This is a genomic window from Pseudomonas sp. DTU12.3, from assembly GCF_004124275.1.
GTDB lineage: Bacteria > Pseudomonadota > Gammaproteobacteria > Pseudomonadales > Pseudomonadaceae > Aquipseudomonas > Aquipseudomonas helmanticensis.
Map to the genome: position 1 here is coordinate 4,884,937 of NZ_CP027218.1, position 461,373 is coordinate 5,346,309.

General features: G+C 58.8%; 394 protein-coding genes, 2 tRNA genes, 1 other RNA gene and 7 pseudogenes (2 of these 404 cut by a window edge). 180 read left to right on the forward strand and 224 right to left on the reverse strand.

Features of this window, described 5'->3' with window-relative positions:
• Together aruF and C2E19_RS22420 are read right to left on the reverse strand one after the other, a co-directional pair.
• Positions 1 to 386, reverse strand: the 5' portion of a protein-coding gene (aruF, locus tag C2E19_RS22415; RefSeq protein ID WP_129395121.1) for an arginine/ornithine succinyltransferase subunit alpha. It extends 634 nt beyond the left edge of the window; only the first 386 of its 1,020 coding nucleotides appear in the window; the start codon lies at positions 384 to 386; its stop codon lies off the left edge, out of view.
• Between the two features lie 214 nt (positions 387 to 600).
• Positions 601 to 1,821: an aspartate aminotransferase family protein gene (locus C2E19_RS22420; RefSeq protein WP_008077923.1), complete on the reverse strand. Its 1,221-nt coding sequence runs from the start codon at positions 1,819 to 1,821 to the stop codon at positions 601 to 603.
• Positions 1,822 to 2,039: 218 nt separating this feature from the next.
• Between C2E19_RS22420 and C2E19_RS22425 the strand changes: the two genes are divergently transcribed.
• Complete coding sequence (locus C2E19_RS22425) at positions 2,040 to 7,175, forward strand: dermonecrotic toxin domain-containing protein (protein WP_256661236.1); 5,136 nt, start codon at positions 2,040 to 2,042, stop codon at positions 7,173 to 7,175.
• Between the two features lie 26 nt (positions 7,176 to 7,201).
• On the opposite strand, the gene argR is transcribed toward C2E19_RS22425, so the two are convergent.
• The 7 genes from argR to acs form a co-directional block, all read right to left on the reverse strand.
• Entirely contained in the window at positions 7,202 to 8,194 is a 993-nt protein-coding gene (argR, locus tag C2E19_RS22430) for a transcriptional regulator ArgR (RefSeq protein ID WP_164979446.1), read from the reverse strand.
• 272 nt (positions 8,195 to 8,466) lie between these two features.
• Positions 8,467 to 9,231: an ABC transporter ATP-binding protein gene (locus tag C2E19_RS22435; RefSeq protein ID WP_003227281.1), complete on the reverse strand. Its 765-nt coding sequence runs from the start codon at positions 9,229 to 9,231 to the stop codon at positions 8,467 to 8,469.
• 27 nt (positions 9,232 to 9,258) lie between these two features.
• Positions 9,259 to 10,371 carry a M14 family metallopeptidase gene (locus C2E19_RS22440; protein WP_129395123.1) on the reverse strand — a complete coding sequence of 371 codons (1,113 nt, stop codon included), beginning with the start codon at positions 10,369 to 10,371 and terminating at the stop codon, positions 9,259 to 9,261.
• 1 nt (position 10,372) lies between these two features.
• Complete coding sequence (locus C2E19_RS22445) at positions 10,373 to 11,071, reverse strand: ABC transporter permease (RefSeq protein ID WP_129395124.1); 699 nt, start codon at positions 11,069 to 11,071, stop codon at positions 10,373 to 10,375.
• Positions 11,068 to 11,757, reverse strand: a complete 690-nt coding sequence (locus C2E19_RS22450) for an ABC transporter permease (protein WP_103304062.1) — start codon at positions 11,755 to 11,757, stop codon at positions 11,068 to 11,070. Before C2E19_RS22450 ends, C2E19_RS22445 begins: the two co-directional genes overlap by 4 nt.
• A gap of 91 nt (positions 11,758 to 11,848) precedes the next feature.
• Positions 11,849 to 12,622, reverse strand: a complete 774-nt coding sequence (locus tag C2E19_RS22455; RefSeq protein ID WP_129395125.1) for an ABC transporter substrate-binding protein — start codon at positions 12,620 to 12,622, stop codon at positions 11,849 to 11,851.
• A 724-nt stretch (positions 12,623 to 13,346) separates the two neighbouring features.
• Entirely contained in the window at positions 13,347 to 15,302 is a 1,956-nt protein-coding gene (gene acs / locus C2E19_RS22460; protein ID WP_129395126.1) for an acetate--CoA ligase, read from the reverse strand.
• 436 nt (positions 15,303 to 15,738) lie between these two features.
• On the opposite strand from acs, the gene C2E19_RS22465 reads away from it, so the two are divergent.
• The 3 genes from C2E19_RS22465 to C2E19_RS22475 all read left to right on the forward strand — a co-directional run bounded on the left by C2E19_RS22465 (position 15,739) and on the right by C2E19_RS22475 (position 18,756).
• Positions 15,739 to 15,999 (forward strand): DUF2790 domain-containing protein, encoded by a 261-nt coding sequence (locus C2E19_RS22465; protein WP_129395127.1) that lies wholly within the window; start codon positions 15,739 to 15,741, stop codon positions 15,997 to 15,999.
• Positions 16,000 to 16,561: 562 nt separating this feature from the next.
• Positions 16,562 to 17,812, forward strand: coding sequence for a ribonucleotide-diphosphate reductase subunit beta (locus C2E19_RS22470; protein WP_008084848.1), 1,251 nt, complete (start codon positions 16,562 to 16,564; stop codon positions 17,810 to 17,812).
• An 89-nt stretch (positions 17,813 to 17,901) separates the two neighbouring features.
• Positions 17,902 to 18,756: a DUF2971 domain-containing protein gene (locus C2E19_RS22475; protein WP_164979447.1), complete on the forward strand. Its 855-nt coding sequence runs from the start codon at positions 17,902 to 17,904 to the stop codon at positions 18,754 to 18,756.
• Between the two features lie 111 nt (positions 18,757 to 18,867).
• Here C2E19_RS22475 and C2E19_RS22480 read toward each other — a convergent pair whose 3' ends face one another.
• The 3 genes from C2E19_RS22480 to C2E19_RS22490 all read right to left on the reverse strand — a co-directional run bounded on the left by C2E19_RS22480 (position 18,868) and on the right by C2E19_RS22490 (position 23,239).
• The gene (locus C2E19_RS22480) at positions 18,868 to 20,013 is read right to left on the reverse strand and encodes a hypothetical protein (RefSeq protein ID WP_129395129.1); all 1,146 of its coding nucleotides are present in this window, start codon (positions 20,011 to 20,013) and stop codon (positions 18,868 to 18,870) included.
• Positions 20,013 to 22,172: an ATP-binding protein gene (locus C2E19_RS22485; RefSeq protein WP_164979448.1), complete on the reverse strand. Its 2,160-nt coding sequence runs from the start codon at positions 22,170 to 22,172 to the stop codon at positions 20,013 to 20,015. Before C2E19_RS22485 ends, C2E19_RS22480 begins: the two co-directional genes overlap by 1 nt.
• Positions 22,173 to 22,258: 86 nt before the next feature.
• Entirely contained in the window at positions 22,259 to 23,239 is a 981-nt protein-coding gene (locus C2E19_RS22490; protein WP_129395131.1) for a DNA cytosine methyltransferase, read from the reverse strand.
• 81 nt (positions 23,240 to 23,320) lie between these two features.
• Between C2E19_RS22490 and C2E19_RS22495 the strand changes: the two genes are divergently transcribed.
• From C2E19_RS22495 to C2E19_RS22505, 3 genes and pseudogenes are all read left to right on the forward strand, one after another.
• Positions 23,321 to 24,508 (forward strand): restriction endonuclease, encoded by a 1,188-nt coding sequence (locus C2E19_RS22495; protein ID WP_129395132.1) that lies wholly within the window; start codon positions 23,321 to 23,323, stop codon positions 24,506 to 24,508.
• Positions 24,509 to 24,927, forward strand: a pseudogene (locus C2E19_RS22500) (very short patch repair endonuclease).
• Positions 24,928 to 25,317: 390 nt separating this feature from the next.
• Positions 25,318 to 25,827 carry a Bro-N domain-containing protein gene (locus C2E19_RS22505; RefSeq protein ID WP_129395134.1) on the forward strand — a complete coding sequence of 170 codons (510 nt, stop codon included), beginning with the start codon at positions 25,318 to 25,320 and terminating at the stop codon, positions 25,825 to 25,827.
• Positions 25,828 to 26,560: 733 nt separating this feature from the next.
• On the opposite strand, the gene C2E19_RS22510 is transcribed toward C2E19_RS22505, so the two are convergent.
• The gene (locus tag C2E19_RS22510; protein ID WP_129395135.1) at positions 26,561 to 26,899 is read right to left on the reverse strand and encodes a hypothetical protein; all 339 of its coding nucleotides are present in this window, start codon (positions 26,897 to 26,899) and stop codon (positions 26,561 to 26,563) included.
• Between the two features lie 313 nt (positions 26,900 to 27,212).
• Here C2E19_RS22510 and C2E19_RS22515 point away from each other — a divergent pair, with 313 nt between their 5' ends.
• On the forward strand, positions 27,213 to 28,199 hold the full coding sequence (locus C2E19_RS22515) for a hypothetical protein (RefSeq protein WP_129395136.1): 987 nt from the start codon (positions 27,213 to 27,215) through the stop codon (positions 28,197 to 28,199).
• 3 nt (positions 28,200 to 28,202) lie between these two features.
• On the opposite strand, the gene C2E19_RS22520 is transcribed toward C2E19_RS22515, so the two are convergent.
• The 4 genes from C2E19_RS22520 to C2E19_RS22535 all read right to left on the reverse strand — a co-directional run bounded on the left by C2E19_RS22520 (position 28,203) and on the right by C2E19_RS22535 (position 31,482).
• Positions 28,203 to 29,393 (reverse strand): hypothetical protein, encoded by a 1,191-nt coding sequence (locus tag C2E19_RS22520; protein ID WP_129395137.1) that lies wholly within the window; start codon positions 29,391 to 29,393, stop codon positions 28,203 to 28,205.
• An 85-nt stretch (positions 29,394 to 29,478) separates the two neighbouring features.
• The gene (locus C2E19_RS22525; protein ID WP_129395138.1) at positions 29,479 to 30,198 is read right to left on the reverse strand and encodes a hypothetical protein; all 720 of its coding nucleotides are present in this window, start codon (positions 30,196 to 30,198) and stop codon (positions 29,479 to 29,481) included.
• A 32-nt stretch (positions 30,199 to 30,230) separates the two neighbouring features.
• Positions 30,231 to 30,593 (reverse strand): hypothetical protein, encoded by a 363-nt coding sequence (locus C2E19_RS22530; RefSeq protein ID WP_129395139.1) that lies wholly within the window; start codon positions 30,591 to 30,593, stop codon positions 30,231 to 30,233.
• A 73-nt stretch (positions 30,594 to 30,666) separates the two neighbouring features.
• Complete coding sequence (locus C2E19_RS22535) at positions 30,667 to 31,482, reverse strand: sulfite exporter TauE/SafE family protein (RefSeq protein ID WP_129395140.1); 816 nt, start codon at positions 31,480 to 31,482, stop codon at positions 30,667 to 30,669.
• Positions 31,483 to 31,594: 112 nt separating this feature from the next.
• Between C2E19_RS22535 and C2E19_RS22540 the strand changes: the two genes are divergently transcribed.
• The 3 genes from C2E19_RS22540 to C2E19_RS22550 all read left to right on the forward strand — a co-directional run bounded on the left by C2E19_RS22540 (position 31,595) and on the right by C2E19_RS22550 (position 33,190).
• A complete protein-coding gene (locus tag C2E19_RS22540; protein ID WP_129395141.1) occupies positions 31,595 to 32,362 on the forward strand; it encodes a helix-turn-helix domain-containing protein in 768 nt (255 codons plus the stop codon).
• A gap of 93 nt (positions 32,363 to 32,455) precedes the next feature.
• A complete protein-coding gene (locus C2E19_RS22545; RefSeq protein ID WP_129395142.1) occupies positions 32,456 to 32,773 on the forward strand; it encodes an XRE family transcriptional regulator in 318 nt (105 codons plus the stop codon).
• A 96-nt stretch (positions 32,774 to 32,869) separates the two neighbouring features.
• Positions 32,870 to 33,190 (forward strand): helix-turn-helix domain-containing protein, encoded by a 321-nt coding sequence (locus C2E19_RS22550; RefSeq protein ID WP_129395143.1) that lies wholly within the window; start codon positions 32,870 to 32,872, stop codon positions 33,188 to 33,190.
• Between the two features lie 12 nt (positions 33,191 to 33,202).
• Here the strand turns inward: C2E19_RS22550 and C2E19_RS22555 are convergent, their stop codons facing one another.
• Positions 33,203 to 34,258 carry an MBL fold metallo-hydrolase gene (locus C2E19_RS22555; protein WP_129395144.1) on the reverse strand — a complete coding sequence of 352 codons (1,056 nt, stop codon included), beginning with the start codon at positions 34,256 to 34,258 and terminating at the stop codon, positions 33,203 to 33,205.
• 215 nt (positions 34,259 to 34,473) lie between these two features.
• On the opposite strand from C2E19_RS22555, the gene C2E19_RS22560 reads away from it, so the two are divergent.
• The 5 genes and pseudogenes from C2E19_RS22560 to C2E19_RS22575 all read left to right on the forward strand — a co-directional run bounded on the left by C2E19_RS22560 (position 34,474) and on the right by C2E19_RS22575 (position 38,528).
• Complete coding sequence (locus tag C2E19_RS22560; RefSeq protein ID WP_129395145.1) at positions 34,474 to 35,082, forward strand: TetR/AcrR family transcriptional regulator; 609 nt, start codon at positions 34,474 to 34,476, stop codon at positions 35,080 to 35,082.
• A gap of 157 nt (positions 35,083 to 35,239) precedes the next feature.
• On the forward strand, positions 35,240 to 36,307 hold the full coding sequence (locus C2E19_RS22565; RefSeq protein WP_129396166.1) for a diguanylate cyclase: 1,068 nt from the start codon (positions 35,240 to 35,242) through the stop codon (positions 36,305 to 36,307).
• A 279-nt stretch (positions 36,308 to 36,586) separates the two neighbouring features.
• Positions 36,587 to 37,270: pseudogene (locus C2E19_RS29450) on the forward strand (PAS domain-containing protein); the annotation flags it as partial.
• 108 nt (positions 37,271 to 37,378) lie between these two features.
• Positions 37,379 to 37,816, forward strand: a pseudogene (locus C2E19_RS29455) (methyl-accepting chemotaxis protein); the annotation flags it as partial.
• A gap of 178 nt (positions 37,817 to 37,994) precedes the next feature.
• Positions 37,995 to 38,528: a DUF1003 domain-containing protein gene (locus C2E19_RS22575; RefSeq protein ID WP_129395147.1), complete on the forward strand. Its 534-nt coding sequence runs from the start codon at positions 37,995 to 37,997 to the stop codon at positions 38,526 to 38,528.
• On the opposite strand, the gene C2E19_RS22580 is transcribed toward C2E19_RS22575, so the two are convergent.
• Complete coding sequence (locus tag C2E19_RS22580) at positions 38,529 to 39,470, reverse strand: LysR family transcriptional regulator (protein ID WP_129395148.1); 942 nt, start codon at positions 39,468 to 39,470, stop codon at positions 38,529 to 38,531.
• A gap of 141 nt (positions 39,471 to 39,611) precedes the next feature.
• On the opposite strand from C2E19_RS22580, the gene C2E19_RS22585 reads away from it, so the two are divergent.
• Together C2E19_RS22585 and C2E19_RS22590 are read left to right on the forward strand one after the other, a co-directional pair.
• Positions 39,612 to 40,313: a CTP synthase gene (locus C2E19_RS22585; RefSeq protein ID WP_129395149.1), complete on the forward strand. Its 702-nt coding sequence runs from the start codon at positions 39,612 to 39,614 to the stop codon at positions 40,311 to 40,313.
• On the forward strand, positions 40,310 to 40,615 hold the full coding sequence (locus C2E19_RS22590) for an antibiotic biosynthesis monooxygenase (RefSeq protein WP_129395150.1): 306 nt from the start codon (positions 40,310 to 40,312) through the stop codon (positions 40,613 to 40,615). The genes C2E19_RS22585 and C2E19_RS22590 overlap by 4 nt, the downstream gene beginning before the upstream one ends.
• A 125-nt stretch (positions 40,616 to 40,740) precedes the next feature.
• Here the strand turns inward: C2E19_RS22590 and C2E19_RS22595 are convergent, their stop codons facing one another.
• Positions 40,741 to 41,067 carry a DUF2025 family protein gene (locus C2E19_RS22595; protein WP_129395151.1) on the reverse strand — a complete coding sequence of 109 codons (327 nt, stop codon included), beginning with the start codon at positions 41,065 to 41,067 and terminating at the stop codon, positions 40,741 to 40,743.
• Positions 41,068 to 41,287: 220 nt separating this feature from the next.
• Here C2E19_RS22595 and C2E19_RS22600 point away from each other — a divergent pair, with 220 nt between their 5' ends.
• Positions 41,288 to 42,415: a glycerophosphodiester phosphodiesterase gene (locus C2E19_RS22600; protein WP_129395152.1), complete on the forward strand. Its 1,128-nt coding sequence runs from the start codon at positions 41,288 to 41,290 to the stop codon at positions 42,413 to 42,415.
• Between the two features lie 162 nt (positions 42,416 to 42,577).
• Complete coding sequence (locus C2E19_RS22605) at positions 42,578 to 42,883, forward strand: PepSY domain-containing protein (RefSeq protein ID WP_129395153.1); 306 nt, start codon at positions 42,578 to 42,580, stop codon at positions 42,881 to 42,883.
• A gap of 302 nt (positions 42,884 to 43,185) precedes the next feature.
• On the opposite strand, the gene C2E19_RS22610 is transcribed toward C2E19_RS22605, so the two are convergent.
• Both C2E19_RS22610 and C2E19_RS22615 read right to left on the reverse strand, forming a co-directional pair.
• Positions 43,186 to 43,632, reverse strand: a complete 447-nt coding sequence (locus C2E19_RS22610; protein ID WP_129395154.1) for a hypothetical protein — start codon at positions 43,630 to 43,632, stop codon at positions 43,186 to 43,188.
• 110 nt (positions 43,633 to 43,742) lie between these two features.
• Positions 43,743 to 45,365: a methyl-accepting chemotaxis protein gene (locus C2E19_RS22615; RefSeq protein ID WP_129395155.1), complete on the reverse strand. Its 1,623-nt coding sequence runs from the start codon at positions 45,363 to 45,365 to the stop codon at positions 43,743 to 43,745.
• A gap of 278 nt (positions 45,366 to 45,643) precedes the next feature.
• On the opposite strand from C2E19_RS22615, the gene C2E19_RS22620 reads away from it, so the two are divergent.
• Positions 45,644 to 46,666, forward strand: a complete 1,023-nt coding sequence (locus tag C2E19_RS22620; RefSeq protein WP_129395156.1) for a transporter — start codon at positions 45,644 to 45,646, stop codon at positions 46,664 to 46,666.
• 201 nt (positions 46,667 to 46,867) lie between these two features.
• Positions 46,868 to 48,481: an inorganic phosphate transporter gene (locus C2E19_RS22625; RefSeq protein ID WP_129395157.1), complete on the forward strand. Its 1,614-nt coding sequence runs from the start codon at positions 46,868 to 46,870 to the stop codon at positions 48,479 to 48,481.
• Positions 48,482 to 48,588: 107 nt separating this feature from the next.
• Here C2E19_RS22625 and C2E19_RS22630 read toward each other — a convergent pair whose 3' ends face one another.
• The gene (locus C2E19_RS22630; protein WP_129395158.1) at positions 48,589 to 49,485 is read right to left on the reverse strand and encodes a LysR family transcriptional regulator; all 897 of its coding nucleotides are present in this window, start codon (positions 49,483 to 49,485) and stop codon (positions 48,589 to 48,591) included.
• A 122-nt stretch (positions 49,486 to 49,607) separates the two neighbouring features.
• On the opposite strand from C2E19_RS22630, the gene C2E19_RS22635 reads away from it, so the two are divergent.
• Positions 49,608 to 50,366 (forward strand): SDR family NAD(P)-dependent oxidoreductase, encoded by a 759-nt coding sequence (locus tag C2E19_RS22635; RefSeq protein ID WP_129395159.1) that lies wholly within the window; start codon positions 49,608 to 49,610, stop codon positions 50,364 to 50,366.
• Between the two features lie 115 nt (positions 50,367 to 50,481).
• Here C2E19_RS22635 and C2E19_RS22640 read toward each other — a convergent pair whose 3' ends face one another.
• Positions 50,482 to 50,919 carry a multidrug/biocide efflux PACE transporter gene (locus C2E19_RS22640; protein ID WP_129395160.1) on the reverse strand — a complete coding sequence of 146 codons (438 nt, stop codon included), beginning with the start codon at positions 50,917 to 50,919 and terminating at the stop codon, positions 50,482 to 50,484.
• An 88-nt stretch (positions 50,920 to 51,007) separates the two neighbouring features.
• Here C2E19_RS22640 and C2E19_RS22645 point away from each other — a divergent pair, with 88 nt between their 5' ends.
• Positions 51,008 to 51,862 carry a LysR family transcriptional regulator gene (locus tag C2E19_RS22645; protein WP_129395161.1) on the forward strand — a complete coding sequence of 285 codons (855 nt, stop codon included), beginning with the start codon at positions 51,008 to 51,010 and terminating at the stop codon, positions 51,860 to 51,862.
• 172 nt (positions 51,863 to 52,034) lie between these two features.
• Here the strand turns inward: C2E19_RS22645 and C2E19_RS22650 are convergent, their stop codons facing one another.
• On the reverse strand, positions 52,035 to 52,889 hold the full coding sequence (locus C2E19_RS22650; RefSeq protein WP_129395162.1) for a LysR family transcriptional regulator: 855 nt from the start codon (positions 52,887 to 52,889) through the stop codon (positions 52,035 to 52,037).
• Positions 52,890 to 53,000: 111 nt separating this feature from the next.
• Here C2E19_RS22650 and C2E19_RS22655 point away from each other — a divergent pair, with 111 nt between their 5' ends.
• On the forward strand, positions 53,001 to 53,726 hold the full coding sequence (locus C2E19_RS22655; RefSeq protein WP_129395163.1) for an SDR family oxidoreductase: 726 nt from the start codon (positions 53,001 to 53,003) through the stop codon (positions 53,724 to 53,726).
• 177 nt (positions 53,727 to 53,903) lie between these two features.
• On the opposite strand, the gene C2E19_RS22660 is transcribed toward C2E19_RS22655, so the two are convergent.
• Genes C2E19_RS22660 through C2E19_RS22670 form a run of 3 tightly spaced genes read right to left on the reverse strand, consistent with a single transcriptional unit; the run spans position 53,904 to position 55,948 of the window.
• A complete protein-coding gene (locus tag C2E19_RS22660; RefSeq protein ID WP_129395164.1) occupies positions 53,904 to 55,145 on the reverse strand; it encodes an RNA polymerase sigma factor in 1,242 nt (413 codons plus the stop codon).
• Complete coding sequence (locus tag C2E19_RS22665; protein ID WP_008081988.1) at positions 55,138 to 55,482, reverse strand: YciI family protein; 345 nt, start codon at positions 55,480 to 55,482, stop codon at positions 55,138 to 55,140. Before C2E19_RS22665 ends, C2E19_RS22660 begins: the two co-directional genes overlap by 8 nt.
• 40 nt (positions 55,483 to 55,522) lie before the next feature.
• A complete protein-coding gene (locus C2E19_RS22670; protein ID WP_129395165.1) occupies positions 55,523 to 55,948 on the reverse strand; it encodes an SgcJ/EcaC family oxidoreductase in 426 nt (141 codons plus the stop codon).
• 139 nt (positions 55,949 to 56,087) lie between these two features.
• On the opposite strand from C2E19_RS22670, the gene C2E19_RS22675 reads away from it, so the two are divergent.
• Together C2E19_RS22675 and C2E19_RS22680 are read left to right on the forward strand one after the other, a co-directional pair.
• Entirely contained in the window at positions 56,088 to 56,573 is a 486-nt protein-coding gene (locus tag C2E19_RS22675) for a GNAT family N-acetyltransferase (protein ID WP_129395166.1), read from the forward strand.
• Between the two features lie 18 nt (positions 56,574 to 56,591).
• Entirely contained in the window at positions 56,592 to 57,197 is a 606-nt protein-coding gene (locus C2E19_RS22680; protein ID WP_129395167.1) for a pyridoxamine 5'-phosphate oxidase family protein, read from the forward strand.
• 136 nt (positions 57,198 to 57,333) lie between these two features.
• Here C2E19_RS22680 and C2E19_RS22685 read toward each other — a convergent pair whose 3' ends face one another.
• The 3 genes from C2E19_RS22685 to C2E19_RS22695 all read right to left on the reverse strand — a co-directional run bounded on the left by C2E19_RS22685 (position 57,334) and on the right by C2E19_RS22695 (position 59,361).
• Entirely contained in the window at positions 57,334 to 57,822 is a 489-nt protein-coding gene (locus C2E19_RS22685) for a GNAT family N-acetyltransferase (protein ID WP_129395168.1), read from the reverse strand.
• 311 nt (positions 57,823 to 58,133) lie between these two features.
• Positions 58,134 to 58,631, reverse strand: coding sequence for a GyrI-like domain-containing protein (locus C2E19_RS22690; RefSeq protein ID WP_129395169.1), 498 nt, complete (start codon positions 58,629 to 58,631; stop codon positions 58,134 to 58,136).
• A gap of 67 nt (positions 58,632 to 58,698) precedes the next feature.
• Positions 58,699 to 59,361 (reverse strand): LysE family translocator, encoded by a 663-nt coding sequence (locus C2E19_RS22695; RefSeq protein WP_129395170.1) that lies wholly within the window; start codon positions 59,359 to 59,361, stop codon positions 58,699 to 58,701.
• Between the two features lie 139 nt (positions 59,362 to 59,500).
• Here C2E19_RS22695 and alaC point away from each other — a divergent pair, with 139 nt between their 5' ends.
• Positions 59,501 to 60,718, forward strand: a complete 1,218-nt coding sequence (alaC, locus tag C2E19_RS22700) for an alanine transaminase (RefSeq protein ID WP_129395171.1) — start codon at positions 59,501 to 59,503, stop codon at positions 60,716 to 60,718.
• A gap of 179 nt (positions 60,719 to 60,897) precedes the next feature.
• Here the strand turns inward: alaC and C2E19_RS22705 are convergent, their stop codons facing one another.
• Together C2E19_RS22705 and C2E19_RS22710 are read right to left on the reverse strand one after the other, a co-directional pair.
• A complete protein-coding gene (locus C2E19_RS22705; protein WP_129395172.1) occupies positions 60,898 to 62,250 on the reverse strand; it encodes a GntP family permease in 1,353 nt (450 codons plus the stop codon).
• A gap of 82 nt (positions 62,251 to 62,332) precedes the next feature.
• Positions 62,333 to 62,866 (reverse strand): gluconokinase, encoded by a 534-nt coding sequence (locus C2E19_RS22710; protein WP_007917804.1) that lies wholly within the window; start codon positions 62,864 to 62,866, stop codon positions 62,333 to 62,335.
• A 215-nt stretch (positions 62,867 to 63,081) separates the two neighbouring features.
• Between C2E19_RS22710 and C2E19_RS22715 the strand changes: the two genes are divergently transcribed.
• On the forward strand, positions 63,082 to 64,113 hold the full coding sequence (locus C2E19_RS22715; RefSeq protein ID WP_129395173.1) for a LacI family DNA-binding transcriptional regulator: 1,032 nt from the start codon (positions 63,082 to 63,084) through the stop codon (positions 64,111 to 64,113).
• A 279-nt stretch (positions 64,114 to 64,392) separates the two neighbouring features.
• On the opposite strand, the gene C2E19_RS22720 is transcribed toward C2E19_RS22715, so the two are convergent.
• Positions 64,393 to 65,265 (reverse strand): LysR family transcriptional regulator, encoded by an 873-nt coding sequence (locus C2E19_RS22720; RefSeq protein WP_129395174.1) that lies wholly within the window; start codon positions 65,263 to 65,265, stop codon positions 64,393 to 64,395.
• A 121-nt stretch (positions 65,266 to 65,386) separates the two neighbouring features.
• On the opposite strand from C2E19_RS22720, the gene C2E19_RS22725 reads away from it, so the two are divergent.
• The 3 genes from C2E19_RS22725 to C2E19_RS22735 all read left to right on the forward strand — a co-directional run bounded on the left by C2E19_RS22725 (position 65,387) and on the right by C2E19_RS22735 (position 68,087).
• Positions 65,387 to 65,827: a PACE efflux transporter gene (locus tag C2E19_RS22725; RefSeq protein ID WP_129395175.1), complete on the forward strand. Its 441-nt coding sequence runs from the start codon at positions 65,387 to 65,389 to the stop codon at positions 65,825 to 65,827.
• Positions 65,828 to 65,953: 126 nt separating this feature from the next.
• Positions 65,954 to 67,378 (forward strand): MFS transporter, encoded by a 1,425-nt coding sequence (locus tag C2E19_RS22730; protein ID WP_129395176.1) that lies wholly within the window; start codon positions 65,954 to 65,956, stop codon positions 67,376 to 67,378.
• A gap of 154 nt (positions 67,379 to 67,532) precedes the next feature.
• Positions 67,533 to 68,087, forward strand: coding sequence for a hypothetical protein (locus tag C2E19_RS22735; protein WP_129396167.1), 555 nt, complete (start codon positions 67,533 to 67,535; stop codon positions 68,085 to 68,087).
• A gap of 104 nt (positions 68,088 to 68,191) precedes the next feature.
• Here C2E19_RS22735 and C2E19_RS29460 read toward each other — a convergent pair whose 3' ends face one another.
• From C2E19_RS29460 to C2E19_RS22760, 6 genes and pseudogenes are all read right to left on the reverse strand, one after another.
• Positions 68,192 to 68,731 (reverse strand): methyl-accepting chemotaxis protein, encoded by a 540-nt coding sequence (locus C2E19_RS29460; RefSeq protein WP_232013121.1) that lies wholly within the window; start codon positions 68,729 to 68,731, stop codon positions 68,192 to 68,194.
• Between the two features lie 3 nt (positions 68,732 to 68,734).
• Positions 68,735 to 69,511: pseudogene (locus C2E19_RS29465) on the reverse strand (PAS domain-containing protein); the annotation flags it as partial.
• Between the two features lie 542 nt (positions 69,512 to 70,053).
• Complete coding sequence (locus C2E19_RS22745; protein WP_129395178.1) at positions 70,054 to 71,067, reverse strand: ABC transporter substrate-binding protein; 1,014 nt, start codon at positions 71,065 to 71,067, stop codon at positions 70,054 to 70,056.
• Positions 71,064 to 71,591, reverse strand: coding sequence for a sigma-70 family RNA polymerase sigma factor (locus C2E19_RS22750; protein WP_129395179.1), 528 nt, complete (start codon positions 71,589 to 71,591; stop codon positions 71,064 to 71,066). The genes C2E19_RS22745 and C2E19_RS22750 overlap by 4 nt, the downstream gene beginning before the upstream one ends.
• 167 nt (positions 71,592 to 71,758) lie before the next feature.
• Positions 71,759 to 72,550: a phosphate/phosphite/phosphonate ABC transporter substrate-binding protein gene (locus tag C2E19_RS22755; protein WP_129395180.1), complete on the reverse strand. Its 792-nt coding sequence runs from the start codon at positions 72,548 to 72,550 to the stop codon at positions 71,759 to 71,761.
• 141 nt (positions 72,551 to 72,691) lie between these two features.
• Positions 72,692 to 73,633 (reverse strand): fatty acid desaturase, encoded by a 942-nt coding sequence (locus tag C2E19_RS22760; protein WP_129395181.1) that lies wholly within the window; start codon positions 73,631 to 73,633, stop codon positions 72,692 to 72,694.
• Between the two features lie 325 nt (positions 73,634 to 73,958).
• Here C2E19_RS22760 and C2E19_RS22765 point away from each other — a divergent pair, with 325 nt between their 5' ends.
• Positions 73,959 to 74,378 carry a GNAT family N-acetyltransferase gene (locus tag C2E19_RS22765; RefSeq protein WP_129395182.1) on the forward strand — a complete coding sequence of 140 codons (420 nt, stop codon included), beginning with the start codon at positions 73,959 to 73,961 and terminating at the stop codon, positions 74,376 to 74,378.
• 128 nt (positions 74,379 to 74,506) lie between these two features.
• On the opposite strand, the gene def is transcribed toward C2E19_RS22765, so the two are convergent.
• The 3 genes from def to C2E19_RS22780 form a co-directional block, all read right to left on the reverse strand.
• Positions 74,507 to 75,046: a peptide deformylase gene (def, locus tag C2E19_RS22770; RefSeq protein WP_129395183.1), complete on the reverse strand. Its 540-nt coding sequence runs from the start codon at positions 75,044 to 75,046 to the stop codon at positions 74,507 to 74,509.
• Between the two features lie 2 nt (positions 75,047 to 75,048).
• A complete protein-coding gene (locus C2E19_RS22775; RefSeq protein ID WP_129395184.1) occupies positions 75,049 to 75,999 on the reverse strand; it encodes a YihY/virulence factor BrkB family protein in 951 nt (316 codons plus the stop codon).
• 165 nt (positions 76,000 to 76,164) lie between these two features.
• On the reverse strand, positions 76,165 to 76,356 hold the full coding sequence (locus C2E19_RS22780) for a CsbD family protein (protein WP_003227408.1): 192 nt from the start codon (positions 76,354 to 76,356) through the stop codon (positions 76,165 to 76,167).
• 199 nt (positions 76,357 to 76,555) lie between these two features.
• Between C2E19_RS22780 and C2E19_RS22785 the strand changes: the two genes are divergently transcribed.
• Positions 76,556 to 76,933, forward strand: a complete 378-nt coding sequence (locus tag C2E19_RS22785; protein ID WP_008082340.1) for a hypothetical protein — start codon at positions 76,556 to 76,558, stop codon at positions 76,931 to 76,933.
• 248 nt (positions 76,934 to 77,181) lie between these two features.
• On the opposite strand, the gene fadD1 is transcribed toward C2E19_RS22785, so the two are convergent.
• Both fadD1 and fadD2 read right to left on the reverse strand, forming a co-directional pair.
• Positions 77,182 to 78,879 (reverse strand): long-chain-fatty-acid--CoA ligase FadD1, encoded by a 1,698-nt coding sequence (gene fadD1 / locus C2E19_RS22790; protein WP_129395185.1) that lies wholly within the window; start codon positions 78,877 to 78,879, stop codon positions 77,182 to 77,184.
• Positions 78,880 to 79,226: 347 nt separating this feature from the next.
• Positions 79,227 to 80,915 carry a long-chain-fatty-acid--CoA ligase FadD2 gene (fadD2, locus tag C2E19_RS22795; protein ID WP_129395186.1) on the reverse strand — a complete coding sequence of 563 codons (1,689 nt, stop codon included), beginning with the start codon at positions 80,913 to 80,915 and terminating at the stop codon, positions 79,227 to 79,229.
• Positions 80,916 to 81,114: 199 nt separating this feature from the next.
• Between fadD2 and C2E19_RS22800 the strand changes: the two genes are divergently transcribed.
• Positions 81,115 to 82,059, forward strand: a complete 945-nt coding sequence (locus C2E19_RS22800) for an alpha/beta hydrolase (RefSeq protein ID WP_129395187.1) — start codon at positions 81,115 to 81,117, stop codon at positions 82,057 to 82,059.
• 42 nt (positions 82,060 to 82,101) lie between these two features.
• Entirely contained in the window at positions 82,102 to 82,572 is a 471-nt protein-coding gene (locus C2E19_RS22805) for a MaoC family dehydratase (RefSeq protein WP_003227420.1), read from the forward strand.
• Positions 82,573 to 82,837: 265 nt separating this feature from the next.
• Here C2E19_RS22805 and C2E19_RS22810 read toward each other — a convergent pair whose 3' ends face one another.
• Positions 82,838 to 83,305, reverse strand: coding sequence for a PA2169 family four-helix-bundle protein (locus C2E19_RS22810; protein ID WP_129395188.1), 468 nt, complete (start codon positions 83,303 to 83,305; stop codon positions 82,838 to 82,840).
• A 205-nt stretch (positions 83,306 to 83,510) separates the two neighbouring features.
• On the opposite strand from C2E19_RS22810, the gene C2E19_RS22815 reads away from it, so the two are divergent.
• On the forward strand, positions 83,511 to 83,747 hold the full coding sequence (locus tag C2E19_RS22815) for a DUF3820 family protein (protein ID WP_003227425.1): 237 nt from the start codon (positions 83,511 to 83,513) through the stop codon (positions 83,745 to 83,747).
• Positions 83,748 to 83,776: 29 nt separating this feature from the next.
• Positions 83,777 to 84,958, forward strand: coding sequence for an aminotransferase class V-fold PLP-dependent enzyme (locus C2E19_RS22820; protein WP_129395189.1), 1,182 nt, complete (start codon positions 83,777 to 83,779; stop codon positions 84,956 to 84,958).
• Between the two features lie 4 nt (positions 84,959 to 84,962).
• Here the strand turns inward: C2E19_RS22820 and C2E19_RS22825 are convergent, their stop codons facing one another.
• The 4 genes from C2E19_RS22825 to zwf all read right to left on the reverse strand — a co-directional run bounded on the left by C2E19_RS22825 (position 84,963) and on the right by zwf (position 88,843).
• Positions 84,963 to 85,688: an intradiol ring-cleavage dioxygenase gene (locus tag C2E19_RS22825; protein WP_129395190.1), complete on the reverse strand. Its 726-nt coding sequence runs from the start codon at positions 85,686 to 85,688 to the stop codon at positions 84,963 to 84,965.
• 305 nt (positions 85,689 to 85,993) lie between these two features.
• Complete coding sequence (locus C2E19_RS22830) at positions 85,994 to 86,659, reverse strand: bifunctional 4-hydroxy-2-oxoglutarate aldolase/2-dehydro-3-deoxy-phosphogluconate aldolase (RefSeq protein WP_008082815.1); 666 nt, start codon at positions 86,657 to 86,659, stop codon at positions 85,994 to 85,996.
• A 17-nt stretch (positions 86,660 to 86,676) separates the two neighbouring features.
• Positions 86,677 to 87,390, reverse strand: a complete 714-nt coding sequence (gene pgl / locus C2E19_RS22835; RefSeq protein ID WP_129395191.1) for a 6-phosphogluconolactonase — start codon at positions 87,388 to 87,390, stop codon at positions 86,677 to 86,679.
• Entirely contained in the window at positions 87,377 to 88,843 is a 1,467-nt protein-coding gene (gene zwf, locus C2E19_RS22840) for a glucose-6-phosphate dehydrogenase (RefSeq protein ID WP_129395192.1), read from the reverse strand. The genes pgl and zwf overlap by 14 nt, the downstream gene beginning before the upstream one ends.
• A gap of 226 nt (positions 88,844 to 89,069) precedes the next feature.
• Here zwf and C2E19_RS22845 point away from each other — a divergent pair, with 226 nt between their 5' ends.
• A complete protein-coding gene (locus tag C2E19_RS22845) occupies positions 89,070 to 89,930 on the forward strand; it encodes a MurR/RpiR family transcriptional regulator (RefSeq protein ID WP_171057240.1) in 861 nt (286 codons plus the stop codon).
• 208 nt (positions 89,931 to 90,138) lie between these two features.
• Here C2E19_RS22845 and C2E19_RS22850 read toward each other — a convergent pair whose 3' ends face one another.
• The 11 genes from C2E19_RS22850 to edd form a co-directional block, all read right to left on the reverse strand.
• Positions 90,139 to 90,993 carry a D-hexose-6-phosphate mutarotase gene (locus C2E19_RS22850; protein WP_129395193.1) on the reverse strand — a complete coding sequence of 285 codons (855 nt, stop codon included), beginning with the start codon at positions 90,991 to 90,993 and terminating at the stop codon, positions 90,139 to 90,141.
• 113 nt (positions 90,994 to 91,106) lie between these two features.
• The gene (locus C2E19_RS22855; RefSeq protein ID WP_129395194.1) at positions 91,107 to 92,456 is read right to left on the reverse strand and encodes a carbohydrate porin; all 1,350 of its coding nucleotides are present in this window, start codon (positions 92,454 to 92,456) and stop codon (positions 91,107 to 91,109) included.
• 219 nt (positions 92,457 to 92,675) lie between these two features.
• Positions 92,676 to 93,836: an ABC transporter ATP-binding protein gene (locus C2E19_RS22860; protein ID WP_123593657.1), complete on the reverse strand. Its 1,161-nt coding sequence runs from the start codon at positions 93,834 to 93,836 to the stop codon at positions 92,676 to 92,678.
• A gap of 2 nt (positions 93,837 to 93,838) precedes the next feature.
• Positions 93,839 to 94,684, reverse strand: coding sequence for a carbohydrate ABC transporter permease (locus C2E19_RS22865; RefSeq protein ID WP_129395195.1), 846 nt, complete (start codon positions 94,682 to 94,684; stop codon positions 93,839 to 93,841).
• Positions 94,677 to 95,585 carry a carbohydrate ABC transporter permease gene (locus C2E19_RS22870; protein ID WP_008082808.1) on the reverse strand — a complete coding sequence of 303 codons (909 nt, stop codon included), beginning with the start codon at positions 95,583 to 95,585 and terminating at the stop codon, positions 94,677 to 94,679. Before C2E19_RS22870 ends, C2E19_RS22865 begins: the two co-directional genes overlap by 8 nt.
• A gap of 231 nt (positions 95,586 to 95,816) precedes the next feature.
• Positions 95,817 to 97,118, reverse strand: a complete 1,302-nt coding sequence (locus C2E19_RS22875) for an ABC transporter substrate-binding protein (protein WP_129395196.1) — start codon at positions 97,116 to 97,118, stop codon at positions 95,817 to 95,819.
• Between the two features lie 118 nt (positions 97,119 to 97,236).
• The gene (locus tag C2E19_RS22880; RefSeq protein ID WP_129395197.1) at positions 97,237 to 98,496 is read right to left on the reverse strand and encodes an AGE family epimerase/isomerase; all 1,260 of its coding nucleotides are present in this window, start codon (positions 98,494 to 98,496) and stop codon (positions 97,237 to 97,239) included.
• Positions 98,497 to 98,719: 223 nt separating this feature from the next.
• Entirely contained in the window at positions 98,720 to 100,189 is a 1,470-nt protein-coding gene (locus C2E19_RS22885; RefSeq protein WP_129395198.1) for an ATP-binding protein, read from the reverse strand.
• A complete protein-coding gene (locus C2E19_RS22890) occupies positions 100,179 to 100,910 on the reverse strand; it encodes a response regulator (protein WP_025112821.1) in 732 nt (243 codons plus the stop codon). Before C2E19_RS22890 ends, C2E19_RS22885 begins: the two co-directional genes overlap by 11 nt.
• 215 nt (positions 100,911 to 101,125) lie before the next feature.
• Complete coding sequence (locus tag C2E19_RS22895) at positions 101,126 to 102,085, reverse strand: glucokinase (protein ID WP_129395199.1); 960 nt, start codon at positions 102,083 to 102,085, stop codon at positions 101,126 to 101,128.
• Complete coding sequence (edd, locus tag C2E19_RS22900) at positions 102,082 to 103,908, reverse strand: phosphogluconate dehydratase (RefSeq protein ID WP_129395200.1); 1,827 nt, start codon at positions 103,906 to 103,908, stop codon at positions 102,082 to 102,084. The genes C2E19_RS22895 and edd overlap by 4 nt, the downstream gene beginning before the upstream one ends.
• Before the next feature lie 220 nt (positions 103,909 to 104,128).
• On the opposite strand from edd, the gene gap reads away from it, so the two are divergent.
• The 9 genes and pseudogenes from gap to C2E19_RS22940 all read left to right on the forward strand — a co-directional run bounded on the left by gap (position 104,129) and on the right by C2E19_RS22940 (position 114,943).
• Positions 104,129 to 105,130, forward strand: coding sequence for a type I glyceraldehyde-3-phosphate dehydrogenase (gap, locus tag C2E19_RS22905; RefSeq protein WP_129395201.1), 1,002 nt, complete (start codon positions 104,129 to 104,131; stop codon positions 105,128 to 105,130).
• A gap of 197 nt (positions 105,131 to 105,327) precedes the next feature.
• Positions 105,328 to 105,855 (forward strand): RNA polymerase sigma factor, encoded by a 528-nt coding sequence (locus C2E19_RS22910; RefSeq protein ID WP_129395202.1) that lies wholly within the window; start codon positions 105,328 to 105,330, stop codon positions 105,853 to 105,855.
• A gap of 108 nt (positions 105,856 to 105,963) precedes the next feature.
• A complete protein-coding gene (locus tag C2E19_RS22915; RefSeq protein WP_129395203.1) occupies positions 105,964 to 106,929 on the forward strand; it encodes a FecR domain-containing protein in 966 nt (321 codons plus the stop codon).
• Between the two features lie 120 nt (positions 106,930 to 107,049).
• Positions 107,050 to 109,605, forward strand: a complete 2,556-nt coding sequence (locus tag C2E19_RS22920; protein ID WP_129395204.1) for a TonB-dependent receptor — start codon at positions 107,050 to 107,052, stop codon at positions 109,603 to 109,605.
• 112 nt (positions 109,606 to 109,717) lie between these two features.
• Complete coding sequence (locus C2E19_RS22925) at positions 109,718 to 110,326, forward strand: biliverdin-producing heme oxygenase (RefSeq protein WP_129395205.1); 609 nt, start codon at positions 109,718 to 109,720, stop codon at positions 110,324 to 110,326.
• 153 nt (positions 110,327 to 110,479) lie between these two features.
• On the forward strand, positions 110,480 to 110,869 hold the full coding sequence (locus C2E19_RS22930) for a YbaN family protein (RefSeq protein WP_129395206.1): 390 nt from the start codon (positions 110,480 to 110,482) through the stop codon (positions 110,867 to 110,869).
• A gap of 689 nt (positions 110,870 to 111,558) precedes the next feature.
• Positions 111,559 to 112,518 (forward strand): annotated as a pseudogene (locus C2E19_RS29470) (chemotaxis protein); the annotation flags it as partial.
• Positions 112,519 to 112,896: 378 nt separating this feature from the next.
• Positions 112,897 to 113,424, forward strand: a pseudogene (locus C2E19_RS29475) (methyl-accepting chemotaxis protein); the annotation flags it as partial.
• A 172-nt stretch (positions 113,425 to 113,596) separates the two neighbouring features.
• The gene (locus C2E19_RS22940) at positions 113,597 to 114,943 is read left to right on the forward strand and encodes a CoA transferase (RefSeq protein ID WP_129395208.1); all 1,347 of its coding nucleotides are present in this window, start codon (positions 113,597 to 113,599) and stop codon (positions 114,941 to 114,943) included.
• 118 nt (positions 114,944 to 115,061) lie between these two features.
• Here the strand turns inward: C2E19_RS22940 and C2E19_RS22945 are convergent, their stop codons facing one another.
• Both C2E19_RS22945 and arcD (C2E19_RS22950) read right to left on the reverse strand, forming a co-directional pair.
• Positions 115,062 to 115,925: a DNA-3-methyladenine glycosylase gene (locus tag C2E19_RS22945; RefSeq protein WP_129395209.1), complete on the reverse strand. Its 864-nt coding sequence runs from the start codon at positions 115,923 to 115,925 to the stop codon at positions 115,062 to 115,064.
• Entirely contained in the window at positions 115,922 to 117,349 is a 1,428-nt protein-coding gene (arcD, locus tag C2E19_RS22950) for an arginine-ornithine antiporter (RefSeq protein ID WP_129395210.1), read from the reverse strand. Before arcD (C2E19_RS22950) ends, C2E19_RS22945 begins: the two co-directional genes overlap by 4 nt.
• A gap of 586 nt (positions 117,350 to 117,935) precedes the next feature.
• Here arcD (C2E19_RS22950) and arcD (C2E19_RS22955) point away from each other — a divergent pair.
• The 12 genes from arcD (C2E19_RS22955) (at position 117,936) to C2E19_RS23015 (ending at position 133,347) form a co-directional block, all read left to right on the forward strand.
• Positions 117,936 to 119,363 (forward strand): arginine-ornithine antiporter, encoded by a 1,428-nt coding sequence (arcD, locus tag C2E19_RS22955; protein WP_129395211.1) that lies wholly within the window; start codon positions 117,936 to 117,938, stop codon positions 119,361 to 119,363.
• A 31-nt stretch (positions 119,364 to 119,394) separates the two neighbouring features.
• A complete protein-coding gene (arcA, locus tag C2E19_RS22960; protein ID WP_129395212.1) occupies positions 119,395 to 120,651 on the forward strand; it encodes an arginine deiminase in 1,257 nt (418 codons plus the stop codon).
• Between the two features lie 174 nt (positions 120,652 to 120,825).
• The gene (locus C2E19_RS22965) at positions 120,826 to 121,836 is read left to right on the forward strand and encodes an ornithine carbamoyltransferase (RefSeq protein ID WP_129395213.1); all 1,011 of its coding nucleotides are present in this window, start codon (positions 120,826 to 120,828) and stop codon (positions 121,834 to 121,836) included.
• Positions 121,837 to 122,094: 258 nt separating this feature from the next.
• The gene (gene arcC, locus C2E19_RS22975) at positions 122,095 to 123,024 is read left to right on the forward strand and encodes a carbamate kinase (RefSeq protein ID WP_129395215.1); all 930 of its coding nucleotides are present in this window, start codon (positions 122,095 to 122,097) and stop codon (positions 123,022 to 123,024) included.
• Between the two features lie 62 nt (positions 123,025 to 123,086).
• Positions 123,087 to 123,449: a DUF5064 family protein gene (locus tag C2E19_RS22980; RefSeq protein WP_129395216.1), complete on the forward strand. Its 363-nt coding sequence runs from the start codon at positions 123,087 to 123,089 to the stop codon at positions 123,447 to 123,449.
• Positions 123,450 to 124,103: 654 nt separating this feature from the next.
• Entirely contained in the window at positions 124,104 to 125,612 is a 1,509-nt protein-coding gene (locus tag C2E19_RS22985) for a sigma-54-dependent transcriptional regulator (RefSeq protein WP_129395217.1), read from the forward strand.
• Between the two features lie 422 nt (positions 125,613 to 126,034).
• Positions 126,035 to 126,418 (forward strand): glycine cleavage system protein GcvH, encoded by a 384-nt coding sequence (gcvH, locus tag C2E19_RS22990; protein ID WP_034153410.1) that lies wholly within the window; start codon positions 126,035 to 126,037, stop codon positions 126,416 to 126,418.
• A gap of 11 nt (positions 126,419 to 126,429) precedes the next feature.
• Positions 126,430 to 129,282 (forward strand): aminomethyl-transferring glycine dehydrogenase, encoded by a 2,853-nt coding sequence (gene gcvP / locus C2E19_RS22995; RefSeq protein ID WP_129395218.1) that lies wholly within the window; start codon positions 126,430 to 126,432, stop codon positions 129,280 to 129,282.
• 186 nt (positions 129,283 to 129,468) lie between these two features.
• Positions 129,469 to 130,845, forward strand: coding sequence for an L-serine ammonia-lyase (locus tag C2E19_RS23000; protein ID WP_129395219.1), 1,377 nt, complete (start codon positions 129,469 to 129,471; stop codon positions 130,843 to 130,845).
• A gap of 174 nt (positions 130,846 to 131,019) precedes the next feature.
• The gene (gene gcvT, locus C2E19_RS23005) at positions 131,020 to 132,144 is read left to right on the forward strand and encodes a glycine cleavage system aminomethyltransferase GcvT (protein ID WP_129395220.1); all 1,125 of its coding nucleotides are present in this window, start codon (positions 131,020 to 131,022) and stop codon (positions 132,142 to 132,144) included.
• Between the two features lie 404 nt (positions 132,145 to 132,548).
• Positions 132,549 to 132,761, forward strand: a complete 213-nt coding sequence (locus C2E19_RS23010) for a cold-shock protein (RefSeq protein ID WP_003227496.1) — start codon at positions 132,549 to 132,551, stop codon at positions 132,759 to 132,761.
• Positions 132,762 to 132,858: 97 nt separating this feature from the next.
• A complete protein-coding gene (locus C2E19_RS23015; protein ID WP_129395221.1) occupies positions 132,859 to 133,347 on the forward strand; it encodes an RDD family protein in 489 nt (162 codons plus the stop codon).
• 83 nt (positions 133,348 to 133,430) lie between these two features.
• Here C2E19_RS23015 and nadA read toward each other — a convergent pair whose 3' ends face one another.
• The 19 genes from nadA to C2E19_RS23110 all read right to left on the reverse strand — a co-directional run bounded on the left by nadA (position 133,431) and on the right by C2E19_RS23110 (position 148,484).
• Positions 133,431 to 134,489, reverse strand: coding sequence for a quinolinate synthase NadA (gene nadA / locus C2E19_RS23020; RefSeq protein WP_003227499.1), 1,059 nt, complete (start codon positions 134,487 to 134,489; stop codon positions 133,431 to 133,433).
• A 271-nt stretch (positions 134,490 to 134,760) separates the two neighbouring features.
• Positions 134,761 to 134,836: transfer RNA gene (locus C2E19_RS23025), tRNA-Lys, on the reverse strand.
• Positions 134,837 to 134,898: 62 nt separating this feature from the next.
• Positions 134,899 to 135,591, reverse strand: a complete 693-nt coding sequence (gene queC, locus C2E19_RS23030; protein WP_129395222.1) for a 7-cyano-7-deazaguanine synthase QueC — start codon at positions 135,589 to 135,591, stop codon at positions 134,899 to 134,901.
• A gap of 1 nt (position 135,592) precedes the next feature.
• Positions 135,593 to 136,240, reverse strand: coding sequence for a 7-carboxy-7-deazaguanine synthase QueE (gene queE / locus C2E19_RS23035; RefSeq protein ID WP_129395223.1), 648 nt, complete (start codon positions 136,238 to 136,240; stop codon positions 135,593 to 135,595).
• 166 nt (positions 136,241 to 136,406) lie between these two features.
• Complete coding sequence (gene ybgF / locus C2E19_RS23040) at positions 136,407 to 137,243, reverse strand: tol-pal system protein YbgF (protein WP_129395224.1); 837 nt, start codon at positions 137,241 to 137,243, stop codon at positions 136,407 to 136,409.
• A 6-nt stretch (positions 137,244 to 137,249) separates the two neighbouring features.
• Entirely contained in the window at positions 137,250 to 137,747 is a 498-nt protein-coding gene (pal, locus tag C2E19_RS23045) for a peptidoglycan-associated lipoprotein Pal (protein WP_003178634.1), read from the reverse strand.
• Between the two features lie 52 nt (positions 137,748 to 137,799).
• Complete coding sequence (gene tolB, locus C2E19_RS23050) at positions 137,800 to 139,101, reverse strand: Tol-Pal system beta propeller repeat protein TolB (protein ID WP_129395225.1); 1,302 nt, start codon at positions 139,099 to 139,101, stop codon at positions 137,800 to 137,802.
• The gene (gene tolA, locus C2E19_RS23055; RefSeq protein WP_129395226.1) at positions 139,098 to 140,162 is read right to left on the reverse strand and encodes a cell envelope integrity protein TolA; all 1,065 of its coding nucleotides are present in this window, start codon (positions 140,160 to 140,162) and stop codon (positions 139,098 to 139,100) included. Before tolA ends, tolB begins: the two co-directional genes overlap by 4 nt.
• The gene (tolR, locus tag C2E19_RS23060) at positions 140,162 to 140,614 is read right to left on the reverse strand and encodes a protein TolR (RefSeq protein ID WP_161806672.1); all 453 of its coding nucleotides are present in this window, start codon (positions 140,612 to 140,614) and stop codon (positions 140,162 to 140,164) included. Before tolR ends, tolA begins: the two co-directional genes overlap by 1 nt.
• A 23-nt stretch (positions 140,615 to 140,637) precedes the next feature.
• Positions 140,638 to 141,333 (reverse strand): protein TolQ, encoded by a 696-nt coding sequence (gene tolQ / locus C2E19_RS23065; RefSeq protein ID WP_129395227.1) that lies wholly within the window; start codon positions 141,331 to 141,333, stop codon positions 140,638 to 140,640.
• Positions 141,323 to 141,790: a tol-pal system-associated acyl-CoA thioesterase gene (ybgC, locus tag C2E19_RS23070; RefSeq protein ID WP_129395228.1), complete on the reverse strand. Its 468-nt coding sequence runs from the start codon at positions 141,788 to 141,790 to the stop codon at positions 141,323 to 141,325. Before ybgC ends, tolQ begins: the two co-directional genes overlap by 11 nt.
• A gap of 127 nt (positions 141,791 to 141,917) precedes the next feature.
• Entirely contained in the window at positions 141,918 to 142,979 is a 1,062-nt protein-coding gene (ruvB, locus tag C2E19_RS23075; protein ID WP_129395229.1) for a Holliday junction branch migration DNA helicase RuvB, read from the reverse strand.
• A complete protein-coding gene (ruvA, locus tag C2E19_RS23080; protein ID WP_129395230.1) occupies positions 142,980 to 143,588 on the reverse strand; it encodes a Holliday junction branch migration protein RuvA in 609 nt (202 codons plus the stop codon). It abuts the gene before it with no gap.
• A 114-nt stretch (positions 143,589 to 143,702) separates the two neighbouring features.
• Complete coding sequence (ruvC, locus tag C2E19_RS23085) at positions 143,703 to 144,230, reverse strand: crossover junction endodeoxyribonuclease RuvC (protein WP_129395231.1); 528 nt, start codon at positions 144,228 to 144,230, stop codon at positions 143,703 to 143,705.
• Positions 144,231 to 144,387: 157 nt separating this feature from the next.
• Positions 144,388 to 145,134: a YebC/PmpR family DNA-binding transcriptional regulator gene (locus C2E19_RS23090; protein ID WP_034153419.1), complete on the reverse strand. Its 747-nt coding sequence runs from the start codon at positions 145,132 to 145,134 to the stop codon at positions 144,388 to 144,390.
• A 129-nt stretch (positions 145,135 to 145,263) separates the two neighbouring features.
• Positions 145,264 to 147,039 carry an aspartate--tRNA ligase gene (aspS, locus tag C2E19_RS23095; protein ID WP_129395232.1) on the reverse strand — a complete coding sequence of 592 codons (1,776 nt, stop codon included), beginning with the start codon at positions 147,037 to 147,039 and terminating at the stop codon, positions 145,264 to 145,266.
• A 99-nt stretch (positions 147,040 to 147,138) separates the two neighbouring features.
• Positions 147,139 to 147,360 carry an FmdB family zinc ribbon protein gene (locus C2E19_RS23100; protein ID WP_007912741.1) on the reverse strand — a complete coding sequence of 74 codons (222 nt, stop codon included), beginning with the start codon at positions 147,358 to 147,360 and terminating at the stop codon, positions 147,139 to 147,141.
• Between the two features lie 129 nt (positions 147,361 to 147,489).
• Positions 147,490 to 147,825 (reverse strand): ribbon-helix-helix domain-containing protein, encoded by a 336-nt coding sequence (locus C2E19_RS23105; RefSeq protein ID WP_129395233.1) that lies wholly within the window; start codon positions 147,823 to 147,825, stop codon positions 147,490 to 147,492.
• A gap of 188 nt (positions 147,826 to 148,013) precedes the next feature.
• On the reverse strand, positions 148,014 to 148,484 hold the full coding sequence (locus tag C2E19_RS23110; RefSeq protein ID WP_129395234.1) for a Dps family protein: 471 nt from the start codon (positions 148,482 to 148,484) through the stop codon (positions 148,014 to 148,016).
• A gap of 313 nt (positions 148,485 to 148,797) precedes the next feature.
• Here C2E19_RS23110 and C2E19_RS29315 point away from each other — a divergent pair, with 313 nt between their 5' ends.
• Positions 148,798 to 149,400: a cold-shock protein gene (locus C2E19_RS29315; RefSeq protein WP_129395235.1), complete on the forward strand. Its 603-nt coding sequence runs from the start codon at positions 148,798 to 148,800 to the stop codon at positions 149,398 to 149,400.
• Between the two features lie 67 nt (positions 149,401 to 149,467).
• On the opposite strand, the gene C2E19_RS23120 is transcribed toward C2E19_RS29315, so the two are convergent.
• Entirely contained in the window at positions 149,468 to 149,674 is a 207-nt protein-coding gene (locus tag C2E19_RS23120; RefSeq protein WP_129395236.1) for a SlyX family protein, read from the reverse strand.
• 3 nt (positions 149,675 to 149,677) lie between these two features.
• Positions 149,678 to 150,103, reverse strand: coding sequence for an HIT domain-containing protein (locus C2E19_RS23125; protein WP_129396168.1), 426 nt, complete (start codon positions 150,101 to 150,103; stop codon positions 149,678 to 149,680).
• An 896-nt stretch (positions 150,104 to 150,999) separates the two neighbouring features.
• Between C2E19_RS23125 and C2E19_RS23130 the strand changes: the two genes are divergently transcribed.
• On the forward strand, positions 151,000 to 152,349 hold the full coding sequence (locus C2E19_RS23130) for an OprD family porin (protein ID WP_129395237.1): 1,350 nt from the start codon (positions 151,000 to 151,002) through the stop codon (positions 152,347 to 152,349).
• A gap of 118 nt (positions 152,350 to 152,467) precedes the next feature.
• On the opposite strand, the gene C2E19_RS23135 is transcribed toward C2E19_RS23130, so the two are convergent.
• Together C2E19_RS23135 and C2E19_RS23140 are read right to left on the reverse strand one after the other, a co-directional pair.
• Entirely contained in the window at positions 152,468 to 153,310 is an 843-nt protein-coding gene (locus C2E19_RS23135) for a mechanosensitive ion channel family protein (protein WP_064391795.1), read from the reverse strand.
• A 152-nt stretch (positions 153,311 to 153,462) separates the two neighbouring features.
• Entirely contained in the window at positions 153,463 to 153,948 is a 486-nt protein-coding gene (locus C2E19_RS23140; protein ID WP_042560649.1) for a YajQ family cyclic di-GMP-binding protein, read from the reverse strand.
• Positions 153,949 to 154,088: 140 nt separating this feature from the next.
• Here C2E19_RS23140 and C2E19_RS23145 point away from each other — a divergent pair, with 140 nt between their 5' ends.
• The 3 genes from C2E19_RS23145 to C2E19_RS23155 are packed head-to-tail and all read left to right on the forward strand — an operon-like array spanning position 154,089 to position 157,676.
• A complete protein-coding gene (locus C2E19_RS23145; RefSeq protein ID WP_129395238.1) occupies positions 154,089 to 155,006 on the forward strand; it encodes a putative 2-dehydropantoate 2-reductase in 918 nt (305 codons plus the stop codon).
• A gap of 45 nt (positions 155,007 to 155,051) precedes the next feature.
• Positions 155,052 to 157,088, forward strand: a complete 2,037-nt coding sequence (locus tag C2E19_RS23150) for an ATP-binding protein (protein WP_129395239.1) — start codon at positions 155,052 to 155,054, stop codon at positions 157,086 to 157,088.
• Between the two features lie 3 nt (positions 157,089 to 157,091).
• On the forward strand, positions 157,092 to 157,676 hold the full coding sequence (locus tag C2E19_RS23155; RefSeq protein WP_129395240.1) for a cob(I)yrinic acid a,c-diamide adenosyltransferase: 585 nt from the start codon (positions 157,092 to 157,094) through the stop codon (positions 157,674 to 157,676).
• A 113-nt stretch (positions 157,677 to 157,789) separates the two neighbouring features.
• On the opposite strand, the gene C2E19_RS23160 is transcribed toward C2E19_RS23155, so the two are convergent.
• The 4 genes from C2E19_RS23160 to secA all read right to left on the reverse strand — a co-directional run bounded on the left by C2E19_RS23160 (position 157,790) and on the right by secA (position 163,659).
• Positions 157,790 to 158,737 (reverse strand): Nudix family hydrolase, encoded by a 948-nt coding sequence (locus tag C2E19_RS23160; RefSeq protein ID WP_129395241.1) that lies wholly within the window; start codon positions 158,735 to 158,737, stop codon positions 157,790 to 157,792.
• Complete coding sequence (locus C2E19_RS23165) at positions 158,734 to 159,366, reverse strand: glutathione S-transferase family protein (RefSeq protein ID WP_129395242.1); 633 nt, start codon at positions 159,364 to 159,366, stop codon at positions 158,734 to 158,736. The genes C2E19_RS23160 and C2E19_RS23165 overlap by 4 nt, the downstream gene beginning before the upstream one ends.
• 217 nt (positions 159,367 to 159,583) lie before the next feature.
• Positions 159,584 to 160,801, reverse strand: coding sequence for a bifunctional glutamate N-acetyltransferase/amino-acid acetyltransferase ArgJ (gene argJ, locus C2E19_RS23170; RefSeq protein WP_129395243.1), 1,218 nt, complete (start codon positions 160,799 to 160,801; stop codon positions 159,584 to 159,586).
• A gap of 122 nt (positions 160,802 to 160,923) precedes the next feature.
• Positions 160,924 to 163,659, reverse strand: coding sequence for a preprotein translocase subunit SecA (gene secA, locus C2E19_RS23175; protein ID WP_129395244.1), 2,736 nt, complete (start codon positions 163,657 to 163,659; stop codon positions 160,924 to 160,926).
• A 308-nt stretch (positions 163,660 to 163,967) separates the two neighbouring features.
• Between secA and C2E19_RS23180 the strand changes: the two genes are divergently transcribed.
• The gene (locus C2E19_RS23180) at positions 163,968 to 164,423 is read left to right on the forward strand and encodes a DUF721 domain-containing protein (RefSeq protein WP_129395245.1); all 456 of its coding nucleotides are present in this window, start codon (positions 163,968 to 163,970) and stop codon (positions 164,421 to 164,423) included.
• A gap of 142 nt (positions 164,424 to 164,565) precedes the next feature.
• Here C2E19_RS23180 and C2E19_RS23190 read toward each other — a convergent pair whose 3' ends face one another.
• Positions 164,566 to 166,053, reverse strand: coding sequence for a helicase HerA-like domain-containing protein (locus C2E19_RS23190; RefSeq protein WP_129395246.1), 1,488 nt, complete (start codon positions 166,051 to 166,053; stop codon positions 164,566 to 164,568).
• A gap of 189 nt (positions 166,054 to 166,242) precedes the next feature.
• On the opposite strand from C2E19_RS23190, the pseudogene C2E19_RS29480 reads away from it, so the two are divergent.
• From C2E19_RS29480 to C2E19_RS23210, 5 genes and pseudogenes are all read left to right on the forward strand, one after another.
• Positions 166,243 to 167,274: pseudogene (locus C2E19_RS29480) on the forward strand (cache domain-containing protein); the annotation flags it as partial.
• Positions 167,275 to 167,367: 93 nt separating this feature from the next.
• A complete protein-coding gene (locus C2E19_RS29485) occupies positions 167,368 to 168,132 on the forward strand; it encodes a methyl-accepting chemotaxis protein (protein ID WP_372238489.1) in 765 nt (254 codons plus the stop codon).
• 187 nt (positions 168,133 to 168,319) lie between these two features.
• Positions 168,320 to 169,411 carry a glycosyltransferase family 1 protein gene (locus C2E19_RS23200; protein WP_174823978.1) on the forward strand — a complete coding sequence of 364 codons (1,092 nt, stop codon included), beginning with the start codon at positions 168,320 to 168,322 and terminating at the stop codon, positions 169,409 to 169,411.
• Positions 169,404 to 170,180 carry a DUF2334 domain-containing protein gene (locus tag C2E19_RS23205; protein ID WP_129395249.1) on the forward strand — a complete coding sequence of 259 codons (777 nt, stop codon included), beginning with the start codon at positions 169,404 to 169,406 and terminating at the stop codon, positions 170,178 to 170,180. Before C2E19_RS23200 ends, C2E19_RS23205 begins: the two co-directional genes overlap by 8 nt.
• Positions 170,177 to 171,172, forward strand: coding sequence for a lysylphosphatidylglycerol synthase transmembrane domain-containing protein (locus tag C2E19_RS23210; RefSeq protein ID WP_129395250.1), 996 nt, complete (start codon positions 170,177 to 170,179; stop codon positions 171,170 to 171,172). Before C2E19_RS23205 ends, C2E19_RS23210 begins: the two co-directional genes overlap by 4 nt.
• An 86-nt stretch (positions 171,173 to 171,258) precedes the next feature.
• Here C2E19_RS23210 and C2E19_RS29040 read toward each other — a convergent pair whose 3' ends face one another.
• Together C2E19_RS29040 and purU are read right to left on the reverse strand one after the other, a co-directional pair.
• On the reverse strand, positions 171,259 to 171,435 hold the full coding sequence (locus C2E19_RS29040; protein ID WP_164979449.1) for a hypothetical protein: 177 nt from the start codon (positions 171,433 to 171,435) through the stop codon (positions 171,259 to 171,261).
• Between the two features lie 100 nt (positions 171,436 to 171,535).
• A complete protein-coding gene (gene purU, locus C2E19_RS23215; RefSeq protein WP_016983125.1) occupies positions 171,536 to 172,384 on the reverse strand; it encodes a formyltetrahydrofolate deformylase in 849 nt (282 codons plus the stop codon).
• A 336-nt stretch (positions 172,385 to 172,720) separates the two neighbouring features.
• Between purU and mvaT the strand changes: the two genes are divergently transcribed.
• Entirely contained in the window at positions 172,721 to 173,098 is a 378-nt protein-coding gene (gene mvaT / locus C2E19_RS23225; protein ID WP_064391821.1) for a histone-like nucleoid-structuring protein MvaT, read from the forward strand.
• 99 nt (positions 173,099 to 173,197) lie between these two features.
• Here mvaT and sbcB read toward each other — a convergent pair whose 3' ends face one another.
• A complete protein-coding gene (gene sbcB, locus C2E19_RS23230; RefSeq protein WP_129395252.1) occupies positions 173,198 to 174,628 on the reverse strand; it encodes an exodeoxyribonuclease I in 1,431 nt (476 codons plus the stop codon).
• A 181-nt stretch (positions 174,629 to 174,809) separates the two neighbouring features.
• Here sbcB and C2E19_RS23235 point away from each other — a divergent pair, with 181 nt between their 5' ends.
• Genes C2E19_RS23235 through C2E19_RS23260 form a run of 6 tightly spaced genes read left to right on the forward strand, consistent with a single transcriptional unit; the run spans position 174,810 to position 181,538 of the window.
• On the forward strand, positions 174,810 to 175,535 hold the full coding sequence (locus tag C2E19_RS23235; protein WP_129395253.1) for an RDD family protein: 726 nt from the start codon (positions 174,810 to 174,812) through the stop codon (positions 175,533 to 175,535).
• Positions 175,532 to 176,509 carry a stage II sporulation protein M gene (locus C2E19_RS23240; protein ID WP_129395254.1) on the forward strand — a complete coding sequence of 326 codons (978 nt, stop codon included), beginning with the start codon at positions 175,532 to 175,534 and terminating at the stop codon, positions 176,507 to 176,509. Before C2E19_RS23235 ends, C2E19_RS23240 begins: the two co-directional genes overlap by 4 nt.
• Entirely contained in the window at positions 176,496 to 178,052 is a 1,557-nt protein-coding gene (locus C2E19_RS23245; protein ID WP_129395255.1) for a DUF4129 domain-containing protein, read from the forward strand. Before C2E19_RS23240 ends, C2E19_RS23245 begins: the two co-directional genes overlap by 14 nt.
• The gene (locus tag C2E19_RS23250; protein WP_129395256.1) at positions 178,049 to 179,212 is read left to right on the forward strand and encodes a DUF4350 domain-containing protein; all 1,164 of its coding nucleotides are present in this window, start codon (positions 178,049 to 178,051) and stop codon (positions 179,210 to 179,212) included. Before C2E19_RS23245 ends, C2E19_RS23250 begins: the two co-directional genes overlap by 4 nt.
• Positions 179,209 to 180,210 (forward strand): MoxR family ATPase, encoded by a 1,002-nt coding sequence (locus C2E19_RS23255; RefSeq protein WP_129395257.1) that lies wholly within the window; start codon positions 179,209 to 179,211, stop codon positions 180,208 to 180,210. Before C2E19_RS23250 ends, C2E19_RS23255 begins: the two co-directional genes overlap by 4 nt.
• On the forward strand, positions 180,207 to 181,538 hold the full coding sequence (locus tag C2E19_RS23260) for a DUF58 domain-containing protein (protein WP_129395258.1): 1,332 nt from the start codon (positions 180,207 to 180,209) through the stop codon (positions 181,536 to 181,538). The genes C2E19_RS23255 and C2E19_RS23260 overlap by 4 nt, the downstream gene beginning before the upstream one ends.
• Here C2E19_RS23260 and C2E19_RS29085 read toward each other — a convergent pair.
• From C2E19_RS29085 to C2E19_RS23290, 6 genes are all read right to left on the reverse strand, one after another.
• Positions 181,535 to 185,071 carry a hypothetical protein gene (locus C2E19_RS29085; RefSeq protein WP_174823948.1) on the reverse strand — a complete coding sequence of 1,179 codons (3,537 nt, stop codon included), beginning with the start codon at positions 185,069 to 185,071 and terminating at the stop codon, positions 181,535 to 181,537. The two genes, C2E19_RS23260 and C2E19_RS29085, sit on opposite strands and share 4 nt — an antisense overlap.
• Positions 185,068 to 189,594 carry a neuraminidase-like domain-containing protein gene (locus tag C2E19_RS23270; protein ID WP_129395259.1) on the reverse strand — a complete coding sequence of 1,509 codons (4,527 nt, stop codon included), beginning with the start codon at positions 189,592 to 189,594 and terminating at the stop codon, positions 185,068 to 185,070. The genes C2E19_RS29085 and C2E19_RS23270 overlap by 4 nt, the downstream gene beginning before the upstream one ends.
• Before the next feature lie 2 nt (positions 189,595 to 189,596).
• Entirely contained in the window at positions 189,597 to 194,273 is a 4,677-nt protein-coding gene (locus C2E19_RS23275; protein WP_129395260.1) for a Tc toxin subunit A, read from the reverse strand.
• Positions 194,274 to 194,475: 202 nt separating this feature from the next.
• Positions 194,476 to 198,594 (reverse strand): hypothetical protein, encoded by a 4,119-nt coding sequence (locus C2E19_RS23280; RefSeq protein WP_129395261.1) that lies wholly within the window; start codon positions 198,592 to 198,594, stop codon positions 194,476 to 194,478.
• Between the two features lie 332 nt (positions 198,595 to 198,926).
• Positions 198,927 to 199,286 (reverse strand): PilZ domain-containing protein, encoded by a 360-nt coding sequence (locus tag C2E19_RS23285; protein WP_129395262.1) that lies wholly within the window; start codon positions 199,284 to 199,286, stop codon positions 198,927 to 198,929.
• Between the two features lie 229 nt (positions 199,287 to 199,515).
• Positions 199,516 to 199,902: a tol-pal system YbgF family protein gene (locus C2E19_RS23290; protein WP_129395263.1), complete on the reverse strand. Its 387-nt coding sequence runs from the start codon at positions 199,900 to 199,902 to the stop codon at positions 199,516 to 199,518.
• 172 nt (positions 199,903 to 200,074) lie between these two features.
• Between C2E19_RS23290 and pyk the strand changes: the two genes are divergently transcribed.
• Positions 200,075 to 201,526, forward strand: coding sequence for a pyruvate kinase (gene pyk / locus C2E19_RS23295; RefSeq protein ID WP_129395264.1), 1,452 nt, complete (start codon positions 200,075 to 200,077; stop codon positions 201,524 to 201,526).
• Between the two features lie 143 nt (positions 201,527 to 201,669).
• On the opposite strand, the gene C2E19_RS23300 is transcribed toward pyk, so the two are convergent.
• From C2E19_RS23300 to C2E19_RS23310, 3 genes are all read right to left on the reverse strand, one after another.
• Complete coding sequence (locus C2E19_RS23300; protein ID WP_129395265.1) at positions 201,670 to 202,419, reverse strand: enoyl-CoA hydratase-related protein; 750 nt, start codon at positions 202,417 to 202,419, stop codon at positions 201,670 to 201,672.
• A 163-nt stretch (positions 202,420 to 202,582) separates the two neighbouring features.
• Complete coding sequence (locus tag C2E19_RS23305; protein ID WP_129395266.1) at positions 202,583 to 203,518, reverse strand: iron-sulfur-binding ferredoxin reductase; 936 nt, start codon at positions 203,516 to 203,518, stop codon at positions 202,583 to 202,585.
• Entirely contained in the window at positions 203,511 to 204,617 is a 1,107-nt protein-coding gene (locus C2E19_RS23310) for a diguanylate cyclase (RefSeq protein WP_129395267.1), read from the reverse strand. The genes C2E19_RS23305 and C2E19_RS23310 overlap by 8 nt, the downstream gene beginning before the upstream one ends.
• Positions 204,618 to 205,032: 415 nt before the next feature.
• Here C2E19_RS23310 and C2E19_RS23315 point away from each other — a divergent pair, with 415 nt between their 5' ends.
• The 7 genes from C2E19_RS23315 (at position 205,033) to C2E19_RS23345 (ending at position 221,663) form a co-directional block, all read left to right on the forward strand.
• Positions 205,033 to 206,556 carry a fumarate hydratase gene (locus C2E19_RS23315; RefSeq protein ID WP_008080438.1) on the forward strand — a complete coding sequence of 508 codons (1,524 nt, stop codon included), beginning with the start codon at positions 205,033 to 205,035 and terminating at the stop codon, positions 206,554 to 206,556.
• 206 nt (positions 206,557 to 206,762) lie between these two features.
• On the forward strand, positions 206,763 to 211,247 hold the full coding sequence (locus C2E19_RS23320) for a SpvB/TcaC N-terminal domain-containing protein (RefSeq protein ID WP_129395268.1): 4,485 nt from the start codon (positions 206,763 to 206,765) through the stop codon (positions 211,245 to 211,247).
• On the forward strand, positions 211,244 to 213,988 hold the full coding sequence (locus tag C2E19_RS23325) for an RHS repeat-associated core domain-containing protein (protein ID WP_129395269.1): 2,745 nt from the start codon (positions 211,244 to 211,246) through the stop codon (positions 213,986 to 213,988). The genes C2E19_RS23320 and C2E19_RS23325 overlap by 4 nt, the downstream gene beginning before the upstream one ends.
• A gap of 43 nt (positions 213,989 to 214,031) precedes the next feature.
• Positions 214,032 to 216,863 carry an RHS repeat-associated core domain-containing protein gene (locus C2E19_RS23330; protein ID WP_129395270.1) on the forward strand — a complete coding sequence of 944 codons (2,832 nt, stop codon included), beginning with the start codon at positions 214,032 to 214,034 and terminating at the stop codon, positions 216,861 to 216,863.
• A 78-nt stretch (positions 216,864 to 216,941) separates the two neighbouring features.
• Complete coding sequence (locus C2E19_RS23335; RefSeq protein WP_129395271.1) at positions 216,942 to 218,702, forward strand: ATP-binding protein; 1,761 nt, start codon at positions 216,942 to 216,944, stop codon at positions 218,700 to 218,702.
• Positions 218,702 to 220,033, forward strand: coding sequence for a sigma-54 dependent transcriptional regulator (locus C2E19_RS23340; RefSeq protein ID WP_129395272.1), 1,332 nt, complete (start codon positions 218,702 to 218,704; stop codon positions 220,031 to 220,033). Before C2E19_RS23335 ends, C2E19_RS23340 begins: the two co-directional genes overlap by 1 nt.
• A gap of 310 nt (positions 220,034 to 220,343) precedes the next feature.
• Positions 220,344 to 221,663, forward strand: a complete 1,320-nt coding sequence (locus C2E19_RS23345) for an MFS transporter (RefSeq protein WP_129395273.1) — start codon at positions 220,344 to 220,346, stop codon at positions 221,661 to 221,663.
• A 121-nt stretch (positions 221,664 to 221,784) separates the two neighbouring features.
• On the opposite strand, the gene C2E19_RS23350 is transcribed toward C2E19_RS23345, so the two are convergent.
• Complete coding sequence (locus C2E19_RS23350; RefSeq protein ID WP_129395274.1) at positions 221,785 to 222,540, reverse strand: hypothetical protein; 756 nt, start codon at positions 222,538 to 222,540, stop codon at positions 221,785 to 221,787.
• Positions 222,541 to 222,881: 341 nt separating this feature from the next.
• Here C2E19_RS23350 and C2E19_RS23355 point away from each other — a divergent pair, with 341 nt between their 5' ends.
• On the forward strand, positions 222,882 to 223,115 hold the full coding sequence (locus C2E19_RS23355; RefSeq protein ID WP_129395275.1) for a hypothetical protein: 234 nt from the start codon (positions 222,882 to 222,884) through the stop codon (positions 223,113 to 223,115).
• Positions 223,116 to 223,294: 179 nt separating this feature from the next.
• Entirely contained in the window at positions 223,295 to 223,924 is a 630-nt protein-coding gene (locus tag C2E19_RS23360; RefSeq protein WP_129395276.1) for a flavin reductase family protein, read from the forward strand.
• Between the two features lie 4 nt (positions 223,925 to 223,928).
• On the opposite strand, the gene C2E19_RS23365 is transcribed toward C2E19_RS23360, so the two are convergent.
• Both C2E19_RS23365 and C2E19_RS23370 read right to left on the reverse strand, forming a co-directional pair.
• Complete coding sequence (locus C2E19_RS23365; RefSeq protein WP_129395277.1) at positions 223,929 to 224,171, reverse strand: hypothetical protein; 243 nt, start codon at positions 224,169 to 224,171, stop codon at positions 223,929 to 223,931.
• A gap of 44 nt (positions 224,172 to 224,215) precedes the next feature.
• Positions 224,216 to 224,569 carry an antibiotic biosynthesis monooxygenase family protein gene (locus tag C2E19_RS23370; RefSeq protein WP_129395278.1) on the reverse strand — a complete coding sequence of 118 codons (354 nt, stop codon included), beginning with the start codon at positions 224,567 to 224,569 and terminating at the stop codon, positions 224,216 to 224,218.
• A gap of 370 nt (positions 224,570 to 224,939) precedes the next feature.
• On the opposite strand from C2E19_RS23370, the gene C2E19_RS23375 reads away from it, so the two are divergent.
• On the forward strand, positions 224,940 to 225,869 hold the full coding sequence (locus tag C2E19_RS23375) for an AraC family transcriptional regulator (protein ID WP_129395279.1): 930 nt from the start codon (positions 224,940 to 224,942) through the stop codon (positions 225,867 to 225,869).
• Positions 225,870 to 225,994: 125 nt separating this feature from the next.
• Here the strand turns inward: C2E19_RS23375 and C2E19_RS23380 are convergent, their stop codons facing one another.
• Both C2E19_RS23380 and C2E19_RS23385 read right to left on the reverse strand, forming a co-directional pair.
• Positions 225,995 to 227,446, reverse strand: coding sequence for an aldehyde dehydrogenase family protein (locus C2E19_RS23380; RefSeq protein ID WP_129395280.1), 1,452 nt, complete (start codon positions 227,444 to 227,446; stop codon positions 225,995 to 225,997).
• Positions 227,443 to 229,080, reverse strand: coding sequence for a 5-guanidino-2-oxopentanoate decarboxylase (locus C2E19_RS23385; protein ID WP_129395281.1), 1,638 nt, complete (start codon positions 229,078 to 229,080; stop codon positions 227,443 to 227,445). The genes C2E19_RS23380 and C2E19_RS23385 overlap by 4 nt, the downstream gene beginning before the upstream one ends.
• A gap of 229 nt (positions 229,081 to 229,309) precedes the next feature.
• On the opposite strand from C2E19_RS23385, the gene C2E19_RS23390 reads away from it, so the two are divergent.
• Positions 229,310 to 230,191 carry a LysR substrate-binding domain-containing protein gene (locus C2E19_RS23390; RefSeq protein ID WP_129395282.1) on the forward strand — a complete coding sequence of 294 codons (882 nt, stop codon included), beginning with the start codon at positions 229,310 to 229,312 and terminating at the stop codon, positions 230,189 to 230,191.
• A gap of 113 nt (positions 230,192 to 230,304) precedes the next feature.
• Here C2E19_RS23390 and C2E19_RS23395 read toward each other — a convergent pair whose 3' ends face one another.
• Together C2E19_RS23395 and C2E19_RS23400 are read right to left on the reverse strand one after the other, a co-directional pair.
• Positions 230,305 to 230,919: an NAD(P)-dependent oxidoreductase gene (locus tag C2E19_RS23395; protein ID WP_129395283.1), complete on the reverse strand. Its 615-nt coding sequence runs from the start codon at positions 230,917 to 230,919 to the stop codon at positions 230,305 to 230,307.
• A gap of 262 nt (positions 230,920 to 231,181) precedes the next feature.
• Complete coding sequence (locus C2E19_RS23400) at positions 231,182 to 232,060, reverse strand: MBL fold metallo-hydrolase (protein ID WP_129395284.1); 879 nt, start codon at positions 232,058 to 232,060, stop codon at positions 231,182 to 231,184.
• A gap of 114 nt (positions 232,061 to 232,174) precedes the next feature.
• On the opposite strand from C2E19_RS23400, the gene C2E19_RS23405 reads away from it, so the two are divergent.
• Both C2E19_RS23405 and C2E19_RS29045 read left to right on the forward strand, forming a co-directional pair.
• Positions 232,175 to 233,080 carry a LysR family transcriptional regulator gene (locus C2E19_RS23405; protein ID WP_218569989.1) on the forward strand — a complete coding sequence of 302 codons (906 nt, stop codon included), beginning with the start codon at positions 232,175 to 232,177 and terminating at the stop codon, positions 233,078 to 233,080.
• 219 nt (positions 233,081 to 233,299) lie between these two features.
• Positions 233,300 to 233,476: a hypothetical protein gene (locus tag C2E19_RS29045; protein WP_164979450.1), complete on the forward strand. Its 177-nt coding sequence runs from the start codon at positions 233,300 to 233,302 to the stop codon at positions 233,474 to 233,476.
• Between the two features lie 132 nt (positions 233,477 to 233,608).
• Here the strand turns inward: C2E19_RS29045 and C2E19_RS23415 are convergent, their stop codons facing one another.
• Positions 233,609 to 234,493: a helix-turn-helix domain-containing protein gene (locus C2E19_RS23415; protein ID WP_129395285.1), complete on the reverse strand. Its 885-nt coding sequence runs from the start codon at positions 234,491 to 234,493 to the stop codon at positions 233,609 to 233,611.
• A 177-nt stretch (positions 234,494 to 234,670) separates the two neighbouring features.
• Here C2E19_RS23415 and pobA point away from each other — a divergent pair, with 177 nt between their 5' ends.
• Together pobA and C2E19_RS23425 are read left to right on the forward strand one after the other, a co-directional pair.
• Complete coding sequence (gene pobA / locus C2E19_RS23420; protein WP_129395286.1) at positions 234,671 to 235,864, forward strand: 4-hydroxybenzoate 3-monooxygenase; 1,194 nt, start codon at positions 234,671 to 234,673, stop codon at positions 235,862 to 235,864.
• A 79-nt stretch (positions 235,865 to 235,943) separates the two neighbouring features.
• Entirely contained in the window at positions 235,944 to 237,461 is a 1,518-nt protein-coding gene (locus C2E19_RS23425) for an MDR family MFS transporter (RefSeq protein ID WP_129395287.1), read from the forward strand.
• 84 nt (positions 237,462 to 237,545) lie between these two features.
• Here the strand turns inward: C2E19_RS23425 and C2E19_RS23430 are convergent, their stop codons facing one another.
• From C2E19_RS23430 to C2E19_RS23445, 4 genes are all read right to left on the reverse strand, one after another.
• Positions 237,546 to 238,394, reverse strand: coding sequence for a cache domain-containing protein (locus C2E19_RS23430; protein WP_129395288.1), 849 nt, complete (start codon positions 238,392 to 238,394; stop codon positions 237,546 to 237,548).
• A 243-nt stretch (positions 238,395 to 238,637) separates the two neighbouring features.
• Positions 238,638 to 239,495, reverse strand: a complete 858-nt coding sequence (locus C2E19_RS23435) for an ATPase (RefSeq protein ID WP_129395289.1) — start codon at positions 239,493 to 239,495, stop codon at positions 238,638 to 238,640.
• Between the two features lie 126 nt (positions 239,496 to 239,621).
• Positions 239,622 to 240,614 (reverse strand): NAD(P)-dependent oxidoreductase, encoded by a 993-nt coding sequence (locus C2E19_RS23440; protein WP_129395290.1) that lies wholly within the window; start codon positions 240,612 to 240,614, stop codon positions 239,622 to 239,624.
• A gap of 96 nt (positions 240,615 to 240,710) precedes the next feature.
• Positions 240,711 to 241,610, reverse strand: coding sequence for a LysR family transcriptional regulator ArgP (locus tag C2E19_RS23445; protein WP_129395291.1), 900 nt, complete (start codon positions 241,608 to 241,610; stop codon positions 240,711 to 240,713).
• A 96-nt stretch (positions 241,611 to 241,706) separates the two neighbouring features.
• Here C2E19_RS23445 and C2E19_RS23450 point away from each other — a divergent pair, with 96 nt between their 5' ends.
• The 3 genes from C2E19_RS23450 to C2E19_RS23460 all read left to right on the forward strand — a co-directional run bounded on the left by C2E19_RS23450 (position 241,707) and on the right by C2E19_RS23460 (position 243,490).
• Positions 241,707 to 242,108, forward strand: a complete 402-nt coding sequence (locus C2E19_RS23450) for an ACT domain-containing protein (RefSeq protein ID WP_129395292.1) — start codon at positions 241,707 to 241,709, stop codon at positions 242,106 to 242,108.
• Positions 242,109 to 242,113: 5 nt separating this feature from the next.
• Positions 242,114 to 242,716 (forward strand): LysE/ArgO family amino acid transporter, encoded by a 603-nt coding sequence (locus tag C2E19_RS23455; RefSeq protein WP_129395293.1) that lies wholly within the window; start codon positions 242,114 to 242,116, stop codon positions 242,714 to 242,716.
• A 177-nt stretch (positions 242,717 to 242,893) separates the two neighbouring features.
• Positions 242,894 to 243,490, forward strand: a complete 597-nt coding sequence (locus tag C2E19_RS23460; protein ID WP_007918933.1) for a superoxide dismutase — start codon at positions 242,894 to 242,896, stop codon at positions 243,488 to 243,490.
• Between the two features lie 12 nt (positions 243,491 to 243,502).
• Here C2E19_RS23460 and C2E19_RS23465 read toward each other — a convergent pair whose 3' ends face one another.
• On the reverse strand, positions 243,503 to 243,799 hold the full coding sequence (locus C2E19_RS23465; RefSeq protein ID WP_129395294.1) for a hypothetical protein: 297 nt from the start codon (positions 243,797 to 243,799) through the stop codon (positions 243,503 to 243,505).
• A gap of 146 nt (positions 243,800 to 243,945) precedes the next feature.
• Between C2E19_RS23465 and C2E19_RS23470 the strand changes: the two genes are divergently transcribed.
• The 7 genes from C2E19_RS23470 to C2E19_RS23505 all read left to right on the forward strand — a co-directional run bounded on the left by C2E19_RS23470 (position 243,946) and on the right by C2E19_RS23505 (position 255,966).
• Positions 243,946 to 245,997, forward strand: coding sequence for a bifunctional diguanylate cyclase/phosphodiesterase (locus C2E19_RS23470; RefSeq protein ID WP_129395295.1), 2,052 nt, complete (start codon positions 243,946 to 243,948; stop codon positions 245,995 to 245,997).
• 206 nt (positions 245,998 to 246,203) lie between these two features.
• Positions 246,204 to 247,550 carry an imelysin family protein gene (locus tag C2E19_RS23475; RefSeq protein ID WP_129395296.1) on the forward strand — a complete coding sequence of 449 codons (1,347 nt, stop codon included), beginning with the start codon at positions 246,204 to 246,206 and terminating at the stop codon, positions 247,548 to 247,550.
• A 319-nt stretch (positions 247,551 to 247,869) separates the two neighbouring features.
• On the forward strand, positions 247,870 to 249,297 hold the full coding sequence (locus C2E19_RS23485) for a di-heme oxidoredictase family protein (RefSeq protein WP_129395297.1): 1,428 nt from the start codon (positions 247,870 to 247,872) through the stop codon (positions 249,295 to 249,297).
• A gap of 27 nt (positions 249,298 to 249,324) precedes the next feature.
• Positions 249,325 to 250,389 carry an imelysin family protein gene (locus tag C2E19_RS23490; protein ID WP_129395298.1) on the forward strand — a complete coding sequence of 355 codons (1,065 nt, stop codon included), beginning with the start codon at positions 249,325 to 249,327 and terminating at the stop codon, positions 250,387 to 250,389.
• Positions 250,390 to 250,403: 14 nt separating this feature from the next.
• On the forward strand, positions 250,404 to 251,504 hold the full coding sequence (locus C2E19_RS23495; protein ID WP_129395299.1) for a DUF1513 domain-containing protein: 1,101 nt from the start codon (positions 250,404 to 250,406) through the stop codon (positions 251,502 to 251,504).
• A 264-nt stretch (positions 251,505 to 251,768) separates the two neighbouring features.
• Positions 251,769 to 252,917, forward strand: coding sequence for an efflux RND transporter periplasmic adaptor subunit (locus C2E19_RS23500; RefSeq protein ID WP_129395300.1), 1,149 nt, complete (start codon positions 251,769 to 251,771; stop codon positions 252,915 to 252,917).
• A gap of 13 nt (positions 252,918 to 252,930) precedes the next feature.
• Positions 252,931 to 255,966, forward strand: a complete 3,036-nt coding sequence (locus C2E19_RS23505; RefSeq protein WP_129395301.1) for a multidrug efflux RND transporter permease subunit — start codon at positions 252,931 to 252,933, stop codon at positions 255,964 to 255,966.
• Between the two features lie 166 nt (positions 255,967 to 256,132).
• On the opposite strand, the gene C2E19_RS23510 is transcribed toward C2E19_RS23505, so the two are convergent.
• The 5 genes from C2E19_RS23510 to colR all read right to left on the reverse strand — a co-directional run bounded on the left by C2E19_RS23510 (position 256,133) and on the right by colR (position 259,859).
• A complete protein-coding gene (locus tag C2E19_RS23510; protein WP_129395302.1) occupies positions 256,133 to 256,360 on the reverse strand; it encodes a hypothetical protein in 228 nt (75 codons plus the stop codon).
• 2 nt (positions 256,361 to 256,362) lie between these two features.
• On the reverse strand, positions 256,363 to 257,076 hold the full coding sequence (locus C2E19_RS23515) for a lipopolysaccharide kinase InaA family protein (protein WP_129395303.1): 714 nt from the start codon (positions 257,074 to 257,076) through the stop codon (positions 256,363 to 256,365).
• A 4-nt stretch (positions 257,077 to 257,080) separates the two neighbouring features.
• On the reverse strand, positions 257,081 to 257,749 hold the full coding sequence (locus tag C2E19_RS23520; RefSeq protein WP_129395304.1) for a class I SAM-dependent methyltransferase: 669 nt from the start codon (positions 257,747 to 257,749) through the stop codon (positions 257,081 to 257,083).
• A gap of 162 nt (positions 257,750 to 257,911) precedes the next feature.
• Entirely contained in the window at positions 257,912 to 259,186 is a 1,275-nt protein-coding gene (locus tag C2E19_RS23525; RefSeq protein ID WP_129395305.1) for a HAMP domain-containing sensor histidine kinase, read from the reverse strand.
• On the reverse strand, positions 259,176 to 259,859 hold the full coding sequence (gene colR, locus C2E19_RS23530) for a two-component system response regulator ColR (protein ID WP_129395306.1): 684 nt from the start codon (positions 259,857 to 259,859) through the stop codon (positions 259,176 to 259,178). The genes C2E19_RS23525 and colR overlap by 11 nt, the downstream gene beginning before the upstream one ends.
• A gap of 202 nt (positions 259,860 to 260,061) precedes the next feature.
• On the opposite strand from colR, the gene C2E19_RS23535 reads away from it, so the two are divergent.
• Both C2E19_RS23535 and C2E19_RS23540 read left to right on the forward strand, forming a co-directional pair.
• Positions 260,062 to 262,011 carry an LTA synthase family protein gene (locus C2E19_RS23535; RefSeq protein WP_129395307.1) on the forward strand — a complete coding sequence of 650 codons (1,950 nt, stop codon included), beginning with the start codon at positions 260,062 to 260,064 and terminating at the stop codon, positions 262,009 to 262,011.
• Between the two features lie 54 nt (positions 262,012 to 262,065).
• Positions 262,066 to 262,809: a phosphatase PAP2 family protein gene (locus C2E19_RS23540; RefSeq protein ID WP_129395308.1), complete on the forward strand. Its 744-nt coding sequence runs from the start codon at positions 262,066 to 262,068 to the stop codon at positions 262,807 to 262,809.
• Positions 262,810 to 262,975: 166 nt separating this feature from the next.
• Here the strand turns inward: C2E19_RS23540 and groL are convergent, their stop codons facing one another.
• From groL to C2E19_RS23560, 4 genes are all read right to left on the reverse strand, one after another.
• Positions 262,976 to 264,622, reverse strand: a complete 1,647-nt coding sequence (groL, locus tag C2E19_RS23545) for a chaperonin GroEL (RefSeq protein WP_053123383.1) — start codon at positions 264,620 to 264,622, stop codon at positions 262,976 to 262,978.
• 51 nt (positions 264,623 to 264,673) lie between these two features.
• Complete coding sequence (locus tag C2E19_RS23550) at positions 264,674 to 264,967, reverse strand: co-chaperone GroES (RefSeq protein WP_007916610.1); 294 nt, start codon at positions 264,965 to 264,967, stop codon at positions 264,674 to 264,676.
• Positions 264,968 to 265,227: 260 nt separating this feature from the next.
• Complete coding sequence (locus C2E19_RS23555; protein WP_129395309.1) at positions 265,228 to 265,704, reverse strand: FxsA family protein; 477 nt, start codon at positions 265,702 to 265,704, stop codon at positions 265,228 to 265,230.
• 65 nt (positions 265,705 to 265,769) lie between these two features.
• Positions 265,770 to 266,501: a HugZ family protein gene (locus tag C2E19_RS23560; protein WP_129395310.1), complete on the reverse strand. Its 732-nt coding sequence runs from the start codon at positions 266,499 to 266,501 to the stop codon at positions 265,770 to 265,772.
• Between the two features lie 164 nt (positions 266,502 to 266,665).
• Between C2E19_RS23560 and C2E19_RS23565 the strand changes: the two genes are divergently transcribed.
• A complete protein-coding gene (locus C2E19_RS23565) occupies positions 266,666 to 267,424 on the forward strand; it encodes an SDR family oxidoreductase (protein WP_129395311.1) in 759 nt (252 codons plus the stop codon).
• Positions 267,425 to 267,560: 136 nt separating this feature from the next.
• Here C2E19_RS23565 and apbC read toward each other — a convergent pair whose 3' ends face one another.
• Positions 267,561 to 268,655, reverse strand: coding sequence for an iron-sulfur cluster carrier protein ApbC (gene apbC, locus C2E19_RS23570; protein ID WP_008079385.1), 1,095 nt, complete (start codon positions 268,653 to 268,655; stop codon positions 267,561 to 267,563).
• A gap of 224 nt (positions 268,656 to 268,879) precedes the next feature.
• Here apbC and metG point away from each other — a divergent pair, with 224 nt between their 5' ends.
• The 8 genes from metG to C2E19_RS23615 all read left to right on the forward strand — a co-directional run bounded on the left by metG (position 268,880) and on the right by C2E19_RS23615 (position 275,690).
• Entirely contained in the window at positions 268,880 to 270,931 is a 2,052-nt protein-coding gene (gene metG / locus C2E19_RS23580) for a methionine--tRNA ligase (RefSeq protein WP_129395313.1), read from the forward strand.
• Between the two features lie 114 nt (positions 270,932 to 271,045).
• Positions 271,046 to 271,615: an electron transport complex protein RnfA gene (locus C2E19_RS23585; RefSeq protein WP_129395314.1), complete on the forward strand. Its 570-nt coding sequence runs from the start codon at positions 271,046 to 271,048 to the stop codon at positions 271,613 to 271,615.
• On the forward strand, positions 271,612 to 272,619 hold the full coding sequence (gene rsxB / locus C2E19_RS23590; RefSeq protein WP_129395315.1) for an electron transport complex subunit RsxB: 1,008 nt from the start codon (positions 271,612 to 271,614) through the stop codon (positions 272,617 to 272,619). Before C2E19_RS23585 ends, rsxB begins: the two co-directional genes overlap by 4 nt.
• Positions 272,606 to 273,589 carry an RnfABCDGE type electron transport complex subunit D gene (locus C2E19_RS23595; RefSeq protein WP_129395316.1) on the forward strand — a complete coding sequence of 328 codons (984 nt, stop codon included), beginning with the start codon at positions 272,606 to 272,608 and terminating at the stop codon, positions 273,587 to 273,589. Before rsxB ends, C2E19_RS23595 begins: the two co-directional genes overlap by 14 nt.
• Positions 273,586 to 274,191 (forward strand): RnfABCDGE type electron transport complex subunit G, encoded by a 606-nt coding sequence (locus tag C2E19_RS23600; RefSeq protein ID WP_129395317.1) that lies wholly within the window; start codon positions 273,586 to 273,588, stop codon positions 274,189 to 274,191. The genes C2E19_RS23595 and C2E19_RS23600 overlap by 4 nt, the downstream gene beginning before the upstream one ends.
• Positions 274,188 to 274,769: an Rnf-Nqr domain containing protein gene (locus C2E19_RS23605; RefSeq protein WP_129395318.1), complete on the forward strand. Its 582-nt coding sequence runs from the start codon at positions 274,188 to 274,190 to the stop codon at positions 274,767 to 274,769. The genes C2E19_RS23600 and C2E19_RS23605 overlap by 4 nt, the downstream gene beginning before the upstream one ends.
• Positions 274,766 to 275,404 carry an endonuclease III gene (gene nth / locus C2E19_RS23610; RefSeq protein WP_129395319.1) on the forward strand — a complete coding sequence of 213 codons (639 nt, stop codon included), beginning with the start codon at positions 274,766 to 274,768 and terminating at the stop codon, positions 275,402 to 275,404. Before C2E19_RS23605 ends, nth begins: the two co-directional genes overlap by 4 nt.
• A 106-nt stretch (positions 275,405 to 275,510) precedes the next feature.
• On the forward strand, positions 275,511 to 275,690 hold the full coding sequence (locus C2E19_RS23615; protein WP_129395320.1) for a PA3496 family putative envelope integrity protein: 180 nt from the start codon (positions 275,511 to 275,513) through the stop codon (positions 275,688 to 275,690).
• A gap of 87 nt (positions 275,691 to 275,777) precedes the next feature.
• On the opposite strand, the gene C2E19_RS23620 is transcribed toward C2E19_RS23615, so the two are convergent.
• Complete coding sequence (locus C2E19_RS23620; RefSeq protein ID WP_064391960.1) at positions 275,778 to 276,404, reverse strand: response regulator transcription factor; 627 nt, start codon at positions 276,402 to 276,404, stop codon at positions 275,778 to 275,780.
• A 462-nt stretch (positions 276,405 to 276,866) separates the two neighbouring features.
• Between C2E19_RS23620 and C2E19_RS23625 the strand changes: the two genes are divergently transcribed.
• Positions 276,867 to 277,574 carry a hypothetical protein gene (locus tag C2E19_RS23625; RefSeq protein ID WP_129395321.1) on the forward strand — a complete coding sequence of 236 codons (708 nt, stop codon included), beginning with the start codon at positions 276,867 to 276,869 and terminating at the stop codon, positions 277,572 to 277,574.
• An 85-nt stretch (positions 277,575 to 277,659) separates the two neighbouring features.
• Here the strand turns inward: C2E19_RS23625 and C2E19_RS23630 are convergent, their stop codons facing one another.
• Both C2E19_RS23630 and C2E19_RS23635 read right to left on the reverse strand, forming a co-directional pair.
• Positions 277,660 to 278,877 carry an argininosuccinate synthase gene (locus C2E19_RS23630; protein WP_129395322.1) on the reverse strand — a complete coding sequence of 406 codons (1,218 nt, stop codon included), beginning with the start codon at positions 278,875 to 278,877 and terminating at the stop codon, positions 277,660 to 277,662.
• A 129-nt stretch (positions 278,878 to 279,006) separates the two neighbouring features.
• Positions 279,007 to 279,915 (reverse strand): OmpA family protein, encoded by a 909-nt coding sequence (locus tag C2E19_RS23635; protein WP_129395323.1) that lies wholly within the window; start codon positions 279,913 to 279,915, stop codon positions 279,007 to 279,009.
• Between the two features lie 160 nt (positions 279,916 to 280,075).
• Between C2E19_RS23635 and pyrC the strand changes: the two genes are divergently transcribed.
• Positions 280,076 to 281,122, forward strand: coding sequence for a dihydroorotase (pyrC, locus tag C2E19_RS23640; protein WP_008079419.1), 1,047 nt, complete (start codon positions 280,076 to 280,078; stop codon positions 281,120 to 281,122).
• On the forward strand, positions 281,119 to 281,796 hold the full coding sequence (gene rnt, locus C2E19_RS23645; protein ID WP_007916667.1) for a ribonuclease T: 678 nt from the start codon (positions 281,119 to 281,121) through the stop codon (positions 281,794 to 281,796). The genes pyrC and rnt overlap by 4 nt, the downstream gene beginning before the upstream one ends.
• A 78-nt stretch (positions 281,797 to 281,874) precedes the next feature.
• Here the strand turns inward: rnt and C2E19_RS23650 are convergent, their stop codons facing one another.
• Positions 281,875 to 282,477: a peroxiredoxin gene (locus tag C2E19_RS23650; protein ID WP_003227723.1), complete on the reverse strand. Its 603-nt coding sequence runs from the start codon at positions 282,475 to 282,477 to the stop codon at positions 281,875 to 281,877.
• Positions 282,478 to 282,790: 313 nt separating this feature from the next.
• Between C2E19_RS23650 and C2E19_RS23655 the strand changes: the two genes are divergently transcribed.
• Together C2E19_RS23655 and bfr are read left to right on the forward strand one after the other, a co-directional pair.
• Positions 282,791 to 283,009, forward strand: coding sequence for a bacterioferritin-associated ferredoxin (locus tag C2E19_RS23655; protein ID WP_003227725.1), 219 nt, complete (start codon positions 282,791 to 282,793; stop codon positions 283,007 to 283,009).
• A gap of 200 nt (positions 283,010 to 283,209) precedes the next feature.
• Positions 283,210 to 283,683, forward strand: coding sequence for a bacterioferritin (bfr, locus tag C2E19_RS23660; protein ID WP_007916671.1), 474 nt, complete (start codon positions 283,210 to 283,212; stop codon positions 283,681 to 283,683).
• Between the two features lie 201 nt (positions 283,684 to 283,884).
• On the opposite strand, the gene grxD is transcribed toward bfr, so the two are convergent.
• The 3 genes from grxD to C2E19_RS23675 form a co-directional block, all read right to left on the reverse strand.
• Positions 283,885 to 284,226 (reverse strand): Grx4 family monothiol glutaredoxin, encoded by a 342-nt coding sequence (grxD, locus tag C2E19_RS23665; protein ID WP_129395324.1) that lies wholly within the window; start codon positions 284,224 to 284,226, stop codon positions 283,885 to 283,887.
• 97 nt (positions 284,227 to 284,323) lie between these two features.
• A complete protein-coding gene (locus tag C2E19_RS23670; RefSeq protein ID WP_129395325.1) occupies positions 284,324 to 286,429 on the reverse strand; it encodes a molybdopterin oxidoreductase family protein in 2,106 nt (701 codons plus the stop codon).
• A 134-nt stretch (positions 286,430 to 286,563) separates the two neighbouring features.
• Entirely contained in the window at positions 286,564 to 286,854 is a 291-nt protein-coding gene (locus C2E19_RS23675) for a hypothetical protein (protein ID WP_038369077.1), read from the reverse strand.
• A gap of 403 nt (positions 286,855 to 287,257) precedes the next feature.
• Between C2E19_RS23675 and argF the strand changes: the two genes are divergently transcribed.
• Both argF and C2E19_RS23685 read left to right on the forward strand, forming a co-directional pair.
• Positions 287,258 to 288,178, forward strand: coding sequence for an ornithine carbamoyltransferase (gene argF / locus C2E19_RS23680; protein WP_045123046.1), 921 nt, complete (start codon positions 287,258 to 287,260; stop codon positions 288,176 to 288,178).
• Positions 288,175 to 289,284 carry an ABC transporter ATP-binding protein gene (locus C2E19_RS23685; protein WP_129395326.1) on the forward strand — a complete coding sequence of 370 codons (1,110 nt, stop codon included), beginning with the start codon at positions 288,175 to 288,177 and terminating at the stop codon, positions 289,282 to 289,284. The genes argF and C2E19_RS23685 overlap by 4 nt, the downstream gene beginning before the upstream one ends.
• Positions 289,285 to 289,362: 78 nt before the next feature.
• Here C2E19_RS23685 and C2E19_RS23690 read toward each other — a convergent pair whose 3' ends face one another.
• Together C2E19_RS23690 and ybaK are read right to left on the reverse strand one after the other, a co-directional pair.
• A complete protein-coding gene (locus C2E19_RS23690) occupies positions 289,363 to 290,145 on the reverse strand; it encodes a PhzF family phenazine biosynthesis protein (RefSeq protein WP_129395327.1) in 783 nt (260 codons plus the stop codon).
• Positions 290,146 to 290,243: 98 nt separating this feature from the next.
• On the reverse strand, positions 290,244 to 290,714 hold the full coding sequence (ybaK, locus tag C2E19_RS23695; RefSeq protein WP_129395328.1) for a Cys-tRNA(Pro) deacylase: 471 nt from the start codon (positions 290,712 to 290,714) through the stop codon (positions 290,244 to 290,246).
• Between the two features lie 362 nt (positions 290,715 to 291,076).
• Here ybaK and C2E19_RS23700 point away from each other — a divergent pair, with 362 nt between their 5' ends.
• From C2E19_RS23700 to C2E19_RS23750, 11 genes are all read left to right on the forward strand, one after another.
• Complete coding sequence (locus C2E19_RS23700; RefSeq protein ID WP_007916695.1) at positions 291,077 to 291,928, forward strand: MIP/aquaporin family protein; 852 nt, start codon at positions 291,077 to 291,079, stop codon at positions 291,926 to 291,928.
• Between the two features lie 77 nt (positions 291,929 to 292,005).
• On the forward strand, positions 292,006 to 293,508 hold the full coding sequence (gene glpK / locus C2E19_RS23705) for a glycerol kinase GlpK (RefSeq protein WP_129395329.1): 1,503 nt from the start codon (positions 292,006 to 292,008) through the stop codon (positions 293,506 to 293,508).
• A gap of 95 nt (positions 293,509 to 293,603) precedes the next feature.
• Positions 293,604 to 294,359, forward strand: coding sequence for a DeoR/GlpR family transcriptional regulator (locus tag C2E19_RS23710; protein WP_007916700.1), 756 nt, complete (start codon positions 293,604 to 293,606; stop codon positions 294,357 to 294,359).
• Positions 294,360 to 294,619: 260 nt separating this feature from the next.
• A complete protein-coding gene (gene glpD / locus C2E19_RS23715; RefSeq protein ID WP_129395330.1) occupies positions 294,620 to 296,158 on the forward strand; it encodes a glycerol-3-phosphate dehydrogenase in 1,539 nt (512 codons plus the stop codon).
• 521 nt (positions 296,159 to 296,679) lie between these two features.
• On the forward strand, positions 296,680 to 297,606 hold the full coding sequence (locus tag C2E19_RS23720) for a glutamate/aspartate ABC transporter substrate-binding protein (protein WP_129395331.1): 927 nt from the start codon (positions 296,680 to 296,682) through the stop codon (positions 297,604 to 297,606).
• A 194-nt stretch (positions 297,607 to 297,800) separates the two neighbouring features.
• Entirely contained in the window at positions 297,801 to 298,547 is a 747-nt protein-coding gene (locus C2E19_RS23725) for an amino acid ABC transporter permease (RefSeq protein ID WP_129395332.1), read from the forward strand.
• Positions 298,547 to 299,218: an amino acid ABC transporter permease gene (locus tag C2E19_RS23730; RefSeq protein WP_129395333.1), complete on the forward strand. Its 672-nt coding sequence runs from the start codon at positions 298,547 to 298,549 to the stop codon at positions 299,216 to 299,218. Before C2E19_RS23725 ends, C2E19_RS23730 begins: the two co-directional genes overlap by 1 nt.
• Positions 299,215 to 299,949, forward strand: coding sequence for an amino acid ABC transporter ATP-binding protein (locus tag C2E19_RS23735; protein WP_007916729.1), 735 nt, complete (start codon positions 299,215 to 299,217; stop codon positions 299,947 to 299,949). The genes C2E19_RS23730 and C2E19_RS23735 overlap by 4 nt, the downstream gene beginning before the upstream one ends.
• A 145-nt stretch (positions 299,950 to 300,094) precedes the next feature.
• Entirely contained in the window at positions 300,095 to 301,996 is a 1,902-nt protein-coding gene (locus C2E19_RS23740) for an ATP-binding protein (RefSeq protein WP_129395334.1), read from the forward strand.
• The gene (locus C2E19_RS23745; protein WP_129395335.1) at positions 301,993 to 303,321 is read left to right on the forward strand and encodes a sigma-54 dependent transcriptional regulator; all 1,329 of its coding nucleotides are present in this window, start codon (positions 301,993 to 301,995) and stop codon (positions 303,319 to 303,321) included. The genes C2E19_RS23740 and C2E19_RS23745 overlap by 4 nt, the downstream gene beginning before the upstream one ends.
• A gap of 20 nt (positions 303,322 to 303,341) precedes the next feature.
• Positions 303,342 to 303,671 carry a GlpM family protein gene (locus C2E19_RS23750; protein ID WP_164979480.1) on the forward strand — a complete coding sequence of 110 codons (330 nt, stop codon included), beginning with the start codon at positions 303,342 to 303,344 and terminating at the stop codon, positions 303,669 to 303,671.
• Between the two features lie 137 nt (positions 303,672 to 303,808).
• On the opposite strand, the gene C2E19_RS23760 is transcribed toward C2E19_RS23750, so the two are convergent.
• The gene (locus tag C2E19_RS23760; protein ID WP_129395337.1) at positions 303,809 to 304,477 is read right to left on the reverse strand and encodes a DsbA family oxidoreductase; all 669 of its coding nucleotides are present in this window, start codon (positions 304,475 to 304,477) and stop codon (positions 303,809 to 303,811) included.
• 197 nt (positions 304,478 to 304,674) lie between these two features.
• Positions 304,675 to 305,694 (reverse strand): alpha/beta fold hydrolase, encoded by a 1,020-nt coding sequence (locus C2E19_RS23765; RefSeq protein ID WP_129395338.1) that lies wholly within the window; start codon positions 305,692 to 305,694, stop codon positions 304,675 to 304,677.
• Between the two features lie 256 nt (positions 305,695 to 305,950).
• Here C2E19_RS23765 and C2E19_RS23770 point away from each other — a divergent pair, with 256 nt between their 5' ends.
• Together C2E19_RS23770 and metR are read left to right on the forward strand one after the other, a co-directional pair.
• Positions 305,951 to 311,152, forward strand: a complete 5,202-nt coding sequence (locus C2E19_RS23770) for a dermonecrotic toxin domain-containing protein (RefSeq protein WP_129395339.1) — start codon at positions 305,951 to 305,953, stop codon at positions 311,150 to 311,152.
• A 141-nt stretch (positions 311,153 to 311,293) separates the two neighbouring features.
• Positions 311,294 to 312,211, forward strand: a complete 918-nt coding sequence (metR, locus tag C2E19_RS23775) for a transcriptional regulator MetR (protein ID WP_129395340.1) — start codon at positions 311,294 to 311,296, stop codon at positions 312,209 to 312,211.
• A gap of 125 nt (positions 312,212 to 312,336) precedes the next feature.
• Here the strand turns inward: metR and C2E19_RS23785 are convergent, their stop codons facing one another.
• The 5 genes from C2E19_RS23785 to C2E19_RS23805 all read right to left on the reverse strand — a co-directional run bounded on the left by C2E19_RS23785 (position 312,337) and on the right by C2E19_RS23805 (position 316,340).
• Positions 312,337 to 312,834, reverse strand: a complete 498-nt coding sequence (locus tag C2E19_RS23785) for a GNAT family N-acetyltransferase (protein WP_129395341.1) — start codon at positions 312,832 to 312,834, stop codon at positions 312,337 to 312,339.
• Positions 312,835 to 312,836: 2 nt separating this feature from the next.
• The gene (locus C2E19_RS23790; RefSeq protein WP_129395342.1) at positions 312,837 to 313,475 is read right to left on the reverse strand and encodes a LysE family translocator; all 639 of its coding nucleotides are present in this window, start codon (positions 313,473 to 313,475) and stop codon (positions 312,837 to 312,839) included.
• Positions 313,476 to 313,498: 23 nt separating this feature from the next.
• Positions 313,499 to 313,933 carry an NUDIX domain-containing protein gene (locus C2E19_RS23795; protein ID WP_129395343.1) on the reverse strand — a complete coding sequence of 145 codons (435 nt, stop codon included), beginning with the start codon at positions 313,931 to 313,933 and terminating at the stop codon, positions 313,499 to 313,501.
• A gap of 77 nt (positions 313,934 to 314,010) precedes the next feature.
• Positions 314,011 to 315,336 carry an APC family permease gene (locus tag C2E19_RS23800; RefSeq protein WP_129395344.1) on the reverse strand — a complete coding sequence of 442 codons (1,326 nt, stop codon included), beginning with the start codon at positions 315,334 to 315,336 and terminating at the stop codon, positions 314,011 to 314,013.
• A 182-nt stretch (positions 315,337 to 315,518) separates the two neighbouring features.
• A complete protein-coding gene (locus C2E19_RS23805) occupies positions 315,519 to 316,340 on the reverse strand; it encodes a carbon-nitrogen hydrolase family protein (protein ID WP_129395345.1) in 822 nt (273 codons plus the stop codon).
• A 125-nt stretch (positions 316,341 to 316,465) separates the two neighbouring features.
• On the opposite strand from C2E19_RS23805, the gene C2E19_RS23810 reads away from it, so the two are divergent.
• Together C2E19_RS23810 and C2E19_RS23820 are read left to right on the forward strand one after the other, a co-directional pair.
• Positions 316,466 to 317,266, forward strand: coding sequence for a LuxR C-terminal-related transcriptional regulator (locus C2E19_RS23810; protein ID WP_129395346.1), 801 nt, complete (start codon positions 316,466 to 316,468; stop codon positions 317,264 to 317,266).
• 212 nt (positions 317,267 to 317,478) lie between these two features.
• On the forward strand, positions 317,479 to 319,098 hold the full coding sequence (locus C2E19_RS23820) for an FMN-binding glutamate synthase family protein (RefSeq protein ID WP_129395347.1): 1,620 nt from the start codon (positions 317,479 to 317,481) through the stop codon (positions 319,096 to 319,098).
• On the opposite strand, the gene C2E19_RS23825 is transcribed toward C2E19_RS23820, so the two are convergent.
• From C2E19_RS23825 to C2E19_RS23840, 4 genes are all read right to left on the reverse strand, one after another.
• Positions 319,007 to 320,671 (reverse strand): glycosyltransferase family 39 protein, encoded by a 1,665-nt coding sequence (locus tag C2E19_RS23825; protein WP_129395348.1) that lies wholly within the window; start codon positions 320,669 to 320,671, stop codon positions 319,007 to 319,009. The genes C2E19_RS23820 and C2E19_RS23825 overlap by 92 nt on opposite strands.
• Positions 320,668 to 321,030: a GtrA family protein gene (locus C2E19_RS23830; protein ID WP_129395349.1), complete on the reverse strand. Its 363-nt coding sequence runs from the start codon at positions 321,028 to 321,030 to the stop codon at positions 320,668 to 320,670. Before C2E19_RS23830 ends, C2E19_RS23825 begins: the two co-directional genes overlap by 4 nt.
• Positions 321,031 to 321,144: 114 nt before the next feature.
• Entirely contained in the window at positions 321,145 to 322,629 is a 1,485-nt protein-coding gene (locus C2E19_RS23835; RefSeq protein ID WP_129395350.1) for a glucosyltransferase domain-containing protein, read from the reverse strand.
• 188 nt (positions 322,630 to 322,817) lie between these two features.
• A complete protein-coding gene (locus tag C2E19_RS23840; protein WP_129395351.1) occupies positions 322,818 to 324,239 on the reverse strand; it encodes an amino acid permease in 1,422 nt (473 codons plus the stop codon).
• A gap of 673 nt (positions 324,240 to 324,912) precedes the next feature.
• On the opposite strand from C2E19_RS23840, the gene C2E19_RS23845 reads away from it, so the two are divergent.
• Positions 324,913 to 328,026, forward strand: coding sequence for a transglycosylase domain-containing protein (locus tag C2E19_RS23845; protein ID WP_129395352.1), 3,114 nt, complete (start codon positions 324,913 to 324,915; stop codon positions 328,024 to 328,026).
• 165 nt (positions 328,027 to 328,191) lie between these two features.
• The gene (locus C2E19_RS23850; protein WP_129395353.1) at positions 328,192 to 332,874 is read left to right on the forward strand and encodes a dermonecrotic toxin domain-containing protein; all 4,683 of its coding nucleotides are present in this window, start codon (positions 328,192 to 328,194) and stop codon (positions 332,872 to 332,874) included.
• Between the two features lie 11 nt (positions 332,875 to 332,885).
• Here C2E19_RS23850 and C2E19_RS23855 read toward each other — a convergent pair whose 3' ends face one another.
• From C2E19_RS23855 to C2E19_RS23880, 6 genes are all read right to left on the reverse strand, one after another.
• The gene (locus tag C2E19_RS23855) at positions 332,886 to 333,377 is read right to left on the reverse strand and encodes a CS1 type fimbrial major subunit (RefSeq protein ID WP_129395354.1); all 492 of its coding nucleotides are present in this window, start codon (positions 333,375 to 333,377) and stop codon (positions 332,886 to 332,888) included.
• Positions 333,378 to 333,431: 54 nt separating this feature from the next.
• Positions 333,432 to 334,178: a molecular chaperone gene (locus tag C2E19_RS23860; RefSeq protein ID WP_129395355.1), complete on the reverse strand. Its 747-nt coding sequence runs from the start codon at positions 334,176 to 334,178 to the stop codon at positions 333,432 to 333,434.
• 59 nt (positions 334,179 to 334,237) lie between these two features.
• Positions 334,238 to 335,509 (reverse strand): hypothetical protein, encoded by a 1,272-nt coding sequence (locus C2E19_RS23865; protein ID WP_256661240.1) that lies wholly within the window; start codon positions 335,507 to 335,509, stop codon positions 334,238 to 334,240.
• 76 nt (positions 335,510 to 335,585) lie between these two features.
• Complete coding sequence (locus C2E19_RS23870) at positions 335,586 to 336,848, reverse strand: hypothetical protein (RefSeq protein ID WP_129395356.1); 1,263 nt, start codon at positions 336,846 to 336,848, stop codon at positions 335,586 to 335,588.
• Complete coding sequence (locus C2E19_RS23875; RefSeq protein WP_129395357.1) at positions 336,849 to 339,371, reverse strand: CS1-pili formation C-terminal domain-containing protein; 2,523 nt, start codon at positions 339,369 to 339,371, stop codon at positions 336,849 to 336,851. It lies immediately after the preceding gene.
• A 108-nt stretch (positions 339,372 to 339,479) separates the two neighbouring features.
• The gene (locus C2E19_RS23880) at positions 339,480 to 339,956 is read right to left on the reverse strand and encodes a CS1 type fimbrial major subunit (RefSeq protein WP_174823949.1); all 477 of its coding nucleotides are present in this window, start codon (positions 339,954 to 339,956) and stop codon (positions 339,480 to 339,482) included.
• Positions 339,957 to 340,471: 515 nt separating this feature from the next.
• On the opposite strand from C2E19_RS23880, the gene C2E19_RS23885 reads away from it, so the two are divergent.
• Complete coding sequence (locus C2E19_RS23885; protein ID WP_129395359.1) at positions 340,472 to 341,047, forward strand: PadR family transcriptional regulator; 576 nt, start codon at positions 340,472 to 340,474, stop codon at positions 341,045 to 341,047.
• Positions 341,044 to 341,832: a siderophore-interacting protein gene (locus C2E19_RS23890; RefSeq protein WP_129395360.1), complete on the forward strand. Its 789-nt coding sequence runs from the start codon at positions 341,044 to 341,046 to the stop codon at positions 341,830 to 341,832. Before C2E19_RS23885 ends, C2E19_RS23890 begins: the two co-directional genes overlap by 4 nt.
• Positions 341,833 to 341,974: 142 nt before the next feature.
• Here C2E19_RS23890 and C2E19_RS23895 read toward each other — a convergent pair whose 3' ends face one another.
• Positions 341,975 to 342,604, reverse strand: a complete 630-nt coding sequence (locus C2E19_RS23895; protein ID WP_129395361.1) for a Pr6Pr family membrane protein — start codon at positions 342,602 to 342,604, stop codon at positions 341,975 to 341,977.
• Between the two features lies 1 nt (position 342,605).
• Complete coding sequence (locus C2E19_RS23900; RefSeq protein WP_129395362.1) at positions 342,606 to 342,836, reverse strand: VF530 family DNA-binding protein; 231 nt, start codon at positions 342,834 to 342,836, stop codon at positions 342,606 to 342,608.
• Positions 342,837 to 343,168: 332 nt separating this feature from the next.
• On the opposite strand from C2E19_RS23900, the gene C2E19_RS23905 reads away from it, so the two are divergent.
• From C2E19_RS23905 to cmoB, 8 genes are all read left to right on the forward strand, one after another.
• Positions 343,169 to 344,530: a carbohydrate porin gene (locus tag C2E19_RS23905; RefSeq protein WP_129395363.1), complete on the forward strand. Its 1,362-nt coding sequence runs from the start codon at positions 343,169 to 343,171 to the stop codon at positions 344,528 to 344,530.
• A 217-nt stretch (positions 344,531 to 344,747) separates the two neighbouring features.
• On the forward strand, positions 344,748 to 347,159 hold the full coding sequence (locus tag C2E19_RS23910) for a glucose/quinate/shikimate family membrane-bound PQQ-dependent dehydrogenase (protein WP_129395364.1): 2,412 nt from the start codon (positions 344,748 to 344,750) through the stop codon (positions 347,157 to 347,159).
• A 499-nt stretch (positions 347,160 to 347,658) separates the two neighbouring features.
• Positions 347,659 to 348,033 carry a DUF6124 family protein gene (locus C2E19_RS23920; protein WP_129395365.1) on the forward strand — a complete coding sequence of 125 codons (375 nt, stop codon included), beginning with the start codon at positions 347,659 to 347,661 and terminating at the stop codon, positions 348,031 to 348,033.
• Between the two features lie 795 nt (positions 348,034 to 348,828).
• The gene (lon, locus tag C2E19_RS23930) at positions 348,829 to 351,246 is read left to right on the forward strand and encodes an endopeptidase La (protein WP_129395367.1); all 2,418 of its coding nucleotides are present in this window, start codon (positions 348,829 to 348,831) and stop codon (positions 351,244 to 351,246) included.
• 264 nt (positions 351,247 to 351,510) lie between these two features.
• Positions 351,511 to 351,903, forward strand: a complete 393-nt coding sequence (locus tag C2E19_RS23935) for a protease inhibitor I42 family protein (protein ID WP_129395368.1) — start codon at positions 351,511 to 351,513, stop codon at positions 351,901 to 351,903.
• 2 nt (positions 351,904 to 351,905) lie between these two features.
• A complete protein-coding gene (locus C2E19_RS23940) occupies positions 351,906 to 352,541 on the forward strand; it encodes a lysoplasmalogenase (protein ID WP_174823950.1) in 636 nt (211 codons plus the stop codon).
• Positions 352,542 to 352,750: 209 nt separating this feature from the next.
• Positions 352,751 to 353,494: a carboxy-S-adenosyl-L-methionine synthase CmoA gene (gene cmoA, locus C2E19_RS23945; RefSeq protein ID WP_122599174.1), complete on the forward strand. Its 744-nt coding sequence runs from the start codon at positions 352,751 to 352,753 to the stop codon at positions 353,492 to 353,494.
• On the forward strand, positions 353,491 to 354,447 hold the full coding sequence (cmoB, locus tag C2E19_RS23950; RefSeq protein WP_129395370.1) for a tRNA 5-methoxyuridine(34)/uridine 5-oxyacetic acid(34) synthase CmoB: 957 nt from the start codon (positions 353,491 to 353,493) through the stop codon (positions 354,445 to 354,447). The genes cmoA and cmoB overlap by 4 nt, the downstream gene beginning before the upstream one ends.
• A 696-nt stretch (positions 354,448 to 355,143) precedes the next feature.
• Here the strand turns inward: cmoB and tadA are convergent.
• Together tadA and C2E19_RS23960 are read right to left on the reverse strand one after the other, a co-directional pair.
• Positions 355,144 to 355,644 (reverse strand): tRNA adenosine(34) deaminase TadA, encoded by a 501-nt coding sequence (gene tadA / locus C2E19_RS23955; RefSeq protein WP_129395371.1) that lies wholly within the window; start codon positions 355,642 to 355,644, stop codon positions 355,144 to 355,146.
• The gene (locus C2E19_RS23960) at positions 355,644 to 357,020 is read right to left on the reverse strand and encodes a multicopper oxidase family protein (RefSeq protein WP_129395372.1); all 1,377 of its coding nucleotides are present in this window, start codon (positions 357,018 to 357,020) and stop codon (positions 355,644 to 355,646) included. The genes tadA and C2E19_RS23960 overlap by 1 nt, the downstream gene beginning before the upstream one ends.
• 173 nt (positions 357,021 to 357,193) lie before the next feature.
• Here C2E19_RS23960 and C2E19_RS23965 point away from each other — a divergent pair, with 173 nt between their 5' ends.
• A complete protein-coding gene (locus tag C2E19_RS23965) occupies positions 357,194 to 360,265 on the forward strand; it encodes a membrane-targeted effector domain-containing toxin (protein ID WP_256661241.1) in 3,072 nt (1,023 codons plus the stop codon).
• Between the two features lie 82 nt (positions 360,266 to 360,347).
• Here the strand turns inward: C2E19_RS23965 and guaA are convergent, their stop codons facing one another.
• From guaA to C2E19_RS23985, 4 genes are all read right to left on the reverse strand, one after another.
• The gene (gene guaA, locus C2E19_RS23970) at positions 360,348 to 361,925 is read right to left on the reverse strand and encodes a glutamine-hydrolyzing GMP synthase (RefSeq protein WP_053123501.1); all 1,578 of its coding nucleotides are present in this window, start codon (positions 361,923 to 361,925) and stop codon (positions 360,348 to 360,350) included.
• Between the two features lie 99 nt (positions 361,926 to 362,024).
• Positions 362,025 to 363,494 carry an IMP dehydrogenase gene (guaB, locus tag C2E19_RS23975; RefSeq protein WP_053123503.1) on the reverse strand — a complete coding sequence of 490 codons (1,470 nt, stop codon included), beginning with the start codon at positions 363,492 to 363,494 and terminating at the stop codon, positions 362,025 to 362,027.
• Between the two features lie 206 nt (positions 363,495 to 363,700).
• A complete protein-coding gene (locus tag C2E19_RS23980) occupies positions 363,701 to 364,249 on the reverse strand; it encodes a sugar ABC transporter ATPase (RefSeq protein ID WP_129395373.1) in 549 nt (182 codons plus the stop codon).
• A 136-nt stretch (positions 364,250 to 364,385) separates the two neighbouring features.
• A complete protein-coding gene (locus tag C2E19_RS23985; protein WP_129395374.1) occupies positions 364,386 to 365,153 on the reverse strand; it encodes a sulfite exporter TauE/SafE family protein in 768 nt (255 codons plus the stop codon).
• A gap of 100 nt (positions 365,154 to 365,253) precedes the next feature.
• Between C2E19_RS23985 and C2E19_RS23990 the strand changes: the two genes are divergently transcribed.
• The 4 genes from C2E19_RS23990 to leuA all read left to right on the forward strand — a co-directional run bounded on the left by C2E19_RS23990 (position 365,254) and on the right by leuA (position 370,621).
• Positions 365,254 to 366,141: a LysR family transcriptional regulator gene (locus tag C2E19_RS23990; RefSeq protein ID WP_129395375.1), complete on the forward strand. Its 888-nt coding sequence runs from the start codon at positions 365,254 to 365,256 to the stop codon at positions 366,139 to 366,141.
• A 131-nt stretch (positions 366,142 to 366,272) separates the two neighbouring features.
• On the forward strand, positions 366,273 to 367,652 hold the full coding sequence (gene xseA, locus C2E19_RS23995; protein ID WP_129395376.1) for an exodeoxyribonuclease VII large subunit: 1,380 nt from the start codon (positions 366,273 to 366,275) through the stop codon (positions 367,650 to 367,652).
• Between the two features lie 3 nt (positions 367,653 to 367,655).
• Positions 367,656 to 368,477, forward strand: coding sequence for a peptidoglycan DD-metalloendopeptidase family protein (locus C2E19_RS24000; RefSeq protein WP_129395377.1), 822 nt, complete (start codon positions 367,656 to 367,658; stop codon positions 368,475 to 368,477).
• Between the two features lie 464 nt (positions 368,478 to 368,941).
• Entirely contained in the window at positions 368,942 to 370,621 is a 1,680-nt protein-coding gene (gene leuA, locus C2E19_RS24010; protein ID WP_053123514.1) for a 2-isopropylmalate synthase, read from the forward strand.
• Between the two features lie 177 nt (positions 370,622 to 370,798).
• On the opposite strand, the gene C2E19_RS24015 is transcribed toward leuA, so the two are convergent.
• The 21 genes from C2E19_RS24015 to trmJ all read right to left on the reverse strand — a co-directional run bounded on the left by C2E19_RS24015 (position 370,799) and on the right by trmJ (position 389,842).
• Positions 370,799 to 371,590, reverse strand: coding sequence for an amidohydrolase (locus tag C2E19_RS24015; protein ID WP_129395378.1), 792 nt, complete (start codon positions 371,588 to 371,590; stop codon positions 370,799 to 370,801).
• Positions 371,578 to 372,726 (reverse strand): pyridoxal phosphate-dependent aminotransferase, encoded by a 1,149-nt coding sequence (locus C2E19_RS24020; protein WP_129395379.1) that lies wholly within the window; start codon positions 372,724 to 372,726, stop codon positions 371,578 to 371,580. Before C2E19_RS24020 ends, C2E19_RS24015 begins: the two co-directional genes overlap by 13 nt.
• Before the next feature lie 248 nt (positions 372,727 to 372,974).
• Positions 372,975 to 374,444: a ribosome biogenesis GTPase Der gene (der, locus tag C2E19_RS24025; protein ID WP_129395380.1), complete on the reverse strand. Its 1,470-nt coding sequence runs from the start codon at positions 374,442 to 374,444 to the stop codon at positions 372,975 to 372,977.
• A gap of 237 nt (positions 374,445 to 374,681) precedes the next feature.
• Positions 374,682 to 375,833 carry an outer membrane protein assembly factor BamB gene (bamB, locus tag C2E19_RS24035; RefSeq protein ID WP_129395382.1) on the reverse strand — a complete coding sequence of 384 codons (1,152 nt, stop codon included), beginning with the start codon at positions 375,831 to 375,833 and terminating at the stop codon, positions 374,682 to 374,684.
• The gene (locus tag C2E19_RS24040; RefSeq protein WP_129395383.1) at positions 375,826 to 376,467 is read right to left on the reverse strand and encodes a tetratricopeptide repeat protein; all 642 of its coding nucleotides are present in this window, start codon (positions 376,465 to 376,467) and stop codon (positions 375,826 to 375,828) included. Before C2E19_RS24040 ends, bamB begins: the two co-directional genes overlap by 8 nt.
• Positions 376,468 to 376,508: 41 nt before the next feature.
• Positions 376,509 to 377,798 carry a histidine--tRNA ligase gene (hisS, locus tag C2E19_RS24045; protein ID WP_129395384.1) on the reverse strand — a complete coding sequence of 430 codons (1,290 nt, stop codon included), beginning with the start codon at positions 377,796 to 377,798 and terminating at the stop codon, positions 376,509 to 376,511.
• Positions 377,799 to 377,835: 37 nt separating this feature from the next.
• Positions 377,836 to 378,945: a flavodoxin-dependent (E)-4-hydroxy-3-methylbut-2-enyl-diphosphate synthase gene (ispG, locus tag C2E19_RS24050; RefSeq protein WP_042560922.1), complete on the reverse strand. Its 1,110-nt coding sequence runs from the start codon at positions 378,943 to 378,945 to the stop codon at positions 377,836 to 377,838.
• 3 nt (positions 378,946 to 378,948) lie between these two features.
• Positions 378,949 to 379,983: a RodZ family helix-turn-helix domain-containing protein gene (locus C2E19_RS24055; protein ID WP_129395385.1), complete on the reverse strand. Its 1,035-nt coding sequence runs from the start codon at positions 379,981 to 379,983 to the stop codon at positions 378,949 to 378,951.
• Complete coding sequence (pilW, locus tag C2E19_RS24060; RefSeq protein WP_129395386.1) at positions 379,983 to 380,741, reverse strand: type IV pilus biogenesis/stability protein PilW; 759 nt, start codon at positions 380,739 to 380,741, stop codon at positions 379,983 to 379,985. The genes C2E19_RS24055 and pilW overlap by 1 nt, the downstream gene beginning before the upstream one ends.
• Before the next feature lie 12 nt (positions 380,742 to 380,753).
• Positions 380,754 to 381,902, reverse strand: a complete 1,149-nt coding sequence (rlmN, locus tag C2E19_RS24065; RefSeq protein WP_008084652.1) for a 23S rRNA (adenine(2503)-C(2))-methyltransferase RlmN — start codon at positions 381,900 to 381,902, stop codon at positions 380,754 to 380,756.
• Positions 381,903 to 381,930: 28 nt separating this feature from the next.
• Entirely contained in the window at positions 381,931 to 382,356 is a 426-nt protein-coding gene (ndk, locus tag C2E19_RS24070; RefSeq protein ID WP_007916882.1) for a nucleoside-diphosphate kinase, read from the reverse strand.
• 87 nt (positions 382,357 to 382,443) lie between these two features.
• On the reverse strand, positions 382,444 to 382,644 hold the full coding sequence (iscX, locus tag C2E19_RS24075) for a Fe-S cluster assembly protein IscX (RefSeq protein ID WP_077574428.1): 201 nt from the start codon (positions 382,642 to 382,644) through the stop codon (positions 382,444 to 382,446).
• A 14-nt stretch (positions 382,645 to 382,658) separates the two neighbouring features.
• The gene (fdx, locus tag C2E19_RS24080; protein WP_007916885.1) at positions 382,659 to 383,000 is read right to left on the reverse strand and encodes an ISC system 2Fe-2S type ferredoxin; all 342 of its coding nucleotides are present in this window, start codon (positions 382,998 to 383,000) and stop codon (positions 382,659 to 382,661) included.
• A complete protein-coding gene (gene hscA, locus C2E19_RS24085; protein WP_129395387.1) occupies positions 383,000 to 384,865 on the reverse strand; it encodes a Fe-S protein assembly chaperone HscA in 1,866 nt (621 codons plus the stop codon). The genes fdx and hscA overlap by 1 nt, the downstream gene beginning before the upstream one ends.
• 51 nt (positions 384,866 to 384,916) lie before the next feature.
• Complete coding sequence (gene hscB, locus C2E19_RS24090; protein ID WP_129395388.1) at positions 384,917 to 385,438, reverse strand: co-chaperone HscB; 522 nt, start codon at positions 385,436 to 385,438, stop codon at positions 384,917 to 384,919.
• Between the two features lie 8 nt (positions 385,439 to 385,446).
• Positions 385,447 to 385,770 (reverse strand): iron-sulfur cluster assembly protein IscA, encoded by a 324-nt coding sequence (iscA, locus tag C2E19_RS24095; protein WP_003227904.1) that lies wholly within the window; start codon positions 385,768 to 385,770, stop codon positions 385,447 to 385,449.
• Between the two features lie 34 nt (positions 385,771 to 385,804).
• Positions 385,805 to 386,191, reverse strand: coding sequence for a Fe-S cluster assembly scaffold IscU (gene iscU, locus C2E19_RS24100; protein ID WP_007916892.1), 387 nt, complete (start codon positions 386,189 to 386,191; stop codon positions 385,805 to 385,807).
• A gap of 101 nt (positions 386,192 to 386,292) precedes the next feature.
• Positions 386,293 to 387,507 (reverse strand): IscS subfamily cysteine desulfurase, encoded by a 1,215-nt coding sequence (locus C2E19_RS24105; protein WP_064118924.1) that lies wholly within the window; start codon positions 387,505 to 387,507, stop codon positions 386,293 to 386,295.
• Positions 387,508 to 387,554: 47 nt separating this feature from the next.
• Positions 387,555 to 388,046: a Fe-S cluster assembly transcriptional regulator IscR gene (gene iscR, locus C2E19_RS24110; RefSeq protein ID WP_003227911.1), complete on the reverse strand. Its 492-nt coding sequence runs from the start codon at positions 388,044 to 388,046 to the stop codon at positions 387,555 to 387,557.
• Positions 388,047 to 388,291: 245 nt separating this feature from the next.
• Positions 388,292 to 389,068 carry a serine O-acetyltransferase gene (cysE, locus tag C2E19_RS24115; RefSeq protein ID WP_129395389.1) on the reverse strand — a complete coding sequence of 259 codons (777 nt, stop codon included), beginning with the start codon at positions 389,066 to 389,068 and terminating at the stop codon, positions 388,292 to 388,294.
• A 3-nt stretch (positions 389,069 to 389,071) separates the two neighbouring features.
• On the reverse strand, positions 389,072 to 389,842 hold the full coding sequence (trmJ, locus tag C2E19_RS24120; protein WP_008084663.1) for a tRNA (cytosine(32)/uridine(32)-2'-O)-methyltransferase TrmJ: 771 nt from the start codon (positions 389,840 to 389,842) through the stop codon (positions 389,072 to 389,074).
• A gap of 145 nt (positions 389,843 to 389,987) precedes the next feature.
• Between trmJ and suhB the strand changes: the two genes are divergently transcribed.
• The gene (gene suhB / locus C2E19_RS24125; protein WP_008084666.1) at positions 389,988 to 390,806 is read left to right on the forward strand and encodes an inositol-phosphate phosphatase; all 819 of its coding nucleotides are present in this window, start codon (positions 389,988 to 389,990) and stop codon (positions 390,804 to 390,806) included.
• Between the two features lie 249 nt (positions 390,807 to 391,055).
• Here the strand turns inward: suhB and C2E19_RS24130 are convergent, their stop codons facing one another.
• The 6 genes from C2E19_RS24130 to queA form a co-directional block, all read right to left on the reverse strand.
• Positions 391,056 to 391,604 (reverse strand): glycine zipper 2TM domain-containing protein, encoded by a 549-nt coding sequence (locus C2E19_RS24130; RefSeq protein WP_064118923.1) that lies wholly within the window; start codon positions 391,602 to 391,604, stop codon positions 391,056 to 391,058.
• A gap of 121 nt (positions 391,605 to 391,725) precedes the next feature.
• Positions 391,726 to 392,640: a protein translocase subunit SecF gene (gene secF / locus C2E19_RS24135; protein ID WP_129395390.1), complete on the reverse strand. Its 915-nt coding sequence runs from the start codon at positions 392,638 to 392,640 to the stop codon at positions 391,726 to 391,728.
• Between the two features lie 9 nt (positions 392,641 to 392,649).
• Positions 392,650 to 394,518, reverse strand: coding sequence for a protein translocase subunit SecD (secD, locus tag C2E19_RS24140; protein ID WP_129395391.1), 1,869 nt, complete (start codon positions 394,516 to 394,518; stop codon positions 392,650 to 392,652).
• 64 nt (positions 394,519 to 394,582) lie between these two features.
• Positions 394,583 to 394,921, reverse strand: coding sequence for a preprotein translocase subunit YajC (gene yajC / locus C2E19_RS24145; RefSeq protein ID WP_003227923.1), 339 nt, complete (start codon positions 394,919 to 394,921; stop codon positions 394,583 to 394,585).
• 43 nt (positions 394,922 to 394,964) lie between these two features.
• A complete protein-coding gene (tgt, locus tag C2E19_RS24150) occupies positions 394,965 to 396,080 on the reverse strand; it encodes a tRNA guanosine(34) transglycosylase Tgt (RefSeq protein ID WP_164979451.1) in 1,116 nt (371 codons plus the stop codon).
• A 14-nt stretch (positions 396,081 to 396,094) separates the two neighbouring features.
• On the reverse strand, positions 396,095 to 397,159 hold the full coding sequence (gene queA / locus C2E19_RS24155) for a tRNA preQ1(34) S-adenosylmethionine ribosyltransferase-isomerase QueA (RefSeq protein ID WP_129395392.1): 1,065 nt from the start codon (positions 397,157 to 397,159) through the stop codon (positions 396,095 to 396,097).
• A gap of 107 nt (positions 397,160 to 397,266) precedes the next feature.
• On the opposite strand from queA, the gene C2E19_RS24160 reads away from it, so the two are divergent.
• Positions 397,267 to 397,351, forward strand: a tRNA-Leu gene (locus C2E19_RS24160).
• 110 nt (positions 397,352 to 397,461) lie between these two features.
• Here C2E19_RS24160 and C2E19_RS24165 read toward each other — a convergent pair.
• Positions 397,462 to 397,722, reverse strand: a complete 261-nt coding sequence (locus tag C2E19_RS24165) for a DUF6429 family protein (RefSeq protein WP_129395393.1) — start codon at positions 397,720 to 397,722, stop codon at positions 397,462 to 397,464.
• 256 nt (positions 397,723 to 397,978) lie between these two features.
• On the opposite strand from C2E19_RS24165, the gene C2E19_RS24170 reads away from it, so the two are divergent.
• Positions 397,979 to 398,308, forward strand: a complete 330-nt coding sequence (locus tag C2E19_RS24170; RefSeq protein WP_129395394.1) for a hypothetical protein — start codon at positions 397,979 to 397,981, stop codon at positions 398,306 to 398,308.
• A 51-nt stretch (positions 398,309 to 398,359) separates the two neighbouring features.
• Here C2E19_RS24170 and C2E19_RS24175 read toward each other — a convergent pair whose 3' ends face one another.
• Positions 398,360 to 399,115 (reverse strand): hypothetical protein, encoded by a 756-nt coding sequence (locus C2E19_RS24175; RefSeq protein ID WP_129395395.1) that lies wholly within the window; start codon positions 399,113 to 399,115, stop codon positions 398,360 to 398,362.
• Positions 399,116 to 399,458: 343 nt separating this feature from the next.
• Between C2E19_RS24175 and C2E19_RS29050 the strand changes: the two genes are divergently transcribed.
• A complete protein-coding gene (locus tag C2E19_RS29050; protein WP_164979452.1) occupies positions 399,459 to 400,238 on the forward strand; it encodes a hypothetical protein in 780 nt (259 codons plus the stop codon).
• A gap of 72 nt (positions 400,239 to 400,310) precedes the next feature.
• Complete coding sequence (locus tag C2E19_RS24190) at positions 400,311 to 402,230, forward strand: alkaline phosphatase D family protein (RefSeq protein ID WP_129395397.1); 1,920 nt, start codon at positions 400,311 to 400,313, stop codon at positions 402,228 to 402,230.
• Between the two features lie 123 nt (positions 402,231 to 402,353).
• Here the strand turns inward: C2E19_RS24190 and C2E19_RS24195 are convergent, their stop codons facing one another.
• Complete coding sequence (locus C2E19_RS24195; protein WP_129395398.1) at positions 402,354 to 403,526, reverse strand: aspartate aminotransferase family protein; 1,173 nt, start codon at positions 403,524 to 403,526, stop codon at positions 402,354 to 402,356.
• A gap of 102 nt (positions 403,527 to 403,628) precedes the next feature.
• Here C2E19_RS24195 and C2E19_RS24200 point away from each other — a divergent pair, with 102 nt between their 5' ends.
• Entirely contained in the window at positions 403,629 to 404,534 is a 906-nt protein-coding gene (locus C2E19_RS24200) for a LysR family transcriptional regulator (RefSeq protein ID WP_129395399.1), read from the forward strand.
• 138 nt (positions 404,535 to 404,672) lie between these two features.
• Here the strand turns inward: C2E19_RS24200 and msrA are convergent, their stop codons facing one another.
• From msrA to msrB, 3 genes are read right to left on the reverse strand one after another with little or no spacing between them, the layout of a single operon-like run.
• Complete coding sequence (gene msrA, locus C2E19_RS24205; RefSeq protein ID WP_129395400.1) at positions 404,673 to 405,371, reverse strand: peptide-methionine (S)-S-oxide reductase MsrA; 699 nt, start codon at positions 405,369 to 405,371, stop codon at positions 404,673 to 404,675.
• Between the two features lie 15 nt (positions 405,372 to 405,386).
• Entirely contained in the window at positions 405,387 to 407,195 is a 1,809-nt protein-coding gene (locus C2E19_RS24210; RefSeq protein ID WP_129395401.1) for a cytochrome c biogenesis protein DipZ, read from the reverse strand.
• Between the two features lie 43 nt (positions 407,196 to 407,238).
• Positions 407,239 to 407,757, reverse strand: a complete 519-nt coding sequence (msrB, locus tag C2E19_RS24215) for a peptide-methionine (R)-S-oxide reductase MsrB (protein WP_129395402.1) — start codon at positions 407,755 to 407,757, stop codon at positions 407,239 to 407,241.
• A gap of 152 nt (positions 407,758 to 407,909) precedes the next feature.
• Between msrB and C2E19_RS24220 the strand changes: the two genes are divergently transcribed.
• The 3 genes from C2E19_RS24220 (at position 407,910) to C2E19_RS24230 (ending at position 410,948) form a co-directional block, all read left to right on the forward strand.
• Entirely contained in the window at positions 407,910 to 408,620 is a 711-nt protein-coding gene (locus C2E19_RS24220) for a response regulator transcription factor (RefSeq protein ID WP_129395403.1), read from the forward strand.
• Positions 408,617 to 410,128, forward strand: coding sequence for a HAMP domain-containing sensor histidine kinase (locus C2E19_RS24225; protein WP_129395404.1), 1,512 nt, complete (start codon positions 408,617 to 408,619; stop codon positions 410,126 to 410,128). Before C2E19_RS24220 ends, C2E19_RS24225 begins: the two co-directional genes overlap by 4 nt.
• Positions 410,129 to 410,246: 118 nt before the next feature.
• Positions 410,247 to 410,948 carry a hypothetical protein gene (locus tag C2E19_RS24230; RefSeq protein ID WP_129395405.1) on the forward strand — a complete coding sequence of 234 codons (702 nt, stop codon included), beginning with the start codon at positions 410,247 to 410,249 and terminating at the stop codon, positions 410,946 to 410,948.
• Positions 410,949 to 411,220: 272 nt separating this feature from the next.
• Here the strand turns inward: C2E19_RS24230 and C2E19_RS24235 are convergent, their stop codons facing one another.
• The 10 genes from C2E19_RS24235 to hmpA all read right to left on the reverse strand — a co-directional run bounded on the left by C2E19_RS24235 (position 411,221) and on the right by hmpA (position 420,312).
• The gene (locus C2E19_RS24235; protein WP_129395406.1) at positions 411,221 to 411,712 is read right to left on the reverse strand and encodes a RidA family protein; all 492 of its coding nucleotides are present in this window, start codon (positions 411,710 to 411,712) and stop codon (positions 411,221 to 411,223) included.
• A 201-nt stretch (positions 411,713 to 411,913) separates the two neighbouring features.
• Positions 411,914 to 412,228: a DNA-binding transcriptional regulator gene (locus C2E19_RS24240; protein WP_129395407.1), complete on the reverse strand. Its 315-nt coding sequence runs from the start codon at positions 412,226 to 412,228 to the stop codon at positions 411,914 to 411,916.
• Entirely contained in the window at positions 412,225 to 412,569 is a 345-nt protein-coding gene (locus C2E19_RS24245; protein WP_129395408.1) for a toxin, read from the reverse strand. The genes C2E19_RS24240 and C2E19_RS24245 overlap by 4 nt, the downstream gene beginning before the upstream one ends.
• 116 nt (positions 412,570 to 412,685) lie before the next feature.
• A complete protein-coding gene (cyoE, locus tag C2E19_RS24250; protein WP_053123579.1) occupies positions 412,686 to 413,573 on the reverse strand; it encodes a heme o synthase in 888 nt (295 codons plus the stop codon).
• A 10-nt stretch (positions 413,574 to 413,583) separates the two neighbouring features.
• Positions 413,584 to 413,922 (reverse strand): cytochrome o ubiquinol oxidase subunit IV, encoded by a 339-nt coding sequence (gene cyoD / locus C2E19_RS24255; RefSeq protein ID WP_129395409.1) that lies wholly within the window; start codon positions 413,920 to 413,922, stop codon positions 413,584 to 413,586.
• On the reverse strand, positions 413,922 to 414,545 hold the full coding sequence (cyoC, locus tag C2E19_RS24260; protein ID WP_129395410.1) for a cytochrome o ubiquinol oxidase subunit III: 624 nt from the start codon (positions 414,543 to 414,545) through the stop codon (positions 413,922 to 413,924). Before cyoC ends, cyoD begins: the two co-directional genes overlap by 1 nt.
• A gap of 3 nt (positions 414,546 to 414,548) precedes the next feature.
• Complete coding sequence (gene cyoB, locus C2E19_RS24265) at positions 414,549 to 416,579, reverse strand: cytochrome o ubiquinol oxidase subunit I (protein ID WP_129395411.1); 2,031 nt, start codon at positions 416,577 to 416,579, stop codon at positions 414,549 to 414,551.
• A 3-nt stretch (positions 416,580 to 416,582) separates the two neighbouring features.
• The gene (cyoA, locus tag C2E19_RS24270; protein WP_129395412.1) at positions 416,583 to 417,524 is read right to left on the reverse strand and encodes a ubiquinol oxidase subunit II; all 942 of its coding nucleotides are present in this window, start codon (positions 417,522 to 417,524) and stop codon (positions 416,583 to 416,585) included.
• A gap of 842 nt (positions 417,525 to 418,366) precedes the next feature.
• Positions 418,367 to 418,876, reverse strand: a complete 510-nt coding sequence (locus C2E19_RS24280; RefSeq protein WP_129395413.1) for a disulfide bond formation protein B — start codon at positions 418,874 to 418,876, stop codon at positions 418,367 to 418,369.
• 254 nt (positions 418,877 to 419,130) lie between these two features.
• A complete protein-coding gene (hmpA, locus tag C2E19_RS24285) occupies positions 419,131 to 420,312 on the reverse strand; it encodes an NO-inducible flavohemoprotein (RefSeq protein ID WP_129395414.1) in 1,182 nt (393 codons plus the stop codon).
• 163 nt (positions 420,313 to 420,475) lie between these two features.
• Between hmpA and norR the strand changes: the two genes are divergently transcribed.
• The 5 genes from norR (at position 420,476) to C2E19_RS24315 (ending at position 425,451) form a co-directional block, all read left to right on the forward strand.
• On the forward strand, positions 420,476 to 422,035 hold the full coding sequence (gene norR / locus C2E19_RS24290; RefSeq protein WP_129395415.1) for a nitric oxide reductase transcriptional regulator NorR: 1,560 nt from the start codon (positions 420,476 to 420,478) through the stop codon (positions 422,033 to 422,035).
• A gap of 721 nt (positions 422,036 to 422,756) precedes the next feature.
• Positions 422,757 to 423,659, forward strand: coding sequence for a chemotaxis protein CheV (locus C2E19_RS24295; RefSeq protein WP_102356610.1), 903 nt, complete (start codon positions 422,757 to 422,759; stop codon positions 423,657 to 423,659).
• A gap of 27 nt (positions 423,660 to 423,686) precedes the next feature.
• The gene (locus C2E19_RS24300) at positions 423,687 to 424,145 is read left to right on the forward strand and encodes a GNAT family N-acetyltransferase (RefSeq protein WP_129395416.1); all 459 of its coding nucleotides are present in this window, start codon (positions 423,687 to 423,689) and stop codon (positions 424,143 to 424,145) included.
• 146 nt (positions 424,146 to 424,291) lie between these two features.
• Positions 424,292 to 424,618, forward strand: a complete 327-nt coding sequence (locus C2E19_RS24310) for a hypothetical protein (protein ID WP_129395418.1) — start codon at positions 424,292 to 424,294, stop codon at positions 424,616 to 424,618.
• Positions 424,619 to 424,701: 83 nt separating this feature from the next.
• Positions 424,702 to 425,451 (forward strand): YkgJ family cysteine cluster protein, encoded by a 750-nt coding sequence (locus C2E19_RS24315; protein WP_129395419.1) that lies wholly within the window; start codon positions 424,702 to 424,704, stop codon positions 425,449 to 425,451.
• 173 nt (positions 425,452 to 425,624) lie between these two features.
• Here C2E19_RS24315 and C2E19_RS24320 read toward each other — a convergent pair whose 3' ends face one another.
• Positions 425,625 to 425,864: a hypothetical protein gene (locus tag C2E19_RS24320; RefSeq protein WP_129395420.1), complete on the reverse strand. Its 240-nt coding sequence runs from the start codon at positions 425,862 to 425,864 to the stop codon at positions 425,625 to 425,627.
• A 111-nt stretch (positions 425,865 to 425,975) separates the two neighbouring features.
• Positions 425,976 to 426,281 (reverse strand): type 1 fimbrial protein, encoded by a 306-nt coding sequence (locus C2E19_RS24325; protein WP_129395421.1) that lies wholly within the window; start codon positions 426,279 to 426,281, stop codon positions 425,976 to 425,978.
• 445 nt (positions 426,282 to 426,726) lie between these two features.
• Here C2E19_RS24325 and C2E19_RS24330 point away from each other — a divergent pair, with 445 nt between their 5' ends.
• The 8 genes from C2E19_RS24330 (at position 426,727) to C2E19_RS24365 (ending at position 437,932) form a co-directional block, all read left to right on the forward strand.
• Entirely contained in the window at positions 426,727 to 427,887 is a 1,161-nt protein-coding gene (locus tag C2E19_RS24330; protein WP_129395422.1) for an efflux RND transporter periplasmic adaptor subunit, read from the forward strand.
• Positions 427,884 to 430,985, forward strand: a complete 3,102-nt coding sequence (locus tag C2E19_RS24335) for a multidrug efflux RND transporter permease subunit (RefSeq protein WP_129395423.1) — start codon at positions 427,884 to 427,886, stop codon at positions 430,983 to 430,985. Before C2E19_RS24330 ends, C2E19_RS24335 begins: the two co-directional genes overlap by 4 nt.
• An 8-nt stretch (positions 430,986 to 430,993) precedes the next feature.
• Positions 430,994 to 431,671 carry a heavy metal response regulator transcription factor gene (locus C2E19_RS24340; protein WP_007916978.1) on the forward strand — a complete coding sequence of 226 codons (678 nt, stop codon included), beginning with the start codon at positions 430,994 to 430,996 and terminating at the stop codon, positions 431,669 to 431,671.
• Positions 431,661 to 433,025: a heavy metal sensor histidine kinase gene (locus tag C2E19_RS24345; RefSeq protein WP_129395424.1), complete on the forward strand. Its 1,365-nt coding sequence runs from the start codon at positions 431,661 to 431,663 to the stop codon at positions 433,023 to 433,025. The genes C2E19_RS24340 and C2E19_RS24345 overlap by 11 nt, the downstream gene beginning before the upstream one ends.
• Positions 433,026 to 433,174: 149 nt before the next feature.
• Positions 433,175 to 434,337 (forward strand): IS3 family transposase gene (locus C2E19_RS24350; RefSeq protein WP_129388083.1). Its coding sequence is split into 2 segments (ribosomal slippage): positions 433,175 to 433,430 and positions 433,430 to 434,337, totalling 1,164 coding nucleotides; the frame shifts between segments, so codons are not numbered across the junction.
• Positions 434,338 to 434,568: 231 nt separating this feature from the next.
• Positions 434,569 to 434,790: a hypothetical protein gene (locus C2E19_RS24355; protein WP_129395425.1), complete on the forward strand. Its 222-nt coding sequence runs from the start codon at positions 434,569 to 434,571 to the stop codon at positions 434,788 to 434,790.
• A gap of 197 nt (positions 434,791 to 434,987) precedes the next feature.
• Positions 434,988 to 436,304 carry an OprD family porin gene (locus tag C2E19_RS24360; RefSeq protein WP_129395426.1) on the forward strand — a complete coding sequence of 439 codons (1,317 nt, stop codon included), beginning with the start codon at positions 434,988 to 434,990 and terminating at the stop codon, positions 436,302 to 436,304.
• Positions 436,305 to 436,423: 119 nt separating this feature from the next.
• Complete coding sequence (locus tag C2E19_RS24365; RefSeq protein ID WP_129395427.1) at positions 436,424 to 437,932, forward strand: sensor domain-containing diguanylate cyclase; 1,509 nt, start codon at positions 436,424 to 436,426, stop codon at positions 437,930 to 437,932.
• A gap of 179 nt (positions 437,933 to 438,111) precedes the next feature.
• Here the strand turns inward: C2E19_RS24365 and lpxC are convergent, their stop codons facing one another.
• The 18 genes from lpxC to rsmI all read right to left on the reverse strand — a co-directional run bounded on the left by lpxC (position 438,112) and on the right by rsmI (position 457,673).
• On the reverse strand, positions 438,112 to 439,023 hold the full coding sequence (lpxC, locus tag C2E19_RS24375) for a UDP-3-O-acyl-N-acetylglucosamine deacetylase (protein ID WP_008082763.1): 912 nt from the start codon (positions 439,021 to 439,023) through the stop codon (positions 438,112 to 438,114).
• Positions 439,024 to 439,135: 112 nt separating this feature from the next.
• Positions 439,136 to 440,332, reverse strand: coding sequence for a cell division protein FtsZ (gene ftsZ / locus C2E19_RS24380; protein WP_129395428.1), 1,197 nt, complete (start codon positions 440,330 to 440,332; stop codon positions 439,136 to 439,138).
• A gap of 76 nt (positions 440,333 to 440,408) precedes the next feature.
• Positions 440,409 to 441,668 carry a cell division protein FtsA gene (ftsA, locus tag C2E19_RS24385; RefSeq protein ID WP_053123630.1) on the reverse strand — a complete coding sequence of 420 codons (1,260 nt, stop codon included), beginning with the start codon at positions 441,666 to 441,668 and terminating at the stop codon, positions 440,409 to 440,411.
• Positions 441,669 to 441,683: 15 nt separating this feature from the next.
• A complete protein-coding gene (locus C2E19_RS24390) occupies positions 441,684 to 442,550 on the reverse strand; it encodes a cell division protein FtsQ/DivIB (RefSeq protein ID WP_007916989.1) in 867 nt (288 codons plus the stop codon).
• Positions 442,551 to 442,554: 4 nt separating this feature from the next.
• Positions 442,555 to 443,529 carry a D-alanine--D-alanine ligase gene (locus C2E19_RS24395; protein ID WP_129395429.1) on the reverse strand — a complete coding sequence of 325 codons (975 nt, stop codon included), beginning with the start codon at positions 443,527 to 443,529 and terminating at the stop codon, positions 442,555 to 442,557.
• A complete protein-coding gene (gene murC, locus C2E19_RS24400; RefSeq protein WP_129395430.1) occupies positions 443,526 to 444,986 on the reverse strand; it encodes a UDP-N-acetylmuramate--L-alanine ligase in 1,461 nt (486 codons plus the stop codon). The genes C2E19_RS24395 and murC overlap by 4 nt, the downstream gene beginning before the upstream one ends.
• Positions 444,979 to 446,049, reverse strand: coding sequence for an undecaprenyldiphospho-muramoylpentapeptide beta-N-acetylglucosaminyltransferase (gene murG, locus C2E19_RS24405; RefSeq protein WP_129395431.1), 1,071 nt, complete (start codon positions 446,047 to 446,049; stop codon positions 444,979 to 444,981). Before murG ends, murC begins: the two co-directional genes overlap by 8 nt.
• Positions 446,039 to 447,256, reverse strand: coding sequence for a putative lipid II flippase FtsW (gene ftsW, locus C2E19_RS24410; RefSeq protein ID WP_007916996.1), 1,218 nt, complete (start codon positions 447,254 to 447,256; stop codon positions 446,039 to 446,041). The genes murG and ftsW overlap by 11 nt, the downstream gene beginning before the upstream one ends.
• Positions 447,253 to 448,599 carry a UDP-N-acetylmuramoyl-L-alanine--D-glutamate ligase gene (gene murD, locus C2E19_RS24415; protein WP_129395432.1) on the reverse strand — a complete coding sequence of 449 codons (1,347 nt, stop codon included), beginning with the start codon at positions 448,597 to 448,599 and terminating at the stop codon, positions 447,253 to 447,255. The genes ftsW and murD overlap by 4 nt, the downstream gene beginning before the upstream one ends.
• A 5-nt stretch (positions 448,600 to 448,604) precedes the next feature.
• Positions 448,605 to 449,687 carry a phospho-N-acetylmuramoyl-pentapeptide-transferase gene (gene mraY / locus C2E19_RS24420; RefSeq protein WP_129395433.1) on the reverse strand — a complete coding sequence of 361 codons (1,083 nt, stop codon included), beginning with the start codon at positions 449,685 to 449,687 and terminating at the stop codon, positions 448,605 to 448,607.
• Positions 449,687 to 451,054, reverse strand: a complete 1,368-nt coding sequence (murF, locus tag C2E19_RS24425; protein WP_129395434.1) for a UDP-N-acetylmuramoyl-tripeptide--D-alanyl-D-alanine ligase — start codon at positions 451,052 to 451,054, stop codon at positions 449,687 to 449,689. Before murF ends, mraY begins: the two co-directional genes overlap by 1 nt.
• Positions 451,047 to 452,510, reverse strand: coding sequence for a UDP-N-acetylmuramoyl-L-alanyl-D-glutamate--2,6-diaminopimelate ligase (locus C2E19_RS24430; RefSeq protein WP_129395435.1), 1,464 nt, complete (start codon positions 452,508 to 452,510; stop codon positions 451,047 to 451,049). Before C2E19_RS24430 ends, murF begins: the two co-directional genes overlap by 8 nt.
• Positions 452,510 to 454,249 carry a penicillin-binding protein 2 gene (locus C2E19_RS24435; protein ID WP_174823980.1) on the reverse strand — a complete coding sequence of 580 codons (1,740 nt, stop codon included), beginning with the start codon at positions 454,247 to 454,249 and terminating at the stop codon, positions 452,510 to 452,512. Before C2E19_RS24435 ends, C2E19_RS24430 begins: the two co-directional genes overlap by 1 nt.
• Complete coding sequence (gene ftsL, locus C2E19_RS24440; RefSeq protein WP_007917008.1) at positions 454,249 to 454,542, reverse strand: cell division protein FtsL; 294 nt, start codon at positions 454,540 to 454,542, stop codon at positions 454,249 to 454,251. Before ftsL ends, C2E19_RS24435 begins: the two co-directional genes overlap by 1 nt.
• A complete protein-coding gene (gene rsmH, locus C2E19_RS24445; protein ID WP_007917010.1) occupies positions 454,539 to 455,486 on the reverse strand; it encodes a 16S rRNA (cytosine(1402)-N(4))-methyltransferase RsmH in 948 nt (315 codons plus the stop codon). The genes ftsL and rsmH overlap by 4 nt, the downstream gene beginning before the upstream one ends.
• Positions 455,483 to 455,938: a division/cell wall cluster transcriptional repressor MraZ gene (mraZ, locus tag C2E19_RS24450; RefSeq protein WP_007917012.1), complete on the reverse strand. Its 456-nt coding sequence runs from the start codon at positions 455,936 to 455,938 to the stop codon at positions 455,483 to 455,485. The genes rsmH and mraZ overlap by 4 nt, the downstream gene beginning before the upstream one ends.
• Positions 455,939 to 456,340: 402 nt before the next feature.
• An RNA gene (rnpB, locus tag C2E19_RS24455) (RNase P RNA component class A) lies at positions 456,341 to 456,694 on the reverse strand.
• A gap of 73 nt (positions 456,695 to 456,767) precedes the next feature.
• Positions 456,768 to 457,673, reverse strand: coding sequence for a 16S rRNA (cytidine(1402)-2'-O)-methyltransferase (gene rsmI / locus C2E19_RS24460; protein ID WP_129395437.1), 906 nt, complete (start codon positions 457,671 to 457,673; stop codon positions 456,768 to 456,770).
• Positions 457,674 to 457,850: 177 nt separating this feature from the next.
• Between rsmI and C2E19_RS24465 the strand changes: the two genes are divergently transcribed.
• From C2E19_RS24465 to C2E19_RS24480, 4 genes are all read left to right on the forward strand, one after another.
• Positions 457,851 to 459,662, forward strand: coding sequence for a penicillin-binding protein activator (locus C2E19_RS24465; protein WP_129395438.1), 1,812 nt, complete (start codon positions 457,851 to 457,853; stop codon positions 459,660 to 459,662).
• Complete coding sequence (locus C2E19_RS24470; protein WP_129395439.1) at positions 459,662 to 460,024, forward strand: YraN family protein; 363 nt, start codon at positions 459,662 to 459,664, stop codon at positions 460,022 to 460,024. The genes C2E19_RS24465 and C2E19_RS24470 overlap by 1 nt, the downstream gene beginning before the upstream one ends.
• 101 nt (positions 460,025 to 460,125) lie before the next feature.
• On the forward strand, positions 460,126 to 460,719 hold the full coding sequence (locus C2E19_RS24475; protein ID WP_008082788.1) for a phosphoheptose isomerase: 594 nt from the start codon (positions 460,126 to 460,128) through the stop codon (positions 460,717 to 460,719).
• On the forward strand, positions 460,716 to 461,294 hold the full coding sequence (locus tag C2E19_RS24480; RefSeq protein WP_007917023.1) for a BON domain-containing protein: 579 nt from the start codon (positions 460,716 to 460,718) through the stop codon (positions 461,292 to 461,294). The genes C2E19_RS24475 and C2E19_RS24480 overlap by 4 nt, the downstream gene beginning before the upstream one ends.
• A gap of 57 nt (positions 461,295 to 461,351) precedes the next feature.
• Here C2E19_RS24480 and C2E19_RS24485 read toward each other — a convergent pair whose 3' ends face one another.
• A protein-coding gene (locus C2E19_RS24485; protein ID WP_129395440.1) for a ClpXP protease specificity-enhancing factor crosses the window boundary here: on the reverse strand, positions 461,352 to 461,373 show its end. The gene runs 392 nt beyond the window's last position; the window shows 22 of its 414 coding nt (coding positions 393-414); its start codon lies beyond the right edge, outside the window; the stop codon is at positions 461,352 to 461,354.

Below are 461,373 nucleotides of genomic sequence, written 5' to 3' on the forward strand. Positions count from 1 at the left end.
TGCACGTAGAAACTGGTCAGCAAACTGTTGCCGGTCAGGTCGTGGCATTGCGAAAGCACGTGGATCTTGTTGTGGATCTTCAGCTCGCGCGAGGCGTGCACGAAAGTCTCGTTGCGGAAGCTGTAGAACGGCTCCGAATAGCCGGCCGAAGCGACAATCGCCGAGCAGCCGACCAGTTTGCCGGTGGTGGAATCTTCGAGGACGAAGAAATAGCTTTCTTCACCGTTAAAACTCACTTCGGCGGAGAACGAAGCTTCGCTCGCGGCGATTTTGTCGCTCAGACGTTCCACGTCATCCGGCAAGGACGTGACACCAATCGGGCTGTCCGCAGCCAGACGCTGTACCTCGCCCAGATCAGCCATTTGCGCAGGGCGCATCACCAGCATGGTGTCACTCCTTAATCTCAGTACTTACAGAAAAAAATAACCAGGCCTACACAGAGATCAATATAGGAGTGAGCCTGCTCGCGATTGCGGTCTGTCAGAAACCAATGAGTCGACTGACACAACGCAATCGCGAGCAGGCTCACTCCTACAGTTGATCGGGTCCGGCATAAAATTTTGATCGGCGCCTGAAAAACTCCAGGCGTCGAAGGGTCTATCAGGCTTGCGTCAGTGCTGCCGCAGCGCGCTCGAAACGATCCAGGCCAGCATCGATATCGGCGTCTTCCACCACCAGGCTCGGGGCGAAACGAATCACGTCCGGGCCGGCCTGCAGAATCATCAGGCCTTCTTTTTCAGCGGCGTTGAAGATGTCTTTGGCTTTGCCTTTCCAGGCATCGCTGAGCACGCAACCGATCAACAGACCGAGGCCTCGCACCTGTGTGAACAGGCCGTACTTCTCGCCGATCTGCTCAAGGCGCGCCTTGAACTTGTCGTGCTTGGCATTCACGCCGTTCAGCACTTCAGGGGTGTTGATCACGTCGATCACGGCTTCGGCGACCGCGCACGCCAGCGGGTTACCGCCATAAGTGGTGCCGTGGGTACCGACGACCAGATGTTTGGCCAGCGCTTCAGTCGTCAACATGGCTGCGATCGGGAAACCACCGCCCAGGCTCTTGGCACTGGTGAGGATGTCCGGGGTCACGCCGTAATGCTGATAGGCAAACAGCTTGCCGCTGCGGCCCATGCCGGTTTGCACTTCGTCGAACACCAGCAGCGCGTTGTTCGCGTCGCAGAGTTCGCGGGCACCTTGCAGATAAGCCAGTTCGGCCGGCAGTACGCCACCTTCGCCCTGGATCGGTTCCAGCACGACCGCACAGGTCTTGTCGGAAACCGCTGCCTTCAATGCAGCCAGGTCGTTGTAAGGGACGTGGGTGATGCCGGTGATTTTCGGACCGAAACCGTCGGAGTACTTCGACTGGCCACCGACGTTGACGGTGAACAGGGTACGGCCGTGGAAGCTGTTCAGCGCAGCGATGATTTCGTACTTCTCAGTGCCGAAACGGTCGAATGCAACACGACGGGCCAGCTTGAACGCGGCCTCGTTGGCTTCAGCGCCGGAGTTGCAGAAGAACACGCGCTCAGCGAACGTGGCGTCGATCAGCTTGTGCGCCAGGCGCAGAGCTGGTTCGTTGGTGAACACGTTGGACACGTGCCACAGCTTGTTCGCCTGTTCGGTCAATGCACCGACCAGCGCCGGATGCGCATGGCCCAATACGTTAACGGCAATCCCGCCGGCGAAGTCGATCAGCTCGCGGCCGGCCTGATCCCAGACACGGGAACCGGCGCCACGCACCGGAATGAAAGCGGCAGGCGCGTAGTTGGGAACCATTACCTGGTCGAAATCGGCGCGTTGTACCGCAGCGTGCTCAACGGACATCGGAGTCTCCTGATGAGAAACACCCGCCTGAAACTGGCGAGCGATGGGGGGATTGTAAGGACAGTTTTCAGCCCGGCCTTGCCGCCAAGCGACAACTTCTTATAACGCAAACCCCGGATTTTCCCGGGTTTACGGCAATGCGACATATAGCGTCGCAAAGGCGCAGTTTAAACCGCACGCCGCTGTTTGCGCAGGACTGCTGGAGATCTTACTCAAGAGTGTTTTTCGTTGTGCGGTATATATGTACCGCACATCAATGCGTTTCACAGGGTTTGCTATGGAACTTTCCAAGGCAAACGGCCGCTCCCATGATTGATGAAAATCCAGCCCTCCACGCATCGCCATCCGACTCAGCCTTGCTGCCCAAGCCCGACGGGCACTATCAACCTCTGCTCGATGCCATTGCGCCGTGGCTCAGCCAGGCGCCGACCCACAGGCGCGATGCGCTGAAAAAAACCACGCCAGAGCTTTCCGCCCCGCTCCTGCAAGCGCCACGCAAAGAGCATGAGAAATTGCGCGCGCTCAATGCATTGCAGTGGGCTGCGCAAAACCGCGTCGAGCAAAACCTCGCACGCCTGCTGGATGCCCAGTCCTTCGCCGAACTACTGCTAGGCGCCGAGATAGAAAAACGTTTCGGGCTGAACCTCGATGTCAGGCAAATCTTCATGCGCCTTTACGTCCCTGCGCATGCGCCGTTGCCTGGGCTCAAGTCGGGCGCCGCGCGCACCTGGACGGTCGCCTTGGTGGACGCCGCACTGCATAACTTTGAAAGCCGCGAAACCACGGTCGACGCCTTCGAAACCACCTCCGCCTATATCAGCCGCCCTACACCCGAGGGACAGTTCAGCGCGTTGCCAAAGATTCGCGAAAAAATGCCTATCCCGGCCTTTACGAAACTGTGCCGTGATCTGGACATCGGCCAGCGCTACAAAAGCTATCTGGAAGACAACCTCGGCATCAGCAATCCCGTAGTCGCAGCGCTCCTGCAAACCAATGTCAAAGCCAGTGACAAAGCGGCCCTGATAACGGCGCTGCAAATGGCCTACATGCAAAAACTGCTGAGCGGCGATATCCATCGGCTGATTCTCGGCTTGCTCGATGGCTTGAAGTATCTGCGCCTGAATCGCCAATCCTGGCAATGCCATGCGCTGACAATCATGAACGCCCGACTGACCGGTATCGTGCTTTTCGCTCCTGGTCTCGAGGGTACGCACACGACATCAAGAGTCGTGGCCTACATTCCGGATGACCCGGAACACCCGATCAGGGAGTACGCCAGCACCGGCGAGTTTGCCCGGCACCTGACACAACGCCTGCGAGATCCGGACTATCAATCTTTTTTCAGTCGGTTCATCGATCATGAGGATCGTGGGCATTTCTTCGGCCAGTTGAACAATCGCCTTCTGCCGATCACCTGGCAACCGGTTTCCAACGGTGATCCGCGCCCCACCTGGCGCGAGAATCCAGTCGAACGCGCGCCTCTGCAAATGGCCGCGACAACGATCAAAGGCAACTTGTGGGTTTATCTCTACCAACGAAAACTCGACAAAATTCTCAACGATGCACGGGTTGTCGCCGTCTCCACAGCAGCGGTCGACTGTCAGGCTCGCTGGGCGCTCTGGGATTCGTTCAGCGAAGTGGCTGCGTCCCTGCTCAACATTGTCGCCTTCATCGCGTTGCCATTCGTGCCATTTCTCGGCGAGCTGATGTTGGCGTATACCGCCTATCAACTGCTCGACGAAACCTTTGAAGGCATCGTCGATTGGGCGCAAGGCGCGTCCCGCGAGGCATTCGAACACTTCATGGGCGCCGTGGAATCCGTCGTTCAGGTAGGTGCTTTCGCAGCAGGCGGGGTCATCGCGGCAAGCCAGTTTCGCGCGCTACTGCCGGAATCAGTGGTTGCGTTCATTGACCGGCTCACCCCGGCGAAACTGCCGAATGGCACCTCACGGTACTGGAAACCCGACCTGCACCTTTACGAGCAGACCACCTCCCTGCCCAAGGATGCAAAACCCGATGCGCTGGGTTTGCATGCTCATCAAGGTAAAACCCTGCTGGCTCTGGAAGACAAACTTTACGCGGTCAGCCAGGACAGCCCGTCAGCGCAATACCGCATCGACCACCCCGTTCGCCCCGAAGCCTATAAACCCGGACTCCAGCACAACCAGGCCGGGGTCTGGCAAACCGAACTCGATCAGCCGCTGGACTGGGAACGCAAGACGCTGTTGAGCCGTAGCGATCCGCACATGCGCCAACTGCCGCTCAGTGTGCAGGAGCGCCTGTTGGACATCAGTGGCTGCGAGGAAAATGCCTTGCGCAAAATGCACGTCGAACTTGGGCAGATGCCGCCTCTGCTGGCCGACACCCTGCTGCGCTGGCGGCTGGACGCTGACATTCAGACATTCATCGAGCAAATCGGTAGCGAACGCGCGGAAGATTACCTCCAGGCCGATCCGGCCATCCAGTTGCAACTACTGCATGAGAGCGGCGACTGGCCAGCCAACAAAGGTGTGCACTTGGTTGGTCGCAAAGGAAAGGTACTTTGGCAAACGCCCACGGCGGACGTGCCGCTTCTACAGATTGATACCTCAAGACTCGACGCCGGCGATCTGCTCAAGACCTGTCTGCTGCGCTTGTCGGAAGTCGATGCAAAAACGTTACTGAACGAAAAACCCCATATCACGCCGCCGACGCTTGAGAGCCGCACCCGGACTTTGCGTCGACGGATCGTCGAACTGGCACAAACCAAAAGACAAAGCCTGTTCGAGGATAAATATCGCAGCCTGCAACGTAACGCTGCCCCACTGGTTCAGGTACTGATGGATGCCGAACCGGACCTGCCCAAGACACTGGCGCAATCGATACTGGAAACGACGAACGAGCTCGAACGCGAACAGCTCCAGCGCACAGTATTGCCCCGTCGGCTTGCCGAACTGACCCGCGAAATCGGCCTACAGGTGCGTGCGACTCGTGCACTGGAAGGGCTGGAGCTGAAAGCCACGCAGAACAATCTGGATACCGATCGCCTGATACTGCACTCGCTGCCGAGGCTGCCAGGCTGGTCGCAATCTTTGCGCTTGGAAGTCAGACACTACGCACATACCGGCCCCCTGATCGACAGCATCGGGCCGCTGGATGCCACCACTCGCAAAGTCCTGGTGCTGAATGAGCTGGGGCAATATCAGCCCTTTGACGATGCCGGCGAACAGCTTAGCGCTCTCGGCCCCCTGCTTTTCAATCTGCTGCAAGCCTTGCCTGATGCCGAGCGCCTGGCACTGAACGTCGGCATCGGCGAAAGTGAAAAACTCAATCTGCTGATTCGCCAACACCCCCTGAGCCGAGAAGAACTGCTGGCGCTGCTCTCGCAAAACCCGAACCGCAAACCCGCCTACGACCCGAGCGTCATGCGCCTGCTCGGCGGCACGACCGGTTTTCAACGCATGCCCACTAACACTCCGACTTTGCAATCCCATGCTCACCGGCTGCTGCCGCATCTGTTGCCCGAAGAACTGGAGGCTTTTGTCGAGCGCTTGCAACGCCATCCAAGCGGGCCACGCGGGGAGTTGAACCGATTGATCATCGAGCGAGGTCGACTCGACGAGGTTCTAAATCCCTGGGTGAATGCGATTCCTGTTGTTCACCCCGAAACCGGCACCCCACTCACTACCGAGCAATATGCCATTCAGCGACACCGGCGCCGGCAGATGCGGGTCGACTTACTGGATTGCTGGAAACAACAAGTCTCGCTGCCAACGGACTCCGAGCAAATGATTGATTTGCGTCTGGCTCAACCGATCATCGGCGAACTGCCGGCGCTCGAAGTCAACTTCAGCCATGTCGACCACCTGACCATGGAGGGCGCCGAGAACACTCAAGGCCTGCATCAATTCCTCCGCTGCTTTACGGATCTGCATCGACTGGCCCTGCGCGGCTTTCGCCTCGGCAGCCTGCCGGAGGCAATCAATCAGTCACCTCAGCTGCACGAACTGATACTCGCCGATTGCGGCATAACCCTGACACCGCAAAGCCTGGAAAGCCTGGGCAAGCAGACGAAGCTGAAAACTCTCGACCTGTTCCGCAACCCGCTCGGACTCATACCCAATGTAGAAAAGATGCCGAAGCTGAATTACATCGACGTCTCGGAAACCGGCATTGAGCAATTGCCCATTGGCCTGCTGAGCCGCCCACAATTGCGAACCGCCTTGCTCAATGACAACCAGATTCACGCATTGCCCGCAGTGCTCTTCGAACTGCCCGGCAGTGTGCCGGAAGGTTTCGATCTTGGCGGCAATCCAATTAATGTGACCGACCGCGAACGAATCAAACGCCACTTCAACCAGACACGGCAGGACTTTGGCGTTTTGGCCGAACCGGCCGACCTGCAACGCGTGCAAGCTTTGTACATGCACCTGGATCAGGAGCAGGCCAGCGAGTTTTTTTACCTGTTGCCCGGGACGTTGGCCGAAGGACGAATCGAAGTCGCGCGCCTAGAGCACGAATTCAGCAGCTTGAGCTCCGGGCTGGCAACCTGGGTAACCGATCTGCCTGCGCTCCATCCGATCAGCGGTGAACCCTTCACCCTGGACGAAGTGCTGAGCGAGCACGCAGCGCGGCATGAATTCAAAAGCATTCTGGAGCAGAGCTGGCAACGGGAGATGGATGAAGATGACTTCGATCAGGACAACGAGCCGACCCATGACTTGAACCTGACCTCCACCATCAACGGCGAGCTACCCGAACTCGACGCCGACTTCAGCCATGTATCACATCTCTACATGACAAGCCGTCCCGGGCGGACATCCGGCATCGAGAGATTTCTACAGACGTTTCCCAAACTCAAAGGCCTGACACTTCGTCAGTACCAACTTGAGCACATCCCCGACGCGGTATTTCGAATGGCCGATCTGACTCATCTGTCGCTCTCGGAGTGCCACATCACGCTCACGCCACAGGCCGTTGTCGAGCTTGCGCAGATGCATCGGCTGGATCATCTCGACTTGAGCGACAACCCCTTGGGCGAAACACCGGACGTCAGTCAGATGACGGAAATGACCCGGCTGCTGCTGGACAACACCGGGATCACCACGCTGCCATCGGGCCTGCTGCAGCTTGAGCAATTGGACCTGGCGGCACTGAACGACAACGCAATCACTGACGTCCCCAGTGATATCCTCGAACTGCCAGCGGAACGCGGCGAGAAGATCAACCTGCGCAACAACCCGTTCTCCGAAACGAGCGTGCAGCGCCTGCTCGCTTACTTCCGGAACTATCGTGTGGACTTTGGGGTGGAGGTGGTCATCAACCGGGCAGAACTCGAAGTGTCGACGTCGGAGGATTCCGAGATCGACGAGTGATCAACCTGCTCGCCGACCAAGGCCTGTCAACCGCGCTCTGGCGGCACCGACGACAATTCGAACGGGCTGCTGCTGCGCCGCTGGTTGCGATCTTCCCGCGGCGTGGCGCCAAAGAAGTTGCGATAGGCACTGGAGAAATGCGGCCCCGAAGAGAAGCCACACGAGAGGCCGATCTGGATGATCGACTTGCTGGTTTGCATCAACATCTGCCGGGCCTTGTTCAGGCGCAGTTCCAGGTAGTACTGGCTCGGCACGCGGTTGAGGTATTGCTTGAAGATCCGCTCCAGCTGTCGACGCGACACGCACACGTGCTGGGCGATTTCGTCGGTGGTCAGCGGTTCTTCGATGTTGGCTTCCATCAGCAACACCGCTTGGGTGAGCTTCGGATGGCTGGAGCCGAGACGGTTCTGCAACGGGATGCGCTGACGCTCGCCCCCTTCGCGGATACGCTCGACCACCAGTTCTTCCGACACTGCGCCGGCCAGTTCCGCACCATGATCGCGGGCCAGCACCGCCAGCAACAGGTCGAGAACGGACATGCCACCGCACGCGGTCAGGCGATCACGGTCCCAGTCGAACAAATGGCTGGTGGCAATGACTTTCGGGAAACGCTCGGCGAAATCGTCCTGCCAGCGCCAATGAACGGCAGCGCGATAACCGTCGAGCAAACCGAGTTGCGCCAATGGATAAACGCCAGCGGACAAACCGCCAATGACCGTGCCGGCACGTACCAGTTGCTTCAGTGCACTGCTGAGTGCCGGGGCCAGAGTGGTCGGCGGTTCATCGGCGAGCAGGAACAGTTTCTGGAAGTTTTCGAGCTTGCCGGTCCAGGCTTCACCGGGCAATTGCCAGGATCCTTCGGCCGAGGCTCCGGTAATGGCTTCGGCCTGCAGGAACGACAGTTCGTAAACCACGTCCGGATGCACACGCTGAGCAACACGCAAGGCCTCCTCCGCCAGCGCCAGCGTCAACGCTTTAGTGCTGGGCCAAATCAGGAAACCAATTCGATGGGCAGTCATGGGCGGGCAATCCGAAGCGAAGAACAGTGATGAAGGCAAGGGCCAATGCTAGCCCGAAAATGAACACAAATCTTGAGGCTGGCGCAGATCTCCTATCGGGACTGCAATACCTGTCCCAATGTAGGAGCTGACGAGTGAAACGAGGCTGCGATCTTTTGATCCTCAAAAACAGATCAAAAAATCGCAGCCTTCGGCACGCTCCTACAGTGGATTGGAGCCAGCCATCAGGTTGCGAAGCATGCACTATTCCGGTGCATACCGGCAGCTCTGAATTACTTGAGGCTGCCCGATAGGAATTGCTGCAGACGCTCCGATTGCGGATTGACCAGCACTTCACGCGGGTTGCCGCTCTCTTCCACCACGCCTTTGTGCAGGAACACCAGTTGATTCGACACTTCACGGGCAAAGCCCATTTCGTGGGTGACCACAACCATGGTGCGACCTTCCTGAGCCAGCGCCTGCATCACCTTCAGCACGTCGCCAACCAGTTCCGGATCGAGGGCCGAGGTCGGCTCGTCGAACAGCATCACCTCTGGCTCCATCGCCAGCGCACGAGCAATCGCCACACGCTGCTGCTCGCCACCGGACATGTGCCCAGGGAAGGCGTCTTTGCGATGCGCCACGCCGACCTTGTTCAGGTAGTGCTCGGCTTTCTCGCGGGCTTCGGCCTTGGATACGCCAAGCACATGCACCGGCGCTTCCATGATGTTTTCCAGCGCGGTCATGTGCGACCACAGGTTGAAATGCTGGAACACCATCGACAGGCGCGAACGCATGCGTTGCAGCTGTTTCGGATCAGCGGCTTTCAGCGCGCCGTCCTTGTTCGCTACCAGCTTCAGCTCTTCGTTGTTGAGCAGAATCTTGCCCGCGTGCGGCTGCTCGAGCAGGTTGATGCAGCGCAGGAAAGTACTTTTGCCGGAGCCACTGGAGCCGATGATGCTGATCACATCGCCGGCTGCCGCTTTCAGGGACACGCCCTTGAGCACTTCGTGACTGCCATAGCGTTTATGCAGGTCTTGGACTTCAAGTTTGTACATGCGGTCGGTTCTCACAAAAACAGTCAGTCAGTCGTTGAGCAAGCGCCCGTGACGCAGCGCTTCGCGCCCCGCCACCTTGGCCAGCCAGAAACCGGGTTGGGCATAACGCAGCCGTTCAATGGCAAACAGCACCCCGGAGGTACCAGCACATACCGTGCTGACCCGATCGGACACAGGATCAATCACTTCAAAAATCTCATCGCCCGCCTCGACCCATTCGCCGGGCTTGCGCAGAAAACTCACCACGCCAGGGTGAGGCGCCAGGAGCAATTCGGTGCCCTCGAACGGCATGCCTTCGCACGGTTCGTTCGCTGGGTTCGGCCACTCGCCGGTGATTAAACCTTGCTCGGCGAGGAACGCGAGAATGCCTTCAGCATACGCCTCGGCCTCAGCGCGACCGGTGTCGGCCTGACCGCCAAGTTCGATTGTGGTCGCCAGACACGCCAGCGGAATCTGCGCATCGGGGAACTGCCGCGACAGACGCAACCACGGCAGCGAGCAAGCTTCATCGAACGAGCTGCCGCCGGAATCTTCCGCGAGCAAACCCACGCGCACATTCAGATGCGCGGCCAGCGAACGCCACTGCGGCCAGTGCTGCGGCAACGCGTACATGTGCAGCGCGGCTTCGGCATCGCAATGCAGATCGAGCACCACATCGGCGGTGCAGGCATGGCTGAGCAACACGCGTTGCATGCCTTGCAACTGGCTGCTCGCTTCCGGCATTGCGGCCAAATGATCGGCCATCGCCTGACGAATCAGGCGCACATTGGCGTGCGGATCATCACCGAGACTGTCGGCCAATGCCGCCGCAACCGGCGCGCTCAACTCAACGAAATCACGGTTGAAATTCTTGCCGCTACCGGCCTCGAAACGGCCCTGATGATTGCCTTGCAGCAACTGCCCGAGACCCAACGGGTTGGCGACCGGCACCAGTTCGATGACACCGTTGAGCAAGCCTTGGGCTTCGAGTTCGCCGAGGCGCTTTTTCAGCTCCCAGGCAGTGCGCATGCCCGGCAATTCGTCAGCGTGCAGGCTGGCCTGAATATAGGCCTTGCGCTCGCCATGTCCGAAACGGAACACCGAAATCTTGCGCTCGCTGCCCAGATGGCTCCACGGCAATACGTGATCGATGCGTTCCATATCAGTGCTTCCGCGGGGCCAGGTAGCTCAACCAGCGACGCTCGGCCAGCTTGAACAGCTTGACCAGAATGAACGTCAGGCACAGATAGAACACGCCGGCGGTGATGTACGCCTCGAACGGCAGATAGAACTGCGCGTTGACGGTACGCGCCGCACCGGTGATGTCGATCAAGGTCACGATGGACGCCAGACTGGTGGTCTGCAGCATCATGATCACTTCGTTACTGTACTGCGGCAGCGCCCGGCGCAGGGCCGATGGCAGCAGAATGCGCTTGTACAGTTTGAAGCGCGACATGCCCATGGCCTTGGCCGCTTCGATCTCACCGTTCGGCGTGGCCCTGAGGCTGCCGGCAATGATCTCCGCGGTGTAAGCGCTGGTGTTGACCGCAAACGCCAGGCACGCACAGAACGTCGCGCTGGACAGCCATGGCCAGAAGATACTTTCGCGTACCGCTTCGAACTGCGCCAGACCGTAGTAGATAAGGAACAGTTGAACCAGCATCGGCGTGCCACGGATCACGTAGGTGTAAAGCCACGCGGCGCCGTTGACGACCGGGTTCTTCGAGACGCGCATCAGCCCCAGCGGCAAAGCCCCCAGCAGACCAAAAAACAGCGACAGCGCGAGCAATTTGAGGGTGGTCACCAGGCCGCCGAGGTACAGCGGCAGAGCCTCCCAAATGACGTTGTAGTCGAAGATCATAGATCAGCCGCCCTTACGCCTACCGAGTAGCGCTTCTCAAGTTGACGCAGGATCAGCAACGAAACACTGGTGATGACCAGGTACATCGCCGCCACTGCGAGGAAGAAGGTGAAAGGCTCGCGAGTGGCATCTGCCGCCTGCTTGGCCTTGAACATCATGTCTTGCAGACCGACCACGGAAATCAGCGCGGTGGCCTTGGTCAGTACCAGCCAGTTGTTGGTGAAGCCCGGAATCGCCAGGCGAATCATCTGCGGCACCATCACCCGGAAGAACACCTGAAAACTGCTCATGCCGTACGCCATGCCCGCTTCGGCCTGCCCCTTCGGAATCGCCATGAACGCGCCACGGAAGGTTTCCGACAGGTACGCACCGAAGATGAAACCGAGGGTGCCGATACCGGCGGCCAGCGGATTCAGATCGATGTAGTCGTCATAGCCGAGCAACGGTGCAACGCGGTTGAGCAAATCCTGACCGCCGTAGAAGATCAGCAGGATCAGCACCAGATCGGGAATCCCGCGAATGACCGTGGAATACAGATCGCCCAGCCAGGCCAGCCAGCGCACCGGCGACAGGCGCAACGCGACACCGATCAGCCCGAGAACGATGGCCAGAGCCATGGACGACAAGGCGAGCTGAAGCGTCAGCCATGCGCCATCGAGGATGACAGCCCCGTAGCCTTTCAACATGATTCAGGTCCTCGAAAGTTGGGATGAAAAAATGGCGCAAACCGCAGAGATCCTGTTGCTTGCGCCATTTCGGACTTGTCGCAGAGACGGGTTACTTGCCGTAGATATCGAAGGCGAAGTATTTGTCCTGGATTGCTTTGTATTTGCCGTTTTCGCGAATAGCCGCGATGGCGGTGTTGATCTTGTCTTTCAGGGCGTCGCCCTTGCGCACTGCAATGCCTACGCCGTCGCCGAAGTATTTGACGTCGGTGAACGCAGGACCTGCGAACGCGAAGCCTTTGCCGGCGTCGGTGTTCAGGAAGCCGTCTTGCAGCAGGGTGGCGTCAGCCACGGTACCGTCGAGGCGACCGGCAGCCACGTCGAGGTAGATTTCGTTCTGCGAGCCGTACGGTTTGATCTCGGCACCCAGTGGCGCGAGGACTTCGCGGGCGAAACGTTCGTGGATCGAACCACGTTGTACGCCGATGTTCTTGCCCTTCAGCTCGCTCAGGTTTTCGCTGACCTGAGTGCCGGCCTTCATCACCAGACGTGCCGGGGTGTTGTAGTACTTGTTGGTGAAGTCGACCGACTTCTTGCGGTCTTCAGTGATCGACATCGACGACAGGATCGCGTCGATCTTGCGCACTTTCAGTGCCGGGATCAGACCGTCGAACTCTTGCTCGACCCAAACGCACTTGACCTGCATCTGCTCGCACAAGGCGTTGCCGATGTCGTAGTCGAAACCGACGATGCTGCCATCCGGTGCTTTCGAGGCGAACGGAGGGTAAGCCGCTTCGATACCGATCTTCAGAGGTTTTTCGTCAGCGAAGGCATTCAGCGACAGCACGGACAGTGCCAGGGCGCCAAGCAGCACAAGTTTCTTCATCTTGGGACTCCATCGGTAAAGGGCAAAAACGGCAGAGTGAGCGACAGCCCAATATGCGAATGGGTGAATCGGGAAATCGGTTGCTGCATCGGTAGGAAATTTCCCATTGAAACCTGGGGAGATTTCAACATCAGCCACGATGAGCGAGTGATCGGCATTCTAACGACAGGCCGGAAGCCGATATTTCTTCAATGCGACAACTAATTACAGATGCACAGAGAAAGCGACTTTGGCACATTGACAGCCCTGCAATTTCATGCAAGAGCGAAAGACAGTGAACCGATCTATGCTGCAAATTGCGGGCCTATTATTCGCAAACCCTTCTAATCCGGCAAGCGCAGCGTTGTGTCTTATTTTTCACCGGGGTTTTTAAGGCTCTAAAACGGGGCGATGCGTTTCCCTTCGCCCCGTCGCGGGGCGGGCGGTTACACATTCGGTTACGTGGAAGGCAGCGGGTAACAGTGGGAAAGGGCTTACGGCACAGGTCGATAATTATTGGTTGGGTGAGTCCGCGTTCCGACAGCGGACCGCCCCGGCGTCTGACAAATTGCTTTCGCGAGCAAGCCCGCTCCCACAGTTTTGATCGCATTCCAACTGAAGAAACCCGATTCAAACTGTGGGAGCGGGCTTGCTCGCGAAGGGACCGGCACGAACACCACAAACCCTGCAGACACAAAAAAGCCCCACCCGGCAAACCCGGACAGGGCTCCTATGCTTCTAACGCTTAAGCCACATTCATCGTCTTGTGCGTATCAATCAAATGCTGCACTACACCCGGATCCGCCAGCGTCGAGATATCCCCCAACCCGTCGTATTCCGCCGTGGCAATCTTGCGCAGAATGCGGCGCATGATCTTGCCCGAGCGTGTCTTCGGCAGCCCCGGCGCCCACTGGATCACGTCCGGCGAAGCAATCGGCCCGATCTCCTTGCGCACCCAGTTTTTCAGCTCCAGACGCAATTGCTCGGTCGGCTCCTCACCATTTTTCAACGTGACATAGACATAAATGCCCTGCCCCTTGATGTCATGCGGCACCCCAACCACCGCCGCCTCAGCGACTTTCGGATGCGCAACCATCGCGCTCTCGATCTCGGCCGTGCCCATACGGTGACCGGACACGTTGAGCACGTCATCGACACGCCCAGTGATCCAATAGTAACCATCGGCATCACGGCGCGCGCCGTCACCGGTGAAGTACATGCCACGGAACGTCTTGAAGTAGGTATCGACGAAACGATCGTGATCGCCATACAGCGTCCGCGCTTGACCCGGCCACGAATCGAGAATCACCAGATTGCCTTCGGCCTCGCCCTCGATGATGTTACCGAGGTTGTCGACCAGCGCCGGCACCACACCAAAGAACGGACGCGCCGCCGAACCCGGCTTCAGCGCGTGCGCACCCGGCAGCGGGCTCATCATGTTGCCGCCGGTTTCGGTCTGCCACCAGGTATCGACGATCGGGCAACGCGATTTGCCGACATTCTTGTAGTACCAGTCCCAGGCTTCCGGGTTGATCGGCTCACCGACCGAACCGAGCAGACGCAGGCTGCTGCCATCCGCGCCTTCAACCGCAGCCTGACCCGAGGCCATCATCGCGCGGATCGCGGTCGGCGCGGTGTAGAGGATGTTGACCTTGTGCTTGTCGACGATCTTCGCCACCCGGGTGATGTCCGGATAGTTCGGCACGCCTTCGAACAACAACGTGGTCGCGCCATTGGCCAGCGGGCCGTAGACGATGTAGCTGTGGCCAGTGACCCAGCCGACGTCGGCGGTGCACCAGTAGACTTCGCCCGGACGGTAATCGAACACGCGCTCGTGGGTCATCGCCGCATACAGCAAATAACCGCCGGTGGTGTGCTGCACGCCCTTCGGCTTGCCGGTGGAGCCCGAGGTATAAAGGATGAACAGCGCTTCTTCGGCGCCCATCTCTTTCGGCGCGCAAACGGTGCCCGCCACTTTCATCAGGTCTTCGTACCAGATGTCGCGATGCTGGTTCCACTTGATGTCGCCACCGGTGCGCTTGCAGACGATGACTTTCTGGATGCTGCTGGTTTCCGGGTTGGTCAGCGCGTCGTCGACGTTGGCCTTGAGCGGAATCTTCTTGCCGGCGCGAATGCCTTCGTCAGCGGTGATCACCACTTTCGATTTGCAGTCGATGATGCGACCGGCCAGGGCTTCCGGCGAGAAACCGCCGAACACCACCGAGTGAATCGCGCCGATCCGGGTGCAGGCCAGCATGGCGACCACGGCTTCGGGAATCATCGGCATATAAATGGTCACCACGTCGCCACGGTGCACGTCCTGACCACGCAGGGCGTTGGCGAGTTTGCACACTTGCTCGTGCAGTTCGCGGTAGGTGATGTTGCGGCTCTCGGCAGGATCGTCGCCTTCCCAGATGATCGCGACTTGATCGCCACGCTCGGCCAGATGACGGTCGAGGCAGTTGTAGGAAACATTCAGGGTGCCGTCGGCAAACCACTTGATGTCGACATGGTGATCGTCGAAGGAAGTCTGTTTCACCGTGGTGAAAGGTTTGATCCAGTCGAGACGCTGAGCTTGCTCGCGCCAGAAACCGTCAGGGTTGACGACCGACTGCTGGTACATGGCTTTGTAGGTCGCCTCGTCAGTCAGCGTGTTAGCCAGAACCTCGGGACGAACGGGATACAGAGAAGCCGCACTCATCTTTCCTACCTCGGTGTAATAGTTGTTTTTGTATGACCCCGTTGTAGCCGGGCCGGCCCCATAGAACCATTCGACGATGGTAGTAACAACCCCTCCCCCACCATAGCCCCCCCGTGTAGGAGCTGCCGAAGGCTGCGATCTTTTGATCTGGATGTTTAAAGATCGCAGCCTTCGGCAGCTCCTACACGGGGATTGAGATGATTTCGGGGATTGTTACCAAATCTGCCAAAGGTGTTTATCAAAACCCGCTCTGTTTACCCCCGCCCCATCTCCCTAAAATCCACCTCGCCGACAAGGCAAACGCGATTAACAACGATACAGCCCCCACGAAGGCCGTTAATCCAGCTCTCAAGTAACAACCGCAAACGATGAAGTTCCACACGCAACCCTAAAAAGGTTGCGTGACCCCACTCGACCTCAAAAAGGTAAAATTGAAATGAAAGCTTTATTGGTTCTGGCCCTCAGCAGTCTGTGCGCAACCGCCATGGCAAACGAGGTCCCGACTGATGTCGCACAGCAACAACCGGCCATCGAGGAATACACTTACTCGACCCACCTGGACATCGCCAACGTTGTATCAATGAGCGAAGTACCAAATGTCTGCGAAGTTGTCCCAATGAAAATGGAATACGACGACTCCACCGGCCAGCGCCACATCCTGCGCTACAGCGTCATGGGCAACGGCTGCACCAATTGATGATTCGAGACTGCACCGAATTGGATCTCTCAGCGCCTCATTGAGGGTCGATTCCAGCCCGACTTCGGTCGGGCTCAGTTGTGTCTGGAGTCGTGCAAAAGGCTTGCAAAACACAAGATATAGTGAAAAACGCAGCTTTCTGCTCAATTCTTGAGCAACCGAACCCCGGCGAAAAAATTAATCAAAAAAAATTCTCACGGGCCAACATCCGCGAAAGCCCTGTAAACCCTCGCTCCGACTCAAATCCCCTTCCTGATCGACCGCCCTGCGCTCATTCGCCTCCCCCACGAGCCTGTTTTTTTCCCTATAATGCCGCCCTAATCGGGTCAGCAATATTCCCTTACAGGGATCAAAGCCATTCTGAAGCCCCGCAGACGCGTTCAACGCGAACTGCGCCCGTCAGAGGCTCTCGGAAACCCGTACAAAATTCTGTTTGATGCCTGCGTTTAGCTGCTGCAAAGAACGATTCCTTTAGATCCAACGCGGTCTGTACGACCGTGTGAAAAACCAACCAATCAGGTTTCACACGGGCGACAGGCCCTCACGCAGGAGACGACACGTCATGCTGAGCTGGGACGAATTCGACAAAGAAGACAGTGAAGTAGCAACAGTGAAAGGCGCTAACGCCGGCCACGCTACTGAAGCCAACATGGACCGCCTCGACAACGCTGGCGGTGCCGCCGCGATCGAAGCCCGCGCCGTGACCGCCGACGACTCGGCCGCTGTCGCCCGCGCCAAGGCTGCACTGAACTCCCTCGACGTCGCCGAAGGCCTCGCCGAACTCGAAGGCGCCTCCGCCCGTGTCGCCGTTGACGAAAAGCGCATGATCAACTGCCGCGCCGACCTCAACCAACTCGTACCATTCAAGTACGACTGGGCCTGGCAGAAATATCTGGACGGTTGCGCAAACCACTGGATGCCGCAAGAAGTCAACATGACCGCCGACATCGCCCTCTGGAAAGACCCGGAAGGCCTGACCGACGACGAGCGCCGCATCGTCATGCGCAACCTCGGCTTCTTCTCCACCGCCGACTCCCTGGTTGCCAACAACCTGGTCTTGGCCGTGTACCGCCTGATCACCAACCCGGAATGCCGCCAGTACATCCTGCGCCAGGCTTTCGAAGAAGCGATCCACACCCACGCCTACCAGTACTGCATCGAATCACTGGCCATGGATGAAGGCGAAATCTTCAACATGTACCACGAGATCCCATCGGTCGCGAAAAAAGCCGCCTGGGGCCTGAAGTACACCCGCTCGATCTCCGATCCGAAGTTCGAAACCGGCACCCCGGACACCGACAAAGAGCTGCTGCGCAACCTGATCGCCTACTACTGCGTTCTGGAAGGCATCTTCTTCTACTGCGGCTTCACCCAGATCCTCTCCATGGGCCGCCGCAACAAAATGACCGGCGTCGCCGAGCAGTTCCAATACATCCTGCGCGACGAATCCATGCACCTGAACTTCGGCATCGACGTGATCAACCAGATCAAAATCGAAAACCCGCATTTGTGGGATGCTGAGATGAAGGAAGAAGCGACCCAGATGATTCTGCAGGGTACGCAGCTGGAGATCGAATACGCACGTGACACCATGCCTCGCGGGGTGTTGGGTATGAATGCGGCGATGATGGAGGACTACCTGAAGTTCATCGCTAACCGTCGTTTGTCGCAGATTGGTTTGAAGGAAGAGTATCCGGGGACTACGAATCCGTTCCCTTGGATGAGCGAGATTATGGACTTGAAGAAAGAGAAGAATTTCTTTGAGACGAGAGTGATTGAGTATCAGACTGGTGGTGCGTTGAGCTGGGATTGATAGCCCATCTATAAATTATTAATTATAAGACCCTGAATATGTTCAGGGTTTTTTTTGCCAAAAAGCCTACGACGAAATCAGAAAAATTGATGCTCAGCTACAAATATCGCGCAATAAACAAATACTCACTGGACATCCTGAATCACAACAGCGTGTACTTCTCCAAGTACACCGACTTTAATGATCCATTTGAACTATCCACGCCATTCCCCAATTTAGCAAGAATGTATACAAGAGCATCCGCCGAATTAGATCAGTTACATAAAAGCGGAATTTTTAGTTCAGAGATATATCAAGAGCTAAAAAATATATGTGCAAAAATAATAAAAAACGGCAATCCTAAACTAGATGAAACGCACAAAAAAATCAGGGAAAGAATGTCAAGAGTTGGGATTTATAGCCTCAGCCAAGTTAATAATGAGATACTCATGTGGAGCCATTATGCAGACAACCATAAAGGATTCTGTATTGGCTTCGAAAGCCTACACTTAAATACCATCCCACTAACAAAAAAACTTCCCGTAAACTATAAAACTACTTTCACAGATCTTGACGACCCCAAAATAATCATAAATTTTTACACAGAAGTATTCCACAATCTATTACATCTGCCAGAGAATGAATGGCAAGCCAAGAGAGAGAAACTGGCAAAAAAACTAAAACATGAAGATGACCAGCGAGGAGGTCTCTCCGTTTTAACAGACAAGTATGAAAAATGGTCATATGAACAAGAAGTGAGACTTATTGACCAGAAAAACTTCGGATTAAAACAATTCGACCCTAAATGCATAAAATCCATAACATTCGGCTTAAGAGCAGATCCAAAAGACGTTAAAGAAATCCAAAAAATCTGCAGAGAGACTAACAAAGAACACATTACTTTTTACAAAACCGAAAAACATGATGAAAAATTCGAGTTAAATATAGTCGAATTACACACTTAAAATTCGGCTCATACCCCTCAAGACAACCGCTCATTTACACCATAAGTCTCGCAGATTGCAACGGGAAGCATATGAGCTTCCCGGCGAATAAACCCCTTATTTAGACATAAATTATCTTCGCATAGATAAAATAAGGTTAGCGGCAACCGCCTCAAAATCCAGATCCGGAACTCCAAACCGACCATAGTAGCGTGCAAACTTTGCCTGCACTCCCTCAGCAAAGGGAGTGTCTAATGTCGCAATCCTATCAAATTTCCCACCCTCTAAAAACTCACCAATTGGAACCTGCGATAAAGATTGAAAATCGGTTATAAGATGTGGAATAAATGATGTCCCGGGAAGATACTTATATCTATCAGGCTGTCCACCAGCCGCCTTTCTGTTATCACCAACTAGCGAAACAAGCTCTTTCCTCTTAGCCCCGCTGATCTCTAAATCCCCTTCGACCAAATTTTTTACTTGATTAAACTCGGGAAACTCCTCAATAGCCCGACACCTCACAAGCAGAACAATCTCAGCCTTACCCTGTTCAAAATCACAAGCCGGATTGATGACCAAATAAAAACCGCCATTCTCAGCACTCTGATAGATATCCCCCAGATTGACCCCGGGATTAATTGACGGCCAAATATAGTACTCGACCGGATGTATCTTTGCCTGAGCATCATGCTCGGGATTAAAAAAACGCCTTATTGAAAGAGAACTTAAAGAATTAGCCAATCGACGAGCAAGAAGATAAGCGATTTCACCATCCGCGTTCAGCTCAGAGTTACTATTCCACTGTTCCTCTACATGCCCCCAAAGATACTTTCTCTGCTCATCCTGAATGTAACGTATCAAACTAGGCAATTTAGTCTGAAAAGTATCCACGACAACACGCATAAGCTCATCCGTCGCCCCTTTTCGAACCACTTTCACAAAGTGGCTTTCAAGGTGCACGATTTTATCAGCGTAACCGGTGTGAAAAATCACTGGAATAAACTGATTTTCCTTTAGGACGCATAGAATCCTTTCTCCGCTCAACTGCTCAGCGTCCGCAGCTCTGATACCCGCGTCAGCAATTCCATCTTGCAGGTCCAGAACCACAAGATCAAAATTACCCGTTTTTACATATTGTTGTGCTTCTGCAAAATTATTAACGGTCTTACAGCGGACAATGTCATCACCTAAAAGACCTGGTTCCTCTAATAGCTCAACGAGGAGATCAAGTATCCCTTGATCATCATCAAAAACCAAAAAATTCCATATATTAGCCATCAGACCCTCCTTTTCAATGTAATCCTGAATGCAGCACCACCAAGAGGATTAGAATCCATCAACTCCAAGTTCCCACCATAATAATCCGTCACTATATCGCCTACAATTGAGAGCCCCAAACCTACACCATCACTTTTGGTAGTGAAATATGGTTCAAAAATCAATTCTCGGATATTAGATGGCACGCCAGGACCACTATCGGCAACTATTATTTCCACCGCACCGTCACTATTTCTCTTCACTGTCACGGCCACAATGCGGTTATCACCATCAACCAGTTTCAGCCAATAAAGACTATTTTGGAAAAGGTTGACTATGATTTCCTGAAACTCTGCTGGATCAATACTTACTAGCGTTTCAGAATCGGGAGAACTGAATACTACATTTAACCTTTGGAATTCCTCTGCGAGGATATCGTGTGCATCTCTTATTAACTGCTCCAAATAGAGCTGTGCAGGTTTTCCCCTTCTGCGACCACCGAATGGTTCAATACGCCGAAACACCCCATCCAAGACCCCGCCTTGGCCTAGAATATTTGAAAAACGCTCGACGAGCTTTGAAACAAAAGGACTGTCACCACCTTCCTCTTTTAGGCGAGTAACACTATTTAAACCTAATCTGGCATATCCAACTATCTTGGCCAAAGGATGACGCCCTTGATGTAGCAAGCCATCTATTAGCTGACCTAAAGTTGCCAACCCATGATATCGAGCGACGACGAGCTTTATCTCTTCAATCCTCCGAACATAGTCTTTTTCAACTTTATCCACCATATCTAATGCCGCCTTGTCATCAGGATGCTTCTGAGACAAGTGCGTTTTGATATCGTCAAAGTCTATTAAATCAAATAAACCTGGACGTCCCCCCTCTTCTTTCTTTTTTTGCGTATCATCTTTTCGCTTGTACTGTCGGCGATACACTTCCATCCTTGAAAGAATAGCAATCATTATCTCTCTTAGATCATAGTAAGCCTGATTCTCTCTCAAGCCTTCCCGGTTGGACTGATCTTTCAACTCGGGATTTCTGTCCGCCGCAATCTGGACATATCCAAAAATTTGGTTATTGGAAATTCTAAGAGTAGGATTTTGCACTCGACGAAGATCCAATCGGAGCCAGTCATTATTTGGCTCACCATAAGGCAAAACTCTAAATCCATCTCGGTATATATTAACACCAGCAAAAGCATCAAGATCTTTTCGCACATTTGATATTGAACTTTTAATCATCTGAACTATGTTGCCCAGATCATCTCGATCCCAAATTCTAAGTTCGACATCCAGAGCTCCGCACGCTGGACTGCGGAAATTACTCTCATCCGATTCGATATTTGAATCCAAAAACTCCCAGCGACCGTCATCTCCTACTGGAACAATTTTACCTAACACTCGAACGGGATCCCCTCCAGCGTGAACAATATACTTCAAATCGACCAAGCCAGTTTCAGAAATCGTTCCTGAAACGGTGTAGTGGGGATATTTAACGGTCTGCGGAGGTTCTATGCTTTTTGAGAATTTTTGAAAAGGAGCTGGTGCCGAAATTTTTATATCAAACCCATCAACTTTTGAGAAGGGAGAAACAAGCCGCGACAAACCTCTCTGCAAAGCAAGAAAGCTCATCTCCTCCCATGAATTTCTTAATCCAATCATCTTCAAAATAGTGCCATGTGTTCCACTTGCACTTTCGAAAAAGCCCTTCGAAACAACATCATTATTTGAAGATATCTCTATAGCGTCGCGCTGGAGAGTTCTGATTTTTATCTCATCTAGATATAGCTCTTCGTCGTCAAACTGAGTCCAATCAAAAATCGCATAAGACTCCAATGGACTCCCTTGCTGACGGCTAATCAACTCTAACGAAACAGCCAACCTTGATGCTGCAAATCTTCCTACACCTTTTTCACCTAATACTCTCCGGGTACCATCCAAGCTTTTTTTATTTTGTTTTTTTGTAGGTGTCGCGGGCTCCATCCAAGCTCCGCGAATTACATCCAACCCCATACCCGAGCCATTATCAATTACTTTAATACAACCGCCACCGGCACGCAGATCATCATCAAACTTAATGAGAACGTTACGCGCACCAGCATCATATGCATTCTTTACTAACTCGATAATTGCAACAGTATCACTACTAATGAGTTCCTCACCCAAGGTCTTCATTATTCTTGCCCGAGGCCGAAATGCTGAAGGCCTGTTCTCGTCATTATCTTCCATAGATCCCCCGGACAGACTTAGTTATTTTTTATCTAAGCGGCCTTTATTACTTTACGGCCTGACACAACAAAAAGAGACCTTACGATCTCCTCCATTACTGGAGAACAAACCGCGTTACCCATCAACTTTACCTTATCACGCCTAGTTACATCCGGAAAAATATAGTTATCCGGAAATCCCATGGCTCGTCGAAGCTCCTCGGGCTGCAGCATCCTCATCATATGCCCTTCAGCTGTAGGCATAACAAAAGCGAACCTGTCTACTGTTGTGACAGTGCGCAATGGGTCATCCATCCGCTGCCATCCACCAGAACCATCCGTTCCATAATAAACAATAAGAAATGCTTTATCGCTACCCAATTCAGCTATAGCTCTTTCCGCCCGTGCCAACGTATCTTTTGCTCGGCGAGGTATACGTAGCGGGGTCATTTTGTATTTCCCGCTACAATCCAAAATATCCCAAACATTCTTGTACGTTGTGTTAGATGGCATTACTACTTCGGGAGACTCTTGACGATCGGCAATCATAAACAATCTACGTCGACGCTGAGCAACACCAAACTTCGACGCATCAATAACTTGCTCTCGGACGTTGTATTTCAGTAGTTTTAGTTCCGCCATTAACTCATCGTAACGGGACCATGGTTTCATATGAATAACATTCTCTAGAGTTATCCAACGTGGCTTCATAGCCTTAGCGTAGCGAATTACTTGGAAAGCGGTGTCTTTACTATCGTCAGAGCGGGGCTTCGCCCCCCGTGCGCAGGTGTGATGCGTACACTCAGGAGACGAGATAAGAAGATCGATAGGCCCTGTTTCTTTTAAGATTTTTTTTGGGCTTAGCTTCCGAAGATCTCCTTGATAAACTTGCGCCTCAGGGAAATTGAGCTTAAACGATTGGACTGCAGGCCCCCAAAGATCTACTCCTCCGACAATCGTCGCGCCTCCCTCCCGAGCCCCCAAACTACTACCTCCGGCCCCGCAGAACATGTCAAACGCGCGAATCTGATCCATTTCAAAGCCTTTAAATTAATCTTCTAGCCAGGTTACCAGGTTCCCGGCACCATTCAACACTAATGGCACTAGGACACCACCATGACAGACAACCTGGTTTACTCTGTTGACGAGCTGTCAAGCTCAGATTTGATGATTGACGCCCGCTACGCCGGTAGCCGCAATGGCAATTCCAGCGACGATCCGCTGACGAAGCTATTGAACCTTAGCAATCAAGGTGGCTTCAGGATCCGAGGAAAACGAAATGACCCACGCCTCATAGCCCTGTTATCGAGCATGGAGGATCTTGATTGGCCCGACGAATTGGACCTCTCTACGGGTGTGTTCACCTACTACGGCGATAACAAGAAGCCTGGGCGTAAATTGGACGAAACCCATCGCTATGGCAACAATCTTTTAGAGCTAATTTTCGAGCGACAACACTCAGGCGACAGGGCAGATATCCCACCCATTTTCGTTTTCACCAAAGCAGGGATCTATCGAGATGTGATTTTCAGGGGGCTTGCCGTCCCGGGTCGGATCGGAAGCACTCACAACGATGATTTGGTAGCTGTGTGGCATGCCAGCAAAGGTCAGCGCTTTCAGAACTACAGGGCGACTTTCACAATTCTTGACTTGCCAGAGATTTCACGGGATTGGCTGACGGACATCATCAATGGCATGCGAGCAAGCGATAGCGAACACGCACCGCTTGAGTGGATGAAATGGGTTCGCTCCGGGCAATACACTCCTCTGATTGCCAAGCGATCTCAGCCTATCCGCTCAAAAAAGGAACAGCTGCCATCTTCGAAAGAAGACATGAAAATGCTTTCGATCCTACACAAGCACTTCGAGTCAGATCCGTATGCATTTGAGGCATGCGCAGCACATCTGGTGAGGGTTTGTTTGCCTGATACGGTTGCACTCGATCTGACGAGGCGGTATCGCGATGGTGGTCGAGATGGTACGGGAAAACTCAGAATTGGAAGGCCAGAAACGTCAGTTCTAGTAGATTTTGCAATCGAAGCTAAATGCTACGGGATTGCTAACTCGGTAGGCGTTCGTGAAGTATCCAGGTTGATTTCTCGCCTGCGGCACCGGCAATTTGGCGTGATCATCACCACCTCCTGGCTTCATGACCAAGCCTACAAGGAGATAGTAGAAGACGGCCATCCTGTGATGATCCTTGCAGGAAGAGACATTGTTGAGCTTCTTCGCGAAACTGGACTTCAGGACAGCAACGCACTGACGGCTTGGTTGAACATGAGCTTCCCCTTGAACGAGGTGTAAATGAGTGCAGACATAGTCCCCCCGAGCATCGCTCCAGGATCATGTCCAAAATCCGGGGAAAGAACACAAAGCCAGAAATGGTCGTGCGTTCACTATGTCACCAGATGGGGCTCCGATTCCGCCTGCATAGAAGAGACCTGCCGGGAACACCTGATCTGGTGTTCCCGAAATATCGCCTATGTATGTTCGTTCACGGCTGTTTTTGGCACCGACATCCCGAGTGTAAATATGCATATATGCCAAAAAGCAGGGTCGATTTTTGGCAAACCAAATTTACGAAAAATGTTGAAAGAGATCTCAATGCTCAACAGGCTCTGATCAGTCTGGGATGGCAGGTGGTAACGATCTGGGAGTGCCACACAAAAAACAGAGATCTCCTACGCGTTGCAATCCAAAAGGCATTCAACGTTGAAGCTTAAGGACTACATGCCTCTTTACCTCAAAATAGTTGGCGTTTTTGAAGGCTTGACCACGCAGCGCTGAGCCCCTAGGCTCACAACTCGGCGCCTAAGAAACGCCTTAAACCAGAGCGGTTCTCCGCACCCGAGAGTCATGCGGCTTTTTTTCGTCTGCGGTTTCTCTGCGCCTGCGAAAAATCCCGTTATGTCGGGAGTGGGCGAATACAAGACCCGAAAGGGGAATATGTCCGGCCCGTCTCTGGTGGGTTTCTTAGCTCCCGACACCCTAACGAATGCCCTAAGAAAGCAGCCAGAGGTAAATGGAAATGCCTGGATATCAAACCTTCATGATGAAGGTGAATCACTGTACCCGTAGAACGCCCTCGTCGCTTCCGACCCCGGAGGCCCGCCATGTCTGAGCCACTGCTACCGACTCGATTTACCCGAAACAAAACACACATACATGCCCTTCTGGTTGAGAACCAAGCGTGGTTCTGTGTCCATGAACTGGGCCGGTTGATGGGCAAACATCTTGATGAGCGCCAATTGCGTAAACTCGACGCTGATCAGCAGCAGATGATGCACGTGAAGACCTATGGCGAAGCGGAGGACCACATGATGGTGAGTGAGTCCGGCGTGTATGCGCTGCTGGTTTATCACTACTGTCCTGAGCATCGGCAGCTCCGCGAGTGGCTGACGCATCTGGTTGTGCCCGCCCTGCGTGATGCTCGTCCGGCGCGCTCTGTTGAGCGTCCGACGTTGAGTGTTTTGAGCTGGCCGCAGATGTCGCTGAGTACGTTGCACTGGCAGGACGAGCCGTGGATTCGATTGCGGGATATGCCTTGTTTGTTGGCGAATGATCCGTTCACCAGGAAGAAGTCACGATGGCGTAATGCGCTACGGTTCTTCCGAGGAAGGTAGTAGTTGGCAAATTAATTGATCCGCCGTCGTTTGCCGGCGGCGGATTAGATCGAGCAAAATACAGACGAAAAACTTCCAGTATTGAACGAGTCAGAGGAATTCAAAACGGGATAAAAATTCGCCTTCACCAAATGGAAAATGCGCGTGCGAGATGCTCCACGAGTGTATAAACGCAAAACAAAACAGAAAATATTATGGGCAGAAGTCTACCCATCACCATCGGACTGAAACCCTCCCAGATATCGTATTGCCGGATTTCTTTCAGAATCACACCTCCATCAACCTTACCTTTGTACTTATCCTCCAACTCTCTCATAACTCTCCACAGAGCACTATTTTTTCTATTGCCAAATTCCCGCAACAAGACGCACAAGAAAAAAAACAAGACACAAACCATTACCACCAAATTAAAACCTGGAGATATCTTCGTGACAGACAGAGTAGCCAGGGAAAACCCAACCAAAATAACAATCAAACCACTTACTCCGGAAAGTCGTCTTTCGACGTAATCCGTATATGCCTCGAGCAGCCTCTTCCTTTCATAGTTGGTCATAACAATCACTACCTAATATCGAATAATTAAAAGCTTTTCGTAAACTCATCCAGCTCAAAACTTTAGCGTGCCTAGACACCTCATGCGGGCAGAAAAATACGCCTCTCCTACTAAAAAAGAGCATTCTACCCCAACACCCACACGAAGTATCACTTCACATTGAATCATGTATTGTATAAATCAATACTTAGAGCGATCGTACCCTGACCCATCAGTGCAGCGAAGGAATGCGTCATAATAGGCATGGAGATTTGTATTCTTCTCATAAAGAATTTTCGCAAACTCTTCTTCAGATACATTACCGCCCTCCCAAAACCTATTCATTTCACCAGAAAAAAGATACCCTTTATAGTCCTCTCCGACTTCATTATAGTGAATATGGGAACGACCAAAGTACAATGCAGATATAAGCGCTACTTGATCACCAGTCTCATACCCGTCAAGAAAAATCTGAGCTTCCGCCTCAGAACCAAACGGAATTAAAGGCCGAACAGCAAAAATCAAATCATCAATATGCATAATAACGCTCCTAGCGCTTATTAATAGAAACACCACCAAACAACCAACTTTCCATTCACTTCCTAAAAGCCGATACCGCCTTACGCTCACTCAACCAAAACACCATTTTAAATGCATGTGTTTTTTTTACGAAGGCAGTCGCATCGTAAAATGTTTTTTTAAAAAAAACATCCCATACCAAGGTATCAAAAAGGCGTATTGACACAGGTTATTCATTAGCCCAAATTCCGCATCATCCTGAAAACAATCAGTGCAACCCACCCCGCCTCCCGCTATTAATACCCCTCCCCCACTCAAGGATCCGAGCCCCACCATGAAATTCGATCTCGCCTACTGCCTCAGCCTCGACGACAAGTTGTCGATCTATGACGTTCGCGATCTCAATTTCGATGAGACGGTTGCCTTCGACTCTGCGAAGGAACTCTTCCAGTGCCCCAACGATGCCTGTCGTTCGGCGTTCGAGGCTTCCAATGAGTTGGGTACGTTCAACGCCAAGAATGTGAATTACGTTCGCACGCCGCACTTCAAAAACCTGCCCACTACGCAGCATGTGGCGGGTTGTCCGTATGTGAGTTTGAAGGCGTCGGCGTCGGGCGTTGAGACGGCGGATGGCGAGGTGGGTGACGGGCGCGAGGAACATTTCCCATCAGAGTTGTTACTGACCCGGCGTGAGTATGTGCGCAAGCCTGTCGCGCCAGCGGGGGTAGCGGATGTGTTGCGCGATGATCCGGTGCGGGTGGTGGCGGACGGTGGTAAAGAGTCGGCGGGTCGTGAGTCGGCGCCGGACAAGACCAGTGTGTTTGCGCATCCGGTGGAGTGTTTTGTTTCGAACTTCGCCGACAAGGAGTTGCTCAAGCGGATGCCGTTGAAGGTCGGCGAGCATTCGGCGCCGTACAGTTCGTTCTTCAAAAAGATTGAGTATCTGACGGACAACAAGGGGCTGATTTACTGGGGGCGGATCAAGAAGATCGAGGACTTCCACAGTGCCAGTTTTCGTATCGATTTCGAGGACAAGGTCTGGTTCAAGAAGCTCGAGGACAGTAAGAAGAAGCCGTATCCGGTCAGCGTTTATCTGAACAAGAAGCTGATCGACAACTACCGCAAGCGCAAGGCGTTTCTGCAAGAGATAAAGCACGCGGCGGATAGCGACAAGGCGTTGTTCTGTTTCTTCTATGGGGTGACGCCGGAGTTGAAGCAGGTGCCCGGCAAGAAGAACCCCGAAAAGCCTTTCGAGGTCTTCAATGCCAATATCGAGAACCTGGATCACTTCATTATTCGTGAAGCGCCGGGTCTGGAGTGACGGTCAGCCCTGGGGCAGTTGCAGTTTGACGGCGCCGGGGTGTTGTTTGACGACGGAGTACGGCAGGATCGACCAGTCAGGACTGTCGCAAGAGCGTTGCACGCGAGCGAAGTAGGCGCCGAGGTACAAGCCCTTCTCGGTGAAGTACCAAGGTGAAGTGCCCCAGATGCTCTCATCCTGGAAGTTGCAGTCGTCATCTCCCGACGGTTTCTTCATTTCTGTGGGGTACAGGGCGGTGAATTGCTTGATCACCCAAGGTACGAACTCTTTGCTTTCATACTGATAACGCGCGTCACTTTCGGCCTTGCTCAGCGGTTTGTCGCCTTGGCTATCGCGCTCGGCATGTAGCAGCGGTTTGCCGTCTCCGACCCACAGCACATCTTCGAGTGACAATGGGTGGCCGGTTTTTACATCAATGTTGAGGGGTGAATCGCCGAAGTCGGGATGCGCGCCGCCGCAGTAATAGCTGGTCGAGATGTTCAGGCTGACCACGGCTGGCGAGATCATTTTCGGTTCTGCCTGTTGCATGAACTCCACGTTCTCCCCGCCCTGTAACTGGCAGCTGTGGTAACTGATGACTTCATTCCAGAGGCGCCCGAGCAACTGCTGGTTAACCCGTTGCTGATCATCTTTCGATAATCCGGACTCCACGCTGAACAGCGAAATCTTTGTCTCAGGCTCCGTCCACCACTGCAGGTCGTAGCCCATGAAGTTTTCTTTCTTCGCCGGTTTGAGCTTGAGTCCCTGCAGGCGCAAATACTCGTAAGGCTCGCCGTATGGCAGTGCGGCAATGAAAGGTAAAGTTGCTGAGGTGGGCGCGGGAAGTCTGGCCTCGGTGAGTTTCACCGGCAGCTTTTTGCCCTGCGGACTTTGCCATTCACCCTGCCAGCCGCTGCGGGTTTCTTCCAGCTTCAAGGTCGGCAGCGGCTTGTCGTCACCGTAGCGGTTATTGCCTTCGACGAGGCTCAGCGTGCTGTCCTGCAGCGAACCGCTGAGTGCCAGGTCGCGGTGATATTTCTCGTAGAAATAGCGTCCAGTGACTTCGTCCTGCTGTGTGGTGTTGAGTTCAACAACAATCGCCGTCTTGCCCAATGTGCCGGTAAACACGCGCCGGCCCTCTTCGGCATGGGCAGTGGAAATCAGTGTGAACAGCGCTGCGGCATATGGTGCCAGGCGCATCAGTCCCTTGAGCATGAATCAATCCTTGAAGGAGTGGAGGTCGCGTCGGCACACAGGCGCCGGCGCTGAAAAATACGCTACGGATTATGGCGGGGGCGGCTTAACTATTCGAGTTTTCTTGCTCGTACTTTTCAAGCCAGGCTTCGCGCTCGAGGGCAGCAATTTCCCGAACCATTTGTTGCCGACGCTCCTTGGCAGCATGAAGCTGGACGTCATCAAGAAAGCAGTAATGACGCAGCCAGTGAAGCGCCATTTCCTCATTCGGAAAGTAGTAAGACTTGGCGCCCTTGCTGTTCCTGGGCGTGTCATTCATTTGCTCGTCAAATACCATCGCGGTGATTTCATCCGGTGGCAAAGACCCCGTATGGGCGACCTTGTCCTGGAAAATCCATGCAATCTCATCAATGTGTTTTTGCGCGCTGCGATGGCTACGTCGATAGAACCGTTGATGCTCACAAGTCTGTTTCAGCCGCGCCAACATCAACTCAGGGTTAAGCCACTGCCCGAGGTCATGATGATGTGCGTTGATCACTATCCCCTTGACCCAACGATCCACAAATCGATCAACAAAGTCTTCTGTGTCAGCCTTTTTCGCATCAGCGAAAATCAGGCAATAGCGGGTCTGGACGTGAATGACCAGCAACACATGCTTGCGTTGTACCGTTATCGCGTGCACCAGCCACTGCTCGTCAGCGCCACTCAGCTCATCATCTTCAATGATGGAGGACGGCGGATTAGTGTCCACCGGCGTGATCTTTTTGCCCTTGTGGACACGACTGAAAAACTTGCTGGCGGCTTCGGTGCAATTGAAGATCAACATTCTGATTCTCTGGAAAGTGCTGGGGAGAATGGTCAGTCATCATGAGCAATTTCATCGACCCACTCAATTTCATAATGCCGACGCTCAATATCAGAAAGTAACTTGCGCGCATCATCGCTCAAGATTGATAACTCCGCGTCAGTCAAAAGGTCATGCGAGACCATCAAGGTCAACTTCCATAGTGCGGAGGATCGAGCGAGGTCATCGAACATGCGGGCCATGTCGTGGTTCCGATCATTGATCAGTCCGTAGATCATGCCGTAGCGCGCATGCGCCGAAAGGGCTCCGTGCTGAGTGATGGTTCTGGTGTCGGTGATAACGCCTTGGCAAAACCGGTCGAGTGCGATTTTGCGCAGCTCCTTGAACTTCTTCCAGTCACTTTCAATGATCGACATGGTTTCTCTCCGCGCTTTTTTCTTGAGGCGTTCGAATTTTTCGTCTGGACTTCCAAAGATACAAAGCAGCAGTTCATTTCGTCCACATACTCAGCATCACCAAGACCAGCAAACCAATATAGACCCAGGCATGCACCCGATCCGGGATCCGCCCAATCCATGGCGCGGCCAATCGAATCCCGATGAGCGAGCCAACCGTCAGCACCGCAAACGCGAGCAGATCCACATACCCGACAAACCATGTGCCCAGGTCAGCCTGACTGAACCCGGCCAACGCCATGTACGTCAGCGTCCCAGCCACTGCGACCGGCACGCTCAGCGGATTGGCCATGGACGTCGCTTGCGACATGCTCAAGCCACAGCGGCGCAGCAACGGCACGGTCATGACGCTGCCTCCTACGCCGAGAAACGTCGCGATGGCGCCGATGCCTACACCCCCTGCGGAAGTTTCCGTGCTGCCAAGTCGGCGCGGGATGACGTTTGCGTTCTGAGTGAGAAATCCGCGTCTGAGCAGGCAGTCGACAATGGTCACGCCGAGGTAGGCGATGAACGCGTAGCGAATCACCTCGCCACTGACCCACACCGCCGCTATCGCGCCGACCACTGAGCCCACTGCAATAAACCCACCCAATGGCCACAGGTAATGGCGGATGAGGTTGCCGGCGCGGCGATGTTTGTCGGTGGCGATCAGGGCGTTGACGATCATTACGCAGGTCGAGGTGGCGACGGCGATGTGCATTGCCGATTGGCCGATCGGGTCGTCGGCGCCGTGGCTGGCGGTGAGCAGGCGATAGAGCAGCGGCACAACGACGAAACCGCCGCCGAAGCCGAACAGCACGGCGGTGATGCCGGTCAGGCAGCCGAAGAGTGTGAGCAAGAGGTAGAACATTTCGCGGCGTCCTTTTAGGGAAAGCTCACGAAGATAGAGCGGCACGACTTGGCCTGCTTCAGCAATTCAGCCAATAATGTTTGCGTTTACGCCAACCCTTGAGAATCGTTCGATGCGCAATGTTTCGATCAATCTGCTGGATGACACGCCGCGCGCGGTGGTGGCGATCGGTACGGATTATTCCTACGGTCATCTGTTACCGCGTCATACGCACCGACGCGCGCAATTGCTCTACGGCGCGACCGGGGTGATGCAGGTCAGCACCCATGACGGCAACTGGGTGGTGCCGCCGCAGCGGGCGGTGTGGATTCCGCCGGGAGTGGCGCATGAGGTGTTGATGCTTGGGGTCAGCACTCGCAGTGTGTACATCGAACCGGAAGCGGTGGATCTGGGTGAGCGTTGCCAAGTGATCAGTGTGTCGCCACTGCTGCGGCATTTGCTGATGGAGGCGGTGGAGTTGCCGTTGGAATACGACGAGTCGGGCCGCGATGGTGTGTTGATCGATTTGCTCCTGCATGAACTGGCGCGCAGTGCGCCGCTGCCCTTGCACATTCCGCTGCCGGCTGACGGAAAGCTGCTCGCGCTGTGTCAGAGTTTTCTGCATCAACCGAATGCGCATCAAACACCGCAACAGTGGGCGGAGCAGTTGCACGTAAGCTTGCGCACCTTCAATCGACTCTTCCGCCAACAGACCGGGCTGAGTTTCAGCCAGTGGCGTCAGCGTGCCTGCGTGGTACTCGCGCTGGCCAGGCTGGCGGCGGGCGAAGCGGTGACGCGGATTGCATTGGACTTCGGTTATGAAAGCCCGGCGGCGTTCTCGACGATGTTCCGGCGGATCCTCGGTCAGGCACCGTCCGTCTGGTTGCAGGCGGCGAACTAGGGCAAATCAAAAAATGCGTTTGATCCCGGCCGAAAACAACTGTACAAAAACACAGTACATTTTCAATCAGCACTCTTGAGCCCGGAGCACACCATGGCCTCTCTTGCGATGAACCACATCCTCGAACGCATTGCCCTTTTCCAGTTCACCCCGACGCATTGCGTCCAGGCCCGAGCGATGCTGGGCTGGAGCGCGGAACAACTGTCGCGCGAGACTGAGGTTGCGGTGGAAGACATTCAACGGTTCGAAGCGCAGCAGGAGGTCGCGGATGCGGCGCGGCTGGCGTTGGCTTACCGGTTTGAGGCGCAGGGGTTGGTGTTCTTTCCGGGGTTTGCACCGGGCCGTAGTGCGAGTGGTCAGTGCGCTTCATCGGAATCGGTGGGGCGTGGGGATTATGCGATGGCTGATTGAGAGAATGAGTTGATCTTTATTCCTAAATAGGTATATTTTCGCATGAGTGCAAGGAAGCCGCTCTTGTGGATCTGGACCATGCGAAAGGATCAGAAAATGATAGAAATTGAAGAAGGTAGCGGGAACGTCTACCAGGATCTCGGCTTGCCTGATTCCAGCGAAATGCAGGTCAAAGCCCAGTTGGCGGCAAAGATCGGCGAGATCATCAAGGCACGCCATCTCACTCAAATTCAAGCCTCGGAGATTTTGGGACTTTCACAACCCAAACTATCCGAAATGCTGCGCGGGAAATTTCGCGGTATCAGCGAGGCCAAAATGATGGAGTGCCTTTCTCATCTCGGACGAGATGTGCAAATCGTCGTTAAGGCGGCCCCCCGTTCCCGAAAAGAGGGCCGAATTGAAGTGGTGTTTGCTTGACGCGAAAGGTCGTCAGGCGCTCTGTACCACCGCCTCGCTCTCCCCTTCAACCGCCAACCACCACGCCTCTCCACGTTGCGGCTGCGCCAGGTTAAACGCCTCACCCATCCGTGGCGTGGTAATGGAAACGCTACGTTCCCAGGCCAACGCGAGAATCCGGTCGAACGGTTCATGCCAGGCGTGCATCGCCAGATCGAACGTGCCGTTGTGGATCGGAAACAGCCAGCGCCCCTTGAGGTCGATGTGCGCCTGCAAAGTTTCTTCCGGTTGCATGTGCACGTGCGGCCATTCGACGTTGTAGGCGCCGGTTTCCATCAAGGTCAGGTCGAACGGGCCGTATTGTTCGCCGATGCGTTTGAAGCCGTCGAAGTAACCGCTGTCACCGCTGAAGAAGATTCGGGTGTCGCCGTCGATCATCACCCACGACGCCCACAACGTGCTGTTGCCGTCGAACAGACCGCGGCCGGAAAAGTGTTGTGATGGCGTGGCAACGAAGCGAATGCCGGCAATTTCGGTGCCCTGCCACCAGTCGTACTGGCGGACTTTGCTGGCGTCGATGCCCCATTTGATCAAGGTGTCGCCGACGCTCAACGGGGTCAGGAAGTAATTGGTCTTGGCGGCAAGTTTGAGCACCGCTTCGTAGTCGAGGTGGTCGTAGTGATTGTGCGAGAGGATCACCGCTTCGATCGGCGGCAACTGGTCAATGCTGATTGGAGGTTGATGGAAACGTTTCGGTCCGGCCCACTGCACCGGCGATGCGCGCTCGGCGAAGACCGGGTCGGTGATAAAGAATTTGTCGCGCAGCTTCAGCAGCAGGGTCGAATGACCGAGGCGAAAGACGCTGTGGTTTGGCGCCGCCAGCAGCTCTTCGCGGGTCAGTGGTTGTACTGGAATCGCTGCAGCCGGGCGGGTGTTGCGTGGCTTGTGGAAAATCATCTTCCACATGATCCGCAGCATTTTGCGCAGGCCTTCACGCTGCACTGGCGCGTGGTTGCGGAACAGCCCTTGATCCTGGCGAGAGGCTTCAGGCGTGGATGTGTGATCCGGGAGAGAAACTGGATTGGCCATGACTGAATGACTCCAGAAACACCGTGTAATTCACGGTGTTTCGCGGTGGGACGATAAATGGCCAAGGCTGCACGCACAGGCCGAACTTTCTGTTTTTTAGGTTGCGAGGATTAACGCAACATTACACTGATCGGTGTAGTTTCTAGGTTGCATCAAAGTGGATGACAAGTAAACTACCAAGTGTAATTTCAACTTTTCTCTGCCGAAGCGTACTTATGACAGCTCCACAGCGACTCACCGACCGTAAACGCGAAGCCATTATTCAGGCGGCGATTGCCGAATTCCGTGACAACGGTTTCGAGATCACCAGCATGGACAGGATCGCCGCCACCGCCGGTGTGTCGAAGCGCACGGTGTACAACCACTTTCCCAGCAAGGAAGAGCTGTTCGCCGAAATTCTCAACCAGTTATGGACGCGAATCAGCGCCGAGCAGGCGGTGACGTACAACCCTGAGCAGCCACTGCGCGAGCAATTGCGGCAGATGCTCCAGGCCAAGGTGCAGATGATGGCTGACGAAAACTTCCTGACCCTGGCGCGAGTGGCGATTGCCGCGACCATTCATTCGCCGGAACGCGCGCAAAACATGGTCGAGCGCATGGGTGAGCGCGAGGAAGGCCTGACCGTGTGGATTCGTGCCGCGCAGGCCGATGGCCGCCTGAAACCGGTCGACCCGCAATTCGCTGCGCATCAGGTGCAGGGCTTGCTCAAGACCTTTGGTTTCTGGCCGCAGATGTCGATGGGCCGCGCGGCGCTTGATGTCGAGATGCAGAACACGGTGGCGGAGTCGGCGCTGGAGATGTTCCTCGCGCACTATCAACGGTAAAACCCTCTCCCCTGCACCTGCCTTCGCGTAAATGGCTCGGAAGGACACTGATTATTCCCGTTGGAATAAATGACAATGTCCGACAATCGACCGACGGACGGTCGACCTGAAGAAATATACTGCAAAGTATTTCAGGATGAATTTCGCGCAGGGCACCATGGAAAACCAACGCGGCAAAGGCTTGTCATTCGCCAGACGCATTTACCTGCCACGGGCCATTGGGCTGGGTATCGGTTTTTTCAGCGTCGGGGCCGCGTTGTATCCACTGAACCTGCCGGGCTGGCTCTGGGCATTGCTGGTGTTCAACGGCTTTTTCTGGCCGCATCTGGCCTATCAAGTGTCGGCGCGCTCGGCATTCCCCTATCAGGCCGAACGCCGCAACCTGTTGTATGACTCGCTGTGCGGGGGATTCTGGGCGGCGAGTTTTCAGTTCAGTCCGCTGACCACCGTAACCATCCTGTCGATGATGACCATGAACAACGTCGCCGCCGGCGGCTATCGACTGTTTGTGTTCGGCGCCCTCGCCCAGCTCGCCGGCGTGCTGCTCGGCTGGTCGATCTTCGGCGTCAAATTCAACCTGACCATGACGCAGACACAAGTCTGGGCCTGTCTGCCGATGCTCACCCTGTATCCATTGGCGTTGGGCATGGTCTGCTATCGCCTGGCGATCAAACTCTCTCAACACAAACGCGCTCTCAGTGCCCTGAGCCGTACCGACAGCCTGACCGGCCTGCTCAATCACGGCGCCTGGAAAGACCTGCTGCACCTGAAGTTTCAACAGTGTCGCCAACACAACACTCAAGCGATGCTCGCGCTGATCGACATCGATCACTTCAAGATGATCAACGACAGCTACGGGCATATCGTCGGCGATGCCGCGTTGCGGCAGATGAGCAAGGAACTCAGAAACCTGCTCGATGAGCATGAATTGGCGGGGCGCTATGGCGGTGACGAGTTCTGCGTGATTCTGCCGAACCTGGCGCTGAACAAGGCCGAAACGCTGATGGAGCAGTTGCGCAATGCCCTGCAACAGTATCGTCACCCCGATGTTCCCGAGTTGCGAGTGAGCCTGAGTATCGGTCTGGCGGGTTATCAAAACGTCTACACCGATGCACTCGAATGGCTCGACGATGCCGATAAAGCGCTCTACACCGCCAAACACACGGGTCGCAATACTGTCAGCGTCGCCTTGACGCGCACTGCGTCCAATCATGCTAGCGTCTGAAAACTTGTACAAAAACGCAGAAAATGACTTTCTTGTACAAGTTTCTGAAGTTTTGTATAAGTAGCTAACTGCCAGCAAGGAACACTGGCATTGAGCCGTCACCGCCGAATGCCAGCTGTGCATTCGGTCTGCCAGCGCGGAAATAGGGACTGAATCCTCCATCTTCCCTACTTCCAGAGTACTGCACGCATGTTCTTCAATCGCCAGAAGTCCGCCCTCGACAATCTCCAACACACCGTTACCGAGCAAAACGGTCTGCTTGATGCGATCAATCGCTCGATGGCGGTGATTGAATTCGACCTCGACGGCGTGGTGCTGCGCGCCAATGACAACTTTCTCAAGACCATGGGCTACACGGCGGAACAGGCGATTGGTCAGGCGCACCGGCATTTCTGTGCGCCGGCGTTCGGGCGCAGCGCGCAATACACCGAGATGTGGTCACGCTTGAAAAACGGCCAGTTCCTGTCCGGCACGTTTGAACGGGTCAACAGCAAGGGACAACCGATCTGGCTTGAGGCCAGCTACAACCCGATCAAGGATGCTTCGGGACGCGTAGTCAAAGTGGTCAAGTACGCCATGGACGTGACCGCAAAGATGCAGCAGGAAAGCGAATCCAACGCCAAGCTGCAGGCCATCGACCGGGCGATGGCGGTCATCGAATTCAACCTCGACGGCAGTATTCTTACGGCCAATCAGAATTTTCTCACACGCATGGGTTACACCCTCGCCGAGCTCAAGGGCAAACATCACCGATTGTTCTGTACCGCTGAACTGACGAACAGCGGTGCCTATGAGGATTTCTGGCGGCGCTTGAATCAGGGCGAGTTCTTCCATGGGCAATTCGAACGTGTCGATAAACGTGGGCAAACGGTGTGGCTGGAGGCCAATTACAACCCGGTTTACGATGCTGCCGGGCGGTTGTGCAAAGTGGTCAAGTTTGCCTCGGACGTCACCGCGCGGGTCGAGCAACATGAACAGGACGCGCGCAGTGCCAGCGCCGCTTATCACATCTCGGTGGCGACCCGAAAAGTCGCCGAACAAGGCACGCAGGTGATTCAGCAAGCCGCCAGTGAAATGCGCGACATCGCCGAAGACATCGCGCAGTCTTCAACCTTGATCGCCCAGCTTGGCGAACGGTCCGAACAGATCACCGCGATCGTCAACACCATCCGCGCGATTGCCGATCAGACCAATCTGCTCGCGCTCAACGCCGCCATCGAAGCCGCGCGCGCCGGTGAGCAAGGTCGCGGGTTTGCCGTGGTGGCGGATGAGGTGCGGCAATTGGCGGCGCGCACCAGCGGTTCGACGGCGGAGATTTCCAGCATGATCGGCTTGATCCAGAGCGAGACCCGCCAGGCGATCAAGAGCATGGAGGGCACTCGTGGGCGTGCTGCGCAGGGTGTTGAATTGGCGGATCAGGCAGGCACGGTGATTCTGCAGATTCGCGACGGCGCCAGTGAAGCGGTGGATGCCGTGAGCATGTTTGCCAATGAGCGGGCGCCGGGTTAAGGGCAGGTAGACCGCGTCGGCGCCATCGCGGGCAAGCCCGGCTCCCACAGGAATCGAGTCAACCACACATTTTGTGTACGACCGCTGAACCTGTGGGAGCGGGCTTGCCCGCGAAGAGGCCGGCCGCCACAACGCAGAGCTATAGTGACTACACGTCCTACGTCCTGCCGAGTGCACCATGACCACAGAAAAACCCGCCACACCTGAAACCGCCCCCGTCGATCACCTGCGCTTCCACCGTCCTCACGCCCATCTGGCCACAACCTTCGGCAACGACACCTTCGCCCTGCGCGCCGAGGCGTTTGCACGATTCTTCGGCACGCCGACCTTTCTCGGCGCGCAAACCCTGATCGTGGTGTTGTGGGTCTGCCTCAACGTGTTCGGCGTGACCACCTTCGACGTGTATCCGTTCATTCTGCTGAACCTCGCGTTCAGCCTGCAATCAGCCTACGCTGCGCCGTTGATCCTGCTCGCGCAAACCCGTCAGGCGGCGCGCGACAAGGCGCAGGCAGATGCCGATGCGCTACACCGCGAGGCCTTGGCCCAGGCCAACACCGAGCGCCAGGCCCAAGCGGCGAAAAACACCGCGCAGTTGCTCGAACTGCTGGAGCAGAACACTCGCCTGACCGAGATGACCAAAAGCCTGACCGAGCGCATCGAAAGCCTGACCAGCGAGTTGCACGATCACATGCGGCAAAACCCGCAGCGCTGATCACGGCAAGCGCAACGCCCGGCCGAGTTCATCGAACAGCGTCACCACCGAACGTAATGCCCGGCAATCCGGGCGAGTCAGTAGCCACAGCGCCGTGTCGTAACCGTGCAACGGTTCGCTCAAAGCCTGTAAACCATCGCTGATCAGAAAGTCCGGCAACGCCGCCACACCCAGCCCGGCGCGTACCAGTTCGGTCACCGACAGCATGCTGTTGCAGCGATAGCCCGGAGTTACGCCGGGCAAGTGCTGGCGACGCCAGGCGATGGTCGGGTGATCGGGCAAAAAGTCGTCGGGGGCGATCCAGGTCAGGGCGGTCAGGTCGGCGGGATCAACACTCTGCAGATAACGCGTACTGGCGCAGACCCGGTAGGAAATCTTCGCCAGTTGCCGTCCGACCAGATGCTCCGGCGGTGTGCGCGTCAGGCGCAAAGCGATGTCGGCATCGCGGCGGCTGAGGTTGGCAAAATCGTTGGAGGTGCTCAGCTCGATCGTCAGCGCCGGGTAATTGGGCATGAATTGCGCCAGCGCTGGCAGCAGCAAACCTTGCAACACCGAATCGGTGCAGGTCAGGCGCACCGTGCCGCTGACCACAGCACCGCCCTGCTCCACGCCAATCCGCGCCGCTTCCAATGCCTGTTCGGCGCGTTCGGCTTGCTCGGCCAGCGTCTGCGCGAGCGTCGTCGGCAAGTAACCGGCGCGGCTTTTTTCAAATAGTTGCTGGCCGAGGGCGGTTTCGAGCCGGCGCACGGCGCGAAATACCGTGGAGACGTCTACTTTCAAAAGCTGCGCCGCCCGGGCCAGCGAGCCGCCACGCACGAGGGCGAGGATCAGCGCCAGATCCGCATGGTCGAGTTGATAGTGCGTCGCTGCATTGATCACTTGGAGAAACGCCCATATTGAGTGCGTGAGCGCCAATCTATAGTGAGGCGCGTCAACCAACAATCATCAAAAGTAAATCACCACCCTGTGGCGAGGGGGCTTGCCCCCGTTGGGTTGCGAAGCGGCCCTTGAAGCGGCGACTGCTGCGCAGCCGAACGGGGGCAAGCCCCCTCGCCACAAGTTCATCAACATTGAGGAAATTCCATGGACGCCATTTCCATCGCCCTGATCGGCGATTACGACCCGCAGGTCACTGCTCATCAAGCCATTCCGCTGGCTCTTGGCCTGATCGCCGAACACCTCGGCCAGACGGTGCAGTTCGAATGGCTGCCCACCGAGCAGATCCACGCCGATACGTCACTCGAGCACTTCGATGGTTTCTGGTGCGTACCGGCCAGCCCCTACAACAGTGAAGACGGTGCTCTGCGCGCGATTCGTTTTGCCCGCGAACAACAGCGCCCTTTCCTCGGCACCTGCGGTGGTTTTCAACATGCGGTGCTGGAGTATTCCCGCAACGTACTGGGCTGGAGCGATGCCGAACATGGCGAGACTTCGCCCGAGTCCGAGCGTGCAGTGCTGACGCCCTTGAGCTGTTCGCTGGTCGAGGCCGTAGACAGCATTCATCTGTTGCCCGGTTCGATCATTGCCAAGGCGTACGAAACTTCGCAAATCCGTGAAGGCTATCGCTGCCGCTTCGGGGTGAATCCGCTGTTCGCACAGGAATTGTTGAGGGATCGGCTACAGGCGGTGGGTCATGATTCAGCGGGGGATTTACGCGCGATCGAACTCAAGGATCACCGGTTCTTTGTTGCAACGCTGTTTCAACCGGAACGCGCCGCGCTCAAGGGCCAGATGCCGCCGCTGGTTCGCGCGTTTGTTGAAGCCTGCGTGGAGCCACGCAGATGACGTCTTGTTATGCGGTGATTTTCACCTCGACCCGTACCGAAGGTGACAACGGTTACGCCGAGGCGGCTGAGCGCATGGAGGCGCTGGTGCACGAACAACCGGGGTTTCTGGGCGTGGAGTCGGTTCGCGGGGCGGATGGCGTCGGGATTACCGTGTCGTATTGGCAAAGCGAAGCGGCGATTCTGGCGTGGCGGCAACATCCTGAGCATCGCTTGATTCAGCAGCGAGGGCGGGCGCAGTGGTATTCGGCGTTTCATACGCGGGTGTGCAAAGTCGAACGCGAGTATCGGTTCGGGCAATAAAATGGCGGCGCATTGACGGCCGCTTTCGCGAGCAGGCTCGCTCCCACAGGGGATTTGTGAACACCACTGTTCCCATGTGGGAGCGAGCCTGCTCGCGAAGAGGCCCTCACCCTCACAGCAAAACTTCAGCCGCGCACCAGACTGCGCACCGCAACAATCTCCGGCACTTCAACCTTGCTCATGTACACCCGCAACGGCTCGCTGATGTTGATCCGCTCATCAATGTGCTGATCCAGCAGCAGCTGAATCAACTCGCGTTTAAGCGTCATGGTTTGCTCGGTCGTCGGCGCCCAGACGAATTCACTGGTGGGAATAATGCCGTCATCGGCCACGTCCATACCGAACGAATCTTCGCTGAATCGCACGATGTACTGACCGGTCTTGCGGTTGAGGCCGACAAAGCCTTTGAGGTCGTCGGCCGCCTGGCAGATGAGTTGGGAGGTGATGCGCATGGTAAACCTCACGAAAAATGATCGATGGTTTACACGCAGGGCAACTGTACGGCGCGCCCTCTGCCGGGACGTCTGCCGAGAGCAAGCGTACTGCAAACCGCGCCACAAAAGTGCAGGAAAAAACCCTTTTAATACGTTTATGTCGGTCCTGCGATAGCACGCAATCGATTCAGTTGTTAAAAGGTACGTCTTTGAAAAACCCTGCGAAAGGATCTCGAACATGTCCGCCACTTTCACCAAAAGCGCCCTCATGCTGAGCCTGTTGCTCGGCCTCGGTCAGGCGCACGCTGCCACTCACAGCGATCCCGACGCTGTGGCCGCGGCACATGGCATCCCGCACCCGGCGGTGATCGCCCACCGTGGCGCTTCCTTCGATGCACCGGAATCTACCGCTGCGTCGTACAAACTGGCCCGTGATCTCGGTGCCGATTACCTGGAAATGGACTTGCAGCGCAGCAAGGACGGCGTGCTGTTCGCCCTCCACGACAACAATCTGCAACGCACCACCGACGTCGCGACCAAGTTCCCGGATCGCAAGGACAGCCCGGCCAATGCCTTCACCATGGCCGAGCTGAAAACCCTCGATGCCGGCAGTTGGTACAACACGGCTTACCCGGATCGTGCCCGCCCGACCTACGCCGGGCTGAAAATCCTCACCCTCGATGAAATCATCGACATCGCCCAGGCCAACCCGCAACACAAGCCGGGCCTGTACATCGAGACCAAAGAGCCGCAACTGTTCCCGGGGATCGAGAAAGACCTCAAGAATAAACTGCAGGATCGTGGCTGGCTGAGCCCGGCCGGCTCGAAACTGGCGAAAAGCGCACTGGGCGTTGGCCAGGGCAAAGGCAAGGTGATCCTGCAGACGTTCGAGAAGAACAGCCTCGAACTGCTGCAAAAGGAAATGCCGCAAGTGCCGAAAATCCTCCTGCTGTGGGTCGGTGAAGGCAGCATTGAGCCGAAGTCGAAAGTGACCTTTGCCGAATCCGGCGAGAAGGACAAAAACGTTTTCTACGGTAAACAGGAGCCGAAGTCCGAAGCTGAGTTCAAGCAATGGATCGACTACGCCAAGGCCCAGGGTGCAATCGGCACCGGCCCTTCGGCGAAGCTGACGCACGACGGCGATCAGAGCTATTCGGATCTGGTGCAACCGTGGATGAATAAATACACCCACGATCAGGGCATGCTGGTGCACGTCTACACCGTTGATGAGCCGGTGGACTTCGAGAAAGTCATGGCCGCAGGCGTCGATGGCATCTTCACCAACCGTGCCAGCGAACTGTTGAAATTCTATAAACGCCCAGCGGCTGCCAGTGTCGATCAGGTGTTGAAGAACAACGGTTTCTGATCTGAAATCGAGGCGCCTTCATCGCGGGCAAGCCACGCTCCCACACGTTTTGTGCAGGTGCATGGCATGCCCGTTTTGTTTGAGTAAGGGGTTTTAAGGATGAGTTAAGTTGCGCCGGTTAACCTGAGGCCACTTAAACGAATCACCTAAAGGATTGAACCGATGAAAACCTTGACTGCCCTGTTTACCGCCGCTGCCCTGACCCTCACCGCTGGCCTGGCTCAAGCCGATATCCGCGTCGACCAGATTCCGCAACTGGTCAAGGAAGGCAAGATCAAGTCGCTGGAATCGATGAACGCCGAAGCGCTGAAACTGCACCCGGGCGCGACCATCACCGACACCGATCTGGATAACCACTTCAACGGTTACGAGTATGAAGTTGAACTGAAAACCGCTGACGGCAAAGAGTTCGATGTGGACTTTGATGCCACCACCGGCAAAGTGCTGAGCAACAAGCAAGACACCTGATACCGCGAATATGGAAAGCCGCACGATTGAGAAATCGTGCGGCTTTTTTGTGTTCGGCTTTTTTGATGTGTTGTCAGTGAGATTTTCTCCCCCTCACCCCAGCCCTCTCCCCCAATGGGCGAGGGGGAAAGGGAGCAGATCGGGGGCTATTTAAAACCTGAGTTCGACTCGCAATCTTGCAGCCGACAAGGAAACACCAAGGACCCGAGTGCCCCTCGATATTTCAGGTCGGCGTAGCTCGAATAGTCACCGCGGTCAATTCCCTCTCCCTTGGGAGAGGGCTAGGGTGAGGGGAAAAGGCATCACACCGAGGTGCTGACCAGCGAGCCGGAGGTGCTGCTGTCGGAATCCTGCAACGCCTGCAACAGCGAGGCGGTGGCGGTGGACAGGGAGGCCGAGGTGGCGGTGATCTGCGCTTGCGCTGCGGCGACTTCAGCAGCTTTGGCATCAGAACTTTCCTGCTTCGCCTGGGCCGCTTGCAGCGCTTGCTGTTGCTCCTGCAATTGCTTCTGCAGTTCGGCGATCTGCTTGCGCAGTTCTTTCACCGAATCCGATTCTTCGCTGCTGCTGGAACTGCTGTCACCCGCCGGCGCCGCACCGCCACCCGCAGCGACTTTGCTGGAGTCAGCGGTCGAGCCAGTGCTGGCGGTTGAGCTGGTCGAGGTGTCGTCGCCGACGTCGGTGATCAATGTTTTGCTGGTGGGTGCGGTGACAGTCTGGTTGATCGAAACAGAGGTGATGCTGACCATGGGAGTGCTCCAATGACGATTATGGATAACCGGTCATCGACCATGGCCGCGTCAATTTGAGATCGACTGTGTACCGACTCGGTATCCGAACCGGTACACGTCTACTTGCGTCAGGCGCTCAGGCGCGCGGTGACCTCATTCAGTTGCCCGGACAAACCATGCAGATTCTGGCTGGCACTTTCGGTGCGCTGCACGTTGTCGAGGTTGGTGCTGGCGATCGACGTGATCTCGGTGAGGTTGCGCGAGATATCCTCGGCCACCGACGTCTGCTCTTCGGCCGCGGTCGCGATCTGACGGTTCATGTCGCGAATCGCCTCCACCGCGTGAGTAATGCGCTCCAGCATCGCGCCGGCCTGAGTTACCTGCTCGACACTTTCATCGCTACGCGTCTGGCCGCTGTCGATGGCTTGCGCGGCATCCACCGCACCGGTCTGCACGCTCTGAATGATCTGATTGATCTCGATGATCGACTCGGCAGTGCGCTGGGCGAGGTTGCGCACTTCATCGGCGACCACTGCAAAACCACGCCCGGCTTCACCGGCACGCGCCGCTTCGATCGCCGCGTTGAGCGCCAACAGGTTGGTCTGCTCGGCAATCCCGCGAATCACTTCCAGCACCTTACCGATACGCCCGCTGTCGGCTTCCAGACGACGGATGACCGTGGCAGTGTTGGCAATCTCGCCACGCATCTGCGTGATTGAGTGGATGGTGCTCTGCATGACCTTTTCGCCCTGCTGGGCGGACTGGTCGGCATCGTCCGCAGCACGCGCGGCATCGGCGGCGTGACGCGCCACTTCCTGCGCGGTGGCGGACATTTCGTTCATTGCCGTGGCCACCTGATCGGTGCGGTTGAACTGCTCGTTGGTGCCGCCGGCCATGGTCGTGGCAATCGCGTTCAACTCGCCGCTGGCACTGTCCAGATCACTGGCGCTGCGCTGCAGACGGGTGAAGGTGTCGGCGAGGAAATCGCGCAGAGTATTGGCGGCTGCGGCGAGGTTGCCCAGCTCGTCCTGACGGTCGCTGACCACACGTTCAGCGAGTTTACCGCGACTCAACTGAGTGACGTAGTCGATGAGCTTGCGAATCGGCTCGACCAGATTGCGATTGACCAGCCACAGGCTCAGCAGACCAATCAGCAAGCCCGAGGCGAGCATCACCAGCAAACCGAACAGCACCGTGCGGTCGGCCTCGGCACTGATCAGCAAAGACTGATCGTTACCCTGTTTGCGCAATTCACTGACCAGTTCGCTCATCTGGTCGCTAGTAGCACGGTCGACACCTTTAACGGCATTGTCGCCTGCGGTCGGATCGCCCCCGGCAGCCACATAGGCATCGCGGCCCTTCTGATAAGCGCTACCCAGTTGACGATGCTCATCACGCAGGCGTTCGATGCGCGATTTAAGGCTCGGCTCGATGCCTTTCTGGCTGGCCAGTTCACCGAGGATATTCTGCACATCACGCTGACGGTCTTCGAACTGGCTCCAGTACTTGGCCAGGTCCGCCGGTTGCTTGCCACGCAGCAGAACGTTTTTCCATTCCTGCACCTGCACCTTGAATTGCAGGTTGGCCTCATCGATCAATTGCGAAGTGTGCAACGGGCCGGCGATCAACTGGCTGTAGCTTTGCACGCCGTTGGACAGAAAGTGAAAACAGGCCAGCGCGATCAACAGCATCGCCAACAGACTGCCGCTCAGCAGGGCGAGAATTTGCGCTCTCAGGGATTTTTGCAGCATCGCAGGTACTCAGGACAGGGATGAGGCACGCCCGAAACGAGCGTGAAAAGTGGCCGGACTTCCCTGTCGGCGAACCTAGGCTCAAGGCCAATGGCGCGCAACCTAACTCACCTGTGATCGGCGCGCCAGAGCGCTTCTTGAGAATCTCTCCGACCGCCGGTAACGCTTTGTTTTGACGTCATTTTGCTGTCACACAAACGTCATGTGACATTGCGAAGATGCGGCTCAGTGAACCTGCCATTTGCGCGCCCGGCGCACCCTCTTCGCAGCGAGCCTCCATGAACCACAGCCTCGATATCAGCCATCGCGATCCTGACCTGTTTGGCTTGCTCTACGGCTTTCGTTTTCTGCCCGGCGAGCGCGGCCGCGAAGTCGATTCGGCGACGGCGTTGCGCTGTTTGCAGGACGACAACGACAGCGGCGAATTCCTCTGGCTGCACCTCAACCTCGCTCACGCTGCGTGCGAGCGCTGGATGAAAAGTCATCTGCAATTGCCCGAAGAATTTTTCGAAGCGCTGCATGAAGGCTCGCGTTCGACGCGCATCGAACATGTCGATTCGGCGTTGCTGGCGGTGGTCAACGACGTGGTGTTCAACCTCAGCAGCATGGTCTCCTCAGACGTGTCGACGCTGTGGGTCTGTGTGCGCAGTAAATTGATCGTCAGTGCGCGCCTGCAACCGCTGCACTCGGTGGACAAATTGCGCTCGTCGGTGAAGGCCGGCGAGCGCTTTCGATCGCCCTCGGAACTGCTCGTGCACCTGCTGCGTGATCAAGGTGAAGTGCTCACGCAGATCGTGCGCAAGACCAGCCTCAGCGTTGATCAGGTCGAGGATCAATTGCTGTCCTCGCGGCTGTCGACCAACCGCGCCGAACTCGGTGCCAACCGCCGGGTGCTGGTGCGCTTGCAACGGCTGCTGGCGCTGGAGCCGGGTTCGTTGCTGCGCCTGCTCAATCGCCCGCCGCCATGGTTGCAGAAGGAGGACGTCAAGGAGCTGCGCAAATCCACCGAGGAGTTTGCGCTGATCATCAACGACCTCACCGCCCTCGGCGAGCGGATCAAGTTGTTGCAGGAAGAGATTGCCGCCAACCTCAACGAACAGAGCAACCGCACGCTGTTCACCCTGACCGTGGTGACGGTGCTGGCGTTGCCGATCAACATCATTGCCGGTTTTTTCGGGATGAATGTGGGCGGCGTGCCGTTGTCGCAGGACCCGGAAGGGTTCTGGATACTGGTCGCGCTGGTGGCGACGTTTACCGTGATTGCCGGGCGTTGGGCTTTTCGTAAACGCGGGGATTACTAAGAGCAAAGATCGCAGCCTTCGGCAGCTCCTACCTTGGATTGAGTTCCCCCTGTAGGAGCTGCCGAAGGCTGCGATCTTTTGATTTTGCCTCCAGATCAACGGTCAGGCTATTCAGCCAAACACTGACATGGCGCAGTCTCTCTGTAACATTCTGCAATGATCATGGGCGACACTCCTTCCCTCGCTCAGGATTGTCCGCTCATGGCTACTCCCTCCCTGACCGCCAGCCCCGCGTCCGCCGCCAGCGGCAGGCCGGCCCTCGACAAGAAAACCGGCCCGTTCACCTACGTGATCTTTTTCGCCGTGCTGGCGATGGGGATGCTCTTCACCGCCTACAGCCTGATGCACGACATGCACGAACTCGGCACGGTGGTGACCACCTGGACGCCGTTCCTGCTGCTCGGCGTGGCGCTGTTGATTGCGCTGGGCTTTGAGTTCGTCAACGGTTTCCACGACACCGCCAATGCCGTGGCGACGGTGATCTACACCCACTCGCTGCCGCCGAATGTCGCGGTGGTCTGGTCGGGCTTTTTCAACTTTCTCGGCGTGCTGCTGTCGAGCGGCGCAGTAGCGTTCGGCATCATCGCTTTGCTACCGGTGGAGCTGATTCTGCAAGTCGGTTCGTCTGCCGGTTTCGCGATGATCTTCGCCCTGTTGATCGCGGCGATCCTGTGGAACCTCGGCACCTGGTGGCTGGGTTTGCCGGCGTCGTCGTCGCACACGCTGATCGGCTCGATCATCGGCGTCGGTGTGGCCAATGCCCTGATGCACGGCCGCGACGGCACCAGCGGTGTCGACTGGGCGCAGGCGACCAAGATCGGTTACGCGTTGCTGCTGTCGCCGCTGGTGGGGTTCGGTTGTGCGGCGCTGTTGCTGCTGGCGTTGCGCGCGTTCGTGAAGAACCGCTCGTTGTATAAAGCACCGGAAGGCAACGCGCCGCCGCCATGGTGGATTCGCGGTTTGCTGATCGCCACGTGCACCGGCGTGTCCTTCGCTCACGGCTCCAATGACGGGCAGAAAGGCATGGGCCTGATCATGCTGATTCTGGTCGGCACACTGCCGATGGCCTACGCGCTGAACCGCACCATGCCGGAAGAACAATCGCTGCAATTCGCCGCCGTGGCGCAAGTCACCCAGCAAGCGCTGGTGAAAAGTGCGCCGCTGCCGACGCCGGCCGATCCGCGTGCAGTGCTCTCCGATTACGTGCGCAGCAAGGAAGCCACGCCGCAACTGATCCCCGCCCTCGCCGCCCTCACCGGGCACATTGGTGAAGAGGTCAAAGGCTACGGCTCGCTGGCGAAAGTCCCGGCTGAAGCCATGGGCAACGTGCGTAACGACATGTACCTGGCCAGCGAAAGCATTCGTTTGATGGACAAGAACAAGGTCGGCAATTTCGACGCCGACACCAGCGGCAAACTGCAACTGTTCAAGCAACAGATCGACAACGCCACGCGGTTCATTCCGCTGTGGGTGAAGATCGCCGTGGCCATCGCGCTGGGGCTGGGCACCATGGTTGGCTGGAAGCGGATTGTGGTGACGGTCGGCGAGAAGATCGGCAAGACTCATCTGACGTATGCGCAAGGAGCCTCGGCGGAAACCGTGGCGATGCTGACCATTGGTGCGGCGGACATGTTCGGTTTGCCGGTGTCGACCACGCATGTGTTGTCGTCCGGCGTGGCCGGGACCATGGTCGCCAACGGCGGCGGTTTGCAGATGAAGACCATCCGCAATCTGCTGATGGCGTGGGTGCTGACACTGCCGGCGGCGATCCTGCTGTCAGGCAGCCTCTACTGGCTGTTCACCCAAATCTTCTGATGATTCCTATGTAGGAGCTGCCGCAGGCTGCGATCTTTTGATCCTGTTTTTAAAGATCAAAAGATCGCAGCCTGCGGCAGCTCCTACAGTTGGATGTGGGGTATTGGTTAGAGCGCGCAGCGAATCAGATCGCCGAGCCAGTCCATGAATACCCGTACTCGTAGAGGTAAATGTCGCTGCCTGGCATAGAGCAATGAAATGCCCATCGCCGGCGCCGTGAATTGTGGCAACACCGTCACCAGTTCGCCGTTGTCCAGATGCGGCTGCATGCCGGTGCGTGGCACCTGCGTCAGACCAAATCCACCCAGACACGCCGACTCATAAGCGTCAGTGCTGTTGACCGTCACGCTGCCAGCCATCGGCAAGCGTTTCACCTGACCGCCCTCCTCGTACACAAACCCTTCCGAACGCGAACCCAATACGCCGACGTAATGCACCAGCCGATGCTGCGCCAAATCCTCCAGCGTCTGCGGCACGCCATAGCGCGCGAGGTACGCAGGGCTCGCGCAATTGACCATCGGGAAATCGCCGAGATGCCGTGCGACCACCGATTGATCCGGCTGCGCGCCAATGCGCACCACACAATCGAAACCTTCGCTGAGCAGATCGACGCGGCGATCAGTGCTGCTGATTTCCAGTTCAAGGTTCGGGTGGCGATCCATGAACTGCGGCAGGCTCGGCATCACCAGGCGCCGCGCGAGAATGTTCGGCAGGTCGACCCGAATGCGCCCGGTCAGCGACGCCTCGTCCTGGCGGAACAAACCTTCGATCTCGTCCATGTGCGAGAGCAGGTCCTTGCTGCGCTCGTACAACACCAGACCATCCTGCGTCGCCTGCACCTTGCGCGTGGTGCGTTGCAGCAGACGCGTGCCGAGCAATGCTTCCAGCGCCTGCACATGCTCGGACACGGTCGAGCGCGGCAAGCCGAGATTTTCCCCGGCGAGGGTGAAACTCGACAGTTCGCTGACACGGACGAAGGTGCGCAGCAGTTCCAGTTTGTTCATGGCAGGCCTTTGATTGTTCGACTGAGCCGATCAGTGATTCCGATTTCAGCCTGTTTATCACCTCCCGGCGGATAAATAAACTGAGTTCCATCACCACCACTTACCGCAATCGAGGAAGTCCTATGAACCGCAAAATCGCATTGATCACCGGCGCCAGTCGTGGCCTCGGCAAAAACGCCGCCCTGCACCTCGCCGCCCAAGGCGTCGACATCATCGGCACTTACCACAGCCGCGCCGATGAAGCGCAGGCGCTGGTCCTGGAGCTGGAAAAACTCGGCGCCAAAGCAGTGATGCTGCAACTGGACGTTGGCCGCAGCGAAAGCTTTGCCGATTTCGGTACTCGGGTTGAACAGGCGTTACAGCAAATCTTCGAACGTCAGCGTTTTGATTTCCTGATCAACAACGCAGGGGTCGGACTGCATGTGAGCTTCGCGGAAACCAGCGTTGAGCAATTCGACATGCTGATGAACGTGCATTTCAAAGGGCCGTTCTTCCTGACTCAGCAGTTGCTGCCGCTGATCAACGATGGCGGGCGGATCATCAACATCTCCAGCGGCCTCGCCCGCTTCACCATCCCGGGCGCCAGTGCTTACGCGGCGATGAAAGGCGCGATTGAAGTCCTGACCCGCTATCAGGCGAAAGAGCTCGGCGCACGGCAGATTGCCGTGAATACCCTGGCGCCCGGCGCGATTGAAACCGACTTCGGTGGCGGTACCGTGCGCGACAATGCGGCGGTGAATGCGATGGTCGCCGACAACACCGCGCTGGGCCGCGCCGGTCAGCCGGATGACATTGGCGGGGCATTGGCATTGTTGCTGTCGCCGGGAGCGCAGTGGATCAATGGCCAACGGGTTGAAGCGTCCGGCGGCATGTTCCTCTAACTCACCGCACACACCTCCCCCTGTAGGAGCTGCCGAAGGCTGCGATCTTTTGATCTTGTCTTTAAAAACAAAATCAAAAGATCGCAGCCTTCGGCAGCTCCTACAGGGGATTAGGTTAGTTCTGGCAGGCGCGGCGGGTCGTGAAGCGTTCACGAAGCACGTCGTAGCCCCAGTGATAAACATAGGTGTACGGCAGGAAGAACAGCAGCACGCCGATGTCGAGTAAAAACGCCTGCCACAGGCTGACCGACAACCACCAGGCAATCAGCGGCACGCCCATCACGATCAAACCACCTTCGAACAGCAAGGCGTGCAGCACGCGCACCCAAGCGCTATGGGCGATATTCATGCGGGCAAGCATGCGGTCGAAGTAACGGTTGAACACCACGTTCCAGCCCAGCGCCAGCAGCGCGATCAACACTGTCACAGCGCCCATTTCAAGCATCGGTTTTTTCATTAACCACGCCAGCAACGGCGTGCAGATCAGAATGGCCAGCAGTTCGAAACCAACGGCCTGGAAAATACGTTCAGTGATGGACTTATTGGTAGTCATGGTCTGACTCCTTAGTGAAGATGGTTGCCATGATCTATCCTCAAACCGATACTTCATAATCAATAACCATCGATCAAGGCGATAGTTGATGATCTCGCAAGAAGTGCTGTTGGCATTTGTCCAGGCGGCCACGCAAGGTTCTTTTTCGGCGGCGGCGCGCAAACTCGGGCGCAGTCAGTCGACCATCAGCGCGGCGGTGGCAAGCATGGAGATTGATCTGGACCTGGTACTGTTCGATCGCAGCAGCCGCAAACCGACGCTGACGCCGGCGGGTCATGTGATGCTGCAACGCGCCGAAGCGATTCTGGCGGCCAGCAGTCGACTGGAAATGACGGCGCGGCAACTGTCGCAAGGCGTCGAGCCGAAGCTGACGGTGGCGATTTCCGATACCTATCAGTCGTACCGATTCGAAGCGGCATTGGCGGGTTTCGAGCAGCGTTACCCGGATCTGGAACTGGAGTGTTTGATTGCCGAATGTGAAGACCTGATCGAACTGGTCCAGCGCGGCCGCGCGCATCTGGCCTTCGCCGAAATGCAGGAGAACTACCCGCCGGATCTGGTGACGTCGACGGTGGCCGAGCGCACGGAAATCGCCTTGTTCGTTAATCGCGACCATGCGCTGGCCAAGCTTGAGCACGTTGATCAGCACATCCTGGAACAGCATCGCGAGTTGCGCCTGGCGACCATCGTCAATCCGTATGACAGTCGCGGCAAAGGCCGGGTGTGGTCGGCGCCGAGTTATCTGATGCTGCTGGAAATGGCCGAGAAAGGTTTTGGCTGGGCGCCGCTGCCGCGCTGGCTGGCCCAGCGGTTTGGCAATGATTTGCTGGTGGAATTGAAGGTGCGAGGCTGGCCGAAACCGGTGTTTGTCGATGCCTTGTGGTCGCGGCTGTATCCGCCGGGGCCGGCGGGGAGTTGGCTGTTGAGCAAGATGCTGGAATAGCGGCGCTGCCAATCGCTGGCAAGCCAGCTCCCACACGTACCGAGGCGTTTATTGATTTTGTGTGCGACTCGGACACTGTGGAGCTGGCTTGCCTGCCCCCACAAATACCGAGGTGTTCATTGATTTTGTGTGCGACTCGGACACTGTGGGAGCGGGCTTGCTCGCGAAGGCGTCACCCCAGACACCCCATCAAGCCGCTTCGATCACCACCGGTCGATTTCTGCAAAAAATACTCATGCAACCCACGCATCGCCGGCATCTCCAGCGCCTGCGCCGCATAACACAACCCCACCCGCCGGGTCGGTGCCGGCAAGTGCAACGCGCGCACCACTACCCGCGCATGCCCGCTCACCAATGACTGCGGCAACATCGCCACACCAAGACCCGCCGCGACCATGTGCAACGCCTGTTGCAACGACCCGGCATGCCCCGCCACCGCTTCCGGCGAACGCCCGTACAACGCCATCAAGCGCTGATGCGACGGCTGCTGCGGGCAAGTGATCCAGTCTTCGATCGGCGCCCAATTCGCTTGCACCGCCGCCATCGGATGATTCACCGGCAGCGCCATCACATAGGATTCTTCCCACAGCGGCAGGAACAATTCGTCCTCGCAGCACATTTCCTCAACCGCCAATCGACCCTCGCCGTGGCAGCCCTCCTCCAGCGTCAACAGCAAGTTCGGCAGCGCCAGATGCGCCATGCGCACAAAAGCCTCGATGTGACTGGCGGCAATATCGCCCTCGATGCCCAGCGTCAGCGGCACACGGTTTTCGCGTCCGCGAAACATCCGGCTCAACGCCTCCGCCTCGGCGACCATCCGTCGTGCCTGCGGATACAGCAACCGCGCTTCATCGCTGACCTCGACACCGCGCGGCAGACGCACAAACAACGTCGCTCCCAACTCTTCTTCAAGCTGTTTGATCGTCACCGACAAGGTCGGCTGGCTGATGAACAGTCGCTGCGCCGCCGCGGTGATGTTGCGCTCCTCGAACACGGCGAGGAAGGCTTTGAGATGACGGATATCCATAGGAGATTCCGATAGCTGACAGAGGAATAAGGCATTTTTCAGCCTTCATCGAGCTAAATATACTGCGTTCATCGTTCAGTCATTTGAAATTCTTATTTCAGGAGTTCCTCCATGAGCAAGCCATTGATCATCATCACCGGCGCCAGTTCGGGCATCGGCGCAGCCACCGCCCGTCGTTTGAGCGCGGCCGGTCACCCATTGTTGTTGCTGGCGCGGCGCATTGAACGCCTGGAAGCGCTGGAGTTGCCGAATACTCTCAGCCGAGAAGTCGACATTACTGATCGCGCCACTTTGCTCGCCGCCGTGGCAGAAGCCGAAGCGCAATTCGGCCCGGCCGATGCGTTGATCAACAACGCTGGCGTAATGCTGCTCGGCGCGATGAGCGAGCAGGATCCGGCGCAGTGGGACCGGATGCTTGACGTCAATGTGAAAGGTTTGCTCAACGGCGTGCACGCGGTGGTCGCCGGGATGATCGAGCGCAAACGCGGAACGATCATCAACGTCAGTTCGGTGGCCGGGCGCAAGACCTTCCCCAACCATGTCGCGTATGTCGGCACCAAGTTTGCCGTGCATGGTTTGTCGGAGAATCTGCGCGAGGAACTGGCGCCGCATAACGTACGCGTGACGACGATTGCGCCGGGTGCGGTGGAGACTGAGCTGTTGAGCCACACCACGGATGAGGCGATCAAGACCGGGTATCAGGCGTGGAAGCAGGACATGGGCGGCACGGTGTTGAGTGCCGAAGATGTGGCGACGGCGATTGAGTATGCGTATGGGCAGCCGCAGGGGGTGTGTATTCGCGAGATAGTGATGGCCGCGACCCGCCAGCAGGCCTGAGGCCAAAAGCCTACCCTCACCCCAGCCCTCTCCCGGAGGGAGAGGGGGCCGACCGTGGTGTCTTGCGGTTTACATCGACCTGAAATATCGAGTTGATTATGGATTCACCGTTGATTTTTCAGGTCGGTGTACTTCTACAGCATCCCCCAATCAGTCCCCTCTCCCTCCGGGAGAGGGCTAGGGTGAGGGCAATTTCAACGCCAAAAGCCGCCCCTCGATAAACCGCCGTTCCGGCTCCTGCCGCGTCAATTCAAGCGCCCGCAAATACGCCGCCCGCGCCTCCGCCACCCTGCCCAACTGCCGACAAAACTCCGCCCGCGCCGAATGCGCCAGGTGGTAATCCTGCAACTCACCGCGATCCAGAATCCCTTCAATCAACGCCAACCCCGCCAACGCGCCATCCCGCTTGGCCACCGCCACCGCCCTGTTCAACTCGATCACCGGCGAAGGCACCGCCCGCAACAGCACGTCATACAAGCCAACGATCTGCTCCCAATCGGTTTCTGCCGCTGACGGCGCCTCGGCATGCACCGCCGCAATCGCCGCCTGCAAACAATAAGGCCCAAACCGCCGCGTGGTCAGCGCGCGCTCGACCAGCGCGCAACCTTCGGCGATCAACTCGCTATCCCACAATGAGCGATCCTGATCATCCAGCAGAACCAATTCGCCGTCCGGCGAGGTACGCGCCGAGCGACGTGATTCATGCAGCAACATCATCGCCAACAGCCCCATGACTTCCGGCTCCGGCAGCAACTCCATCAACAAGCGCCCCAACCTGATCGCCTCACGCGTCAGATCCTCACGGGTCAACTCCGCGCCAACCGACGCCGAATAGCCTTCGTTGAACACCAGATAAATGACCCGCAACACGCTGTCGAGGCGCTCGGGCAATTCGCTCAGGCTCGGTACTTGATAAGGAATCTTCGCGTCACGAATCTTGGCCTTCGCCCGGACGATGCGCTGGGCTATCGCCGCCGGTGCAGAGAGAAAGGCGCGAGCGATTTCCTCGGTGGTCAGGTCGCAGACCTCACGCAACGTCAGCGGCACTTGCGCATCCGCCGCCAACGCTGGGTGACAACAGGTGAAGATCAGTCGCAGGCGATCGTCTTCCACGTCCTCGCCACTCCAGTCGGCCTGTTCCAGTTCTTCCAGTTGCGCCAACAGCAACGGCTGCGAAGCCTTGAACCGGGCGCGGCGGCGCAACACATCAATCGCCTTGAAGCGCCCGGTCGACACCAGCCAGGTGCGCGGATTGTCTGGCACGCCGTCGCGCTGCCAGCGCTCGACCGCGATGAAGAACGCCTCGTGCAAGGCTTCTTCGGCGAGGTCGAAATCCCCCAGCAGGCGAATCAGTGTCGCCAGAATCCGCCGCGAGTCTTCGCGATAGACCTGCTCGACCCGCGCCCTGACCTCAGACATTCAGCTGTCGCACCGGGCGTACTTCAACGCTGCCGACCCGCGCCGCCGGAATGTTGCCGGCGACCTGAATCGCTTCGTTGAGGTCCTTGGCGTCGATCAGGTAGAAACCGGCCAGTTGCTCCTTGGTTTCGGCGAATGGGCCATCGGTGATCGACAGTTTGCCGTTGCGCATCCGTACCGTGGTGGCGGTCTGCACCGACTCCAATGCTTCGGCGGCAACCATCCGCCCGCTGCCCTGAATCGACTCGGCGTAGGCCCAGCATTCGGCGTCTTCCGGACTGTCGGGCGACGAATGCAGCAGGCGCTCATCGCTGTAGACCAGGCATAAATACTTCATGGCGTTCTCCTGAATCGGACGGATCAACTATGGCTGAAGATCAGGGAGTCACATCGAACAGGGTCGCGCCGCTCATCGGATCGAACGGCGCCGACCAGTGTTCATGAGCGATTTTCCACGTCCCGCCGACCTGCCGATAGCAGGCGGTGACGCGCATCCAGCAGCTCTGGGTTTCGCCCTTGTCATTGGTGCCGCCGCAGTTGGCCACCCAGTGGGCGAAGGCGATGTTGTCGGCGCTTTCGATAGCGATTTCGTGGAACTCGAAAATGTGCGGGCCGGGGCACATTTCCATGCACGCCACCCAGTGTTCGCGGTAGGCGGTTTTGCCCTTGAATTGCAGGGCCTTGATCGCGTCGAAGGAGACGATGTCGTCGGCGTACAGCGCCATGACTTTCTCCACGTCCTTTTTCATCACGGCTTCGCGGTAGGTGTTGATCAGGGTCTGGATTTCAGTGTGTGCGCTCATGGTGTTCTCCGTGTTTTTTTTGTGAAGACACCCTTAGTCGTTCGGCAAATCCGCAGATCGACAGACGCAACAAAAAAATTCCACGAAGAACAAAATCGCTAGAATCGGCGACTTACCTTGTAGGAAAAAGGAAATTCCCGTGTCAGCGCAACTCGTGCCGTACGACAGCCTTAACACCTTGCAGCGTGAGCAAGTCGAGGCGATTGAAATCCATGCCGAACAGATCAAGTTTTCCGGCGATATCCACGGCGCCCTGCACACGCTGCTGTCGAAACCCGGCCCCGGCGTAAAGGGTTTTGCGCTGCTGGCGGATGAAGTGCCGGTGGCGTTTCTGCTGCTCAAGCGTCCGCCAGTGTTGCCAGCCTGGGCCGATGAACACAGCGCCACTTTGCATGCATTGCAGGTCGATCGACGCGCGCAAGGCAAGGGTTACGGCAAGGCATGTCTGCAAGCGCTGCCCGAGGTTGCGCGGCAGGCCTGGCCGGAGATCAAGGGACTGGAATTGTCGGTGGATGCCGATAACGACGCAGCCATCGCGCTGTACGCCAAGCATGGCTACGTCGACAGCGGCGAAGCGTACAAGGGCCGGATCGGTTATGAACGGCGCATGGGGCTGTTTTTCTAAGTCAGCGGGAGAGCAAGGATGATCGACTCAATCGAAGCGCTGGAAGCGATTTACGGACTACCCCACGACCGCGCGGTGCGTAAGCAGATCGGTTTTCTCAACGAGGACTATCAGGCGATGGTGCGGGTTTCGCCGCTGGTGATCGTCAGCTCGGTGGGCGCCGATGGCCTGGATAATTCTCCGCGCGGGGATGCGCCGGGTTTTGTGCGGATCATTGATCAAAACACCTTGGCCCTGCCGGATCGCCCGGGCAACAACCGCATCGATACCTTGCGCAATGTGCTGCAGGATTCGCGGGTGTCGTTGTTGTTCATCATTCCCGGGATTGGCGAGACGTTGCGCGTCAACGGTACGGCGACGATCAGCGCCGATCCGCAGTTGCTGGAGAGTTTTGCGGTGAATGGCAAACCAGCGAAAACGGTGTTGCTGGTGACGGTGGAAGCGGCGTTCTTTCATTGCTCGAAAGCCTTCGTCCGCTCCGATGCGTGGAATCCTGAAACGCACCTGCCACGCTCGGCATTGCCAAGTGCCGGCGCCTTCCACAAACGTCTGAACGACGGCGAATTCGACGCCGACACTTACGACCGTGAAGCCCCCAAACGAGTAACCGACACCTTGTACTGACACATTTCCGGAACCCACCACTGTTCCCCTGTGGGAGCGGGCTTGCTCGCGAAGGCGTAGTGTCAGCTAGAAGATATTTGCCTGACACATCGCTTTCGCGAGCAAGCCCGCTCCCACATGGGTTTTGCAGTGGTGCTCAGAGTGTCAGGATCATCTCGTGCCACGCCATCCCGCCGTGGTCGGACTCAGACGGTTTGATGTAGGCGAAGCCAAAGCCGGCATACAACGGGATGTGTATTTCTTTGCACATCAAATGAATCGTCGCTTTATCCATCCCGCGCATACGCTCGATGAATTCGGCCATCAAGCGCTTCGCCAAACCCTGCCCCTGATAATCCGGATGCACCACCACCGACATGATCACCACGTTCGGCCCTTTCGGATCGTGGCCGATCAGTTCCTTGAACGCCTCGTCCGACATCTGCACATCAAACGCCGCACCGGAATTGACGAAACCGGCGACCACGCCGTCCACTTCAGCAACGATAAAACCTTCCGGCCATGTGGCAATACGCTTGGCGATTTTCTCGTGGGTGGCCGCTTCGTCGCCTTCGTAGGCAACGGTTTCGATGGCGTAGCAACGATCCAGATCGGCGGCAGTGACGTTGCGGATGATGGTGTTCATGGCAGCTCGCAAATCAGCAGAAGAAAGTGCCGAAAGGATAAAGGAATAAGCGCGGCATATCGATGCGCACGGGCTGCGTAAAGCCTGCGTATAAGCGCTTTTCTTCGGGTTCGCGGGCGGCTATTGCTGTGAGCTGTCTCTGATCACCCATGGGGGAAACAACTAATGAGCAGCGTTCAGATTGGTCTGTTGATGGTGTTGGGCATCAGTACTTTCGGCTTTATCACGCTGGCTGTGGATTTGCTGCGCACGCGGCGCAAACAGCGCTGAAAGCATGAGGCGGATCATTGATCCGCCGCATTGTTGTCTGCTCAGGCTTGTCTGGTATCGACCGGCACGCAGATTTCCAGTTTGCCGGTGTGCAGCCGCGGATTGAAATCGGCGCTGTAACGCTCCAGCTCCGGGGCGTTGAGCTCCACGTAGTGGGAGGTCGGCAACCAGGTTTTGTAGATGTATTGCAGGGTCTGCGGCAACTGATCGAGCGGCCCTTTATGTTCAAACACCGCGTACTGGCGAGGCAGCACTTCGACCCACTGGTAGACCTTCTGGTCGAGGTCATCGAGCTTGCTGATTTCCACCCCGGCGATGTAATCGAAGCCACCCTTGCCGTCGAAATTACTGCAGACGCCGTAAGTCACTTCGTTCTTTTGCCCCTGTATCTTCCCCAGGTGCGGCAAGAATTTTTCCCACAGCGCCGGGATGTCCTTTGCGGTGTCTTGGGTAAATCGACCACGAAAACCTGCAATCAGCAGGAAGTGTCCATGTTCGAAGCGAGGTTCAGCCACTTCGACGCGTGTTTGCTCATCCATGACTCGACTCCTGGCACAAAAAAGGGGTTCGGCTGGGAGTATAGAAAGCCCAATCCAATTCGCACGTTTACAGCGCGTGCAACTGCTCGACGGCACCTGAACCGACGAACTCGTTATAACCAGATACGATCACGTATACCGCGAAATAGCAGAAGATCGCCGCAGATGCCATGTAGGAATAGCGCAACAGCTTGTCGCCCAGCAGCTTGCCACCGTGGCTGGCGGCGAAGCACAAACCGGCCGACCACAGCAGTCCGGCGCACAGGAAACCGCCGAGGAACAGCGCCGAACTGAGCGGACCGCCACCGCCGGAACGGGCGATCAACGTGCCGCCCACCGCAGCGAACCAAAGAATCGCGCTCGGCGACGACATGGCGAGGAAAATCCCCCGGAAGAACTCCTTGCGATGGGAGTTCTGCCCTACTTCCGGCGTGGCCGCCAACTGCGCCTCGTGGTGAATCGCCGAGTAAATCATCTTCGCCGCGAAGTAGATCAGCAGCGCCGAACCACCGATCCACAGCACCCAGCGCACGCTTTCGTATTGCAGCAACACGGTCATTCCGGCCAGCGCCAGCACCGCATAAATCAGGTCGCCGACACAGGTGCCGAGGCCCAGCGCGAAGCCCTGAAAGTAACCACGCTGCATCGCCAATGTGATCATTGCGATGTTGGCGACGCCGATATCCAGGCACAGCGAAAGGCTCAGCAAGAAGCCGCTGGTGAATTCCATCTACCGATTTCCTTGGGCAAATATGTTTGAAAAACGCGCTGGACAGTATGCCATCACTGCCCTTATCTTCCGCCACAGGTCACCGCAGTGACCAGCGTCGCTCGGACGGTTCCGGGCGCTTACGTTATCCGAGGCAACAATGGCTGAACAAGGTTCGCCGCGCCGCTTTGCGCGCATAGATCGACTCCCCCCTTACGTTTTCAACATCACCGCCGAGCTGAAGATGGCCGCGCGTCGTCGTGGTGAAGACATCATCGACTTGAGCATGGGCAACCCCGACGGGGCCACGCCGCCGCACATTGTTGAAAAACTCGTACAGGTTGCCCAACGCGAAGACACCCACGGTTACTCGACGTCCAAGGGCATTCCGCGCCTGCGCCGTGCGATTTCCAACTGGTACAAGGATCGCTACGCGGTCGATATCGATCCGGAAAGCGAAGCCATCGTCACCATCGGTTCCAAGGAAGGCCTGGCACATTTGATGCTGGCGACCCTCGATCAGGGCGACACCGTGCTGGTGCCGAACCCGAGCTATCCGATTCACATCTACGGCGCGGTGATTGCCGGCGCGCAGGTGCGTTCGGTGCCGCTGGTGCCCGGCGTGGACTTCTTCGATGAGCTGGAACGGGCGATTCGTGGCTCGATTCCGAAACCGAAAATGATGATCCTCGGCTTCCCGTCGAACCCGACTGCGCAGTGCGTGGAACTGGATTTCTTTGAACGAGTGATCGCCCTCGCCAAACAGTACGACGTGCTGGTGATTCACGATCTGGCTTACGCCGACATCGTCTATGACGGCTGGAAAGCGCCATCGATCATGCAAGTGCCGGGCGCCAAGGATATCGCGGTGGAGTTTTTCACCCTGTCCAAGAGCTACAACATGGCCGGCTGGCGCATCGGTTTCATGGTCGGTAATCCGGAACTGGTCAACGCCCTCGCGCGGATCAAGAGCTACCACGACTACGGCACTTTCACTCCGCTGCAAGTGGCGGCAATTGCCGCGCTGGAAGGCGATCAGCAATGCGTGCGCGACATCGCCGAGCAGTATCGCCAGCGTCGTAATGTGTTGGTCAAAGGCCTGCATGAACTGGGCTGGATGGTCGAGAACCCGAAGGCTTCGATGTATGTCTGGGCGAAGATTCCCGAGGCGTATGCGCATCTGGGGTCGCTGGAGTTCGCCAAGAAACTGCTGGCCGAGGCCAAGGTCTGCGTCTCGCCGGGCGTCGGTTTTGGTGAGTATGGCGATGATCACGTGCGCTTTGCGCTGATCGAAAACCAGGACCGCATTCGTCAGGCGGTACGCGGCATTCGCGGCATGTTCCGGGCCGATGGCCTAGTTGCAAAAACTGGCGGCTAACACCTATCCCCTGTGGGAGCGAGCCTGCTCGCGAAAGCGGTATGTCAGGCAGCATATTGTCTGGCTGACATGGCCTCTTCGCGAGCAGGCTCGCTCCCACATTGGTTTTGGGTGAACCACGAAATCCACCCACAAAAAAACCGCATCGCTGCGGTTTTTTTGTGCCTGCAAGACGCTGTTTAAACGAACAGCGACAGCAGCAGGATAAAGCCCAGCGCAACCACCGACAGGATGGTTTCCATCGCCGTCCAGGTCTTGAACGTCTCGGCCACGGTCATGTTGAAGTACTGCTTCACCAACCAGAAACCGGCATCGTTGACGTGCGACAGAATCAACGAACCGGCGCCGGTAGCCAGCACCAGCAGCTCACGGTTAACACCCGGGATCATCCCCACCACCGGCACCACAATGCCCGCGCCAGTGATGGTCGCGACCGTTGCCGAACCGGTCGCGATACGAATCACCGCCGCCACCAGCCACGCCAGCAGGATCGGCGAGATCTGCGCACTCACGGCCATGTGGCCGATCACGTCGCCCACACCGCTGGTGACCAGCATTTGCTTGAAGCCACCGCCAGCACCGATGATCAGGATGATCGCGGCGGTTGGCGCCAGACTCGCGTCGAGCCACTTGAGGATCTGCTGCGAACCGATGCCCTGCTTGTGTCCGAAGGTGTACAGCGACAACAGCAATGCCAGCAGCAGCGCCGAGATCGGGTGACCGATCATGTCCATCCACGTGCGGAAGAAGTGCCCGTCCGGCAGCGCGACGTCAGCGAAGGTTTTCAGCAGCATCAGGAACACCGGCAACAGCACGGTGATCAGGGTGATGCTGAAGCTCGGCAGTTTGCTCGAATCGGTTTCACGGGCCAGTTGATCGACCAGTTCCTGATTCGGATGACCAGGAATGTGCTTGGCGATAAAGGTACCGAAGATCGGCCCGGCAATGATGGCGGTCGGCAGCGCAACGATCAGACCGTAGAGAATGGTCTTGCCGATGTCCGCGCCAAACACGCCGATGGCCAGCAGCGGGCCAGGGTGCGGCGGCACCAGGCCGTGCACGGCGGAGAGGCCGGCGAGCAGCGGGATACCGATCTTGATGATCGAAACGCCAGTGCGGCGCGCAACGATGAACACCAGCGGAATCAGCAACACAAAGCCGATTTCGAAGAACAGCGGAATGCCCACCAGGAACGCAGCGAACATCATCGCCCACTGCACTCTTTCTTTACCGAACGCGCGGATCAGGGTCTGGGCGATCTGATCGGCCCCGCCCGATTCGGCCATCATCTTGCCGAGCATGGTGCCCAGCGCGAGGATGATGCCGACAAAGCCAAGCACACCACCGAAGCCGTCCTGGAACGCCTTGATGATGGTGCCGATCGGCATGCCCGAGGTCAGACCGAGGAACGCGGCTGCGATGGTCAGGGAGATAAACGGGTGAATCTTGAATTTGGTAATCAGGATAATCAGGCCGATTACCGTGACCACTGCATCGAGCAGCAGGAAGGCGTCGTGGGACATGCCAAACATTGGGGGTGTCTCCTGGATTGTTGTTGTTATTAAAGCGGGTTAAACAGAAGTCGTGAGGACCGCGCTAGCTCTTTCAACACACTCATACCGCCTGCTTCAGACCGTGGGCTTGCCACCAGACATGAGCCTGGGACGCCAGTTCTTCAACACTGTGAATCGAGGCATTCAACGCCAACGTCAGCGGCTCGCCCTTGGGCGATTCGAGGGTGGCGAACTGGCTTTCGATCAACGTGGCCGGCATGAAGTGGCCCGGACGATGGGAGACACGTTCAGCGGCGACTTCAGGGGTCAATTCAAGAAACACGAAACCCAGGCCCGGCAAGGCACTGCGCAACACTTCGCGATAACTGTGTTTAAGCGCCGAGCAGGTCAGCACCGGGCGTTTGCCCGACGCATCGACGCGACGCAGTTCATCGCACAGGCTGTCGAGCCAGCCAGCACGGTCGTCGTCGTTCAGGGGGATCCCCGCGCTCATCTTTTCGATGTTCGCGGCCGGATGGAAAGTATCGCCTTCAATGGCAGTGGCGCCGCTCAATTGGCACAGGGCCTCGCTGACGCACGTCTTGCCGCAACCGGCAACGCCCATGATGACCAGGGCGGTGATGGGATGACTCATATAACACCTCAGCGCGCAGACAGCGCTACCTTTGCTAGCTATGACTCTAGTGCACAGGCAGAAGTTGCCGACGCCTTCTTGTCGTTTTTTTGGGTTGCAGCAGGTTTGCGCCCAACGCCAAAAAGCGAAGATCAGGCAGGACCTCGCTTACGCATTTACAGCTGCATCAGGACAGCGCTACCTTAGTGCCTTGATTTTTGTTTGGCAAGCCGTCGATGACCACCCCTAAAAACGATAAAAATACCCGCACCACCGGCCGTCCCACCCTCAATGAAGTTGCCCGCCTGGCCGGTGTCAGTCCGATTACCGCCTCCCGCGCCTTGCGTGGCGTCAGCACCGTGGCCACCGAACTGGTGGAAAAAGTGCAGAAAGCCGCCAGTGAACTCAACTACGTGGTCAACCCGGCCGCTCGCGCTTTAGCCTCGGCGCAGAGCCATTCGGTTGTGGTGTTAGTGCCTTCGCTGTCGAACCTTTTGTTCATCGATACGCTGGAAGCCATTCATCGCGTGCTGACGCCCAAGGGCTTTGAAGTGCTGATCGGCAACTTCCACTATTCGCGTGACGAAGAAGAAAACCTGCTGCGCAACTACATGGCTTATCAGCCGCGCGGCTTGTTGCTGACCGGGTTTGACCGCACCGAAAGTTCGCGGCGGATGATCGAGGCCAGCAACATTCCCTGCGTGTACATGATGGAACTGGACAGCGCCGCCGGGGTGAACTGCGTTGGCTTCTCGCAGCTCAGTGCCGGTGAAACGGCGGCCGAGCATTTGCTCTCGCGTGGACGCAAGCGCCTGGCGTATATCGGCGCGCAACTTGATCAACGTACTTTGCTGCGCGGTGAAGGTTTCCGCAAAGCGCTGCAGAAGGCCGGGCGCTATGACCCGGATCTGGAAGTGCTGACGCCGCGTTCGTCGTCCGTGGGTTTGGGTGGCGAGTTGTTCCTGCAACTGCTGGCGGCGCATCCGGATGTCGATGCGATCTTCTTTGGTAACGACGATCTGGCGCAGGGCGCGCTGCTCGAAGCGTTGCGCCACGGCATCAAAATTCCCGAGCAGGTGGCGATTCTCGGCTTCAACGACTTGCCGATGTCCGAGCACATGGTGCCGCGCCTGAGCAGCATCAACACGCCGCGTGAAGCGATCGGCCGACGTGCAGCGGAACAGATGCTGACGCTGATGGCGGGTAACAACGTTACGCGTCCAGTAGAAGACATGGGCTTCGAACTGAAAATCCGCGAAAGCACCTGACCCCTGCCATCCCGGGGCACAAATTCCGGGTTGAAAAACGATCCCTGTAGGAGCTGCCGCAGGCTGCGATCTTTTGATCTGATCTTTTAAAATCAACATCAAAGATCGCAGCCTTCGGCAGCTCCTACAGTTTTAGGTGAAGCTCACAAATACAGCGTTGAAACACAACCCTGTGGGAGCGGGCTTGCTCGCGAAGGCGTCGTGTCAGTTGGCATTTGCTTATCTGGCGCACCGCTTTCGCGAGCAAGCCCGCTCCCACAGGGGGAATATGTGTTGGGTTTAGTGGCTGAGCAGGTCGACGAGGGCCAGTGCGCCTTTCTGTAGTGGCTGGCTCTTCAGCCACACCGCGTGCACCGGCATCACCAGACCGTTTTCGATGTTGCGGAAATTCAGGCGTTTCAGCCTTCCGTTGTCCAGGCGCGGCTGCACCACCGACAACGGAAAATTGCCCCAGCCCAAACCCGCCTCGACCATTTCCATCGCGGTCTCAAGACTGTCCGTGCGCCAATACGACTGCGCCACCAACGGCCGCGTTTCGCTGATCGGCAAATCACGACTGGCGACGATGATCTGCCGCACATGCACCAGGTCCTCGAGAAACAGATCCTGCCCCTGCAACAACGGACTGTCCGCTGCCAGCGTGGCGATCATCCGTTCGCTGCCCACGAACTGGAAGCGCTCCAGCACGTTGACGCTCAAACCGGCGAACGTCAGGCAAACACTGACGCGACCACTGTGCAAGAGCGCCAGCACGTCATCCTGTGGCGCGGTCAGCACTTCGATGTCGAGCAGCGGATGACGTTCGGCGATCACCTTGATCGCCGCCAGCAAGCGCCGCCGGTCGATGTCGGCCACCACACCGATCGACAACTTGCTCTCCAGTCCCAGCGACAACTCCACCGCATGCACTTGCAGTTGCTTGAGTTGTTCGGCAATCAGTCGCGCGTGCGGCACCAGTGCCAATGCCATCGCCGTGGGTTGCGGTTCGCGATGGCTGCGGTCGAACAACAGATAACCGAGTTCAGCCTCAAGGTTGCCAATGCCCATGCTCACCGCCGAGGGGACTTTTCCTAATGCTCGCGCTGCCGCAGAAAAAGAACCGCGTTCAATGACGGCAAGGAACAGCTCGATACTGTCACTGTTGAAATTCACTTCTCACACCTATCAATAAATCTGAAAGCTACCGACTTTTTCTGTCAGCCCTATTGAAGCTATCTTTCGTCGCCTTCGCCAGTCCCGCTGGCCAACAAACGGCAACAAAGAGGCAATTCCCATGCAAGGCGTCAAACGCAAACTGGTCTACGTGTCGCTTTACGAAGTGATCGGCATGACCTTCTCCGCCCTCGGCCTGGCACTGTTGTCCGGCACTTCGCCGGGCAGTACCGGGCCATTGGCAGTGATCATCACCACCATCGCCGTGACCTGGAATTTCATCTACACCTCGATGTTCGAACACTGGGAAAGCCGCCAGGTCTCGCGCACCCGCACGGTCAAACGCCGTATCGCTCACGCTATCGGCTTTCAACTGACGTTGATCGTATTCCTGATCCCGTTGATTGCCTGGTGGATGAACATCAGTCTGGTGCAGGCATTTTTGCTGGATCTGGCGTTGATCATTTTCATCCCGTGCTACACGTTCGCCTTCAACTGGCTGTTTGACCGGATTTTCGGTTTGCCGGCCTCGGCGCTGCCAGATTCGGCGGCTGCGGCATAAATCATTAATTGGTAAGGAGATATTGCAAGAAATCAGCGCTTTCCCGGCGCAAATCGCTGATCTTCACAATCCGTGAACTCCGATAGCAGGCTAAGCTTTTCCATCAATAAAAAAATGGATCTGCCCATGACTGCACACGCCCCCGCCGCCGCGCAAAGCGACGGCATCGACCCGATCCGCGCCGCCCAGGTGTCCGCCCGCATCGACCGCCTCCCTGCGGTCGCGACGATCTGGCGGCTGGTGGCGCTGTTGTCGATCGGTGGTTTTTTCGAACTCTACGACTTGTTCCAGACCGCCTACATCAGCCCCGGCCTGATCCGCGACGGCATCTTCGCCACCGGTAATCAGGGTGTGTTCGGTTTCTCCGATCAGGCGGCGTTTGCCTCGGCAACATTTCTTGGCCTGTTCCTCGGCGCCAGTCTGCTCAGCCCGTTGGCGGATCGTTTCGGCCGTCGTGCGATCTTCACTTTCGCGCTGATCTGGTACACGGTCGCGACGGTGTTGATGGGCGTTCAGAGTTCGGCGCTGGGGATTATCTGCATGCGCTTTCTGGTCGGCATCGGTTTGGGCATCGAGCTGGTGACCATCGACGCCTACCTCTCGGAACTTGTGCCCAAACGCATGCGCAGTTCGGCGTTTGCCTTCGCGTTTTTCGTGCAGTTTCTGTCGGTGCCGGCGGTGGCGTTGATGTCCTGGTGGCTGGTGCCGCAAGCGCCGTTCGGCATCAGCGGCTGGCGCTGGGTGGTGCTGGCCAGTGCGGTGTTTGCGCTGTTTATCTGGTGGCTGCGCAAACGCCTGCCGGAGTCGCCGCGCTGGTTGGCGCAGCATGGCCGCTTCGATGAGGCGAACCGGATTCTCGACCACATCGAGGCACGTTGCGCGAAGGATCACGGCAAGCCGCTGGACACTCCCGAAGCCGTTGCCGTCGACGTCGAAGGCAAGGGCCGCTTCGCCGATATCTGGCAGCCACCGTATCGCCGTCGCGCGTTGATGCTGATCGTTTTCCACATCTTCCAGGCCATCGGTTTCTTCGGTTTCGGCAACTGGTTGCCAGCGCTGTTATCGGGCCAGGGCGTCAGCGTCACCCACAGCCTGATGTATGCCTTCATCATCACCCTCGCCTACCCGCTCGGGCCGTTGCTGTTCGTCAAGTTCGCCAACCGCTTCGAGAACAAATGGCAGATCGTCGGTTCGGCCCTCGGCGCGATGACCTTCGGTACCTTGTTCGCCCTGCAGACCAGCGCATTCGGGCTGATCTTCTGCGGGGTGATGATCACCTTCTGCAACGCCTGGCTGAGCTTCAGTTATCACTCGTACCAGAGCGAACTGTTCCCGACCAACATCCGCGCACGGGCGGTGGGGTTCTGTTATTCGTTCAGTCGCTTGTCGACGGTATTCAGCAGCCTGTTGATTGGTTTTTTCCTCGACAGCTTCGGCACGCCGGGCGTCTTGGCATTCATCGCCAGCAGCATGCTGATCGTGATGCTGACCATCGGTTACTTCGGCCCGCGCACTCGTAATCTGGCGCTGGAGAACATTGCCCATCGCTGAGCAGGCAGCGGTCATCGTCTGCCGCGCAACGGCAAGGGATGACCGCTTCACTTCTGAGCAAAGACAACAAACAATTGAAATACGAGGACTTATCCGCAAGGCACGGTAATTGCTGCGTAACCGACGTCAGCAATTACCCACAGGCCCAGTCATCATGTTGGTCAACGCCAAACAACCGCTAATCATCCACCTGCCCAAGCAGGTCAATGACGACGCAACGGCCACTGCGGCCGCCGGTCTGCAGAGCGGCCTGCACGGCGCCATGCTGCAAACCCTGCAGAATCAGACTCAACTGCAATCCACGCAGACCGCCTCCACCGTGCAGGCGTCGGCCACCCAGATCGCCACGCAGCAAGTCAGCGCAGCGACGCGCATCAGCGATAACGTCGACGAGGCTTTCGCCAAGACGCGCGTCAGCCTGCAATCTACCGATACCTCCGATGCCACCAAGACCACCGGCACTTCGGCCACCGACCAGTTCAAGGACTACATGAGCAAGTCGCCGGAACAGCGCCTGCGCGACAGTATCCTCCAGAGCATGGGCATCACCGAAGACGACATCAAAGCCATGCCGCCGGAGAAACAACTGGCCATCGGTAAAGAGATCGCCGAGCGTTTGCAGGACAAAATGAAGTTGGCGGAATCGGAGAAAAACAACGACGTGAAGGACAGCGATAAAGCGGCGGACAAGTTCCTCGCCGCCCTCTGATCGCCTGATCTGTAGGAGCTGCGGCACGCTGCGATCTTTTGATCTCGATTGGAAAAAAATCAGGATCAAAAGATCGCAGCGTGCCGCAGCTCCTACAGGGCCAGTCAGTTCAGTTGCAGGGTTTCATTGAACTGACTGATCGCATCCACCACATGCCGCGATCCCTGCTGAATTTCCTGAATCACCGCCCCCGCCTCGTTCGCCAGTTCCACGCCAAGCCCGGTGCGGCTCAAACTCGATTGCATGCTCGACACCGCACTCAACGACAAATCATGGTTCTTGCGCACCACGTCGACGATCTCCAGGGTTGCCTGACTGGTCCGTGCCGCGAGACTGCGCACCTCATCCGCGACCACCGCAAAACCACGTCCATGTTCACCGGCCCGCGCCGCTTCAATCGCCGCGTTCAGTGCCAGCAAGTTGGTTTGATCGGCAATTCCGCGAATGGTCTGGACGATGGTGCCGATGATGTCCGATTGCTTGCTCACCGCATCGATACTCACCGCCGCCTCGTTGAGGTCGCGTGAGATGTCCTGAATGATCTGCACGGTTTGTTGCACGACTTGCGAGCCCTTTTGCGCGCAGGCGTCGTTTTGCACCGAAGTGCTGTGGGCGGATTCAGCAGCATTCTGCAAGGTGGTCATCTGATGGGTGATGTCGCTGGCGAACTTGACCACTTTGTACAAGCGGCCCTTGGCGTCGAACAGCGGATTGTACGAGGCTTCGAGATAAACCATCTGCCCGGACTTGTTCTTGCGCTCGAAACGATGGGAGTGATATTCGCCGCGATTGAGCGAGGCCCAGAATGCCTTGTACTGCGCCGATTCGGATTCGGCTCGATGGCAGAACAGGCTGTGATGATGCCCGACGATTTCGTTCAGCGAGTACTGCATGGTTTGCAGAAAGTTGTCGTTGGCGCTGATTACATTGCCTTCAGGAGTGAACTCGATCACCGCCATGGAACGGCTGATCGCCGCCAGCATGCTTTCTTCTTCGTGTTCTTTGTTAACCCGTGCGGTGATGTCCGCGGCTACCTTGATCACACTTTTGACCTGCTTGTCGGCGCCATACACCGGCATGTAACTGGCTTCGAGCCAGATCTCCTTACCGCTCTTGTTCAAGCGCAGAAACGTCCCGCTGATCGGCTCTCCCCGGGCCAGGTCGCGCCACAACCGGGAGTAATCCTCGCTGCGATAGAACGCTTCTTCACAAAAGATCCGGTGATGTTTGCCACGGACTTCTTCGGCGCTGTAGCCCATGGTTTTGCAGAAGTTTTCATTGGCATCGAGAACGATACCCTCGGGGGTGAACTCGATCATTGCCATTGAACGGCTGATCGCTGCCAACTTGGCATTGGCCTCGGTCAGGGCACAGCTGAATCGCTCGATTTCCTGCAGGTCAGCCTTGTGATGTAGGTTGAACATGGTTGAATCACCTTCTGCGCGGTCTTTTGATTTGATGAAAGTTCAGTTCTTTCAAGATCTACCACTACGTTCCACAGAACAGGCGCACGCATTCCTCCACGAGAGGAAGTTGTCAGGTGATAAATGATGGTCAATCGGAGAGTCCATATAGCGACGCTCTAATCAAGACATCCTTCTCTTGATAGCCCGCACCGGGGCCAGCCCTAACGCGTTGAAGAACTTCCATGTACAAAATGCTCCTTGTCGGTTCAGTGTCGGTGCCTTGGCTTGCGCACTCTGGCAGCATGAATTCACTCACTAACCGTGCACGGTCGACATAGTTAGTTACAGGTGAGCATAGACAGCGCAAGGCCTTGCGCAAGGCCATTAGTCGGCCAGTATCTGGCACTTTTTGCACAAGAAACGGTTCAGCTAGAAATGAATTCCCCCGTGTAGGAGCTGCCGGAGGCTCGGGCCGCGATCGGACGATCTTTTGATTTTGTTTTTAAAGACAAGATCAAAAGATCGCAGCCTGCGGCAGCTCCTACACGGGGGAGTTGTGGTTAGAGGTTGTTGCTGACTTGGCTGGCGATTTCTGCGGGCACCCAGGCTTTCCAGATTTGTGGCTGATCACGCAGGAAGGCTTCGGCCACCACTCTTGGCTGCAGGCGTTTTTCGCTCATCCCGGCCAAGGTCTGGTTCAACAGATCGATCGGCAGATCGACCTTTTCAAAGAATGTCACCAACTGCGGGTATTGCGCCTTGAACGACGCTGACACGCCAATCGCCAGGCTCGCCGGCATCGAGCGTGTGCCTTTGGGATTGGGATTATTGGCATCGGCGAGGGTCTTCCAGGCCTCGGCGTCGAACGGCGGTTCATCCAGTTTTACCAGTTTGAATCGGCCCAGCAGCGGCGTCGGCGACCAGTAGTAGAACAACACCGGTTTGCCACGCTTGATCGACGACGCCACCTCGGCATCCAGTGCCGCGCCGGAACCGGTGCGGAAGTTGACGAAGCTGTCATTCAGCGCATAGGCCTTGAGCTTCTGACTGTTGACGATCTCCGAAGTCCAGCCGGTCGGACTGTTGAGGAAACGCCCGCGAGTCGGGTCTTCCGGGTCACGGAAAACGTCCTTGTAGCGCGGTAGATCGGCCACCGATTTCAGCTCCGGTGCGAGCGCTTTGATCCCGCGTTCCGGGTCGCCCTTGATCACATATTCCGGTACCCACCAACCTTCGGTGGCGCCTTTGACGGTGTCACCCAAGCCAAACACCTTGCCCTCGGCGGCGGCCTTGACCCACGCCGGACTGCGCCCGGCCCATTCTTCGCCGATCACCTGAATGTCGTTTTTCGCCAACGCCGCTTCGAGGCTGACGGTACTGCCCGGCAGCGTGTCGGTGGGGTAGCCGTAACCTTTTTCAACGATCAGGCGCAACACTTCGGTGATGAAGCTGCCGCTCTCCCAGGTGATGTCGCCAAAGTGGATCGGTGCGCTTTTCTCCGCCGCTGAAACGGCGCCGACGCTCAGGCTCAGCGCCAGCAGCGAACGGCCAAGCAGGGTCTTGATCGATCTCATGCGGACCTCTTGTCTGTCAAAAATTGATTGGCGCTGTGGCGATCGCACAACGCTTGGGAACGGTTCATGTACACGCTGACCGAACGCTGGGAGATCCCCAGTTCGGCGGCGATTTGCGGGTAGGTCAGGCCATCGATGCGCGCCAGCAGAAAGGTCGAGCGAACCTTGCCGGGCAGTCGTTGCAGGCTGTGGTCGAGGCGCTTCAGGGCTTGCGTCAGTTGGGCGAATTCTTCGGGCGAATTGGCCACGTCTGTGTCGATCTGCTGCGCATGACGGCGCTCCAGATCGGCACGCCGCCAGCGTTGATAAAGCAGACGCTGGGCGATGGTGGTGAGCAAGGCACGAGGTTCGCGAATCGCCGTCAGGCTGGGCGCTTCGAGCAGTTGCGCGAAGGTTTCGGCGGCGATGTCTTCGACGCTCGCGGTGTCGTGCAGATGACGCCGCAGATAATTGCAGAGCCAGCGGTGATGGGCGCGGAACAGGCCGTCAACCGAGTGATGATGGGAAAAGTCGGCGCCGGACATAGGGGCTCCTTGATGAGGGGTCGCTGAATGTCCGGTGTTCCGGTGGCGCGATCGTAGCAAGGCGCTTTATGCATTAATAATATTTAAATTTCATTCAGTTATTCGATTTGGAGATATAAGATCAAAAGATCGCAGCCTTCGGCAGCTCCTACAGGGGTTGCGATCTTTTAACGTAAACGGCCGTAACCTAAATCTTCCGCTTCATGTTCATAGTCGAGTACAACCTGGTAATCGCTTTCGTTGGCCGGCAACACTTCTGGCAACCCCAACGTCTGCGCAACATCGGGAAGCTCAGCGAGGCTCTGGTTCATCACCTGACGCAGCCTTTCAATCTGTTCATCCGTGGCGCTGGCAACGGTGATAAAGGGCAAGGTCGGGCTGAACGCACTGCGCGCCACCACTCGCAAACCGCGAACTTCTTCCGGCGCATATTGCGCGAGGCAGGCATACGTCACGCTGTCGATGGCGGCCACGTCGGCGCGTTTGCTACGTAACCAGCGCAGGCTTTCGCGGTGACCGCCGCTGATGCCAAGGGTGGCGAAAAACTGCCCGTCGCGATGCAACGGCGCCAGGCGCTGGCGCAACAGATTCATGCCGCTGTTGGAGTCTTCGCTGTTGATCACCGCGCGGCTGTTGCGAAACGCTGCCAGGGTTTTGCGTGGATCATCGGCGCGGCTGAGAATCAGGCTGCAATGGTTGCCGCCGCTGGCATCGGGGAGTTCGTAACGCGGGCGGCCGATGATGCGCACTTTGCCACGCAGCACGGTCATCAGCGGGTAGCCGCAGGTATGCGTGAGCAGCAGATCAGGGGATAACCACAGTTGTGGCAATGACAGTTGTTCGGCATTCAGGCGGGTGTGGCCGAGGTGTTCGAGGATGCGCGCGAGCCAGCGTTCATTGGCCACGCGGATCGGTTCGGGGGCGACGTACATCAACAGCTCGGCGTGGTGTTGGGTCATACACATATTCCCTGACAACTGATTTCCAATGTGGGAGTGAGGCTGCTCGCGAATGCGCTGTGTCATTCGAAACATTTTTTTCTGAAACAACGCATTCGCGAGCAAGCCCGCTCCCACAGGGATTAACGCGGCGTTCCTCGGTTAATGGTAGGGATGCTCGGGGCTGTCGATGGATTTGAAGCCATTCTGGCGCCACAACTGCCCGTACCCTTGCACCACAAACCCGCCGCTACGAGCCACCCATTGCGCGCGATTCGCTCGATAAACCCTGGGCAAGTCGTACCATGCAAGCTTGGGCAAGTCGTGATGCACCAGATGAAAATTCAGATTGAGAAACAGCCAGCGCCATGGCCAGCCCGCTTCGTTGAGCACCGTGCGCTGCTCCGGTTGCGCGTGCGGACGGTGTTCATAGTAGGAGCGAATCATCGCGATCGACAGCGCCGGCACGCTGATCAGCAGCAGGTAATGCCACACCGGTAACGCACTGTATTGCGCGATGAACCCGAGCATCAGCAAGGTGCAAAAACCGTGGGTCAACCACATCAGCCAGGCCTGGCGCTCACGGTTTTTCAAGCGTTGCAGCTCTTGCGCAGCCAGCGCCAACAGCGCCAGTGGTGCGCCAATCAGGAACCGGCCGAGCACGGTTTTATTCAGCCGATGCAGACTGCGTTCGAACAACGAACTGCCCTGCCAGCTCGCGCGGGTCAGGTAACGGCTTTCCGGATCGACGCCGGGCACTGTCAGATCCTCATCGCGGTGATGCAGCAAATGGCTGTCGCGATAGAGCGTGTATGGATACCACACGGCAAACGGCGCATAGCCCAGCACTTTGTTGAAAGCAATCCAGCGCGTCGGATGCCCATGGAGCAATTCGTGTTGCACCGACAACCACAGCACCAACAAAGGAATCAGCAGCAATGTGCTCCAGCCGAGGCCGAGCCATGCACTGTTGAGTACGATGGCAAACCAGCCGCCATACACACCGATCAACAACAGCCAGGTCGGCCATTCGGTGCGGGCAGTCAGGCGTTGGCGCAGGGCTTCGATGTGCTGGCGGTGGGCGGCGTCGAAATAATGGGACATGGCTGTACTCACAGCAGGGATCTTCTCCTGCTGTGCAACGACGTCGCTGAATCTTGCAGATTATTTTCAGGTTCAGGCAGGAGCCCGAGAACCGGGCTCCGGAAAGGCGTGATCAGTGGCCGAAGATGTCGACTTTCTTGGCTTTCTTCTCCGCGCGTTTTTCAATCGCGGTCTTGGCCGGTTTCTTCTTCGCGGCTTTCTTTGAATCCATACCTTTGGACATGATGCGTACTCCACTCACAGGGGATGTGAGGTCAGGTATACACCTATCCGTCGGCGCGCGTTCTTTTATAATCGGCGCTTTTCCCACCGACAGTCCAAACCCATGCCCGACACCCGATACAGCCTGCTCGACGAGTCTTTATGGCCGTTGATGAACAAGTTTTACCGCAGCCATCAATCGTCGATGAAAGCCGTGCGTGACGCGCAATTGTGGGTGGCGCGCCGTGGCGAAATTGTCGCCGCATTGTGTTTGCGGCCGGTGGCGGGCGGGCATTGGTTGACCGGATTGTTCGTTGATCCGGGGTGTCGCGAACAAGGGCTTGCTGCGCAGTTGATCGCGGCGGCGGTGCAGGAAGTGCATGAGCCGGTGTGGCTGTTCTGTCATCCGGATTTGCGCGGTTTTTATGAGCGGCGCGGGTTCAGTTTCAACCCGGCCCTGCCCCAGGCGATGGCGGAGCGGTTGAGCCGGTATGCGCGGAGCAAGCCGATGATTGCGATGGAAAGGGTTCCCGCTCAATCCTGAAGGACATGCAAAAACCAATGTGGGAGCGAGCCTGCTCGCGAAAGCGGTGTGTCAGTCACAGAATCTGTCACTGATATTGCGCATTCGCGAGCAGGCTCGCTCCCACAGGGTATGTACTGGGTCTTGGATCAATCGTCAGCTGTGGGATCAAGATCCGGGAACATCACTTCTGTATAACCGAACTTGCTGAAATCGGTGATGCGCGACGGGTACAACCGGCCGATCAGGTGATCGCACTCGTGCTGCACAACGCGCGCATGGAAACCCGCAGCAACGCGCACCACCGGCTCGCCCTTCGGATCAAAACCCTCGTAGCGAATCTGCTGATAGCGATCCACCGCACCGCGCAGACCCGGCACCGACAGACACCCTTCAAAGCCCTCTTCCGTCAACGGACTCAGCGGTGTGATCAGCGGATTGATCAGGATCGTCTGCGGCACGGCTTCGGCGTCCGGATAACGCTCGCTGTGCTCGAAACCGAAGATCACCAGTTGCAGGTCAACGCCGATCTGCGGCGCGGCAAGCCCAACGCCACCGACGCTTTCCATGGTCTGGAACATGTCGTCGATCAGTTGCCACAGCTCGGGACTGTCGAACATTTCGGCCGGCACCGGCGGCGCAATGCGCAGCAGGCGCTCGTCACCCATTTTCAGAATTTCACGGATCATGATCAGGCTTCGTCAGTGTCCGGCTTGAGCGAATGATCGCGGCCCAGGCCCGAGACATGTTGTTTGGGTTGTTCATCGAGTTCGCCGGGGACTTTCTCGCCCGGGTCCTTGCCCTCGCTGGACATGTGCTCGATCACCGCGTTCATTTCCGCACCGAGCAACAGCACCGCAGCGGAAATGTAGAAGTACAGCAACAGCACGATGATTGCGCCGATGCTGCCATACATCGCGTTGTAGTTGGCGAAGGTTTTCACATAAAACGCGAAGCCCAACGAGGCGATGATCCACACCACCACCGCGAGTACCGAGCCGGGGGTGATGAAGCGGAATTCCTGTTTGACGTCAGGCATCACGTAATAGATCAGCGCCACCGCGACCATCATCAGGATGACGATCACCGGCCAGCGCGCGATGGTCCAGACGGTGACGATGACTTCCTCCAGCCCGACCTGCGCGGCGATCCAGCCCATCACCTGCGGCCCGAGCACCATCAGCGCGGCGGCCATCAGCAACATGCCGGCAATGCCGACCGTGTAGAAAACCGACAACGGGAAGCGCTTCCAGACAGGCCGCCCTTCGACCACATCGTACGCTGCGTTCATCGCGCTCATCATCAAGCGCACGCCGGCAGACGCAGTGTAGAGGGCGATGACGATACCGACTGAAAGCAAGCCGCCCTTGGACTGCTGCAACTGGTCGATTACCGGGTTGACCGATTCCAGCGCCTGCGGCGGCAGAACCAGTTCCGATTGCAGGCGCAGCCAGGAAAAGAAGTCCGGCAGGTGCAGGAAGCCGATCAGCGCGATCAGGAACAGGATGAACGGGAACAGCGAGAACAGCATCTGGTAGGCCAGCGCCGAGGCGTAGGTCGACATCTCGTCGTCGACGAACTCTGTGACCGTGCGCACCATCACGCGGTGCAGGGGCAGACCTTTCATGTCCGGGAATATCATTCGCGTCTCCTTTCGCCGCTATACAGGTTTGAAGTCGTGGCGACTCAGGGGCCGTTTTTTACATCAAGGTAGCTTACTTGGCGAACCTTGATGGGCGTCAGCAGAATTTCGACACAAAAACGGCCATCCTTGGATGGCCGCTCGTGTAATTCGTTCAAGGCTGAATTACGCCTTGTCGACGCCTTTCTTGATAGCGTCTTTGGCTTTGCCGACCGCTTGTTGGGCTTCGCCTTTTTTCTCTTGAACCTTGCCTTCGGCTTGCAGCTTGGTGTTGTCGGTGGCTTTACCGACGCCTTGCTTGACGTTGCCGACCGCTTCGTTGGCCATGCCTTTTACTTTATCGCCTGTGCTACTCATGGTGTTTCTCCTTGGTGCATTAAGGGGGAAAAGTCAGTACGTAATGATTGACTGGCCGGGTTTGCGCCAAGTTTCATTTATTTTTCGCAGGCTCATTTCGTCGCGGCGTGCAGGTTGGGCTTTATGTTTGTGTGCATTGCCCCGAGAATGCGCAACATATGGGCGCCGTGCGCCAATGAACCGATCCCGCAGGAATGTTATGAAACTCGATAAAACGCTCGCCATCGCCCGTCGAAACAAGGAACTGGGCGGCGCCGTGCTCGGCACCAACAACTGCCACTTCGCCGAACTGAACCGCAACCGCAACATCTGGTGGTTCGATCTGCCGGTGTCGCGTCTGGCGATTGGTCAGTACGAGTGGATTCACCTGTTGATGCACACACCGGCCACCGACGAACTGCTGCACCTGAAGGTGCCGACGGTGTTTCTGCGTGAGAAGCTCGAGGGGCTGGTGATTCGCAACGAGGGCAAACGCAAGGCGGCATTGAGCCTGGAATTGAGTGCGGACAAGGATTCGTATCTGCAGGACATGCGTCCGGCGGGCACCAACGTGAATTTCGCGCCGTTCCGTCAATAGGATTTGTGCAGCCCCCTTCCCCTCACCCTAGCCCTCTCCCAAGGGAGAGGGAACTGACCTAGGTGTCTGAACGAGGTACACCGACCTGAAATATCGAGTCGAACTCAGATTCTGAAAAGCCCCCGATCAGCTCCCTCTCCTTCGGGAGAGGGCTGGGCGGGCGGCGCTCCGATGAGGGGCAGGTTCACCGCATAACTCAAGCCTTGCTCGCCCCAACAAAAAGCCCCGCATCTGCGGGGCTTTTTGGTTTAAGCGGCGTTCTTCGCCTTGATCTTCTTCAGCTCTTCATCGCGCAATTCACGGCGCAGGATCTTGCCGACGTTGGTCGTCGGCAGCGCATCGCGGAACTCCACCGAACGCGGCACCTTGTAGCCGGTGACGTTAGCGCGCATGTGTTCCATCACCGTTTCCTTGGTCAGCGTAACGCCAGGTTTCGCGACGATGAAAATCTTGATCGCCTCGCCCGACTTCTCGTCCGGCACGCCGATGGCCGCGCACTGCAATACGCCTGGCAGGGTCGCCAGCACGTCTTCCAGTTCGTTCGGATAAACGTTGAAACCGGAGACCAGAATCATGTCTTTCTTCCGATCGACAATGCGCATGTAGCCGTCCGGCTGGATCAGCGCGATGTCACCGGTCTTCAACCAGCCTTCGCTGTCGAGCATTTCATCGGTGGCTTCCTGACGCTGCCAGTAACCTTTCATCACTTGCGGGCCTTTGATGCACAGCTCGCCGATCGCGCCCAGCGGCTGCTCGACACCAGCATCGTCGATGACTTTGCACAGGGTCGACGGCACTGGAATGCCGATGGTGCCGATCTGGATGTGCTGGATCGGGTTGACCGTGGCCACCGGGCTGGTTTCGGTCATGCCGTAACCTTCGCAGATCGAGCAGCCGGTCACTGCTTTCCAGCGCTCGGCAGCGGCCAGTTGCAGGGCCATGCCGCCGGACAGAGTGACTTTCAGTGCCGAGAAATCCAGCTTGCGGAAACCTTCGTTATTGCACAGCGCCACGAACAACGTGTTCAGGCCGACAAAACCGCTGAACTTCCACTTCGACAGTTCCTTGACCATTGCCGGCAAGTCGCGCGGGTTGCTGATCAGGATGTTGTGGTTGCCGATCAGCATCATCGCCATGCAATGAAAGGTGAACGCATAAATGTGATACAGCGGCAGCGGGGTGATCAGGATCTCGCAACCTTCGTTGAGGTTGGAGCCCATCAGAGCCTTGCACTGCAGCATGTTGGCGACGAGGTTGCGGTGGGTCAGCATCGCGCCCTTGGCCACGCCGGTGGTGCCGCCGGTGTATTGCAGCACCGCGACGTCGCCGCTGTCCGGGTTGGCTTCAGCCACAGGCTGGCCCAGGCCCTTGCTCAGCACGTCGTTGAACTTGACGGCTTTAGGCAAGTGATAAGCCGGCACCATCTTCTTCACGTACTTGATGACGCTGTTGATCAGCAGGCGCTTGATCGGCGGCAGCAGGTCGGCAACTTCAGTGACGATAACGTGTTTGACGCCGGTTTTCGGCACCACGGCTTCGGCCAGGTGCGCCATGTTTGCCAGGCAAACGAGGGCTTTGGCACCGGAGTCGTTGAATTGGTGTTCCATTTCCCGCGCGGTATACAGCGGGTTGGTATTGACCACGATCAGCCCGGCACGGATCGCACCGAAGACGGCCACCGGGTATTGCAGAACGTTGGGCAATTGCACGGCGATTCGATCACCGGGCTGCAAGTCGGTATGCTGTTGCAAATACGCGGCAAACGCACCGGACAATTCGTACAGTTCACCGTAGGTGATTGTCTTGCCCAGGTTGCTGAAAGCCGGTTTGTTGGCGAAGCGTTGGCAGGATTGCTTCAACACTGCCTGAATGTTCGGATACTCGTCTGGATTGATGTCGGCAGCAATTCCAGCCGGGTATTTATCCTTCCAAAAGTCTTCGATCATGGAAGCCCACTCCTCAGCAACGCGAATTCTTCACCGCATTTGATGCGATTATTATTGGTGTGTGTTTTGTATTGGTGAATCTGGCTTTCAGATAGGCCGAGAAGTCACAAAGCGCGCCGAGAGTAGCAGCTTTGCCGAGGGTCGACTAGAGCCAAAAGCGGCCCATACAGTCATATTTGTGACTCAAGACTTGCCAGCAGTCATTTTAGAGCAAAAATCCTATAACACCCTGAAAGCCCCGGAATCTGGGGCTTTAAAGCAAAAGATCGCAGCCTGCGGCAGCTCCTACATGGGAATGGGTTTCCTGTAGGAGCTGCCGCAGGCTGCGATCTTTTCGTTTTCAGACGTTAAGCGATATCGCGCAACTCACGGCGCAGGATCTTGCCGACCGGCGTCATCGGCAACGACTCGCGCAACACAATGTGTTTCGGCACTTTGTACGCAGTGAAATTCTCCTTGCAGTAGGCCTTCAGCTCTTCAAGGCTGACGCCGGTTTCCCGCGCCACCACAAACAACTTCACCGCCTCGCCCGAACGTTCATCCGGCACGCCGATCACCGCACAGTTGGCGACTTTCGGGTGGGCCATGACCACGTCTTCGATCTCGTTCGGGTACACGTTGAAACCGGAGACGATGATCATGTCCTTCTTGCGGTCGACGATGCGCACAAACCCATCCGGATCGATCACCGCAATGTCGCCGGACTTGAACCAGCCCTCGGCATCCAGCACTTCGGCGGTGGCCTCGGGCTTATGCCAGTAGCCCTTCATGATCTGCGGGCCTTTGATGCACAACTCGCCCCGCTCGCCCATCGGCTGCTCGACGCCATCATCGTTGATGACCTTGAGCAACGTGCCCGGTACCGGCAGGCCGACCGTACCGAGGCGCGACTGGTCGCCGTACGGATTGGTGCAGGCCACCGGAGAGGTTTCGGTCAGGCCGTAACCTTCGGTGATGCGGCAACCGGTCATCTGCTCCCAACGCTCGGCGGTGGCCTTGACCAGCGCGGTGCCACCAGAGTTGGTGAGCTTCAGGCTGGAGAAATCGAGGGTCTTGAAATCCGGGTGATCCATCAGTGCGACAAACAACGTGTTCAAGCCGAGCAACGCCGAGAAACGCCAGTTCTTCAACTCTTTGATGAAGCCGGCAATGTCGCGCGGATTAGTGATCAGCACGTTGTGGTTGCCGGACACCATCATGCACATGCAATTCGCGGTGAAGGCATAGATATGGTAGAGCGGCAGCGGCGCAATCATCACTTCCTGGCCTTCGCGCAGCAGTGGCTGACCGTCCGGGCCGAGCTGCGCCAGACAGGCGCGCACTTGCTGCATGTTCGCCACCAGATTGCCGTGGGTGAGCATCGCGCCCTTCGCCAAGCCGGTGGTGCCGCCGGTGTATTGCAGCACGGCGATGTCGTCGAGGCTGACCTTCAACGGCTTGATGCCCAGGCCCCGGCCCATGCGCAGCGCGCTCTTGAAGGAAATCGCCTGCGGCAGCGAATACGCCGGGACCATTTTCTTCACTTTGCTGACCACGGTGTTGACCAGCCAGCCCTTGGCGGTGGGCATCAGGTCGCCCATTTTCGCTTCGATCAGGTACTGGATGTCGGTGTCGGGCAGCACTTCCTGGACTTTCTGACCGAACATGTTCAGGTACACCAACGCGCGGGCGCCGGAATCCTTGAACTGGTGGCGCATCTCCCGCGCGGTGTACAACGGGTTGGTGTTGACCACGATGAGTCCGGCACGCAAGGCGCCGAACACGGCAATCGGGTAATGCAGGACGTTGGGCATCTGCACGGCGATGCGGTCGCCCGGCACCAGATCGGTGTGCGCTTGCAGGTAACCGGCGAAGGCCGCGCTGTGGCGCTCCAGTTCGGCGTAGGTCAACGTGACGCCCATGTTGCTGAAGGCCGGGCGGTCAGCGAACTTCTTGCAGGAACGCTCGAACACCTCGATCACCGACTTGAACTCGCCCATGTCGATGTCCAGCGGTACGCCGGCCGGGCGTTTGTCGTTCCAGAAATCAGGTTGCATTGTTCTTGTCCTCTTTACCTGAGCCGATCCGGGCCGCTTTCTGTCATTTCTGAAAAAGCGGAGCTTCACGGACACTAGCAGTTATGGCCATTCAGGCAAATAAGGGCAAAGCCGTCATTGATCGTGTGAATCTTCCTGCCGTGGCGTGGGCTGATCAGACGCGCTATACAATGTTCCGACTCTGAGCAAAGGAATCGCCATGACCCACGACACCCTATGGCTGGACGCGAGTGACCGCAGCCGCCTGTTCATCAATCGCTGGTTGCCGCTGGCACCGTTGAAAGCGGTGATTCTGCTGGCCCATGGCATGGCCGAACACAGCGCTCGTTATGCACGTTTGGCCGACACGTTTTGCGACAAAGGTTATGGCGTTTACGCCGCCGATTTGCGTGGCCATGGCAAAACTGCCGATCACGGTACCCTCGGACATTTCGCCGACGATGACGGCTGGTGCAAAGTGCTCGGCGACCTGGCCAGTATCAATCAGCACATCGGCCAGCAACATCCCGGCGTGCCGATCATCCTGCTCGGTCACAGCATGGGCAGCTACCTCGCCCAGGCGTACCTGCTGCACCACAGCGCCAGCCTGCACGGGGCGATTCTCAGTGGTTCAAATTTCCAGCCGGTGGCGCTTTATCGGGCCGCGCGGCAGATCGCTCGCCTGGAAAAACTGCGCCAGGGTGGCAAGGGTCGCAGTGCGCTGATCGAGTGGCTGTCGTTCGGCTCGTTCAACAACAAATTCAAACCGGTGCGCACACCGTTCGACTGGTTGAGCCGCGATCCGGCCGAAGTCGACAAGTACGCTGCCGACCCACTGTGCGGCTTTCGCTGCACCAATCAGCTATGGATCGATCTGCTCGGCGGCTTGCAGCAAATCAGCAAAGCGTCCAATCTCGCCCAGATCGACCCGGGCCTGCCATTGCTGGTGATCGGCGGCGAATGTGATCCGGTGAGTGACGGCAAGCGTCTGACAGATCTGGCCAATGCCTTGCGCACGGCCGGCAGCCACAACCTGCAACTGAAGATCTACCCGCAGGCCCGGCACGAATTGTTCAACGAAACCAATCGCGATGAAGTGATCGCCGATGTGCTGGCCTGGATCGACCAGGCCCTGAGCCATCCGCGCCCTCAGCGCAGCGAGTAATTTTTTGTGGATTCATTTAATCCGTCACAGGAACCGAGACCGATGACCCAGGTTACCAACATCCCTTACGAAGCCCTCGAAGTCGGCCAGACCGCCAGCTACAGCAAGACTGTCGAAGAGCGTGACATTCAGCTGTTCGCCGCGATGTCCGGCGACCATAACCCGGTGCATCTGGATGCCGAGTTCGCGGCGGCCAGCATGTTCAAGGAGCGTATTGCTCACGGCATGTTCAGCGGCGCGTTGATCAGTGCCGCCGTAGCTTGCGAGTTGCCTGGGCCGGGCACTATTTATATCGGCCAGCAGATGAGTTTTCAGAAGCCGGTGAAGATTGGCGACACGCTGACCGTGCGCCTGGAAATTCTCGAGAAGCTGCCGAAGTTCCGTGTGCGCATTGCGACGCGCGTGTTCAACCAGCGTGATGAGTTGGTGGTAGATGGCGAGGCTGAGATTCTGGCACCGCGCAAGCAGCAGACGGTGACGTTGCCTACTTTGCCAGCGATCAGCATTGGCTGATTGATTGGTGGTGTGTCAGTGAGAGCTTTTCCCCCTCACCCCAGCCCTCTCCCCCAGGGGGGCGAGGGGGAAGGGAGCCGATCTCTTTGGGTTTCAAATCCTGAGTTCACCTCAGATCGCTCAAGTCGGTGTATCTCAAACAGCCACCTCGGTAAGTCCCCTCTCCCTCCGGGAGAGGGCTAGGGTGAGGGGCTCTTGCTTTTGCTTTTCCCTGCCCCATAAAAAAACGCCAGACTAGCTGGCGTTTTGTGTAATCGTCGAACGCTTACGAACGGGCGCGAGCCTGGTTACGCAGGGCTTTCACCTGATCGTGGTTGCGTTGCACGCCGTGGTATTGGCGTTCAACCAGATCACGAATACCTACCAGGTTGTGCTTGTTGATTTTCTCGATGGCTTCACGATAAGCCTTCAGTGCGTGATCTTCACCACGCTCGGCTTCGTTCAGCACAGCCTCTTCGTCCTTGCCGGTGAACATGGCTTTGACGTCGACCCAGCGACGGTGCAGATCACCGCTGACGCTGGTAGAAGTTTCCGGATCGCCGCCCATCGAGCGCACGGCGGCTTGCAGTTCAGCAGCGGCGGTGGCGCAATCGGCAGAGCGCGTGACAAACAGGGTTTTCAGTTCTGGATGCTTGATGTCTTCAGCGCAAGTCTTGAACCCTTCCTGACCGTCCTTGCTGGTTTCAATCAGGTCATTGAGTACAGAGATGGCTTCTTTATTCATGTCGGTCATTTTTCAATTCCTTGCGATCGGTGGAAGATGCAAGGGATATTGCAGTGTGCGTGCCAGCTTTTTCTCAACAATCAAAGTGTTATAAATCAACAACTTAAAGTTAAGTGAACTATCTGTATCGCGGTTATTTGCATGATCTGTCATTTGGCCTGCATGCAGAATGCCTGTATTTTCCAATCTGATTTGAAGCCAGACGATCTCACTGATGAATCCCGAAAAACTCGAACTGCTGATCACCCGCGAAATGCCTTTCGGCAAATACAAGGGCCGGATCATTGCGGACCTGCCGGGGCCGTACCTGAACTGGTTTGCCCGGGAAGGTTTCCCCCACGGCGAACTCGGCGGCCTGCTCGCGCTGATGCAGGAGATCGACCACAACGGCTTGTCGGACTTGCTCGAACCGCTGCGCGCCAAACATGGCAAACCTGCCCCGCGCCACTGAAGCGCCCTCCTCTTATAGAGCCAGCCGCCATGCCCGATAACACCCGCCGCGCCCGTGACGAAGCCTTCTGGCAGACGTTCGCCGATCGTTACGATGTTCAACCCGGCCCCGTAAATCTGGAAAACGGTTACTTCGGGCGTATGTCGCGCACGGTGATCGAGGAGTACCAGCGCAACATCGAGCTGATCAACACCAGCAACTCGGTGTATGTGCGCCAGCGTTTCGAGCAGCACGACAATCTGGACATTCGCGCGCAGCTGGCAGAGCAGATTGGCGTGCGCGCGCAAAGCGTTGCTTTCACCCGCAACGCCACCGAAGGCCTGCAATCGCTGATCCGCAATTACAACCGCCTGCAACCGGGCGACCAGGTGCTGATCTGCGACCTTGAGTACGACACGGTCAAGGGCGCCATGCGCTGGCTGGCGAGGCATCGCGGCGTCGAGGTCATCGAGATTGCCCACTCGCACCCGGCGAGCTTCGACAGCCTGCTGGAGACTTACCGCGAAACCTTTGTCCGCCATCCCAAACTGAAACTGATGGCCCTGACCCACGTCACCCATCGCACCGGTCTGGTGATGCCGGTACAGGCCATCGCCGCACTGGCCAGGGAGTATGGGGTCGACATCATTCTTGATGGGGCGCACGCCCTCGGCCAGATCGAGTTCGACTTTGAAGCCCTTGGCATCGCGTTCGCCGGCTACAACCTGCACAAATGGATCGGTGCGCCGCTGACACTTGGCTTCATCTACATCGCCCCGCAGCGCTTGGCCGACATCGATCCGGACATGGGCGAGATGCACTATCCGGTCAATGACATCCGCGTGCGCACGTCCTACAGCACACCCAACATTCCGGCGTTGATGACCCTGCCGCTGGTGTTCGAGGAACATCGCTCGCTCGGCGGCGCAGCGGCAAAAGGTGCACGCCTGAATTACCTGCGTAATCTGTGGGTCAGCGCGGTACGCCACTTGCCGGGTATCGAAGTGATGACGCCGGACGATCAGCGACTGTATTGCGGGATCACCGCGTTGCGGTTCACCCGTCACGACGACCAACAGGCCATGGCCGAGCGTCTGCTCAATGAGTTCAACCTGTTCACCGTGGTGCGCAATGGCGCGGCGTGCGGGCCGTGCATCCGCATTACGCCGGGGCTGACCACTACCGCTGGCGACATGCAACTGCTGACCCGCGCGCTGAACGAGCTGCGCTGACGGGCTAAACAGTAAACTTGTCAAAGTCCTCGGGCTTGATCTGCGACGACGCCGCAAAGGTATCGATACCGATCGTCAGCTGGCCGAAAAAGCCATCTTCGTGGGTGTCGCGACCGATCGGCCACACCGTCAGCGTCGAGGCTTCGCCCTTCATGTCGGCGTAAAAGCTGTCCTCGGCATTGTTCAGTACCTTCGCCGAGCGTCCGCGATAGGCTTTGGCATTGAGTACCGAACGGGAAACGACTTCGGGGAAATACAGCTGGCCAACCCAGGCGACATTGCGCGCTTCGAGAAATTCGCTACCGGCAACGATGCGTACCGCCATGTGAATGTGCAGTGCGCGACCGGCGTAGAAACCTGGGTAAATCGTGGTAAAGCGCACCCGTCCCTTGGAATCACAGAACTGGCTGCCACGCAGGTAGGTGTCATCGTCGGTGCGCGGGATTGAACCGATGGCCTCGGCATCGACTTCAACATCCGGATTGATCCGGCTCCAGCCCGAATACGCGCCGCGTGCGTTGCAATGCCAGATATCCACCAACGCGCCATTGACCGGTTCACCGGTCATTGCATCGACGATGGTCAGGCGCAGCAGTAGCGGCAAACCTTCTGCGCCCTCGCTGATGTTGCGCCGCAGCAATTGCGGGTTGCGAAAGTACGGCCCGGCGATTTGCTCGGGAGCCAGTTGATACACCTGGTTCGGGGAGGATGCAGCAGAGTCTTGGTCCATGACGCGTTCTCTCTTCCATAAGATGAAAGCAGATTAGCGCCAAGCAACAGCCTGTGTGCGGTAACTATGTATCGCGTCGTAACTCGTGGGTTCTGATCTTTTGACGTAGCCATTTGAGAGCAAGATCAAAAGATCGCAGCCTCGTTGCGCTCGACAGCTCCTGCATCGCATCCCGTATCGCCCCTGTAGGAGCTGCCGCAGGCTGCGATCTTTTGATGTTGGCTTTTCTGCGGGCAAAAAAAAACGGTGCGCCGACCGAGCGCACCGTAAAGCCGTAGAACACACAACGAAGTGTTTGGTAACAATCAGTCCAGCAGCGCCAAAGCCTCAGCGGTGCATTCCTGAATACGAGCCCAGTCGCCGTTCTTGATCCATTCCGGATCGAGCATCCAGCTACCGCCCACGCACATGACGTTTTTCAGCGCCATGTAGCTCTTGATATTGGCTGGGCCGACGCCGCCAGTCGGGCAGAATTTAACTTCGCCGAACGGGCCGCCGAGGGCCTTGATTGCCGCGACGCCACCGCTGACTTCAGCCGGGAACAGCTTGAAGCGGCGATAACCCAGACCGTAGCCTTCCATGATGCCGGAGGCGTTGCTGATGCCCGGCAACAGCGGAATCGGGCTGTCGACGCTGGCTTCCAGCAAATCACGGGTGATGCCCGGGGTGACGATGAATTGCGAACCGGCCGCTTCTGCCGCCGCGAGCATGTTGCGATCGAGCACGGTGCCGGCACCGGTCATCAGTTCCGGACGCTGGTCGCGCAGGATCTGGATGGCCTTGAGGCCGAACTGCGAACGCAGGGTCACTTCCAGCGCGGTCAGACCACCGGCGGCCAAGGCGTCGGCCAATGGCAGCACGTCCTGTTCGCGAGCGATGGTGATCACCGGCAGGATCCGCGCCTTGGCGCAGAGGCTGTCGATCAGGGCAACTTTGTCCGCCATGGAAACGGTCGGGGATGGGGTTGTCATAGCGGCTGTTCCTTGGCTCATGGGCACCAGTAAATCTCTAACGTAGGTTGCAGAAACGCGCGCACCGGCATGGCGGCGACGTCATCGGATGCCAGCGCGGCATTCAGGGTGGTCAGTTTCGACTGACCGGAAATCGACAGAATCTTGTGTTTCGCCGAGGCCAGCAGCGCACGGCTCATGGTCAGGCGCTGACGCGGCACACTTGGCGCCAGCATCGGCCAGCAACGGCGGGTGCCATCGGCTTGCAGCGCTTCGGTGAGATTCGGGCTGTTGGGAAACAGCGACGCGGTGTGGCCGTCATCGCCCATGCCCAGCACCAGCACGTCAATCGCCGGCAATTCGGCGAGCAAACGGTCAGCCTGTTCGGCAGCCTGTTCGACGTTTGCCGCAGCGCTGTAAAGACTGAGGAACTGCGCTTTCGCCGCCGGGCCTTTGAGCAGGTATTGCTTGAGCAGGCCGGCATTGCTGTCGGCGTGTTCAACCGGTACCCAGCGCTCGTCGGCGAGGGTCACGACGACCTTCGACCAGTCCAGTTCCTGCTTGGCCAGATGCTGGAAAAACGCCACCGGGCTACGTCCGCCAGACACCACCAACACCGCATTGCCGCGCGCCGCAATGGCTTCGCTCAATTGCTTGGCAACGTTCAGCGCCAGACCTTCGGCCAACAGCGCCGGGCTCTTGAATGCGTGAGCATTTACGCCCGCAGGCAGTTGCACATCAGATATCGCCATACCACGACCTCCCGTCCCGCGTGATCAATGCAATGGAGCTCATCGGCCCCCACGACCCGGCCGCATACGGCTTGGGCGCGTCACCGGATTTTTTCCACCCGGCGATCAACTGGTCACACCATTTCCACGCGGCTTCGATTTCATCTTTACGGACAAACAGGTTCTGATTGCCGTTCATCACTTCCAGCAACAACCGCTCGTAGGCATCGGGGATCCGCGCGCTACGCCAGGTGTCGGAGAAATTCAGTTGCAGCGGCCCGCTGCGCAGTTGCATGCCCTTGTCCAGGCCCTGCTCTTTGGTCATCACGCGCAAGGAAATACCTTCGTCCGGTTGCAGGCGAATGATCAGTTTGTTGCTGATCTGCAAGCGCTGCTCAGGGGCGAAGATGTAGTGCGACGGTTCCTTGAAGTGGATGACGATCTGCGACAGCTTTTGCGGCATGCGCTTGCCGGTACGCAGGTAGAACGGCACGCCCGCCCAGCGCCAGTTGCGGATGTCGGCACGCAGGGCGACGAAAGTTTCGGTGTCGCTCTGGGTATTGGAATTCGGTTCTTCGAGGTAACCCGGGACGGATTTGCCTTCGCTGTGGCCGGCGATGTACTGGCCGCGCACCACTTGCGTGGTCAGGCCTTCCGGGCTGATCGGCGCCAGCGCCTTGAGGACTTTTACTTTCTCGTCACGGATGCTGTCGGCGGACAGGTCGGCCGGCGGGTCCATGGCGATCAGGCAGAGCAGCTGCAACAGGTGATTCTGGATCATGTCGCGCAGCTGGCCGGCCTTGTCGAAGTAGCCCCAACGGCCTTCGATACCGACCTTCTCGGCCACGGTGATTTCCACGTGGGAGATGTAATTCTGGTTCCACTGGGTTTCAAACAGGCTGTTGGCGAAACGCAGGGCGATCAGGTTCTGAACGGTTTCTTTGCCCAGATAGTGGTCGATACGGTAGGTGCGGTTCTCCGGGAAGAACTGCGCCACGGCGTCATTCACTTTGCGCGACGATTCGAGGTCGGAACCGATCGGCTTTTCCAGCACCACCCGGGTGTTTTCTGCCAGACCGACTTTCGCCAGGTTCTCGCAGATCGCGCCGTACACCGCCGCCGGTGTGGCGAAGTAGGCAATCATGCGTTGCGTGCTGCCGGCCAGTTCGGCCAGCGCGACGTAATCTTCAGCCTTGAGAAAGTCGACGTGCAGGTAGGTCAGGCGCGCCAGAAAGCGCTCGGCCACGGCTTCGTCCAGCTCTTTGCCGACGTAGCGGCGCAATTCGGCGGCGATAAACGCCAGGTGCTGCTGCTCGGTGCCGTCTTCACGGGCCAGCGCGATGATGCGCGTGTCCTCGTGCAACAGATCGGCGCCATCGAGGTGATAAAGGGCAGGAAACAGCTTGCGCAGAGCCAGATCGCCAAGCGCGCCGAACAAGGCAAAGGTGCACGGTTCAACCGTAATCGAAGGCATGATGTTTGTTCTTTTATCAAGTTAAGCTACAAATACCTTTTTTCAAGGCATCACTCAAGGGAAAATGTAGTAATAACCACAACATTTTCGCAAAATACAGATTCCGAGTGGTGGTCGCTCGGACGCATCAGTAGGATAGGCCACCGTTACGGGCCATATCAAAGGCCCAATTTGCATAGCCCGGCGCACCTTTGCGCAGGTGAATTAGGAATTCCATATGGACCGCGTGCGAAATTTACTGGAACAGATCCAGAGTCGCCTTGAAGACCTGAACAAGGCCGAACGCAAAGTCGCCGAGGTGATCCTGCTCAACCCGCAGCAGGCCACCCGCTTCAGCATCGCCGCCCTCGCCCAGGCGGCGTCGGTGAGCGAACCGACGGTCAACCGCTTCTGCCGTTCGTTCGGTGTCAGCGGCTATCCCGAACTCAAGCTGCAACTGGCGCAAAGCCTGGCCAGCGGCGCGGCGTACGTCAGCCGCGCGGTCGAGGCCGATGACAACCCCGAGGCGTACACGCAAAAGATTTTCGGCAGCGCCATCGCGTCGCTGGACAGCGCTTGCCAGGCGCTCGATCCGAATCTGATCAGCCGCGCCGTTGACCTGTTGATTCAGGCGCGGCAGATCCACTTCTTCGGCCTCGGGGCTTCGGCGCCGGTGGCGCTGGATGCGCAGCACAAGTTCTTCCGCTTCAACCTCGCGGTCACCGCGCACGCCGATGTGCTGATGCAGCGGATGATTGCGTCGGTGGCGCACACCGGTGAGTTGTTCGTGATCATTTCCTACACCGGCCGCACCCGTGAGCTGGTCGAGGTGGCGCGCATTGCTCGCGAGAACGGCGCTTCGGTGCTGGGTTTGACGGCGGAGAATTCGCCGCTGGCCAAGGCGAGTACCTTGAGCCTGAACATCCCGCTGCCGGAAGACACCGACATCTATATGCCGATGACGTCGCGGATCATTCAGTTGACCGTGCTGGATGTGTTGGCGACCGGGATGACCTTGCGTCGCGGGGTGGATTTCCAGCCGCATCTGCGCAAGATCAAAGAGAGCTTGAATGCCAGCCGGTATCCGGTTGGGGATGAATTCAACTAAAGATCAAAAGCACCCTCACCCCAGCCCTCTCCCTCCGGGAGAGGGGGCCTACCGAAGTGTCTTGCGCTGTACATCGACCTGAATGATCGAGTCGATTATGGATTCAGCACTGCACTTTCACGTCGGCGTAACTCTTCAGCATCCCGCAATCAGTCCCCTCTCCCTCCGGGAGAGGGCTAGGGTGAGGGTAGCGGTGTACTTGGCACACTCAAGCTGCCGTCCACGCCTGCAAGCTCAAATGGGCCTTCTCCCCCGGCGCCAGATGCAGACTGTCCGTCCCGCCCGCCGCCGCTTCCACGCAGACAAACTCCGAAATCTCATCCCACGTCACCCCCAACAACGGCCGCGCCCCCGGATGCCAGACCACCGTGTCAGCACTGTCACCGGTATCGATACACAACTCGCGCTGCCAGGCGTGATCCTTGAGCTGCAATTCGCCGTCGTGCTGGAACACCCGCTGACACCCGCCATCCACCCGCAACTCGCCTTCCTGCTGGCAAGACTGGCGGCTCAACTGGTCGTAACCCTGCGCTCCTTCGAGCCCAGACAGCGCTATCTCACCAACGTCGCCAATACGCCAGTAAGCGTGCAAAGCCTGGCTCAACTGGCACGGCATGTCGTCCTGATGCTCGGTGCTCAGGCGTAATTCCATGCGTTCGCCAAGGTGCGCATGCAGGTCAACCTGCCAGTCGCACAGCTGCAATTGCCAGTGCAGACGCACGCCATCGTCGGCGCTGCTGCTGTCGAGCAACTTCCAGTCGAGCAATCGCGCCCAACCATGTGAAGGCCACGCGTTTTCGCTGGGATGACGGCCGTACCACGGCCAGCACACCGGCACGCCACCACGGATCGCGCCGACATGCGGCCACTTCGCCGCACACCACAACCACGGCTTTTGCCCACGCGGCTGAAAGTGCAGCAACTGCGCGCCCTGACGACTGAACACCGCCTGACACAGCGGATGATCGATCACCAACACGTCGCGCATCTGATAGCGCTCCCAGGCGAAGATCGGCTGTTCGCGCAGGGATTTGAAGAAGCGTTGTAGCGGATGCTCATGCATTTGCCACGGTCCCGAATTCATTTGTTACGGGGATTACTGCCCCTCAAAAAAAAGCGGACAGCCTTGGCTGTCCGCAAATATGCGCACATAGAGAGGAGCTTATCGCAGACGCGTTAGAACGTAGACTGAATTTTCAGGCCAGCGACCAATGCGTTGTCCACTGCATCCACACCGCCCGGGTGAGTGATGTATTGCAGGTTAGGACGTACGGTCAGCCAGTTGGTGACGTGGAAGCCGTAGTTGATCTCGTAGTTGTATTCGGTTTCACGAATCGGCGAGAACACCGGATTGTCGTAATCCGATACACCGTTGGAAACGTTGAGCAGCTCGGCGTTTTTCTTCACGTCATCGTTGACGTGGATACGTGCTGCGCCGATACCGACGTCATCCTTCGGACGCGCGTCGAACGGGCCTTTGTAGACAAACATCACCGACTGGTAGTTGTCGATGAAGTTGGTGTCCTTGTCGTGGAAGGTCGCGTTGGCAGCGATGTTCAGACCGCGGGTCGCATCACCGTTGTGGCTGGTGAGTTGCTGTTGCGCCACGAACCAGTAGCCGCTTTTGCTGCTGTGGGTCTTGTAGGCGTTGCCAGTGGTGGCTGCATCGAAACCGTTGACGTCTTCACGAACGTCGTCGGCATCAGCCGTGCTCTTGTAGTAACCGACGCGGTATTCGCCCGGCAGGCTGTTGACCTTCGGAGACCAGACCAACTCGACTGGCAACACAGTACCGGCGGTGCCACTGCCGCTGAGCTTGAAGCCGTTGCCGTGTTCCAACTGCGACGGGTTCTGGTTGTACGCGCCGATTTGCGCGTAGAGTTCGTCGTTGATGTTGTACTTGACGCGGATCGCGGCCTGGCTGACTGGCCAGTTGTACCAGATGTTGGTTGCCCAGTTACCCACTTGCGAACCGCAGAACGCGAGGTTCTGGAAGTCGCACGGGAAGGTGTTGAAGTCTTCGCCTTCACCGAAGTAACCGGCCTTGACGTCGAGTTTGTTGTCGAAGAACTGGTGCTGAATCCACAACTGGGTCAGACGCACCATGTGGCCACGGCCGTAAACTTCTTGCGAAGAACTCAGGGTGCCAGCACGCGGATCGCCAACGCGGTCGTTGGAGATGTTGTAACCGTTACGGTTGGTCAGCTGGATCTTCGCCTGGGTGTTATCCCAGCCCCACAGCTTTTGCAGATCGAGTGCCACGCCCAGACCGAACTGGTCAGCGTAACGCGCGGTCTTGTCGTCGTTGTAGCCACCGTGCAGGTTGCCACCGACTTCCCCAACGTAGTCGGCCTTGATGTCGATACCCTGCTCGATCAGCTTGGTCCGCTCGCCACCCCAGTCACCGGTCATCCATTTCGAATCGGAGCTGAAGGCATCCGCCGCCATGGCGTTACCGGCCAGCACCAACGCCGCCGCAGCTGACACTTGGCAGATCAACCGGACATTGACGTGTTTCTTTTTCATCCCTACATCCTCGTCTTTATTGTTATTAACTGTTTTTATCTAACGCGGTTTACATAAATTGCGATGGATTACAGGCAATCCGCCGCGTGCTCCTTGTGGAATCCAATCCCTGTGGGAGCTGGCTTGCCAGCGATGGCATCGACTCTGTTCCACTGTGAACCGAGTTGCCTGCATCGCTGGCAAGCCAGCTCCCACATGACTGCATTCCTACATTGATTTTCAGCGGCCTTTGAATTGGGCCACGTTCGCAGACCGCGCATCGGTCTGTGGTTGGCCGGCAGTGCCCAGACGCTCACCCGTTTTGGCATCAAACAGCAGCACTTTCGACGGATCGAATTGCAGCGTCAGGCTTTCGCCCACCTGCGGTGCCACGTCCGGCGCCAGTCGGCAGCAGACTTTGGTTTCATTCAAATTGACGAACACCAGGGTGTCCGGACCGGTCGGCTCAGTGACCTGCACTTCGGCACGAATGCTTGGCAGGCCATTGCCCTCGCCGTTCGCCAGAACGATCTGTTCCGGGCGCAGGCCGAGGATCACTTCGCGATCTTCGAGGCCAGCGTCCTGCATGCTCATCGGCAGCTCGCAACGGGCCTGGCCGCTGTCGAGCAGCGCCAGCAAACGGCCGTCCTTGCGTTGCAGACGCAGCGGAATGAAATTCATCGGCGGCGAACCGATGAAGCTCGCCACGAACAGGTTGGCCGGGTCGTTGTAGATCTCTTTCGGCGTGCCGAACTGCTGAATGATGCCGTCCTTCATCACCGCCACTTTGTCGCCCAGGGTCATCGCTTCGATCTGGTCGTGGGTCACGTAGACCGTGGTGGTCTTCAGGCGCTGGTGCATCAGTTTCATTTCGGTACGCATCTCGACGCGAAGCTTGGCGTCGAGGTTGGACAGCGGTTCGTCGAACAGATAAATCTTCGGACGACGCGCCAGCGCACGGCCCATCGCCACACGCTGTTGTTGGCCACCGGAGAGCTGACCCGGCTTGCGATTGAGCAAATGTTCGATCTGCAGAAGTTTTGCCACGCGCGCGACTTCTTCGTCGATCGCCGCCTGAGGCATCTTGCGAATCTTCAGGCCGAATTCGATATTCTCGCGCACGCTCATGGTCGGGTACAGCGCGTAGGACTGGAACACCATGGCGATGTCACGATCCTTCGGGCTCATGCCGCTGACGTCCTGGTCACCGATCATGATCGCGCCGCCGGTGATGGTTTCCAGACCGGCGATGCAGTTCATCAACGTCGATTTGCCGCAGCCCGACGGGCCAACGAGAATCAGGAATTCGCCTTCCTTGATCGACAGTTCGATGTTCTTCAGGGTGTCCGGCAGGCCGGCACCGTAGGTCTTGTTTACGTTGCGAAGTTCGAGCGTTGCCATGATTACCCCTTGACTGCGCCGGCCGTCAGCCCGCGCACGAAATACTTGCCTGCGACCACATAGACCAGCAGGGTCGGCAGGCCGGCGATCATCGCCGCTGCCATATCAACGTTGTATTCCTTGGCGCCGGTGCTGGTGTTGACCAGGTTGTTCAGCGCCACCGTAATCGGCTGCGAATCACCGCTGGAGAACACCACACCGAACAGGAAGTCGTTCCAGATCTGGGTGAACTGCCAGATCAGGCAGACCATGATGATCGGCGTCGACATCGGCAGAATGATCCGCCGGAAAATCGTGAAGAAACCCGCGCCATCCAGGCGTGCAGCTTTCACCAGCGCATCCGGAATGCTCACGTAGTAGTTACGGAAGAACAGTGTGGTGAACGCCAGACCGTAAACCACGTGGATAAACACCAGGCCGGTGGTGGTGCTCGCCAGGCCCATCTTGCCGAGGGTGAACGAGGCCGGCAGCAGCACGGTCTGGAACGGCAGGAAGCAGCCGAACAACAGCAGACCGAAGAACAACTGCGAACCACGGAAGCGCCAGAACGACAGCACATAACCGTTCAACGCACCGATGGCGGTGGAGATGGCTACCGCTGGCACAGTGATCTTGATCGAGTTCCAGAAGTAGCCGTCAACGGTGGCCCAGGCCTTGACCCAGCCGATGCCGCTGACCACGGTCGGCCAGCTCAGCAGGTTGCCGGTGCTGATGTCTTCCGGGGTCTTGAAGCTGGTCAGCAACATGACCACCAGCGGCACCAGGTACAGCAGGACGGCGAGGATCAGCACCGCGTAGATCGCGATGCGACTCAGGCTGATAGCAGGTTTGGCAGCGAGACTAGTCATTGCGCTTGGTCCTCAGCTCGGAATACAGGTAAGGCACGATGATCGCGAGGATCGCACCGAGCATCAGAATCGCACTGGCCGAGCCCATGCCCATCTGGCCGCGACTGAAGGTGAAGGAATACATGAACATCGCGGGCAGGTCGGAGGAATAACCCGGACCACCGGCGGTCATCGCCGCGACCAGGTCGAAGCTCTTGATCGCAATGTGCGCGAGGATCATCACCGCACTGAAGAACACCGGACGCAGGCTTGGCAGCACCACTTTCCAGTAGATCATCGGCATGCTCGCGCCATCGATCTGCGCGGCACGGATGATCGATTGATCAACGCCACGCAGGCCGGCGAGAAACATCGCCATGATGAAGCCCGAGGCTTGCCAGACAGCGGCGATCACCAGGCAATAGACCACGCGATCCGGGTCGATCAGCCAGTCGAGACGGAAGCCTTCCCAGCCCCAGTCACGCAACAATTTGTCCAGGCCCATGCCCGGGTTGAGCAGCCATTTCCACGCAGTACCGGTGACGATCATCGAGAGCGCCATCGGGTACAGGTAAATGGTGCGGATAAAGCCTTCGCGACGGATGCGCTGGTCGAGGAACACCGCCAGCAACACGCCGATCACCAGAGTGATACCGATGAACATGCCACCGAACACCGCGAGATTTTTGCTCGCGACCCACCAGCGATCGTTGTCGAACAACCGCGCGTATTGCGCCAGACCAGCCCACTTGTAATTAGGCAGGAACGTCGAGGTGGTGAACGACAGCACGAACGTCCACAGGATGTAGCCATAGAAGCCCACCAGCACGATGAACATGCTCGGCGCCAGCACCAGTTTGGGTAGCCAGCGTTGCAATGCATCGAACGGCGAGGCCTTGCTGAACACAGCAACAGAACTCATGGGGAAATCCAGTACAGGTAATAAAAACTACAGTGAGATCCCTTGTGGGAGCGGGCCCTGTGGCGAGGGGATTTATCCCCGTCCGGCTGCGAAGCAGTCGCAAAACCATTGCACGCGGTATTTCTGAAACTGCGCCGCTGCAATTTTCTGGGGCCGCTACGCAGCCCAACGGGGATAAATCCCCTCGCTACAAAGGCCCGCTCCCCCAGGAGAAGCCTGTGCTACTGACGCTTATTTGGACGACTTGATCGCTGCGCCAAGTTTCTTGGCGGTGTCGGCCGGGTCGGCTTTCGGGTCGTTGATGTAGTTGGTCACGACATCAAAGAACGCGCCTTGCACGGCCAGCGTGGTCGCCATGTTGTGCGCCATGCTTGGTTGCAGGCCGCCGGACTTGGCGTCAGCCAGGAAGTCTTTGGCAGCAGTCTGTGCGCAGGAGTCGAAGCCCAGCGATTCCATGTTGTTCAACATGTCGTTGCGAACCGGGATCGAGCCTTTGTTGATGCTGAAGACTTTCTGGAAGTTTTCACCCAACACGACTTTGGCGATGTCTTTCTGTCCAGCCGCAGTGCCTGCGTCTTTCTGCTTGAACACAGCCAGCGAGTCGATGTTGTAGGTGAACGCCTTGTCGGTGCCCGGGAAGGCTACGCACTCGTAATCCTTGCCAGCGACTTTCTTCGCGGCGGTCCATTCGGACTTGGCCCAGTCACCCATGATCTGCATGCCGGCCTTGCCGTTGATGACTTTGGCCGCTTCCAGGTTCCAGTCCTGACCTTTGCCGTCGACGTCCATGTAGGTCGCGACTTTCTTCAGCTCGGTCAGTGCCTTGACCATTTCCGGACCGGTCAGTGCGCCGTTGTCCAGATCAACCAGGGCTTTCTTGTAACCATCGACACCCATGACCGAAAGCACCACGGCTTCGAACACGGTGCTGTCCTGCCAAGGCTGACCGCCGTGGGCCAGCGGAATGAAGCCCGCAGCCTTCAGCTTGTCGCCGGCGGCATAGAATTCTTCGAGGGTGGTCGGGTTCTTGGTGATACCGGCTTTCTTGAAGACTTCCGGGTTGATCCACAGCCAGTTCACACGGTGAATGTTCACCGGCACGGCCACGTAATCACCGTCGTACTTCACGGTATCGGAGACTTTCTTGTCGAGCAGGCTATCCCACTTTTCCGACTTGGCGACGTCTTTCAGTACGTCGGTGTCAAGCAGGCCGGTCGACGCCCATTCCTGGATGTCCGGGCCTTTGATCTGAGCAACGCCAGGTGGGTTGCCGGCGACTGCGCGGCTTTTCAGCACGGTCATGGCAGTTGCACCGCCACCACCGGCGACAGCGCCGTCTTTCCAGGTGAAACCGTCTTTTTCGACTTGCGCCTTGAGCACATCAACAGCAGCTTTTTCGCCACCGGACGTCCACCAGTGCACGACTTCGACCGAACCTTTGGATTCGGCAGCGGAAACACTGAGAGGCAGAATTGCGAGCGGGAACAGGGAGGCGACAGAAATGACAGTAGCGAGGCGAGAAATCGCATTCATCTGAGATGTACCTTTCTTGTTGTTATGCATGCAAGTCTGGTGCTTGCGCTGCACAGGAGTTTAAACAGGGCGATTCCCTTCGCAGGTAACGAAGGGACGCGCGAATGTCACCACATGGTTACACAGGAGTGCCCTGGAACAACTGCGCCAAGGCAGTCGCCATACTGGGTGACAAGGGTAGACGAGGGATCAGCACCGCTTGCCATGCGTGATACAGATCGGGTTTGCCCGCCCAGATATCGGCACTTGGCACGTTTTGCGGATTGAGTTCGTGATGCCAGCTGCCGTCGCAACGGTCGATGAAATTCTCTTCGCAGAATTCCCAGAACAGCCGGTACCAGGTTTCGTATTGCTCATCGCCGGTGCGTTTGAGCAAGGCGCTGGCAGCGGCGCTGGCTTCGGCGTGCGTCCAGTGCAGGCGGTGGCGGACAACGGCTTGGTTGCCCCAGTCGAGGGTGTAGACAATGCCCGGCAAACCATCGACGTTCCAGCCGTTGCGGCAGTTGTTCTCGAAGAGTTTCTGCGCATCGGTCGCGAGCCAACCCGGTGTGAGCATGCCCGCCTGAACCCGCGCCGCTTCGAGGTGCAGCAACAGCCGCGCCCACTCGAAACCGTGGCCCGGCGTGGTGCCGTAGGGGCGGAAACCATCAGCAGGATTGTCGTGGTTGTATTCGCGCAACGGCTGCCAGTCGCGGTCGAAATGCTCGATGACCATGTAACCGTTGGCGGCGGCGTGGCCGTGAATGACTCGCTCGACAATGCGTTGCGCACGCACCAGCCAGCGCGAGTCTTCAGTGACATCGGCCAGGGCGAGGAACGCTTCGGTGGCGTGCATGTTGCTGTTGGCACCGCGATAGGCTTCTTCTTCGCTCCAATCGCGATTGAAGAACTCGCGCATGGCGCCCTCTTCTTCGCTCCAGAAATAGGTGTCGATGATGTCGATGGCATCATCCAGCAACGCTTGTGCATCGGGGCGTTTGGCGACCACGGCAGAACTCGCGGCCAGCGCAACGAATGCATGCAGATAGGCGTTCTTGCCGGTGTTGTCGTCACGGTGTTCGGCGATGGCGAACCAACCGCCGTGCAATGCATCACGCAATGGCCCGCGCAGGGCGGCAATGCCGTGATCGATCAGTTCGGCGAAACCCGGCAAGCCCTGGATATGGGCCATGGCGAAGCTGTGGGTCATGCGCGCGGTGTTCATGGTTTCGGCTTGCGCGTTGGCTGGCAGACGCCCGCGTTCGTCGAGGTTGCCGAAGCCATCGGGGAATTTTGCTGCCTTGGCGAAATCCAGCAGGCGCAGGCCTTCGTTGGCGAGCCATTGCTGATGGGCAGGGGCATTCAGCCAACTGCTGAAGCCGGGTTGGAAGAGATCCATGGTTGGCCTTTTTTGTTGTTATGACTGCGGGGAGTCTAAACAACGGGCCGGGATGGGCTTGTAACGAAGGGGGCGGGTTTTGTCACCAGCCCGTGACATTTGTGTTGTTGGGTCGGACGCCTTCGCGAGCAAGCCCGCTCCCACAGGTGACCGCATTCTTCCCGATGGAATGCGGTCACCTGTGGGAGCGGGCTTGCTCGCGAAGAACGATAACGCGGTCTACCTAGTCAGCACTGCGCGGCAGTTGCAGGGTCACCCGCAACCCACCCTCACGCAAATTCTGCAACGTCACTTCGCCGCCATGACTGTGAGCAATATTGCGCGCAATACCCAACCCCAGCCCATACCCCTGCTGCTGCCCCGCCAACCGGAAGTGCGGCTCGAACACCTGCTCCAGCCGCTGCTCCGGCACGCCCGGCCCTTCATCGTCGACATGCAAGACAAACGCACTGTCATCGTCATCAATGTGCAGATGCGCGTTCTGCCCATACTTCAAGGCGTTGTCGATCAAATTGCCGATGCAGCGCTTCAACGCCAACGGCTTGCCCGAATACGCCGCCAGCGCCCGGCCCTGCTGAGTCACGCGACCATTGCCGTTCGGCGCCAGGTACGGCTCGACCAGACAATCGAGCACATGGTTGAGATCCACCGGCTCGATGTTCTCGTGGATGTCGGTGTCTTTCACGCATTGCAGCGCGCCTTTGACCAGCAGTTCCAGCTCGTCCAGATCACGGCCGAACTTGGCTTGCAGGGTTTCGTCTTCGAGCAATTCGACGCGTAGGCGCAAGCGCGTGATCGGTGTGCGCAGGTCGTGAGAAATCGCACTGAACAACTGACTGCGTTCGGTCAGGTAACGGCTGATGCGTTCGCGCATGGTGTTGAACGCACGGCCCACTTCGACCACTTCACTGCCGCCGCCCTCGGCCACTGGCTCAACGTCGGCGCCCAGCGACATGTCCCGCGCTGCCCGTGCCAGACGCTTGAGTGGCCGACTCTGCCAGTGCACCAATACGCCGATGAACAGCAGCAGAAAGCCGCTGGTGAGGACGATGAACCACACCTGCTGCGACGGCAGGCCTTGCTCTTCAAGACTGGTGTACGGCTCGGGCAGCAACGAGGCGATGTACAGCCATTCGCCCGGCGCCATCTGGATTTGCGTGACCAGCACTGGCGGGTTCACCGGCTCCAGGGTCAGCGCGTAATGCGCCCAGGAGCGTGGCAACTCATCGAGTTTCAGCCCGGCGTTGAAAATCCGCAGGTCCTCAGGGCTGACGAACGTCACTGAAATATCCGTGTCATGGCCGAGGGTCTGGCGCAGTACTTCGTCGACCGCTTTCATCACCGCCGCTTTACGCGGCGTAACCGGTAGCACGTCCATGCCCAGCGGTTTGTCGTTGAGCGTCACGACAAAACGGGTGCCGCCCATGCTGCGCAACTGATCGAGCACCAATGGCCGGTAAGCCACCGGCAATGAGCGGAAGTAACTGACGCTGGCGGTCATCGAATGCGCAAGGCTGCGGGCGCTGGTGACCAGGCCTTCGAGCTGCGTGGCGCGCAGTTGCGAAACCCAGATTACGCTCGACAGCGTTTGCGCGAACAACACCGCCAACAGCGTCAACAGCAGCATTCGCCCAAGCAACGAGCGCGGCACCGGCACCCTGGCGGCGATTTTGCGCAGCGACTCAGTGACCATTGCCGGCAACCACGTTGGCTGCCAGTTGATAACCGCTGCCGCGCACGGTGCGAATCAGTCGTGGCGGTTTTTCAGTGTCGCGCAGGCGCTGGCGCAAACGGCTGACAGCCATGTCGACGATGCGATCGAGCGGCATCAGGTCGCGGCCACGGGTGGCGTTGCCGATGGTGTCGCGGTCGAGGATTTCCTGCGGGTGATCAAGGAACAGTTTCAGCAGGGCGAAGTCGGCACCGGAGAGGATTACTTCCTCGCCGTCGGTGTGAAACAGCCGATGGCTGACCATGTCCAGCCGCCACTCGTCGAACGCCAGCACTTCACTGCCGCTGCGCTCCTGGCCAAATTGCGCGCGGCGCAGCAGGGCTTTGATCCGCGCTTGCAGTTCGCGTGGGCTGAAGGGTTTGCCGAGGTAGTCGTCGGCGCCGAGTTCCAGCCCGATCACGCGGTCGGCTTCGTCGGAGCTGGCGGTGAGCATGATGATCGGCACCTGCGCCTGACGCGGATGCTGACGTACCCAACGGCACAGGCTGAAGCCGTCCTCGTCAGGCAGCATGACATCGAGGATCACCAGATCGCTCGGCGCTTCGTTGAGTGCCTGACGGAAACTGGCGCCATCGGCGGTGGCCCGCACCTGAAACCCGGCGCGGGTCAGGTAGGTTTCCAGCAACTCGCGTATTTCCTGGTCGTCATCGACCAACAATATCGACTTGTTGACTGAGCTCACTTCGAAGGCATCCTTGTTGTTGGAATTGGGGCGGATTATGCCTTAAGCATCGAACTTACAAACACCACAGAGCCACTGTGGAAGATAAACCTGTGGCGAGGGGATTTATCCCCGATGGGTTGCGCAGCAGCCCTCGCTTTTTTGGGGCCGCTGCGCGACCCATCGGGGATAAATCCCCTCGCCACAAAGGCTCGCTCTTATAGGTGATCGTATTTTCAAGCAGGGATTGATTGATCCAGGGCCACACCGGCGCCAACGAGGCCGGAATACGGCGCTGTCACCAGCCACACCGGTATGCCTTTGAAGTAATCGCTCATGCACCCTTTGTCAGCGAAGCTACGGGCAAAACCGCTTTCGAGGAAGAAATCGGCAAAACGTGGAATCACACCACCGACGATAAACACCCCGCCACGCCCGCCCGTTGTCAGCACGTTGTTGCCGGCCACTCGGCCGAGCCAGCAGCAGAACTGCTCGAGCACTTCCAGTGCAATCGGATCGCCCGCCAGCCCGGCCGCAGTAATCGCTTCCGGCGTATCGAGTGTCGGCTCATGCCCATCGACCGCGCAGATCGCCCGGTAAACCCGTGGCAATCCACCTCCGCTCAACGCGGTTTCCGCGCTGACATGGCCAATCTCATTGTGAATGTGCTGCCACAATTGCGTTTCACGCGGGCTGCTCAGCGGCAGATCGACGTGACCGCCCTCGCCCGGCAACGCCGCAAAACGACCTTCACCCAGATCAAGCAAAGTACCGACGCCAAGACCAGTGCCCGGGCCGATCACCACCGCCGGGCGCAACGGCTCCGGCGTACCTTCGCAGACCACGCGAAATTCGCCCGGCTGCAAACGGGTCATGCCCAGCGCCATCGCCGAGAAGTCGTTGACCAGCAATAACTGCTCGACCTGCAAGGTTTGGCAGAACGCCGTGCGGCTCAGCCGCCAGTGATTGTTGGTGAATTTAAATTCATCACCACTGACCGGGCCGGCCACCGACAGGCACACCGAACCGATCGAACCCGGCGCCAGACCGAGCCCGCTCAGGTAGAGGCTGATCGCCTCTTCCGGGTTGGCGTGGTCGGCGGTGGCCAAGACCTGAACCGATTCCAGTTGCTGGTTTTTCCACAACGCAAATCGCGCGTTGGTGCCTCCGATGTCACCGACCAAAGCCAGTTTCAATTAAGCGTCTCCAGGGCAGAAGTGAAGGCGCTGGCGCCCTGCTCCGCCGAGCTGAAGGCCATGCGCATGAAGCCGAACAGCTCACGTCCGCTGCCGATGTTGTTGGCCAACAGGCCCTTGGCGGGTTCGCGCGCTGCAAATTCTGCGGCGTCGACCTTGAGCTCCAAGGTGCCTTTGACGCCATCGACGCGGATGATATCGCCCTCTTGCACGCGTGCCAAAGCGCCACCGACATAAGCTTCGGGGCTGACGTGAATCGCCGCCGGGATTTTCCCCGAGGCGCCGGACATGCGTCCGTCCGTCACCAGCGCGACTTTGAAGCCGCGATCCTGCAGCACGCCGAGGAACGGCGTCATCTTGTGCAATTCGGGCATGCCGTTGGAGCGCGGGCCCTGGAAGCGCATCACCGCGACGAAATCTTTTTCCAGCAGACCGGCCTTGAACGCGTCCGCCAGATCCTGTTGATCCTGGAACACCATCGCCGGTGCTTCGACGATCTGGTTTTCCAGCGCGACGGCGGACACTTTCATCACACCGCGACCGAGGTTGCCTTCCATCACCCGCAGACCGCCCTCTTGGGAGAACGCACGGGCGACCGGGCGCAGGATGTTTTCGTCGAGGCTGTCGACCGGGCCTTCGCGCCAGACCAGTTCACCGTTATCAAGGAACGGTTCTTTGGTGTAATTGCTCAAGCCGTGGCCGAGCACGGTGTTGACGTCTTCGTGCAGCAGACCGGCGCCGAGCAGTTCGCGGATCAGGAACGACATGCCGCCCGCTGCCTGGAAGTGGTTGATGTCGGCTTTACCGTTCGGGTAGACGTGGCTCAGGGTCGGCACGACTTCGGAGAGGTCAGCCATGTCCTGCCAGGTCAGTTGAATGCCGGCGGCCATGGCGATGGCCGGCATGTGCAGAGTGTGGTTGGTCGAACCGCCGGTGGCGTGCAACGCAACAATGGAGTTGACCAGCGACTTCTCGTCGACGATTTCGCCGATCGGCATGAAGTTGCCGTTCTGCTTGGTCAGGCGCGTGACCTGGTGCGCGGCTTCGCGGGTCAGCGCGTCACGCAGCGGCGTGTTCGGGTTGACGAACGAGGCGCCCGGCAAGTGCAGACCCATGACTTCCATCAGCAACTGGTTGGTGTTGGCGGTGCCGTAGAAGGTGCAGGTGCCCGGGCTGTGGTAGGACTTCATCTCCGATTCCAGAAGCTCTTCGCGGGTGGCTTTGCCTTCGGCGTACTTCTGGCGGACGTCGGCTTTTTCCTTGTTGGAAATCCCCGAGACCATCGGCCCGCCCGGCACAAAGATTGTTGGCAGGTGACCGAAACGCAGCGACCCCATCATCAGGCCCGGGACGATCTTGTCGCAGATGCCGAGCATCAACGCGCCGTCGAACATGTTGTGCGACAACGCCACCGCCGTGGACAACGCGATCACTTCGCGGCTCGGCAGGCTCAGTTCCATGCCCGGCTCGCCTTGGGTGACGCCGTCGCACATTGCCGGTGTACCACCAGCGAACTGGCCGACCGAGCCGATTTCGCGCAGGGCGTTCTTGATCTGTTCCGGGAACACTTCATACGGCTGGTGCGCTGAGAGCATGTCGTTATACGAAGAAACAATGGCGATGTTCGCCGAGTTCATCATCCGCAAGCTGTGCTTGTCTTCAGTGCCGCAACCGGCCACGCCGTGGGCGAAGTTGGCGCATTGCAGCTTGCCGCGCATCGGCCCGTCAGTGGCGGCGCCGCGAATCAGTGCAAGGTAAGCCTGACGCGTGGCGCGGCTGCGGGCGATAAGCCGTTCGGTGACCTCAAGAACGCGGGGATGCATGTGTAGAACTCCAGGCTAACGGATGTGGCGACCTGATTGTCTATGCTGATCAAACGCCGTTGTTGTTGGAATGACAGACGGCTTTTTTGACCAATCGGACCAGTTGATTCAGGTCACTCGTTGTAGATAAAACAAAATATTGCCACTAAAAAGGCTTGTTTTCTATTTTTATGCGAATAATCTTGTAATTCCAACAACAAAACGACGGCGGCGCTGTTCCATGACTCTTCGAATCGCAATCAATGGTTTTGGCCGCATTGGCCGTAATGTCCTGCGCGCACTGTATACCCAAGGCTATCGACAGGATTTGCAGATCGTCGCCATCAACGATCTGGGCGACAGCTCGATCAACGCCCATCTGCTCAAATACGACACCGTTCATGGCACGTTCGACGCGCAAGTCGAGCATGATAACGAGAGCCTGACGGTCAACGGCGACCGCATTGCCGTCAGCGCGATCCGCAACCCGGCAGAACTGCCATGGGCCGCGGAAAAAATCGACGTAGTTTTCGAATGCACCGGTCTGTTTACCGACCGAGCCAAAGCCGCCGCGCATCTTACTGCCGGCGCACGCAAAGTGATCATCTCGGCCCCGGCCAAAGGCGCCGACGCCACCGTCGTTTATGGTGTGAACCACGACATTCTGCGCCAATCGCACCAGATCATCTCCAATGCTTCGTGCACCACCAACTGCCTGGCGCCGGTTGCCCAGGTGCTGCACCGTGAGCTGGGCATCGAAAGCGGTCTGATGACCACGATTCACGCCTACACCAACGACCAGAACCTCACCGACGTTTATCACACCGACCCGTACCGTGCGCGTTCAGCCACGCAGAACATGATCCCGAGCAAGACCGGCGCCGCTGAAGCGGTGGGCCTGGTGTTGCCGGAACTGGCGGGCAAACTGACCGGCATGGCCGTGCGCGTACCGGTGATCAATGTGTCGCTGGTGGATTTGACCGTGCAGTTGAAAAAAGAAGCCAGCGCCGAGGAAGTCAACGCGCTGCTCAAGGCTGCCAGCCAACACTCGAAGATATTGGGTTACAACACGTTGCCGCTGGTTTCCAGCGACTTCAACCACAACCCGCTGTCGTCGATCTTCGACGCCAACCACACCAAATCCAGCGGCAAACTGCTGAAAGTGCTGGCCTGGTACGACAACGAATGGGGCTTCTCGAACCGCATGCTGGATAACTGCCTGGCGCTGTGTAACGCCGAGTAATCCCAGGCTATCCCCTGCCCTTGTGGGAGCGAGCCTGCTCGCGAATACGATGTGTCATTCAACATTTATGTGGCTGATACACCGCTTTCGCGAGCAGACTCGCTCCCACAGGTTTCGATCTCAATTTGAAATCAACACTTGACCATTCGACTAGATGATAAGCATTATCATTCGCTTAAAATGGATCAGGTCCTCCCGTGAGTCAATCGCGCTTCAACCACGTCTTCCTTACTCAGCGCACATCCTTGCTGCGGACGCTGGAACGGATGGTCAACAATCACAGCACCGCTGAAGACCTGTTGCAGGAGACCTACCTGCGCGTGACGCGGGCGCTGAGCGAGCGGGCCATCGATCATCTTGAACCCTTTGTTTTCCAGACCGCGCGCAATCTGGCGCTGGACCATTTGCGTGCGCGCAAGATCCACTCACGGACGATGGTCGATGACGTGCCGCAGGACATCGTGCACAGCATCGCCGCCCCCGCCAGCAGCGCCGAAGACGCCGCCCACGCCGAACAAATGCTGGAGCGCCTGAACGTGAGCCTCAGTCAACTCAGCCCGCGTCAGCAACAGATTTTCATCCTCAGCCGCTTGCACGGGCACAGCTATCAGGAAATTGCTGACGAACTGAGCGTTTCCCTCAGTACCGTGCAGAAGGAATTGAAACTGATCATGACCATTTGCATCGGCGTCGCCGAACGACACGACAGCAGCGGCAAGCTGTAAGCTTCAAGCTCCAAGTAAAAACGAAAAGCAGTGCACGCATCTGGCTTGCAGCTTGCAGCTTGCAGCTTGAAGCTTGAAACTGCTTCGCCAGAAGCCCGAGGAAACACCGTGACGGACACCCACCGCTCGCCTTCGCCAGATTCGGCGCAGGACGCTGCAACCGCAATGGACCAGGCTTTGGACTGGCTCATCGTGCTCGGCAGCCCGGACGAGGAACAGAGCCGGCAATTCCATGCGTGGCTGGCGGCCGATCCGTTGAATGCCGAGGCGTTTGCCAAGGCGCAGGCGATCTGGGACGGCCCGCAAATCGCTCAATGTGCGCAAAGCCTCGCCGCAAAACCGGCGAAAGTCACCGTCCTCAAGCGTTTGCGTCCGCACTGGAAACCATTAGCCACTGCGGCGGTGCTGTTGCTCGGGTTGTTCAGTTTCAGCAATTTGCCGATGCGCATTCAGGCCGATCACCTGACCGTGGTCGGCGAGCGTCAGCGCCTGCAACTGGAGGACGGTTCGAAAGTCCTGCTCAACACCAATTCGGCGTTCTCCAGCACCATCGACGATCAGCAGCGCGTGGCCCGGCTGTATCAGGGCGAGGCGTATTTCGAGATTGCCGGCGGGCGCAACCAGCCACTGGAAATCGATGCCGGCCCGGTCAAGGCCAGCGTCCGTGACACGGCGTTTGCCGTGCGTTATCTCGATGGCGTGGCGCAAGTCAACGTGCAGCGTGGCGATGTCGATCTGCGCGCGACCCATGACGATGCACGGGTGCGTTTGTCGGCCGGTGAGAGTATTCGCATCGGCCCCAACGGTTTCGACCGCCCGGCGAAACTCGATGCCAACACCGATCTGGCCTGGGTCCAGGGCCGACTGGTGTTCGAGAACTGCCCGTTGAATCAGGTGCTGGCCGAACTGCGTCGTTACTATCCCGGCTGGATCATCAATACCAATGAACAGCTGGCCGACGTTAACGTCACTGGCAACTACCGGCTCGATCAGCCGCTCGACGTGGTTCGCTCACTCGCCCACATCACCTCGGCGCGCCTGCAGGAATTTCCGGCGCTGGTGATCTTGAACTAAATGAGAATTATTTTTACTCGATAGCGAAAGCCCGTTCGTCTCGTTATAGCCAATGCAATTGATTCGCATCACGATGCCAATCAGCAACTATAAAGATTCGTGCGACACGGAGCGCTATCGATGTCCTCACGCCTTACCCGCCAGACCTCCCCTTCCCGCGTATTGTCGCTGCTGACCGCCGCCATTCTCATGGCCGGCACCGCACCGCTGATGGCTGCCACCGAGCAGCCGGCGCGCAACATGGGTGATTACGCGTTCTCCATCAGCCAGCAACCGCTGGTGTCGGCACTCAATGCCTTCACTGCTGTGACGGGTTGGCAGGTCGGCTTGCCGGCAGAGTTGGGGCAGAACGTATCGTCGCCGGGCGTGCGCGGCTCGCTGCCACCGGAAAAAGCCCTCGAGCGTCTGTTGGTGGGGACCAACCTGAGCTTCCGCAAGCTGAGCAACAACAACGTCGTGCTGGAAAAACGCAACGCCAGCGGTTCCCTCAATCTTGATCAGGTGACCATCAGCGCCACCCGTCAGGAACAGTCGGTGAGCAGCGTGCCGGCCACCGTCAGCGTGCAGACCCGCGAAGATCTGGATCGCAACAACGTCAACTCGATCAAGGATCTGGTGCGTTACGAGCCGGGCGTTTCGGTGGGCGGTGCCGGTCAACGTGCCGGCATCACTGGCTACAACATCCGTGGTATTGACGGTGACCGCGTCCTGACTCAGGTCGACGGCGTGCAAGTACCAGACAGTTTCTTCAACGGTCCGTACGCGCAGACCAACCGCAATTACGTCGACCCGGAAATCGTCAAACGCGTCGAAATTCTCCGTGGCCCGGCCTCGGTGCTGTACGGCAGCAACGCCATTGGCGGCGCCGTCAGCTATTACACCCTCGACCCGGACGACATCATCAAGCCTGGCCAGGACGTCGGCGCACGGCTGAAAACCGGTTACAGCTCGGCCGATGACAGCTGGCTGACCTCCGGCACCGTCGCTGGCCGCACTGGCGACTTCGACGGTTTGCTGCACCTGAGCCAGCGCAACGGTCATGAAACCGAATCCTACGGCGAAACCGGTGGCACCGGCCTGAACCGCACCGAGGCCAATCCGCAAGACGTGCGCACCACCAACGTGCTGGCCAAACTCGGCTGGAACTACGCTGACGACGCGCGCTTCGGTCTCACCTACGAACACTACAAAGACGATCGCGACACCAATCAGTTGAGCGCCGTCGGTGGCCCGTTCAACGCTGGACGCGGGTTTGGTTTCTACAAGGCGCGCACCGGCAACGACACCGTCACCCGCGAGCGTTTTGGTCTTGAGCACCGTTTCGCGCTGGACACTGCGCTGGCCGACAACATCAAGTGGTCGCTCAACTACCAGATCGCCAAGACCGACCAAACCACCCAGGAAATCTACGCGCCGTCGCGCACCGTGTTGCGCAACCGCGACACCAATTACAAGGATCGCCAGTGGGTGTTCGATGCGCAGGCTGACAAGTCGTTTGCCATCGCCGACACCGACCACACCATCACCTACGGCACGACCATCAAGCAGGACAAAGTCACCGGACTGCGCACCGGCAACGGCACCTGCCTGACTGTCAGCGGCGCCTGCCGGGTGATCGGTGCGCCAAGCGCCGCCGACACCCTGAAACCGGCCAGCGACTTCCCGGATCCGACCATCAACAGCTACAGCCTGTTCGCGCAGGATCAGATCAGCTGGGGTAACTGGACGTTCCTCCCGGGCGCACGTTACGACTACACCCAACTCAAGCCGCACATCACCGATGAGTTCCTCGCCACTGCCGACCAGAGCGGTAATGGTCAAGTCAGCGACAAGGAAAAAACCTGGCATCGTCTGTCGCCGAAGTTCGGCACGACCTACAGCTTCAACGATAACTACACCTGGTACGGTCAGTACGCCGAAGGCTTCCGCACGCCGACCGCCAAGGCCTTGTACGGTCGCTTTGAAAACCTCGCGGGCGGCTACCAGGTCGCGCCGAACCCGGATCTTGAACCGGAAAAAAGCAAAAGCTATGAAACCGGCCTGCGTGGCCAATTTGAAGCGGGCACCTTCGACGTTGCGGTGTTCTACAACAAGTACCGTGATTTCATCGATGAAAACGCGATCACTCCGGGCTACTCCGAGACCACGTTCCAGAGCAACAACATCAAACACGCCACCATCAAAGGCGTGGAGCTCAAAGGTCGCCTGAACCTTGACACCTTTGGCGCGCCGACCGGCCTCTACACCCAAGGCTCGATGGCGTATCTGTATGGCCGCAATGACGACAGCGGTCAGCCGCTGAACAGCGTCAATCCGCTGACCGGCGTGTTCGGTCTCGGTTATGACCAGGATAAATACGGTGCGTTGCTGAGCTGGACACTGGTCAAGCGCAAGGATCGTGTCGACAGCACCATGTTCAAGACGCCGGACGGCACCAGCACCCAGTTCAAGACCCCGGGTTATGGCGTGCTCGACCTGGCCGGCTTCTACAAAGTCACCGACGATGTGACCGTCAATGCCGGTCTCTACAACCTGACCGACAAGAAATACTGGCAGTGGGATGACGTGCGCGGTTACGACAGCGTCGGCGAAGCCTCGGTCACGCAGCCGGCCAACCTTGATCGCCTGACCCAACCGGGCCGCAACTTCGCGATCAATCTGGTCTGGGACATCTGATCCGGCAAACCTCACGGCGCGAGTTCACGCACCGCCCCGTGAGGTTTTTTTACGCTCGCGCGCTTGCTGGTTCGTCTCGTTAGCAAGCGCCTCAATTTCTCAAGGATTTGTCATGACCGCTCAAGACACCGAACAACGCCCTGCCCTGCGTTCGCAACGCTTGAACCAGATCACCAACGAGCCGCACAGCAAACTCGATGCGTTGGTCAAAGCGCATGCACCGTTCGAGACCCGTGCCAACTTCGCCCGTTTCGTCGTTGCTCAATACCTGTTCCAGTCGGAACTGGTCGATCTGTACAACGATGCCGAACTGACCGCAATCGTCGCTGACCTGCCAGCGCGTTGCCGCGCCGAAGCCGCCAAGGCAGACCTCGCGGATCTCGACACCGAAGTCCCTGCACCGGTCGCCGGCGCGGTGAAAAACCCGAGCAAGGCCCGTGCACTGGGCTGGATCTTCGTGTCTGAAGGCTCGAAGCTCGGCGCTGCGTTCCTGATCAAACGCGCGGTGGCGCTGGAGCTGAGCGAAACCTTCGGTGCCCGTCACCTCGGTGAGCCAGAAGGTGGCCGTGCCGAAGGCTGGAAGAGTTTCGTGCGCACCCTCGACTCGCTGCAGTTCAGTGCTGAAGAAGAAGCCGAAGTGGAGCAAGGCGCGATCGATGCGTTCAACCGCTTCACCGTGCTGCTGGAACAGGCCTACGCCACCGAAGCCGAACTCGCCTGAGCCACAAAAATCCCCCTGTAGGAGCTGCCGCAGGCTGCGATCTTTTGATCTTGAAAACAACATCAACAGATCGCAGCCTGCGGCAGCTCCTACAGGGGAGGCGCGTAAGCCTGTAAGATCTCCATTCCGCTTCAGAAGCAATTCGCTGAGCCCATGCCGCAACCAGCCTCCTCGAAAATCGCCCGCCTGCTGTTCGGCCTGCTGGCCTACGTCAGCCTCGGCATCGGCCTGATCGCCATTGTCGTGCCCGGCCTGCCGACCACCGAGTTCATCCTCCTCGCCGCCTGGGCTGCGACCCGCAGTTCGCCGCGCCTGAGTGCCTGGCTGGAAAACCATCGGCTGTTCGGGCCGATTCTGAGTAACTGGCGCAACGGCAAGATCATCGCGCGCAAAGCCAAAGTCAGTGCAACGGTGAGCATGTTGCTCTGTGCGACGTTGATGCTGGTGATGCTCGATCATGGCTGGCCGGTTTATCTGGCGATTGCCGGGATGAGTCTGGGTAACTTGTGGATCTGGTCGCGCCCGGAAACCATTCCTGTTTAAGCCACACCGAGTTTCTGTGCGAAGAACTCTTGTGGTGAGGGGATTCTGTGGTGAGGGGATTTATCCCCGATTGGCTGCGAAGCAGCCACAGTGCAGATAACCCGGATCTGTCAGACAGAACCCAATCTCAGGATTTGGGCCTGCTTCGCAGGCCATCGGGGATAAATCCCCTCGCCACAAAAGCACTCCCTCCTCACACTCAGACACAGCGTATTCACCCCAATGAAACATCCCTGTAATTAATCCATTTTTCAGCACTTTCCCCTGCGCAAACGTTTAGCGATGACCGTTCGTCGGCAACCGCCTCATGCCCTCTCGCCTCGCGCCGATGAGCATTGAATGGCGCTGAATGGATTTGGCGAACCGGATAGTTCATATCCGCCTGCCACCCGTTTATTCATTCGCGAGATCGCCCCATGTTCGACTCTCTGTCCATTCGCCTGAAAATCGTCCTGCTCTCCGGTCTGTGCCTGCTCGGTGTGGTCGCGCTGATCGTCGGCATGAACATGTACCAGACCAACCAGAACGACGAACTGGTCAGCAATTCCAGCAATCAGCTGCTCACCGCCAGTGTGCAGAACCTGCTGCAAGCCAAAGCCGCCGAACAAGCGGTGCGGGTGCAGAAAACCTTCGGCGAAAGCCTGACGGTGATCACCGCCCTGGCCGACCAGATCAAGGACATGCGGGTGATGGCCACCAAGCGCTCGCTGGACGCCGGCGCCCTGCGCGAAGAGTTGAACCTGAGCCTGAAAACCGCCTTCGAGCGCAACGACAAAGTGCTCGGCATCTGGCTCGCCTTTGAACCGAACGGCCTCGATGGCAAGGACAGTGAATTCGTTAACGACTCCGCGCGCCAGTCCAACGAAGCCGGGCGCTTCGCGACTTACTGGAGTCGCGCCGCCGGTTCCTCGCTGAACACCATCATGGTCGAAGAAGACCTGACCAAAACCACCCTCAGCGTCAGCGGCACGCCGTACAACAGCTGGTACACCTGCCCTCGCGACAACAAGCGCACCTGCTTGCTTGACCCGTATGCCGACACCGTGGGCAACAAGGAAATGCTCATGACGACCATTTCCGTACCGCTGATCATCGACGGCAAGGCCATCGGCGTGGTCGGTGTCGACATTGCCCTCGACGCCTTGCAAGCGGCCGCCGTGGATTCCCAGCGCAACCTGTTCAACAACGCCGGGCACATGCTGATTGTCTCCGGCAGCGGCGTGCTCGGTGCCGACAGTTCCGACGCCACCAAAGTCGGCAAAAAAATCAGCGACACCCTCGGTGCCGATGGCAAGGATGTCTTGCAACTGCTGACCTCCGGCACACCGAAGATTCTCGAACAGGGCGAGCTGATTCGTGCCGTGTACCCGGTCGACCCAATCGGCAACTCGCGTGCCTGGGGCGTGGTCATCGACCTGCCGAAACACGTGTTGCTGGCCGATTCGGTCAAGCTGCAAGCAGTGCTCGACGACGCCCAGGAAACCGGCGTGATCACCGCACTGCTGGTCGCCGTCGCCGCCGGTCTTGTTGGCCTGTTGCTGATCTGGCTCACGGCGTCCGGTGTGACCCGGCCGATCAACAGCGTCGCCGAAATGCTCAAGAACATCGCCAGCGGTGAAGGTGATTTGACCCAACGCCTGAACTACACCAAGAAGGATGAGCTGGGCGAACTGGTGAACTGGTTCAACCGTTTCCTCGACAAGCTGCAACCGACCATCGCGCAGATCAAGCAGAGCATCACCGAAGCGCGCGGCACTGCCGACCAGTCTTCGGAAATCGCCCGTCAGACCAGTGAAGGCATGCAGGTGCAGTTCCGCGAGATCGATCAGGTTGCGACCGCCTCCAACGAAATGAGCGCCACTGCCCACGACGTCGCCAACAGCGCATCCAATGCCGCGAATGCCGCGAAAGGTGCCGATCAGTCGGCCAGGGACGGCATGTCGATCATCGAGCGCAGCACCCGCGACATCAACCAACTGGCCGATGAAGTCAGCAAAGCGGTGACCGAGGTCGAAGCGTTGGCGGTCAATAGCGAGCAGATCGGCTCGGTGCTGGAAGTGATCCGCAGCATCGCCGAACAGACCAACCTGCTGGCGCTCAACGCGGCGATTGAAGCGGCACGTGCCGGTGAGAGCGGGCGTGGTTTCGCGGTGGTCGCCGACGAAGTGCGTAACCTCGCCAAACGCACGCAGGATTCGGTGGAAGAGATTCGGGTGGTGATCGAGCGCATTCAGACCGGCACCCGTGGCGTGGTCGCGACCATGCATTCGAGCCAGACTCAGGCGCACAACAACGCCGGGCAGATTCGTCAGGCGGTCGATGCGTTGGGCAAGATCAGCGACGCGGTAACGGTGATCAGCGACATGAACCTGCAAATCGCCAGCGCCGCCGAGCAGCAGAGCGCGGTGGCCGAGGAGGTTAACCGCAACGTTTCGGCAATTCGTACCGTGACCGAAACCCTGACCGGGCAAGCCACTGAATCGGCAGCGATCAGCAGCCAGCTCAATGCCTTGGCCAGCCAACAGATGAAATTGATGGACCAGTTCCGCGTATAAACCACACCGCATTTCCCTTGTAGGAGTGAGCCTGCTCGCGATCGCGGTGGATCAGTGGAACATGTGTCGACTGATCTACCGCGATCGCGAGCAGGCTCACTCCTACAGGAGCTTTCATTTAATCTAATAATGTTTTGCACTATCATCGCCCTCTCGCTCCGGAGGGCCTTCGATGACTGATTTACTCACGTTCATTCAAGCCGCACTCGGCTTGCCGCACACGCCGATTCCGTTCACCGATCACGGCGCCCTGCCCTCGGCGTTCGCCGTCACTGACCTTGCGTGCGCGAGCATCGCCGCTGCCGCTCAGGCCGTCAGCGAATTGATCCAGCAGCAGACCGGTCATTTGCCCGCCATTGCAGTCGACCGTCGATTGGCTTCATTCTGGTTCTCCAGTTCGCTCCGCCCGAGCGGCTGGCAAGTGCCACCGCTGTGGGATCCGATTGCCGGTGACTATGCAACGAAAGACGGCTGGATCCGCCTGCACACCAACGCCCCGCACCATCGCGCCGCTGCCGAAAGCGTGCTCGGCGCCTGCGCTGACCGAACGGTGATGGCGGCGAAAGTCGCGCAATGGGCGAGCACGGATCTGGAGCACGCGGTGGTCGAGGCCAAGGGTTGCGCCGCCGAAATGCGCAGTTGGGCGCAGTGGCAACATCATCCGCAAGGGTTGGCGGTGAATGCCGAGCCGCTGGTGCATTTTCTCGATTCGCCGGATGAAAACGCGCAACCGTGGCAAGGCTCGGTCGAGCGACCATTGGCCGGGATCAAGGTGCTGGATCTGACGCGCGTTCTGGCTGGCCCCACCGCCAGTCGCTTTCTCGCCGGCCTTGGCGCTGACGTATTGCGCCTCGATCCGCCGACCTGGAACGAGCCCGGTGTGGTGCCGGAAATGACCCTCGGCAAACGCTGTGCACGGCTGGATTTGCATAATCCGGCGGATCGCGCGGTGTTCGAAAACCTCCTCAAGCAAGCCGATATTCTGCTCCACGGCTACCGCGCCGACGCACTGGAACACCTTGGTTTCGGCGCCGAACGCCGCCGGCAACTGGCACCGGGTCTGATCGACGTCAGCCTCAACGCCTACGGCTGGAGCGGCCCATGGCAGAACCGCCGTGGCTTCGACAGTCTGGTGCAGATGAGCAGCGGCATCGCCGAGGCCGGGCAGCGTTGGCAGCAAGCTGACAAACCGACGCCGTTGCCGGTGCAGGCGTTGGATCATGCGACCGGGTATTTGATGGCGGCGAGTGCGATCCGACTTTTGACCGAGCGTTTGGAGACCGGTCGCGGTAGCTCGGCGCGGTTGTCGCTGGCGCGGACGGCGAAGTTGTTGATTGAATCTGGGCCTGGCACGAGTGAAGTTTTACGCGCCGAGGATAAGCAGGATCAGGATTCCTTTCTGGAGCAGACACCGTGGGGGTCGGCGCATCGGTTGCAGGTGCCGGTGAAGATCGGTGGTACGCCGATTCAGTGGGCGTTGCCGGCTACAGACCTGGGATCACACCAACCTCAGTGGTGACTATCACGGCCCCTTCGCGAGCAAGCCCGCTCCCACATTGGTTTTGTGCACGACACAGACCTAATGTGGGAGCGGGCTTGCTCGCGAAGAGGCCAGATCAACGAATAGACGATTCGGATCAATCACCACGACTCAAAGACGCCCACAACACCTGCGCCGCATACCCGCGATAAGGCCGCCAAACCTCCGCCCGCACAGCCAACTCCCGCGCCGTCGGCCGCTGTCCTTCCAACACTTCCAGCGCGCGCAACAAGCCGACATCGCCATGGGGAAAACCATCCATATCGCGCAGCTGCCGCAACGCAATGTACTGCGCCGTCCACTCACCTATCCCGTGCAACGCCAGCAGCCGTGCCACGCCGTCCTCGCGATTCGGCTCGAACAATGAAGGTTCTTCCAGCAACGCCTGCGCCACCCCTGACAGCGTCCGACCGCGACTCTTCGGCATGCCCAGCGCCGCCAGATCTGCCACCGCCAATACGTGCGTCTCGGGAAACACATGCGTCAATCCAGGCACTGTGGATTCCAGCGGCGCGCCATATTGCGCCACCAGTTTTCCAGCCAGACGAATCGCCGCCACCACCGTAATCTGCTGCCCGAGCACGGCACGAAACGCCAACTCCAAGCCATCCCACGCTCCGGGAATCCGCAATCCCGGACTCTCGGCGATCAACCGCGTCAGCAGCGGATCATTCGCCAGATGCGCTTGCATCAGCGCCAGATCTGCATCCAGATCAAACATCCGCCGTAATCTGGCAACGATCTCGGGCAGTGCCGCCGGATCAGGGAAATCCAGCTCTACCTGCAACGCATCACCCGCTTCCTGCCAGATCGATACCGTCCCGTGAACACCCTTCAAGCCAATGCTGCGCGAATAAACACCGTCGACGACCGACTCCATTCCGACCACCGCCCGCGCCGCAAGAAACCCCAACATCGCCGCCCAGTCATACGGCGGCTGATACTCAAGCGCCAACCTCACAACGACAGTAATCCGCTATACAAACCATAAGCCGCCAGCCCCGCGCCGATGACCACGCAGGTAAAAATGCCCTTCTCGACATGGGTGAACAACGGCTCACCCGCCTCATGCTTGGCCTTGGCAAACAGAATCACCCCCGGTGCATACAGCAACGCCGACAGCAGCAGATACTTCACCCCGCCGGCGTACAGCAACCACACCGCGTAACCGAGGGCGATGCCGCCGATCAGCAGATCCTTGGTGCGCTCGGCCGAAGCGTGTTCGTAGGTTTCGCCGCGCCCGCTAAGCAACACCGCGTAGGCCGCCGACCACAAGTACGGCACCAGAATCATCGACGAGGCCAGATAAATCAGGCTGGTGTAGGTGCCCGCCGAAAACAGCGTGATCAGCAGGAAAATCTGGATCATCGCGTTGGTCAGCCACAACGCATTGACCGGCACGTGATTGTTGTTTTCCTTTTTCAGAAACGCCGGCATGGTCTTGTCCTTCGCCGTGGCGAAGAGAATCTCCGCGCAGAGCAATGCCCACGACAACAACGCACCGAGCAGCGAAATCGCCAGACCGATGCTGATCAACAACGCGCCCCACGGCCCGACGATGTGTTCGAGCACCGCCGCCAGCGACGGGTTCTGCAGGTTGGCCAGTTCCGGCTGGCTCATGATCCCCAGCGACAGCACATTGACCAGTACCAGCAGCGCCAGCACGCCGACAAAACCGATCACCGTGGCGCGGCCAACGTCGCTGCGTTTTTCCGCCCGCGCCGAGTACACGCTGGCGCCTTCGATACCGATGAACACGAACACGGTGACCAGCATCATATTGCGCACCTGATCCATCACCCCGCCGAAATTCGGGTTGCTGGTGCCCCAGATGTCGCGGGTAAAAATGTCAGCCTTGAACGCCACCGCCGCGATGACGATGAACATGATCAGCGGCACGACCTTGGCCACGGTGGTCAGCTGATTGATCAGCGCCGCCTCCTTGATCCCGCGCATCACCAGAAAATGCACCGCCCACAGCAGCACCGAGGCGCAGGCGATGGCGATTGGCGTGTTGCCCTGACCGAATACCGGAAAGAAGTAACCCAGCGTGCTGAACAGCAGAACGAAATAGCCGACGTTGCCCAGCCACGCGCTGATCCAATAACCCCACGCCGACGAGAAACCCATGTAGTCGCCAAACCCGGCCTTGGCGTAGGCATACACGCCTGAATCCAGTTCGGGCTTGCGGTTGGCCAAGGTCTGAAAAACGAACGCCAGGGTCAGCATGCCGATCGCGGTAATGCCCCAACCGATCAGGATCGCCCCGGCATCGGCGCGCGCCGCCATGTTCTGCGGCAGCGAGAAAATCCCCCCGCCAATCATCGAACCCACCACCAGGGCGATCAACGCGCCTAATCGCAGCTTTTGCGTCGGTTGCGACATTCAAATCTCCCTTGTCCTGACAACGGTTCTCGAAACCTGTTTATACCTGTGGCGAAGGGATTTATCCCCGTTGGGGTGGCGCAGCCGCCCCAGATCCAGTCAGCGCGGTGTATCAGACAGACCGAGTTCTCAGGTTTTGGGGCGGCTTCGCCACCCAACGGGGATAAATCCCCTCGCCACAGGTTTATGTCTTAACTAACTAAATGGGTAAAGAGTAAATACGTTTATTAGATAACGCCAACAAACGCCCATTTATATATAGCCGATGACGCTAACGCCTAGCACGGTAAGTCGGTTTTGTGCGCGAATCCTGATAAATCAATTCTGTACTGAAAACAGATGCGGAAAATTTGCCAAAAGCTGAAAAAGAACTAGCGTGATAATTCGAAAGTAATAATAGCCATTCCCAAGCACTTCACCAGAAAGCCTCTAGGACGGGCATTTCAGAAGATAGCTTTATGCCTGCTGTGGTTTCCTAAGTCATTCATTAACAATGGAATGTGGCCATGCACTGATCTAAGTCAGCTGTTTGAACAGACAACAGAACTACGCTGTGATCTCTTCTCTCCTGCAATGGAGTCATGCAATGTCTGAAGCTCCCGGAAAACTACGACTAGGTGCACTGGTTGCATTGGTAGTCGGCTCGATGATCGGTGGCGGGATATTCTCTTTGCCACAAAACATGGCCGCCAGCGCCGACGTCGGTGCGGTACTGATCGGTTGGGCCATTACCGCTGTCGGCATGCTCACCCTCGCTTTTGTCTTTCAAACCCTCGCCAATCGCAAGCCTGACCTCGACGGCGGTGTCTACGCCTACGCCAAGGCCGGATTCGGCGACTACATGGGTTTCTCGTCCGCCTGGGGTTACTGGATCAGTGCCTGGCTGGGCAACGTCGGCTACTTCGTTCTGTTGTTCAGTACCCTCGGCTACTTCTTCCCGATTTTCGGTGAGGGCAACACGGTTGCTGCGGTGATTGGCGCTTCGGTGCTGTTGTGGGCCGTGCACTTCCTAGTGCTGCGCGGGATCAAGGAAGCGGCGTTCATCAACCTCGTAACCACGGTCGCCAAGGTCGTACCGCTGGTGCTGTTCGTGTTGATCGCGGTGTTCGCCTTCAAACTGGACATCTTCACCGCTGACATCTGGGGCATCAAAAACCCGGATCTGGGCAGCGTGATGAACCAGGTGCGCAACATGATGCTGGTCACCGTGTGGGTGTTCATCGGCATCGAAGGCGCGAGCATCTTTTCCGCCCGCGCCGAAAAACGCTCGGACGTCGGTAAAGCCACCGTGATCGGTTTCATCACCGTGCTGCTGTTTTTGGTGCTGGTGAACGTGCTGTCGCTGGGCATCATGACTCAGCCGGAACTGGCGAAACTGCAGAACCCGTCGATGGCGGCCGTGCTTGAGCACGTGGTCGGTCACTGGGGCGCGGTACTGATCAGCGTTGGTCTGATCATCTCGCTGCTGGGTGCGCTGCTGTCGTGGGTGCTGCTGTGTGCGGAGATCATGTTTGCCGCCGCCAAAGACCACACCATGCCGGAGTTCCTGCGCAAGGAAAACGCCAACCACGTGCCGGTCAACGCCCTGTGGCTGACCAACGCGATGGTGCAGATTTTTCTGATCATTACGCTGTTCTCGGCGAGTACTTACCTGTCGCTGATCTACCTCGCCACTTCGATGATTCTGGTGCCGTACCTGTGGTCGGCGGCTTACGCCCTGCTGCTGGCGGTGCGCGGCGAAAGCTACGAAGGCTTTGCGGCCGAACGGCGCAAGGATCTGATTATCGGCGGCATCGCGCTGGTCTACGCGGTGTGGCTGCTGTATGCCGGCGGGGTCAAGTACTTGCTGCTCTCGGCCCTGCTCTACGCACCTGGCGCGATCCTGTTCGCCAAAGCCAAGCTGGAACTCAAACAACCGATTTTCACTAACGTCGAGAAGCTGCTTTTCGCCGCAGTGGTCGTGGGTGCCCTAGTGGCAGCCTACGGTCTCTACGACGGTTTCCTGACTCTGTAACCCTTGATTTGTAATCTGGAGGATCACTGCAATGACCACGGAAAAAGTTAAGTACGGCGTCCATTCCGAAGCCGGCAAACTGCGCAAAGTCATGGTTTGCTCCCCAGGTCTGGCCCATCAGCGGCTGACCCCGAACAACTGCGACGAACTGCTGTTCGATGACGTGCTCTGGGTGGCCCAGGCCAAGCGCGACCACTTCGACTTCGTCACCAAAATGCGCGAGCGCGGCATCGATGTGCTGGAAATGCACAACCTGCTGACCGACATCGTCGCCATTCCCGAAGCGCTGGACTGGATTCTCGAGCGCAAGGTCACCGCCGACTCGGTGGGCCTGGGCCTGATCAACGAAGTCAAATCCTGGCTGAAGAGCCTCGAACCACGGCACATCGCCGAATTCCTGATTGGCGGCGTGTCCGCCGATGATCTGCCGGACAGCTTCGGTGGCAAGACCATCCAGATGTTCCGCGATTTCCTCGGCCATTCGAGCTTCATTTTGCCGCCGCTGCCGAACACCCAGTTCACCCGCGACACGACCTGCTGGATTTACGGCGGCGTGACGCTGAATCCGATGTACTGGCCGGCGCGTCGTCAGGAAACCCTGCTGGCCACCGCCATCTACAAATTCCATCCACAGTTCACCAATGCCGAATTCGAAATCTGGTACGGCGACCCGGACAAGGAACACGGCAGCTCCACCCTTGAAGGTGGCGACGTCATGCCAATCGGCAACGGCGTGGTGTTGATCGGTATGGGCGAGCGCTCGTCTCGTCAGGCCATCGGCCAACTGGCGCTGAACCTGTTCAAGAACAAAGCCGTGGAAAAAGTCATCGTTGCCGGCCTGCCAAAATCCCGCGCGGCGATGCACCTCGACACCGTGTTCAGCTTCTGCGACCGCGACCTGGTGACGATTTTCCCTGAGTTGGTCAATCAGATCGTCGCCTTCACCCTGCGCCCAGACGAGAGCAAACAGGGCGGCATCGACATCCGCCGCGAAGAAGGCACCTTCCTCGACACCGTGGCCAAGGCCCTCAACCTGCCAAAACTGCGCGTGGTGGAAACCGGCGGCAACAGCTTCGCCGCCGAACGCGAACAGTGGGACGACGGCAACAACGTGGTGGCCGTGGAGCCGGGCGTGGTCATCGGCTACGACCGCAACACCTACACCAACACCCTGCTGCGCAAGGCCGGCGTGGAAGTCATCACCATCAGCGCCGGTGAATTGGGCCGTGGCCGTGGCGGCGGCCACTGCATGACCTGCCCGATCATCCGCGACCCAATCGACTATTAATTTTTTGACTAATGACGACCCGACGCTGTGAAAGCGTAGCGAGCGCAGGAAAGACAAGGCAAAAACAGGCGAGGAAGCGGAGTCTACTGCTTGTAAATGAGCATTCCGAGCCTGTTTTTAACGCAGTATTTCCAAGCGCAGTAGCTTTCACAGTGTCGGGCAAGGAGATCCATCATGGCTTTTAACATGCGCAACCGCAGCTTGCTGAGCTTGATGCACCACACTACTCGCGAGCTCAATTACCTGATCGACCTGTCCCGCGACCTCAAACGCGCCAAGTACACCGGCACCGAGCGTCCACACCTGCAAGGCAAGAACATCGCGCTGATTTTCGAAAAGACTTCGACCCGCACCCGCTGCGCCTTCGAAGTGGCGGCCCACGATCAGGGTGCCCACGTCACCTACATCGACCCGGTGTCGTCGCAGATCGGCCACAAAGAAAGCATGAAAGACACCGCCCGCGTTTTGGGTCGGATGTTTGACGCCATCGAGTACCGTGGCTTCGAGCAGGAAATCGTCGAAGAGCTGGCCAAATTCGCCGGCGTGCCGGTATTCAACGGTCTGACCGCTGAATTCCACCCGACGCAAATGATCGCCGACGTGCTGACCATGCGCGAACACAGCGACAAACCGATGCACGACATCAGCTACGCCTATTTGGGCGACGCCCGCTACAACATGGGTAAATCGCTGCTGATGATCGGCGCCAAACTCGGCATGGACGTGCGCATCGCCGCACCGAAAGCGCTGTGGCCGGATGCCGGGTTCATCACCGAATGCAAAGCCTTCGCGCAAGAAAGTGGCGCGCGCATCACCCTCACCGAAGACCCGCAAGAAGCGGTCAAAGGCGTGGACTTCATCCACACCGATATCTGGGTGTCGATGGGGGAGCCGGTGGAAGCGTGGGATGAACGCATCGAGCAGCTGCTGCCGTACCAGGTCAATACCAAGATGATGAAAGCCTCGGGCAACCCGCGCGTGAAATTCATGCACTGCCTGCCGGCGTTCCACAACAGCGAAACCAAGGTCGGCAAAGACATCGCCGCGCGCTATCCGCACCTGGCCAATGGCGTCGAAGTGACCGAAGAGGTTTTTGAATCCCCGGCCAACATCGCCTTCGAGCAAGCGGAAAACCGCATGCACACCATCAAGGCGATTCTGGTGTCGGCGTTGGCGGATATCTGACTGAAACAGCTCCCACTGAAGGAACCGCTTCCAAAGGTGGGAGCGGGCGTGCTCGCGAAAGCGGTGTGTCATTCAACAGTGATGCTGATTGACCCACCGCCTTCGGGAGCAAGCCCCCTCCCACAGGAAATCCTACGGAGCCGTTAACCATCACCTGTAGGAGCCGCCGAAGGCTGCGATCTTTTGATCTTGTTTTTGACGATCAGGATCAAAAGATCGCAGCCTTCGGCAGCTCCTACATGAAAAAGGACAAACACCATGCGTATCGTCGTAGCGCTGGGCGGTAACGCCCTGCTCCGCCGTGGTGAGCCGATGACCGCTGACAATCAGCGCGCCAACATCCGCATCGCCACCGAGCAAATCGCCAAGATCCATCCCGGCAACCAACTGGTCATCGCCCACGGCAATGGCCCGCAAGTCGGTCTGCTGTCGCTGCAAGCGGCGGCCTACACTTCCGTCACCCCTTACCCGCTGGACGTGCTCGGTGCCGAAACCGAAGGCATGATCGGCTACATCATCGAACAGGAACTGGGCAACCTGCTCGACTTCGAAGTGCCGTTCGCGACCCTGCTGACCCAGGTTGAGGTCGACGCCAACGACCCCGCCTTCAAGAACCCGACCAAGCCGATCGGCCCGGTCTACGACAAGGCCGAAGCGGAAAAACTCGCCGCCGACAAAGGCTGGGCAATTGCCCCGGACGGCGATAAATACCGTCGTGTGGTGGCCAGTCCACGACCAAAACGCATCTTCGAAATCCGCCCGATCAAGTGGTTGCTGGACAAGGGCAGCATCGTGATTTGCGCTGGTGGCGGCGGGATTCCGACCATGTACGACGAGAACCGCAACCTCAAAGGCATCGAGGCGGTGATCGATAAAGATCTGTGCTCGTCGCTGCTCGCCGAGCAACTGGAAGCCGACCTGTTGGTGATCGCCACGGACGTCAACGCGGCGTTCATCGACTACGGCAAGCCAACCCAGAAAGCCATCGCTGAAGCGCACCCGGATGAACTCGAACGCCTCGGTTTCGCCGCCGGTTCCATGGGACCGAAGGTGCAGGCAGCCTGCGAGTTCGCGCGCCATACTGGCAAAGTTGCGGTGATCGGTTCGCTGGCAGATATCGAAGCCATCGTCCAGGGCACCGCCGGTACTCGTGTGACCACGGCGAAGCCCGGCATCACCTACCGATAAGAAGAAACTGCGGGGGCAGGCTCCAGGTCTGCCCTTCTCCCATGCCTTGAAAGGAGAAACCCATGGCCCAATTCGAACCTGGTCATTTGCATATCGAGCGGCATGCGTTGACGGACGATGACGTCAATTACAACGTGCACCTCGACTATGAAGTGTTCACCGACCCGCAAAAAGGCAAAGGGATACAGTTCACCCTGCACGGCAATATGCAGGGCAAGGACATGAAGGAAACGTTTTTCCTGCCCAAGGAAGAGGCTTATAACTTCGCCCGTGACGTGACCCGGATCGCCGAGAAGTACGGAATTCCCAAGGCGCACAGCCAGATCGGTTCGGTGCACAAGCATTACGATTTGATGTTTGAAGACATTCGGCAGAAGTTGAATATGCAGTCCGGGGATCCGGTCAATCTTGAGCATTTCGAGTAAACCTCAAAAGCCCCTCACCCTAGCCCTCTCCCAGAGGGAGAGGGGACTGACCGAAGTGTCTGACGGAAAATATCGACCTGAAAGACCGAGTCGCTTATGGATTCACAGCCGTATTTCAGGTCGGCGTACCTCGTGAGCATTCCACAATCGACCCCCCTCTCCCAGAGGGAGAGGGGACTGACCGAAGTGTCTGACGGAAAATATCGACCTGAAAGACCGAGTCGCTTATGGATTCACAGCCGTATTTTCAGGTCGGCGTACCTCGTGAGCATTCCACAATCGACCCCCCTCTCCCAGAGGGAGAGGGGACTGACCGAAGTGTCTGACGGAAAATATCGACCTGAAAGACCGAGTCGCTTATGGATTCACAGCCGTATTTCAGATCGGCGTACCTCGTGAGCATTCCACAATCGACCCCCTCTCCCAGAGGGAGAGGGGACTGACCGAAGTGTCTGACGGAAAATATCGACCTGAAAGACCGAGTCGCTTATGGATTCACAGCCGTATTTCAGGTCGGCGTACCTCGTGAGCATTCCACAATCGGCCCCCTCTCCCTCCGGGAGAGGGCTGGGGTGAGGGTGCTTTTGCTTTCACCTCTCTCCAAGCCCAAGGCATACTTGCCACCCTCCGCTCTGCAGATCACTGAACCGCCCCATGCGTATCCACGTCAGTTTCATCGACCGCGTCGGCATCACCCAGGAAGTCCTGGCTATCCTCGGTGGGCGCAATCTCAATCTGGATGCGGTGGAGATGATCCCGCCGAACGTCTACATCGACGCGCCGACCCTGAGCCCGCAAGTGCTCGAAGAGCTGAAAGATGCGTTGTTTCGTGTGCTCGGCGTGGAAGCGGTGACCGTGGTCGACATCCTCCCCGGCCAGCGCCGGCACTTGCAGCTCGATGCCTTGCTCGCGGCGATGACCGACCCGGTACTGGCGCTCGACAGCGCCGGCAAGGTGCTGCTGGCCAACCCGGCGTTGATCGCGTTGTACGGTCGCGAGCCTGCGGGTGAAAGCGTCTCTGAACTATTCAACGATCCAGCCCTGCTCGATACTTTGCTCGAACACGGCTTCCGCCTGCCGCTGCGCGAAATCACCGTCAACGGCCAGACACTGTTGCTCGACGCCACGCCGATCACCGACGCTGGCGCCCTGCTCACTTTGTATCAACCGAACCGCATCGGTGAACAACTCTCGGCGTTGCACCACGACCACGCCGAAGGTTTCGATGCGCTGCTCGGCGAATCCCCGGCGATCCGCACGCTCAAGGCCCGCGCGCAAAGAGTTGCTGCCCTTGATGCGCCACTGTTGATCCAGGGCGAAACCGGCACCGGCAAAGAACTTGTGGCCCGCGCCTGCCACGCGATCAGTGCGCGGCACAGCGCGCCTTTTCTGGCGTTGAACTGCGCAGCGCTGCCGGAGAACCTCGCCGAGAGCGAACTGTTCGGCTACGCCCCCGGCGCCTTCACCGGTGCGGCGCGTGGTGGCAAACCGGGGCTGATGGAACTGGCCAATCAGGGCACGGTGTTTCTCGATGAGATCGGCGAGATGTCGCCGTACTTGCAGGCCAAGTTGCTGCGCTTCTTGAACGACGGCAGCTTCCGCCGCGTTGGCGGTGATCGCGAGGTGAAGGTCAACGTGCGCATCCTCAGCGCGACCCACCGTGACCTGGAGAAAATGGTCAGCGAAGGCCTGTTCCGCGAAGACCTGTTCTATCGCCTCAACGTACTTAACGTTGAAGTGCCGCCGCTGCGGGAACGCGGCCAGGACATTCTGCTGTTGGCGCGGTATTTCATGCAGCAGGCTTGCGCGCAGATCCAGCGCCCGGTCTGCCGCCTCGCACCGGGGACTTATCCTGCACTGCTCGGTAATCGCTGGCCGGGCAACGTGCGGCAATTGCAGAACGTGATCTTCCGCGCCGCAGCGATTTGCGAGAGCAGCCTGGTGGATATCGGCGACCTCGACATCGCCGGCACTTCCGTCGCACGTCAGGCCGACAGCGACGTCGACAGCCTCGAACAAGCGGTCGAATCCTTCGAGAAAGCGCTGCTGGAAAAACTCTACGTCAGCTACCCCTCGACCCGCCAACTGGCCAGCCGCCTGCAAACCTCGCACACCGCGATTGCCCATCGCCTGCGCAAATACGGCATCCCCAACAAACCCTGAACACACCAAAAATCCCCTGTAGGAGCTGCCGAAGGCTGCGATCTTTTGATTTTGTTTTTAAGGACCAAAGTCAAAAGATCGCAGCCTTCGGCAGCTCCTACATTTGAGATTCGCTTTCTGCGCTAAAAACGACCTTCATCTGTACTGAAAGCGCTACAGCGGAACGATATCGCTACACCCTCCTCTGATCACTGCTGTGCAAGGCTTTGATCCCGTTCAGCTTTTCTTCCCGCTTTAGCCTGTAGCGATTTCGCTACACGCCACAGTTCAAACCGCCTCACCAAAACAATTAACTTATTGATTTATAACGATAAATCAACATTGGCCGCGTTCTTGCTAATCAACCCATCATAAATAAGGGCCTTCGCGCCCGACTATTCCACCGCGTCCACCAGACGAGTCTGGCCCCCTGAGGAGTTCCCATGAGCGAGTTGCGTTTTACTGAAGATCACGAATGGCTGCGCACCGAAGCTGATGGCAGCGTTACTGTCGGCATCACCGCATTCGCGCAGAACGCCCTCGGCGACGTGGTATTCGTGCAACTGCCTGAGCTGCAGGCTTACGAAAAAGGTGCCGAAGCCGCCACCGTGGAATCGGTAAAAGCCGCCAGCGGCGTGTACATGCCGCTCGACGGCGACGTACTGGAAGTCAATCCGGCGCTGGAAGACGCCCCGGAACTGGTCAACGAAGATCCGCTGGGCCAAGGCTGGTTCTTCCGCTTCCAGCCAAGCGACGCCGCCGCTGTCGGCAAACTGCTCGACCAGGACGCGTACGACCGCCTGATCAAAGCCCAAGCCGAAGCCTGAGGAACACCGACATGACTCAAGTAAACCTTGGCACCGCCAACGAATTCATCGCCCGTCATATCGGCCCGCGCGCCGGTGACGAGCAAGCCATGCTCAACAGCCTCGGCTTCGACTCGCTTGAAGCCCTGAGCGCCAGTGTCATCCCGGAAAGCATCAAGGGCACCAGCGTGCTTGGCCTGGACGACGGTCTCAGCGAAGCCGATGCCCTGGCGATGATTAAAGGCATCGCCGGCAAGAATCAGCTGTTCAAGACTTACATCGGCCAGGGCTACTACAACTGCCACACGCCGTCGCCGATCCTGCGTAACCTGCTGGAAAACCCGGCCTGGTACACCGCTTACACCCCGTACCAACCGGAAATTTCCCAGGGCCGTCTCGAAGCGCTGCTGAACTTCCAGACCCTGATCAGCGACCTCACCGGCCTGCCAATCGCCAACGCCTCCTTGCTCGACGAAGCCACCGCCGCTGCCGAAGCCATGACCTTCTGCAAACGCCTGAGCAAGAACAAAGGCAGCCACCAATTCTTCGCCTCGATCCACAGCCACCCGCAAACCCTCGACGTGCTGCGCACCCGTGCCGAGCCGCTGGGTATTGAAGTTGTAGTGGGCGATGAGCGTGAACTGACTGACGTGACGCCGTTCTTCGGCGCACTGCTGCAATACCCAGCCAGCAACGGTGACGTGTTCGACTACCGCGAACTAACCGAACGCTTCCACGCCGCCAACGCGTTGGTGGCCGTGGCCGCTGACCTGTTGGCCCTGACCCTGCTGACCGCCCCGGGCGAATTCGGCGCCGACGTCGCTATCGGTTCGGCACAACGCTTCGGCGTGCCGCTGGGCTTCGGTGGCCCGCACGCCGCTTATTTCTCCACCAAGGATGCGTTCAAGCGCGACATGCCGGGCCGTCTGGTCGGTGTTTCGGTTGACCGTTTCGGCAAGCCGGCGCTGCGTCTGGCGATGCAGACTCGCGAGCAACACATCCGTCGCGAGAAGGCCACGTCGAACATCTGCACCGCGCAAGTGCTGCTGGCCAACATCGCCAGCATGTACGCCGTCTACCACGGCCCGAAAGGCCTGACCCAGATCGCCAACCGCGTGCATCACCTGACCGCCATTCTGGCCAAGGGCCTGACCGCGCTGGGCGCGAAAGTCGAACAAGCCAGCTTCTTCGACACCCTGACCGTGGCCACCGGCGCGCAAACCGCCGCGCTGCACGACAAGGCGCATGCTGCGCAGATCAACCTGCGCGTGATCGACGCTCAGCGTCTGGGCCTGTCGGTCGATGAAACCACCACGCAGGCAGATATCGAAACCCTGTGGGGCCTGTTCGCCGACGGCAAGACCCTGCCGGACTTCGCTGCTCTCGCCGCTTCCGTTCAGAGCACTATTCCTGCTGCGCTGGTACGTCAGTCGCCGATCCTCAGCCACCCGGTGTTCAACCGTTATCACTCGGAAACCGAGCTGATGCGCTACCTGCGCAAACTGGCGGACAAGGACCTGGCACTGGATCGCACCATGATCCCGCTGGGCTCGTGCACCATGAAACTCAACGCCGCCAGCGAAATGATCCCGGTGACCTGGGCTGAATTCGGTGCGCTGCACCCATTCGCCCCGGCCGCACAAAGCGCCGGTTATCAGCAACTGACCTTTGAGCTGGAAGCGATGCTCTGCGCCGCCACCGGTTACGACGCGATCTCGCTGCAACCGAACGCCGGTTCGCAAGGTGAATACGCTGGTCTGCTGGCGATTCGTGCTTATCACCAGAGCCGTGGCGATGAGCGTCGCGACATCTGCCTGATCCCGTCGTCCGCCCACGGCACCAACCCGGCCACCGCCAACATGGCCGGCATGCGCGTTGTCGTCACCGCGTGCGATGCGCGCGGCAACGTCGATATCGAAGACCTGCGCGCCAAAGCCATCGAGCACCGCGAACACCTCGCCGCGCTGATGATCACCTACCCGTCGACCCACGGCGTGTTCGAAGAAGGCATCCGCGAAATCTGCGGGATCATTCATGACAACGGCGGCCAGGTGTACATCGACGGCGCCAACATGAACGCAATGGTCGGCCTCTGCGCACCGGGCAAGTTCGGCGGCGACGTCTCGCACCTGAACCTGCACAAAACCTTCTGCATCCCGCATGGCGGTGGTGGACCGGGCGTCGGCCCGATTGGCGTGAAGTCGCACCTGACGCCGTTCCTGCCAGGCCACGGCCAGATGGAACGCAAGGAAGGCGCGGTCTGCGCGGCACCGTTCGGCAGCGCGAGCATTTTGCCGATCACCTGGATGTACATTCGGATGATGGGTGGCGCCGGTCTGAAGCGCGCTTCGCAGCTGGCGATCCTCAATGCCAACTACATCTCCCGTCGCCTCGAAGAGCACTACCCAGTGCTGTACACCGGCAGCAACGGTCTGGTGGCGCACGAATGCATTCTGGATCTGCGTCCGTTGAAAGACAGCAGCGGCATCAGCGTTGATGACGTCGCCAAGCGCCTGATCGACTTCGGTTTCCACGCGCCGACCATGTCGTTCCCGGTCGCCGGCACGCTGATGATCGAGCCGACCGAAAGTGAATCCAAGGAAGAACTCGATCGCTTCTGCGACGCCATGATCCGCATCCGCGAAGAAATCCGCGCAGTGGAAAACGGCACGCTGGACAAGGACGACAACCCGCTGAAAAACGCTCCGCACACCGCAGCGGAACTGGTTGGCGAGTGGACGCACCCGTACAGCCGCGAGCAGGCCGTGTATCCGGTAGCGTCGCTGATCGAAGGCAAATACTGGCCACCGGTCGGTCGCGTCGACAACGTCTTCGGTGACCGCAACCTGGTCTGCGCCTGCCCGTCGATCGAAAGCTACGCTTAAAAGTGTAAGGGGCGAGCCACTCGCCCCCATCGATTCACCTGTAGGAGCTGCCGAAGGCTGCGATCTTTTGATCTTGCTGTTGAAAGATCAGGATCAAAAGATCGCAGCCTTCGGCAGCTCCTACAGGGGGATTTAACCAGCCTGATGTTTCGCCAATTCCTATAACAAGAAACCGGAGAACCACTCATGTCGTTAAGCGTGTTCGACCTGTTCAAGATTGGCATCGGCCCCTCCAGTTCCCACACCGTCGGCCCGATGCGCGCTGCCGCGCGTTTCGCTGAAGGCCTGCGACGTGAAAACCTGCTGACAACCACCGCCAGCGTGCGCATTGAACTCTACGGCTCCCTCGGCGCCACCGGTAAAGGTCACGGCAGCGACAAAGCCGTGCTGCTCGGCCTCGAAGGCGAACACCCGGACACCGTCGATACCGAAACCGTCGCCGCGCGCCTGCAAGAAATTCGCGGCAATGGCCGTTTGAATCTGCTCGGCGAGCACAGCATTGCGTTCAACGAGAAGGAACATCTGGCGATGATTCGCAAGCCGCTGGCCTATCACCCCAACGGCATGATCTTTCGCGCCTTTGATGCAGCGGGCCTGCAGATCCGCAGCCGTGAGTACTACTCGGTCGGCGGCGGTTTTGTCGTCGATGAAGACGCGGCCGGTGCCGACCGCATCGTCGAAGACGCCACACCACTGACCTTCCCGTTCAAAAGTGCCAAGGACTTGCTCGGCCATTGCGCCACTTACGGTCTGTCGATCAGCCAGGTGATGCTGACCAACGAAAGTGCCTGGCGCCCGGAAGCGGAAACCCGCGCCGGGCTGCTGAAAATCTGGCAGGTGATGCAGGACTGCGTGGCTGCGGGTTGCCGCAACGAAGGCATCTTGCCCGGCGGTTTGAAGGTCAAGCGCCGTGCGGCAGCGCTGCATCGGCAACTGTGCAAAAACCCGGAATCGGCACTGCGCGATCCGTTGTCGGTACTCGACTGGGTCAACCTTTACGCACTCGCCGTCAACGAAGAAAACGCCAACGGCGGGCGCGTGGTCACCGCACCTACCAACGGCGCAGCCGGGATCGTGCCGGCGGTGCTGCATTACTACATGCGTTTTATCCCCGGTGCGACTGACGACGGCGTCGTACGGTTTCTGCTGACAGCGGCGGCCATCGGCATTCTTTACAAGGAAAACGCCTCGATCTCCGGCGCCGAAGTCGGCTGCCAGGGTGAAGTCGGCGTGGCCTGTTCGATGGCGGCAGGTGCGCTGTGTGAAGTGCTCGGCGGCAGCGTGCAGCAAGTCGAGAACGCTGCGGAAATCGGTATGGAACACAACCTCGGCCTGACCTGCGACCCGATTGGCGGGCTGGTGCAAGTGCCGTGTATCGAGCGCAACGCGATGGGCTCGGTGAAAGCCATCAACGCGGTGCGCATGGCCATGCGCGGCGACGGCCAGCATTTCGTCTCCCTCGACAAAGTCATCCGCACCATGCGCCAGACCGGCGCCGACATGAAAAGCAAATACAAGGAGACTGCCCGCGGCGGTCTGGCGGTCAACATTATCGAATGCTGAGCCTTATTTAACTCCGCCTCCCTCAGGGAGACGATCGCATTTAGCCCCCTCTCCCTCCGGGAGAGCAACGTAACTAACTCCCTCTCCCTCCGGGAGAGGGCTGGGGTGAGGGGCTTTTGATCTTGATCTCAATCTTGCCCTTTACCTCAAACCCAAATTTCCAAGGAGCCAAGCATGTCCACCGAACAACTGTCGAAAACTCCACTTCACGCTCTGCACATCGAACTCGGTGCCCGCATGGTGCCGTTCGCCGGCTATGACATGCCCGTGCAATACCCGCTCGGCGTGATGAAAGAACACCAGCACACCCGTGAGCAGGCCGGGCTGTTCGATGTTTCGCACATGGGCCAGATTCGCCTGACCGGCGCCAATGCCGCCAAAGCCCTGGAAACCCTGGTGCCGGTGGACATCATCGACCTGCCAGTCGGCATGCAGCGCTATGCGATGTTCACCAACGAGGCCGGCGGCATTCTCGATGACCTGATGGTCGCCAACCTCGGCAACGATGAACTGTTCCTGGTGGTCAACGCCGCGTGCAAGGATCAGGATCTGGCTCATTTGCAAAAACACCTTGGCGATCAGTGCACCATTACGGCGCTGTTCGAAGAGCGCGCGCTGTTGGCGTTGCAAGGTCCGGCAGCCGTTACCGTGCTGGCGCGTCTTGCGCCAGAAGTAGCGAAGATGACCTTCATGCAGTTCAACCGCGTGTCGTTGTTGGGCGTGGATTGCTTTGTCAGCCGTTCGGGTTACACCGGTGAAGACGGTTTCGAAATCTCGGTACCGGCCGCGGACGCGGAAAAACTTGCGCGCGCTCTGCTCGCCGAACCGGAAGTCCAGGCCATTGGCCTTGGTGCCCGCGACTCGCTGCGCCTGGAAGCCGGGCTGTGCCTGTACGGCCACGACATGAACACCGAGACCACACCGATCGAGGCGAGCCTGTTGTGGGCGATCTCCAAGCCACGCCGCGCCGATGGTGCCCGCGCCGGTGGTTTCCCGGGGGCGGAAAACATTTTTGCCCAGCAACAGAATGGCATCGCCCGCAAACGCGTCGGCCTGCTGCCGCAAGAACGCACCCCGGTGCGTGAAGGCGCAGAAATGGTCAACGAAGCCGGCGAAATCGTCGGTAGCGTGTGCAGCGGCGGTTTCGGTCCGACTCTGGGCGGTCCGTTGGCAATGGGTTACCTCGACAGCGCTTATGTCACGCTCGATACAACCGTTTGGGCAATCGTGCGTGGAAAAAAGGTAGCAATGCTTGTAAGCAAAATGCCATTTGTTGCACAACGCTACTATCGTGGTTGATTGACTGTTTCTATAAGTAACGCGATTGCGTAATGCGTGCACTAATGTGTCACGCAATCGCCACAAAAAAGTGCATTTTCTATCAACTGATTCGAATATGAACTTTGCTTATAACGATCGAAAACAATTGAACAAGCGAATCGTCCAAGCCCGCACTAGTGGGCTACCTAACTACCTGAAGCGCAGTAAAACCGGGCCATTTACGGGGCTTGTTTTTTCTCCCGTAGTTGGCGTAGAGTTTGTCCACTGTGTTTGCATGGGTCAGCTTGGAATCGTGACCTGGGCAGTAGCCTACAAGTTAGCTACATCCCGTTCGACGTCTTCTTACTCTCCTGCAACCAGCCCCAGTACTCTTTCATGAGAAAGAGGCTGTCATTAATTTTTTGCGTCAAAGGAAATAAGAAATGTCCACACGTCAGAGCGGTACCGTCAAGTGGTTTAACGACGAGAAAGGTTTTGGTTTTATCACTCCAGAAAGCGGTCCGGATCTGTTCGTGCATTTCCGCGCCATTCAGGGCAACGGCTTCAAAAGCCTGAAAGAAGGCCAGAAAGTGACTTTCGTTGCTGTGCAAGGCCAGAAAGGCATGCAGGCTGACGAAGTACAAGCAGAAGCCTGATCTTCTGTAACGAAAAAGCCCCTGATATTGATATCAGGGGCTTTTTTGTGCGCGCGAATCCGTAAAATGGCGCTTCATTTTGCGCCCAGAGGCTGCCATGTCGAAAAACCTGCTCACGCCCCAAGGGGACTTTCCTCCCGTTGGCCTTGGCCGTCGTCTGGCAGCGATGTTCTATGACTTCCTGTTGTGCACTGCCCTGTTGATCGTGACCGGTGGCATCTACAAGATGATCCAGGCGGCAATCATCGGCGAAGAGCGACTGCGGATCATGACCGATGCCGGCAAGCTCGATGGCGATCCTCTGTATTCGACAGTGCTGCTGCTGGTGCTGTTTGGATTTTTCGCCAAGTTCTGGACCCATGGCGGGCAGACACTGGGCATGCAGGTGTGGGGCATTCGCGTGCAGAACGCCAACGGCACGGCAATCAGCCTGTGGCAGGCGCTGCTGCGCTTCATGGTGTCGATTGCGTCGTGGTTGTGCGTGGGGCTGGGATTCTTCTGGTCGCTGTATGACAAGCAGAAGCGCACGTGGCATGACATCTATTCGGATACGCGCGTGGTGCGAGTCCCGAAGAAACAAAAGTAAGCGCCCATAAAAAAAGATCGCAGCCTGCGGCAGCTCCTACACCGAACTATGTAGGAGCTGCCGCAGGCTGCGATCTTTTGCTTTCAGGCGTTACCGGCCAGCTTCATCCGCGCCGCCTGAGTGAAATCGAGCATGCGCTTCAATGGCCGAATCGCCTGCGGAATCAGCGCCGGATCAACAAAGATCTCGTTCGTGCCTTCCTTCAAGCTCTTCAGCGTGCGCTCAAGGGTATTCATGGCCATCCACGGGCAATGTGCGCAACTGCGGCAGGCAGCGCCGTTACCGGCGGTTGGCGCCTCGATGAAGACCTTGTCCGGACACAGCTGCTGCATCTTGTAGAAGATGCCACGGTCGGTCGCGACGATCAGGGTCTTGTTCGGCAGGCTCTGCGCGGCAGCGATCAACTGACTGGTGGAGCCGACAGCGTCCGCCAGCTCGATCACCGATGTCGGCGACTCCGGGTGCACCAGAATGGCAGCGTCCGGGTACAGCGCTTTCATGTCCTCAAGCTGCTTGGACTTGAACTCTTCGTGAACGATGCAGGCGCCGTCCCAGAGCAACATGTCAGCGCCGGTCTTGCGCTGGATGTAGGTGCCCAGGTGCTTGTCCGGCCCCCAGATGATCGTCTCGCCGTTGTCCATCAGGCTTTCGACGATCTCCAGCGCACAACTCGATGTCACCACCCAGTCAGCGCGTGCTTTAACCGCTGCGGAGGTGTTGGCGTAAACCACCACCGTACGCTCCGGGTGCTGATCACAGAACGCCGAGAACTCATCGACCGGGCAACCGAGGTCGAGCGAGCAGGTCGCGTCCAGCGTCGGCATCAGCACGCGTTTTTCCGGGTTGAGAATCTTCGCGGTCTCGCCCATGAACTTCACGCCGGCGACTACTACAGTCTTGGCCGGATGGGCGTTGCCGAAGCGCGCCATTTCCAGGGAGTCGGACACGCAACCGCCGGTTTCTTCGGCCAAGGCCTGAATCACCGGGTCGCAATAAAAGTGGGCTACCAGCACCGCGTCCTGAGCCTTGAGCTCGGCGGCAATGGCAGAACGGTAATAAGCCTCTTCCTCGGCCGTCAGCGGTTTGGGCTGTTTGGCATCGAGGTGGGCTTGAACCAGAAGGCGTTCGGAAATCTGCGTCATGTTCGCAAGACCTGCAGGCGCATTCGCGCGAAAGTCGAGTATACACCCGGCTCCGGACCGCTTGAGGGTACCGCCGGGAGAGTGAGTATTATCAGGCACGGACAGCGTTGAAGCTGCGCAAGGCTACAGAATATCCCGTTGATAAAAAAGATGATTCTGACCTGCGTCAGCGCCGCCGGCACTGAAATAACGCATGGCCGAATTGCAGGCAAAAAAAAACCCGGAAATCCTCACTTTCGTGGGCCTTCCGGATTTTCTAAACCGCCAAATATGGTGGGTCGTGTGGGATTCGAACCTACGACCAATTGGTTAAAAGCCAACTGCTCTACCAACTGAGCTAACGACCCGCTGTGTGGTGGCGCGTATAATACTGATTTTTAAGGACTATTCAACACCTTTTTGAAAATAATCAAAAATAAGGTGTTGGGTCGTCCACACCAGCGGCCGCAAAGCCTTCTGCACGCAGGCGGCAGCTGTCGCATTTGGCGCACGCGCGGCCGTCATCGTCGGCCTGATAGCAGGAAACGGTCAGGCCATAATCAACGCCGAGCTTCACGCCTGCCTGGACGATTTGGGCTTTGCTCAGGTTCTGCAACGGCGCCTGGATACGGAAGCCATTGCCTTCCACGCCAGCCTTGGTCGCCAGATTGGCCATGCGCTCGAACGACTCAATGAACTCCGGACGGCAATCCGGGTAACCGGAGTAGTCCACCGCGTTTACACCAATAAAGATGTCACGTGCGCCAAGCACTTCTGCCCAGCCCAATGCCAGCGACAGGAACACCGTGTTACGCGCTGGCACGTAGGTCACTGGAATGCCTTCGCCCAACTCTTCAGGAATGTCGATGCGGGTGTCGGTCAGGGCCGAGCCGCCCATGCCGTCGAGGTTCAGCCCAATCACCTTGTGCTCAACCACGCCCAGGTCGCGGGCGACGCGTGCAGCGGCGTGCAATTCGGCGCGGGAGCGCTGACCGTAGTCGAAACTCATTGTGTAGCAGGCGTAGCCTTCAGCACGGGCCATCGCTACGACGGTGGCCGAGTCCAAGCCACCGGACAGCAGGATTACTGCACGTTTTTCGCTAGTGTTCAGTTGTTCAGTCATATCAGCGCCCCGGCTCATCATTCCATAGATATTTATGCAGCTGCAGTTGCAGGCGCACTGGCAGGTTGTCTGCCACCACCCAATCCGCCAGATCCCTGGCATTGAGGTCATGATGACTTGGGGAGAACAGCACTTCACCCGCACGTCGATCAAGCCCGTACTGGATCAATTTCGATACCGCCCAGTCATAGTCTTCCCGCGAACAGATGACAAACTTCACCTGATCGTTGGGGGTCAGCAATTCGATATTTTCGTAACGGTTGCGATGAGCTTCTTTAGAGCCCGGTGTTTTCAGGTCGACCACACGACTGACGCGCGGATCGACAGCCGAAATATCGAGGGCACCGCTGGTTTCCAGCGAGACCTCGTAACCGGCATCACACAACTGTTTAATTAAAGGAATGGCATTGGGCTGTGCCAACGGCTCACCGCCGGTGACACAGACGTAGCGCGGGCGAAACCCGGCCACTTGCTCGAGGATATCGTCGAGGGTGCGCACAGTGCCGCCACTGAAGGCATAGGCGCTGTCGCAGTATTGGCAACGCAATGGGCAACCGGTCAGGCGCACAAAAACAGTGGGCAGCCCGGCAGTCCGCGTTTCCCCCTGCAAAGAGTAGAAAACTTCGGTGATTCTCAATGTGTCTTGCATAGTCGCCACGGGCGTAACAGCTAAACAGGCTGTCCGCCTCCGTCAGGCACTTCAGGTAATCCCGCCAACGCGCGAACCACAAGAAGCGTGTTTCAGAAAAAGGGCGTGAATTCTAACGAAAAAACCCGCGACAAGCGCGGGTTTCTTCCAAACGGGTCGAGCTTGCTTACATGCGTTGCAGATCGCGTTGCGCCAACTGAGCGGCGGAGGTACCCGGATATTGGGCCACCACCTGCTGCAGAATACCTTTGACCTTGTCGGTGTGACCGAGGCGGCGTTCTACATCAGCCAGCTTGTACAGCGAATCCGGCACTTTGGCGTGCTTGGGATACAGCTGCGAAACCTTGGCAAAAGCCTGACCTGCACCTTGCAGATCGCCTTTGGCCAGATTGACTTCGCCCAACCAGTACTGGGCATTGCCCGCGTATTGGCTGTTCGGGTATTTGCGCAGGAATGCCGAGAAAGCCTGGCTGGCCTTGTCGAAATCCTTGGCTTTGATCAGGTCGAAAGCCGCATCGTAATACAGCTTTTCCTTGGCCGGATCACCCGGTTCGCTGCTTGCAGCAGGTGCCTGAGCAGCAGTAGCAGCCCCGGCGCCAGCAGCACCGGCAGCAGCGCTTGCATCGCCACCGGCAGAAGAATTCTCAGGAGTCGCGGCAGGTGCAACGCCGGATCCTATGCGCCGATCAAGATCCTGGTATCGCTCCAGGGATTCCTGCTTCATGCGCGCAACCTGATTCTGCAGTTCTTCGATCACACCTTGCTGGCGCGATATCTGATCCTGCATCTGTTGCAATTGGTTGAACAGCATGCCTTGTGCCGAGGCAGGGGCCGAAGCCGCTCCCCCGGCATAGGCGCCGTTCGTACCGTAACCTGCAGGCGGATAACTGCTCCCGCTATTGTTATAACCGGAGTTGTCATCGACCACAGGAACCGCAGCCCACACCGCAAGCGGCGCGAGGCTGAGAGCCAGAACAGTTACAGCACGACGGCACGTTCGCATATCGAATTACTTACGCAGTTCGACGCGACGGTTTTGAGCCCAGGACTGCTCGTCGTTGCCGGTAGCAACTGGACGCTCTTCGCCGTAGGAAACCAGTTCCAGCTGAGCTGGGGAAACACCTTGCAGTACCAGGTAGCGCTGAACGGCTTTCGCACGACGCTCGCCCAGTGCCATGTTGTACTCACGAGTACCACGTTCGTCGGTGTTGCCTTCCAGAACAACGCGAGCGCCGTTTGCTTTCAGGTCTTTGGCGTGAACGTCCAGAGCGCGCATGGCTTCTGGCTTCAGGTCCGAGCTGTCGTATTCGAAGTAGAAGGTGGTGATTGCGCGCAGAGCAGCTTCTTCGCTCAGGGAACCGTCAACGGCACCAGTGTTTGCGCCGTAACCAGCGTTTGGATCAACAGCGCCTTCACCGGCGTTGTCGCCGCCTTTGGACGAGCAACCTACAGCTACAGCCATGGCCAGAGCCAGCGCAGCAAATTTACCAAACTTCAGCATTTCCATCGTGAAACTCCTAATGAACCCCAGTGTGTTAAGTAAAACGTGTAGCGCCCGCTCACTTCAGGTAAGGGGACCAGGACGGTTCTCTGACTTCGCCTTGAGCGGTAGGAAGCGGGAGCCTAACGCGTCCATTAATGGACACGAGCATCAAGACTCCCCGGCCCTGCTGGCGGGTGGCGTAGATTACCATGGTGCCGTTGGGCGCAACAGTGGGTGACTCGTCCAGAGTGCTATCAGTGAGGATCTTTACACTCCCTCGCTGCAAATCCTGGGCCGCCACCTTGAAATTGGTGAAGCCGTCCTGGCGATGGATCATCACCAGAGTCTTTTCATCCGCCGACAATTTCGGGTTGGCGTTGTAGTTACCGATAAAGGTCACTCGCTCCGCACCGCCGCCACTGGCGCTGGTTTTGTAGATCTGTGGCTTGCCGCCGCGGTCCGAGGTGAAGTAGATGGTCGAACCATCCTTGCCCCAGTACGGTTCGGTGTTGATGCCAGGGCCTGCGGTCACACGGGTGATCTGACGCGAAGCCAGGTTCATCACGTAAATGTCCGGGTTACCGTCTTTCGACAGTACGAACGCCAGGCGATCACCGTTCGGCGACCACGCGGGTGCACCGTTCAGGCCTTCGAAGTTGGTGATTTGCTCACGGCGACCGGTGTCGATGTTCTGCATGAAGATGCGCGGACGCTTCTGCTCGAACGACACGTAGGCGATGCGCTTGCCATCCGGTGCAAAACGCGGCGACAGGATCGGCTCACGCGATTGCAGCAGAGTCACTGCGCGGGCGCCGTCGTAGTCCGAGCGTTGCAGGGTGTAACGGGTGTTCTTCTCGGAGAAGCGTTCAGCCGTCACGTACAGCAGGCGAGTCGAAAACGCACCTTCGATACCGGTCAGCTTCTGGAACGACTGGTCGGAGATGAAGTGCGCCATGTCGCGCAGCTGCTCCGGGGTACCGGAAACACTGCCATCAGCCACTTTCTGTTCGGTGGCAACGTTGAACAGTGCCCATTGCACCTGCAGGCGGCCGCCGGCAGGGGCAATGCTGCCCACCATGATGAACTGAGCATTTACCGCCTTCCAGTCACGGAAGATGATTTCGCTCGGCTGGCTTGGCTGGCTGATCATGTTCTGCTTTGGAATCGGCGCGTAATAACCCGAGTTACGCAAATCGTTACCAATGATTTCAGCCATGTCGTCCGGCAGCACCGAACCGCCCTGGACACCAAATGGCACTACGGCAATTGGAGTCGCCTGGGAGCTGCCACTGCTGACCAGGATATTTTTTTCATCCGCTGTAGCCAGGCCTGCAAAGCAGACCATGACGACAAGCAGTCCTCGAAGAAGGTTTCTCACAAGGCTAGATCCTCAGGTGTGAATGTCATCTTGAATGAACGATAGGGAGCGAAATCAGCTGGCTTCAAACCCTGCATTTCGGTCAATCGACCAATGTTTTTTACTGCCGCGACCGCAGAACTGTCGAAAGGCACGTCACCGCTGGAATGAGCCACCGAAACACCGGAGATCGTTCCGTCAGGCAGCATGTTGATCTGCAGGATCACCTTCATGCCCTTGCGGGCCGATGGCGGCTGCGCCCAACCTTCCGATGCCCGTGAACGAATCAGATCATCGAAGTTACCTGCGGTTTCATCACCCACTTCATCCGCCAGAGCCTGCTGACGCTCGGTCTTGTCGGAAAGCAAATCGGCCAGTGCCTGCGCCTTCTTCTCTTCGACAGACTTGCGCGCTGCATCCTGCGATTTCTTCTTCGCAGCATCGGCAGCAGCTTTCTTCTTGGCGTCCTCGGCGATTTTCTTCTTCGCCTCGTCAGCCTCAGCTTTCTTCTTGGCGTCTTCGGCGGCTTTCTTCTTCGCGTCTTCGACGATTTTCTTCTTGGCTTCTTCAGCGGCCTCTTTCTTGGCCTCTTCTTTAGCCTCTTCTTCGGCTTTCTTCTTGGCTATATCAGCCAATTGTTTCTCTTCGGCCTTCTTGGCTTCGGCTTTCTTCGCGTCGTCGGCTTTTTTGGCGTCATCGGCCTTTTTCGCTTCGTCCGCTTTCTTGGCCTCATCGGCCTTCTTGGCTTCCTCGGCCTTTTGAGCCGCTTCTTCTTTCTTTTGTTCCGCAGCTTTCACCGCTTCCTGCTCGACCTTTTTCTGTTCCATCTGCTCGACTTCGGTCTGGCGCGCGGCGGATTTCTTCGCCTCACCCGCAATCTTCTGATTGGTCTGGGTGGTTGCCTGACTTTTCGATTTCAGTTGGTACAGGGTCGCTTGGACAATCGGCTTGGCCGGCGGCAGCTCCGGTGTGAAGGCGAAACTGACGAACAGCATGCCGAAGACCAGCACGTGCAAGACAATCGCCCAGACACTAGGCCAGAAGAAGCTTTCCGAGGCGGACGGCTCTCTCTGTTGCTGCATCAGGGGGCCTCGGTGATCAGACCAACGTTACCGACGCCGGCTTTCTGCAACCCGCCCATGGCGCCCATGACCGAACCGTAGTCGACGGTCTTGTCACCACGGATAAAGACCTGGGTACGCTTGCCGCCTTCGGTGCCGGCGCGAATGATCTTGGTCACCGCATCCGTCATCTGTGGCAGGGTCATGGCCCTGTCCTGTTGCTTCTCGGTGTCGACTTCGCTGCCAAGGTTCCAGTAATAGGTCTTGTCAGCCTTGATCGAAATGGTCAGGACCTGGGTGTTGTTGTCCTGCGGCAAGGCTTCGCTGGAAACCTTGGGCAGATCAACTTTCACGCCCTGATTGAGCATCGGCGCGGTCACCATGAAAATGACCAGCAGTACCAGCATCACGTCGATGTAAGGCACTACGTTCATTTCGGCGACCGGCTTGCGCTTTTTGCGAGCTCGAGCGATTAAAGCCATTGGAAAATACCTGCTTATTCTTCGCTGGTGTGCACTTTGCGGTGCAGGATCGCCTGGAATTCATCGGCGAAGGTGTAGTAGCGGCTCAGCAAGGTTTCGCTGCGAGCGGCGAAACGGTTGTAAGCGATTACTGCAGGGATTGCAGCGAACAGGCCGATCGCGGTGGCGATCAGGGCTTCGGCGATACCCGGGGCGACAGTGGCCAGGGTCGCTTGCTGGGCGCTGGCCAGACCGCGGAAAGAGTTCATGATGCCCCACACGGTACCGAACAGACCGATGTACGGGCTGACCGAACCGACAGTGGCGAGGAACGGCAGGCTCTGCTCCAGTTTCTCTTCTTCGCGCGAGATGGCTACGCGCATGGCCCGGGCCACACCTTCCATCACCGCCTCAGGATCGACGCCTGGCTGCTGACGCAGACGCGAGAATTCCTTGAAACCGGCACGGAAGATTTGCTCCACGCCCGAATCCGGGTCCGGGTTGCTGCCCGCCTGACGGTACAACTTGGACAGGTCGATACCCGACCAGAAGCGCTCTTCGAAGCTCTCCAGGGCGCGTCGACCGGCACGCAGCAGATTGCTGCGCTGAAAGATCATGATCCATGAGGTCACCGATGCGGCCACCAGGGTCAACATTACCAACTGCACCACGATGCTGGCATTGCTGACCAGGCTCCACATGGAGGAATGGTCGACGACGTTAGCTTCCACGCTTTATCTCCTGCTTTGAGTGTGTACCCGGGCCGACCGCGTCGGCGAAGGCCGCACGCAAGTCTTCGGGAAGGGCCCGGGGTTTCAAACTGTCAGTGCGCACACAGGCCACCAAAAACTGCCCTTCACAGAGCAGCACATTATCCGTAGCCCGCCTGACCTGCTGTTTAAAGCGCAGGCTGGCACGGTTCAATTCGATTACTTCAGCGCTTACCAGCAGTTCGTCGTCCAGTCGCGCCGGCGCGTGATAGCGCGCTTCGCTGGAATGCACGACGAACAACAGGTCCTCCCCAGCAAGCTGCGATTGGGCAAAGCCCAGTTCGCGGAGCCGCTCGGTTCGAGCCCGTTCCATAAACTTGAGGTAATTAACGTAATACACGATGCCGCCCGCATCGGTGTCCTCGTAATAAACGCGACAACGATGTGCGAACGGCTCAAGCCCGTTTTGCGCGCGCATACTCTAGTGCTTACTCCTCAGGTTGCCAATCCGGCCAGGCAACTGTTTTTCATGGTTTCAGGGCTTTACTGCAAAAGTACCGTCGTCTGACAGTACAAACCCTGAATAAATCGACAACAAATGTGTATTAATCGTCCACGGCATCGAGAAACTCGTCTACCACGGGCATCTCGCCCATTCGTGACGGAATGTTTAATCCGAAATGCAGGTAGGCATGTCGCGTCACCACCCTGCCCCGTGGCGTGCGCATGATGTAACCCTGCTGAATCAGGTACGGTTCCAGCACGTCTTCAATGGTGTGACGCTCTTCGCTGATCGCCGCCGCCAGGCTGTCGATACCGACCGGCCCGCCGTCAAACTTTTCGATCATGGTCAACAGCAAACGCCGGTCCTGGTGATCAAAGCCGTGCTCATCGACATCGAGCAGGTTCAACGCCAGATCCGCCACCGCTTTGGTGATATGCCCCTTGGCGCGGACTTCGGCGAAATCGCGCACCCGCCGCAACAGACGGTTGGCGATCCGCGGCGTACCCCGGGCACGTCGGGCGATTTCGAAAGAACCTTCAGGATCCAGCGGCAGACCGAGAATCGCTGCCGAACGACTGACAATCGTCGCCAGATCGGCCGTGCTGTAGAACTCAAGACGCTGGACGATACCGAAGCGGTCACGCAACGGATTAGTCAGCATGCCGGCGCGAGTGGTCGCACCAACAAGGGTAAACGGCGGCAGATCAAGCTTGATCGAGCGCGCTGCCGGCCCTTCGCCGATCATGATGTCGAGCTGGAAATCTTCCATCGCCGGGTACAGTACTTCTTCAACGATCGGCGACAGACGATGGATTTCGTCGATGAACAGCACATCGTGCGGTTCAAGATTGGTCAGCAATGCGGCCAGGTCACCCGGACGTTCAAGCACCGGGCCCGAGGTGCTTTTGATCGACACGCCCATTTCCTGGGCGATGATGTTCGCCAAGGTGGTTTTACCCAACCCCGGCGGGCCGAAGATCAGCGTGTGATCGAGGGATTCATTGCGACCACGGGCGGCCTGGATGAACAGCTCCATCTGCTCGCGCACGGTCGGCTGGCCAATGTAGTCAGCCAGACTGACCGGACGGATGGCCCGGTCCTGGACTTCTTCGCGTTCGCGCGGGACGTGCGCGGCGGCGATCAGACGATCAGCTTCAATCACTTAAATCATTCCCTTCAGGGCGCGGCGGATCAGGTCTTCACTGCTCAAATTCTTGTCCTTGATGGCGGTAATCGCCTTGCTCGCTTCCTGCGGCTTGTAGCCCAGGGAAATCAGTGCACTGACCGCATCGTTTTCAGCGGTGTTGACCGGCGCAGGGCCGTCTGGCTGATTCGGCACCAAGGCAAACATCGCCGGCGAAGTTTCCCAGGCCTTGAATCGATCTTTCAGTTCGACCAACAGACGCTCGGCGGTTTTCTTGCCAACGCCCGGGACTTTGGTCAGGGCCGACGTGTCCTGGGATTGCACGCAACGGACCAGTTCGTCGACTTCCAGGCTCGACATCAGTGCCAGCGCCAGTTTTGGCCCGACACCATTGAGACGGATCAACTCGCGAAAAAAGTCTCGCTCACGCTTGCCGGAAAAACCATAGAGTAATTGCGCGTCTTCGCGTACGACCAAATGGGTGTGCAGGGTCAGCGGTTCACCGACCGACGGCAGGCGATAAAGGGTGGTCATGGGCACTTCCAGCTCATACCCGAGGCCGTTTACATCCAGAATCAGGTGCGGCGGCTGTTTCTCAGCCAAGGTGCCGCGCAAGCGTCCAATCACGTTTCAGATCCTTGAGCATTGGCCAGCCGTGGGCTGGCGACTATCAGAGCGAAGGACTCGGGCCGACAACACAGGCGCGCAAGTCCACACTCCGCAAATTTGATGCTGATGCTATCAGAGACGCAGGCGCCCGCCACGACTGCGTGCCGTTCCCAAACCGTGCGGCAGCAGACTCGAGCGGGTATGCGCATGGCAAATGGCGATGGCCAGGGCATCCGAGGCATCGATTTGCGGTTTGGCGGTCAGTTTGAGCATGTGCATGACCATCATCTGCACCTGCTCTTTATTGGCGGCGCCAGTGCCGACCACGGCCTGTTTGACCTGAGTGGCCGTGTACTCGGCGATCTCGAGGCATTCTTCGGCACCGGCGACAATCGCTGCGCCGCGGGCCTGGCCGAGCTTGAGCGCCGAATCGGCGTTTTTCGCCATGAACACTTTTTCGATGCCCATGGTCACCGGGCCATAAGTCTGGATGATCTCGCGTACGCCGCGATAGACGATTTGCAGACGCTCGTGCAGCTCGCCGGCGCCGGTGCGGATACAGCCCGAGGCCACATAGATGCAGCCACCACGCCCGGTATCACGAACAATGCCGTAACCGGTAATGCGCGAACCGGGGTCGATACCAAGAATTAAAGTCATAACGCCTGCGGTTTTGAATAAACACGATTTACATAACAACGAAAAACAATTGTGGGAGCGGGCTTGCTCGCGAAAGCGGTGTGTCATTCAGCATTGATGTTTGCTGATACGCCGCCTTCGCGAGCAAGCCCGCTCCCACATTGAATCGTAGCCGTTCTTAACCGAGCTGAGCGGCCACGTCTTCCGGAATGTCCGCATTGGAATAGACGTTCTGCACATCATCCAGGTCCTCGAGCATATCGATCAGCTTGAGGACTTTCTCCGCACCTTCCAGATCCAGCTCGGCGCTGGTGGTCGGCTGCATGACGATTTCCGCGTCATCACCCTTGAAACCAGCGGCCTCCAGCGCATTACGCACCGCATAGAAGCTGGTGAACGAGGTGAACACGTCGATCGAGCCGTCTTCGTGAGTGACCACGTCATCGGCATCGGCTTCCAGCGCCGCTTCGGTCAGTGCGTCTTCATCGACGCCCGGCGCGAAGCTGATCTGGCCCTTGCGTTCGAACAGGTACGCCACAGAACCGTCGGTGCCGAGGTTGCCGCCGCACTTGCTGAACGCATGGCGCACGGCTGCGGCGGTACGGTTGCGGTTATCGGTCATGCACTCGACCATCACCGCCACACCGCCCGGGCCGTAACCTTCGTAGGTCAGTTCTTCAACGTTGTCCGCTTCGGTGGCACCGGCGCCGCGCGCAACGGCACGGTCGATGATGTCGCGGCTCATGTTCGCGCTCAGCGCCTTGTCCAGGGCCAGGCGCAGACGCGGGTTGGAACCCGGATCACCGCCACCCTGACGGGCCGCAACGGTCAGCTCACGGATCCACTTGGTGAAGATCTTGCCCCTCTTGGCATCCTGACGTTCTTTGCGGTGCTTGATGTTCGCCCACTTGGAATGACCTGCCATAACTCGCTCCGAATTCTCTTTGAAACGTTGCCCGCCCTGCTCATGCAGCGGCCAGCAAACAAAAAAATCTCGACCTGCTCTCTATAGATAGAAAAAAGGCGCATCCGAAGATGCGCCTTCAGGCCCGTCTTACTCAGCCTTTGGCGTTTCGCGCAAACGAATGTGCAGCTCGCGCAATGCCTTGGCATCCACCACACCCGGTGCTTGCGTCATCACGTCGGCAGCACTCTGGGTTTTCGGGAAGGCGATCACTTCACGGATCGACTGGGCGCCGGTCATCAGCATCACCAGACGGTCCAGACCGAAAGCCAGACCACCGTGCGGCGGTGCACCGTACTTCAGCGCATCAAGCAGGAAGCCGAACTTTTCTTCCTGTTCCGCTTCGTTGATGCCCAGCAGACGGAATACCGACTGTTGCATCTCTTTACGGTGGATACGGATCGAACCGCCGCCCAGCTCAGTGCCGTTCAGGACCATGTCGTACGCGCGGGACAGAGCGCCAGCCGGGTTGGCTTCGAGCTCTTGCGGCGTGCACTTCGGTGCGGTGAACGGGTGGTGCAGCGCAGAGAAGCTGCCGTCGTCGTTTTCTTCGAACATCGGGAAGTCGACGACCCACATTGGCGCCCACTCGCAGGTCAGCAGCTTGAGGTCGTGACCGAGCTTGATGCGCAGTGCGCCCAAGGCTTCGCTGACGATCTTGGCCTTGTCGGCGCCGAAGAACACGATGTCGCCATCGACTGCGCCAACGCGATCGAGGATGGCGTTGAGGTTTTCCAGCGGAATGTTCTTCACGATCGGCGATTGCAGACCGTCAACACCGGCAGCACGCTCGTTGACCTTGATGTACGCCAGGCCCTTGGCACCGTAGATGCCGACGAACTTGGTGTAATCGTCGATCTGCTTGCGTGGCATGCTCGCCCCGCCTGGAACGCGCAGTGCGGCGATACGGCATTTCGGATCGTTGGCCGGGCCGCTGAAGACTTTGAAATCGACCTCTTTCAGTTGATCGGCAACGTCGACCAGTTCCAGCGGGTTACGCAGGTCTGGCTTGTCGGAACCGTAACGGCGCATGGCTTCTTCGAAAGTCATGTGCGGGAAATCGCCGAATTCCAGACCCAGCACTTCCTTGAACAGGTTGCGGATCATTTGCTCGGTCAGGCCCATGATCTCTTTTTCATCGAGGAAGCTGGTCTCGATGTCGATCTGGGTGAATTCCGGCTGACGGTCAGCGCGCAGGTCTTCGTCGCGGAAGCACTTGGCGATCTGGTAGTAACGGTCGAAGCCGGCGACCATCAGCAGTTGCTTGAACAGCTGCGGCGATTGCGGCAGAGCAAAGAACGAACCGGCGTGAGTACGGCTCGGCACCAGATAGTCACGCGCACCTTCAGGGGTGGCACGGGTCAGGATCGGAGTTTCGACGTCGAGGAAGCCGTTCTCGTCGAGGAAGCGACGGATGCTGGTGGTCATGCGCGAACGCAGACGCAGCTTCTCGGCCATTTCCGGACGACGCAGGTCGAGGAAGCGGTAACGCAGGCGGGTTTCTTCGCCGACGTCGGAGAACTCGTTCAGCGGGAACGGCGGGGTTTCCGACTCGTTCAGCACTTCCAGCTCGTAGCCCAGCACTTCGATCATGCCCGACGCCATGTTGGCGTTGGTCGCGCCGGCCGGACGCAGACGCACCTTACCGGTGATCTTCACCACGTATTCGCTGCGCACGCGGTCGGCAGCAGCGAAGCTTTCGGCGCGATCCGGATCGAATACCACTTGGGCCAGACCGTCACGATCACGGATATCGAGGAAAATCACCCCGCCGTGGTCGCGGCGACGGTGAACCCATCCGCAAAGGGTAATTTCCTGGCCTTCCAGGCTTTCGTTCAGTTGGCCGCAATAGTGGCTGCGCATCATGGTAGTGGTTCGCTTCTCGTAATTCGAAATTCGGTGGAGATCCCGTTGCGTTCAAACAAAACGGAAACTCGCGCGTGTCGTTCGACCTGGGTTTGAACCCTAGTCAGATTTGTCGCCACCGGCCAGATTCTTCTTGGCGCCGGTCTTGAAATCAGTCTCGTACCAACCACCGCCACTGAGGCGAAAGCCGGGCATGGACAGCTGTTTCTTGAGCTCTGGTGCCTGGCAGGCAGGGCAGTCGACCAGCGGTGCCTCGCTGATCTTTTGAATGGCTTCCAACTGATGACCACAGGAAGCGCATTGGTAATCGTACATCGGCATGGGTGTGTCTCGGCGATCAGATTGCCACCGCGCGCAGGGCTTTGCGGCGAAAGGGCGGGATTATATCCATTAAATGCGGCCTGTGCAGCCGGAAGACTGCACAGGCGGCAACGTCATTTCAACTGCCCGTCACAGCGTGATGGCCTGCGGGACTTCCTTGAGACCATTCATCACGCAGACCACCCGCACCAGACCGCTGAAGTTTTTTACCCCGCCGTGGCGCAAGTGCACTTGCCGATCCACATGGGACAGCAACGTACTGATCGAACAACCGCAATCCTCGGCCATGCGCCCGAGAATGTTCCAGTAGACCTGCTCGAGCCGCAGGCAAGTCGCAAAACCATTCAGGCGCACGGACCTGGACAACGGCTGAATCAATGCAATATCGAACTCGCTGACCAGCGGATCGACCCTTCCTTCCTGTCGCGAACCGAAGTTTTCGGTTTGCCTGTCTCCATCGACCATATCGCTGACACTCCTTTGCCATCGCTGCTTTTTATAAAGACAACATCCTGTGCCTTCATAAAAGCGCAGACGCAAAGTTATATCCAGATGACTAATTGCCCATCTGCGTAGGATAAGCCGACATCAAAAGTAAGACTTTGGAAGCTCGCGGGTATTGGCCTGCTATAAATACCCGCACCTGGCGCTGATTACCCTTCCAGCAGCGCTCGCAGCATCCACGCGGTTTTCTCGTGCACCTGCATGCGCTGGGTCAGCAGGTCGGCGGTAGGTTCGTCACTGACTTTGTCGAGCAACGGGAAGATGCCACGCGCGGTACGCGTCACTGCTTCCTGGCCGGCAACCAGTTGCTTGATCATGTCTTCGGCGCTCGGCACACCCTCCTCCTCCTTGATAGAAGAAAGACGTGCATAGGTCGCGTAAGCGCCCGGCGCCGGAAACCCCAGCGCCCGGATACGTTCGGCGATCAAGTCCACGGCCAGCGCCAGTTCGTTGTATTGCTCTTCGAACATCAGGTGCAGCGTACGGAACATCGGACCGGTGACATTCCAGTGGAAGTTATGGGTTTTCAGATACAGCACATAGGTGTCCGACAGCAGACGGGACAGCCCTTCGACGATGGACTTGCGATCTTCTTCACTGATACCGATATCGATTGCCATGTTTACCCCCTAACGGCGATTGAATTCATCCAGCAGGTGCCAACCCACTCTAGCAAGCCTGTCGCCACCCCGCAGCCCTGATCGGCCGCCCATGCTGCGACAAAATCGCCCAGCCGGATGCCACTGGCCGGGCTGATTTGAGTAGCTGAAGGCTTTGCTGTTAAATAGGCAGTGTGTCGCCATGCCCCATTTTCCGGGGCGTCGCGCATAGGCTGATGCCGTGTACGTGCCTACCGCCTCTTATTTTTGTTCCGAAGCGAACCGTGCGCCTTCAGCTCTTCCTTGTGAGCCGTCATAACGTGAGCCAATCAAAATGTTGAAAATCGTCCACCTGTTAATGGGCGCAGCGGCATTGCTGCTGTCGTTCATACCCAGCTTGAAATCTGAAGCCGTTCCCTACCTGCAACAACCCGATGCACTTTACCTGGCCTTTTTCGGCCTGCTGAACCTGGTCATCGCTCCAGTGATTCCTTACTGGAACAAAGGCCCGCGCCAGCATCTGCAAAATCTGGTCAGCGCACTTCTGGTGCTGACTGTCGTCCTGCAAACCTTGACCCTTATCGCCCCGATGCCGGTCATCGCCGGCCAGCCAGCTGTGCTGTTCAGCCTGGTGATTGCGCTGGTTGCCGTCGTTCTGCACCTGGCTGTCAGCTTCTACAAATCGTCACCTGCCGCCGCGCCAACCAGCTATGACATGAGCAATCGCGATACCGGCACCGTCAAGTGGTTCAACACCTCCAAAGGCTTCGGCTTTATCTCCCGGGATTCCGGCGATGATATTTTCGTGCACTTTCGCGCCATCCGTGGTGAAGGCCACCGCGTTCTGGTCGAAGGCCAGCGCGTGGAATTTTCGGTGATGAACCGGGACAAGGGCCTGCAAGCCGAGGACGTGATCGCCGCATTGCCGCGTCGCTGATCCAAGGCATAAAAAAACCGCGAGCAGCCTGGCTGTTCGCGGTTTTTTTACGCCTGAAGAAAAGGACTCAATAGTGCGGTGGCGGCGCATCTTCCTCGAAAGAGCCGAACTGGCCGACCATTTCTTCCTGACGCTTGAGCAACGCAGCCATCTGCAATTGCAGACGGTCGACCACTCGTTGCTGCGCTACCAGCACGTCGTTCAATGCCTGAATAGTGTCGTCCTGAAACGCCATACGGCTTTCCAGATCGTTAACGCGCTCTTCCAGGCTCATGCTTCAACCCTCCACAAAGGTGAAATGCTCGCTCAGGACCAGACGCAACTTTTCGCGAATGGCAGCAACCTGCTCGGCACTATACGGCTTGGCCGCAAGCTTGCCCCATACCGGCGCTGGCCAGGCCGCGTCATCGCGTTTGCGCACGATCACGTGCATGTGCAGCTGACTGACGACGTTACCCAGGGTCGCGACATTCATTTTGTCAGCATCGAATAAATCCTTGAGCAACTCCGCCAGCGCCGTGGTTTCTTGCCACAGTTGCTGCTGGTCGGCGACATCCAACTGAAACAACTCGCTGATATCGTCGCGACGAGGCACAAGGATGAACCAGGGGTAGTTGGCATCGTTGGACAGCAGCAGGCGACTGAGCGGGAAATCGCCGATGACCAGCGTGTCCTGTTGAAGTCGTGGATCTAAAGCAAACACTGCGCGCACTCCCGGCTGATCTACAGAATTCAGCTTAGCGGCCATCCCTATCGACGGCGCGCCAAGCGACAGGACGGCAGCATACCTGCGAATGCCGCAGCCTTCACGGTCGCAGTGCCGAGAACTTGCGCTGTCGCTGCCCCGAGATGTGACATTTATGCACCACGCGCACCACCACGGAACCAGCAGCGCCTGAAAGACCGAAGAAATGACCGAAATTGCTGCTCTCGTTCCATTTGCTGTGCCGCGCCAACTGTATGAATACTGAACATCTGTAAAATTTTTTGCACCAAAACCGTACAGCGCGACTACGCTCACTGCGTCGGGCATCCGCCGAATACTCACTGGCGGGGTGAACCGGTAACGTTTTTGGTTGTCACGCGCGATTTCCGGTGTGGCAACACCATCGCAAGAATCGCGTCAAGCCCTGATAAAAAGGGGCTTGGCGCCCAGTATTCATGCGGTTTTTACAGGCACAGGCGGGTGTTCGAAAAAATAACCGCAAGAGAAACGCGGTTTGTGCACGCTTGTTGCATTCGTACCCATATGGACTATAAGCGCACCACTGGAAGTGGATGCCTTAAGCCCCATAAGAACAGTGGCAGGGTTGCCCGATGGAGATTCAAGTGTTTTGCCAGGGACTCTTTTTTACCGATGCAAAAAGGCCCAGAAACAGCGATAAAGTTGTCAGTCCGGCTGCATTGGTACTGTGAATTTGCGACATCCACAACGCCGTTTGCGACAGTGTCGTAAAGAAGCTGAAAGGTTGGATTAGCAAGTATCGCCAACATTGTCGGCGTGATATAAGTTTGCGCCGACACAAAAAGAAAGAGCCGCCCAGATAATAAAACAGGTGGGACGGCAGTACTCTTCTAAAACCAAAGGAGCAAATCACGATGCGCGTGATGAAGTGGAGCATGATCGCACTGGCAGTTGCAGCAGCAGCCAGTACTCAAATGGCTACAGCCGCCCCGTTTGTTAGTGACCAGGCAGAAGCCAAAGGTTTTGTTGAAGGCGCGGCACTGACCGAGACGTTGAAGAACTATTACTTCAACCGGGACAACAAGAACGGCGGCCACGACCAGAAAGACTGGACCCAGGGCTTCCTCGGCAACTTCACTTCCGGTTACACCCAAGGCACCGTCGGCGTCGGTATCGATGCATACGGTTACCTGGCGTTGAAACTGGATGGCGGTGATGGTACTTCCGGTACTGGCAACATGAGCCGTAGCGACACCGTCAAAGCAAACGGTTATGCCCATGACGTTAATGACAGCCAAGGCAAAGCCGGCGCCGCCATTAAGTTCCGCATCTCCAAAACCGAACTGAAATTCGGCGAAATGCAGCCAAGCACTGCTCCAGTGTTCGCTGTTGGCGGTTCCCGCATCCTTCCGCAAACTGCCACTGGCTTCCAGTTGCAGAGCAGTGAAGTCAAAGACCTCGACCTCGAAGCCGGTCACTTCTACTCGGCGACCAGCCAAGACAAAAACGCCAGTGATGGCGGCCTTTACGCCACCTACGCTGGTGTTGAAGCGAAAAACATCGACTACTTCGGTGGCAAATACGGCATCACTGATAACCTGACTGCATCGCTGTACGGCGCCAAACTGGAAGACATCTGGAACCAGTACTACGCGAACGTGAACCTCACCACTCCATTCGGTGGTGATACTTCGTTGAACACTGACTTCAACATCTACCGCACCACCGATACCGGCAGCGCCAAAGCGGGCGACATCAGCAACACCGCCTTCTCGCTGGCAACCGCGCTGTCGTTCCTGAAGGCACACACCTTCACTCTGGCCTTCCAGAAGGTCAACGGCGACACTCCGTTCGACTACATCGGTGTTGGCAAGAACAACCGTGGTGGCGACTCGATTTTCCTCGCCAACTCCATCCAGTACTCCGACTTTAACGGTGCAGGCGAGAAATCCCTCCAAGCCCGTTACGACCTGAAAATGGCCGAGTACGGCGTTCCTGGCCTGAGCTTCATGGTTCGTTACGTTAAAGGCTGGGATATTGACGGCACCCACACTCCAGCGGGTAGCTCTTACGCCGGTCTTTACGGTGAAGATGGCAAACACCACGAAACCAACTTCGAAGCCAAATACGTTGTACAGACTGGTCCGGCTAAAGACCTGTCGTTCCGTATTCGTCAAGCGTGGCACACTGCTAACGCCGACGAAGGTGAAGGCGACGTGAAGGAATTCCGCCTGATCACCGAATACCCACTGAACATCTTGTAATTGTCAGTGGTTAGTTTCGAAGCATAAAAAAAGGCCCATCTTGCGATGGGCCTTTTTTATTGCCTGTCACTTCAGTGAATTGCCTGACCGAGAAGTCAGGCAATTAATTAGCAACCTATCATTGTGTTGCCGATTCCTGCACCACGCGAATCACGCGTTGCGGAAAAGGAATATCAATGCCGGCAGTCTTTAAACGATCACGCGATTGTTCGTTAAACATGAACATCACATCCCAATAATCTGCGGTTTTAACCCACACACGCAGGGAAACAGTGATCGAACTGTCACCCAAAGTCGAAATGACCGCCTGGGGTGCAGGATCCTGCAATACGCGATCATCCTTGGCCAGATCCAGCAGCACCTGACGGGCCTTCTGCAGATCAGCTTCGTAATCGACACCGACATCGAACACAACCTTGCGGGTTGGCTGACGATTGGTGTTGGTGATGATCCCGTTCGACAGATTGCCGTTCGGCACAATGATGGTCTTGTTGTCGCCGGTACGCAGCACCGTATGGAAAATCTGGATGCTGTCGACAGTCCCCGAGACACCTTGCGCTTCGATCCAGTCACCGATACGGAACGGACGGAACAGCAGAATCAGCACGCCGCCAGCGAAGTTCGCCAGGCTGCCTTGCAAAGCCAGACCGATGGCCAGACCGGCAGCACCGATGGCTGCCACGAACGAGGTGGTTTCAACACCGATCATCGACGCGACGCTGACAATCAGCAGCACCTTGAGAATGATGTTGGCCAGGCTGCTGATAAAACCTTGCAGCGCCAGATCGGCATTGCGCAGGGCCAGCAGACCGCCGAGCTTTTGCGTGACCTTGTTGATCAGCCACCAGCCGATGGCCAGGGTGATCACCGCCAGCAGCACGCGGCTGCCGTATTCCATGATCATCGGGATCCACGCCTGGGACGCCTTGACCAGGTTGTCTACCTCAGCATTCAAATCCATGTTCTATCTCCTGATTTCCGGCTTTCCGGGGTGTATTCAAAACAAATGTGGGAGCGAGCCTGCTCGCGAAAGCGGTGGGTCATTCAGCCAATGAGTTGACTGACACATCGCTTTCGCGAGCAAGCTCGCTCCCACAGGTCATCTGACCGAGCTTAGTCGCGGAAGTTGTTGAACTGCAGAGGCATGCCGAATTCCTTGGCACGCAGTGCCGCGATGGCTTCTTGCAAGTCATCACGCTTCTTGCCGGTGACACGGACCTGCTCGCCCTGAATGGCAGCCTGGACCTTGAGCTTGGCGTCCTTGATGTGGCCGACGATCTTCTTCGCCAGCTCTTTGTCGATACCTTCCTTGAGCACGGCATCCTGTTTCATCAACTTGCCCGAAGCGTACTCGTCCTTGACCTCAAGGCACTGCACGTCGATCTTGCGCTTGACCAGTGCCAGCTTGAGGATTTCGATCATCGCTTCCAGCTGGAACCCGGCTTCAGCGGTCAGGCTGACGGTGAGGTCTTTTTCCTTGAACTCGAAGCTGCCTTTGCCTTTCAGGTCATAACGACGATCGAGTTCCTTCACGGCGTTCTCGACCGCGTTGGTGAGTTCGTGTTTGTCCAGTTCGGATACCACGTCGAACGACGGCATGTAATCTCTCCAATAAAAAGGCGCGCTCGATGAGGATGGAGCGCGCTTGGCTTGCGGTTAAAATCGGGCTCATTATAACGGGTCTTTTCCTGACGACACGGCGAGCCTCACATGCCTGCAACCATTCGAGCAAAAAACTGATGTCGACCCCCTGGCATATTCTCGGCGCCGGCAGTCTCGGCACCTTATGGGCCACGCGCCTGGCACGCGCAGGCATACCGGTCAGGCTGATCGTGCGCAATAGCGAACGCCTGCGCAGTTACCAGGCCGCGGGCGGCCTGACCCTGGTCGAACAAGGCCAGGCCAGCACCTATGCGGTGCCGGGTGAAACGCCGGACAGCCCCGAGCCGATCCGGCGCTTGTTGGTAGCCTGCAAGGCCTACGACGCCGAAAGTGCAGTCGCCCGCCTCGCCCCGCGTCTGTCGCCGGATGCCGAACTGATCCTGCTGCAGAATGGCCTCGGCAGTCAGGATGCCGTCGCCACGCAAATTCCGCATGCACGCTGCATCAGCGCTTCCAGCACCGAAGGCGCGTTCCGCGATGGCGACTGGCGTGTGGTGTTCGCCGGCCACGGTTTCACTTGGCTCGGCGATGCCGGTCATCCGGTCGCGCCGATCTGGCTGGATGATCTGCACGCGGCGAAAATCCCCCACGAGTGGAGCACCGACATCCTCACCCGCCTGTGGCGCAAGCTCGCACTCAACTGCGCCATCAACCCGCTGACCGTATTGCATGGCTGCCGCAACGGTGGCCTGCAACAACACCAATGCGAAGTCGCGACGTTGTGCGCTGAGCTGGCGGAATTGCTGCAGCGTTGCGGCCAGCCGGCAGCGGCGGACAACCTGCAAGCGGAAGTCGAACGCGTCATTCACGCTACCGCCGCCAATTACTCCTCGATGTATCAGGACGTCGCCAACGGGCGCCGCACCGAAATCAGTTATCTGCTGGGGCACGCCTGCGCAGTCGCCGCGCGCCACCAACTGAACCTGCCGCACCTCAAGCAATTGCAGCAACGGCTGATCGCTCATCTGCACAGCCTTGGATTGCCCAGCGACTGAGCAGCGGCTACGCTGGCCACTTGTTCCTTTGCTGCGATAAACCTGATGCCATTGCGCCAGCGCCTCGAAAACCTGCCGGTCGGCCAGAAACTGCTGGCCGCCCTGTTGGTGTTGTTGACCACGGTTTTACTGGTCGCCAACCTGACCTTTATCAGCGCCGCCTACTACATCTCACAGGAAAGCATGGCGCCACAAGCCTTGCAGACCATCGGCCGACTGATCGCCAACCCGAGTCTGGTCAGCGAAGCCCTGCAATCGCCGCAAAGCGCCGAACGCCTGCTCAAGGAACTCGACAGTTATTCACCGCTGCGCGCCGCCGCCCTGTACGACGGCAAAGGCGAACGGCTGGCGCAGGTGCAGCGCGGCGACAAGCTCAAACTGCCGGAACGCTATCGGCATATCGAAGCCTGGCAACTGACCGAGTTTCGCAGCAACCAGTTGATCACCCTGCCCCGCCCCGGCACCGCGCCGGGACATTTGTTGCTGGTGGCCAGCAGCGAACTGCCGATGGCGTTCTACACCGGCACCCTGACCGCGAGCCTCGGCATCCTGATTTTCAGTGTGTTGCTGTGGCTGGTGATTGCCCGGCAGATCAAACGCCTGATCACCCGGCCGATCCATGAACTGGAAGAACTCTCGCGCCAGGTCACCCGCGAAGAGAACTATGCCCTGCGCGCCTCGCGCGGCAACCACGACGAAATCGGCAGCCTCGCCGAGGCGTTCAACACCATGCTTTCGCGCATCGAGGCGCGTGAGCAGCAGCTCAAGCGCGCCCGCGATGACTCGCAAGCGGCTTACGATCAGGCACAAGGGCTGGCCGAGGAGACCCGCCACACCAACCGCAAGCTGGAACTCGAAGTCCAGGTGCGCAGCAAGATCGAGAAGAAACTCACCGGTTTCCAGAACTACCTCAACAGCATCATCGACTCGATGCCCTCGGCGCTGATCGCCCTCGACGAGCAGCTCTACGTCACCCAATGGAATCAGGAAGCCAGCGCGCTCTCCGGCACGCGCCTGGACGAAGCGCTGAACCAGCCGATCTTCCTCGCCTTCGAGCCGCTGAAGCCGTTTCTGCCGCAGCTCAAGCAGACCGTCGAACAGCACACCGTGGCGAAGATCGAGCGAGTGACGTGGTTCAAGGACGATGAACCGAAGCATTACGCACTGACGTTTTATCCACTGATGGGCGGTGCCGGGCGCGGCGTGGTGATCCGTATCGACGACATCACCCAGCGCCTGTCGCTGGAAGAAATGATGGTGCAGTCGGAGAAAATGCTTTCGGTCGGCGGCCTCGCCGCCGGCATGGCCCACGAGATCAACAACCCGTTGGGGGCGATTCTGCATAACGTGCAGAACATTCGTCGGCGGTTGTCCGCCGAGCTGCCGAAGAACCTCGAAACCGCCGAGCAACTGGGCATTGAAATCGACACGGTCAACCGTTACCTGCAAGGCCGCGAAGTGCCGCAGTTGCTCGATGGCATTCAGCAGGCTGGCGCCCGGGCGGCGAAAATCGTCACGCACATGCTCAGTTTCAGTCGCCGCAGCACACGCCAGATGGCCCCGTGCGATCTGCCGGCATTGATTGATCAAGCGGTCGATATTGCGGGCAACGACTTCGATCTGGCCATCGGCTTCGACTTCAAGGGACAGGCGATCGTCCGCCAGTTTGATCCGACACTTGGCCCGGTGCCGGGCACCGCCAACGAACTTGAGCAAGTGCTGCTCAATCTGCTGAAAAACGCTGCGCAGGCGATTCACCAGCGCGAGGACGACAGTGAGCCGGGGCGGATCATCCTGCGAACCAAACTCAATCCGCCGTGGGCCGAGATTCAGGTTGAAGACAACGGCATCGGCATGAGCGAGAACGTGCGCAAACGCACCTTCGAGCCGTTCTTCACCACCAAGGAAATCGGTCAGGGCACCGGGCTGGGCTTGTCGGTGTCGTATTTCATCATTACCAATAATCACAAAGGCCAGATGGAAGTGCAGTCCGCGCCCGGCCAGGGCACCTGTTTCACCTTGCGCCTGCCGTTGACGCAGCCTGCCGCCATCGCCGCCGAAACCAATCAACTACCGAGGTAACCCATGGGCTTTCGCTTGTCGAAGATCTACACCCGCACCGGCGACAAAGGCGAAACCGGCCTGGGCGACGGCCGTCGCGTGCCAAAGGATCACCCGCGCATCGAGGCGATTGGCGAAGTCGATACGCTGAACAGTCAGGTCGGCGTGCTGTTGGCCGGATTGATTGCCGAGCGAGAGGAGTTTCCGGGGCTGAACGAATTGATCGAGGTGCTGACGCCTTGTCAGCATCGGCTGTTCGATCTCGGTGGCGAGCTGGCGATGCCGGAGTATCAGGCGCTGAACGCGGCGGAAATCGAACGGCTGGAAGCAGCGATCGATGTCTGGAATGAAGAGCTGGGGCCGCTGGAGAATTTCATTTTGCCGGGTGGATCAATGCTGATTGCACAGGCGCATGTGTGCCGCAGCCTGGCGAGGAGTGCCGAGCGGCGCTGTCAGCATTTGAATGCGCTTGAACCGCTGGCCGGGGTTGGCCTGGCGTATATCAATCGGTTGTCGGATTTGTTGTTTGTGGCGGCGCGGTTGATTGCGCGGCGACAAGGTATTGCCGAGATTCTTTGGCAACCGGCGGTAAAACCTGCAGTAATCTAGCGCCTGAAAGATCGCCTTCGCGAGCAGGCTCGCTCCCACATTTGATTGCATTCCAATTGAAGAAATCCGATCAACTGTGGGAGCGAGCCTGCTCGCGAAGGGGCCGATAGCCTTTACAAGGAATCAGGCCAGAACGCGCGAATCCCGGCTACACCTTGAGCGCCATGATTCCAGGCCTTCTCACACTCCACCGGGCCAACCCCGCCCAACAGAAACACCGGTTTACTGAAGCCTTCAATCAACGTCCCGGCCTGCTCCCAGCCCAACGGCTGCGCATCCGGGTGCGTCAGGGTCGGCTGCACCGGCGACAGGGTTACAAAATCCACGCCCATCTGTTCCGCCAACGCCAATTCCTCAGCGTTGTGACACGACGCCGCCAACCAGCGTTCCGCCGGCAACGGACGCCCCGCCGCTGCGTATTTACGCAACTGTGCAGAGGTGATGTGCCAACCAGCCGAAGGGAAATCGCCGAGCCACTCGAACGGCCCCTTGATCATCAGTTGCGCCTTGCCTGCACACAGACCCGCAGCATCCACCGCCAGATCACGGTACTTGGGGTCGTAACCGTTCGGGGCGCGCAGCTGGATCAATTTGATCCCGCCAGCGATCGCCTTCTGGATACCGCGCAGCAACGCCGGGGTTTCCAGATCTTCCGGGGTGATCAGGTATTGCGCCGGTAAGCGCGCTGCCGCCACGATCGGCTGATTGGCTGCCGGGAACTCGTAGCTCACCAGTTCCTTCGCCGTGACCCAGGCCAATGGCTGACCTTCGGCACCGTGGGGTTCGCCGGTGAATGCCGAGACTTCCCAGACATCCAGCAACACCTGCTTGTCGGGGTAATCGTGACGCACCTTGATCAGCGGTCGGGCAGCACCAACGACGATGCCCAACTCTTCGTGCAGCTCGCGGGCCAGCGCGGTTTCGACTGACTCGTCAGCCTCGACCTTGCCACCGGGAAATTCCCACAAACCGCCCTGATGCTGGGTATCGGCACGGCGGGCGATGAGGATTTTGCCACTCTCGTCACGAATGACGGCAGCGGCGACGTGTACGCGTTTCACGGGTTCAATTCCTCCAGTCCAGCCTTTTGCCACGCCTTGAAGGCCGGCCATTGGTAGACGGTTTCAACATAGGCTTGATCGGCGGCCGGCAGCTGTACCTGATAGGTGCGCAGGCGCACGGCGATCGGTGCGAAAAATGCGTCGGCCAGACTCACGCGACCAAACAGGTACGGCCCGGCTTCGGTGGCCGCAGCACGGCATTCGGCCCACAGCGTCAGCATGCGTTCGATATCGACCTTCACCTCCGGCGGCACCGGGCTAAGCGGCGCGTCGTGGCTGAGGTTGAACGCCATGTGATTACGCATGGCGAAAAAGCCGCTGTGCATTTGTGCGCAGGCGGATCGTGCCTGGGCACGGGCGAAGATATCGCTCGGCCAGAGCTGCTCGGACGGAAATTGTTCGGCGAGGTATTCGGCGATGGCCAACGAGTCGGCAATGGTCCCGCGTGCGGTTTGCAGCAGCGGCACCTTGGCGGTCGGTGAATGTTTGAGCAAAAGCTCGCGGGTGTCGGGCTTGCCGAGTTTGATCAGCTCTTCCGTGTAGGGAGCACCGGTCAGTTCCACCGCCAGTGCCGCGCGCAGGGACCAGGAGGAAAGCAGTTTGTCGCCGATGATCAGGTGCAAGGACATGGTGTGGCGCCTTTTCGTCAGAGGAAAGCTTCAAAACTTGCTGTGTCTGAACCATCGCTTTCGCGAGCAAGCCCGCTCCCACAGGTTTTATGGGTGTACACAAAGTTTGTGAACGATCTCAATCACTGTGGGAGCGGGCTTGCTCGCGAAGAGGCCGGCCCATTCAACATCGATGTTTGCCTGAATGTCCGCCATCGCGACTCGGTCTCAGGTTAGATCAAGTGCGGTATTCGGCGTTGATCTTCACATATTCATGCGACAGGTCGGTGGTCCAGATGGTTTCGCTGCAATCGCCGCGACCCAACTCGATACGGATGGTGATTTCTTCCTGCTGCATCACCGCCGAACCCTGCGCTTCAGTGTAGGTCGCCGCACGCGCGCCACGGCTGGCGATGCACACGTCACCGAGGAACACGTCGATCTTGCTCACGTCCAGATCCGGAACGCCGGCACGGCCTACGGCCGCGAGGATACGGCCCCAGTTCGGGTCGGAAGCAAACAGCGCAGTCTTGATCAACGGCGAGTGCGCCACGGTGTAGCCGACGTCCAGGCATTCCTGATGATTGCCGCCGCCATTCACTTCAACGGTGACGAACTTGGTTGCGCCTTCGCCGTCACGCACGATGGCCTGGGCGACATCCATGCACACTTCAAACACCGCCTGCTTCAGTTTGGCGAACAACTCGCCTTCAGCGCGGGTGATTTGCGGCAATGCAGCCTTGCCGGTGGCAATCAGCATGCAGCAGTCGTTGGTCGAGGTGTCGCCGTCGATGGTGATGCGGTTGAACGACTTGTTGGCGCCGTCGAGCATCAAATTGTGCAGCACGTCGCGGGAGACTTTGGCGTCAGTGGCAATGTAACCGAGCATGGTCGCCATGTTCGGGCGGATCATGCCCGCGCCTTTGCTGATGCCGGTCACGGTGATGGTCACGCCGTCATGCTCGAACTGGCGGCTGGCGCCCTTCGGCAAGGTGTCGGTGGTCATGATCCCGGTGGCGGCCGCTGCCCAGTTGTTTTCCGAGAGGTCGTCCAGCGCGGCTTGCAACGCGCCTTCGATCTTCTCGACCGGCAGTGGCTCGCCGATCACACCGGTGGAGTACGGCAGAATCTGCTCGGCAGCAACGCCGGTCAGCTCAGCCAGTTTCGCCGTGGTGCGCTCAGCGGCGGCCAGACCCGGCTCGCCGGTGCCGGCATTGGCGTTACCGGTGTTGGTCAGCAGGTAACGCACAGCGTTCTGCACGCGCTTCTTGGCCAGAATCACCGGTGCTGCACAAAAGGCGTTCAACGTGAACACGCCCGCCACGGTCGAGCCTTCGGCGCAGCGCATTACGACGACATCTTTGCGCCCAGGACGCTTGATGCCGGCCGAGGCGATACCGAGTTCAAAACCGGCAACCGGGTGCAACGTTGGCAAAGGACCAAGACCAACAGCCATGAATGCGCTCCTTACTCAATGATGTCAGCACCGCCGCTCGCAGCGACGGTGGTTTAAATGGCAAAACGCCGCGACGGCAGGAGCCGGTCGCGGCGCGGGTATTTCAGCGATTGAAACGGGTTTTACTGGATCTGCCCGTGGCAATGCTTGAATTTCTTGCCCGAACCGCAGTAGCACAGTTCGTTGCGGCCCAGCTTCTGTTCATTGCGAACCGGGGCAGCGGCGAGGGCCACATCGACCTCTTCACCGAGCAGTTCCGGTTGCTCCAGACCTGGCGCTTCAGCGTGTTCGAACTGCATGCGGGCGGCCAGTGCTTCGGCTTCCTGACGCAGGCGCTGCTCTTCGGCTTCCGGATCTTCGCGGCGAACCTGAACGTGCGACAGCACACGGATCGAGTCGCGCTTGATCGAATCGAGCAGCTCGGAGAACAGCGTGAACGACTCGCGCTTGTATTCCTGCTTCGGGTTCTTCTGCGCGTAGCCACGCAAGTGGATGCCGTGACGCAGGTGATCCATGGTCGACAGGTGGTCTTTCCACAGGTCGTCCAGCACGCGCAGAACGATTTGCTTCTCGAAGGAGCGCAGTGCCTCGGCACCCGCCTGGTCTTCTTTCTCGTTGTACGCGGCAATCAGCTCGGCCATCAGCTTCTCGCGCAGGGTTTCTTCGTATAGGTGATCGTCTTCGTCGAGCCATTGCTGGATCGGCAGTTTCACGCCGAAGTCGCTGGCAATCGTCGCTTCCAGACCGGCCACGTCCCACTGCTCTGGCAGCGATTGCGGTGGAATGTGCGCGCTGACGGTGGCGTTGAGCACGTCCTGACGGAAGTCGGCGATGGTCTCGCCGATGTTGTCAGCGGCCAGCAACGTGTTACGCATGTGATAGATCACTTTACGCTGTTCGTTGTTGACGTCGTCGAACTCGAGCAGTTGCTTGCGAATGTCGAAGTTGCGGCCTTCAACCTTGCGCTGGGCCTTCTCGATCGCGTTGGTCACCATGCGGTGCTCGATCGCTTCGCCCGGCTGCATGCCCAGGGCTTTCATGAAGTTCTTCACTCGATCAGAGGCGAAGATGCGCATCAGGCTGTCTTCCAGCGACAGGTAGAAGCGGCTCGAACCGGCATCGCCCTGACGGCCGGCACGGCCACGCAGCTGGTTGTCGATACGGCGCGATTCGTGACGCTCGGACGCGATCACTTGCAAACCGCCGGATTCCAGCACTTGCTGGTGACGCTTCTGCCAGTCGGCCTTGATCTGGGCAATCTGCTCGGGGGTCGGGTCTTCCAGCGAAGCGACTTCAACTTCCCAGTTACCGCCCAAGAGGATGTCGGTACCACGACCGGCCATGTTGGTGGCGATGGTCAGCGCGCCCGGACGACCGGCCTGCGCAATGATCTCGGCTTCTTTTTCGTGGAACTTGGCGTTGAGAACCTTGTGTTCGATGCCTTCCTTCACGAGCAATGCGGACATGTGCTCGGAAGTTTCGATGGTGGCAGTACCCACCAGCACCGGACGGCCAGCGGCCATGCTTTCCTTGATGTCCGCGACAATCGCCGTGTACTTCTCTTCGGCGGTCAGGAACACCAGGTCATTGAAGTCTTTACGCGCCAACGGTTTGTTCGGCGGAATGACCATGACTTCCAGACCATAGATCTGGTGGAATTCGAACGCTTCGGTGTCGGCGGTACCGGTCATGCCGGACAGCTTGGTGTACAGACGGAAGTAGTTCTGGAACGTGGTCGATGCCAGGGTCTGGCTCTCAGCCTGAATATTCAGGCCTTCCTTGGCTTCGATGGCCTGGTGCAGGCCTTCGGACAGACGACGGCCCGGCATGGTACGGCCGGTGTGTTCGTCGACCAGGACAACCTGGCCGTCCTGCACGATGTATTCAATGTTGCGATTGAACAGCTTGTGCGCACGCAGACCGGCATAAACGTGGGTCAACAGACCGAGGTTATGCGCCGAGTACAGGCTCTCGCCTTCGGCCAGCAGGCCGACGCCGGTGAGCATGTCTTCGATGAACTGGTGACCGGCTTCGTTGAGTTCGACCTGACGGGTCTTCTCGTCAACGGTGTAGTGGCCTGCCTTGGTGACTTCGCCTTCGACTTCTTCGATGTGCAGTTCCAGCTGCGGGATCAGTTTATTGATCTCCATGTACAGCTTGGAGCTGTCCTCGGCCTGACCGGAAATGATCAGCGGGGTACGCGCTTCGTCGATGAGGATGGAGTCGACTTCGTCGATCACGGCAAAATTGAGTTCGCGCTGGAATTTTTCTTCCATGCTGAACGCCATGTTGTCGCGCAGGTAGTCGAAACCGAATTCGTTGTTGGTGCCGTAGGTGATGTCGGCGGCGTAGGCGATACGCTTCTCTTCCGGCGGCTGGAACGGCGTCACGACGCCGACGGTCAGGCCGAGGAATTCATACAGCGGACGCATCCAGTTGGCGTCACGACGGGCCAGGTAGTCGTTCACCGTCACAACGTGCACGCCCTTGCCGGACAGCGCGTTGAGGTAAACACCCAGGGTCGCCACGAGGGTTTTACCCTCACCGGTGCGCATTTCGGCGATCTTGCCTTCGTGCAAGGTCATGCCACCGACGAGTTGTACGTCGAAGTGGCGCATACCCATGATGCGCTTGCCGGCTTCGCGGGCGACCGCAAAGGCTTCTGGCAACAGCTTGTCGAGGGTTTCCCCTTTGGCGATGCGGGCCTTGAACTCATCGGTCTTGGCGCGCAATTGATCGTCCGAAAGGGCCACCATTTGCTCTTCGAAGGCATTGACGAGCTGCACCGTCTTGAGCATGCGTTTGACTTCACGCTCGTTCTTGCTTCCAAAAAGTTTCTTTAACAAAGGCGCAAACATATCGGCAGGATCTTCCACACTAAAGGGATGGAGGGCGGCCCCGTGAGCGTCGCCCGTGCAGCCCTCATGGCCGCATGCGAACGAGCATTCTACCCGGAAACGGAAGTGAGGAAAGTGGCGATATTCCACGATGCTGGCACTGCGCTTTGACGGGGCTCACTTAAAATAGGGGCGTTTTGCTCAACTTCAAGTCATACAAGGCAGAAGTTAGTCGTTGATTTAATGGGTAAAGCGGGGGCAAAAGCAATGGGCGAGTGAGTTTGGCCTTTCTGCTACCATGGCGATTCTGTTACTTCAGGTGTTCGATCATGGCATTTCGCCCTCTTACGGCCAAAGCACCCGCCGTTCTCTTGCGCGAAGCCAAGCCGCTCAAAGCCATCCTCGGCCATGCTCAGCGCCTGGGGCATTTGCAGCGTCTGCTCGAAAGCCAACTGCAGCCTGCCGCCCGTGAACATTGCCATGTTGCCTCGTGGCGTGAGGGCAGTTTGTTGCTGATTGTCACCGATGGCCACTGGGCCACCCGCCTGCGCTATCAGCAAAAACGTTTGCAGCGGCAACTGCAGATGTTCGATGAGTTCGCCAGCCTGACGCGGATCCTGTTCAAGGTGCAACCGCCAACAGTGCAACGCGGCGCGGCCGGGCACACGATGGATTTGTCGACGGATGCGGCGGCGACGATTCAGGCGACGGCGGACGGGATCAGTGATCCGGGATTGCGTGCCGCACTTGAGCGTCTTGCGGCGCACGCAAAAGACAAAACCTGAGCGCTATCCGAACGTGAATAATTATTTAATGTGGGAGCGAGCCTGCTCGCGAAGAGGTTGTGTCAGATAACATCAAAGTTGAATGACACACCGCTTTCGCGAGCAGGCTCGCTCCCACATTCTGATCTCCAATACTTCAGGATTAGCGGCGTTTGCTGCCGCCCAGTAGTGAGCCCATCAAACCGCGCACCAATTGTTTGCCGAGGTTATTCGCGGCCTGGCGCATGGCGGATTTCAGCGCCTGGCCAGCGGCGGTGCCGAGAAACTCTCCGGCCCTGTCAGCCAAACTTGGCTCTTCAACCGCAGGCTTGCCGGCGGGTGCCCCGGCTTCCGGCGCCAGGCCCTTACGGCCCATGAGAATTTCATACGCCGATTCACGATCGATCGGCTTGTCGTAGCGGCCCTTGAACGGCGACCCGGCGATCAGCACTGTGCGCTCGGTGGCGGTCAACGGCCCGATCCGTGATTGCGGTGGCGCCACCAACACGCGCTGGACCATTTCCGGCGTGCCCTTCTCGGCGAGAGTTCCGACCAACGCCTCGCCGATCCCCAGTTCGGTCAACACCGACAACGTATCGAACGCCGGATTGGACCGGAAGCCGTCCGCCACCGCGCGCAGGGATTTCTGCTCTTTGGCGGTGAAGGCGCGCAAGCCGTGCTGGATACGCAAACCCAACTGCGCGAGCACGTCATCCGGCAGGTCCGCCGGTGACTGGGTGACGAAATACACGCCAACGCCTTTCGAACGAATCAGCCGCACCACTTGTTCCAGACGCTCCTGCAAAGCCTTGGGCGTGTCGCCGAACAACAAGTGCGCCTCATCGAAAAACAACGCCAGCAGCGGTTTGTCGGCATCGCCGCGCTCGGGCAGTTGCTCGAACAGTTCGGCCAGCAGCCACAACAGAAACGTCGCGTAGACCTTCGGCGCCTCGTGCACCAGACGACTGGCGTCCAACAGATGAATGCGCCCACGGCCATCGGCGGTCGGTTGCAGGATGTCTTCCAGTTGCAGCGCCGGCTCGCCGAACAAGGCTTCAGCGCCTTGCTGTTCCAGCGTCGCCAGACGGCGCAACAACGCCTGACTGGAACCGGTGGTCATCAGCGCGGCGTCGTCGCCGAGCATCTGCGGATTGTCTTTGAGGTGATTGAGCAGCGCCTTCAGATCCTTCAGATCGAGCAGCAACAAGCCTTCGCGATCGGCGACTTTGAACGCGGCGTACAGGGCCGACTGCTGACTGTCGGTCAGTTCCAGCAGGCTGCCGATCAATAACGGGCCCATTTCACTCAACGTCGTGCGCAATGGATGACCGGACTCACCGTGGATATCCCACAACGTCACCGGATAAGCCTGCGCCTGGTAGTTGAGCCACGGCATCCCGGCGATGCGCTCGGCGACCTTGCCCTGCGGGTTGCCAGCGGCACCGAGGCCGCACAGGTCGCCCTTGATGTCGGCGGCGAATACCGCGACGCCGGCGTCACTGAAGGCTTCGGCGAGACGCTGCAAGGTCACGGTCTTGCCAGTACCGGTGGCACCGGCGACCAGCCCGTGCCGGTTCGCCAGGCGCATGGCCTGGCCAATTTCCTGCCCCGCGAAGTCGGCGCCGATAACGAGTTGCGATGAGTCAGGCATTTTGTCACCCGTTGGTTAATCTTTGATTCTGCATGGCCGATAAAGAGAGGTGTAAGACCTGACCAAAAGTCAGGACGGACATTTCCCTAAGGAGAGACGGAAATATCAGCTTACTTTCAACCTTGCCCATTTTGCGCGCTTCTATAAAAGCACGCCCTGGACATTAAGACCTTAGCGGAACCCCAAGCCATGAACAAAAATCTGCGCTTCAGCCATAAAATTTTGCTTGCCGCCGCCCTCATCGTCATCGCCGCCTTCGCCTCGTTTACCTTGTATAACGACTGGCTACAGCGCAACGCGATCCGCGCTGACCTGAACAGCTATCTCAACGAGATGGGCGAGGTCACTGCCGGGAATATCCAGACCTGGCTCAACGGTCGCATTCTGTTGATCGAGAACGCCGCCCAGAACATCGCCATCAACCCGGAACCGGCCAACGTCGCCAGCCTGCTGGAACAGAAAACCCTGACCTCGACGTTCATGGCCACCTATCTGGGCGATGCCACCGGGCACTTCACCATCCGCCCGGACACGAAAATGCCCGACGGTTTCGATCCGCGCGTGCGCCCTTGGTACAAAGGTGCCGAGAGCAGCAGCACCTCGACCCTGACCGAACCGTACATCGACGCCGCCACCGGTCAGTTGATCATCTCGATTGCCACCGCCTCGAAAAAGGCCGGGCAGAGCGTCGGCGTAGTAGGCGGCGACTTGAGCCTGCAATCGCTGGTCGACACCCTCGCCGCGCGTGATTTCGACGGCATGGGTTATGTGTTCCTGGTCAGCGCCGACGGCAAGATTCTGGTGCACCCGGACAAAGCCCTGGTGATGAAGTCACTGAAGGAAGCCTATCCACAGGACACCCCGCGCATCAGCAGCGACTTCAGTGAAGTCACCGTCGATGGCAAGACCCGCATCGTCACCTTCGCGCCGATCAAAGGCCTGCCGTCGGTGAACTGGTACATCGGTCTGTCGGTTGATAAAGATCAGGCCTTCGCAATGCTCAGCCAGTTCCGCACCTCGGCGGTAATTGCCACCGTGATTGCCGTGGCGATCATCCTCGCGCTGCTGGGCATGCTGATCCGCATCCTGATCCAGCCGTTGCACGTGATGACCCGCGCCATGGAAGACATTGCCGACGGCGAAGGTGACCTGACCAAACGCCTGACCATCGTCAATAATGATGAATTCGGTGTTCTGGGGACGGCGTTCAACCGCTTCGTCGAGCGTATCCACGGCTCGATCCGCGAAGTCTCGTCCGCCACCGGCCAGGTCAACGAAGTCGCCCTGCGTGTGGTCGCCGCGTCGAACTCGTCGATGTACAACTCCGATCAACAGGCTTCGCGCACCAGCAGCGTGGCTGCCGCGATCAATCAGCTCGGCGCCGCCGCTCAGGAAATCGCCCGCAACGCCGCGCAAGCTTCCAGTCAGGCCAGTGACGCGCGCGGCCTCGCCGAAGACGGCCAGCAAGTGGTGGATCGCAGCATCAAGGCGATGAATCAGCTGTCGAGCATGCTCAGCGCGTCGAGCAGCAACATCGAGTCGCTGAACAGCAAAACCGTGAACATCGGCCAGATTCTCGAAGTGATCACCAGCATTTCCCAGCAAACCAACCTGCTGGCACTCAATGCCGCGATCGAAGCGGCGCGGGCCGGTGAGGCCGGACGCGGGTTTGCCGTGGTTGCGGACGAGGTACGCAACCTCGCGCATCGCACTCAGGAATCGGCGCAGCAGGTGCAAACGATGATCGAGGAGCTGCAGGTCGGCGCGCGTGAATCGGTCAGTACCATGAGCGACAGCCAGCGCCACAGCCAGGACAGCGTAGAAATCGCCAACCTTGCCGGGGAGCGTTTGAACAGCGTGACTCAGCGCATTGGCGAGATCGACGGGATGAACCAGTCGGTGGCGACCGCGACCGAGGAACAGACGGCCGTGGTCGAGTCGATCAATGTCGATATCACCGAGATCAACACGCTGAACCAGGAAGGTGTGGAGAACTTGCAGGCGACGTTGCGCGCTTGCTCGGATCTCGAGCAGCAGGCTTCGCGCCTGAAACAATTGGTTGGCAGCTTCCGCATCTAAGAGCAAAAGATCGCAGCCTGCGGCAGCTCCTACAGGGATACACAGGTAGGAGCTGCCGCAGGCTGCGATCTTTTTGCTTCTGCCCGCACCGCAGTAATCCCGACCGAACATCTATTCTTGATAAAGGTCAACCAAGGGAGAACACAGCTGCGGAGGGTTGATCACCGTGCATATCGCCGACATCACCATGTTCTACGCCCCGGCCAGCGGTGGCGTACGGACGTATCTGGATGCCAAACATCGTCGTCTGGGCGTCAAACCCGGCATTCGTCACAGCCTGCTGATCCCCGGCGCGGATTTCGGCGAACACGACGGCGTTTACACGGTTCCCGCCCCTGCCCTGCCCTTCGGCAAGGGTTATCGCTTTCCTCTACGCCTCGCGCCCTGGCGAAACGTCCTGCAGGATTTACAGCCTGATCTGATCGAAGTTGGCGATCCGTACCTCACGGCGTGGGCCGCACTGGACGCCCGGCGACAACTGGATGTGCCGGTGATCGGCTTCTATCACTCCGATCTGCCGCTGCTGGTCGGCAATCGCATGGGCCATTGGCTCACGCCGAATGTCGAGGCTTACGTCACCAAACTGTACGGCAACTTCGACCGCGTGCTCGCGCCGAGCCAGGTCATGGCGGACAAGCTCAGCGGCCTCGGTGTGCGCAATGTATTTGTGCAACCGCTGGGAGTGGATCTGCAGACCTTTCACCCTGATGCTCGCGATCCGGATCTGCGCACCCAACTGGGCATCAGCGAAGACACACGGCTGCTGATCTATGCCGGGCGCGGTTCAAAAGAGAAAAACCTCCCCGTGCTGCTCCGATGCATGCAGCGTCTGGGCGCGCGTTATCACCTGCTGCTGGTCGGCCCGTCGATGCCGGCGGTGGTCCCGGACAACGTCAGTGTGATCGATGAATTCCGTCCCGCCGCCCAAGTCGCACGATTGATGGCCAGTGCCGATGTGCTGGTGCATGCCGGTGATCAGGAAACCTTCGGCCTGGTGATCCTTGAAGCCATGGCGTGCGGCATTCCGGTGGTGGCAGTGGCGGCCGGGGCTTTCGAGGAAATCATCAACGAGTCCTGCGGCCTGTTGTGTACGCCGAACCATCCGCAGGCCATGGCCAATGCCGTGCGCGAGGTGTTCAGTCGCGGCTGCGCGACATTGGGTGGGCAGGCGCGTCAGCATGTCGAACAGCATTACGCCTGGGACAGCGTGGTCGATAGCTTGTTGGGCCACTATCACGCGGTGCTCGGCCATTCGCTGCACAAGGTTGCCAATGGCTGAGACACCGAACGACTTCGCCCTGTTATTGGTGCTGCATGACGTGGCGCCGAGCACGTGGGCGGATTACCAGCCGTTTGTCGAAGCCGTCGACGCCCTCGGCGATGTACCAATGACCTGGCTCGTGGTGCCCGATTTCCATCGCCACAATGCCCTCCAGGCACATCCGCAGTTTTGCCGACTACTGAGTGAGCGCGTCGCCCGGGGTGACGAACTGGCGTTGCACGGCTATTTCCACGACGACCGGGAAGCGCCTCCGACCACGCCACGCGACTGGTTCATGCGCCGGGTTTACACCCATGAAGGCGAGTTCTATCGCTTGTCCCGAGAAAGCGCCCTCGCCCGCCTGCGCGCCGGCATCGACGTATTTCAGCAGCACAACTGGTCGCTGCACGGTTTCGTCGCCCCGGCCTGGTTGATGAGTGACGGCACCCGGCAAGCCCTGCGCGAATTGCCGTTGAGCTACACCAGTGATCCGCAGCACCTTTATCGTTTGCCGGATTTCACTGCCATTGGTGCCCCCGGACTGGTCTGGAGCGCCCGCAGTGCCTGGCGTCGAGGCTTGTCGAAAATGCTCAGCGAGCAGCGTGAGCAGCGCTGGCGTCAGGCGCCGGTGATTCGTCTAGGCTTGCACCCTGTGGACATGCGCCACGAGTTCTCCCGCCATTACTGGCTGCACACCCTTGAACGCTTGCTGGCCGAAGGACGCGTACCGATGACCAAAATGCACTGGCTGGCACAACAGCGCGGTCAAGCGGAACGCGCCGCATGAGCCGCGGCATTCTCCTGCTGGTCGGCCTGCTCGCGGCAGTGCTGATCCCGGTCGTGCTCGGCGGTGGTGAAACCTGGGCGCGCCTGCAACGTTTTCCGCTGTCATGGCTGTTGATCATGTTCGCCATGATCCTGCTGTGCTGGGGCATCAATACCCTGCGTTTGCGTTTATTGCTCGGCGATCAGCGCGACCGGGTCACGCCGCTGCACAGTCTCGGCGTGGTCATGGCGGCGGAATTCGCTTATTGCGCCACACCCGGCGGCAGCGGCGGGCCGCTGACGATCATGGCCTTGCTGGCGCGCAATGGCGTGCGTCCGGCGCGCGGCAGCGCAGTATTTGCCATGGATCAGTTGAGCGATTTGCTGTTCTTCCTGTGTGCGCTGAGCGGTATTTTGATTTACGCACTGTTTCAGCACCTCAGCGATCGACTGGAATGGCTGCTGATGGTCAGCGCGATATCGTTGTTTGGCGGCTTGTTCAGTTGCGTGCTGATCGCGCGTTATCACCGCGCCTTGATTCGTTTGAGCGGGCGCCTGCTGGCACGGATGAACGTCGAGGCCAGCACCCGGCGGCGCTGGACGCGCAAGTTGCTGCACTTTCTCGCAGCGTTCACCGATACCTTGAAGCTACCCTGGCAGACCTTGATTAAAGTCTTCGCGTTGACGTGCGTGCACTGGCTGCTGCGTTACAGCGTGCTGTATCTGGCGTTACGCGGGCTGGGTGCGGACTTGCAGTGGGCGTGGAGTTTCCTCGTGCAGATGCTCTCGCTGGGCGCCGGGCAGTTCAGCCTGTTGCCGGGCGGTGCGGGAGCGGCAGAGTTGACCTCAGCGGCGCTGTTGGCTCCGATGGTGGGGAAATCCACCGCAGCGGCGGCGATTCTGATTTGGCGGGTAGTGACGTATTACTTCTATCTGCTGGTGGGTGGCCCGGTGTTTTTGTTGATGCTGGGTCGGCCGTTGTTGCGCAAATTGATGAAGGTGCCGCAGACGTAAAAGATCGCAGCCTGCGGCAGCTCCTACATTAAAACCCGATCCCTGTAGGAGCTGCCGCAGGCTCGGGCCGCGATCGGACGATCTTTTCAGGCATCCACTGTTTCATCATCAGACTCCGGTTTGAGTTGTTCCCACAACTCGGCCGCACCGGGAAACTCGGTGCCATCCTCCGGGCTCATGTCCTCCGGGTCGTAGCGACTCAAACAGCCCTCGCCCAATGTTGCCGGGGCTTTGGACGTGGCTTTGTCCAGTGGATCACTCATGAGCTTTTCCTCGGGGCTTAAATCACAGCGGCTTAAATGACAAAGGGCCTGGACGATTGAACGCCCAGACCCTTCGTTTTTCAAGCCTGTGTGGGTTCGATCAGAACACCACGGTCTTGTTGCCATGCACCAGCACGCGATCTTCGAGGTGATAACGCAGACCGCGCGCCAACACCATCTTCTCGACGTCACGGCCGAAACGCACCATGTCTTCGATGCTGTCGCTGTGGCTGACGCGCACCACGTCCTGCTCGATGATCGGGCCGGCGTCCAGCTCTTCGGTCACGTAGTGGCAGGTCGCACCGATCAGTTTCACGCCACGCAGGGAAGCCTGGTGGTACGGCTTGGCGCCCACGAACGACGGCAGGAAGCTGTGGTGAATGTTGATGACCTTGTGCGCGTATTCGCGGCACATGTCCGGCGGCAGGATTTGCATGTAGCGCGCCAGCACTACCACTTCGGCGTCGTGCTGTTTGACCAGGCGCGACACTTCGTCGAAGGCCGGTTGCTTGTCCTGCGGATTGACCGGGACATGGTAATAAGGAATGCCGTGCCACTCGACCATGCTGCGCAGATCGTCATGGTTGGAAATAACACAGGAGATGTCGCAGTCCAGTTCGTCGCTGTGCCAGCGGTGCAGCAAGTCGGCCAGGCAGTGGGATTCGCGGCTGGCCATCAGCACCACGCGCTTTTTCTGCTCGGTATCGGTAATACGCCAGTCCATCGAGAACTCTTCGGCGATTGGCGCAAACTTCTCGCGCAATACTTCAATACCGAATGGCAGCGAATCGGCACGAATCTCGTGACGCATGAAGAACCAGCCGACCTGATTATCCGAGTGGTGGCTCGCTTCGGTGATCCAGCCATTGTGGGCTGCCAGAAAATTACTGACTTTGGCAACGATGCCAACGCGGTCCGGGCAAGATATCACCAGCCGAAAAGTGCGCATGAGGGGAAACTCCAGAACTTCGCAAAGGCCGCCATTCTAGCGACTGCGCAGGAAAACTGCAGTATTGATCAGCGCTGGCGTGGGCGCCGCCACGGCGTAAGGCGTTTTCACAGGGACAGTCGCCGGCATGATGGCGTGCTAATGGCGCTGCTTGATCAGACAAGTGTGAATATCTGTGATGACTGCATCACACTATTTAACTGAATATTCAATTTGCCGCTAATTCCCCGTAACTAATTCAAATAAAAACTCCGGTTAAATGTTTACTTGATGAAACAGCCTGACTATTATTGCGCCACTGTCCCTGCCATTCAGCACTCTACTAAGGTAGTAATCATGTCCTTGATCAACGAATACCGCGCCACCGAAGAAGCTATCAAAGAGCTGCAAGCCCGTTTGAAGAACCTGTCGCAAGACGACAAACTGCAAGCCGAGCTGGAATTCGAAGGCAAACTGCGCACCCTGATGGGCGAATACTCCAAGTCCCTGCGTGACATCATTGCCCTGCTGGATCCGGATGCAAAATCCAAAGCTCCACGTGGCGGCGCAGTAAAAACTACCGGCACCAAGCGTGCTCGCAAAGTTAAACAATACAAAAACCCGCACAACGGCGAAGTCATCGAAACCAAAGGTGGCAACCACAAAACTCTGAAAGAGTGGAAAGCCAAGTGGGGCGGTGACGTGGTTGAAGGCTGGGCTACCCTGCTGGGCTAAGCCGCAACGCCTTCGCAGAGCGATCTGCGATAAAAACAAACGCCAGCTTGCGCTGGCGTTTTTTTATGCCCGCCATTTGTGCGGCGGACATGTTCGATTTCAAAGATTCAAACGTTTGCGTAATGCCTCGACATAATTCTGCCATTCACCGAGTACCTGGTTTTGCATCGGCGTAGCATTTGGCAGCCATTGCTCCAGCGCCTGCGCAAAAGAATCGAGGGTATTCGGCGCGCCCATTTCGGCTTGCGACAAACGCTGCTGGCAAAATATTCTCCAGCGTTCCTGCTCTGCAAAATTCAAGGTATCGGGAAAGTTGCGTGCTCGATATCGAAAGAGCAACTCAGGCAAACGTTCATCATCGAAAGGCCATTGCTCTTGCGCTAATTGCGCAGGGTCTGCGGTTCTCACTTGCTCACATAGACGTCGATCGCGGTCACCGATAAATCCGTCGTACAACTGTTGTTCCGGATCCTCGCTCGGGGTGAAGTCTTCGCTGGCATAAATCGTCGCAACTTTATCTTTCCAGACTAGTTGTGCGTCAGTTAGCCGCAGTGCCCGTTCCTGATAAAGCGCCATGTCCAGGCCCAGGCGTTGCTGATCTGCCGGACGCAACACCGCCAGCGGTGCCACCACCGGGCAACGGTTGACGTGAATCAACTTCAGCGGCACCGGCAACTCACCTTCCAGCAAGTCATCGCGGCGGGTGTACAGGCGCTGGCGCAGGGTTTGTGCGTCGAGGTCGAGCAAACCCTGCGGGTCGAGGTGCAGGTCGCAGACGATCAAGGCGTTACGGTTTTTCGGGTGCCAGGCCAGTGGTAGCACCACTCCGATGTAATTGCGCGCCGCTGAAAAACGCCCGGAAACATGCACCATCGGCTGCAAAAGACGAATCTGGTCCATGACTTTCTGCTTGCTGCGCAACTGGAACAGCCAGTCATATAACTTGGGTTGTTTCTCGCGGATCAGCCGCGCCAGTGCGATGGTTGCGCGTACGTCCGACAACGCTTCGTGGGCATGGCCATGGTCAATATTGTTGGCGGCGGTCAGGCGTTCGAGCTTGAGGGTGACGCGGCCTTCGTCATCGGTCGGCCAGACCAGCCCGTCGGGGCGCAGTGCGTAGGCGGCGCGCACCACATCGATCAAATCCCAGCGGCTGTTACCGCCTTGCCACTCGCGAGCGTAGGGATCGAAGAAATTGCGATACAGGCTGTAGCGGGTCATCTCGTCGTCGAAACGCAAGGTGTTGTAACCGGCGCCGCAGGTACCGGGCGCCGCCAGTTGCGCATGCACCCGGGTCATGAAATCGGCCTCGCTCAAACCCTTGTCGGCGAGCTGGCTCGGGGTGATGCCGGTAATCGCGCACGCCGCCGGATGCGGCAGGATGTCTTCGCTGGGCTGGCAATAGAGATTGACCGGCGCGTCGATTTCGTTGAGGTCGTGGTCGGTGCGAATCCCGGCGACCTGCAACGGGCGGTCGCTACGGGGATTGATGCCAGTGGTTTCGTAGTCGTACCAGAAGATGGAAGTCACGGGCGGTTCCTGAACTGAAGATCGGCGAAGTCTAGGCGTTCAACCGCGGTCGCGGCCAGCCTCGCGTCATTCAAGCACCTTGTGCCACACGATGTGCAATACATAGTTATGTCGTTTTCCCCCGAGAGGCTGCTAGCATCGGAGGCACTTGCACCCCGAACAGGCGAACATCAGGTAGCCCATGCTCGAGACCACAGCACCGCCAAGGAAAGCACCGCTGACCCCGCCGCTCGATACGCGGCACCAGGTCGAAACGCCGGAAGGCATCGACCTGCCATTGCGTCCGGCCGGGCTGATGGTGCGTGCGCTGGCTTTCACGATCGACCTGGGCCTGCGCGGGGTGATCCTCGGCGTGTTGTTCATTGCTCTCGCCTTTCTTGGCAAACTCGGCATGGGCCTCGGCTCGCTGCTGCTGTTTGCCGTGAGCTGGTGGTACATGGTGCTGTTCGAAGTGCTGCGCCAGGGACGCTCGCCGGGCAAACAGTGGATGGGCTTGCGGGTGGTCCACGATGACGGCACAGCGGTCGGCTGGTCAGCCTCGCTGCTGCGCAACCTCCTGCGATTCGTCGACTTGCTGCCCTTCGGCTATTTCTTCGGCGCCATCAGTTGCCTGCAACACCCGACGTTCAAACGCCTCGGCGACATCGCTGCCGGCACCCTGGTGGTTTACACCGAACGCCCCCTCAAGCGTCCGCAGTTGCCCGTCGCCGAACCTCGGCGCGCACCGGTCCCGCTGACCCTCAGCGAACAACGCGCGGTGCTCGGTTTTGCCGAGCGTCAGGGCGAGTTGTCGCCAGCACGGGTCAATGAGCTGGCGGCACTGCTCGCCCAGCCTCTACATATCTCCGCGCCGATAGCGGTCACGGAACTCAACGGTATCGCACGCGGATTGTTGGGCCCGACATGAAACAGAGCCTTTTCGAAAGTCGTCACAAGGCCGAATGGGAGCGTTTTGCGCTGGCACTCGAACGCCTTGAGCGTGGCAAGCAAACCTCGCAGGTCAGCGGTTTCCCCAAGGCGTATCGCCGGCTGTGCCAGCACCTGGCGCTGGCGCAGGAGCGTGGCTACAGCAGTTTTCTGATCGACTCGTTGCAACAACAGGCGCTGCGCGGGCATCAGCAACTTTATCGCCATCGCAGTCGACTCGGCGCCAATCTGCTCAGTTTTGTCCTCGCGGACTTCCCGCGACTGGTGCGCGCCGAATGGCCCTTCGTACTGATTGCCGGCCTGTTGTTTTTCGGCAGCCTGATAGGTGTCGGCGTGCTGGTTTATGCATTTCCCGAACTGGTCTACAACCTGATTCCCGCCGATCAGGTGCGCGAGATGCAAGGCATGTACGACCCTGTCGCCGGGCACCTCGGGCGCACCGTCGAACGGGCGGCCAGCGAAGACTGGGTGATGTTCGGTTACTACGTGATGCACAACATCGGCATTGCTTTTCAGACCTTCGCCAGCGGATTGCTCGCCGGTGTCGGCAGTGCGTTCTTTCTGTTCTACAACGGTCTGGTGATCGGAGCCGTGGCCGGTCACTTGAGCGAAATCGGTTTCGGCCAGACCTTCTGGCCGTTTGTGATCGGCCATGGTGCCTTTGAACTCAGCGCCATTGCCCTGGCCGGCGCCGCTGGCTTGAAACTGGGTTGGGCACTGATTGCACCAGGGCGTCTGACGCGCGGCGAAGCGTTGCGCCTGGCCGCGCGCAAGAGCGTGTTGCTGATCTGCGGGGTCATGCTGTTCCTGCTGATCGCGGCGTTCATCGAGGCCTATTGGTCGTCGAAAACCGCTGTCACGCCGCTGACCAAATATGCCGTTGGCGCAGCGCTATGGGCGTTGGTGGCGATGTACCTGCTGTTCGCCGGAAGGACCCGCCATGCGCCTGAGTGACGCCACTGTGGTGATCCGCCCGCGCACCACCTGGGAAGCCATGGATCTCGGCGTGCTCATGAGCCAGCGCCATCGACGCCTGCTGATGACCAGTTGGGCGATTGTCACCCTGCCGCTGTTTGTCCTGCTCAGTCTGCTGCTGTGGGACTCGCCGTCGCTGGCGATCTTCATTTTCTGGTGGCTGAAACCTGCTTATGAACGCCTGCCGCTGTACATCCTGTCGAAAGCCCTGTTCGGCGAAACGCCCACACTCAAACAAGCCCTGCGCGAATGGCCGCGCCTGCTCAAGCCGCAACTGCTGGCCAGCCTGACCTGGCGACGGCTGAGTTTCAGCCGCAGCTTTCTGCTGCCGGTGATGCAGCTCGAGGGCCTCGACGGCACTGCTCGTCAACAACGCCTGCAAGTGTTGTTGCAACGCAATGCGGGGGCCGCGCAATGGCTGACCATCATCGGCGTGCACCTGGAAACCGCGCTGTGGATCGGTTTGATGGTGCTGTTCTACATGCTGCTGCCCCAGCAGATCGAAACCGACTGGGACTGGCAGACGCTGGTCCTCTCCGCCGATCATCACTGGCGTTGGCTGGAACATCTGACCAACGCTTTTTACGCGCTGATCCTCGTGGTCTGGGAACCGGTCTACGTCGCCTGCGGCTTCAGCCTTTACCTCAACCGCCGCACGCAACTGGAAGCCTGGGACATTGAACTGGTGTTCCGCCGCTTGCGCCAACGCCTGAACAACGGCGTACTCGGTGTGCTGTTGGCGATCTGTCTGGTGCTGCCGAATCTGCAACCGGCATGGGCCGCTGAAAACGCCAACGCTGACGATGCCCCGAGCGCTCCACGCCTGCTCAATCAGCCAGTGACCAGCCAGGCCGCGCACGACAGCATCAAGGCCCTGCTGGAACAGGCACCGTTCAAGAACAAGCAATCCGTCACCCGCTACCGGTTTGGCGATGACCCGGCCGCACCGGCCACGGAGAACAAACCCGGTGAAGCTCCACAGTGGCTGAAAACCTTGCTGGGCTGGCTCGAGGGTCAGCATTTCAACGTTCTCGCCAAGGTCATTGAAGTGCTGCTGTGGGCCACGCTGATCGCCGCATTCGGCTGGCTGATCTGGCGCTATCGCGAGTTTCTGCGCACCTTCGTCAGTCGCCGGCCGAGTCTGCCAACACGCATCAAGCGAGCGCAGCCCCAACAAGCGTTTGGCCTGGACCTGAACCGAGAAACCCTGCCTGATGACATCGCCGGCAGCGCCGAACAACTCTGGCTGAGCGATCCGCGAGCAGCGTTGGGTCTGCTCTATCGAGGCTTGCTCAGCCATCTGCTGCATGACTATGCCCTGACGCTAAAACCCGCCGACACGGAAAACCAGGTACTGGCGCGTATCGAACAAATGCAACGTCCAGAATTGCTGCTGTACAGCCGCAGCCTGACCCGGCACTGGCAAAACATGGCTTACGGGAATCGAATTCCGCCGGTACAGCTGCAACAAGAGCTGTGCAGCGGCTGGCGCGTGCTGTTCGACCGGGAATTGGCCCGTTGAACCGGCGCACGCTGTGGCTGGTTGGCGCCTTGATTGTCGTGCTGCTGGGCACGTTGAGCGTCTATCTGTTCCTCAAGGCGCGGCCTTATCAGGAAGTCGTCGATCACGGCCCTTCGCCAGCCGCGCAGGCCAATCCTTATCTGGCGGCAGAAATGTTCCTGCGTGAGCGCGGCCTCAACGTCAGCCATGCCGAGAGCCAGTCGGTGCTCGCCGATATCGATCCGCGCGGGCATACGCTGTTGCTGTTCGGGGAGCGTTCGAAGATGCCACCGCGCCAGATCGATCAAGTCCTCAACTGGACCCGCGCGGGTGGCCGACTGGTGTTCGTCGCCGAATCGCTGTGGGATGAACGCAGCAAACAGAGCAACGACTTGCTGCTTGATCGCGTGCAGTTGCATCAGTCCCTGAGCAAGGACTTGAAGGATCCACCCGAAGATCAGGAACAAGACCGCTATCCGCAACTGACCAAGCTGTATCTGGAGGACGAAGACGCACCGGCCTACGCCGGTTTCGATACTGACTTTCACCTCGAAGACCCGAACAATATCGCGCAGGCCTGGGCCAATAGCGCCAAGGCCACGCACATGATGCAACTGACCTATGGCCTCGGCACCGTCACCGTGGTCACCGATGCCGACCTGTGGAAAACCCCGTCGATTGGCGAATACGACAACGCCTGGCTGCTCTGGTATCTGAGCGCCGAGACTGACGTCACCCTGATCTACAACACTGAACACGAGGGTCTGTTGTCGCTGCTCTGGCGTTATTTCCCGCAGGCCATCGTCGCCCTGCTGGCGCTGATCGGCCTGTGGCTCTGGCACGTTGCTGTCCGCCACGGGCCTGTTCAGGCACCAGCGCCGACGGGCCGTCGCCAGTTGCAGGAACACCTGCGCGCCAGTGCCGATTTCATCCTGCGTCACAACGGCCAGCACACGCTGTTGCAAGCCTTGCAACAGGATGTACTGCGCCGCGCGCGACGCCGGCATCCCGGCTTCGACCAATTGAACGTTGCCGAACAATGGCTGGCGCTGTCGCGCCTGACCCGGCAACCGACCCGCGCCATCAGCCAGGCGCTGAGCCCGCCGCCGAAACAGCGCATGTCCGCCGCTGACTTCAGCCGTCAGGTCGCCCGCCTGCAAACCTTGAGGAACACGCTATGAGTGAACAGATCGAGCCCGGCAGCGCCAGCCACGCTGCCCAGCAACGCCAGCGTGCCAGCCAGTTGGCGCAAGCGTTGCGCAGCGAATTGCACAAGGCCGTGATCGGCCAGGAAGCAGTGATTGAAGATGTGCTGACTGCGCTGATTGCCGGCGGTCATGTGCTGCTCGAAGGCGTGCCCGGTTTGGGCAAGACCTTGCTGGTACGGGCGCTGGCGCGTTGCTTTGGCGGTGAGTTTGCGCGCATCCAGTTCACCCCCGACCTGATGCCCAGCGACGTCACCGGGCACGCGGTGTATGACCTGCACACCGAGCAGTTCAAGCTGCGCAAGGGACCGCTGTTCACCAACCTGCTGCTGGCCGACGAGATCAACCGGGCGCCGGCAAAAACCCAGGCGGCGTTGCTCGAAGCCATGCAGGAGCGCCAGGTCACCCTCGAAGGTCGCGCCCTGCCGATCGCTCAACCGTTCATGGTGCTGGCCACGCAGAACCCGATCGAACAGGAAGGCACTTATCCGTTGCCGGAGGCCGAACTCGATCGCTTCATGCTCAAGGTGCGCATGGATTACCCCGATGCCGATCAGGAGTTGAACATGGCGCGCCAGGTCAGCCGCTCGACTCGCGCCGACATGCTCGATGTGCAGCCGTTGCGCACGGTGTTGCAAGCCAAGGATGTGCAGGCCCTGCAACGGATTGCCAGTGATTTACCGCTGGACGATCAGGTGCTCGACTATGCCGTGCGTCTGGCGCGCAGCACCCGCAGCTGGCCCGGCCTGACTCTCGGCGCCGGGCCTCGGGCGTCTATCGCTCTGGTGCGTTGCGGCCGGGCTCGTGCGTTGTTGCGCGGTGGTGAATTTGTGCTTCCCGACGACATCAAGGGCTGTGCACTGGCGGTGCTGCGTCATCGCGTGCGCATTGCGCCGGAGCTGGACATCGAAGGTCTGCAGGTTGATCAGGTGCTGCAGCAACTGCTCGACCAAGTGCCGGCGCCGCGCCTGTGAAACCGTCACGCCTGCTGCTGATGTGGCTGGCCGTTCTGCTGGCCGTCGGCACGCTGCTGGGCACCGTGCAGGCACTCGACATCCCGACACCCGCCAGCCTGTCGGCGATCAGTTGGGGGTTGCTGCTGGCCCTGCTGGTACTGGCGCTGCTCGACGCCATCCGCCTCCGGCGCCTGCCCTCGCCCCGGGTGCAACGGCAGATGCCCGGGAGCCTCGCACTCGGCCGTTGGAGCGAGGTACGGTTGCAGGTCAGTCACGACTTCGGTGATCCCGTAACGGTAGAGGTCTTCGATCACGTGCCGCAGGGTCTGAGTGTCGAAAACCTGCCGCTGTCGGTCGAGCTGCAACCCGGTCAGTTCAGCGAGGTCGGCTATCGCCTGCGCCCGCTCAAGCGCGGTCATTTCACCTTCGAATTTTGCGAAATCAACCTGCCCAGCCCGCTGGGGCTGTGGTCCGGCAAACGCCTGCTCGCCGTGAGCGACGACATTCGCGTCTATCCGGACTTTGCAAAGCTCTACGACGGGCAGTTGCTGGCGGTGGACAACTGGCTCAGCCAGCTCGGGGTGCGCCAGCGCCAGCGTCGCGGGCAAGGCCTGGAATTTCATCAACTGCGCGAATTTCGCGAGGGCGACAGCCTGCGCCAGATCGACTGGAAGGCGACTGCCCGGCAGCGCACGCCGATTGCCCGCGAGTACCAGGACGAGCGTGATCAGCAGATCATCTTCATGCTCGATTGCGGTCGACAAATGCGCAGCCAGGATGGTGAGCTGTCGCATTTCGACCATGCGCTGAATGCGTGTCTGCTGCTGAGTTATGTGGCGTTGCGCCAAGGCGACGCTGTCGGCCTGTTTACATTTGCCGGCGATCAATCGCGTTATCTGGTGCCAGCCAAAGGCTCGCGGCAACTTACCAACCTGCTCAACTCGGTCTACGATCTCGATAGCAGCCAACGGCCAGCCGACTACCGGGCGGCGGTTAGCCAGTTGCTGGCCAGGCAAAAACGCAGGGCATTGGTGATACTGGTCACTAATTTGCGTGACGCCGGCGATGAAGAACTGCTCGACACCGTCAAACACCTGAGCAGCCAGCATCGGGTGCTGGTTGCCAGCCTTCAGGAAGGGTTGCTGGATCAATTGCGTCAGCAGGCGGTGCAAAGCCTCGATGAAGCGCTGACCTATTGCGCCACGGTCGACTATTTGAATGCCAATGCACAATGCCATGAGCAGTTGACCGCGCATGGCATCACGGTCCTGCAAACCCGGCCCGAGACATTCGGGCCAAGTCTGGTGACGCAGTACCTGACCTTGAAAAAAGCTGCGCTGTTCTAGTCCTCACTCTGCCCGGCCGACGGCACCGGCCCCAAAGACATCGGATTGAGCGGCGACTGCTTGAGCAGGCGCGAGGCTTCCAGTTGCAGGGCATAAGCCCCACCAATGGTTCCCGTGCATTGCCAACTCAAGCCTGCGCTGGTCAGTTGTCGATACGTGCCCAATGCCGGTTGCACACTGGTCAATCCAAGTTCCCTGGCGGTTGAGTAGCCTTTCAATCCAAGGCAGATATCGCGATTGAGCAGGTGACTGGCGGCTTTATCAACCGATAACCGGATGGTGTGCACCTGTGAGATTCGGGGAAACAGGGTTTTCTCGCCCCAGACCGTTTTCCCCAGATCGTTCAACTGAATCAGCGCATCGTTCCAGACACCGGCATTCAGCGATGTGAACTTGAACACATGCGAGCGAGCCGGATTGAGCGCCTCATCGAGCTGATCCAGTGTCGCGAGCACCTCAATGTCCCCCGCCGAGACCACCTTCCAGGAAAAAAATGCCCAGCCTTCGCTGTCCGTCACCACCCGAACCGGGGTTTGCCCGGCCCAGAACGTCACCTCGATACCGGAGGCGGCGTGGCGAGTCTGCGACAGGCGAATCTTCAGGCCCATCACAACGTTTTCCCCTACCTGCGGGTCGAACGTCGGCTCGCGGACCTCGACAATCTCGGCCTCTACCTCGTCCTGTACGTTCAAGTCCGGCAGCGTCGTTGCGGTATCCGATGCAACGACCGCCGCCAGGACGGTGAACTCGAAGGTGAATGAAGGCGCGGCGTCAGGCCCGTCGTACGGGCTCGGCACCGTAGCAACTACCGTGATGGTGCCCGGTTGCGTGGCGGTGAATGCAAAACGGGCCCAGCCATTGTCTCCAGTCGGCACGGGGGTTGCAGTTCCCTGATACACAAAGCTGACTTCCGTTCCCGGCACAGAGCGACGGGTGTAGTAAGAGCGACTCTTGACCTCCAGAAAAGTGCTTTCACCGATAAACAGGTCAAACGTCGGCCCGCGCACTTCGGCGATTTCGTTGCGATTGTGGGCCAGCAACATCGTCATTGCCGGGTAGGCGAAATGCGCCTGCGGCAGCGTTACCGCCAGTGCCAACGCTGCGCTTTCAGTGCTATTGACTGCGTCGAGCGTCCACTCCAGGCCACTGCTGGGCAATTCACGCGCATAGTCAGGAACAAGCCTGGCATCGAGCGATCGTTCCCCGTCGTCCTTCCATCGGACAGTGACATCCAGACCAGTCAACACGCTTTCGGCATTGGGCATGAACTGCAGGCGATGTTCACCGCCCAGGCAGGGATAGGCAGTACTCGCACCATCCAATGGTCGTTCATCAAAGCTGAATGTCCCCTCGTCTTCCAGGATCGAGGAGAACAATCTGCCCGGCAACTCATAGGGAGTGATCTCGTCATGACACAAGTACAACAGGAAACGGCTACTGGTAGTGGACTGGGAACTGAACTGCCAGGGCAAACCTTCTTTCGGTAAAGGTCGGCGAATGCCCGGATCAGGCTCAATATGAAAATCCACAGCGGAGCCATCTTCACCCACCAGTTTCAAATAAAACGACTCGCCGATCAAAGTCTCTCCCACCGGTTTGACCAGCAACTCAACCGGTTCGGCATTGCGCGCGCAGAGCAGGCCAACCGTCCCGGCGCCCTCTCCTGCCAACGTGACTGCGGTCAATTGAGCCAGAGGATTCTCCGGCAATACCGTGATCTCGAACCGATACTCGAGCACCTCGCTGTCATAGCGACTGTCGATCCTGGCCGTGACGGTGAAGGAGCCTTCCTCCTGGGGGTTGAAGGCATACTGCGACCAACCGTCGTCGCCCGTCGAAAGCGTCTGGTCTGGCGTGCCATCAAGAAGCCACAACACGTCGACCCCGCTCACTGGCCCCACATCCGGGACCCTCGACAGCACTTGAATCTGCACTGGCAACACCGCCCCGCCCACCGAAGGAAAACGGGTCGGCAGCTTTACTTCACCCAGCTCCAGCCAGTTGTGCGCCAGCGCCAGCGCCTGCGGGGGTGAAGGCAGCTGCAACTTTGAACAACTGGCAGTGAATGTGAAAAAGCTGTCGCGCAGATTGCCACACTCCATTGTCCAGACCTGACCTGGCTCCTGCAGCGGATTGCCGTCGTCAAGCAGCGGCATAAAGCTCATGCCCAGTCCGTCCGGAGTGTCTTCCCCTGCCCAATGCAGCGCCAGTTCGGTCTCGGCCAGCAAGTGTTCCGCTGCAAACGCCAGTGACACTGCATGGCTCGCGCCTCGGCAGGGATGGGCCGTCTCGCTGCCCCAGACCCCATCGCGTGAAGGCCCGTCGAGGGCAAACCGGGCGCTCAGCCAAGGGTCCTCTTTCAGTACTTTGACCGCAAACACATGTCGGGCATTTTCCTGCTTGTAATAGCTGTCGACCGACGCTTCGATCAGCCAATCACCAGAGAGGCCCGGCGCCCAGCTCAAAAGCGACTCGCCGTTCGGATCCGAAGGCTGACTGGCCAACACGACATCATCCTCACCATTGGTGCCCTTGAGCGTCCAGGTGACCTCTCGGTTGGCCAGAGGTGTTTCGGTGTAATGCGATTGCACACGGATTCGAAGATCTACCTGCTGCGCGAGGTCGATCACCGGATACCACTTGGCCTCCTGCAATGCCACGACATCGAGCTGGAAATGCCCGCAGACTGTCGGCAACTCGCAGGTCTCGGCGGTGTACTGACTGCGCACGCCCAAGGTGCGTTCGATCTGTATGTCCTGAGTAATCCCGGCGCAGTTAATCCTCCAGGGATCAGCTACGGGATGCTCCCGCCCCCAGACCGGACCGGCATTCAGAATATTCTCAGGATCCTGCTCCTCATCGTTGACGAGCAGACCCGCCTGCGTGGCGAGCCAGACACTGTCGTCAGCCAGTTGCAGAGTCAGCTCATGCACGGCGCCAAAGCACAAGTGCAGCCTGACGTCGGGCGGTTGTGCTGCACCGTCGATAGAAACACTGTCCAGTCGCAGGGGTTCGAGCAACAACTCTACGTGCGCCAAAGTGAAACGAACGGCCCCCGGGCGACCCGGCCCGCCATTGTCCGGACTGATGACGGTAAAGATGACCGTCTGCTCAGCAGCCCCCAGCGCGAGCATGTGCGAATACTCGACCAGATAAAGATCCAGTAGCAGGCCGTCCGGACCGACTGGCGGCTCGGCCGTCTTCAGCCGCGAAGGCACCAAACGCAAATCCACCTCCTCGCCGAGCCCGGGATTGATCCGCAACGTACCTACAGCGCCCTGGACTGCCTCGTAGGAAAACAGCAATTTGTATTCGGCCCTGCCCGGTGTCGGGCGCGGCAGTGTCGCCAGTGAGATGGACTGCGAACCTTCGCCCATATTCGTGGTGTTCATGAAACCGATCGTTTGGCCCTGCCACAACCCTTCCTGGCGGGTGACCTTGCGCTCGTCATCAATTTTCCAGCCGTCCAGGCCATTGCGGAAGTCGCCGTTAACGATGAAGTTGTCGCGGGCATGGATATCTTGTTCGCTCATGGCAGTTGTTTCCCTGCCCGCTGGGCGCGCATGGCCGCACCGGGCAAATCATTGACGGGGCTGGATTTGAGTAACTCTTCGACCTGAACCGCGAACGCCTGCCCGCCATCCCGCGCCAGGTACACCAGCGTCAAAATGACGTCCGTCAACGAGTCCAGAAGACTTGCCTGAGCGGTTTGGTCATGGCGTGGCAGGGTCAGTACATATTCGGCGTGCGCGCCGGTGCCTTCGAATGGCAGGTAACGCTCATCGTCGATCCGAGTGGCGATACCGTTGTCGTCCAGCCCCAGCGACAGGCCTATCTGCTGGTATGGACGCAGGTTCTGCACCAGCGCACCGGGCGGGGGATTGCCACTGGCCGGGTCATGCAGATACTTGACCGCCTCAAGGTTCGGTTCCAGCAACGTGGAACTGCTGATTTGCACCAGCGTCGCGCAGATATTCTGATATGGTCCCAGGAGACCGGGAAAGGTCAGTGACAAGCCTTTGACCTGCCGGCAGTAATGTCCCGGATAGTCTTCGTTGAAGAGTTTTTCATTGAGCTTGATCGCCAGCGTTCCCGAGCTTTTGAAGAGTTCCCAGGCGGTTGCATCCAGAGTGCGCAGGGATATCGTCTTGACCAGTTGCAGCCGGTGTTCGTCACGTTTGATGCGCGCTGCGGCCATACGCAGCAGATCGAGTTTCAACGACTGGCCGGTGGTGAATCCGTGGCAGGCGTCCATCCATACATCGGGGCGGACAAACCGGCTCTGGTAATCGCCCAATTCATACTGCCAACAGGTTTCAGCGCACAGGCACAGTCCGGCGACGACATCGTAGACCTGGTAAATCAAGGTCTTGACCTGGCCGACCACCCAGTTGGTCAGCGCCAGGCCCGTCGCGCGACTCTGATAGAACGCATACACCGCCAAGACCTGTTTGTTGACGATCTGGCTCTGCTGCAAACTGGCACGGGCCGCATCAAGGCTATGTTCCTGCGCCAGCAACTGTTCGCGCAGCACCCGCAATTCGGCCAACGATTGATCGCGGGCCAACTCCCATTCCTGCTGGCGGCGTCGGTACTGCTCGATGACGCCGAGCTCTTCGGCCTCGCCGCGCAAGTTGTCAGCACCGATCTGAAAGACATCGGCCAACGCATAGAGCGGGCCGGCAAGACGGAAGCCGCCGAAAGAGGTCCCGCCAATATTGGGCGCCGTATCCAGTGCCCCACCCAATACCCGGCTGACCTGGGCGCCCATCGCCCAGTCCCGGGCCGATCGGCTTTTTTGCAGAACAAGATTCTCGGCCTCGGAAACACCTTCCCTGGCCAGCGTCTCATAATGCTGCGCGCGGGCGTTGACCATGCTCTCGCTTTGACGCAACGACGCGGCAGTCGCCTCGATCTGGGCAATCGTCGCCTCATGGATCGCCATGGTGTAATCGGCCAGCTCGATCAGGTGATTTTGCTGCAGCGTTTCCAGCTCACCGCGATCGCGCAATTCCAGCCAGGTACGCAACTGATCTTCCTGCTGGATCAGAAACTCCACGCCCTGCAGCGCCAAGCTGTAAACGGTTTGCCATTTGTACGGCACCACCTGCACCTGGCCTCCCGGATTGCGCGCCACGCCCTGACTGCCATTGGCCTGGGCGCGCAATAACTCCAGCGGATCCATCGTCCGGCTGAACAAGGGGATCGACAGGGGCTGGCCATCGATCGAACGATTGTTGCGCAAGTTGTGCTGCCGCGAATTGAGCAGATCCCACAGCGCTTTGGGCCGTTCATTGATTCCGGGACGAAATGCCCCCGAACCCAGCAGATCAAAATAAGGCGTAATCGACATCGACGTCGGTACATCGGCCGGAGTGAGTGCAAGGCTCGCTTCAAATGCTTTGAGCGGATCGCGCTCGCTGACCAGACTCAGGACGTCACGGAGCTTTTTCGCCTGCCATTTGCTCGCTGTACGCGTGATCGGCTCCTCACCGAGCAAGGTCAGCGCTCTGCTGTAATTGAGCCCCGCATGCACCATGCTGTCGTAATCCAGATGGCGATAAAGCGCATCGCCCCACGCGATCAGGTTTTCCACATAACGCAGGAAAATCGCGATCTTGAAGTGTACCGGCGCGCAATAGCCGATGGCATCCGGGTCTGAGGGCGCCGCGCTTTCATACGAACACTCGATGTTTTCGTTCTGCAGGGGACGGCAACGCCAGTAGGCCGGTGCCAGGATCTTCGGTGGGCCTTCGGGGTCAGGATATACGCCAGCCACCTCCTTGCGCGCCAGCGGGTCGAACACGTATTCGTACCAGCCTTGCGCCTCGCGCTGGCGACCTTCTGCCGACAAGCGCGCACCGACCAGATCCGGCGTATGAAAGAACAGCTCCCAGAAGCACAAACCGTTGCAGCCATCGAACGGCCCGTTCTCCTCGATACTGCCATCAGGCATGCGCGGCTCCTCGACATGCTGGGTATCCCAGGAGAGCAGCGCATCCGCCGAGACCGCCGCGCGACTGGTCAACACTGGGCCGAACGTGGAGTTCAAGCGCGAAAACCTGAGCGCCTGAGCACTGTTGTTGAAACTCAGGAACTGCGCGCCCTCGCTGCTGCTCTTGTCGATGGAAGGCGTCAGGTACAACCGCGGCCGCTCCTTGAGCGTGACGGCAAACTTGTTGCGACCATGACCTTTTTGCCCTTCGGCCACCTCACCGAAAGCAAATCCGATCGGCGTGTCGATCGGAAAATTGTTGATGCCCAGCGATGGCGCTTGACGACGATAGGTACGCCAAGGTGTCGCGTAGTGACCATCCAGAACGCCGGTTGAAACCCAGTCCGCAGGATCGTCCTGAGTCCGGGCGCCGAACACCAGGCTGAACATCACCGGGGTATAAAGGATCCTGGGCAGCAGTTGGTTCTGCTCATTCAAAACCGCATCGCCCAGCCCGGTGATGGAAAAACCGGCGCCGGCGCGCACTTCGTCCTGGGTTCTGTTCAGCAGGACAGCGAGCAATTCATTGGTCAGTGGGGCGACCGCGTCGGCCAGCCAAATGCCGTCGCCGGGTGTCGTCTCAACGAAATCAGTGATGGCAAAAGAGTGGACATTTTTGTTATCCGAACCCGCCATCAACTGAACGGTGTGAGTCTGCACCGGTAGCCGGCGTGTCGACAGGCTGATCCGCAGTTGCTGCTCGCCGGCCTCGACGATGCGGATGTCGAAGGAGGTATCGGCTGTGGTCGCTCGCCAACCGAGCGACAGGCGTTCAAGCACTCGCCCCTGCTCCCTGACCGCATCGCAGCGCCCGCGCACTCTGAGCACTTCATAAAAGTTGCCGTCCGTTGCACGCTCACGGGTATAGATCGCGTCAAACTCAAGGTTACCGTTAATGCTGCCCGGCGTTTCCACTGTGCTGCTGACCTTGACTGTCGAGTAGTCGGCCGGCACCACCTTTTGTTGCAGGCTGGCCACATCACTGAAACGCCCGAATGTCATTGCCAGCAAAGTCGCCGTATCATCGTTGATCTTACGAAACAGCGCGTCGCGGGTTTCATGGATCTCGATGTCGTGCAGCGGCATCTGCCCGTCCAGGCTGTGCCGATTGGTGTAACAGACGGCCAGTCGATCATCTCGGGGATCACCGTCGCCCAGCGACACGACCGTCAGCCGTCCGTTGGACACGTCGTACTCGCAATCGCGTTGATGCAGCGACAGCGGCGCTGACCACTGGCCGTTCAGGGTGCTGAACGCAAGTTTGATCTCCAGCGACCACGGGGCCTGCACCACACCGTTACTGTCGATCTGACGATCACGCCACTCGCACCAGACCATTGCCGGCAGCCCGAGCCAGTTCACACAGCGGATATCGACGACGCTACCGGTTGTGGCAAGTTCGACCTTCTGCCACTCGCCCCAGGCGGCGGGATTGATCTTGCGGGTGTCTTTGTCCAGCTCGACCTTCACACTGCGCAGGAAATAGGCGAATGGCGCCGTCCGTTCCTGGCCCACCAGGTAATAGCGGGCGTCCTGAACATTCTCGCCATCGATGTAGCCGCTGAGCACATCCAGATCGCACAGGCGCTGGAAAGCCTGGGTGTACTCCATCAAACCCTGTTGCACCGACGCACTCGTCAAACGCATCTGGTTCAGGCTGTTTTCAAGGGCACGGAACAAGGTGGTTTTTTTCAGACGCAGCGAAGGCACGATATAGTTTTCCGCCTGATCCTTGAGCAGCACATTGGCCGACCAGGTGCTGTAGTGGCTGAGAAACTGATACCAGTACTGCAAGTCATCGTCTTCGAAATGGCTGTCTTCGTAACCCTTCTCCATGCCGCTGTAGACCGACTGGATATGCTCTTGCAGACAGCGCACGGTCGAGGACGTCCGGGTGGCTTGCAGTTGTGCGCTGTCACGGGTGTCGAGCATCAGATAGCGGCTCAAATCATCGGCGGTTTTCAAAGTCACTGCACCGGACCAGAGTTTCTGTCCCAGCACCGCTTCCACCATGGCCGCCGTGTAGCGTTCTGTCAGTTCATTGATCTGCAGGTTTTGCATGGTTATCTCCCTGTCTCGACGCGATTGCGGGTAAGGCGGGTGACGGGGCGTTTGCCCAGCGTGCCTTCCAGCACCAGCGCCTCGTTCAGGCGATCACTGAAAAGACTCAGTTGAAAGCGGCCATTGCGGATGTTGGCGGTGCGGATATCCACCTGATAAGGGTTGTCCCCGAAGGGGAAACGCGTGGCCAGCGGTGGCGTGAAGGTCATGCCCAGTGCCTGGCTGGTGTACTCGGAACTCCAGCCCATCGCCCCCTCGCTGTCCCTGAGTTGCGAGGTGTCGAGCGGAGAAATCTCCAGGCGATAATGACTGTCCCTGAACAGGGTGAGTTCGTCGCTTCCCGGGATGATCGGCGTGCGGATTTCCCTACCGGCCTCGATGACGACCAGCTCCACCTTCCATTGAAACGCTTGCAGTACCTTCAGCGTGAATGCCTGTCGTTTCCCGGCATGCAGCGTCAAGTCGGCGGTCACAATGAAGTCGCCTGCGCTTGCTGAATTGAAGGGGAACACCGAACGCCCCTGAGCATCGGTGACAATCGTCAGAACTTGTGCAGGGTTGCTGTTGACCGTCCACAGGACCGGATAATTGGGCACCGGCTGCGCGTTCGCTGCTGCGGACTCCTTCACATCGACCCAGAGCAAAGTCGGGCGCGAAGCATTGGCGATCGGGTAGCGAATCACCTGCGAGAAGTTGTGGATCAATGCATCACTGGCCACCCACACGCTGACTTCGACCACCGGGTCGCTACCCAACTGCGCGTAGACCGTTAATGCACCCACCGGCGGTTGCGCCACGGAAAACACCGAGTAGCCGTCGCCGTCACTCGGCACCTCAACCTTGTCCGCCGCCGCGCTGGTCCACCACATCACCTTTTCACCGTCCAGAGGTGCATCGTCCAGCGCGACCACCCGGCAGCGTACCGGCAATGCACGATTGACCAACGCCACCCCAGAGATGACCGGAGCGCTGAAAATCCGCGGTTTATCGGCAAACACGATCGGCCGACTGAAGGTGAAACTGTGATTGCCCTCGACATTGCCGACTGTAATGGACGCATCCCCCGGGCTCAGGCTGGAGATCCACACCCGACTCAGGCCATCCTTGTCGGTAAAGGTCTGGCTCGGACGAATGTCGCCAAGCGTCGTCGACCATACCACTGGCCGATGAGCGCCGCGGTTGCCGTAATCGTCGATCAGCACCGCGTATATCGGCTGTTCCCACAGGCGCCCGGCCAGAACCGGATCGCGTGGCGGCAAATCGCTCAACTCGGAGTTGAACTTCAGCGTCGCCTTATCACAGTCGATGATCACCGACGGGGCGTACACCGGTTCATACAACGGCACGCTGTAATGCAGATGCGCGGTGCCGACCCTGGCCCCGGCCTGCAATTGCGCCCGGGCGCGCCCCATGTCATCCGTGCGGATAACTGGCGTGAGCACCGCGCCCAGGTCGGTTGCCACATTGAGAACCACCCCCTTGAGTGGCTCGCCGTAGAGATCGAGCAGGGTAATTTCGAACTCCGCGACCTCCTGTGACAGATTGGCAATCAGTTGCGGATTGTCCACTACACAGCGAGAAGTGAAACTCTGGCCGACTTCCGCCGAATCGAGCGACATACCCGTGGTGTTGAACCGGGCCAGACTTTCCAGGGCATTTTGCGCCGCCTCTGCGTACAGCGCCTCCGGATCCAGCGGGTTCAACGATCCCAGCCTGAGGGCGGCGGTGATGTCCATTCCGCGTCGAGCCAGGTCGAACGTGCGGTCAAGCAAATCCAGCTGCGCCAGATTGCGCAGGATCGGCCAGGCCGGTTCGTCGTTGTCGTCGCTCTCATGACTGATGTGCCCGGCGCACTCGAGTACGTGACGGATACCGCAGCCCAGGTAGCTGGCCAGTTTGTCGGCCGCCGCGTCACGCACCAGGCGCAAGCCGTCTTCACTCATGTCAGCGGGCAATTGATTGACCTGGGTAAGGTAATCCAGGATTTTTTCTTCGGGCTGTCGGGCCCACGATACCAGGCGCCGATAGAACGTCAGGTAATACACCGTACGGATCGAAATCTGGTACGGGTTCTCCAGGCTGAACCATTGATACTGCTCACCCGTAAGCAACGTCCCGAGCAGGGTTGGCGTCAGTTGCAGTTTTTCCGCAATCCGCCCGCGCCGTTCTAGCTCGGCGAGCATCTGCAGAAACGAATCCGGTTGGTCCAGCACCTGCGCGTTTTTCAGGTTCGGCAGGCCCATGGCTTCTTTCAGGAAGTCATAGGCCTGACCTTGAGCCCATGCCAGCACTTGCGCGGTCAGCAACGCATCGAGCTTCAAATAAACCGAGAGAGCGCTCTCCACCACCACCCGTTGCTCGTCGCGAATACGCAGCACAATCGTGCGCAGGAGGGTTTCCAACGGTTCACGCAGCGGTTCGTTTTCCGGTAGCGAATAGATCGTAAGCACGACATCCTTGATCAAGCGAGTGGCGCGCTCTAGGTACTCGGCCTGGGTTTCGCCAATAAGGCCGATCACCAGACCATCGCTGTCCACCAGGTTTACCAGCGCCGCTAGCCAGTCGATGAGCTGTTGCTTGTCATCGCGCTGCGGCGCACCTTCCTCGAGCAATGTCGCCGGCTCCAGCCGCACAGCCTGCACCTTGCTGCGCATCTGGCGCAGCAACTGTTCCTGGGACTCGCTCCAGACCGTCGGCACGTAGACCGGATAGAGGTTCTGCACCAGCCACAGCGGCGACAGATCCTGCTCTTGGCACCATTTGGAACAGGTCATCAAACCACGGATGGCACTGAGGGCGTCGGCACCATCCGTCGAGCCGTAACTGGATACTTGCGGTTTGCCCGCCAGTTGCGCCGCCAGGCCTTCTCCCGCGCTCAGGGTCTGCAGCAGTGCCGTCGACTCGATCGGCGTCAGGTCGAACATTCGACCGAGGAACACCAGGCGCCAGAAACTCGAGAGAATCTCCAGGCTGCGGCTCAAGTGAGTCTTCAGACCAAACGCCTCGGCAATCACCGTGGCCAGATAACGATAGGTTTCGAAATTGATCTCCAGCGCGCTGCAGATCTGATGCACCGTTTGTTGTTCGGCCGAGGTGCGTGGCACGATTGCAAACTCGCCGTTGTCGATGCACAGCGGCTCTTCATATAACGCTGCGCGGTTGTACACGCGGTCATAGTGCGACAGTTGCCCGTCCTGACCGTAGACCGACAGCACGTCGATCAGCGCCGCAAACTCTTCGGCCTTGCACCCGTAAGCACGATTGAGATCCTTGTACAGGCCAAGACAGCGCAAGGTATTGGGGCGGATCCACACAGACGGCTCGCCAGTGCCACGCTGCTCGGCGCGCATCGCGGCGCTGAGCAACTGATCGACGTGATGTGAGAGCAGTCCCAGCATGCGGTCCAGCCGACACTTGCGATTGATCCGGTCCATGCGGTGTTCCAACTGTGTGAACCCGGTCTCCCCCACATGCACCAGTTCAAACAACCCACCGATCGTCGCCGGCACCAATTCGATAGCCGGTCCTTGCGCGCCATGGATATAGCGGGCGCCGGCCACCTCTCCCGTCAGCGGCGTATCCGGGTCACCCAGCGCGGGCGCGTTGGCCGACAATTTCGGCGTGAAGACGCCGCGCCCCAGCAAACAATCGACCTGATGCTGATCCAGGCGCGTTGCATCCCTGAAGATCCACAGCTTGCGCAGACTTTCAAGGTAACTCGCCATACTGCCAAAGTTGACAAGATAAAAATCCTCCGCAGAACGCAGTGGATGTGGATCGACACGCCGCGTCAACGGATCCACTCTGCGCAGGGGCGCCGCGGCCATTTCCGCATTGAGCGGGAAATACGGATCTTCCAGCAATAACGACAGATGCAGTGGCCCGATGTCGCTGTCGAGCTGCATCGCGACATCGGCGCGCGCCCCCCGGGCGCCGTCATTCTTGAAATACGGATAATCGACATCGACCCGGCGAATGATGCCGCCCAAAGCACCATCCTTCAGCGCGGTACCGACGACATGGGCAATGCTCGCCGAGTCATGGTCGTACGGCAGGCTGTTATGAAAGCGTATTGTGCGCAGGTACGATTTGACGTCGGGAAAAGGTCCGATCGGGCTGGCCAGGATCTGCGCTTCCAGCACCGAATTGACGATTTCCAGACGCGGTTGCACGCGGGCAATTGCCATTTCATCGATCAGCAATTCATCCACATCAGGCCGCCGCTCGGTCAACTTGATGGTCTGCGCCGAGTCACCGTATGGCTCGATGTTGTCGCGTATCCATTCACGTAACGCCACCATGTAGGCGGTGGTCGAAGCGCTGTGTTCGGGACTGCCTGGCGGCGCGGCGCCGCCGACGTCCGGCTGGAATAGATCCATGTAGGAAGGCAAGGGCACCAAGGTATCTGCCACAGGCAGCGCCGGTTGCGGACGCAGGCTTTGCTCGCGAAACAGCCGGGCCATGTACAACGCCAGAGCGTTGCCACGGGTCCGCAATGTGCGTGTTTCTTCGCGTGTCAGGCCGAGGTCGTGCAATTGCGCCGGCCGCAGCTTGATCAGTTCGAATACGCTGGGATGCCGGTCGAGGTAGTCATCAAAGGGACGGGGCACGCTCGGGTCTTTCTCACCCAGTACTGCCTTGACCAACAAATCGATCGGACGATCGTCAGATGCACTCATCGCAGCACTTCCCCCAGGCAAAAAATCATGCAACAGATCGCCCAGACGAAAACGTCGATGGCGCCAGGTCGATTTAACGCTTGCCGTGAGCTGCTTTCTACTGTCATATCTGACAGGTATTTTGACCGTTGGTCGGAATACCCTGCACGGTAGAATGGCAAGAAAAAGCCCCCGAAGGGGCCTGTGTCATTGTCTGAATCTGTCAGTCGCCGTTGATGACGTTCAATTCGAATTCGGGAAGCGATGGCGATACAACCGTGCCCTTGCAGATGTACCCGCCTATCACAAAGCGCCCCGCCGATAAGGCATCGGTCACGATCACCCAATGTCCTTTGGAATCGACGATACCTTGCCCACGAATTCTGGCAGGGTCTGCCCATCGGTAAAGGCGCACTTCGCCACCAGGCAGTCCCGTTCCGTGGAACACCGCATATGACGACACCTCGGCGCCGCGCTGCGGGCTACTGACAACGAATAGCGCCAGCCTGTCATCGACCTTGAAGCTGATCGTGGATGACGATTGCGACACTTGGCCATCCATGCTTTGCTGAGCCGAGATTCGGTATGGGGCCTCCCGTGGAGGTAAGGAGATTCGGCCGCGAACCGACCACTTACCCTCGGCATTTACTTGTGTAACCGCCAGCAGGGTGACTTCGCCTTCATAGGCGATATAGAGGTCTGCGCCTGGTACTCCCCTCCCAGCAAACAGCGGTTGGCCTTCCAATATCTGATTGGCATCGTCGTAAGGCTCGTCGATGAGCGGTTTTTCGAATCCTGCTTCAACCTGTGTCACCACCAGACTGCGATGCGGCAACAACCAGGCCGAAATGGCGCCATCGCGCGACTGGCGCACCGAATAGAAATAGAGCGCAGCAGAAACGGGCAACTGGATCTGCGCGCGCAGGGCCCAGCGCCCGTCGCGACCAACCCGGGTCCTGCCGAGTTCAGTTGCCACCGAACCTTCCTTGACGATCAAGACTTCAGCGCCCGGTTCTCCGGAACCTGAAAACATCGGATAGCGCCCGACCGACTGGCCGGCGAGCGGGTAATTCACACTGGGCGCCTCGAATCCGGCCGTCTTGCGCTCCACAATGAAGCGGGCACTCTCGAACCCTTCCGATCGGACACCGTTAAAGTTCTGACTTACCACCACACGCATGGGGCCTTCAGGTAGATCCTTGTTACCGACAACCGACCAGCGTCCATCGGTATCCGCAATCGCCGCCGGGGCCAGCACGTCATCGGCGTTAGACCATGAGGCCACAGTGATGGTTGCCCCAGGTGTTGCCAGGCCGCAGAAAAGTGGGCGTACGCCAACCCAGTCGCCGGACAGTGGTTCGGTGAGGGACGGACGAGTGCCTAGCAAAGTGTAAGTGACGACCGGCGAAAGGGCAGAATCCAGACCTTGACCGGCAGAGGCCGACACATTGATGCCGTCCGTAGCAAGCAAGTTGTGAGCAACCGTTGCCGACCACGTTCCATCTGCCAATACCAGGGTCTGCCGCAACGTACTCGACACACTCCCGCGCCGATAGATGAGTGTCGTGTCTCCTGCAAATCCGAATCCGGAAATTCGCAACTCACGCCCCAGATTCTCACCTGCCCGCGGTGTGTCGACCGAAGGTATGGCGGGCACCACAGTAACCACACGCTCAAACGGATCACTGGCGTAGCCGCGCTGCCGCTGCCTCGCCTCCAGTGCCCGTGGCCCGCCGGCAGTCAACGTCACCTGCACCTCCCAAGTGCCGTCGTCTCGCACGTTGATGTCTTTGAGAAAAGGTGCAGTCTGCCCTTTGATCGACAACTCGACGGTACCGGGATACTGCCCGGTTCCGGAGAACAGCGACTCGCGCGCCGGTCTGCCACTTTGCGCCGGCACCGTTATCAACGGTTTCGGCACCCGTACCCTGACCGTGCGCACGGCAGTTGCCTGAGACCGGTTGTCGCTGGTTCGGGACTCTTGCTGTACAGCATAAAAAGTCAGACTGGACGGTGACTGATCATTCAGTGTCACGCGCCATTTACTCTCCCCGTCCACCGGCCCAGCCCCGATGGATTGGTGGGTGACGTTGGAGAAAATCACCACCCAGCAACCTGGATAACCCGTGCCTTCGATGATCGGCGACAGATCAACTTCGGCATTGGCGGGTGTGCTGATGAATGGCTTCGGGGTTCCAACCGTGAAAGTCCGCCTTTCTACCAAAGAGGTCTGCCCGCCAAAAGTTGCCGTTGCGGTAATGGTGTACGTGGCAGGCGCCCACTCTTCAGCGGCGTTCCTTTCGAAGATCCCACCATTGGCTGTCAGTGGCACATCGGGTTTGCCCGGAATCTTCAAAATGACTTGCGAACCGGGCCACGCCATACCACTGATTCGTGGACACTGTCCGGAGGGCGTATCCGTCGCGGGTTCGGAAAACGACGGGGCCGGACACGCCACCGTCATGGAGAACACGGCGCTGTCGGCGGACCACTGTTGGTTTGCCCCCTGCCTGGCCGTCAGTTGGGTGTAATTGCCTGGAGCAAGGTCAGCGGTGGCAGACGTTTCCCAGTTCAGGTTGGTCTGTACCTCGGCCTTGGGCACATTCGCAAGGACAACACCGTTGTTGAAGATGGTGACATCGACTGCGTTCGTCCCCCATTGATTACCCCGGCCCCTGAAAGTAGCTCGTTGCCCGTTGACCGAGACGGTGACTGACAGGGGTATCGGGGTCGGGATGTTGACTCGGATTTCACTCGCCCAGCTTGAGCTGTAGATCCGCCCGCTGCCACCATCGGAAACGCTTTGTCGCCCGCTGAAACGATAAGTGCCCGGCAACAATTCCTGAGGAATCTCCTTGGACCAGGCCCCCGCACTTACAACGGCGTCGAGGTATGGCGACGCTACGTTGCCATCGAGATGAATGTCCATGCGCACACCGGTTCCGTTATACCCGGTGCCTGACAACCTGACCCTGCCACCGACGAGCTCGGACTTGAGGGTCGGTTGAGGCGGTCGGACCAGCAGCCTGACGGGCACGCTACGCACTGACGGCACCGACGAATAAACATGACTGGCCGTCACGGTGTCTGGCCCCGGATTCAATGTGATGGCTGCCGACCAACTCCCGCTGGCCGCCACGTCCCCGCCTCCGAGTAATGTGTTGGTACTGTCTCTGTAGACGGAGACCCTCCCAGCCTTGAATGGATCGGCCAACGTGCCGCCTACGGCAATCTGCCGCTCCACCTGTTGATTGTCGGAGTGAGAGGTGAGGGGCGGGGCGCCAAGCAACTTGAAAAACTGTTCGACAGACCAGTCATACCTGTTGATGTGGCCGGCGGTCATCCAGACCAGACCGCCGCGCGGGTAGTTGCCCTGGTCGAACGGAGCCTCCCATGTACCGTTGGGACCAACGACGGCCGTCGCGTGCAGCTGACCTCCGTCAGGCGTAAAAACCTCGATGGTTTCGCCAGAAATCCCCTGCCCTTTCAACAACAATGGGCTACCGGCAGCAACAACCGCATTGTTGGCAGGTGAGTCGATGCGTGGTGCCACATACCATTTGATGGAGACGGGATCCGACCTCCCGGAGTTTTCACTGCCGATGACTTGTTCGGCATAAAAGGACGTGACGCCAGATGGCAGAGAGATGGAAGTATTCCAGGTACCGTCGGCTCTGGCATTGACGGAGCCGAGCGAGTGCGCATTGCCATTGTACGAACATGACAAATGGATCCTGCCGTTGAGAAGTCCGTTTTTTCCGGAAACGGCAAATGGCATCGTTTGCACTGAACCGGGCAGCGGTGTTTGTATGAGTGGCTTCTGTGCGGGGCGAATGTGCACTCCCCATCCCTCATGGTCACCAACATCATTATTCGCCCCGTCATAATTGACACGAATAACCAAGTACATATTGAAACTGGGGGCAGCAAGAGAGGACTCGAGGTAAATCTCATAGTTGTGCCACTGGGCGTCTTGCAACATGGAGTCGGGAGAATTCCTGCGCACATAAGCGGCGGCTGAAAGGGCTATATCGATGTTGGCCCTGTCCTTGTTTGCACCGCGAGTAGTCATCTTGTAGCGCAACGTCCTGACCTTAATCTGGCCTCCCTCGAACTTGTACTGCAACACCAGCTCGGTTTTCAGTTCCGAGACGCGCGGATGGGTCTGGTGTAGCCTGGTGGTGATCGCGTCACTCCAGAACAGCTCGGAAAATTGCTTACCCTCGCCCAGCTCTCGCAACGAGCCGTCTGCCTGTTCAGTGAGCTGCGCAGTGCTGATCTGGACGTCTTCGAAATCGAGCCCGTCCCTGCCTGTTTCGTCATTTTCAACGGAATCTTTCATGTCAGCGACGCCCTACGCGATGTATGAGTCAAGTTGTGAATCAACATACGTAGCAGGAACATGCGCAACCACTGTCATAACTGACAGTTTTAAAGATCAGTTCCGTCTAACACAATAGTTGTTAATTACTAAAACATCTCAGGTCTCAGGCTCTGCGCCTGCAAATGAGAAAGCCGAAACCAGCCACTGCATCGGTTATATGACGATTTATCAATCGAGCGGGCGGGCTTTTTGGATTTGCCGAGAAGGGGTTGGCGAGTGAGCGGACGGTTGCCGTAAGCGGATGAAGATCAAGAGATCGCAGCCTGCGGCAGCTCCTGCAGGGGGAGTTCTCAGGCCGAGGCCGGCAATGGTTGAAAACTGAAGTACTGGCGCAACGCCTCGATCAGTTGCGCATATTCCGCAGGCGGTCGCTGCACGCTGAAACCGGCGTCGTAATGCAGAGGTGTGGCGTCTTCGTGGCACCACAGGCAACAGGCATCGAGATCGATCACCTGCTGGCAACCATCAATGGCGGGGATTTTCAGGCGCAAATGAAATTCAGCACCAATCATCATCGGCAACTGGCTGATCAGCATCAGTCCATCTTCGGACACGTTGCCGAGAAAACCGATGGGTTTGTCAGTGACGCTGTTGAACACTCTGAGGAAATACGGCAATTGATGCCGTTCGATCCGGCGGTCGGTAAACATGCGCAGTTCGCCATGCAAGGCTCCATCACAGAGCCGCGCTGTGCTTCGGAACAAACCTGTGGGGCAGGCTCGCTCTCCCCGCTTCCGGTGTGCCGGTCGCTACGTCGCCGTCACTTGACCACTTGCCAGTCGCAGGTGTTGCCCCGGATCAGCGCCAATGCGCTGGAACCGGATCATTCGACTATAGCTCAGCCTGTACAGTCGGCCAGAGTTTGTATGACAACTGTCATCAGAAACGTGTCGGGCGTACCACGGCTGCGGCGCTACGCGTGGGGTAATGGCCCAGGCTTTCCAGGGTTTCCAGACGGGCGCGGGCGCGGTAGGCGTATTCGCTGTTCGGGTAAGAGGCCATGATGAACTGATAGGTCTGCGCGGCATCGACAAACATCTTCTGCCGTTCCAGGCACTGGCCGCGCATCATCGACACTTCCGGCCACACGTACGGGCGGGCGCGGCTGGAACGCTCGACCTTGGACAGTTCGAGCATCACTTGCTCGCAATTGCCGCGATCATAGGCGCTGTAGGCGTTGTTCAAATGATGGTTCATCGACCAACGGGTGCAGCCCGTGACGGCGAGGGCGCTGAGGGCAAGGGCGGCAATGGGTACGAATCGCATGAGGGTTCTCCTGTCTTGAGCAATGTATCGACCCAGGGTCGGAAATCTTCAGGCGCGTTTGTCCCAAAGTTGTCGCGTTCAATAAAGAAAGCATTAAGTAGTGCATTCGAACAATGACTACACCCCAAGAGCATAGTAGCCTTCGCTAGCGCTTGAACTCAGGAGTCTTTGCATGTCCGTCCGTCGTACCAAAATCGTCGCTACCCTTGGCCCGGCCAGTAACTCGCCGGAAGTTCTCGAACAGCTGATTCTGGCTGGCCTGGACGTTGCCCGTCTGAACTTCTCCCACGGCACCCCCGACGAGCACAAGGCTCGCGCGAAGCTGGTGCGTGACCTGGCTGCCAAGCACGGTCGCTTCGTCGCCCTGCTGGGTGACCTGCAAGGCCCGAAAATCCGTATCGCCAAATTCGCCAACAAGAAGATCGAGCTGAAGATCGGTGACCAGTTCACCTTCTCCACCAGCCATCCGTTGACCGAAGGCAACCAGCAAGTGGTCGGCATCGACTACCCGGACCTGGTCAAGGACTGCGGCGTGGGCGACGAGCTGCTGCTCGACGACGGCCGCGTGGTGATGCGCGTTGATACCGCCACCGCAACAGAATTGCATTGCACCGTGACCATCGGCGGCCCGCTGTCCGACCACAAAGGCATCAACCGTCGCGGTGGCGGCCTGACCGCTCCGGCCCTGACTGAAAAAGACAAGGCCGACATCAAGCTCGCTGCAGAAATGGAAGTCGACTACCTCGCGGTGTCCTTCCCGCGTGACGCTGCCGACATGAACTACGCCCGTCAACTGCGCGACGAAGCCGGCGGTACTGCCTGGCTGGTGGCGAAGATCGAACGCGCCGAAGCCGTGGCCGACGACGAAACCCTCGATGGTCTGATCCAGGCTTCCGACGCGGTGATGGTTGCTCGTGGTGACTTGGGTGTGGAAATCGGCGACGCCGAGCTGGTGGGCATTCAGAAGAAAATCATTCTGCACGCACGCCGCCACAACAAGGCTGTGATCGTCGCGACCCAGATGATGGAGTCGATGATCCAGAACCCGATGCCGACCCGCGCCGAAGTGTCCGACGTGGCCAACGCCGTGCTCGACTACACCGACGCCGTGATGCTGTCTGCCGAATCCGCTGCAGGTCTGTATCCGCTGGAAGCCGTGCAGGCGATGGCGCGCATCTGCGTCGGCGCTGAAAAGCACCCGACCGGCAAGACTTCGGGACACCGCATCGGCACCGAATTCACTCGCTGCGACGAAAGCATCGCTCTGGCGACCATGTACACCGCCAACCACTTCCCGGGCGTTAAAGCGATCATCGCGCTGACCGAAAGCGGCTACACCCCGCTGATCATGTCGCGCATCCGTTCTTCGGTGCCGATCTACGCGTTCTCGCCGCACCGTGAAACCCAGGCGCGTGCAGCCATGTTCCGTGGCGTGTACACCGTACCGTTCGATCCGGCTTCGCTGGAACCGCACGAAGTCAGCCAGAAGGCCATCGACGAGTTGGTCAAGCGCGGCGTTGTGGAAAAAGGCGACTGGGTCATCCTGACCAAGGGCGACAGCTACCACACCACCGGCGGCACCAACGGCATGAAGATCCTGCACGTGGGCGACCCGCAGGTCTGAGTGATCGGTTGTTCGAAAAACAAAAGCCCCGGCATGTGAGTGCCGGGGCTTTTTTGTTCAGGAAGATCAAAAGATCGCAGCCTTCGGCAGCTCCTACAGGGAGAGCGCCACGCAATGCAGGAGCTGCCGAAGGCTGCGATCTTTTAATGCCGTTTGATGAATCCGCTCAACGCCGCCAATGCTTCCGGCGAACGCAGGCGCTGGGTGAACAGCTTGCCCTCCTCCTCGATCACCTTGCGGATCAACTCGCGATCCGGTGCTTTCATCAATTGTTTGCTGATGCGCACCGCTTCGGCCGGCAGCTCGTCGAAGCGCAAGGCCATCTCTCGCGCCTTGCTCAGCGCCGCAGCGCCGCTGCCCAGCGCCTCGGTGGCAATGCCCCACTGCGCCGCCTGCTCGCCACTAAAACCCTCGCCCAGCAACAACAATTCCGCCGCTTTGGCTTGCCCGAGCAAGCGCGGCAGGATCAGGCTGGAACCGAACTCCGGGCACAGGCCAAGGTTTACGAATGGCATGCGCAGGCGTGCATCGCGGCTGACGTAGACCAGATCGCAGTGCAGCAACAGCGTAGTGCCGATACCCACCGCTGCACCGGCCACGGCGGCGATCACCGGTTTGCGGCATTCGAGCAGGTTGAGCATGAAGTGAAACACCGGGCTGTCGAGATCGCTCGGCGGTTGCTGGATGAAGTCGGCGATGTCGTTGCCGGCGGTGAAGCACTCGGCGCTGCCGGTGATCAGCACGGCATTGATTTGTGGATCGACATCCGCCTGCTGCAACGCCTCTGCCAGACGACTGTACATCGCCCGGGTCAGGGCATTTTTCTTGTCCGGGCGATTGAGGCGCAAAGTCAGTAAACCGCGCTCGCGTTCCAGCAGGATGGCTTCGGTCATGGCGTGTCTCGACGATGTCGGGCTAACGAAGATCAACTGTGGCGAGGGAGCTTGCTCCCGCCGGGCTACGCAGCGGCCCTAAAAATGTATCAGCGCTGCGCACTCAAGCGGGAGCAAGCGCCCTTGTCACAGGAAACGTCGCCGCCCTGGAAAAAGTCAGCGCTCAACCACGGGACAAAAATACGTCGGCCAGCAGTTGATTGCGCGGTAATCCGGCCAGATACAGACGCCGGGCGAAAGCGTCGACACTGACCGTCGAGCCGCAGACTAAGGCCACGGTTTGCCGCGAGACAAGACGCAGTTGTGCCAAAGCGGCGGCTGACTCGGCCGTCGTCCACAGTTCGACGCTGAGGTTTTCGCGCTGTGCAGCCAGCGCTGCCAGGGGTTTGGCCAGATAGTGTTCGCGATCGTCATGGGCCAGGTGAATGATGCGGATCGCGCCTTGATGATCCTGCCGCAACGCTTCGCGCAGTACACCGAACAACGGGCCGAGACCGGTACCGGCGGCCAGCAGCCACAACGGTCGATCGTGCCAGTCGGGGTCGTAATGCAGCGCACCGCCACGCAGTTCGCCGAGACGGATCGAGTCGCCGATCTGCAAGCGCCGCGCGGCATCGCTGAATTCGCCGGGTTGCCGGCAATCGAGGTGGAATTCGAGAAAGCGCTCTTCTTCCGGCAGGCTCGCCAGCGAATACGGCCGGGCGATGTGCTCGAGCCACAGCACCAGATGCTGCCCGGCGCTGTAGCGCAAGGGCCGTTGCGGGGTCAGGCGCAAACGCAAAACGTTGTCGCTGAGCCAGTCCAGCGCCTCGACCACTGCCGGCCGCCCATCGGCGATCGGGTCAAAGGTGTGCACCTGCAAATCTTCGGTCACTTGGCACTGACAGGCCAGCCGCCAGCCTTGTTGACGCTGCTCTGCACTCAGCGCATCCGGCCGGCTATCGGCGGGCAGGCCTTTCACGCATTGCACCAGGCAGGCATGGCAACTGCCGGCGCGGCAACTGTAGGGCACGGCGACACCGTTCTGGTTAAGGGCATCGAGCAGATTGCTCCCCGGCGCCACCGACCAGTGCCGCTCACCGACGCGCAGTTCAGGCATCGACGCTCTCCCAGGCTGCCGCGCAGCGATTGCGTCCATCACGTTTGGCCCGGTACAGCGCCTGATCGGCACGCTGCAAGGCGTCGTCGAGATCATCGCCCAGTTCCAGCAGGGTCATGCCCGCCGACAGACTGAGGTCGCGCACATTCAGGCCGATCAGTTCGACATCGGTGAACGCGATGCGCAGACGCTCACAACAGGCGGTCAGGCGTTCAGCGTCGCAATCGGGCAGCAGCACGACAAACTCCTCACCCCCATAGCGCGCCAGCACATCGCCGTCGCGCAGGCAGGCGCCAGCGACGCCGGCGAACGCCTGCAACACCTGATCGCCAGCGGCGTGGCCGTGCAGGTCATTGATGCGTTTGAAGTGATCAAGGTCGATCAACGCCAGGCCGTGCATCACACCCGCGTCCATCGCGCCCAGTTCACGTGAGGCCAGACGCAGGAAATGCCGACGATTGAACAGCCCGGTCAGCTCATCGGTGGCCACCAGGTCTTCGAGCTGGCGCATCATCCCGCGCAGGGTGTCCTGATGCGCCTGCAAAGCAAAGCGGCGTTGACGCATGCGTTGGCGCGAGACCTGGACAAAGCGTGCGTAAAGCACCAGCCACGCCAGCACCATCGCCAGAATGCACACCTGCAAAGCGGCGAGCGCAGGCTCGGGCAAAAGGAAGTGGTAGCCGTCCCACAGGGTGATTGCGCAGAAACTGAAGAACACCAGCAGTGCGCAGCGAATGAACGCGCGTCGACTGAGGTGGAACAGGCCGAACAGCAGGATCAACACGTAGAAGACCAGAAACGCCCCGCGCGCTTCATCCAGATGGGCGATCAGCCAGGTTTGCCAGCCAAGCCCCAGCAGCACTTGCACTTCGGTCAGGCTGGGGTCGGCGAAGCGTTGGTTACGCCCGGTCCAGAACAGCAGGAACAGGCTCGCCTGGCTGATCACCACGAGGGCGCTGCCAATGGCCACAGAGCTCAGAGTCTGGTCGTAATGCCCGGTAAAAAACGCCAGCCACAGCAGCAGCAAAGCCAATCCGTAGGTGGCTGCAGCGAGGGCAAAACGTTTCAGTAAAAGACGTTGAATGGCGTTATGGGTCAATCGTTGACTCACCGTGCGATAGGAGGCTGACCGAGTGTCCTACTCTACAGACCGGCTGCCACTTTAGAGGCCCGGTCGATAAATGACCACCGATTTTCAGGCTCGAAAATTGACGTCAAAAACCCACATATTCAGTGTAGGAGCTACCGCAGGCTGCGATCTTCTGATCTTGACCTAAAAAACAAAATCAAAAGATCGCAGCCTGCGGCAGCTCCTACCGGAATATGCGAAAGACATGCGACCAACGAATGACTGCCGGCGCGTGTATGCCCCACCGAGGCGCGGTATACTGCCGCGCCTTTTTAGCGTCGCGCCAGCAGCCCCGGCGTGCCTTGAAAGGTGTCTGCGACCGACCGATGCACCCAAGCCGCAGGCACCTTATTGAATGTTCCCGTCTTTTAGAGGAGCGCGACTCATGACCGTGATCAAGCAAGACGACCTGATTCAGAGCGTTGCCGACGCCCTGCAGTTCATTTCCTATTACCACCCCGTGGATTTCATCCAGGCGATGCACGAAGCCTACCTGCGCGAAGAATCGCCAGCGGCCCGTGACTCGATGGCACAGATCCTGATCAACTCGCGCATGTGCGCCACTGGCCACCGCCCGATCTGCCAGGACACCGGTATCGTCACCGTGTTCGTGCGCGTCGGCATGGACGTGCGTTGGGATGGCGCCACCATGGGCCTGGACGACATGATCAACGAAGGCGTGCGTCGCGCCTACAACCTGCCGGAAAACGTCTTGCGTGCCTCGATCCTCGCCGACCCGGCGGGCGCTCGTAAAAACACCAAGGACAACACCCCGGCCGTGATTCACTACTCCATCGTCCCGGGCAACACCGTGGAAGTGGACGTGGCGGCCAAGGGCGGCGGTTCCGAGAACAAGTCGAAAATGGCCATGCTCAACCCGTCCGACTCGATCGTTGACTGGGTGCTCAAGACCGTTCCGACCATGGGCGCCGGCTGGTGCCCACCGGGCATGCTCGGTATCGGCATCGGCGGCACCGCCGAGAAAGCTGCGGTGATGGCCAAGGAAGTGTTGATGGAATCCATCGACATCCACGAGCTGAAAGCCCGTGGCCCACAGAACCGCATCGAAGAAATGCGCCTGGAGCTGTTCGAGAAGGTCAACCAGTTGGGCATCGGCGCCCAGGGCCTCGGTGGCCTGACCACCGTGCTCGACGTGAAGATCATGGACTACCCGACCCACGCAGCCTCGCTGCCGGTGTGCATGATTCCGAACTGCGCCGCCACCCGTCACGCACACTTCGTACTCGACGGTACAGGTCCAGCCTCCCTGGAAGCGCCACCGCTGGACGCTTACCCGGAAATCGTCTGGGAAGCCGGCCCGTCGGCCCGTCGCGTCAACCTCGACACCCTGACCCCGGAAGACGTGCAGAGCTGGAAGCCGGGCGAAACCGTCCTGCTCAACGGCAAAATGCTCACCGGTCGCGACGCCGCGCACAAGCGCATGGTCGAGATGCTCAACAAGGGTGAAACCCTGCCGGTCGACCTCAAGGGTCGCTTCATCTACTACGTCGGCCCGGTTGATCCGGTCGGTGACGAAGTGGTTGGCCCGGCCGGCCCGACCACCGCGACGCGGATGGACAAGTTCACCCGGCAGATCCTTGAGCAAACCGGCCTGTTGGGCATGATCGGCAAGTCCGAGCGCGGCCCTACCGCGATCGAAGCGATCAAGGACAACAAAGCCGTGTACCTGATGGCTGTCGGCGGTGCTGCTTATTTGGTTGCTCAGGCGATCAAGAAGTCGCAAGTGCTGGCGTTCGCCGAGCTGGGCATGGAAGCGATCTACGAGTTCGAGGTCAAGGACATGCCGGTCACCGTAGCGGTGGACAGCAAAGGTGAGTCGGTACACATCACCGGTCCGGCGATCTGGCAGCAGAAGATCAGCGAAAGCCTGGCGGTAGAAGTGCAGTAAGCGCTTCGCTGTTGTAAAAAGGGCCGGCCTGTCACACGACAGGTCGGCCCTTTTTTGTATTCATCAGCAAAAAGATCGGCGATAACACCTGCTGAAAGTCATACTTTTCGGCATAAAGCACCTGTCAGATCTGACAGGTTACCCATTCCCTTTATCTTGATAGCGTCTATCCACCTGCGCCCCCGCATTGTGCATTGGATCAGATCATGGCCGATCAAGAGTTGAGCATCGTTACCCCATCGATCGAGAAGAGTTCGACGATCGCCACCATTGGAAAAAGCTGGGGCGCGGTAGGTCCGACCGGTGCGGCGTCGTTTGAGCTGCCTGTCCCTGCGTCCGCCGGGCGTGGTTGGGACCCACAACTGTCATTGACCTACAGCAGCCAGGCCGGGAACGGGCCATTCGGTATCGGCTGGAACCTGGGCGTCGGCCAAATCAGCCGTCGCACCCATAAAGGTGTGCCGCGTTATACCGATCACGACGAAATCATCGGCCACGACGGCGAAGTGTGGATGCCCGAACTGGACGCTGCGGGTGAACTGAAGTCGCGCACCGAGTCGAGTTACAACGGGGTCGACATCGGCCCGCACTCGGTCGTGCGTTACTGGCCTCGGGTCGAAAGCGACTTCGCTCTGCGCGAACGCTGGCAAGCGGATCCAGATCTGCCGCCGTTCTGGTTGATACACGGCGCTGACGGCTCATTGCATGTTTATGGAAAAACCGCGGCCAGCCGCCGTGCGGATCCGGATCCGCACCCCGACAAAGCACTGCGAGTCAGCAGTTGGTTACTCTGCGAAAGCATGAATGCGCGCGGCGAGCACATCTGCTTTGAATACCTGAGTGACCATGATGACGCCGACCCAGTGCATGACTACCGCGCCCAGCGCTATCTGCACCGGGTGCTCTACGGTAACGCCAGCGCCAGTGCAGACTTGTACGCGTGGAGCAACGACAATCCTGCTGACTTGCACTGGCATTTCCACCTGTTGTTCGACTACGGCGAGCGCAGTCGCGACCTGAGCGAAAAACCCGTGTATGACGGCATCGAGTTGCAACCCTGGCTGCAACGCGGTGATCCGTTCTCGACATACGGCCAGGGATTTGAAATCGGCACCCGCAGGACTTGCCAACAAGTGTTGATGTTTCATCACTTCACGCAAGAAACCGGTTCCCGCCCGACACTCGTCCGGCGCTTGCTGCTGGAGTACCGCAACGTCGAACCGGCCTGGACGTACAGCCAGATCAGCGCCGCTCACTATCAGGCCTGGGATGCCGATGGCAGAGTGGAAAACAGCCCACCGGTCGAGTTCGATTACACACCGTTCGACATCAATAAAACCCCGGTACGGCTGTTTGAAACAGACACCATGCCCGCCATCGATGATGGCAATACTTATCAAGTTGTCGACTTGTACGGTGAAGGCATTCCAGGGTTTCTCGCACGGTTCGATCAGTGCTGGTACTACCGCGAACCTCAACGCGGCGAATCCGCGCCAGAAACCATCGATTACGGCCCGTGGACAGCGCTGCCGGCAGTGCCTGTCGCCAATCGCCGGCAGCCGGCGCAGCAATGGCTGACCGACCTGACGGGTGACGGACGTCTGGACTGGATCAGCGCGCAACCCGGCAACAGCGGTTTTCGCTCGTTGAAGGCTGATCGCAGCTGGGGCCCGTTCGTTCAGTTCGAAGCGATTCCAGTGGAACTGTTCAATACCCTTGCACAGCTGGGCGATCTGGTCGGCGACGGACTCAGTTCACTCGCGTTGATCGGCCCACGCGCCGTGCGCCTGTACGCCAATCAACGTGAGGGCGGCTTTGCCCACGCCGAAGACGTCGACCATAAAATCGATGACGACCGCCTGCCAGTGTTCAGTGACTCACCCACCGAGCTGGTGTTTCTGGGCAACATGCTCGGCAGTGACATGAGTGAGCTGTGCCGCATTCGGCATGACGAAATCAAATGCTGGCCCAATCTGGGACACGGCGAATTCGGCAAAGGCCAGGTGATCAGCGCCCTGCGTTTCACGTATGCCGAATTCAATGCGGCGCAGGTGCGTATCGCCGACCTCGACGGCTCTGGCGCACCGGCGCTGATCTACCTGAAATCCGACACTTTCGAGATTTACCGTAATCACGGTGGTAATGGCCTGGAACAGACACCGGTGGTTGTGCCATGGCCGGCGGGTATTCGTTACGACCAATTGTCCCGCGTGACACTGGCCGATGCTCAAGGCCTGGGCTGTGCCAGCCTGATTCTCAGCGTTACGCACATTGAGCCGCAGCACTGGCGTTATGACTTCGTCGCGGCCAAGCCTTACCTGCTGAATGTCACCAACAACAATATGGGCTGCAGCACTCGCGTCAGCTATCGCAGCTCTGCGCAAGCATGGCTTGATGAAAAGCACGAGCGGCTCGCACAACAACCGTTGGTCGCTCCCGCCTGTTATCTGCCTTTTCCGGTGCAGGTGGTCAGTCAGCAAGTGCAGGAAGATGAGGTCACCGGCAACCGCACAACGCAAATGAGCGAATACCGTCACGGCGTCTATGACGGGCGCGAGCGCGAGTTTCGCGGCTTCGGCCGGATCCAGCACACCGACAGCGAAAGTGCCACGGGTAATGATGAGATTGGCTTCACGGCACCCGTTCGGGTCTGTACCTGGTTTCATACCGGGCAATCCATGACTGCACCCCGCGAAGGTTACTTCAGCGAAGATTCCGATGCCGTGGCACTCGGTGGCACCTTGTACAGCCACTATCACCTCGGTGATGAATACGATGAGGCGGTGCCCCCATGCGACGCCGATACCGAATATGAAATTGCCCGGGCATTGGTGGGGTCGGTCATCCGTAGCGAAACCTATGCCGCCGACGATGATGCGCCCCTGCCGTATGCAGTCGAAGAGTTTCGCTATCTAGTGCGTGAAGTACGCTGCCGAGGTGAGCATGATCCCGCGACCGTGCTGTTGCCGCTGGCACTGGAACACATCAGTTATGCCTACGATCGCTTCATCGACGACCCGCAATGCCGGCACGAGATCACCTTGCGGCGTAACCGTTACGGTCTGCCGACTCACGCGCTGACGGTCAGTTATGCACGTCGCCGCAACGCAGCGGATACGCCGCCCTTTACTGATCCCGATGAACAGCAATGGTGGCTCGATGCGCATGATCAGGCCCAACAGTCCTACTACCTGAGCGAGGCCCGCGCTCGCTACATCGACCTCGATGCAAACCAGCAAATGTGGCGCTTGGGGCTGCCATGGCAGCAACGCAACAATGCGCTGGTATTGCCCAAAGGCGATCTACCCGCAGGCCTCGATCCAAAACAGATCGGTTACGAAGCGTTGAACGCCCATCAGGATTCCGCCCACTGGAATACCGCGCGAGTACTGACGATGCAGTCAATACAGCGTTATCTGAAGAGCACAGACATGTCGCCGCTGCCCGAGGGGCAGAGTGATTTCCAAGCGCTGGTCGCACCGATGGAACTGGCACAGATGGACAAGACCGCACTGGACGCCTACGGCGATCTGCCAGGTTTCGACATTCGCGCGGCGCTGAAGGAAATCGGCTATACGGCGATGCCACCCCTGTTCGAACCGGCGCCCCTGCCAGACGCCGAAGAGAATCTCTGGTCCTCGTCTTATGGCTACGCGCAATACGCTGGCCCCGAACGTTTCTACAACGTCCTCAAGTACCGTGAAACCTTGAGTCACGGCTGGACCACGGCGCAATACGATGATTACTGCCTGGCAATCAACCGCGTCGAACTGCCGGACCAGTGCACCACCCACATCGTCTACGACTATCACGCGTTGCAGCCGACCCGCATCGTCGATGCCAATGAAAACATTTACGAGGCCCTTTACGAACCGTCCGGGCAACCACTGGCAACCAGTTTTCATGGTACCGAAAACGGCATTGCCGCCGGTTTCGAGTCCCTGAGTGAATACCTGCGCCCAGTGGATTATCGCCCGGATGCAGCGATCGACAACCCGGCGGCCGCCGTGCAAAAAGCCGCCAGCACTTTGCGCAAGGATCTGTTCAGCTGGATGGGCCAGCTCCCGCCTGGCACAGACGAGGACCTCCAATGGATTGGGCAACGTTACATTCTGCCCAGTGGACATATTCGTGCCAGCGCACGCCAGCGCCTGCAACACAGCGCATCCCTGGCCCCTGCAGAACACGCGTTGCGCCAGCTCGTTGCCAGTGCTCACCGTGAACCGGTGCACAGCGTCTTGCTGAGTGCCGACCGCTATCCCCATGACGACGTCCCGGCACAGATACAGATCATCAAGGCTTGTGTGGACGGTTTCGGCCGCGCGCTGCAAACCCAGCAGCTTGTAGCTCCCGGTCAGGCGTATGAGGTGACCGCCGACGGCTCGCTGACCCTTGATCGCGGCGAGTTGCGCGAAATCTTCGCCGAGTCGCGCTGGCGCATCAGCGAACGGGTCGAATACAACAACAAAGGCCTGGCAGTGCGACAATTCCGGCCGTTCTTCGCTGATAGCCATGGCTACGTCAACGATATTTCCCTGCGCGAGCATGGCTATTTCGATCAGCAGTTCTATGACCCCATGGGCCGGCCAATCAAACTGATCAATGCCAAGGGCGATTTTTCCCGTGAGACCTATCATCCTTGGTATCACACCAGTGAAGACTTCAACGACACCGACGAGTCCGGTGCATGAACGCCAGCGTCGCCTGGCGTACGCCATCACTCGTCGTCAGTGATGGCCGCGGCTTGCCGGTGCGGCAGGTTGCCTATTTGCGCACGTTTGCCGGTGACGCGGCCGAAGTACTGGTTTCACGTTTCCAGCATGACCCGGCAGGCAGAGCGGTAGCGCAGTGGGATCCGCGCCTGCCAATGGCCAGTCAAGAGACCTTGTATGGTTTGAGTGGCGAGCCGCTCGCTGTCCACAGCGTCGATGCCGGCTGGCGTCTGACGTTGCCCGGGCTGGCCGGTGAGGCGTTCGAGCGTTGGGATGAGCGCGGCAGCCATTGGCGAACCACCTTCGATGAGCAATTGCGCCTGTTGACGCAGGAAAACCTCACACAGGCAGATATCGAAACCTGCATCTATGCCGACGCGAACGCCGACCCTGCCCTCAACCTGCGTGGGCGATTGATCACGTTGAGGGACGCGTCGGGCTCCAGCGACTTCGAAAGTTTCAGCCTCGCCGGTCAGTCGCTGCGCGAGACCCGCACCTTTCATGACGACATGGCGTTTGTCAGTCAACGGGTCTACAGCCCGGCAGGCCGCCTGCTGGAACAGACCGATGCCGGCGGACATCGCCAGCGACTGCGCTACGACGTTGCCGGGCAACTCAACTTCAGCCAATTGCGAATCAACCCCCAGCCCGACTGGAAAGTGGTTTTGCGCTACGCCCAATACGACGCCGCAGGGCAGATCACCGAACAACAGACCGCCAACGGAGTGGTCAGCCAATGGCTCTATGAACCTGAGAACGGCCGCCTGCGTCGGCAATCCTCTGCCATCGGCACGCAGCCGGCTCTGCAGGATCTTGAATACGCGTATGACGCGAAAGGCAATTGCACGCGCATCCTCGATCACGTTTTCAGTGTCAGCCATTTCGCCAACCAACGGGTCGACGGCGAACGTCTGTTCAGCTATGACTCGCTGGACCGCTTGCACAGCGCGAGTGGTTACGACGACGGTCCGCCCTCGGACATTCCCGGCTTGCCGCAGCCAACCGACCCGCACAACCGCCTCAATTACACACAGACTTATACCTACGACCACAGCGGCAACCTGATCAGGCTCCGCCATGTCCGCGCGGGTACCAGCCATACGCGCGAGATGAGCATCGACCCCGCCAGCAATCGTGGCGTGCGCTGGAAGGCGGGCGATCCGCTACCGGACTTCGCCAGCCTGTTCGACCGCCACGGTAATCTGCTGGCCTTGCAACCCGGCCAGCCGCTGCAATGGAACACCCGCGACCAACTGGCTCGAATCACTCTGATCCATCGCGACAACAGCGCCGATGATCAAGAGCAGTACCGTTACAGCCAGGGCGTGCGGGTCTACAAGCGCCATGAGCGGCACACAACGTCCGTCAGCCACTTTGACGAAGTCCGTTATCTGCCCGGCCTGGAAATCCGCACCCGCGACAATGCCGAGGAACTGCACGTCATCACTGTCGCCAGCGGCTTCGGCGACGCGCGTTGCCTGCACTGGACAGGCGAACCGCCGACAATCGATAACGATCAATTGCGTTACACCCTCAACGATCATTGCGGTTCCAGCCTGATGGAACTGGATCAGCAGGCGCGTCTGATCAGTCACGAAGGTTATTACCCGTTTGGGGCGACCGCGTGGTTGCGCGCCCGCTCGGGGCTGGAGGTCAGTTACAAGACCGTACGTTATTCAGGCCGGGAAATGGACGTCAGCGGCCTTTATTACTACGGCGCAAGATATTACGCGCCGTGGTTGCAACGCTGGATCAGCGCCGACCCGGGAGGCGATGTCGACGGGCTGAACCTGTACGCATTCGTCGGCAATAACCCGATGAACTATTTCGATGACGCCGGGCTCAATCGCTCGCCCAACGAACTCAAGCGACTGATCAGCTGGAACATGCAGGCGTTGTCTTCCATAGATCAAAAAATGAGTAACCTTCAGGGCCAACTGATCAACCTGCAACATCCAGGGAAATGGCGCAAGACGCTGGCCAGGAACGTTGCTTATCAAGTCGGCAGCGCCGTCGCCGGCTGGTTTACCTCGTTCAATGCCGCCACGTTTGCCTCCGAAGCCATACCCGGGCTTTCCGCTGATTTGATCGGCTTGACCCTGGGCAACAACGTCGCCGACCGGAGCGTTGGCACTTATGACACGCTGGTGGATCAACTGACGTTGAACTCGCCGATTGTCCCCCGCACCTCTACCTTCAACCGTGATGCCATTGCGGCAGAGCTGCAGCCACCATCCGCGCTCCCCTCCCGCGAAAAGTACGACGTGCGCAGCCGTGAGGGTTTGCAACAATTGGCGGTGGATGGCATCAGTAAAGTCGTCGGCGCCTATGTGCCCGGTGTGGGTGAGGCCATGGCCCTGGGCAGCCTTGCACAGCAAGCCAATGAGGCCGAGGAAGGCCTGTCATCGCTGAAACTGGCAAAAATCCACAGCACTCTCGATGAACTCGATGCGATGGTCACGCGATTGACCGCATCGACCAACACCGCGTTTGCAGAACTGGGAATAAACGAGTTTTACGATAAAAAAAACGCAATGCGCGGCTACCTGGTTGACCTGGCACTCAATCGGGTAGGCACGGCCAAGGCGAAAATGTTACGCCAGTCTGATGTGAAGCAGCTTGCAGGATTCGCCCGTAATAATATCGGGACCACCCGAGGACTCCTCAACATTTATCAGCAAAAAGTCCCGACCATTCGCCATCGGTATCGGGGCAAATGAATTGCACAGACCTGAGGTCACCCCAGGTAATGGAGCGTCGGACATGAGCGCCAACCTCCACTTTCGAACGCCTCGGTTGCAGGTGATCGATAACCGCGGATTGCCCGTGCGTGTCGTCGACTACTTGCGCACTGCGGCGGGCCAAACCAGTGAATCGCTCATCACTCGCCAAGTGTACGACTCCAACGCACGGTTAACGGCACAATGGGATCCGCGTCTGTTCGGCGCATCGCCGAAAGCCAACATCAACACCGTTCACGGTTTGGCCGGCACCCCGCTGAAAATCGACAGCGTCGATGCTGGCTGGCGCGTGACCCTGCCTGGGCTGGCAGATGAAGTGCTGCAACGCTGGGACCAGCGCGGCAACCACTGGCGCTATCACTACGACGCGTTGTTGCGGCCGATTGAAATTGTCGAGAATGAACAAACCCGGCATGAACAATTCACCTATGGCGATAACGACGCCAACGCCGGAGATAATCTGCGTGGGCAGTTGCTGACGTTGCAGGACTCTTGCGGTATTTCCAACTGGCCGAACTTCAGCCTGCTCGGCCAACCACTGGTTCAGATACGGGTCTTCGACGATGGCATCAGTCATCGGAGCGCACAAACCTACAGCCCGCTCAACCAGACATTGACGCAAACCGATGCCGGTGGTCATCGACAAAACCTGCACTTTGACCTCGCCGGGCAACTCAGGCAGGTGACGCTTATGTGCCACGGCGCCAGCCAGTTGCAACCTGTCTGGCTGGATATGCAGTACAACGCCGCCGGACAGCTTATCGAGCAGCACGCCGCCAATGACATGCGCAGCCGCTGGCATTACGACCCGCGAGATGGCCGGCTGAGCCGTTCACAAGCGTCGATTCCCGGACAGGCTGCGCAGCAGCATCTGGTGTATGGCTATGACCGTATCGGAAACGTATTGCATATCCAGGACCTGACCTTTCAGCCTGTGTACTTCGCCAACCAGCTCATCGATGGCGAGCGGCATTTCGAATATGACTCACTCTACCGGCTGACCCGCGCCAGCGGCCATGACGCCTCCCCGACCAGTGACCTGCCCGGTCGTCCGCTGCCGAGTGACCCGCAAAACCTGCGCAATTACACCCAGCACTTTGCTTACGATCAGGGCAATAACCTGACTCGACTGGTGCACGCGCGCGAAGTCGGCGGCTACACGCGGCAGATGCTCGTCGACCCTGCGAGCAACCGTGCGCTGCACTGGAAAGAGGCAGATCCGCTACCCGATTTCGCGGCATTTTTTGACGCCCACGGCAATCAGCGCAAACTCCAGCACGGTGCTGCTCTGTTCTGGAACGCGCACGACCAGTTGCGTCAGGTGACATTGCTCGAACATGACAACGGCCTGGCGGATGACTGCGAAGTCTATGTCTACAGTCAGGGCGAGCGCGTCGGCAAACGCCACGAAACCCATACCGCCAGTGCAACGCATTATCTTCAGGTGCGTTATTTGCCAGGTCTGGAAATTCGCACCCGCGATAACGGCGAAGAACTGCATGTCATCACCCTGCCCGGCAGCGTGCGTTGTCTGCACTGGCGGGAAAAACCTCCCGCGCATGTCGAAAACAATCAGCTGCGTTACAGCCTCGATGATCATCTCGGCTCAAGCCTGATCGAGGTCGATCAACTCGGCCGGCTCATCAGCCGCGAAACCTACTATCCGTTCGGCGGCACGGCGCTGTGGCTCCCCAGCTCAAGCACGCTGGTGGACTACAAGACCGTGCGCTACAGCGGCAAGGAAATGGACGTCAGCGGTTTGTACTACTACGGCATGCGCTATTACGCGCCCTGGCTGCAGCGCTGGATCAGTGCCGATCCGGCGGGGGATGTCGACGGGCTTAATTTTTATGCATTCGTGGGCAACGATCCGCTTGGCAATATTGACCTTGGGGGCACTGAAACCCTAAGGCTCAAAGGCTTGGATGCGATCATCGCCAGTAGCCTCAGGGGCGACGAACGCCGGCGCCAACGCAACGCTCCCGGCCTGGCCAGGCAATCACTTTCACAAGCGATCGATCGGCACCTGAATATCCTCGCCATCTCGCTGCGGCGTGGCATCGATGCGCAACAGCAGATTCTCAATCACCGTTCGAGCACCGACTTCGCGGTGTCTTCCTTGCGCCGAGGCGGTGTTCACCTTACCGGGCAAATCGTTTCCTACGGTGCCGGAATAGCCGTCGGCATCGGCGCCCAGGCCTTGGGGGCCGTCGCTCCGGGGGCGGGCAATGTGGTGGGGATCGCCATGGGATTCGCCGCGAAAAAAACCGTCAGTGCCTTATGGGATTACGCTGCGGAACGCACCGGAGCCAGTGCTTCGATCAAGTTCAAGGCCAGCCGGGTATCGATGGAAAAAATCATCCTGAAAGCCGAGTACAAAACCATGTCGCCCATCAACTACATCCAGCAGAAATATTCAAAAATGCTTCCCGACACACAAAAGGGTGCATTGAAGGGCATCAAGGAAGGAGCCAGCACGGCCGTCGGACTGGCAGCCAAATCATTTGCTCCCGACATGGCGAGTGAAGTCAGCGCTACAGCCAGTGGCTTGCTCGGCGCGGTGGAAATAGTTCATGAAATGGTGGGTGGGAGCGGTGAACTTTCGGCAGAGAAAATCGCCAAGGGCGATCGCAACCTGACAAACCTGATCGGCGCATTGAACAGCAATCTGGCCGCGATCACCGCGCAGTTTGAGATGACTGGCGTCAGCGCCATGAACACCTTCAGTTTCTTTGGCGAGAACGCTGGCGACTCGGTCGAAAGCCTGACCCAGGCCACTCGCTCAGTGATCGGCGAACTGACCTACGCGCGCACCATGCTGCGTTCCCACTCGCGCAAATTCACTCAGGTCTGATCGGGTAACGAGTCATTCGAGAAGGATCGCCGGACCCATGCTATCGTGCCGGCCCGTCCCTTTATCCATTAGCCCAGCATGCTGCCGACTTCCCGTACCTTGCGTCTGTCGTTGTATACCCTGCTGATTGTCGCCGGTGCGGCGCTTGCCGCGACGCTTGCCATTCGCCACGCCGAACGTCAGGCGCTGGAGGAGGACGCGGCCCGCGCCAATCAGCAACTGGCGTTGTATGCCAATTCTCTGCACACCCTGATCGATCGCTATCGCGCCCTCCCCGCCGTGTTGGCGCTGGATCCGCAATTGCGCTCGGCACTGGCAGGTTCCGTCGATGCCGACGAACAGGCGGGGCTAAATCTCAAGCTGGAAAAGATCAACGGTGCGGCGCAGTCGTCGACCCTTGAGTTGCTCGATCACACTGGCCTCGCTGTCGCGGCGAGTAACTGGCGCCTGCCCAGCAGTTATGTTGGCCACAACTACGGTTTCCGCCCTTACTTCAGCCAGACCCGCACCCAAGGCACTGGACGTTTTTATGCGGTGGGCGTGACCAGTGGCATCCCCGGTTATTTCCTTTCCAGCGCGGTGCTCGGCGACCACGACGAGTTCCTCGGGGCGATGGTGGTCAAGCTGGAATTTCCGGAACTGGAACGCGAATGGGGCCAGGGCAACGACACGCTGCTGGTCAGCGATGCACGCGGAATCATCTTCATCGCCAATCAACCGGGCTGGCGTTACCGCGCCTTGCGTCCGCTGAGCGCCAGCGACATGGCCGAGATCCACAGCACGCGTCAGTACGACAAACAGGCACTGCTGCCGCTGACCTACCTGTCGCTGCGCAGCTTCGATGAAAACAGCGATCTGACTCGCGTCGAAGGCCCGCAAGGCACGGCGGATTACCTGTGGGAATCGCTGCCGCTGACCACCGAGGGCTGGACCCTGCATTTGCTCCGCCATCCACAGGTCGCCTTCGAAGATTTGCGCAACGCCGGGCTCGCTGCCGCCGGCGTATGGCTGGCGTTGGTGTTTCTGTTGCTGTTCCTCAATCAGCGCTGGCGCCTGGCGAAAATGCGCCAGCGCAGCCGCGCAGAACTCGAGCAACTGGTCGAGGAACGCACCCGCGATTTGCGCACGGCGCAGGACGGTCTGGTGCAGTCGGCCAAACTCGCCGCTCTGGGGCAGATGTCTGCGGCGCTGGCCCACGAAATCAATCAACCGCTGACCGCTCAGCGCATGCAACTGGCGACACTGCGTCTGCTGCTCGACCATGGCCGCGTCGACGATGCCTATAAAGCCCTGAAACCAGTGGACGAAATGCTCACGCGCATGGCCTCCCTCACCGGTCACTTGAAAACCTTTGCGCGCAAAAGCCCCAGCGGCCTGCGCGAGCGTCTGGACCTGGCGACGGTGGTCGATCAATCCCTGCAACTGCTCGATGCCCGGCTGCGCGATGAACAGGTCAGTCTGGTGCTCCACCTGGCGCGTCCGGCCTGGGTGCGCGGCGATGCGATTCGCCTCGAACAGGTGCTGATCAATCTGCTGCGCAACGCCCTCGATGCCATGCACGGCAAACCGTGCAAACGCCTGGAAATTCGCCTGGAAGCCGACGAACAACTGTGGCGCCTGAGCGTCAGCGACAATGGCGGCGGGATCGCCGAAGAACACCTGGGCCAGGTCTTCGACCCGTTCTTCACCACTAAACCGGTGGGTGACGGACTGGGCCTCGGGCTGGCGGTATCCTTTGCCATCGTGCATGAATCCGGCGGTCGCCTGAGCGCCGAGAATGGCGACAGCGGCGCAGTGTTCAGCCTGACTCTACCGATCGATCTGGAGGCGCATATCTGATGCTCAATTCGGTGATGGTGGTCGATGACGAAAGCAGCATTCGCAGCGCCGTCGAACAGTGGTTGAGCCTGTCGGGATTCGCGGTGCAATTGTTCAGTCGCGCCGAAGAATGCCTCGCCGCCCTGCCCGCGCATTTCCCCGGGGTGATTCTCAGCGACGTGCGCATGCCCGGCATGGGCGGGCTGCAACTGCTCGCCGAAGTGCAGCGCCGCGACGCCGATCTGCCGGTGATTCTGCTCACCGGGCATGGCGATGTCCCCATGGCGGTCGAAGCGATGCGCGACGGCGCCTACGATTTCCTCGAAAAGCCGTTCAGCCCGGAAAGCCTGCTCGGCAGTTTGCGCCGGGCCCTGGATAAACGACGCCTGGTCCTCGAAAACCGCGCGCTGCACGAACAGGCCGATCACCGCGCGAAACTCGATGCAACGTTGCTCGGCGTGTCGAAAGGCTTGCAAACCTTGCGTCGACAAGTGCTGGATCTGGCGGCGCTGCCGGTCAACGTATTGATCCGTGGCGAAACCGGCAGCGGCAAAGAACTGGTTGCACGTTGCCTGCACGATTTCGGACCACGTGCCGACAAGCCCTTCGTGGCGCTGAACTGCGCAGCGATCCCCGAGCAGTTGTTCGAAGCCGAGTTGTTCGGGCATGAGAGCGGCGCCTTCACCGGCGCCTCCGGCAAGCGCATCGGCAAACTGGAATACGCCGATGGCGGCACGCTGTTTCTCGATGAAATCGAAAGCATGCCGCTCGCCCAGCAAGTGAAATTGCTGCGGGTGTTGCAGGAGCAGAAACTGGAACGCCTGGGTTCGAACCAGAGCATTCGCGTCGACTTGCGCATCGTTGCGGCAACCAAACCCGACTTGCTCGACGAAGCCCGTGCCGGTCGCTTTCGGGAAGACCTGGCGTATCGCCTGAATGTCGCCGAACTGCGTTTACCGCCGTTGCGTGAGCGCCGCGAGGACATTCCGTTGTTGTTCGAAACCTTCGCACAGAGTGCGGCGCAGCGCCTGGGCCGAACCTTCCCGCCGCTGAGCGGTGCACAGTTGAGTCATCTGCTCAGTCATGACTGGCCGGGCAATGTCCGCGAGCTGGCGAACGTTGCCGAACGGCAGGTGCTGGGGCTGGACGAGCCGGCACCGGGGATCGATCCGGGGCAATCGCTGGCGGCGCAGCAGGAAGCGTTCGAGGCGCAGTGTTTGCGTGCAGCGCTGACCCGGCACAAGGGCGACGTCAAAGCGGTGCTTGAAGAACTGCAACTGCCACGCCGCACGTTCAATGAAAAGCTGCAGCGGCATGGGTTGAGTCGGGAGATGTTTGTTTCAGGCAGTTGAGTTTTGTTGCGCCTGTAATGCCGTCTTCGCGAGCAAGCCCGCTCCCACAGTGGACCGTATTTCTCCTGATGAAATGCGGTTCACTGTGGGAGCGGGCTTGCTCGCGAAGAGGCCCGACCCAACACACAAAACCCATCCTGCGTAAGCGTTTTTCCGCTCATCCCATTCCAACAATAAGCGGATTTCCGCTCACCAAACCGCCCTGCCCCCTCTAAACCGGCTCTCTCGCCGTTGGCACAGCTCCTGCTATAGCCCACGCAGGCTGCGTTTTAACGCGCTCCACAAAAACAATTAAACGAAGGATCCTTCAATGGATAACTCCAACGCCCTGCCTCTTGGGTCGGCTGCCGCGCCCGCCAAAGAAAGAACCACCGCCAGCCGGATCAAATCGATCTTCAGCGGTTCCGTCGGCAACATGGTCGAGTGGTACGACTGGTACGTGTATGCCGCCTTCTCGCTGTACTTCGCTAAATCATTTTTCCCTGCCGGCTCCTCCACCGCACAACTGATGAACACCGCTGCGATCTTCGCCGTGGGATTCCTCATGCGTCCGATCGGTGGCTGGCTGATGGGCCTCTACGCTGACAAGGTCGGACGCAAAAAAGCGCTGATGGCCTCGGTCTACCTGATGTGCTTCGGCTCCCTGCTGATCGCCCTCAGCCCGAACTACGAAACCATCGGCATCGGCGCGCCGATCCTGCTGATCTTCGCCCGTCTGCTGCAAGGCCTGTCGGTCGGTGGCGAATACGGCACCTCGGCGACCTACCTGTCCGAGATGGCGACCAAGCAACGTCGCGGCTTCTTCTCCAGCTTCCAGTACGTGACCCTGATTTCGGGCCAGCTCATCGCGCTGGGTGTATTGATCGTTCTGCAAAACGTTCTGACCACTGAACAGCTGTACGCGTGGGGCTGGCGCATCCCGTTCGCCATCGGCGCACTGTGCGCAGTCGTTGCGCTGTACCTGCGTCGCGGCATGGAAGAAACCGAGTCGTTTACCAAGAAAGAAAAGTCCAAGGAAAGCGCCATGCGCACCTTGATGCGTCATCCAAAGGAATTGATGACCGTGGTCGGCCTGACCATGGGCGGTACGCTGGCGTTCTACACCTACACCACCTACATGCAGAAGTACCTGGTGAACACCGTCGGCATGAGCATCTCCGACTCGACCACGATTTCGGCGGCCACGCTGTTCCTGTTCATGTGCCTGCAACCGATCATCGGCGGCCTCTCGGACAAGATCGGTCGTCGTCCGATCCTGATCGCCTTCGGCGTGCTGGGGACGATTTTCACCGTGCCGATTCTGATGACCCTGCACACCATCCAGACCTGGTGGGGCGCGTTCTTCCTGATCATGGCGGCGCTGATCATCGTCAGCGGCTACACCTCGATCAACGCGGTGGTGAAAGCCGAGCTGTTCCCGACTGAAATCCGCGCCCTCGGCGTCGGCCTGCCGTATGCACTGACCGTGTCGATCTTCGGCGGTACCGCTGAATACATCGCACTGTGGTTCAAGAGCATCGGCATGGAAACCGGTTACTACTGGTATGTGACGGCGTGCATTGCGGTGTCGTTGCTGGTCTACGTGACCATGAAAGACACCCAGAAACATTCGCGCATCGTCACTGACTGATCGGGTTTTCACAGCCACTGCAACGGTGGCTGTGATGGCCTCATCGCTGGCAAGCCAGCTCCCACATTGGAATGCGTTCCTCTGTGGGAGCGGGCTTGCTCGCGAATGCCGCGACTCGGTATCAAGTCAACTCGCCAACATGCGGCCTGCCATAGCGCTTCTGCGCATACGAAGCGCCGACAATCATCACCAGCAGAATCCCCGCCAATACCGCCGACGAACCGATGGTGCCGAAATCCAGCCCGCCCTTCTCATGGGGTTTGGTCATCAAGTCACCCAAGGTCGCGCCGAACGGCCTGGTCAACACGAACGCCACCCAGAACAACACCACCGTCGAAATCTTCGTGAAATATTTCAGCAGCACGACCACCGCGATGGTCGAGCCGATCAGCAGCGCGCCACCGGCAAAACCCAACCCTGAATCGTCGGCAAGGTAATCGCCCAGCGCCGTGCCGAGGGTGTTGGAAAACAGAATCGCCATCCAGTAGAACATCTCGCCACGGAAGGTCTGCACCTTGCTGACGTTAAGCGAATCACCGCTCAGACGCCACGCGGCAAAGATCGCCAGTAGAATCGCGATGAGGATCATCGAGCCAGTGGCATAACCGAGCCCGAGGGTGCGATCCATGAAGTCCGACATGGTCGTGCCGGCGGTGCTGGTCGACAGGATCACCAGCCAGTACAACAGAGGCTTGTAAGTCTTGGCCATCAACTGCGTGATCAGCGTCAGCACAAAGACGCTAATCAAAATCAGCGAGCTCAGCGCATAACCGACGTTGAGCGTCATCGACAGCAAATCCCCCGCGGTTTCCCCCAGGGTCGTCGCGCAGATTTTCATGACCCAGAAAGCCAAGGTGATTTGAGGAAGTTTGTTCATTGCAAGGAAAGCTCCAGTGTGTGACGGCCGGTTCTTGGTTTTCTGGCCGCAGGCAGACTGGCGTTGCGGTGGTGAAAAAGCGGTCGGCAAAGTATGAAAAATCTGTCACACACGGCAAAACAGCGATTAATCGCTGATTAATGCTGCCCCCTCATTCTGCAATCACCTGATCGATGACCTGCGCGACGCTCGCCCCGACGACGAAAGCGAATTAAATGCGCCGCCCTTAACATCAAGTTAATCGATTGTTTTTAGCATTAATTTGCGCTTTTTAATCAATTTAGTTGGCGTAGCATTAAACCCATGCAAGACACACCGCCAACGAATCTGGAGTAACAATCATGAAAACCCGACTGATCCTCGCCCTGACCCTGTCCGTACTGGCCGCCAACACTTTCGCCGCCGACGGCTCGGATAAAACCAAATCCGCTGACTTCATTAACGGCGCCAGCGCTGCCATCGAAACCAGCCACACCGGCACCTACGCCGCTGACGGTTTTGATAAAACCAATATTGGCAAAGCCGTGGCTGCCGATGGCTTCGACAAGACTGGCACTGCCGCAGCCATCAGCTGATCTACACGCTCCCCCTGTAGGAGCTGCCGAAGGCTGCGATCTTTTGATCTTGCTTTAAAAGACAGGATCAACAGATCGCAGCCTGCGGCAGCTCCTACAGGGGATTTGTATGGGTGGAAATATGCGGGGCGTCCTTGCACTATGGCTGCATTCGAAATGCAGCCTCAGGATCTTCTACCATGCCCGATGACATCCACTTCTACGAACCCGCCAATGGCCACGGCCTGCCCCATGATCCGTTCAACGCCATCGTCGGCCCGCGCCCCATCGGCTGGATTTCCTCGCAGGATGCCCAAGGTCAGTTGAACCTCGCGCCGTACAGTTTCTTCAACGCCTTCAACTACATTCCGCCGATCATTGGCTTTTCCAGCGTCGGGCGCAAAGACAGCCTGAACAACATCGAGCAGACCGGCGAATTCGCCTGGAACCTCGCTACCCGCCCGCTGGCCGAGCAGATGAACCAGAGCTGCGCGATGGTCGCGCCGCAGGTCAACGAATTTGATTTGGCGGGATTGACCACCGTGGCGTCGAAGGTGATTTCGGTGCCGCGCGTGGCCGAAAGCCCGGTGTCCTTCGAATGCAAGGTCACGCAGATCATTCAGTTGCAGCGCGCCGATGGCGAAACCGTGCCGAGCTGGCTGATCCTCGGCGAAGTGGTCGCCGTACACATCGCCAAGTGGCTGTTGAAGGATGGCATCTACGACACCGCCGCGGCAGAACCGATTCTACGCGGCGGCGGGCCGGCGGATTATTTCCAGCTGGGGCCTGAAGCCCTGTTCAAGATGTGGCGTCCGGGCGCAAACAAATAACGCGTTACCAGATCAACTCGGCGTCGTCGGTGACGCCTTTGAGTTTATCCAGCTCATTGATGGCCGCGTCATCAGCAGCAATGGCGCCGGGAAAAACCTGATCATTCAGCAGTTTGTGAAAGCGTGGTGCACCGCCATCGACCAAGGCCTTGACCGCGATTGCCGCGTGGTAACCCTTGTTGCCGCCCAACTCGACGGGAACGACTGCGGAGACTGCTTCGAAGTGTTCGAACTCTTTACGTGCCATGTCACACATCCCGGCTCAGACAAATTAAGCCGGACATTAAACCCTCAACCGGCGAGTTTGTGTACCGGTGCCGGGCATTGACCGAGGGCTTGCGCGACCGACACGTCTTTGAAAGTGTGGAAGTCGAGGCTGTTGACCACCAGCTCCTGCACCAGCTCGGCGAAGATTTCCATCGACGGGCTGTTGAAGTAGTTGGTCATCATTTGCTGGCTGCTCCAGAACCCGCAGACCAGCCACAACTCGGGATCACACTGTGAATGCTGCAAGGCAAAGCTCAGGCAACCGGGGGCAGCGCGGGACGGATCGATCAACGCGCTCAGGCGCACACCGAGTTCCGCCGAACGCCCGGCGCGCGCTCGAACGAAGGCCATATGACTGACGGGAATCTGCTTGGACATGTTCAACCCTCCCAGGGAGTCGCGTGGCAGCCGGGGGACGGGCTGCGACAGGATCCAAGGTTAAGGGCCATGTGCCAGATGCCGTTAGTCGATTCCTGCCGCCGCGTTGCACAATCCTGCGAGACTTGTCTGAACCGTCGTTGATGCGCGCTCCCCTGTAGGAGCTGCCGCAGGCTGCGATCTTTTGACCTTAAAGACAACAATCAAAAGATCGCAGCCTTCGGCAGCTCCTACAGGTCAGCATTCGTCCAGCGTTGATGGATAGCGCGGTGCAGAATCAGGCAAGCATTTCGCAGGATGTGTCTACCGCTCGCGCTTGCACAAACATATGCTCTGCTCCATTCCACCTCCCTTGCCGAGGATGCCGTGCATGACGTCATTCGATCGTTTCCAAGCCCAACCCACCGCTGACATGGAAAAGCAGCGCGCGGAACTGGCGGCGATCATCCGCCGCAACACCACGGACGATGGCAGCTACGCCACGGCCGTCGGTTCGCTGTTCATGTCGCGCCACACCCAATCCCACGACTTTGCCCCGGTGCTCGCGCAACCGGCGCTGTGCATCATGGCGCAGGGGCGTAAAGAGGTGCGGCTGGCGGATGAATACTTCAATTACGACCCGCTGAATTATCTGGTGGTCTCGGTTTCGATGCCGCTGAGTGGGCGTGTGGTCAACGTGTCGCCGGAGAACCCGATCCTCGCCGTGCGCCTCGATATCGATCCGGCCGAAATCACCGCGCTGATCGCCGACGCTGGCCCGATGGGTGTGCCGACGCGGCCGACCGGTCGCGGTTTGTATGTCGAGCAAATCGACAGTTCGATGCTCGATGCCGTGCTGCGTCTGGCGCGTCTGCTCGATGCGCCGAAAGACATCGCCATGCTCGCGCCGCTGATTCGTCGGGAGATTCTTTATCGCCTGTTGCGCAGTCCGCAGGGTCATCGTTTGTATGAGATCGCGATTGCCAACAGCCAGAGCCACCGCATCAGCCAGGCGATCAAATGGCTCAACGGCAACTTCGAGCAGCCGTTGCGCATCGATGATCTGGCCAAGGAAGTGAATCTGAGCGTGTCGACCCTGCATCACCGCTTCAAGGCGATGACGGCGATGAGTCCGCTGCAGTATCAGAAGCAACTGCGTTTGCAGGAGGCGCGACGGTTGATGCTGGCCGAAGGGCTGGAAGCGTCGGCGGCGGGGTATCGCGTAGGGTATGAGAGTCCGTCGCAGTTCAGCCGCGAGTACAGCCGCTTGTTTGGGGCGCCGCCGTTGCGGGATTTGGCGCGGTTGCGGCTGTCTGTCTGATCCGGAATTTTTATTGCGGCTGAGGGCCTCTTCGCGAGCAAGCCCGCTCCCACAGGGAAATGCATTCCAAATGTGGGAGCGGGCTTGCTCGCGAAGGCGTCAGTCCAGTCAGTAAATGTCTATGATCAGGTCGCGCGAATCACATGCTTGATCTCTTGAAACGCCGCCAATCCCCACGGCCCTAATTCTCGACCGATGCTGCTCTGCTTGTACCCGCCCCACGCCGCCTGCGGGAAAATCACCTGCGGCGCATTGATCCAGACCATCCCCGCCTGCAACGCATTGGCGACGCGATCCGCCGCAACCGCATCGCTCGTCACCACGCTTGCGACCAAGCCAAACTGCGTGTCGTTGGCCAGTGAAATTGCCTCGGTTTCACTGCTGAAGCTGCGCACGCAAACCACCGGCCCGAAAATCTCTTCACGCCACAGCGCGCTGTCCAGCGGCACGTCGGTGAACACCGTCGGCTGCAAGAAGTAGCCACGCGGCAGATCCGCCGGACGATTGCCGCCGCAGAGCAAACGCGCACCGGCACTCAGTCCACGATCGATATGGCCGAGCACTCGCTGGTACTGCGCCTGATTGACCAGCGCGCCCATTTCCACTTCAGGATCGAACGGATCCGCCACTCGAATCCCCTGCGCACGCTTGTGCAAACGGCGGAGAAACTCCTCCTCCAGTTCCTCAGCGACCAGCACGCGACTGGTGGCCGAACACATCTGCCCGGCATTGAAAAACGCGCCGCCACAGGCCAGCTCAACCGCCAGATCGAGATCAGCATCCGCCAACACCAGCAGCGAAGATTTGCCGCCCAATTCCAGGCTAACGCCCTTCACCGTTTCCGCCGCGCGCTGCATGACCTGCACGCCAACCGCGTTGCTGCCGGTAAAGGAAATCTTGGCGATACGCGGATCCGCCGACAACGGCGCACCGACCGCCAGACCGGTACCGCAGACCAGATTGAACACGCCGTTGGGTAAACCCGATTCAGCAATGATCGCCGCCAGTTCCAGCTCCGGCAGCGGCGTCACTTCCGAAGGCTTCAGCACCACGCAGCAACCCGCTGCCAACGCTGGCGCAAGCTTCCACGCGGTGGTGACCATGGGGAAATTCCACGGCACGATCAGCCCGACCACACCACACGGTTCGCGGCGCAGGCGTGCGCTGAAATCATCGCTGGGCAGCGGCACGTTGCTGTCCTGTTGCGCGTCGAAGGCTTCGGCGAGTTCGGCGTAATACTCGAAGGTAGCGATCACGTCATCGACGTCGATGGCCGCTTCGAATTGCGGTTTGCCGTTGTTGCTCGACTGCAGTTTCATCAAATGCTCGCGGCCATTGCGCACGCCATTGGCGATGTTGCGCAGGATCGCCCCACGTTCGGCGCCGCTGGTTTGCGACCAGCGCTTGAACGCTTCACTGGCTGCGGCGACGGCTTGATCGACCGCGCTTTCATCTCCGCCATTGACCGTGGTCAGCAACGCTTCGGTGGCCGGGTTGATCACCCGCAGATGTTCACGCCCTGCCGACCATTGGCCGTTGATGTAGAGGCCGTCGAGTGTGGTTGGGAAATTGTTCATTGCGCCACCGCCTTCATCCATTGGCTCTGGTCGATTTCGATCAGGGTCGGGCCCTGACGATCAGTTGCACAACGCAGTGCGCTACGCAGTTGTTCGATGCTGCTGATGGCTTCGGCCGCGCAACCGAGGCCCTTGGCCACGGCGACAAAGTCCGGGGTGTAGATGTCCACGCCGACCGGTTCGATGGCGCGGTTGACCATGTATTTCTTGATCTCTTCGTAACCCTGGTTATTCCACAGCAGAACGATCACCGGCACCCGCGCTTCGACGGCGCTGGCCAGTTCCGGCAGGGTGAATTGCAAGCCGCCGTCGCCGATCAGGCACACCACCGGAGGCCGCGCACCTTTGTCGAGTTGACCACCGAGCCACGCGCCAATCGCTGCCGGCAAGGCGTAGCCGAGGGTGCCGTAACCGGTCGAGGCATTGAACCAGCGGCGTGGGTGATCGGGGTTGAACGTGAGGTTGCCGGTGTACACCGGTTGCGTGGAGTCGCCGACGAACACGGCGTTTGGCAGCTCATCGAGAACGGTGTCGAGGAAACGGGTTTGCGCCAGCGTCGGTGCATCCCAGCTCGCCGCCAGTTCGGCGCGCAGTTTGCCGGCGCGGACCTGACCCCAATCGCTGCTGCGCTCGTCGAGTTTTTCCTGCGACAAGACGTTAAGCAAGGCTTGTGCAGCGTTGCGCGCGTCGGCCACCAACGCCAGGTGCGGCGGGTAGTTGCGCACGGTCTGGTCGGCGTCGATATCGATGCGCAGCAGTTTGCCGGGAATCTCGAAACCGCCGGCGAAGGTCACGTCGTAATCGGTCTCGGCGAGTTCAGTGCCGATGGCCAAAACCACATCGGCATCAGCGACCAGCGCGCGGGTGGCGACCAGCGTCTGGGTCGAACCGATGAGCAGCGGATGGTTGCCCGGCAGCATGCCTTTGGCGTTGATGGTCAGCGCCACCGGAGCGTCGAGCAACTCGGCGAGTTTGGTCAGTTCCGGCGCGGCGTCGATGGCACCGCCACCGGCCAGAATCAGCGGACGTTTGGCTTCGGCGAGCAATTCGCTCATGCGCTTCACGGCACTTGGCGCAGCCCCGGCGCGGTCGATATTGACCGGCACACTGGCGAGCAAGTCGTCGGCGTTTTCTACAAGCACGTCCAACGGAATTTCGATGTGCACCGGACGCGGACGCCCGGCCTGAAACAATGCGAATGCACGCGCCAGTACCACCGGCAATTCAGCCGCCGACATCAAGGTATGCGAGAACGCCGCAACACCTGAAACCAGTGCGCTCTGGTTCGGCAGCTCATGCAGCTTGCCGCGCCCGCCACCCAACTGACTGCGCGACTGCACGCTGGAAATCACCAGCATCGGGATCGAATCGGCATACGCCTGGCCCATGGCGGTGGTGATGTTGGTCATGCCCGGGCCGGTGATGATGAAGCACACACCCGGTTTGCCAGCGATGCGCGCGTAGCCGTCAGCCATGAAACCGGCGCCCTGCTCATGCCGAGGGGTGACGTGACGAATGTTCGAACGCGCGAGCCCGCGATACAACTCCACGGTGTGCACGCCGGGAATGCCGAACACCTGCTCGACCCCGTAACCTTCGAGTAACTTGACCAGTACTTCACCACACGTCGCCATGTCGATTGCCCTTCTTGTTCGCTGAATACACAAGGCTTTTCTGTAGGAGTGAGCCTGCTCGCGATGGCGTCTTTTCATTCACCATTGCGGTGACTGATTCACCCCAATCGCGAGCAGGCTCACTCCTACATAAAAACCCTTCATGGCTTCATTGAACGGTCGGCAGGTAGCCGCAACAATCGATTAAAAGTCATACTAGCCATGCCCTCACGTCATACCTTGGATCCCCATGAAGCGCCTGCCTCCCCTGCCCGCCCTGCACACATTTCTGATCACTGCGCAGTGCTGCAACTTCACCCGTGCCGCTGAGCAGTTGCATATCACCCAAGGCGCGGTGAGCCGGCAGATCGCCGGACTTGAAGAACATCTCGGTTATCCGCTGTTCATCCGTCTGGCCCGCGGCCTGGCGCTGACCGCTGAAGGACGTGAATGGCTACCGCGCGTGGAAAAAGTCTTCGGATTGATCAGCGAAGCGAGCGAACAGATCGGCCTGCAACGTCAAACCCTGCAACTCAAGGCACCCAGCTGCGTGATGCGCTGGCTGTTGCCGCGCTTGCTTCAGTGGCAGAAGGAACGCCCGGACGTGCCGGTGAAACTCACGGCGTCGCTGCAACACGGCGTGGATTTTCAGCGTGAGCAATTCGACGCAGCGGTAATTTACGGCCCGCCACCGGACAACTCGCCGGGCGCCTTGCACCTGTTCGATGAACAACTGACGCCAGTGTGCTCGCCGCTGTTGCTCAAGGGTTCACCGGCACTGAATGCTCCGGCGGATCTGCAACAGCATCTGCTGCTGCACCCGACGCACGATATTCAGGATTGGTCGGTGTGGCTGAACGCCGCGCGGCTGCAACTGGACAACATCAGCAGCGGCCAGCATTTCGAAACGCTGGATCAGGCGATGTCGATGGCGTCGCACGGGACGGGCGTGGCGATTGGGGACTGGTCGTTGATCGGCGACGACTTGCGCGCCGGACGGCTGGTGATGCCGTTTGATTTGAAAGTGAAAACGGGATTGGCGTACTACGTGGTGTTACCACCAGGAACCAAGCCGTCGCCACCGCTCGAAGAACTAATGATCTGGCTCACAGAACAAGCCCACACCCGCTGAACACAAATCCCCTGTAGGAGCTGCCGCAGGCTGCGATCTTTTGATCTTGTTTTTGATTCTAAAAAACCATGATCAAAAGATCGCAGCCTGCGGCAGCTCCTACACGGGATGTATCAGTAGCCGACGGTGTAGCGTTGGCGTGAGTGCTTTGGTGTTTCCACCTCGTCGATCAGCGCGATCGCGTAGTCGGCAAAGGTGATCCAGCTACGGCCTTCTGCGCTCACCAGCAAGTGCTCCTGGCCGACGCGAAATGTGCCAGTGCGCTCACCCTCAACGAACTCTGCCGATGGCGACAAAAACGTCCAGTCCAGTTCTTTCTCCTGACGCAATGCATCAAGAAACGCCGCACCGGCATTGGCCTCGGTTTTGTACTCGGCCGGGAAACCGGCGCTGTCGATCACTCGGGTGTCGTCCGGCAGCAACAACGAACCGGCACCGCCGACCACCAGCAAACGCTTGACCCCGGCCTGCTTCACCGGCCCGACAATCGCCGACGCCGGCACCGTGGCGAAATGCGCGGCGGTGATCACCACGTCGTGACCGGCCACCGCTTCCTGCAATGCCGCCGAATCGAGCACGTCGACATTCTTGCTGACTACACCGGCACGCGCGCCGATCTTCGAGGTACCGCGAGCGATGGCGGTAACGCTGTGACCGCGACGCAGGGCTTCTTCCAGCAGTTGGCTACCGGCACGGCCGGTGGCACCAATGATTGCGATCTTGCTCATGACGTTCTCCAGTTGGCTTGAGTGTTTCAAATGAGGCACATATCTATTGAGTGAAGATATTCCCTGTGCTGAGGAAACTTTGTGGCGAGGGGATTTATCCCCGATGGAGTGCGAAGCGCTCCCCTGCTTTTTCCTGTGAAACCGCATTCTCAGGATTTGCGACTGCTGCGCAGCCGATCGGGGCGGTGCGACGATTCGCTAAATCCCCTCGCCACAAAGGCAATCAGCAATCCTTGAGACCTCAGTATTCAGATAGAGCGGGTTACCACTTCATCTCACCCTTGGCGACTTTCGCGCTCAGTTCCAGCGAGCTTTCTTCACCCAGTTTCGGGTAGCGCTTTTTCATCGCGGCGATCAGGGCGGTGGAGTCTTTGGCCTTCGCGGTTTCTTCGTCGAATGCCTTAATGTAGTCGGCGGTGAATTTCACGCTGGCCAGCGAACGGCGGCTATCACCCAGATAGTGACCCGGCACCACGGTGTTCGGTTTCAGGGTTTCGATCGAGTGCAGGGTCTCCAGCCAATCAGCGTGGGATTGCGCGGTCTGGGTATCGGCCATCCACACGTGAATATTCTCGGCAACCACTACGCCGCCGACCACGGCTTTGAGCGACGGAATCCACACGAAACTGCGATCCGGTTGTTTGCCTTCAAGACCGACCACCTGCAATTTCTGCCCTTCGAGCATCAGGCTGTCGCCCTTGAGCACACCCGGCACGATGGTTTTTGCCGGTACATCGGTGCCCATTTTCGGCCCCCAGAACGCCAGTTTGCCGGCAACGGTTTTGTTGATGTGATCGACGGTCGGCTGCGAGGCCAATACCTTGGCGTCCGGGAAAGCTTTGGTCAGGGTGTCGAGGCCGAAGTAGTAATCCGGGTCACCGTGGCTGATGTAGATGGTGGTCAGGTGCTTGCCGCTGGCGCGGATCTTTTCCACGACCTGCTCAGCCTGGGACTTGCCGAATTGTGCGTCGACCAGCACCGCATCTTTTTCACCGCTGACCAGGACCGAAGTCACCGGGAAGATGGCGTTAGTGCCCGGATTGTAGACATCGAGGGTCAGATTGGCAGCGGCAGCGTGGGCTGTAAAACCCAGTGCAGTGATGGCGAGCAGAATGCGTTTGAATGGGGTGACGCCGATCATGTGTTGCTCCAGTGTCCGAATGCCGTGTTTGGCGATGGGACAGAGCTTAGTTGCCTGACTCAGTACAAAAAATGCGATGCTTGAACATAGTTTGTTTCTGAAAGCGGGCAAATCATGGATCGTCTCCAAGCAATGCGGGTGTTTGTCACCGTGGTGGATCTGGGCAGCCAGTCGGCGGCCGCCGATCATCTCGACCTGTCACGGCCGGTGGTGTCGCGTTATCTGGCGGAGCTGGAAGACTGGGTCGGCGCACGGCTGATGCACCGCACCACGCGCAAGTTGAGCCTGACCGCCGCCGGCAGTGAAATTCTGCCGCGTTGTCGGCAGATGATCGAACTGTCGAGCGACATGCAGGCCGCCGTCAGCGAACCGCACGATGCGCCGCGCGGCCTGCTGCGAATCAGCGTCAGCACTTCGTTCGGCCAGGCGCAATTGGCCGACGCGATGGCCGCGTATGTAAAACGCTATCCGGGTGTGAGCATCGATCTGCAAATGCTCGATCGCACGGTGAATCTGGTCGATGAGCGCATCGATCTGGCGATTCGCACCAGCAATGATCTCGATCCAAACCTGATCGCGCGGCGCTTGACCGTGTGTCGCTCGGTGGTGTGTGCGGCCCCGGAATATCTACGCGACAACCCGCCGCCGCAGCGGGTCGAAGACCTCAGCCGGCATAACTGCCTGACCCACTCGTATTTCGGCAAGAGCCTGTGGCATTTCGAAGAGGATGGCGAACCGGTATCGGTGCCGGTGCAGGGCAATATCAGCGCCAACGAGGCCAGTACATTGTTGCGCGCAACGCTGGCCGGCGCGGGGGTGGCGATGCTGCCGACTTATCAGGCCGGGGGGCATATTCACAACGGTGAACTGATCCGACTGCTGCCTCATGCCGAGCCACGGCAAATGAACATCTACGCGGTATACGCCTCGCGCAAGCACATGCCGGCGGCGCTGCGCAGCATGCTGGATTTTCTGGTGCAGCGGTTTCCCGAGAACCCGCAATGGGATGTTGATTTGTAAACCCGATCACCTGTGGGAGCGGGCTTGCTCGCGAATGCGGTTTGTCATTCAGCAATGATGTCGGCTGACAGGATGCCTTCGCGAGCAAGCCCGCTGCCACAGGGTTTATCAATATGCTGAATGGCGGGTTACAACCTCGAACGTACTGGCTGGCAACTCTCCGCCGCTGACCTATGCTGAAAGTAATACCGCAGGGTATTTCGTTCAGAGGTGAACGCCATGAACATCAAAACAAGAAGGTACTTCGCGATTTTCATCACCTGCGCCGCCACGCTGGCGCTGTACGGCACCGCTGCCTGGCGGGTCGAGCAACTGCGCCAGTTGCCGCGTGAATACGCGAGCTGCAATTTCGAGCGCTGCATTCCGCACAATGCTTCGCTGAACGCACTGCGCTGACCTTGAGGCTGACCAATAACCTGTGGGAGCGGGCTTGCTCGCGAAAGCGGTGTGTCATTCAACCTTGATGTCGGCTGTCAGGACGCCTTCGCGAGCAAGCCCGCTCCCACAGGGGGGTGTGGTGTTTTCGGGCTACTGTTCGGTCTTCAAGCGATCGCGGAAGGCTTTTGGTGAGATCCCGACCCTGCGGCGGAACAGGCGCGTGAAGTTGGTCGGATCGGAAAACCCCAACAATTCCGACATCTCGTAAATCGTCATGCTGGTGTACGTCAGCAAACGCTTGGCTTCCAGCAACTGCCGCTCGTGCATGATCTGCAACGCCGGTTGCCCGGCCAGCTCACGGCACGTGCCGTTGAGGTGCGACACCGAAATCCCCAGGCGATGCGCCAGGTCTTCGACCTTGACGTGTTGGCGATAAGTCTCCTCGACCAACTGAATGAAGCCATTGAGGTATTCGCGCTGACGTTGCGGCCGCTGGCTGGCTTTGTGGCGGACGATCGCCTGGCGGCTGACCCAGACCATGATCACGCTGACCAGCGAATGCATGAGCATTTCCCGCGCCGGTTGATGGCCGTTGTACTCGGCCTGCAACGCCGAAAACAGACTGTTGAGATAATCGCCGTCGTGGCCGGCCGGGTAGCTGTCCGCGCAGGCCAGTGCCTGCACCGAATCACCCAATTGCGCCTGCAAGTGACTGATCAATGGCGTGGCCAGGGTGACGATGAAGCCTTCGACGTCCTCGGAAAAACGAAAGCCATGCACCGACAGCGGTGGCAGGACCTGAATGGCGGGAGTATCGAGTTGCGTGCGCTGACCTTCGATCTCAAGCTCTGCCTGACCTTTGAAGACGAAGAGCAACTGGCACAAATCGGCGTGGCGGTGGGGTTTGATTTCCCAATGATGTTCGCGGCTGCGTGAGGAAATGGTTTCACAGTGCAGCAAGTCAGGGGTCGGCCAGTCCAGGCTTTCACCGTAGAGCTTGAACACCGGAATCGAGGACAGCTCAGGCTTGTTCATCACTTCAATCCAGCCTCGGGGTTGTGGGGCGATAATCGCACCGATTGGCAGAATGTACAGGTATCGGCTCAGTTTTCACCTTCAATTGACAGACCCGCAAGGGAAAAATGCAAGCACTCGATCCATAAAAAACATTCGCCGGCATTTGCCGCGTGAAGCTTGCGAGTCATAAAAACAATGAAAACCCTGAAAACCCAACTCGTCATCATCGGCGCCGGTCCGTCCGGTTTGCTCCTCGGTCAATTGCTGCACAACGCCGGCATCGACACCCTGATCCTCGAACGTCAGACGCCTGATTATGTCCTCGGCCGCATCCGCGCCGGCGTCCTTGAACAAGGCATGGTAGAGCTGTTGCGTCAGGCCGGCGTGAGTCAGCGGATGGACGCCGAAGGTCTGGTTCACGGAGGCTTCGATCTGGCGCTGGACGGACGTCAGGTGCATATCGATCTGCAGGCACTGACGGGCGGCAAGACCGTGATGATCTATGGCCAGACCGAAGTCACCCGGGACCTGATGGCCGCTCGTCGGGAGGCGGGAGCCGCGACGATTTACCAGGCGAGCAATGTCGTTCCCCACGGCATGAAAAGCGACGAAGCCTTCGTCACCTTCGAAAAGGACGGTGAAACCTGGCGTGTCGATTGCGATTACATCGCCGGTTGCGACGGTTTCCACGGTGTGGCCCGGCAGTCGATTCCGCCTGAATGTTTGAAGATCTTCGAGCGGGTTTATCCATTTGGCTGGCTGGGCATTCTTGCCGACACACCGCCAGTGCATGACGAATTGGTCTATGCCCGCCATGAGCGCGGTTTCGCTTTGTGCAGCATGCGTTCGGCGACACGCACGCGCTATTACCTGCAAGTGCCGGCCGATGAAAACGTCGAAGACTGGAGCGACCAGCGCTTCTGGGACGAACTGAAAAGCCGCCTGCCTGCGCCTCTCGCGGAGAAACTGGTCAGCGGCCCGTCAATTGAAAAAAGCATCGCGCCGCTGCGTAGTTTTGTCGTCGAGCCAATGCAATACGGGCGGATGTTTCTGGTCGGCGACGCCGCGCATATCGTCCCGCCAACCGGCGCCAAAGGCTTGAACCTCGCCGCCAGCGATGTCAGCACACTGTTCAATATTCTGCTGAAGGTTTACCGCGACGGTCGCACTGATCTGCTCGATAAGTATTCGCAAATCTGTCTGCGCCGAGTGTGGAAGGCCGAGCGGTTTTCCTGGTGGATGACTTCGATGCTGCATCGTTTCGACGACCACGATGACTTCAGCCAGCGCATCAGCGCCTCGGAACTGGACTACTTTGTCAGTTCAGAAGCGGGACGAAAAACCATTGCAGAAAATTACGTCGGACTTCCTTATGAGGCTATCGAATAGCTTCCTACCGACTTACACTGGCGAGCATCCCCGCTCGCCTGACGATCTGCGGGACCTCAACTGCCCGCAGGTTCTGTCCGTGACCAATCTCAATCACCCCGAAACGCCCAAACCGGCCATTCGCAGCGTTCTCGTTGCCTTGATGATGGCGATCTTTCTGGGTGCTCTCGACCAGACCATCGTCGCGGTGTCGATGCCGGCCATCTCCGCCCAGTTCAAGGACGTCAGCCTGCTGGCCTGGGTGATTTCCGGCTACATGGTCGCGATGACCGTGGCCGTGCCGATCTACGGCAAGCTGGGTGATTTGTACGGGCGGCGCAAATTGATGCTGTTCGGCATGGGCCTGTTCACCCTCGCCTCGCTGTTCTGCGGCATGGCGCAAAGCATGGAGCAACTGGTGCTGGCGCGGATCCTTCAGGGTATCGGCGCCGGCGGGATGATTTCGGTGAGTCAGGCGATCATCGGCGACATCGTCCCGCCGCGCGAACGCGGACGTTACCAGGGTTACTTCAGCAGCATGTACGCGGTGGCCAGCGTCGCCGGCCCGGTGCTTGGCGGCTACATGACCGAATACCTGTCGTGGCGCTGGGTGTTTCTGATTAACCTGCCACTGGGCCTTGGCGCCTACTGGGTGGCGCGGCGCAATCTGCGCGGGCTACCGATTCCGCAACGCAAACCGATCATCGACTACCTCGGCACGCTGTTGATGATCATCGGCCTGACCGCGCTGCTATTGGGCATCACTCAGGTCGGTCAGGGTCATGCCTGGCGCAGCAGCGAAGTGCTTGGCCTGTTCGCTTGTGCGGTAGTCGTGCTGGCGATGTTTGTCTGGCACGAGCGGCGGGCGCGGGAGCCGTTGCTGCCGATGCACCTGTTCGCCAACCGCAACGCCTTGCTGTGCTGGTGCACGATTTTCTTCACCAGTTTCCAGGCGATCTCCTTGATTGTGCTGATGCCGTTGCGCTTTCAGAGCGTCACCGGCGCCGGGGCTGATAGCGCAGCATTGCATTTGCTGCCGTTGGCAATGGGGCTGCCGATCGGTGCCTATTTCGCCGGGCGTCGCACGTCGATCACCGGGCGCTACAAACCGCAGATTCTGACCGGCGCGATGCTCATGCCGATGTCGATTCTTGGCATGGCGTTCAGCCCGCCCGAGGCGACCGTGATCAGCGGTTTGTTCATGCTGCTTTGCGGCATTTCCAGCGGCATGCAGTTTCCGACGTCGCTGGTCGGCACGCAAAATTCGGTGGAACAACGCGACATCGGCGTAGCCACCAGCACCACCAACCTGTTCCGCTCGCTGGGCGGCGCGGTGGGTGTGGCGTTGATGTCGGCGCTGTTGCTGGCGTTGCTGCAGGATTCCACTTTCGCGCACCTGGCGAGCAGTTCGCTGATCAGCGAGGGGCATTCGGGCAACGTCTTGCTCGATGGCCTGAACGCCGCTCCGGGGGATGCACAGAATGCCTTGCGCGCGGAGTTGCTGGTAACGTTCCGGCATTTGTTGTGGGTGAGTGCGGCGGTGTCTTTGCTCGGGCTGGCGGCGGCGATTGCGATGCCCAACAGCCTGCTGCGCGGCCGCGAGCACGGCGCCAAATAAAACAGCAAAAGATCGCAGCCTGCGGCAGCTCCTACAGGGGGAACAATCATGTAGGAGCTGCCGCAGGCTGCGATCTTCTGATCTTCAAGGGCTGTAGTAACCGACGGCCACGAGGAAATGCCCGGCCTTTTTCAGATAGGCATGTTTGTCCTCGACTTTGCCGGTCACCGGGTTCTTCCAGCGGTACTCGTATTCACCGTCATCCTGCTTGCCGATCAGCGCCAGAATCGGCTCGCCGACCGGTTTGCCCTCCGGATCCCTGACCTTGCCGAAATCGGTATTGACCAGCCGCAGGTTGGTGCCGTGGGCAACGTAGCGCTGCGTGGTCAGGTCGACCACGAAGACATACAAGTCATCCTGCAAATAGCCGCCCTTGAGCGAATTGATCGCTGTCAGCGTGCCCTTCTCGTCTTTACCCAGATCAGCTGCCGCTTTATCCAGCAGGGCTTTGGCCTGCTCGGCCGACGCGCGCGGCAAGTAGTAACCGACCGCCAGAATGCGCTGGCCGATGCGCTGATAAAACACATGCTTGCGTTCGACCTTGCCGTCCGCCTGGTTCTGCCAACGGTATTCGGCTTGCTGGATGCCGTTGCCTTCAGGCACCAGCAACGCCTGCTTGAACGCCTTCTGCAAGTCCGGCCCGAGCACTTCGCTGACATCCCGCCCGATCAGCGCTGACGACGGCCCGCCGCTGGCGAGCATCACGCCTTTGGTGTCGACCACGAATACATAGCGATCCTTGTCGACAAACTCGCCCTGGCGGCTGAACGCGGCGAACGCCTTGTCGCCATTGTCGTGGTAATAGGCCAAGGCCTTTTCCAGCAAAGCGATGGCGGCCTGGCTGTCATCCTTGGCGGCGGTCGCGGCGCTGGCCTGGCCGAAACCGGCCAATAACAGCAAACAGAGACAGGCGAATTTATGCACAAACCCCATGACGCATCCCTCGTTCTTGTTGGTGTTTCAAGAGCGTAGACGGCTTGGGGTGATGTATGGATATTCAGAATGATGCAGGGGATTTCAAACCCCTATGGCTAATCGCTTCCCTGTGGCGAGGGAGCTTGCTCCCGCTGGAGTGCGAAGCGCTCCCTTGCATACTTTCAGGGGAAGCGGCTGCTGCGCAGCCGAGCGGGAGCAAGCTCCCTCGCCACAAAAGCCCACTCGGCGACAGATTGGTGTTTACGGGCGGGAATTGATCTGCTGCTGCAAGTTCTGGATCTGCGCCTGCAAGGTGTTGAGGTTGCGGGTCATCTGACCGCGAAACGCATCAAACTCAGCGGTATTCGCGGCGCCGACCTGAGGCGCTGCCGGCCGGTTGTCCTGCTCGCTTTTGAGTACGACGATTTCCTGCTCCAGCCGATCGATCGCGGCGCTCGGATTACCTTGCTTCTTCAACGCCGCGATATCGGCGCCGAGGCTTTTGAACTGCGCATCGAAAGCCTTCAACTGTGCGTCGACCTTGCTGGTATCGGCCGGGGTGCTTTTCAGCGTCGCCAATTCTGCATTCAAGGCTTTGACCTGCGCCTGCAACTGGCTGTTGGCGTTCTGCTGCTCGGTGGTCTGCGCGGTCATCTGCGCCAGGCGCTTGTCGAGATCACTGGCCTGACCGGCCACGCCTTGCTGCTCTTTGCTCTGATCGAGCAACTTGCCTTCCAGCTGTTTGATCTGCAGTTTCAACGCTTCGCTGTCGCTGGTGACGTTGCTCTGACTGGCGACCACTTTGCCGGAAATATCCTGCAGGCGCCCTGCCGCTTCTTCACTGATGCGGGCAAAACTTTCCTGGGTCGCCACCAGTTGCTGCTCCATCAGGGAAATCTGCTGGAAACTCCACCAGGCCAGACCGATAAAGGCAAAAAACAACGCGCCGACCAGTGCCCACAGCGGTCCGGTGCTGGCCGCCTTGACCTTGACCACAGGCGGCGTGCGCGAATGCACGGAAGTGCGCGCGGTGGTCGGAATGTCATCGTCGTCGAAAGTGTCGGCACGCAGGCTGGGCACATCATCGAAATCGTCGTGGGCATCATTACGCATGGACATTGAGGCAACCTTTGTGAAACGCGGTAATGGCTAAATGCTGCGAAGTATAACCGGCGCAGCCGCAGGCATTGACCCTCAACCTGCGGTGCGGTTCATTGCCGGCCGGCCGATTCATTTCAACGCGTTTCAGCGAATGTCCTGCGCTTTCCACCATGCGCAGAACTCATCCAGCGCCGACCACAGGCTGACTTTTGGATCGTAGTCCAGATAATGCCGGGCGCGGCTGATGTCGAGGGTGAAATTTTTTTTCATCACTTGCATGCCCAAGCGCGACAGCGTCGGCTCTGGCCGGCCCGGCCAGAGTTTGCACGCACCTTCATTGAGCGCAGCAACACTGTAGGCCAGTCCGTAGGAACGGTACTTGGTGACCTGTGGGACTTCCATCTTGCGCATCACGTAATTGACCACATCCCACAGCGGCACAGGCGCGCCGTTGCTGATGTTGTAGGCCTTGCCCAGCGCAGACCCCGCCGCCAGCAGACTGCTGAGCATGGCTTCGTTGAGGTTCTGCACGCTGGTGAAATCGACCTTGTTGAGACCGTTGCCGATGATCGCCAGCCGACCCTTGCGCTGCATGTTGAGCAGACGCGGGAAGATACTCATGTCGCCGGCACCGGTGACGAAACGCGGGCGCAGGGCGATGGTTTCGAGACCGAATTCCTGCGCACCGAAGACTTTTTGCTCAGCCAGGTACTTGGTCGCGGCGTAGTGATGCTTGAAACGTTTGGGCACTTGCTCTTCGGTCAGGCCCAAATGGTCGCGGCCATCGAAGTAAATCGATGGCGACGACAGGTGCACCAAACGGCGGACACGCTGCTTGAGGCTGGCTTCGACGACGTTTTCGGTGACCTGCACGTTGCCCTGATGGAAGTCCTGATAACGTCCCCACAGCCCGACGGCGCCAGCGCAATGCACCACAGCTTCGACGTCGGAACACAGTTCGCGGACCAACTCGGGATCGGTCAGATCGCCGGGCACAAATTCGGCACCACGGCGTACCAGATGCTCGACGCTCTCGGCCCGGCGACCGTTGACCCGCACGTCCAGGCCCTGCTCCAGGGCGAAACGCGCAAAGCGTCCGCCAATGAAGCCGCTTGCGCCGGTGACCAGAATTTTCATGCAAAACTCCAACAAAAAGCAGCTGCAAGCATCAAGCCTTCATCTGCAAGTAAAAACGGTGCGCAAGCCCACAACTTGCCGCTTGCAGCTTGACGCTTATGGCTGTTTTAAAGGCACTAGCCATTGCGCCGATGAACGCACCAATTGCTCGGTCAGCAAGCCGAGCAACTGACCGCCATTGCGCCAATGATGCCAGTACAACGGCACGTCGATCGGTTTATCTGGCAACAACTCGCGCAACACCCCGCGTTGCAACTGATCGCGAACTTGCAGCTCCGGCACCAGGCCCCAGCCGAGTCCGGCTTCAGTCAGACGGATAAAACCTTCCGAGGACGGGCATAAGTGGTGCTCGAAACCACCATCGACACCCAGCGATGCCAGATAGCGATGCTGGAGGAAGTCGTCCGGGCCGAACACCAGCGCCGGGGTACGCGGCAATTGTTCGGCGCGCACGCCATCCGGGAAATGCCGTTCGATGAACGCCGGACTGGCCAGTGCGCGATAACGCATCGCGCCGAGCAGCACACTGCGCGCGCCGGCCACCGGCCGTTCACTGGCGCAGAGGCATGCGGCCACTTCTCCGGCGCGCATGCGTTTGAGGCCGACGGTCTGGTCTTCGACGATCAGATCCAGCAACAAATGCTGTTCGGCGCAAAAACCGCCTACCGCTTGCGCCCACCACGTGGCGAGGCTGTCGGCGTTGAGCGCGATACGCAAACGCTCCGGCACACCCTCTTCGTCCAACGCTGGCACCAGCGTTTGCAAGTCACGCTCAAGCAATCGCACCTGCTGCACATGGTTAAGCAGCCGCCGGCCAATCTCGGTCGGCGACGGCGGTGTGCCGCGCACCAGCACCGGTTGGCCGACCCGTGCCTCAAGCAATTTGATCCGCTGCGAGATCGCCGATTGCGACAAACCCAGCACCTGCGCGGCACGTTCGAATCCAGCCTGCTCAACCACGGCGGCCAGAGCAGAAAGTAATTTGTAGTCGAACATCAGTTTTCCTAATGAGCGATCAGCACTATTGGTTTTTCTTATACAGCGTTCGACCGGAGAATAGCCAGCAAGCACTCTTTATCAAGGAACACCTCAATGGCTGGCGAAACCTCACTCACAACCCTGTTGCGCAGCATGAGCCCGCAACTCAATGCCGGCGAATACGTGTTCTGCACCCTGCGCGACGGCCAGTTGCCCAGTGGCCTGGAGATTGTCGGCAGCTTCCGCGAACAGGAAGGCCTGACGGTGATTGTCGAACGCGCCCACGCCGAGCAGGCCGGATTCAGCTTCGACTATGTCGCCGCGTGGATCACCCTCAACGTCCATTCGGCGCTGGAGGCGGTTGGCCTCACTGCTGCATTCGCCACGGCATTGGGCAAGGCCGGGATCAGTTGCAACGTGATCGCCGGTTACTACCACGACCATTTGTTCGTCGGCCAGGCCGATGCCGAACGCGCCATGCAAGTGCTGCGCGACCTGGCAGCCAACGCGGAGTAATTCTTATGTGGCAAAGCTATGTGAACGGATTGCTGGTGGCGTTCGGGCTGATCATGGCGATCGGTACGCAGAATGCCTTTGTATTGGCGCAAAGCCTGCGTCGTGAGCACCATTTGCCAGTGGCGGCACTGTGCGTGGTCTGCGATGCGCTGTTGGTTGCGGCCGGGGTATTCGGCCTGGCGACGGTTCTGGCGCAGAACCCGACGCTGCTGGCGATTGCCCGTTGGGGTGGCGCGACATTTTTGATCTGGTACGGCAGTCAGGCGCTGCGCCGGGCCTGTTCGAAACAGAGCATGAACCAAGGTGAGAACCAGACCGTGCGTTCGCTGCGTGCGGTGATGCTCAGCGCTTTGGCGGTCACGCTGCTCAACCCCCACGTTTATCTCGATACGGTGTTGCTGATCGGTTCACTCGGCGCGCAGCAATCGGTGCCGGGGGCCTACGTGGTCGGTGCTGCGAGTGCTTCGCTGTTGTGGTTTTTCACCTTGGCATTGGGTGCAGCGTGGTTGGCGCCGTGGCTGGCCCGGCCGAGTACCTGGCGGATCCTTGATCTGGTGGTGGCGCTGATGATGTTCACGGTCGCCGGACAACTGATATTGGCGTCGTGATTTATTCCAAACAGCTCTGGAACCTCTATCCCACACAGTTGTTGCGTGGTTATGCCGCAACCCCGGTGCTATGATCGAAACCCTGCGCCGCAAAGAGTAAAAACTCGCCGGTGCATTTTCTGGCCGCCCGTGATCGGCCTTGCGCTCACCGCAACAGACCTGATTAGGAGAATCATCATGGCTTTCGAATTGCCGCCGCTGCCTTACGCACACGATGCCCTGCAGCCGCACATTTCCAAGGAAACCCTGGAATACCACCACGACAAGCACCACAACACCTACGTCGTGAACCTGAACAACCTGGTGCCAGGCACCGAGTTCGAAGGCAAGACCCTGGAAGAAATCGTCAAGACTTCCTCGGGCGGTATCTTCAACAACGCCGCTCAGGTCTGGAACCACACTTTCTACTGGAACTGCCTGGCGCCAAACGCCGGCGGTCAACCAACCGGCGCGCTGGCTGAAGCCATCAACGCAGCCTTCGGTTCGTTCGACAAGTTCAAGGAAGAGTTCAGCAAAACCTCGATCGGCACCTTCGGTTCCGGCTGGGGCTGGCTGGTGAAAAAGGCTGACGGTTCCCTAGCCCTGGCCAGCACCATCGGCGCCGGCAACCCGCTGACCAGCGGCGACACCCCGCTGCTGACCTGCGACGTCTGGGAACACGCTTACTACATCGACTACCGCAACGTTCGTCCGAAGTATGTCGAAGCGTTCTGGAATCTGGTCAACTGGAAGTTCGTTGCTGAGCAGTTCGAAGGCAAAACCTTCACCGCTTAAGCTGCGCGCCAGTCAAAAAACCCGGCTTTTGGCCGGGTTTTTTTTATGCCTGTGATTCATACGCACGGCCGAAATCTGCGGACACTCAACGCTTTTGACTTCCTGTAGGAGCTGCCGAAGGCTGCGATCTTTGGCGTATTCAAGTACGCCGAAGATCAAAAGATCGCAGCCTTCGGCAGCTCCTGCATTGGGGTCGGTTTTTTCCCACTGCCTTGGCTTGCTGCCGCCGTACAGAGGGCTAACATCAAAAAGAGGAAAAAATGCTGCAAACCGCTCAAGTTGAGGGGCGAAACTACCGACATAGTACAAATTAGGGCTAATACTCCAGACAGCAGCATTTCGGCCAACGCCACAGGCAATTCATCCTGGGCCTGATTGTCCCTTTGACTGCCAACACGGGATTGCCAATACTCATGGCAACTTGACGCTACCCGCACGGATTAAGGAATAACCCTTTGAAGCTGGAACTCAAGAACAGCTTGTCGGTGAAGTTGCTCCGGGTCGTGCTCCTGTCGGCATTGATCGTCGGCGTAGTCTTGAGCTGCGCGCAGATTGTTTTCGATGCCTATAAAACCCGTCAGGCGGTTGCCGGCGACGCCGAACGCATCCTCGACATGTTCCGCGACCCCTCGACCCAGGCGGTTTACAGCCTCGATCGGGAGATGGGCATGCAGGTGATCGAAGGCCTGTTCCAGGACGACGCCGTGCGCCAGGCCTCCATCGGCCATCCCAACGAAGCCATGCTCGCGCAGAAATCCCGCGATCTGCAGCATTCCAACAGCCGCTGGCTGACCGACCTGATCCTCGGCCAGGAGCGCACCTTCACCACCCAACTGGTGGGGCGCGGCCCGTACAGCGAGTATTACGGCGACCTGAGCATCACCCTCGATACCGCGACCTATGGCGAAGGCTTTATCGTCAGCTCGGTGATCATCTTTATCTCCGGCGTGCTGCGTGCCCTGGCCATGGGCCTGGTGTTGTATCTGGTCTATCACTGGCTGCTGACCAAACCGCTGTCGCGGATCATCGAGCATCTCACCGAGATCAATCCGGACCGGCCCAGCGAACACAAGATTCCGCAACTGAAGGGCCACGAGAAAAACGAGTTGGGGATCTGGATCAACACCGCCAATCAGTTGCTCGAATCGATCGAACGCAACACCCATCTGCGCCACGAAGCGGAAAACAGCCTGCTGCGCATGGCCCAGTACGATTTCCTCACCGGTCTGCCCAACCGCCAGCAATTGCAGCAGCAACTGGACAAGATTCTGGTCGACGCCGGCAAGCTGCAACGCCGGGTCGCGGTGTTGTGCGTGGGGCTGGATGATTTCAAAGGCATCAACGAACAGTTCAGCTACCAGACCGGCGACCAACTGTTGCTGGCACTGGCCGATCGCCTGCGCGCGCATAGCGGTCGTCTCGGCGCCCTCGCCCGTCTGGGTGGCGACCAGTTCGCGCTGGTGCAGGCCGATATCGAACAACCCTACGAAGCGGCGGAACTGGCGCAAAGCATCCTTGATGACCTCGAGGCGGCGTTCGCCCTCGATCATCAGGAAATCCGCCTGCGCGCGACCATCGGCATCACCCTGTTCCCGGAGGATGGCGACAGCACCGAGAAGCTGTTGCAGAAGGCCGAGCAGACCATGACCCTGGCCAAGACCCGTTCGCGCAACCGTTATCAGTTCTACATCGCCAGCGTCGACAGCGAGATGCGTCGCCGCCGCGAACTGGAAAAAGACCTGCGCGATGCCTTGTTGCGCGACCAGTTCTACCTCGTCTATCAGCCGCAGATCAGCTATCGCGACCACCGCGTGGTCGGCGTCGAAGCGCTGATTCGCTGGCAACATCCGGAGCACGGTCTGGTGCCGCCAGACCTGTTCATCCCGCTGGCGGAACAAAACGGCACGATCATCGCCATCGGCGAATGGGTGCTCGATCAGGCCTGCAAGCAATTGCGCGAATGGCACGATCAGGGCTTTGCCGATCTGCGCATGGCGGTCAACCTGTCGACGGTGCAACTGCACCACGCCGAGTTGCCACGGGTGGTCAACAACCTGATGCAGATGTACCGCCTGCCGCCGCGCAGCCTGGAGTTGGAAGTCACTGAAACCGGCCTGATGGAAGACATCAGCACCGCCGCCCAGCACTTGCTGAGCCTGCGTCGCTCCGGCGCGCTGATTGCCATCGATGACTTCGGTACCGGCTATTCGTCGCTGAGTTATCTGAAAAGCCTGCCGCTGGACAAGATCAAGATCGATAAGAGCTTCGTGCAGGATCTGCTCGATGACGACGACGATGCGACCATCGTTCGCGCGATCATCCAACTGGGCAAGAGCCTCGGCATGCAGGTGATTGCCGAGGGCGTGGAGACAGCCGAGCAGGAGACCTACATCATCTCCGAAGGCTGCCACGAAGGTCAGGGTTACCACTACAGCAAACCGCTGCCGGCGCGCGAGTTGAGTGCTTATCTCAAGCAGGCGCAGCGCACTAACGCAGCCATTTTATAAAAGCAAAAGATCGCAGCCTGCGGCAGCTCCTACATTTGTAATGCGCTCCCTGTAGGAGCTGCCGCAGGCTGCGATCTTTTGATCTGCGTAAATAAGAAATATTTCCAGCCACAACCCTTTACACATAATGCGAAAGATTTGCATTATGTCGCAGTTTTGCGCACCCCCGCGCCTGTCCATTCAACTACCGAAGCAGGATGTTCGCCATGATTCGTATGCCTCTGGCTACCGCCAGTCTGCTGGCCATCGCTATTTCCCTCGCCGGTTGCGGCGAAGGCAAAGACAAGGCTGCCGCTCCGGCCGCACCGACACAAGCCGCCAGCACCACCGCACCTGCGGCTGCGCCTGCCGCTGCCGGTAAAGTCGACGAAGCCGCCGCCAAGGCTGTGGTCGCGCATTACGCCGACATGGTCTTTGCCGTCTACAGCGATGCCGAATCCACCGCGAAAACCCTGCAGACCGCCGTCGATGCCTTCCTCGCCAAGCCGAACGCCGACACCCTGAAAGCCGCCAAGGCTGCCTGGGTCGCCGCACGCGTTCCGTACCTGCAGAGCGAAGTGTTCCGCTTCGGCAACACCATCATCGACGATTGGGAAGGTCAGGTTAACGCCTGGCCACTGGACGAGGGTCTGATCGACTACGTCGACAAATCCTACGAGCACGCACTGGGTAACCCGGGCGCCACCGCCAACATCATCGCCAACACCGAAGTTCAGGTCGGCGAAGACAAGGTCGACGTCAAGGACATCACCCCGGAAAAACTCGCCAGCCTCAACGAGCTGGGCGGCTCCGAAGCCAACGTCGCCACCGGCTACCACGCCATCGAATTCCTGCTGTGGGGCCAAGACCTCAACGGCACCGGCCCGGGCGCTGGCAACCGTCAGGCTTCCGACTATCTGGAAGGCGCCGGCGCTACTGGCGGGCACAACGACCGTCGTCGCGCGTACCTGAAGTCCGTGACCCAACTGCTGGTCAGCGACCTCGAAGAAATGGTCGGCAACTGGAAGCCGAACGTGGCTGACAACTACCGCGCCACCCTGGAAGCCGAGCCGGGCGAAACCGGTCTGCGCAAAATGCTCTTCGGCATGGGCAGCCTGTCGCTGGGCGAACTGGCGGGCGAGCGCATGAAGGTTTCGCTGGAAGCCAACTCCCCTGAAGACGAGCAGGATTGCTTTAGCGACAACACGCACAATTCGCACTTCTACGATGCCAAAGGCATTCGTAACGTCTATCTGGGCGAGTACACCCGCACTGACGGCACCAAAATGACCGGCGCCAGCCTGTCGTCGCTGGTGGCCAAGGCCGATCCGGCTGCCGACACCGCACTGAAAGCCGATCTGGCCGCGACCGAAGCGAAGATCCAGGTCATGGTCGATCACGCCAACAAGGGTGAGCACTACGACCAGTTGATCGCTGCGGGCAACACCGCTGGCAACCAGATCGTCCGCGACGCCATCGCATCCTTGGTCAAGCAGACCGGTTCGATCGAAGCCGCTGCCGGCAAACTAGGCATCAGCGACCTGAACCCGGACAACGCTGATCACGAGTTCTGATCACGTACATCCGCTTCAAAAAAAGGCGACCTTCGGGTCGCCTTTTTCATACCTGCCCTACACAAAACCCTGCTCCATGGTGTGTTCGATATCAGGTACACCACCCATCCCTGTGGGAGCGAGCCTGCTCGCGAAGGCTGTATCGGCCGCCACATTTTCAGCGCGTCGGACACCGCTTTCGCGAGCAGGCTCGCTCCCACAGGGTTTCCATGGGGTTCAAGGTTTGCGCTGTATCAAGCAAACGATAATTCCTCTTATTCAAACCCCCTCGCCCTGTTAGACTTTGCGCCTTTATTTTTGCCCGTCCGCAGGATGTCTGATGCCCTCGCTGCCTCTTCGCTTGTCCGCACTGTTGCTGGCCCTGGGCCTGAGTGCCTGCGATGACGCCCCGCGTTTCACCAAGGCCGAGCCCGGTGAAGCGCGTTCCGGCGGTGCGGCGACCGTGCGCAAGACTGATCAGAATGCGTTCTCGCTGCCCTCGGCGAACCTGCCACCGTCGCGGCGGGTGGACTTCAGCGTCGGTAACAGCTTCTTCCGCAGCCCGTGGGTGATCGCGCCGTCGACCACCACCGCACGCGATGGCCTCGGCCCGTTGTTCAACACCAACGCCTGCCAAAACTGCCACATCAAGGACGGACGCGGTCATCCGCCAACGCCGGATGCGGCCAACGCGGTGTCGATGCTGGTCCGGTTGTCGATTCCCGATGCGCCGGAATTTGCCAAAGTCATCGAGCAAGTCGGCGTGGTGCCAGAGCCGGTCTACGGTGGCCAGTTCCAGGACATGGCCGTGCCCGGCGTCGCGCCGGAAGGCAAAGTGCGCGTCGACTACACGCCGGTGCCGGTACGGTTCAAGGATGGCAGTGAAGTCGAACTGCGCAAACCGGTATTGCAGATCACTCAGCTCGGCTACGGCCCGATGCACCCGGACACGCGTTTTTCCGCACGCGTCGCGCCGCCGATGATTGGCCTCGGCCTGCTCGAAGCGATCCCCGAAGAAGCGATCCTCGCCAACGCCGCCGCACAGGCCAAAGCGAAAAACGGTATCAATGGTCGCCCCAATCAGGTCTGGGATGACGCATTGCAAAAAACCGTCATGGGCAGATTTGGCTGGAAGGCCGGGCAACCGAACCTCAATCAACAGAATGTTCACGCGTTTTCGGGTGATATGGGCCTCACGACCAGCCTGAGACCGTTCGATGACTGCACCGACGCGCAAATCGCCTGCAAACAGGCGCCGAACGGCAATGGCCCGAACGGTGAGCCGGAAGTCAGCGATAACATTTTGCGTCTGGTGCTGTTCTACAGCCGTAACCTCGCCGTACCTGCACGTCGTGGCATCAACGATGAACAGGTACTGGCCGGCAAGAACCTGTTTTTCCAGGCCGGCTGCGATTCGTGTCACACACCCAAATACACCACCGCCGCCAACGCGGCCGAACCTGAACTGGCCAATCAAGTGATTCGCCCGTACAGCGATCTGCTGCTGCATGACATGGGCGACGGTCTGGCCGACAACCGCTCGGAATTCCAGGCCTCCGGCCGCGATTGGCGCACGCCGCCGTTGTGGGGGATTGGCCTGACACAAGCAGTCAGCGGTCACACCCAGTTTTTGCATGACGGTCGCGCGCGCAATCTGCTCGAAGCGGTGCTCTGGCACGGCGGCGAAGCACAAGCCGCGCAGCAGCAGGTTTTAGCTTTCAACGCCGAGCAGCGTGCCGCGCTGCTGGCGTTTTTGAACTCACTTTAAACACTGATAAAGAATCGGGAGCCCGACATGTTCCGTCCCAAGCTACTGTTCACCAGCCTTGCCGCGCTCGCCCTCGGCGCCTGCTCGCCGCAGGATCCGCAAGCGGTCACCTCGGCGGCCATCGCCAAATCGGTGATCCTGCCGACCTATACCCGTTGGGTCGAGGCCGACAAGCAACTGGCGGTCAGCGCCCTCGCCTACTGCCAGGGCAAAGAAACCCTGGAGACCGCCCGCGCCGACTTCCTGCACGCGCAGAAAGCCTGGGCCGAGCTGCAGCCGTTGCTGATCGGGCCGCTCGCTGAAGGCAACCGCTCGTGGCAAGTGCAGTTCTGGCCGGACAAGAAAAACCTCGTCGGCCGTCAGGTCGAGCAACTGGTCGTTGCGCAGCCGCAAATCGATGCCGCCGGTCTGGCCAAATCGAGCGTCGTCGTGCAAGGCCTGTCGGCGTACGAATACATCCTCTTCGACGCCAAGCCTGACGTCGCCAACGCCGAGCAGAAAGCCAAGTACTGCCCTCTGCTGATCGCCATCGGCGAACGTCAGAAGCAACTCGCCGAAGAGATTCTGGCGAGCTGGAACAACAGCGACGGCATGCTTGCGCAGATGACCAAGTTCCCCAACCAGCGTTACGCCGATTCCCACGAAGCGATCGCCGATCTGCTGCGTGTGCAAGTGACCGCGCTGGACACCCTGAAGAAAAAACTCGGCACGCCAATGGGCCGCCAGAGCAAGGGCGTGCCGCAGCCGTTCCAGGCTGATGCCTGGCGCAGCCAGTCTTCGTTGACCGCGCTGGAAGCCAGCCTCGCCGCCGCCAAAACCGTGTGGGAAGGCGTCGACAACAAAGGCCTGCGCGGTCTGTTGCCGGCTGAGCAAAAGCCGTTGGCTGACAAGATCGATGCCGCTTATGCCGCTTCGCTGAAACTGTTCGGCAGCACTCAGCGTTCGCTCGGCGAAATGCTTGAAGACGACGCCGGTCGTCAGCAACTGAACGACATCTACGACAGCCTCAACGTCGTCCATCGCCTGCACGAAGGCGAACTGGCCAAGGCGCTGGGTATCCAACTGGGCTTCAACGCCAACGACGGTGACTGATGAGGGCAAGTGCCATGCTGCGACGCCAGGCTTTGGCTTTAGGTAGTGCGCTGCTGGGAGCAGTGACGCTGGGCGGCTGGACGCTGTTCAAACGCAAGGATCAGACCCCGCTGCTGCTGTCGGCGCGCGACGACACCGACGGCAAGCACTACGCCGTCGGTTATCGGCTGGACGGCACGCGCGTGTTCGCCACCGAAGTCGGCCAGCGTTGCCACGACATCATCAACCACCCGACGCAGCCGATTGCACTGTTCGTCGCGCGTCGTCCGGGTACCGAGAGTTACCTGATCGATCTGCGCGACGGCACGTTGCTGCAGACGCTGACCTCGCAGCCAAACCGGCATTTCTACGGGCACGCCGTGGTGCACAAGGACGGCGAATACCTGTACGCCACCGAGAACGACACGACCGATCCTGGGCGTGGATTGCTCGGCGTGTACAAGTTCGAAGGCGAGCGGCTGGTGCACAGCGGTGAGATTTCCACCCACGGCCTCGGCCCGCATCAGGTGTCGTGGATGCCCGACGGCGAGACGCTGGTGGTGGCCAATGGCGGGATTCGTACCGAGGCGGAAAGCCGCGTCGACATGAACCTCAGTGCCATGGAGCCGAGTCTGGTGCTGATGCAGCGCGACGGTACGTTGCTGAGCAAGGAAACCCTCGCCCAGCAGATGAACAGCGTGCGCCATCTGGGTATCGCCAGCGACGGCACCATCGTCGCCGGCCAGCAATTCATGGGCGCGTCGCATGAGCGCTCGGAGTTACTGGCGATCAAGCGTCCGGGGCAACCATTCGTGGCGTTCCCGGTACCGGAGCAGCAGTTGCAGTCGATGGGGCATTACACCGCCAGTGTGGCGGTGCACAGCGATTTGCGCCTGGTCGCGCTGACGGCGCCGCGTGGCAACCGCTTCTTTATCTGGGATCTGGACAGCGGCGAAGTACGCCTTGATGCGCCGTTGCCGGATTGCGCCGGTGTCGGTGCGGTGCAGGACGGTTTCGTTGTGACGTCCGGCCAAGGCCGTTGCCGCTACTACGATTGCCGTCAGGATGAGCTGCTGGCCAAGCCGCTGGAATTGCCGGCGGGGCTCTGGGACAACCATCTACACCTGATGGCCTGAACCGCTAGTCAAAGTTGACACCGTCCCTGTGGCGAGGGGATTTATCCCCGTTCGGCTGCGCAGCAGTCGCAAAACCATCCGACGCGGTTTAGCAGACAGACCGCGTTCGCAGGTTTTGGGGCGGCTTCGCCACCCAACGGGGATAAATCCCCTCGCCACAGGGGTCATGTCGTCTGAAGTGTAATAAGTGGCAGTTGGATTCCCTGCCTGTCTCGGAGTAATGTTCGCGCCTGTCTCACCTGATTTATCCAAGGAACTGGAAATATGCTGCGTCGCCGCATGCTGATCATGTTGGGTGTTGTTTTGCTGATCGTCCTCGTGCTGGGCGGGTACAAAGCCTTTTCGATCTACACGATGATCCAGGGCTTTTCCAAGCCGAAACCGCCGATCAGCGTCGCCGTGGCCCATGCCACCGAGCAACCGTGGCAGATGCGCTTGCCTACCGTCGGCACACTGAAGGCGCTGCAAGGCGTCGAGCTGAGCCTGGAAGTGGCCGGCACCGTCACCGAACTCAAGTTCGAATCCGGACAGAAGGTCAAGGCCGGCCAGCCGCTGCTGCAACTCGACAGCGCCGTCGAGACCGCCCTGCTCGAAACCGCAAAAGCCGACCTCGGTCTGGCGCAACTGGACTTCGGCCGTGGCGCGCAACTGGTCGACAGCCGCGCCATTTCCAAGGGTGAATACGACCGTCTCTCCGCCGTGCTGCAAAAGAACAAGGCTACGGTCAATCAGCTCAACGCCTCGCTGGCGAAAAAACGCATCGTCGCGCCGTTCAGCGGCACCATCGGCATCCGTCAGGTCGACATCGGCGACTACCTCGCCAGCGGTACCAAAATCGCCACGCTGCAGGATTTGAGCAGCCTCTACGCCGACTTCTACCTGCCCGAACAATCGGTGCCGAAACTGGCCATCGGCCAACCCGTACAGATCTCGGTTTCGGCCTACCCCGGGCAAAACTTCGCCGGCAAGATCAGCGCGATCAACCCGATCGTCGAAAGCACCACGCGCAACATTCTGATCCGCGCCACCCTGGGCAACCCCGACGGCAAACTGCTGCCGGGCATGTTCACCAGCCTTGAAGTGCTGCTGCCCGATCCGCAGAAACACATCGTCGTGCCGGAAAGCGCGATCACCTACACCCTCTACGGCAACTCGATCTACGTGGTCGGGCAGAAGAAGGCCGAGGACGGCAGCGTCGAAAAGGATGACAAGGGCCAACCGGTGCTGATCGCTGAACGCCGCTTCATCGAAACCGGTGAACGCCGTGATGGCCTGGTGATGATCAACAAGGGCGTGCAGAGCGGCGAACAAGTGGTGACGGCCGGCCAGATCAAACTGGACAACGGCGCGCACATTGCCATCAGCGACGACAAGACCCTCGGCGAGCAGAACAGTCCGCCTCGCGCCGACTGATCAAGGAATCCCCATGGCTTTTACTGATCCGTTCATCCGCCGCCCGGTGCTCGCCACTGTGGTCAGCCTGTTGATTGTGTTGCTCGGCTTTCAGGCCTGGAGCAAGTTGCCGCTGCGCCAATACCCGCAAATGGAAAACGCCCTGATCACGGTGACCACCGCTTACCCCGGGGCCAACGCCGAAACCATTCAGGGCTACATCACCCAGCCGATGCAGCAGAGTCTGGCCAGCGCCGAGGGCATCGATTACATGACCTCGGTCAGCCGGCAGAACTTCTCGGTGATTTCGATCTACGCGCGCATCGGCTCCAACACCGACCGCTTGTTCACCGAGTTGCTGGCCAAGGCCAACGAGGTCAAAAACAAGCTGCCGCAGGACGCCGAAGACCCGGTGCTGAGCAAGGAATCCGCTGACGCTTCGGCGCTGATGTACATCAGTTTCTTCAGCAAGGATTTAAGCAACCCGCAGATCACCGACTACCTGTCGCGGGTGATCCAGCCAAAACTGGCGACCCTGCCGGGTATGGCCGAAGCGGAGATTCTCGGCAATCAGGTGTTCGCCATGCGCCTGTGGCTCGACCCGATAAAACTCGCCGGTTTCGGTCTCAGCGCCAGCGACGTGACCAACGCCGTGCGCCAGTACAACTTCCTCTCCGCCGCTGGCGAAGTAAAAGGCGAGTACGTCGTCACCAGCATCAACGCCAACACCGAGCTGAAGTCGGCCGAGGCCTTTGCGGCGATTCCGCTCAAGGTCAGTGGCGACAGCCGCGTGCTGCTCAGCGATGTCGCGCGGGTGGAAATGGGCGCGGAAAACTACGATTCGATCAGCTCGTTCGGCGGCACGCCGTCGGTGTACATCGGCATCAAGGCGACACCGGGCGCCAACCCGCTGGACGTGATCAAGGAAGTGCGCAAGCTGATGCCCGAGCTGGAAGCGCAACTGCCGCCGAACCTGAAAAGCGAGATTGCCTACGACGCCACGCTGTTCATTCAGGCCTCTATCGATGAAGTGGTGAAAACCCTGTTCGAAGCGGTGCTGATCGTCATCGTCGTGGTGTTCCTGTTCCTCGGTGCGCTGCGTTCTGTGGTGATCCCGGTGGTGACCATTCCGCTGTCGATGATCGGCGTGATGTTCTTCATGCAGATCATGGGTTACTCGATCAACCTGCTGACGTTGCTGGCGATGGTGCTGGCCATCGGGCTGGTGGTGGACGATGCGATTGTCGTGGTGGAGAACATCCATCGGCATATCGAGGAAGGCAAGACGCCATTCGAGGCCGCGCTTGAGGGCGCGCGGGAAATCGCCATGCCGGTGGTGTCGATGACCATCACGCTGGCGGCGGTGTACGCGCCGATCGGCTTTCTCACCGGGCTGACCGGGGCGCTGTTCAAGGAGTTCGCGCTGACCCTGGCCGGTGCGGTGGTGATCTCCGGGATCGTCGCCCTGACCCTGTCGCCGATGATGTGCGCCTACTTGCTGCGCCACGAACAAAACCCCACAGGCCTGGCGCATCGCCTCGACCGGATCTTCGACAGCCTCAAGCGCCGCTACCAGAGCATGCTCCACGGCACGCTGAACACGCGGCCGGTGGTGCTGGTGTTTGCGGTGATCGTGTTGTGCCTGATCCCGGTGTTCCTCAAATTCACCAAATCGGAGCTGGCGCCGGACGAAGACCAAGGCATCATTTTCATGATGGCCAACGCGCCGCAGCCGACCAACCTCGATTACCTGAGCACCTACACCGACGAATTCATCAAGATCTTCAAGGAATTCCCGGAGTACTACTCCTCGTTCCAGATCAACGGCTACAACGGTGTGCAGGCGGGCATCGGTGGTTTCCTGCTGAAACCCTGGAACGAGCGCAGCCGCACGCAGATGCAGATCCTTCCCGAGGTGCAAGGCAAACTGGGGAACATCCCGGGCCTGCAGATTTTCGGTTTCAACCTGCCCTCCCTGCCCGGCACCGGTGAAGGTTTGCCGTTCGAATTCGTGATCAATACGGCCAACGATTACGAACTGCTGCTGCAAGTGGCCGACCGGATCAAGAAACGTGCGATGGAGTCGGGCAAGTTCGCCTTCGTCGACCTTGATCTGGCGTTCGACAAACCGGAAGTGGTGGTCGATATCGACCGCGCCAAGGCTGCGCAGATGGGCGTGTCAATGCAGGATCTCGGCGGCACGCTGGCGACGCTGCTCGGTGAGGCGGAAATCAATCGTTTCACCATTGAAGGGCGCAGCTACAAGGTTATCGCCCAGGTCGAACGGCCGTACCGCGACAACCCGGACTGGCTGAACAATTATTACGTGAAAAACACTCAGGGCGAATTGCTGCCGCTGTCGACGCTGATCAAGGTCAGCGACCGCGCCCGACCGCGCCAGCTCAACCAGTTCCAGCAACTCAACGCGGCAAAGATTTCCGGTTTCCCGCTGGTGAGCATGGGCGAAGCCATCGACACCGTGCTGCAGATCGCCCGCGAAGAAGCGCCGGCCGGCTTCGCCTTCGACTATGGCGGCGCATCAAGGCAATTCGTCCAGGAAGGCAGCGCCTTGTGGGTGACGTTTGCCTTGGCGCTGGCGATCATTTTTCTGGTGCTGGCGGCGCAGTTCGAAAGCTTCCGTGATCCGTTGGTGATTCTGGTGACGGTGCCGTTGTCGATCTGCGGCGCATTGATTCCGCTGTTCCTCGGCTGGTCGAGCATGAACATCTATACCCAGGTCGGGCTGGTCACGCTGATCGGTCTGATCAGCAAGCACGGGATCCTGATCGTCGAATTCGCCAACCAGTTGCGCAAGGACAAAGGCCTGACGGCACGTGAGGCGGTGGAGGAAGCGGCAGCGATTCGGCTACGGCCGGTGCTGATGACCACGGCGGCGATGGTGTTTGGCATGGTGCCGTTGATTCTGGCCACCGGTGCGGGGGCGGTCAGCCGCTTTGATATCGGCATGGTGATTGCGACAGGGATGTCGATCGGCACGTTGTTCACGCTGTTCGTCCTGCCGTGCGTTTACACCCTGCTGGCAAAACCCGATCCCAAACCAACCGCGTAACCCCTGTAGGAGTGAGCCTGCTCGCGATAGCGGTGTGCCATTCAAATCATTATTAACTGACAGGCCGCTATCGCGAGCAGGCTCACTCCTATACGGGATCTGTGTCGTCTCGGGCATAAAAAAAGGCCTCGCATCTGCGAGGCCTTTCATTTTGGCTTCAATCGGTTCAACTCTGCGGCCTCATCCCTTGGGAAAGCCCGAACATGAACAACAATAAATCATGGTCGGGTTTAGTCGCCACGGAGGCTTTCGCCACCCGTGGCATTGCGCAGTGGGCGTCGTCTACTGACGCGCCAACAACCTGCATGCGGGGCTGCTCCCAAGCCGCCACCGCCAATGATGCAACTGCCAAGGCTCCAACCAGAAACAAACCTCGTGCAATTTCTAGTTTCATCGCTATAAACCTTTGATAGCGCTGCCAAACGCCGTCTCATAAAAATAGACGAGTTTTTTCCAGTCCGTATCGCTGAACGACGAATGGCGGCGCAATTGCTTCATGTCATGGGAGGCGGCGCGATAAGCGGTCAGACGCTGGCGGCATTTCTCCAGGTCGATCAACGCTACTTCGACCTTGGCCGAATCGCCTTCGCCGGTTACCCGTACAAATACGTGTTTGATATAGATGCAGCTGTGCTGCCAACGGCCCTTGTGCATGCGCGCAAGGTTCTCGGCGAGGTCTTTGAGCACGCGTTCGTAAACGGCTTCGCCGTATTGCGCGCGACCACCCGCCGCTTCCCACTTTTCCAGTTCGTCAAAGCCGTCCAGCGACTTGGTCACCAGCAGCGCACGCCACTTGTACTGCGGATCAGGCTGCGCGCCGCAGAAGACGATTTCCGGCACGCGCACGCCAAGTTTGCTCACGCCGGTCAGGGCGTCCAGCTCACGCAACACCGTCGGGCGGCCGAACGGATGCAGCCAACTGCGGTAGATGTGTCCGGTCTGGCGTTTTGCATACAGCAATTGACCGTCACGCCCGATGACTCGTTGCACACCACTTTCGCCACCACGCCGCACGTTGGGTTCTTCTACCCACTCACCACGCTGGTTCCAGTAATAGTCAAAAAGATCCTGCGGAGCGACGTCCGTTTCTGCTGCAAATTGCACTGCCATCCCACTACCTCTTGCGTAATACGTAAACCCGCCACATGGCATAGAGCGGGATGAAATCCAGTTGTTCCTGTATGCGGAACCCTGCCTCTTCGAATTCTTTTTCCACCGTAACAGCCGGTAACACAAAACGGTTCTGGTAACCTTCCTGCCCACGCTTGGCCTCGGCCTTTTTGCGTTTCCAGGCCTTGAAGTTGCCATCCACCCACAGCGAAATGATCACGCTGTCGCGGGTGACGCGCTCGAATTCACGCAGAATGGCCCGTCGATGCTCGGCTTCACCGATGTGATGAAGCAAACGCATGCAAAAAATGCTGTCGACGGCGTTATCAGGCAAGGCAATGTCGAACGCAGAAGTGTGCAAGGGTTGTACCCGTTTCACCACATCCGCCGGTTGCGCTTGCATCGCCGTCCGGATCATCGACTCGGAGTTATCCGCACCGATGATCACCCGATTCGGTTTTTCCGCCAGCAATGGCCAGAAGCGCCCCGCACCGCACGGCAAATCCAGCACCAGACCCGGTTCACCGGCCAACGTCAGCGCCTTGCGGGCCAACTGTTCGTCGCGCCAATGTGACAACCGGCGACCGAGATCGGCTTGATGCTTGCGCAAATATTTTTGCGCGTGGTTGTCGTCGTACTTTTCGGAAAAATCGAGTTTGATCGGGCCGGCCATCACCAGGACTCCTGAATTGCTGATGTCACCACCTTAGGGAGCGGCATGTCAGCGTCAGGTCATCCATTTGTGAAAAAAATGTCCGGTAAACCCGCAAACTATTTCAAGGTTATACAGGATTTAGACAGGTTGGCGGGAGTGGCTGGGTGCCACCACCGCCTGTCAGTCTTTGCCCAGATCCACTTCGAAGCGACAGCCATTGGGCTCCATAGTGCTCAAAGTCACCGTCCAGCCCTGGTTCTCGCAGATGCGCTGCACCAGCGACAAGCCAAGCCCGAGACCTTCACCACGATTTTCGCTGCCACGGACAAATGGCTGGAACATCGCCTCGCGTTTCTCCTCGGGAATACCCACACCCGAATCCTCAACGACGAACCCGTTAGCTTTCAGCGTCAGGCGAATGAAGCCCTGCTCGGTGTAGTGACAGGCATTGCGCAACAGATTGCCCATCACTGCGGTCAGCAACGTGGCGTTGAAACAGGTATCCGGCGGGTTGCCGCGTTCGAACTGCAATTTCAGCCCTTTGCTTTCGATCGGCTCACGCCATACGCACAACAGATTGTCGGCGACATGCGCGAGATCGTGTTGCGGCGCCATGCCCGCATCTTCGCGCTGAGCACGGGCAAGCATCAGGAAGGTCTGCACCAGCTCGCGCATTTCCTCGCTGGCCCGGGCAATGCGCTCGACCTGCGAGCGGCCGCGTTGATCGATCGCCGGGTTTTCCATCAACAACTCACAAGAACTCGCCAGCACCATCAGCGGTGTACGCAACTCGTGGCTGACGTCACTGGTAAACAAGCGCTCGCGGGTCAGTGCCTGCCGCAGCCTGCCCAGCGTGGCGTCGAACGCCACCGCCAGTTCACCGACTTCATCAGCGGCGTAATCCGGCGCCAGCGGCGGCGCCAATCCGAGCAACTGGTCTCGGTGACGCACCTGCCGTGCGAGGCGCACCACCGGCGCCATCACTTTGCGCGCCAGCACCCAGCCGAGGAATACCGCCAGCGCCAGACTGAGCACGAAGCCCACCAGCACCACGGCAAACAGTACGCGCTCGCGCTCTTCAAAATCGCTTTGATCCTGCAGCAGCACATAACGGCGACCGTCGACGATTTCGACCATCGCGTGATACGACAGCTGCTCACGGAAGACTTCGTGGAAACCGGAATCGAGGTGACGCAAATCCTTCGGCAACTCGAAATCACCGGGGCCGCCGCTGAAATAGAACAACTGATCCGGCTCCGGCCGATGGCTCCAGTCCGAAACGTTGTCCATCAGGAGCAGGCGCTGCAAGTCGCCGCCCAGGCCTGCTGAAATCAGTTTTTCTTCCACCAGGTGCACGGTGGCGACGATGCCCATGGCGAAGGCTCCGGCCACCAGCGCGCTCATCAGCGCAAAGGCAATGATGATCCGCTGGGAAAGGCTTTGCTTAAACTCCATCACGCCCCTCGGCCAAGCGGTAACCGACGCCGTGCACGGTGTGCAGCAGCGGCTTGGCGAACGGTTTGTCGATCACTTGACGCAATTGGTGAACGTGGCTGCGCAGGCTGTCGCTGTCCGGGCAATCATCGCCCCACAGGGCCTCTTCGAGAATTTCCCGGCGCAACACATGCGGGCTCTTCTGCATCAACACCGCGAGCAGCTTGAGGCCGACCGGGTTGAGCTTGAGCAGCTTGCCTTCGCGGGTCACTTCGAGAGTGTCGAGATCGTAGCTCAGGTCACCGACCTGCAAGGCACGGCGTCCGCCGCCCTGCGCCCGGCGCATCACCGCTTCCACGCGCGCGGCCAGCTCGGACAAGGCAAACGGCTTGACCAGATAGTCGTCGGCGCCGGACTTGAAGCCCTGCAAGCGATCATCGAGTTGATCACGCGCGGTGAGCATGATCACCGGTGTATCGCGACGGGCGTCTTCGCGCAGGCGTTTGCACAGGGTGTAGCCGTCGATACCTGGCAACATGATGTCGAGCACGATCAGGTCGTAATGCTCGGTGGCGGCCAGATGCAGGCCCGACAGACCGTCCTGGGCGCAATCGACGGTATAGCCTTTGAGCCCCAGATAATCGGCCAGATTGGCCAGGATATCGCGGTTGTCTTCGACCAATAGAATTCGCATGGGCACTCCTCCGTACACAGTAACGGCCGTCATGGCCCGCGCAGCTTAAGGCCATCGCCAGCTCAGAGCTAGGGCTGAAAGCCGCGTAAATCAACTCTCTCAACCAAATTAAAGTCTTAACAAGTTTTTCACTATCGGTTCACAACCTGACTACAGTCACCAAGCGACACTCTCGCGCCATTAGATATAGGGAATGTAGACAATGGACTTTTTCAAGACGGCGCCCCTGCGCCTTTTGCTGCTGATCACCGGCGCCTGGCTGGTGATCTTTTCCGTAACCCGCGCCGTTTTGCTGCTGACGCATCTGGATGAGGCCGGTGGCGGAGCCTTTTCCGTGTTCGGCATCGGCCTGCTGTATGACCTCGGCTTTCTTGCCTATGCAGCATTGCCGATGGGCCTGTATTTGCTGCTGTGCCCGCCGGCGTTATGGCGGCGTCGCGGCCATCGCTGGTTTCTGCAAGGCCTGTTCACGGTCAGCCTGTTCGCCATGCTGTTCGTCTCGGTGGCCGAGTGGCTGTTCTGGGATGAGTTCGGCGTGCGCTTCAACTTTATCGCCGTCGACTACCTGGTGTATTCCGATGAAGTGCTGAACAACGTGCTGGAGTCGTATCCGATCGCTACGCTGCTGAGCATTCTGGCGCTGCTGGCGGTTGCCATCAGTTTTGCCCTGCGCAAGCCGTTCAATGCTGCACTGGACGCTCCGCTGCCGCCGTTGCGTCGACGTTTGCTCAATGCATTGGCATTGCTGCTGGTAACGGGGTTGAGCCTGCAACTGCTCAGCCAGGACGCTCCGCGCGCCCAAGGCGGCAATGCCTATCAGAATGAGTTGGCGAGCAATGGCCCTTACCAGTTCTTCGCCGCATTTCGTAACAACGAACTCGACTACACGCAGTTCTACAGCAGCCACGCGCCTGACGTGGTCGCCCGGCAGATTCGCGCCGAACTGAACGAACCCAACGCCCGCTTCATCGGCCAGGATCCGCAGGACATCCGCCGGATGATCGACAACCCTGGCACCGCGCGCACACCGAACATCGTCCTGGTGACCATCGAAAGCCTCAGCGCCAAGTATCTGGGCAGCAATGGTGACGATCGCAACCTGACGCCGAACCTCGATGCCCTGCGCAAGCAGAGCCTGTACTTCAACAATTTCTACGCCACCGGCACCCGTACCGACCGCGGTCTGGAAGCCATCACCCTGGCGATTCCACCGACGCCGGGCCGTTCGATCGTCAAGCGCATCGGTCGTGAAAGCGGCTTTGCCAGCCTTGGCCAGCAACTGAGTGCGGTGGGTTACGACAGCGTGTTTGTCTACGGCGGACGCGGTTACTTCGACAACATGAATGCGTTCTTCAGCGGCAACGGTTACCGCGTGGTCGATCAGAGCAGCGTCGATGAAGCCGACATTCACTTCAAGAATGCCTGGGGCATGGCCGACGAGGATCTGTACAAACAGACGCTGAAACTGGCCGATGCGGACTATGCGAAACAGCAGCCATTTTTGTTGCAGCTGATGACTACATCCAACCATCGTCCCTATACCTACCCGGATAATCGCATCGACATCAAATCCGGTAACGGTCGTGATGGTGCGGTGAAGTACACCGACTATGCGATCGGCCAGTTCCTTGAACAGGCACGGCAGAAACCGTGGTTCGACAATACGATCTTCATCTTCGTCGCCGACCACACTGCCGGGAGTGCGGGCAAGGAAGACTTGCCAATCGCCAACTATCAGATCCCGCTGTTCATCTATGCACCGAAGTTCATCGAGCCACGCGAGAACGGCCAACTGGCCAGCCAGATCGACCTTGCGCCGACGCTGCTGGGCCTGTTGAACCTGGATTACCAATCGACGTTCTTTGGCCGCAACCTGTTGCAGGACAATCCGCTGCCACCGCGCGTGGTGGTCGGCAACTACCAGCATCTGGGCCTGTTCGACGGCAAGAATCTGGCGATTCTCAGCCCGCGCCAAGGCCTGCGTCGCCATGACGATGCGCTGAGCGAAAGCCGTGAATCCCGGGCGACCAGCGATGATCCGCTGATCAGCCGCGCCATCACCTATTACCAATCTGCCAGTTATGGCTTCAAGCAACAGCTGCTTGGCTGGAAAGCACCCAAGGAGGGTGCCCCGCAAGTCAGCGAACGTTAATCGAACCGCCCCGGGCTGATGTTCCGGGGCGTTTTCTTTTATGCAGGATCCGACATGTCATCAAACGTTGTACGTCCCACCCCTCGCCCGCTGAATTGGTGGTTGTGCCTGGGGATTCCCGTTGTCGCGGCGATCATTCTGGTACTGCTGGAACTGACCGATCTGGACATGGATCTGGCCCGACTGTTTTACGACCCGGCGGCCGGCGATTTCATCGGGCGGCACAGTTACTTCCTCGAGAACATCCTTCACGACCGCGCCAAAGAAGTGGTGATCGGCTTTTCGGTGTTTGCGGTACTGGGTTTTATTGCCTCGTTTTTCATCGAACGACTGAAACCGTTCAAGCGGGAACTGGGTTGTCTGGTGTTGTCGTTGGGGTTGGCGACTTCGTTTGTCACGCCGATGAAAGCGGTGACTGCCGTGCAGTGCCCTTGGAGCCTGGAGCAGTTTGGCGGCCATGAGACTTACAGCAAGTTGATGGAACATCGTCCGCAGACCAACAAGCCGGGGCGTTGCTGGCCGGGTGGTCATGCCGCTACGGGGTTCACCTTGTTTGCGTTGTTCTTTGTATTGCGTGACCGTCGTCCGCGCCTGGCCAAACAGGCGTTTATCTTTGCCTTTGCCTTGGGTTCGGTGTTCTCGATCAGCCGAATGATGCAGGGCGCGCACTTTTTCTCGCACAACGTGTGGACGGCGATTTTCTGCTGGCTGATCTGTCTGGGGTCGTATTACTGGGTGTTGTATCGTCCGGCGGTGAGGGCCGAGACGGTCGTCAGAGCGCAACCAGTCGGCGCGTGAATGGAGGTTAAAAGATCGCAGCCTTCGGCAGCTCCTACAGATGTTCGCGATCCGCTGTAGGAGCTGCCGAAGGCTGCGATCTTTTGCCTGTGATCTTTTGAAGGGCAATAAAAAACCCCGCTGACTCGCGTCAGCGGGGTTTTTGCGTTACGGGGGTAAGGCTGGCTTACATCATGCCGCCCATGCCACCCATGCCGCCCATGTCTGGCATGCCGCCGCCAGCGCCGCCGTCTTTCTTCGGCGCGTCAGCTACTGCCGCTTCGGTGGTCAGGATCAGACCGCCGATCGACGATGCAGCTTGCAGAGCGGAACGGGTTACCTTGGTTGGGTCCAGGATGCCCATTTCGATCATGTCGCCGTATTCGCCAGTTGCGGCGTTGTAACCGAAGTTACCGGTGCCGTTCTTGACTTCGTTGACCACAACGCTTGGCTCGTCGCCGCTGTTGGCAGCGATCTGACGCAGCGGCGCTTCAACAGCGCGGCGCAGAACAGCGATACCGACGTCCTGATCAGCGTTGTCGCCTTTCAGGTCGTTCAGGGTTTGCAGAGCACGGATCAGCGCAACGCCACCGCCAGGTACCACGCCTTCTTCAACGGCTGCACGGGTTGCGTGCAGGGCGTCTTCAACGCGGGCTTTCTTCTCTTTCATTTCTACTTCGGAACCAGCGCCAACCTTGATCACTGCAACGCCGCCGGACAGCTTGGCCAGACGCTCTTGCAGTTTTTCACGGTCGTAGTCCGAGGAAGTTTCAGCAGCCTGGGCACGGATCTGAGTGATACGCGCCTGGATGTCTGCTTCAACGCCAGCACCGTCAACGATGATGGTGTTTTCCTTGGAGATGCTGACCTTTTTAGCGCTACCCAGGTTTTCCAGGGTTGCCGCTTCCAGGCTCAGGCCGATTTCTTCGGAGATAACGGTACCGCCGGTCAGAACAGCGATGTCCTGCAGCATGGCCTTGCGACGGTCGCCGAAGCCTGGAGCCTTGACGGCTGCGACTTTAACGATGCCGCGCATGTTGTTCACAACCAGAGTCGCCAGGGCTTCGCCTTCAACGTCTTCGGAAACGATCAGCAGCGGACGGCCGGCTTTGGCAACGGCTTCCAGCACTGGCAGCATTTCGCGGATGTTCGAGATCTTTTTGTCGACCAGCAGGATCAGCGGGCTGTCCAGCTCGGCAACCATGGTCTCTGGCTTGTTGACGAAGTACGGGGACAGGTAGCCACGGTCGAACTGCATGCCTTCAACAACCGACAGTTCGTTTTCCAGGCCAGTGCCTTCTTCAACGGTGATCACGCCTTCTTTACCGACTTTTTCCATGGCTTCGGCAATGATGTCGCCGATGGAGCTGTCGGAGTTGGCGGAGATGGTACCTACCTGAGCGATTGCCTTGGTGTCAGCGCAAGGCTTGGACAGGTTCTTCAGCTCTTTGACGATAGCGATGGTCGCTTTGTCGATACCGCGCTTCAGGTCCATCGGGTTCATGCCGGCAGCGACGGCTTTCAGGCCTTCGTTGACGATCGACTGAGCCAGAACGGTAGCGGTAGTAGTACCGTCACCTGCGTCATCGTTGGCACGGGAGGCAACGTCTTTGACCAGCTGCGCGCCCATGTTTTCGAAACGGTCTTCGAGTTCGATTTCTTTGGCGACGGAAACGCCGTCCTTGGTGATGGTCGGAGCGCCGAAGCTCTTCTCGATGATCACGTTACGGCCTTTCGGGCCCAGGGTCGCTTTTACTGCGTCAGCCAGGACGTTGACGCCCTTGAGCATTTTTTTACGGGCGGAATCGCCAAACAGAACTTCTTTAGCAGCCATGATCGATATTCCTTAAATACTTTGTAGTAGCGGGAAAATGAACGGGGGGTATCAGCCTTCGATAACAGCGAGGATTTCGTTCTCGCTCATTACCAGCAGGTCTTCGCCGTCGACTTTCACAGTGTTGCTGCCGGAGTAAGGACCGAACACAACCTTGTCGCCTTCCTTCACGGACAGTGCGCGCACTTCGCCGTTTTCCAGAGCTTTGCCCGGGCCTACAGCGAGAATCACACCGTGGTTGGCTTTTTCAGCAGCCGAACCTGGCAGGACGATACCGCCAGCGGTTTTCTTTTCTTCTTCGCTGCGACGGATTACGACGCGGTCATGCAGAGGACGAAGCTTCATTGTCGATCTCTCCTAATTGTGGTTTTCATCGGCCGGTGTATTCCCGGCGGGTTTAACAAATCCGGCCTTCGCCGGTTGCGCCTCGTCGAGCGAGACGCGGAAGACTGACTGGCGCAAATGCCAGAAACCTTTCGGTGACCGATACATAAGGGCGCATAAGCTTATTACAAGGGCGAGGCGAAAAATTTTTCACCGAGGCTCTGCACAAAAGCAGCCCACAAATGAACACGGCACCCGCAGGTGCCGTGTCGATAACGCAGTTACTTGGTGTCGCGGTGTTCGAACTCGCCTTCGATCACATCACCCTCGCGGCCCAGAGGCTGACGCGGTGCAGGACCGCCACGGGGTTGCAGGTCGTCGGCGAACGCACGCTGGCGCATGGCCTGTTCTTCGGCGCGCTGACGCATTTTGTTTGCCAGCAGACGACGGCTGAACGGCAGCAGCATGACCAGGCCGACCACGTCGCTGATGAAACCCGGCAGGATCAACAGACCACCGGCCAGTGCCAGCATCAGGCCTTCGAGCATGGTTTGCGCAGGCAATTCGCCGCGGTTCAGGCTTTCACGGGCACGCAATGCCGTGGCCAGTCCGGCGACGCGCAGCACGAACACACCGAACATCGAGCCGACAATGATCAGCAGCAGGGCCGGGAAAAACCCGATAGCCCCTGCCACTTTGACGAATACGAACAGCTCCAGCACCGGAAACAGCAGAAAGAGCAACAGAAAAGGGCGCATCAAAGTTTCCTCAACGCAAGAAATGCCTTGCAGTAAGCCTTAGATGACGTCGCCCTTTCGTGAATTCAAGCGTCAGCCAGCGCATTTTTTGGCCAGACCTCGGCGTGAGCCAGAGAAACCAAGGCTTCGCGCACTTGTGTCGGCGTATTACAAGGCGCTGGAAACGCCAGCCAGTACAGCGCCTGACCGATGCGCAGGTGCATGCCTTCGGTGTCGATGCCGGTCAGTTGCGCCGGCACGCTGTTCGGCAGACCGGCGAGCTCGACGTAGTGCGCGATGGCTTTGGTGTGATCGCTGTTCATGTGCTCGACCATGCTGATCTCGGCCTTGCCGGCAAACGGATTGGCCAGGGTCACTTGATCAACCCAGTGGATCGCGCCGAAACCGCCGATGTAACGATGACGCACCGGGGTCAGCACCCAGAAATCGAAATCGTGGGCTTTATGGTAGTTCTGCGAATCCGGGAAGTAGCGGTAGTAACGCTCGGCGGCAGCTTCGATAGCAGTGGCGTCTTCGAGCTTTTGCGCTTCAGCCAGATAAGTCAGGCGACCAACGGCTTGCACATCGTCGGCTTCGCGCTCCCCCACCAGCAGCGAGCACTTCGGATCTTTCTGCAGGTTGTGGGTGTGCTGGGCAATCCGGCTGATCAGGATCAGCGGGCGGCCCTGCTCGTCCAGGCAATACGGCACGACGGAGCCAAAGGGAAAACCGGGCATCGATTTGGAGTGGGTCGACAACACTCCGCGGTATTCCTTGAGAAGCAATTCTCGGGCATTCTTGGCCACTTCAACGCTCAATTTATGACTCCTTAAATAGAATCCGTCGCAAAAACGGACGGGCGCCCGAATAGAAGTTTCGGTCACGCCATCGGGAAATTCTCATGTGCAAGCCAGCCACGGCCGGTGCAGATCGAGAGGCGCTGATAACAAAAACTACTCAGACCTGCTATCGGGGCATGCGAATGCAACTCAACGACAAAGTAATCATTATCACGGGCGGTTGCCAGGGTTTGGGCCGCTCCATGGCCGAGTATTTCGCTGGCAAAGGCGCGAAGCTTGCGCTCGTCGACCTCAATCAGGAAAAACTCGACGAAGCGGTAGCGGCGTGTAAAGCCAAGGGCGTCGAGGCACGCAGCTATCTGTGCAACGTGGCCAATGAAGAACAGGTCGAGCACATGATCGCTCAGGTTGCCGCCGATTTCGGTGCGATCCACGGCCTGATCAACAACGCCGGGATTCTCCGTGATGGCCTGCTGTTGAAGGTCAAGGACGGCGAAATGACCAAGATGAGCCTGGCACAGTGGCAGGCGGTGATCGACGTCAACCTGACCGGCGTGTTCCTCTGCACCCGTGAGGTGGCGGCGAAAATGGTCGAGCTGAAGAACACTGGCGCGATCATCAACATTTCGTCGATTTCGCGGGCGGGCAACGTTGGTCAGACCAACTATTCGGCGGCCAAGGCTGGCGTGGCAGCGGCGACGGTGACCTGGGCCAAAGAACTGGCGCGTTACGGGATTCGCGTGGCGGGCATTGCGCCGGGCTTCATCGAGACCGAGATGACCCTGGGCATGAAGCCGGAAGCGCTGGAGAAGATGACCTCGGGGATTCCGCTCAAGCGTATGGGCAAGCCGGAAGAGATTGCGCATTCGGCGGCGTATATCTTCGAGAACGACTATTACACCGGGCGGATTCTGGAGATGGATGGCGGCTTGCGTATCTGACTGACAACACAAAACCAAATGTGGGAGCGGGCTTGCTCGCGAATACGGTGGGTCAGACAACATTTTCGTCGACTGACACACCGCTTTCGCGAGCAAGCCCGCTCCCACAGTTTTGTCCGGCGTTTACAGATAGATTTTAATCGTCGCTGATGGTGATGTTCGGCATCGCCGGCGTTGCCGCTTCCTGCAACACGATCCGTGCGCCGACGTGGCGGGCCAGTTCCTGGTAGACCATGGCAATCTGGCTGTCCGGCTCGGCGATCACCGTTGGCTTGCCGCCATCGGCCTGCTCGCGAATCAGCATCGACAATGGCAGCGAAGCCAGCAGCTCGACGCCATATTGGGTCGCCAGCTTCTCGCCCCCGCCTTCACCGAACAGATGCTCGGCATGCCCGCAGTTCGAGCAGATATGCACGGCCATGTTTTCCACCACGCCCAGTACCGGAATGTTGACCTTGCGGAACATTTCCACGCCTTTGCGCGCGTCGAGCAGGGCCAGATCCTGCGGTGTGGTGACGATCACCGCACCGGCCACCGGGACCTTCTGCGCCAGGGTCAGCTGGATATCGCCGGTGCCTGGCGGCATGTCGATGACCAGATAATCGAGATCGCCCCACGCGGTTTGCGTGACCAGTTGCAGCAGCGCGCCGGAAACCATCGGCCCGCGCCAGACCATCGGCGTGTTGTCGTCGGTCAGGAAGGCCATCGACATGACTTCGACGCCGTGGGCCTTGAGCGGTACGAACCACTTCTGGTCCTTGACCTCCGGGCGGGTGCGCTCGGGGATGCCGAACATGATGCCTTGGCTCGGGCCGTAGATATCGGCGTCGAGAATGCCGACCTTGGCACCTTCACGGGCCAGGGCCAGGGCGAGGTTGGCCGCAGTGGTCGACTTGCCCACGCCGCCCTTGCCGGACGCCACGGCGACTACGTTCTTGACGTTGGCCAGCCCCGGAATCTGCGCCTGAGCCTTGTGCGCGGCGATGACACTGTTCACTTCAACCTTGGCGATAACCACGCCGTCGAGATTTTCGATGGCCAGTTGCAGGAGTTGCGCCCAGCCGCTTTTGAACAGGCCGGCGGCGTAACCGATTTCCAGCTGCACATTGACGCGGTCACCGACAATCTCGATGTTCTTCACGCAACCGGCGCTGACCGGATCCTGATTCAGGTAAGGGTCGGTGTATTGGCTGAGGACGGCTTCCACCGCTGCGCGAGTGACGGCGCTCATGGGCAACTCCGATAACAAGACTGGGAAAAGATGCCGGGTATCCTACCTGAAAAGATCGCAGCCTTCGGCAGCTCCTACAGGGGATTATGTGTAGGAGCTGCCGAAGGCTGCGATCTGTTGATCTTTGCTATGACTCATCCAATGAAACAGGTGCACAGGGTGAAAAATATGCGCCAGCGCTTTATAGTGGCCGACCTCCGTTTCATCAAGTAGCGAAGCCCCACATGTCCGAACCACGCAAGATCCTCGTCACCAGCGCCCTGCCCTACGCCAACGGTTCGATTCACCTTGGCCATATGCTGGAATATATCCAGACCGATATGTGGGTGCGCTTCCAGAAGCATCGCGGCAATCAATGCATCTACGTCTGCGCCGACGACGCCCACGGTTCGGCGATCATGCTGCGCGCGGAAAAGGAAGGCATCACCCCGGAGCAACTGATCGCCAACGTGCAGGCTGAACACAGCGCCGACTTTGCCGAGTTCCTGGTTGATTTCGACAACTTCCACTCCACTCACGCTGAAGAAAACCGTGAGCTGTCGAGCCAGATCTACTTGAAGCTGCGTGACGCCGGGCACATCGCCCAACGCTCGATCACCCAGTATTTCGACCCGGAAAAGAAAATGTTCCTGGCCGACCGCTTTATCAAGGGCACTTGCCCGAAATGCGGCACCGAAGACCAGTACGGCGATAACTGCGAAAAGTGCGGTGCGACCTACGCGCCAACCGATTTGAAGGATCCGAAGTCGGCAATCTCCGGCGCCACCCCGGTGCTCAAGGATTCCCAGCACTTCTTCTTCAAACTGCCAGACTTCCAGCAAATGCTGCAGACCTGGACCCGCAGCGGCACCCTGCAAGACGCCGTCGCCAACAAGATCGCCGAATGGCTGGACGCCGGCTTGCAACAGTGGGACATCTCCCGCGATGCGCCGTACTTCGGCTTCGAGATTCCGGGTGAGCCGGGCAAGTACTTCTACGTGTGGCTGGACGCACCAATCGGCTACATGGCCAGCTTCAAGAACCTTTGCGACCGCACGCCGGATCTCGACTTCGATGCGTTCTGGGCCAAGGACTCCACCGCCGAACTGTACCACTTCATCGGCAAGGACATCGTCAACTTCCACGCACTGTTCTGGCCAGCGATGCTCGAAGGCGCGGGCTACCGCAAGCCGACCGGCATCAACGTGCACGGCTACCTGACCGTCAACGGCCAGAAGATGTCGAAATCGCGCGGCACCTTCATCAAGGCGCGTACGTATCTGGATCACCTGTCGCCGGAATACCTGCGCTACTACTACGCGGCCAAACTGGGCCGTGGCGTCGATGACCTCGACCTGAACCTCGAAGATTTCGTGCAGAAGGTCAACTCCGACCTGGTCGGCAAAGTGGTCAACATCGCCAGCCGTTGTGCCGGTTTCATCCAGAAAGGTAACGCCGGCCTGCTGGTCGACACCAATGCTGCGCCGGAGCTGACCGAGGCTTTCCTCGCTGCCGCGCCAAGCATTGCCGATGCCTATGAAGCCCGCGACTTTGCCCGTGCCATGCGTGAAACCATGGCCCTGGCCGACCGCGCCAACGCCTGGATCGCCGACAAGGCGCCGTGGTCGTTGAACAAGCAGGAAGGCAAACAGGATGAAGTCCAGGCGATCTGCGCCACCGCCATCAACCTGTTCCGCCAATTGGTGATCTTCCTCAAGCCGGTCCTGCCGTTGCTGGCCGCCGATGCCGAGGCGTTCCTCAACGTCGCCCCGCTGACCTGGAACGACCACACCACGCTGCTGGCCAACCACCAGTTGAACGAATTCAAGCCGTTGATGACCCGCATCGACCCGGTAAAAGTGCAAGCCATGAGCGACGCCTCGAAAGAAGACCTCACCGCCAGCCAGACCGACACCGGTGCAGCCGCCCCGGCCGGCAATGGCGAACTGGCCAAGGATCCGCTGTCGCCGGAAATCGACTTCGACGCCTTCGCGGCCATCGACCTGCGCGTCGCGCTGATTGTCAAAGCCGAACATGTGGAAGGTGCCGACAAGCTGCTGCGCCTGACGCTGGACATCGGTGACGAGCAACGCAACGTGTTCTCCGGGATCAAGAGCGCGTATCCGGATCCGTCCAAACTCGACGGTCGCCTGACCATGATGATTGCCAACCTCAAGCCACGGAAAATGAAGTTCGGTATCTCCGAAGGCATGGTGATGGCGGCCGGCCCTGGCGGTGAAGAGATTTACCTGCTGAGCCCGGACAGCGGCGCCAAGCCGGGTCAACGCATCAAGTAACACTCGGCGGTGAATCGATCCCACAGGCGTGCCCGGCATGCCTGTGGGATTTTTCATATCTGGCCGGATAATGCCTAACCTTAAGAGACAGCCGCCCGTTTCGCTGGCAGAACCATGACCGAATTTGTGCTTACGCTCATCAGTGCTGCGCTACTCAACAACTTCGTGTTGCACTGGCCGCTGGGCGTCGATCCGTTGCTGGCGGGCCGTCGTCGCCAGGTGCATGCGTTGGGGCTGGCGACGATGTGCCTGATGTTGATCGTTGGCGTCATCGGTTACGCGATCTGGCATTGGCTGCTGGTGCCGCTGCAACTTGAATCCCTGCGCCTGCTGGTGTTTCTGCCGCTGAGTGTGTTGCTGATCGCACCACTGTTGAAACTGCTGGCGCGCTGGCTGCCGAATCTGCCTTTCGACGGATTATGGCCGCTGTTGTTGGGCAACGCCGGCGTACTTGGACTGGCGCTGATCAATGCGCAAAACGATCAAGGCCTGTTGCTTGCAACAGCCCTGAGCCTCGGTGCCGGGCTGGGGTTCTGGCTGGTGCTGAGCCTGTTCAGCGATTTACGTGAACGCACCGCCGACAGCAATATTCCCCTGCCCTTTCGCGGCCTGCCGATCGACCTGATCGGCGCCGGATTGATCGCAGTGATTTTTCTCGGATTCAGTGGACTGATCAAAACATGAGTCTGATTCAACGCATCGATGCCCTCCTGCCGCAGACCCAATGCGGCAAGTGTGGCCATCCCGGATGCAAGCCATACGCTGAAGGCCTCGCCGCGGGCGAGGCGATCAACAAGTGCCCGCCCGGTGGTGATGAAACCATTGCGGCGTTGGCCGAGCTGTTGAGAGTGCCGGTGCTGGAACTGGACATCAGCCGTGGTTCGGCACCGCCGCAGGTCGCCTATATCCGCGAAGCCGAATGCATCGGCTGCACCAAGTGCATCCAGGCCTGCCCGATCGATGCCATCGTCGGCGCCGCCAAGTTGATGCACACCGTGCTGATTGACGAGTGCACCGGTTGCGATCTGTGTGTCGCGCCGTGCCCGGTCGACTGCATCGAAATGCATCCGCTGCCGCCAAGCACATTGCCGGTGATCGGCGGCCTGGCATTCAGTCTTGAAGAACAGCGTGCCCGTGCGGCCAAACGCGATCATGCACGTCAGCGCTTCGAACAACGCAATGCCCGCTTGCAACGCGAAGAACAACAGAAACAGACCGAGCGTGAGGCGCGGGCCAAACGCGCGGCGCAACCCGAAGTCAGCACGCTTGATCCGGTGCAGGCGGCGCTGGAACGTGTGCGTGCCCAGAAGACTGCCAGCGCCGACGCTGCGCTGAAGAAAGCCAAGATCGATGTCGCGATGAGCCGCGCACAGTTGCACAAATCGCTGAAAGCCTTCGGCCATCCACCGACCTTCGATCAACAATCGCAATTGATCGTGTTGCAGCAGCAGTTCGAAGCCGCAGAACAGGCGTTGGCAACACTCGAAAGCAACACACCGGCCACTCCCGCCGTGACAACGGCACCTGCGCCGGACGCCGACCTGAAACGCGCCAAAATCCAACTGGCCATGCGCCGCGCCGAACTGAAGAAGGCGCAGACCGCCGAAGCCGCGCCGGAGCAAATCGCCGCGCTGGAGCAAGCGCTGCACGACGCCGAGCGTCAGGTGCAAGACCATGTCGCCCCTTGATATGCCGGACGATCGCCTGCAACAGGCGATGAAGCTGGTGCTGCTCGCGCTGCTGCCGGGGCTGCTCGCGCTGTTCTGGTTGTACGGTTGGGGCGTGCTGATCAACCTGATGCTCTGCGTTGGCACGGCGCTGATCGTCGAAGTCGGTGTCGCACGACTGCGTCAGCAACCGTTGCAGCCCACGCTGAGCGATGGCAGCGCGGTGGTCAGCGCAACATTGCTGGCCGTGGCCCTGCCGGCTTATTGCCCTTGGTGGCTGACAGTGACCGCGATCGCCTCAGGTCTGCTGTTCGGCAAGCACTTGTACGGTGGCATCGGCAAGAATCCGTTCAACCCGGCCATGCTTGGTTTCGCCCTGATCATGGTGATGTTCCCGCAACCGATGACCCATTGGCCCGCGCACGGCTTGGATCTGCTCGCCGCCGTGCAGCAGGTGTTCAATCCGGCTCAGGCGCCGGATGCGTGGGTGCAGGCCACTGCTCTGGACAGTCTGCGCATCAACAAGAGCCTGACCATGGACGAGTTGTTCGCCGGCAATTCGGCGTTCGGTCGCTTCGGTGGGCGCGGTGTGGAATGGATCAATCTGGCATTTCTCGCCGGCGGAGTGTTTTTACTGCAACGGCGGGTCGTCGCCTGGCACGCGCCGGTCGGCATGCTCGCCAGCCTGTTTGTCGTCAGCCTGTTGTGCTGGAACGGCTCGGGATCGGACTCGCATGGTTCGCCACTGTTTCACCTGATGAGCGGCGCGACCATGCTGGGCGCGTTCTTCATCATTACCGAACCGGTCTCCGGCGCTAAAAGCGCACTCGCCCGCCTGCTGTTTGGTGTCGGCGTCGGCTTGCTGACTTATCTGATTCGCACATGGGGTGGCTACCCGGACGGGGTGGCGTTTGCGGTGCTGCTGATGAATCTTTGCGTGCCGGCACTGGAAAGGTTCGCCGCCACGCGACAGGCGCAGGTGACCCCATGAATCGCACCGCAAATATCGCCATCGTGCTGGTCCTGACGATCATCGGCGTCAGCGTGACCTATCTGCTGCAACGCGCCAATGCACCGCAGATTACCGCCGAACAGCGTCGACTCGACAATCGCAAATTGCTCGATGTGCTCCCTGCCGAAACCTATGACAATCAACCGCTGGAACAACCGCTGTCGCTGGTCGATAGCGCTTTGGCGCATAGCCAGCTGAACGGCGCTTATCGCGCCACCAAGGCTGGACAACCGGTTGCGCTGTTGTTGCGCAGTGAAGCCCAGGGTTACGCCGGCAGCTTCGAACTGCTGATTGCCGTTGATACCGGCGGCAAGCTGATTGGCGTGAAAACCCTCAGGCAAAACGAAACTCCGGCACTCGGCGGACATCTTGGCGACTGGCCGAACGCCTGGCTGCAAGCGTTTACCGGCAAGTCACGCGAAGATCCCACTGATAACGGCTGGGCGCTGAAAAAGGATCAGGGCCAATTCGACCAGATGGCGGGTGCGACCATTACCTCGCGTGCGACGATCAATGCCATCCACGATGCCTTGCGCTACTTCGATGAGCATCGCGCAGCCTTGCTGGGGAGTGGTACATGAACACATCAGCGCAGCTGTCGAACTCAATGGTGCTGGTGCTCCTGCTTGGCACCAGCCACTCGCTCGCCGGCGCATCAGGCATGCTGTTGATGTCGCTGCTGGTGGTGGGCGTCTACGGCTTGTGCATGTCACTGCTGCGCCCGCACCTGACGCCCCTGAGCGTATTACTGAGCAGCGTGGTACTCGCCGCCGCCCTGACCAGTTGCGCCGACACACTGGCGCAACGCTGGTCTGTGCAATGGCATCAGGCATTCAGTCTGTATATCGGCCTGATCGCTCTGCAGTGCGTGGTGCTGGAACATAATGGCTTCTTTCGCCAATCGCTGACCCGGCGCCTCAAACTCGGGATTCAGTTCGCCGGGCTCATGGTGATACTCGCGGCGCTGCGTGAAATCGCCGGTCATGGCAGCCTCGGTGGTGATCTGTCGGAACACTGGCGTGGGTTGCTGATTCTCAGCGAAGGGGTGCATTGGCTGACGCTGGTTCCCGGCGCACTGATTTTACTGGGGCTGCTGCTCGCAGCCCGTCAGGCGTGGACGCGCCCGAACTCTATATCGAAGGAAACGCATCGCCCATGAATGCCGCAAAACGTCTTGAGATTTTTCGCAGACTGCATGAAGACAATCCCGAGCCAAAAACCGAACTGGCGTACTCATCGCCGTTCGAGTTGTTGATCGCTGTGATTCTTTCGGCGCAATCGACCGACGTGGGCGTCAACAAGGCTACGGCCAGGCTTTTCCCGGTAGCCAATACGCCAGCAGCGATTCATGCCTTGGGCGTCGAGGGTCTGTCCGAATACATCAAGACCATCGGCCTGTACAACAGCAAGGCAAAAAACGTCATAGAGACCTGCCGCTTACTGGTCGAACGCCACGGCAGCGAGATTCCTCAAACCCGTGAAGAGCTGGAAGCCCTGCCCGGTGTCGGGCGCAAAACCGCGAACGTGGTGCTCAATACCGCTTTTCGCCAGCTGACCATGGCTGTCGACACGCACATCTTCCGCGTCAGCAATCGCACCGGCATTGCACCCGGCAAGAATGTCGTCGAAGTGGAAAAGAAATTGATGAAATTTGTGCCCAAGGATTACCTGCTCGATTCCCACCACTGGCTGATTTTGCATGGACGTTATGTGTGCCTGGCGCGCAAACCCCGCTGCGGCAGCTGCCGGATCGAGGATTTGTGCGAGTACAAGGACAAAACTTCAGACGATTGAGTAACTATTAGGTTTTTGTATCTATCGATTGAAAAAATCTTTTTTACCAGCCGCTGTATTGTCGATATAAGGAGCGCCAAAGGCAGTCTTAGCCGGGAGTTAACCTATGAGTACCGATAAAGAGCAATTGGACGTAGAAGACGATTTTGCTGCCGCTGAGACCGATGACGCAGAACCAGTGGTCGAGGTGGCAAAAACCAACCTCAGCAAACGCCGCACTATCGACAATCTGCTAGAGGAGCGCCGATTGAAAAGACAATTGGCCGATTACGATTTTGATCTTTGACACCTGAAGCCTCCCGAAACGGAGGCTTTTTTCTGTCCGTTGCACGCTGGTATTGATCGGCCCACCACCCCTTCGCTGAAAATACACTCAGACAAGTCCATTACGCTGTGCCAGCTCGATCAGATCAACCAGCGAACGGGCATTGAGTTTCAACAGCAATCGAGTCTTGTAAGTACTCACGGTCTTGTTACTGAGAAACATGCCATCGGCAATTTCCTTGTTGGTCTTGCCCCGGGCCAATTGCTGCAACACCATCATTTCGCGCCCTGAAAGACGATCGACCATATCAGCTTCGCTGGCATTCCCCAGGCTGGTGCGTACTGTGTGCAATGCCTGATTGGGAAAGTAACTGTAACCGGACAGTACCGCCTTGATGGCGCTCAGCAATTCAGTCAAATCCTGTTGTTTGCAAACATAGCCCGCAGCGCCAGACTGCATGCAACGCATTGAAAAGTGCCCCGGTGCCTGGGAAGTCAACACGAGGACTTTCATTGGCATGGCAGTCGAAGCCAGACGCGCAATAACCTCCAGACCATCAAGCTTGGGTATGCCAATATCCAGAATGACAATATCCGGCATTTGTTCGCGCGCAAGTTGCAGGGCATCTACACCATTATCCGTCTCTGCAATAACTTCGTAGCCATGACGTTCCATCAGCATACGCACAGCAAGACGAATGACGGGGTGATCATCCACGATCAGCACTTTATTCATGGGCAAGTCCAGTTTCGCTGTTCGAATTTTTAGAGCCGGCACAATAGCCTAGTCACTTGTGCCATGGCACAAGAGAGTTCCGTTGCACTCACAGCGAAAGACATTCCCTACGACAAACAAAGACTTTTCCTACAAAAATCCAGACTTCTGCAAGTGAAGTGTCACTCGGACGTGGTCTACATCCCTGCCAAGCCTTTAAAACGCCTACCGGCTAAGTCCGCGAGAACTATTGTACGGCCTGCGTTGCGATCCGTAATGTATTGGAGAACCTTGCCCGGCGCTATCGAAGATTCCAACCCCGCAAAAACCGCATGTATTTTTCAATTAAAGTCCGTCAGCGCCTGAAACATAAACAACTGAAACAAGATACTTCTACCCAATTCTATGTTTTTAATATAAAAATGCAGATCAACTAAAAAACGAATCACAAATGCGGACAACTACATTTCATGAGTACTGAATATGATGAAATTCAAAAAGAAAATCGCCAACCCGATGACGGTAATCGTTGTATTTGCTTTTATATCCGAATCCTCTGCCGCCGTGTCGCTGCCATTCCTTGGTGATCGTGAGCGCGAGATGTACATCTGGTTCCTTATGAGCTTTCCGTTTTACTTGCTGCTGCTATTCTTCATTACATTAAACTTTAACTACCGATCTCTTTACGCTCCTTCCGACTTCGACAAGGACGACAGTTTTTTAAAGCTTTCTGTGAACGCACAGGGCAGCGAAAACGGATTGCGCAACAGTTCAACGGGAGAATCCTCGATGACCGAAAACAATACGACGGAGGCTTTCTCCAGTAACGGATTGTCTGCAGGAGAAACGGGGCTGCATCCGCCCAGTCATCCATCAGAGTCCGGTGGTGCCGGTACAGAATGTTCATGGATCGAGCATAACGTTCAATGGCCGAAACCACTGGGCACCCTACGGGTCATCGATGTGCGCCAGATGAATATTCGAATGGAGTTTGACGCCTTGCTGGAAAACTTCTCCCTTCCTGGCAAACATTCGAAAGTCATCGTGTTGCTGACCGATCCGGCGTCTGAAGTTTTGCTTATGCAAATCATGGCGGACTTTATCCGGCAGGCAAAAAAACGCGTTGGCGCGACTCATGTGATTACTTACAACGTATGTACGCAAGCCAGCACGATTCTGAAAGCAGCATGAAACACAGGCAGTTTTTTGTAGTGGATAAAAAAAGGCGGCATTGTCATAACGACAAGCCGCCTTTTTTATTGCGCGTCTGAAGGACTCAGAACAGCTTGCGGCCCTTGTTGGCAGCAATGCGCATGCGCAGCGCGTTGAGCTTGATGAAGCCCGCCGCGTCGGCCTGGTTGTAAGCACCGCCGTCTTCTTCGAAGGTCGCGATGTTGGCATCGAACAGCGAATCGTCGGACTTGCGGCCGGTAACGATCACGTTGCCTTTGTACAGCTTCAGGCGAACCACACCGTTCACGTTGACCTGCGAAGCGTCGATCATCTGTTGCAGCATCAGACGCTCAGGGCTCCACCAGTAACCGGTGTAGATCAGGCTGGCGTATTTCGGCATCAGCTCGTCTTTCAGGTGAGCGACTTCGCGGTCCAGCGTGATCGATTCGATCGCACGGTGAGCGCGCAGCATGATGGTGCCGCCCGGGGTTTCGTAGCAGCCACGGGATTTCATGCCGACGTAACGGTTTTCGACGATGTCGAGACGACCGATACCGTGGGCACCACCGATCTTGTTCAGTGTCGCCAGCACGGTGGCCGGGGTCATTTCGACGCCGTCCAGTGCCACGATGTCGCCGTTACGGTAGGTCAGTTCCAGATATTGTGGTTTGTCAGGAGCGTTCTCCGGGGAGACGGTCCATTTCCACATGTCTTCTTCGTGCTCGGTCCAGGTGTCTTCCAGCACGCCGCCTTCATAGGAGATGTGCAGCAAGTTGGCGTCCATCGAGTACGGTGACTTCTTCTTGCCGTGACGCTCGATAGGGATCGCGTGCTTCTCGGCGTAGTCCATCAGCTTCTCGCGGGACAGCAGGTCCCACTCACGCCATGGAGCAATGACTTTTACGCCAGGCTTGAGTGCGTAGGCACCCAGCTCGAAACGCACCTGGTCGTTGCCCTTGCCGGTGGCGCCATGGGAAATGGCGTCAGCGCCGGTTTCGTTGGCGATTTCGATCAGACGTTTGGCGATCAGCGGACGTGCGATGGAAGTACCCAGCAGGTACTCACCTTCGTAAACGGTGTTGGCGCGGAACATCGGGAACACGAAATCACGCACGAATTCTTCGCGCAGATCGTCGATGTAGATTTCTTTGACGCCCATGGCCTGAGCCTTGGCGCGGGCCGGCTCGACCTCTTCGCCTTGACCGAGATCAGCGGTGAAGGTCACCACTTCACAGTTATAAGTATCCTGCAGCCACTTGAGGATCACCGAAGTGTCCAGGCCGCCGGAATACGCCAGAACGACCTTGTTTACGTCCGCCATGCCATCACTCCACGGGGTTCTACGGAAAGCCGAGGAGTCTACCGCCCAAACGCGATAATTTACAGAGGCGCGACAGCTTAAGACGACAAAGCGACAGAATCTGTCGAGAGCGCGACGATGACCGGCGGGTCAGGAAGTCGCCGCAGTACTGGCTGGAGTGCTCGCTTGCGGTGCCGGAGTGGTGATAGGAGCCACACGCGCCAGTTTGACATTGACCCGGCGGTTTTTCGCGCGATTGGCCGCATTGGTGTTCGGCACGATGGGGTATTGCTCGCCATGGAAACGCACGGTGATCTGCGATTCCTGAATGCCGTTGGCCTTGAAGAAGTCGACCACCGCCAGCGCCCGACGGCGCGACAGCTCACGATTGGTCAGGCGATTGCCGCTGTTGTCGGAATGGCCGTCGAGTTCGATGTGATTGACCGTCGGATCGGCCTTCATGTATTCGAGCATCACTTGCAGCCTGGCCTTGGCGGCGGCATCAAGGTCAACGCCCTCGCCGGGGAAGCCAATCTGCGACTGCTTGATCTGCTCGAAATTCTGCGGCAGCAATTTCGCCACGCAGGTCTGGTAATCGTTGAACGCCTTGCTGAACTTGACCGGCAATAAACGCACTTCCGAGACGCGGCCATCGCCCGAGGCACGGCGCACCACCGGGCTGCGTCCGTCCAGCAGACCGCTGATCAGACCGCCGGCCTGCGACTGCGAACTGCTGAGCAAAACATTGCCGCTGCCCAGCCTGACACTGCCCAGATTGATGTCGCCACGCCCCGGCTGCCACGGCGCGGCCGCCGCCAGCAACGTCGCCGAACCACCGCCGAGCATGGCGTTGTAGGCATTCAGACGAAAGATCGCCTGCTCGCCCGCTTTGCGCACGAATTCGCCCGAGCCGAAGTCGGTGATCGGCTGGGTCAGGCGGCATTCGAACTTGTCGCCGGCGACCGTCCACTCAATGTTCTCCAGACGGGTCTGGTACGTGAGCGCCATCGCGGGGAGGCTGGCAAACACACTGAGCAAGGCTAAATAACGCTGGCGCACGGGAGGCTCCATTGGCTTCTGAAACACAAAGACCGATTCACACTATGTTTACGGCATACCTACGGGATATCGGAAGCTTCCCGCAAAACTTGATAGCGAGTGCCTGCAAGAGTCTTTTCCGGTAGCATTCGCCTCAGTTTGACCCGCCTGGAATCCCCTCATGTCCGACCGCCTGACCCTGCTGCGTCCCGACGACTGGCATATTCATCTTCGCGATGGTGCCGTGTTGACCAATACCGTTGCCGATGTTGCGCGCACTTTTGGTCGCGCCATCATCATGCCCAACCTGGTACCTCCGGTGCGCAACGCCGCCGAGGCCGATGGCTATCGCCAGCGGATCCTCGCTGCCCGCCCGGCCGGCAGTCGCTTTGAGCCGCTGATGGTGCTGTACCTCACCGACCGCACCCAGCCCGAAGAAATTCGTGAAGCCAAGGCCAGTGGTTTTGTCTACGCCGCCAAGCTGTACCCGGCCGGCGCGACCACCAACTCCGATTCCGGCGTGACCAGCATCGACAAGATTCTGCCGGCGATCGAGGCCATGGCCGAAGTCGGCATGCCGCTGTTGATCCACGGTGAAGTCACCCGTGGCGACGTCGATGTGTTCGACCGCGAAAAGATTTTCATCGATGAGCACATGCGCCGCGTGGTCGAGCGCTTCCCGACGTTGAAAGTGGTGTTCGAACACATCACCACCGCTGACGCCGTGCAGTTCGTCAACGAGGCTTCGGCCAACGTTGGTGCGACCATCACCGCGCATCACCTGCTTTACAACCGCAACCACATGCTGGTGGGCGGCATTCGGCCGCACTTCTATTGCCTGCCGATCCTCAAGCGCAACACGCATCAGGAAGCCCTGCTCGATGCCGCCACCAGTGGCAGCGCGAAGTTCTTTCTTGGCACCGATTCGGCACCGCACGCCCAGCACGCCAAGGAAGCCGCTTGCGGTTGCGCCGGCTGCTACACCGCGTACGCTGCCATCGAAATGTATGCCGAAGCCTTCGAACAGCGTAACGCGCTGGACAAGCTCGAAGCCTTCGCCAGCCTCAACGGCCCGCGTTTCTACGGCCTGCCGGCGAACACCGATCGCATCACCCTGGTTCGTGAAGAATGGACCGCCCCGACCAGCCTGCCATTCGGCGAGCTGACCGTTATCCCGCTGCGCGCCGGTGAAAAACTGCGCTGGCGCCTGCTGGAGGAACACGCGTGAGTGAAGACCATTTCGACGACGAACTGGACGGTCAAAGTGGCGGCGGCGGTTCCCGTCACCCGATGGCAGCACGTTTTCGTGGCTACCTGCCGGTTGTCGTCGACGTAGAAACCGGTGGCTTCAACTCGGCCACCGATGCGCTGCTGGAGATTGCTGCGACCACCATCGCCATGGATGAAAAGGGTTTTGTTTACCCCGATCACACCTACTTCTTCCGCGTTGAGCCATTCGAAGGCGCCAACATCGAAGCAGCGGCGCTGGAGTTCACCGGGATCAAGCTCGATCACCCGCTGCGCATGGCCGTCAGCGAAGAAACCGCGCTCACGGACATCTTCCGTGGCATCCGCAAAGCGCTGAAAGCCAACGGCTGCAAGCGTGCGATTCTGGTTGGCCACAACAGCAGCTTCGATCTCGGCTTCCTCAACGCGGCCGTCGCGCGTCTGGACATGAAGCGCAATCCGTTCCACCCGTTCTCCAGCTTCGACACCGCGACGCTGGCCGGTCTGGCATACGGTCAAACCGTATTGGCGAAAGCCTGCCAGGCCGCCGACATCGACTTCGACGGCCGTGAAGCGCACTCCGCGCGTTACGACACCGAGAAAACCGCTGAGCTGTTCTGTGGCATCGTCAACCGCTGGAAACAGATGGGCGGCTGGGAAGACTTCGACGACTGATTGATGGTTGTCGGGTAAATCCCGCGCATAAAAAAACCGGCCACGTGGGCCGGTTTTTTTGTACCTCGACGTTGCGCCTTACAGGGCAGCAGCGTTCTCGGTCAGGTAGGCAGCAACGCCTTCTGGCGAAGCGTTCATGCCTTTGTCGCCTTTTTTCCAGTTGGCAGGGCAAACTTCGCCGTGCTCTTCGTGGAATTGCAGAGCGTCGACCAGACGGATCAGCTCTTCCATGTTACGGCCCAGCGGCAGGTCGTTGATGATCTGCGAGCGAACAACGCCTTTGTCGTCGATCAGGAACGCACCACGGAACGCTACGCCGCCTTCCGACTCAACGTCGTAGGCCTTGGCGATGTCGTGCTTCATGTCGGCAGCCATGGTGTATTTCACCTGGCCGATGCCGCCATTGTTCACTGGGGTGTTGCGCCATGCGTTGTGAGTGAAGTGCGAGTCGATCGACACAGCGATCACTTCAACGTTGCGTGCCTTGAAGTCAGCCATGCGGTTGTCCAGAGCGATCAGCTCGGACGGGCAGACGAAGGTGAAGTCCAGTGGGTAGAAGAACACCAGGCCGTATTTGCCTTTGATGGCCGAGGACAGGGTGAAGCTGTCAACGATCTCGCCATTGCCGAGTACGGCCGGGACGGTGAAGTCAGGGGCTTGTTTGCCTACGAGTACGCTCATTGATATCTCCTGGTGTAAAAACTTGAAGTTCAGGGTCCGCGCCAGCCTGCCACCCTCAGGCGACAGCCCTGTGACACGAACCCCCTTCGCAAGGGCCGACCATCATACACTGCGTTTTTCGCCTGTCCTTAACGGTTTTTTGCAGCAGCGCAACAGACGGCTGCATTTACGGGGCCAGGCAAATTGCCAGTCACCACCGTTCGTCAGTCACCGCTGTCAATCGGCGAAAGCTTTCCGAAAGCACTTTGACAATCATTCTCGTTAACATTAAGATCCATCGCAATTGAGTCACAACCAGCGACGGTTCTCACTTATGTATGTTTGTCTCTGCACTGGCGTCACCGACGGACAGATCCGCGAAGCGATCTATGAAGGTTGCTGCAGCTATAAAGAAGTTCGCCAGGCTACCGGCGTCGCCAGCCAATGCGGCAAATGCGCCTGCCTTGCCAAGGAAGTCGTACGCGAAACCCTGACCAAGCTGCAAACCGCTCAGGCCGCGATCCCCTATCCGGTAGAATTTACCGCTGCGTAATTACCCCTATTTCAAAGAACCGGACTAATGTCCGGTTTTTTTATGCCTGCAAATCAATCGGTTACGCTCTAGACGCGGAACACAAACATTCTTATTCCGATTAATTTTCATATATTATTCAATAACTTAGGTTTGACACATATAAATACGAAGCTCAAACTCTGCCGTATATACAGCTATTACAGGGCAGGACTCCGATCATGAAAGGCGACATTACAGTCATCCAGCATCTCAACAAGATCCTTGCCAATGAGCTGGTCGCGATCAATCAGTACTTCCTGCATGCCCGCATGTATGAAGATTGGGGTCTGAACAAGCTCGGCAAGCACGAATACAAAGAATCCATCGATGAGATGAAGCACGCGGACAAGCTGATCAAGCGCATCCTGTTCCTCGAAGGCCTGCCGAACGTGCAGGATCTGGGCAAGCTGCACATCGGCGAGCACACCAAGGAAATGCTTGAGTGCGACCTGCGCATCGAGAAGACCGGGCACGCCGACCTGAAGACCGCGATCGCACATTGCGAAACCGTTGGCGACTTCGGTAGCCGTGAACTGCTCGAAGACATTCTCGAATCCGAAGAAGAACATATCGACTGGCTGGAAACCCAACTGGGCCTGATCGATAAAGTCGGTCTTGAGAACTATCTGCAGTCGCAGATGGGCGAAGAGTAGGAGCTGTCGCAGGCTGCGATCTTTTCAGATTGCACCGGCAACTTGCAGTAACTTTTCGAACGCACTAAAAAGCCCCGCCCTCTTTCGAGTGGCGGGGCTTTTTATTGGCTGAAGATCAGAAGATCGGAAGATCAAAAGATCGCAGCCTCGTTTCACTCGACAGCTCCTACCGGAGCAGGAGGTGTCGCGTGAGACCGAGCGTCAGGCTTCGGACTTGTTCGCCGCTGCCGCTTCAACAGCCGCCTTGATGGTGCTTTGCAGCGAACCGTCTGCAGCCATCTCGGTCATGATGTCGCTACCGCCGACCAGCTCGCCGCCGACCCACAGTTGCGGGAAAGTCGGCCAGTTGGCGTACTTGGGCAGGTTGGCGCGGATTTCCGGGTTCTGCAGGATGTCCACGTACGCAAACTTTTCGCCACACGCCATCACAGACTGCGCAGCTTTCGCGGAGAAGCCACACTGCGGGGCATTCGGCGAACCTTTCATGTAAAGCAGAATGGTGTTGTTGGCAATCTGCTCTTTAATCGTTTCGATGATATCCATGGAGCACCTCGGCTGAACTTTCCGACTCATGGGTCGGCACGGTGACGCATTGTAACGGAATCCCGAGCGCCATGCTCGGTCTCCCCGACAGACATGCTCAAGCCGCCGCCACCGTCACCGGCACGCCATTGAGCGCCGCGTTGCCCGACAATTCGTCGAGCTGACATTCATCGGTCAGGTCATTGGCACTCGAACCAGGCTGACCACTGGCGATCGCCATCTGCACGCCCGGGCGCGCATGGCCCCAACCGTGCGGCAGGCTGACCACGCCTTTCATCATGTCCAGACTGCCGAGCACTTCCACTTCAATCTGCCCGACCCGCGAGCTGACCCGCACCAACTGACCGTCGTTAAGGCCACGACTGGCGAGGTCTTCCGGGTGCATCAGCAACTGGTGACGCGGCTTGCCCTTCACCAGGCGATGGTAGTTGTGCATCCACGAATTATTGCTGCGCACATGGCGGCGGCCAATCATCAACAGTTCATCGGCGGCTGGCGCCTGCAAGGCGGCAAAGCGTGCGAGATCGGCAAGGATCTCTGGCGGTGCAGCCTGCACCCGCTGGTTCGGTGTTTTCAGGCGCGTCGCCAGATTCGCCTTCAACGCCCCCAGATCAATGCCGTGGGGATGATCGAACAGTGTCGCCAACGAAAGTTTCTGCTCGGAGGCGTCACCGTACAGGCCCATGCGCAAACCCATGTCGATCATCTTCGCCGGCGGCATCGTTGGCTTCAGTTCTTTACCGGTCTTCTCGGCGAAAGCCTTGGCCAGGCCAACAAAAATCTCCCAGTCGTGCAGCGCGCCTTCCGGCTTGGCGAGGATCGCGCGATTGAAGCGAGTAACGTTGCGCACCGCGAACAAGTTGAACGTGGTGTCGTAGTGATCATTCTCCAGCGCCGAGGTCGACGGCAGGATCAGATCGGCGTAACGCGTGGTTTCATTGATGTACAGATCGATGCTGAGCATGAATTCCAGGCCGTCCAGTGCCTGTTCCAGTTGCCGCCCGTTCGGGGTCGACAACACCGGATTACCCGCCACAGTAATCAGCGCGCGGATCTGGCCTTCGCCTTCGGTGAGCATCTCTTCGGCCAGCGCCGAGACCGGCAACTCTCCACCGTATTCAGGACGCCCGGAAACCCTGCTCTGCCACTTGTTGAAATGCCCGCCCGAAGTCGACGCCACCAGATCGACAGCGGGCTCGGTGCACAACGCGCCGCCAACCCGGTCGAGGTTGCCGGTGACCAGATTGATCAACTGCACCACCCAATGACACAGCGTGCCAAAGGCTTGAGTCGAAACACCCATCCGGCCATAGCAAACCGCACTCGGCGCGGCAGCGAAATCACGCGCCAGTTGACGAATCTGCTCGGCGGGAACGGCGCACAACGGGCTCATGGCCTCGGCGGTGAACGTCTCCACCGCAGCGCGCACATCGTCCAGGCCATCAACCGGCAAATGACTGTCGCGAGTCAGGCCTTCGCTGAACAAGGTGTTGAGCAGGCCAAACAACAACGCCGCATCACCGCCCGGACGGACGAACAGATGCTGATCGGCCATCGCCGCCGTCTCGCTGCGCCGAGGGTCGACCACCACGACCTTACCACCGCGTGCCTGGATCGCTTTTAAACGTTTCTCAACATCTGGCACGGTCATGATGCTGCCGTTGGAGGCCAGCGGATTACCGCCGAGGATCAGCATGAAATCGGTGTGATCGATGTCCGGAATCGGCAGCAGCAGGCCATGGCCATACATCAGATAACTGCTCAGGTGATGCGGCAACTGATCGACCGAAGTCGCCGAGAAGCGATTACGCGTCTTCAGTAAACCGAGGAAATAATTGCTGTGAGTCATCAACCCGTAATTGTGCACGCTCGGGTTGCCCTGATACACCGCCACGGCGTTCTGCCCATGCCGCTCCTGAATCGCCGCCAGTTTTTCCGCCACCAGCGCAAACGCTTCGTCCCACGCGATCGGCAGCCACTCGCTGCCAACCCGGCGCATTGGCTGGCGCAGGCGGTCCGGATCGTTCTGGATATCTTGCAGCGCCACAGCCTTGGGGCAGATGTGGCCACGGCTGAAGGTGTCGAGCGCATCGCCCTTGATCGAGGTGATCGCGACATTGCCATCGGTTTCGGTGGTCTCGATGGTCAGGCCGCAAATGGCTTCACACAGGTGGCAGGCACGGTGATGGAGAGTCTTGGTCATGGCCAGTCTCTGTTTTGTTCTGGGCGGGCAATCACGCCCGCGGGAACAAAACTATGGCCCCGGCGCAGGTCAGGCGCCAGCGACGTTCGTCTTGTGAATCGCCGACTATCAGGTGCGCCGATACACCGCCATGTTCAACTGGAGGGCAGCTGAGGCGGCGCTGCCAGCTGGATTTCCTGAATGGTTTCGATCTGCTCGTGGGCGACGTGTACGCCGGTGAGTTCGCCGATCAACCGCCAGTGCTCGTCAAGCCCGGCACTGATGGTGGCCATGCGATCAATCATGTGGCGGCCGGCAGTCTTCACCACTTCGTCTTCGCTGCGCAGCAGTTCGAAGGACATAGAGGTGACCGACGCGGTGAGATGAGTCAGAGAGCGAGCCGTGTGGCCCAGCAATTCCATTAACAATTTTTCTTTCGATTCCATGCGGAGGCTTCCTGCGTCGCTCGAAAGGTATTTATAACCCAGCACTTTGCTTTAGCAAATGTTTCAGGCTGAGCATCCGACCAAATGATGGCATGCCGCCATGGTCGTAAACCGACCCAAGCGACTCGATCCCCGCCACGCCGCATTGCCAAGCCCTGCGAGGCCAGTGTACAAAGGGGCTCGCTGCTGTCCTGAACCCGGCTTCAAATGCGCGACTGCAACATCCAGTGCGCTCTTCGATTCCCGCAAAAACCGTAGCCTATTGGAAAAACGCGACATTTAGTGTCAATATCGCGCCTCCCCCTATTTCGTCGCCCCGTGCGGCTTACGCCGCAGGTCTCGCCCGTTGTTCCGTTAAACAAGGCTTTGAGCATCTGCGGTTTGTAGCAAAAGGTAGTCAATGATGAGCGCAAGGCACTTTCTCTCCCTGATGGATTGCACGCCCGAAGAGCTGGTCAGCGTGATTCGTCGAGGCGTTGAGCTCAAGGACCTGCGTAACCGCGGCGTACTGTTCGAGCCTCTGAAAAACCGCGTGCTGGGCATGATTTTCGAGAAGTCCTCAACCCGTACGCGGATTTCGTTCGAGGCGGGCATGATCCAGCTCGGCGGCCAGGCGATCTTTCTGTCGCCACGCGACACTCAGCTGGGCCGTGGCGAGCCGATCGGTGATTGCGCCATCGTCATGTCGAGCATGCTCGACGCGGTAATGATCCGCACCTTTGCCCACAGCACATTGACCGAATTCGCTGCCAATTCGCGCGTGCCGGTAATCAACGGCCTGTCCGATGATCTGCACCCGTGCCAGTTGCTGGCCGACATGCAGACGTTCCTTGAACATCGCGGTTCGATTCAGGGCAAAACCGTGGCCTGGATCGGCGACGGCAACAACATGTGCAACAGCTATATAGAAGCGGCGATTCAGTTCGACTTCCAGCTGCGCGTTGCTTGCCCGGAAGGCTACGAGCCGAACCCTGAATTCGTCGCCAAGGCTGGCGATCGCGTGACCATCGTCCGCGATCCGCAGGACGCCGTGCGCGGCGCACATCTGGTCAGCACCGACGTCTGGACTTCGATGGGCCAGGAAGAGGAAACTGCCAAGCGCCTCAAACTGTTCGCCCCGTTCCAGGTCAACCGTGCCCTGCTCGACCTCGCTGCCGAGGACGTGCTGTTCATGCACTGCTTGCCTGCACACCGTGGCGAAGAAATCAGCCTCGACCTGCTTGATGACCCGCGCTCCGTCGCTTGGGATCAGGCAGAAAACCGTCTCCACGCACAGAAGGCCCTGCTCGAGTTCCTCGTCGAACCGGCATATCACCACGCATGAGCCATGAATTACTGCTGAACCTGCGCAACCTCGCTTGCGGCTACCAAGATCAACGAGTGGTGCAGAACCTCAATCTGCACCTCAACGCCGGCGACATCGGCTGCCTGCTCGGCTCGTCCGGCTGCGGCAAGACCACGACGCTGCGCGCCATCGCCGGTTTCGAACCGGTGCACGAAGGTGAAATCACCCTCGGTGGCGAAACCATCTCCAGCGCCGGGTTTACCCTCGCTCCGGAGAAACGCCGGATCGGCATGGTGTTCCAGGATTACGCGCTGTTTCCGCACCTGAGCGTCGCCGACAACATCGCCTTCGGTATCCGCAAGCATCCGAACAAGGCGCGCGTCACCGAAGAGCTGCTCGAACTGGTCAACCTGAAAAACCTCGGCAAGCGCTTCCCGCACGAGTTGTCCGGCGGCCAGCAACAGCGCGTCGCCCTCGCCCGCGCATTGGCACCTGAGCCGCAATTGCTGCTGCTCGACGAACCCTTCTCCAACCTCGATGGCGAGTTGCGCCGCAAACTGAGTCATGAGGTGCGCGACATTCTCAAGGCCCGCGGCACCAGCGCGATTCTGGTGACCCACGACCAGGAAGAAGCCTTTGCCGTCAGCGATCACGTTGGTGTGTTCAAGGAAGGTCGACTGGAACAGTGGGACACGCCGTACAACCTGTATCACGAGCCGGCGACGCCATTCGTGGCCAGTTTCATCGGTCAGGGTTACTTCGTTCGCGGCCAGCTCGGCAGCCCCGAATCGGTGCAGACCGAACTGGGCGTACTGCGCGGCAACCGCGCGTATGGGTGGCCGATTGGCGGGGCTGTTGATGTATTACTGCGTCCGGATGACATTGTTTATGCGCCGGATAGTGAGTTGAAAGCACGGATTGTTGGCAAGACGTTCTTGGGGGCTTCGACCTTGTATCGCCTGCAACTGCCGACTGGAGCGCAGCTGGAATCGATTTTTCCGAGCCATGCGGATCATCAAGTCGGCGCGGAAGTAGGGATTCGAGTTGCGGCTGAACATCTCGTATTGTTTCAGGCATCCGGCAGCACCGCTGCACAGATCCCGGCAGTTGAGAACGGCGTCCGCCGCTACAGCACTGCGCTTTAAAGATTAAAAGATCGCAGCCTTCGGCAGCTCCTACAGGGATCAATGTAGGAGCTGCCGAAGGCTGCGATCTTTTAGCTTTTAACCCAGAATCAGGGTGCCGCTCGCAACCAGCGTCGCATGCCCGCCGATCTTCACCCGCTCACCTTCCAGCCGACAAAACAACTCTCCGCCCCGCGCCGAACGCTGGCACGCGGTCAGGCTCGATTTGCCCAGACGTTTCGACCAATACGGAATCAAGCTGCAATGCGTCGACCCGGTCACCGGATCCTCATTGATACCAATCGCCGGTGCGAAATAGCGCGAGACGAAATCATGCTGATTACCCCGCGCGGTGACGATTGCGCCCAACCACGGCAGCTTGGCCAACGCGACCATGTCCGGCTTGCAATCAAGCACCGCCTGCTCCGACTCCAGCACCACAAACAGTTCGTTCGAACCGAGCACATCAACCGCCTCAACGCCCAGCGCCCGTTCGACATCGAGCGTCACGCCAATCTCTGACGGCACGATCGAGGGGAAATCCAGCCACAAACGTCCGTCTGCCCGCGTCACGCTCAACGGCCCCGACTTACAGGTGAAGTCGATACGCTCGGCCGTTTCCTTATAAATCTCGAACAAAACAAAAGCGCTGGCCAGCGTCGCGTGTCCGCACAACGGCACTTCAGTGGTCGGAGTGAACCAGCGGATATGCCAGGCCGATCCCTCACGCACCAGAAACGCCGTTTCCGCCAGATTGTGTTCGGCAGCGATCTTCTGCATCAGCTCATCGGCGAGCCACGCATCGAGCCGATAGACCATCGCCGGGTTGCCACTGAACGGCCGATCACTGAACGCGTCGACCTGATGAAACTCGAGCTGCATAACCTTCTCCCTGAGTCAGTCGGCAAAGCATGCAGCGCGTGACGGATCAGCGCCAGTGACAGAACCGGCCAATTTTCTTCATACAGCGCGGGCGAACGTCAGGCACGGCCGATGTCGGCGAATTTGGCCTGGGTGTGTTCGGCGAGAATCGCCGGGGCCAACTCGACCTCCAGGCCACGCCGACCGGCACTGACATAAATAGTCGCAAAACCCTGAGCCGAGTTATCAATGAAGGTGCGCAGGCGTTTCTTCTGCCCCAACGGGCTGATGCCGCCCAGCAGATAACCGCTGGAACGCTGTGCTGCTGCGGGGTCAGCCATCTCGACTTTCTTCACTCCCGCGGCATGCGCCAGACCTTTCAGGTCGAGACTTCCGACGACCGGCACCACCGCCACCAGCAGCTCACCTTTTTCGCTGGCCGCCAGCAACGTTTTAAACACCTGCGCCGGCTCAAGTGCCAGTTTTTCTGCGGCCTCCAGCCCATAGGAGGCAGCCTTCGGGTCATGTTCGTAACTGTGCACGCGATGTTCGGCACGAACTTTTTTCAACAAGTCCAACGCAGGGGTCATGGCAGCTCCAGGCTCGGCAGTGACTGAAAAATCCTCCGGCGGATTCTAGGTGATCAGCCCTCAAAAGGCTCTATTCCAAGCCACGATTCCTGTGGCTTACAGGCATTTCGAGCGCGTCGTCCCAGCGCCATGGCAGAGGATCATTCACCCAGCGAATAGTTATATTGTGACCGGTAGTTCACTTTCGACCTTTGACAGGTTTGTTTCTTGTCTATATTTTTTCGAATCTGAATAATGTAAGAATTATCATCATTGCAGCACCCAGCAGTAAACCGGCAATGGAATGGGGATTCCTACCCGGCGAAAATCGCGCTCTGCCGTATCGGCAATGCGCCAGACAACAACAAAAACCGAGGTTTTCAATGACAACTGCTTTACAGCAACCATCGCTTTCGAGCCAATGCATGGCCGAGTTTCTGGGTACTGCACTGCTCATCTTTTTTGGTACCGGCTGTGTCGCCGCGCTCAAAGTCGCGGGCGCCAGCTTCGGCCTGTGGGAAATCAGCATCATCTGGGGCGTCGGCGTGAGCATGGCGATCTACCTCACGGCCGGGGTTTCCGGCGCGCACTTGAACCCGGCTGTCAGCATCGCCCTGGCAATCTTCGCCGACTTTGAAAAGCGCAAACTGCCCTTCTATATTCTTGCGCAGATCGCTGGCGCCTTCTGCGGTGCGCTGTTGGTTTACACGCTGTACAGCAATCTATTCTTCGATTACGAACAAACTCACCAAATGGTTCGTGGCTCGGCCGCCAGCCTTGAGTTGGCTTCGGTATTCTCGACCTTCCCGAACCCGGTGCTGTCGACGGCCCAGGCTTTCCTGGTCGAGATGATCATCACCGCGATCCTGATGGGCGTGATCATGTCCCTCACCGACGACAACAACGGCTTGCCGAAAGGCCCGCTGGCGCCGCTGTTGATCGGCTTGCTGATCGCCGTGATCGGCAGTTCGATGGGCCCCCTGACCGGGTTCGCGATGAACCCGGCGCGTGACTTCGGTCCGAAACTGATGACTTTCTTCGCTGGCTGGGGTGAAATTTCCTTCACTGGCGGCCGCGATATTCCGTACTTCCTGATTCCGATTTTTGCACCGATTGTCGGTGCCTGCCTCGGCGCTGCCGGGTATCGCGGGCTCATCGCCCGTCACCTGACCGGCGCCACACCTGCTACAAAGGATGCAGAACCGGCCATTGACGGCAAACCAAGAACTTCTTGAAACAGTCGGCGCAGGCTCCTGCCAATCCGAGCCTGCGCCACGGCCCACTCTCCCTTATTTCGTCCAAGGCAATCGACATGACCGACATTCAGAATAAGAACTACATCATTGCCCTCGATCAGGGTACGACCAGCTCCCGCGCGATCATTTTCGACCGCGATGCGAACGTGGTCTGCACCGCGCAGCGCGAGTTCGCCCAGCATTACCCGCAAGCCGGTTGGGTCGAACACGATCCGATGGAAATCTTCGCCACCCAAAGCGCGGTGATGGTTGAAGCGCTGGCGCAAGCCGGTCTGCATCACGACCAAGTCGCCGCCATCGGCATCACCAACCAGCGTGAAACCACTGTGGTCTGGGACAAGACCACCGGTCGCCCGGTGTACAACGCCATTGTCTGGCAGTGCCGCCGCAGCACCGAGATCTGCCAGCAGCTCAAGCGCGATGGCCATGAGCAATACATCAGCGACACCACCGGTCTGGTCACAGACCCGTACTTCTCCGGCACCAAACTGAAGTGGATCCTCGACAACGTCGAAGGCAGCCGCGAGCGTGCGCGCAACGGCGAACTGCTGTTCGGCACCGTCGATAGCTGGCTGATCTGGAAATTCACCGGCGGCAAGGTACACGTCACCGACTACACCAACGCCTCGCGCACCATGCTCTTCAACATTCACTCGCTGGAGTGGGATTCGAAGATGCTGGAAATCCTCGACATCCCGCGCGAAATGCTCCCGGAAGTGAAAGCCTCTTCGGAAATCTACGGTCGCACTAAAAGCGGCATCGCCATCGGCGGTATCGCCGGCGATCAACAAGCCGCCCTGTTCGGCCAGATGTGCGTCGAGCCAGGCCAGGCGAAAAACACCTACGGCACCGGTTGCTTCCTGCTGATGAACACTGGCGACAAAGCGGTGAAATCGCAGCACGGCATGCTTACCACCATCGCTTGCGGCCCGCGTGGCGAAGTCGCTTATGCACTGGAAGGCGCGGTATTCAACGGCGGTTCGACCGTGCAGTGGCTGCGTGATGAACTGAAGATCATCAACGACGCCCACGACACCGAATACTTCGCCAATAAAGTGAAGGACAGCAATGGCGTATACCTGGTACCGGCATTCACCGGTCTCGGCGCTCCGTACTGGGACCCGTATGCCCGTGGCGCGCTGTTCGGCCTGACACGCGGTGTGCGCGTCGATCACATCATTCGCGCCGCACTGGAATCGATCGCCTACCAGACCCGCGACGTGCTCGACGCCATGCAACAGGACTCCGGCGAACGCCTCAAAGCCTTGCGCGTGGACGGCGGCGCGGTAGCGAACAACTTCCTCATGCAGTTCCAGGCCGACATCCTCGGCACCCAGGTCGAGCGCCCGCAAATGCGCGAAACCACGGCACTCGGCGCCGCGTATCTGGCCGGTCTGGCGTGCGGTTTCTGGGGCAGCCTGGAGGAACTGCGTGGCAAAGCGGTAATCGAGCGCGAATTCGAGCCGAGCCTCGACGAAGTCGCCAAGGAGAAGCTGTATAAAGGCTGGAAAAAAGCCGTCAGCCGCACCCGGGACTGGGCGCGTGAGGACGCTGAATAAGCCAACCTGAGTACTCGTATCGGTATGTAACTGGTAGGGAGCGGATTCCTGCGTCATCATGGGCAAATTTTGCACGGCAGCCCAAAGGAAGCCCCATGAATCTGCCTCCCCGTCAGCAGCAAATCCTCGAGCTGGTCCGCGAACGCGGCTATGTGAGCATCGAGGAAATGGCCACGCTGTTCGTTGTTACCCCGCAAACCATCCGCCGCGACATCAATCAGCTCGCGGAAGCCAATCTGCTGCGTCGCTACCATGGCGGCGCCGCCTATGATTCCAGCGTCGAAAACACTGCCTATGCGATGCGCGCCGATCAGATGCGCGATGAAAAACAACGCATTGGTGAAGCCATCGCCGCACAGATTCCCGATCATGCCTCGCTGTTCATCAATATCGGCACGACGACCGAGTCGATCGCCCGCGCCCTGCTCAATCACAACCACCTGAAGATCATCACCAACAACCTGCACGTAGCGTCGATGCTCAGTGCCAAGGATGACTTCGACGTGCTGCTGACCGGCGGCAACGTGCGTCGTGATGGCGGCGTGGTCGGTCAGGCGAGCGTGGATTTCATCAACCAGTTCAAGGTTGATTTTGCCTTGGTCGGGATCAGCGGCATCGATGAAGACGGCAGCTTGCTCGACTTCGATTATCAGGAAGTGCGGGTTTCGCAGGCAATCATTGCCAATGCGCGACAGGTGATTCTGGCGGCGGACTCGAGCAAGTTCGGGCGCAACGCGATGATCCGGTTGGGGCCGATCAGTCTGATTGATTGTTTGGTGACCGATCAGCAGCCAGTGCCGGCGTTGGCGCAGTTGTTGAGCCAGCACAAGATTCGTCTGGAAGTGGTTTAACCCCCCCAAGATCAAAAGATCGCAGCCTTCGGCAGCTCCTACATGGGTTCACTTGACCTGTAGGAGCTGCCGAAGGCTCGGGCCGCGATCGGACGATCTTTTGCATTTAATGTTCGAAAATTTTCTTTTCCCTGCCCTTCGATGAGTTTTTTCAATCGAACGTGACTGGCTGCGCGCGTCTTTATGGGCTACCATTTTCGCAAATGAACATTAATGTTCGATTTCCAAGACAGAAAATCAAAAGAGCCCGAGGCCAGCCGATGTCCACCTCTACCTTGCGTACGCCCCCAATCTCCGAGATCTACGACATCGCCGTCATCGGCGGCGGGATCAATGGCGTGGGAATCGCAGCGGATGCCGCCGGTCGCGGTCTCTCGGTGTTCCTTTGCGAAAAGGACGACCTCGCCAGCCACACTTCGTCGGCCAGCAGCAAGCTGATCCACGGTGGCCTGCGCTACCTCGAACATTACGAATTCCGTCTGGTGCGTGAAGCGTTGGCCGAGCGCGAAGTGTTGCTGGCCAAGGCGCCGCACATCGTCAAGCCTATGCGTTTCGTGTTGCCGCACCGTCCGCACCTGCGTCCGGCGTGGATGATTCGTGCCGGCCTGTTCCTGTATGACAACCTCGGCAAACGCGAAAAACTGCCGGGTTCGAAAAGCCTGAAGTTCGGCGCCGACAGCGCGTTGAAAAGCGAAATCAAGAAAGGCTTCGAATACTCCGATTGCTGGGTCGACGACGCCCGCCTCGTAGTACTCAATGCCATGGCCGCCCGCGAAAAAGGCGCCCACGTGCACACCCAGACCCGTTGCGTTAGCGCCCGGCGCGCCAAAGGCCTGTGGCACCTGAACCTGGAACGTGCCGACGGCAGCCTGTTTTCGATCACCGCCAAGGCACTGGTCAACGCGGCAGGCCCGTGGGTTGCCAAGTTCATCCGTGATGACCTGAAGATGGAATCGCCGTACGGCATCCGTCTGATTCAGGGCAGCCACGTCATCGTGCCGAAACTGTACGAAGGCGATCACGCGCACATTCTGCAAAACGAAGATCAGCGCATCGTTTTCACCATTCCGTACCTGAACCACTTCACTCTGATCGGCACCACCGACCGTGAATACACCGGTGATCCGGCGAAAGTGGCAATCACCGATGGCGAAACCGAGTACTTGTTGAAAGTGGTAAACGCGCACTTCAAGAAGCAGATCAGCCGCGACGACATCCAGCACAGCTACTCGGGCGTACGTCCGCTGTGCAACGACGAATCCGACAACCCGTCGGCCGTTACCCGCGACTACACCCTGGCCTTGTCCGGCAGCAGCGAAGAAGCGCCACTGCTTTCGGTTTTTGGCGGCAAGCTGACCACCTACCGCAAACTCGCCGAATCGGCGATGGCGCAACTGCTGCCGTTCTTCACCCAGATGCGCCCGAGCTGGACGGCCACGGCCACTCTGCCCGGCGGCGAAGACATGACCACGCCACAGGCCTTGAGCGCACTGATTCGCGACAAGTTCGACTTCGTGCCAACCGAGATTGCCCGTCGCTGGTCCACCACCTACGGCAGCCGCACCTGGCGCATGCTCGAAGGCGTCGAAACCCTCGCCGACATGGGCGAACACATTGGCGGCGGGCTCTACACCCGTGAAGTCGATTACCTGTGCGGCGAAGAGTGGGCGACCACGGCGCACGACATCCTGTGGCGTCGTAGCAAGCTGGGGTTGTTCACCACTCCGGCTGAGCAGGAGAAGCTTGCGGCGTATCTGGGTAAGGTCGAACACAACCGTAGCAAGATTGAAGCGGCGTGATCTGAACATCGGTTAAACAAAAAGCCCCTGAATCGTAAGGTTCAGGGGCTTTTTGTTTTGGGGGTTTATTGACACTGGTTAGGTCAGTGAGATCTTTCCCCCTCACCCCAGCCCTCTCCCCCAAGGGGTAGAGGGGAAAGGGAGCCGATCTTCATAGGCTTCGAAACTAGAGTTCGACTCGGGATCCCAAGTCGGTGCATCTCGCCCATACAACCCGGTCAGTCCCCTCTCCCTCCGGGAGAGGGCTAGGGTGAGGGGCTCTTCACCGTTCGGTTTTCCGAACGAGACTCCCTGGTCAATTCGGTTAACCGGATCCACCCATACAAAAAAATCCGCCATAAAACTTTAATTACCTTATAAATCATAAACTTGACCAATAGAGACTGGTCTGGCACGACTCATGCTCTACACTCTCTCGACGAATGCCTGTTGAGCCAACACTTCAGGAGCCGTCAGGCATTCGAAGCACAAAAGGGCCGACGAACTGGCTCCATAAAAAAAACAATGTCGAGGAAAATTTGATGCGCATCGTTCCCCATATCCTGGGCGCAGCCATTGCTGCCGCTCTGATCAGCACGCCAGTTTTCGCCGCCGAACTCACCGGCACCCTGAAGAAAATCAACGAATCCGGCACCATCACGCTCGCTCACCGCGACAGCTCCATTCCGTTTTCCTACATTGCAGACGCTTCGGGCAAACCAGTGGGCTACTCCCACGACATTCAGATGGCTATCGTTGAAGCCCTGAAAAAAGACCTGAACAAACCCGACCTGCAAGCCAAGTACAACCTCGTCACCTCGCAAACCCGTATCCCGCTGATCCAGAACGGCACCGCGGACCTCGAGTGCGGCTCTACCACCAATAACACCGAACGCGCTCAGCAAGTCGACTTCACCGTCAACATCTTCGAAATCGGCACCCGTCTGCTGGTCAAGAAAGACAAGGATGGCAAGCCGTCCTACGCTGACTTTGCCGACCTGAAAGGCAAGAACGTCGTGACCACCGCCGGCACCACGTCCGAGCGCATCATCAAAGCGATGAACGCCGACAAGCAGATGGGCATGAACGTCATCTCCGCCAAGGACCACGGCGAATCCTTCAACATGCTGGAAAGCGGCCGCGCCGTTGCCTTCATGATGGACGACGCCCTGCTGGCCGGCGAAGAAGCCAAGGCCAAGAAGCCGACTGACTGGGTCATCACCGGTACTCCACAGTCCTTCGAAGCCTACGCGTGCATGGTTCGCAAAGACGACCCGGCCTTCAAGAAAGCCGTGGATGACGCAATTGTCGGCCTGTACAAGTCCGGCGAGATCAACAAGATCTACAGCAAGTGGTTCGAGAGCCCGATCCCACCTAAAGGCCTGAACCTCAACTTCCCGATGAGCGACAAGGTCAAGGAGCTGATCGCCAATCCGAGCGACAAGCCAGCGCCTGACGTAAAAATCTGACTCTGATCTAACCTTATCGCCTGAGGGAACCGACTCTCCCTCAGGCGTCAGTTACTACCTGCTGGCTTTGTTTTGGAACACTCGACCTGGCGGTTTCCGAGCCGATCGCGTGTGCCTGGCGTTCAACGTCGGGCGGGAAAGGATCTTCCCCAAACAGGTACTTGTACATCGATCGATCTCGAGGGGAGACCCTAATGAATTACAACTGGGACTGGGGCGTGTTCTTCAAGTCCACCGGCGTTGGCAGCGAGACTTATCTCGACTGGTACATCGCGGGTCTGGGCTGGACCATTGCCATCGCTGTCGTGGCATGGATTGTCGCCTTGTTGCTTGGCTCCGTTCTGGGGGTCATGCGCACCGTGCCGAACCGCATCGTATCGGGCATCGCGACCTGCTACGTCGAACTGTTTCGTAACGTGCCGCTGCTGGTTCAGCTGTTCATCTGGTACTTCCTGGTACCCGATCTGCTGCCGCAAAACCTGCAAGACTGGTACAAGCAAGACCTCAACCCGACCACCTCGGCGTACCTGAGCGTTGTTGTCTGTCTGGGTCTGTTCACCGCCGCCCGCGTCTGCGAGCAAGTGCGTACCGGCATCCAGGCGCTGCCTCGCGGCCAAGAGTCCGCCGCCCGCGCCATGGGCTTCAAGCTGCCGCAGATCTACTGGAACGTGCTGCTGCCCCAGGCCTACCGCATCATCATTCCGCCGCTTACCTCGGAATTCCTCAACGTCTTCAAGAACTCCTCCGTGGCGTCCTTGATCGGCCTGATGGAACTGCTGGCGCAAACCAAACAGACCGCCGAATTCTCGGCCAACCTGTTTGAAGCCTTCACCCTGGCCACGCTGATCTACTTCACCCTGAACATGAGCCTGATGTTGCTGATGCGCATGGTCGAGAAGAAAGTCGCGGTGCCCGGCCTGATCTCCGTGGGGGGTAAATAATGGACTTCGATTTCAGCGGCATCATCCCCGCTATCCCGGGCCTGTGGAACGGCATGGTCATGACCTTGCAGTTGATGGTCATGGGCGTGGTCGGCGGCATCGTGTTGGGGACGATCCTGGCACTGATGCGCCTGTCGTCCAGCAAACTGCTGTCACGCGTGGCTGGCGCTTATGTGAACTATTTCCGCTCGATCCCGCTGCTGCTGGTGATCACCTGGTTCTACCTGGCGGTGCCGTTCGTGCTGCGCTGGATCACCGGCGAAGACACGCCGATTGGCGCGTTCACTTCCTGCGTCGTGGCTTTCATGATGTTCGAAGCCGCGTACTTCTGTGAAATCGTCCGGGCCGGCGTGCAGTCGATCCCCAAAGGCCAGATGGCCGCCGCGCAGGCGATGGGCATGAGCTACGGCCAGACCATGCGCCTGATCATCCTGCCTCAGGCGTTCCGCAAGATGACCCCGTTGCTGCTGCAACAGTCGATCATTCTGTTCCAGGACACATCGCTGGTTTACACCGTGGGCCTGGTGGACTTCCTCAACTCCGCCCGCTCCAACGGCGACATCATTGGCCGCTCCAACGAGTTCCTGATTTTCGCCGGTGTCGTCTACTTCATCATCAGCTTTTCCGCCTCGCTGCTGGTCAAGCGTCTGCAAAAAAGGTTCGCCGTATGATCTCTATCAAGAACATCAACAAGTGGTATGGGGACTTCCAGGTGCTGACTGATTGCAGCACCGAGGTCAAAAAAGGCGAAGTGATCGTGGTCTGCGGCCCGTCCGGTTCGGGTAAATCGACTCTGATCAAATGCGTCAACGCGCTGGAGCCGTTCCAGAAAGGCGACATCGTCGTCGACGGCACCTCGATTGCCGACCCGAAGACCAACCTGCCGAAACTGCGTTCACGCGTGGGCATGGTGTTCCAGCATTTCGAACTGTTCCCGCACCTGACCATCACCGAAAACCTGACCATTGCGCAGATCAAGGTGCTGGGCCGCAGCAAGGAAGAGGCGACCAAGAAAGGTCTGCAACTGCTCGAGCGCGTTGGCCTGTCGGCCCATGCCCACAAGCATCCGGGGCAACTGTCCGGTGGTCAGCAACAGCGCGTGGCGATTGCCCGTGCGCTGGCGATGGACCCGATCGTCATGCTGTTCGACGAACCGACCTCGGCGCTCGACCCGGAAATGGTCAACGAAGTACTCGACGTGATGGTGCAACTGGCCCACGAAGGCATGACCATGATGTGCGTGACCCACGAAATGGGCTTCGCCCGTAAAGTGGCCGACCGGGTGATTTTCATGGACGCCGGCAAGATCATCGAAGACTGCCCGAAAGAGGAATTCTTCGGCGACATCAGCGCCCGTTCCGAACGCGCGCAGCACTTCCTCGAGAAAATCCTGCAGCACTAAAAGCACCACCGCCGGCCCCCTGTAGGAGTTGCCGCAGGCTGCGATCTTTTGACTTTGTTTTTAAAGATCAAAAGATCGCAGCCTGCGGAAGCTCCTACAGGGGAATGGCAAGGTCTGTTGTGGTGGTTGACCCAAGGCATCTGTGATGAAATGCGACCCCAATCTCTATCGCGCAGCAAAGCCATCACTTGCCGTGAAGCCCCGTCTGATTCGTCATTTGTTCCTGCCGCCGCTGATCATCACCCTGATGATCGGACTGGGTTTCATCGGCTTCTGGACCAGTGAACATTTCGGCATCCGCAGCCTCGGCGAGAACGGCCAGCGTCAGTTGGAATTGCACGCCCGCGCCGTCGAAAGCGAGATCAGCAAATACACCTATCTGCCCAGCCTGCTGGAGCTCGAAACCAGTGTCCCGCAGTTGCTGGCCGACCCGACCACGGAACATCGGCAAACGGTCAACGCCTACCTTGAAGGCCTGAACCGGCGCAGCCGCAGTCGGGCCATCTACGTGATGGACACCACCGGCCGTGTCATGGCCACCAGCAACTGGCGCGATGTCGACAGTTATCTCGGTGAAGACCTGTCCTTCCGTGCCTACTTTCAGCGCGCCGTGCGTGGCGAACCTGGTCGTTTCTACGGGATCGGCAGCACCAATGGCGAGCCGGGTTACTACCTCGCCCACGGCCTCGAAGAACACGGCAAGATCATTGGCGTCGCCGTGGTCAAGGTGCGTCTGGAAGCCATGGAAGAGCGCTGGCAGCGAGCGCGTCTCGAAGCGTTCGTCAGCGATGAAAACGGCATCATCATTCTCTCCAGCGACCCCGCCCGACGGCTCAAATCGGTCATTCCGCTGAGCGAAGAGACCAAAGAGAAACTCGCCCGCAGCCTGCAGTATTACTGGTTCCCGCTCAATGAACTGCAACCGCTGGCGCGCGAGACGTTGTCTGAAGGCGTGGAGAAACTCACCTTCCCCGCCAACAGCGAACTGCAGTCCGACGAAGACGACATCAGCTATCTGGCGCAAACCCGGCCACTGACCGACACACCGTGGAATTTCACCCTGCTCACGCCGTTGCAGGATCTGCGCCGCGAAGCGATCAACCAAGGCATTCTCGTCGCCGTCGCGTTTGCGCTGGTGGCGTTCCTGCTGATCGCCTGGAACGAGCGGCGCAAGGTCATCGCCACTCGCCTCGCCGCCCGCGAGGCCTTGCAGGAAGCCAACAATCAACTGGAGCGTCGGATTACCGAACGCACCACCGACCTGCGCGCGAGCAACGAACGCCTGAAGAGTCAGATCCGCGAACGCCGTCAGGCCGAAGAGACCTTACGCCGCGCGCAGGATGAGCTGGTGCAGGCCGGCAAGCTTGCGGCGATCGGCCAGATGTCGACCAGCATCGCCCACGAATTGAACCAGCCACTGGCAGCGATGCGCACGCTGTCCGGCAATACCATTCGCTTTCTGGAGCGCGGCCAGCTCGATGTCGCCAGTACCAATCTGAAGACCATCAATGACCTGATCGACCGCATGGGCCGCATCACCGCCAGCCTGCGCTCGTTCGCCCGGCGCGGCGACAATCAGGGCCAGGCCAGCCTTGGCAAAGCCGTCGACGCGGCGCTACAAGTGCTCGGCGCTCGGGTCGAAAGCGCCGCGTTGCAGGTGCATCGGCAATTCATCGACGTCCAGGTGCAGATCGACCAGACCCGCCTCGAACAGATTCTGGTCAACCTGATCGGCAACGCCCTCGACGCCATGCAGGCGCAACCACAACCCGAACTGTGGCTGGAGGGCGAAGAATTCAACGGCAAGTATCGCCTGCGTGTACGCGACAACGGGCACGGCATCGATGCCGAAGCGCGCAAGCATCTGTTCGAACCGTTCTTTACCACCAAACTTGGCGAACAGGGCCTGGGTCTCGGCTTGACCCTTTCCGCCAGCTTCGCCGCCGCCACCGGCGGGCATCTGGGTGTCGAACACCCGGCCAGCGGTGGTACCACCTTTGTCCTCAGTTTACCGTTGGTAAGCCCTACACCTGCCGAGCCAATATGAACCCCGAACTTAGTGTGCTGATCGTCGAAGACGACCCCCATGTGCTGCTCGGCTGCCAGCAGGCGCTGACGCTGGAAGACATTCCCTGCGTCGGCGTCGGCAGTGCCGAAGAAGCGCTGAAACGGGTCGGCGACAACTTTGCCGGCATCGTCATCAGCGACATTCGCCTGCCAGGCATCGATGGCCTGGAACTGCTGACCCGCCTCAAGCAACGTGATCGCAGCCTGCCGGTGGTATTGATCACCGGGCACGGCGACATTTCCATGGCTGTCGGCGCGATGCAGAAAGGCGCCTACGACTTCATGGAGAAACCGTTCTCGCCGGAACGTCTGGTGGATGTCGCACGACGGGCGCTGGAGCAACGCAGCCTTGCCCGCGAAGTGTCGTCGCTGCGCCGGCAACTGGCCGAACGCGATTCCCTTGAAGGCCGCATCATCGGTCGCTCACCGGCCATGCAGAACCTGCGCGAACTGATCGCCAACGTCGCCGACACTTCGGCCAACGTATTGATCGAAGGCGAGACCGGCACCGGCAAGGAACTGGTCGCGCGTTGCCTGCACGATTTCAGTCGTCGTCACAGCAAACAGTTCGTCGCGTTGAACTGCGGCGGTCTGCCGGAGAACCTCTTCGAAAGCGAGATCTTCGGCCACGAGGCCAACGCCTTCACCGGCGCGGGCAAACGGCGCATCGGCAAGATCGAACACGCCGATGGCGGCACGCTGTTCCTCGACGAAGTGGAAAGCATGCCGCTGCCGTTGCAAATCAAATTGCTGCGCGTGTTGCAGGAGCGCACTCTCGAACGCCTCGGTTCGAACCAGAGCGTGGCGGTGGATTGCCGGGTGATCGCGGCGACCAAATCCGACCTCGACGAATCGAGCAAGTCCGGCGAATTCCGTAGCGATCTGTACTATCGACTCAACGTGGTGACGCTGGAATTGCCGCCACTGCGCGAGCGCCGCGAAGACATCCTGCAGCTGTTCGAACACTTCACCCAACAGTCGGCCTTGCGTTTTGATCGCGCGCTGCCGGAGCTGGACAATCAGACCCTGTCGAATTTGATGAGCCACGACTGGCCGGGCAACGTGCGTGAACTGCGCAACGTCGCCGAGCGTTTTGCCCTGGGTTTGCCAGCGTTCAAGAAGTCCGGTGCCAGCAGTGGCGCACAGGGCCTGGCATTCGCCGAAGCGGTGGAAGCGTTCGAGCGCAACCTGCTCAACGACGCCTTGCAGCGCAGCGGCGGCAACCTGACCCAGGCGAGTCTCGAGCTGGGCATGGCCAAGACCACGCTGTTCGACAAAGTCAAAAAATACGGCCTGAGCCATTAAGCGAGAACCACGTGGATCTGATTTTCAAAGCCTTGTTGGGCGCAGCGGTGGTGGTGATCATCGCGGCGCTGTCGAAAACCAGAAACTATTACATCGCCGGACTGGTGCCACTGTTTCCGACGTTTGCGCTGATTGCGCATTACATCGTTGGCAAGGGGCGCTCGATTGAGGATCTGAAGACCACGATCGTGTTCGGCATGTGGTCGATCATTCCGTACTTTGTCTATCTGGCGACGCTGTACGTGATGGTTGACCGGCTGCGGCTGGAAGCATCGCTGGCCGTCGCGGCCGTGGCGTGGTTGATGGCTGCCACCGTGTTGGTCAGCGTCTGGGTGCGCCTGCACAGCTAATAAACCCGATCTCCCGTAGGAGCTGCCGAAGGCTGCGATCTTTTGATCCTGTTTTTTAAGGGCAAGATCAAAAGATCGCAGCCTGCGGCAGCTCCTACGGGCATACCCGGATAACCCGGATATACAGGAATGCAGTTTCAGCCGTTGACGGTGCCGCCCCGGGAGTCGGCCATGATCTGTCGGATCGCCCCGACAAACGTTTCCACCGGTTGCCCGCCCGTCACCGCGTACTGACCGTTGAACACCACTGTCGGCACCGAACTCACTCCGCGTTGCAGCCACAGCTGCTCTTCTTCTCGCACCTCATCGGCGAACTCGTCCGACGCCAGAATCGTCTCCGCACGCTGGCGATCCAGGCCGACACTCTCGGCGATCTGCAGCAGTTGCCGGTGATCCGACGGATTGCCGCCATCACTGAAGTAGGCCTTGAACAACGCCTCTTTCAACGGCAACTGCACACCTTCAAGCTCCGCCCAATGCAACAAGCGGTGCGCATCGAAAGTGTTGTAGATGCGGCTGTTGCCATCGGTGCGAAAGGCAAATCCAAGCTCGGCACCCCGCGCACGAATCGCCTCGCGATTCTTTTGCGACTGCTCCGGCGTCGAGCCGTATTTTTCCTGGATGTGTTCGGCGATGTTCTGCCCGTCAGTGCCCATTTTCGGATTCAGCTCGAACGGCTGGAAACGGATCTCGGCCTGCACTTCGTTGTGCAGAATCTCCAGCGCTTCGAGCAAACCATACAAGCCGACGACACACCACGGGCAAGAGACGTCGCTGACAAAATCGATCTTCAAAGCAGAACTCATCACACACCTCGCAGGGGAATTCGTGAGGGAAAGTTTGCACGATACACCCTGACGCCCCTGTAGGAGCTGCCGCAGGCGGCGATCTTTTGACTTTGTTTTTTAAGATCAAAAGATCGCAGCCTGCGGCAGCTCCTACACGGGGAATGCGTTCCAATGTGGGAGCGAGCCTGCTCGCGATAAGGCGCCGCAAACCCTGGTTACAGCAGATTCCCGCCCACCACCGGCTCAATCTGCGCCCAGTGCGAAGTGTCTTCACGATGCGCCTGCAAATACGGCAGCACCGCCGCCAGCAACGGTTCCTTGAACGCCTCCTGGAAACGATGCGCCAGCCCCGGAATCAGCTTCAACTGACTGCCGCGAATATGCGCCGCCAGATGCACGCCATGCATCACCGGCAGCAATGGATCCGCCGTGCCATGCACCACCAGCGTTGGCACTCGTAATTGATTGAGCAGCGCCACCCGGCTCGGCTCGGCGAGGATCGCCATGATCTGCCGTTTCACGCCTTCAGGATTGAACGCGCGGTCATACGAAGCCGCCGCCTGTTGCAGCAGCATCTGCCGATCGTCGCTGACCGCCGGGCTACCCAGCGCTGCCAGCAGATCGGCCTGCTGCTCCAGCGCTATCTGGCGATTCGGCGCGCCGCGCCGCGACAACAATTGCACCAGCGCCGCGCTCGGCGCCGGCAACCCTTCGGCGCCGGAAGTGGTCATGATCAGCGTCAGGCTCTCGACTCGCTGCGGCGCCATCGCCGCCATGTGCTGAGCGATCATCCCGCCCATGCTGGCACCCAGCACGTGAAACTGCTCGACGTGCAGCGCATCCATCAAACCCAACGCATCGTCGGCCATGTCGGTCAGGCTGTAGGGCGCCGCCACCGGCAAACCGAGTTTGTAGCGCAGCACTTCAAACGTCAGGTTGGCCTCGGCTGGTGCCTGGCGCCAGGTCGACAGACCGACATCGCGGTTGTCGTAGCGAATAACCCGAAAGCCCTGCTGACACAGAGCCACCACGACTTCGTCCGGCCAGTGGATCAACTGTCCACCAAGGCCCATTACCAACAGCAACGCCGGATCCGAGGCACGGCCGATGCTCTGGTACGCCAGACTCACCTGCGCCAGATCGACCCTTTCGGTCGGTACATTGACATCGCAACGCGAAGCCGCCATCGACGGCAGGCCGAACATCAGCGCGGCCAACAGGAAAAATAAACGCATGAAAAACACCGAAACGCAGAACCCCAGTAGAGCGCGAGTCTGATGAAGTTTGTTCAAGCGCGCTGCCACAGTTACGTGACAGTTTGATGAAGTTTGCCGAATGGTCGTGCTCACCACAGCTCGCGTGACCTCGACACTTCCTGAAACGAACGCGGCAAAAAGCGATAACTATGTACCGCAGATGCCGGTGACGGCTCGCCTCTAATGGCATGAAGACCGGGATTAGCCGGCCTTCATGTTTTCTGGAGCCTGTCGCATGTCCGATACCCCTTCTACGGCCGACTTCGGCCTGGACCAGCCTCTGCGGTCGAACCTCGATCAAAACCTCTATCTGAGCGCTGGCGCACGTCTGCGCGACTGTCACCGCCAGTGGCTGGACCTCATGGCCCGGTTTCCGACCGGCAGCGACCGCGACTGGAGCCTGCGTGCAACCGGCACACCACTGTCGCGCCGGGATCAGGCCCTGCGCATCTACCGTCAGCATTTCGAAGCGGCCAGTCAGCTCGCTTGTGCCGAAGGGACGATCAGCATCGGACAATTGCAGACATTGTCGGCGGCCGTCGATCCGTCAACGGTCGCTACAGCCGACGTGCATTTCGCGCAGCTTCAGCTTAAACGTATCGATGACAGCCACGTCTCGTTGGCAGGCGCATTACTATTGCGCATTGACGGCGACTCGCCCGCATCTCATCTGTTGTATCTGCCTTCAACCTCGCCAGCCTTCAGCCTCTTCAAGCAACACGCCGATCTTCAGCGCTGGCTGATCGAACATTGCCAGAAAAACAGCCGGCTGCCGCGACTGGAGGCAGCAACGCTGGCAGAAGTCGCGCTCGATCTCGACCCACTCAAGTGCAACCTCGAATTACTTTTCAATCTGTTGCCCAATGCGCACCCTTCGCCCGCATGGCCCGACTTGTCGAGCCTGATCGCCGAACCACCCTTGCCAACTCCCGATGAAGCAATGCCTGTCGACGACCCGGCCCTGTTCGGTCTGCTGAACCCCGACATTCCTTTCAGCCAGCGCAGCCAAGCTTTGGCCCTTGAGCAGAAAGCCCTCGAACAGTTGCTGGGCGATGCCGTGGCAGCCAGCCTGAACACCCCGTTACGGCAGAAACTGACGCAACAGTTCGACGCCTTGAGCGAGGCGCAAAATGCCAGCCATAACGCGGCTTCAGCGTTGCTCGACCACCGCGTTCCACTGAAAATGCTTGAGCTGCGCCACGCCACCAATGCCCATTACCACGCCCTGCATCAGGCCCGATTACGCGGGTTGCGTGCAGAAGTCGAACTGCAACTGACGCTCAATCAGCTCTCCGTCGATGAACACCGGCGGATCATTGCCTTGCTCGACGCACCCGAGCGAACGCTGCCCCACCAGGAAACGGTATTTGCCCGTGTGACTTTGGTGGCAGCGGCAGATGACCAACCGATGGTAGAGGATCTGAACGGTGTGCTGGTCATCGCTGCGCCTTTTGCGCTGGAGCCGGGTGCCACAGAAAGCCTGCTGCTCTATTGGCCCGGGCAGTCCGGCGGATTGCAGCGCTTCAGTTCACGTCAGGCGCTGGAACAACAGGTGTTCAAGCACTCGGCCATTGATGAGGAGTTGCTGCTGCAGCTGACGCCACTTAGCGGCGATCCGTTCGTATGGGTGCTTGAACAGCAGCTTTACCGATGCGAGCAGCAGGCAGCAACCGTCATCCGTGAAAACCCGCTGCCCTCCCGTGCCAGCGAACGTGCGGCAGCGATGGAGCAACTGAGCGAACAACATCTTGCACGTTTGACGGTACCCTTGTCACAGGCACGCGAACTGGCGTTCGCCTATCGCCTTGAGCAGGAACGCACCGCCGCCCTCGCCGGCAACCTGCCGCCGTGGCTGGATAACCTCGACAACGCCCAATGCGCGCGCAGTAAAAGATTGATCAGTGACTATCTCAAGGCCATGCAGCATTGCCATGCCTTGCTCGAACGCGATCTGCCAGCGCGATCCGTCTTCAGCAAAAAGCGCCTTGATGCTCGACTGCGCAAGGATTTCGCGCTCAAGCGAAGCGTGTCGGTGACGCTGGATTTGCCCGACAGCACCGACTGGCGAAAAACCTTGATCGACGGTGCAGCGCCTGGCACACCGCACCGCAACACACTTGTGGCCAGTACCCGGCGCAGCGAAATGGCCCTCGATGAACTGGCGCAAGACAACATCGATCAGGCCATGTGGTGGCGGCTGTCATTCCTGCGGGTCAAGGTCAGCGCCGAAGACGAGCAGGATCGAAAAGCCGTGGAAAGCGGATTGACTCCGGCCTATCTGCGCAAGTCGTTAACCGATCTGGATCTGGCCGGAAAGTATGAAACGCTGATTCGCCAGACTTTTCTTGGCATGCCCGGCGAATCAGCGTTCGACCTCGCGTATCGACGCGAATGCCTGAGCGAGCCATGGCGGTTGATGCTCAAGCTGCAATGCGAATTCGCCGTACTGCAACGGCATATCGACAGCGCCGGATACGCGCTGCTGAAGATCGCCATCGATGCCTCGACGCGGGAGGCATATAGCGTCAGCGGCAAACGAATCGTGCTGTTACCTGCACATCTCACCGTTGGCGGCACGGACACCGCCCATCAGGGGCCGACCACGCTGGCCGGGGTGACGTTTATCGTCGAACAGGTCAGCGGTTTGACCCTGCTGTATTTTCCGGACAGCACCGACGGGGTTTTCCTGCGCCAGTTCGCCACGCTGGAAGAGGCACGTCTGGATCTGTTCAAACGTTGCGTAGACGCGCGAATGGTCAACTATCTGGCCGGACGAACCTTGAGCGGCGATTTTGCCACCCATGTCAGCCGGATCAACGAAGCTCAACTGCGCAATTTCCACGCGCTGATCGGCACCGGGCTGGCCTGGCCAGCATCGACGTCACTGGCCATGCATTTGCTCGACGTGCACATGGGCCGAGTACTGGAAGCACACCGCAGCAGTTCTCGCTCCAATGACGCCTTATATCTGGAACACTGTGCGCTGAAGTCCGGCACGCTGTTCAACTACCTGAAAATGGCCGTGGGCATGCTGCCATTCATTGGTGCCTCGGTCGCCCTGTATGACGCGTGGAACAGCGCCAACCTCGCGGTTGCGGCGTTCCTGCGCGGAGACATCGGACATGGGCTGGCGGAAGTCGAATCGGTGTTGCTGTCCCTGATCGATGCCGCGATGGATATTCTCCCAGCGACGATCTCGGTACCCGCCGCCGCCCGCCTGATACCCCGCCAGCGCCGCGGGACAGCGTTGACCACAAGGTTTGGCGCCATGCAGACGTCCTGGCAATGGGCGCGCCAGTCACTTGATCGCTTCAAGGGCTACGAGTATGAATTCGAGATTTCCCTGACGGGTCTGCGAGCGGATAGCCACGGCATTTATCGCAATGTCTATCGCCATCCCGAGGGGGATTTCATGGTGCGTCAGGGCCGGATCTACCGTATTCAGTTGCACGACGCACCGCGCGGCTGGAGGCTTTATGGCACATGGGCGCGCTCCTATAAACAGCCGATCGCTCTCGACGAGGCCGGCCAGTGGAACACCCATTACGCCGTGCATGGCACGCTGATGGACGGCGGCGGTGCCGGCGGTGGCGCGGCCATCGGGCACTTGGCCAATGGCCTCGACCCGCTCTGGCCCGAATCCATCCGTCAGTGGCTGCCACGTTGGTGGACCGATCGCCAACTGCGCAGGCAACTGACCCTGACCAACACCGCCGATGCTTACATCCGGCGCCTTGATACCCAGACGCGCAGCTCCAACCAGCTTTTGAAGCGATACAACCAACTGCCCATTGCCGAGCGTCAATCTCTGGAAGCGACAGTTGACGCAGCCTGCCTCAACGATATCGAACTGGCCCAGGTGCTATACCAGAATGTTGCCGAACTACTGCCGCTGAGTCACGGCAGAAAACGCCTGGTGCTCGAAGACATTCAAAGTCGCTGCGCATGGGCGCAGGTGGATCGTTCATTACAGCGCGCCGCCATTTCCCGCCAACGCCTGCTGGAACATCTGAACAGTGTCGACGCACTCGTTGCGCAGTCTGGCGCGACCCCCATCGATAACACTACGGCCCATATAAGTCTCATGGCCCAACGCAAAGTCGTGCGCAAAAACTTCCTCAAGGAATTCGATCACCAGCACGGATTCATCGAACAGGCCAATCTCTGGCATAGCCGCATCACTAACCGGGCGCATAAAGCCACAATGACAGCGGAGCTTACGCCTCTGAACCAACGGTTTGGCGAAACCACGCACTATTACCTGAGAACCGCGCACATTCTGGAGATCATTACCCACTACGAGGCGGTCGACGACCTGTCCTGGGTCTACTTTCACGTGCAACTCAAAGACGCCCGGGTCAAGGTCGGACGTGCTCTGCTGACGCAGCATCATTTACCTGAAGTACATGCCAGCCTTGCCCAACGCAATCGTGTGATCGAGGACTGCCTGGAAATCTACGCAGGCTTTCGCCGTCAGTTGAACGCGTGGTCACTGGGTTATCCACAGCACCTGGATCTTGAAGAGGTCAAGGCATTTCTCGACGGTCTGACCAAGGTTGAACAGCATGCCCGTCAAGCGATCAAGCAACGTCCCGCGATCAAACCCAAAGAAGCGGGCGGCAAGCAGTTGTTTGAAACCGAGGACAACCAATTGCTGATCGGTATCGAAAGTATTGATGCGGGGACCCGGCAAAAGCGTTTCACCATCGAAAGCATCGACGGTTACCGGGAGACCTGGCTACCGCGATCGAGCGGCAAGTACCATCTGGATGCGCAACCCGCGGCCTCTGCTCAATCCTTGCCAACCAACGTACAACCCCTGTTGAACGAAGCCCGCAAGCGTCTCGCCGCCTTACCCGCCTATAACAGCAAAGTCACCGGTTACGCGCGACAGGACATGTTGCCAATCGATCTGGAACACATGCTCGGCAGTGAAGCGACGGAATTGAGCACCCGTGCGAACGCCATCGCACGGCTCTCGCCAGCCGAGCCTCTGGTCATGCAATTGCAGGACAAGGCTCAGGAGTTGATAAGCCTCGGCCGTACGCTGCGCATCGATCAGTCACTGCGCAGCAGAACTCCTACCGAAGGGTATCTGGACTATCTGCTACAACAGAAAGTGATCGATATCCGCAAGGAAGGCGCACTGCGCGCACTGGGCAAACGAGTCGACGGGCGCAAGGACTTTCTCCAGGAGTACGAGGTGCGCGATCTGACCGCTAATCCGCCACGCGCGCTCTGGTATGCGCACTTTCACTACACGTCGGACAAAGTACCTTTCGAGGACTTCGTCAAAGCCCACTTGAAACTGCCCGAGCAGCGCAACCTTGGTCTGCAATGGCAGCAGGCGCAGGCAGCGAGTGGCGCGCAGATCGAAGCGATCTGGCGTGGCGATGTCGGTAGAGCGCTGGGCATTCGGCACTTTTCAAAGCTGTAGGTAAAAGCGGCGGAGCATTGCCAGTGCTCCGCCGACATAACCCCCGGACACGAAGAAAGGCATGCTGGTCGACAGCTTCACCAACATGAGACAAACTCACCGCAATCACTCTTATCACAAATTTGTTTCATGGAGCCTGCGGTGCTTGAAATCCGTCATCTGAAAACCCTGCACGCCCTGCGCGAAGCCGAAAGCCTGGTCGACGCCGCCGACCGTCTGCACCTGACCCAATCGGCCCTGTCCCACCAGTTCAAGGAACTGGAAGAACGCATGGGCATGCCCTTGTTCGTACGTAAAACCAAGCCGGTGCGTTTCACCAGCGCCGGTTTGCGCTTGCTGCAACTGGCTGACGCGACACTGCCGCTGCTGCGCGCCGCCGAACGTGACATCAGCCGTCTGGCCGGTGGCACTGCCGGGCGTCTGCACATGGCCATTGAATGCCACAGCTGCTTTCAGTGGCTGATGCCGACCATCGACCAGTTCCGCGACGCGTGGCCGGAAGTCGAACTCGATCTGGCCTCGGGGTTTTCCTTCGCGCCGCTACCGGCACTCGCCCGTGGCGATCTGGATCTGGTGGTGACTTCCGATCCGCTGGAAATCGCCGGCATCACCTACGTGCCGCTGTTCACCTACGAAGCCATGCTCGCGGTGGCCAATCAGCATGCGCTGGCGAGCAAACCTTACATTGTCCCCGAAGACCTGCTCAGCGAAACCCTGATCACCTATCCGGTAGAACGCGATCGCCTGGACATCTTCACCCGTTTTCTTGAACCCGCCGATATCGAGCCCGCACAAGTACGTACTTCGGAACTGACGGTAATGATGATGCAACTGGTCGCCAGCGGCCGTGGCGTCTGCGGCATGCCGCACTGGGCGCTGCATGAGTACAGCTCGCGTGGTTACGTAAAGGCCAAGCGCCTCGGCGAAAAAGGCCTGTTTGCCACGCTGTACGCGGCGATTCGTGCGGACATGCTCGATGCGCCGTACATGCGCGATTTCCTCCTGACCGCCAAGGACACCTCGTTCTCGACCCTCGACGGCGTCAGCGCGGTACGCTGAACTCCATACACACAAACCCTGTGGGAGCGGGCTTGCTCGCGAATGCGGCGTGTCAGTCACAGCGGATATCAACTGACAGATTGCCTTCGCGAGGAGGCTCGCTCGCACGAGGGTTCAGTGTGATATCAGAGCTGGCGCCACATGTGGATCTTGTCGAAGTAATCTTCAGCGACCCGTACCGCCAGCGGTTCGAGGCCGAACTGGATGAAGCCGCAGCGCTGATAAAGTTTGAACGCCGAGTCGTTGCCAGCGGTGACAGTCAGCTGGACGACTTTCAGCGCCGGGTGGTTTTGCGCTTCGGCGAGTGCCGCCTGAACCAGTTCGAATCCCAGGCCATGCTCGCGGAAGTCGGCTGAGACGTACATGCCGAACAAGGTGGCTTTATGTCGGGCTTTCTCGCGCGGCTCAAAGGCAAGGCCGACGATACCGGCCAGCGTGCCACCTTCAAAAGCGCCGAGCACCACGTCAAGCTTGCTGGTCAGGCGGCCCTCCCACCAGCTCAACGGCATCGCCGCGCGCTCGCGCACGCTGGAAGTGAACGCCTGCGGGTGGCGATCATAAGCTTCGAGCATCAATTCTCGATAAGCCAGCGCGTGACTGGCGTCCAGCCGTTCGATCCACATGTTCACGCCGTCCTGCGTTGCTCAAGCATCAGGCGCACGGCCAGCGCGCCCAGCACGAACCCCATGAAATAACGCTGTACCGCCAGCCACGTCGGATAGCGCACGAACCAGGAGGCAATGCCTGCCGCGAATAGCGCGATCAACAGATTGACGCAGAAACTGACGCTGATCTGGGTCAGGCCGAGAATGATGCTCTGGGTGAACACCGAGCCGTGTTCAGGGCTGATGAACTGTGGAAACACCGAGAGATAGAACACCGCGATTTTCGGGTTCAGCGCACTGGTGAGAAAGCCCATGGTGATCAGTTTGCGCGACGAGTCCGGTGGCAGTTGTTGCGCTTCGAACGGCGACCGCGCGCCGGGTTTCACCGCTTGCCAGGCCAGCCACAACAGGTAGAGCGCACCGGCCCACTTCAATACTTCATAAGCCATCGGCACCGCGAGGAACACCGCGGTCAAACCGGCGGCCGCCGCAAACAGATGCACAAAGAACCCCGCCACCACGCCCAACAAGGACGTCACCCCGGCCCGGCGTCCCTGGCAGATCGAACGTGAAATCAGATAGATCATGTTCGGCCCCGGTGTCAGTACCATCAGCAACGCGGCGGCGGCGAAAATCAGCAGGTCTTGAAGCGGGATCATGGCAAAGTCCTTTGCGTGGATGATCAGGCGATTGCTGTCAGCGAATGGCGATAAAACGGCAGGATCTGGTCACGTGTCAATGGCGCCAGATCGACCGCAGGATCAGTGGCCGGATCGATCCAGATGACTTCTTCGATTTCGGCAGCGGGAGTGACGTCGGTGTCGATCGTCAGTTGAAAGATTTCCGCCTGCACTGTAAACCCCGGCTCGTTGGCCGCAGGTGCCGAAAATTGACCCAAAAAAGTCGCCTGTGCGGGATCGATCTCCAGCCCCAGTTCTTCCTCAAGCTCGCGAGCCAGTGCATGTACCGGCAACTCGTGGGCTTCGATCTTGCCGCCCGGCTGCATGAACGCCGTGGTGCCGCGCTTGCGCACCAACAGGGTCTGGCCGTCAGTGTTAAGCAGCAGTGCCGCGGCGATGCGAATCAGGGCAGGCGTTTGAGCGGAAAAAGTCGACATGACAGAGAAAGCCTTTGGCGCAAAAACGGCAAGCATCACATGCCTGCCGTTTGTGCGCAAAGCCGTTGCCGACGATCTCAGGTTGCTTCCTGAAAATCCATTTCCGGCGGCTGGCGACGGAAACCGCCGGTGAGTACCGCCAGATACACCACGCCGATGGCCAGCCAGCTTAGCCCCAGATAGACCGCCAGATGATCGAGGCTGACCATCAGCCACAAATCCGCGACCAGACCGATGAACGGAAAGATCAAGAACAGTACCAGTTCACGCGGACCCTTTTTCTCGCCAGCGATCCAGTAATGGAAGATCACCGACAGGTTGACCAGGCTGAACGCGAGGAACGCGCCGAAATTGATGAATGAAGTAGAAGTCGTCACATCGAGTTTCAGCGCCAATAGCGCCACCACCGCGCAGAGCAGGATGCTGTTGACCGGCGTGCCGAAACGCGCGTGCAGGGTGCCGAAAAACGACTTCGGTAACACCCCGTCGCGGCCCATGGCGAACAACAGCCGTGAACCGCTGGCCTGGGCGGACAGACCGGAGGCGAATTGGCCGACGATCAGACCGACGAGGAAAATCGACACGAACAGATCACCGCCGATGTTGCGGGCAATCTCGTAAGCCGCCGAGTCGACACTGTCGAACTGGAAAGACGGATGCGCGATCTGCACAAAATACGACACGCCGACGAAGATCAATCCGCCGATCAAGGTGATCAACATGATCGCGCGGGGAATGGTGCGGCGTGGATCGCGGGTTTCTTCCGTCAGCGTGCTGACCGCGTCAAAACCGAGGAATGAATAACAGGCAATCGCCGCGCCGCTCATGATCAGTGGCATTTGCATGTCACCGTTGAAGAACGGCTTGATCGACCACAGCGGTGTGCTCGCATCGCCGCCGATGTAGTGCACGCAGAGCGCGACGAACGCGATCAGTACGAGGAACTGCACCAGCATCAACAGGGCGTTGATGCCGTTGGCCAGTTTCAGGCCGATGATGTTGATCGCGCTGGTGATGCCGATGAACGCCAGCACCCAGATCCACTGCGGAATCGAGGGGAACGCCGACGCCAGATAGGCAGCGCCGATCAGCCAGATCGCCATGGGCAGAAACAGGTAGTCGAGCAGCACCGCCCAACCGGCGATGAAGCCGAGTTTCGGGCTGATCGCCTTGCGCACGTAGCTGTAAGCCGAGCCGGCGACCGGGAACGCGGCAGCCATGCGCCCGTAGCTCATGGCGGTGAAGAACATCGCCACCAGCGCCGCCAGGTATGCAGCCGGCACCATGCCAGCGGTGGATTGCGCAAGAATGCCGAAGGTGCCGAGGACAATGATCGGCGTCATGTAGGCGATGCCGAACAGCACCACCGACCCTAATGACAGGGTGCGTTGCAAACGAGCCATGAGCGACTTACTCCGAATTTTATTGGATTTATGGCAGAGCCGAGTTCGGCGAATGTTTCGGGTATGTGTGTTGTTGTTTTGGGTGAGTCAAATGAATCGATAGAAGATCGCAGCCTTCGGCAGCTCCTACATGGCAATGCGTACTCCTGTAGGAGCTGCCGAAGGCTGCGATCTTTTGATCTTCAGCGCGCAGGAATCAGCAACTCGCGCAAACCACCAGCGTGCTGCACCACCTGCCCCGGCAACTTCAATCGCTGGTCATCGAGATAACGGTAATCCTTGCGCGCAATGGCCAGCTGAGCGAAATCCAGCTCGACGCTGAACTGCCCTTGCTCACGTCCGGCTTCAAACAGCAGCGAACCGAGCGGATCCACCAGCGCACTGCCACCGGCAAACATCAAGCCGTCATCGCCCGCTTCCACGCGGTTGACCATCAGCGCAAACGCCTGGTTTTCCTGGGCACGGGCCATGATCGCGGTACGGTGAGTAGGGCCGTACGGATCCATGTTGCCGTTGGTCACGATCAGCAACTCGACACCCAGTTGCGCCAGGGCACGCGCGGTTTCCGGGAACTCGATGTCGTAGCAGATCAACAGGCCGACGCGCACCCCGTTCCACTCGCAGGTGGCGTAGCGGTCGCCGGCCTCGAACACACCGCGATCCGACGCCCACAGATGTGTCTTGCGGTATTTCAGGGCGATGCCTTGCGGGGTGAGCAGCAACGTGGTGTTGAAAAAGCGCCCGTTGTCGTTCTCGGCCATGCCGATCACCACCGCAATGTTGCGCTCGCGAGCGGCCGCCAGCACCGCACTGACGGTCGGCCCATCGACCGGTTCGGCGGTTTGCGCGACAGTCTCGGCGGTCGGGAAGCCCATCAGGTGGGTTTCCGGGAACACCAGCAATTGTGTGTCGGCAGCACACGCGGCAATCGCCGTCAGCGCGCGTTCGAGGTTGTATGCCGTGCCATTGTCACGGCCCGCCAGTTGGGCGAGTTCGACTTTCATGGGAATTCCTTGTTATGAGCGTCGGGCGCTGAAAGATTGCCCGGTGGCTGTCTGTGGGCCAGTATGCGCAGCAAGCAGCCGGCCAGGGAATCACGCGGCCGGGGTAACCCGATAGGGGTAGTTGCATGACACTCTCGTTTGACGACATCACTTGGCACCGCGCCGTCGGGCAACTGATCGACGCGCTCGACAAGCCAAATTTCTGGGCGCAACTGGTGCGCCTGCTGGATCAGTACGTGCCGTTCGATAGCTGGGTGGCGTTGCTGTTCAGTGCCGATCAGCACCCGCAAGTCTTTGCCGAATGCCCCGGTGAAGACGGCAGTCCTGACCAGTTGTTTCAGGATTATCTGCGTGGTTTGTATCTGCTCGACCCGTTTTACATTGCCTGCCGCGAGCAATCGCGCACCGGTTTGTATCGCCTGTCGGAGGTTGCCCCGGAGCATTTCGAGCTGACCGAGTATTACCAGCGATACTTTCGTCTGAATGTGGTGGCCGACGAAATCCAGTTCAATTGCCAGCTCGAAGGTGAGCGCACGTTGTGCCTGTCGCTGGGCAGCGAAAAGCGTTTTAGCGCTGAGCAGATTGCGCTGCTGTCATTGATTCAGCCGTGGGTGCTCGGCCTGTTACGCCAGCGGCTACCCTATGAAATCAACGAAACCGTAGCGCTCGCCGCCACACCTGCGCAGCCAGACTGGCGCGTGCAACTGGAAGCGTCGGTGCAGCAACTCAAGGGCGCGCAACTCACCGCCCGGGAACTGGACGTCGGGCGTTTGATGCTCAGCGGTTGCTCCAGTAAAGAAATCGCCCGTAAGCTGGAAATCTCTGTAGAAACCGTGAAAGTCCATAAGAAACACATGTACAGCAAGCTGGGGATCAAATCCCAGTCCGAGCTGTTTTCGATTTTTCTTCAGGCACAAAACGCCTGACACGCTTTCCTGAGTCGATGAATCTCCCTGTGGCGAGGGGATTTATCCCCGTCCGGCTGCGCAGCAGTCGTAAAACCTGTGCATGCGGTCTTTCAGTTAAACCGCTGTGATGGTTTTGGGGCTGCCTCGCAACCCAACGGGGATAAATCCCCTCGCCACAAAGGCCCATCCAATAGGTTTGCAATCCATTGAGTCCGAACCAAGGAAACCGTATGAGCCTGTCACTCCTGAGCCGCTACGCCTTCTTTGCCGTCTGCGTGATTTTCACCCTCACCAGCCTGCCTTTCCTTGAACATGACTGGCTCTGGCCGATCACCGCCGTTACCGGTGTGCTGAGCCTGCTCGGCGTATTCGACCTGCTGCAGAGCCCGCACGCAGTGCGACGCAACTACCCGATCCTCGGCAACATTCGCTATCTGGTCGAAGGCATCCGCCCGGAGATTCGCCAGTACCTGCTCGAATCCGACAGCGACGCCCTGCCCTTCTCCCGCGCCCAGCGCTCGCTGGTCTATTCGCGGGCGAAAAACGAAAGCGCCGACAAACCATTCGGCACGCTGATCGATGTCTACCAGGCCGGTTTCGAATTCATCGGTCACTCGATGCGCCCGGCGCCGCTGAGCGACCCGAGCAGTTTCCGCGTCACCGTCGGCGGCCCGCAATGCACGCAGCCGTACTCGGCATCGCTGTTCAACATCTCGGCGATGAGCTTCGGCTCGCTCAGCGCCAACGCCATTCGCGCACTCAATCAGGGGGCGAAACTCGGCAACTTCGCCCACGACACCGGCGAAGGCAGCATCAGCCCGTATCACCGCGAACACGGTGGCGACCTGACCTGGGAACTGGGCAGCGGCTACTTCGGCTGCCGCAGCAGCGACGGCCGTTTCGACCCGGAACGCTTCGCCACTCAGGCGCAGGATCCACAAGTGCGGATGATCGAAATCAAGATGAGCCAGGGCGCCAAACCCGGCCACGGCGGCATCTTGCCCAAGCATAAAGTCACCAGGGAAATCGCTGAAACCCGCGGCATCATGATGGGCGAAGACTGCGTGTCGCCATCACGTCACAGCGCGTTTTCCACGCCGATCGAGATGATGCATTTCATCCAGCAACTGCGTGAACTGTCCGGCGGCAAACCAGTGGGCTTCAAGTTCTGCCTCGGTCATCCGTGGGAGTTCATGGGCATCGCCAAAGCCATGCTGGAAACCGGCATCCTTCCGGATTTCATTGTCGTCGACGGCAAGGAAGGCGGTACCGGCGCCGCACCGGTGGAGTTCACCGATCACATCGGGGTGCCGATGCGCGAAGGCCTGCTGTTCGTGCATAACACTTTGGTCGGCCTGAACCTGCGCGACAAGATCAAACTCGGCGCCAGCGGCAAGATCGTCAGCGCCTTCGATATCGCCAGCGTGCTGGCCATCGGCGCCGACTGGGCCAACTCCGCGCGCGGCTTCATGTTCGCCATCGGCTGCATTCAGTCACAGTCTTGCCACACCAACAAATGCCCGACCGGCGTCGCCACCCAGGACGCCTTGCGCCAACGTGCCCTGGTCGTGCCGGACAAGGCGCAACGCGTCTTCAACTTCCATCGCAGCACCCTCAAGGCACTGGCGGAAATGCTCGCCGCCGCAGGCCTTGAACATCCATCACAACTGTCGGCCAAGCACCTGGTGCGACGCATGTCGGCGACCGAGATCAAACTGTTCTCGCAACTGCATGTGTTTCTCAAACCCGGTGAGTTGCTCACTGGCGAGGTGAATGGCGAGTTCTATTCGCGGATGTGGCAAATGGCGCGGGCGGACAGTTTTGAGCCGAATGATCTGGTGGCGGCATAGAAGCAACTGACGTGCTGGCCTCCCCTGGGGCCAGCACTGCGTCTGGACTGAACAGATACGCGAAAACATTCCCGCCGTTGAATACAAACGAAGGAGCACGGTCCTTTGCAAATAGCGGTCGGGCTTGCGACAAAGACTTATCGGTTACCCACCACACCCTCTGGCTACGACAATCCAGCGCCGTCACGCCGTCGATGTAGGCGCTCCTGGCAGGATCATTGATCAGGCTCAAGGCTCCCCGACTTGTAAGCCTCAAGAACTCATCCATCGATGAGCGGATCTCGTATTTTGGCTCAATGCTTGTGGTGCTGTAATAAGCGAAAGTCAGGAACCAGTACGCATTGGCGATAATGATCTCGTCTCCCGGACGGGCGTTCTGATTCAACTGCGCCACCAATGAAGCGAATCCAGTGTCTTGGCGCGCGCCCGTTCCATTCAATCCATCGGTTTGCCGATAGACCATTGTCAGCCCATGCAACTGCGCAGCTACGACAAGCATCAGCGCTATCATCGCCAGGAACGCCCGCCGTGTCCCGCCGGTATCCAACGCTGCGGCAATCATCATCGCCAGCGCGGGTGCCGAAAAAACCAGGTACCGAGGCACAAACAATGGAAGAACCAGGCTGATCAGATAAAGAGCGATCACGGGGACAAAAAAATAGCTGACCAGCAACACACTGAATCGACGCTCGCCGCTCGGTTTCATAATGATTGTTGCCGCACACAGCAGCATCAGCGCAAACGGCATCAGCTGCCAAAGGGAGCGACGCGAATCTCCCAGAACGATGAATTGCCATACCAGCGCCAAGCCATCTTGCAGCGTGACAGGCTGGATCCATTGCAAATTATTGGTGATGGAAAGCTGTTCGATGAGAGGAGGGATCCAGGGCAGATACCAGAACACGATGGCAAGGTTGGCGACTGTCCACTGCCCCCACGGGATCGCAACGGCAGTGTTGGAGGACCGGCTCTGCCACCAGAACAACCAATGCACCAGCACGCACAGTCCTGCAAAGTAATGGGTATAAAACGCAGCAACCATCAGCAGCACGTAAATAAGCGAAAAGCGTTTTTGCTCCGGGGCTCTGACCCAGCACACCAACACCACGGTCGCCGCCATCAGCCAGAACCCGACCAAGGTATACATCCTGGCTTCCTGGCTGTAACGCACCGAGATTGGCAAAAAAGCCAACAGCACAGCAGCGATCCACGTCGCTCTGCGTGTGGAGATCAGGCTCATCAACTTGATACTCAGCAGCAACGTGCCGACATCGGCCAGTGCACTCAAGGCTCTAACCGCAAACGGCGAATCGCCCCACAACAACATCCAGTAATGCAATAGCAGGTAGTAGAGCGGCGGATGTACATCCAACGCCGTCAACGCCCAGATTCGCGCGGGTGCTTCGCGTGCAAGCACCAGGCTGTAGGCTTCGTCGTACCAGATTGCCGGCACTGCAATGGCGTAGAACCGCACGAATAGCGCAATGAGCAAAACAGCTGCGAGAGCGAGTCGATCAACCTGCTCTGGCGCCAGCGATCGATTTAAAGTCGCAGCCGTCGTCCAGGGCTTCATGCTTTTTGCCCGCGAAACAGTACAAACCTGAAGAAGCCGTACCCCAGCAGCAGATTGATCAGGGTGAACACCGCCACAGTCATCAATCCCGGCAAATCCCAGGCATCGGCTATCGCGCCAATACTGAAGCTCAACCCGCCCATCACCATGATGAACAGCAGATAGCCGAACACCGATGTCCGGCTTTCGAAGGTGTAGAGCATGTTCACGTAGAAAGAGAAGGCTGCCGCCACGCAAAACGCCGCAAAATTGCTCGCCGCCTGCGTCAGCCCGACGGCAGTGCACAGGACAAAAAACAGCTGCCAATGGATCAGTCCATCGGCGATTCCGATCACCGTCAACGCAGAGAATCCTTTCATCGCGGTTCCTTGCCATCGCCGTTTTTGGCTAAGGGTCACGCTAGGGCAAGACGCAAGGTCGGTCTACTGTCAGAAATTACAGGTGCGCGGTCGAAAACGATGAGAGGTCGTCCTTCACCACTGCAATAACCTGCCATGCGGCGGTTCTTTCATGACGATGAAAGCGTAATCGCCGATCAGATAAATGCGGTAGTACAAGCTTTCTACCCGCGCTGGATACCCCAAGTAACCGACATGAGTGGCGTTGTGTCGCTCGCGTTCGGCGACGACGTTGGTGATGCCGACAGAGGGCAGGTTTTCCGCGAGCATGTAGTAGTCGACGTTCAACAGGTAACGCAAAACCGGCAGTTGCCTGAACGAGCCCTCGGCACTCGTCAGCCAGCGATCGGAGTAATTGATCGACAGGTAAATACGCTTGGCCTCGCGCAACTCACGATCACCGCCGATATCGTGCCCCAGGCTGTACAAGGCTGCCGTCGCGAAGGTTTTCTGCAGCGTCAACACTCGGCCATAGGCGAAGGAAAGCGCTAGCGTTGCCAGCAGCGGGATGATCAGCAGCAAAGGCAGTCGGCGGTGATGTTGCGCCAATTCAACACTGGCCAGATAGAACAGCGCGACCAGCAGGACGCCAAAGCCCATCAGCGTCCGCGCGCCTTCGTTGAAATCGCGAAACAGCAGCGTGATGCCGGGTACCAACAGTGCGATCAACGCCAGACACACTGAAGCTGAAAGCACATGTCGCCATGCTTGTGCTTGCCGTGCCACGCCGACCAGACCGGCAAATGCGCACAGCATCAGCGCCGCGAATATCCAGCTGTAGCCTCCGTGAAACAGCAGCGCGAGTTTTTCCAGTATTCGCCCCAGGTTGATCGCGATCTGCAGCAGAGGGTGCGCGCTCCAATCGAGCAAATCGGCTTGCCGTTGATGGGTCATGAATGGGTATGCGGTGATGCCATAGATCATAACGCCGAGGGTCAGTTGCGCCAGTTTGCCACCGAGCATTCGCCACACGTCGGCACTGGGGGTTCGCTGCTGCACAGCCCTGAGCAACTCCACACAACACAAACCGAGAAATACATTAAGGCTGATCTGATACAGGCCGATGGCCAGTGCAACCAACGTCGCCGGCACTAGCCAGCGCTGTACCCGAGAGACGCTATGAAAGGTAATGGCGTAGACCATCGCCACCAGACTCAGGGCCATGTTCGGGCCGTCGTACTGATAAGAGAGATTCTGCAGCAGAAAAGGGTTGTACCAGAGCGGCAACGGCACCAGACAAGCGGCCAGGGTCGGTTCGCGCAAGTAGTGAAACGTCAGGCGTGTCAGCGCCAGGCTGATGGCCACGGTGGCGAGCAATAACGGCAGGGGAAAGATGTTGGGCGCGGCGCCGGTGAATGTCAGCAGTTGATACAACCAGTCGGCGAACAGACGACCCTGTCCGGCCCAGGCATTACCCGCCGCGAGGGCGCGCCAGTTGTCGTCGATATAGGCGAAGTCGGCAAGGATCAGCGGCAGGACGTAAAGTGCGGTCGCGAGCAGAAAGAACAGCAGCACCTGACGCCGGCCGAGTTCGCGCACGACAAAATCGCTAATCCTCATCGGTGCGCCTCTGCTCACTGCTGCGCGAAGTGATACCGATTTGAACCTGAGGAAATGTTTTTTATCGGTCTTTCGGACCGGTGGTAAACGATCAAAAGATCGCCGCCTGCGGCAGCTCCTGCATTGGGATGCGATTCCCTGTAGGAGCTGCCGCAGGCGGCGATCTTTTGCTTATCAGGCGTAATGGATCAGGAAGCCGAACCCGTCGCACCTTGCGCAACGTTGGTCGGTTGCAGCTTGAACGCGTAGAACAACACCGTCAGCAGCACCAGGAACGCAGGCCCCACATACAGCGCCACACGGGTGTCCGGGAAGTACGCCATCAGGCCGACCACCAGTACCAGAAATGCCAGCGCAAAGTACGAACTGACCGGGTACAGCCACATCTTGTATTTGAGGCCGGCACGTTCGCTGGCGCTCAGGCCTTTGCGGAATTTCAGTTGTGCCAGCAGGATCATCACCCAGGTCCAGATCGCGCCGAACGTTGCAATCGAGGTGACCCAGACGAAGACTTTTTCCGGCACCAGGTAGTTGAGCAGAACGCCCAGCAGTAACGCGGCGATCGACAGCAGCAGCGCACGACGCGGCACACCGTTGTTCGAGGTCTTGGCAAAACCGGCCGGTGCCTGACCGTTTTGCGCCAGGCTGTAAAGCATGCGCCCGGTGCTGAAAATGCCGCCGTTGCACGACGACAGCGCGGCGGTGATCACCACGAAGTTGATGATACCGGCAGCGGTCTTGATGCCCAGACGCTCGAAAGTCATCACGAACGGGCTGCCTTGAGTGCCGATTTCGTTCCACGGGTAGATCGAGAGAATCACGAACAGCGCGCCGACATAGAACAGCAGAATGCGCCAGAACACCGAGCCGATCGCGTTGGGAATGGTTTTCTGCGGGTTCTTCGCTTCGCCGGCAGTCAGACCGATCATCTCGACACCGAGGTAGGCGAACATGACCATCTGCAGCGACATCAGCACGCCCTGCACGCCGTTGGGCATGAAGCCGCCGTGGGCCCACAGATTGGAAATCCCCAGTGCCACACCGTCGTTGCCGAAGCCGAAGGCGATGATACCGACGCCGCCGATGACCATGGCGATGATGGTGACGATCTTGATCAGAGCGAACCAGAACTCGAATTCACCGAAGGCTTTCACTGCGATCAGGTTGATCGAGCCCATGCTGACCAGCGCCGCGAGGGCCCAGATCCAGCGCGGCACATCGGGGAACCAGATGCCCATGTACACCGCCACTGCGGTGATTTCCGCGACGCAGGTCACCAGCCACAGGAACCAGTAGTTCCAGCCGGTGAGAAAGCCGGCCAGAGGCCCGAGATAATCTTGTGCGTAACGGCTGAACGAGCCAGCGACCGGATTGTGCACGGCCATTTCGCCGAGGGCGCGCATGATCACCAGGATCGCCAGACCGCCAAGAATGTAGGAAATCATGATCGCCGGCCCGGCCATTTCGATGGCCTTGGCCGAACCTAGAAACAGACCGACACCGATACAGGCGCCGAGCGCCATCAGGCGAATATGCCGTTCGCCGAGTTCGCGTTTGAGCGGACCGCCCTGAGCGGTTTCGCCGTGAGGCAGGTGATTGCCGACTGGCATGGGGATGCAACCTCGTCTTGTTATTGGATATGACCACCGAGTGTCGAAGCGTCGGCCGATAAGCCTTGGCTGCCGTGAAACCGCGCCTGCCTCGTGGGCAAACGCGTCTTGTAGGACAAAACCTGCAAGATCAGCGGGGCGTGCAGTATAAAAAGCCTTGGGCAGGAGTTTTCACTCTATAAACCACAACATTCAGCGACAACTCTCGGCAAAAGCCCGGTTTGCGGAGAGGCATTCCCTGGGTTTCGTAGGAATTTTTGCCGCCGAAAAAGGCGCCGAGTATTGCACAGCATTGGTGCACCGTCATGCCCCTGCTTTGCCAGCATTTACCGCTGGACAGCTCTATCCCGGTCATTTCCAAGCATCTACCCATTCACAAGTAAGTGGATTTCCTGTGGCGAGGGGATTTATCCCCGTTCGGCTGCGCAGCAGTCGTAACCCAGTCAACGCGGTGTATCAGACAAACTGCAGTGACTGGCCTTGGGGTTGCTTCGCAACCCAACGGGGATAAATCCCCTCGCCACAAAATTTCTAAACCTCAATGCCATCGGCCCCACTTCCAGATTTGTTCAGCACTTCCCCACCCTCAACCCTTCACAATTTTTTCACCATCGCCAACCACCGTCTAAGCTTCAGACAAGTCCGATCAATCTGCGTAATGGATCAGTCGACTATGGGCGCTTTGTGGCAAACCGATTCGAGTAAAACCGTGGTTCCGACTGAACGTGTGGATCAAGCGCCTGTCCCCGAAAAACCACGCCGTTCCCGGCATGGCTGGAAGGCTTTCTGGTTGTTGCTGCTGATTATTGCGATCGTGGTAGGACTGGCTGCGTCCAAGGAAATGCGCACCTCGCGCTTCCAGTCTGCTGAAGTCAGCAAATACGCGTCATCGCTCACCTACAAGCTGGAATCAGGCCCGAGTGAAGCGATTCACTACCCCGGCAACGGCCCGTTTGACTTGCGCCTGGGTTACAGCTCTCTGGATGAATTCCTGCCACGCCTGCTCAAGCGCAATTACGTGATCACCGAGCAAACGCGTTTCTCCCCGGCCCTGCTCAGCTACACAGACAAAGGTCTGTTCGTACCGTATTCGGAAAAAATCCAGGCCGGCCTGACCATCACCGATTGCCGCGCTGCGCCGCTGTACAAGTACAACTATCCGCAACAACTGTATTCCAGCTTCGCGGCCATTCCACCAGTGGTGGTCAGCAGTCTGCTGTTCATTGAAAACCGCTTCCTGCTCGACCCCAAACAGCCCCGCGCCAACCCGGCGGTGGATTGGCCGCGTTTCGGCATGGCTGCGTGGTCACAGGTGGCGAAACTGCTGCACCTGCCCGGTCAATCGGCCGGCGGCAGTACGCTGGCGACGCAACTGGAAAAATACCGCCACTCACCGGACGGCCTGACGGTGTCCGGCGCGGAGAAGATCCGCCAGATGATTTCCGCCAGCGTGCGCGCCTATCAGCCCGGCCCGGAAACTCTTGGTGCACGGCAGAACATCGTTCGCGATTACCTCAACAGCGTGCCTCTGTCGGCGGTGCCGGGGCATGGCGAAGTGCACGGCATGGCCGAGGGCTTGCGGGTCTGGTACGGCAGCGATTTCAACAAGGCCAACGAACAACTGAACAGCCCGGCCACCGATCCGAAGACCATGGCCGACAAAGGCCTGGCCCTGCGTGAAATGCTCTCGCTGATGATCGCCCAACGCCGTCCGTCGCATTACCTGACCAAGGGCCGCGAAGAGCTCGCCGACCTCACCGACAGCCACTTGCGCCTGCTCAAACAGAACGCTGTGATCGACAGCACCCTGGCCGATGCCGCACTGACCAGCAAAGTCACCTACCGCGACTGGCAGACCCAGCCGACGATTCAGCCAATCGAAACCAACAAGGGCATCAGCGTCGCCCGCAGTCGTCTGGCGACCATGCTCAACCGTCCGCTGTACGACCTTGATCGCCTTGATCTGTCGGCCACCAGTACCTTGCAGGGCGACTTGCAAACCCAGGCCACCGAGTACCTGAAAAAACTCGCCGACCCGGCCTTCGCCGCGCAGATCGGCTTGATGGGCGAGCGTCTGCTGACCCCGACCAGCACCACTCAGGTGCGCTATAGCTTCACACTGTTCGAACTGACTCCGGACGGCTCGCGGGTGCGCGTCCAGACCGACAGTACAGATCAGCCGTTCGACATCAACGAAGGTAGCAAGCTGGAACTCGGCTCTACGGCGAAGATGCGGGTGCTGACCACGTACCTGCAAATCATCTCCGAACTGCACGACAAATATGGCGGCATGTCAGTGCCGGAACTGAAGAAAGTCGAAGTCCCCGATCAGGATCGCCTGAGCCAGTGGGTCATCGAATACCTGATGCAGAACAAGGATCGCGACCTGTCGAAAATGCTCGGCACAGCGCTCGATCGCAAATACTCCGCCAGCCCCGGCGAGGCGTTTTTCACCGGTGGCGGTCTGCATGTGTTCCACAACTTTCGCAAGGAAGACAACGGTCGCATACCGACGTTGCGCGACGCTCTACGAGAATCGATCAACCTGCCGTTCATTCGCCTGATGCGCGATGTGGTGCGCTACGTCACCTACTCCGGCCCCAACAGCAGCGCCGAATTGCTCAAGGATGATCGCGACCCGCGCCGTCAGGAATACCTGGCCAATTTCGCCGACCGCGAAGGCACCTCGTTCCTGCTCAAATTCTGGAAGAAATACAAAAACAAGGACACTCAGGCGCGGCTTGATACGTTCCTCGACAGCATGCGTCCAACGCCGATCCGCATGGCTGCGGTGCACCGTTATCTGTTGCCGGATGCCACTCAGGAAGACTTCAACACCTTCGTGCGCGCACACCTCAAAGGCGCCAAGCTGACAGAAAAACTCACCGACGATCGCCTGATCCGCCTTTACGATTCTTACGGCCCCGGCAGCTACGACCTGCCTGATCAGGGCTTCATCGCCAAGGTTCACCCGCTCGACCTGTGGCTGATGGGCTACCTGTTGCACAACCCCGACGCGACGTTCAGCCAGATCGTCAAGGCCAGCCAGTTCGAGCGCCAGGAAGTCTACAGCTGGCTATTCAAGAGCAAGCACAAGGGTGCCCGCGATAGCCGCATCCGCACCATGCTCGAAATCGAAGCATTCCTCGAGATTCACCAGCGCTGGCAGAAAGTCGGCTATCCGTTCGACCATCTGGTGCCATCGCTGGCGACCGCGATCGGTAGTTCCGGTGATCGTCCCGCAGCGCTTGCCGAACTGATCGGCACCATCCTCAACGACGGCGTGCGCATGCCGACGCTGCGTATCGACAGCCTGCATTTTGCCGCCGACACTCCGTACGAAACACGCGTGACCAATGACCCCCACGTCGGCAAACGGGTGATGCCATCGGAAGTCGCCACGGCCATGCGCGAGGCGCTCTCGCAAGTGGTGGATTCAGGAACGGCGAAACGTGTTTCCGGCAGTTTCAAAACCGCCGACGGCACGCCGCTGGTCATGGGCGGCAAGACCGGGACCGGCGACAACCGCATCGAAGCCATCGGCTCCGGCGGACGCATCCTCAGCTCGAAATCAATCAACCGCACGGCGACGTTTGTGTTCTACATCGGCAACAACCATTTCGGCACCCTGACCGCCTTCGTGCCGGGGCGCTCGGCGGAAAACTTCAAATTCACGTCGGCGCTGCCGGTGCAGGTACTCAAGGGTATGGCGCCGATCCTGTCGCCCTATCTGCAACCGGGCACGCACACGATGTGCCAGACGCCGCAGGTCACCGCCACGCGCTAAGGCACAAACAAGTCTGCGTGTGGCGATAACATTGTATTTTTTGCACCTTGATTTTCGCAGCCAGAGATCGAATTCAGTACAGTACCAAGCGGTTTTTTGCGCTTTTTTTGGCGAGTGCTGTTGCCTAGTCTGATCGTCCCATTCCGATCAAGGACGATCACCGCGATGCCCCTCACTCCCTTGTCAGCGCTACCGCCCGTGCCGGTGCCGCTGATGCCTGCCGATGTCAGCGTTCATTACGAGACGATCAAAAAATCCCTGCCCGCGTGGCTGCTGAGCAGTAATGCGGCGCGCATCCAGCAGTTGAAAAAAAACCGCCCCAGCCTTGCTCAGTGGCATCGAGAGACTTCGCACGGGGATCACCTGCGCCTGAAAAACGACCTGCAACTGGCCTGGAAAAGCCAGAACGGCGTCGATAGCGCACTGAGTAATCTGCAAGACGTCTACGCCTTTGCCAAACCCCTGTTGCAACAGGCGCTGAAGCAGCGCTTCGCTATCGAGGATGACGTCGAGCAAACCTGGCTGCGCCTCTACGCGCCAGCGAATACATCGTGGTGGACACATGACTTCGCTGCCGGCACGAACAGCCGCACCATCTCTCTGCTGGATGCTGCGCTGCATAATTTCGCCAGTGACGAGTTTTTCAGCAAGGACTCGGAATTCATCACCCGCCCTGATGCCAATGGGCATTTCAGCGTCAAGCAGCTCAAACACAAACTGACGGTCGAACAGTTCAAATCGTTGTGTCGGGAACTGGATCTCGGCGCCCGTTACCAAGAGCATTTGAATGCTTTTTTGTTGCCGTCCGATGGCGTTGCAAAGCATGTACTACGGCACAAGGTCGTACTCAGCCAAAAGTCCGCGTTGAATGTCGCCGCCCGTATGGCGCTGATGAAAAAGGACATCACCGAGGATGCCTACAACGTTGTGAAGGGCATGCTTGATGACCGCCGCAACCTGCGCTGGCACGGTCAACCGGTCAATTACTACAATCTCGCCCTGATGGATGTGAGGTTGAACGGGGTCGTCCTCATCATCCCCGACCCACGCAGCGCGAAAACCCCTGTGCCGATAATTGCCTACGTGCCCCACGACCCTGAACATCCGCTCAGGCAGTACGCCTCGGCGCTTGAGTTCATGAGCGAGCTCACCCGGCAATTGCGCGACAAGTCATCGCCGGCAAGCTATCAGACGTTCTTCAGCCAGTTCATCAATCAGCAACAACGAGGGTATTTTTTTTCACGTTTGAATGAGCGTCTGAGCCAGGTTAAATGGCAACCGGCACCGGCCGGTTCCAACGCGCCGAGCTGGCGCGATACACCGGTGGACAACCCCAATCTGCAATTCAGCCTGTTGCGGTTCCAGGACGACCGCGAGACGCGGTTCAACGGTGATCTATGGGGCTATCTGTATCGACAAAAGCTCAACAAGATCCTCGGTGACGCTACAGAGATTGCGATTTCCACCGCCTACGCCGATCGAATGGCACGCTGGGCCTGGTGGGACAATCTGGAAAAAATCCTCTCGGATATTTTCAACGCAGCACTGCTGGTGGTAACACCGTTCGTACCGTTTGTGGGCGAACTGATGCTGGCCTACACCACCTATCAATTGCTCGATGGCGCATTCGAAGGTGTGGTGGATATGGCCGAAGGGCACTTTGCCGAGGCGGGTGAGCAAGCGATCGGCGTACTCGAAAGCATCGTGCAGTTGGGCGCGTTCGCCGCCGGAGCCACACTCGGTCACGTCGCCCGGCTCAAGCTCTCACCGTTTATCGAAGGCATGAAGCCGGTGCAACTGGCGGACGGCGAGACACGCTTGTGGAACCCTGATCTGACTCCTTATCGCTTGCCCGCAGAGGCCCTGCCGACAACCGTCACGCCCGATGCACAGGGATTGCATTCGGTGGGCGACAAACAGCTGTTGCGGCTGGATGAGCATCTGTTTGAAGTGAAACAGGATCCGCTGACCGGCGAGCATCGCATTCGCCACCCGCAACGGCCCCGCGCCTACTCGCCCTCTCTTCAAAACAACGCCCGTGGCGCCTGGGTCTGCGAAACGGAAAACCCGCGACAGTGGTCCACAGCGCAATTGATGCGACGAGTCGTCCATGGCACCGAAGGTTCGAGTGACGCACAACTGGAACAGATTCGCCTGTTTACCGGCACCGAAGAAAACATGCTGCGCCGTATGCATGTTGAAAACACCCCGCCTCCGCCCTTGTTGCTCGACACCCTGATCCACCTTGGCATGGCGCCAGAGGAAGTCGCGCCGCCACTGTCGCCAGCCGCAGCACAGGTGTTGGTGGATTGTCCGCAGCTCTCGTCAGTCCTCGCAGAACGCGTGATCGCCCAGGCGCGCCCGCTGGAGTTGCAGCAGATCACCCTGCAGCGTCGTTTGCCGCTGCATTTGAGAACGCTGGCACGTGAGGTGCAATTCGAACTGCAATCGGTCAGGGCTGCCCAAGGTTTGCAGCTCGAAACACTGAGCAGCATCGACAGCGAGCGCCTGATTATCGGAGCCTTGCGTCACTACACCGACACCTTCGGCACCCTGTGGATCGAAATCCGTGAAGGCACTTTCGATGGCGAGTTGCGCTGCAGTGCCGGTGTCGAGTCAGCCAAACAGGTTCGAGTGCTGGTGCGGATCGCCACAGACCGCTATCAAGTGCGTGATGGCGAAAATCGTCTCATCCACGAGACGAGTGGTCTGTATGAAGCGATCCTTCACGCTATCGACAAGGAAGGCGGCAGCGTCCTGGGTTATCGGCCAAACGAGATTGAACCCTTCAAGCAATGGATTCTCGCCAAGACCGCGCCTCCGAGTGAGCGCCGCACGCTGCTCGCCAGCCCACCGATACGCCCGGTGGCCAAACACGAAACATTGCTTCTGGTGCGTGGCGCGGGCTTGACCAAGAATGCCGCCACCCTGCAGGAGCGCATCGAGGATTTGCACCCGCATTTCAGCCCGAGTGAAGTCAACGTATTCGCTGAAGCCCTGACCGAGCAGGGCGAACCGCTCAAAGCCATTGAAACTCATGCAAGGGATCTCGATGAGCTGCGCAATATTGTCCACCGCTGGCGTTACCAGCAGCCGGAGACCTGGGGGCCACACAGTCAGAGTTTTCGCGACGACGGCGGATTGCATATTTATGAACGTCTGCTCGACTGTTTCGAACGCAAAAATGAAGACCTTGGTAACCGCGCCGACCCCGCCACCTACGCCCTCGACCTCTCGCGGGAAATGCTTCCACTGGACCTGCAAATCTGGTGGGCAAAACGGCCGGGGCTGAAGAAATTCCTCGACAAAATCACGCTGCTGAAACTCGACAATACGCGGTTTTCCACTGACCCGAGCAGCCTGCTCAAAGACTTCCCGCATTTGATCGAACTCAGTGCCAAAGGGTGTGAGCTGACACGTTTGCCTGATCAGATAGGTTCTTCGGTGCGTCGGCTCGAACGCCTTCGCTTGAGCAATAATCAGATCGTTCTGGACCCCACCGCCGTCGCCCGTCTGCGCAGCCTGACCTATCTGGAAGTATTGAAACTGGACGACAACCCATTAAGTCTGTCGCCCGACCTTGCACGCATGCCGCGCCTGAAGGTCATCACTCTCAGGAATACCGGCCTAACCAGCTGGCCCGAAGGGACGCTGGCCAAACCCCGACCGCGTGGTTTCCTGCTCGACCTGCGCGGCAACCCCCTCTCTCGATTGCCTGAAGTGGCAACGGGGTCAGATGCGCAATGGCTCGTGGCGCGCACGCGACTGGACGTCGTCGGGCTGTCGGAAATCAACCAGCTGCGCTATCAGGCACATCGTCGCTCCATGGCCTTGCCTCCCGAACCACTCATACCGCTTGGTCAATTTGAAAACACTTCGATCATCTCGACCTACGGAGCGGATTATTGGGGGGATGTGCCGGGTTGGGGCGTCAATCGTGAAACACCATGGGCCGAACTGGTCGAGGAGCCTGCCGCCCAGCCGTTCATGGCGACCTTGCTCAGTGTGCGTGACTTTGCCGATTACCGCGCCGGGGGGGCGGTTCGTGATCAACTGATGCAACGCGTCTGGCGCATGCTCGACGCTGTGCACGTTGACAGTCGTCTGCGGGAAAAACTGTTTACCATGGTGGTAGCACCAGTGGATTGCGCCGATGCCGGTGCACAGTTGTTCAACCATATGGGCATCAACGTCCTGGCTTTCGAGGCCCACGCCTACTCCACTGATCCGGCAGAGCTGGAGATGAAACTGGTGACACTGGCCAAAGGCGCGGCGCGGCTGGAGCATGTCAACGAGATTGCCCGGGCCGATGTCGCGGGCCGCGCTGGCAATCCCGATGACGTTGAAGTTTATCTGGCGTATCAGACCGGACTGGCCAAACGCCTCGGTCTGCCCTGGCAGTCCGAAGGCATGCTCTACCGACCGGTATCCGGTGTCTCGGATACGATGATTGATCAGGCGTATGACACGGTGCTGGCGCTGGGCGAAGGTGACGGGCTGGTGAACGCCATGCTTGAGCAGGAGTTCTGGGCGCAGCACCTGCACGACAAATACCCGGTACGCAGCGAAAGCAACAAGCGTCTGTATCAGGCCAGGTATGAACGGCTCGAAAGTCTGCGCGAAACCCAGCGCCAATGGGTTGAATCAACCTCGGAGGATGATCGCGCAACGTTTCGCGAGCAACTCAACGCGTTGATCAACGAACTGGCCGTGCCACCGACCGTGGTGTTTGACGATGCCCCCATCAGCGACTCGGTATTCGATCGTTTGCTGATCGATCTGGGCGATGACGAAAAAGAACTGGCGCGACGTCTGACCCGTGAAGCGTTGAAGCGCGCAGGCCTTTAACCGTCGGCGTATCAAGGAGCTGCCGCACTGAAGATCAGTTGCACGTTGCCATGGTAGGTGCCCGGCCTGTAACCACCGGCGGGGGGTATTGGCTGAATCTCAAGCGGGAACCTCCCGCCAGCGACAGCCTGTTGGAGTGACAGCACCTGTTTGGGCAATGCGGCATGACTCAACGCGACACCATTGAAACTGACGCGAAAGTAGATGTTCTGCGTGTCGTGTCCATTGGACAGATAGGGCTCGCTCTCCAGGCGAGCCTCTATTGCGCTGGTGTCGTGCTTGACATCGAAGTTCTTGCGCAGCCCGCCCAGCGATTTGCTGCTCACGTTCCATGGCAGCACTTGCTCACGGTGAATCCAGTCCGTCTCTGACGGGATCACATAAAACCCCAGCGTCGGTATATCCACGGAAACCTCGAACCGATGCTCTTCCCGCGCGGCAAACGCCAGCGAGCTGCTCAGCGTCATCCCTAGCCACGCCACCATGGCCGCTTTTTTGATCATTTCGGGTACCTGTTACAGATAAAGACCACGGGCATCGAAGACACCCGCACCAGGTCAAGACGGGGTGTTCACGCGCAAGGGCTTTTTGCTGTCGCCTTCCACCAGATTGAAGCGGTATTCACGCCCAGGTTTCTTTTCGAACTCGAAGCTGTTGCCGGCGCGAATATGGTGTTTGGTGGTCGATTCGCAGTCGGTTTCGTCTTTCAGCGCACAGTTGCGAAACTCATCGATCACCACCACGGTGTTGCCCATGTTGCGTAGTCGATACGTCGTTGGAGCGTCTTCAATCACACTGTCGAACCGGCTGTTTTTCGGGCGCACAAAGAACACCGTGCCGAAGCCGGTCATGACATTGACCCCGGCCGACAAGTTGTTTTTGTATTCGTCACGTTCCTCGGCGGAAACAGCGAACTCATCTTCTTTTTCGGGCACTACCGGGATAAACCGCACGCGAAAATACCGCTCGGTATCACGCGCGCCCATCAGCAACAATCGTGTGCCCTGCATGCCATTGGCCGGGACGATCAATCGCGCGGGACTGGCCATCAGACCATCACGACTGGTCATGTCCGCCTGGTTCCTGACCTCTACTTCCCGCGATTTACCATCGGCGTCGTAAACGATTTCGAGGATGTTGACCTTGACGAATGCGGTGCTGTCTCCACTGTTGAACACCCGCTTGAGGTAGGTGCTTTTGTCGCCATCCAGATAGTCGTACACCGTGCCGACGTTAATCTGCGGCCCGGCCGAAATGGCCAGGGAAAAACCGCTCAATCCCATCAACAGCAACAAACGCTTCATAGCCATAAACCTCTTTACATTGAACACAACGCAAGCGCCTCGTATCGATACGCGGCCCATCAGACTTCCGAATCCCATATCACCGTGATGTCCCCGACATAGCGGGCAGCCACCCCGGCCTGCACAATTTGATTGACGTAATAGGGCGACATTTCGAAGTGCAGGATGCCGGGGCCTCGGTGAACGTAATGCCCGGGCTGGAAAACCAGTCGTTCCGGCCCCAAGCCCATTCGCAAGGGTTGACGATTGACCGGCTGGCCGGCCAGGTCGGTCAACCCATGGGGCAGGCTGACACTCACCTGCACCACGGCCTCACGCCCCGAGACCGGGTCAGTAATCAGGCAATTGAAAAGCATCGCCTTGCCGCACTCCAATTGCATCTTGAAGCGCGACGACGCCGAGATATTGAAAGTCTGGTCGCGAAACAACCGCACCGGTTTACGCCCCGCTTGCAGCCAGCTCTGCCAGCCCCCCGCCGGAACCAATTGGACTTTGTTGCCTCCGGGAGGTATCTCTACCTGGAGGGTGTGCTGAACATCCAGATTGAAGTTGATGGTCAGGCTGTCATCGCTGGGCAACATAATGTCGCCCATATCGAAATCACGCCCGGGCCCGACCCCATAGGTATGACTGCCGACATAGCGTCCCGGGGACATTTTCAGGGGATTGGGGGTGCGAAGCTCGTAGCCGATCTGAAACATGTCATAGCGCAGGTTTTCAATCCGGTAAGCGGCCGTCGGTACACAACTGCTGCCTGGTGGCGTCAACCAAAAGAACGAACGCCATGTCGGCTCGACAAACATGCCTCCGGTGTAGCCACAGGGTGCCGGTGGATAAGTCCAGTTGTACCCACCCCATAGCCACTCGTGCGCACTCGAATTACTGTCCGGAGCTCCCTCACCGATGATGTTTTGCACACGATCCGGCAAGTAGTACCGGCCACCAATCGATGCTATGCGCATCTGCAACAACGACTGCTCTCCGGTCTCTTGATTAACGACCTGCAGCGGTACCCACTCGGTTGGGGGTTTGAACATCGCGCCCTTGCGCAGATCACTGTGCCGGGCTTCGATCGGGCCGGTGGAATTGAATTCGATCGGTACCAAAATACTGAAAATCGATAGTCCTTCACAGAAAGTCGGGTAACTGGAGCAGTGCCCGCTAAACGGCGTCGTATTGATAAATTCATTGCGCATCGGGTTACCCGGATCAGGCTTGAACGAAGCAGTTACATCTATGGAGGCGGCCTGCGCCGAAACAGGAATCAGCAGGCTGAACAGCGCCACTAAAGAACGTAACAACCACCGCGCAACCCCCTTGCAAGTCTTCACACTGAAACTCCCTGTAAATTGACTCGTATGGCGAACACCAGCCACGGACGGTGGCCTGCTGACTCGCAGCGTACTATCAGATCTCCGAATCCCAGATCACATAAACGCCACCGGAATATGAGCTAGCAATACCGGGTCGTAGCATAAATCCCACGCTTTCTGGCGAGACCTCGAAATGCAGTGTCCCCGGTGCCCGATCCACATAAAAACCTGGTTTGAAAAACAGTGCATTCTCGCTACCAGGCCTCAATCGCAGGCGCCTGACCGGTTGCCCGGAGAGGTCCGTCAGACCGTTGGGCAGACTGACGCTGACGAGTATCGGAACTCGTCGATTCTCGGCACGATTCTCCAGCGCACAATCGGGAGACAGGCCAATTGCGCATCTCAACTGCATCTTGAAACGTGACGACGCGGAAATATTGAAAGTCTGGTCGCGGAACAGGCTGACCGGCCTACGTCCTGCGTGCAGCCAACTCTGCCAGCCACCGGCGGGCACCAGCTGAACTTTCTCGCCACCGGGAGGAATTTCGACTTTGAGGGTGTGCTGCACGTCCAGCACGAAATCCAGGGTCAGGTCCGGGTCGTTCGGAATCATGACATCGCCGAAGTCGAAATCCCTGTTAGGGCCCAGGCTATAACTCAAGCTTCCGGTGTAAAGCCCAGAGGACATGCCCAGCGGGTTGGGCGTACGCAGTTCGTAGGCAAAATCCAGGTAGCCATAGGTCATGGCAGGGATGGTGAAGTTGGCGGTTTTTATACAGGCGCGCTCATCCGGATTTTTCCAGAAAAAAGCGTAGGTTTCGTGCCCATAAAAGCCCATGCCGGTGGTAGCGCAGGGAGGCGCTGGATACACCCAACCTCCACCGGTCCATAAGCGGTTATGGCCTTCACCGGCATTCGGCGCACCTGTCAGTTTGGCCGCGGTCTCACTCAAGACATAATTGGAACCAACACCGGAAATTCGAACTTCGACGATTTCTTTTTCATTGGTAGCGGCATTGGTGACAATCAAAGAGCGCCATCCCCCCGGCACCTTGAACATCGCGCTATCACGTGGACCGGCATTGGCCTGGATCGGCTTGTTCGACTCCAGGCGTGTCAGCAAGCGGATGCTGAAGGTTTCGCTGTTGCGACAGATATCGGGGTAGTACTCGCAATAACCGGTGGACATTGTTTTATTGATGAACTTGTTACTTTGCGGGTTGGCGGAGTCAGGCGTGAATAACGCTCTGATTTCCTGAGTAGCGGCCTCGACCGGGTATGTCGCCACTAATGCAAACAGGCACAACCACCGGCCGTCGCGAAGCCACTTCAGCAACGGGCTTGTGAAAATGACCATTCAACTGGCCTCCTGTCGAGTGAATGAGGCATCCGCCAGCGTATCCGGCGAACAGCGCAGATCCCCGATCATCAGCACGTTGTTTTCACTGCGATGCTGGTTGGTATCGAGCCGGAACTGACACAGCAATTGGTCGGCATAACGCACTTGCAGAGTGGGTGAGCCCGCATGCATTTCCATCGAGAAAAAACCGTCGACTTCACTGACGCCACGGCTCGCGTGATTGATCACGTGGTGGCCCTTGAGCGGCCGGCCTTGTGGATCGAGCAACCGACCGAGAACGGTGAGGGTCTTCATCACTCTGATCTTTCTGTACTCCACGCCACCCTTGTTCAGGTGATAGCGCGTACGCGACGGTTCGATACTCGCCGCCGGGACGTCGTTACCGTCAAAGTCAAAGTTCACTGAGCTATTGCGGTAGGCAGTGAGCGGTATGAAGTTGCGTCCAGTGTGCAGAGCTGCGCTGCCGCCACTGAGGTCATCGGCGCGCAGAGATATACCGGAGATGTCCGACTCGACATCGACAATCATGCCCGCGCCACGCCCGTGGTGCTGGCTGGTCATCACCAACTGCCGGGCACCGACGACCACCGTACTGTCGAGGTTCAGGCCACCGGTGAAATTACCGTTGTAAGAGGAGCGCTGCAGGAAGCCGTCGCCATTGACCGTGTCGGTGCGAAAATTCGCCAGGCTGGCCAGGCCGACACCATAAGTGTCGGTCAGCGCCGTCACCGAAACACTCTGCAGTACATGGTCTTGCAGGTCCTTGCGATAACCGACCGAGGCATTGTTGTCACGGCTGCCATCGCGCGCGGTGCGGCTGCCGATGCTGCCTGAGATTTGCTGGCCTGCGCCGCCCAGCGCCATGCTGACGCTGAGGTCGACGCCGCGATTGCGCGCATCGCCGCTGCTGTAACTGCCCGGCCGATCAAACAACGACAGCCGCCAACTGGCGTCGCTGCCAAATAGCTCGGTACGCTGCGACCAGCCCAGGTCCGCGCCTACACCTTGAACATTTCCCTCGCTGTGGGAGACCCGCGCGCTGAGCGAGTTTTTGCGGCTGATACGGTGACTGAGCGCCAGCGACGAATTGCTGGTCTCGCCGGTGAACACGTTGCGTTGGCGCACCCGCGTACTGTCGGGTAGCGTGTCATAGGTGTTGCGGGTGTCGAGCCAACTGCGATTGTGGCTGATCACCAGGCTGCCGGCGCCGTAGTTGTACAGCCCCTGCAAATCAACGCCGGTGCCGTGGTCCTCGGTCTGATAGAGATTGGCGTAGACGCTGGTGTTATCGGCGACACTCCAGTCGATCGAGCTGCCGAACTGCAGCTTTTCGCGTACCTGGCGCGTCGACAGTCCGAGAATCACCCGCGGATGCAGCAAATAATTGACCGAGGCGCCTGCGGTCATGTCGCCGCTGTCCTGCTCATCCCAGTTGCTGAACAGTCTGCTTTCTTGCCCGGCGAACAGGTTGTAGCGCCAGCGGTCGTCGAGGTTGCTCCAGTTGACGGGTTTATAGACCAGTTCCTGAGTGGTCGAGGTGGTCTGACCGTCTTCGATCAAACGCACTTCCACTTCATAAATGCCGCCAGGCAAGGGGCGGGTATCAAGCGTCTGCAGGCCCGCGGGAACCGCTTGGGTATTGATCAGCAGGCCATCACGAAAGATTTCCACCGAGGCCTGCCGGTTAGCCGTGACAAAGATCGGATAGACACTCGGTCGCGGACTGTCGACCGCGAGGCTGTCGGAGCTGCCGTACATCACGCCCACCGCCGTGTCAGGGCTGGTGCCGAACGAGCGCGGTTGACGGGTCAGGCCTTCGGAATTGGGGGTGAAATAGCCCAGGCGGAAAAAACTGCCTTGCAGTTCGCGCTGGGTATAAAGCTCATGGATTGCATGGTAGGTCTTGTCGTCCGGCCCGCCGAGACGCGCCAGTTGCATGTTGAACGTCTGGCTCCAGTTACCGAGACTGCCACTGGCCTCCAGACCCAGCCGACCACCCGGATCCTGGTCCTGCCCGCCATTGAAGTTGAGCTGGTTGCGCAAAATCAGTCCGCTGCTGCCGCCTTCAGGCTGATCGTAAAAGCGCTGGGTCTGCAGATCACGCTCGGCGTTTTCCGTGGCAATCGAGAGCAGCGAGTTTTCCAGGTTGTAATGCACCGCCAGCAATTGCTCGGGGCATTGTCCGCTGCACCCCCCCAAGGCGACTCCGGGTTTGAGAATGCTTGCCCAGGTGTCACGCTCACTGTCGCTGAAACGACTGTCACTGGTGTCGGTAAAATCGAGCAAAGTAATACGATCATCGCGCGACAATACGATCATTGCCTCGCCTAACGGCTGTTTATCAAGTTCCAGCCGAACTGCCAATGGGACATCAAAAAAGTGTTCTTCAAACTCTGCCGGCAAACCTTTTGCCTGCGCCAGCAAACTTCGCGGTGTGTTATCAACTGGTACGGGCGCCGCCAGTACGCTGGTGCATGACAGCAACGCAAGCGCAGCCGCGATGGGCGTCATCGGAAACATGAACGGATACTCTGGTTACCGGAAAGTAAAAGCCCGACCGGACAACAGACAAGTTGCCGGCCGGTTACGTTACTTGGACAAGTAAGCGTTATTTGCTGCCCGTAGCGATCAAGCCGAAGGTTCTACAACCAGCATGACCACGCCGGTGTAATCGCCAGCCGTTGGCTTGGCGCCGACCGCACTGATTTTGAAGGGCGCGCGGTAGCGCGTGTTGGACTCTGCTTCACCAACCACTTCTTGCGAAATAGTGGTCAGTGTCTTGCCGTTGAGTTCGACTTTTAGATCAATGCTTTTGTTGCCGGCAATCAGCTTCGGCACGCTTTCCAGACGGGCGTGGACCTTGCCGGCAGTGTGCAGCACGTCGAAATGACCATTCACTTCACGCATCGAAGCGGTCGACGGGTTGAAGCTCATGTCCTGGTCCTTGTTGACCAGATCGGCATCGACCGGTACCGCATAGAAATCGTCGGCAGGCACATGCGCAACCAGACTGATCGAATGTTTTGCTTCGGTGGCGGCGAACGCGATGGAAGCACTCATGGCCAATACGGTCAGAGGTGCGGCAAAGGCGAGTTTCTTGAGCATCATTCAATACCTGTCTTATATAAAGGGGTTGATTCATTGCAAGTGTTTGGCGAGCGAAACGGTCACGAGCGATTTGCGTTCACCAGCCACTTGCAACGCCAGACAAGCATCAACCAATTTATATTTAAAGTAAGCAGGCAACTTCCGAGGAACTTGTAGCCTGTCGACCATCACCCCGGAAAGAAAAAACCGTGAATTTCTTAAAAGTACCAGTTCAACTGTAAGAGAGAGACTACAGCGTGCCAGCAATCTGTCTTGACGCGCCAACTTTTGTAGCAACTTCCGTAAGACCGATACCACACTCTCCTGATATTAAAGGCTGTCATCGGTTATTAGAGAGTTAGCACTAAACTGCGCCTTTAGCGGGCGATTTAATACTGTTTTTTTTTGATCATTTGCGCGCCCGTGCTGCCGAAAATTCGATTGATGGAAGGACGCCGTCGGTCAGAAGGTCTTGCGCAGACATTAAGATATATCTTAAGTTGTATCTAAACACGACGAGAGAGAAGGAAAAAATGAGAGACCATCATTCCCCCCACCGCGAACACGGCGACGGCCGTGACGGCTTCGAAAAGCGCCCCGGCCGCGAACGCGGCAGTCGCGGCCCCCGAGTATTCGCCCCTGGCGACTTGAAATTGCTGCTGCTGGCGCTGATCGCCGAACAGCCTTGCCACGGTTATGACCTGATCCGCCAGATCGAAGGCATGTTCGATGGTGCCTACAGCCCGAGCCCCGGTGTCATCTACCCGACCCTGACCTTTCTGGAAGAAAGCGATCTGATTGCCGGTGACGCCGAAGGCGGTAAAAAACGCTACAGCGTTACCGACGCCGGACGTTTGTCTTTGACTGAACAGGCCGTGGCCCTGGACGGTGTGCGCATGCGCATCGACGTCAGCAAACGTTCGCTGCGTGGCCACGATCGCCCAGCGGAAATCCATGAAGCGGTGCATAACCTGCGCCATGCCTTGCAAATGCACCACGGGCGCTGGAGCCCGGAAGAAATCCTGCGTGTGCGTGACCTGCTCAACGACACCGCCAAAGCCATTGTCGACGGCCCTGCCGTTCAATCTGCCCAGGAGAAAGCCGAATGACCGCAGTCGATACCCAAACCATTCACCGCGTGATGCACGAAATCAAACGCCGCAAGCTTGAAGTGCTGCGCGTGGTCGACCTGACCCCGCGCATGCGCCGCATCACCCTTGGCGGCCCGGAGTTGGCCGGATTCATCAGTCTGGGCACGGACGATCACGTCAAACTGCTGTTCCCGCAGAACGCTGAACAGACGGCGGCGCTGGAGACCATGGTGCTCGGCGCCGGCAAGGACAACGGGCCGATGCCCGAAATGCGCGACTACACGCCGCGCCGTTATGACCTCGATGCACTGGAGCTGGACATCGATTTTGTTCTGCACGGTGACGGCCCTGCGTCGACCTGGGCTGAGCAAGCTGCACCGGGGCAATTCCTGCACATCGGTGGGCCGCGCGGTTCGATGATCGTGCCGGACATCTTCGACAGCTACCTGCTGATCGGCGATGAAACCGCCCTGCCCGCCATCGCTCGCCGCCTCGAAGGCCTGGCGGCCAACCGCAAGGCACTGGTGGTGATCGAAGTGGAAAACGGTGCAGAACAGCAACGGCTGGAGAGTGCAGCGCAGGTCAACGTGATCTGGGTGCTGCGCGAGGGCGGTAAGGACAATCTGCTGACCACGGTGAAACAGTTGCAGGTGCCGAAGGGCAATCTGTATGCGTGGGTCGCGACGGAGACCAAGGTTTCACGGCAGATTCGCCGGGTGCTGATCGATGAGCATGGGCTGGATGAGCAACTGATCAAAGCGGTCGGCTACTGGCGCGCTGAAGGAACCTCCGAGGAGGACTGATCCCCCCGTAGGAGCTGCCGCAGGCTGCGATCTTTTGACTTTGATTTTTCAAAAACAAGATCAAAAGATCGCAGCGTGCCGCAGCTCCTACAGGTGTACGCATCCAATGTAGGAGCTGCCGAAGGCTGCGATCTTTTGACTTTCATCGCCGAGTTCGGTCAAGGCCAATCAACAGCAGTCCAATCAACACAAACCCCAGCAATATCCCCCCGGCATTAATGAACACCTGTGGATAACCCAACAGACTCACACTGAGAAACCAATACGGATAAGCGCTGAGCAAATGCCCACGCAGCAAGGCATAGGCAAAGTACAAAACCGGGTAAATCAACCAAAGCGGCACGTGCCGAAGCTGCAAGGTTCCCTTGGGTACGCAGCCCCACCAATAAACGAGGTACACCAACGGCATGATGTCGTGCAGCAGTTCATCGGCAACAATCTGCACCCCTTCGGGCCGGAACAGGCTGCGCAACAACACGTTGTAGCCCAGGCTGACAACAACAATGCTGACAGCAACCCCACTGCTCACCCACGGTTGCAAAAACCAGCGGCGCGCAGCGGTTTCTCGCTCAGTGACGGCGCAGGTCAGCACCGTTGCAACGCCAATGTTGGTCAGCACCGTGAAATAGCTGAAATAGCTCATCAGGCCGCCCATCAGGCTGCCACCACTGCTCAAGCGGTAATACAAAACCAGATACATCTGAATACCCAACCCTGCCCAGCCCAATACGGCTGCGCAGGTGATCAGGCGACGGCGCCCGACGGCGTCCATTTCAGAGCGGTCGCTTGGTGCGCATCAACTTCACGTACAGACGCTCGACCTTTTCCCGTGCCCACGGGGTTTTGCGCAGAAACGTCAGGCTCGACTTGATGCTGGGATCGCTCTTGAAACAGCGGATATCGATGCGCTCGGCCAGCCCCGACCATTCGTAATGGGCCACCAATGCATTGAGGATCTGTTCAAGGGTGACGCCGTGCAGCGGATCGGGGGTTTGGTCGTTCATGCCAGGCCTTTGGGCGAAGTGAAAATGCAGAAGCCGCGCACCTTAGCCGAGGGGATGCTGTGGTGGAAGGGCTTCCTTCAAATGTAGGTCAAGGTCAAAAGATCGCAGCGTTCCGCAGCTCCTACACGTGTACGCATTTCAATGTAGGAGCTGCCGAAGGCTGCGATCTTTTCGCACTGTTACCAAATCCGAAAGGATGCATGTTCACAAAAGGCCTTTGTCTTTTTGTAACAGATCATTATCCTGCCGCCCTTCTGCTGAATCGCTTCACTGCCTGCGACATATTGAAGCGCTCGAATTGCACCCCGAAAACACCAAAAAAAGACTTATCCATGCCCGATTTTTCCTTCTCCCGAGACAGCGCTATCTCAACCCTGCGCGCCATCGGCGGCTGCACCGCCCTCGGTCTGGCCACTTGCGCCCAAGCGGCCCCCGCGTTCGACAGTGAATCACCGTACATGCTCGGTGACTGGAACGGCACGCGCACCGAACTCTCGGAAAAAGGCTACGACTTCAAACTCGATTACACCGGCGAAATGGGCAGCAACCTGCACGGCGGCTACGACCATGACCGCACCGCGCGTTACAGCGATCAGTTCGGTTTGGGCACGCACCTCGATCTGCAAAAGATCCTCGGCTGGAACGACGCCGAGTTTCAACTGACCATCACCAAGCGCAGCGGTAACAACATCAGCAACGACCGCATCAACGATCCACGCGTTGGTGGTTTCACCTCGGCGCAGGAAGTCTGGGGCCGTGGCCAGACCACCCGCCTGACGCAGATGTGGTATCAGCAGAAATTCTTCGATCAGAAACTCGACATCAAGGTTGGCCGTTTCGGCGAAGGCGAAGACTTCAACAGCTTCCCGTGCGACTTCCAGAACCTCGCCTTCTGCGGCTCGCAGGTCGGCAACTGGGTCGGCGGCATCTGGTACAACTGGCCGGTCAGCCAGTGGGCGATGCGCGTCAAATATCACCTGACCCCGGAGTTGTACGCGCAGGTCGGTGCCTACGAGCAGAACCCGTCGAACCTCGATCGCGGCAACGGCTTCAAGCTCAGCGGCAGCGGCACCCAGGGCGCAATCCTGCCGATCGAACTGGTGTGGACGCCAAAGCTCAACGGCCTGCCGGGCGAATACCGCGCCGGCTATTACTACAGCAACGCCAAGGCCACCGACGCTTATAAAGATCAGAACGGCCAACCGGCAGCCCTCAGCGGCGAAGCCTATCGCAGTGCGTCGAGCAAACACGGGGTGTGGCTGGGTATTCAGCAGCAAGTCACCAGCGTGGCCAGCGATAACAGTCGCGGTTTGAGCGTGTTCGCCAACGGCACCATGCATGACAAGAAAACCAACGCGATCGACAACTACGTGCAGGCCGGCATCACCTACAAAGGCCCGTTCGATGCCCGCGCCAAGGACGACATCGGTTTCGCCCTCGCCCGCGTCCACGTCAACCCGGCGTACCGCAAAAATGCCGAAGCGACGAATCAGGCCCACGCCGTTTACGACTATGACGATCCGTCGTTCCTGCCGCCGCAAGACACCGAATACAGCGCCGAGCTGTATTACGGCGTGCATGTCACCAACTGGCTGACCGTACGCCCGAACCTGCAATACATCCGCCACCCCGGTGGCGTGAACAACATCGACGACGCCCTGATCGGCGGGATCAAAATCCAGTCGTCGTTCTAGAAAACCACTGAGACCCAATGTGGGAGCGAGCCTGCTCGCGAAAGCAATTTCAACTTCACCAAAGAAGTCGTCTGACACACCGCTTTCGCGAGCAGGCTCGCTCCCACAGGAAAATTCGTTAGCTAGACAAGTTTTTATCTGAACCATGCCCGCGCCCAATCGTCATCTACAGTGACTACTGCGCGGGACTATTTGAAACGTCACGGAGAATCACACTATGAGCACCGAAAGTGCTTCGAGTCGAAGCCGTCTGCTACCGAGTCTGCTCGGCATTCTGCTTCTGCTGATGGGCCTGGCCATGTTGGCCGGTGGGGTCAAGCTGAGCATGCTCGGCGGCTCGCTGTACTACCTGCTGGCCGGTATCGGCATTGCGCTGAGCGGCATTCTGTTGCTGATGCGTCGTCGTGCGGCACTGGGCCTGTACGCCATCGTTTTGTTCGCCAGCACCGTATGGGCGCTGTGGGAAGTCGGTCTGGACTGGTGGCAACTGGTGCCACGTCTGGCGCTGTGGTTTGTCCTCGGCTTCGTGATGTTGCTGCCGTGGTTCCGCCGTCCGCTACTGCTTGACGGCCCGGCGCCAATGGGCACTCGCGGCCTGACCGTGGCCGTGGTTCTGGCCGGTCTCACCGCGCTGATCAGCCTGTTCACCCACCCGGGCGAAACCTTCGGCGAACTGGGTCGCGACACCGCAGACACCACCAGCACCGCGCCAGCCATGCCCGATGGCGACTGGCAAGCTTACGGCCGCACCGAATTCGGTGACCGCTACTCGCCACTGAAACAGATCACCCCGGCCAACGTCGGCAAGCTGCAAGAAGCCTGGCGCATCCAGACCGGCGACCTGCCGACTGCGGATGACCCGGTCGAGCTGACCAACGAAAACACCCCGCTCAAAGCCAACGGCATGGTCTACGCCTGCACCGCGCACAGCAAAGTGTTGGCCCTGGATCCGGACACCGGCAAAGAACTGTGGCGCTTCGACCCGCAGATCAAGAGCCCGGTTGGCTTCAAAGGCTTCGCCCACATGACCTGCCGTGGCGTGTCGTACTACGACGAAGCCGCGTACGCCAAAACTGAAAACGCAGCCTCCGCTGTGATTTCTGAAGCTGGCAAAGCCGTTGCTCAGGCTTGCCCGCGTCGTCTGTACCTGCCAACCGCTGATGCCCGCCTGATCGCACTGAACGCCGACACCGGCAAGATCTGCGAAGGTTTCGGCAACAAAGGTGTGGTCGACCTGACCCAAGGTATCGGCCCGTTCACCGCCGGTGGTTACTACTCCACCTCGCCGGCCGCGATCACTCGTGATCTGGTGATCATGGGCGGTCACGTCACCGATAACGAATCGACCAACGAGCCATCGGGTGTGATCCGCGCCTTCGACGTGCACGACGGTCACCTCGTATGGAACTGGGACAGCGACAAGCCAGACGCCACCGAGCCTTTGGCACCGGGCGAAACCTACAGCCGCAACTCGGCCAACATGTGGTCGCTGGCCAGCGTCGACGAAAAACTCGGCATGGTTTACCTGCCACTGGGCAACCAGACTCCAGACCAGTGGGGCGCCGACCGTACCCCAGGCGCCGAGAAATTCAGCGCCGGTATCGTGGCTCTGGACCTGGCCACCGGTAAAGTGCGCTGGAACTACCAGTTCACCCACCACGACCTGTGGGACATGGACGTTGGCAGCCAGCCAACCCTGCTCGACATGAAAACCACCGACGGCGTGAAACCGGCGCTGATCGCTCCGACCAAACAGGGCAGCCTGTACGTCCTCGACCGTCGTGACGGCACGCCGATCATCCCGATCAAGGAAATCCCGGTTCCGCAAGGCGCCGTGAAAGGCGACCACACCGCACCGACCCAGGCGCGTTCGGACCTCAACCTGCTGGCCCCGGAACTGACCGAAAAAGCCATGTGGGGCGCGAGCCCGTTCGACCAGATGCTGTGCCGCATACAGTTCAAAGAACTGCGTTACGAAGGCCAGTACACCCCGCCGTCGGAACAGGGCAGCCTGATCTACCCGGGTAACGTGGGTGTGTTCAACTGGGGCGGCGTCTCGGTCGATCCGGTTCGTCAGATCCTGTTCACCAGCCCGAACTACATGGCCTTCGTTTCGAAAATGGTGCCACGCGAGCAAGTCGCCGCCGGCAGCAAACGCGAAAGCGAAACCGCTGGCGTGCAACCGAACACCGGCGCGCCATACGCCGTGATCATGCACCCGTTCATGTCGCCACTCGGCGTACCGTGCCAGGCCCCGGCCTGGGGCTACGTTGCCGGTATCGACCTGACCACCGGCAAAGTCGTGTGGAAACGCAAAAACGGCACCAGCCGCGACAGCTCGCCAATCCCGATCGGCTTCACCTTGGGCGTGCCTAGCATGGGCGGCTCGATGGTCACGGCTGGCGGCGTCGGCTTCCTCAGCGGCACCCTCGACCAGTACCTGCGCGCGTACGACGTGAACAGCGGTAAAGAGCTGTGGAAATCGCGTCTGCCTGCGGGTGGTCAAGCGACCCCGATGACCTACACCGGCAAGGACGGCAAGCAATACGTTCTGTTGGTTGTAGGTGGTCACGGTTCGCTGGGCACCAAAATGGGCGATTACATCATTGCCTACAAACTGCCGGAATAAGCTTCAACGGCGGTAAAACAAAGGCGATGCCCAGCAAGGGACATCGCCTTTTTTATTGCTGACCACGCCCCTGTAGGAGCTGCCGAAGGCTGCGATCTTTTGACTTTGATTCTTAAAAGCCAGATCAAAAGATCGCAGCCTTCGGCAGCTCCTACAGGGTGGAATATGTTGGTTTGTGGGAAATGTGCTCGTCCTACAGATGCTGACAATTACGCGAAGTTTTTCCCACAAGTCGCGTCGGTTGTGCCTCGGAAATTGGGTGGATAGGCTCTGAGGGTCGCTGCAAATTCAGCGAACGGGCGTCGCGGCCCGACTTCTGGGGCATAATTGCCACCGCTTAACAGCAGCACCCCGAGTGCTTGTTTTATGGTGGCTGTACGCGGGATACCTTCGGGTATGCCGAATGCCTCAGGTCGGTCCGCGAACCCGCGTACAGCTGCCACCCCTCTTTTTGCGTCGCGGCAATTAGAGGAATGGCCCAATTCCTGAGGAGCAACAAATGAAAAAGCCAACACCCAATCCACCCGAAACCGAAGACACCACCCCCTACGAATTCCCCGGCTCGAAGCGATTCCACGAAGCCGCCGAACGCGCCCTCGACCACTACCTCAAACCCAACGCCTTAACCCTGCGCTTCCACAAACCCAGCACCATGTTCCAAGTCGCCCCGGATCAAGACAACGAAAGCCTGCTGGTCCACGCCTGCGAATCCCTGGCCCAAGCCAGCCTCATGACCAGCGACATCGCCGCCTACATCGAACTGCCGCAGCGACGCACGATTCTGGCGATCCAGCAAATCATCATGCTCGCCGAACTCGCGGTGAACCGCGTGCTGGATAACCACGAAATATCCCAACCTCCGCCACACAGCTAAAAACCCCTCACCCTAACCCTCTCCCAGAGGGAGAGGGGACTGACCGAGGTGTTTGGGAGAGATACGCCGACGTGCAATACCGAGTCGTACCCAAATTCTGAATCAGATCAAAAGCCCCTCACCCTAGCCCTCCCGAAACGTCGGACCGCCCGGAGGGAAAGGGGACTGACCGAGGTGATTGCGAGAGATACGCCGACGTGCGATTGCGCGTTGAACTCAGGCTTTGAAAAGCCCACAAATCGGCCCCCTCTCCCTCGGGAGAGGGCTGGGGTGAGGGGAAGCAACAACGCAAATCAAAAGCCGAACCCCTGTGCTCTTCACCACTCAATAGGCCGAGTGTCAGCTCGCCTGCTCTTGATCTTGATCCACGAGCGACATCGGAAGGCTGAGTGGAGGGATTGATCCAGGGGTGGGAGCGCAGCGACCGTTTGGCGCAGCCAAACACAGCGAGAGGAGGTGCAGCGCAGCAAACCGTAGGCGCTGCCCCCCGGATCGATCCCGCAGCGAAGGAACCCCGAGCCCCAGCGAGCGGGCCGCACGCAGGAGCAAGCCTTTTCGGTTACCTTTTCGGCGTCTGGAAAAGGTGACTCGCCGTAAGGGCGAAACCGCCAGCCGCAACACCCAAAAAAACGGATATACCCCCAAACCCCAAGAACATGGTCGGCCCAAAGGCCGCCAACCCCAAAGCGTGACGCCTGTCAAAACCCTGAACACACAAGCAGAAACATCCCCTCCCATTGAAACCACCGAAAGCCTGCCCCATCTAAGACCCATACCCCATTGCGCAGGTGCCCCATGAGCGACCAGCAAGAATTCCCCGATCACCCCGACGACTACACCGAAACCGACCACATCGAACACACCTCCTCCGGCAAAGGCCTCGCCCTGCCAGGCCAAAACCTGCCGGACAAGGTCTACATCATCCCGATCCACAACCGCCCGTTCTTCCCGGCGCAAGTCCTGCCGGTCATCGTCAACGAAGAACCCTGGGCCGAAACCCTCGACCTCGTCAGCAAATCCGAACACCACTCCCTGGCCCTGTTCTTCATGGACACGCCCCAGGAAGACCCGCGCCACTTCAACACCGGCGCCCTCCCCGAATACGGCACCCTGGTCAAAGTCCATCACGCCAGCCGCGAGAACGGCAAACTGCAGTTCGTCGCCCAGGGCCTGAGCCGCGTACGCATCAAAACCTGGCTCAAACACCACCGCCCACCGTATCTGGTGGAAGTCGAATACCCGCACCAGCCGACCGAGCCGACCGACGAGGTCAAGGCCTACGGCATGGCACTGATCAACGCGATCAAGGAACTGCTGCCGCTCAACCCGCTGTACAGCGAAGAACTGAAAAACTACCTCAATCGCTTCAGCCCCAACGACCCATCGCCACTGACCGACTTCGCCGCCGCCCTGACCTCCGCCACCGGCCCCGAGCTGCAAGAAGTGCTCGACTGCGTGCCGATGCTTAAGCGCATGGAAAAAGTCCTGCCGATGCTGCGCAAGGAAGTCGAAGTCGCGCGCCTGCAAAAAGAGATCTCGGCGGAAGTTAACCGCAAGATCGGCGAGCATCAGCGCGAGTTCTTCCTCAAGGAACAACTCAAGGTCATCCAGCAGGAACTGGGGCTGACCAAAGACGACCGCAGCGCCGACCTCGAACAGTTCGAACAACGCCTCGAAGGCAAAGTCCTGCCGGCACAGGTGCAGAAACGCCTCGCTGAGGAAATGAACAAACTGTCGATCCTCGAGACTGGCTCGCCGGAGTACGCGGTCACCCGCAACTACCTCGACTGGGCCACCTCGGTGCCGTGGGGGGTCTACGGCGAGGACAAACTCGACCTCAAGCACGCGCGCAAAATCCTCGACAAACACCACGCTGGCCTCGATGACATCAAGGATCGCATCCTCGAATTCCTCGCCGTCGGTGCTTATAAAGGTGAGATCAGCGGCTCCATCGTGTTGCTGGTCGGGCCGCCGGGCGTGGGTAAAACCAGCGTCGGCAAATCCATCGCCGAATCCCTCGGCCGGCCGTTCTACCGCTTCAGCCTCGGCGGCATGCGCGACGAAGCCGAGATCAAGGGCCACCGCCGCACCTACATCGGCGCACAGCCGGGCAAACTCGTGCAGGCGTTGAAAGACGTCGAAGTGATGAACCCGGTGATCATGCTCGACGAGATCGACAAGATGGGCCAGAGCTACCAGGGCGACCCGGCCTCGGCGTTGCTGGAAACCCTCGACCCGGAACAGAACGTCGAATTCCTCGACCATTACCTCGACCTGCGCATGGACTTGTCGAAAGTCCTCTTCGTCTGCACCGCCAACACCCTCGATTCGATCCCCGGCCCATTGCTCGACCGCATGGAAGTGATTCGCCTGTCGGGCTACATCACCGAAGAAAAAGTCGCCATCGCCAAGCGTCACCTGTGGCCGAAATTGCTGGAAAAGGCCGGCGTGTCCAAGGGCAGCCTGAGCATCAGTGACAGCGCGCTCAAAGCCTTGATCGACGGTTACGCCCGTGAAGCCGGCGTGCGTCAGCTTGAAAAGCAAATGGGCAAACTGGTGCGCAAAGCGGTGATGAAGCTGATCGACGACCCGAAAGCGGTGATCAAGCTCGGACCGAAAGACCTCGAAGCGTCACTCGGTCATCCGGTGTTCCGCAACGAACAAGTGCTGTCCGGCACCGGCGTGATTACCGGCCTGGCCTGGACCAGCATGGGCGGCGCCACGTTGCCGATCGAAGCGACGCGAATTCACACGCTCAACCGTGGCTTCAAACTCACCGGGCAACTGGGTGATGTGATGAAGGAATCGGCGGAGATCGCCTACAGCTACGTCAGCTCGCACCTGAAACAATTCGGCGGTGACGCGAAGTTCTTCGACGAAGCTTTCGTCCACCTGCACGTACCGGAAGGCGCGACACCGAAAGACGGCCCGAGCGCCGGCGTGACCATGGCCAGCGCCCTGCTCTCGCTCGCGCGCAATCAGCCGCCGAAGAAAGGCGTGGCGATGACCGGCGAACTGACGTTGACCGGGCATGTGCTGCCGATTGGCGGGGTGCGCGAGAAGGTGATTGCGGCGCGTCGGCAGAAGATTTTCGAGTTGATTCTGCCGGAGCCGAATCGCGGTAATTTTGAGGAATTGCCGGATTATCTGAAGGAAGGGATAACCGTGCATTTCGCCAAGCGGTTTGCCGATGTGGCGAAGGTACTGTTCTGACCGGTAGCCCGTAGCCCCTCACCCCAGCCCTCTCCCCGAGGGAGAGGGAGCCGACCGAGTTGTCTTGCGCTATACATCGACCTGAAAGACCGAGTCGATTATGGATTCAGCGATTTATTTCAGGTCGGTGTCTTTCTAAAATATCCCGCAATCGGTCCCCTCTCCCTCTGGGAGAGGGTTAGGGTGAGGGCTTGGCGTTGTCACACTTTGTCTCATCTTCAGTTATGCTCGCCGTTCGTCGCCAACGCCGGAGCCGCTGACCCTATGTCCCCCACTCGCCTGTTTCTCCCCCTCGCCCTCTCGTTGCTGGCCGCTTGCGCCACACAACCGAAACACAACGTGACCGTGGAAAAACAAAGCGAATGCCCGGTACGCCTGACCAACGGGCAAAACCTGATCGTCATGCTGCCAAGCAATCCAACCACCGGTTATCGCTGGGCCATTCAGGACTCGGCCGGTGGCGTGCTGCGCGCGCTTAGCCCAGAGGTTTACAGCAATCCGGAAGATGCCGGCGTTGTCGGCGCAGCGGGTCTTTCAACCTGGCGCTTCCAGGCGTTTGCTGCCGGCACCGGACGTTTGCGCCTGACCTCGCAACAGCCATGGGCACCGGAAGTATTGCCGGTGGAAACCTTTGACTGCGCGATCTCGGTGAACTGATCGTGGGCTGGCTGATTCTGGCGCTGATGGGCGCGGTGACGTTTCTCTACGGTCTCAGCACCCATGCGGCGATGCTCTGCCTGTTGGTCAAACCGCTGCCCGTGCTGGCATTGCTTGGCTGGTTGCATGATGCGCCGCCCAGCGAGTATCGCCGCTGGATCAGTCTCGGTCTGATTTTCTCGCTGCTCGGTGATGTACTACTGGCATGGCCAGTGGATTTATTTGTGTTTGGCCTCGGCGCGTTTCTGGTCGCGCATCTGGCTTATCTGAAGGCTTATCTGAGTGACTGCAAGCGTCTGGCGATTCTGCCGTTGGTGCTTTCCCTCGGAGTTGGCGCGGTGCTGCTGGGCCTTCTGATTTCCAGCGGTCTCGGGCCTTTACTGGTTCCGGTCATCATCTATGGCGCGGCAATCAGCGCGATGCTCTGGCGCGCCCTCGCCCGCCTCGGCACCGACGTGCCCAAGCGTTCGGCGTTGTTGGCGGCGGGTGGTGCGTTAGCGTTTGTGTTTTCGGATAGCGTGATCGGCATTGATCGCTTCGTATCGCCATTCCACGCCGCCCCGTACGTCATCATCCTCAGCTACTGGCTCGGCCAGTGGGGCATCGCCGCCTCCGCGTTCTCCCAAAAACACCGCTAACCCTGTGGCGAGGGGATTTATCCCCGTCCGGCTGCGCAGCAGTCGTAAAACCTGCGCACGCGGATTGCCTGACACTCCTTGCTGACTGGTTTTGGGGCTGCTTCTCAGCCCATCGGGGATAAATCCCCTCGCCACGTCGGACAACCCAAGCATCCCAGCGCCCTTTTGGCTAAAATGCCGGCCTTTCCACCGACACCGCCGGAACCGCCGTGAGCAAAGAACCCGATCGCATTTTCGCCAAGCCTTTGGCCCAGGTACCCGACTTCGCCTTCAACGAAGACGTCGTGCGGGTGTTCCCGGACATGATCAAGCGCTCGGTGCCGGGTTACCCGACCATCGTCGAAAACCTCGGTGTACTCGCAGCGCAGTTCGCTCAGCCAAACAGCGTACTTTACGATCTCGGCTCATCGCTGGGCGCGGTCACTCAAGCGCTGCGTCGCCACGTGCGCACCGACGGTTGCCGCGTTATCGCTGTGGATAACTCGGCCGCCATGGTCGAACGCTGCCGCGAATACCTTAACGGTCAGGATTCGATGTTTCAGGAGCTGCTGCCGGTCGAAGTCATCGAAGGCGACATTCTCGCCCTCGACTTCCAGCCCGCCTCGGTAGTGGCGCTGAACTTCACCCTGCAATTCATCGCCCCGGATCAGCGCACCGCGTTGCTCGCGCGCATCCGCCAATCGCTGCTGCCCGGCGGCGCGCTGATTCTCTCGGAGAAGCTGCGTTTCAACGATGCCGAAGAGCACGCGCTGCTTACTGATCTGCACGTCGCCTTCAAGCGCGCCAACGGCTACAGCGAACTGGAAATTGCCCAGAAGCGCAGCGCCATCGAAAACGTCATGAAGCCCGACAGCCTCGAAGAACACCGCGAACGCCTGCTGGCCGCCGGGTTCTCGAAAGTCGTGCCGTGGTTCCAGTGTCTTAACTTTGCCTCGTTGATTGCCTTGCCATGATTGATCTGTCCCCCCTCGCCCGCCGTCTGGCCGGCACGCCGCTGGCCGAATGGGCCAACACCCTGCAAGCACAACTCGACAAGAAAATGGAGAAGGGCCACGGCGATCTGGAGCGCTGGCAAAGTGCGCTGGATGCTTTGCCGAAGATCCAGCCGAGTGAAGTCGACCTGCTCAACGGCCTGAAACTCGACACCGATTGCGACGATGAAACCCGCGCGCAAATGCGCACCGCGTTGATGGGCCTGTCGCCGTGGCGTAAGGGGCCGTTCGATCTATTTGGCGTGCACGTCGACACTGAATGGCGTTCGGACTGGAAGTGGTCGCGTGTTGCTCCGCATCTGGATCTGAAAGGCAAACGCATCCTCGATGTCGGTTGCGGCAACGGTTACTACATGTGGCGCATGCTCGGTGCCGGGGCGAACAGCGTGATTGGCGTTGATCCGAACTGGCTGTTCTTCTGCCAGTTCCAGGCGGTGCAGCGTTATCTGTCCGAGCCGAATGCCTGGCACTTGCCGTTCCCGTTCGAAGACCTGCCGCCGAATCTCGAAGGCTTCGACACGGTGTTTTCCATGGGCGTGTTCTACCACCGCCGCTCGCCGATCGAGCATTTGCTGGCGCTGAAGGATTGCCTGGTCAAGGGCGGCGAACTGGTGCTGGAAACGTTGGTGGTGGAAGGCGACAAGCATCAGGTGCTGGTGCCGGAAGACCGTTATGCGCAGATGCGTAACGTCTGGTTCCTGCCGTCAGTGCCGGCGCTGGAATTGTGGCTGCGTCGCGCAGGCTTCACCGATATTCGTTGTGTGGACGTCAGCACCACGACTGTTGAAGAGCAGCGCGGTACCGAGTGGATGAAGTATCAGTCACTGAGCGATTTCCTCGACCCTGAAGATCACAACAAAACCATCGAAGGCCTGCCGGCACCGATGCGTGCCGTGATCGTCGCCAAGAAGTAACCCAACCTCTCAAACACCGCGGTGAATTCACCCCTCACCCCAGCCCTCTCCCCAGGGAGAGGGAGCCGATCTTTGGGCTTTTCAAAACCTGAGTTCAACTCGATAACTCAGGTCGGCGGATCTCGCCTATTCAATCCGGTCAGTCCCCTCTCCCTCCGGGAGAGGGAGCCGATCTTTGGGCTTTTCAAAACTTGAGTTCAACTCGATAACTCAGGTCGGCGGATCTCGCCCATTCAATCCGGTCAGTCCCCTCTCCCTCCGGGAGAGGGAGCCGATCTTTGGGCTTTTCAAAACCTGAGTTCAACTCGATAACTCAGGTCGGCGGATCTCGCCCATTCAATCCGGTAAGTCCCCTCTCCCTCCGGGAGAGGGAGCCGATCTTTGGGCTTTTCAAAACCTGAGTTCAACTCGATAACTCAGGTCGGCGGATCTCGCCTATTCAATCCGGTCAGTCCCCTCTCCCTCCGGGAGAGGGAGCCGATCTTTGGGCTTTTCAAAACTTGAGTTCAACTCGATAACTCAGGTCGGCGGATCTCGCCCATTCAATCCGGTCAGTCCCCTCTCCCTCCGGGAGAGGGAGCCGATCTTTGGGCTTTTCAAAACCTGAGTTCAACTCGATAACTCAGGTCGGCGGATCTCTCCCATTCAATCCGGTCAGTCCCCTCTCCCTCCGGGCGGTCCGACGTTTCGGGAGGGTTAGGGTGAGGGGCTTTTTGCTCTGCGGGCGCGGAAGAATTCGGTCAGCACTGCGCCACACTCTTCGGCCAACACCCCGCCTTCATACAACACCCGGTGATTCAAAAAGCCCTGGGTAAAAAACTGCCCCTGGCTCTGCACAATCCCCGCCTTCGGCTCTAGTGCCCCATACACCACGCGCGCCACCCGCGAATGCACGATCAAACCGGCGCACATGCTGCACGGCTCCAGCGTCACATACAGCGTGCTGCCCGGCAGCCGATAGTTATCCAGCGCCTGCGCGGCCGCACGGATCGCGACCATTTCGGCATGGGCACTCGGGTCGCTGGCACTGATCGGGCAATTGAAACCGCGACCAATGATCTCGCCATCCTGCACCAGCACCGCGCCTACCGGCACTTCGCCGAGGGCTGCGCCTTGCGCGGCGAGGGCGAGGGCCTCGCGCATGAAATCGCGGTCACGGCTGCGGTCGATGATCGCCGCAGGGCGAATCTGGCGCATCACTTCACCTCGATGGCGGCCATCAGGCCGGTTTCCATGTGGTCGATCACATGACAATGGAACATCCATACCCCCGGGTTATCGGCCACCAGCGCCACTTGCGCGCGCTCGTTCTTGCCTAGCAGGTAAGTGTCGGTGAAGTACGGAATGATCTTGTGCCGGTTTGACGCAATCACCTTGAAGCTCATCCCGTGCAAGTGGATCGGGTGCTGGTATTGAGTCATGTTTTTCAGTTCGAAAATATAGCTCTGGCCCAGCTTCAGGCTGGCAATCGGCCGATCCGCACAAGTCTTGTCGGTGATGTCCCAGGCCTTGCCGTTGATCTGCCACAGGCTCGGCGGCTTGCCGTTATCGACGTTGACCGACACCGAACCGACCCATTCGAAATTGAAGTTGAGTTTCTCGGCATTGGCCAGATCCGGCTCAGCCACCGGGTTGGCCGGCAGGGCTTTCGGCCAGTCAGTCGGCGCGTCGGTATTGGCCACGGAACGCAGCGTACCCAGACGCACCGGGCCGTTGCGCAGCGACAATTCTTCGCCAGCGGCCGGCGCTTTGATCGCCAGACAAATGCGCATTCCCGGGCCCAGCCAATATTCCTTGCCCAGCGGTCGCGGCTCGACAGGGTTGCCGTCCAGCGCATAAATCTGTGCTTCGACCCCGGGAATATTGATGCGATAAGTCAGGGTGTTGTCGAGGTTGAGCAAACGCACCCGCGTGATCTGCCCGGCCGGCAATTCGATCACTGGTGTCGGCACGCCATTGATCGTCGAAAGACGCCCCGCCGTGCCGCCACGCGCGGCCTCACGAGGAATGCTGAACTCGACGAAGTTGCCTTCCTCATCAATGTGCCAGTTCTTCAGGCTCAGGGTCTTTTCGTACTTGAACCCGGTCGGTTCGCGTTCTTCGATGATCAGTGGCCCGACCAGCCCGCGCCCCAGCTCTTCGCTGCTACTGACGTGCGGGTGATACCAATAGCTGCCGGCATCCGGCACGCGGAATTTGTAATCAAAGTATTCGCCGGGCAATACCGGCAATTGCGAGACGTACGGCACGCCGTCCATCTCCAGCGGCAGACGAATGCCATGCCAGTGAATGGTGGTCGCCACCGGCAAATGGTTAATGAAGCGCACGCGCAGCCATTCACCCTGACGCACACGCAACTCGGTGCCCGGCGCCGACGGGCCGAATGCCCAGGCTTCGGTTTTATGGCCGGGCACCAGCTCCACGTCCAGCGGCGCGGCAATCAGCTCGTAATCGTGGCCCGCTTCAGCATCGGCCATCTTGCCCAGCCAGTAACGCGACGCGCCACCGGCCCCCACGCCAACCACTACAAGACCGGCCAGACCACCGAGTATTTGTCGACGGGTAAAAGACATGAACTCAACCACCTCACGTATCAGCCACGGGCGCCAGGCCCGCAAAAGGCAAATACGATACACCTGCAATTGCGAAACAGTAAGGGCGGCGCGGCGGATGGACGCAGTCGCGCCCGCGTCATACAGCATTTTGATCATACGCAGAGCATAACTATGTAGTGCACAGTCGTTGAGTGAACAGGTCATCCTTCGACACCCGTTTCTCAAGGATAGAGAGCATGAACGCACCAGCCCCCCTGCCCAATGCTGCCGACAAGGCTGCGCTTGAGGCCATTGCCGCTACCGTCATCCAGAACTGCCCCAGCCTGCAGGATGAGGCGCATCAGGTCGCCAGCGACTTATTAAAAAAACATGAGATCAACGGACTGGAACCGGATCAGGTCTACTTTCATCGCTTCGATGCTTCGCAAAGCAGCGCCAAAGCCTTTACTGGCTGGGAGCATGTGCACGCGACGCCCACCTCGACCATGACCCTGACCGAACTGGTGATCCACCGATTTCGCGTCGCCGATCAGGACAATGCCGATCTACTTGACGTGTACGGTGGTTTTTATACCGCAGGCCCGGGCGCCGGCACTTTCAATCAATCCAATGAAGTGCGCCTGCACGGAAGCGCGGTGCTGAAGGAATTCTGGAGCGTCGACTTCAGCTCGTTGTACAGCGAAAAACTGACGGCATTCTGGAATAACTCGAACAGCCATTTCCGCACATTGGCCAAATGCAACTTTCTCGTCAAAGCCGTGCAGGCACGCGACCAACAGCGATTGAGCGACGAAGACTTCCAGTTCATCACACAAGCGGTCATTGGCACACTCACCTGGCCTGTCAGTCTGCAAATGCTACAGACCGCTCACCCTTGTAGCGGTAACGTCCTCACGCTCGACATCGACGGCTACTTCGCCATCAATGCTCTTCGGTTTATCGCTGCGAAGGGACGACATATCGTTTATCTGCCAGGCGACACGGAGCCCTTCCAGGTATTGGAAAGTGCTACCGACATGCACTACTGGGTGCTGCTGCGGATGAACAACAACGCTACCCGGCAGAGATTGATGTCACATTTCTCCCTCGCTGACCGTCAGCAGGTCAGCGATAACCTCAGCGATCTGATGAACCGCCTGGTGAAAACCTGGGGCGTCTACGACCACTCAATGATCAACGGGCAGAGCCGCGCGATCGAGGGTGACGCCTTCACCTGGTTGAGCGATTCGACCCGCGATGCCATGTTCGCGGAGGCCAGCCTTTCGTTGACCTCCAACGGCGATCTGCGCAAGCAACTGTGGATCGGTTATCTCAGCGCAGGTGTCAAAGTATTTGGCCCGATGGCAGTGGTCGGATGGCCAGTAGCGCTTCCAGTGATCGGCGCCAGCATTGCCGGCATGGGTTTGAACATCGATCAGGCGGTCAACGGAAAAACCACCGCGCAACGCAAGGCCGGGATCCTCGGTGCAGTGCTCAACGGCATCGACATGCTGTTCAATCTCCTGGTGCTCAAAGGGCCAGGGGCATTGACGGAGATCGGCCCTGAGGTCGATGCCGCAGAAGCTCGGGAAATGGCCGACTTGACCGTAGAGAACACCGACGAGCTGAAACGGGCAATGCCCGAAAAAGCCATGAAGCCAGCGGGTTGGCCACCGATCAGTGTTCAAACGCCGACTGCCACGTCATTACTCGAAGACATCCCGCGACCGCCGATACCGCAACACTGGCAAGCCAATGAATTACTGGAAGGACTGACGCCGGGCAGCGAGCCCGGCAAGCTTCAGGGCATTTACCTGCTCGACTCAACGCCCTCCACCGCCGTCATGATCGACGATTGCGCCTACTACGTGCGTTACGAAACCGACCTCAATGGTGGCGGCCACTGGGCCATAATCGACCCCGCAAACCCCGACAGTTTCACTGGTTCCATCGCCATACGCCTGAACGCTGAGGGCGAATGGGAAACCATGCCACGCGGCGGTCTCAAGGGGGGCGGAAAGCCATCTGCGCAGGGAGGATCCCGCGGTCAACGCCAACCTGTCCCAACATCGATAACCACCCTGCCGGCATCCGAATACGACGTGCCTGCCTCCCTCAAATCGCATCTTGAGCAAGGCGCGGCGGGGCTCGACGATGAGGCACTGCGGGATGTCTACGACAGCCTCAACGCGTTCGATGCCTACCGCGATTTCAAGGTCATCAGAAAACGTCTCTACCACGACGCCTTGGAGTTCTTTGCCACACTGCAATTGCCTGGACGCCCTCCCGTCCCGGTACTGGCGACAGACGCGACTGCCGAGGAGATCATCGACAGGATTCTGCAACATGCCCGAGGGCTGGTCATCGGGGAAAGTCATACCGCAATCGGCAGTAAACAATGGCTGATCGAAAACATGGAGTTACTCGCCAGCAAACAAGTGAAGACCCTGTACATGGAACACCTGCTGACCGACTTTCACCAGGCGGCGCTGGACGAATTCTTCCGTACCGGCGTCATACCCAAGGATCTCGAGTCTTACCTCAAGGCGCTTGATGTCGGCAACATGACTGATCCATTGGAGCGTTACACGTTTCTTGAACTGGTCAGGGAAGCCAGAAAACAAGGCATCCATGTACAGGCCATTGATTGCATGGCGAGCTACCGGCTCAATGGCATGGACATCACGTCCGGACAGGCGCGCGTAATCGACGACACAGCACGACAGAAAATGATGAACTACTTCGCCAGATCGGTCATTCGTGCCGATCAGGCAGCGCGAGGCGCGCACAAGTGGGTCGCACTGATGGGCAACTCCCACTCGAACACCTTCGACGGCGTTGCCGGCGTCAGTGAGCTGGAGGAAGCCATCGGCATTCGAGTCGAGGATGTTGCCGAGGGAGCCTCCACTGGCATCGAAGTCGACCCGGGGAAAATCCTGCCTCTGGGTGGCACCGCGTTTGACCGCTCCGCGCTGGTGCGAGGCGACTTTCGTCTGCAAATGGAAACGCCGTGGACCGCGCACACCATGGCGGAATTCGAAACACTGCTGCCTCGTTACGGCATGTACTCCTTGAAGCAACAACCCAACCTGACATTTATCGTGCATCGCAGTCGCAGCAGGGAACTGGTGCGCACCATCATTGAAAATGACCGGAAACGCTTCTACATCGAACGCCCGAACTGGCCTTCGGTCAGCGGCAAACGCTATGACAGCATCAAGTCATTGCTACAGGGACTGGATGAAATGGGCATGAGCCTCGCAGGCTGGTCGAAGCCGCTGTAACGCAGACACAAAAAAGCCGTGTGAAATCAGATTTCACACGGCTTTCGCTTACAGCACTCAAGCCATCAAGGCTTGTGTGGGATCACTCCCACTCAATCGTCGCTGGCGGCTTGCTCGACACGTCGTAAGTGACGCGGGAAATACCTTCGATCTCATTGATGATGCGGCCGGAGACGGTTTCCAGCAGTTCGTAAGGCAGGTGAGCCCAACGCGCAGTCATGAAGTCGATGGTTTCTACGGCACGCAGGGCCACAACCCAAGCGTAACGACGGCCATCACCAACCACACCAACCGATTTCACTGGCTGGAACACCACGAAAGCCTGGCTGACTTTGTGGTACCAGTCGGCTTTGCGCAGTTCTTCGATGAAGATGTGGTCAGCGCGACGCAGCAGGTCGGCGTATTCCTTTTTCACTTCACCGAGGATGCGCACGCCCAGGCCCGGGCCCGGGAACGGGTGACGGTAGACCATGTCGTACGGCAGGCCGAGTTCCAGACCCAGACGACGGACTTCGTCCTTGAACAGTTCGCGCAGTGGCTCGACCAGTTTCAGGTTCATCTCTTCCGGCAGGCCGCCCACGTTGTGGTGCGACTTGATCACGTGGGCCTTGCCGCTTTTCGCGCCAGCCGACTCGATCACATCCGGGTAGATGGTGCCCTGAGCGAGGTACTTGATGTTGTCCAGTTTGTTCGACTGGGCATCGAATACGTCGATGAAGGTACGACCGATGATTTTGCGCTTCTTCTCCGGATCGGCTTCGCCGGCCAGGTTGTTGAGGAACTGCTCTTCAGCGTTGGCGCGGATCACCTTGACGCCCATGTTCTCGGCGAACATGGCCATCACTTGCTCGCCTTCGTGCAGACGCAGCAGGCCGTTGTCGACGAAGACGCAGGTCAGTTGGTCGCCGATGGCCTTGTGCAGCAACGCAGCGACTACCGAGGAGTCAACGCCGCCGGACAGACCCAGTAGCACGTTGTCGGTGCCGACCTGGGCGCGAATGTTGGCGATGGCGTCTTCAGCGATCTTCGACGGCGTCCACAGCGCTTCACAGCCGCAGATGTCGAGAACGAAGCGCGACAGGATGCGACCGCCCTGCTTGGTGTGGGTCACTTCCGGGTGGAACTGCACGCCATAGTAGCCGCGAGCGTCGTTGAACATACCGGCGATCGGGCAGCTTGGGGTGCTGGCGAGGACGTGGAAGTCTTCCGGCATCTTGGTGACCTTGTCACCGTGGCTCATCCATACGTCGAGGCCGAACAGGCCGTCAGCGTCGATGTGGTCTTCGATGCCGTCAAGCAGGCGGCTCTTGCCGACCACGTCAACGCGGGCGTAACCGAACTCACGCAGTTCGGAACCTTCAACCTTGCCACCCAGTTGCTCGGCCATGGTCTGCATGCCGTAGCAGATACCGAAAACCGGTACGCCCAGATCAAACACTGCCTGTGGGCAGCGCGGGCTGTCGGCGACGTGTACGGACTCGGGGCCGCCGGCGAGGATGACGCCTTTAGGAGCGAATTCGCGGATCGCATCTTCGTCCATGTCGAACGGGTGCAATTCGCAGTACACACCGATCTCGCGCACGCGGCGGGCGATCAGTTGGGTGTATTGCGAACCGAAGTCGAGGATCAGGATGCGGTGAGCGTGAATATCGAGGGCCATGATTCAGTCTCGTCTAAGTCATTCAGAAACAGTCGTGATTCAGAAACAACTCGGGGCTGAATCAAACAGCCCCGGTTGCTTACTTTATTGCTTGAAGGCTCAACCTACGCGGTAGTTTGGCGCTTCTTTGGTGATCTGCACGTCGTGAACGTGGGATTCGGCCATGCCAGCGCCGGTGATCCGCACGAACTCAGGCTTGGTGCGCATTTCTTCAATGTCGGCGCTGCCGGTGTAACCCATCGAGGAACGCAGACCGCCCATCAGTTGGTGAATGATCGCGCTCAGGGTGCCTTTGTACGGCACACGGCCTTCGATGCCTTCCGGAACGAGTTTCTCGGCGCCTGCCGAGGAGTCCTGGAAGTAGCGGTCGGAAGAACCCTGGGCCTGGGACATGGCGCCCAGCGAACCCATGCCGCGATAAGCCTTGTACGAACGGCCCTGGAACAGTTCGATTTCGCCCGGCGCTTCTTCAGTACCGGCGAACATCGAGCCCATCATCACGCAGGAAGCACCGGCTACGATGGCCTTGGACAGGTCACCGGAGAAACGGATGCCGCCGTCGGCGATCAACGGAACGCCAGTGCCTTCAAGGGCAGCGGCGACGTTGGCGATGGCACTGATTTGCGGGACGCCGACACCGGCGACGATACGGGTGGTGCAGATCGAGCCAGGGCCGATACCGACCTTGACGGCGTCGGCGCCTGCTTCGGCGAGAGCCTTGGCAGCGGCGCCGGTGGCGATGTTGCCGCCGATCACCTGCACTTCAGGGAAATTTTGTTTGACCCAGCGAACGCGGTCGATCACACCTTTGGAGTGACCGTGAGCGGTGTCGACTACCACCACGTCCACACCGGCATTGACCAGAGCAGCGACGCGGTCACCGGTGTCTTTACCGGTACCGACAGCAGCGCCAACGCGCAGACGACCTTGATCGTCCTTGCTGGCCAGCGGGTAGGCTTTGGCTTTTTCGATGTCGTTGACGGTCATCATGCCTTTGAGGGCGAATTTGTCGTCGACGATCAGTACGCGTTCGATGCGGTTTTTGTGCAGCAACTCGCGAACATCGTTCTTGTCGGCGCCTTCCTTGACCGTGACCAGACGCTCTTTAGGCGTCATCACTTCACGGACAGTGGCTTCCAGACGGTTTTCGAAACGCACGTCACGGGAAGTGACGATGCCGACCAGGTCGCCATCGTGCAGTACCGGAACGCCGGAAATGTTGTGCAGACGGGTCAGTTCGAACAGTTCACGCACCGTGGCATCTGCCTCGATGGTGATCGGGTCCTTGACTACACCGGCTTCATAACGCTTGACCTTGCGAACTTCGGCAGCTTGCTGCTCGATGGTCATGTTCTTGTGGATAATGCCGATGCCACCTTCCTGAGCCATGGCAATTGCCAGACGGGCTTCAGTGACGGTGTCCATGGCGGCAGAAACCAGAGGAATATTCAGCTCGATGCCACGGGTTAGGCGGGTCTTGAGACTGACTTCGTTAGGAAGCACCTCGGAATAACCAGGCACTAGGAGAATGTCGTCGAATGTCAGAGCTTCTTGGCTGATACGCAGCATCGCGGGGGCTCCCGAGCGGGAAAATGGAAGCGCGCCATTATAGTCAGACACCCCCTGCTGTTCAATGTAAAACTCAGCCTAATTGATATACGGAAAAACCCGCTCCCTGTAGGAGCTGCCGAAGGCTGCGATCTTTGCTCTGGTTTTTAACAAACAACGTCAAAAGATCGCAGCCTGCGGCAGCTCCTACAGGGAATGTTTGGGGGTCAGAGTTCGACTTTTACCCAGCTGACAGGCAGGTCGAGCCAGTCGGCGAATTCGTCGAGGAAGCTTTGCTTGAAACCGGCCTCGAGCCAGTTGTTGAAGATGAAGCCGAGGTTAGAGAACCCGCACTCCTGCAAAAACAGAAAGCCATTGATGTCGTCTTCGTGACCGCATTCCGGGCAGGTGAAGTTGTCGGTGCGCCCGGGCATCCATTCCTCCAGGCTTTCGAAAAGTGCTTCGCCGATCTCGCGGCGACACTCGGCGCAGCCGGCCTCTTCGAGAAACCCTTTAGCCGGGGTGTAGATGCAACGCTTGGTGACAATCTCCAACCCATTGATCGGCTCGCCGAACGGCAACGCTTGTGGATGCAGCACCACGGCACGCGCGCCATCGGCGATCGCGTAAGCCATGCGATTGCCGGTGCGGCCACAGGTGCTCAGTTCTTCCTTGACGATGTTCTTGCGCACCAACCAGCGCACGATCGCCCGCGCCCGGGGTTCGTGCACCGGCAGGGTGGAGATTTTCGGGACGATGATGCTTTGCGAATTCATGGAAAGTCCTGCGGTATGGCTTCTGACGCCTTCGCGAGCAAGCCCGCTCCCACATTGGAATGAAGTTCCCTGTGGGAGCGAGCCTGCTCGCGAAGATGCCCTAAAGGCCGGCAGCTTAATCCCTGACGAAATCCGGTCAAGTGCTGAGGTAGCGCCCGATCAACGCCAGCCCGCTCGCCAGCACCAGCCACGTCACCAATCGCACAAACGCCTCGCGCGACAACTTCATGGTCAACCGCCGCCCCACCCACAACCCCAGCGCCATGGCCGGCAACAGACACAGCGCCAACATCAACAAGGGTAGCTCGGCATACACACCAGCGATGGCGAACAGGCTCAAACGCACCACCGTGCTGCAACTGATCAGCGCACTTTGCGTGGCGCGGGCCGCGTCTTTCGGCAGCCGACTATTGAGATAGATCGCATATAAAAAGCCGCCACTGCCAAACAGCGCACCGAACAATCCACCGACCGTGCCCATCGGCAGCGCCCAAACGGTGGACAATTGCTCAGGACGCTTCTTCACCCCCAAGCTGTAAATCGCATAAGCGCTAATAAACAGCCCCATCAACAACAGCAACAGATCGGATTTCAGATTCAGCAGAAAAATCACCCCGAGCGTGCAACCCACCGCCATGCACGGCAGCAGCCGCCACAATTCCGGCTTGACCACATCCCGCCGCGACGGCAGCAGGTTGCCGAACGCCGCAACAAAATCCAGCAACACCAACAACGGCACGATCTTCGACAGAGGCATGAACAGAATCAGAATCGGCCCAGCCACCAGCGCCGTACCAAATCCGGCAATACCAAACACGATATAAGCCAGCGCGATGCCCAGCCCGATCACCAGCCAGCCCTCGACGCCCCACGACCATTCGCTCAACAACGCCACCCCACTCATCGCTGCGCATCCTTTATAAGCCTGTGATGACTTTAGCCAGCGCCGAGCATTGCGACTAATATCTTCAAAGCCACCCACCCATCTCGAAAAGGCATATCTGGTGCTTTCAACCCGTCAATTGCGCTACTTCGTCGAAATCGCTGAATGCGGCAGCTTCAGTGCGGCGGCTGAACGCTTGTTCGTGGCGCAATCGGCGCTGAGCCGGCAGATCAAGGACATGGAGACCCGCCTGCAAACTCCGTTGTTCGAGCGCACGGCACGTCAGCCACGCCTCACCGCAGCGGGCGAAGCGTTTTTGCCTCGTGCCCGCAATCTGCTCATCGAACTGAACAAGGCCAGCGTCATGGCCACTGAAGTCGGTAACGGGCAGCTCGGCACGTTGCGTTTAAGCCATTCCAGCACCGTTTCGATCAGCGGACGTTTGCTCAGTGATATCGGCGCTTATCTTCAGCAGCAACCCGGCGTTTCGCTGGACATCGGCAAGCTGTCTTCCGAGGCGCAACTGGAGGAGTTGGCCGAGGGACGCCTTGATGTCGGTATGCTGCGGCTGCCGGTTTTGCGCCAGCGCGAAGGCATTCAGATTGTGCCGCTGTTCAGTGAACGTCTGCTGCTGGCTGTGCCGGCGGATCATCGATTGGCAACCTTGGAGACCGTCGAACTGGCACAACTCAAGGACGAAGCGTTCATCTCGATCCCGCACCCGCAACGCGGCGGCTTGAGTTATCTGTGTGCCGAACTGTGCATGCGCCAGGGCTTCTTTCCGCAAGCCGCGCGAGTAATGTCACGCAAGACCACACAACTGCAGCTGATCCAGGCCGGTTTCGGTATCGCCCTCCTGCCGGAATCAATGCAGGATATCGCGCCGCCCGGCGTACGCTTTCTGCCGCTGGCCGATCCTGACTGCAAAAGCACCGTCGCCCTCGCCTACCGGCAAAACCCCACGCCCCTGATCCAACACTTCATCCAGACCTTCACCTCCATCATGTAGGAGCTGCCGAAGGCTGCGATCTTTTGATCTTGATCTCAAAAAACCAGATCAAAAGATCGCAGCCTCGTTTCACTCGACAGCTCCTACAGGGATCGTGCAAAGACGGCGAGAATGCCTTTAAACTGCGCCCCATGATTAAAGATCCCTTTGCAAGACTTGGCCTGGACCGTGAAGTCCTGACCGTCAGCCAGCTCAACGGCCGTGCGCGGGTGTTGCTCGAAGACGTGTTCAGCAACATCTGGGTCGAAGGCGAAATCTCCAACCTCGCCCGTCCGGCGTCCGGGCACATCTATTTCACCCTCAAGGACAGCGGCGCGCAGGTGCGTTGCGCATTGTTCCGGCAGAACGCGGCGCGCGTGCGTCAGGCGCTGAAGGACGGCCTGGCGGTGAAGGTGCGCGGCAAGGTCTCGTTGTTCGAAGGCCGTGGCGACTATCAGCTGATTCTCGACACCGTCGAACCTGCCGGTGATGGCGCCCTGCGCCTGGCGTTCGATGCGCTGAAGGAAAAACTCAGCGCCGAAGGCTTGTTCAGTGCCGAACGCAAAGTGCCGTTGCCGGCGCATCCGCAACGCATCGGTATTATCAGCTCGCCGACCGGCGCGGTGATTCGCGACATCATCAGCGTGTTCCGCCGCCGTGCGCCGCAGGTGCAACTGACGTTGATCCCCACCGCTGTGCAGGGCCGCGAAGCCACCGCGCAAATCGTTCGTGCGTTGAAAATGGCCGATGCTCGTGGCTTCGATGCGCTGATCCTCGCCCGTGGCGGCGGCTCGCTGGAAGACCTCTGGTGCTTCAACGAAGAAGCCGTGGCACGTGCGGTCGATGCGTGTGTAACGCCGATTGTCAGCGCGGTTGGCCATGAAACCGATGTGTCGATCAGTGACTTTGTCGCTGACGTCCGAGCACCGACGCCATCCGCTGCCGCCGAACTGCTCGCTCCCGATTCCAGCCATTTGATTCGTCAGGTCGAAAGCCTGCATCGCCGTTTGGTGATGCGCATGCGCGACCGCTTGATGCGTGATCGCCTGCGCCTCGAAGGCATGGCCCGTCGCCTGCGTCATCCCGGCGAACGTCTGCGCCAGCAAGCGCAACGTCTGGATGATCTGGACATGCGCATGCGCCGCGCCTTTGAGCGCAGCCTCAATACCCGCCGCGAACGGCTGATCCGTCTGGAAACCCTCCTCGCCGGGCAACATCCGGGCCGCCAGTTGGCGATGTTGCGCCAGCGTCTAGACAGCCTCGCCGAACGTCTGCCGCGCGCCATGCGTGAAGGCCTGAAAAACCGTCGCCTGCAACTGCACAGTCAGATGCAGACGCTGCATGTGGTCAGCCCGCTGGCAACGCTCGGTCGGGGATACAGCATTCTGCTCGATGAGCGCGGCCACGCGATTCGCAACGCCGCGCAGACCCACACCGGCCAGCGTCTGAAAGCCAAACTCGGCGAAGGCGAACTGCAAGTGCGCGTCGAGGACAATCACCTGACGCCTGTCACCCTCTCTTTACTGGACTGATCCATGCCGCGTTTTCTGGCTCCACTGTTTTTGCTCTGTCTGACCTTCAATGCCCACGCCGACAGTTACATCACCCGGCTGCTGAACAAGCCTGTGCCGGGCGGCGTGGCGGTGGTTGATCTGGGCGCGGCCGCGCAGGCACCGAAAGCCACGTACCAGGGCAAACCGGTACTTGTGGTGAAAGAGCAAAACAACTGGCTGGCAATTGTCGGCGTGCCATTGACCGTGAAGCCGGGTGCGCAGCAGATCAGCAGCGGCGGACGTAATCTGCCGTTCACCGTCGGTAACAAGAAATACCCGGAACAACACATCACCCTGAAGAACAAGCAGCAAGTAAACCCGGATCAGTCGAACCTCAAGCGCATCGAGGGTGAGCTGGCCGTGCAAATCAAGGCGTATCGCAGCTTCAGCCCGAATACGCCGAGCAATCTGCTGTTGGATAAACCGGTGAACGGGCCGCTATCGAGCAAGTTTGGCGTGCGCCGTTTCTTCAATGGTGAAGAGCGCAACCCGCACGCTGGCCTCGACTTCGCTGTACCGGCGGGTACACCGATCAAGACCCCGGCGGCGGGCAAGGTCATTCTGATCGGCAACTACTTCTTCAACGGCAACACGGTATTTGTCGACCATGGGCAGGGCTTTATCAGCATGTTCTGCCACATGTCGAAGATTGATGTGAAGGATGGCCAGCAACTGGCGCGTGGCGCGGTGGTGGGCAAGGTTGGCATGACCGGTCGCGCGACCGGGCCACACATGCACTGGAATGTCAGCCTGAATGATGCGCGGGTGGATCCGGCGATTTTCATTGGTGCGTTTCAACCTTAAGAAATTGAGTGAGGCTGATGGCCTCTTCGCGAGCAAGCCCGCTCCCACACTGGATTTGTGTTGAGAACACGATCAACAGTGGGAGCGGGCTTGCTCGCGAAGGCGGCCTAACCAACCCACAAACACCCCTGACACCCAACCACCCTCAATTGCGCCCCGATCTAACCTCACGCAAACATCGACAAGATCCACCGACTAAAGCGCAATAAAATCCCGCAAAACCCCGCTTTCCGAGTATTCCTCTCAATTTTTTTCGACTGCTTGCCATCCTCTCCCCTCGCGGTTAGGGTTGAAGGCATGAAAACCTCTCACACCCTCATTCAGCTTCGCCAGCACCGCAGCCTGTGCCTCGTCAGCGCACGACTGCCGGGCTGAATCGCCGCACCTCGTCCTACAAGTTTCCCAGAACATTCGTAACACCGGCAGGCCGCCTCTTTTCGGCCCAGACAATAAGGAATTTCCCGATGAGCATGCTCAAAGATCCGTCTTCGAAATACCGCGCGTTTCCTGTCATCAATCTGCCGGATCGCACCTGGCCATCGAAAACCATCGACACCGCGCCGATCTGGTGCAGCTCCGACCTGCGTGACGGTAACCAGTCGCTGATCGAGCCGATGGACGCGGTGAAGAAGCTGCGCTTCTGGAAAACCCTGGTTCAGGTCGGTGTGAAGGAAATCGAAGCGTCGTTCCCGGCCGCTTCGCAAACCGATTTCGACTTCGTGCGTACTCTCATCGAAGAAGGCCACATCCCGGACGACACCACCATTCAGGTGCTGACCCAGGGTCGTGAAGACCTGATCGAGCGTACTTTCGAATCCCTGCGCGGCGCGAAAAAAGCCATCGTTCACTTGTACAACGCCACTTCGCCTTCCTTCCGTCGCATCGTCTTCAACCAGGACAAGGACGGCATCAAGGCCATCGCGGTCAACGCGGCCAAGCTGTTCGTCAAATACGCGGCGATGCAGCCGGACACCGAGTGGACCTTCGAATACTCGCCGGAAACCTTCAGCGCCACCGAACTGGAATTCGCCAAGGAAGTCTGTGACGCAGTGATCGAGGTGTGGAACCCGACGCCTGAGCACAAGATGATCCTCAACCTGCCCGCCACCGTTGAGTGCGCGACGCCGAACATCTACGCCGACCAGATCGAGTGGTTCGGCCGCAACATCAACCGTCGTGACAGCGTGATCATCAGCCTGCACACCCACAACGACCGTGGCACTGGCGTTGCCGCCACCGAGTTGGGCCTGATGGCCGGCGCCGATCGCGTCGAAGGCTGCCTGTTCGGCAACGGCGAGCGTACCGGCAACGTCGACCTCGTCACCGTCGCGCTGAACATGTACACCCAGGGTCTCGACCCGCAGCTGGACTTCTCCGACATCGACGGCGTGCGTAAAGTCGTCGAGGAGTGCAACCAGATTCAGGTACACCCGCGTCATCCGTACGTTGGCGACCTGGTGCACACCGCGTTCTCCGGCTCGCACCAGGATGCGATCCGCAAAGGCTTCTCGCAGCAGAAACCGGACGCACTGTGGGAAGTGCCGTACTTGCCGATCGACCCGGCCGACATTGGCCGCAGCTACGAGGCGGTGATCCGCGTCAACAGCCAGTCGGGCAAGGGCGGCATCGCGTACTTGCTGGAGCAGGAATACGGCATCAGCCTGCCGCGTCGCATGCAGATCGAGTTCAGCCAGGTCGTGCAGCGTGAAACCGATCGTCTCGGTCTGGAGATGACGGCCAAGCAGATTCACTCGCTGTTGATCAGCGAATACCTGCAAGCCAACACCCCGTACGCGCTGGTCAGCCATCGCCTGCAGGAAGAAAACGGCAACAGCAATGTTGAAGTGGAAGTGGCGAGCAAAGGTCAGGGCGAAACCAACCTGCACTGGCGCGGCAAGGGCAACGGTGCGCTGGAAGCACTGGTCGCCGGCCTGCCGATTCCGGTGGAAATCATGGACTACAACGAACACGCGATCGGCGCGGGTACCAACGCCAAAGCGGCGGCCTACATTGAGCTGCGAGTGAATGGCGAACGTGCGGTGCACGGCGTGGGTATCGATGAAAACATCACCACGGCCAGTTTCAAGGCGCTGTTCAGTGCGCTGAACCGTTCGCTGAGCCAGCCTGAGGCAAAAGCGGCGTAATCGACTGCTGAAATGCAAAAGGCCCCGGCGTTTAAACGCCGGGGCCTTTTTTTGTCTGTATGTTTTGTATTGCCTGTTCTGGCGCCTTCGCGAGCAAGCCCGCTCCCACAGGGGAAATGCATTCCAAATGTGGGAGCGGGCTTGCTCGCGAAGGCGCCTGATGGAGCGCTGCAAATATCAGGTGAATTCGAACGTATCGGCATCCAGGTTCGCCGGGAAACGCTCGCGATAAGCCGCCAGTGGCGCCGCCTCCAGCACGACTTTGAACACGCCGTCCGCCTCCCCCGCCGCCAGCAAGGTTTCGCCCTGGAAATCCAGCACCTGACTGTCGCCGGTGTAGGAAAAACCCTTGCCGTCGGTGCCGACGCGATTCACCGCCGCCACATAACAAAGGTTTTCAATGGCTCGCGCCGGCAACAGGCGATTCCAGTGCAAACGCCGCGCACCCGGCCAGTTCGCGGTGTACAGCAGCAAATCAGTGTCTTGCGCATCACGGCTCCACACCGGAAAACGCAGGTCATAGCAAATCAGCGGACGCACACGCCAGCCCTTCAGTTCGAACTGCACCTGCCGCTCGCCGGGGGTGTAGTGGTTGTGCTCACCGGCCATGCGGAACAGGTGACGCTTGTCGTAATGCAGCACTTCGCCGTCCGGTCGCGCCCACAGCAGGCGATTGCGGTGGCTGCCGTCGGCGGCCTGAATGATCACGCTGCCGGTAATCACTGCATTGAGTTTCGCCGCCTGAACCCGCAGCCATTTGCTGGTCGGGCCGTGTTCGGCTTCGGCGAGGGTTTCCGACTCCATGGAGAATCCGGTGGTGAACATCTCAGGCAGGATGATCAGATCCGCACCACGCGCCTGCTCCAGCAATTGCTCGAAGTGCTCGAGATTGGCCTGGCGATCATGCCAGGCCAGGGTGGTCTGGATCAGCGCCAGGTTGAGATCGGGTAACGCACTCAGATCACGCATAGTTTCGCCGCTGCTTCACGCAGCGTCTCCTCGCGTTTGGCAAAGCACAGACGCACCAGACGCTGGCCTTCGGGTGGGTTCTGATAGAAGACCGATACCGGAATACTTGCCACGCCGTGCTCACGGGTCATCCACATGGCCATTTCGACGTCATTCAAATCCGGGCGGATCTGCGAATAATCGACCAGCTGGAAATAGGTGCCGGTGACACGCTTGAAGGTGAAGCGCGACGGCGTCAACAGATCGCAGAACAGGTCACGCTTGGCCTGATAGAAACCCGGCAGCTCTTCGACGTGTTCAGGGTGCTCGGCCATGTAATCGGCCAAGGCGTATTGCAGGGGTGTGACGCCGCAGAAACTGACGTACTGGTGGACTTTGCGCAGTTCGGCCGTCAACGCTGGCGGCGCGACGACGTAGCCGGTCTTCCAGCCGGTGACGTGATAGGTCTTGCCGAATGAGCTGACCACGAATGCGCGCTGATACAGCTCTTCGTGCGCCAGCACGCTGACGTGCGGCACGCCGTCGAACACCAGGTGTTCGTAGACTTCGTCGCTGATCAAGTAGATGTCGCGATCACGGATCAGCGCCGCCAGTTGATCCAGCTCGGCACGGCTGATCAGTGCGCCGCTGGGGTTGTGCGGGGTGTTGATGACGATCATTTTCGTGCGCGGACTCAGGGCCGCGGCGAGCTTGTCGAAATCAATGGAAAAGTCGTCCGGGTTCAACTGCACATGCACGCAACGACCGCCCGCCAATTCCGTCGCCGGTTCGTAGCTGTCGTAACAAGGATCGAACACGATGACTTCGTCGCCGCTGTGGATAACCGCCTGAATCGCACAGAAGATCGCCTGGGTCGCGCCCGGCGTGACCGTCACTTCGCTTTCGGCATTGACCTGCACGCCATAGCTGCGAGCGATTTTCAGCGCAATCTGTTCGCGCAGCGCCGGCAGGCCAGTCATCGGCGAATACTGGTTATGGCCACTGGCAATATGCCGACCGACCGCGTCACGCAGCGACTGCGGGCCGTCAAAATCAGGGAAACCCTGGGACAGGTTGATGGCTCCGGTTTGCGCCGCGAGCTGAGACATCTGCGTGAAAATAGTGATGCCGACATTCGGCAGCTTACTGGTGATCATCGGGGGTTCCCTGCTCAACACCCGGCTCTGACGACGGCGCGGGAGAGCCCGAGGATAGCCCATCCGGCGCCCATAAAAAAAGGGCGCTCTGGTGAGCGCCCTTCTTATCGCCGAACCCTGTAGGAGCTGCCGAAGGCTGCGATCTATTGATCTTGCCTTATAAAGCAAAATCAAAAGATCGCAGCCTGCGGCAGCTCCTACAGAAGCGGTTGATCATCCCCATGCAATTGCAGGAATGGCCACCTCTATCACTTCTTGTCGCGGCGCTTTTTGTCGGCTTTCTTGCTGTGCGACATCATTCGACGCTTCCTGTTGACCTGGCGGTCGGTCAGCGTGTTTTTGTTGCCTTCGTACGGGTTCTCGCCGCCTTTGAACTCGATGCGGATCGGCGTACCGACCAGCTTGAGTACACGACGGTAAGTGTTCTCCAGATAGCGCACATACGACTTCGGCACTTTCTCGATCTGGTTACCGTGGATCACGATAATCGGCGGGTTGGCACCACCCAAGTGAGCGTAACGCAGCTTGATCCGGCGGTTGTTGACCATCGGTGGCGCATGCTCGCCTACCGCGTCTTCGAGAATCTGGGTCAGACGGTTGGTCGGCCAGCGGGTGACCGCCGACTTGAACGAGTTCTGTACGGACGCGTAGAGGTTGCCCACGCCGGTACCGTGCAGTGCCGAGATGAAGTGGATGTCGGCGTAATCAACGAAGAACAGACGACGCTGCAGCTCGACCTTGACGAAGTCGCGCTCGCTCGGCGTCATGCCGTCCCACTTGTTGATCGCGATCACCAGCGCACGACCCGACTCGATGGCGAAGCCCAGCAGGTTGAGGTCGTGATCGACCACACCTTCGCGGGCGTCCATCACGAAGATCACCACGTTGGCGTCTTTGATCGCCTGCAGGGTTTTCACCACGGAGAATTTTTCAACTTCTTCGTGGATCTTGCCGCGCTTGCGCACACCGGCGGTGTCGATCAGCGTGTACTTCTCTTCATTCCGTTCGAACGGGATGTAGATACTGTCGCGCGTGGTGCCGGGCTGGTCATAAACGATTACCCGGTCTTCACCGAGCATGCGATTGACCAGGGTCGACTTGCCGACGTTCGGACGGCCGATGATGGCGATCTTGATGCCGTCTTTTTCGCTTGGGCCAGGAATGCGCTTGGCTTCTTCGCCTTCGGCAACGATTTCTTCTTCGCCGTCTTCCGGGTCTTCTTCGTCTCTCGGGAAATCACCCAGGGCGATTTCCAGCATCTGGGTGATGCCACGGCCGTGAGCACCGGCGACAGGAATCGCGTGGCCCATGCCCAACGGAGCGAATTCAGCGCGGGCCATTTCCGGGTCGATGTTGTCGACCTTGTTGGCAACCACGTAGGAACGCTTGTTACGTTTGCGCAGGTGTTCGGCGATCATCTGGTCGGCGGCGGTGAAACCGGCCTTGGCATCTACCAGGAACAGCACGACATCTGCTTCTTCAATGGCCAGCAGCGACTGCTCGGCCATTTTTTCGTCCATACCGTGCTCGTCACCGGAGATACCACCGGTGTCGACCAGAATGTAGGAACGCCCTTGCCACTTGGCCTCACCGTACTGGCGATCACGGGTCAGACCGGACAAATCGCCGACGATGGCGTCGCGAGTCCTGGTCAGGCGGTTGAACAAGGTGGACTTGCCGACGTTCGGTCGGCCCACCAGGGCGATTACGGGAACCATGCGGCTCTCCACTTCGTTATTTCAGAAAATACAAAAGCCGCTGCGAGGCAGCGGCTGGTGCTCGGGGCAACACTGTGGGTGTACTCTGTGGGGGCGAGCCTGCTAGCGAAAAACGCCAAGGCACCGAGTTTATTCAGGCCGTCTGCGTAATCGTTGACGCCCATCGCGAGCAGGCTCGCTCCCACATTCACACTCACAAGTGAAGCTGCCTGGGGGTGTTAACCCCAAGCATAGTTGTTACTTGATGGTCAGGGCTTCCAGTTTGCCGCTGTTGCCATATACATAAATCGTGTCACCCACCACCAGCGGACGGGCACGCAGGCCGTCGCTGTCGATGCGCTCACGGCCGACGAAACGACCGTCAACCTGGCTCAGCAAGTGCAGATAACCTTCCAGGTCACCGACTGCAACGTAGCTGGAGAACACTTCCGGAGCCGACAGTTGACGACGAGCCAGCGAATCGTTGCTCCACAATGCTGTGGTGGAACGTTCGTCGACGCCTTCAACGGTGCCCGAGGACAGGCTCACGTAAACGCTGCCGAAACCCTGAGCGATACCGGCGTAGCTCGACGCATCGCGCTGCCAGAGTTGACGACCGCTTTCCAGATCCAGTGCCGCAACGCGACCCTGGTAGCTGGCAACGTACAGCGTGCCGCCGGACAACAGCAGACCGCCGTCGATGTCGACCACGCGCTCCAGTTCCGAACGACCTTGTGGAATCGCGATCCGTTGTTCCCACACCGGCACGCCGTTGGAAATGTCCAGAGCGACCACTTTGCCAGTCGACAAGCCAGCCACCGCGAGGCGGTTGGTGACGAGCGGCGCACTGGTGCCACGCAGGGTCAGGACGGCAGGCGTGCTGTCATAGACCCAGCGCTGAGTACCGGTGGAGGCATCCAGACCGATCAGACGATCGTCCTGAGTCTGCACCACCACGACGTCGCCGTTGTTGGCCGGCGGCGCGAGGACTTCGCTGTTCACACGAGCGCGCCACTTCTCTTCACCGTTGATGGTGTCCAGAGCAACGACTTCGCCGCGCAGCGTACCGATCAGAACCAGACCGTAACCCACGCCAACGGCGCCGGAGACTGGCAGATCAAGATCCTTTTTCCACTTCACATCGCCGTTGCCACGATCCATGGCCATCACCACGCCGGTCACATCGGCGGCGTAGATGGTGTCACCGTCGATCGCCGGCACCAGCATGTTGTAGGTTTCGCCCTGACCGTCACCGATCGAACGACTCCACTGCTTTTGCAGAACCACTTCTTCTTTGAAGTCGGTCAGTTCGGCCGGTGGCAATTCTTTCTTGCTGTTGCTGCTGCAACCCGCGGCCAGAAGGGCCAGAGCCAGCAATGCTGCATGCTTCCAACGGATCACGTCACGCATCCCCTTTGGCCAGGTCGTCGAGCTTGATTTGAAGGCCACCGACCGCCGCTTCATCCGACAGTGCCGCCTTGGCTTTTTGATACGCCTTGTTCGCGTCATCGGTGCGGCCCAGCTGCACCAGCAGGTCGCCCTTGAGTTCTTCGCGAGTGGCCAGGAACGCTTTGTCGGCGTCGCCGTCGAGCAGTTTCAGGGCATCTTCAGCCTTGTTCTGCGCGCCGAGCACCTGCGCCAGACGCTGACGGGCGATTTCGCCCAGCGCCGGGTTGGCCGGTTTGTCGACGATGGCTTTCAGTTCGATCGCGGCGTCGTCCAGCTTGCCGCTGTCCACAGCCACTTTGGCCACGAACAGGCTGCCGTATTGCGCGTAGGCAGAACCGCCGAATTCGCTGTTGAGCTTGCCGGCCAGGTCCGCCACGCGCGCTGCATCAGGCTTGCCGTCAGGCGTCAGCGTGGTTTCCAGCAGTTGCTGATAGAGCACCGAGGCGCCTTGCGACTGGTTGCTCTGATACTTGTGAAAAGCCTGCCAGCCGAACACGATGACCAGCGCCAACAGGCCGCCGGTGACCAGAGGTTTGCCGTTGCGTGTCCACCAGTCCTTCAAATCCGCCAACTGTTCGTCTTCGGTACTCGACACCCCAATACTCCTTAATCGCTAAATCGGCTGTTTGGACAGCTTCAACCCTGCACGACGCAGGTGGCCAGGTGAGCGGCGAGCGCATCCCAGGCAATGCTTTGTTGTTCGCCCTGGCCACGCAGGGGTTTGAAACCTACCACTTGCTGGGCCATTTCGTCGTCACCGAGGATCAGTGCGTACAGCGCACCGCTCTTGTCGGCCTTCTTGAACTGGCTTTTGAAGCTGCCGGCGCCGGCATTGACTTGCAGGCGCAGGTTTGGAAGTTGATCACGAACACGTTCAGCCAGGGCCAGACCGGCCAATTCAGCCTCTTCACCGAAGGCGCAGAGGTAGACGTCGACCTGACGGGAAATTTCTTCCGGGATCTGCTCAAGGGTTTCGAGCATCAGCACCAGACGCTCGATGCCCATGGCGAAACCGACGCCGGTGGTTGGCTTGCCGCCCATCTGCTCGACCAGACCGTCGTAACGGCCGCCCGCGCAGACAGTGCCCTGGGCGCCGAGCTTGTCGGTGACCCATTCGAAAACGGTTTTGCTGTAGTAGTCGAGGCCGCGCACCAGCTTCGTGTTGAGCACGTAAGGAATGCCGACGGCATCCAGACGCGACTTCAAGCCTTCGAAGTGTGCACGCGACTCGTCATCGAGGTAGTCGGCCATTTTCGGCGCATCGACCAGCACCGCTTGAGTCTCGGCATTTTTCGTGTCGAGCACGCGCAGCGGATTGGTTTTCAGGCGACGCTGGCTGTCTTCGTCGAGCTTGTCGTGGTGCGCCGAGAGGTACTCGACCAGCGCTTCACGATAACGCCCACGGGATTCGCTGGTGCCCAGGCTGTTGAGTTCGAGCTTGACCGCATCACGGATACCCAGCTCGCCCCACAGGCGCCAGGTCATGATGATCAGTTCGGCGTCGATGTCCGGACCGTCGAGATTGAACACCTCCAGACCGATCTGGTGGAACTGACGATACCGGCCTTTTTGCGGACGCTCGTGGCGGAACATCGGGCCGATGTACCAGAGTTTCTGCACCTGGCCACCGCCAGTGATGCCGTGTTCGAGCACAGCACGCACGCACGCCGCAGTGCCTTCCGGACGCAGGGTCAGGGAATCACCGTTGCGGTCTTCGAAGGTGTACATCTCTTTTTCGACGATGTCGGTCACTTCGCCGATCGAGCGCTTGAACAGCTCGGTGAACTCGACGATCGGCATGCGGATCTGCTTGTAACCGTAGTTATCCAGCAGACGTGCAACAGTGCCCTCGAAATAACGCCATAGCGGGGTCTGTTCGGGCAGGATGTCGTTCATGCCACGAATGGCTTGCAATGACTTGCTCACTTTAAATCCTTAAATTCGTTCGGCTCTTCAGTCAGGGTCAGCCGCGCGCAATTACGGCAGCGTCAGCTTCGACCTTTTCGGCCGCTTTCTGGCGGATCAGCTTTTCCAGGTGATCCACCAGATTTTCATTCGTCAGTTTCTGCGCCGGCTTGCCGTCGATGTAAATCAGGTTTGGCGTGCCGCCGGTCAAGCCGATATGGGCTTCCTTGGCTTCGCCGGGGCCGTTGACCACACAACCGATCACCGCGACATCCAGCGGCACCAGCAGGTCTTCAAGGCGCCCTTCCAGCTCGTTCATGGTTTTCACCACATCGAAGTTCTGCCGCGAGCAACTCGGGCAGGCGATGAAGTTGATGCCACGGGAACGCAGATGCAAAGACTTGAGAATGTCGTAACCGACCTTCACTTCTTCGACCGGATCGGCCGCCAGCGAGATGCGGATAGTATCGCCAATCCCTTCGGCGAGCAGCATACCTAGGCCCACGGCGGATTTCACTGTGCCCGAACGCAATCCGCCGGCTTCGGTGATGCCGAGGTGCAGCGGCTGGACGATTTCTTTCGCCAGCAAGCGATAGGCTTCGACGGCCATGAACACGTCGGACGCCTTCACGCTGACCTTGAAGTCCTGGAAATTCAGGCGTTCGAGGTGTTCAACGTGGCGCAGAGCGGACTCAACCAGAGCAGCCGGGGTCGGCTCGCCGTATTTCTTCTGCAGGTCTTTTTCCAGCGAGCCGGCGTTGACGCCGATGCGGATCGGGATCCCGCGATCACGCGCAGCATCGACCACCGCGCGAACACGGTCTTCACGACCGATGTTGCCCGGGTTGATGCGCAGGCAATCCACACCAAGCTCGGCGACGCGCAGAGCGATCTTGTAGTCGAAGTGGATGTCGGCAACCAGCGGCACTTTGACCAACTGCTTGATCTTGCCGAATGCCTCGGCGGCGTCCATGTCCGGCACCGAAACGCGGACGATGTCGACGCCAGCAGCTTCCAGGCGATTGATTTGCGCAACAGTGGCGGCAACGTCATTGGTGTCGCTGTTGGTCATGCTCTGCACAGCGATAGGCGCATCGCCGCCCACCGGCACATTACCGACCCAGATCTTGCGCGAGACGCGACGTTTGATTGGAGATTCGCCGTGCATGACTTATTGACCCAACTTCAGGCGAGCAGTCTCGCCACTGGTGAACGGAGCGATATCGACCGGCTGGCCGTTGTAGCTGACCTGTGCGGCGCGGGCAACACCCAGACGCACGCTGAGCGGAGGCTTGCCGGAAACGGAGACGTTGTCGCCTTTATGCTTCAGGCCACTGAACAACACCTTGCCGCGACCATCGGTAATCTGAGCCCAGCAATCGGCGTTGAACTGCAGTTGCACCTGACCGTCGCCAGCAACCGGAGCGACCGCTTCTGCGGTGGGTGCAGGTGCAGCAGGAACGACTGGCGCAGTGACAGTTGGCGCTGGCGTAGCAGGAACGTTTGGCGCTGGCGTGGCCGGAGTGGCGACAACCGGCGCTGGCGTATGTACCGGAGCGGTTGGCGTAGCAACCGGTGCAGTTGGTGCGGTTACCGGGGCGACCGCTTCAGCACCGGTCGATTCAGCAGTGGCTTCAGACTGAGGCAGGGCCAGCGCAGTCGACGTATCGGCCTGATTCTCCTCGACAGCCTGGTCTTCCGGCTCATCGATCGGGTGAATCTGCGTCGTGCCGTCGGCACCCTCGACTTCAACGTGTTCAGGCGTCAGGCCGATCAAGTCCTTGGTCCGCAGCGAGGTCTGATCCTGCCACCAGACGAAACCGCCGCCGATGACTGCAATCAGCAGCAACAAGCTGACGATGCGCAAGATGGTGTGGGAAACCCGCACCGGCTCTTCGATACGGCCGAGGGCGTGGACGTTGCTGCCCTGGGAATCGGTGCCGGTGGACTGGTCGAACTGCTGGACCAGAACGGTCTGGTCCATGCCGAGCAACTTGGCATAGGCGCGAATGTAGCCGCGAGCAAACGTGTGCCCCGGCAGCTTGTCGAAAGCGCCGGTTTCCAGATTGCTCAGGGAGGTCACGGTGAGGTTGAGCTTGAGGGCCACTTCGGCCAGCGACCAGCCATTGCTTTCGCGGGCCTGGCGCAGGGTCTCACCGGGATTAACGCGATTCGCTGCTACAACTTCGGGATGCGCCGCTTTCATCATTGCTCCGACAGGTATTGCTGATATTCCGGCGTACCGGGATAGAGTCGTTTTAATTGCAGGCCGTAACTGGCGGCCTTGTCGCGATCTTCAAACACTTTTGCCAGCCGAACGCCGAGCAATAGACTACGTGCATTTTGTTCGGTTAGCAGGCTGAAACGGTCGTAATAGTCACGTGCGGGCACATAATGCCTGTCTTCGAAGGACAACTCAGCCATTTCCAGCAAGGCACGTGGCTGCTGGCGGTTCAAACGCAGGGCCTTTTCCAGCTGTTGCTGCGCCAGATCACGCTGCCCCAGCTTCGAAGCTGTCATGCCGAGGTTCTCGAACACGCGCGAACGCTCAGGATACAGGGTATCGGCGGCGGCCTGTTCAAAACGCTCGTAGGCTTCCTTGTAACGCTGTTCTTCGTAGAGAAAACTGCCGTAGTTATTGAGGATGCGCGCATCGGCGGGACGGGAAGACAAGGCTTTGCGAAAATGCTCGTCAGCAAGTGCTGGCTCCATTTCGGCCTGAAACACCAGCCCGAGGGCCGCGTTGGCGTCGGGATCGGAGCTGTCCAGCTCCAGCGCTTTCTTCAGTGGAACCTTGGCCCGCTCGGTCATGCCTTGCTGCAAGTATCCCAGCCCCAGCTGCACATAGGCAGCCCGCGCTTCATCGCGGCCCTTGCTGGTCTTCATCGGGTTGTAGTCACCCGACAGGACACAACCAGCACACAGGCTGGCCAACAGCAACAGCAGCGCAAAGCGCAGGGACATAGAGATCCTCTCTTAGTTAGTGTTCGCGGCGTTCTGTGCCAGATCGCTGTCGGCGTTCAACTCACGCACGGCGATGTAACGTTCGCTGCGACGGGTGCGATCCAGCACCTGCCCTACCAATTGACCACATGCGGCGTCGATGTCTTCACCTCGGGTGGTGCGGACAGTGACGTTGAAACCGGCCTGATGCAACTGATCCTGGAAACGACGGATCGCGTTGTTGCTCGGACGCTCGTACCCGGAATGCGGGAACGGGTTGAACGGAATCAGGTTGATCTTGCACGGAATGTTCTTCAGCAACTCGACCATCTCGACGGCGTGTTCAACCTTGTCGTTGATGTCTTTGAGCAAGGTGTACTCGATGGTCAGCACACGCTTCTCGCCCAGAGACGACATGTAGCGCTGGCACGACTCGAGCAGCATCTTAAGCGGATATTTCTTGTTGATCGGCACCAATTGGTTACGCAATGCGTCATTCGGTGCGTGCAGGGACAACGCCAGGGAGACGTCGATGTGCTTGGCCAGCTCATCGATCATCGGCACCACGCCCGAAGTGGACAGGGTTACGCGGCGCTTGGAAATCCCGTAGCCGAGGTCATCCATCATCAGATGCATGGCGGCGACGACGTTGTCGAAGTTCAGCAGCGGCTCACCCATGCCCATCATCACCACGTTGGTGATGGCACGGTCGACGGTTGCCGGGACACTGCCGAAAGATTTGTTGGCAATCCACACCTGGCCGATGACTTCGGCGGCGGTGAGGTTGCTATTGAAGCCTTGCTTGCCGGTGGAGCAGAAACTGCAATCAAGGGCACAGCCTGCCTGGGACGAAACGCACAAAGTGCCGCGCTTGCCCTGCGGAATGTACACGGTCTCGACGCAGCTGCCGGACGCCACACGCACCACCCACTTACGGGTGCCGTCGGTGGAAATGTCCTCGCTGACCACTTCCGGACCACGGACCTCAGCAATGACCTTGAGCTTGTCGCGCAAGGCCTTGCTGACGTTCGTCATGGCGTCGAAATCATCGACACCAAAGTGGTGAATCCATTTCATTACCTGACCGGCACGGAAACGCTTCTCCCCGATTGAGTCGAAGAATTTTTCCATTTCCTGTTGAGTCAGACCCAGCAGGTTGGTTTTTACAGTCGATGTAGTCATGGATTCACCTTCACTCTTAAGCCAATGCTTAGCGAGTGGTTACTTCAGTAGCTGCGAAGAAGTACGAGATTTCACGAGCAGCTGCGGCTTCGGAGTCCGAACCGTGAACAGCGTTGGCGTCGATGGAATCAGCGAAATCAGCGCGGATGGTGCCGGCAGCAGCTTCTTTAGGGTTGGTAGCGCCCATCAGCTCACGGTTCAGAGCGATAGCGTTTTCGCCTTCCAGAACCTGAACAACGACAGGACCGGAGATCATGAAAGCAACCAGGTCGCCGAAGAAGCCACGAGCGCTGTGCTCAGCGTAGAAGCCTTCAGCTTCAGCTTTGGACAGTTGCTTCAGTTTCGAAGCTACAACGCGCAGGCCGGCTTTTTCGAAACGAGTGGTGATTTCGCCGATGACGTTTTTTGCAACAGCGTCAGGCTTGATGATGGAGAAAGTGCGTTGAACAGCCATGGTGTAACTCCAGAAACGGTAATTTGCGAAAAATTAAACCCGCGAATTATACGCGGGTTCTTGGGTATTGCCTAACCTGCGAGACGATCAGTCCAATTCTTTGGCCCAGAGCTCCTGAACCGCTTCCAGCACCTTCTCGCCGACACGGCCAGAAGTGCTATCAAAGTCAGGCAGATCAAGGATCATCTGCTGCAGACGGACAAAACCTACAGAATATGGATCGACGCCGGCATGGGCCTCGGCCAGTTCTTCTGCAATACGTTGAACATCATTCCAACCGTAGCTCATGACAGTCTTACCAGTCAGTGCGGCGCTTCAGCCGCATGGTTAAGCGAATATTTCGGAATTTCGACGGTGATGTCTTCTTCACCAACGATAGCCTGACAGGCCAGACGCGATTGCGCTTCCAGACCCCAGGCACGATCGAGGAAGTCTTCTTCCAATTCGTCAGCCTCTTCCATCGAGTCGAAACCCTCGCGGATGATGCAGTGGCAGGTGGTGCAAGCGCAGACGCCGCCGCAGGCGCTTTCCATCTCGATGTGGTGTTCATGGGCCAGTTCGAGAATCGATGTGCCGGGCGCAGCCTCGACCACCATGCCTTCAGGGCAGAACTTCTCGTGGGGCAGAAAAATGACCTGCGGCATCAGATATCCTCGATTTCATTCAGATTGCGCCCCGACAGAGCGGCTTTCACCGTCAGATCCATGCGGCGGGCAGCAAAAGCATCGGTCACTTGCGACAGACGCTTGGTCTGCTGCTCGATGGCGTAACCATCGGTACCTTTCATCAGTTCGGCCAGCTCCTGCAGCTGCAGGTCGATGACCATGCGCTCTTCGGCGTCGAGCAAACGCTCGCCATCAACCTCCAGAGCGCCCTGCACCGCTTCGATCAAGCGCTGGGCATCGACTTGCTGCTCACGCAAAACGCGGGCGACTTTATCGTCATTGGCGTGCTGGAACGAATCTTTGAGCATTTTGGCGATTTCGCCGTCGGTCAGACCGTAGGATGGCTTGACCTGAATGCTCGCCTCAACGCCCGAACCCAGCTCCCGGGCGGAAACACTGAGCAGACCGTCGGCATCGACCTGGAAGGTCACACGAATCTTCGCTGCACCGGCCACCATCGCTGGAATGCCACGCAATTCGAAGCGCGCCAGCGAACGGCAGTCACTGATCAGCTCGCGCTCACCCTGCAGAACGTGGATCGCCATGGCTGACTGGCCGTCTTTGTACGTAGTGAAATCCTGTGCGCGAGCGACGGGGATGGTGGTGTTGCGCGGAATCACCTTCTCCATCAAGCCACCCATGGTTTCCAGCCCCAGGGACAGCGGAATCACGTCGAGCAGCAGCAGTTCGCCGCCATCGCGCTTGTTGCCAGCCAGTGTATCGGCCTGGATCGCGGCACCGATGGCCACCACTTGATCCGGGTCGATTTCAGTCAGAGGCTGACGACCAAAGGCTTCGGCAACAGCTTCGCGAACACGCGACACGCGAGTCGAACCGCCAACCATCACCACAGCATGTACGTCGTCCAGCTCGATGCCGGAATCGCGCACGGCGCGACGGCAAGCCTTCAGGCTGCGCGCGACCATTGGCTCGATCAGCGCATCGAACGCTTCACGGGTCAGCGGTGCTTTCCAGTCGCCGTAGGCCACTTCAACGCTGGCCGAGTCGGTCAGCGCTTCTTTGGCCGCGCAAGCGGTTTGCAGCAAATTGCGTTGTGCGCCCGGATCGAGATCGGCGGACAGGCCCGCACTCTCGATGATCCAGCCGGCAATCGCGTGATCGAAGTCATCGCCGCCCAGCGCGCTGTCGCCGCCAGTGGCCAGAACCTCGAAAACACCGCCAGTCAGACGCAAAATCGAAATATCGAAGGTACCGCCGCCCAGGTCATAAATCGCGACCAGGCCTTCAGCGTGCTGATCCAGACCGTACGCCACAGCGGCTGCGGTCGGCTCATTGAGCAGACGCAGCACGTTCAGCCCGGCGAGTTTTGCCGCATCTTTGGTGGCTTGACGCTGAGCATCGTCGAAGTAGGCCGGAACGGTAATCACCGCGCCAACCAGTTCGCCGCCCAACGTCGCTTCAGCGCGCTGACGCAGCACCTTGAGGATATCGGCGGAGACTTCGACCGGGCTTTTCGGGCCTTGCACGGTGTCGATGAACGGCATGTGCGATTCGCCACCGACAAAGCGGTATGGCAGTTGCTCACCCAATTGCTTGACGTCGGACAGACCACGACCCATCAAGCGCTTGACCGACAGCACGGTGTTCAAAGGATCGGAGGCGGCAGCCAGCTTGGCCGACTCGCCGACTTCAACGCGATCAGCGTGATAACGCACAGCGGACGGCAGGATGACCTGCCCGCTTGCGTCGGCCAACGGCTCGGAAAGACCACTGCGCAACGCAGCGACCAGCGAATTGGTAGTACCCAAGTCGATCCCCACAGCCAGACGACGCTGGTGCGGTTGAGGACTTTGGCCGGGTTCGGCGATCTGCAGTAGGGCCATCGTGATCAGGACTTATCTGTATATCAGGCGTGCGACCGGAGCGGCACTGGGTTAATCGTCGAGGCGCTCTTCTAACTGGCGCACTTCGTAGGTGAGCTTGTCGAGGAACTGCATGCGCCGCATCAGGCGTTCGGCCTGTTCGCGTTGCGCCGCATCATTCCAACAGGCTGCGAAGCTTTCGTTGAGTTCTTCCTGAGCCACTTTCAAGCGCCGCTTGAACACCGCGACACCGTCGAGGTCGGCACTGTCCTGGAGGTCTTCAAGCTCTTCGCGCCATTGCATCTGCTGCAGAAGAAACTCGGGATCATGGACAGTGACTTCCATCGGCACTTCATGCCCGCTGATGGTCAGCAGGTAGCGTGCGCGCTGGGCCGGACTCTTGAGCGTCTGATAGGCGTCGTTGAGGCGTGCAGACTGCTCGAGTGCCGTCCGCTGCTCACGCTCGGAAGCGTCGGCAAAGCGGTCAGGATGAACGCCGCGCGCCAACTCACGATAGCGCGTGGCCAACTGCTCGAGATCCAGACGGAAACTCGGTTGCAGCTCGAATAAAGCGAAATGACAAGGAATACCCACGACAAGCCTCAGATGTTGAAGCTTTCGCCGCAGCCACATTCACCGCGTACGTTGGGGTTGTTGAACTTGAAGCCTTCGTTCAACCCTTCCTTGACGAAATCGAGCTCGGTGCCGTCCAGGTAGGCGAGGCTTTTCGGGTCGATGATCACTTTTTCGCCGTGACTCTCGAACACCTGATCCTCTGCAACCACCTCGTCGACAAACTCCAGCACGTAGGCAAGGCCGGAACAGCCTGTGGTGCGAACACCCAGACGAATCCCTTCACCTTTGCCGCGCCCGTCGAGGGAGCGCCGCACGTGTCGAGCAGCCGCTTCTGTCATGCTGATAGCCATCGGTGACTCCTTACTCGTCGCCAAATCCAGAAAGTCAGATCAAGCCTTTCTTCTGCTTGTAATCGCGAACAGCCGCTTTGATAGCGTCTTCAGCCAGTACCGAGCAGTGAATTTTCACTGGTGGCAGGGCCAGTTCTTCGGCCAGCTGAGTGTTCTTGATGGTTTCTGCTTCGTCCAGGGTCTTGCCCTTCATCCACTCGGTGGCGAGGGAGCTGGAAGCGATAGCCGAACCGCAGCCGTAGGTCTTGAACTTGGCATCTTCGATAATGCCGGCGTCGTTGACCTTGATTTGCAGACGCATTACGTCGCCGCATGCCGGAGCGCCGACCATGCCGGTGCCGACATCAGGATCTTCCGCGTTCATCTTGCCGACGTTGCGCGGGTTTTCGTAGTGGTCGATGACCTTTTCGCTGTAAGCCATGATTCTCAATCCTCACTCATCAGGGCCGCTCTTCAGACCCTGCAACTGCGCTGCGTAAACCGCCGCGTCGCTACAGGATCTGTATCCGGCGGCTTCTATATTTAGTGTGCCGCCCACTCGATTTTCGAGATATCGACGCCGTCTTTGTACATGTCCCACAGCGGCGACAGAGCGCGCAGCTTGGTAACGGCCTCGCAGACTTTCTGCGCGGCGTAGTCGATTTCTTCTTCGGTGGTGAAACGGCCGAAGGTGAAGCGGATCGAGCTGTGTGCCAGTTCGTCGTTGCGGCCCAGGGCGCGCAGCACGTACGAAGGCTCCAGCGACGCCGAAGTGCAGGCCGAACCGGACGAAACCGCCAGATCCTTGAGCGCCATGATCAGCGACTCGCCTTCAACGTAGTTGAAGCTCAGGTTCAGGTTGTGCGGAACGCGGGCGGTCAGGCTGCCGTTGACGTACAGCTCTTCCAGATGCTCGACCTGCTTGTAGAAGCGGTCGCTCAACGCTTTGATACGAACGTTTTCGGCTGCCATGTCTTCTTTGGCTACACGGAACGCTTCGCCCATGCCGACGATCTGGTGAGTCGCCAGAGTACCGGAACGCATGCCACGCTCGTGACCGCCGCCGTGCATGGTCGCTTCGATGCGCACACGCGGCTTGCGGCTGACGTACAGCGCGCCGATGCCTTTAGGGCCGTAGGTTTTGTGGGCGGAGAACGACATCATGTCGACTTTCAGTTTCTGCAGGTCGATGTCGACCTTGCCAGTGGACTGAGCAGCGTCGACGTGGAACAGAATGCCCTTGGCGCGGAGCATCTCGCCGATCGCGGCGATGTCGTTGACGGTGCCGATTTCGTTGTTCACGTGCATCACGGAGACCAGAATGGTGTCTTCGCGCAGTGCCGCTTCAATCATCGCCGGAGTGATCAGGCCGTCTTCAGTTGGCTCGAGGTAAGTCACTTCGAAACCTTCACGCTCCAGTTGGCGCATGGTGTCGAGGACAGCCTTGTGCTCAATCTTCGAGGTGATCAGGTGCTTGCCCTTGGAGCCATAGAAATGTGCCGCACCCTTGATTGCCAGGTTGTCGGACTCGGTAGCACCGGAGGTCCAGACGATTTCGCGCGGATCGGCGTTGACCAGATCGGCCACCTGACGACGGGCGTTTTCGACGGACTCTTCAGCTTTCCAGCCGAATACGTGGGAACGGGACGCCGGGTTACCGAAGTTTCCGTCAACCAGCAGGCATTCACTCATTTTTTGCGCAACGCGCGGATCGACCGGGGTGGTCGCAGAGTAATCAAGGTAAATCGGCAATTTCATGGACTATCTCCTAAATCAGGGCTGGCGTGCCGCTAGCTCTTTGGCTGTCATTCGACGGCGGACGCTTCAATCTTGTCCAGGCGTGGCGCCTTGCTGTTGCAACGGCGCTGGTCCTGACGCTGGGCTACTTCTTGCACCTCACGGCGAGTTACAAGATCAGCCAAGCTGATACCACTTAGAAATTCGTGAATCTGCAGGCTCAAATCGCACCACAGATGATGGGTCAGGCACGTGTCGCCGGAATGGCAATCGCCCTGGCCCTGGCATTTGGTCGCATCGACCGATTCGTTTACCGCATCGATCACCTGGGCGACCTGGATGCCCTGCATGTCGCGGGACAACTGATAGCCACCACCCGGACCGCGAACGCTGGAAACCAGGTTGCTGCGGCGCAGTTTGGCGAACAGCTGTTCGAGGTAGGACAGGGAGATGCCTTGGCGCTCGGAGATATCGGCCAGGGACACGGGCCCGTGCTGCGCGTGCAACGCCAAGTCAAGCATGGCGGTCACGGCGTATCGGCCTTTTGTAGTCAGTCGCATGGACAGTTACCACGGAGTTCAGAATGGGGCGAGTATGCAATTCCCGAGTATTTAAGTCAACTTTAAGACCTAGTACTTTAGTCAGGATTACCCGCAAAAGAGCGCGCGAATGATAGCAGGCTCTGCGGCCTAATGGCACACCCGCTGACGGACGCCACTGTAGGAGCTGCCGAAGGCTGCGATCTTTTGATTTTGCTCTTTACAAGATCAACAGATCGCAGCCTTCGGCAGCTCCTACAGGGGCGCTAGCTGGCCTTGGATTCGTCTTTGCCTTTGACGCAGGCGAAGTCTTCTTCGCGCAACTCAGGCAGATCCTTCGCACAATAATTGCTGCCCAGATCCTTCAACGCGCCACACATGCCTTCCAGACGCCCGTCCACCGCTTGCAGATGATCGAGCAACTGACCGATGGCGCGCGCCACCGGGTCGGGCATGTCTTCGCTGACTCCGTAGGCATCAAAACCGATCTTCTCGGCCATGGCCTTGCGCTTGGTTTCCTGCTCTTCGTCGGATTTGACGATGATCCGCCCGGGAATGCCCACAACGGTGGCGCCCGGCGGTACTTCTTTGGTCACAACAGCGTTGGAGCCGACCTTGGCACCCGCGCCCACGGTGAACGGACCAAGTACTTTGGCGCCCGCACCCACGACCACACCATCACCCAACGTCGGGTGGCGCTTGCCTTTATTCCAGCTGGTGCCACCGAGGGTCACGCCCTGATATATCGTCACGTCATCGCCAATCTCGGCGGTTTCACCGATGACGATGCCCATGCCGTGGTCGATAAAGAAACGTCGACCGACTTTGGCGCCCGGATGAATCTCGATCCCGGTCAACCAGCGACCGAAGTTCGACACCAGCCGCGCCAGCCATTTCAACTCGTTGCGCCACAGCATGCCGGCCAATCGATGAATCCAGATCGCATGCATGCCGGGGTAGCAGGTCAGGACTTCAAAAGCGTTACGCGCCGCCGGGTCTCGATGGAAAACGCTCTGGATATCTTCACGCAAACGCTCAAACATCATTTAGTCCTTCCGCTTAAGAAGCTCACCACGGGCCGCCTTTTGGGTTTCCGTGAGGATGCCACGCAAAATATTCATTTCCGCCCGGCTGACCGAGCTGCGTCCGTACAACCGGCGCAGGCGCGCCATCAAGTGCCGTGGCTTTTCCGGATCGAGGAATTCGATGGCGACCAGCGTCTGCTCCAGATGCTCGTAAAATCGCTCCAGCTCATCCATGGTCGCCAGCTCGGCGCTTTTCACCGAGGCCACTTCTTCTTTCTCGATCTTGCTCGGCTGACCTTGGGCGGCCAGCCAGGCCATGCGCACTTCGTAGCTCAACACCTGCACCGCCGCGCCGAGGTTCAGCGAACTGAACTCAGGGTCGGAGGGGATGTGCACGTGAAAGTGACATCGCTGCAGCTCGTCATTGGTCAGGCCGGAATCTTCACGACCGAACACCAGCGCAATTTCGGCGCCCTGCCCGGCTTCCTCAACCACTTTGGTGCCGCACTCGCGCGGATCCAGCAGTGGCCACGGAATGCGGCGGTCACGGGCACTGGTGCCGAGCACCAGATTGCAGCCGACCAAGGCATCTTCCAGGGTGGCGACGACTTGTGCGTTTTCAAGGATGTCACCGGCACCGGAGGCGCGAGCATCGGCCTCGTGATGCGGAAACAGGCGCGGTTCGACCAGCACCAATCGCGACAGACCCATGTTTTTCATGGCGCGCGCGGCCCCGCCGATATTGCCGGGGTGGCTGGTATTGACCAGGACGACACGAATGTTCTGCAGCAAGGGAGGCGCTCTCGGACACAGGAAAGGGGTGCAAATCTTACAGAACAGCCTACCGTTAAGCTATGAAAGCGAACAGCGTCCTTCACCTGAAGAAAAGTTCTGATAGAATGCGCGGCTTTCTTTAACAACCTTAGGTGACACATCCATGCAGCCCATGCTGAATATCGCGCTGCGCGCCGCCCGCAGCGCCAGTGAACTGATCTTCCGCTCCATCGAGCGCCTGGATACCATCAAGGTCGACGAAAAAGACGCCAAGGATTATGTATCCGAGGTCGATCGCGCCGCTGAACAGAAAATCATCGACGCGCTGCGCAAGGCTTACCCGAACCACTCGATCCGCGGTGAAGAGACCGGCATGCACGCCGGTACCGGCATCGAAGGCGAAGAGTACCTGTGGATCATCGATCCGCTGGACGGCACCACCAACTTCCTGCGCGGCATTCCTCACTTCGCTGTCAGCATCGCCTGCAAATACCGCGGTCGCCTGGAACACGCAGTGGTTCTGGACCCGGTTCGCCAGGAAGAATTCACCGCCAGCCGTGGTCGCGGCGCTCAACTGAACGGTCGCCGCCTGCGCGTCAGCGGTCGCACCAGCCTCGACGGCGCCCTGCTGGGTACCGGCTTCCCGTTCCGTGACGACCAGATGGACAACCTGGAAAACTACCTGGGCATGTTCCGCGCCCTGGTTGGCCAGACTGCCGGCATCCGTCGCGCCGGCTCGGCGAGCCTGGACCTGGCTTACGTAGCTGCCGGTCGTTTCGATGCATTCTGGGAGTCGGGCCTGTCCGAGTGGGACATGGCTGCAGGCGCCCTGCTGATTCAAGAAGCTGGCGGCCTGGTGAGCGATTTCACCGGCGGTCACGACTTCCTTGAAAAAGGCCACATCGTTGCCGGCAACACCAAATGCTTCAAGGCAGTGCTGACGGCGATCCAGCCGCACCTGCCGGCTTCGCTGAAGCGCTAAGCGTTACGCGAAACAAAAAAAGCGCCCTTCGGGGCGCTTTTTTTATACCTGCGATTTCAAAAGCGCCTAAATCCATTGTGGGAGCGGGCTTGCTCGCGAATGCGGTTTATCATTCTGAATAGATGCCGGCTGATCCACCGCTTTCGCGAGCAAGCCCGCTCCCACATTGGGATTATGGTGATCTGCCGGATGAATTGCAGGCACAAAAAAAGCACCCCGCAGGGTGCTTCTTTCTAAACGGTCAGTCTTTTATTGACCTGGCTCATTCTGCGACAGGATCAGCTTGCCTTCCTTGTCGACCGGAATCTGGTTGCCCGGATCACGATCCATCCGCACCTTGCCTTCCTTACCATCCAGCGAGTAACGCACGTCGTAACCGACGACCTTGTCGCTGATGTCATTCACAGTGTTACAGCGAGTCTGGGTCGTGGTGTAGGTGTCGCGATTCTGCATACCTTCCTGCACCTTGTTACCGGCATAACCGCCACCGACTGCACCAGCCACCGTGGCAATCTTCTTGCCGGTGCCGCCGCCGATCTGGTTACCCAGCAAACCGCCCGCTACCGCACCGATTGCAGTGCCGAGAATCTGATGTTGATCCTTGACCGGCGCCTGGCGGGTCACGGCTACATCCTTGCACACTTCACGTGGAGTCTTGATCTGTGTTTTAACCGGTTCGACGGCCAACACTTGCGCATACTCAGGGCCGCTTTTAACCAGGCTGTAGGTGGCAACAGCACCCCCGGCAGTCACACCGACAGCACCCAATACCGCACCAACCAGCAACGACTTGTTCACATGAACCTCCTGACCATCACATGCGGGACATGCCCGCGCTTCTCCCAGCCTTGGAGCATAAAAAAAGGCGCGAGTTCAACTCGCGCCTTTCTTGGGCTGACAGCCGGGAAAACGATGGCCGTTATGGACGGTCGTCGACTTCCTTCTCGGTGTTCGCCGGAGGAATCAGATCCTCAGTGCTCAGGTTCAGCCAGATCAGCACCACGTTCGCGATGTAGATCGACGAGTAAGTACCCGCCAGCACACCGATGAACAGGGCGATGGAGAAGCCGAACAGGTTGTCGCCACCGAAAAACAGCAGTGCCGAGATTGCCAACAGGGTGGAGATCGAAGTCGCCATGGTCCGCAGCAGGGTCTGAGTGGTCGAGATGTTGATGTTCTCGATCAGCGTTGCCTTGCGCAGCACACGGAAGTTCTCACGCACCCGGTCGAATACGACGATGGTGTCGTTCAGCGAGTAGCCGATGATCGCCAATACCGCCGCCAGCACTGTCAGGTCGAAAGTGATCTGGAAGAACGACAGGATACCGATGGTCACGATCACGTCGTGGATCAGCGAAACGATGGCGCCGACCGCGAACTTCCACTGAAAGCGGAAAGCCAGGTAGATCAGGATGCCGCCGAGCGCCAGCAGCATGCCGAGGCCGCCCTGGTCGCGCAGCTCTTCACCGACCTGCGGGCCGACGAACTCGACACGCTTGACCGTCGCCGGGTTGTCACCGCCGAGTTTCTGCAGCGCTTCCGCGACCTGATGGCCCAGCTGCGGGTCTTCACCCGGCATGCGCACCAGCAAATCGGTGGTTGCACCAAAGCTCTGCACGATGGCTTCGTGGTAACCCGAAGTCACCAGCTCTTCACGAACCTTGGTGACATCGGCCGGACGCTCGTAGGTCAGCTCAATGAGCGTACCGCCGGTGAAGTCCAGACCCCAGTTCATGCCCTTGTGGAAGACACTGAAAACAGCCAGTACCGTAAGAAACACTGTGACGCCGAACGCGAAGTTGCGAACGCCCATGAAGTTGATTGTACGTAACATGGCAGCCCCTTAAATCCACAACTTCTTGAAGTCACGTCCGCCAAAGATCAGGTTGACCATTGCGCGGGTCACCATGATGGCCGTGAACATCGAGGTAAAGATCCCGAGGGACATGGTCACTGCGAAACCTTTGACCGGGCCGGTGCCCATGGCAAAGAGAATCCCGCCGACCAGCAAGGTAGTCAGGTTGGCGTCGAGAATCGCGGTGAATGCCCGGCCGAAGCCTTCGTTGATTGCACGCTGCACGGTCATGCCGGCGGCGATCTCTTCACGAATCCGCGAGAAGATCAACACGTTGGCGTCGACCGCCATACCCATGGTCAGCACGATACCGGCGATACCCGGCAGGGTCAGCGTTGCACCCAGCAGCGACATCAAGGCCAGCAGCAGCACCATGTTCACCGCCAGCGCGACGGTGGCAATGATGCCGAAGAAGCGGTAGATGGCGATGATGAACAGCGACACGAACAGCATGCCCCACAGCGACGCATCGATACCTTTGGTGATGTTGTCAGCACCCAGGCTCGGGCCGATTGTGCGCTCTTCAGCGAAGTACATCGGCGCAGCCAGACCACCGGCACGCAGCAACAGCGCCAGCTCGGAGGACTCGCCCTGACCGTTCAGGCCAGTGATGCGGAACTGAGCACCCAGTGGCGACTGGATAGTCGCCAGACTGATGATCTTCTTCTCTTCCTTGAACGTTTGCACCGCGACGTCTTTCTCGACACCGCCGACCACTTGCTTGACGTAAGTGGTGACCGGACGCTGTTCGATGAAGATCACCGCCATGCTGCGACCGACGTTCGAACGGGTTGCGCGACTCATCAGCTCACCACCGTGACCATCCAGACGGATGTTCACTTCAGGCGTGCCGTGTTCGCCGAAACCAGCCTTGGCGTCAGTGACCTGGTCACCGGTGATGATCAGGCCACGTTCGATCTGTGCCGGCGGACGCTTGCCTTCACGGAACTCGAAAGTTTCGGAGGTAGCTTTCGAAGCGCCAGGCTCTGCAGCCAGACGGAACTCAAGGTTGGCCGTCTTGCCGAGGATACGCTTGGCTTCGGCAGTGTCCTGCACGCCTGGCAGTTCAACCACAATGCGGTTGGCGCCTTGACGCTGAACGATCGGTTCGGCAACACCCAGCTCGTTGACGCGGTTACGTACCGTGGTCAAGTTCTGCTTGATGGAGTATTCACGGATTTCCGCCAGCTTGGCCGGGGTCATCGCCAGACGCAGCACCGGTTGACCATTGAGGTCGGCCGGAACAATGTCGAAATCGTTGAAGTTCTTGCGGATCAGTGCACGGGCCTGTTCGCGGGAGTCTTCATCGCTGAAGCCCAACTGAATGGCACCGCCCAGTTGCGGCAGGCTGCGATAACGCAGTTTCTCTTTGCGCAGCAGGCTCTTGACGTCGCCTTCGTAGACTTTCAGGCGTGCATCGAGGGCTTTGTCCATGTCCACTTCCAGCAGGAAGTGCACACCACCGGACAAGTCCAGACCCAGCTTCATCGGGTGCGCGCCGAGGTTGCGCAACCATTGCGGGGTGGTCTGTGCCAGGTTCAGCGCGACGACGTAGTCATCACCCAAGGCCTTGCGTACAACGTCTTTGGCCGGCAACTGATCTTCAGCCTTGCTCAGACGGATCAGACCGCCCTTGCCGTTTGCCGCCAGCGTAGCTGCCTTGACGTTGATGCCGGACTCGTGAAGCGCGGTGCTTACGCGGTCCAGATCGGCTTGATTGACCTGCAGGGCCGTGCTGGCGCCGCTGATCTGAATGGCCGGGTCATCGGGGTATAGATTCGGAGCGGAATAAATCAGACCGATCGCCAGCACCGCCAGGATCAGAATGTATTTCCACAGAGGATATTTGTTCAGCATCACGCCGCCCGTTATGACGCGGGGCGCCTTGCGCGCCCCGTCGATTGAGTAGAAGTTGTTGCCCTTAGATCGCTTTCAGCGTGCCTTTTGGCAGCGTGGCGGCGATGGCGCCTTTCTGGAACTTCATTTCCACGGTGTCGGAAACTTCCAGAACCACGAAGTCATCAGCAACTTTGGTGATCTTGCCGGCGATGCCGCCGGTGGTCACAACTTCGTCGCCCTTCGCAAGGCTGCTCAGCAGGTTCTTCTGCTCTTTGGCGCGCTTGGCCTGTGGACGCCAGATCATCAGGTAGAAGATGACCAGGAAGCCGACCAGGAAAATCCACTCGAAGCCGCCGCCCATTGGGCCGGCAGCAGCCGGTGCAGCCGCGTCAGCCATGGCGTTAGAGATAAAAAAGCTCATTTAGCACTCCAGTTGCAAATGTTGAATCTTGGGGTCAGAAAACTCAGTCCAAAGGCGGAACGGGGAGCCCGCGTTTGGCGTAGAAGGCATCGACAAAGGCGGCCAATGTACCCTGTTGAATAGCCTCGCGCAAACCAGCCATCAGCACCTGATAATGGCGCAAGTTATGGATGGTATTGAGCATGCTTCCCAGCATTTCGCCGCACTTGTCCAGGTGATGCAGATAAGCGCGCGAGAAGTTCTGGCAGGTATAGCAATCGCAGGTCGGATCCAGCGGCGATTCATCATGGCGATGAAACGCGTTACGGATCTTCAGCACGCCTGTATCAATGAACAGATGCCCATTGCGGGCATTACGGGTTGGCATCACGCAATCGAACATGTCCACACCGCGGCGCACACCCTCAACCAGATCTTCCGGTTTGCCAACGCCCATAAGGTAACGAGGTTTGTCAGCCGGCATCATGCCCGGCAGATAATCCAGAACTTTGATCATCTCGTGCTTCGGCTCGCCTACCGACAGACCGCCGATGGCCAGGCCATCGAAGCCGATCTTGTCGAGGCCTTCGAGCGAGCGCTTGCGCAGATCCTGGTGCATGCCGCCCTGCACGATGCCGAACAACGCTGCGGTGTTTTCACCGTGGGCATTTTTCGAGCGCTGAGCCCAACGCAGCGACAGCTCCATCGACACGCGCGCGACGTCTTCGTCAGCCGGGTACGGCGTGCATTCGTCGAAGATCATCACAACGTCCGAGCCGAGATCGCGCTGAACCTGCATCGATTCTTCCGGGCCCATGAACACTTTGGCGCCGTCGACCGGAGAGGCGAAGGTCACGCCCTCCTCCTTGATCTTGCGCATCGCGCCCAGGCTGAATACCTGGAAGCCACCGGAGTCGGTGAGGATCGGGCCTTTCCACTGCATGAAATCGTGCAGGTCACCGTGTTCCTTGATCACTTGGGTGCCGGGACGCAGCCACAGGTGGAAGGTGTTGCCCAGAATCATTTCTGCGCCAGTGGCGACGATGTCTCGCGGCAACATGCCCTTGACCGTGCCGTACGTGCCCACCGGCATGAAAGCCGGGGTCTCGACGGTGCCGCGCGGGAAGGTCAGACGACCACGACGGGCCTTGCCATCGGTGGCAAGGAGCTCAAAGGACATGCGACATTCGCGACTCATTCTGTTTCCTCTGGGCCGGTTTCTTTAGGGGCAGTAGGTGCGGGATTGCGGGTGATGAACATCGCATCACCGTAGCTGAAAAAGCGGTAACCGTTGTCGACGGCAGCCTTGTAGGCAGCCATGGTCTCGGGATAACCGGCAAATGCCGAAACCAGCATCAGCAGCGTGGATTCCGGCAGATGGAAGTTGGTCAGCAGGGCGTCGACCACATGGAACGGTCGGCCCGGGAAGATAAAGATATCGGTGTCGCCACTGAACGGCTTGAGCACACCATCACGCGCGGCACTCTCCAGCGAACGCACGCTGGTGGTGCCGACCGCAATCACCCGACCACTACGCGCACGGCACGCGGCGACCGCATCAACCACGTCCTGGCCGACTTCCAGCCACTCGGTGTGCATGTGGTGATCTTCAAGCTTCTCGACGCGAACCGGTTGGAATGTACCGGCGCCAACGTGCAGCGTAACGAACGTGGTCTCGACGCCCTTGGCGGCAATCGCCTCCATCAGCGACTGATCGAAATGCAGCCCTGCAGTCGGCGCCGCCACCGCACCGAGTTTCTCGGCGTACACGGTCTGATAACGCTCGCGATCCGAGCCTTCGTCCGGGCGGTCTATATAAGGAGGCAACGGCATGTGCCCGACGCGGTCGAGCAGCGGCAGCACTTCTTCAGCGAAGGCCAACTCAAACAGCGCATCGTGACGCGCGATCATTTCAGCTTCGCCACCGCCGTCGATGAGGATCTTCGAACCCGGCTTCGGCGACTTGCTGGAGCGCACATGGGCCAGCACGCGATGCGTATCGAGCACGCGTTCGACGAGGATTTCCAGCTTGCCGCCGGACGCTTTCTGCCCGAACAGCCGCGCCGGAATCACCCGGGTATTGTTGAACACCATCAAATCGCCCGGGCGCAAATGCTCAAGCAAATCAGTGAATTGACGGTGTGCAAGGGCGCCGCTCGGCCCATCAAGGGTCAGCAGGCGACTACCGCGACGCTCGGCCAAAGGGTGGCGGGCGATCAGCGAATCAGGGAGCTCGAAAGTAAAGTCAGCAACGCGCATGATGGGGTTCGTCTAGCAGGGCCGGAAAGTCTAGCGGAAATATTGAAAATTCTCTATGTACCTGATTGACCGACGGTAATCTCATCTCTATACTTCGCCGCCATTGAGCCCTGATGGCGGAATTGGTAGACGCGGCGGATTCAAAATCCGTTTTCGAAAGGAGTGGGAGTTCGAGTCTCCCTCGGGGCACCAAAATTAAGAAAGGTCTTGCTTAGCAAGGCCTTTTTTTTCGCCTGCCGGAAAGTGCTCGCGCACTGCTGAACGCTCGCCACCGCGCGGCTCGCACGTGACATTGCGCGGACTCAGGTGTCGGAGTCGGTTGCAGTCTCAGCCTGGGCACCTCCCCCAAACAACCGCGCCGCTATCGCCCGCCCTCGCTCCAGCCCCCCCTCCGTCAGCCAGACCGACTTGTTCCTGTTCACCGGATTACTAATGAAACCCTGCTCATGCAATCGGTTCATGATCTCGAAGTCGAATCCTTTCCAGGCATTGCCTTCGTCGGAACTGAGTGCTGCCAACAGGGCAAGCACGGCGTCTTCCATCAGCTTGTCGTCGTATTCCATGGTCGTCACTCCATTCGTATCCAACAGTTAACGTCGAGTGTGTGAAGGCTCACCAAAATACTCGCCGACCTACGATGGAAATGCCGCTCAATCCCGTAACGGTTATTTGATCGGCTTCAGCTTGCCCGACCTCGCCTTTGGGCTGCACTTGTTGATCCCGCTCCGTATAATCACGCCCTCTGAAAGTAGTCCACCGCATCGGTGGTGGCATCTACGCATCAACACCCACATTGACGGACGTCGCTAAAGGCAAATCATGGAAACGTCACTGGAAACAGTCGCCCTTTTCTCCCTCAAGCTCGCTTACGAGGAAGAAGGCCTGAGCCCGATCCTGCGGGACGACATGGTCATGGGTGATTATCAGAAAGACATTTTCGAGTTGTTGGTGAAACGTGGTGATATCGAGACCATTCAATTCAAGATGAATGAATGCCTGGATCTGGCGCTGGATGCACTGGGCGGTGTCGATAAACCGCTCGGACGTGAACTGCACAAGTTGTCAGCCGACTTCAGCCAGGCGCAGTCGCTGGAGCAGCTCGATCAGCCGCTCCTCGCGCTCAAGGGTTATTTGAAGGACATTCTGTAATCAGACGCGCAATCTTTTGCCCACACTCAGGCTGAAGAAAAAACCCGCAGATCACTTGCGCACTTTTACCACTCGAATGTTGATCGGAAACCCACCCGCGCCCTTCAGTTTCTTCCATCCCACGTACTGGAATATCAAGTCCTCGTCGATGGGGTCGCCCCTCTCTACCATTGCTCCGCCCAGCACCGCGACTTCCTTATAGACGGCGCAGCTGCCCGAATTGGGGCCGACGACGTAGACCACATAGGGTTTGACGTATTGCACGGCGCGCAAATGTCGGCCGCATTGCCAGTCGACCGTAATCATCAACGTCTTCAGATACGCTTCGCCATCCGTTTCCGATTCTTCGGCGAGTTCTTTGAGCTTGCCGATGCCGCCGACGTCGCTAAAGCCCAGAGCGCGAGCGCGCTTGTATTCCGGGGACTTCTCGTGCTCGGCCTGAGCTTTGAAATATTGCTCCTGAAGCTCTGCGACCAGGACCGGCTCTTCCTTGTTCCGTATCTCGAACGCCTGGGCGATGACGTTTTCGCAACGGGCATATTCGGGAGAGGCAAGGCTTGCCTGGGCGAGGTGATCGCGATGGACGTAAAGCGTGTGATTCAAGCTATCGACGCGGTTCATCGCTTGTCTGGTCGTCATGGTCGCGCTTTGAACTTTGTTCACTACGTCCTGAAAACCCTGACAATCGGAGAGGTAGCCTTTCCAAGCGACCTCCGGGGTTTCATCCCAGCCGGCAAGTGCCGGAGTCATTACGGTGGCGAAGGTGATTGCGCAGAGCAGGCGCGAGGCTGAAGCGAAAGCGGGCATGTGTATTCCGTTACGTGGATGAGGCAGTGGCGCGACGCTACTATTTTGTTATCTTGCCGTCCATTGCCAAAGACGATGTTTCGAGCGCCTAGACGGACATCGTTTTTTAAAGGAAGGACACCATGCTGGCCCTGTTTTATCTGTTCGTCTGGACTCCGCCTGGATGTGGGTCGTGACCAACCGAGGCACGTGGAACGACGATGATGTTACTTGTGCTCGGCTTCCACTGAGCATCGCGATTGCCACTGGCGTTACGCAGCTGTTTTGTTATCTTGCCGCCCATTGTCAGCGTTCACCATGGGGCGTTGAAATCAGGCTTTTGAAGGGTTAAGGAAAGGATCGAATGGAGTTTTTACGCTTACTGGCTTTTGTCGCAGTCTGGGGTTTCATGTGGCGTTGGGTGGTGAAAAACCGCGGTAACTGGAATATTTTCTACGGCAATATCGTTGGCGCGGCGGGCGGTATCATTGTGGCCTTGGTGATGCTTTCGATCACGCTGTCGTTGTACCCAATGGCAGACGAACCGGAAAAAAACCAGGCCGAAAAAACCGTGGTGCCGAATCCCTCGCCCAATGCGGTGATGCCTGAAGCCGAGCCCGCTCCTGCTGCAGCACCTGCACCAGCGCCTGTTTTAGCGCCAACACCTGCGCCTGCGCCTGTTGCGTCCAGCAACCTGCCGGCCTACGTTGCCAGCAAACCACAGAACGAAGCTTCACCGCCCGACTCCGCGCTCCTGCCTTTCTACAGCCAGCGCATGGCGACTTCGATGTCGGAAAAGAAGCTCGAAGACGGTTTGGGCAAAAACTTCACGACCTTGCGCCAGATGATGGGCACCGATCCAAATGCCGATAAATCGGTGATGGCAGCGGTCATGTGCGTTCCGTTCGTGCAGCGCGCCATGCGTTTTCCGGCAGCGGCAGCCATTACCCAGCAACCGAAAACCAACAGCACATTGTTCAAGGACCAGACCTACACCATCACCAATACCGTGACCGGCCGTAATATGCTCGGCGACGATGTTCTCTACCGTTTCGATTGCTCGATACAACAGCAGCCAATCAACGAGTCGGGTTATGCCGATTGGCGTTTGCTGGATCTGAAGTTGCAGAAAGCAGGTTCTTAAGCCTCGCTTAAGAGTTCAAGGCGCCGGCTGCGCTATCATCGCCGGCCTGTGCGCCTTGAGCTTTGATCCCGGATGTCCACCCAACCTGATGACCTGAATTCGCTGCCTCCGGTTGTGGCCGGCCCGCTGCTGCGCCGGCTGGAGCCCACGCGACTGGTGCTGTGGCTGGTCGGCACGCGCGAACTGTCGCTGACCTTGCGCCTGCAAGGTGTAGGCGATATCCCTCTTGATGGCGGGAAATGCACGGTCATTGCCGTAGGCCGTCAGGCGTTCATTCATCTCATCGATGTCAGTCTCGAAAGCGCTCTGCCCTTCGACACCTTTATCGACTACGACATGCTCATCGATAACCAGCAACGCATCGCCGATTGGGCGCCACACCTGCTGTATGCGAATGCCACTTGCCCGAATTTCGTCCTGCGCTCGCGGATCGATCAACTGCTCCACGGCTCCTGTCGCAAGCCGCATCACCCGGCAGCGGATGGTCTGCTTTGCGTCGATCAACTGTTGGCCGACGAGTCCGATCCGCGCCAGCGCCCAGCCCTGTTGATGATGAGCGGCGATCAGGTTTACGCCGATGACGTCGCCGGCCCGATGCTGCGGGCGATTCATGCCTTGATTGCGCGCCTCGGCCTGTTCGACGAACACCTCGAAGGTGCGGTGGTCAGCGACAGCGCCAAACTCTACGAACACCCGGCCAGCTACTACCACCGTGCGGATTTGTTACCGGCGCTGGAGAGCAACGAGACATTGCGCGAGCGATTTTTCGGCGGTGCGCGTAAGCCGATTTTCACCAGCAGCAGCGCCGACAATCACCTGGTGACCTTCGCCGAAGTCATGGCGATGTACCTGCTGGTGTGGTCGCCGACCGCCTGGTCGCTGATCGATCCGCAAGCACCCGAGTTAACGCCCGAACGCCTCAAGCGCTATGCCCTCGAACAGACTCGCATCGATGCCTTCAAGGCCGGATTGGGCAAAGTCGCCCGCGCACTGGCGCATCTGCCGAGCCTGATGATTTTCGACGATCACGACATCACCGATGACTGGAATCTTTCCGCGCAATGGGAGGAAACGGCCTACGGTCATCCATTCTCCCGGCGCATCATCGGCAACGCGCTGATCGCCTATATGTTGTGCCAGGGCTGGGGCAACAATCCCGACGTCTTCAAGGAGCTATTGGTGAAAACCCTGGGGCTGAGCGCCAGCGGTGATGACCAGTATCTCGACCGCCCGTTGCAGGACGATTTGATCGACGACCTGCTGCGCTTTCAAAATTGGCATTTCGTTTTGCCAAGCAGTCCGGCGCTGGTGGTCATCGACACCCGCACCCGGCGCTGGCGCAGCGAAATGACGCTCAAACAACCTTCCGGACTTCTCGATTGGGAAGCGCTGAGCGAACTGCAACAGGAACTGCTCGATCATCCGTCAGCGATCATCGTTTCACCGGCGCCGATCTTCGGCGTGAAGCTTATTGAAACGGTGCAAAAGGTGTTCAGTTGGTGTGGCTATCCACTGCTGGTCGATGCGGAAAACTGGATGGCCCATCGCGGCGCAGCGCAGGTGATCCTGAATATTTTCCGCCACTCGCGCACACCTGGTAACTACGTGGTGCTGTCCGGCGATGTGCATTATTCCTTCGTCTACGAAGTCCTTATCCGACACCGCAAGGCCGGCCCACGAATCTGGCAGATCACCAGCAGCGGCATCAAGAACGAGTTTCCGAAAACCCTGCTGGAATGGTTCGACCGCCTCAATCGCTGGCTCTATTCACCGCGCTCACCGCTGAACTGGTTTACCAAACGCCGGCTGATGCGCATCGTACCGTACCGGCCGGAGCATGCTGAGGCGGGCGAACGCTTGTGGAATTCGGCGGGGATCGGTCAGGTGTTTTTCAATGAGCAAGGGCAGCCCCGGGAGATCATTCAGCACAACGCCAATGGCGCGGCGAAGACGCGGATGCTGGCGCCGGATCTGGCGGAGTATCCGGACTAAGGCCTACTCCATCCATGTGGGAGCGGGCTTGCTCGCGAAAGCGTAGTGTCAGTCGACATTGCAGTTGAATAACCAACCGCATTCGCGAGCAAGCCCGCTCCCACAGGGATTATCGGATACCCGTCAATGTGCGATCAGTGCTCGTCCCACACCTCTGACAATCATCTCCACCTCCCGCTCATCAATCGTCAGCGGTGGCAGCAGCCGTATAGTCTTGCCGCGCGTGACGTTGATCAACAGCGCATGATCGCGTGCAGCGATCAGAGTCAGATCACGCACTGGTTGTTTCAGCTCGATACCGATCATCAAACCCTGCCCCCGAATCGCCAGCACATTGGGGTTATCCGCCAGTTCTGCATGCAGGCGAGTCAGCAGGCGCTCACCTTGAATCCGCGCGTTTTCCAGCAAACCCTGTTCTTCGATGATATCCAGTACCGTGCAACCGACCCGGCAGGCCAACGGATTACCGCCAAAGGTGCTGCCATGGCTGCCCGGCGTAAACAGATCCGCCGCCCTGCCCCGCGCCAGACACGCGCCGATCGGCACACCATTGCCCAGCCCTTTTGCCAGCGTCATGACGTCCGGCACGATGCCTTTGTGCTGAAACGCAAACCAGCGGCCCGTGCGGCCGATTCCGGTCTGGATTTCATCGAGCATCAAGAGCCAGGCGTGGCGATTGCACAATTCGCGCAGGGCCTTCAGGTAACCGGGTGGCGCCAGTTGCACGCCGCTTTCGCCCTGGATTGGCTCGACCAGAATCGCCACGATGCGCTCGCCATGTTTGTCCTGCAGCTGCTCCAGCGCAGAAAGATCACCGAACGGCACTTTGAGGAAATCCCCCGGCAATTCGTTGAAACCCAGGCGCACCGCCGGGCCATCGCTGGCCGACAAAGTGCCGAGTGTGCGGCCATGGAACGCGTTAGCCATGACCACCACCAGCGGCTGTTCGATGCCTTTGCTCCATCCGTACAAACGCGCGAGTTTCAACGCCGTTTCGTTGGCCTCGGCGCCCGAGTTATTGAAGAACGCACGCTCCATCCCCGACAGCTCCGTCAGCCGTTTGGCCAGTTGTTGCTGCCAGTCGATGCTGTACAGATTCGACGTGTGCAGCAGCAATCCCGCCTGCTCGCTGATCGCCGCAACGATCCGCGGATGCGAGTGACCGACGTTGGTCACCGCGACACCGGCAACCGCATCCAGATACTCGCGACCGGCCTGATCCCACAGGCGAGTGCCCAGCCCCTTGATGAAACTCAGGGCCAGCGGTTGGTAGGTGTTCATCAGGGCGGCGGTCATGACTTCAAACTCCAGTGAAGGTCGGTGTGCTGGCAGTATGGTTAGCCACCCGAACTGGATAAACTCGGCAAAACTTCAATCATTTAAAAGCAGAGCTTGATAATGGACCTGTTTCAGTCGATGGGTGTTTACGTCAAAGTCGTCGAAGCCGGGAGCATGACGGCGGCAGCGTTGCAGTGCGACATGTCGACAACCATGGTCGGCAATCACCTGCGGGCGCTCGAACAACGGCTCGGCGTACAACTGCTGCAACGCACCACCCGACGTCAGCGACTGACCGAGTTCGGCAGCGTTTACTACCTGCGTTGCCTGGATGTGCTGGGTCTGGTGGCGGACTCCGAACGCCTCGCCGAACAAGCCCTCGATGAGCCGCGCGGCCTGCTGCGTATCACCGCGCCGCTGACCTTTGGCGTCGAACGCCTGGCCCCTGCGCTCAGCGAGTTTTCCCTGCAATACCCGCAAGTCAAAATGGACGTGGTACTGACCAATAGTCGCCCGGATCTGCTCGAAAGCGGTCTTGATGTGGCGTTCAGGCTCGGCCATTTCGAGCAATCGAATCTGATCGCTCGTCCGTTGATCGATTACACCCTGACCGTCTGCGCCTCTCCGGAGTACGTGGCGCGACGCGGCATGCCGAAAACCCCGGAAGACCTGCAGCAACATGATTGCCTGTCATTCGCCTATCCGGCCGGCGATGACTGGCAATCGGTGGAAAAACGCTGGCGCCTCGGCGGGCCGGACGGCGAAATCATGGTCGATGTCAGTGGCCCCATGTTGATGAATACCTCAGCCGGTCTGCATCAAGCTGCACGTACCGGAATGGGCATCGTGATGCTGCCCGACGCTCTCGTTGAACAGGATCTGCGCGACGGCAAACTGGTGAAGGTCATCCACGACTACCAACCGCCCAGCCGCCCTCTGCATCTGCTTTATGCACCGGATCGCTATCGCTTACCGAAGCTGCGCCGATTTGTTGAATTCGCGATGCAGACGTGGGGCCGGTCCTAGCGCGCAATGCACTTGAACTACGATCAGTGAAGGGCCGACAGGGAGTTGGGCGAAGGAGCGGAGGCATTTTTGCCACCCTGGGTTTCGAGACGTCAGTGATTGCCATGGAGCGACCGAGGCTCAAGTAACGAGCCTTGATCAAGACCCGTCCTTCACCAACACCGGTTTTTCCTGATAACGCTGCGCGAACACCTGCTTCAAGTTCGCCACTTTCGGCATGTCGTTGATCACGATGTAGGGATAGCTCGGATGCTCGGTCAGAAAATCCTGGTGGTAATCCTCCGCAGGATAGAAGCCGCTGTAGCTTTCCAGTTTGGTGACGATGGGTTTGCTGTAGGCATGAGCCGCATCCAGCTGGGCGATGTAGGCCTGCGCGACCTTCTGCTGATCGGCGTTGACCGGGAACAGTGCCGAACGATACTGAGTGCCGCTATCCGGGCCTTGGCGATTGAGTTCAGTAGGGTTGTGCGCTACCGAAAAATATATCTGCAACAAGCTGCCGTAGCTGACCTGAGTCGGGTCGAAGGTGACCTGAACTGACTCGGCGTGGCCGGTATCGCCTTCGCTGACACGCTCATATTCCGCCGTGTTGGCTGCGCCGCCGGCGTAACCCGAGACAGCTTTCTGCACCCCTTTGACGTGCTGGAAAACACCCTGCACACCCCAGAAGCAACCACCTGCGAACACAGCGGTTTCGCTACGAGCCTGAGTGATTTCGTCGAGGATCGGTGGCGGGATCACGACGGCATCCTCACCACCAAACGAGAACGCCGATACCTGGCCAATCACTCCGGCCACTGCAACTCCCAACAACACGCGACGCCATGTGATTTTCATTTCAAGGACTCCTGATCAACCGAAGGTAAAGGCATAGGCCGAGACGCCCGGGTCGAGAAACTCGATGCTGAAGGTTCGATCTTTCACGCCATCGTTCTGTCGTACCAATTGATACAGACGTTGTTCGGTGACGCGGCCGGTGCCGTCAGGGGCGACATCGACGCCATGCGCATCACCCGGCGCCTGACCATCAATCGAGACTTTGAAGCGCACCGGTTTGCCATCCGCGCCCGGGCCGAGCACCAAGTGCAGGTCACGGGCATGGAAGCGATAGACGATGCGACTGGCCGGGGCGCTGGCGGTAGCGCGTTCGGCACCGACCGCCCATTGGCCGCCGAGGCTCCAGTCGTTCAGCGCCAGCTTCTGCGGCGGGTTGTAGGCTGCGCTCTTGTCAGGCTCCAGGTTGTTCTGGGCGACGAAATGTTCCGCGCGCTGATAGCCGACGTAAGTTTCCGGCGACTGCACTTCGTTCATGTCCGGCGCCAGTTGCACGCCTTTGGCATCGGCATTGATCAAGCCATCGGCGACGGTTTTCGCCCCGGCTTCGTGCAACAGTTGCTGTATGACACGTTCCGATTCGGCGTAGTCCCCTTCGCCAAAATGGTGATAACGAATGCGTCCCTGGGCGTCGGCAAAGTAATGCGCTGGCCAGTACTCGTTGTTGAAGGCGCGCCAGATCTTGTAGTCGTTATCGATGGCCACCGGGTAATTGATGCCCAGCTCCTTCATGGCTTTGCTGACGTTGCCGACATCGCGTTCGAAGGCGAATTCCGGCGCGTGCACACCGATGACCACAAGGCCTAGATCGCGATACTTCTCAGCCCAGGCTTTGACATACGGCAAGGTGCGCAGGCAGTTGATGCAGGAGTAAGTCCAGAAATCCACCAGCACCACTTTGCCCTTCAATGCCTGCGCATCCAGCGCTGGCGAGTTGAGCCATTGCACGGCGCCGTCGAGCGACGGCAACTGGCCCTCGACCGGCAAGGTGCCCGGTGCCTTCACAGCCATTTTCATCGCTCCGCCAGCCGCCATCATGCTGCCATTTGCTGCGGTGTCAGAGGCTGGAATCTGCGCCATCATCGTGCCGTTGGCATCGGCAGACTTACCCGACAGTTTGCCAACCAGCGCCTGCTCCAGGCCGCCAGTGGACGCCGTCGAAACCCGAGCGAGAATCCCGGTATCGAGGCCCAGCGCAATCGCAGCAACACCGGACAGCATCGCCGCGCCCAGCCCCCGGCGAATCCACTCACCGGTACCGATCGAACGTTTCATCAGCGCGAAAACCTTACCGCCCAGCAGCAGTGCCGCGGCCAGCGAGGTAGCGGCGCCCGCCGCATAGGCGAGCAATAACAGCGTGGTGGCGACGCTTGCCCCTTGCAGTGCGGCACCGGTCAGAATCAGCCCGAGAATCGGCCCGGCGCATGGCGCCCAGAGCAGCCCCGTGGCGACGCCGATCAGAAACGAAGCGCCGGGACGCGGGCGATTGTCCTGCCCGGCGGCTTCCGACAAACGACTGCCGGCGGAGACCAGTGGCCGGGTCAGCCGTTCGGCTACACGCGGCAGCAGCAAGGTCAGTCCGAACAGGGCAACGAACAGCAACGCGAGCCAGCGCCCGTACTGATTGACTTGCACCACCCAGCCGCCGCCCACCGCCGCCAACGAGGCGACGAGCGCGAAGGTCACGGCCATCCCCGCCAACAGCGGCAAGCCACTCTTGATAAACGGCTGCCCGGTGCGAGCGAAGACAAAAGGCAGAACCGGCAGGATGCACGGGCTGACAATCGTCAGCACACCACCGAGATAAGCGAGAACCAAGAGCCACATAAATTCGTCCTGTCTGAAATGAAGTGCGCTTACGCGTCATGGCTCAAGCCGCCACGGCTTTGAAGGTCATCGCCAGACCGTTCATGCAGTAACGCAGGCCGGTAGGCTTGGGGCCATCATCGAAGACATGGCCCAGATGACCACCGCAGCGTCGACAATGAACCTCGTCGCGGGCCATGCCGAAAGAGCGATCCTGGTGTGTCGCCACCGCATGCTCCAGCGGCGCCCAGAAACTCGGCCAGCCGGTGCGGCTATCGAATTTTGTTGCGGAAGAAAACAGCGCCAGATCACACCCGGCGCAGGCAAATGTACCGACGCGATGCTCGTCGTTGAGCGGGCTGGTATAGGCCCGCTCAGTGCCCTCTTCACGCAGGACCTGATACTGCTCGTCACTCAGGAGCGCGTGCCATTGACTGTCGCTGTGAGTCACTTCGAACGCCTCGTCGGCGCGCGCCTCACTGACCAGCGCAGCGCCAGTCGACAATTTTGGCAATACACCCGCCACCAAGGCTGCAACCCCTAGCCCGCCGCCCGCTAACAGAATCTGTCGCCGTGAAAACATGGCCGTCTCCAAAAATTCCAGATGCCTTTCATGGAACACAGCCTAGGCTTGGTTTGATCGCCAAATCCTCACGGGAAGTTAACGAATTCGTGATAACTCACCCGCAGGAAAACCCGCACAATGCGCTTCACTGCGCCGAAGGATTGAGCTTCATGGAACAGACCAAACGCGTTCTCGTGGTCGAGGACGACCTGCACATCGCCGACCTCATTTGCCTGCATTTGCGCGATGAGCAATTCGACGTGACCCACAGCGCCGACGGCGACGAAGGCATGCGCCTGCTGCAGCAAGGTCACTGGGACGCACTGATCCTCGACCTGATGTTGCCGGGGGTAGACGGTCTGGAAATCTGCCGCCGGGCCCGCGCCATGGCCCGTTACACCCCGATCATCATCACCAGTGCCCGCTCCAGCGAGTTGCACCGGATTCTCGGCCTCGAACTGGGGGCCGACGATTACCTCGCCAAACCGTTTTCCATGCTCGAACTGGTGGCGCGGGTCAAAGCCCTGTTGCGCCGGGTCGATGCCATGGCGCGCAATCTGAAGATGGACGCCGGCAGCCTCAGTCTCGATGGCCTGAACATCGATCCGATCACCCGCGACGTCAGCCTCGACGGTCAACGTCTGGACCTGACGCCACGGGAGTTCGACCTGCTGTATTTCTTCGCGCGCCAACCGGGCAAGGTGTTCTCGCGCATGGACTTGCTCAACGCTGTCTGGGGCTACAGCCACGAGGGTTACGAACACACGGTCAACACCCACATCAACCGCCTGCGGGCGAAGATCGAAAACGATCCGGCACAGCCCTCGCGCATTCTCACGGTGTGGGGCCGTGGTTATAAATTCGGTACCGAGCAGCCATGAAACTGACCCTGACGCAGCGCCTGTCGCTGGTTTTTGCCGTGCTGTTGCTGGTGTGCTGCGGCACGTCGGCATGGCTGCAAGTACGCTCCAGCCAGATGCATGAACTGGAAGTGGTGCAGGGCTTGTCACGGGATCTGGCACAACACATCGCCCACGACACGGTGCTGATGGACAGCAACGGTCTGATGCCCGGTGCCGTGCGCGAACTGTTCAGCCAGTTGATGCTGGTCAACCCGAGTGTCGAGGTGTATCTGCTCGACACCGAGGGGCGCATTGTCGGCAATGCCGCCCCCGAGGGCCGCATGCGTCGTCAGCAGGTCGATCTGGCGCCCATTCGCCAATTGCTCAACGATCAGCCGTTGCCGATTCTCGGTGACGATCCGCGCAGCGTCGACGGGCGCAAGGTGTTCAGCGCCGCCCCGCTGCAGGTCAACGGCAAAGCCGCCGGTTATCTGTACGTGGTGCTGCTCAGCGAAGCACATGACCGCTACGCCGAGCGCGGGGCGACCAGTGCCGCGCTGAACACTGCGCTGCTGTCGATCGGGCTGGTTGCCTTACTGTGCCTGATTGCCGGCCTCACGGCGTTCAATCTGATTACCCGGCCGTTGCGGCGACTCACCGAAACGGTCAGCCGTTTTGACATCGATGGCGCGCCGCAACCGGTCCCGGCACCTGTGGATAAATCAGCCGACCCGGATGAAATTGCAGTCCTCGACGCGGCGTTCCGGCAAATGCAGAACCGCCTCGGGGAACAATGGCGCTCACTGACCCGCCAGGATCAGGAACGCCGCGAACTGGTGGCGAACATCTCTCACGACCTGCGCACGCCAATGGCCTCGCTGCATGGTTATCTGGAAACCCTGTCGCTGAAGGACGCGACGTTGTCGCCGGAAGAGCGTCGGCGCTATCTGGGCATCGCCCTTGATCAAAGCCGCAAGGTCGGCGGGCTGGCGCAATCGTTGCTGGAACTGGTGCGTCTGGAACACGGTTTCGTGCAACCGGTGCTGGAGGGTTTTTCGCTAATCGATCTGGTGCAGGACATCTTCCAGAAATTCGAACTGACGGCGGAGGCACGGCAGGTCGAACTCAAGGCCCATTTCGTGCCGAACCTGCCAACGGTCTGCGCCGACCTCGGGCTGATCGAGCGGGTACTGACCAATCTGGTAGACAACGCGTTGCGTCATACACCTCAGGGCGGCGAGATCGAGTTCGATCTGACACCTCACGGCGCCTTGGTTGATGTCACGGTCAGTGACACCGGACCCGGTATCGCTCCTGAGTTGCGCGAAGGTTTGTTCCTGCGCCCGTTCAATATCGGCGGCGCACGGCGTGACGGGGGGTTGGGTCTGCGCATCGTGCACCGCATCCTGCAATTGCATGGCCGAGACATTCAGTTGCTCGACATCAGCGGGCGCGGCGCGACATTCCGCTTCTCACTGCCAACGGATCAGCAAACCGCCGAACAGTGGATGATGCGTTCAATGAATTTGAACAGCCCAGGCAAATAGTTGAGACCGCCGGCCCGTTGCTCCGTGACAACGCCGCCGCGCTCCCCTAAATTAGTCGGCCTGAAAAAGCCCTCGAGCTTGCTCATCTCAACTCAAGTTAAAAAGTAGTGAAATTTCAATGTCCGATTTCAACACCGCTGAATCCGTAGTCACCGAATCGTCCAAAGCGGAATACGAAAACTCCATCAATCTTTCACAACACCTGCCACAAGCCAAAATCATCAGCGAGATGGTCCTGGATGCGTTCCAGTCGACCCGCGAGAGCGACCAGATCCGCGAACTGCGCGCCGCGATCCGTCAGGCTCACGACAGCTTCGATGACGACAAGGCCTACGAGCTGATGGGCGAACTCAAGGCCTTGAAAGACGCCGAAACCGCCGACCTCGCGGCCCTTGAAGACCTCAGCAGCAAGTTCTCGATCGGCCGTATCCTGTCGAGCTTCAAGGACGATCCGGCATTCCAGGAAATCGTCTACGGCCTCGCCCTCAAAGTGCTGAACCAGACCCACCAGGCAATCAGCAACCCGAGCGGTGGCAAGAGCAAGACCGCCAAGAAGAAAGAAGTCGAAATCTTCACCATCAGCAAGGACGGCAGCAGCGTGACCCTGCCAATGCGCACACCGCGTTCGCGTCTGAACGTTGACCGTGCAGCGCTGGAGTTCCTCGGTTTCACCTTCGTCGGTGAAGGCGAAGAAGCGGAACTGGAAAGCGAAGTTTTCGTTGATAACGCCGGCACCGAGCAGGCGGTAAACCGCAAGAACATCATCACCGCGCTGCAACAGCAGACCGCGTTCGATGGCTACAGCATCGCCGCGCAGTAATTTTCAGCGCTGACGAAAAAGCCCCGCACTGGGATTCAGTGCGGGGCTTTTTTTGTTTTCGACTTTGGTTTAGTGAGATGGCCTACACCGAGGCCCCTCATCGGAACGCCGCCCGCCCAGCCCTCTCCCGAGGGAGAGGGAGCCGATTTTTGTGATTTTCAAACCTGAGTTCGGCTCAATAATTCAGGTCGGCGTAAATCTTGAAAACTCCTCGGTCAGTCCCCTCTCCCCCCGGGAGAGGGTTAGGGTGAGGGCAATTCGCGAAATCAGACTCACGCCGCAGGATGCAACGCCACAATCATGTCCACCTCAATCGCCGCATTCTTCGGCAACTGATACACCCCCACCGTGGTGCGCGTGTGCCGACCGGCATCGCCAAGCACATGACTGAACACGTCCGACGCACCGTTGGCCACTTCGCTCAGGTCAACGAAGTCCGGCGTCGACTTCACATACACCGTCACCCGCAACAACGCCTTGATCTTGTCCAGCGAACCCACCGCATCAACAATCAGCGCCAGACAACGCATCGCACTGATGCTCGCTGCCGCCTGCGCATCCTTGAGGTTCAGCTCCAGCCCAACACGACCGGGATACTGAATTTTGCCGTGAGTGCGCGGCACCATCCCGCTGATGTACAACTCATCGTGATGTCGGATCAGCGGCGCGTAATTGCCGCCAGCGGTGTTCTCACCATTAATGTCGTAATTCAGCTCTTGGGCCAGGGCAATAAAACGCTCGTCGCAGGTCATCCTCTCAGTCATTTCGCCCAGCCTTGTGATCGATGCATGAAGAAGCTCGGATTACGGCAGTAAAACACCGAAAAAACGGCTTGGTGCTATTACTGTCGGGGTTGGATCCGAATCTAGGGGTTTTGCCACTGCACTGCAACTCGCCGCAGCAAAAACCAAAAGCCCCACCCTTCTCTCGAAGGGCAGGGCTTTAAATCGTCATGACTTTGGTGATCACACAGCGCTCAAACGCTCGACCATGTCTGGGAATTTCTCAACCAAACGAATCAACAAGGCTGCTTGAGCATTGGGCTTCGACTTCTCCTGCTCCCAGTTTCTCAAGGTGCTGGGGCTTGTCCTGATTCGCTTGGCAAAAACCGCTTGGGACATATGTAACCTTTCCCGTAGCGCGACAATTTCCTGGGCGCCAACCTCGGGGACAGGTTTGTCCTCGACGATTGTATTACGCAACGTAATTTTGCCTTCGCGTTGAGCTGCCATCTCATCAACGCCCTGCATCAACTCTGCAAACAGGTCGCGTTTTTTCATGGGGTGCCTCGTGCTTTTAACTCTCTATCAATCGCTCTCTTGAGCGCCTTTTCTTGCTCGGCGGTCAGATTCTCAAGCTCATCTTTGTCGTAAATGGAAAACATCCAGAACTGGCCATCATTCATAAGCCAATAATAAAGAACCCGCAAGCCGCCTCGCCGACCTTTGCCACGACGAACATCGGCCCAGCGCAGTTTTCGGAAGCCACCCGTTCGCTGCATCACATCGCCAGCCAGCGTATTACCCTGCAGAAAGTCCTGCAGCTCTCGGTACTCATCGTCCGTTAGGTAATGGCCAACGTTCGCGGTAAAAATTGTGGTTTCAAAGAAGACAGTTCGCATGGCCAAACTATAGGCAAATTGCCTACGGACAGACTATCAACAAATCACGTTTCCGTTAAACAAAAAAACCCCGCACATCTCTCAATGTGCGGGGTTTTTCTTCAAGCCTTTCAGCCTTACGGCGCGTACGTCAGCAGCAACTCTGCCGGCACCTTGAAGTCCAGGGACATCATGACGCTCAAGGCAGTGATGGTGAAGATCGAGAACACGAACAGCTTGCGTGCCCAAACGGTGTCATCCACTGCTTTGTAGCCGGTCCAGGCCATGTACAACCAGTACATGCCCATGGCTGCGGCGACGGCGAGGTAGCTCATGCCAGCGTAGCCGCTGAAGGTCAGCATCAAGGTCGCTACGAGGAACGCCAGGATGTAGAGCAGGATGTGCTTCTTGGCCACTTGAATCCCGCGCTTCACTGGCAACACCGGAATCGATGCGGCCAGGTAATCGTTGAAGCGGAAGATTGCGATGGCGTAGGAATGCGGCATCTGCCACAGGCTGAACATCACCAGCAACGTCAGCGCGGCCATGTCGAAGCTGTTGGTTACGGCAACGTAACCGATCACTGGCGGCATGGCGCCCGACAGACTGCCCACCAGCGTGCCGTGAACCGACTTGCGCTTGAGGTACAGGCTGTAGAAGCCGACGTAGATAACGAAGCCGATTACCGCGAACAGGGCAGCCAACGGGTTGGCCACCTTGTACAACAAGGCAACGCCGAGAACACCAAGGATGGTCGCGTAGACCAGTGCCAGTTTCAGGGAGATCAAGCCCTGCACCAGCACGCGGTTTTTGGTGCGTTCCATCTTCAGGTCGATGTCGCGGTCGATGCAGTTGTTGAACACGCAACCGGAGGCAACTACCAGGGATGTACCGATCATGGCAGCCAGAAACACCGCCAGATCGACATGCCCTTTCGAGGCCAGGAAGAACCCGCCTGCCACAGAAAGCACGTTACCGAAAATGATCCCCGGTTTGGTGATTTGGATAAAGTGCTTGAGCGACATCGGGTCTACCTCACTTCGCCATCATGTACGTGTGGATGCTGAACATGATCCACAGCGACAGGCCAACCAGCAGCACAATCACGATCGCGGCGAACACGAAGGCAATCACGTTGTTACGTTGCGCAGCCGAGCGATCCAGGTGCAGGAAGTACACCAGGTGGACAACCACCTGGATCACGGCGAATGCCAGGACGATCATCAAGGTGATCGACTTTGGCAGCGACGGGTACATGACCAGTGCAAACGGGATAGCTGTCAGGATCACCGACAGGATGAAGCCGATCGCGTAGGACTTGACGCTGCCGTGGCTGGCGTCGTCGTGGCTGTCATGGGAGTGTGCGTTAGCCATTACAGGGTCCCCATCAGGTAAACAACGGTGAATACGCAGATCCACACCACGTCCAGGAAGTGCCAGAACAGGCTCAGGCAGCTCAGACGGGTCTTGTTGGTCGCCGTCAGGCCGTGCTTGTTGACCTGGTACATCATGATGCCCATCCAGATCAGACCCGCCGAAACGTGCAGACCGTGGGTACCGACCAGGGTGAAGAACGCCGACAGGAAGCCCGAACGGCTAGGACCGAAGCCCTCGGAGATCAGCAGGTGGAACTCGTTGATCTCCATGGCGATAAAGCCTGCGCCGAGCAGGAAGGTCATGAACAACCAACCCAGAACCTGCTGCTTCTTGCCTTTGTACAACGCCAGCATGGCGAAGCCGTAGGTGATCGAACTGAACAACAGCAGAGCGGTTTCGCCCAGCACGTATGGCAGTTCGAAGATGTCGTGGCCGGCTGGGCCACCGGCAACGTTGTTTACCAGTACCGCGTATACCGCGAAGATCGACGCAAACAGAATGCAGTCGGTCATCAGGTAGAGCCAGAAACCGTATACGGTCATCTCGCCCGAATCGTGGTGATGGTCATCGTGCCCATGTTCACCATGGGCGTGTCCAGCATTGGTCACTAAATTCGACATGGTTTAAGCCTGTTCCAACGAGGTTTCAACACGGGTGGCGGAGGCCGGGATTTTCCCTGCCGCGACCAGACGCTTGTGCTGCTCGGCTTCGATACGTTCGATCGTTTCAACCGGAACCATATAGCCCTGGTCGTCACGTGCAGCGTGGATCACGAAGTAGACGACGGTGCCTACCAGGCTCGCGATCGCCAGCCACCAGATGTGCCAGATCATCGCGAAACCGAACACGGTCAACAGCGCGCCCATCACAACGCCCGTGGCGGTGTTGTTCGGCATGTGGATCGGCTCGTACTTGGCCGGTTGCTGGTACGCAGTACCGTTTTCCTTGGCTTCGGTGAACGGGTCGATGCAGTCAGCCTTAGGCAGCACAGCGAAGTTGTAGAACGGTGGTGGCGACGAGGTCGACCATTCCAGAGTGTGTGCATTCCACGGGTCACCGTGATCGCAAATGTTCTCTGGCTTGTTGCGGTCACGCACACTGACGTACAGCTGAATCAGTTGGCAGGCGATACCGGCAGCGATCATCACCGCACCGAACATGGCAACGTACAGGTACGGTACCCACTCAGGGTTGGTGGTGGCGTTCAGACGACGGGTCATGCCCATGAAGCCCAGTGCATAGAGCGGCATGAAGGCGACGAAGAAGCCCGAGATCCAGAACCAGAATGCTGCTTTACCCCAGCCTTCGTGCAGCTTGAAGCCGAACGCTTTCGGGAAGTAGAAGCCGAAACCTGCGATGTAACCGAATACCGCACCGCCGATGATCACGTTATGGAAGTGCGCGATCACGAACAGGCTGTTGTGCAGCACGAAGTCAGCACCCGGGATGGCCAGCAGTACGCCGGTCATGCCGCCGATGGCGAAGGTCACCATGAAGCCCAGGGTCCACAGCACCTGGCTGGTGAAACGCAGACGGCCTTGGTAGATGGTGAACAGCCAGTTGAATAGCTTCACACCCGTCGGGATGGAAATCAGCATCGTCGCCAGACCGAAGAAGGCGTTGACGCTGGCACCCGAACCCATGGTGAAGAAGTGGTGCAGCCAAACCATGAAGCCCAGTACCGAGATCGCGCCCGAGGCGTAGATCATCGAGTGGTGGCCGAACAGTTTCTTGCCGGTGAACGCCGAGATCACTTCCGAGAAGATGCCGAATGCCGGCAGGATCAGGATGTATACCTCAGGGTGGCCCCACGCCCAGAACAGGTTGACGTACATCATTGGATTGCCACCAAGTTCATTGGTGAAAATGTGGAAATCCATGTAACGGTCAAGGGTCAGCAGTGCCAGGGTAGCGGTCAGGATCGGGAACGAAGCCACGATCAGAACGTTTGCCCAGGTGCAGGTCCAGGTGAAGATCGGCATGTCCATCAGTTTCATGCCAGGGGTACGCATTTTCAGTACGGTCGCGAGGAAGTTGACCCCCGTCAGCGTCGTACCTAACCCGGATAACTGTAGCGCCCAGATGTAGTAGTCCATACCCACGCCAGGGCTGTATTGCAGACCCGACAATGGTGGATAGGCAACCCAACCGGTCTTGGCGAATTCGCCGACGCCCAGGGACAGGTTGATCAGTACTACGCCGGAAACCAGCAGCCAGAAGCTCAGGGAGTTCAGGAACGGGAACGCAACGTCACGCGCACCGATCTGCAACGGCACTGCAAGGTTCATCAGGCCGGTGAAGAATGGCATCGCCATGAAGATGATCATGATCACACCGTGAGCGGTGAAGATCTGGTCATAGTGTTCAGGTGGCAGGTAGCCAGGCGAACCCTCGGTGGCCATGGCCAACTGGGTACGCATCATGATGGCGTCGGCAAAACCGCGCAGCAGCATGACCATGGCGACGATGATGTACATCACGCCGATTTTCTTGTGGTCTACCGAGGTCAACCACTCGGTCCACAGGTACGTCCACTTCTTGAAGTAGGTGATTGCAGCGAACAGCGCCAGACCACCGAGCGCGATCATGGCGATGGTAATCATCACGATCGGTTCGTGGAATGGGACTGCTTCCCAACTTAATTTACCAAACATCGTTTACTCCTCTGCCCCGGCAGCTGAATGCGAACTCGAGTCAATTTCCGTGGCCGCCACTTCTTTCTCTTTCTTCTCGTGCTTCAGTGGCTTGCCCGGCTTCATACCTTCGTACTTGTCGACGATGATCTGGAACTGGTTCGGCGTGACCGAGGAGTAGAGCTCGACTGGGTTGTTCTGGCTTGGCTTGGCAAGGGCTGCGTATTCAGCTTGATCAAGCTGTTTAGGTGACTTCTTGACTTCACTGACCCAGGCGTCGAAATCTTCCTGAGTGGTGGAGATAGCTTTGAACTTCATGCCGGTGAAACCCGCGCCGCTGTAGTTGGCGGAGATACCGTCCATTTCAGCGTTACGGTCAGCGATCAGGTGCAGCTTGGTCTGCATGCCCGCCATCGCGTAGATCTGGCCGCCCAGACCCGGGATGAAGAACGAGTTCATCACAGCGTCAGAGGTGATCTTGAAGTTGATTGGCGTGTGCGCCGGGAACACAATCTTGTTGACCGTGGCAATGCCTTGTTCCGGGTAGATGAACAGCCACTTCCAGTCCAGCGCAACCACTTCAATGGTCACTGGCTTGACGTCGGATTGAATTGGACGATACGGGTCCAGTTCATGGGTCGAAATGTAGGTGATGTAACCCAGGGCAATGATGATCAGGACGGGGATGGTCCAGACTGCCACTTCGATTTTGGTCGAGTGCGACCATTTCGGGGTGTAGACGGCGTTCGTGTTCGACGCGCGGTATTTCCAGGCGAACAGGAAGGTCATGACGATAACCGGCACAACGACCAACAGCATCAGCAGGGTCGCGGTGATGATCAGGTTTCGCTGTTCCAGGCCAACCTGGCCCGTTGGATTGAGCAAGGTCATGTTGCAGCCTCCCAGCAACAACGTGCCGAGCAGCGGCACTAGGCCTAGTAATCTGGGGTACCTGTTTTTACTCATCTCACGACCTCTAAAGCAGCTTGCGCAATGCAGTTGGGTTTTGATCGCCAACACTTCACCCTGCCAAGGGTTGGCATTTTCTTTGGATTGAATAAGGGCCGCCCGTCGCGCGTCAGACGCTCGACAAATCCTGGGACAGCGGTCAGTTCTTATTCGAATTCGTGGTCAAAGGCCTTGTTACAGACCAATTCCATTTGGTGCGGAAAGTTGGAAGGCACCGACACCTGGGTGTCTTGAAAGCCTCGCGACTCACTCGACACCCGACTTTCTGCACAGCGCCTTATTAAAAAGTGTTCCTTAATAAAGGCTGAACAGTGCCGGGAATTCAGTGCGGGCGATTGTAGATAGGTAGCGCCCTATACACCATGTCTTATCCCGAAATAATTTTTATCCGTTCGAGCAACAATCCATCGCCATTTTTGCAAAAGTGCCGCATGTTATCGAAATCGATTCTCAACAAAAACACCAAAATTTGTAGGTGTACCCGCCTCAGTTCAGACAGCTCTGCAGCTCTTTTCTCTACGCAGGATCAGCGCAAAGCCCGATACCCCAAGGGTTCTGGCCATTTGCCAAGGCTTGTTAAAACTGCCTGATCTGGCACTTGCGTGCAAAAGCCGCAAAACGCCGAAACAGACCAATGTTTTTATGTAACAAGAGACCAATCAGGCCCTTCGCGACACCCTGCGACACAGCGCGTGTGACAACATGTCGCACACTCGCCACACCCTCTATTGCCGTTCGTCACGGTGTTTTCACCAACGCCGTGAAATGCAAAACGCCCCGATTGGCTGATCCGCAAATCGGGGCGTTTTCTGTATCGGCCAGACCGCCGAATAGTTGACTCAGCGCAGCGCTTTGCGATTACGCGAGGTCAGCAGCGGCACCAGAATCACCACCAGCACGAACGCCACCAGCGCCCATTGCGCCAGCGACAGACCGAGAATCGGCGGATACGGTGTCGAGCAGAAACCGTCGACCTGAAAGCCCAACGGGAAGATCTTTGCCAACGGCAAGCCGTCGACAATCGGCTGCAGCACATCAATGCCGCAACTCACTGCCGGATAGAACTGGGTGTACACGTGATGCCCCGCAACGGCGGCACCGGCAATCGCACAAATCACCACCAGCACCTCGAACACGGTGATGCTGCGGCGCGTGCGCATGGCCGCGCCGATAAACGCGAACAGTGCGATCAGCAGCAATGCATAACGCTGCAGGATGCACAGCGGGCATGGCGCCTCGCCCAGTACGATTTGCATATAAAGTGCGCCACCGATCAGCGCCAGACAGATGATCCCCAACAGCACCAGAAAGCGCCGCTCACGGCCCAACCGAATCGTTTCCTCGCTCATTGCGTTTCCCTTTAATGTCCATGGTTCAGCCGGCCGACGGCTGAAAGTTGTCGCAAGTCTACACCGGGGGAATAAACGATAAAGCGGTTAAGGGTTCATTAACCTTGGATCATGTTTTACAAATTCAGACCGCATAACGGCCTTCGCGAGCAAGCCCGCTCCCACATTTGACCGAGTTGAACACAAACTCTGTGGTCAACATTAGTCCACTGTGGGAGCGGGCTTGCTCGCGAAGGGGGCAACTCGGTTTCAGATTACTCCAAAGCCGAAGCCGGCCCGAAGAACTCGTAACGGCTCTGCTTCTCCGGCACACCCAGTGCTTTCAGGTGACGCTTGATCGCGCCCATGAAACCCTTCGGCCCAAGGAAATAAGCGTCTACATCGCGGTGTTCCGGCAGCCATTCGCCCAATTGCTCCAGGCTCAACATGCCGACCTTGTCCGCCGCCGGGCTAACGCCATCGTCCTCGGCGTAGCAGTAGAAACGCTTGAGCTGCGGATGACGTGCCGCCAGGCCATCGATCCAGTCACGGAACGCATGCACGCTGCCGTTGCGCGCGCAGTGGATAAAGTGCACCGGACGCTTGGTTTCCAGCGCCGCCTCAAGCATCGCCAGCGTCGGCGTGATGCCGACGCCACCGCTGATCAGCACCAGCGGTTTGTCACTCGCGGTCAACGTGAACTCGCCCGATGGCGGGAACAACTGAATGCTCGCACCGACGTGCAGTTGATCGTGCAAGTGATTGGACGCACGGCCACCCGGTTCACGCTTGACGCTGATGCGGTACTGACCTTTGTTGGCCAGCGCCGACAGCGAATAGTTGCGGCGGACTTCTTCGCCGTCGAGGATCAGCTTCATGCCGATGTACTGACCCGGTTCGGCCGCCAGGATCGGGCCTTTGTCCGCAGGTTCGAAGTAAAAGGAGATGATTTCCGCACTCTCCTCGACCTTGGCCGCAACGATGAATTCACGCGCGCCGCGCCAGCCGCCGACAGCCTGTTCCTTTTCGTCATAAATAGCCGTTTCGGCGCCGATCAGGATGTCCGCCAGTTGCCCGTAAGCCGCACCCCAGGCGCTCATCACTTCGGGAGTAGCGATCTCTTCGCCGAGGACTTCGGAGATGGCGCGCAACAGGCATGTACCGACAATCGGGTAGTGTTCCGGGAGGATCTGCAGGGCCACGTGCTTGTTGATGATCTTCGCCACCAGATCACCCAACTGGTCGAGCTGATCGATATGGCGGGCGTACATCAATACCCCGTTGGCGAGGGCACGCGGTTGATCGCCGCTGGCCTGATGCGCCTGGTTGAACAACGGGCGCACTTCAGGGTATTCAGAGAGCATCATGCGGTAGAAGTGCGTGATCAGCGCCTCACCGCCGCTTTCCAGCAGGGGCACGGTGGATTTGACGATGGCACGATCCTGGACGCTAAGCATAAGAGTGACTCCTGAGCTTGTTGAAAAGTTACCTTAGGCTTATCAGCTTTCGTGCCAACTTTTTAATCCATACAAATCAATAAGTTAATAATTACGTAGTCATATCGACTCAAGTGGCTTTATAGTCATCGCGACTACATATTGTCTCTTTGACTACAAGACCATGACTGCCAAATCCCTGCTGACTGCTTTGCTGCCTTTAGTCTCCGACCTTTCTCGCGAATTGCCCGAGGGCGAGCGCTATCGACGTTTGCTTGAGGCCATGCGCGCGCTGCTACCGTGCGATGCCGCCGCGTTGTTGCGCCTCGACGGCGAATCGCTGGTGCCGCTGGCGGTGGACGGCTTGAGCACCGACACCCTCGGCCGGCGCTTTAAAGTCAGCGAGCATCCGCGTTTCGAAATCCTCCTCGCCGGGGCCGGGCCAACCCGCTTCGCTGCCGACAGCGATTTGCCCGATCCTTATGACGGGCTGGTCGACGGCCTCGACGAACACCTTGAAGTCCACGACTGCCTTGGTTGTCCTCTGTTTGTCGATGAAAAACTCTGGGGCTTGATCACCCTCGACGCACTTGATCCCGAACGCTTCGAACCGATTGAACTCGATGCCCTGCAAGCCTTCGCCAGCCTTGCGTCAGCCACGGTCAACGCCGCCGAACGCATCGAGCGCCTGGCCATGCGTGCCGAAGACGAGCATCAACGCGCCGAGGTTTACCGTCAGGCCAGCGGCCAGCAGAACCGCGAAATGATCGGCCAGAGCAAAGCGCTGAAACGACTGGTTGAGGAAATCAATCTGGTCGGCGGCAGCGATCTGACGGTGCTGATCACCGGTGAAACCGGGGTCGGCAAAGAGCTGGTGGCGCAAGCAATCCACGCCGCGTCACCGCGCGCCGACAAACCGATCATCAGCCTCAACTGCGCCGCCCTCCCCGACACCCTGGTCGAAAGTGAATTGTTCGGCCACGTGCGCGGCGCCTTCACCGGCGCCACCAGCGACCGTCGCGGCAAGTTTGAACTGGCCAATGGCGGCAGCCTGTTTCTCGATGAAGTCGGTGAATTGTCGCTGACCGTGCAGGCCAAGTTGTTGCGCGTATTGCAGAGCGGCCAGTTGCAGCGACTGGGTTCGGACAAGGAGCACCAGGTCGATGTGCGCCTGATCGCGGCGACCAACCGTGACCTCGCGGAAGAAGTGCGCAGCGGTCGCTATCGTGCCGACTTCTATCATCGCTTGAGCGTGTACCCGTTAAAGGTGCCGGCGCTGCGTGATCGCGGGCGTGACGTGTTGTTGCTCAGCGGTTTTTTTCTCGAGCAGAACCGCTCGCGCATGGGCCTCAACAGCCTGCGTCTGAACAGCGACGCCCAGGAAGCCCTGCTCGCCTACACTTGGCCGGGCAACGTGCGCGAACTGGAACACTTGATCGGCCGCAGTGCGCTGAAGGCATTGGGCAACTGCAAAGTGCGGCCGAAAATCCTCAGCCTGAGCGCGGCGGATCTGGATTTGCCGCGTGAGGTTGTGGATAACCCGGTTGAGCCGGTTGCTGGTGCTGTGGCCGAGATGCCGCTGATCAACGGTGATTTGCGCAGTGCCACTGAGGAGTATCAGCGCCGGTTGATCAGTGCCGCGCTGGAACGCAATCAGGATAACTGGGCGAGCGCGGCGCGGGAACTAGGGCTGGATCGGGCGAATCTTGGGCGGATGGCGAAGCGGTTGGGTATGAAGGGCTAGAAGCACACCCTCACCCTAGCCCTCTCCCACTGGGAGAGGGGACTGATTGGGGGATATTGGCGATGTCCGCCGACGTGAACCTGCTTTACCGAATCCATAATCGACTCGGTCGTTCAGGTCGATGTACAACGCCAGACACCTCGGTCGGCCCCCTCTTTCTCTGGGAGAGGGGACTGATTGGGGGATATTGAAGAGATCCGCCGACGTGGACCTGCTTTACCGAATCCATAATCGACTCGGTCGTTCAGGTCGATGTACAACGCCAGACACCTCGGTCGGCTCCCTCTACCTCTGGGAGAGGGGACTGATTGGGGGATATTGAAGAGATCCGCCGACGTGGACCTGCTTTACCGAATCCATAATCGACTCGGTCGTTCAGGTCGATGTACAACGCCAGACACCTCGGTCGGCCCCCTCTCTCTCTGGGAGAGGAGACTGATTGGGGGATATTGAAGAGATCCGCCGACGTGGACCTGCTTTACCGAATCCATAATCGACTCGGTCGTTCAGGTCGATGTACAACGCCAGGCACCTCGGTCGGCTCCCTCTACCTCTGGGAGAGGGCTGGGGTGAGGGGCAGTGATCGAGAGAACAGCGATCAACTCAAGCCGACTACCCGACAACTAACCTAAAGCCCACCCCGTTAACGCCGATAACCCGGCATCAATAGTTTCTGGCGATTTCCACCCTCGCCCACCACCTTTTTCCACAGAAGGTTCATATGTCTTCCACCAAAGCCCGCGCAGATTCACTTTCGCTTCTGCTGTTTACCTTGCGCAGCGGCAAGCTGATGGCGATCAACCTGCTGAAAGTCAGTGAAATCATCCCCTGCCCGCCGCTGACCAAGCTGCCGGAGTCGCACCCGCACGTCAAAGGCATCGCCACTCTGCGCGGCGCCTCCTTGTCGGTCATCGACCTCAGCCGCGCCATCGGCGAACGTCCGCTGGAAGACCCGAACGGCGGTTGCCTGATCGTCACCGACGTCAGCCGTTCCAAACAGGGTCTGCACGTTCAAGCGGTAAGCAAAATCGTCCATTGCCTGACCACCGACATCAAACCGCCGCCGTTCGGTTCCGGCGGCTCGCGCGCTTACATCACCGGCGTGACCTCCGTCGACGGCACGCTGGTGCAAGTGCTCGACATCGAAAAAGTCATCCACAGCATCGCCCCGGCACAGATTGAAATGGCCCCGACCGACCTGACCATGGAAGACGCTGACGTCCTCGGCAACGCGCGGATTCTGGTGGTCGACGACAGCCAGGTGGCGCTGCAGCAATCGGTACACACCCTGCGCAACCTCGGCCTGCAATGCCACACCGCGCGCAGTGCCAAGGAAGCCATCGATTGCCTGCTCGATCTGCAAGGCACCGCACAACAGATCAACCTGATCGTCTCCGACATCGAAATGTCCGAGATGGACGGCTACGCCTTCACCCGCACCCTGCGCGAGACGCCGGATTTCTCCCACCTCTACGTATTGCTGCACACCTCGCTCGACAGCGCGATGAACAGCGAGAAGGCACGTCTGGCCGGAGCGAACGCGGTGCTGACCAAGTTTTCTTCGCCAGAGTTGACCCAGCGCCTGATCGAAGCGGCCAAGCACGTCGCCGCGCAAGGGCACTGAGTCTTGGTCGAGGCGTATTGTTTTTTGATGCGGCGCGACCTCGGCGAGGACGTACCGACCGCCCCATTACCGCAAGGTATCGAACTGTCTGTTTACCGCGCCGAACTGGCGCCAGCGGTGCATCGACTGATGCAAATCGGTTTCCGCGAAGGTGGCGGCCGGGTGCCAGCACTGGAAGACTGGCAGCAGCGGTTTGAAAGCGATCCCGAATACGATCCGACGTTGTGTTTCATCGCCTGCGATGACGAAGGCGTGGTCGGCGTGGCGCAGTGCTGGACGAGTTCGTATATCAAGAATCTGGTGGTGCATCCGCGCGCTCAGGGCTTGGGATTGGGCCGCGCGCTGCTGCTGAATGCATTCAAGGTGTTTCAACAACGGCGTGAAGGTTTTGTCGATTTGAAGGTGCTGGAAGACAACCTGCGGGCGCAGCGGTTGTATGAAAGTGCCGGGATGTATGTGGTGCGCCGGGAGTTGGTACCGGACTGATCGAGCGCTTTCGCGAGCAAGCCCGCTCCCACATTTGGAATGCATTCACTCTGTGGGAGCGGGCTTGCTCGCGAAGAGCCGGCACCGGCAACTTCCTTCTCTGGGCAGACTCCAACCTTGGCCACTCACGACCAAGGATGCCCAACATGAAAGCCCTCACCGCAAGCCTGCTCTGCCTCTCCGCCCTCGCCTCTCAGGCCCACGCCTCCAGCCCCGACGCCTGGGCCGCATACGACAAAAACGTACTCGCCAGTTGCACTAAAGCCAGCGGCCTGAAAAACGCCAAACCGGTCGGCACCCCCGCACAATTCGATGACCGCGTTGGCTACACCGCCGTGTTGCTGCAAGGCCAATACCCGCAAAAACACATGAAAGGCCAACAGGGCACCGAGCTGTGCCTGTACAACAAACAGTCCAAAACCGCCTTCGTCACCGAGTGGGACTCGATCCGGCCGACCGGCAAAACCCAGTGACTGGCGCACAACTTGCTTCGAACCGGGCCTGTACGGTGGTTTTCCGCCACCGTCTCACACCCTGATTGAAGACAGATCGCTCAATGAATACGACGTTTTCCTGCGTAGGCTGCGGCAAATGCTGCACCGATCATCATGTCCCGCTGACCTTGGCCGAAGCCCGTATGTGGGCGGCGGATGGCGGCCAGGTGATCGTGCTGGTCGAGGCCTTTCTCGGCAATGGCCTGGGTTTACCGGCGCACCAGCGTGAACATGCCGAACGCCGTTCGGTGGTGGTGCGCAGCGGCGCGACCGCTGCGCACGTGGCAATCACCTTCGCCGCCTACAACGTCGGTCCCTGCCGGAATCTTGACGAAGACAAGCTGTGCCGGATCTATGCACGGCGACCGTTGGTGTGCCGCATTTATCCGGCGGAAATCAATCCGCATATCCCGCTCAACCCTGCTGCCAAGGATTGCCCGCCGGAGTCTTGGGAACAGGGGCCGGTATTGATTGCGGGTGGCGAGTTGGTTGATCAGGAACTGATTGAATTGATCCAGCGATCACGTCAGGCGGATCGTGATGACATCGGCATCAAAGATGCGATTTGCGCCATGCTCGGGATTCGTACCACGGCATTGAAAGGTGACGGGTTTACTGCCTATCTGCCGAACATGAGCGCGTTTGCGTCGGCGATCGATCAGGTGCGCGCGCAACCGCCGGGCGAGGCGCTGAGTGAGTGGCTGTTTCATGTGTCCGGGGATGACATTGCCGGGCAGGTGCTGGCGGCCGGGGCGCGAGTGGTGAGCGAGCCGGCGCAGACTTATGCGTTTATCTCGCTGCGCGCGGCCTGATCCAGATTAACGGTGATCGAACGTCCATCGCTGGCAAGCCAGCTCCCCCAGGGTTTTGCGTCGTACGCAAAATGTGTGAACACCCGAGAAAACTGTGGGAGCTGGCTTGCCAGCGATGAGGCCAGTCCGGTCAACCTTGATCGCGAACTTGCCACCGCACGCGGCAATAAAACTCAGCGTTTGCCCATCGAACGACGAGTGCCCGGCGGCGCCATGCCCGGGGTCTTGGTGTGACCGTTCTTCGCGCCGTTCTTGTACCAAGGCTGATTCGATTCTTTGGCGCCAGCCAGCTCACCCGGTTTGAAGGGGAACTTGAAGGCCGGAATCTCGGCTTTGGTTTCTGGGGTGTCGGCCACTTCAGCCGGGACATCGCTCACGGCGTCGTCAACCGGCGGTTGGGTTGGGGAAGTCATAAAAGCTCCGCAAAGCAAAAAGTCGGGCCCGATCAGTGAGCCGCAAAGGCGCGCAGTATACCTGTGCGCCTTCGCTCGGCACCTGAAGATTTGCAGCACACGCCGAACGGCCTACAGGTAGCTGATGGTGACGATGCCTTTGTCGGTCGAAGTCTTCAGAGCTTGGTAAGTCATGGACATCGGCAGCGATTGATGGCTGCAAGCATTGCGATAAGTGTCCACATCGATTTTCAGGCCCGGTTTGATTTCGACCTGACGAGACTCCGTTGCGGACAACCCACCGACACGTCCGACCGCACAGCCGGAATCAACGATTTGCCCGGTAAAGCGGATCTCGCCGGATTGACTGCCAGGCGCGGCGAAGGTTGTGAGTGGAAGCAGGAGAAGCACGTACGGCAGAGCGGTTTTCAGCTTCATTTCAAGACACTCCCGGGGTGAGCGGCCCAGAGAACCCGGGCTACACAAAGTTTATCCGCGAGCAGGGACGGATCTTGAGAAGCATAGTTGGCAAACGAGTCCCGAATTGGGAACGATCAGTGCCTTTTTGGGACCGGTTAACGAAATGGACCAATAGAGATGTATCGTCAGTTCAGGCGCCTTCGCGAGCAAGCCCGCTCCCACATTTGGAATGCGCCCCCTGTGGGAGCGGGCTTGCTCGCGAAGAACGATGACGCGGTAGACCTGCAGATCAGGTTTGCGGAGACCCGCCGTCAGGGCGGAATCCTAAGCAGCCGTTACCGCAGCAACGGATATGTACACAGCGAAACTGACAGCGCCGACAGCTAGCCGTCACCCTCCTGACCCGCAAACAAGTTTATAAAGACACCAACCCTGCCCAAACTCCGTCCGGCGCCCACCCCGCATGCGAATCCAAAAGAACAAAGCCCTGCTCGCTACCCTATTAATCGTCCTCGCAGGCGCAGGTCTGTGGTACGCCCTGAAACCCGCCCCGACCAAACTCTCCACCCCAACCGCCATCCCCGTGCGAGTCGTGGCCGTCAGCGAAAAAGACGTCCCCCGCTACACCAGCGGCATCGGCTCCGTACTCTCATTACACAGCGTGGTTGTGCGCCCACAGATCGACGGCATCCTCACCAAAATCCTCGTCAAAGAAGGCCAACTGGTCAAAGCAGGCGACCTCCTGGCCACGATCGACGACCGCTCCATCCGCGCCAGCCTCGACCAGGCCCGCGCCCAACTGGGTGAAAGCCAGGCGCAACTGCAAGTCGCCCTGGTCAACCTCAAGCGCTACAAACTGCTCACCGTCGACGACGGCATCTCGAAACAGACCTACGACCAACAACAAGCCCTGGTCAACCAACTGAAGGCCACCGCCCAAGGTAACCAAGCCTCGATTGATGCGGCGCAGGTACAACTTTCCTACACGCAGATCCGCTCTCCGGTCACCGGCCGCGTCGGTATTCGTACGGTCGATGAAGGCAACTTCCTGCGCATGACCGACACCGCAGGCCTGTTCACGGTCACCCAGATCGACCCGATCGCCGTCGAGTTTTCCTTGCCCCAGCAAATGCTGCCGACCTTGCAAGGCCTGATCAGCGATCCGCAGCGCGCCCAGGTCAAGGCCTACATCGGCGCCGACACCGATGGCGAAACCGGTAACCTGCTCGGCGAAGGTCATCTCACCCTGATCGACAACCAGATCAACGCCAACACCGGCACCATTCGCGCCAAGGCCGAGTTCGACAACGCCAGCCAGAAGCTCTGGCCCGGGCTGTTGGTCACGGTAAAAATTCAGACAGCCCTCGACAAAGATGCCCTGGTCGTCCCGCCCACCGTCGTACAACGTGGCCTCGACCAACACTTCGTTTACCGGGTAAACGGCGACAAGGTCGAAGCCGTACAAGTGCAGATGGTTTACCAAGGCAGTGGCGAGGACATCATCAAAGGCGTGAAGGCCGGTGATGTACTGGTCACCGATGGCCAGTCGCGGCTCAAACCCGGCTCGACCGTGCAAGTGATGACCGAGCCGGCGCAGGTGGTGCAAGCGGAGCCGAAACCATGAAGGCGCACAAAGGCGTCTCCACGTGGTGCATCGATCACCCGGTCGCCACAATCCTGCTGACCATCGCGCTGGTGCTGGTCGGTTTGATTGCCTTCCCGCGCTTGCCGATCGCTCCACTGCCGGAAGCGGAATTTCCTACGATTCAGGTCTCGGCGCAGTTGCCCGGCGCCAGCCCCGACACCATGGCTTCATCCGTGGCCACGCCGCTGGAGGTGCAATTCAGCGCCATCCCCGGCATGACCCAGATGACCTCAAGCAGTGCCTTGGGCTCAAGCCTGTTGACCCTGCAATTCACCCTCGATAAAAGCATCGACACTGCCGCGCAAGAAGTCCAGGCGGCGATCAACACCGCCGCCGGCAAACTGCCCAAGGACATGCCGACGCTGCCAACGTGGAAGAAGGTCAACCCGGCCGACAGCCCAGTGCTGATCCTCAGCGTCAGCTCGACGCAAATGCCCGGCACCGAACTCAGCGACCTGGTGGAAACCCTGCTCTCGCGTCAGATCAGCCAGATCGACGGCGTAGGACAAATCAACATCACCGGTCAGCAACGTCCGGCTATCCGTGTGCAAGCCTCGGCCGACAAACTCGCGGCGATCGGCCTGACCCTCGCCGACATTCGGCTGGCGATCCAGCAGACCAGCCTCAACCTCGCCAAAGGTGCGCTGTACGGCGAATCGAGCATCTCGACGCTGTCGACCAACGACCAGTTGTTCCATCCTGAGGACTACAGCCAACTCATCGTTTCCTACAAGGATGGCGCCCCGGTTCACCTGCGCGATGTCGCCAAAGTCGTCAACGGTTCGGAAGATGCCTACGTGCAAGCGTGGGCCGGCGATCAACCCGGTGTGAACCTGGTGATCTCGCGCCAACCCGGCGCCAACATCGTTGAAACCGTCGACCGCATTCAAGCCGCCCTGCCCGGCCTCGAAGCGATGCTGCCAGCCTCGGTGCAAGTGAAAACCCTGATCGACCGCACCCAGACCATCCGCGCTTCGCTGCACGAAGTCGAAATCACCCTGATGATCGCGATTCTGCTGGTGGTCGCGGTAATGGCGCTGTTCCTGCGCCAATTGTCGGCGACCCTGATTGTCTCGGCGGTACTCGGCGTGTCGTTGATCGCCAGTTTCGCCCTGATGTACATCCTCGGTTTCAGCCTGAACAACCTGACGCTGGTGGCGATCGTTGTCGCGGTCGGCTTCGTCGTCGACGATGCGATCGTGGTGGTGGAAAACATCCACCGCCATCTGGAAGCCGGCGACGACATGCGCGAAGCCGCGATCAAAGGCGCAGGCGAGATCGGTTTCACCGTGGTCTCGATCAGTTTCTCGCTAGTGGCAGCGTTTATTCCGCTGCTATTCATGGGCGGCGTGGTCGGGCGCCTGTTCAAGGAATTCGCCCTGACCGCGACCTCGACCATCATGATTTCCGTGGTGGTCTCGCTGACTCTCGCGCCGACGCTAGCCGCGCTGTTCATGCGCAAACCGGTGCATCACGCCCACGCCAAACCGGGTTTCAGCGAACGCCTGCTCGGCTGGTACGAACGAGGCCTGCGTCGCGCCCTCGCCCATCAGAAATTGATGATTGGCGTGTTCGGTTTGTCGCTGGCGATGGCCATCGGCGGTTACATCTTTATCCCGAAAGGTTTCTTCCCGATTCAGGACACCGGTTTCGTCCTCGGCACCACCGAAGCTGCGGCGGATATTTCCTACGGCGACATGGTTAAAAAACACCTGGCGATGGCCGAAATCGTCGCCGCCGATCCGGCCGTGCAAGCGTTTTCCCACTCGGTGGGTGTCTCCGGCAGTAACCAGACCATCGCCAACGGCCGCTTCTGGATTGCCCTGAAAAAACGCGGCGACCGTGATGTCAGCGCCAGTCAGTTCATCGACCGCATCCGCCCACAACTGATGAAAGTCCCCGGCATCGTCCTCTATCTGCGCGCCGGCCAAGACATCAACCTCAGCTCCGGCCCGAGCCGTGCGCAGTACCAATACGTACTGAAGAGCAACGACGGCGCGACCCTCGCCACCTGGACGCAACGCCTCACGGAAAAACTGCGCAGCAACCCGGCGTTCCGCGATATTTCCAATGATCTGCAACTGGGCGGCAGCATCACCCACATCAGCATCGACCGCAGCGCCGCCGCACGTTTCGGCCTGACCGCGAGCGATGTCGACGAGGCGCTGTACGATGCCTTCGGCCAACGGCAGATCAATGAATTCCAGACTCAGGTCAACCAGTACAACGTGATTCTGGAGCTGGACACCAAGCAACGCGGCAAAGCCGAAAGCCTCAACTATTTCTACCTGCGCTCACCGCTGAGTGGCGAGATGGTGCCACTGTCGGCACTGGCCAAATTCGATGCGCCGACCATTGGCCCATTGTCGATTGCTCACGACGGCATGTTCCCGGCCGCCAACCTGTCATTCAACCTCGCGCCCGGCGTCGCGTTGGGTGATGCGGTGATTTTGCTCAATCAGGCCAAGGCCGAGATCGGCATGCCGACGGCGATCAGCGGCAACTTCCAGGGTGCGGCGCAGGCGTTCCAGAGTTCGCTGGCCAGTCAACCGTGGCTGATTCTCGCGGCGCTGGTGGCGGTGTACATCATTCTCGGCGTGCTTTATGAAAGCTTCGTGCACCCGCTGACGATCATTTCGACGTTGCCGGCGGCAGGCTTGGGCGCGGTGATCATGCTGTGGATCTGCGGCCAGGACTTTTCGATCATGGCGTTGATCGGCCTGGTGTTGCTGATCGGTATCGTCAAGAAGAACGGCATCCTGATGATCGACTTCGCCCTGGAGGCGCAGCGCCATCGAGGCCTGTCGCCGCAGGAGGCGATTTTCGAGGCGTGCATCACGCGGTTCCGGCCAATCATCATGACCACCCTCGCCGCCCTGCTCGGCGCACTGCCGCTGATGCTCGGCTACGGCACCGGCGCCGAACTGCGCCAGCCGCTGGGGATCGCGGTGGTCGGCGGCTTGCTGGTCAGCCAGATGCTGACGCTGTTCACCACGCCGGTCATATACTTATGGCTTGAGCGGCTGTTCCACAGGCCCAAACCTATGCCGTCACCGGCATTGGCGACCACAGACTGAGGCGGGTCATGCGCGTTCTGATTATCGAAGACGAGGAAAAAACCGCGGACTATCTGCACCGCGGTCTGACGGAACAGGGTTACACCGTGGATCTGGCCCGCGACGGCGTCGAGGGTCTGCATCTGGCGCTGGAAAGCGACTACGCGGTGATCGTCCTCGACGTCATGTTGCCGGGCCTCGATGGCTTCGGCGTGCTGCGCGCATTGCGTGCGCGCAAGCAGACCCCGGTGATCATGCTCACCGCCCGCGAGCGCGTTGAGGACCGCATCAAAGGCCTGCGCGACGGTGCCGACGACTATCTCGGCAAACCGTTTTCGTTCCTTGAACTGGTCGCGCGCCTGCAAGCCCTGACCCGGCGCAGTGGCGGCCATGAACCGGTGCAAGTAAGCATCGCCGACCTGTGGATAGATTTGATCAGCCGCAAGGCCACCCGCGCCGGCACGCGTCTGGATCTGACCGCCAAAGAGTTTTCGCTGCTTAGCGTGCTGGCTCGCCGACAAGGTGAAATCCTCTCGAAAACCGCCATCGCCGAGATGGTCTGGGACATCAATTTCGACAGTGACGCCAATGTCGTCGAAGTCGCGATCAAACGCCTGCGCGCCAAGCTCGACGGGCCGTTCGACGAAAAACTGCTGCACACCATTCGCGGCATGGGTTATGTGCTGGAGAGCCGTGGTGTCCAGTAATTCGATTGCCCTGCGCTTGAGCGGCATGTTCACGCTGGTGGCGCTGCTGGTGTTTCTGTTGATCGGCGGGGCGTTGTATCAACAGGTCGACAAAGGTTTGGGGTTGCTGCCGGAAGCCGAGCTGGATGCGCGTTACAGCGTGCTCGAATCGGCGCTCAATCGCTTCGGCACGCCGGAGCATTGGCTGAAGATCAACGCCAAGTTGAAGCTGCTCGGCGAAGAGGACAAGCGCATTCGTTTCTGGGTGGTCAGTGGCGATCCGGGTTACGAATACGGTCAGCCTGACGCGGCGATTCGTGCGTTCGCCCAAGGCCCGCCAGGCATGCACGACATGCAGGTGGCCGACCATGCTTATCCGCTGAAAGTGCTGTTGACCGAGTTGCCGGCCAAGGATCAGCGTCCGCCGCTGCGCTTCATGATCGGCATCGACACCGAGACCTTTCATGAGACCCAGCACAACTTGCTGATCGCGCTGATCGGGTTGGCGATTGTCGGTGTGTTGATGGCTTCGGCACTGGGTTATTGGGTGGCGCGGATCGGCCTCAAGCCGCTGATCAAACTGTCCCACGAAGCGCAACGACTGGCACCGCCGCTTCGGGCCGGGCGCTTGCGTTTGTCGCCGCTGCCGCCGGAGCTGGAGCAGTTTGTCGACTCGTTCAATTCGACGCTGGAGCGGGTCGAGCAGGCTTACTCGCGGCTGGAATCGTTCAACGCCGACGTCGCCCATGAGCTGCGCTCGCCGCTGACCAATCTGATCGGTCAAACGCAAGTGGCGCTGACCCGTGGGCGCTCTGCCGAACATTATTTCGAAGTGCTGCAATCCAATCTTGAGGAGCTGGAACGGCTGCGTTCGATCATCAATGACATGCTGTTTCTCGCCAGTGCGGATCAGGGCAACAAGGCGACCAAACTCACCTCGACTTCGCTGGCTGATGAAGTGGCGACGACGCTGGAGTATCTCGATTTCATCCTTGAAGACGCGCAGGTTCAGGTGCAGGTCAGCGGGGATGCGCAGGTGCAGATTGAGGTCGCGCATTTGCGCCGGGCGTTGATCAATTTGCTCAGCAACGCGGTGCAGCACACCGGGGCGGGTCAGGTGATCGAGGTGCGGATCGAGGTGCAAGAACATCAGGTGAGTATCGGTGTGGCCAACCCCGGATCGCCGATTGCCAATGAGCATTTGCCGCGATTGTTCGAGCGCTTTTATCGAGTGGATGCGTCGCGTAGCAACAGCGGGAATAACCATGGTTTGGGGCTGGCCATCGTTAAAGCGATTGCGCTGATGCATGGTGGGGATGTGTTTGTGCGCAGTAATCGCGGGATGAATACGTTCGGGATTTATTTACCGGTCTGAAAAGCCCCTCACCCTAACCCTCTCCCGGGGGAGAGGGGACTGACCGAGTTGTTCTCTCGAAGTACGCCGACCTGAAAGCTCGAGTTGTAGTGGTCTAATGAAACCGGACACCCATTTAGGCGAGAATGCTCGCCAGATTGAGGTGTCAGATGACCAAACAACGTCGTGTCTTTTCCGCTGAATTCAAACGCGAGGCTGCCGACCTCGTGCTCAAGCAAAACTACAGCTACATCGAAGCCAGCCGTTCACTCGGCGTCGGCGAGTCGGCCCTGCGCCGCTGGGTTGATCAGGTTCAGCAGGAGCGCCAAGGCGTCACTCCACAGAGCAAAGCGCTGACCCCGGAACAGCAGAAAATCCAGGAGCTGGAAGCCCGGATCGCCCGCCTTGAACGGGAAAAATCGATATTAAAAAAGGCTACCGCGCTCTTGATGTCGGAAGATCACGAGCGTACGCGCTGATCAATCAGCTGAGCGTCCATGAGCCGACTGATTGGCTGTGCAAGGTGTTTGATGTCACTCGCTCGTGTTACTACGCCCAGCGCCTTAGGCGCCGAACACCTGATGTCGAACGGCTTCGATTGCGCAGCCGGGTGAGCGAGCTGTTCTCGCAAAGTCGCAGTGCTTCGGGCAGCCGCAGCATCCTGTCGCTGATGCGTGACGACGGTGAGCAGCTCGGTCGATTCAAAGTGCGCAGCCTGATGCGCGAGCTTGATTTAGTAAGCAAACAGCCCGGATCACATGCCTATAAACGAGCGACAGTTGAACGGTTGGATATCCCGAACATCTTGAATCGGGAGTTCGATGTTCCGGCACCCAACCAAGTGTGGTGCGGCGACATCACCTACATTTGGGCGCAAGGAAAGTGGCATTACCTGGCTGTCGTGCTGGATCTTTGCACACGCCGGATCGTGGGCTGGGCGTTGTCGGAAAAGCCGGACGCTGAGCTGGTGATCAAGGCGCTGGATATGGCTTATGAGCAGCGTGGCAGGCCTTCGGATCTGCTATTCCACTCGGACCAGGGATCGCAATATGCAAGCCGACTCTTTCGCCAGCGGCTGTGGCGTTATCGCATGCGCCAGAGCATGAGCCGGCGGGGAAATTGCTGGGACAACGCGCCGATGGAGCGCGTGTTCCGCAGCTTGAAAACAGAATGGATACCGACCACGGGCTACAGAACGGCTCAAGAAGCCCAGCGTGATATCAGCCAATTCTTGATGCATCGCTACAACTGGATTCGACCCCATCAATTCAACGGTGGGTTGGCGCCAGCGCGGGCAGAAGAAAAACTTAACGTCGTGTCCGGGATTAGTTGACCACTACAAGTCGAACTCAAGCTTTGAAAAGCCCCCGATCGGCTCCCTTTCCCCCTCGCCCCCCTTGGGGGAGAGGGCTGGGGTGAGGGGGTTGCTCTTGGCTGCACCGCAATATTCGACTTTTACCTCCTGCGCAACAGTTATTTATGAAAATCACGCTGTTTCCCAACGCCCGGCAACCTTATCTTTGCCCGCACCAAACAGCACTCGCCAAGCGAGAAGGTTTTCCAGATGTCCAACAGTATGGGTATTGCCAGCGCTTTCGTTTTGTCCTCATTGATCCTGTCGCCGATGGCGATGGCTGAAGAATCGCAGTCGTTCGTGGCGCAAAATGTCGCTCGCGCTCAGGCATTCGATCAGCATCAGGCCGAAGTGATGGCCAAGGCGCAAGACGCCACGCAAGCCCCGCAGGCAGCAACTTCCCAGGCTCAAGCATCCGAGAAAGACAGCTGAGTCGCGCTCCGCGCCAACGTTTCCCTCGACGCGGTTGTTTGGCTCTTCCCGTTCAACCGTCGTCATTCCAGGCCGCTGCCTTTCAGCGGCCTTTTTTCGTTGTGGTCTGAAAGCCGTTTGGTTCGTCTGTAACAACAAGAAACATCGAGCGCCTCAAAATATAGAGGCGCCAGTTGACCCAAGGAGCTCCATCGCACGTGCGTTACCCAGTCCGTTTCACCCCGCTGTTCATTGCAATTGCCGCAACGATTGCCCCCGCCGCCCACGCCGACGAACCCGCCAAAGAAGGCTTCGTCGCAGGCTCGAGCCTCAACCTCAACGCCCGCAACTACTACATGAATCGCAACCGCTTGCAGAAAGCGGACGACAACATCGAGTGGGGCCAGGGCTTTCTCGGCATCTTCAAGTCGGGTTACACCGAAGGTACGGTCGGCTTCGGTATCGATGCCCACGCCATGCTCGGGCTGAAACTCGACGGCGGTGGCGGCACGGACGGCTCAAGCATTCTGCCGGTCCGAGAGAATGGCGGCAAAGCACCGGGGGCTTTCTCAACAGCCGGTGGCACGCTGAAAATGCGCGCATTCGATACCGAATTGAAGGCCGGTGATCTGTTCCTCACCAATCCGGTGATTGCCGGCGGTGACAGTCGCATGCTGCCGCAGACTTTTCGCGGCGTCAGCCTGACCAATCACAGCTTCGACGGCTGGCTGATCGAAGGTGGCCAGGCCAGTTTCACCAAGCCGTACAACCAGAGCGGTCACAAACGTATCGGCACGTCCTACGGCACGCTGGCCGATGGCGACGAGAGCCAACACCTGAACTGGGCCGGTGTCGCCTGGAGCGGTGTCGAAGGCCTGACCAGCAGTCTTTATGCCTCCGAGCTCAAGGACATCTGGAACCAGTACTACTACGACCTCGACTACACCTGGCAGTTGAACGATCTGGTCAGCCTCAACCCGGGCCTGCACTTCTATCACACGCAAGACACCGGCGATGCGCTGCTCGGCGACATCGACAACAACACCTATAGCCTGCATTTCACCGTCGGCGTCGGTAGCCACAGCGTCACAGCCGCGTATCAACGGGTCAACGGCAATACGCCGTTCGACTACATCAGTCAGGGCGACAGCGTTTACCTCGACAACTCGCAGCAATACTCGGACTTCAACGGCCCGAACGAACGCTCGTGGAAGCTCAAGTACGCCTATGACTTTGCCGGTGTCGGCGTGCCGGGTCTGACCTCGGCGGTGTCGTACTCGCGCGGCACGGTGGACCTGACCAAGGTTGACCCGGACAGCAAGGGTTACGCCAACTGGTACAGCGCTGAAGGTCGCAACGCCAAGCATTGGGAACGCGATCTGGATCTCAAATATGTCGTGCAAAGCGGCCAGGCCAAAGATCTTGCGGTACGCCTGCAATGGGCGACCAACCGTGGCGGCAATGGCTATGGTGCGATTGATACAGACACCGATGAATACCGCGTAATCATCGACTACCCGATCAACGTCTTCTAAGATCAACGTAGGAGCTGCCGGAGGCTGCGATCTTTGATCTTGATTTTAAAAACAAGATCAAAGATCGCAGCCTCCGGCAGCTCCTACGCTTATAAGATCCTCCCAACCGACGCCCAATCATGATCGCGAGCCGTACCCCACCCGTTGCGGGCAAGACCGGACGCCCCGAACTGCTGCTGATCTGCGGCAGTTCACTGACCGTGATCGCGATTTTATGCATCGTCACTTTCCTGCTGATCCGCGAGCACGCCAACGCTCGGGAATCGGCCACCCGCAGCGCCACCACCATTGCTCAACTGATTGATGCCGACGTACTGCGCACCGTCGAGCTGTACGACCTGACCCTGCAAGGCCTGATCGCCGCCGCCCAGCGCGATGACCTGCAAAACGTCTCGCCGCAGATACGCCATCTGGCGCTGTTCGACCGTTCCACCACGGCGCGCTTCAAGGGCGACATCCTCTTGCTCGACAAGCACGGAGACGTGGTCGCCGACTCTTCACGGATCGAAGCGAAACCGGGCAATTTCGCCGACCGCGACTACTTCCTCGCCCACGCCTTCAACCGCGACATCGGCATGTTCATCAGCCGTCCGTTCAAGACCCGTTGCGATTGTGATGAAGCCAATCAGTGGCGAATCAGTTTTAGCCGGCGTATTTCCTCGGACACCGGCGAATTCACCGGGGTGGCCGTGGCGTCGATGAAACTCGACTACTTCGATCAGTTGTTCAACAGCCTCGACATCGGCAAAGGCAGCACGCTGAACATCATCGATAACGACGGCGTGCTGCTGGCGCAGAAGCCTTATCTGCAAAGCGATTCCATCGGCAAGAGCTTCGGCAACCGGCCCAACGTCATACGAATCCTGCGCGACAAGGACGGCAACGGCAGTTTCACCAGTACTTCGAGCATGGATCAGCAGCAGCGTCTCTATACCTATTCGCGGGTCGGCAATTTGCCGCTGACGGTGATGGTTGCGCTGTCCAGCGATGAGGTGTTCGCCACCTGGCGCCGTACAGCAATCCTGATCAGCGGCGCTACCGGCGTGTTGTGCATTGGTTTGCTGTGGCTGACCTGGCTGCTCGCCCGCGAATTGCGCCGCCGTCAGCGCGCCGAGCACGAACTGGCGCAACTGGCCGCGACCGATGCACTGACCGGTGTCGCCAATCGTCGGATGCTTGATCAATCGCTGCGCCACGAGTGGTTTCGCGCGCAGCGTTCGGGCCAGCCGATGTCAGTGATGATGATCGATGCCGACCACTTCAAGGCGTTCAATGACCGGCATGGGCATCAGGCCGGGGATCAGGCGCTGCGGGAGTTGGCCAAGGTCATTTCGGCGAATGTACGGCGACCGGCGGATCTGGTCGCGCGTTATGGTGGCGAAGAGTTTTCAGTGATTCTGGCCGAGACCGACAGCCATGGCGCGCAGCTGATTGCCGAGCATATTCGTGAGGCTGTGCAGCAATTGCCGTTGGTCGACGAGGCCGAGCGGCCGATGACCGTGAGTATCGGCATTGCTACCTGGGTGGCGACGAGTGAAATGACGCTGGAGCAGTTACTGTTTGCGGCGGACAAGGCGTTGTATCAGGCCAAGGAAGGTGGGCGCAATCGAGTGGTGGTGGCTGCCTGATCGCTCTGCGGTGGAGGTGATGGCCTCTTCGCGAGCAAGCCCGCTCCCACATTTGAAATGCATTCCCCCTGTGGGAGCGGGCTTGCTCGCGAAGGCGCCGGATCAGACAACACAAAAACAACAGGCATAAAAAAAGGCCATCCGGGGATGGCCTTCAAAAAACTAGAGAGGTTTTTTACTTACACCGCCGCAACCGGGCGCATGTAAGAGATTGGTGCGGTGCTGGCGTCATCGAACGTCACCACTTCCCAAGCATCTGTTTGCTCAATCAACTTGCGCAACAGCTGGTTGTTCAGTGCATGACCGGACTTGAAGCCTTTGAACTCACCAATCAGGCTGTTACCCAGCAGGTACAGGTCGCCAATTGCATCGAGGATCTTGTGCTTCACGAATTCGTCTTCATAGCGAAGACCGTCTTCGTTCAGTACGCCATCGGCATCGACCACGATTGCGTTTTCAACGCTGCCGCCGAGTGCGAGGTTGTGCTTGCGCAGGTACTCGATATCACTCATGAAACCAAAGGTACGCGCGCGGCTGACTTCTTTTACGAACGAAGTGCTGGAAAAATCCACGCTTGCACTTTGGGTGCGGTCCCGGAATACCGGGTGATCGAAATCGATCTCGAAGCTCACCTTGAACCCTTCGAAAGGGACGAAAGTGGCGCGCTTGTCGCCGTCTTCCACTGTCACTTCACGCAGGATGCGGATGAATTTCTTGGCGGCGTCCTGTTCTTCCAGGCCTGCCGATTGAATCAGGAATACGAAGGGTCCAGCGCTGCCATCCATGATCGGGACTTCGGACGCGGAGAGCTCGACGTAGGCGTTATCGATGCCCAGGCCAGCCATGGCCGAGAGCAAGTGCTCTACCGTGTCCACTTTGACGTCGCCGTTAATCAGCGTCGTCGACATAGTGGTTTCACCGACGTTTTCCGCGCGGGCAGGGATCTGCACCACAGGGTCGAGGTCAGCGCGACAAAACACAATGCCAGTGTCGACAGGCGCAGGCTTGAGGGTCAGATAGACCTTCTCACCGGAGTGCAGGCCTACACCTGTGGCACGGATAATATTTTTCAGTGTGCGTTGTTTAATCATGGCTTGGGCCGCTTCAGCGCAAATTGCGAACTGGTATCAACAAAGGCTGGCGATGATAGCAGACCATGCCTTTGCTGAACACCAATCACCTTCATAGCCCTGATACATTCCATCAATCGGCCTGACGACGCAGGAATGCCGGGATGTCCAGGTAGTCCAGATCATCTTGCGGATTCATCTTCGCGGCAGCCGCAGCACCGGCCTGAGCCTGGTTGCGCATGACGGTCGGACGGTCCAGATCACGGTAGTTCACCGCTGGCGCTTCCTGACGGGCCGGAGCCGATTGTTGTACCTGGGAGGCCGCCATGGAGGTGTGAACGGTGTTGTCGATGACCTTTACAGGCTTCTCGATTTTCGCGCCCAGACCGGTGGCAACCACGGTTACGTGCAGTTCGTCGCGCATGTCCGGATCGATAACGGTACCGACCTTGACCATGGCGTGCTCGGAAGCGAAGGCTTCGATGATGCTACCCACGTCGGAGTACTCACCCAGGGACAGGTCAGGACCGGCGGTGATGTTCACCAGGATGCCGCGTGCGCCTTGCAGGTTGACGTCTTCCAGCAACGGATTGCGGATGGCCGCTTCAGTGGCTTCACGTGCACGGTTCGGACCGCTGGCGCAGCCAGTGCCCATCATCGCCATGCCCATTTCGCTCATCACGGTACGCACGTCGGCGAAGTCGACGTTGATCATGCCCGGACGCTTGATGATATCGGAGATACCGCGAACGGCACCGGCCAGTACATCGTCAGCCTTGGCGAAAGCCGACAGCAGGCTTGCGTCTTTACCGAGGATGGTCAGCAGCTTCTCGTTCGGAATGGTGATCAACGAGTCGACGCTTTCGGAGAGCATGCGAATGCCTTCGTCGGCGATCTGCATACGCTTGCGGCCTTCGAACGGGAACGGACGCGTTACCACGGCAACGGTCAGAATGCCCATTTCCTTGGCCACTTCGGCGATGATCGGCGCAGCACCAGTACCGGTGCCGCCGCCCATGCCGGTGGTGATGAACACCATGTTGGTGCCCTGCAGGACTTCGGCAATGCGCTCACGGTCTTCGAGAGCGGCCTGACGACCTACTTCAGGGTTGGCGCCGGCGCCCAGACCTTTGGTCACACCGGTACCCAGTTGCAGAATGGTGCGCGCGCCGATGTTTTTCAGCGCTTGAGCATCAGTGTTGGCGCAGATGAATTCCACGCCTTCGATGTTGCTCTTGACCATGTGGTTGACAGCGTTGCCGCCGCCACCGCCGACACCGATAACTTTGATTACCGGGCTTGCGGGGATGTTGTCTACGAGTTCGAACATTTTCCCTCTCCTTACATTCTCTAGTTTTTTCGCCTACTGCATTTTTGTTGCGGTGTTGCGGTGTTGCGGTAAAGCGTTAGAAGTTGCCTTGAACCCACTTCTTCAATCGGTCCAGCAACGGCGCCTGTGGCTCTTCGTTGCTGTAGCTGTCGCGGCTGCCGATGCCCGAGAACGAGATCCCGTCGGACTGCTTTTGCAGGCCGTACATCAACAAGCCAACGCCAGTGGAATAAATCGGGTTGCGCACCACGTCATCCAGACCTTTGACGCCGTGCGGCACGCCCAGACGAACCGGCATGTGGAAGATTTCTTCGGCCAGTTCAGTAGCGCCTTCCATCTTCGAAGTACCACCGGTGAGGACGATGCCGGCCGGGATCAGGTCTTCGTAGCCACTGCGACGCAGCTCGGCCTGAATCAGCGTGAACAGTTCGTCGTAACGCGGCTCGACCACTTCGGCCAAGGCCTGGCGCGACAGTTCGCGCGGTGGACGGTCGCCGACGCTTGGCACCTTGATGGTTTCACCGGCACCGGCCAGCTTGGCCAAGGCGCAGGCGTAGCGGATCTTGATTTCTTCGGCGTACTGGGTCGGGGTGCGCAACGCCATGGCGATGTCGTTGGTCACCTGATCACCGGCAATCGGGATCACCGCGGTGTGACGGATCGCGCCTTCGGTGAAGATCGCGATGTCGGTAGTACCGCCGCCGATGTCGACCAGGCACACGCCCAGCTCTTTCTCGTCGTCGGTCAGCACCGAGTAGGCCGAGGCCAGTTGCTCGAGAATGATGTCGTCGATTTCCAGACCGCAGCGGCGCACGCATTTTTCAATGTTCTGCGCGGCGTTGACGGCGCAGGTGACCACGTGAACCTTGGCTTCCAGACGTACGCCGGACATGCCCAGAGGTTCGCGAACACCTTCCTGGTTATCGATCACGTAGTCCTGCGGCAGGGTATGCAGCACGCGCTGGTCAGCCGGGATCGCCACGGCCTGGGCGGCGTCGAGCACGCGCTCAAGGTCGGCCGAGCTGACTTCGCGATCACGGATCGCAACGATGCCGTGGGAGTTCAGGCTGCGGATGTGATTGCCCGCCACGCCGACGAACGCCGAGTGAATGCGGCAGCCCGCCATCAATTGGGCTTCTTCGATCGCGCGCTGGATCGATTGCACGGTGGATTCGATGTTGACCACCACGCCCTTCTTCAGGCCACGGGACGGATGGGTACCGATCCCGACGATTTCCAGCGTGCCGTCGTCGGAGACCTCGCCGACCAGCGCCACCACTTTGGAGGTGCCGATATCGAGACCGACGATCATTTTGCCGCTTTGCACGTTTGCCATGGGTCCTGCCTCTTCTTAATTCTTTGCGACAGCGGGTTGGGCTGTCGTCGGCGCTACAGGTTCCCGCCAGCCAACAGCGAGGCCGTTGGCGTAGCGCAGATCGATGCGCGCAATGTTCGTAATCTGGTCTTTAAGCGTCTTGTCATAGATGGCAATGAAGCGGCGCATCTTTTCCACCAGGTTGCCGCGTCCCAGCAGCAACTCGATGCCGGGGCCGGAGCTGCCGGCACCGGTGGTCAGGAACCAGCTGCCGCGTTCACGCAATTCCAGGCGCGCAATCGAGAAGCCCAACGGCCGCAGCATCTGGCTCAGCACCTGATACTGCTGCATCACTTGCTGCTGGGCCCGTTGTGGACCGAACAGCTGTGGCAGGTGTTCGTAGTTCGCCAATTCCTTGGGCGTAAACGCCTGGCCCTGGTTGTTGAGCAACGACTCGTCGCCCCAACGCGCCACCGGCAGTTGCTCTTCGAGGCGGATCACCACCTGGTCCGGCCACACCCGACGTACTTCGGCGTGGGCGATCCATGGCATCTGCTCAAGCTCGGTGCGCATGCCGGCAAGGTCGATGGTGAAGAAACTCGACGCTACGTACGGAGCGATCCGTTGCTGCACTGCTTGCTGGCTGATGTAGCTCAGGTCACCCTGCACGGCGATCTTGGTGATCGGCCGGTCGGCGTACGGCAGCAAACGCGTTGCACCTTCGTACGTACCAAAGCCCAGCACGACCAACAGCACCGGCCAGAACAAGCTTTTCAGAAAGCTGAAATTGGCTTTCGGCAGGCGCGCGGACATCGGCTCTTTCGCCACCATACGGCTGGCACCCCGTGGCACCGGCTTGCGGCCGGGTGCGGGAGGCTGATGTCGGAGCTGAGCGCCTTGCATGGTCTTAACCTCGCGCCTCTTGGGTTACCGCGCCTTCAACACTGGCGGCCAGAATGGCCAACACCAGTTGCTGGAAATCCAGACCGGCAGCGCGCGCCGCCATCGGTACCAGGCTGTGATCGGTCATGCCCGGTGCCGTATTCACTTCGAGAAACCAGAACTGCCCGTCGGCGTCCTGCATCACGTCCGCCCTGCCCCAACCGGCAATACCCAGCGCCTCACTGGCCTTGGCCGTGAGATCCATGAGTTCCTTTTCCTTGGCGGCATCCAGCCCGCACGGAATGCGGTACTGGGTATCGTTGGCGATGTACTTGGCGTCGTAGTCGTAGAACGTGTGCGGTGTACCCAGGGCGATAGGAGGCAACACCTGGTCACGCAGGGTGGCGATGGTGAACTCCGGACCTTGAATCCATTGCTCAACCAAGACTTGCGAATCGTAGGTACTGGCCGCTTTCCATGCGTCGATCAACTCGGACGCAGAACTCACTTTGGCCATCCCGATACTTGAACCTTCATGCGCCGGTTTGACGATCAAAGGGAAGCCCAGTTCCGTCGCCGCCGAAATACAATCGGCTTCGCTGCACAGCACGGCGTGACGCGGCGTCGGAATCCCGAGGCTGTGCCAGACCTGCTTGGTGCGCAGCTTGTCCATCGCCAATGCCGAGGCGAGGATGCCGCTGCCGGTGTACGGAATGCCCGCCACTTCGAGCAGGCCCTGCATGCTGCCGTCTTCACCGCCACGACCGTGGAGAATGATGAAGGCGCGGTCGATCTTTTCGCTGAGCAGACGTTGCAAAATGTCGTCGCCAACGTCGATGCCGAACGCGTCCACGCCAGCGCTTTGCAGTGCGTCGAGCACGGCGTTACCGGATTTCAGCGAAACCTCACGCTCGGCACTCAGACCGCCAAAGAGCACGGCGACGCGGCCGAAGTCTTTCGGCGCGATAGTGGAAAACAGCTTGGCGTAGGCAGCAGTCATTTCAACTTCCCCTCGACCGACGCCGCCACGGCGCCAGCGAACAATTCACTTTTCAACAGCTTCGGCGCGAGACCGCCGATATCACCGGCTCCCTGGCACAGCAGGATGTCGCCGGCACGCAGCAGCGGCTTGACCAGCGGCGCCAGATCGACGCCACGCTCAATGTAGATCGGGTCGAGCTGACCGCGCTGGCGGATGCTGTTGCACAACTTGCGGCTGTCAGCACCGGGGATCGGCTCTTCGCCGGCCGGATAGACTTCCATCAGCAGCAGCACGTTGGCATCGGCCAATACATTGACGAAGTCGTCGTACAGATCGCGGGTGCGGCTGTAACGGTGCGGCTGGTAGACCATCACCAGACGGCGCTCCGGCCAACCACCGCGCACGGCTTTGATCACTGCGGCGACTTCGGTCGGGTGGTGACCATAGTCGTCGACCAGCATCACGTGGCCGCCGTCTACCGGCAGTTCGCCGTAGACCTGGAAGCGCCGGCCGACACCCTGGAAACCCGACAGGCCCTGAACGATGGCTTCATCGCTGACGCCCTCGTCGGTGGCGATGCAAATGGTCGCCAGCGAGTTGAGCACGTTGTGGTTGCCCGGCATGTTCACGGAAACATCCAGCGGCTCGCGGTCAGGACGCAGCACGGTGAAGAAGGTCTGCATGCCTTGCTGGCGAACATTGATCGCGCGCACGTCAGCGTCTTCGCTGAAGCCGTAGGTCACGGTCGGACGTTTCACCAGCGGCAGGATTTCGCGCACCACCGGATCGTCCAGGCACATCACCGCCAAACCGTAGAACGGCAGGTTGTGCAGGAACTCGACGAAGGTTTTCTTCAGTTTGTTGAAGTCACCGTCGTAGGTCGCCATGTGGTCGGCGTCGATGTTGGTGACCACGGCCACCAACGGTTGCAGGTGCAGGAAGCTCGCATCGCTTTCATCGGCTTCGGCGATCAGGTAACGGCTGGTGCCGAGCTGGGCATTGGTGCCTGCGGCATTCAGACGGCCACCAATGACGAATGTCGGATCCAGGCCACCGGCGGCGAACACCGAAGCGATCAGGCTGGTGGTGGTGGTTTTGCCGTGCGTACCGGCGACGGCGATGCCGTGGCGATAGCGCATCAGCTCGGCGAGCATTTCAGCACGCGGCACCACCGGGATACGACGCTCAAGGGCGGTCGCGACTTCCGGGTTGGAGGTGTTCACAGCGCTCGACACCACCAATACATCGGCGGTCGCGGCGTTCTCGGCACGGTGGCCGATGAAGATGTGCGCGCCGAACGATTCAAGACGCTCGGTCACCGGCGAAGCTTTCAGGTCGGAACCGGACACTTCATAGCCCAGGTTCAACAACACTTCGGCAATACCGCACATGCCCACGCCGCCGATACCGACGAAGTGGATGCGACGGATGCGGCGCATTTCCGGTTGCGGCATGGCTTTCTGATTCTCAACCATGGGCCACCTCCAGACAGGTATCGACCACGCTACGGGTGGCATCGGGTTTCGCCAGACGGCGGGCCGCTTGGGCCATTTCTTCGAGTCGTTGCGGTTGCATCAAGACCTCTGTCAGGCGCGCGGCAAGGTCCGCGGCACCAGTCGTTCTTTGCGGCATCAGGAAGGCAGCGCCTTCGCGGGCCAAATAATCGGCGTTGCGGGTCTGGTGATCGTCGATCGCGTGGGGCAAAGGCACCAGCATCGAGGGCAGACCGGCAGCAGCCAGCTCACTGATGGTCAACGCGCCTGCGCGGCACACCACCAGGTCAGCCCAGCCATAGGCCTGGGCCATGTCTTTGATGAACGGCTGCACCTGCGCATCGACGCCGGCGGCGCGGTAGCGCTCTGCAGTCACTTCATCGTGGTTTTTGCCGGCCTGATGAAACACTTCCGGGCGCAAATCGGCAGCGACTTGGGCCAGGGCTTCAGGCAGCAATTTGTTCAACGGTTCTGCGCCCAGGCTTCCGCCAAGGATCAGCAAACGCGCTTTGCGACCGGCCAGGGCAGGTCGCGGTGTTTCGAGGAACAGCTCGCTGCGCACCGGGTTTCCGGTGGTACGGCGGGTGTCCGACAGAGTAAAGGTGTCGGGGAACGCTTCACACACTCGGGCGGCGAACGGCACCAGCAACCGATTGGCGGTGCCGGCCACGGCGTTCTGCTCGTGAACGATCACCGGCACGCCGGCCAGTTTCGCGGCGAGGCCACCGGGGCCAGTCACATAACCACCGAAGCCAACCGCGCACACTGGCTTCAAGCGACGAATGATCGCCCGCGCCTGCCAGACCGATTTCAGCAACATGAACGGCGCCTTGAGCAGCGACAGCTTGCCCTTGCCGCGCAGGCCGGTAGCGTTGATGCGGTGCAGTTCCAGCCCAGCGGCCGGGACCAGTTCGTTCTCGATTCCGCGTGGCGTGCCGAGCCAGTGCACGCTGTAGCCGCGGGCCTGAAACTCGCGAGCACAAGCCAGCGCCGGGAACACGTGGCCGCCGGTGCCGCCGGCCATGATCAATACGTTAGCGCCCATGATTCGGCTCCTCAGCGAAGTCGCTCTCATGGAATTCCATCTCTTCACTGCCCAGGTGGGTTCGACTCTCCCACTCGATCCTCAATAACAAGCCGAGGCAGGCACAGCAGATCACCAACGAACTGCCACCGTAACTGAGGAACGGCAAGGTCAGTCCCTTGGTTGGCAGCAGGCCGACGTTCACCCCGATGTTGATCAGGAACTGACCAATCCACAGGAACGACAGACCGTAAGCCACGTACGCAGCGAAGAACTGCTTGGCTTTCTCCGCCCACAGGCCGATGTACATGCCGCGAATACACACGAACACGAACAGCGCGACGGTGCACAGCGAACCGACTGCGCCGAGTTCTTCAGCCAGTACCGAGAACACGAAGTCGGTGTGCGCTTCCGGCAGGTAGAACTGCTTCTGCACGCTGTTGCCCAGGCCCACGCCCAGCCATTCACCACGACCGAAGGCGATCAAGGCTTGCGACAGCTGATAGCCGGCGCCGAACTGGTCAGCCCACGGGTCAGCGAAGTTGGTCAGACGCGCCATTCGATACGGCTGCATCTGAATCAACAGCACCACGGCGCCGACCGCCAACACCACCATCAGCGAGAAACGGAACAGCCCGACCCCGCCAAGGAACAGCATCGCCGCCGCAGCCCCCATCATTACCACGGTGGCACCGAAGTCCGGCTCCATCAGCAACAGGCCGGCCATCGGCAGCAGCACGATGAACGGCTTGAAGAAGCCCATCCAGCTCTCGCGCACTTCTTTCTGCCGCCGCACCAGATAACCGGCGAGGTAGATCACCACGAATACCTTGGCGATCTCTGATGGCTGCACGTTGAAGAAGCTGAAACCGATCCAGCGCATCGAACCGTTCACTTCGCGACCGATGCCGGGGATGATCACCATCACCAGCAAACCGAACGCACCGATCAGCATCAACCAGCCGAGGCGCTGCCAGGTGGCGATCGGAATCATCATGGTGACGATGCACGCGCCCAGGCCCAGCACCACATAAATAAGGTGGCGAATCATGTAATACAGCGGACTGCCCGACTGCGCGGCGGCCACTTCAGTGGACGCCGAGGCGATCATGATCAAACCGAGACCGAGCAGCGCCAGGCAACCGGCGAGCATCGGGAAATCGAGGTCGATACCGCGCCCGGTGATGATCGGCGACGGATACGGTTTGATGATATTGCGCAGGCTCATGCCAGTTCCTCCACAGCGCGGACGAACTGGTGACCACGGTCTTCGTAATTTTTGAACATGTCGAAACTGGCGCAGGCCGGCGACAGCAGCACCACGTCACCCGGCTGGGCGGCGGCGCGGCATTGCGCGACGGCGTCGACCAGCGACGTCGCGCGGATCAATGGCACGGCATCACCAAGCGCTTCGCCGATCTTGTCGGAGTCACGGCCCATCAGGATCACGGCGCGGCAGTTGGCCGCCACCGGATCACGCAGATCATTGAACTCGGCACCCTTGCCATCACCACCGGCGATCAGGATGACCTTGCCGTCGATGTCCGCACCGAGGCCTTCGATGGCCGCCAGTGCAGCGCCAACGTTGGTCGCTTTCGAATCGTTGTAGTAAGCCACGCCGTCGAGATCACGTACCCACTGGCAGCGATGTTCGAGGCCGGCGAAGGTGCGCAGTGCCGCGAGCATGGCGTCGAACGGCAGGCCCACAGCGTGACCGAGCGCCAGCGCCGCGAGGGCGTTGGACTGATTGTGTGCGCCGCGAATCTTCAATTCACGCACCGGCAGCAGGTTCTGGAATTCGAAGGCAAGGTACTTCTCGCCGTCTTCTTCGCGAATACCGAAGGCCTTGAAATCCGGTTTGGTCAGGCCGAAGGTCCAGCACGGCTGGCCCTCGCCGATCAACGGACGGCTCAGTGCGTCCTGACGGTTGACCACAAACTGCCTGGCGCCACGGAAGATCCGGTGCTTGGCCAAGTGGTACGCCGGCAGACCGCTGTAGCGATCCATGTGGTCTTCGCTGATGTTCAGCACGGTCGCCACTTCGGCGTTGAGCTGGTCGGTGGTTTCCAGCTGGAAACTCGACAATTCCATCACGTACAGCTCGACGTCGTCGCTGAGCAGATCCAGCGCCGGGGTGCCGAGATTGCCGCCGACAGCGACACGTTTGCCGGCCGCAGCCGCCATCTCGCCGACCAGGGTGGTGACGGTGCTTTTCGCGTTGGAACCGCTGATGGCCACGATCGGCGCCTGCGCGTTACGCGCGAACAGTTCGATGTCGCCGGACAGTTTCACGCCACGGGCCGCAGCGGCTTGCAGGGCCGGGGTCGCCAGCGCCAGGCCGGGGCTCACGTAGAGCTCATCGGCACGGCAGAGGAATTCGACGTCCAGCTCGCCACAACGCACTTCCACGTGCGGATAGTCACGCTTGAGCGTGGCCAGTTCCGGTGGATTTTCCCGCGTGTCCGCCACGGCAAACGACGTGCCCCGGTTCGCCAGGAAGCGAACCAGGGACATGCCGCTCTTGCCGAGGCCGACAACGATGCGGAAGTGGTCAGAAGCGATCAGAGACACTCGTTCTACCTCAGCTTCAGGGTGGCAAGGCCAATCAGCACGAGAATCACGGTGATGATCCAGAAACGGACGATCACGCGCGGCTCGGGCCAGCCCTTGAGTTCAAAATGGTGGTGGATCGGTGCCATGCGGAACACACGGCGACCGGTCAGCTTAAAGGACGCAACCTGAATGACGACTGACAGGGTTTCCATCACGAACACGCCGCCCATGATGAACAGAACGATTTCCTGACGGACGATCACCGCGATGGTGCCCAGTGCCGCGCCGAGTGCCAGTGCACCGACGTCGCCCATGAACACTTGCGCTGGATAGGTGTTGAACCACAGGAAGCCAAGACCGGCGCCGATCAGCGCGCCGCAGAACACGATCAGTTCACCCGCGCCCGGCACGTAAGGGATCAACAGGTACTCAGCGAATTTCACGTTACCCGACAGGTAGCAGAAAATCCCCAGGCCGCCGCCGACCATCACGGTTGGCATGATCGCCAGGCCGTCGAGGCCGTCAGTCAGGTTAACCGCGTTGCTCGAACCGACGATCACGAAGTAGGTCAGCACGATGAAACCGAAGCCCAGCGGAATGCTGTAATCCTTGAGCATCGGCAGGATCAGTGTGGTTTCCACCGGCGTGGAAGCGGTCATATAAAGGAAGATCGCCGCGCCGAGGCCGAACACCGACTGCCAGAAATACTTCCAGCGACTCGGCAGGCCACGCGAGTTCTTCTCGATGACTTTGCGGTAATCGTCGACCCAACCGATCGCGCCGAACAGCAGGGTCACCAGCAACACAGTCCAGACATAACGGTTGCTCAGGTCAGCCCAAAGCAACGTGCTGACGCCGATCGAAGACAGAATCAACGCGCCGCCCATGGTCGGTGTACCCGACTTGGACAAGTGCGATTGCGGGCCGTCGTTACGTACGGATTGACCGATCTGACGGTTCTGCAGGGTGCGGATCATCCACGGGCCATAGCACAGCGACAAAACCAGCGCGGTCAGCACACCAAGGATCCCGCGCAGGGTCAGGTACTGAAAGACCGCGAAGCCTTTGTAGAACTGTTGCAGATACTCCGCTAGCAGCAGCAGCATTAATGTTTCTCCAGACTGGACCCGCACAGAGCCGCAACGATGTTTTCCATCGCTGCACTGCGCGAACCCTTGATCAAAATGGTGGTGTTTGTGTCCTGCTCGGCGTCGAGGGCCTGGATCAGCTCGGCTTGCGTGCCGAAGTGATGCGCCTGTTCACCGAATGCGTTGACGGCGTGAACCATGTTTGGCCCGACGGCGTAAAGCGCGGATACCTTGCCCCGGGCGTACTCGCCCACGTCGCGGTGCCCCTGCTCCGCCCAATCGCCCAACTCGCCGATATCTCCGAGCACCAGGACGGTGCGGCCGGAAAAGCCGGCGAGTATATCAACGGCCGCGCACATTGAGGTGGGGTTTGCGTTGTAAGTGTCATCGATCACGCGCATGCCGTTTTTCGCCAGTTGCGCGACAGTGCGACCTTTGACCGGTTGCACGGCGCCAAGCCCGGTGGCGATGCCGAACAGCGACACGCCCAAGGCGTGAGCGGCAGCGGCGGCAGCCATGGAATTGGCGACGTTGTGGGTGCCGAGCAGGTTCAGTTGAACGCGCTCGACACCTTCAGGTGTGTGCAGATTGAAAGCCGGGCAGCCGCGGGCATCGGTGGTCAGGTCGCTGGCGTAGAAATCCGCCTGAGTGTTGCTCAGGGCGAACGTCAGCACTTTGCGCGCGCCGGCTCGGGTCTTCCAGATACCGAAGGCCTTGTCATCGAGATTGAGCACGGCGACACCGTCAGCCGCGAGCCCGTCGATGATTTCACCCTTGGCTTCGACGATTTTTTCCGGCCCGCCAAACTCACCGACGTGCGCGGTGCCGGCATTGTTCAGGATCGCTACGTGCGGCTTGGTCAGGCCTACGGTGTAAGCGATTTCGCCAAGGCGCGAGGCGCCCAGTTCGATTACCGCCGAAGTGTGTTCCGGGGCCAGTTCGAGCAGGGTCAGCGGTGCGCCGAGGTCATTGTTCAGGTTGCCACGGGTCGCGAGTACCGGACCGCGCGTGCGCAGGATGCTCGCGAGCATTTCCTTGACCGTGGTCTTGCCACTGGAACCGGTGATCGCTGCAACTGGCTGAGTAAATGCAGCACGGTTCAGCGCACCCAATTGGCCGAGGGCCTGACGGGTGTCCTTGACCAGCAGTTGCGGCAGCGTGCTGTCGGCGACTTCGCGCTCGACCAGCGCAGCCACCGCGCCTTTGGCGGCGACGTCGTTCAAATAGTCATGACCGTCGAAACGCGGACCGGTCAGGGCGATAAACAGTTGCCCAGGCTGGATCGCACGGCTGTCGATGCTGACGCCGTTGAAACTGGCATCGGCAGCGATCAAGCGAGCATCGAGCGCGTTGGTCAGTTCGCTGAGTTTCAGCGCCTTAAGCATGGGCCACCTCCCAAGCGGTCAGGGCGTGATCAGCCTCGACCAGATCGGAGAAGGCATGGCGCTCGCCGTTGATTTCCTGATAGTCCTCGTGACCTTTACCGGCCAGAACAACCACGTCATCGGCGGACGCGCCGGCAATCAGTTGTGCAATCGCCTGGCCACGGCCGGCGACGAAGGTGACTTTATCCACAGCAGTGAATCCGGCGCGGATGTCTTCGAAAATCACCGCTGGATCTTCAGTACGCGGATTGTCGTCGGTGACCACGACCTGATCGGCCAGACGCTCGACCACTTCGGCCATCAACGGACGCTTGCCGCGATCACGATCGCCGCCGCAGCCGAACAGGCACAGCAATTGACCTTTGACGTGCGGGCGCAACGCGGTCAGGACTTTTTCCAGCGCATCCGGGGTGTGAGCGTAATCGACCACCACCAACGGCTGAGTGCCACCGCCAAGACGCTGCATGCGCCCGGCCGGGCCTTCGAGTTTCGGCAGTACCTTGAGAATTTCGTCGAGCGCGTAATCCAGACCGAGCAAGGCGCCGACTGCCGCCAGAACGTTGCTCAGGTTAAAGCGACCGAGCAGCGTGCTGCGCAGATGATGTTCACCCTGCGGCGTCACCAGTGTGGCGCGCACACCGTGGTCGTCGAACTGCGCTTCGCGGCAATATAGATACGCGCTGCTGTCGAGCAGACTGTAAGTAATCAGGCGCGACTCACGTTTTTCAGCGGCCAGTTGCCGGCCGAAATCGTCGTCGAGGTTGACCACGCGGCACTTCAGATCATTCCAGGCGAACAGCTTGGCCTTGGCCTCGGCGTACGCTTCCATGGTGCCGTGATAATCCAGGTGATCGCGAGACAGGTTGGTCATCACTGCCACATCGAACGCCAGCGCGGTCACGCGGCCTTGATCCAGGCCATGAGACGAGACTTCCATGGCCACGGCTTTGGCGCCGGCCTTTTTCAGGTCGCCCAAAGTCGCTTGCACGGCGATCGGATTCGGCGTGGTGTGCAGACCGCTTTCCAGTGCGCCATAGAAGCCGGAACCCAAGGTGCCGACGATGCCGCAATGTTGGCCGAGCAGATCCAGTGCCTGCGCGACCAATTGGGTCACGCTGGTCTTGCCGTTGGTGCCGGTTACGCCGATCAGGTTCAGGTGATGGCTCGGCTCGCCGTAAAAGCGCCCGGCAATGTCCGACAGCTGTGCCGCCAGACCTTTGACCGGAATCAGCGGCACGTCGGTGATCGGCAGCACGGTGGCGCCTTCCACTTCATACGCTACAGCCGCCGCACCGCGTTGCAGTGCGTCGGCAATGTGCGCACGACCATCGAATTTGCCGCCAGGCACGGCGAGGAACAGATCGCCTGCGCGCACGTTGCGGCTGTCCAGCGCCAATTCACGGATCAACAGATCGTGGCCGGCGTGGGGGAATATCTTGTTCAGACTTAATGACATCAGCCGCGCCCTCCATTGGCTTTCAGCGGAATGACCGGGGTGGCGTTGGCTTGTTGCGTCGTCGGCAGGTTGTCCGGGGTCACGTTCATCAGGCGCAGGGTGCCGGACATCACACGGCTGAACACTGGCGCGGAAACCAGACCACCGAAGTAACCGGCCTTGGACGGTTCATCGATCACCACAACAATCGCGTAACGCGGATCGCTCATCGGGCCGAAACCGGCGAACAACGAGCGGTAAGAGTTTTCTGCGTAGCCTTTGGTCCCGACCGAAGTCTTGCGCGCAGTACCCGACTTGCCAGCCACGTGATATGCCGGCACCTGCGCACGGAATACCCCGCGCGGCGCCTCGATCACTTGGGTGAGCATGCCTTGCATGGTTTTCGCCACGGCTTCCGGCAATACCTGAGTGGTCTGCGGCGGCTTGTCGGTTTTGATCAGGGTCAGCGGCGCGAGACGACCGTTGTTGGCCAGTGCCGAGAACGCGTGCACCAACTGAATCGCGGTCACGGAAATACCGTAGCCGTAAGACAGGGTCGCGGTTTCAGCCTTGCGCCACTCACGGTAGTTCGGCAGGTTGCCGACGCGCTCGCCCGGGAAGCCGAGGCCGGTGTCCTGGCCGAGGCCGACTTTCTGTGCCAAGCGGTAAATGGTTTCGCCGCCGATATCGAACGCGACCTTACTCATGCCGACGTTACTGGAATTGATCAGAATCCCGGTCATGTCCAGCACCGGGCCTTCGGTCCTTGAAACGTCCTTGATGGTGTACTTGCCAATCTGCAAGGTACCCGGGTACACCTCGACGGTGTCCGTCGGTTTCCAGCGGCCGGACTCGATCGCGGCGCTCATCGAGATGGCTTTCATGGTCGAACCCGGTTCGAACACGTCGATCATCGCGCGGTTACGCATCATCGCCGGTTGCAGGTTGCGACGGTTGTTCGGGTTGTAGGTCGGCTGGTTAACCATGGCGAGAATCTCGCCGGTCTTCACGTCCATGATCACCAGGCTGCCGGCCTTGGCGCCGTTCTCGATGATCGCGTTGCGCAGCTCACGGTTGGCCAGGTATTGCAGACGCAGGTCAATGGACAACGCCAAGGGCTTGCCGGCCTTGGCGTTTTTGGTGACCTGGACATCCTTGATCAGCCGACCGCGCCGATCCTTGATGACCTGCCGCTTGCCGGGCACACCGGCGAGCCATTCGTCATAGGCGAGTTCGACACCTTCACGACCGTGGTCATCGATGTCGGTAAAACCGACCATGTGCGCGGTGACTTCACCGGCCGGGTAGAACCGGCGGAATTCTTCGATGCCGTAGACGCCCGGCACTTTCAGGTCGAGCACAGCCTGGCCCTGCTCGGGAGTCAGCCCGCGCACCAGGTAAATGAATTCCTTGTTGGCTTGGGCCTCGAGGCGTTCGGTCAGGGCTTTCGGGTCCTGCCCCAGCGCGGCGGCCAGTGCCGGCCACTTCTCTTTCGCCGTCTGCATTTCCTTGGCGTTGGCCCACAGCGTGGTCACCGGAGTACTCACGGCCAAAGGCTCGCCGTTACGGTCAGTGATCAGACCACGGTGAGCCGGAATCGGAATGTGCCGCAGACTGCGCGCGTCGCCCTGACCTTTGAGGAAGTCACGGTCAACCACTTGCAGGTCGATGATGCGCCAGCAGATCGCCGCGACCATTACGCCGAGCAGCCCGACCATCACGCGGAAACGCCATGGGAACAGTGCGCCTTCGAGTTTCATCATGGCGCCACCATCTTCACGTCAGCCGCGCCCGGAATGTGCATTTTCAGTTGTTCGGTGGCCAGCACTTCGATACGGCTGTGCGCAGTCCAGGTGCTTTGCTCGAGAATCAGCCGCCCCCACTCGGCCTGCGCTTTGTCGCGCACGCTGAGTTCGTTGTAGAGGGTGTTGAGCAACTGCCGGTTCCAGTGCGCGCTGTACGACACGGCGATGGCCGACACGAGCACGCCGATAAACAGCAGCAGCATCAGAAAGCTGCCGCCGGGCAGTGGCTTGGCGAAAAGCTTGCTCACCGCAGCTTCTCCGCGACGCGCATGACGGCGCTACGGGAACGTGGGTTGGCTTTGAGTTCGGCGTCGGAGGCCGTCTGCGCTTTGCCATGGACTTTGATTTTCGGTTCGAACGCAACGTGGCGAACCGGCAGGTTGCGCGGCAGGTTGTCGGCTTCGCCTTTCACCAGCTTGCGCATGAACAGTTTGACGATGCGGTCTTCCAGCGAATGGAAGCTGATCACCACCAGACGGCCGCCGACTTCCAGAGCATCCAGCGCCGCTTCGAGGCCGGCTTCCAGATCACCCAGCTCGTTGTTGACGTGAATGCGCAAACCCTGGAATGCACGGGTGGCCGGGTTCTTGCCCTTTTCCCACGCCGGATTGGCAACTTTCAACACCTCGGCCAGATCGGCGGTGCGCTCGAACGGCTTGATGTCACGACGTTCGGCCACAGCACGGGCCATGCGCCCGGAGAAACGTTCTTCGCCGTATTCCTTGAACACCCGGGCGATTTCCTCAGCCGGCGCAGTGTTGACGAATTCGGCGGCGCTGATGCCACGGGACGGGTCCATGCGCATGTCCAGCGGGCCGTCGTTGAGGAAACTGAAGCCGCGCTCAGCGTCGTCGAGCTGCGGCGAAGACACGCCGAGGTCGAGCAGAATACCGCTGACCTTGCCGCTCAGACCTTGCTCGGCAACCACCGAACCGAGTTCGGCAAAGCTGCGCTGCACAACGACAAAGCGGCCGTCTTCGGCCGCTAGCGTTTGCCCGGTGGCAATCGCTTGTGGATCTTTGTCGAACCCGATGAGCCGACCGTCCGTGCCGAGCTGGCTGAGGATCAACCGGCTGTGTCCGCCGCGCCCGAACGTACCGTCCAGATAGCAGCCATCAGGACGTACGGCGAGAGCCTCGACGGCTTCGTCAAGCAGTACGGTGATGTGGTTAAAGCCGCTATCAATAGTCACAGGATCAAATCACGCAGTTCATCAGGCATCGCGCCCGGTTGTTGAATGGCAGCAAGGTCGGCGGCAGATACCGCGTTCCATGCATCTTCGTCCCACAATTGGAACTTGTTCAGTTGGCCCACCAGCATCGCGCGCTTATCGAGCTTGGCGTATTCGCGCAAACGCGGTGGAACCAGAAAACGGCCACTGCCATCGAGCTCGAGGTCGACGGCGTTGCCGATCAATAAACGCTGCAGGCGACGGTTCTCTTCGCGAAGCGAAGGGAGTGCGCGCAACTTGGTTTCAATAATTTCCCACTCGTCGAGCGGATAGACGCACAGACACGGATCAACGGCATCAATGGTGACGATCAATTGGCCGGAACTACGCGAATCGAGTTCGTCACGGTACCGGCTCGGCATAGCGAGACGGCCCTTTGCATCGAGACTGATAGCGTTAGCTCCGCGAAACACGTCTGCGTTTCTCCAATTTTTATCGTTTTGAGCTCAAAAAACCCACTTCATGCCACTTTCCGCCACTTGCGCACACTATAGGAATGCGCCCACCACACCGTCAAGGCGCGGATTAAAGGAAAACCCTTACAGAACGGAGATTTAGGAGCTTAAAAGGAGGAGTAACGACAATCTGGCGCGGAGTTTCGACCTATAACTTGATGCAGCACTGATAGCTGCGCTCGAAAGTTAAAGTAATTTGTTAAGAGTAAGATTTTTTCGGTATTACAAAAGCGCTTCTGCTGTTGATTGAAGCAAGGTGGGAAATGGCTATTACTGCGTTTGCCGCTGCCGAACTTTCAGACCAGGCCTGCTGATATTACACAGCCCTGTCGTCTTTGATTCAAGCAGGGAAAGAAAAAGGTGGAGAGTCGATCTGTAAGCCGGGTTCTGTCTTGAACAGTCATTCGTCTACGATGGCCATCACTGGACATCTTTAGCAACCTACCCGGTCCCAGCGCGGGCCACGCCTTGGGACCCTATTTGGTCTTGCTCCAAGTGGGGTTTACCTAGCCACGAACTGTTGCCAGACGTGCGGTGCGCTCTTACCGCACCTTTTCACCCTTACCGGCGCCGAAGCGCTTAGGCGGTTATTTTCTGTGGCACTTTCCGTAGGCTCACGCCTCCCAGGCATTACCTGGCACTTCGCCCTATGGAGCCCGGACTTTCCTCCCCCCCCTAATTTTCATAGAGGGCAGCGACTGTCCGATCGACTCTCCGCCGCGAAGGTTAACGGCAGAGCGCCTGAAGAACAAGCGCTAAAAGCCTCAAGACCGCTATGGGCGACGGCTTACACGCCTTTCTGTTTTTCCAGCGCGACCTGATACAGCACGTTTTTGCGCTCACCGGTGATCTGCGCTGCCAGCGCGGCAGCACGCTTGAGCGGCATTTCTTCGAGCAACAGATCGAGGATGCGCATCGCTTCGCTGCTGACCGCGTCTTCGGACTCCGGCGGCGTCCAGCCTGCCACCAACACCACGCATTCGCCGCGCTGCTGATTACTGTCGGATTCAACGAATGCGCGCAATTCAGCCAGCGGCAAGCCCTTGAGCGTTTCGAACGTCTTGGTTATTTCACGGGCGAGCAATGCCTGACGCTCACCGCCAAACACTTCTTCCATATCCTGCAGACATTCAAGGATGCGGTGCGGAGCCTCATAGAAAATCAACGTACGCGGCTCTTCCTTAACAGCTTCGAGACGCGCCTTGCGCCCGACCGATTTGGCCGGCAGAAAACCTTCGAAGATAAAACGGTCGGACGGCAGCCCCGCCGCCGACAGCGCAGCAATCAATGCACAGGCGCCCGGCACCGGCACGACACTGATGCCGGCAGCACGGGCCTGACGCACCAGGTGATAACCCGGATCGGAAATCAGCGGCGTGCCGGCGTCGGAAATCAGCGCAACGTTGTCGCCCGCCAGCAAACGGGTGATAAAGCGACTACCTTCATCTCGTTCGTTGTGCTCGTGACAGGCAGCCAGCGGCGTGGCAATCCCGAAGTGCTGCATCAGACGCGCCGAATGACGCGTGTCTTCGGCAGCGATCAAGGCCACTTCGCGGAGGATCTTCAGAGCCCGGGCGCTGATGTCGTCCAGGTTGCCGATGGGCGTCGCCACCACATAAAGCGAGCCAGCAGCGGAATTCAAAGGACCTGGAGCAGTCAAAGCGCACACCTCGTGTTCGGTAAAAGCCGCCATTGTAGCGCGTCACGAGGCTTGCGATGCGCTCTGCCCGCCTGCGGTTTTGCGTGCAGTTGTGCGCCGCTGCAACATTTACTCCAGCTAAATTGTCCGTTTCACGCCACTAACATCGCGCCCCGGCCAGTGCTTGGGTACAATTCGACGCTAATTTGATCGAGTATCAGGAACACTTACATGATCGCTTGCCTGCGGCTGTTCACTGCCCTCTGCCTCGCTGCCTTGTTGGCGGCTTGCGCCAGCTCCCCTTCCTCCAGCCTTGGCGAACTTCCACGGACCCCGGATGCCAGCATCGAGCAACTGCTCGAACAGGCTACCCAGGCGAAAACCCCGGAAAAAGCCGCCCTGTTGCGCTTGAGCGCGGCGGACCTGGCCTATCGCCAAGGCAATGCCGGACAGTCCGCGCAGATCCTGCAACAAGTGCCGATGGAGCAACTGAAACCAGGCCAGCAGATCTTCGCCAGCACACTGAACGCTGAGCTGGCGATGACCCGCAATCAGCCGAAAGCCGCGCTGACCGCCCTGAGCCATCCAAGCTTGCAACACTTGGGCGAAATGCCTGAAGAGCAGCAAGTGCGTACCGGCACCGTACATGCCCGCGCCCTTGAAGCCGATGGCCAGACACTGGCTGCCGCCCGCGAGCGCGTATTCATCGCACCGATGCTGCAAGGCGAAGCCGCGAGCAAGAACCACGAAGCGATCTGGACCCTGATCGGCTCGCTGCCAACCGACCAATTGCAACCGAACACCAGCGACGACCTCGGCGGCTGGATGGGCCTGGCGCTGGCGGTGAAATCCGCTGGCACTCTGGAACAACAGCAAGCTGCGATCGATACCTGGCGTGCACAGAATCCAAAACACCCGGCCGCAATCAACCTGCCGCTGCCGCTGACCAAACTCAAGGAACTGGCCAGCCAGCCGCTGAGCAAGATCGCCCTGCTGCTGCCGCAAGACGGCCCGCTGGCCGCTGTCGGCAAAGCTCTGCGTGAAGGCTTCATGGCTGCGCACTACCAGGCTCAACAGGCCGGACAAAAGCCACCTGCCATCGAGTTTTACGACAGCTCGAAACTGACCTCGATGGACGAGTTCTACCGCAAGGCTCAGGCTGACGGTGTGCAACTGGTCGTTGGCCCACTGGAAAAACCACTGGTCAAACAATTGAGCACTCGTCCGCAACTGTCGATCACCACCCTTGCGCTGAACTACAGCGAAGGCGATCAAGGCCCGGCGCAGCTGTTCCAGTTTGGTCTGGCTGCCGAAGACGAAGCCCGCGAAGTTTCCCGCCGCGCTCGCGCTGACGGCCTGCATCGTGCCGCAATCATGGTGCCGAAAGGCGAATGGGGCGACCGCGTACTGCGCGCTTTCAGCCAGGATTGGCAGGCCAACGGCGGCAGCATCGTTGCCACCGAACGTGTCGATCAGCCAGTGCAACTGGCCCAGCAGATCGCGGACATGTTCCAGCTGCGCCAGAGCGAAGCCCGCGCTAAAAGCCTGCAGAATGCTGCCGGCACCAACGTCGCCGCCCAGCCTTCGCGTCGTCAGGACATCGAGTTCATCTTCCTTGCCGCCACGCCACAACAGGCGCAGCAGATCAAGCCGACCCTGAACTTCCAGTATGCCGGCGACGTTCCGGTTTACGCGACCTCGCACGTTTACAGCGCCAGTGGCGACGTGAACCAGTACAACGACATGAACGGCATTCGCTTCTGCGAAACCCCGTGGCTGCTGGACAACAGCGATCCACTGCGTCAGCAAGTGGTTGCGCAGTGGCCACAAGCCGCCGGCAGCCTCGGTCGCCTGTACGCAATGGGTGTCGATGCCTATCGCCTGGCGCCGCGCCTGGGCCAACTCAAAGCCCTGCCGGACAGCCGCATTGATGGTGAGTCGGGCAGCCTCGGCATGACCCAGACCCAACGTGTTGTGCGTCAGCTGCCTTGGGCGCAGTTCGTCAGCGGTCAGGTTCAACGCCTGCCGGACACCCCGCGCTGATGCCTGACAGGTCAAGCTCGCAAAGCGGCAAGGATGCCGAGCGCCAGGCGCTCGAGCATCTGCAAAACCACGGATTGCAGTTGCTTGCGCAGAACTGGTTATGCAAACGCGGTGAGCTTGATCTGGTCATGCTTGATGGCGATACAGTAGTATTCGTTGAAGTTCGCTACAGAAAAAACACCCAATGGGGTGGCGCGCTCGCTAGCATCGATGGGCGCAAGCAGCAGAAACTGATTTTCGCTGCGCAGTATTTTCTTCAGCGCGAGTCGCGTTGGGCCAATTCCCCCTGCCGCTTCGATGTGGTGGCAATCGACAGCCACCCGAATCAGCTGAACTGGTTGCAGAATGCGTTTGACTGCTGATCTGCCTCCGCCCCGGACATTTTCACCCGACAACTTTTGCTCTTTGCTTTGCGGGCTGCACATTCACGTGCCGAACAGCCGCGCCACTTAAGGTCACACAGATGGACATGCAATCCCGAATTCGCCAGCTTTTCCAGGCCAGTATCGACACCAAGCAACAGGCGATGGACGTACTTGCACCGCACATCGAGCAAGCCAGCCAGATCATGGTCAACGCCCTGCTCAACGAGGGCAAAATGCTTTCGTGCGGCAATGGCGGCTCGGCCGGCGATGCCCAGCACTTCTCTTCCGAGCTGCTCAACCGTTTTGAGCGCGAGCGCCCGAGCCTGCCGGCCATCGCCCTGACCACCGACACGTCGACGATCACCTCGATCGCCAACGACTACAGCTACAACGAAGTGTTCTCCAAACAGATCCGCGCACTCGGCCAACCGGGCGATGTCTTGCTGGCGATCTCGACCAGCGGCAACTCGGCGAACATTATTCAAGCGATCCAGGCCGCACATGATCGCGAAATGATTGTCGTAGCTTTGACCGGACGCGATGGCGGCGGCATGGCGTCGCTGCTGTTGCCCGAGGACGTCGAGATTCGCGTACCGGCCAATGTCACTGCACGTATTCAAGAAGTCCACTTGCTGGCGATCCATTGCCTTTGCGATCTGATCGACAGCCAACTGTTCGGGAGTGAAGAATGACCCCTAATCGCCTTGGCCTTCTGGCCTTGACCCTGTGCCTCGGCATCAGCGGCTGCACCTCGGTGGTGAACGCCAGCCGTGAAGCGCCGATCGACGACGACCGCGGCACGCGCACCTTCGGCAGCAAGATCGACGATTCGCTGATCGAAACCAAAGTGGGCGTGAACGTGGCCAAGGCCGACCCGGCTCTGGACAACGATTCACACATCGTCGTCACCAGCTTCAACGGTGTCGTACTGCTGGCCGGTCAAACGCCTCGCGCAGACTTGAAAGCCAAGGCTGAGCAGGCGGCAGCCGCCGTTCAACGGGTAAAAACCGTGCATAACGAACTGCAGGTCATACCGCCGTCCGGCTTCCTGGCGCGCCAGAACGACACCTGGCTGACGTCCAAGATCAAGACACAGATGCTCACCGACGCCAGCATCCCCGGCTCGCGCATCAAGGTCGTGACCGAGAACGGTATCGTCTACTTGCTGGGTCTGCTGACCAAACAGGAAGCCACTCAGGCAACCAATCTGGTGCAGGGTGTTTCCGGCGTACAGAAGATCGTCAAACTCTTCGAATACATCGACTGACACACACGCAGTTTTGAGACGCGCATGAAAAAGGCGATCCAGATGGATCGCCTTTTTTTATTTCACCACTTTCAGGCTT

Coding starts and splice junctions, on each gene's coding strand:
- C2E19_RS22420 (WP_008077923.1), bottom strand. CDS start 1,821: ATGTCCGTTGAGCACGCTGCGGTACAACGCGCCGATTTCGACCAGGTA.
- argR (WP_164979446.1), bottom strand. CDS start 8,194: ATGACTGCCCATCGAATTGGTTTCCTGATTTGGCCCAGCACTAAAGCG.
- C2E19_RS22435 (WP_003227281.1), bottom strand. CDS start 9,231: ATGTACAAACTTGAAGTCCAAGACCTGCATAAACGCTATGGCAGTCAC.
- C2E19_RS22440 (WP_129395123.1), bottom strand. CDS start 10,371: ATGGAACGCATCGATCACGTATTGCCGTGGAGCCATCTGGGCAGCGAG.
- C2E19_RS22445 (WP_129395124.1), bottom strand. CDS start 11,071: ATGATCTTCGACTACAACGTCATTTGGGAGGCTCTGCCGCTGTACCTC.
- C2E19_RS22450 (WP_103304062.1), bottom strand. CDS start 11,757: ATGTTGAAAGGCTACGGGGCTGTCATCCTCGATGGCGCATGGCTGACG.
- C2E19_RS22455 (WP_129395125.1), bottom strand. CDS start 12,622: ATGAAGAAACTTGTGCTGCTTGGCGCCCTGGCACTGTCCGTGCTGTCG.
- acs (WP_129395126.1), bottom strand. CDS start 15,302: ATGAGTGCGGCTTCTCTGTATCCCGTTCGTCCCGAGGTTCTGGCTAAC.
- C2E19_RS22465 (WP_129395127.1), top strand. CDS start 15,739: ATGAAAGCTTTATTGGTTCTGGCCCTCAGCAGTCTGTGCGCAACCGCC.
- C2E19_RS22470 (WP_008084848.1), top strand. CDS start 16,562: ATGCTGAGCTGGGACGAATTCGACAAAGAAGACAGTGAAGTAGCAACA.
- C2E19_RS22475 (WP_164979447.1), top strand. CDS start 17,902: ATGCTCAGCTACAAATATCGCGCAATAAACAAATACTCACTGGACATC.
- C2E19_RS22480 (WP_129395129.1), bottom strand. CDS start 20,013: ATGGCTAATATATGGAATTTTTTGGTTTTTGATGATGATCAAGGGATA.
- C2E19_RS22485 (WP_164979448.1), bottom strand. CDS start 22,172: ATGAAGACCTTGGGTGAGGAACTCATTAGTAGTGATACTGTTGCAATT.
- C2E19_RS22490 (WP_129395131.1), bottom strand. CDS start 23,239: ATGGATCAGATTCGCGCGTTTGACATGTTCTGCGGGGCCGGAGGTAGT.
- C2E19_RS22495 (WP_129395132.1), top strand. CDS start 23,321: ATGACAGACAACCTGGTTTACTCTGTTGACGAGCTGTCAAGCTCAGAT.
- C2E19_RS22505 (WP_129395134.1), top strand. CDS start 25,318: ATGTCTGAGCCACTGCTACCGACTCGATTTACCCGAAACAAAACACAC.
- C2E19_RS22510 (WP_129395135.1), bottom strand. CDS start 26,899: ATGCATATTGATGATTTGATTTTTGCTGTTCGGCCTTTAATTCCGTTT.
- C2E19_RS22515 (WP_129395136.1), top strand. CDS start 27,213: ATGAAATTCGATCTCGCCTACTGCCTCAGCCTCGACGACAAGTTGTCG.
- C2E19_RS22520 (WP_129395137.1), bottom strand. CDS start 29,393: ATGCTCAAGGGACTGATGCGCCTGGCACCATATGCCGCAGCGCTGTTC.
- C2E19_RS22525 (WP_129395138.1), bottom strand. CDS start 30,198: ATGTTGATCTTCAATTGCACCGAAGCCGCCAGCAAGTTTTTCAGTCGT.
- C2E19_RS22530 (WP_129395139.1), bottom strand. CDS start 30,593: ATGTCGATCATTGAAAGTGACTGGAAGAAGTTCAAGGAGCTGCGCAAA.
- C2E19_RS22535 (WP_129395140.1), bottom strand. CDS start 31,482: ATGTTCTACCTCTTGCTCACACTCTTCGGCTGCCTGACCGGCATCACC.
- C2E19_RS22540 (WP_129395141.1), top strand. CDS start 31,595: ATGCGCAATGTTTCGATCAATCTGCTGGATGACACGCCGCGCGCGGTG.
- C2E19_RS22545 (WP_129395142.1), top strand. CDS start 32,456: ATGGCCTCTCTTGCGATGAACCACATCCTCGAACGCATTGCCCTTTTC.
- C2E19_RS22550 (WP_129395143.1), top strand. CDS start 32,870: ATGATAGAAATTGAAGAAGGTAGCGGGAACGTCTACCAGGATCTCGGC.
- C2E19_RS22555 (WP_129395144.1), bottom strand. CDS start 34,258: ATGGCCAATCCAGTTTCTCTCCCGGATCACACATCCACGCCTGAAGCC.
- C2E19_RS22560 (WP_129395145.1), top strand. CDS start 34,474: ATGACAGCTCCACAGCGACTCACCGACCGTAAACGCGAAGCCATTATT.
- C2E19_RS22565 (WP_129396166.1), top strand. CDS start 35,240: ATGGAAAACCAACGCGGCAAAGGCTTGTCATTCGCCAGACGCATTTAC.
- C2E19_RS22575 (WP_129395147.1), top strand. CDS start 37,995: ATGACCACAGAAAAACCCGCCACACCTGAAACCGCCCCCGTCGATCAC.
- C2E19_RS22585 (WP_129395149.1), top strand. CDS start 39,612: ATGGACGCCATTTCCATCGCCCTGATCGGCGATTACGACCCGCAGGTC.
- C2E19_RS22590 (WP_129395150.1), top strand. CDS start 40,310: ATGACGTCTTGTTATGCGGTGATTTTCACCTCGACCCGTACCGAAGGT.
- C2E19_RS22595 (WP_129395151.1), bottom strand. CDS start 41,067: ATGCGCATCACCTCCCAACTCATCTGCCAGGCGGCCGACGACCTCAAA.
- C2E19_RS22600 (WP_129395152.1), top strand. CDS start 41,288: ATGTCCGCCACTTTCACCAAAAGCGCCCTCATGCTGAGCCTGTTGCTC.
- C2E19_RS22605 (WP_129395153.1), top strand. CDS start 42,578: ATGAAAACCTTGACTGCCCTGTTTACCGCCGCTGCCCTGACCCTCACC.
- C2E19_RS22610 (WP_129395154.1), bottom strand. CDS start 43,632: ATGGTCAGCATCACCTCTGTTTCGATCAACCAGACTGTCACCGCACCC.
- C2E19_RS22615 (WP_129395155.1), bottom strand. CDS start 45,365: ATGCTGCAAAAATCCCTGAGAGCGCAAATTCTCGCCCTGCTGAGCGGC.
- C2E19_RS22620 (WP_129395156.1), top strand. CDS start 45,644: ATGAACCACAGCCTCGATATCAGCCATCGCGATCCTGACCTGTTTGGC.
- C2E19_RS22625 (WP_129395157.1), top strand. CDS start 46,868: ATGGCTACTCCCTCCCTGACCGCCAGCCCCGCGTCCGCCGCCAGCGGC.
- C2E19_RS22630 (WP_129395158.1), bottom strand. CDS start 49,485: ATGAACAAACTGGAACTGCTGCGCACCTTCGTCCGTGTCAGCGAACTG.
- C2E19_RS22635 (WP_129395159.1), top strand. CDS start 49,608: ATGAACCGCAAAATCGCATTGATCACCGGCGCCAGTCGTGGCCTCGGC.
- C2E19_RS22640 (WP_129395160.1), bottom strand. CDS start 50,919: ATGACTACCAATAAGTCCATCACTGAACGTATTTTCCAGGCCGTTGGT.
- C2E19_RS22645 (WP_129395161.1), top strand. CDS start 51,008: ATGATCTCGCAAGAAGTGCTGTTGGCATTTGTCCAGGCGGCCACGCAA.
- C2E19_RS22650 (WP_129395162.1), bottom strand. CDS start 52,889: ATGGATATCCGTCATCTCAAAGCCTTCCTCGCCGTGTTCGAGGAGCGC.
- C2E19_RS22655 (WP_129395163.1), top strand. CDS start 53,001: ATGAGCAAGCCATTGATCATCATCACCGGCGCCAGTTCGGGCATCGGC.
- C2E19_RS22660 (WP_129395164.1), bottom strand. CDS start 55,145: ATGTCTGAGGTCAGGGCGCGGGTCGAGCAGGTCTATCGCGAAGACTCG.
- C2E19_RS22665 (WP_008081988.1), bottom strand. CDS start 55,482: ATGAAGTATTTATGCCTGGTCTACAGCGATGAGCGCCTGCTGCATTCG.
- C2E19_RS22670 (WP_129395165.1), bottom strand. CDS start 55,948: ATGAGCGCACACACTGAAATCCAGACCCTGATCAACACCTACCGCGAA.
- C2E19_RS22680 (WP_129395167.1), top strand. CDS start 56,592: ATGATCGACTCAATCGAAGCGCTGGAAGCGATTTACGGACTACCCCAC.
- C2E19_RS22685 (WP_129395168.1), bottom strand. CDS start 57,822: ATGAACACCATCATCCGCAACGTCACTGCCGCCGATCTGGATCGTTGC.
- C2E19_RS22690 (WP_129395169.1), bottom strand. CDS start 58,631: ATGGATGAGCAAACACGCGTCGAAGTGGCTGAACCTCGCTTCGAACAT.
- C2E19_RS22695 (WP_129395170.1), bottom strand. CDS start 59,361: ATGGAATTCACCAGCGGCTTCTTGCTGAGCCTTTCGCTGTGCCTGGAT.
- alaC (WP_129395171.1), top strand. CDS start 59,501: ATGGCTGAACAAGGTTCGCCGCGCCGCTTTGCGCGCATAGATCGACTC.
- C2E19_RS22705 (WP_129395172.1), bottom strand. CDS start 62,250: ATGTTTGGCATGTCCCACGACGCCTTCCTGCTGCTCGATGCAGTGGTC.
- C2E19_RS22710 (WP_007917804.1), bottom strand. CDS start 62,866: ATGAGTCATCCCATCACCGCCCTGGTCATCATGGGCGTTGCCGGTTGC.
- C2E19_RS22715 (WP_129395173.1), top strand. CDS start 63,082: ATGACCACCCCTAAAAACGATAAAAATACCCGCACCACCGGCCGTCCC.
- C2E19_RS22725 (WP_129395175.1), top strand. CDS start 65,387: ATGCAAGGCGTCAAACGCAAACTGGTCTACGTGTCGCTTTACGAAGTG.
- C2E19_RS22730 (WP_129395176.1), top strand. CDS start 65,954: ATGACTGCACACGCCCCCGCCGCCGCGCAAAGCGACGGCATCGACCCG.
- C2E19_RS22735 (WP_129396167.1), top strand. CDS start 67,533: ATGTTGGTCAACGCCAAACAACCGCTAATCATCCACCTGCCCAAGCAG.
- C2E19_RS29460 (WP_232013121.1), bottom strand. CDS start 68,731: ATGACCACCTTGCAGAATGCTGCTGAATCCGCCCACAGCACTTCGGTG.
- C2E19_RS22745 (WP_129395178.1), bottom strand. CDS start 71,067: ATGAGATCGATCAAGACCCTGCTTGGCCGTTCGCTGCTGGCGCTGAGC.
- C2E19_RS22750 (WP_129395179.1), bottom strand. CDS start 71,591: ATGTCCGGCGCCGACTTTTCCCATCATCACTCGGTTGACGGCCTGTTC.
- C2E19_RS22755 (WP_129395180.1), bottom strand. CDS start 72,550: ATGACCCAACACCACGCCGAGCTGTTGATGTACGTCGCCCCCGAACCG.
- C2E19_RS22760 (WP_129395181.1), bottom strand. CDS start 73,633: ATGTCCCATTATTTCGACGCCGCCCACCGCCAGCACATCGAAGCCCTG.
- C2E19_RS22765 (WP_129395182.1), top strand. CDS start 73,959: ATGCCCGACACCCGATACAGCCTGCTCGACGAGTCTTTATGGCCGTTG.
- def (WP_129395183.1), bottom strand. CDS start 75,046: ATGATCCGTGAAATTCTGAAAATGGGTGACGAGCGCCTGCTGCGCATT.
- C2E19_RS22775 (WP_129395184.1), bottom strand. CDS start 75,999: ATGATATTCCCGGACATGAAAGGTCTGCCCCTGCACCGCGTGATGGTG.
- C2E19_RS22780 (WP_003227408.1), bottom strand. CDS start 76,356: ATGAGTAGCACAGGCGATAAAGTAAAAGGCATGGCCAACGAAGCGGTC.
- C2E19_RS22785 (WP_008082340.1), top strand. CDS start 76,556: ATGAAACTCGATAAAACGCTCGCCATCGCCCGTCGAAACAAGGAACTG.
- fadD1 (WP_129395185.1), bottom strand. CDS start 78,879: ATGATCGAAGACTTTTGGAAGGATAAATACCCGGCTGGAATTGCTGCC.
- fadD2 (WP_129395186.1), bottom strand. CDS start 80,915: ATGCAACCTGATTTCTGGAACGACAAACGCCCGGCCGGCGTACCGCTG.
- C2E19_RS22800 (WP_129395187.1), top strand. CDS start 81,115: ATGACCCACGACACCCTATGGCTGGACGCGAGTGACCGCAGCCGCCTG.
- C2E19_RS22805 (WP_003227420.1), top strand. CDS start 82,102: ATGACCCAGGTTACCAACATCCCTTACGAAGCCCTCGAAGTCGGCCAG.
- C2E19_RS22810 (WP_129395188.1), bottom strand. CDS start 83,305: ATGACCGACATGAATAAAGAAGCCATCTCTGTACTCAATGACCTGATT.
- C2E19_RS22815 (WP_003227425.1), top strand. CDS start 83,511: ATGAATCCCGAAAAACTCGAACTGCTGATCACCCGCGAAATGCCTTTC.
- C2E19_RS22820 (WP_129395189.1), top strand. CDS start 83,777: ATGCCCGATAACACCCGCCGCGCCCGTGACGAAGCCTTCTGGCAGACG.
- C2E19_RS22825 (WP_129395190.1), bottom strand. CDS start 85,688: ATGGACCAAGACTCTGCTGCATCCTCCCCGAACCAGGTGTATCAACTG.
- C2E19_RS22830 (WP_008082815.1), bottom strand. CDS start 86,659: ATGACAACCCCATCCCCGACCGTTTCCATGGCGGACAAAGTTGCCCTG.
- pgl (WP_129395191.1), bottom strand. CDS start 87,390: ATGGCGATATCTGATGTGCAACTGCCTGCGGGCGTAAATGCTCACGCA.
- zwf (WP_129395192.1), bottom strand. CDS start 88,843: ATGCCTTCGATTACGGTTGAACCGTGCACCTTTGCCTTGTTCGGCGCG.
- C2E19_RS22850 (WP_129395193.1), bottom strand. CDS start 90,993: ATGCATGAGCATCCGCTACAACGCTTCTTCAAATCCCTGCGCGAACAG.
- C2E19_RS22855 (WP_129395194.1), bottom strand. CDS start 92,456: ATGAAAAAGAAACACGTCAATGTCCGGTTGATCTGCCAAGTGTCAGCT.
- C2E19_RS22860 (WP_123593657.1), bottom strand. CDS start 93,836: ATGGCAACGCTCGAACTTCGCAACGTAAACAAGACCTACGGTGCCGGC.
- C2E19_RS22865 (WP_129395195.1), bottom strand. CDS start 94,684: ATGACTAGTCTCGCTGCCAAACCTGCTATCAGCCTGAGTCGCATCGCG.
- C2E19_RS22870 (WP_008082808.1), bottom strand. CDS start 95,585: ATGAGTTCTGTTGCTGTGTTCAGCAAGGCCTCGCCGTTCGATGCATTG.
- C2E19_RS22875 (WP_129395196.1), bottom strand. CDS start 97,118: ATGAATGCGATTTCTCGCCTCGCTACTGTCATTTCTGTCGCCTCCCTG.
- C2E19_RS22880 (WP_129395197.1), bottom strand. CDS start 98,496: ATGGATCTCTTCCAACCCGGCTTCAGCAGTTGGCTGAATGCCCCTGCC.
- C2E19_RS22885 (WP_129395198.1), bottom strand. CDS start 100,189: ATGGTCACTGAGTCGCTGCGCAAAATCGCCGCCAGGGTGCCGGTGCCG.
- edd (WP_129395200.1), bottom strand. CDS start 103,908: ATGCATCCCCGCGTTCTTGAGGTCACCGAACGGCTTATCGCCCGCAGC.
- gap (WP_129395201.1), top strand. CDS start 104,129: ATGACTCTTCGAATCGCAATCAATGGTTTTGGCCGCATTGGCCGTAAT.
- C2E19_RS22920 (WP_129395204.1), top strand. CDS start 107,050: ATGTCCTCACGCCTTACCCGCCAGACCTCCCCTTCCCGCGTATTGTCG.
- C2E19_RS22925 (WP_129395205.1), top strand. CDS start 109,718: ATGACCGCTCAAGACACCGAACAACGCCCTGCCCTGCGTTCGCAACGC.
- C2E19_RS22930 (WP_129395206.1), top strand. CDS start 110,480: ATGCCGCAACCAGCCTCCTCGAAAATCGCCCGCCTGCTGTTCGGCCTG.
- C2E19_RS22940 (WP_129395208.1), top strand. CDS start 113,597: ATGACTGATTTACTCACGTTCATTCAAGCCGCACTCGGCTTGCCGCAC.
- arcD (WP_129395210.1), bottom strand. CDS start 117,349: ATGTCGCAACCGACGCAAAAGCTGCGATTAGGCGCGTTGATCGCCCTG.
- arcD (WP_129395211.1), top strand. CDS start 117,936: ATGTCTGAAGCTCCCGGAAAACTACGACTAGGTGCACTGGTTGCATTG.
- arcA (WP_129395212.1), top strand. CDS start 119,395: ATGACCACGGAAAAAGTTAAGTACGGCGTCCATTCCGAAGCCGGCAAA.
- C2E19_RS22965 (WP_129395213.1), top strand. CDS start 120,826: ATGGCTTTTAACATGCGCAACCGCAGCTTGCTGAGCTTGATGCACCAC.
- arcC (WP_129395215.1), top strand. CDS start 122,095: ATGCGTATCGTCGTAGCGCTGGGCGGTAACGCCCTGCTCCGCCGTGGT.
- C2E19_RS22980 (WP_129395216.1), top strand. CDS start 123,087: ATGGCCCAATTCGAACCTGGTCATTTGCATATCGAGCGGCATGCGTTG.
- C2E19_RS22985 (WP_129395217.1), top strand. CDS start 124,104: ATGCGTATCCACGTCAGTTTCATCGACCGCGTCGGCATCACCCAGGAA.
- gcvH (WP_034153410.1), top strand. CDS start 126,035: ATGAGCGAGTTGCGTTTTACTGAAGATCACGAATGGCTGCGCACCGAA.
- gcvP (WP_129395218.1), top strand. CDS start 126,430: ATGACTCAAGTAAACCTTGGCACCGCCAACGAATTCATCGCCCGTCAT.
- C2E19_RS23000 (WP_129395219.1), top strand. CDS start 129,469: ATGTCGTTAAGCGTGTTCGACCTGTTCAAGATTGGCATCGGCCCCTCC.
- gcvT (WP_129395220.1), top strand. CDS start 131,020: ATGTCCACCGAACAACTGTCGAAAACTCCACTTCACGCTCTGCACATC.
- C2E19_RS23010 (WP_003227496.1), top strand. CDS start 132,549: ATGTCCACACGTCAGAGCGGTACCGTCAAGTGGTTTAACGACGAGAAA.
- C2E19_RS23015 (WP_129395221.1), top strand. CDS start 132,859: ATGTCGAAAAACCTGCTCACGCCCCAAGGGGACTTTCCTCCCGTTGGC.
- nadA (WP_003227499.1), bottom strand. CDS start 134,489: ATGACGCAGATTTCCGAACGCCTTCTGGTTCAAGCCCACCTCGATGCC.
- queC (WP_129395222.1), bottom strand. CDS start 135,591: ATGACTGAACAACTGAACACTAGCGAAAAACGTGCAGTAATCCTGCTG.
- queE (WP_129395223.1), bottom strand. CDS start 136,240: ATGCAAGACACATTGAGAATCACCGAAGTTTTCTACTCTTTGCAGGGG.
- ybgF (WP_129395224.1), bottom strand. CDS start 137,243: ATGCGAACGTGCCGTCGTGCTGTAACTGTTCTGGCTCTCAGCCTCGCG.
- pal (WP_003178634.1), bottom strand. CDS start 137,747: ATGGAAATGCTGAAGTTTGGTAAATTTGCTGCGCTGGCTCTGGCCATG.
- tolA (WP_129395226.1), bottom strand. CDS start 140,162: ATGCAGCAACAGAGAGAGCCGTCCGCCTCGGAAAGCTTCTTCTGGCCT.
- ybgC (WP_129395228.1), bottom strand. CDS start 141,790: ATGCGCGCGCAAAACGGGCTTGAGCCGTTCGCACATCGTTGTCGCGTT.
- ruvC (WP_129395231.1), bottom strand. CDS start 144,230: ATGACTTTAATTCTTGGTATCGACCCCGGTTCGCGCATTACCGGTTAC.
- C2E19_RS23090 (WP_034153419.1), bottom strand. CDS start 145,134: ATGGCAGGTCATTCCAAGTGGGCGAACATCAAGCACCGCAAAGAACGT.
- aspS (WP_129395232.1), bottom strand. CDS start 147,039: ATGATGCGCAGCCACTATTGCGGCCAACTGAACGAAAGCCTGGAAGGC.
- C2E19_RS23100 (WP_007912741.1), bottom strand. CDS start 147,360: ATGCCGATGTACGATTACCAATGCGCTTCCTGTGGTCATCAGTTGGAA.
- C2E19_RS23105 (WP_129395233.1), bottom strand. CDS start 147,825: ATGGTCGATGGAGACAGGCAAACCGAAAACTTCGGTTCGCGACAGGAA.
- C2E19_RS23110 (WP_129395234.1), bottom strand. CDS start 148,484: ATGGCAATCGATATCGGTATCAGTGAAGAAGATCGCAAGTCCATCGTC.
- C2E19_RS29315 (WP_129395235.1), top strand. CDS start 148,798: ATGTTGAAAATCGTCCACCTGTTAATGGGCGCAGCGGCATTGCTGCTG.
- C2E19_RS23120 (WP_129395236.1), bottom strand. CDS start 149,674: ATGAGCCTGGAAGAGCGCGTTAACGATCTGGAAAGCCGTATGGCGTTT.
- C2E19_RS23130 (WP_129395237.1), top strand. CDS start 151,000: ATGCGCGTGATGAAGTGGAGCATGATCGCACTGGCAGTTGCAGCAGCA.
- C2E19_RS23135 (WP_064391795.1), bottom strand. CDS start 153,310: ATGGATTTGAATGCTGAGGTAGACAACCTGGTCAAGGCGTCCCAGGCG.
- C2E19_RS23140 (WP_042560649.1), bottom strand. CDS start 153,948: ATGCCGTCGTTCGACGTGGTATCCGAACTGGACAAACACGAACTCACC.
- C2E19_RS23145 (WP_129395238.1), top strand. CDS start 154,089: ATGTCGACCCCCTGGCATATTCTCGGCGCCGGCAGTCTCGGCACCTTA.
- C2E19_RS23150 (WP_129395239.1), top strand. CDS start 155,052: ATGCCATTGCGCCAGCGCCTCGAAAACCTGCCGGTCGGCCAGAAACTG.
- C2E19_RS23155 (WP_129395240.1), top strand. CDS start 157,092: ATGGGCTTTCGCTTGTCGAAGATCTACACCCGCACCGGCGACAAAGGC.
- C2E19_RS23165 (WP_129395242.1), bottom strand. CDS start 159,366: ATGTCCTTGCACCTGATCATCGGCGACAAACTGCTTTCCTCCTGGTCC.
- argJ (WP_129395243.1), bottom strand. CDS start 160,801: ATGGCTGTTGGTCTTGGTCCTTTGCCAACGTTGCACCCGGTTGCCGGT.
- secA (WP_129395244.1), bottom strand. CDS start 163,659: ATGTTTGCGCCTTTGTTAAAGAAACTTTTTGGAAGCAAGAACGAGCGT.
- C2E19_RS23180 (WP_129395245.1), top strand. CDS start 163,968: ATGGCATTTCGCCCTCTTACGGCCAAAGCACCCGCCGTTCTCTTGCGC.
- C2E19_RS23190 (WP_129395246.1), bottom strand. CDS start 166,053: ATGCCTGACTCATCGCAACTCGTTATCGGCGCCGACTTCGCGGGGCAG.
- C2E19_RS29485 (WP_372238489.1), top strand. CDS start 167,368: ATGTACAACTCCGATCAACAGGCTTCGCGCACCAGCAGCGTGGCTGCC.
- C2E19_RS23200 (WP_174823978.1), top strand. CDS start 168,320: ATGTTCTACGCCCCGGCCAGCGGTGGCGTACGGACGTATCTGGATGCC.
- C2E19_RS23205 (WP_129395249.1), top strand. CDS start 169,404: ATGGCTGAGACACCGAACGACTTCGCCCTGTTATTGGTGCTGCATGAC.
- C2E19_RS23210 (WP_129395250.1), top strand. CDS start 170,177: ATGAGCCGCGGCATTCTCCTGCTGGTCGGCCTGCTCGCGGCAGTGCTG.
- C2E19_RS29040 (WP_164979449.1), bottom strand. CDS start 171,435: ATGAGTGATCCACTGGACAAAGCCACGTCCAAAGCCCCGGCAACATTG.
- purU (WP_016983125.1), bottom strand. CDS start 172,384: ATGCGCACTTTTCGGCTGGTGATATCTTGCCCGGACCGCGTTGGCATC.
- mvaT (WP_064391821.1), top strand. CDS start 172,721: ATGTCCTTGATCAACGAATACCGCGCCACCGAAGAAGCTATCAAAGAG.
- C2E19_RS23235 (WP_129395253.1), top strand. CDS start 174,810: ATGCTCGAGACCACAGCACCGCCAAGGAAAGCACCGCTGACCCCGCCG.
- C2E19_RS23240 (WP_129395254.1), top strand. CDS start 175,532: ATGAAACAGAGCCTTTTCGAAAGTCGTCACAAGGCCGAATGGGAGCGT.
- C2E19_RS23245 (WP_129395255.1), top strand. CDS start 176,496: ATGCGCCTGAGTGACGCCACTGTGGTGATCCGCCCGCGCACCACCTGG.
- C2E19_RS23255 (WP_129395257.1), top strand. CDS start 179,209: ATGAGTGAACAGATCGAGCCCGGCAGCGCCAGCCACGCTGCCCAGCAA.
- C2E19_RS29085 (WP_174823948.1), bottom strand. CDS start 185,071: ATGAGCGAACAAGATATCCATGCCCGCGACAACTTCATCGTTAACGGC.
- C2E19_RS23270 (WP_129395259.1), bottom strand. CDS start 189,594: ATGCAAAACCTGCAGATCAATGAACTGACAGAACGCTACACGGCGGCC.
- C2E19_RS23275 (WP_129395260.1), bottom strand. CDS start 194,273: ATGAGTGCATCTGACGATCGTCCGATCGATTTGTTGGTCAAGGCAGTA.
- C2E19_RS23280 (WP_129395261.1), bottom strand. CDS start 198,594: ATGAAAGATTCCGTTGAAAATGACGAAACAGGCAGGGACGGGCTCGAT.
- C2E19_RS23285 (WP_129395262.1), bottom strand. CDS start 199,286: ATGTTTACCGACCGCCGGATCGAACGGCATCAATTGCCGTATTTCCTC.
- C2E19_RS23290 (WP_129395263.1), bottom strand. CDS start 199,902: ATGCGATTCGTACCCATTGCCGCCCTTGCCCTCAGCGCCCTCGCCGTC.
- pyk (WP_129395264.1), top strand. CDS start 200,075: ATGTCCGTCCGTCGTACCAAAATCGTCGCTACCCTTGGCCCGGCCAGT.
- C2E19_RS23300 (WP_129395265.1), bottom strand. CDS start 202,419: ATGACCGAAGCCATCCTGCTGGAACGCGAGCGCGGTTTACTGACTTTG.
- C2E19_RS23305 (WP_129395266.1), bottom strand. CDS start 203,518: ATGCCTGAACTGCGCGTCGGTGAGCGGCACTGGTCGGTGGCGCCGGGG.
- C2E19_RS23315 (WP_008080438.1), top strand. CDS start 205,033: ATGACCGTGATCAAGCAAGACGACCTGATTCAGAGCGTTGCCGACGCC.
- C2E19_RS23320 (WP_129395268.1), top strand. CDS start 206,763: ATGGCCGATCAAGAGTTGAGCATCGTTACCCCATCGATCGAGAAGAGT.
- C2E19_RS23325 (WP_129395269.1), top strand. CDS start 211,244: ATGAACGCCAGCGTCGCCTGGCGTACGCCATCACTCGTCGTCAGTGAT.
- C2E19_RS23330 (WP_129395270.1), top strand. CDS start 214,032: ATGAGCGCCAACCTCCACTTTCGAACGCCTCGGTTGCAGGTGATCGAT.
- C2E19_RS23335 (WP_129395271.1), top strand. CDS start 216,942: ATGCTGCCGACTTCCCGTACCTTGCGTCTGTCGTTGTATACCCTGCTG.
- C2E19_RS23340 (WP_129395272.1), top strand. CDS start 218,702: ATGCTCAATTCGGTGATGGTGGTCGATGACGAAAGCAGCATTCGCAGC.
- C2E19_RS23345 (WP_129395273.1), top strand. CDS start 220,344: ATGGATAACTCCAACGCCCTGCCTCTTGGGTCGGCTGCCGCGCCCGCC.
- C2E19_RS23350 (WP_129395274.1), bottom strand. CDS start 222,540: ATGAACAAACTTCCTCAAATCACCTTGGCTTTCTGGGTCATGAAAATC.
- C2E19_RS23355 (WP_129395275.1), top strand. CDS start 222,882: ATGAAAACCCGACTGATCCTCGCCCTGACCCTGTCCGTACTGGCCGCC.
- C2E19_RS23360 (WP_129395276.1), top strand. CDS start 223,295: ATGCCCGATGACATCCACTTCTACGAACCCGCCAATGGCCACGGCCTG.
- C2E19_RS23365 (WP_129395277.1), bottom strand. CDS start 224,171: ATGGCACGTAAAGAGTTCGAACACTTCGAAGCAGTCTCCGCAGTCGTT.
- C2E19_RS23370 (WP_129395278.1), bottom strand. CDS start 224,569: ATGTCCAAGCAGATTCCCGTCAGTCATATGGCCTTCGTTCGAGCGCGC.
- C2E19_RS23375 (WP_129395279.1), top strand. CDS start 224,940: ATGACGTCATTCGATCGTTTCCAAGCCCAACCCACCGCTGACATGGAA.
- C2E19_RS23380 (WP_129395280.1), bottom strand. CDS start 227,446: ATGAACAATTTCCCAACCACACTCGACGGCCTCTACATCAACGGCCAA.
- C2E19_RS23385 (WP_129395281.1), bottom strand. CDS start 229,080: ATGGCGACGTGTGGTGAAGTACTGGTCAAGTTACTCGAAGGTTACGGG.
- C2E19_RS23390 (WP_129395282.1), top strand. CDS start 229,310: ATGAAGCGCCTGCCTCCCCTGCCCGCCCTGCACACATTTCTGATCACT.
- C2E19_RS23395 (WP_129395283.1), bottom strand. CDS start 230,919: ATGAGCAAGATCGCAATCATTGGTGCCACCGGCCGTGCCGGTAGCCAA.
- C2E19_RS23400 (WP_129395284.1), bottom strand. CDS start 232,060: ATGATCGGCGTCACCCCATTCAAACGCATTCTGCTCGCCATCACTGCA.
- C2E19_RS23405 (WP_218569989.1), top strand. CDS start 232,175: ATGGATCGTCTCCAAGCAATGCGGGTGTTTGTCACCGTGGTGGATCTG.
- C2E19_RS29045 (WP_164979450.1), top strand. CDS start 233,300: ATGAACATCAAAACAAGAAGGTACTTCGCGATTTTCATCACCTGCGCC.
- C2E19_RS23415 (WP_129395285.1), bottom strand. CDS start 234,493: ATGAACAAGCCTGAGCTGTCCTCGATTCCGGTGTTCAAGCTCTACGGT.
- pobA (WP_129395286.1), top strand. CDS start 234,671: ATGAAAACCCTGAAAACCCAACTCGTCATCATCGGCGCCGGTCCGTCC.
- C2E19_RS23430 (WP_129395288.1), bottom strand. CDS start 238,394: ATGGGGTTTGTGCATAAATTCGCCTGTCTCTGTTTGCTGTTATTGGCC.
- C2E19_RS23435 (WP_129395289.1), bottom strand. CDS start 239,495: ATGTCCATGCGTAATGATGCCCACGACGATTTCGATGATGTGCCCAGC.
- C2E19_RS23440 (WP_129395290.1), bottom strand. CDS start 240,614: ATGAAAATTCTGGTCACCGGCGCAAGCGGCTTCATTGGCGGACGCTTT.
- C2E19_RS23445 (WP_129395291.1), bottom strand. CDS start 241,610: ATGTTCGACTACAAATTACTTTCTGCTCTGGCCGCCGTGGTTGAGCAG.
- C2E19_RS23450 (WP_129395292.1), top strand. CDS start 241,707: ATGGCTGGCGAAACCTCACTCACAACCCTGTTGCGCAGCATGAGCCCG.
- C2E19_RS23455 (WP_129395293.1), top strand. CDS start 242,114: ATGTGGCAAAGCTATGTGAACGGATTGCTGGTGGCGTTCGGGCTGATC.
- C2E19_RS23460 (WP_007918933.1), top strand. CDS start 242,894: ATGGCTTTCGAATTGCCGCCGCTGCCTTACGCACACGATGCCCTGCAG.
- C2E19_RS23475 (WP_129395296.1), top strand. CDS start 246,204: ATGATTCGTATGCCTCTGGCTACCGCCAGTCTGCTGGCCATCGCTATT.
- C2E19_RS23485 (WP_129395297.1), top strand. CDS start 247,870: ATGCCCTCGCTGCCTCTTCGCTTGTCCGCACTGTTGCTGGCCCTGGGC.
- C2E19_RS23490 (WP_129395298.1), top strand. CDS start 249,325: ATGTTCCGTCCCAAGCTACTGTTCACCAGCCTTGCCGCGCTCGCCCTC.
- C2E19_RS23495 (WP_129395299.1), top strand. CDS start 250,404: ATGCTGCGACGCCAGGCTTTGGCTTTAGGTAGTGCGCTGCTGGGAGCA.
- C2E19_RS23500 (WP_129395300.1), top strand. CDS start 251,769: ATGCTGCGTCGCCGCATGCTGATCATGTTGGGTGTTGTTTTGCTGATC.
- C2E19_RS23505 (WP_129395301.1), top strand. CDS start 252,931: ATGGCTTTTACTGATCCGTTCATCCGCCGCCCGGTGCTCGCCACTGTG.
- C2E19_RS23510 (WP_129395302.1), bottom strand. CDS start 256,360: ATGAAACTAGAAATTGCACGAGGTTTGTTTCTGGTTGGAGCCTTGGCA.
- C2E19_RS23515 (WP_129395303.1), bottom strand. CDS start 257,076: ATGGCAGTGCAATTTGCAGCAGAAACGGACGTCGCTCCGCAGGATCTT.
- C2E19_RS23520 (WP_129395304.1), bottom strand. CDS start 257,749: ATGGCCGGCCCGATCAAACTCGATTTTTCCGAAAAGTACGACGACAAC.
- C2E19_RS23525 (WP_129395305.1), bottom strand. CDS start 259,186: ATGGAGTTTAAGCAAAGCCTTTCCCAGCGGATCATCATTGCCTTTGCG.
- colR (WP_129395306.1), bottom strand. CDS start 259,859: ATGCGAATTCTATTGGTCGAAGACAACCGCGATATCCTGGCCAATCTG.
- C2E19_RS23535 (WP_129395307.1), top strand. CDS start 260,062: ATGGACTTTTTCAAGACGGCGCCCCTGCGCCTTTTGCTGCTGATCACC.
- C2E19_RS23540 (WP_129395308.1), top strand. CDS start 262,066: ATGTCATCAAACGTTGTACGTCCCACCCCTCGCCCGCTGAATTGGTGG.
- groL (WP_053123383.1), bottom strand. CDS start 264,622: ATGGCTGCTAAAGAAGTTCTGTTTGGCGATTCCGCCCGTAAAAAAATG.
- C2E19_RS23550 (WP_007916610.1), bottom strand. CDS start 264,967: ATGAAGCTTCGTCCTCTGCATGACCGCGTCGTAATCCGTCGCAGCGAA.
- C2E19_RS23555 (WP_129395309.1), bottom strand. CDS start 265,704: ATGCGCCCTTTTCTGTTGCTCTTTCTGCTGTTTCCGGTGCTGGAGCTG.
- C2E19_RS23565 (WP_129395311.1), top strand. CDS start 266,666: ATGCAACTCAACGACAAAGTAATCATTATCACGGGCGGTTGCCAGGGT.
- apbC (WP_008079385.1), bottom strand. CDS start 268,655: ATGAGCGCCGTCACTCGCGCAGCGGTGGAAGCCGTCCTCAGCCAATAC.
- metG (WP_129395313.1), top strand. CDS start 268,880: ATGTCCGAACCACGCAAGATCCTCGTCACCAGCGCCCTGCCCTACGCC.
- C2E19_RS23585 (WP_129395314.1), top strand. CDS start 271,046: ATGACCGAATTTGTGCTTACGCTCATCAGTGCTGCGCTACTCAACAAC.
- rsxB (WP_129395315.1), top strand. CDS start 271,612: ATGAGTCTGATTCAACGCATCGATGCCCTCCTGCCGCAGACCCAATGC.
- C2E19_RS23595 (WP_129395316.1), top strand. CDS start 272,606: ATGTCGCCCCTTGATATGCCGGACGATCGCCTGCAACAGGCGATGAAG.
- C2E19_RS23600 (WP_129395317.1), top strand. CDS start 273,586: ATGAATCGCACCGCAAATATCGCCATCGTGCTGGTCCTGACGATCATC.
- C2E19_RS23605 (WP_129395318.1), top strand. CDS start 274,188: ATGAACACATCAGCGCAGCTGTCGAACTCAATGGTGCTGGTGCTCCTG.
- nth (WP_129395319.1), top strand. CDS start 274,766: ATGAATGCCGCAAAACGTCTTGAGATTTTTCGCAGACTGCATGAAGAC.
- C2E19_RS23615 (WP_129395320.1), top strand. CDS start 275,511: ATGAGTACCGATAAAGAGCAATTGGACGTAGAAGACGATTTTGCTGCC.
- C2E19_RS23620 (WP_064391960.1), bottom strand. CDS start 276,404: ATGAATAAAGTGCTGATCGTGGATGATCACCCCGTCATTCGTCTTGCT.
- C2E19_RS23625 (WP_129395321.1), top strand. CDS start 276,867: ATGATGAAATTCAAAAAGAAAATCGCCAACCCGATGACGGTAATCGTT.
- C2E19_RS23630 (WP_129395322.1), bottom strand. CDS start 278,877: ATGGCGGACGTAAACAAGGTCGTTCTGGCGTATTCCGGCGGCCTGGAC.
- pyrC (WP_008079419.1), top strand. CDS start 280,076: ATGTCCGACCGCCTGACCCTGCTGCGTCCCGACGACTGGCATATTCAT.
- C2E19_RS23650 (WP_003227723.1), bottom strand. CDS start 282,477: ATGAGCGTACTCGTAGGCAAACAAGCCCCTGACTTCACCGTCCCGGCC.
- C2E19_RS23655 (WP_003227725.1), top strand. CDS start 282,791: ATGTATGTTTGTCTCTGCACTGGCGTCACCGACGGACAGATCCGCGAA.
- bfr (WP_007916671.1), top strand. CDS start 283,210: ATGAAAGGCGACATTACAGTCATCCAGCATCTCAACAAGATCCTTGCC.
- grxD (WP_129395324.1), bottom strand. CDS start 284,226: ATGGATATCATCGAAACGATTAAAGAGCAGATTGCCAACAACACCATT.
- C2E19_RS23670 (WP_129395325.1), bottom strand. CDS start 286,429: ATGACCAAGACTCTCCATCACCGTGCCTGCCACCTGTGTGAAGCCATT.
- C2E19_RS23675 (WP_038369077.1), bottom strand. CDS start 286,854: ATGGAATCGAAAGAAAAATTGTTAATGGAATTGCTGGGCCACACGGCT.
- argF (WP_045123046.1), top strand. CDS start 287,258: ATGAGCGCAAGGCACTTTCTCTCCCTGATGGATTGCACGCCCGAAGAG.
- C2E19_RS23685 (WP_129395326.1), top strand. CDS start 288,175: ATGAGCCATGAATTACTGCTGAACCTGCGCAACCTCGCTTGCGGCTAC.
- C2E19_RS23690 (WP_129395327.1), bottom strand. CDS start 290,145: ATGCAGCTCGAGTTTCATCAGGTCGACGCGTTCAGTGATCGGCCGTTC.
- ybaK (WP_129395328.1), bottom strand. CDS start 290,714: ATGACCCCTGCGTTGGACTTGTTGAAAAAAGTTCGTGCCGAACATCGC.
- C2E19_RS23700 (WP_007916695.1), top strand. CDS start 291,077: ATGACAACTGCTTTACAGCAACCATCGCTTTCGAGCCAATGCATGGCC.
- glpK (WP_129395329.1), top strand. CDS start 292,006: ATGACCGACATTCAGAATAAGAACTACATCATTGCCCTCGATCAGGGT.
- C2E19_RS23710 (WP_007916700.1), top strand. CDS start 293,604: ATGAATCTGCCTCCCCGTCAGCAGCAAATCCTCGAGCTGGTCCGCGAA.
- glpD (WP_129395330.1), top strand. CDS start 294,620: ATGTCCACCTCTACCTTGCGTACGCCCCCAATCTCCGAGATCTACGAC.
- C2E19_RS23720 (WP_129395331.1), top strand. CDS start 296,680: ATGCGCATCGTTCCCCATATCCTGGGCGCAGCCATTGCTGCCGCTCTG.
- C2E19_RS23725 (WP_129395332.1), top strand. CDS start 297,801: ATGAATTACAACTGGGACTGGGGCGTGTTCTTCAAGTCCACCGGCGTT.
- C2E19_RS23730 (WP_129395333.1), top strand. CDS start 298,547: ATGGACTTCGATTTCAGCGGCATCATCCCCGCTATCCCGGGCCTGTGG.
- C2E19_RS23735 (WP_007916729.1), top strand. CDS start 299,215: ATGATCTCTATCAAGAACATCAACAAGTGGTATGGGGACTTCCAGGTG.
- C2E19_RS23740 (WP_129395334.1), top strand. CDS start 300,095: ATGAAATGCGACCCCAATCTCTATCGCGCAGCAAAGCCATCACTTGCC.
- C2E19_RS23745 (WP_129395335.1), top strand. CDS start 301,993: ATGAACCCCGAACTTAGTGTGCTGATCGTCGAAGACGACCCCCATGTG.
- C2E19_RS23760 (WP_129395337.1), bottom strand. CDS start 304,477: ATGAGTTCTGCTTTGAAGATCGATTTTGTCAGCGACGTCTCTTGCCCG.
- C2E19_RS23765 (WP_129395338.1), bottom strand. CDS start 305,694: ATGCGTTTATTTTTCCTGTTGGCCGCGCTGATGTTCGGCCTGCCGTCG.
- C2E19_RS23770 (WP_129395339.1), top strand. CDS start 305,951: ATGTCCGATACCCCTTCTACGGCCGACTTCGGCCTGGACCAGCCTCTG.
- C2E19_RS23785 (WP_129395341.1), bottom strand. CDS start 312,834: ATGTGGATCGAACGGCTGGACGCCAGTCACGCGCTGGCTTATCGAGAA.
- C2E19_RS23790 (WP_129395342.1), bottom strand. CDS start 313,475: ATGATCCCGCTTCAAGACCTGCTGATTTTCGCCGCCGCCGCGTTGCTG.
- C2E19_RS23795 (WP_129395343.1), bottom strand. CDS start 313,933: ATGTCGACTTTTTCCGCTCAAACGCCTGCCCTGATTCGCATCGCCGCG.
- C2E19_RS23800 (WP_129395344.1), bottom strand. CDS start 315,336: ATGGCTCGTTTGCAACGCACCCTGTCATTAGGGTCGGTGGTGCTGTTC.
- C2E19_RS23805 (WP_129395345.1), bottom strand. CDS start 316,340: ATGAAAGTCGAACTCGCCCAACTGGCGGGCCGTGACAATGGCACGGCA.
- C2E19_RS23810 (WP_129395346.1), top strand. CDS start 316,466: ATGACACTCTCGTTTGACGACATCACTTGGCACCGCGCCGTCGGGCAA.
- C2E19_RS23820 (WP_129395347.1), top strand. CDS start 317,479: ATGAGCCTGTCACTCCTGAGCCGCTACGCCTTCTTTGCCGTCTGCGTG.
- C2E19_RS23825 (WP_129395348.1), bottom strand. CDS start 320,671: ATGAAGCCCTGGACGACGGCTGCGACTTTAAATCGATCGCTGGCGCCA.
- C2E19_RS23830 (WP_129395349.1), bottom strand. CDS start 321,030: ATGAAAGGATTCTCTGCGTTGACGGTGATCGGAATCGCCGATGGACTG.
- C2E19_RS23835 (WP_129395350.1), bottom strand. CDS start 322,629: ATGAGGATTAGCGATTTTGTCGTGCGCGAACTCGGCCGGCGTCAGGTG.
- C2E19_RS23840 (WP_129395351.1), bottom strand. CDS start 324,239: ATGCCAGTCGGCAATCACCTGCCTCACGGCGAAACCGCTCAGGGCGGT.
- C2E19_RS23845 (WP_129395352.1), top strand. CDS start 324,913: ATGGGCGCTTTGTGGCAAACCGATTCGAGTAAAACCGTGGTTCCGACT.
- C2E19_RS23850 (WP_129395353.1), top strand. CDS start 328,192: ATGCCCCTCACTCCCTTGTCAGCGCTACCGCCCGTGCCGGTGCCGCTG.
- C2E19_RS23855 (WP_129395354.1), bottom strand. CDS start 333,377: ATGATCAAAAAAGCGGCCATGGTGGCGTGGCTAGGGATGACGCTGAGC.
- C2E19_RS23860 (WP_129395355.1), bottom strand. CDS start 334,178: ATGAAGCGTTTGTTGCTGTTGATGGGATTGAGCGGTTTTTCCCTGGCC.
- C2E19_RS23870 (WP_129395356.1), bottom strand. CDS start 336,848: ATGGTCATTTTCACAAGCCCGTTGCTGAAGTGGCTTCGCGACGGCCGG.
- C2E19_RS23875 (WP_129395357.1), bottom strand. CDS start 339,371: ATGTTTCCGATGACGCCCATCGCGGCTGCGCTTGCGTTGCTGTCATGC.
- C2E19_RS23880 (WP_174823949.1), bottom strand. CDS start 339,956: ATGCTCAAGAAACTCGCCTTTGCCGCACCTCTGACCGTATTGGCCATG.
- C2E19_RS23885 (WP_129395359.1), top strand. CDS start 340,472: ATGAGAGACCATCATTCCCCCCACCGCGAACACGGCGACGGCCGTGAC.
- C2E19_RS23890 (WP_129395360.1), top strand. CDS start 341,044: ATGACCGCAGTCGATACCCAAACCATTCACCGCGTGATGCACGAAATC.
- C2E19_RS23895 (WP_129395361.1), bottom strand. CDS start 342,604: ATGGACGCCGTCGGGCGCCGTCGCCTGATCACCTGCGCAGCCGTATTG.
- C2E19_RS23900 (WP_129395362.1), bottom strand. CDS start 342,836: ATGAACGACCAAACCCCCGATCCGCTGCACGGCGTCACCCTTGAACAG.
- C2E19_RS23905 (WP_129395363.1), top strand. CDS start 343,169: ATGCCCGATTTTTCCTTCTCCCGAGACAGCGCTATCTCAACCCTGCGC.
- C2E19_RS23910 (WP_129395364.1), top strand. CDS start 344,748: ATGAGCACCGAAAGTGCTTCGAGTCGAAGCCGTCTGCTACCGAGTCTG.
- C2E19_RS23920 (WP_129395365.1), top strand. CDS start 347,659: ATGAAAAAGCCAACACCCAATCCACCCGAAACCGAAGACACCACCCCC.
- lon (WP_129395367.1), top strand. CDS start 348,829: ATGAGCGACCAGCAAGAATTCCCCGATCACCCCGACGACTACACCGAA.
- C2E19_RS23935 (WP_129395368.1), top strand. CDS start 351,511: ATGTCCCCCACTCGCCTGTTTCTCCCCCTCGCCCTCTCGTTGCTGGCC.
- cmoB (WP_129395370.1), top strand. CDS start 353,491: ATGATTGATCTGTCCCCCCTCGCCCGCCGTCTGGCCGGCACGCCGCTG.
- tadA (WP_129395371.1), bottom strand. CDS start 355,644: ATGCGCCAGATTCGCCCTGCGGCGATCATCGACCGCAGCCGTGACCGC.
- C2E19_RS23960 (WP_129395372.1), bottom strand. CDS start 357,020: ATGTCTTTTACCCGTCGACAAATACTCGGTGGTCTGGCCGGTCTTGTA.
- guaA (WP_053123501.1), bottom strand. CDS start 361,925: ATGGCCCTCGATATTCACGCTCACCGCATCCTGATCCTCGACTTCGGT.
- guaB (WP_053123503.1), bottom strand. CDS start 363,494: ATGCTGCGTATCAGCCAAGAAGCTCTGACATTCGACGACATTCTCCTA.
- C2E19_RS23980 (WP_129395373.1), bottom strand. CDS start 364,249: ATGAATTCGCAAAGCATCATCGTCCCGAAAATCTCCACCCTGCCGGTG.
- C2E19_RS23985 (WP_129395374.1), bottom strand. CDS start 365,153: ATGAGTGGGGTGGCGTTGTTGAGCGAATGGTCGTGGGGCGTCGAGGGC.
- xseA (WP_129395376.1), top strand. CDS start 366,273: ATGATTAAAGATCCCTTTGCAAGACTTGGCCTGGACCGTGAAGTCCTG.
- C2E19_RS24000 (WP_129395377.1), top strand. CDS start 367,656: ATGCCGCGTTTTCTGGCTCCACTGTTTTTGCTCTGTCTGACCTTCAAT.
- leuA (WP_053123514.1), top strand. CDS start 368,942: ATGAGCATGCTCAAAGATCCGTCTTCGAAATACCGCGCGTTTCCTGTC.
- C2E19_RS24015 (WP_129395378.1), bottom strand. CDS start 371,590: ATGCGTGATCTGAGTGCGTTACCCGATCTCAACCTGGCGCTGATCCAG.
- C2E19_RS24020 (WP_129395379.1), bottom strand. CDS start 372,726: ATGATCACCAGTAAGCTGCCGAATGTCGGCATCACTATTTTCACGCAG.
- der (WP_129395380.1), bottom strand. CDS start 374,444: ATGGTTCCCGTAATCGCCCTGGTGGGCCGACCGAACGTCGGCAAGTCC.
- bamB (WP_129395382.1), bottom strand. CDS start 375,833: ATGCGTGACGTGATCCGTTGGAAGCATGCAGCATTGCTGGCTCTGGCC.
- ispG (WP_042560922.1), bottom strand. CDS start 378,945: ATGCACGGCGAATCTCCAATCAAACGTCGCGTCTCGCGCAAGATCTGG.
- C2E19_RS24055 (WP_129395385.1), bottom strand. CDS start 379,983: ATGAAAGCGGCGCATCCCGAAGTTGTAGCAGCGAATCGCGTTAATCCC.
- pilW (WP_129395386.1), bottom strand. CDS start 380,741: ATGTCCCTGCGCTTTGCGCTGCTGTTGCTGTTGGCCAGCCTGTGTGCT.
- rlmN (WP_008084652.1), bottom strand. CDS start 381,902: ATGACTACATCGACTGTAAAAACCAACCTGCTGGGTCTGACTCAACAG.
- ndk (WP_007916882.1), bottom strand. CDS start 382,356: ATGGCTGTTCAACGCACTTTCTCCATCATCAAGCCTGACGCTGTTGCA.
- iscX (WP_077574428.1), bottom strand. CDS start 382,644: ATGAGCTACGGTTGGAATGATGTTCAACGTATTGCAGAAGAACTGGCC.
- fdx (WP_007916885.1), bottom strand. CDS start 383,000: ATGCCGCAGGTCATTTTTCTGCCCCACGAGAAGTTCTGCCCTGAAGGC.
- hscA (WP_129395387.1), bottom strand. CDS start 384,865: ATGGCCCTACTGCAGATCGCCGAACCCGGCCAAAGTCCTCAACCGCAC.
- iscA (WP_003227904.1), bottom strand. CDS start 385,770: ATGGCTATCAGCATGACAGAAGCGGCTGCTCGACACGTGCGGCGCTCC.
- iscU (WP_007916892.1), bottom strand. CDS start 386,191: ATGGCTTACAGCGAAAAGGTCATCGACCACTACGAAAACCCGCGCAAC.
- C2E19_RS24105 (WP_064118924.1), bottom strand. CDS start 387,507: ATGAAATTGCCGATTTACCTTGATTACTCTGCGACCACCCCGGTCGAT.
- iscR (WP_003227911.1), bottom strand. CDS start 388,046: ATGCGACTGACTACAAAAGGCCGATACGCCGTGACCGCCATGCTTGAC.
- cysE (WP_129395389.1), bottom strand. CDS start 389,068: ATGTTTGAGCGTTTGCGTGAAGATATCCAGAGCGTTTTCCATCGAGAC.
- suhB (WP_008084666.1), top strand. CDS start 389,988: ATGCAGCCCATGCTGAATATCGCGCTGCGCGCCGCCCGCAGCGCCAGT.
- secF (WP_129395390.1), bottom strand. CDS start 392,640: ATGTTACGTACAATCAACTTCATGGGCGTTCGCAACTTCGCGTTCGGC.
- secD (WP_129395391.1), bottom strand. CDS start 394,518: ATGCTGAACAAATATCCTCTGTGGAAATACATTCTGATCCTGGCGGTG.
- yajC (WP_003227923.1), bottom strand. CDS start 394,921: ATGAGCTTTTTTATCTCTAACGCCATGGCTGACGCGGCTGCACCGGCT.
- tgt (WP_164979451.1), bottom strand. CDS start 396,080: ATGTCCTTTGAGCTCCTTGCCACCGATGGCAAGGCCCGTCGTGGTCGT.
- queA (WP_129395392.1), bottom strand. CDS start 397,159: ATGCGCGTTGCTGACTTTACTTTCGAGCTCCCTGATTCGCTGATCGCC.
- C2E19_RS24165 (WP_129395393.1), bottom strand. CDS start 397,722: ATGGAATACGACGACAAGCTGATGGAAGACGCCGTGCTTGCCCTGTTG.
- C2E19_RS24170 (WP_129395394.1), top strand. CDS start 397,979: ATGGAAACGTCACTGGAAACAGTCGCCCTTTTCTCCCTCAAGCTCGCT.
- C2E19_RS24175 (WP_129395395.1), bottom strand. CDS start 399,115: ATGCCCGCTTTCGCTTCAGCCTCGCGCCTGCTCTGCGCAATCACCTTC.
- C2E19_RS29050 (WP_164979452.1), top strand. CDS start 399,459: ATGGAGTTTTTACGCTTACTGGCTTTTGTCGCAGTCTGGGGTTTCATG.
- C2E19_RS24190 (WP_129395397.1), top strand. CDS start 400,311: ATGTCCACCCAACCTGATGACCTGAATTCGCTGCCTCCGGTTGTGGCC.
- C2E19_RS24195 (WP_129395398.1), bottom strand. CDS start 403,526: ATGACCGCCGCCCTGATGAACACCTACCAACCGCTGGCCCTGAGTTTC.
- C2E19_RS24200 (WP_129395399.1), top strand. CDS start 403,629: ATGGACCTGTTTCAGTCGATGGGTGTTTACGTCAAAGTCGTCGAAGCC.
- msrA (WP_129395400.1), bottom strand. CDS start 405,371: ATGAAAATCACATGGCGTCGCGTGTTGTTGGGAGTTGCAGTGGCCGGA.
- C2E19_RS24210 (WP_129395401.1), bottom strand. CDS start 407,195: ATGTGGCTCTTGGTTCTCGCTTATCTCGGTGGTGTGCTGACGATTGTC.
- msrB (WP_129395402.1), bottom strand. CDS start 407,757: ATGTTTTCACGGCGACAGATTCTGTTAGCGGGCGGCGGGCTAGGGGTT.
- C2E19_RS24220 (WP_129395403.1), top strand. CDS start 407,910: ATGGAACAGACCAAACGCGTTCTCGTGGTCGAGGACGACCTGCACATC.
- C2E19_RS24225 (WP_129395404.1), top strand. CDS start 408,617: ATGAAACTGACCCTGACGCAGCGCCTGTCGCTGGTTTTTGCCGTGCTG.
- C2E19_RS24230 (WP_129395405.1), top strand. CDS start 410,247: ATGTCCGATTTCAACACCGCTGAATCCGTAGTCACCGAATCGTCCAAA.
- C2E19_RS24235 (WP_129395406.1), bottom strand. CDS start 411,712: ATGACTGAGAGGATGACCTGCGACGAGCGTTTTATTGCCCTGGCCCAA.
- C2E19_RS24240 (WP_129395407.1), bottom strand. CDS start 412,228: ATGAAAAAACGCGACCTGTTTGCAGAGTTGATGCAGGGCGTTGATGAG.
- C2E19_RS24245 (WP_129395408.1), bottom strand. CDS start 412,569: ATGCGAACTGTCTTCTTTGAAACCACAATTTTTACCGCGAACGTTGGC.
- cyoE (WP_053123579.1), bottom strand. CDS start 413,573: ATGTCGCTCAAGCACTTTATCCAAATCACCAAACCGGGGATCATTTTC.
- cyoD (WP_129395409.1), bottom strand. CDS start 413,922: ATGGCTAACGCACACTCCCATGACAGCCACGACGACGCCAGCCACGGC.
- cyoC (WP_129395410.1), bottom strand. CDS start 414,545: ATGTCGAATTTAGTGACCAATGCTGGACACGCCCATGGTGAACATGGG.
- cyoB (WP_129395411.1), bottom strand. CDS start 416,579: ATGTTTGGTAAATTAAGTTGGGAAGCAGTCCCATTCCACGAACCGATC.
- cyoA (WP_129395412.1), bottom strand. CDS start 417,524: ATGAGTAAAAACAGGTACCCCAGATTACTAGGCCTAGTGCCGCTGCTC.
- C2E19_RS24280 (WP_129395413.1), bottom strand. CDS start 418,876: ATGAGCGAGGAAACGATTCGGTTGGGCCGTGAGCGGCGCTTTCTGGTG.
- hmpA (WP_129395414.1), bottom strand. CDS start 420,312: ATGCTTAGCGTCCAGGATCGTGCCATCGTCAAATCCACCGTGCCCCTG.
- norR (WP_129395415.1), top strand. CDS start 420,476: ATGACTGCCAAATCCCTGCTGACTGCTTTGCTGCCTTTAGTCTCCGAC.
- C2E19_RS24295 (WP_102356610.1), top strand. CDS start 422,757: ATGTCTTCCACCAAAGCCCGCGCAGATTCACTTTCGCTTCTGCTGTTT.
- C2E19_RS24300 (WP_129395416.1), top strand. CDS start 423,687: ATGCGGCGCGACCTCGGCGAGGACGTACCGACCGCCCCATTACCGCAA.
- C2E19_RS24310 (WP_129395418.1), top strand. CDS start 424,292: ATGAAAGCCCTCACCGCAAGCCTGCTCTGCCTCTCCGCCCTCGCCTCT.
- C2E19_RS24315 (WP_129395419.1), top strand. CDS start 424,702: ATGAATACGACGTTTTCCTGCGTAGGCTGCGGCAAATGCTGCACCGAT.
- C2E19_RS24320 (WP_129395420.1), bottom strand. CDS start 425,864: ATGACTTCCCCAACCCAACCGCCGGTTGACGACGCCGTGAGCGATGTC.
- C2E19_RS24325 (WP_129395421.1), bottom strand. CDS start 426,281: ATGAAGCTGAAAACCGCTCTGCCGTACGTGCTTCTCCTGCTTCCACTC.
- C2E19_RS24330 (WP_129395422.1), top strand. CDS start 426,727: ATGCGAATCCAAAAGAACAAAGCCCTGCTCGCTACCCTATTAATCGTC.
- C2E19_RS24335 (WP_129395423.1), top strand. CDS start 427,884: ATGAAGGCGCACAAAGGCGTCTCCACGTGGTGCATCGATCACCCGGTC.
- C2E19_RS24340 (WP_007916978.1), top strand. CDS start 430,994: ATGCGCGTTCTGATTATCGAAGACGAGGAAAAAACCGCGGACTATCTG.
- C2E19_RS24355 (WP_129395425.1), top strand. CDS start 434,569: ATGTCCAACAGTATGGGTATTGCCAGCGCTTTCGTTTTGTCCTCATTG.
- C2E19_RS24365 (WP_129395427.1), top strand. CDS start 436,424: ATGATCGCGAGCCGTACCCCACCCGTTGCGGGCAAGACCGGACGCCCC.
- lpxC (WP_008082763.1), bottom strand. CDS start 439,023: ATGATTAAACAACGCACACTGAAAAATATTATCCGTGCCACAGGTGTA.
- ftsZ (WP_129395428.1), bottom strand. CDS start 440,332: ATGTTCGAACTCGTAGACAACATCCCCGCAAGCCCGGTAATCAAAGTT.
- ftsA (WP_053123630.1), bottom strand. CDS start 441,668: ATGGCAAACGTGCAAAGCGGCAAAATGATCGTCGGTCTCGATATCGGC.
- C2E19_RS24390 (WP_007916989.1), bottom strand. CDS start 442,550: ATGCAAGGCGCTCAGCTCCGACATCAGCCTCCCGCACCCGGCCGCAAG.
- C2E19_RS24395 (WP_129395429.1), bottom strand. CDS start 443,529: ATGACTGCTGCCTACGCCAAGCTGTTTTCCACTATCGCGCCGAAAGAC.
- murC (WP_129395430.1), bottom strand. CDS start 444,986: ATGGTTGAGAATCAGAAAGCCATGCCGCAACCGGAAATGCGCCGCATC.
- murG (WP_129395431.1), bottom strand. CDS start 446,049: ATGGGCGCTAACGTATTGATCATGGCCGGCGGCACCGGCGGCCACGTG.
- ftsW (WP_007916996.1), bottom strand. CDS start 447,256: ATGAGCCTGCGCAATATCATCAAACCGTATCCGTCGCCGATCATCACC.
- mraY (WP_129395433.1), bottom strand. CDS start 449,687: ATGCTGCTGCTGCTAGCGGAGTATCTGCAACAGTTCTACAAAGGCTTC.
- murF (WP_129395434.1), bottom strand. CDS start 451,054: ATGCTTAAGGCGCTGAAACTCAGCGAACTGACCAACGCGCTCGATGCT.
- C2E19_RS24430 (WP_129395435.1), bottom strand. CDS start 452,510: ATGTCATTAAGTCTGAACAAGATATTCCCCCACGCCGGCCACGATCTG.
- C2E19_RS24435 (WP_174823980.1), bottom strand. CDS start 454,249: ATGAAACTCGAAGGCGCACTGTTCCCATGGCGTTTCCGCGTGATGGTC.
- rsmI (WP_129395437.1), bottom strand. CDS start 457,673: ATGGCGGCTTTTACCGAACACGAGGTGTGCGCTTTGACTGCTCCAGGT.
- C2E19_RS24465 (WP_129395438.1), top strand. CDS start 457,851: ATGATCGCTTGCCTGCGGCTGTTCACTGCCCTCTGCCTCGCTGCCTTG.
- C2E19_RS24470 (WP_129395439.1), top strand. CDS start 459,662: ATGCCTGACAGGTCAAGCTCGCAAAGCGGCAAGGATGCCGAGCGCCAG.
- C2E19_RS24475 (WP_008082788.1), top strand. CDS start 460,126: ATGGACATGCAATCCCGAATTCGCCAGCTTTTCCAGGCCAGTATCGAC.
- C2E19_RS24480 (WP_007917023.1), top strand. CDS start 460,716: ATGACCCCTAATCGCCTTGGCCTTCTGGCCTTGACCCTGTGCCTCGGC.